The organism is Pseudomonas sp. GW101-3H06 (genome assembly GCF_059424605.1).
The window spans coordinates 4,011,775-4,473,147 of sequence record NZ_JBWKZO010000001.1 but is presented as its reverse complement, the minus strand read 5'-3'; the positions used below and the strand labels follow the sequence as shown (position 1 = coordinate 4,473,147).

Here is a 461,373-nt window from a genome sequence, read left to right as displayed (position 1 = left end):
TTTACGCGGCGGCGGGCGACCCGTCACTGGTGAACTGGGTGCGCGAGCATGGGTTGCAGTGTCGACGGGTTGCATCGGTGTGCACCGGGGCGTTTTTGCTGGCGGCCAGCGGCTGGCTCGATGGTCGGCGCGTGGTCACCCACTGGACCCGTTGCGAACAGCTGGCGCAGCAACACCCGAAGTTGCAGGTCGAGCCCAATCCGATTTTCATCAACGACGGTCCGGTCTGGACCTCGGCCGGGGTGACCGCCGGGATCGACCTGGCGCTGGCAATGGTCGAAGCCGACCTTGGCCGCAACATGGCTCTGGAAGTCGCCCGGCAATTGGTGGTGTTTCTCAAACGGCCCGGTGGCCAGTCGCAATTCAGCGTGACCCTGTCCCTGCAGAAAGAAGGCAACCGGTTCGACGAACTTCACGCCTGGATCAGCGAAAACCTTACCAAGGATCTCGGCATCCCCACCCTGGCTCTGCAGGCCGGCATGAGCGAGCGCAGCTTCGTGCGCCACTACCGCGCCGACACTGGCCAGACCCCGGCCCGGGCCATCGAACTGATCCGCGTCGAAACGGCGCGGCGCCTGCTCAGCGATACCGGCGTGCCGATCAAACGCGTCGCCGTGCAATGCGGATTCGGCAGCGAAGAAACCCTGCGCCGCAGTTTCCTGCGGGCCATGGGCGTGACGCCGCAAGCTTATCGAGAGCGGTTTTCGGTCAGCGTTGCAGCAGATCCAGTAACGCCGTGAGCATGGCCGTATCAGGTGGTTTCAGAATAAATCCGAAGCAACAGCTCAAGCTTCCGCCACCTGATTGAAGTACTTCGTCCGATCCGGGGTAAACGTCACCATCATGCCCGTGCGGGAGCAAGTCAGCGCCCGCTCTTCACCCAAATCCACATCCAGATCCTCCCCTCGCAAACCCTGCCATTGGGCGAGGTATTTGAGCGAACCGTACTTTTCGAGTTTTTTCAGGCTGCGGCTGACGCCGCCTTTCCAGCCCAGCACCGGCAGTTCACCGGCGAGGCATTGTTGGGCGAGATCGGGAAAACGGGCGGCGCGTTGGCGGCCGATTTCCCAGCATTTGATCAGGCCCTTGTCGTGGGCGTCCCACAGTTCGTCGCGGTTCAGGCCGGTTCGCAGGGGGAGGTCGATGCTGCGGTGGATGCGCTGGGTCATTCTTGTTCCTTGAATTCGGGTTTTGTTGGACAGCTCCGCTGTGCCCGTTGGAGCGGGATGTTAGGTGGGGACGTAACGGCTGGCAACAGGGTATTTCCGGATGTTTTGTTTAAAAAATGTAGGACTTGGGACTTGCAAGGCACCTGTCGCGGCGGAGCTTTTGTGGTGAGGGGATGGGCAGCGTCAGATATTCAAGGCTGCCAAAAACTCTTCTCCCCACTCAACTTCCGTTCGCACCGCCATGGCCTTCAAGGTCCGTGAGTTCGATTTCCGGCAATTGCTGGCGGCCGTCGATGCCGTAGAGAATGTTGAGTTTCATTGGCTTGCCATGACAGTCGCTGACCCGTCGGCGCAACCAGCGCATATAGGCATTGGCCTCTTCGACGAAGCCCAGGCGCATGAAGGCGTAGACGGTGAACGAGGCATCGCGGATCCAGGTGTAGCGGTAATCCCAGTTGCGTTCGCCACCGACGGTCTCCGGCAAGCCGAAGGTCGCGGCGGCGAGGATCGCACCGTGTTTGCGCGAGGTCAGTAGCTTCATCGCCAATGCCGAACGGTTGACCATTTCCCGCCAGCGACCGCGGTAGTTGGATTGGCCGATCCAGTCGCGCCAGAACTTCAGCGTGCGTTGCAGGCATAACTCGGCGGCACCTGCCTTGAAGCGCGGGTCGTCGATGGCGCCGAGCAGAAACTCGGCGGCCTGGTCCTGTTCGAGGGTGAATCCGCCGACGGCGGCGCTGCCATGGAGACTCAAGGTTTGATCTGATGACAAGCGCAGGGACGGCTGATTGATAGCTTCGAAGACCACGTCTTTTTTATCGATGCGGGCGCGGGTATGGGCGCGGGCATAGTCATGTCGTACGGCGCAGCGCAGGTTGAACGTTGCCTGGCCACTGACTACCCGTACCCGGCGCATCAGCACCGGCAAGTCATCTTCGCTGTCGCCGATGGGCAGCAGATCGGTGATTTCGACCACGGCGCGGTCGCTGAGCCAGCGGGTTTGCAGCACGTTGGTATCCGGCAGGTAGATCTGTTCGCGCCGAGCGTCTGGCAAGTCCGGGGACAACTGGAAAATACCGGCCTCGGGGGTGTCGAGCAGCGAACTGAAAATAGATGGGCTGTCGAATTCCGGCCAGCAGAAAAAATCCACGCTGCCCTTGTCATTGACCAGCGCGGCCACTGCGCATGTCGCCGATGATGCCGTGGGCGTCGATGGGGCTTTGGCGTTCGGGGTGCTGATCAGGCATTGTCGCGAAACTCCGGAAGCTGAGAGCCTGATCAGAGGACTGGTCGGGATGGCCTGGAGTTCATTTGTCTGAGAGATAGCGGTGTCAGCCCCTTGGAAACACCATGCGTTACAGCGGATCAACGTGGTATCGCGCGCTGTGTTTGTGCCATTCCAGATTCCCGGCGATCCATGCCTTCAGCCCCGTCAGGTAGCGGCGCAGCAGAGGTGAGGCTTCGATCAACAGAGTGTGCTCGGCGGCTTCGTAATCGCGCATCACGTCGTCATGAATATCGGCAATGCGATCAATTGCCTGCTGCAGGGTGCAATGGTGCTTGCTGGCAAGCAGGTAGGGCAGTTTGAATGCGCCGACCTCGTTCACGTGTTCCTTGTAAGCAGAATAGAGATCGTTGACCAGCGTGGTCGCTAGGGACGCCAGTGCGGTGATGCGATGGACGTCAGGTCGCGAATAGAGGTCGGCCGGTACCTCGTACCCGCCAACGGGATCGATCAACACCAGGCACGGCCAGAAGCTGTTGACCTGACGGCTGGCCAGGTATTCGGCGATGGTCGGACGGGTGCCATAAATGCGCCAGGCACCCTCGGCGGCCATGGTCACGAACATGGCGATGCTGATCTGGCGAACCCGGGCGACTTGCGAGGGCGTGCAGAACTGTTCGACCCGCTTCATGTAGGCGCGCAGGCCGATCAACACCGGGTCACTGTCGAGCTGGCGCTCCAGTTCAGTGTCGAAGGGCCGCGGCAGATAGACCGGATCCATGGCGGCGATGGCAAACGAAAGGCGAGGGGCGACGGTGGCGGGACTGCAGCCGAGCGAACGGTCGTCGCAAAAATGATCATCGACTGCGAACAACGCCGCCAGGCACTGACCCTGGAGCAGGAGACGATCAGGATCGTCCGTATCCGTATGGCACAGCATGGCGTAGCGACCGAAATTCGAATCGCGGATTTTTTTCAGCTTGCCGGCAAAGATACCGATGCCTTCCACCCAGGACATCAGCCGATGATTGACCTCCTCTCCGAGTGCATCGTCGATTCGCGAAGGCGCTGGACAGCGCAGCGGGCGTACGACAAAGGGGGCAATTTTCAGCGGTGAGGTGCTTGCTTCCAGTGTTGGCTGATGACTCATGGCGTTCTCCATTTTTACGGTTTTTTACATCCGTAACCCGATTGAAGTGGCGTGCGTAAGTTGCAGTGAACATCGCGCGGGAACTTCGCCGCGGGTAGCTTTTGTTGTTGTGTTGGCGATCTAAAAACGTTTTTGCGCCAACTTTATCCACGCTTTGAAGTCGGCCGGGCGGGTGGTTTCGAATATCCGGCGAAACCAGATGCTGAACGTGTCGGGGGCAGCGGCAATGCTCGCTGGAATCTGCGTGAGCGATATCCACTGCCAGCTGTGGGCTTCTTCGGGATTGGCGATGGGATCGGTACCGCTGATACCGACGAAGACATGGTCGTACTCATGTTCGATGAGCTGGTTCGACACCTGTTCGCAGTAGAGCAGCGAAGCAACTTTGCGCAGGGAGCAGGTGATGCCCATCTCTTCCTGCAAACGGCGTTTCGCTGCCGCCAGGGTTCGTTCGCCTGGTCGCGGATGACCGCAACAGGTATTGGTCCACAAGCCTTGAGAGTGGTATTTGCCGAAAGCGCGCTGTTGCAGCAGGACGCGGCCATCCTGGTCGAATATGAAAATCGAAAACGCGCGATGCAACAGGCCTTGTTGATGAGCCTGCAACTTTGGGGCGCAACCCTGTTTTCGATCGTGCTTGTCGACCAGTATCAGTAACTCTTCCATAGCTGGACTCCATGATGTCTTCGCTACTGGGCGTTACTACTGACCGACTGCGTAGAGAAATACTTATCTGTCGAGCAAAAAATTAGTTGCTGAAGTGCGGTCTTTCAAGGGATTACTTAGATTGTTTAGGTCTTGAACGAGTTGGATTTGCAGATCTACGGATTTATGGTTTTTGTATAACTTCGGTTGCTTTTTAAATCGCGCGAGATCGCTCAGGGGGAACTGTTGTTCAACTGGCAGACTTGCATTGCATCCTGAACGCTCTGGCGCTTCACATTCCACCAACAAATTGCTGCTATCCCCACGATATGCCGTTGTGGCAAGTTGCAGGCCCTTTGTTGAGGCCGGACCCATGGCAAACCCTTATCGCGAGCTGTTCAAGGCTCCAGGCAGCAGAGCATTCGTGCTGGCCGGGATGATCGCGCGCATGCCGATTTCCATGACCGGTATCGGCCTGATCACCATGCTTTCGCAGTTGCAGGGCGGCTATGGTCTGGCGGGGGCTGTGGCGGCGACTTTTGCCTTGGCCACGGCATTTTGTGCGCCGCAGGTGTCGCGGCTGGTGGACCGTTTCGGTCAGCGGCGGATTCTGCCGGTGTCGGCGCTGGTCGGAGGCGGGGCGTTGTTGCTGGTGTTGCTCTGCACCCGTTTGCAGGCGCCGCAATGGACGCTGTTCGTGTTCGCTGCGTTGGCCGGTTGCATGCCGAGCATGTCGGCGATGGTGCGCGCGCGCTGGACCGAGGTGTATCGCGGCCAGCCGCAACTGCAAACGGCCTATGCCCTGGAGTCGGTGCTGGACGAAGTCTGCTTTATTGTCGGGCCGCCGTTGTCGGTGGGCCTGTGTGTGGTGGCGTTCCCCGAGGCAGGGCCGTTGGCGGCGCTGCTGATGCTGGCCATCGGCGTCACGGCGTTTGTCTTGCAGCGCAGCACCGAACCTGCGGTACATCCCCACGAGGCCCATCATTTCGGCTCGATCATCCGCTCCGTGGACATCCAGTGGCTGATGCTGTTGATGGTCGCCATGGGCACCATCGTCGGCGTGATCGATGTGGTCAGCGTGGCGTTCGCCCAGCATCAGGGCCAGCCGGCGGCGGCAAGTATTGTGCTGTCGGTGTATGCCATCGGTTCCTGCCTGGCCGGGTTGGCCTTCGGCGCGCTGCGCTCGAAGGTGCCGCTGCCGCGGCTGTTTCTCTACGGCGGGGTGGCAACGGCGGTGACGACCTTGCCGCTGCTGCTGGCGGTGAACATTCTCGGGTTGTCGCTGGCGGTGTTCGTCGCCGGACTGTTTTTTGCCCCGACCCTGATTGTTGCGATGGCCCTGGTGGAGCAGATCGTACCGCCGGCCAAACTCACCGAAGGCCTGACCTGGCTGGTCACCGGATTGAGCATCGGCGTGGCGATCGGCGCCGCCAGTTCCGGCTGGCTGGTGGATGCGTTCGGGGCGCGCAGCGGGTTTTGGGTGGCGATTGCCGCCGGGGCAGTCGTCCTGGGTTCGGCGGTGCAAAGCTATCGCCATCTGAAATGATGATTTAACTGTGTGCGAGCCTGCTCGCTCCCGCAGGGTTATCTGTACGACTAATTCTCTTCGGCACTCATCCGTTCTCTTAGCAGACAACTTTTCGAGGTAAGCCCGGTGACCCAGCTGACATTGCTGTGCCTGCCCTATTCGGGCGCGAGCGCCATGGTCTACAGCCGCTGGCGGAGCAAACTGCCGCAGTGGCTGAACGTGCAACCGGTGGAGCTGCCGGGGCGGGGCACGCGGTATGGCGAGCCGTTGCACACCGATATGCGGCGGCTGGCGCTGCAATTGGCGCAGGAACAAAAGAACACGCTCAAGGCGCCTTACGCGCTGTTCGGCCACAGCCTCGGCGCGTTGCTGGCTTGTGAAATGGCCCATGCGTTTCGCTCGCTTGGCTGTCCCGAGCCGGTGGCGCTGTTCGCCTCCGGCACCGCGGCGCCGACCCTGCGCGCGGACTATGACCGCGGTTTTGCCGAGCCCAAGACCGATGCCGAACTGATCGAACAACTGCGCACGCTCAACGGCACCAGCGAAGAAGTGCTGGCCAACGAAGAGCTGATGAGCCTGACACTGCCGATCCTGCGCGCCGATTTCCAGTTGTGCGGACGGTTCGAGCCGCTGCAGCGGCCACTGCTCAAGTGCCCGTTACACGTGCTTGGCGGCAAGACCGACCGGGCCACCGCTGAACAACTGATCGGCTGGAGCAGGGAAACCCGTGGCAGTTTTTCCCTGGACATGTTCGCTGGCGGACACTTCTTCATCCATGAGCATGAGGCCAAGGTGCTCAAGGTGATCAAGGACCAGCTGGAGGTTCATCATCGGCGGCATGGGCTGATGGCGCTCAGCTGACTTCCAAATCACTCAATCCCTGTGGGAGCGAGCAGGCTCGCTCCCACAGTGGTTTGTGGCGTCTCACACACCGCGCTCTATCTCATCCTGATACTTATTCTCATTCGCTAATTTTTCCGGCCTGCATTCGTTTTATAGGGACGACGTGCCTTTGTGCTTCCCGCCACTGATCCGGATACCCAGAAATGAATGCTGAAGACTCCTTGAAACTTGCTCGCCGGTTTATCGGGTTGCCCCTGGAAAAGCGCCAGATGTTCCTTGCGGCCTTGCACAAGGAGGGCGTGGAGTTCGCCCGGTTCCCCATTCCTGCCGGCGTCGAGGCGGAGGATCGCCAGGCGCTGTCGTACGCCCAGCAACGCATGTGGTTTCTCTGGCAACTGGACCCGCAAAGCGGCGCCTACAACCTGCCGGGCGCGGTGCGCCTGAGCGGACGCCTGAACCTGCCAGCACTGGAACGGGCGTTCGCCAGTCTGGTGGCGCGTCACGAAACCCTGCGCACGGTGTTCGCCCGTCAGTCCGACGACAGCTTGCTGCAAGTGCCGGCCACGGCACCGCTGGTGATCGATCATGCGGATTTCAGCGCACTACCGGCCTCGGAACGTGAATCGGCAGTCGCCCGAGCAGCCGAACAGCAATCGGTGCTGCCGTTCGATCTGGGCAGCGGTCCGCTGCTGCGCGTGACCTTGCTCAAACTCGCCGAGCAGGAACACGTCCTGCTGCTGACCCTGCACCACATCGTGTCAGACGGCTGGTCGATGAACGTGCTGATCGATGAATTCATCCGCTGCTACGACGCCTTCGATGCCGGCACACAACCGCAACTGGCGGCGTTGCCGATCCAGTACAGCGACTACGCGCTCTGGCAGCGCCGCTGGCTGGAGGCCGGCGAGCAGGCACGCCAGCTCGACTATTGGCAGGCGCAACTGGGCGATGAGCATCCGGTGCTGGAACTGCCCGCCGACCATCCGCGCCCGGCGATGCCGAGCTATCGCGGACCCCGCTACGAATTCGCCGTCGACGGGCAACTGGCCGAGCAACTGCGGACCACCGCGCAGAAACACAACATTACCCTGTTCATGTTGTTGCTCGGGGCCTTCAACGTGCTGCTGCACCGCTACACCGGACAGAACGACATCCGCGTCGGCGTGCCGATTGCCAACCGCAACCGCGGCGAGATCGAAGGCCTGATCGGTTTCTTCGTCAACACCCAGGTGCTGCGTACGCAACTGGACGGCCAGACCCGGGTCGACGAATTGCTGCGCCGCATCAAGGAAACCGCCCTCGGTGCCCAGGCTCATCAGGACCTGCCGTTCGAGCGACTGGTGGAAGCCTTGAAACTGGAACGCAGCCTCAGCCACACGCCGCTGTTCCAGGTGATGTACAACCACCAGCCAGAGGTCGCGGACATTTCCACGGTCACCACCCAATCCGGTTTGGCACTGGGCGTGATTGAATGGCAAGGGCGTACCACTCAGTTCGACCTGACCCTTGATACGTATGAGAAAGGCGGCAAGCTGCACGCCGCGCTGACCTATGCCAACGACCTGTTTGACGCCGCGACCATCGCGCGCATGGCGCACCATTGGATGCACCTTTTGCAGGGCATGGTCAGCGATTCGCAGCAACGCATCAGCGATCTGCCGCTGCTGGAACAGGCTGAATACCAGCGCATCGTCCATGACTGGAACCGCGCCGACGGCAGTTTCGCCCAGCATCTGTGCATTCACCAGCTGATCAGCCAGCAAGCCGCCGCCAACCCGAATGCACTGGCGGTAACCTTTGCCTCCAAACAGCTGACCTGCAGCGAACTCGACCAGCAGGCCAATCGTCTGGCGCACAAGCTGATCGAACTGGGTGTCGGTCCGGAAGTCCGGGTCGGCGTGGCCATGCAGCGTTCCGAGCAACTGCTGATTGCCTTGCTGGCGGTACTCAAGGCCGGTGGCGCCTATGTGCCGCTGGACCCGGATTATCCGGCCGAACGCGTCGCCTACATGCTCGAAGACAGCCGTGCCCTGGTGCTGCTGACCGAGCAATCCGTTGCCGCCACTGTGACCGTGTCAGGCGACACCAGCGTGTTGCTGATGGACAACCTCTCGCTGACCGATTACCCAGCCAGCGCCCCGGTCACCCGCGTCACGCCGGATAACCTGGCCTACGTGATCTACACCTCCGGTTCCACTGGCAAACCCAAAGGCGTGGCCATCGCCCATCGCAACGTGCTGGCGCTGATCGACTGGTCGCTATCGGTGTACAGCCGCGACGACATTCAGGGCGTGCTGGCCTCGACCTCGGTGTGCTTCGACCTGTCGGTGTGGGAGCTGTTCGTGACCCTGGCCAATGGTGGTTCGGTGATCATCGCCCGCAACGCTTTGGAGCTGCCGTTGCTGCCGGCCCGGGATCAGGTACGGCTGATAAACACCGTGCCTTCGGCGATCAATGCCCTGCAACGCGACGGACAGATTCCGCCGGGCGTGCGCATCATCAACCTGGCCGGTGAACCGCTGAAGCAGAGCCTGGTGGACGCGCTGTACCAGCAGCCGACCGTCGAGCACATCTACGACCTGTACGGCCCGTCGGAAGACACCACCTATTCGACCTGGACCCGTCGCGAGGCCGGTGGCCGGGCCAATATCGGCCGCCCGCTCAAGCACACCGCCAGCTATCTGCTGGACGCCGACCTGCAAGCGGTGCCGCAGGGCGTGTCCGCCGAGCTGTACCTGAGCGGCGCCGGCATCACCCGTGGTTATCTGGCACGGCCGGACCTGACCGCCGAGAAGTATGTGCCGAACCCGTTTTCCAGCACTGGCGAGCGCCTGTACCGCACCGGCGACCTGACTCGTTATCAGGCCGACGGTAACCTGCAATACGTCGGCCGTATCGACCATCAGGTCAAGGTGCGCGGTTTCCGTATCGAGTTGGGCGAAATCGAAGCGCGATTGTTGCAACAGGACGCAGTCCGTGAACTGGCGGTGCTGGCGCAGGACGGTGCCAATGGCCAGCAACTGGTGGCCTACATCGTGCCGAACGATCCGGCGTTGCTCGATGACATCGATGCGCAAACGACCCAGCGCGAATCCCTGAAAGCGGCTCTGCGTCAGCACTTGCCGGACTACATGGTTCCGACGTTCCTGCTGTTCCTCGAACATCTGCCATTGACCCCCAACGGCAAGCTCGACCGCAAGGCCCTGCCGTCGGTTGATGGCACCACACAACAGCGCGAACACGTCGCGCCACGCAGCGAACTGGAAAAGTCCCTCGCGGCGATCTGGCAAAACGTGCTGGCCATCGACAATGTCGGTCTGGAAGACAATTTCTTTGAGCTGGGCGGCGACTCCATCGTCTCGATGCAAGTGGTCAGCCGCGCTCGCCAGGCCGGGATTGTGTTGAGCCCCAAGGACCTGTTCCAGCACCAGACCATCCGCAGCCTGGCCCAGGCGGCCCGCAGCGGCGGGCAATCGTTGATCGAGCAAGGCCCGGCCAGTGGCGCGGTGGCGCTGGCGCCGGTGCAACAGTGGTTCTTCGAGCAAGCCATCCCCGAGCGTCAGCATTGGAACCAGTCGCTGCTGCTGGTGCCACGCGAGTCGTTAAAGGTCGAGGCGCTGGAGCGTGCCCTGGAGCAATTGCTGACTCATCACGACAGCCTGCGTCTGCGCTATCAGCAAACCGAGAACGGCTGGCAACAGGCGTATGCCGCGCCCACTACCGATTCGGTGCTGTGGCAGCGTCAGGCACAATCGATCGAAGCACTTAACGCTCTGTGCGACGAAGCCCAGCGCAGTCTCGATTTGCACAATGGCCCGTTGCTGCGTGCACTGCTTGTGGCCATGGCCGACGGCAGCGAACGTCTGCTGTTGGTGGTTCACCACTTGGCGGTGGACGGGGTGTCCTGGCGCGTGCTGCTGGAAGATCTTCAGCAGTTCTACAACGGTGGCGTGGCGCCTGGGAAAACCAGCAGCTACCAGCGCTGGGTCGCGCGTTTGCAGGATCATCTTCCTGCTTTCGAAAGCAGCCTCGATCACTGGCAGACCCAACTGCAAGACGTACCAGGCGACCTGCCGTGCGAGCGCCCGAATGGCGCGCTGGAAAACCGTTTCGAACACAAAGTCGAACTCAAGCTCGGCGCCGAACAGACCCGCCTACTGCTGCAACAGGCGCCCGTGGCCTACCGCACCCAGGTCAACGACCTGCTGCTGACCGCACTGGCGCGCGCCGTTTGCCGCTGGAGCGGGCAGGGCAGCACGCTGATTCAGCTCGAAGGCCATGGCCGCGAAGACCTGTTCGATGACGTCGACCTGACGCGCACCGTGGGTTGGTTCACCAGCCTGTTCCCGCTCAATCTAAAACCTGCTGCCGATCTTGGCGCCTCGATCAAATCCATCAAGGAACAGCTGCGCAACGTCCCCGACAAAGGCCTGGGCTACGGCGCGCTGCGCTATCTCGGCGCGGCGCACACCCGCGCCGAACTGGCAGCGTTGCCGCAACCGCGCATCACCTTCAACTACCTGGGGCAGTTCGACCGTCAGTTCGACGACGGCGCGTTGTTCACCCCCTCCACCGAAGGCAATGGCATCGCACAGGATCCGTCGGCACCGCTGGGCAACTGGCTGGTGGTTGAAGGCCAGGTCTATGGCGGTGAGTTGTCCCTGAGCTGGGGCTTCAGTCGCGAGATGTTCGACACTGCGACCGTCCAGCGTCTGGCTGACGATTACGCCCGGGAATTGATCGCGCTGATCGATCACTGCTGCGCTCTGCAAGCACCACAAGCCACGCCATCGGACTTCCCGTTGGCGCGTATCAATCAGGCCCAACTCGACGGACTGCCACTGGCCGTTGCTCATCTCGAAGACCTGTATCCGCTGTCGCCGATGCAACAGGGCATGCTCTTCCACACCCTGTACGCGCCGCAGGTCGGCGCGTACATCAGCCAGTTGCGCCTGGACATCGGCGGGTTGGACATCGAGCGTTTCGCGCGCTCGTGGCAGGCCGCGGTCGAGCGTCATGACATCCTGCGCAGCAGCTTCCACTGGCAAGGTCTCGACACCGCGCATCAGGCGATTGCCCGTCGGGTCGAACTGCCCCTTGAAGTGCTGGAAGCGACCGACACCGATGCACTGGCCGACGCTGAACGCGCGAAAGGTTTCGAGCTGGGGACGGCGCCGCTGTTCCACCTGAAGCTCGTTCGCACGGGCGCCAACGACTGGCACCTGATCTACACCAGTCACCACATTTTGATGGACGGCTGGAGCAACGCGCAGTTGCTGGCCGAAGTGATCCAGCACTACGCCGCTGGGCAATCGTTGCCGGCACCCACCGGGCAATATCGCGATTACCTGGGCTGGTTGCAGCAGCAATCGGTGAAGGCCGGCGAGCAGTTCTGGAAAGCCGCACTGGCACCGCTGCAAACCCCGACGCTGCTGGCCGAAGCCTTGCGTCCACCGGTGGGCGTCGAGGGCAATGGCGAACACCGCGTCACCCTCGACAACCGCGCAACCCAGCGTCTGGCCGAGTTCGCCCGTCAACAGAAAGTTACCCTCAACACCCTGCTGCAAGCGGCCTGGAGCCTGTTGCTGCAACGCTACACTGGGCAAGATTGCGTGGTGTTCGGTGCCACCGTGGCCGGACGTTCGGCACCGTTGCCGGGGATCGAGGAACAGCTTGGCCTGTTCATCAACACCCTGCCGCTGGTGTGCGCGATCAAGCCGGACCAGACCGTCAGTCAGTGGCTGGGCGAGTTGCAAGGGCTGAACCTGGCGATGCGTGAGTTCGAACACGTGCCGCTGTACGACATTCAGGGTTGGGCGAGGCAACAGGCATCGGGGCAACAGAGCTCGGCGCTGTTCGACAGCCTGCTCGTGTTCGAAAACTTCCCGGTGGCCGAAGCGCTGAAGCAGGGCGCGCCGGCCGGGTTGTCGTTCGGTAACCTGCACAATCACGAGCGCACTCACTATCCGCTGACCCTGGGCATCGAATTGGGCGAAGGCCTGGGTCTGGAGTTCAGTTATGACGCGGCACGGTTCAGTGCCGGGCAGATCGCTCAGCTATCGGCGAATTTGCAGCACCTGCTGACGCAATGGGTGGCGTCGCCGGAGGCGGCGTTGGGCTCGCTGGAACTGCTCGACATCGATGGAAATAACGCAGTGCTCGCGATCAGCCAACTGCCTGCGGTTGAGTTATCCACAACGCTTTTGGCCCACGAGCAAATCGCCGCGCAAGCCGTAGCCACGCCCGACGCCTTGGCGTTGCAGATCGACGGCCACTCCCTGAGCTACGGACAACTGAATGCCCAAGCCAACCGCCTGGCCCAGTGCCTGATCGACCACGGCGCCGGTCCCGGCACGCGTGTCGGCCTGGCCGTGCGTCGTGGTCCGCAACTGATCGTCAGCCTGCTGGCGGTACTGAAAAGCGGCGCGGCCTACGTGCCGCTGGACCCGGCATACCCGGCTGAACGTCTGGCGTACATGATCGACGACAGCCGTCTCGAGGTGCTGCTGCACGAATCCGGCCTGCTCGTCGATGTGCCAGACGTACGACGCCTGAACCTCGAAGACACCACACCTCCTGCAGGAGCAGAGCTTGCTCGCGAAGGGGCCCGACCAGCCGCCGAAGATCTCGCCTACATCATCTACACCTCCGGCTCCACCGGCCAACCCAAAGGCGTCGCCATCACCCACGCCGCCCTGCGCGAGTTCTGCCAGACCGCCGTCAACTACTCACAGCTGTCACCCACCGATCGCGTCTTGCAATTCGCCACCTTCAGCTTCGACGGCTTCGTCGAGCAGTGCTTCCCGGCATTGTGCGTCGGCGCCGCGTTGATCATGCGCGGCGATGACCTGTGGGACACCGGCCGACTGGCTGCGGAAATCGTCGATCAGGGCGTGACCGTGGCCGATTTGCCGGCTGCCTACTGGTTTCTGCTGGCCCGTGAATGTGCCGGCGGTGTAGTGCCGAGCCTTGGCGATTTGCGTCAGGTGCACGTCGGCGGCGAGGCGATGTCGGTGGAAGGCCTGCGCCTGTGGCATCAGGCCGGCCTGAGTCATGTGCGCCTGCTCAACACCTACGGCCCGACCGAAGCGACGGTGGTGTCCAGCGTGCATGAATGCCAATTGGCCGATGCCAGCGATGCCTTCGGCATTCCGATCGGTCGCGCCATCCCTGGCCGTGCGCTGTACGTGTTGGACGCTGCCGGTCAGCTACTGCCGGCCGACGGCGTCGGCGAGTTGTGCATCGGCGCGCCGGCCTGCCTGGCACAAAGCTACTTCGACCGTCCGGCACTGACCGCCGAACGTTTCCTGCCGGACCCGTTCGCCCGCGAACCGGGTGCGCGTTTGTACCGCAGCGGTGATCTGGCGCGCTACAACGCCGACGGCAATCTGGAATACGTCGGGCGTATCGACCACCAGGTGAAGATTCGCGGTTTCCGCATCGAAATGGGCGAGATCGAAGCCTGCCTGCAAGCCCGGGACGAAGTCCGCGAAGCCGCCGTCATCGCCCAGGACGGCACGCAACTGGTGGCGTACGTCGTGGCCAGCGACGCGGTGGTGTCCGAGGCGGAGTATCTGGAAGGGCTCAAAGCCGTCCTGCGCCAGTCGCTGCCAGACTACATGGTGCCCAGCCACATGGTCCTGCTGGACAAGTTGCCGCTCAACAACAACGGCAAACTCGACCGCAAGGCCCTGCCACGGGCTGAGGCGGTTGATGCGCAACGTGACTTCGTGGCGCCGACCGCAGGACTGGAAACGCAACTGGCGCAGATCTGGCAGGAGGTGTTGCAGGTCGAGAGCGTCGGCCGCGATGACAACTTCTTCGAGTTGGGCGGCCATTCGCTGCTGGTGCTGCAAGTGATTTCCCGTGTGCGCCAGCAATTGCAGCTTGAACTGTCGGTGAGCAGTCTGTTCTCTGCAGCGAACCTGGCGGAATTTGCCGAGCGGGCAGCGCTGACGACCGTCGCAGGGCAACCGCTGTTGCAACGCGCGGTGGACGATCAGCCGCGAATTCTGTCCTACGCCCAGCAACGCCAATGGATTCTCTGGCAACTGGACCCGCACAGCGCGGCCTACAACATTCCGGCAGCGCTACGCCTCAAAGGTTCGTTGAACCGCAACGCGCTGCGCCAAGCCTTCGAGCAATTGCAGGCGCGTCACGAAACCCTGCGCACCACCTTCGAACAAGACGGTCAGCAGGCCCGTCCACGGGTGCACCGCGAACTGCCATTGCAATTCAATGAGCAACCCATCGAAGAGACCTCGATCAACCACGCTGTGGCCGAAGAAATCGCCCGGCCGTTCGACCTGCGCAACGGCCCGCTGTGGCGCATGTTGCTGTTGCAAATCAGCGCCGAGGATCATGTGCTGGTGCTCACCGTGCACCACATCGCTGCCGATGGCTGGTCGATGCAGGTCATGGTCGATGAGTTCAACGCGTTGTATCGGGCTGCCGTTGAAGGTCGTGTCGAACGCCTGAAAGCGCTGCCGGTGGCCTACAGTGACTACGCCCGTTGGCAGCGCGACTGGCTGGAGGCCGGGGAGGGCGCACGGCAATTGGCCTGGTGGCGCGAGCAACTGGATGGCAGCCAGGCACCGCTGCAATTGCCGAGTGAACTGAGTCGCCCGGCTCGCCGCAGCGAGCGTGGTGCCAGCCTGCTGTTGCAGGTCGATCGCGACTTGCTCGCCGGGTTGCGCCAGCGTGCGCAAGAACAGCAAGTGACGCTGTTCATGCTGTTGCTGGCGAGTTTCCAGACCTTGCTGCATCGTCAGAGTGGACAGTCGGGCATCAGCGTCGGTGTGCCGAGTGCCGGGCGTTCGCGCCTCGAAACCGAAGGCCTGATCGGTTTCTTCATCAACACCCAGGTGCTGCGCGCCGAGATCGACGGGCAGCAACCGTTCAGCACGTTGCTGCAACAGGTCAAGCACACCGCATTGGCGGCGCAGGCCCATCAGGACTTGCCGTTCGAGCATCTGGTCGACGCCTTGCAGCCCGATCGCAGCCTCAATCACAGTCCGCTGTTCCAGGTGCTCTATAACCATCAGCAACAGCTGGGCGCCAGCGTCGAACGCGCCGTGGCCGATTTGCAGGTCGAGCGTCTGCACTGGCAGCAGCACACCGCGCAATTCGATCTGGTGCTCGATACCCAGGAGCAGGGTGATGAACTGGACGCCAGCCTGAGCTACACCACTGATCTGTACGACGAAGCGTCGATGCAGCGTTTCGCCAGTCAGTGGCTGAACCTGCTGCGCGCGGTGGTCGCCGATCCGCAGCAGCGCGTGGCGCAATTGCCGCTGCTGCAAACGCCGCAATACGATGAGCTGATCCAGCACTGGAACCCGGCGTTCCAGGTACAGCCGCCGTCTCCAACCCTTCATCAGTTGTTTGAAGTCCAAGCTGAACAGCGCCCGGACGCCGTCGCACTGACCTATGAAGGCGAACAGCTGACCTACGCCACGCTCAACGCCCAGGCCAACCGCCTGGCGCGCAAACTGCGCGAGCAGGGTGTCGGCCCGGAAGTTCGCGTGGGCCTCGCCACCGAGCGGGCGATGCCGCTGGTGGTGGGTTTGCTGGCGATCCTCAAGGCCGGTGGCGCCTACGTGCCGCTGGACCCGCAATACCCGGCCGAACGCCTGAGCTACATGATCGACGACAGCGGCATCGCGTTGCTGTTGACCCAGTCACACTTGATCGATGGCTTGCCGGCCCGCGACGGCGTGCAAGTGCTGGACCTTTCGTCGTTGCAACTGGACGCTTACAGCAGCGACAACCTGCCAACCCTGGCAACCCCGGACAACCTCGCCTACGTGATCTACACCTCCGGTTCCACCGGTCGGCCAAAAGGCGCACTGCTCAGCCATGGCAACGTCGGGCGTTTGCTGACCGCCACCGCCGCTGAGTTCAATTTCGGCGCGGACGATGTCTGGACCCTGTTCCATTCCTATGCCTTCGATTTCTCGGTGTGGGAGCTGTTCGGTTCGCTGTGCACCGGCGGGCGCCTGGTGATCGTGCCGTACTACATCAGCCGCGAACCGCAGGCGTTCCACCGCTTGCTCTGCGATGAAGGCGTGACGGTGCTGAACCAGACCCCGACCGCGTTCCGCCAGCTGTTGCCGATTGCCTGCGCCAGCCCGCGCAGCCTGGCGTTGCGACAGGTGATTTTCGGCGGTGAAGCATTGGAAGTGGCGAGCCTGCGGCCATGGTTCGAGCGCTTCGGCGACCAGCAGCCAACGCTGGTGAACATGTACGGCATCACCGAAACCACGGTTCATGTGACCTATCGCGCGATCCGCCTGGCCGACCTCGACGGCCAGTTGCAGAGTCCGATCGGCCTGCCGATCCGCGACCTGCGCTGGTACTTGCTCGACAGCCAGTTGCAACCGGTGCCGGTGGGCGTGGCGGGCGAGTTGTATATCGCCGGTGCCGGCCTGGCGCGGGGTTATCACGGACGTTTCGGCCTGACCGCCGAGCGTTTCGTACCGAGCCCGTTCGACGCTTCCCAGCGCCTGTATCGCAGCGGCGACCTGGCGCGCCAGCGTGTCGACGGCAGCATCGACTACCTCGGGCGGATCGACCAGCAAGTGAAGATCCGTGGCTTCCGTATTGAACTGGGCGAGATCGAAGCCGCACTGCTGGCGCAACCGGGCGTGCGTCAGGCGGTGATCAGCGTGCATGCCGGCGACGACGGTCCGCAGCTATGCGCTTACGTGGTCGCCGAACACACCCCGCATGACCCGATTGGCTGGCGCGACACCCTGCGCGCCGCGCTCAAGGTCGACCTGCCGGATTACATGGTGCCCAGCCACTGGCTGCTGCTCGATGCCTTGCCGCTGACCAGCAATGGCAAGCTCGACCGCAAGGCCTTGCCGCTGCCGGATGTCGAGCACTGGCAGCGTCCGTTCGAATCCCCCGAAGGCGATCTCGAACAGCAACTGGCCGCGATCTGGGCCGACGTACTGGGCGTGGCGCAAATCGGTCGTCGCGACAACTTCTTTGAATTGGGCGGGCATTCACTGCTCGCCGCCCAGGCCAGTGCCCGCGTGGAACTGGAACTGGGGATCGAGCTGCCGCTGCGCGCGCTGTTCGAAAGCAACGACCTTCAGGCTTATGCCGCCATGGCCGGGCAATACACCCCGATTGACAACGATGCACGTCTGGATGCGCTTGAGTCACTTCTGGACGAGATGGAGTTCAACTGATGGAACACAGCACTGCCCAGCGTATTGCCACCCGCTTTGCCGGCCTGCCTGCGGACAAGCGCCGCGAGTTTTTGCAACGCATGCAGGAGCAAGGCGTCAGTTTCGGCCAACTGCCGATTCCGCCCGCCGCCGAGCCACAAGCGACTTTCGAACTGTCCTACGCGCAGCAACGCCAATGGTTCCTCTGGCAGCTCGACCCGCAGAGCAGCGCCTACAACATTCCTGCCGCGTTGCGTCTGCACGGGTCGCTGAACCTCGCGGCGCTGCAACACAGTTTCGACGTGCTGCTGGAACGGCACCAGAGCCTGCGCAGCCGTTTCGTCGAGAATGACGGCCAGGTGAGGCAAGCCCTGGCGACCTTCACCACGCTGCCCATCGAACAGCACGATCTGCGCGCCGAACCCGAGGCCCAGCGCCTTGAATCGGCGATGACAAAAGTCGAAGCGGAAATCGCCCGGCCGTTCGATCTGCAACATGGCCCATTGTTGCGCGTCAGCTTGTTGCAGCTCGACGCCGAGGATCATGTGCTGGTGCTGACCCTGCACCACATCGTCACCGATGGCTGGTCGATGGGTGTGCTGGTCGAAGAGTTTTCCCGGCTCTACGCCGCTCACTGTCAAGGGCAGAGCGCTGGACTGCAAGCGTTGCCGATCCAGTATTGCGACTATGCCGCCTGGCAGCGGCGCTGGATGGAAGCGGGGGAGCTGGAGCGTCAACTGGATTGGTGGCGGGAAAAACTCGGCAGCGAACAGCCGTTGCTGGAATTGCCGACCGATCGTGCACGTCCGGCGCAACCGAGCCAGCAGGGCGCGCGTCTGGATTTCGCCCTCGACTCAACATTGGCCCGCGAGCTGATGAGCCTGGCCAAACAGCGCGGCGTCACCCCGTTCATGCTCTTGCTGGCAAGCTTCCAGGCCTTGCTCTATCGCTACAGCGGCCAGTCCGACCTGCGCATCGGCGTGCCGATCGCCAACCGCAACCGCGCGCAAACCCGTGGCCTGATCGGCTTCTTCGTCAACACCCAAGTGATGCGCGCCGAACTCGACGGGCGTCTGCCGTTCAGCCAGCTGCTGGAGCAGACCCGCGCTGCATCGCTGGATGCCCAGGATTATCAGGACCTGCCATTCGAACGTCTGGTGCAAGCGCTGCAAGGTGAACGCAGCCTCAGCCACAGCCCGCTGTTCCAGGTGATGTTCAACCACCAGCAGGCGAGACCGGCAGCGGTCAGCGGCTTGCTCGCGGGGCTGCGGGTCGAAGCGCTGAACGCCAAGGCACACACCACCCAGTTCGACTTGCAACTGGACACCCAGGAAGAGGGCGACCGGCTGTTCGCCAGCCTGACCTACGCCACCGATCTGTTTGACGCCAAGCGCATCGAGGATCTGGCTCGCCACTGGCGCAACCTGTTGGCCGGTGTCTTGGCCAACCCGCAGACCCCGTTGGCGGAACTGCCGCTGCTGGATGCCGATGAGCGCCTGCGCATCCTCGACGACCTCAACGCCACCGCAACGCGTTATCCGGGCGAAGTCTGCGTACAGCGACATTTCGAAGCGCGCGTGGTGGAAAACCCTGAAGCGACCGCGCTGGTGTTTCAGGGCCGGAGCCTGAGCTACGCCGAACTGAACCTGCGCGCCAATCGCCTGGCGCATCACCTGCGTGCCCAAGGTGTCGGCCCGGAAGTGATCGTCGGGATTGCCTGCGACCGTTCGTTCGAGATGGTGGTCGGCCTGTTGGCGATCCTCAAGGCCGGCGGCGCCTACGTGCCACTGGACCCGGAATACCCGCTGGACCGCTTGAACTACATGATCGAAGACAGCGGTATTTCGCTGTTGCTGACCCAGGAGCCTCTGCTGGCGCAATTGCCGACGCCGGACTCGGTGCGCACCCTTTGCTTGCACAGCGATGTCGATTGGTTGAGCGACTTGCCGGGCACTGACCCCTCTAATCTGGCGATTGCCGAAAACCTCGCCTACATGATTTACACCTCCGGCTCCACCGGCAAACCGAAAGGCGCGGGCAACCGCCATGTGGCCCTGCACAACCGCCTGGCGTGGATGCAACAAGCCTACAACTTGCAGCCCACGGACCGTGTGCTGCAAAAGACGCCGTTCAGTTTCGACGTATCGGTCTGGGAATTCTTCTGGCCGTTGATGAAAGGCGCCACCCTGGTCATCGCCGCGCCGGGCGAGCACCGCGATCCGCAACGCCTCGCCGCACTGATCGTCGAACAGGCGATCACCACGCTGCACTTCGTGCCGTCGATGCTTTGCGCCTTTATCGCTGCCGACGAAGCGCTGGCCTGCACCTCGCTGACCCGCATCATTTGCAGTGGCGAAGCATTGCCGATGGAGCTGCAGCGCCAGACCCTGCGCGCTCTGCCGCAAGCCAATCTGTACAACCTCTATGGCCCGACCGAAGCGGCCATCGACGTCACCCACTGGACCTGTGTGGAAGAGGGCCGCGACAGCGTGCCGATCGGTCGCCCGATCGCCAACCTGCGCACCTTGATCCTCGACAGCGAACTGCAACCCTTGCCGCTGGGCGCGGTGGGCGAGCTGTACCTGGGCGGGGTCGGCCTTGCTCGTGGTTACCATCGCCGTGGCGCGCTGACCGCCGAACGTTTCGTGGTCGATCCGTTCGGCAGCGGCGAACGTCTGTACCGTACCGGTGACCTGGCGCGCTATCGCGCCGACGGCGCCATCGATTACTGCGGACGCATCGACCACCAGGTGAAGATTCGCGGCTTACGCATCGAGCTGGGGGAAATCGAAGCCCGTCTGCAAGAACATGCCGAGGTGCAGGAAGCCGTGGTGCTGGCCCTCGACGGCCCGAGCGGCAAGCAACTGGTGGCCTACATCGTGCCGCAGGATCGCGCGTTGATCGCCACGGATGCAGATCAGCAGGGCGCCTGGCGCGAAACCCTGAAAAACCATCTGCTCGGCAGCCTGCCGGACTACATGGTGCCGGCGCAGACCGTGCTGATCGAACAGATGCCCCTGAGCCCCAACGGCAAACTGGACCGCAAACGGCTGCCGGCACCCACCGTGCAGGTCAGCCAACGCGCCTTCGAAGCCCCACGCAGCGCCCATGAACAGGTGCTGGCGCAGATCTGGCAGGAGGTGTTGGGCGTCGAACAGGTGGGTCGCCAGGACAACTTCTTCGAACTGGGCGGCGACTCGATCATCTCGATTCAGGTGGTCAGCCGCGCCCGCCGTGCCGGCCTGAGCCTGCAACCGCGTGACCTGTTCCAGCAGCAGACTTTGCAAGCACTGGCCGGCGTGGTGAAAGAACAAGCCGCCCCGCTGGCGCAGCAAGGGCCGGTGGACGGTGTGCAAAAACTCACGCCGATCCAGCGCTGGTTCTTCGAAGAGCCGATCCCGCAACGCGCGCACTGGAACCAGGCGGTGTTGCTGGTGCCACGGGAAACCCTTGACCTGCCGCGCCTGCAAGGCGCCTTGCAACGGCTGCTCAAGCAACACGACGCGCTGCGTTTGCGCTTCAGTCAGGTCGATGGCCAGTGGTCGGCCCGCTATGTCGGCGCCGACAGTGCCGATGTCATCGACATGCTCTGGACCGCCCGCGTCGCCAGTGATGCCTCGCTGGAATCGGTGTGCGATGAAGCCCAGCGCAGCCTCAGCTTGCAAGACGGGCCGCTGCTGCGGGTGGCGTTGATCGCCCAGGCCGATGGTTCGCAACGGTTACTGCTGGTGATTCATCACTTGGCGGTGGACGGTGTGTCGTGGCGAGTGTTGCTGGAGGATTTGCAGGCCGCCTACCAAGGCCAGGAACTGCCACCGAAAACCAGCGCCTTCCAGGCCTGGGCCGACAAGCTCGACGCTTATGCACGCTGCGAAACGGCCATTAATGAGTTGAGCTGGTGGCAAAGCCACTTGGAAGGCGCCAGTGATTCGTTGCCAGCGGCCAATGCCCAGGCCAGTCAGGCCGGGCATTTACGCCAAGGCGTCAGCATCGGTCTGGACCGCGAACAAACCCGCCAGCTGCTGCAACAGGCCCCGGCGATCTACCGCACCCAGGTCAACGACCTGCTGCTGACCGCACTGGCCCGTACCCTCAGCCGCTGGACCGGCAGCGAATCGGCACTGATTCAGCTCGAAGGCCACGGCCGCGAAGAGCTGTTCGACGACATCGACCTGACCCGCACCGTCGGCTGGTTCTCCAGCCTGTTCCCGGTGTGTTTGAAACCAACCGCCGACCTTGGCGGCTCGATCAAGGCGATCAAGCAGCAATTGCGTGACATCCCCGGCAAGGGCCTGGGCTACGGCCTGTTGCGCTACCTGGGCGATACCACGGCGCAAACGGCGCTGGCCGCATTGCCACAGGCGCGGGTCACCTTCAACTACCTCGGTCAGTTCGACCAGAGCTTTGCCGAAGATGCGCTGTTCACGCCGGCAAAAGAGTCCAGCGGCGCCGCGCAATCGGCGCACGCACCGTTGCCGAATTGGCTGTCGGTGGACGGTCAAGTCTATGGCGGCGAACTGAAACTGGACTGGACCTTCAGCAGCGAATGCTTCGACCGTCGCGAGATCGAAACCCTGGCCGCGGATTTGCGCAGTGAGTTGCTGGCGCTGATCGAACACTGTCTGAGCGACGGCGCGGGCGGCGTGACCCCGGCGGATTTCCCGCTGGCGCGTTTGAGCCAGGCGCAACTCGATAGCCTACCGGTGAAGCCTGCGCAGATCGAGGATCTGTACCCGCTGTCGCCGATGCAGGCCGGTCTGTTGTTCCACAGTTTGTACGAGGCGGATTGCGGCGCGTACGTGAACCAGCTCAGCGTCGAAGCCCGCGGCCTTGACGCCGAACGCCTGGGCCGCGCCTGGCAAGCGGTGCTCGACAGCCACGCGATCCTGCGCAGCAGTTTCCACTTCCCTGAAGGTTTCGAGGCGCCGGTGCAACTGGTGCATCGTCATCTGCAATTGCCGATGACCTGCCTCGACTGGCGTGGCCGCGCGGATCAGGCCCAAGCCCTGGCGCAGCTGATCGACAGCGAACGTCTGCAGCTTGATTCGACCCGCGCACCGCTGATGCGCCTGGCCCTGGTGCGCCTCGACGACGAACGCCAGCAACTGATCTACACCCACCATCACCTGTTGCTCGATGGCTGGAGTAATTCGTTGCTGCTCGGCGAAGTGCTGCAGCGTTATGCCGGGCAAACCGTACAGTCGCCAACCGGGCGTTTCGCCGACTACATCGGCTGGTTGCAACGCCAGGATACCGAGGCTGACGAGCTGTTCTGGCGCGGGCAACTGGCGAGTCTTGATAACCCGACGCTGCTGGCCGAGAGCCTGAGCCTTACTAACCCGTCGGACACGGCATTTGCCGATCATCGCCAGACCTTCGACGTGGCCACCAGCAAGCGCTTCAGCGACTTTGCCCGCCAGCAGAAAGTCACCCTCAATACCCTCGTTCAAGGTGCCTGGGCACTGCTGCTGCAACGCTACAGCGGTCAACGCAGCGTGGCGTTCGGCGCGACGGTGGCGGGGCGCCCGGCGGCCTTGCCGGGAGCCGAAAGCCAACTCGGCCTGTTCATCAACACACTGCCGGTGATCAGCAGCCCGGACGCCGTGGAAAGCGTCGAGCAATGGTTGAGTCGTTTGCAGGCGCAGAACCTGGAATTGCGCGAACACGAATTCACCGCGCTGGGCGACATTCAGCGCTGGGCCGGACGCGCCGGTGAGCCGCTGTTCGACAGCCTGCTGGTGTTCGAAAACTTCCCGGTGGCCGAAGCGTTGCAACAGGGTGCGCCGGCGGGACTGAGCTTCCAGGTCCCGCAGAACCACGAGCGGACCAACTTCCCGCTGACCCTGGCGGCCACCGCCGAAAGCCAGCTCAGCCTGAACTGGAGCTACCAGTGCAGCCACTTCAGCAGCGAAGCGATTGCACGGATGAGCGAACACCTGGCCGCGCTGCTGGCCGCCATGGTCGCTGCGCCACAGGCGGCCTTGAGTGAGCTGGACCTGCTGACTGCACCGGAGCGCGCGCAACAGTTGATCGAGTGGAACCCGGCGTTTACCGCAGAGCAGAATCCGCTGTGTGTGCATCAGTTGATCGAAGCCCAGGCCGACATTCGTCCGCACGCCACCGCACTGATCTTCAACGACCTGGAACTGAGCTTCGACCAACTCAACCGCCGCGCCAACCAGTTGGCCCATCGCTTGCGCGCACTGGGCGTCGGCCCGGAAGTGCGGGTCGGCCTGGCGATGCAGCGAACGCCTGCGATGATCGTCGGCCTGCTGGCGATCCTCAAGGCCGGCGGCGCCTACGTGCCGCTGGACCCGGCCTACCCGGCGGAACGCCTGCGTTACCTGATGGAAGACAGCGGCATTTCAATGCTGATCAGCCAATCCTGGCTGCGGGAAAAACTGCCGTTGCCACAGGGGCTGTTGGTGCTGGAGATTGACCGCGAGCCTTTGGCGTCCATGGCGGACACCAACCCGGTCAACCTGACCTGCGGCGAAAACCTCGCCTACCTGATCTACACCTCGGGGTCCACCGGTCGGCCCAAAGGCGTCAGCGTGGCCCACGGCCCGCTGGCCATGCACTGCGTGAAGATTGGCGAGTTGTACGGCATGACCCCGGATGACCGCGAACTGCAATTCGCCTCGATCAGCTTCGACGGCGCCCACGAACGCTGGCTGACACCACTGGTGTTCGGCTCGGCGGTCATGCCCCGTGACGACGAGTTGTGGAGCGTGGAGCGCACCTGCGCCGAGATTGAAAAACACGGCATCACCATCGCCTGCTTCACTCCGACTTATCTGGGGCAGATCGCCGACTTCATGGGCGAAGCCGGACGCGATCTGCCGATCCGTTCCTACACGCCGTGCGGTGAGGGGATGGCCAAGCATGCGTTTGACGAAGTGCAGCAGGTGCTGCAACCCAAGCGCCTGATCAATGGCTACGGCCCGACCGAGACGGTGATCACGCCGTTGATCTGGCTGGCGTATCCAGACACCGAATTCGATTCGGCCTTTATGCCGATTGGTCGACCGGTGGGTAACCGCAGCGCCTACATTCTCGACGGTGGCTTGCAGCCGTTGCCGGTGGGCGTGGCGGGCGAGTTGTACCTGGGTGGCGAAGGCGTCGCCCGTGGCTACCACCAGCGTCCTGATCTGACTGCCGAACGCTTCGTGCCCGATCCGTTTGTGCCGGGCGGTCGCCTGTATCGTAGCGGTGACCTCGCACGGTTCCGTGCCGATGGCGTGGTCGAGTACCTGGGGCGTATCGACCAGCAAGTGAAGATTCGCGGTTTTCGTATCGAACTCGGCGAAATCGAAGCCTGCCTGGTCGAACACGAAGGCGTGCGTGAAGCCTTTGTGATCGACCGTGAAGGCCCGGCGGGCCGTCAGTTGGTGGGCTACGTGGTGCCACGCGATCCGCTGGCTGATGAGCAGGAACTGCGTGACGCGTTGACGGTGCATCTGCGCGGCCGTCTGCCGGCGCACATGCTGCCCGCGCATCTGATCTGCCTGGCGGCGTTGCCGCTGACGCCGAACGGCAAGCTCGACCGTCAAGGCCTGCCGGCGCCTGAAGCGACTCGCCAGCGTCAGGATCAGGTGGCGGCCGCGTCGCCCGCCGAAGCGCTGTTGGTGGCGATCTGGCAGGAACTGCTGGGCCTGGAGTCGGTGGGGGTCACCGAGAACTTCTTTGAGCTGGGTGGCGACTCGATCATCTCCCTGCAAGCGGTAAGCCGTGCCGGGCAGCGCGGGCTGGTGTTCAGTCCCAAGCAACTGTTCGAGCAACAGACCATTCGTGCCCTTGCGGCAGTGGCCGGCAGCCGTGAAGCCGCGCTGGTCGAAGCACCAAAAGTCGAAGCGTTTGCGCTGGTGCAGCACGTCGACGTGGCCGCGCGCGCAGGCCTGCAAGACCTGTATCCGCTGTCGCCGATGCAGCAGGGCATGCTGTTCCACTGCCTCGATTCACCGCAGCTCAACCCCTACGTCAACCAGTTGAGCGTCGAGGTTGAAGGTTTGCAGGTGCCGCGTTTCCGCGCGGCCTGGCAGGCGTTGATCGAGCGTCATGAGGTGCTGCGCGCGGCGTTCCGCTGGCGCGATGGCCTGGCTGACCCGTTGCAGGCGGTGTTTGCCGAGGTTGAGTTGCCGATTGAAGAACTCGACTGGCGTAATCGCACGGACACCGAACAAGCGCTGAGCGCACTGGCCGCCGCCGAACAGGCCAAGGGCTTCGACCTCAGCTGTCCACCGCTGATGCGCTTCATTTTGGTACGCCTGGGTGAAGCGCGGTACCAGATGATCTGGGTCTACCATCACCTGCTGCTGGACGGCTGGAGTGCTTCGCGTCTGTTGGGCGAGATGCTGCGCCTGTACCACCACGACAGCCTGCCGGCGCTGACCGGTCGCTACGCCGACTACATCGCCTGGCTGCAACGCCAGGGCGACGCCCAGGCTGAAAACTTCTGGCGCGAGCGCCTGGCCTCGCTGGAAGCGCCGACCATTCTGGCCAAGGCCTCAGGGGCAGCGGGTTCCGGCCATGGCGTGATGTACAGCGACCTTGACGCCGAAGCGACGCGCAAGCTGCATAGCTTCGCCAAGCGTCAGCGTGTGACCCTTAATACGCTGGTTCAAGGTGCCTGGCTGTTACTGCTGCAACGCCACAGCGGCCAACGCAGCGTGGCGTTCGGCGCCACGGTGGCGGGGCGTCCGACGGGACTGGCCGGTGCCCAGGAAATGCTCGGTCTGTTCATCAACACCTTGCCGGTGATCCAGACCCTCGATCCGCAACAACCGCTGGGCGAGTGGTTGCGTGAGCTGCAGGATTACAACCTGAGCGTGCGCGACTACGAACACACACCGCTCTCGGATATCCAGCGCTGGGCCGGGCAGGGTGGCCAGGGTTTGTTCGACAGCATCATCGTCTTCGAGAACCATCCGGTGGACCGCGCCTTGAAAGGCGGCGAAGAAGGCGAGCTGCGCTTTACCGACGTCGGCAGCGGCGGCGTGACCAACTTCCCGATGGACTTGATGGTCAGCGCCAACGACGAAGGCCTGGAAGTTGAGTACCTGTATCTGCGTGACCGCTTCAGCGACGTGGAAGTGGAGCGGATTCGTGCGCAGCTTGAAGGTCTGCTGCGGGCGCTGCCTGAAGAGGCGGATCGCTTGCTGGGCAACATTGGTTTGCCTGAGGCGCGTTTGAGCCTGCCGCAAGTGTCCACTGACCAGGCGGATTTGCTGCACAGCTTCAACCGGCATGTGATTGCGCAGCCGGAAAAAGTCGCCTTGTTCTGTGAGGATCGCGAAGTCAGTTATGCACAGCTGGAGGCCCGGGCCAATGGTCTGGCGCAACAGCTGATCGCTCGCGGTATCGGCGCGGAAAATCTGGTGGCGGTGGCGTTGCCGCGCTCCGAACGCACCATCGTCGCGTTCCTCGCGGTGCTTAAAGCCGGTGCGGCGTACTTGCCGCTGGATCTGGCGTATCCGGCTGAACGACTGGCCTGCATGCTCGGCGATTCGGCTGCCAGCCTGTTGCTCTGCGACAGCGATCTGGGTGAGCGCCTGCCGCTGGCCGACTGTCCGCCGCGTTTGCTGCTCGATCAGCTGACTGTTGCCGATAATGCCGAGTGCCCGGATTCCGCACCGCTGCCCGGGCACCTGGCGTACCTGATCTACACCTCCGGTTCCACTGGTCAACCCAAAGGCGTGGCCGTGGCGCGGGGGCCGATTGCCCGGCATTGCCGCGGCATCATCGACCTCTACGAACTGGCCCCGCAAAGCCGCGAACTGCACTTCATGTCGTTCGCCTTCGACGGTGCCCAGGAGCGTTGGCTCAGTGTGCTGTTGGCCGGTGGCAGCCTGGTGATTCGCGAAGACAACCTGTGGACCCCGGAGCAAACCCTGGAGGTGTTGCATCGCCACAGCGTCACCGTCGCCTGCTTCCCGCCGGCGTACCTGCAACAGATGGCCGAAGTGGCCGAACGCCTGGGCAATCCGCCGGCGGTGCAGGTGTACTGCTTCGGCGGCGATGCGGTGCCGGATGCCAGTTTCGAACAGGTCAAGCGTGCACTGCGTCCACAGCGTCTGGTCAACGGTTACGGTCCGACCGAAACCGTGGTCACGCCGCTGCTGTGGCGTGCCGAGGTCAGCGAAACCTGCGACGCGGCTTACGCGCCGATTGGCCGAGGCGTGGCGGGCCGCGGCTTGTACATCCTGGACGCCGACCTTAATCCGTTGCCGGTGGGCGTCAGCGGTGAGTTGTACCTGGGCGGCGACTGCCTGGCCCGTGGTTATCACCTGCGTCCGGGCATGAGCGCCGAGCGTTTTATCCCCGATCCGTTCGAGGCCGGTGGCCGTATGTACCGCACCGGCGACCTGGTGCGCCATCGTGAGTGCGGCTTGATTGACTACCTCGGACGACTGGACCAGCAAGTGAAGATCCGTGGTTTCCGCATCGAACTGGGTGAGATCGAAGCGCGCCTGCGCGACGGTGCCGGGGTGCAGGATGCAGCCGTGGTGGTGCACGACACGCCGACCGGCAAGCAGCTGGTTGGCTACGTCGTTGCATTGGGCGCGGCGGGACTGGACCGCCGGCTCAAGGCCGAACTGCAAGCGCAGTTACCGGATTACATGGTGCCGGCGCGGATCCTGGTGCTGGAGCGCTTCCCGTTGTCGGCCAACGGCAAGATTGATCGCCGGGCACTGCCGGCACCGGAATGGGCCATCGGCGGTTATCGCGCTCCGCGTAACGCACTGGAACAGGCGCTGACCGCGATCTGGCAAGACGTACTTGGCGTGCCGCAAGTGGGCATCGACGACAACTTCTTCGAACTCGGTGGCGACTCGTTGCAAGTACTCAAAGTCATCTCGCGGGTGCGCAGTCAGCCACAATTGGGCTTCGAATTGAAGCTGCGGGATCTGATGCAGAAACCGTGCATCGCTGAACTGAGTGGCTATCAGGCTGCCGAGACTTCGAGTGCGCCGGACCCGTTGCTGGCCTTGAATGGCCGGGTGGCAAACGTGCCGGCGCTGTTCTGCCTGCACGCCGGGTTCGGCACGGTGTTTGACTACGAACCACTGGCCCGTCGCCTGGAAGGTCGGCGCACGGTGTACGGCCTGCAATGCCGGATGCTGCTCGATCCGCAATGGCAGGACGCATCGCTGCTGTCGATGGCACAGGCCTATGCGCAGCGGATTCGCGCGCAGCAGCCAGAAGGCCCGTATTACCTGTTGGGCTGGTCCTTGGGTGGTGCGTTGACGCAACTGGTGGCCCATGAACTGGAAACCCAGGGGCAGACGGTGGCGTTTGCCGGGCTGGTCGACAGTTATGTGGCGGGCACGGCAGAGGCGGGGGATTGGCGTGAAGATTTGGCGGATTTCCTGAAGTTTGTCCTGGGTCAACCGTCTGAAGAAGCACAGGCGTTGATTGCGCTCGCCATCGGACTGAACGAACGCGAAGGCGCCACCGCGGTGATCGAAGCGGCCATGCACGTTTCCAATGGCCACGCGGCGTTGGGCGCCAGTGAGCTGACGCAGATCTTTGCCACCGGCTCATCGCTCAAGCAACTGGCATTGGCCCAACGGCAACTGCCGAAAGTGCAGGTCGCAGCACATCGCTGGTGGGTGGCCGGGCGCGAGGATGAACGCCGGGTGTTTGAAGCTCAGGTCGGGCATCACGGAGTGGATCGTCAGTTGACCGGTGGGCATTACGAGTTGCTGCGGGGTGATGAGTTGCTGGATCAGCTGGAGGATTTGCTGGAGCGCCGCTTGGTGACTGCATAACCACACAACCCCTGTGGGAGCGAGCCTGCTCGCGAAGAGGACCTGTCAGTCGACATCAATGTTGGCTGGCAGTCCGCTTTCGCGAGCAGGCTCGCTCCCATAGGTTTCATGCCGGTTTGAAGATTGATTAATGACCTCTTTGTGTAAAAGGACTCCCCCATGGCCGTACTGCCAGAACTTGAAGCTTTCCTCGAACTCGCCGAGTTCGGCCGCCTGACCGGCAAAAGTCGCGCGATGCACGAACAAACCCCGCAACAGGCGCGGATCGACTTCGAAGCGTCGTCGGGGTTTCTCGATGTGCCGCTGCAGCACATTGCCTGCGAAGACTTCACCATCGCCGCCCGGGACGGCCACAGCCTGGCGGCGCGTCTGTACCGCGACGGCCAGGCAGTCGAAGGGCTGCAACCGGTCATGCTCTACTTCCATGGCGGCGGCTACGTGGTCGGCAGCCTCGATTCCCATGACGCGCTATGCCGTCGACTGGCAGCCCAGGGCGGCTTCGCCCTGCTGACCGTGGATTACCGCCTGGCGCCGGAATGGAAATTCCCGACGCCGGTGCAAGACGCCTGCGACGCCGGCAACTGGCTGGCGCGCGAAGGCGCGGCCCATGGCCTGGACGCCAAGCGGGTGGCAGTGGCCGGCGACAGCGTCGGCGCGACCCTGGCCACGGTGCTGTCGCTGATCGCCGTGCGCGAACCCGAGGAACTGGCGCTCAGACCCAAAGCCCAACTGTTGGTATACCCGGTCGCCGACACCACCACCCACCGTGCTTCGCACCGCGACTTTGCCGAAGGTTACCTGCTGGAAACCCCGACCCTGAACTGGTTCTACGCCCACTACGGACGCACGCCTGCGGATTTGGCCGACTGGCGCTGCTCGCCGCTGCTGGCTGACGACTTGTCAGGCATGGCGCCGGCGCTGGTGTACCTGGCCGGGCACGACCCGCTGCACGACGAAGGCCTGGCCTATGCCGAGCGTTTGCGGGCGGCGGGAAATGAGGTGACCTTGCTGGAACAGCCGGGCATGACCCATGACTTCTTGCGGATGGCGGGGTTGTTGGGGGAGGTGGAAGGGATTCACCGGGAAGTGGCGGGGTGGGCGCGTTTGCGGTTGTGAAGTAAACAGAAAATCAAAAGATCGCAGCCTGCGGCAGTTCCTACAAGGCGTTGCCGAAGGCTGCGATTTTTTGATCTATCGCTGATGTATCGTCCAAAGAAGATGCTATGGATCGCCCCTACGCACCAAACGCATCATGACAATACCTCCTTGGCCTGCTCGATCAGCCCGCCGCTGCGCCTCAGATAATCGAGCATGTTCTCCATACGTAGCGCGTCTTCGGCTTTGATGAGGGCCTGCTTCTGTTGCGCGACGACCTGGCCGATGGCCAGGGTGGGTTTCAGAATGTCCTCAGCGTTCGGCAGGAACGGTTCCACCTCGCCCGTGGCGGCGTTGATCACCTGATAGCCCACCGCTGCCGCGACCAGCGTCCCGGCAAAGGCCTTGCCCTCGTAACGACGCAGGCTGTACGCTCCACCCAGCACCAGGGCAATGCCCACCACGCGTCCCGCCACCACCGCCGGGGTCAGGCGCTTGTTGGATTCATCGCCGAAATACACCACGCGATAGCGGAAGTAATCACCCCACATCTCCCGCGAACTCATGAAGTCGTGCAGGAACCAGGCACGGGAGTCGTGGACCTGATCGTCGAACAAGGCAACCACGGCGGCCATTTCAGGTACTTGACTGACTTCGAACTGCTTGGCCCAGCGTTGAGTGAACAGCGCCTTGGCGCGCAACTCGCCCTCGGCCTTGAGCTTTACGTATTCCTGCTGCTCGTCATCGTCGTTGAGCAGGTACACCGTCTCTTTCAACACCCCATCAAAGACCAGCCCACCGAAGCTGGTGTGATCGCGGCGCCAGGCTTGATAGTCGTGCTCGAACTCGACAGCGGCCTCGCGGATTTGCTGCTGGTCCAGCACCGGCTCGTAGGGTGGCGGACCGGCAAGAGTGGTCAGGTTTTGCGTCTCGACGGGTTGGCCTCGAACACCCGAGCGGTCCTTTTTGGCCCTGTCTATTTCCGCCTGGCGCTGGGCTTTCTGCTCGGCTTGCAGTGTCGCGTTGGTTTGTACGGCCTGGCCGAAGAAGGGTTGATTGACGTAGCTGCCCCGGGCAAAGCGCTCGATGCGCCAGCCGGTGAGCCAGGCCAATTGTGCGGCCATGGTGTCTTCGAGGTTGCGGCCCAGGCGCAAGGGGTTGTCAGTGGTTGGGGCTGAAGCAGGGTTTTCGTCGAGGCCCAGGGTGGTGCGCCAGGCGTTGAAGCGGTTGATGAGCGAGTCTTCCAGTACAAACTCCTTTTCGGTTGCTGTCGACATGGCTCGTGCCGGTTGGATTTGTCGAAGTTCATCCGGAACTACGGCCTCGGGCACCGTCAAGGGCGCACCCGCCTTGAAGGCCGCCGCATACATGTCGTGCAGGACAATCTGCGACAACAGCTCGCCCGCGCCACCACGGGCCTTGCCCTGGTCCCCCGGTGGATAACCACCACCCACATCCGAGTGCATGCCGGGGTAAACCACTTCAGTGGCATAGGGCGGGTAACGGCCATCGGCATAACGGATCGAGTCCAGCGGGAAACACAGACGCTGCTCATGGGCGGCGACGAAATGCCGGCAGTCCTTGATCCATCCGGGGAAACGCCCAACATCGGGCAGCGCTTGCGTGCCATCGGCCCAGTCCATGTGCCCGTCGGCAAAGGGGGCGGCACGGGCGCTGCCCACCGAGGCCACGGTGTCCAGCAGGCCGAGGAATTCGATGCTTAGCGGAATCCCCAGCAGCGTTTGCTCTGGACGTTCGGCGCCTGGCGGAGTGTCGAACAGCTCGCTCAGCCAGGTGATGAAGGTACGCGCCTCGGCGGCGCCGCGAGAAAAACCGTAGACGAACAATTTGATTGACAGCACCATGGGTAACGCCGTCGCCACCTTGGCCCGCAACGGCTCCAGCAACGAGGCCATGGCCTGACGGCGGGTGCTTTTGCCCATGGCGGTCATGGGCCAGGTGGTGGCCATGGCTTTGAGCTTGGTTTGGGCGACCGGGAGCGCCAAACCCTTCTTGTTATCCAACGCAAACGACAAAGCATCGGCGATGCGCAGCAACCCCCAATTGATGCGGTCCTCGCCCCGGTTGGCGAACGCCATGCCCATGGTGCTGTAATCCAGCTCGCCAATTTCGGGAAAGGGCGTGCCCACACCGGGAATGTAATAGCGGAAATACCCACCTGTAGTCCGCTCAATGCTGGCGTGATAGAGCCGCGCGATATTGGTCGGGTGCGGTGGTTTGGCCTTGTGGGTGTCGTAGGGCTCGTTGTTGTTGGTGCCATCGAAAAACAGGCTGATGTGCAGGGCACGCGCACAGGTGGAGGCGCCGCGAAAGCCGCGCTGGGCATTCAGTTTTTGACGGTATAACTCCACTTCAGCAGTTTGCCGATCATAATTAGCCCTCACCGCTTGAGTATCACTGGGTAAACGGCGCTCTTTGGGAAATAACGCCGGAACATAGACGGAATCACGATTTTTTATTTCGGACATGTGGCGGGCTCCTGCATGTTCAGCGGTTCTTTGATCGGACTATTGGGTGAGGGGTAGCGCCAGCAGGACGTGGACAGCTTGACTCGATGGCAGGGTAGAAAGTGCACTTCCAACGCACATAATTCGTCTTCGTAGGGTGGAAGTTCCACAATCGCAGTGTGCCTCCCGTAGTTAGCCTCATGTTTAGCCAATGCAGCCTCATCAAAGTTAAACCCATCGGGTTTACGTTTAATTTTTTCGTAGGGAGCCGGATCAGTTTCCCACTCCACTTTCAACTTCAAACCCGGCGACCATTGGCTGGGCAGCGAAACACAGCAGAACCCGCCCCCATACCCATAAGGGGATATGTTCGGACCGCCATAACCATTCACCATGAAGTAATTAATAGCCGCCGAAGTATGATTAACTCCGTTCAAATCTCCCGCCAAATACTTCGGCGTCCCCGGAGAACAGCCGGCCAGTAATAACAACAAACCACCGACAGCCCATCGCTGTCTCAACGTCCCTTTCTCGTTACTCATCAAACGCCTCCCTGTTGATTAAGTTGCGCACGAAAGATGCCTGCGACAGGCAGCTTTCGTGCGTAACCTTTTCATCGAATGGAAAACACAAACGCTGCTCATGGGCGGCGACGAAGTGCCGGCAGTCCTTGATCCATCCGGGGAAGCGCCCGACATCGGGCAGCGCTTGGGTGCCATCGGCCCAGTCCATGTGCCCTTCGGCGAAGGGCGCGGCGCGGGCGCTGCCCACCGAGGCCACGGTGTCCAGCAGGCCGAGGAATTCGATGCTTAGCGGAATCCCCAGCAGCGTTTGCTCTGGACGTTCGGCGCCTGGCGGAGTGTCGAAGAGCTCGCTCAGCCAGGTGATGAAGGTCCGCGCCTCGGCGGCGCCGCGAGAAAAACCGTAGACGAACAACTTGATTGACAACACCGTGGGTAACGCCGTCGCCACCTTGGCCCGCAACGGCTCCAGCAACGAGGCCATGGCCTGACGGCGGGTGCTTTTGCCCATGGCGGTCATGGGCCAGGTGGTGGCCATGGCTTTGAGCTTGGTTTGGGCGACCGGGAGCGCCAAACCCTTCTTGTTATCCAACGCAAACGACAAAGCATCGGCGATGCGCAGCAACCCCCAATTGATGCGGTCCTCGCCCCGGTTGGCGAACGCCATGCCCATGGTGCTGTAATCCAGCTCGCCAATTTCGGGAAAGGGGGTGCCCACACCGGGAATGTAATAGCGGAAATACCCACCTGTAGTCCGCTCAATGCTGGCGTGATAGAGCCGCGCGATATTGGTCGGGTGCGGTGGTTTGGCCTTGTGGGTGTCGTAGGGCTCGTTGTTGTTGGTGCCATCGAAAAACAGGCTTATGTGCAGGGCACGCGCACAGGTGGAGGCGCCGCGAAAGCCGCGCTGGGCATTCAGTTTTTGACGGTACAACTCCACCTCGGTTGTTTGCCGCTGATAATTGGCCCTCAAAACCTGGGGATTGCTGGGTAACCGCCCTTCCTTGGGAAACAGGGCAGGGACATGGACGGAATCACGATTTTTTATTTCGGACATGTGGCGGGCTCCTGCATGTTCAGCGGTTCTTTGATCGGACTATTGGGTGAGGGGTAGCGCCAGCAGGACGTGGACAGCTTGACTCGATGGCAGGGTAGAAAGTGCACTTCCAACGCACATAATTCGTCTTCGTAGGGTGGAAGTTCCACAATCGCAGTGTGTTGTTGGTACTTGGCTTTATGCTTAACCATGAAGGCACGAAACTCATCGGTTCCTAATGGAGGGGATTTAGCATAAGGATCAGAATCAGTTTCCCACTCCACTTTCAACTTCAAACCCGGCGACCATTGGCTGGGCAACATTGCACAGCACCCCCCCCCCCCATAACCAAACGGAGAGATGTTTCTTCCACCATAACCATTTACGGAGAAACGATTGATAGCCGCCGAAGTATGATTAACCCCGTTCAAGTCTCCCGCCAAATACTTCGGCGTCCCCGGAGAACAACCAGCCAGTAAGAACAACAAACCACCGACAGCCCATCGCTGTCTCAACGTCCCTTTCTCGTTACTCATCAAACGCCTCCCTGTTGATTAAGTTGCGCACGAAAGATGCCTGCGACAGGCAGCTTTCGTGCGTAACCTTTTCATCCAGTGGAAGTGAAGGGGAGGCTAGGTGTTCTTCGCTTTTGAAGGCCCCGGATGTCGAAGGATATGTAAGGACCACGGACCGCAAGTTTGTGGTAGCTGTGGTCGAAGAGGGCTGGCAGTACATTGTGCAAGTTCAATCCTCCCTGTGGTATTCGGACAGGCATCAATTCCATCCCCGATCAAGCGCTCGACAGCTTTCTGCAAGCTGACAACGGTTGAAATAGGATGCTTCCGAGATGCGCGTAGGACGCATCCGGGATGCTGGTGTGTCAGGTCTTTAGGGGGGGAATCGAAGAGAGGTTTGTTCGACCGCTTTCTGGCGCTTTTGGACGTGCAGGTTCTAGTGTGTGTAAAAGCCCGACACGTTACTTGATGAAAGCTACAGCGCCTTGCGTCGTTGCCTACGGTTACGCCAGAATCCGCCGGCTTGTGTGCCTTGGGGCTGCTCGGTAACTTGATTCGCGTCACTAAATGTCAGTGATCGGGTTTAGTAGCCTGTGGTGTTATCAGTAAGGTGCATAGCGCTTTCAGTCGGGTGATCCCCATCCCCGACTTGATGGTGGCTGTACGCAGGGCGCTTCGGCGCGCCGGTAAATGCTGATCTCCCCCGGTCTACTAACCTGCGTACAGCCGCCACCCTTCTTTTAGTAGGGAAGTGTTGGCGGCTCCATTCAGGAGTAATCAGCACATGGTCAAACCAACACCGAATCTGCCGAAAACCGATCCGGCAATCCCCTCCGACCGCATCCCCTCAGCCGCCGACATCAACGCCACCCCCCGCAGACTCGAGACCACTTTCATCGTCAACCCCGACCTCGATACCGAAACCCTGCTGGCCCATGCCTGTGAGTCGCTGGCCTCGGCCAATGTCATGACCCTGGATTTGGCGGATCGCACGGAAGGGACTAGTCGCAATACGTTGTTGGGGATCGCTCAGGTGATCATGTTGGGGGAGTTGGCGGTGAATCGAGCGTTGGATCGGATTGAACTGCCGGAATAGAAGATCGAAAGATCGCAGCCTGCGGCAGCTCCAGAGGAACGCGTACATCTGCTGTGAACTTTTGGTGAGGCCACTGTAGCCTTCGCGAGCAGGCTCGCTCCCACAATTGATCTCCAGTGAACCCGGACTTTGCATCCACTGGAGAACCACTGTGGGGGCGAGCCTGCTCGCGATAGCAATACCAGAATCACTACAAATCCTACAGACAAAAAAATGCCCGCATCTCACGACACGGGCATTTTTCATTTCAGCTCAAGCGACTCAGAAGTCGTACTTCGCGGTGATCTGCATGTTGCGCGGTTCGCCGTAGAAGGTGGTGCCGAAGTTGCCAAGGCCGGTCAGGTAGCGCTTGTCGAAGACGTTGTAGGCGTTGGCGGTGAAGCTCAGGTGTTCGTCGTACTGATAACGGGTCATCAGGTCGACGAGGGTGTAGCCGCCTTGCTTGAGCATGGTGCTGCCGCCTTCGCCATTACCCACGTTCGGGCTGAAGCTCTGGCCGTAAAACGCGCTCTGCCAGCTCACGCCGCCACCGACGGTGAACTGGTCCAGCGCACCGGGCAGGCGGTAGGTGGTGAAGGTGCGTACCACGTGTTCCGGTTTGCTGGTGGCCAGCGGGAAGCCGAAGATGCGTTGATGGTCCTGATCGCGGGTACGGGCGTAGGTGTAGCCGGCGGACAGGTTCCAGCCTTGCGCCAGCTCACCGGCCAGTTCCAGTTCCACACCCTTGGTTTTGGCCCCGGAGATTGCCTTGTAGACGTCCTGGCCGGTATCGGTGTTGGTGGTGACGTATTGGGCGACGTTGTCCTGCTCGATCTGGAACAAGGCCAGGGTGGCATTCAGCTTGCCTTCGAAGTAGGCCGCCTTGATGCCGGTTTCGTAGCTGTCGCCTTCAACCGGCTCCAGGGTCTTGCCGCTGGCGTCTTTGTAGATTTGTGGCTGGTAGATGCTGGTGTAGCTGGCGTAGACCGAGTAGGTATCGTCCAGGTCATACACCACACCGGCGTAAGGCGTGACGACGCCGTGTTCCTTGTAGCCTGCTTCGGTGTCGGCGAAGCCGGAGCCCGGGTAGTAGGTGTAGTCCTCGTCGTACTTGTAGGTACTTACACGGCCGCCGAGGATGAAGGACAAGTCGTCAGTCGGACGCAGGCGCGTGGCCAGGTAAGCACCGTTCTGGCTCTGGGTGCGTTCGTACTTGCCGTTTTTCGGGAAGTCTTGCTTCGCCAGGTGGCCTTCCCAGTCAAAGATGTTACCCGTCACTTCGCCAAAGGCGGTGGAGTCGTAAGTCGCACCGGTCTGACGGGAATGGGAGGTCATGAAGCCTGCCACCAGTTCATGTTCGCGACCGCCCAGGGTGAAGGGGCCAGACACGTTCACGTCAGCCGTGTTCTGTACGCGATGACCTTCCCAGCGCCCCCAGTAAAAGAACATGCCTTCGCCCGTTTCGCGGTTCGGGTAACCGCCGCTGGCCGAGGCCAGTTGGGTATCGTGGTCGGTGGTCTTCTGGTCGAGGCTGACTTTGAGTTTCCAGTCGTTGGTCAGCGCTTGTTCCAGGGACGCGAAGTACGTGATGCTGTCGAAATCACGACGGCTCCAGTCGGCACCCGGGTTGAAACTGCGTGTGAAATCGGTGCGGCCACCGTCGGAGAAATACGGCGAGTTACCGGTCCAGGAACTGCCACGCGGCGTCGCGCTGGATTTGTCGACACCCAGGGTCAGCAGGGTATCGTCGGTCAGGTCGGCTTCGAGAATGCCGTAGTACAGGTCTTTCTTCTGGCTGTAGTGATCGATGTACGAATCTTTGTCCTGCAAGGCACCGACGAAGCGACCGCGCACGCTGCCGGTATCGTTGAGCGAACCGGAGATGTCGCCTTCGGTGCGGTAGTTGTCCCAGGAACCGACGGTGCCGCTGATCGAGGCCTTGAAATCCTTGGTCGGTTTCTTGCGGATCAGGTTGACGGTGGCGGCGGGGTCACCGGCGCCGGTCATCAGGCCGGTCGCGCCCTTGATGACTTCGATGTGGTCGAGGCTGGCTGCGTCATCGCTGTTGTTCGGGTTTTCACCGTAAACACCGTCGTAGGGAATGTTGACGCCATCGTACTGAAAGTTGGTGATGGCAAAGCCACGGGCGGAAAACTCGGTACGGTCACTGTCGTATTTCTGAGCCGTGACGCCGGGGGTGTTGCGCAACGCATCGGCGACGCTGGTGACACCGCGATCATCCATTTGCTGACGGGTCACCACGGTGACCGATTGCGGGGTTTCGCGGATGGTCAGCGGCAGCTTGGTGGCGGTGGTGGTGGCGCCGGTGGTGTAGGAACCGGTGTCTTCGGTGGTCAGGCCCAGGGCCTGGCCGGAAATGGTGGTCGCACCCAGTTGCAGGCCCGAGCCGCCGGAAATCAGCGTGACGCTGTTGCCGTTGATCTGGAACGAAATGCCGGTGCCCTTGAGCATCTCGGCCAGGGCCGCTGACGGCTCCAGTGAGCCGGACACGGCGCGGGACTTGATGCCGGCCACTTGATCCGGGCTGTAGAGGATTTGCAGGTGGGTCTGCATGCCCAGTTCGGTCAGCGCGCTGGACAGCGGCTGCACGGCAATACTCACTTTTACAGGCGCTGCATTGGCCATCGAGCTCCCCAGCAAGGTGGCGGTCAGCAGAACGCTGGTCAACAGGGTTCTATGCAGGGACGGGCGCTGTACAGCCAGCGCGAGAGGTGTGCGGCGTGGAAGAGATCGCATTACTTACCAGTGCTCCTGAAAAGTGTCGTGCAGAGTTTTTGTTAATAGGAATGATTATTAAGACGGGGCGCTGACAGGAAACCGGAAAAATAATTTCAACTAATTTGCGCAGGACAAATGTGGGAGCGGGCTTGCCCGCGCCCACATTTGAATCTCGTCAGACTTGATCAGGCGGTTGTCAGCTCCGTCACCACCCGACCGCTTTCCATGCGCACCAACTGGTCCGCGACATCGAAATAACGGTCGTCGTGGGAAATCACGATGATGGTCTTGCCCAGGCGTTTGAGGTCCGGCAGCAGCTCGGTGTAGAAGATCCGGCGGAAGGTCGGGTCCTGGTCGGCGGCCCATTCGTCGAACACCAGTACCGGGCGTTCCTCCAGCCAGGCATTGACCAGGGCCAGGCGCTTGCGCTGGCCGGTGGAGAGGTCGGTGGTGGTGAAGTTGCCGCCTTTGACGCTGACCTTGTGCGCGATCTCCAGGCGTTGCAGGTACTTGTTGGCGTCCTCCGGGATCTGCGTGTCGCTCTGGACCACGTCGTCGAACAGGTAGTAATCGGCGAAGATGGTGGTGAACAACTGGCGATAGTCATCGCGATTCTGCGCATCGATCGCTTCGCCGTTGACACGGATCTGCCCCTGCTGCGGCGTGTACAGGCCCAGCAGCAACTTGATCAGCGTGGTCTTGCCACAACCGTTCTCGCCGACGATGAAGGTGATGTCGCCCTGTTTGATCGTCAGGTTGACCGGCCCCAGCTGGAACGGTGCGGCACCGTCGACCGCCGGGAAGGCGTAGCGCACGTCCGCCAGTTGCAGCTCGTGCACGGCGGCTTTGACGTTGCCCTGATCGCTGAGCAGCAGATGAGGTTCAGGGGTGGAGAATTGCTCGGACAGTTCGGCAATGCGGCGGAAGGCAATTTGCGCGCGGCTGACAATCGGCAGGGTGCTGATCAAATGCTCCAGCGGGCCTTTCATGTACAGCAGCACCAACACGAAGCCGCTCATGACGGTTTTGTCGGCGCTCGGCCAGAAGGTTTGCAGAGCCAGGGCCAGGCCGATGACCACGAAGAACAGCATCGAGCCGAAGGTCTTGGCGATGACGAAGGTGTTGATCGAACGCACCTGAGTGTTGCAGATGAACTCGGCGGTGGCCTTGATGCCCGAAACGAACATGCGCTGGCGGCGAGGACGATGAATACGCAGTTCCTTGGCGCCCTCGGCAATCGCGTTGTAGTGCTTTTGCAATTCGTCTTCGGCGTCGCGAGCGGCCATGAAACCCTGCGCACCCTTGCTCTGGGCATAGGCCTGGATCGCGGTGCCGATCAGGATCGCGGCGACCATGATCAGGAACATCGGCCACGACAGAATCGCCAGGTAGCCCATGCAGCCCAGGGTCACGGTGACGGAAATCGCCAGCGGCGCGAAGGCGAAGGCAAAGTCACTGATGGTGTCGACGTCGTGGGTCAGTACCGGGATCAGGCGATGGCTGCGATAGCGCTCGATCTGTTCGATCGGCGCCGACAGCACTTTCTCGCCCAACTGTTTACGCAGCTTGGCGATGATGTGTTGGCCGACGTAGTTGGTGCCGATGTCCGAGCAGATCGAACTGGCCAACGCCAACAGGCACAGCCCGGCGAACAGCGCGACTACGCCCTGGGTCAGGCCGCTTTCGGAATGCAGGGCGTTGTTGATGGTCGCCAGCAGTACCGTGACGCTCAGGCCGCCGACCATGCCCAGGAAAATGGACGCGGCGACGATGACTCGAAACGGTTTCAACAGGGCGAACAATTCGCCGATGGCGCCTCGGTTAGGCTGGGTCATGGAAGACAGTTCCTTGGGTCGTCAGGCAGATACCCAGTAGAACGTCTGGTCGAGGGGTTAATTTAGGCGGTGGGGGATGGGGGGGGAGGGCGACTTCACATGGAACCCTGTGGGGGCGAGCCTGCTCGCGAAGAGGGAGTGTCAGTCGACATCAATGCTGGCCGACAGTCCGCTTTCGCGAGCAAGCTCGCTCCCACAGTGGGTGAGGTGTGGTTTTAGAGGTCGCGCACTACGCGAAAGCCTATCCAGTCCCCACGCTCTTGCGGGTACTGGCTGTTGCGATTGCCGGAGCGGGAGAACACCGGGGCTTCACCCCAGTCGTTGCCGCGGATGCGCACGGCTTCGCAGTTGGGCTCGAGCCAGGCGCTGCCGTCGGTGGGGGCGCCCACGTAGTTCGGGTGTTCGCAGTCTTCCACCCATTCATAGACGTTGCCGTGCATGTCGTACATGCCGAAGGCGTTGGGCGGGTAGCTGCCTACCGGCGAGCTGTAGCTGTAGCCGTCGGCCGGACCGTAGGTGTTGGCGTGCCTGGCGATGCTGTATTCCTTGCCTTCGTCGAACGGGAAGGGGAACGGGCCTTTGCTGCCGCCACGGGCGGCGTATTCCCGCTGGGCTTCGCTGACCATGTGGTACTTCTGCCCGGTTTTCTTCGACAGCCAGGCAACGTAGTTCTTCACGTCGTCGAAGTTCATGCACACCGCTGGCTGGCGCGGGCTCTGCGGGTAGCGCGGCTTGCTGGCGATGCACTCGCGACCCGGCCGGGTATCGCCGTTGGCGATGGTCACGCCGCTTTCGCGCACGTAGCTGTCCCATTCACCGGCGGTGACCTGGAAACGGCTCATGGCGAATGGCTTGGCGAAGGTCACTTCATGCATCGGCCCTTCATCAGGCTCGCGGCCGACTTCATCGTCCGGGGTGCCCATGGTGAAGGTGGCGGCGGGCAGCACGACCATTTCGGGACAGTCCTTGCAGTCCTTGAAGACTTTGCCCGGTGGCGGTGGAGTGGCGGCTTGAGCGGCGCCGGCCATAAGGGCGGTCAGGGCGAGGGCCTTGAGCGGCAGGGTTAGTGGATTGCTGTTCATGAATCCTCTCGATCATACAAAAAACGATCCTTGTGGGAGCGAGCCTGCTCACGATGAGGGCGTGTCAGTCGACATCAATGTTGGCTGGCAGTCCGCTTTCGCGAGCAGGCTCGCTCCCACAGGGGGGCAGTGTCGGGGCATCAGGCGGTCTTGTTGAGCAGGGCCATGAAACGGTCGATTTCGCTTTCGCTGTTGAGCAGGCCCGGGGCGATGCGCACCACCGGGCCGGCGTCACGTTCCACCGCATCGCAGACCACGCGGTTTTGCATCAGTTGGTTGGCGATTTTTTCGCAGTCCTGTTCCTTGACCCGGAAGAAGGTGAAACCGGCGGACAGCTCCGGACTTTGCGGCGTGACCAGTTCGACCCGTGGTTGTTCCAGCAGGCGGTTCTTGGCGTAGGTATTGAGTGCGTGAATACGCGCCTGGACCTCGGCCTTGCCCAAATCCAGATGCAGCTTGAAGGCTTCGTCCGCCGCCCAGCGATGTTCGAAGCTGTGATAGCCGCCGGGGGTCATGATGGTCGAGAAAGTGGTGGCTTCGGAGAAGGTCGGGATGATCGGAGTGACATCCTTGAGCTCGGCCGAGCGGGCGCAAATGATCCCGGTGCCACGGGGGCCGAACATCCATTTGTGGGTGCCGGCAATGAAGAAGTCGCAGTGCATGTCGGGAAACGCGAGGTCCTCGACGCCGAAACCGTGCACGCCGTCGACCACATAAAGAATGCGGTCTTTTTCGTCACGCTTCTGGTTCAGCTCTTCCACCAGCTTGCCGATTTCGCCAATCGGCAGTTTCACGCCGCTGCCCGATTGCACCCAGGTCATCCCCAGCACGCGGGTCTCGGGGCGGATGCCTTTGGCAATGCAGTCCAGCACTTCGTCCACGGACATGTCGCGGCTGTTCTCGAACAGTTTGAGCTTGCGCACCTGGGTGCCCTGGCGCTGCTGGCGGTATTCCAGGGTGTAATGGGTCGAGTAGTGCTCATGTTCGCTGACCAGGATTTCCTGATCCGGACGCACATGAATGCCGCCATAAATCATCGCCAGGCCTTCGGTGGTGCTGCCGGTGAGGGCGATCTGCTCAGGCTTGACGTTAAGGTAGCGACCGGCCCAGACCCGCACGTTATGTTCGCGTTTCTCGGTTTCCTGCAGGTCCCAGTCCATGGCCCGGCCAGGGTTGCGGTCGATGTTGGCGCGGTGCATATCGATGGCGTTGCGCACCGGCGTGGGGTGCGAGGTCACCAGGAAGTTGGCGAAGTGCAGGTAGTCCGGGTCCTGATTGAACAACTGGCGCAACTGTGCCCACTTGCCCTTGGGCAAGGGTTGCGGATTAGCGGTGGCTGCCTGCAGGTTCATGCCGGCAGTCAGCGGCAATCCGGCAGCGAGAATGCCGGCCTGCTTGAGGAATGAACGACGGTTGGTCATGGCTTGGGTTCGCTTGTGCAAAGGGGAATCAGTTTTTCGCCACAGGTTTGGAAGACTTCTGCACCTGGTCCCAGACCCGCAGGAAATTGCCGCCCCAGAGTTTGGCAATATCAGCCTCGCCGTAGCCACGGCTGATCAGCTCGGCGGTGACGTTGCGCGCCTCGCTGACGTCCTTCCAGCCATCGAGGCCGCCGCCATCGTTGAAGTCGGAACTGATGCCGACATGGTCGATGCCGATTTTTTTCACCGCATAATCAATCGCGTCGCCGTAGTCCTTGAGGGTGGCCTTGGGTTCTTCGTCGACGATGGCGTAGAGCTGGCTGGCGTATTCGCCGAAACGCTGCTCGGACCAGACCGTGATGATCGGGTCGCCCGGCATCAGCGCCATCTCCAGCCCTTGCAGCGGCTGCAGGTCGAAGCGCGCGCGCAGGGCATTGAGTTTGTCCTGGGTGGCCTGGCTCAACGGTTTGATGTAGGTCGGGAAACCGACAATCTGCACCACGCCGCCACTGTTCTTGATCAGTTGCATTTCCTGGTCGCTGAGGTTGCGCGGGATGTCCACCAGGCCACGGGGTGCCGAGTGAGACGCCACCATCGGCGTGCGGCTCAATTGTGCGACTTGCTCCAGGGCTTTGGTCGACATCTGCGACACATCGATGATCACACCGAGGTCGTTGAGGCGGTGCACGGCCTGCTTGCCGATCTGCGAAAGACCGCCAAGGGCGTCGCGGGTATCGTTGAAAAACGGCAGCGGCCGCGACGAGTCGGCCCAGGCGTTGTTGCCCACATAGCTGAAGCCGAACATGCGCATGCCCCGGGCCGCCCATTTGTCCAGGGCGTTGAGGTCGTTACCCAACGGGTAGGCATTGAGCATGCTCATGAAGATCGCGAACTTGCCTTCGCCGTGCAGGCGGCGCAAATCGTCAGGCGTGTAGGCGATGGCGACTTGATTGGGATAGTCGCGCACCATCGTGCTGATGATCTTGTAGCGGGTTTCCTGCTCGAAGCGTGCTTCGTCGATGAACCCGGCGGTAGGGCGGTGGGGCGCGTTGGGGCCGTTCCAGATCTCCGGCCAGCCGAAAATCGTCAGGGCGGCACCGGACAAGCGTCCGCGCCCGGTCTTGACCAGGTCGAACTGGCCGCTGCCGTCCTTGTCCGCTTCGTTGCCGGCGGTGCCGAAGTCCATGGGCACGGTGATGTGGCTGTCGAACGAGAGCAGGCGTTCGTGCAGTTCATCGGCCTGTTTCATCACCTTGACCGGGTAACCAGGGTTGTCCTTGAACCAGTAGTCCCAGGCCGCGAAGCCTGCACCGGCGCTGATCGCCAGGGCCAGCGGCAGGCCGATGAAAAGAGCCTTTTTCGAGCGTGGTTTTGTCATTGCCGTCTCAGTCAGTTCGCCGCAAGGGGCTTTGCTATCTGGGAAGAACGAGTGATCCAGTGCGAAATTTAGTGAGGCTAATGGCCTCATCGCTGGCAAGCCAGCTCCCACAGGGATCTCCAGCGTTCGCACGATCACTGTGGGAGCTGGCTTGCCAGCGATGCTTTTAAATTTGTCGAGGCAACAATCGTTCTAGCTTGGATAAAGCCTGCTTCATGGCTGACACAGGTAGGGCAATGACGATTTCTCGACGATGGTTCATGGCAGGCCTGGCACTGACCGGCGCTGCCGTGCCTGCGGCTTTTTATGGGCATCGCCAATGGACGAAACCGGATCCGACGATCACCCCCGGCGAAGCGTCGTTCGATGTCGCGGATGTCGCCGGCCAGCGTTTGGCCGATACCTTGCGCGGGGTCTGGCAGATCCGTTTCGAAGGCCGCGATGCAGGGCTTGAAGGCCTGCCGGTGGATGGGTTGGAAGTGTTCCTCGACATTGGCCATAAAGGTCGCGGTGTGATCGGTTTTCTCGACACTGCCGAACGACTGCGTTCGAGCGGGGCGCCGCGTTACCGGGTGCTCGGCGATCTGGCTGGCGCCAAACCGGCGCAGTTGAGCTGGCGATTGCTCAGTGCCGACGGTAACCCCGATTACGAATTCAGCATGACGCTGGACGAGGTCTGGGCCGGGTTCGGCAACGCCGGCAGTGGCTCGCTCAGTGGGCGGGTGTTGAATCTGGACCGGCCGTTGATGATGACCGCCCAGGACAATCGCTTCATCGCCGTCAAGCGCGTATTTCCCGAAGCCCGCGAGCGAACCGGTCTGAATGCACCGCTGCTGGCCTGGCTGACGTCCGCCGAGCATCGCTTGTTTCACCAGCTCTGGCATGCCTCGCGGGACAAATGGCACACCTTGCCTGAAGACAAGCGCAGCGCCTTGCGCGGCATCGGCTGGCAGCCGGGTCCACGGGACAAGGAGCGTGATGCCCGTGGCGCGCGCAAGGATCGTAATGGCTCGGGCGTAGACTTCTTCTTTATGCACCGGCACATGCTCGGTACGGCGCGCTCGCTGCAGGACTTGCCGTCGTGGACGCAATTCCCGCTGCCGCAGCCGGAGCTGGCCCGGGATCGCATCGGCTTCGCCAATTATTTCGATAACCATGACGGTACCGCGCTGCCGCCCACCTGGCTGGCCGAGGACGATGACGAGTACTCAAAGTGGGTCGCCGACATTAAGACCGCCGAGACGTACCACAGCAATTTCCAGGTCTGGGAGTCGCAATACTGCGACCCGCGTTACCTCTCCAAACTGACCCTGGGGCAGTTCGGTTCTGAGGTGGAGTTGGGGTTGCACGACTGGCTGCACATGCGCTGGGCCTCGGTGCCGCGGGATCCGTCCAACGGCCAGCCGGTGCCGTTCGCCCGTGATCCGGCGGACTTTTCCGCGCGTTGGTTTGCACCGGAAAACGACTTCCTCGGCGATCCGTTTTCGTCTCATGTGAGCCCGGTGTTCTGGCACTTTCACGGTTGGATCGACGATCGCCTGGAAGACTGGTTCCGCGCCCACGAGCGCTTTCATCCGGGTGAAGTCAGCCGGCTTGAGGTCAATGGCGTGCCGTGGTTCGCACCGGGGCGCTGGGTTGAAATCGGTGACCCGTGGCTGGGTCCGACCACCCATGGCTGCAGCACTACACCGGGGTTGCAGGCGGGCAAGTCGGTGGAAATGGACCCTGAGACCATGAAGCTGGCGCTGCGGATTACCTTTGGCGAGGATGAGAAGAAGCTCAAGGATCTGTTCAGGAAGGTGCCGCAGCGGCCTTGGTATGCGCGGAATCTGAAGGCCAAACAAAGTCAGGTCTGACGACCGCGTTATCGTTTAATCGCTGGCAAGCCAGCGATAGCAATCTCAACAACACCGCGTTTACAAAACCTGCCACCCGCCCCCAAGCGCCTTGTACAGCGCAATGCTCGCCTGCAACCGCGACAACCGCAGTTGCACATTCAGATCCTGCGCCGCATACAGCGTGCGCTGGGTTTCCAGCACGGTCAGCAGATCCTCGGCTCCCGCCTGATAGCGGCTTTGCGCAATGTCGAATGCAGTTTGCGCCTGGCGCAGTTCTTCACTTTGCCACTGTCGCTGTTCGTCCAGTCCGTGAATGCTGTTGAGGGCTTTTTCCACATCGGCAAAACCATTGATGATCGCGCCGCGATAGGTTTCCAGCAGTTCTTCCTGGCGGGCCGTGGCCTTGTCGCGTTCGGCGCCCAGGCGACCGTTGTTGAACACCGGTGCCAGCAGTCCGGCGGCGAGGTTGTAGAACGGGCTGCGCAGAATGTCGCCGGCGCGATCGGCACCGGAGCCGATTTCCGCGCTCAGGGTCACGGTCGGCAACATGGCGGCGCGGGCGACGGTGACGTCGGCCTGGGCGGCGGCCAGTTGCGCTTCGGCGCGGGCGATGTCCGGGCGGCGGCTGAGCAAGTGGCTGGGCACGCCGGCTTCGATGGCCGGCCATGACAGTTGATCGAAGCGCTCCTGACCCAAGGCCAGCGCCTGCACCGGGCGGCCGAGTAGCGTGGCGAGACTGATCTGCGCGTCCCTGGCCTGTTGCTGAACCAGCGGCAATTGCCGTTGCTGCGCCGCGACCAGGCTTTTCTGTTGGGCCAGTTCCAGAGCGGTCGCGGAGCCCGAGTCGAAGCGGGTTTGCACCAGCCTCAAAACGTTCTGCGCATTGGCCAGATTCAGCTCGGCAATGCGGCTCTGTTCCTGCAGCGACAAGGTTTGTGCATAACTGTTGGCCACGCCACTGAGCAACGTCAGCTCCACCGTCGCCTGATCGAACTCACTGGCCTGCAGGGCGAATTGCGCACTGTCGCGGGAGGCGCGCTGGCCGCCCCAGAAATCGATTTCGTAACTGGCCGTGAGGTTGGCGGTGAAGTAATCGACCGCGTCGTTATCGCTGTCGGCGTCGAGTTGGCTATAGCCGCTACCGCGCAGCAACTTCTGGCGGTTGGCGTTCAAACCGGCCTTGACCTCCGGCAACTGCGAGCCACCGGCGACCACGGTTTCGGCCTGCGCCTGGCGCACTCGGGCGATGGCGGCGGCCAGGTCGTAACTGCCGACCCGGGCCTGTTCGACCAGGCGCTCCAGTTGCGGGCTGCCGAAGCGGTCCCACCATTGCGCGTTGTTGCGGGCGGCGTTTCGGTCATGGGGCGATTGCCAGGAAGAGGGCGGCACGATGCCGCTGTCCGGGCGCTGGGCCGGGGTGCCACAGGCACTGAGCAACAGGCACAGGGTCAGCAAACTCAAGGACGGCTTCATGGAGAGATCATTCACTGGTAAGGGCCGTGACCGGGTCGAGTCGGGCAGCTTTGCGGGCCGGCATGAAGCCGAAGACAACACCGGTGACCAGGGCGCAGCCGAAGGCGCCCAGCACCGCTATCAAGGAGAACGCGACGGCGACTTCGCTGAGGATCAGCACGCCACCGACGATCAGCGCCAGGGCGATCCCGGCCAGTCCGCCGACCACCGAGAGCATCACGGCTTCCGTGAGGAACTGGCGCAGGATGTCCCGCTGGCGAGCACCGGTGGCCATGCGAATACCAATCTCGCGGGTCCGTTCACGCACGGTCATGAGCATGATGTTCATCACGCCGATGCCACCCACCAGCAGCGAAATCGCCGCAATCGAACCGAGCATCAGCGACAGGGTGTTTTGCGTGCGCGCTTCGGCCTGGATCATCGCCGCGTTGTTGGTCAGCTCGAAATCCTTTTTGCCGTTGTGCAGGCGCAGCATCAGCTGTTCGATGGCTTGTTCGGTCTCCTTGACCTTGCGAGCATCGGCGGCGGCAATCGCGATGTACTCGGGATTGTGTGTACCGAACAGCCGTACGCTGGCGGCGGAGTAGGGGATGGCGATGCGGTCGTCACTGTCGGAGTCGCCGGAGCTGGTGCCTTTTTCCGCCAGAACCCCCACCACCTGGAACGGCACGTTCTCAATGAGGATGTACTGGCCGATAGGGTTGGCCACGTTCTTGAGCAGCTTGGTGCGGACCTTGTGCCCGATCACCGCCACCGCCGCGGCGTTTCGTTCGTCGGCCTCGGTGAAATAGCTGCCTTCGACCACCGGCCAATTGAAGATCGCCGGGAAGTGGGTGTCGTTGCCGCCGACGTAGCTCAAGTGGTCGAGGTTGCCGAAACGCACCCCGGCTTCCTGGCCGTTGACCGGCATGATCTGCATCACTTGGGGCAGGCTGGCCACAGCCTTGACCTCGTCCAATGTGATGATGCCCAACGGTGTTCGCGGATTGGGCGCCGAGCCGCTGAGGTAAATGATGTTCGAGCCGAAGGCGCCCATCTGCGCCATGACCTGGCGCTTGCTGCCTTCACCGACGGCCAGCATCACCACCACCGAGGCCACGCCGATGATGATACCGAGCAAGGTCAGGGCGGTACGGAACTTGTTGATCCACATCACTCGCCAGGCCGCTTGCACCGCTTCGACCAGTTCGCCTTTCCAGGCACCTGTTGCTTCGGCGCCTTCGCTGAGGCGTTTGCGCAGATCAACCGCTTGCAGCGCGCCGGGGGTGGCCGAGTGTTGCGCGGCGGGATTGTCCCGGGCGCTGTCACTGATGATCAGGCCGTCGCGGATTTCGATGATGCGCTTGGCCCGGGCCGCCACTTCGCGGTCGTGGGTGATCAGGATGACCACGTGGCCCTGGCTCGCCAGTTCGTCGAGCAGCGCCATGACCTCCTTGCCGCTGTGACTGTCGAGGGCGCCGGTGGGTTCGTCGGCGAGGATGATGTGGCCGCCATTCATCAAGGCGCGGGCGATCGACACCCGCTGTTGCTGACCGCCGGACAGTTGATGCGGGCGGTTGCCGGTGCGCGTGGCGAGGCCGAGGCGCTCGAGCAGGGCGGCGGCGCGGGCGTGGCGTTCGGCTGCCGGGGTGCCCGCGTAGATCGCCGGCATCTCGACGTTTTCCTGGGCCGAGCCGGACGGGATCAGGTGGTAACCCTGAAACACGAAACCAAAGGCTTCGCGGCGCAGCCAGGCCAATTCGTCAGTGTCCAGGGCGGCGACGTTTTCCCCGGCGAAGCGGTACTCGCCCGAAGTCGGGCGGTCGAGGCAGCCGAGGATGTTCATCAGCGTCGACTTGCCGGAACCGGAAGCACCGACAATCGCCACGAACTCACCGGCATGGATCGACAGGTCGATTCCGCGCAACACGTGAACTTCAGGAGCGTCGCCACCGCCGTAGGCCTTGCGGATGTCCGACAGTTCGATCAGGGGCGTCTGCATTCAACCGCCACTCCCGTCGGCCGGGCCGATCAACAGGTGATCGCCTTCCTGCAAGCCGTCGAGGATCTGCACCCGCAGGCGATCACTGATCCCGGTGCGCACGGTGCGTTGTTCGATGCTGCCGTTACTGGCGACCACTTGCGCGGTCTGGCTGTCCACTTGCGTGCCGGCCTGCAGGGCGGCAATCGGCGCGGTCAGCACGTCTTTGGCCTGGTCGGCGACGAAGAACACCTGGGTGGTCATTTCCGCCATCAATGCGTTGTCGGCGTTGTCGACGTCGAGCAACACGGTGTACAGCACCACCCGGGCGCTACCGCTTTTGCTCGTACTGGCGGGGCTGCCGCCACCCTGGCTGGTCTGGTCCAGCGGTTTGGGCGGCACCGGCAGAATCTGCCGCACCGTGCTTTGCCACCGCCGGCTGCCGCCACTGAGGGTAGTGAACCAGGCGTTCATGCCGGGCTTGACGTGACCGATGTCGGCTTCGGATACCTCGGCCCAGACCGTCATCGGCGACAACTTGGCGATGCGCAGGATCAGCGGTGTCTGCTGCTGGGCGTTCAGGGTCTGGCCCTCGCGGGCGTCCAGCGCCACCACGGTGCCGGACATCGGCGCATAAATCCGTGTGTAGCCGAGTTCGGCCTGATCGCTGCGCAGGCTGGCCTGGGCCTGGCGAATTTGTGCCTGGAACATGTCGATGCGCGACTGGGTGGCGCGCAGTTCAGCCTGGGCGGTCTGCACGTCTTCTTCGCGGGTGGCGCCGCCGGCTTTGAGATTCTGCTGGCGCTGGAATTTCTGCTGGGCGAGGTCGTGTTGCGCCCGTTGTTCCTGGAGCTGGGCCTTGAGGTTTTCGATGGAGAAGCGCCCGGCATCGAGTTTGGCCTGTTGCGTGGACGGATCGATCTCCACCAGCAACTGGCCTTCCTTGACCACGTCACCGACTTCCACATGGATCTTTTGGATCTGCCCGGAAGCCTGGGCGCCGACGTCGACATAGCGACGGGGCTGCAGGGTGCCCAAGGCCGTGACGCTGCTTTCTATATCGCCGCGGCTGACCTGGACGGTGGCGAATTTGTCGCGACCGGGCGGGATGATCTGCCAGGCAGCGACGGCGATAACGGGGATCAGGCTGAGTGCTACAAGCAGGGCGCGTCGGGTCTGACGGGGACGTTTCATGCAGGGTTCCGGCCAAAGGGTATCGGCCCGTCGTTCAAAACAGTGAATAGGGACGGGGAGCTGTCCTGTAAACGAGGAAAGTAACGAAGAATTTAGGCCCCGTTTCGCTCCCACAAGATCATGACTATTTGTCGGGCAAGATGAAGCAATACTTTAAATCTATATGAGAATTACTATAAATTACACATCTCAAACTGCCACTATCGTGCCATTGCCTGTTTTTGTGGCCGATCAGTTGGCTCAAGGACAGAAACCGCACCCGTGCGGACGGGAGTCATGTTGGAAAACTACTATCGAGAGCTGGTGTGCTTCCTGAACGCCAAGCTCGGCAACCGCCAGGTGGCCGAAGATGTGGTGCATGACGCTTATCTGCGGATCCTGGAACGCTCCAGCGACACGCCGATCGAGCAGCCCCGGGCATTCCTTTATCGCACGGCACTGAACCTGGTGATCGACGATCACCGGCGCAATGCACTGCGTCAGGTCGAATCGCTGGATGTGCTCGACAATGAAGAGCGCTACTTCAGTCCTTCCCCCCTCAGCTCGCTCGACCATGGCCAGCGCCTGGACATGCTCCAGCGCGCCTTGGCGGAGCTGCCACGCCTGTGCCGCGAGAGTTTCAGGCTGCGCAAACTCGATGGCCTGTCGCACCCGGAAATTGCCCTGCGGCTGGGCATTTCCAAGGCGATGGTCGAGAAACACATCGTCAATGCGATGAAGCATTGCCGGGTGCGGATGCGGCAATGGGATGCCCATTGATCTGCCCATGGCTGCGGTTTGCTTCGGCAAAAATACGTTAAATTTTATTTCACTGTCCTCGTTCCTAATCAACAGACGACTTGCTGTCCTGCTCAAGGCCGGTCAGGTCACTTAGGTTTATTCCCCGCTGCTCGGGGGTTCATCCAGAGGACACTGGAAATGACACAGGCAATTGCATCGCCCATCGTTCACGACCTGATCGGCGTCGGTTTCGGCCCTTCCAATCTGGCGTTGGCTATCGCCCTGCAAGAGCGCGGGCCGACCCAGGGCGAACTGGATGTACTGTTTCTCGACAAGCAGGCCAACTACAGCTGGCACGGCAACACCCTGTCGACCCAGAGCGAGCTGCAGATTTCCTTCCTCAAGGATCTGGTGACCCTGCGCAACCCGACCAGCCCTTACTCGTTCGTCAATTACCTGAAGGCCCACGGTCGTCTTGTGGACTTCATCAACCTGGGCACTTTTTATCCGTGCCGGATGGAGTACAACGACTACCTGCGCTGGGTCGCCGGGCAGTTCGAAAAACAAAGTCGCTACGGCGAGGAAGTGCTGACCATCGAGCCGGTGCTGCACAACCATCAGGTCGAAGCGCTGCGGGTGATTTCCCGCGATGCCGGCGGCCATCAACATGTGCGTACCGCCCGTTCGGTGGTAGTCAGCGCCGGCGGCACGCCGCGAATTCCTGAAGCGTTCAAGGCGCTCAAGGATGATGGTCGCGTCTTCCATCATTCGCAGTACCTGGCGCAAATGGCCAAGCAGCCGTGCATGAACAACCAGCCGATGAGCATCGCGATCATCGGCGGGGGGCAGAGTGCGGCGGAAGCCTTCATCGACCTGAACGACAGCTTCCCGTCGGTGCAAGTCGACATGATCCTGCGCGGTTCGGCTCTGAAACCGGCGGACGACAGCCCCTTCGTCAACGAAGTGTTTTCGCCGGAGTTCACCGACCTGGTGTTCAACCAGGCAAGCAGCGAACGTGAGCGCCTGGTCAACGAGTACCACAACACCAACTATTCGGTGGTGGACATCGACTTGATCGAACGCATCTACGGCATCTTCTATCGCCAGAAGGTTTCGGGCGTTGCCCGTCACGTGTTCCGTACCCTGACCACAATCGAAAAAGCCACCGCCACTGAGCGCGGCATCGAACTGGCGGTGCGCAATAACGCCACGGGCGAAGTCACGGTGCGTCACTACGACGCTGTGGTACTGGCCACCGGTTACGAGCGCCAGATGCACCGCAAACTGCTGGCGCCACTGGAACAGTACCTGGGCGATTTCGAGGTCGACCGCAACTACAAGCTGATCACCGACGAGCGCTGCAAGGCGGGTATCTATATGCAGGGCTTCTGCCAGGCCAGCCACGGCTTGAGTGATACCTTGCTGTCGATCCTGCCGATTCGTGCGGACGAAATTGCCGGGTCGCTGTATGACCATAGCAAACCCCGTGGGCATCGTTCGATGGCGGATTTGTTGCTCGCGACAGCCAGCTGAGATATTTGGCGACTGATAGGCCGCCTTCGCGAGCAAGCCCGCTCCCACACTTGATCCGCGTACACCTCGGTCAAATGTGGGAGCGGGCTTGCTCGCGAAGGGGCCATTGAAAACACTGCAAATGTTGAATCCTGAACCCTTCCTGAAGAACCCCGCAATTGCCCCATCACACCCCGTTTCTGCGTTTACTCTGCACATACCGGGGCGTAAGCTTCGCGCGTTTTCAATCCATAGCGGAGACCCACAGTGGGTACTTGTTCGAGTGACAGTCGTCGGCCGGTTTCGATAACCGGCACATCCTCGGCCAGATAACGCGCAGTCTTTTCCGTGCCGTTGTCTCGCCGTAAAAGCGAGCAGCGGCATCCCGATCACGGCCATTGGCGGTCCGTGTCCCGACGTCCTCTCATCGACGCAGAATCGTGCGTGATGTTCGACTTATTGTCGTCATCGCGGCGCACCGACACGCCTGCTCGACGGTTTCCCGGCTGATCCTGGGGGAACTGCCATGAACCTGACCTTGCTCAAGGAATTCTTTACCGGATTCCAGCGTACCCGCCACTTTGCCCGGCACTTGCGTCGCCTGGCGTTGCTGGAAAACTTCACCGACACCACCGTCAGCCGCGAAGTGCCGCCGAGCCTGGCGCAAACACTGGTCAGGGCCGCCGGCAGCGACACCGGCCCGTTACTCGAGACGTTGGGCAGCCACACCGCCGGCTTGAGCGAACAGGAAGCCGAGGCACTACGCGGGCAGTTCGGTCTCAACCAAGTCGAGCACGAACAACCGCTGCGGTGGTGGACACATTTGTGGCACTGCTACAAGAACCCGTTCAACCTGCTGCTGACGTTGCTCGCAGTCATCTCCTGGCTGACCGAAGACATGAAAGCCGCCATCGTGATTTTTTCCATGGTGGTGCTTTCGACCTTGCTGCGCTTCTGGCAGGAAAGTAAATCGAACCAGGCTGCTGATACGCTCAAGGCCATGGTCAGCAATACGGCAACTGTGCTGCGACGGGATCCAGACAGCAACAGCGCACAACGTATTGAACGGCCGATCAAGCTGCTGGTGCCGGGGGATCTGATCGTGTTGTCTGCAGGCGACATGATTCCCGCCGATGGCCGGGTGCTCAGTGCAAAGGACCTGTTCGTCAGCCAGGCGGCCATGACCGGTGAATCGATGCCGGTGGAAAAAGTCCCGCGCCGGCAGGGCAGCGACTCCCTCAATCCACTGGACCTGGACAACATTGTGTTCATGGGCACCAACGTAGTGTCCGGCACGGCGATGGCGGTGATTCTGACCACCGGCAACAGCACCTATTTCGGTGCGCTGGCGCAGCGTGTCGGTGCCACCGACCGTGCGCCGAACTCGTTCCAGACCGGGGTCAATAAAGTCAGCTGGCTGTTGATCCGCTTCATGTTCGTCATGGCGCCGCTGGTGCTGTTCATCAACGGCTTCACCAAGGGCGACTGGACCGAAGCGCTGCTGTTCGCACTGTCGATCGCCGTGGGCCTGACCCCGGAGATGCTGCCGATGGTCGTCACCTCGACGTTGGCCAAGGGCGCTGTGTTCCTTTCGCGCAAGAAAGTCATCGTCAAACGCCTGGATGCGATCCAGAACTTCGGTGCCATGGACGTGCTGTGCACCGACAAGACCGGTACGCTGACCCAGGACAAGATCTTTCTGGCGCGCAATGTCGATGTCTGGGGCAACGACTCTGATGACGTGCTGGAAATGGCCTACCTCAACAGCTACTACCAGACCGGCCTGAAAAACCTGCTGGATGTGGCGGTCCTCGAACACGTGGAAATCGACCGCCAATTGAAAGTCGGTACGGCGTTTCGCAAGGTCGATGAAATTCCGTTCGACTTCACCCGCCGGCGCATGTCGGTGGTGGTCGCTGAACGTGAGCAGCCGCACCTGCTGATCTGCAAGGGCGCCGTGGAGGAAGTGCTGGCGGTGTGCACCCGGGTGCGGCATGGCGTGGTGGATGAAGTACTGAGCGAGGAGCTGCTGGCGCGGATTCGCCAGGTCACTGCCGCATTCAACGCCGAGGGACTGCGGGTCGTCGCGGTGGCCGCGCGGCTGATGATCGACGGACGCGACACCTACGGCCTGGCGGATGAACAGGAACTGACCCTGATCGGCTACGTCGCCTTCCTTGATCCGCCCAAGGAAAGCACGGCACCGGCGCTCAAGGCCCTGGCTGAACATGGTGTGGCGGTGAAAGTGCTCACCGGCGACAACGAACGGGTGACTGCGAAGATCTGCCGTGAAGTCGGGCTGGATCAACAAGGCCTGCTGCTGGGTAACGATGTCGAACGCATGTCCGACGCCGAACTCGCGGTCGCGGTGGAGCGCACCAACATCTTTGCCAAACTGACCCCGTCGCACAAGGAACGCATTGTGCGTCTGCTCAAGGGCAACGGCCATGTGGTCGGCTTCATGGGTGACGGCATCAACGATGCACCAGCCCTGCGCACCGCCGACATTGGCATTTCGGTGGACAGTGCCGTGGACATCGCCAAGGAGGCGGCGGACATCATCCTCCTGGAAAAAAGCCTGATGGTGCTGGAGGAGGGCGTGCTGGAAGGTCGGCGCACCTTCGCCAACATGCTCAAGTACATCAAGATGACCGCCAGTTCCAACTTCGGCAATGTGTTCTCGGTGCTGGTGGCCAGCGCGTTCATTCCGTTCCTGCCGATGCTGCCGATGCACCTGCTGGTGCAGAACCTGCTGTACGACATTTCACAGATCGCCATTCCGTTCGACAACGTCGATGCCGACATGCTGGACAAGCCGCAACGCTGGCAACCGGCGGATGTCGGTCGGTTCATGCTGTTTTTCGGGCCGGTCAGCTCGGTCTTCGACATCAGCACCTTTGCCCTGATGTGGTACGTCTTTGATGCCAATACCCCGGACCATCAAACGCTGTTCCAGTCCGGCTGGTTCGTGGTCGGGTTGCTGACCCAGACACTGATCGTGCACATGATCCGCACACCGAAGCTGCCATTCCTGCAAAGCCGCGCCGCGCTGCCGTTGATGGTGATGACCGGAATCATCATGGCCGTGGGGATTTTCCTGCCGATGGGACCGCTGGCGCACTACTTCAAGCTGCAGGCGCTGCCATCGCTGTATTTCGTGTTCCTGCCGGTGATTCTGCTGGCGTACATGGGCCTGACGCAGGCGGTGAAGGGGTTCTATATCCGGCGGTTTGGCTGGCAATAACGCCCTTTCTACAGGAGACGGGGGCGTGTACCCAATGTGGACCGGTATTTCGGAAAAGTCCTACAGAAAGCTCAAGGGCACTTCCGTAGCCTTGCGACCTCATTAATCTGGCTCGCTTGCGGGAGGCCACGTTGTCGAACAAGTCATTGCGCATCCTGATTGCTGACGAACAACACTTTCACCGGTTGCGGATCGAACGTTGGTTCAACCAGCTTGGTTATTACGGGGTGGCGCCGGTGCAACGCCTCGAGGAATTGTTGATTCTGGTGGAGTACGCCAGCAAACCCTTCGACCTGCTGGTCGTCAACGCGGCGCTGGCGGATGGCAAGCTGGATCTGCTGGATTTCTGCCTGGATAACCGGCAGCTGGAACGCGTGTTGATCTACGACGGTGAGCAGGCCCGGCTGCCACCGATTCCCGCCTGCGGGCAGCAGAAGATTCAAGTAAGCCATGCCTTGCTGCCCGACCTCGCGTCGATACAGCGCCTGATGGCATTCGTCGATCCGCAACGACCGTTCGTCGGCACTGTCATTTCTGTCAGGTAGTCCGAAACAGTCATCCATGCAAGAGTCTATGCGCAGCTACTGCGTTTGATTCGGACCTTGCCCGATCGCCGTGTTTTTGCCCAGGGAGTTGTCATGAAGTCAGTGCTGATTGCGGACGATCATCCGGTGATTCGCGGTGCCGTCAAAGTCGTACTCAAGCAGGAGGGATTCAGGCGCATTCATGAAGCGAGCAGTGGCAATGAAGTCTTGCCAATAATCCGCGAACACAAACCGAGCCTCTTGGTGTTGGATTTGAACTTGCCGTTCCTCGGCGGGCTGGAGGTACTTGAACGGATGCAGGCTGGCGAGATGGCGTGCCCGGTCGTGGTTTTCACCTCTCAGGAGCCGGAGTTTTTTCAGGAACGTTGCATGCGTGCCGGCGCCGCAGCCTATGTCGACAAGACCAAGAGTCTGGAGCATTTGCAAAAAGCCGTGCACGCCGTGATGTGCGGATACACCTACTTCATCCAGTTAGCCTCAAGTTCAGTGTCATTGAGTTCATTGCAATACAGCGAAAAACAGATGATCGATCTGCTATCTAACCGGGAAATGACGATCTTTCAACTTCTGGCCCGTGGAGTCAGTAACAAGGAAATCGCCAACCTCCTGCATTTGAGTCACAAGACCGTCAGTACCTACAAAACCCGTTTGATCGAGAAGCTCAACGTGGATTCGTTGGTGCATCTGGCTGAACTTGCCAAGCGCAATCATTTGGTCTGAATGAACGCCTTCCGCCGCCTGTGCACGCTGAAAAACCTATTGTTGCTGGGGATCTGCCTATGGACAACGAACGTCAGTGCCCAGCCGCAAACACTGATGTTGCTGGGCCGTTCCAGCGTGGAAGGTTATACCGCCAGGCTGTCTGAAGCCGATGCTCGCTGGTTGCAGCAAAAAGGCCGTCTGGTGCTGGCCGTTTCCGTGCCCTATCCACCCTTTGAAATCACCCCCACCGGACGTGCGCTTGAAGGCGTGACGGCGGACTATGCCGAGCTACTCAGCCAGCTGTTGCAGGTGGAGGTCGTGGTGCAGCGCCACGCATCACGAGATAAGGCAATCCTGGCGCTCAAGCAAGGGACGGCGGATCTGCTGGGAACGGCCAACAATTATGAGGCACAGGATTCGCAGCTACAGATGTCCAGCGCCTATGCCGTCGACCAACCGGTGCTGGTGACGCGCGTCGCGTCGCCTGATATGCCTGCCCCCACCCTGGCGGGCAAGCGTCTGGCGATGCTGGACCACTACCTGCCTGAACAAAGCGTGCGGCAATTCTATCCCGATGCCGATGTTCAGCTTTACCCCTCGACCCTGGCAGCGGTGGGGGCGGTGGCTTTCCGTCAGGCGGATGTCTTTCTGGCGGATGCGCTCACGGCCGATTACCTGATCAGCAAAAACTATCTCAATAACGTCCTGCTGACCGACTTTTCGCGCATGGAATCGGGTCACTTCGCCTTTGCCATGACCAATGACAACCGCCGATTGCTGCGGATCGTCAACCAGGCGTTGGCGGTGATCCCGGCCAACGAGCAGATGAACATTCTGCGGCGGTGGGGGGCGAGCGAAATGTCGATGCCGGGCTCGCAGTCGTTGCAATTGAGCGCCGCCGAGCAACACTGGCTTGAACAACATCCACGCGTGAACGTGTCGATCAACGAAAATATTCCGCCGATCACCTTCATCGACAGCGAAGGCAGGTATCGTGGCATGGGGATCGATGTGCTGGCGGAAATCAGTCTGCGCACCGGGTTGCAATTCGATATCCGGCCTATGCAGTCAGTGGCGCAAATGATCAAGGGCATCAAGAGCGGCGAAGTCGATGTGCTTGCCGGAATCGGCCTCAGTTCCCGGCGCGAAGAGGACTTGCTGCTCACCCGGCCATTCCTGACCAGTCCATCCGTGCTGGTGACCCGTGTGGCGCCGGACAGCCCCAGGACCCTCGAGGAGATGGCCGGAAAAACGCTGGCGATCACCTACGGCAATATTGCCGGCGAGTTCATTCGGCAGCACTACCCCCTGATTCGCTGCGTGGATGCGCCGCTGTCGGCGGACGCCATGGAAATGGTCGCCCGGGGCAAGGCCGATGGCAGCATCAATTCATTGATCGGTGCCCGTTACCTGATTTCCCGGCAATACCGTGATCGCCTTCAAGCGGTCAGCATGGTGGGTATCGATCCCGCCCGCAGTACCCTGGCGACCAGTCGCGAGGCGACCGTGTTGCATTCGATCCTGGACAAGGCGTTGTTGAGTATCCCCCCTGAAAGAATCGAAGAACTGGCACTCCCTTGGCGCAATGACTTGATGGTGGAACAGAGCTTTTGGCTGACTCATCAACAAGCTATTTTCCAGGCGTTCGCCGCTGCCGGCTTCCTGCTCTTGCTGGCCTTGAGCGGGATCGCCTGGCAGCGGCGGCAGATTAATCAGCGCCAGCAGTTACTGGGGCAATTACGGGAAGCCAAGGACGCTGCCGTCGAAGCCAACCGGGCCAAGACCACCTTCCTGGCGACCATGAGCCATGAGCTCCGTACGCCGATGAATGCCTTGCTCGGCAATCTTGAAGTGGCGCTGAAGCGGGCAGATGAGGGCTTTACTGACCATGCGGCCATTGAGGACGCTTCAAATGCCGGGCGCCATTTGCTGGACGTGATAGGCGACATTCTGGATATTTCCAGTATCGAGTCCGGACATTTGAAGCTGTCGCCAGAGCGGGCCAATCTACAGGCGTTGGTGGTATCTGTGTGCCGGGTTTTTGAAGGCCTGGCACGGCAGAAGAACCTGCGCTGGCGGATTGCACTGGACGAGGGCAGCGACTGCGATGTGCTGATAGACCCCACGCGCTTCAAACAGGTGCTGTCCAATGTGCTGAGTAATGCGATCAAGTTCACCGGCAAGGGCGAGGTCAGCCTGAGGTTGCGGGTGGTACCTGCGTCACCGGACCGTCTTGCTGTCACGGTGTGCATCCAGGACAGCGGCATCGGCATCAGCGCCAATGACCAGCAACGGTTGTTCAACCCGTTCGTGCAGGCCGGGAACAACCCGCAATCAGCCCGACAGGGTTCTGGCCTGGGCCTGGTGATCAGCCGTACCTTGTGCGAAATGATGGGAGGACGCTTGCAGCTCCACAGTTCTCTTGGGCGCGGCACCCGGGTGGACATTCGCCTTGAGCTGGTTGCATTACACAGCTTGCCTGATATTCAAATGTCGCAGGGCGAATCTCAGATAAGGGCTCGTCCCTTGAGGATTCTGGTGGTCGACGATTATCAGCCCAATCGCGCGTTGCTTTCCCGGCAACTGAGTTATCTGGGGCACAGCATTCTGGTCGCGGAGGATGGCCAGCAAGGTTTTGATCAATGGTGCGAACACGTCGTCGATCTGGTTATCACCGACTGCAACATGCCAAAGGTCAGCGGATATGAGCTAACGGGCAAGATTCGCGATGAGGAACGTTTCCAAACGGGGCGACCGACAGTGATTCTGGGCTTCACCGCCAACGCGCAGCCCGAGGAGAAAGTTCGTTGCATTGAAGCCGGCATGGACGATTGCCTGTTCAAACCGATTCGGCTGGTCGACCTGAGTGCATGGCTGGCCTCACGATTTCCCGGCGAACTGGCAGACGTGATTGAAGTGCTGGCCTGCCCCGAGATCGATTTGAGCGGGCTGCGCAAATTCACAGGGGCCGACGATGAACTCATCACCCAGCTGTTGAGCGATCTGGCCGTGACCAATCGCGATGATCGCGAACGTCTGCTGCAAGAGCACGCCAGCGGTAATTACCCCGGCTTGCAGGCGCTGGCGCACCGCATCAAGGGCGGGGCGCAGATGGTCAGGGCGCTAGGACTGGTCGATTGTTGCGAACAACTGGAGCGTGCATGCGCCGAGGCCGATGCGGCACTGATCGACGCGGCGGTCGATCAGTTGGATCAAGCCATGAAGCGCCTGGACATCAGTCTCGAGCAAGGCTGAGGCCGGTCCCCGTTCGTTAATCCCAGAGTGGTGCAATGCCTTTCGGGCTGGTCAGGCGATGTCCGCGATCCAAGCCGGCGATCAACGCCATGTCGGCGTCGCTCAACTTCATGGCGCAGGCCTTGAGGTTGCTGGCCAGGTTGGCGCGTTTGGTGGAGGAAGGAATCACCGCATGGCCCAATTGCATGGCCCACGCCAGGGTGACCTGCGCTGGCGTCGCTTGCAGACGGTCGGCAATCTGCATAATGACCGGGTCCTTGAGCACTTCGCCGTAGGCCAGGGTCATGTATGAAGTGATCTGGATGCCCTGGCTGTGTGCGAACTCGACAACCTTGCGATTTTGCAGGTACGGGTGCAGTTCGATCTGGTTGGTGGCGATGTTCTCGGCGCCGACGGCGGCGATGGCTTGTTTCATCAGGTCGACGGTGAAGTTGGATACGCCGATCTGCCGGGTCAGGCCCAGGCGCTTGGCTTCGAGCAAGGCGCCCATGAATTCTTTGACCGGCACTTGATCTTCCGGCGATGGCCAGTGGATCAGGGTCAGGTCCAGGTAGTCGGTCCGCAGTTTTTGCAGGCTTTCCTTGAGGCTTTCGATCAGACGTTCGCCGGCGAAGTTGGCGACCCAGATCTTGCTGGTGATGAACAGGTTTTCACGGGCGATGCCGCTGGCGGCAATGGCTTCGCCGACTTCGGCTTCGTTCTCGTAGATTTGTGCGGTGTCGATAGCCCGGTAGCCCAGTTCGAGGCCGGTGCTGACCGAGTCGATGACCACCTGGCCTTGCAAGCGAAAGGTGCCCAGGCCGAATGCGGGGATAGACATGAATGACTCCAGAGGTTGCAGTGGGAACGAACACGAGTATCCGCGCCTGCATCCGTGAGAAAAACCGCTGGGACGGCAAAGCAATGTTTACCGCAAGTCAAGAATCGTCGGCATGTTCCTGTTTTTGTGGTGTTGCAACAGGCGCCTTCGCGAGCAGGCTATGCGGTTTAAAAGGCTTACCCTCGGGCCTCAAGAATCATGCAGGTCGTCGTGCCGGTTGCATACAAACGCCCGTCCACATCATAAATCCGGCCTTCGGCCAGCGCCGTCGAGCGTCCCAGGTGCACAACCTTGCCCTCGGCCCGTACCGGTCCGCTGGCGCCGGTCAGCGCCCGGACGTAACTGATGCGCAGATCCAGCGTGGTGTAGCCCTGGCCTTTTTTCAGTTGCGTGTGTATCGCGCAACCCATGCACGAATCCAGCAAGGTCGCGGCATAGCCGCCATGGACGCTGCCCAGCGGATTGTAGTGCCGCGAATCCGGCGTGCCCTGGAAAATGAACGAACCGGCGGACCATTCGAGGGGAATGAAATCCATCAGCGTGCCGATGGGCGGCGAGGGCAGTTCACCATTGCCGATACCGTCGAAAAACTCGGCAGGGGACAGGGCGCTGACTTCGGCCAGGGACAAACTGCCAGGCGCCGCCAGGCGATCGCGCATGGCCTGTTCCTGAGCGATCCATTGAGCGAGCGTGGCGTCGCGGTTCGGGCTTTGCATTATCGAGTCCTCGGGGCAGATATTATGGTTGTAATCAGATTCGATATTACGTTCGAAATAAAATCCTCGCCACTCCACCGATCAGCTTGCCGCTGTCCCTAAGCAATATCGCTGTGACTGAACTCCTCCCCGAGAAAGTCGATCAAGGTCCGGACCGACGGCAGCAACCCACGGCGCGAGGGGAAGATGGCATGGATGATCCCGCACTTCGGTGCCCAGCCCGGCACCAGTTCCACCAGACGACCGGTGGCTAGGTCATCACGCACCACCACAGTGGGCAGGTGGGCGATACCGACCCCGGCGATGACCGCATGACGCAAAGCCAGCAGGTCATCGGTGACCATCCGCGGTGCATGGCGAATCACCGCGCTGGCACTGTCGGCGCCAAACAATTCCCACTGATATTCACGCTGCGCCGCGCCCCAATGCAGGCTGGGCAAACCGCTGAGGTCGGCCGGCGATGGCGGTGTCGATAGACGATCGGCGAACAGCGGATGGCCGACTACGCTCTGGGTGCTGTTGCCCAACACCTTCATGACCAGGTCGGTGTTTTCCAGCGGCGCAAAACGCACCCGCAGGGCAATGTCGAAGCCCTCGTGGATCAGATCAACCCGACGGTTGGTGCTTTCGATGAACAACTCCACCAACGGGTACTTGAGCATATAGCGGGTCAGCATCGGCCCGACCCAGGTGTTGAGCAGCGCTGTCGGGCAACTGATGCGCACCAGGCCCTGGGGCTCGGAGCGGTTGCGTTCAATCAGTTCGGCGGCGCTTTCCGCCTCCACCCGCATGGCCAGGCAGCGCTGGTAATAAGCCTGGCCGATTTCGGTCAACGAGCAGTGGCGGCTGGTGCGATTGAGCAGGCGCACGCCCAGTCGGTCTTCAAGCTCGGCGATACGTCGACTGAGCTTGGACTTGGGCATGTCCAGCGCCCGACCGGCCGCGGCGAAACCGCGATGTTCGACCACCTGGGTGAAGTAATAGAGGGTGTTGAGGTCTTCCACCATCGTTCTCCAAATAGAACGCTAAGGCTGATTTTCGCAGTCTAGTGCAGAAAAGGACACGGTTTTAAGCTTTGTCCATGGTTTCACTCACCTTATTCGGAGGCACCATGAAAAACATCATCGGTATCTACACCAGCCCACGGCCCCATTGGGTCGGCGACGGTTTCCCGGTGCGCACGCTGTTTTCCTACGACAACCTGGGCAAGCACATCAGCCCGTTTCTGCTGCTGGACCATGCCGGTCCCGCCGAATTCACACCCACTACCGAACGACGTGGTGTGGGTCAGCACCCGCACCGTGGCTTCGAAACCGTGACTATCGTTTACAAAGGCGAACTGGAGCACCGTGACTCCACCGGCAGTGGCGGCAAGATCGGCCCTGGCGATGTGCAATGGATGACCGCGGCTTCGGGCATTCTCCATGAAGAGTTCCACTCCGAAGGTTTCGCCAGAACCGGCGGCACCCTGGAAATGGTGCAACTGTGGGTCAACCTGCCGGCCAAGGACAAAATGGCCGACGCCGGCTACCAGACCCTTCTTGATGGCGACATCCCGAGCATTACGCTCAAGGACAACGCCGGCAGCCTGCGCTTGATCGCCGGTGAGTTCGACGGTCACAAGGGACCGGCACGCACCTTCACACCGGTCGATGTCTGGGACATCCGTCTTAAGACTGGCAAGTCGCTCACCCTTGATCTGCATGAGGGACGCAACACCGCACTGGTCGTCCTGCGCGGCGCGATTCAGGTCAATGGCCTGGAGTCGGTGAGCGAAGGACAGCTGGCCCTGTTCGATCGCAAAGGCGATCAGATCACCCTCCAAGCCAGCAAGGAAGCGGTGGTGCTGCTGCTCAGCGGCGAGCCGATTGACGAGCCGATCGTCGGCCACGGTCCGTTCGTGATGAACACCGAACAGGAAATCCATCAGGCCTTCGCCGACTTCCAGTCCGGCCGCTTCGGCCAGATGCGCGGCTGATCCGAACCGCTTCAATCATCCGCTCTACACAGGATGCGTAGGCCGGTTTTCAGGCCAGGGATGGCTGTTGCCCAAACAAAAGAGGAACACTCATGAACACCGTCAATGCGGCCAACTTCAATGGCCAGAAACCGACGATCGATCCCAACGACAGCGCGATGTTGCTGATCGATCACCAGAGCGGATTGTTCCAGATCGTCAAGGACATGGACGTGCCACAGCTGCGCGCCAACGCCATTGCCCTGGCCAAGGCCGCGACCTTGCTGAAGATGCCGGTGATTACTACCGCCTCCGTACCGCAAGGGCCGAACGGACCCCTGATTCCAGAGATTCACGAATCCGCGCCGCACGCTCAATACGTGGCGCGCAAAGGTGAAATCAAAGCCTGGGACAACCCGGAGTTTCACGCGGCAGTCAAAGCCACCGGCAAGAAAACCCTGGTGATCGCCGGCACCCTGACCAGCGTTTGCCTGGCGTTCCCATCCATCGCCGCCGTGCATGAAGGCTATAAGGTGTTCGCGGTGGTCGATGCCTCCGGCAACCACTCGAAGCTGGCCACTGATCTGACAATCGCCCGTTTGGCCCAGGCCGGGGTGGTGCCGATCGACATCATGGCTACGCTCTCTGAGCTGCAAGGCTCGTGGAACCGTCCGGACGCCGAGCAGTGGGCCGCCGTCTACGCCCAGGCCATGCCGCATTATCAATTGCTGATCGAGAGTTATCTCAAGGCTCAGCAAGTGGCGAATGAACACGAGGTGCTGGACTCCCAGCGCTGAGCGGGTACCCCCACGCCGATTTCCACTCGGCATCGATAACACGCGAGGACTACTGCAATGACCACTTCTTACAAACGTCTCGACAAGGATAACGCCGCCGTTCTGTTGGTGGATCATCAGGCGGGACTGCTGTCGCTGGTGCGCGACATCGATCCGGACCGTTTCAAGAACAACGTGCTGGCCCTGGCTGACTTGGCCAAGTACTTCAAGCTGCCGACGATTCTCACCACCAGCTTCGAAACCGGTCCCAACGGCCCACTGGTTCCCGAACTCAAGGCACTGTTCCCGGATGCGCCCTACATCGCTCGTCCTGGCCAGATCAACGCCTGGGACAACGAAGATTTCGTTAAGGCCATCAAGGCCACCGGCAAGAAACAGCTGATCATCGCCGGCGTGGTGACCGAAGTGTGCGTGGCGTTCCCGGCGCTCTCGGCGCTCGAAGAGGGTTTTGAGGTGTTCGTGGTGACCGATGCGTCCGGCACCTTCAACGAACTGACCCGGGAATCGGCGTGGAATCGCATGTCCGCCGCCGGTGCGCAATTGATGACCTGGTTCGGCCTGGCCTGTGAGCTGCATCGCGACTGGCGCAACGACGTGGAAGGCCTGGCGACGCTGTTCTCCAACCACATCCCGGATTACCGCAACCTGATGACCAGCTACAACACGCTGACCAACAGCAAATAACCGGGAAAACACCGGCCCCCTGTGGGAGCGAGCCTGCTCGCGAAGAGGCAGTGTCAGTCGACGTATACGTCGCCTGATACACCGCTTTCGCGAGCAGGCTCGCTTTCACATTTGCTTTTGTGAAGTTTGTGGAATCCAGCCAAATCAATTGCTCCTACACTGTGCCCAATGTGTGAGATCTTTTGCGCATCGTCCTGTGCTGGAGCCGCTTGATGCTGTCGTTGCTTGCCGAACACCCCTTGGTCTGCGCCCTGATCCTGATCCTGATCGATCTGGTGGTGTGGCGTCTGGTCGGTATCAATCATCACAACTGGAAACTGCTGGTACGGCTGGTGATTTTCTCGCTGTTCAGCCTTTTGCTGTTCAACGAAGGCTTGAGCCCGCTGGAGCCGGCACCCAGGGTCGACAATGTGCCCTTGCAGCTGGCGTCTACGGGGTTGCAGATCGCCTGGTGGATATTTGGCGCGCGCACCCTGACCGTGCTGATCGGCGCGGCGATGATGCAACGGGTCGGGCATACCGGGCGCCTGCTGCAGGACCTGCTCGGCGCGGTGATTTTCCTGGTCGCGGTGATCGCCGCCCTGGCCTACGTACTCAATCTGCCGGTCAAGGGGGTGCTGGCCACGTCCGGCGCCTTGGCGATCATCGTCGGCCTGGCGCTGCAAAGCACCCTCAGCGACGTGTTTTCCGGGATCGTCCTGAATACCACCAAACCCTATCAACTGGATGACTGGATCGCGATTGACGGCACGGAAGGCCGGGTCATTGATATCGATTGGCGCGCCACGCGGCTGCAAACCTCCCAAGGCAGCATGATCGTGATTCCCAACTCGCTGGCCGCCAAGGCCAAAATCACCAATTTCAGTCGGCCCAGCGATATGTTCGGTGTTTCGATCACCTTGCAGGTCAGCCCCCATGTGCGTCCGCAAACCGTGATCGATGCCTTGGAGCGGGCGATGCAGGGCTGCCGCATTCTGTTGACGACGCCTGGGCCCAAGGTGGCGCTCAAAAGCTCCAGCGCTGCCGGTGCGGATTATGAAATCAGCGGGTTTGTCGCCGCGATGAGCGAGAAGCGCACGGTACGCAACCAACTGTTTGACCTCGCGTATCGGCATTTGCGGGCGTCCGGTGTGAATTTGCTGTCGAGCGTGGAACCGAGCCCTACGAGCGACCTGCCGCGGCAACGCGCGTTGATCGACAGTTCGCCGATCTTCTCGACGTTGCGTCAGGAAGAGAAGGAAACCTTCAGCCAGAACATGATCCTGCAGAGCTTCCGCGCCGGGGAAACGATTCTGGCGGCGGGGGAGGTCAGCAATCACTTGTTCATCGTCGAGTCCGGCGTGGTAACGGTTTCGCTGAACATCAACGGTATGCCCATGGAGACCGGGCGCATGGGGCCGGGTGAGGTGATCGGCGAGGCGGGCATCTTGTCCGATAGCGCGTTGCCCGCGCAATTCGCCGCGAAAACCAACTGCACGCTGTATCGCATCGACAAGGGCTACCTCAGACCTTGCCTGGAAGCCCGTCACGACATCAACGACGCGATGAAGACCTTGCTGGATTTCCGTTTGCACAAAGTGAAGGAGTTGACTCAGGAAGTGCCGGTGGTGGTGCAGAAGAAAGGGTTTTTGCAGTGGTTGCTCAAGCGGGCAGGCTGAGTGTTGCAGCGTATGGTCGCTGCGCGATCCCCGGTACATCCCGGTCGGCTCCCAGATTGAACTGAAAACGTGGCACACCGACGGCATGGTTGCCGTCGTTGATGCCATGGGCACTGCCTTCAATTTCCGTCTTCATCACAGTGGCGCCGCTCAGGATTGATCCGTGCGCCAAAACGGTTATCGTCGCCGAAAACCTGGCCCAGATCGACATGCCTACCCACGTGGGCGTCGCTGATCAACTCGAAGCCGCTGTCCTCGAGCAAACGGGCAAATCCCGGTTGCATGCTAAAAGTGCCGTGCAATCCCTGGCTCTGCCGGTCGCCCAACAATGCCGGGTCGAATGCGCAAAAAAGTAGGTTTGAACATCAGAGACTGACGCGTCAGACCCTCGGTTCGACCGACAGCCAGTAGCGTGTCAGGCGGTTGATGTTCAGCGGCAGGGTATCGCTGAGCAGGCGCAGGCTGGCGTCGGTATCACGCAGGGAAAATGCTCCCGATACGCGCAGTGCCGCGACATCCGGATGGCAGCGCAATACACCTGGCCGGTAGCGGCTCAGTTCGCCAAGCAATTCGTCCAGGCGCATGTTGTTGGCCAACAGCATGCCCTTGTCCCAGGACATGGCAGCGACGTCGAACCGTTGCGGATCATCGAAACGGTTCAACTTGAAGCTCTGGCGCTGGCCGGCATCGAGGGTGGTGCTTTGCTGCAGCATTTGCGGTGTGACCATCACTTGCCCTTCCAGCACTGAAACATGGCTACTGGAACCCTCGGTCCGTACGCAAAACCGGGTGCCCGGCGCACGGGCCATGCCTTGGGGTGTTTCGACGATAAAGGGGCGGGCGCCGAGGTCTTTCGCGGTGCTGATCAACAGTTCGCCGCTGAGCAACATGACGCGTCGTTCCCGTGGGTTGAAGGCGATGTTCACCGCACTGTCGGTGTTGAGCAGCAACTGGCTGCCATCGGGCAATTGCAGGTTTTTCTGTTCGCCCACGGCGGTGCGCTGATCGGCGGTCCATTGCTCCCAGGGCAAATGCTGCGAAGCGAAGCCCAAGGGGCCGGCCAGCAACAGCAAGCCCAGGCGGGTGAGGGTCTGCCGGCGACTCAGGCCTTCCCGGCGTGATGCCCGTTTCAGGGTTTGCATGGCGAGGTTGGCCGGTATGCCACGGAAATCCCCGAGCAACACTTCGGCCCGTTGCCAGGCCTGGGCATGTTCCAGGCTGCGGTTGCGCCATTGGGCGATGGCCTGATGATCGGCCGGGGTGGCCGTGCCGGAATGCAGCTGCACCAGCCAGTCAGCCGCTTCACCCAGAATCTGCGGGTTGATGATCGACGAATACATCAGGCGACACTCTTCATCAGGCAACGCTCAGGCAGGCAATGAATGCCGCGCGCATGTGGCGCTTGACGGTGATCAGCGAGACATTCAGGCGGGTGGCGATCTGCGTGTAAGTCAGGCCTTCGATCTGCGACAGCAAAAATGTCTCGCGGGCAGCGCCGGGCAGTTCGCGCAACAGCGCTTCGATACGCCACAGGGTTTCGAGGATCAGCAGGCGGGTTTCCGGCGACGGCACCTCGGCCACCGGCAGATACGCGATGGTTTCCAGATACGCGCGCTCGATGTCCTGACGCCGCCAGCGGTCAATCACCAGGCCCTTGGCAATGTGCGTCAGCAGCGCCCGTGGCTCACTGCCCAGGGGTTTGACCACCTGGCGCGTCAGCAGGCGCAGGAACGTGTCGTGAGCCAGGTCGGCCGCATCACAGCGGTTACCCAGTTTGCGGTGCAGCCAACCCTGCAGCCAACCGTGGTGTTCGCTGTAGAGGGTATGGACTTGCTGGTTCAAAGGCTGATCGGCGGACGACATGGCGGGCAGATACTCGACTCGGGCATCCTGCGTGAGTGCAATTAAGAATTGATCGCATTCTAGTGGCCCTGACCAAGTGATGGCAATTGTCATTTCGCACTTTCTTTCAGGGTTCGCGACAGTGGCCTCCTCGACTTCCCAAAGATTGGCTATTTGTACAAATCGACGGCGGGACTACCGTATCTGCACATCCACTTGCCCCGGAGCATGCCATGCAACCCCGTATCGATTTTTACACCGCTTCGCCTGATGCCCTGAAGGCCATGATTGCCCTGGAAACCGCTGTCTCCAAACTGCCGCTGGAAAAGTCGCTGATCGAACTGGTCAAGCTGCGTGCTTCGCAAATCAACGGTTGTGCCTTCTGCATCGACTTACACACCAGCGATGCCCTCAAGGCCGGCGAAACCACGCGCCGCCTGTTTGCCGTGACCGCCTGGCGCGAAGCACCCTTCTTCACCGACCGCGAGCGCGCCGCGCTGCTCTGGACTGAATCCCTGACCCAGCTCAGCCTGACCCACGCCCCGGACGAAGACTATGACGTGGTCAGGGCACAGTTCTCGGAAAAGGAAATGGTCGACCTGACCGTGGCCATCAGCACCATCAACAGCTGGAACCGTCTGGCCGTGGGCTTCCGCAAAATGCCGCAGGCCTGACAGTCCCCAATCAATCGTGGGAGCGGGCTTGCTCGCGAATGCGGGGGGTCAGTCACATCACCGTTGCCTGACACACCGCTTTCGCGAGCAGGCTCGCTCCCACAGGGGGGCGCGGAGTTTCTGGACCTGGAATCAATGGGCATCGGCACTCGGCGCGGTCGATGGCTGCACCTTGCGCATCAAGGGCACCATCGCCGTGGCGACGATGAAGCCGACCATGATCATCAGAAACGCGTCGCCATAGGTCTGTGTCTGCGCTTCGCGGTAGGTCAACAGCCAGAGCTGATGCAGGCTGGCAGTCACCCCGACATCGCCGCTCTGGCCCAGGGCGGCGAAGTTGTTGCCGACCTGGGCCAGCCACTGGTTGAGGGCTTCGTTGGTGCTGTTGAGGTGTTCCGCCAACCGGGCGAAGTGCAGGTTGGTGCGATCATTGAGAATGGTCGCGCACGCGGCGATGCCGATGGCGCCCCCCAGGTTGCGCATCAAGTTGAACAACCCGGACGCATGTTTGAGCCGCGCCGGCGCCAGCCCGCCCAGGGTCAAGGTCACTGCCGGCGGTACCGCCAGTTGCTGGGCAATCCCGCGCAGGGCTTGCGGCAACATCAATTCCCTGGCCCCCCAGTCATGGGTGATCGGGCTGAAATCCCACATCGATAAAGCGAACAGCCCCAAACCGGTCATCATGATCCAGCGCAGATCGACGCGGTTGGCCAGAAAGGCGTACAGCGGAATCGCCATGATCTGGAACACCCCGGTGGAGAAAACCGCCAGACCAATGTCCAGCGCGCCATAGCCGCGTACCCGGCCGAGAAACAGCGGCGTCAGGTAGATGGTGGCGAACAGGCCGATCCCGGTGACGAACGAGAAGAAACAACCGAGGGCGAAGTTGCGATCCTTCAAGGCGCGCAAGTCGACGATCGGATTGGCGACGTGCAGGGTCCGGCCGATGAAGGCGAGGCCGGCCAGGCCGCTGATCCACGCGGTGGTGAGGATGGTGCTGTCACTGAACCAGTTCCAGCGCGGACCTTCTTCGAGGGTGTATTCAAGGCAACCGAGAAACAGCGCCAGAAATATCATGCTCAGATAGTCGGCGCCCTTGAGCAGCGAGAGTTCCGGCTGGTCGATCTTCACCAGCATCGGTACCGCCACGGCGACGAAGATCCCCGGCACCAGGTTGATGTAGAACAGCCAGTGCCAGGACGAAATGTCGGTGATCCAGCCGCCTATCACCGGCCCCAGGGTCGGTGCCAGCGAAGCCACCGCGCCGATGGTCGCGGCGGCGATTACCCGTTGTTTGCCGGTGAAAAAAACGAACGCCGTGGTGAACACCAAGGGAATCATCGAACCGCCAAGGAACCCTTGCAGGGCACGGAAGGCGATCATGCTCTGGATGTTCCAGGCGATGCCGCAGAGCAGGCTGGTCAGGGTAAAGCCCACGGCGGATGCGCAGAATAGCCAGCGCGTGGAGAACACCCGCGACAACCAGCCGGACAGCGGGATCACGATGATTTCGGCGATGAGGTAGCTGGTTTGCACCCAGGCGGTTTCGTCAGTGCCGGCCGACAGCCCGCCGCCAATGTCACGCAGCGATGCCGAGACAATCTGGATATCCAGCAACGCAATGAACATGCCGATGCACATGCTGGCGAAGGCGAAGACCTTGGTCGCCGTGGCCATGTTCGCGGCATTGAACGGTTGCGCCGGGGCGGCGAGGACGCGGCTCATGGCGCGCTGGCCACGGCCGGGGTTTCAGGTTGCTTACGGGTGTCTACTTTGGCGGTGACCGACAGGCCGGGACGCAGATGGCCGAGCACGCTGTCGGCTGGATCGAGGTGGATGCGCACCGGCACCCGCTGCACGATCTTGGTGAAGTTGCCGGTGGCATTTTCCGGTGGCAGCACGCTGAACTGCGAACCGCTGGCGGGTGCCAGACTGTCGAGATGACCGTGGAATTCCTGCCCCGACAGCACGTCGGCATGAATGACCACCCGCTGGCCGGGCGTCATGCGTGCCAGCTGGTCCTCCTTGAAATTGGCATCGACCCACAAACCACTGGATGGCACCACCGACAGCAGTTGCGAACCGGCCTGGGCATAGGCGCCGACCCGCGCCCGACGATTACCGATCACCCCGTCCACCGGTGCCCGCAGTTCGGTGTAGCCGACGTTCAATTGCGCCAGGTCTCGCTCGGCCCTGGCTTGAATCAAAGCCGCGCGGGCTTGTTGTTTCTGGGTGGCGATGACATTCAGCTGGCGTTGCGCCGCCAGCAGTTCAGCCTGGGCGCGGCTGCTTTGAGCCTGTGCGGTCTTGAACGTGGCGTTGGCCCGTTGAGCGCTTTCCACAGAAACGGCGTTGGTGCTGACCAGCTTTTTGTAGCGAGCATCGTCATCCCGCGAACGGGCGGTTTCGGCACCGGCGGCATCGATGCCGGCGCGGGCCTGGCCGATAACGGCTTGTTGCAGTTGTTCGGTGGCGTCGAGGTTGGCCAGCAGGGCTTCTTCAGCCGCCACCGCGCCTTCGGCCTTGGCCAGGTTGGCGCGGTAATCCCGGGCGTCGAGGCGGATCAGCACATCGCCGGCCTTGACCTTCTGGTTGTCGGTGACCAGCACTTCGTCGATGTAGCCGGCGACCTTCGAGCCAATGACCGTTACGTCGCCGCCGATGTAGGCGTCGTCGGTTTCCTCGATGAAACGGCCGGTGGTCCACCAGTGCGTGGCGTAGACACCGGCCAGCACCAGTGCAGCAATACCCAGTGTCGGCAGAAGCAGGCGTTTGAGCAGGGGAGGCTTGGGGGTGGTCACCGGCACGGCAAGGTCGGTTTCAACGTTAGGCATGCGGGTCATGAAGGATTACCTGTAGGAAACGGCATTTAATTACGAACGTAATATGACGTATGTCATATTTGGTCGCAATTTATTTTTATTGCCGGTCGTCAGGTGATGGCTGGGTGATCACATCTTGAATGTGTTGAAGAACTGCTGGGGGAGCGAGTCTGCTGGCGAAAGCGGTGTGCCAGTCAACACTGATGTCGGTGCTGGCCTATTCGCGAGCAGGCTCCCCCAAGGGATTGATCGTCCTCGTGTACAGCGGGGAACGATCAACGTCAGTGGTTACTCGCTGTGTTACGGCCGAGCCTCAGTTACGCAGCCGGGCGGGTCGAGATTATCCAGCGCCCGGTTGACCAACAATTCGCCCAGCACCGCCAGTTGCTGAATCGCGAGCATGACGTTTCGGCGCGAACCTTCCAGTTCGCACGCCAGATCGGTGGCCATGACATTCAACGAGGCGAGGGTTTCACAGGCATGGCACAGCAAGGACTCGGTGTCGATGTTTGGAATGATGGTAAAGACATGACTGACGGGGTCGGGGCGACTCGGGTTGCGAAGGCGCGCGCTGACGAGGGGTTCGGTGATGTCGGAAAGCCTGGAGACATCGATTTCTTCGCAGGCTGTAGGGTCAGCCGATTGTTGGGCGTTTGGGGTGGTCTTTTTCATGTCGGAGCTCCTTGCAAGGTTGAGATGTGCCAGTCCCTATCGCCAATCAGGGTTGGTGGCGGCGTGAGTAAGTTGTCTGACCGGTAATTTATTACCAGAAAATTCACATTGTTTAATCAAAAAACTGAACATCTATGTAATTAAATGATTCATGGGTTTATTGCTTTCATGTATCTGTACGCTAGTTCTCTGCGTGGCGTTCTGGTATCTGACAGAAATATCTTCACTGAGGGTGAGGTAAGTCTGTAGGAATAAAGTGCGGAGTGGTGATATCAATCATTGTTTGACGGTTTGTTGTAGTGGTTGCAATATTGTTGTTCGTAAGAAGGTCAGCGTGCAGGGCCTGGTCTGAAAATCGTCACCTGCGTAAGCATTCGATCAGAGTGATAAAGTGGTAATTAACTCATGCATAAGAAAGAAAGAACCGAAAAGTTGAAAAGTAATATTAAGTATCTGATAAAAAGTCGTGGCGAAACGCAGCTGTCATTGTGCAGTTCCAGTGGCCTAACCAGAACAACGATCTACAATATTTTGGAAGGGAGGGTTGTCAACGTACAGCAATCGACCATACGCAAGATTTCTGATTTTTTTGGTGTGTCGTACAAAGAAATAGAGACGGTGGATTTTGAAGCGAAGGAAATAGTTGAAAGCAGTATTTCTCTTCAGGGGAATACCAATCCTGCAGCAGTACCTATCATAAGAGAAAGTATGCTTTTGCAGTGTCTCGACAAGAGAATCGGCGAGCTGGCTGCAACTTATCCGCTCACCTATTATTTTGGTATGGCTTGCAACTTGGTCGGCGTACTGTTGGAGGCTGAGATCAGCGGGTTTAATGAAGTCGGTGATCTTTTGATAGTTAAGAAAGGAATGCCAGCCAGGGATAAAGAGACATTGGTGTACGGCTACGGTACAGGGAAGTTGTTTATAATCCGTGATCCTGTCTTGGATTTAGAAGCCTTTCGAGTTGTGGGAGAAGTGATCGAGGAGAGATTCAATGGGCATTGATCCAGATAATAGCAAGTTCAAGCTCCTAGGGTTTGAAAATGCCAAAAACCATGCTGTCATAATGGTTGTTTCCACTGGGAAAATTATCAAGATAAAGCTGAGCGATTTGCTCAAAAGCGAGCTCTTGGATAATTTAAGTAAAATAGAAATAAAGGATGTTTATAGGAAGTTTTACTCGGGTGGTGGTGCCTTGACTGCCTATGAAATAAGCGATCGTCATGAAAGGTCGTGGATGACCTATGTCGTTCTCAATCTGGCGTTGCTCTGTCTTTATGTTTTTACCAATATTGCAGCGGTCAAACTTATTTATATAGAGTATCTTGATGTTGTCGTGACGCCTGGCGTTTTTATTTATCCGCTGACGTTCTTGCTCGTCGATCTCTTGAATGAATCCTATGGGCTAAAGCTTGCAAGGCGAGCAATATATTTTTCCTTCGTAAGTAATGCGGTTATTTTGATCGCGCTTTCTGCGGCTAGCCATCTTCCGGGTTTGGCGGGGTGGAAGCTTGATGGGCCCTATAGCGAGGTCGTGGGTCATGTTTCATCCGTGTTAGTAGCCTCGTCGGTATCTTTTCTTTTTTCGGAATATGTTAACTCGTATTTACTATGCAAGATAAAAGAGCTGACTAATTCGCGTTTTTTGTTCTTGCGAGTGTTTTTTAGTACTTTTTTTGCGGTGATAATAGATAGCTTTATTTTTTGCTTTATTGCATTTTATGGGGTTTTGGGAAGTGGGGAAATTCTGGTCATGGTTTATGTTCAGATCATCATAAAAATGTGTTTCGCTGTTTTCAATGTGCTGCCCGCTTACGGAGCAAGATCGCTGTTCAGGACGTACGTAACAGCAAATTAGGCTTCATGAGAGGTGGGGCATGAATCAATTGATCTGGATTCATGCCCCGAAACTTACGAGTTACCTCAGATTTATTTTTTTATTCAGGCTTTCCATCGTACCCGTTTTGTTCTCCAGAAAGTAACTCAGTCCCTTGGCGCGTAGCTTACAAGCGTCGCATTTTTCGCATCCGCTACCCTTTATCCCGTTGTAGCAAGACAAGGTGTGATCGCGGACGAATTCCAACCGGTCGTAGTGATCAGCCAAGGCCCAGGTTTCTGCCTTGTTCAACCACATCAGCGGCGTTTCAATGTGCAGGGTGTAGTCCATTCCTGACTCTATGGCTGTGTTCAGGGCTTTGACGAATTGATCCCGGCAATCAGGGTAGCCGGAAAAGTCGGTTTCACAGACGCCGGTGATGATCGTCTGCGCTTGCACTTGATAAGCGTAAATGGACGCCAAGGTTAAGAACAGAATGTTTCTGCCGGGTACGAACGTACTCGGCAGTTTTTCTCCAGAGCTGTTGGTAGTGGGGACCGGGATGTTGTCGCGGGTCAGGCTGCTGATTGCCAGTTCATTGAGTAATGAAGTGTCCAGTACCTTGTGTACGGTGATGCCCAGCTTTTTGGAGAGTTGCTGCGCCACTTCAATTTCCGCGTGATGGCGTTGGCCGTAGTCGAACGTAATACAGTGAATTTCATCGTAGAGCGATAACGCATGGATCAAGCAGGTGGTCGAATCTTGTCCGCCGCTGAAAACGATAATTGCCTTTTTAGTCATGTTTTTTTCATCCTTGGGTAAATTTCCGGTTAAACATTTTTGTTTGTTCGTTGATGCAACACCGAGCAGAAAATAACGTTGAGTACGAGCGCACCTATTCCTACAGAGCGCCGAAACTGCATTCGAGACTTCTATTTTGAACGGAGTGGTATGGGCATCAACACCGTGCTCCAGAGCCTGGCGTCGGCATCGCCACCACTCAAAATGAATGCGGTCCGGCGCCGCTTATGATGGCCTGTGTCGCTGCCGCGATTGCCAACCAGGGCGATGCGGATCCTGGATGCCCGAGCTTCCGATCAAGATTGCACAGCCCCGAGGTGTTTATGTATGGCTGGTGCAAGTTGGTCAGTACGGTTGATATATCTGCGTCAGTCCTGCGCTTTTTCACTGAGCACACCCGTGACGTTGAACAGTAGGAAAGACTCAATTGTAGGTCCTCGTCGCAGAAAGCTTCCAGATGCAGCTGTTGATGTGGAGGGAGCAATCTGAATACTTAGAAGCCTTCCCAATTATTTAAAATTAATCTTATCTTACAATAATCAATATTTTCACCCGCCAGCTTCCTCATCATCCCGCAATGATTTTCTGAATACAAATTCCAAGACTCGGACTGAGGCTGCCTTGCTACTATCCTGGCCAGTAAAGAACTGCCAGTTTCACTGCCGAACTCCTTAGATATAAAGTCAACTACTCCATGCGCAACCCCAACCCCGATTTTTCGCTCAATAAGATATAGTTCTTGAGTGCGCTGATCGGCCAACGAACTCTCGCAACCCAAAGAGTCTAGTGAGTTTAGAGAGCCGCAAATGTCACGCCTGTATTCAATCCACGAAGTCTCCGCAGACTTTAAGCTTTCCTTGAAATGCCCAGAAAGGCTCGACATTGATTTTTTGTATTGGCTATTTAAAGCGGCTTCCGCCCGCTCATGATTTGATGCAGTGCATGCCTCTAAGTTATTCAGCTCACAAGTGTTGGAAGCCAAACAAATTTGGATTTCAAAAAGAAGTGCGGTCGCACACAAGGTCATATATTTTATTTCCAGCAATTGCATATTAGACCCCTTCTAAAATACTCAGCTTCTTCCAGTCGACGAATTCCCACGCCTCTATTAGAATCGCTAGTCCAATATTTTTGCATTGCTTCAAGTCGAGAGGGAATCAAGTGTATATTTTGATTATCAAAGTCATCTCTAATTTGTCGCATTTCTAAACGAGACACTTGGCCTTCTAGATCCACTAAGCTTCGCCCCCTGTTGATAACAAGAGAAAGCAATGCGCCTTGACAGTGAGGGTGAAGCTCCAAAGCTTTTGGGTATGCAATTACTACATCATTCGCATAGCGCTTCTTCATGATCACTGCAAGTTTCGTTGCGCTTTCTTTATCTATAGATATATTGACGACAGAGCCAAGAGCTTGCCGAGCTTCATTTCCTTTTTTACCCACTACAGATACAAGCCTTTGAATATCGGTTTGACTATAAAAGTTTGATAAGTCAGCTCGCACTTGAGTAACTGTTTGTTGCCCTAAATCGTATCCATAGCCGACGGTCACTCCACTGGATCCTGCAGGAACGTAGGGGTACTTTTCATATCCCTCCTTGTTCAAAATGAACTGAAATGATTCTTTGGAAACAACAAAAACCCCAAGTGAAGTATTCATTTCATAGGAGTCAACAATGCATTCCTTCGGACATCCTGAATTAAAGCATCCCACCAATCCAATCGGATGAAAGTGAAAAACCTTCCCCTCTTTCGGCAATCCGATTTTCCCCGCTACTTCCCCCCACCAACTCAACTGCTTGATCCGCTGCTTCTCCGCCACCCAGTTCAAAATCGGCGCCGAATTGGTATGCCCCAACACCTCGTCCAGTGCATCCCACTTGCGCTGTCGGTAATTCCATTCGCTTTCGCTGAGAATCACCAAGTGCGCCAGTGACTGCGCCAGTGCGGGCACCCGCAACGCCGCTTGCAATTCCTCAGCAGTCATTTTCCCGTCGCGGTTTCGGTCGATGATTTCGTACAGGCGATTCTGCAGTTTCCCGTTGTCCCACTTTTCTGCCCGGTCTCGCAGGCGGGCCTTCGACTCTTCACCGAGCACGCCCGTGACACTGAACAGATAGGACAGGCTCAACTGGGGCAGGGCGTAGTTGTAGAGGACGTCGTGACCCTCCCAAGACCAGGGACTGACCCATGGCGTGACACCCACCTCCTCACGTACCCAACCGTCCAGCGGATTGCCGTCCGCGCCATGAAGCAGGCCATCGAGACGGTACCAGTTGTAGGTTCTGCCGCTGGTCCCGGTAGGCAGTTGGATTTTTCGCTCGGTCGGCAGTCTGTCGAGCAGGCTCTTGGGCAGCAGCAGGTCGGCATCGCAGCAGGGATTGTCGCTGCGCCAGATGGGCAAAAGGTTGGCGCTGATCTGATCTTGATGCGCTGCCACGGGCGTGCCCTTGGCCAGCTTCAGCCAGGTCTTGTCCTTGTCCGGCAGGCGCTGGGCCCAGGCGCGACTGGCGGTGAAGAAGGCTTCCACATCGTCATCGCTAAAGACCTCCAGATGCAGTTTTCGCTGCGGCACAGTTTCGTCGGACTCCTGATACGGGCCGAGATGTCCGATCAGTTCGCCGGCCTTGATGGGGATGGGTTCGTCGAGCACCACCACATTCCCGCCCGTATCGGCCGCTCGTTCACCTTGCAATGAAGCGGTCAGAACGTATTGGCTGATGCGTTCCAGTTTGCGGTACTCACCCTCACCACTGATGGTGATTTCCGTTCCATGCCTCAATTGGAGCAACTCGTCACCGCTGAGATTGGGACTGGCGCGAACACGCAGCCGGTCCCCGGAGAAACTCACGCGATACGTTGCGCCGCCGACAGGCTCCAGATAGCGGAAGGCGACATAGCCCTGTAAAGAACCATCCTTATTGAGCAGTGAAGCCGGGCCTCGCATATGTTCCAGCTTGCGGTACTTGCCTTCACCACTGACCACCACCGGTGTGTCGGGCGGCAGCAGGTCTAGAAAATAACCATCCTTATCCGGTCGTGTGAGCGTCTTTAACCCTCTGGGCACCGAGGTGCCTGGACGAGAGTTGGAGACATCCTTCCTGACCCGCAGATTGCGTTCGGGCCAGAACGCGGGACGTTGTAGCGCTGTGTCTGCTTCGTAGCGAGCCCAATCTTCCAGATGCATGTACAGGCTGAAGAAGGTCAGGCTTGGCGGTTCATCGTTGTTGCCGTTAATTTTCGGGGCTTGCAGGTGATGCCGCGCTAGCACGAATCCGGCAGCAAACGGAGCTTCGAGGGTGCCTCCCGCTTCCGGGTAGAAGGTGCTGAGCGGTGTGCGCTCGGGGACGCGGTAGGCCACGACCTCGCCATCGGCCAGACAACGGACCTGAGAATGCGCTTCGGTTTCTGCGATACCGGAGTCGAAATGCACGCCGCCATGCCACATGCCGTTACGACCCAACGGGTAGTAACCGGCTTGGGCGTTGGCCAGTTGGGTCAGCTGCTGCAACGGGTTGGCGCGGTCGCCGAAGGGGTGACTCCAGTTCTTTAGCGGTGGCGTTGAGGGTGCAGGTCGCGGAGGTGGCGAGAGTATGCGCATGCCGAGTGTCGGTGTAGCAGGACTCGACTGTATTTCGGGTGTCGGGGGTGGTAGCGCGGCGCGCAGTATACGCTCGCGTCGGAAGCCAATTTCGTCCTTGATCACCTCAAAAATGTAGCCAAGCATGGTTATCCACTCCTTGTGATGACGCCAAAGTTGTACTACTCGCTGTGCCTTGTTTAGCCGGAGATTTTGGTCGGGGACCAACGCTTGGTCGCGTAGTCGTTCAGTGGCGGCAGCTCAATTAATTTCACCGGCTGGATGGCTTTCATCTCTGTGTACAGATAGTCCACCGCCTTGACCTTGTAATCCCCTGCCGTGCCCGCCTCGATACCGCACTGCTCCAGGCTGAAGTAGCTGCCACCGCCATTGAGGGTGATTTTTTTCTTGGCGGTGATGCGGATTTCGTCCTCGGTGCTGGTGATGTCCAGGCCATGCCGGGCAAACAGTTCCAGCTTGTCGTTCTGCGCCTGAATCTGCACCGGCCCCTGATTGGCGATCAGCTTGATTCCCAGCTTGCGCACGAACAGGCTCAGGCCTTGCCCCACGCCGATGAACAGGCGCTTGACCACGCTGATATCGGCCTCGGCCCCGGCGTTGAGCATCAGGTTGTTCTGCGCTGCCAGTTGCAGGTGATTACCGCTGGTGAGGGCGATGCCCTGCGGCGCGCTGAGCAGCAACACCGAGGCCTTGAGCTGTTCCAGTTCCTGACGCAGCAGTCGCAGTTGCGCGGGCACGTCCGCCGGGTCGGCGTTGGCCGCCTGGGCGTCGACCGAGAGTTTTTGCAGTTGTTCGCCGGCTTGCTGCAGGCGCTCGACGGCGGCGTTCATGTCCAATGCTTGACCTTGGGCCTTGGCCTGGCCGTCGGCGCTGATGAACAGACCCTTGCCCCCGCGAATGCTCCCCCAAGCATCCGTCCTCAGCTCAAAGCCTTCCCCGCGTTTCTGCTTTTCGGCATCGACCAGATGCCCCAGATTCAACTGACTCTTGCCGCCGTACTCGGTACTGAGCTTGACGTGCTCCTGCCCGCGCCGGTCTTCCATGCGCAACTTGTTGTTGGCCGGGGTGCGCAGCACGTTGCGGGTGTAGTCGCGTTTGGCCAGGGTCACGTGGTCCGGGTGTTCGCTGTCGTGCAGGGCGTGGGCGATGTAGGGGCGGTCGGGGTCGCCCTGTTCGAAGGCGATGGCCACTTCGGTGCCGGCGATCAGCGGCAGGTGCAGGCCATGGGTGTCGCCGGCGTAAGGACGCGCGAGGCGTAGCCACAGGCTTTCGCGGCCCAGCGGCCAGGTATCGCGGTCGAACAGGAAGTTGACCCGGTAGCGACCTTCCTTGTTGATGTCGGCGTAGAGGTCGTGGGCCTGTGAGCTGCTGACCCGGGCCGGGATGGTGCCAGCCATGTGGGGCTTGGGCAGCAATGGCGGGCGAAAGCAGATGGTCTCGGCGTAGGGGATGGCTTCAAAGCGGCATTCGAAGCTGGCATCGCGGGCGGCGCGGGTGGTGAGGTGGGTGATCACCGCGCGGGGGGCGAAGGCCTGGGGTGCGCCACCGCTGATGCGCAGGACCTGACCCGGCGCCAGGGTGGCGCTGCTGCTGGTGCCGCTCAGCAGGGTCTGGTGGTTGAGGTAACGCTCGTGGCGCAGGCGGGCGTAGAAGTAGCCGCTTTCGCTTTGCAGGTCCTCGTCCTGCAGATAGCGATCGCCGAGCTCGGTGTAGGGTTCGGCGTAGTGGTAGGCCTCGCCGTAGGTGGTTTTCGCGCCCCGGGTCTGGTCGACGTCGCTCTGCAGCCAGGCCTTGGCGTGACGCGGGTCGTAGGCGCGCAGGTGGAGGTTTTTTTCCACGACCCGATGGCTCGATTGCAGCTGCCAGACGCCGTCTTCATCGCTGCTGAGCCCGGCGGGCGGGCGCAACGGCAGTTCGACGTCGAACTGGTAACCGCGCTGGTCATCGCAGAATTCCACGACGTCGATATTCAGGCGCTGGTCGCTGGTGAACCGATACCAGATGCCCACTTCGGCCAACAATCGGGCGATGAAGGCCAGGTCGCTTTCGCCGAATTGCATCACCTGTTCGCGCTTGGGGTAGTCGCGCACCAGCCGGAACAGAAAGTCGTGGCCCTCGAATTCGTGGCGGCTGCGCAGGACGTGTTCGACGATCTGCGGCACCGACTGATGCTGGTAGAGGCGGTATTGCCGACCGCGCTCGAGCAGGGCCAGGCGTGGTTGCAGGGTCAGTTCGTAGCGCGCTTCGTCGACGGAGGCGGACAGCCGTTTGAAAGCGGTGATCACGCCGTTCAGGGTGCGTAGCGGTTTGATTTCAGGGAGGGGCAGGCCTTTGATGACCGGGGGCTGTTTGGCCGCGTACAGGCTGAAACGGGCGGCCTGGCCGAGCAGGTGTTCGGCGGCGATGTCCTGTTCGGGGCTGGTGAATTCCACCGTGTAGGTGAAGGGTTGGCTGAGGCGTTCCTGGCCGTGGAAGGCGAGGACGTCGAGGGGAGCCTCGAGGTTGCGGACCCAGAGTTTGTGGCGGCTGTGGTCGAAGAAGACGGGCAGTGTGGTGTTCAAATTTGGAGCTCCCTGGGGTGTACGGGGAGGCTTCATTTCCATCCCTCGTTCAAGCACTCGACAGCTTTCAAGAAGCGGACGCATGTTGAAAACAGGAAGTTTCTGAGTTGCGTGTAGGATGCATCCGGGTATTGCTGGACCTCTGTTGCCCTTGTCAGCGAGCAATGTCTGACCGCGATGAACGTTCCAAGACGAAGGTCGTTTTGATCTTTTGATAGTGGGTCTTTATGACTTCAAGGTTGTCATAAAGACAATTATTGTTGTTGTCTTAATGACTTTATATTTTCATAAGTCTTTGAATATATGTAGGTTAAGTTTTGGCACGTTTCGTGGAGTGATAGGAGGAAACGCAACCAAAGCAGGAAATCTCCATGTCCCGCTCCATCCCCTTCAGCTTCACGCTCTGCCTGTTGTTTTCCCCCCTGTGCATGGCCGATCAAGTCGTCCGCGAAGTGCCGGATACCACCGCCGGCAAAGGCTACGGTGCCCTGACCGGCATGATGGTCGGTGCCGTCGGCGGGCCAATCGGCGCACTGGTCGGCGCTGGCGCCGGGTTCTTTGCCGGCAGCTCGGTCCAGGAAGCCGCCGGCCTCACGGAAACCGCTTACGAGGTGAAGGACGCCCAGGGCGAAATCAGTACCGTGCGCTCGCCCAATGCCCACTTCGAGCCCGGTCAACAAGTGACTCGCAAAGGTCCGCGCCTGGTGCCTCAGGACAGCTGAAGCTGTCGCTGCTTTTGAAGCAAACCACGAACTCCTTTTTAGGATCCGCTCATGGGTCGGGTCCTCTTTTTTCTCAGCACCGCCATCAGTTAATCGACTGATTTATAACGATTAAAAAATAAATGCCCGAGCCGTGCGTTGGCCAGATTTGAATTCGCTGGAAAAACTTTCAATCAATCGAGGGGCAACACAATGCAAGCCATCAACGCCAAAGTCTTGAGCGCACTGGAAAACGTCATGGTGATTTCCACCACGGACCTGCAAGGCAACATCACCTACGTCAACGACCTGTTCTGCAAGCTCACCGGTTACAACAAAGAGGAATTGCTGGGCCAACCCCACAGTGTGGTTCGTCATCCTTCCGTGCCCAAGAGCACGTACAAGCAGATGTGGGACACCATCAAAAAAGGCGAAATCTGGACTGGCGTGATCCCTAACGTCGGCAAGGGCGGTGGCCTGTACGTGGTCGACACCACCGTACAACCGCTGTTCGATGAGCAGGGCAATATCGTCGAATACATCAGCATCCGCCGGGTGATCAACGACCTGATGAGTGACTTCGAAGCACTGGAGTTTTCCAAGGAGCAATTCGACGAACACTACGACAGGTAAACAGCCATGCCAGAGTTAATCGAACGCATCGTGATCGGTTATGGCTCTGAGTCCGGCAATGCTCATGGGCTGACGCAGCGCTTGTTGCGTCTGCCCTGTGTGCAGCCGTATGAATTGGCCGTGCAGGATCTCAATTCCCTGAAGCTCGACACACTGACCGCGCGGGATCTGTTGATTATTGTTTGCAGCTCCTTCGGTGACGGCGAACCGCCGGGCAATGCCGATCGCTTCCTGGATCAACTGATTGCACATGAAAAACTGATCGACCAGCCCTATGCGATCTTCGGCCTGGGCGATACGGCTTACCCGACGTTCTGCGGCTTTACCAAAAGCCTGGACGCCACACTGCTGCAAAAACAGGCCAAACCCTGGATCAATCGGGTGGACGCGGACACCGACTTCGACGGTTTTTTTGATGTCTGGTGCGCCACCCTGGAAGCGGTACTCAAGGGCGATCGGCGCGCCGGCAGCACGTTGAACCTGCAAGTCACCGCCTACGGTGAAAACGCGGCGTGGCCCGCGCGGGTGATCTCGCGCACCCGGCTTAACGCCACGGCGCCTCATGCCTGGCAGATTCGCCTCGACATCGAAGGCAGCGGTATCAAGTACCGTGCTGGCGACAACCTCTATGTCTTGGCGCAAAACGATCCGCGACTGCTGGCGCAGATAGGTCAATGGTTCGATCGCGAGGATGCTCGCACGCTGTTGGCGAGCAAGGAGCTGCGACAACTGGGCAAATCGCTGTTGCGCGACATCGCCCGGGTCAGCGGGCACGACACCTTGAAAACCCTGTTGAAGGTCAGCAACCGCAAGGAGCTGGAGGCTTATCTGTACGGCAGGGACGTACTCGACGTGCTGAGTGATTTTTGCGAGCCCGCGCACTTGAGCCTGGAAGACTTGGCCGAATGGTTGCCCGACTGTCTGCCGCGAGCGTATTCCATTGCCTCCCACGACAACCCCGGCTACGTCGACCTGTGCATTCGCGAAATTGCCTATGAAATGGCCGGCCGCTCGCGCAGCGGTGTCGCGACCGGCCATCTTGCCGGGCTGCACCCCGAGGTCCGGGTATTTGCCCGCAGCAACCCGCGCTTTCACCTGCCGCGGCAGGTCGAACACCCGGTCGTCCTGATTGGCACCGGGACCGGCATCGCCCCGTTGATCGCCCTGCTGGAGCAGATCGAGCAACAAAACAGCCCCGTGCAAACCTGCCTGATCTTCGGCGACCGCCGCCGGGCATCGGATTTCCTCTACCAGTCACGCCTGGAAAACTGGCAAATCAAGGGCGTGCTGGATGAGGTGATCACGGCGTTCTCCCGGGACGCCGACACGCGCTACTACGTGCAGGACGCCATGTTCGAACACGGCGCCTACCTGTGGGCATTGCTCGGCCAGGGCGCGCATCTGTACCTGTGTGGCAACAAAAGCAATCTGGAACGAGCCATCGAACAGGCGTTGCTGAACATTGCCATGAGCTTTGGCCAACTCGGTGAGGACGACGCGCAGGCCTTTGTCGCCGATCTGTCTGCCAGCAATCGCGTGCATAAAGAACTCTATTGAAGCTTTCCCGTTTTGGCGGGCGGACGAGCCGCAACTCGTCTGCCCGTCTTTTTTTCAGGGTGCCCGCAACAACGTCGATGGCAGCAGGCAGCTGCGGATGTCCATGACGATTTCCGGCGGCCTTGCGCCATGGGCCGGGGTCAGGACATGCAGGAGCAGCACGATGACGGCCATCCGGTGCGTGAGAAATTTTGACGCGTAAAAGGGCAAGTTATCAAACACGAGGGGCATTCACAGGCCGATCAGGTCGCGGTGCACTTCCAGGGAATTGCGTTCAACCCAGTTGTGCTGTAGCAGCCCGTCGGGACGCACTTCCCAGACAGCCGTACCGAGCATTTCAAAAGGCGTCAGGCAGGCGCGTCCACCAACAAACCCTTTGTTCTTGCCGCAAAGTTTCCAGCGTGACGCGACACGTGTGCCTTCGGCGTTCTGAAAGGTTTCGATGGCGTCGAACCGGAAGTCTTCGATCTTCGACAGGAAGGCGCCGATCCATTCGATGAACTGTTCGCGGCCTGTGATTTCGACGCCGCCTGAGGTGATGACGAAGTCTTCGGCGACGAACCTGGCAGCGGCTTGCGGATCGCGGGCTTGCCAGACTTCGCGCCAGAAGCGCTCGACGATTTCAACGGCATGGTTGGCTGACATGGTGTTGCTCCTCTGACTGAAAAACGCTGGTGTAGAGGATGTTCGAGTTTTGCCATCTAGAAGTCGAACGCATAATGTTTATGGCATTCAGTTGAGAGGCAAATACATCATGCAATCCGGCGATCTTGAAATCGATTTGCTCCGCGCGTTTATCGCGGTGGCGGAGACCGGCAGTTTCACCGCCGCGGCCGAGGTGATAGCCCGTTCACAATCGGCGGTGAGCCAGAAGATCATCCGCCTGGAGGAAATGCTTGGCATGCGGGTGTTCGAGCGCACCAGTCGCACCCTGACATTGACGGCGGATGGCGAGCGGGTGCTGGTCGGCGCACGAAAAATGCTGCTGCACTTTGATGAATTCATGCGCGGGATCAAGACACCGGTGACGGTCAACACCCTGCGCCTGGGTATCTCCGAAAACCTGGTGCCGACGCAATTGCCCATGCTCCTGTCGCGCTTCAACAAGCTGTATCCCGACCTGGAACTGGAGCTGACCACCGGTCTGAGCAATGACCTGCTGGCCGATCATGAAGCCGGGCTTCTGGATGTGGTCATCGCCAAGCGCAAGATGAGCGGGAGCGCGCAACGGGGGCGGGTGATCTGGCGTGAGCCGTTGGTGTGGATGGCGGCCAAGGATTACCAGATCGAAGCGGCGCGCCCCTTGCGCCTGGTGCTGATGCGACCACCCTGCGGTTACCGCGCGATCATGGTCGAGGCACTGGCTTCGGTGCACAGGGAGTGGTCGTCGACGTGCCTGGCCAGCAACCTTGGCGGGGTTCAGGCGGCGGTGGCTGCCGGGCTTGGGGTGACGGCCCTTGGCACGTCGTTTTTGCAGGAAGGCATGCGGATTATCGAACCGTCGCAGAAGCTGCCGACCTTGCCATCCACGGAGGTTGCGGTGATCGGTGACGAGCCGCGGACGCAGCATTTGGTGCAGCCGTTGGTGGCGTTGTTGACTGAGGGATTGATGGCGGGGGCGGGGCTGACCTGAGCCGCTATTACCTATTCAGGGCAAATACCTGTGGCGAGCGAGCAAGCTCTCTCGCCACAGGTTAGCCGTTTGGTAGATGAGCCGTGCTATCAAGCCCGCTCAAAAATCGCCGCAATCCCCTGGCCACCACCAATGCACATGGTCACCAGCGCATAACGCCCGTTGGTGCGATGCAGTTCGTGGATAGCCTTGGTGGCAATGATCGCGCCGGTCGCGCCCACCGGGTGACCCAGGGCGATGCCCGAGCCGTTCGGGTTGACCTTGGCCGGATCGAGGTCGAGTTCCTGGCTGACTGCACAAGCCTGCGCGGCGAAGGCGATGTTGGCTTCGATCACGTCCATGTCGGCGACGGTCAGGCCGGCACGCTTGAGCGCGATGCGCGTGGCCGGGACCGGACCCAGGCCCATCAGTTCCGGTTCAAGACCGGCATGGGCGTAGCTGACCAGGCGGGCCAGCGGGCGCAGGTTGTTGACCTGAACCGCGGCACCGGTCGCCATGACCAGGGCCGCCGCGCCGTCGTTGAGACCGGAGGCGTTGCCGGCAGTGACCGAGCCGTCCTTCTTGAACGCCGGTTTCATTTGCGCCAGCTGTTCCAGGGAGGTGGCGCGAGGGTGTTCATCGACGTTGAACAGCTTGGTGCCTTTGCGATCCTGGATTTCAACCGTGGCGATCTGCTCGGCGAAGTAGCCATTGGCGATGGCATGGGCCGCGCGTTTCTGGTCTTCGAAGGCCAGGGCGTCCTGCATCTCGCGGGTGATGCCATTGCGCGCGGCAACGTTCTCGGCGGTGATGCCCATGTGAAAGTTCTGGAACGGGTCATGCAGGATGCCAAGCATGTAGTCGACGGCCTGGACATTGCCCATGCGCGAGCCCCAGCGGGCCGATGGCAGCAGGTACGGGCCGCGGCTCATGGATTCGGCACCGGCACCGATGGCGATTTCGGCATCGCCCAGCAACAGTGTCTGCGCCGCACTGATGATGGCTTGCAGGCCGGAACCGCACAGGCGGTTGACGTTGTAGGCCGGGGTTTCCTTCGGGATGCCGGCATTCATGGCGGCAACGCGGGCGATGTAGGCGTCGCGGCATTCAGTGGGGATCACGTTGCCCATCACCAGATGGCCGACGAGGGTCGGGTCCACGGCGGCGCGTTCCAGGGCAGCCTTGACGGCCGTGGTTGCCAGGTCGGCCAGGGGCACATCCTTGAGCGAACCGCCAAACGTGCCGATGGCGGTACGGGCGGCGCTGACGACGTAGATTTCGGGAGTGTTCATGGCTGGTTTCCTTTCGGTGGATTCTTATCTGTACTGCGATTGAGCAGGGCGTTCAAGGCTGTTTTGGCCTCATCGGTGTTCAGGCGCTGGATGAACAGCAGGTTTTCTTCACGCAGGGTGGCTTGCAGTTCGGCCATGCCGGCCTGCTTCATCAGTTGCCGGGATTGACGTAGGGCTTGCTGGGGCAATACCAACAAGCGCTGGGCGATCTGTTGGGCGGCCGCCAGGCATTGCGCGCCATCGTCGAAGGCTTCATTGGCCAGTCCCCAGGCCACCGCCTCGGCGCCATTGAGGCTTTCGCCCAAAAGCAGCAGGCGTGCGGCGCGGACTTGGCCGAGCAGGCGCGGCAACAGCAGGCTGGCGCCGAACTCGGGGCACAGGCCCAGATTGACGAACGGCATGCGCAGCTTGGCGTTGCGGGTCACCAGCACCTGATCGCAATGCAGCAGCAAAGTCGTGCCGATGCCGATGGCCGCACCACACACCGCTGCGATCAGCGGTTTTTGCAAATGGGTCACGGCGCGCATCAGGCGGAAGGCCGGGCTGTCCAGGTGAGTCGGCGGCTCTTGCAGAAAGTCCACCAGGTCGTTGCCGCTGGTAAAGCCATTCGGGCCACCGGTCAGGATCACCACGCGGACCGTCTCTTCCTCGTCGGCCGCGAACAGCAGGTCGGCCAGCCGCGTGTACATGGCGTTGGTCAGCGCATTGAGCTTGTCGGGACGATCAATGGTCAGCGTCAGCACGCCATCGTGGTGTTCTTGTTTGATCAGGTCGGTCATGGCTGGCGCCTGCAAAGTCGATTCGGCGGCCACTTTAAGCGGCAGGCAAACCCCGCAGCTATGACAAAACGGGTCAACCGGACTGATGTTTTTTGCCATGTATCCCGTCAACCCGGTCGACACACCCATTCGGGGTATGGTGCCGCCGGGCGAATCGCCCAATAGTAGGGTCATCCGCTCATCCAGAGCCGAACTCGCTTGATAAGGTGCATTTGCTATGGGCAAGACACTGCTTAAGGTGATTTCCAGTCTGTTTGTTGTTCCGCTGACCCTGCACGCTCACGCCGCCGAGGTGAACGACGGCAAAACGCTCAGGCTGTACAACTGGGCGGATTACATCGGTGAAAAAACCCTTGCGAATTTCGAGAGGGACACCGGGATCAAAGTCATCTACGACACCTTCGATGCCTACGAAACGGTGCAGGCCAAGCTGTTGACCGGCCACTCCGGCTACGACCTGATCGTCTTGAATGCCTCCCTCGCACCGCCGTTGATCCAGGCCAAGGTGTTCCAGCCGCTGGATAAAAAGCTGCTGCCGGGCTGGAGCAATCTGGACCCGAAAGTCTTGCAGGACTTGCAGGGCTTTGATCCTGGAGTTGCGTACTCGGCGCCCTACACCTGGGGCAGCAACGGGGTCACCTACAACGTCGACAAGATCAAGGAACGCATGCCGGACGCGCCGATCGGTTCGCTGGCGATGATTTTTGATCCGAAGATCGTCTCCAGGTTTGCCGACTGCGGCGTCACCCTGCTCGATGCGCCTACCGAAGTCATTCCCATGGCCCTCAAGTACCTCGGCCGCGACCCGCGCAGTGCCGCGCCGGCGGACCTGAAAGCCGCGCAGGCGCTGCTGCTGTCGGTGCGGCCGTACATCCGCAAGTTCGACTCGGTCAATTACCTGACCAGCCTGCCCAATGGTGACGTATGCATGGCCATGACCTGGTCCGGCGACTACGCCACCGCCATGGCCCGTGCCGAAGAGGCGAAGAAACAGATCAACCTGGCCTATTTCATTCCCAAGGAAGGCTCGCTGATCTGGTTCGACAACCTGTACATCCCGGCCGACGCGCCCCACGTGGCCAATGCCCACAAGTTTCTCGAGTACCTGATGCAGCCACAGGTGATGGCCGATGTGAGCGATTACATCAACTACGCCAACAGCAACGCGGCCGCAACGCCCCTGCTTGATGCCAGTGTGCGGGATAACCCGGCGATCTATCCCGATGACGCCGTGCGTCAACGGCTCTTCCCGCAGAAAACCCAGGACGCGAAAGACATGCGCGCCATGACGCGGGTCTGGAGCACGGTGAAGAGCGGGATTTGATCGTCTAAATGTTCAGTTCGAGGTTTCTGTATGGCGACTCCAATCAAGAAAGTGTTCTCGCAGGCTGAAGAAGCTGCACTGGTCAAGGCCGACAAGGCCCATCACATGCACGGCTATCATGTGTTCGATGAGCACAGTGAGCAGGGTTCGCTGAACATTGTGGCCGGCGACGGCGCGTACATTTACGACACTGAGGGCAATCGTTTCCTTGATGCTGTTGGCGGCATGTGGTGCACCAACATTGGCCTGGGCCGTGAGGAAATGGCCCTGGCCATCGCCGATCAGGTACGGCAACTGGCCTATTCGAACCCGTTTTCCGACATGTCGAACAACGTCGCCATCCAGCTGTGCGAAAAACTCGCCAGCCTGGCCCCCGGCGACCTTGACCATGTGTTCCTGACCACCGGCGGATCGACCGCCGTGGACACCGCGTACAGGCTGATCCAGTACTACCAGAACTGCCGTGGCAAGCCGGAAAAGAAGCACGTCATCGCCCGTTTCAACGCCTATCACGGCTCGACCACCCTGACCATGTCGATTGGCAACAAGGCCGCCGACCGCGTGCCGGAGTTTGATTATGCCAACCCGCTGATCCACCACGTGTCCAATCCCAATCCGTATCGCGCGCCGGATGGCATGGATGAGGCGCAGTTCCTCGAATTCCTGGTCAGGGAGTTCGAAGACAAAATCCTGTCGATTGGCGCGGACAATGTGGCCGGGTTCTTCGCCGAGCCAGTGATGGGCTCGGGCGGGGTGATCATTGCGCCCAAGGGCTACCTCAAGCGCATGTGGGAAGTCTGCCAGCGCTACGACATCCTGTTCGTCGCCGACGAGGTGGTCACTTCGTTCGGCCGGCTGGGCAAGTTCTTCGCGTCAAAAGATGTGTTCGACGTGCAGCCCGACATCATCACCACCGCCAAGGGCCTGACCTCTGCGTACCTGCCGCTGGGTGCGTGCATCTTTTCCGACCGTATCTGGAAGGTCATCGCCGAGCCGGGCCAGGGCCGCTGCTTCACCCACGGCTTCACCTACAGCGGCCATCCGGTGTGCTGCACGGCGGCGCTGAAAAACATCGAGATCATCGAACGGGAACACCTGCTGCCCCATGTCGACGACGTCGGCGGCTACCTGGAACAGCGTCTGGCCACGCTGCGGGAACTGCCACTGGTGGGCGATGTTCGCTGCTTGAAACTGATGGCGTGCGTGGAGTTCGTCGCCGACAAACGCACCAAGGCGTTGTTCGCCGACGAGATCAACATCGGCGAGAAAATCCATGTGCGTGCCCAGGCCAGAGGCTTGCTGGTGCGGCCGATCATGCACCTCAATGTGATGTCGCCGCCGCTGATCCTGACTTATGCACAGGTCGACGAAATCGTCGACACCCTGCGCGAGTGCATCCTGGAAGTGGCGGCCGAGCTTGAGGCGAGCGGCCAGTATTTCGGCCAATGACTTCATCCGTCAGGCTTTTACCAAGTTCGTGTTCACCCGCTATGCTGCGGGGCATGAGCAAACCAACTGACGATACGCTGATCGCTATGCCCTTCGGGGCATTGCATAAATGGCATGGGGGCATGCACGAGGCATTCGCCCATATCGATGAGCCCGACGCCCTGCAATACCTGGCGTCGGCGCTGGCGCAGCTGGTGTCCATCGAGTCGATGATGATCAGCCTGGAGCGCAAGGACCGTGCGCCCCAGCTGCTGTATCAGCGCGGCATCGCCCAGGAGTATCAGGTCTCGATACTCGAACGCTATTTTGCCGGGGGCTACTTGCTTGACCCGTTCTGCCTGGCGGTGGAGCAGGGGTTGGCGCAAGGCTTCTATCACCTGGAAGAAATCGCCCCGGACAACTTTTTCGACAGCGACTATTACAAGGCTTATTACCTGAACGCGGGCTGTTCGGAAGACAGCTACTACATCGTCGATACCGGCAATGAGACCAAGATTTCCGTCAGCCTCTATCAAGGTTTCGGCGGTGAATGCCTGCGAGTCGACCAACTGAACCTGCTGCGCGCCGTCGAACCGCTGGTGCGCGAATTCGTCAGCGAATTCAGCCGCCGTGGTCTGCTGCGCAATAGCGATATTCAGTGCAATCACGAGCAAGGCCTGCGTGACGACCTCAAGCACCGGGTGCAATTGGCGTTCGAGCATTTCGGCAGTGATCTGCTCACCGAACGGGAGCGGGAAGTGGCGCACATGGTGTTGCGGGGGCACTCGGTGAAATCCACGGCGAGCGAGATGAACATCTCCCCGGAAACCGTGCGCATGCACCGCAAGAATCTGTACCTCAAGCTGCAAGTGGGTTCGCAGTCGGAGTTGTTTGCGCTGTTTATCGAGTGGTTGCGCGGGCATTGATCGCCCGACACAACCGATAACCCTGTGGGAGCGAGCCCGCTCCCACAAGGGGGGTCCCGCAGGGCTGGTCAGCGCGCCCGCAACCGTCGCCCGACCACATCCAGCACATCACAGCCATCGCGCAACGGGATGGCGCAAAGCAATGAAAAGTCGCTGAGAATAAAGGATTCGCACTCGATCGAGCCGCGCATGGACAGGTTTTCCAGGACCTGGGTGACGGCGCGGATTCGGTAATTGGCGGCGTCCATCAGGATGTCGAGCGGTGCGTGGGTGTCGACGAAGAGGGTGGGCATGTCGGTGCAGTTGCCGGTCAACGCCATGAAGCGGTTGTCGGGGTGTGGGGTTGGTTTTTCGTAGGGGGGATCAGGATGAATGGTTTTCATGCTTTTGGACTCTAGAGAAGGGAAAAACGGAGCTACCAAAAGCCTTCCTACGGGCCAGGGTGGCAGCCATGTACGGGGTAGGAATATCGAGTCCCTAGCACCTCGACCACGCCTAAGCGTGCCCGTACATAGCCGCCGCAGCTGATAGTACGGACGCATTTGAGCGGCCGCAAACCAGGTAACTGGCGCCAACGTGGTACTAGGGAATCTCGAGGTTCCTACACCCCATCACTGAATTTCAGTGACCCCCAAAGACTATCGATTGAGCGCCTTCCAAACCAGTTCACGCAAATCGCCACAATTCGAAGGAAATCTCCGAAGACCTTGCCCGGAAATGTCCTAGGACCTGTGGAACTTACATCCGCAAAAAGAGGGGATTGAGTTGTGGGTCAGGCACAACGGGCATGACCGAAGCCTAGGAAAAACAGAAATGTCCTACACCAATAGTCGCCTGAATCACCTCAATCCCTGTGGGAGCGAGCCTGCTCGCGATGGGGCCATTACATCCGACAGCGATGCCGGATGAGGATCAGTCTTCGCGCTTCACTACCAGAGTCAGAATGTCATAACTGGCCACCAACTCTCCGAGTTGGTTGGTCACTTCCACATCCCACGCCACCACCCCTTGCGGGATGCCTTGCGGGCTCTTTTTGCCCTGGTCGATCTTGCGTTTGCAGGTCAGGCGGGCCTGGATGGTGTCGCCGATGCCCACCGGGTTGATGAAGCGCAGGGTGTCGAGGCCGTAGTTGGCGAGCACCGGCCCGACGCCAGGGGACACGAACAGGCCTGCCGCGGCCGACAGTACAAAGTAGCCGTGGGCGATGCGCTTGCCGAACTGTGATTCCTTGGCCGCGATGTCGTCGAAGTGCATGTAGAAGTGGTCGCCCGACAGGCAGCCGAAGTTCACCAGGTCCGCCTCGGTGACGGTGCGACGGTGGGTCAGCAGCGACTCGCCGATCTGCAGGTCCTGGAAGTAGCGACGGAACGGGTGCACCTCCGTTTCGATGACCTTGGCGCCGCGTACGTATTCGCCGGTAACCGCCGCGAGCATGGTCGGCGAACCTTGTACCGCCGCGCGTTGCAGGTAGTGCTTCACTGCGCGCAGGCCGCCAAGCTCTTCACCGCCGCCGGCACGACCCGGACCACCATGCTTGAGTTGTGGCAGCGGCGAGCCGTGACCGGTGGATTCGCCGGCGCAGTTGCGGTCCAGCACCAGCAGACGGCCGTGCAGTGCAGCGGCGACCGGTACGGCTTTGGCCGCGATTTGTGGGTCTTTGGTGACCAGGCTGGCCACCAGGCTGCCCTTGCCGCGTGCGGCCAGGGCCAGGGCTTCGTCCAGATCGTCGTACGCCATCAAGGTGCTGACCGGACCGAATGCTTCGATGTCGTGAGCACCGCCTTCAGCGTGCGGATCGCGGGCCTGCAACAGGGTCGGGGCGAAGAACGCGCCCTTGTCGACGTTCTCGCCACGGGGTTCGAAACCATCGCGGGCACCGAACAGCAGGTCGCTGCTCTGCAATAGCATTTCCAGGCGCTCGGCCACGTCTTTCTGCTGATCGTGGGACGCCAGCGAACCCATGCGCACGCCTTCCACCGACGGGTCGCCGACCACGACCTTGGCCAGACGATCGCGCAGGCGTGTGGCCACTGCATCGATGTGCTTGGCCGGGACGATGGCGCGGCGGATGGCGGTGCATTTCTGCCCGGCCTTGGTGGTCATCTCCCCGGCGACTTCCTTGATGAACAGCTCGAATTCTTCGTCATCCGGGGTGACATCCGGGGCAAGGATCGCGCAGTTCAGCGAGTCGGCTTCGGCGGTGAACGGCACCGAGTTGCGAATCAGGTTCGGGTTGACCCGCAGCTTGGCGGCGGTGTCGGCAGAGCCGGTGAAGGTCACCACGTCCTGGCCTTGCAGGCGATCAAGCAGGTCGCCGGTGCCGCCGATGATCAGCTGCAGACTGCCGGTCGGCAGCAGGCCGGATTCGTCCATCAGGCGCACCACGGCTTCGGTCAGGTAGCTGGTGGCGCTGGCGGGCTTGACGATGCATGGCATACCGGCGAGGAAGCTCGGGGCGAATTTTTCCAGCATGCCCCAGATCGGGAAGTTGAAGGCGTTGATGTGCACCGCCACGCCACCGCGTGGCACCAGGATGTGGGTGCCGGCGAAGGTGCCCATTTTGCTCAGTTGCAGCGCCGGGCCTTCGTGTACGACGTTGCCCGACGGCAGCTCGCGGGAACCGAGGCTGGCGTAGGTGAACAGCGTGCTGTTGCCGCCTTCGATGTCGATCCAGCTGTCGGCACGGGTCGCGCCGCTGTGGTGGGAAATCGCGTAGAGCTGTTCCTTGCGCTCGGCCAGGTACAGCGCCAGGGCTTTGAGGCGCTGGGCGCGTTGCTGGAAGTCCAGGGCCATCAGGCCGCTGACGCCTTGGCGGCGGCCGTGTTCGATGGCTTCGGCGAAGTCCGGGCGCTCTTCATGGGTGCGGAAGATTTCATGGCCGTCGATGGCGCTGCGCAGGATCTGCGCGCCTTGTTGGCCGATCCAGCGGCCGGCGATGAAACTTTGCAGGGTGGGGGCATGCAGTGCAGGTGAAGAGGACATCACGATTGCTCCTGGTTATGAGGGGTTGTGGCGCGACCGTGACCGCGCCCTTTCGGAATTACCAAAGCGCCAAGGTGTAACCGACGATCAGCCGGTTCTCATCGAGGGCGGTAGTCAAGCCATTGCCAGAACGGAAGGTCACGTTGCGCCAGCGCAGGCTGACGTTCTTGAACACACCGCTCTGGATGACGTAGCTGATATCGGTGTCGCGCTCCCATTCGCGACCGTTGTCGACGCTGCCCGCCTTGACGTGGCGGCCGTCGGTGTAGCGGGACATGAAGGTCAGGCCGGGAATGCCTTGCGCCGCGAAGTCATAGTCGTAACGCAGCTGCCAGGAATCCTCGTCGGCGCGGGTAAAGGTGTTGAAAGTCACCAGGTTGACCACGTACGGATCGCCGCCGTTGAGGAACGGAAACGCGCTGTCGCCGGACAATTGCTGGTAGGCGGCACTGACCTTGTGGGCACCGTGGGACACCGTGAACATGCCGTTGAAGTTACGGTTGTCGATGCGCCCGGCCTGCTCGGCGCCGTCGCCGCGGCTGTCGAAATAACGCAGGTCGCTGCGCAGGTTGAAGCCATTACCCAACGGTTGCGTATGCACCAGTCCGGCGAATTGCTGGCGATAGATCTGGTCGAGCTTGCTGTAGTAGTAGCTCACATTCAGTTGCGGGCTGAACGCGTAGCTGCCACCGCCGAAGTCGAAGTGATCGCTGGTGGCGGCACCGAAGCCGATGTCATCGTTGCTGGAGGAGTCCCGCAGGTTGGCCTTGGTCAGGCGTCCGGCATTCACTGTCAGGCCGTCGATTTCCTGGCTGGTCAGCAAGCCACCTTCAAAGGTCGAACCCAACAGGCGTGTGTCGTTGTAAGTCACCACTGGCAATAAGGGCTGCAGGGTGCCGAGTTTCAACACGCTTTTGGATACCCGCAATTTTCCGGTCAGGCCCAGCTCGCTGTACTCGTCGTCCGGCTCATGGCTCTGTGGGCCAAACGGCAGCAGCCCGGTGCCACGACGGTCGGGACTGGAGTCGAGCTTGATCCCCAGTTCGCCCAGTGCGTCGAGACCGAAACCGAAGGTGCCGTCGGTGAACCCGGACTCGATGCGCGCAGTGAATCCCTGAGCCCATTCTTCGGCCCGGGATTGCGGCGCGTTGTCCTGACGGAAGTCGCGGTTGATGTAGTGATTGCGCATATCAATGCGGGCCTTGCTGTCGCCGATGAAGTCGGCCATGGCGCTGGGGGTGATCATGGGCAGACTCAATGCGGCGGCCAGCGAAAACAGTGATTCACAAGACGTGGTACGTGCGGGTTTCATTATTTTTGTTCCCAGCCAACTGATCGGTCGTCGTTTAGTGTTTGCTGGCGCCGGTGGCACCGATGCCGGTCATTGAGCGGATGAACTGCGCCAGATAACGGCCACGCTCAAGGGCTGCTCGGGGCGAGGTGTCGGTGACGGAAAACAGCCATGCACTAAAGAACGCCAGGCTCATGGAAAACAGCGCCGGGTTGGAGTACGGGAACAGTGCCTTGTCGTGATGCATCACGTTGACCCACACCGCGGGGCTCAGCACCAGCAACACAATCGCCGAGACCAGTCCGGACAAACTGCCGAGGACAGCGCCACGGGTGGTCAGGCCTTTCCAGTACATCGAAAGGAACAGCACCGGGAAATTCACCGAGGCGGCGATGGCCAGCACCAGACCCGAGAGGAAGGCAATGTTCTGCGATTCGAACAGCAGGCCGAGGATGATCGCCAATACACCAATGCACAGCGTGGCGATTCGCGAGACGCGCATCTCTTGCTGTTCACTGGCCTGGCCCTTGCGCATCACGCAGGCATACAGGTCGTGGGATACCGCCGAGGCGCCGGACAGCGCGAGTCCGGCGACCACCGCCAGAATGGTGGCGAAGGCCACCGCCGAAATGAAGCCGAGAAACAGGTTGCCGCCGACCGCCTGAGCCAGGTGCACGGCGACCATGTTGCCGCCGCCGATGATCGCGCCAGTCGCGTCGCGGTATGACGGATCGGTGCCGACCATGACGATCGCGCCAAAGCCGACAATGATCAGCAGCAGGTAGAAGTAGCCGATGAAACCGGTGGCGTAGAACACGCTTTTACGCGCTTCCTTGGCATCGCTGACGGTGAAGAAACGCATCAGGATATGCGGCAGGCCGGCGGTGCCGAACATCATGCCCAGCCCCAGGGAAATCGCGTCGATCGGGTTCGACAGCAAGCCGCCGGGCGCCATGATCGCGGTGCCTTTGGCGTGTACCGCGGTGGCGCCGGCAAACATTGCTTCGGTGCTGAACCCGAAATGTTTGAGCACCATGAACGCCATGAAACTGGTGCCGAACAGCAACATCACTGCTTTGATGATCTGCACCCAAGTGGTGGCGAGCATGCCGCCGAAGGTCACGTAGAACACCATCAACACGCCGACCAGCATCACGGCGTAGAGGTAGTCGATGCCGAACAGCAATTCGATCAGCTTGCCGGCGCCGACCATCTGCGCCACCAGGTACATCAACGCCACAGTCAGGGTGCCGAAGGCCGAGGTCAGGCGCACCGGCGTCTGCTCCAGGCGATAAGAGACTACGTCGGCAAAGGTGTATTTGCCCAGATTGCGCAGGCGTTCGGCGATCAGGAACAGGATGATCGGCCAGCCGGCCAAAACGCCCAGGGCATAGAGCAAGCCGTCGTAGCCGTTGAGGAACATCATCGCGGAAATGCCCAGGAAGGACGCGGCCGAGATCATGTCGCCGGCAATCGCCAGGCCGTTCTGGAAGCCCGTCATGCCGCCGCCAGCGGTGTAGAAATCACTGGCCGACCGGGTACGCAATGCCGCCCAGCGCGTCACGCCGAGGGTGAACAGCACGAACACCAGGAACATGCCGATGGCGTTCCAGTTCAAGGGGCGGGCGGCGCCTTCGGCAGCCACCGCCAGGTCCGTCACCGCTGCCAGCGGCAGCAGGAACAACGCGAGAAGGCGGCTCATCGTGCGCACTCCTGCTTGAGTTTTTCATTCAGCGGGTCGATCACGTTGTTGGCGCGATAGACATAGAAACCGGTCAGCGCAAAGGCCAGCCCGACGATGACGACACCCACCAGCATGCCCACGGTGGTCACACCGCCGCTCAGGGACTGGCCGAGGGTGGAGGGGGAAAACGCCACCAGCAGTACGAAGCCGTAATAGATCACCAACATGGTCAGGCTCAGCGACCAGTACAGCTTCTGTTTGCGACGAACCAGCTGGATGAAATCCGGGTGTTGGCGGATGAGTTCTATGTCTTGAGGGCTCATGGTTGTTCTCTTGTTTTTGTTGTGGGATGAACAGTGAGTTGGTGGCAGCTATGGGTTAACTGTGGGAGCGAGCCTGCTCGCGAAGAGGCCATCAAATTCAACATTGATGTTGCTTGATGCTCAGTCTTCGCGAGCAGGCTCGCTCCCACAGGATTTGGCGGTGTGGGTTTCAGAGCTGGTCGAAATCCAGCACTACCTTGTCGCTGATCGGGAAGGCCTGGCACGACAACACGTATCCGGCAGCGACCTCGTAGTCTTCCAGAGCGTGGTTGCTGTCCATTTCCACTTCGCCTTCGATGACCTTGCATTTGCAGGTCGAGCACACGCCGGCCTTGCACGAGTAAGGCAGTTCGGCGCCCTGGGCATTACCGGCGTCGAGGATGCTCTGGCTGTTGCGCGAAAGGTCAAAGGCCAGGGCGCGGCCGTCGCTGATCACGGTGATCTGGCTGACCGCCGAATCCACCTGCCGCGCGGCCTCGCGGGCTTCGCGTTTTTGCTGGCTGCCGGCGGCGGCGAACAGTTCGAAGTGAATGCGTTCCGGTGCCATGCCCTTGGCCTTGAGACTGTCGAGCACGGTTTCGGTCATTTCCTGCGGCCCGCAGATGAAGGCAGCGTCGAGGGCTTTTACATCGAGCCAACGGCTGAACAATTGCTCGCATTTCTCGGCGTTGATCCGGCCGTTGTACAGGTCCACATCCTGCTGCTCGCGGCTGAACACGAAGATCAGGTTCAGGCGTTGCAGGTAGCGGTTCTTCAAGTCCTCAAGCTGCTCGCGAAACAGTGCGCCGGAGCTGGAGCGGTTGCCGTACAGCAGAGTGACGCGGCTGTGAGGCTCGGTTTGCAGGGTGGTCTTGATGATCGACAGGATCGGCGTGATGCCGCTGCCCGCCGCGACGGCCAGGTATTGGCCATGGCGAGCCGGATCAAGTTCGACGCTGAAATGCCCGGCGGGCGGCATCACTTCCAGACTGTGTCCGGCCTTCAGTTGCTCGTTGGCAAACGCGGAAAAACGGCCGCCGGCCACGCGCTTGACCGCGACCCGCAGTTCGCCGTCATTGACGCCGGTGCAGATCGAGTAGGAGCGGCGCACTTCTTCGCCGTCCAGCTGGGTGCGCATCACCAGGTGCTGACCCTGGGTGAAATGGAAACTGTCTTGCAGGTCCTGCGGAATCTCGAAGGCGATGGACACCGCGTCACGGGTCTCGGTGCGTACGTCCTTGATGGTCAGGCTGTGAAATTTGCTCATTGTTGTTCTCCAGCTGGACGGCCGACGCCGCTCAGATGCACTTGAAATAGTCGAACGGTTCCCGGCAATCGACGCAGCGGTACAGCGCCTTGCACGCGGTGGAGCCGAACTCGCTGAGCACCTCGGTGTGGGCGCTGCCGCATTGCGGACAGACGATCACCGGGCTTTCACCGAGCAGGCTGCGCTTGCTGGTGCTGCCTTCGGGCGGCGCGATGCCATAGGCACGCAGGCGTTCACGGCCGCTGTCGCTGATCCAGTCGGTGGTCCAGGCCGGGGTCAAGCGGCGCTCCAGATTCGGCGCGCGAAAACCGGCCTGCTCCAGCGCCTCACGGATATCGCCCTCGATCACTTCGGTGGCGGGGCAGCCGGAGTAGGTCGGGGTGACCACCACGTGCAAGTGCCCGGCCTGCCAGTCCAGATCGCGGACGATGCCCAGGTCCACCACGCTGACCACCGGCACTTCCGGGTCCATGACCTCGGCCAGGATCGCCCAGGCGGCAGCCAGGTCGGTCGGTTGTGCCGGCCGGGCGCCGAGGTCGCTGGCAATCAGCTCACCAGGTTGCATCGGGGTACGCTCGTGGCAGGAACTGCATCTCGGCCAGCAGAATGCCCAAATGCTCGGTGTGCAGGCCCTTGCGCGCATTCAGGTAGAAATAGCTGGGCGCAGCCGGAACGGGCAGGGTGGCGCTGGCGAAGATGTCGTTGACCTTGGCTTGCCATTGCGCCGCCACACTGGCGATGCCCGGCGTGACACCGGCTTCGCAAAGACGCTGTTCGCTGTCATCGGCGGCGATCAGTTCAACGGTGAAACGCCAGACCTCGGGGATCGCCGCGAGCATGCGTTTGTGGCTTTGCTCGGTGCCGTCGCCCAGACGCTCGACCCACTCGCCGGAGCGGCGCAGGTGATAGGTGACTTCCTTGACCGCTTTGGCGGCGATGCCGGCGATGCGCTCATCGCTGGACTGGCTCAGGCCCTGGAGGACTGGCAGGTGCCAGGCGTCATAGAGGAACTGCTTGAGGATGGTCACCGCGTAGTCGCCGTTGGGTTGTTCCACCAGCAGCAGGTTGCGATAGGCACGTTCGTCGCGGCGGAACGCCAGGTCATCGGCGTCGCGGCCGTCGTCCAGCAATTCGGCGGCGTAGTCCAGCCAGTTGCGGGCCTGGCCGACGAGGTCGAGTCCGACGTTCATCAGCGCCAGCTCTTCTTCCAGTGCCGGGGCCTTGCCGCACCACTGGCACAGGCGCTGGCCCTGGATCAGGGCGCTGTCGCCCAGGCGCAGCAAGTATTCGATCAGATCGGTCTTGTTATTCATGGTCGACCTCACATGTGCCCGACTTCGGCCGGCAGCTCGTAGAAGCTGGCATGGCGGTAAACCTTGTCGTCCGACGGGTCGAACAGCGGGTCTTTTTCATCCGGCGACGAGGCGGTGATCAGCGCCGATGGCACGACCCACAGGCTCACGCCTTCGCTGCGACGGGTGTACAGCTCACGCGCGTTCTCGATGGCCATGGTGGTGTCGGCGGCGTGCACGCTGCCGACGTGCTTGTGGTTGAGGCCGTGCTTGCTGCGCACGAAGACTTCGAAAAGGGTCCACTCGGACATTTCAGTTACTCCACATCAGGTGGCCGAATCAGGCGGCGTTCTTGTTTTGTTTTTTGCGGGCGTGGGCGACGGCGGCTTCGCGAACCCAGGCGCCGTCTTCAATCGCCTTGCGGCGGGTGGCGACGCGTTCCTGGTTGCACGGGCCATTGCCTTTGAGCACTTCGTAGAATTCGTCCCACTGGATTTCGCCGAAGTCGTAGTGGCCGCGTTCGGCGTTCCACTTCAGGTCCGGATCGGGGCAGGTGCAGCCCAGCAGCTCCAGCTGCGGGATGGTCTGGTCGATGAAGCGCTGGCGCAGTTCATCGTTGCTCTGGCGCTTGATCTTCCAGGCCATGGACTGAGCGCTGTTGGGCGAGTGTTCGTCGCTCGGGCCGAACATCATCAGCGACGGCCACCACAGGCGGTTGATTGCGTCCTGGACCATGTCTTTTTGCGCCTGAGTGCCGTGGCGCATCATGGTCAGGAGGATTTCGTAGCCCTGGCGCTGGTGAAAGCTCTCTTCCTTGCAGATGCGGATCATCGCCCGCGAGTAAGGGCCGTAGGAGGTGCGTTGCAATACGACCTGGTTAACGATTGCCGCACCGTCCACCAGCCAGCCCACCGCGCCCATGTCCGCCCAGTTCAGCGTCGGGTAATTGAAGATGCTCGAGTACTTGGCCTTGCCGCTGTGCAGCTTGTCGATTTCTTCATCGCGGTCGGCACCCAGGGTTTCCATGGCGCTGTACAGGTACAGACCGTGACCGGCCTCGTCCTGGATCTTGGCCATCAACTGCAGTTTGCGTTTGAGCGATGGTGCGCGGGTGACCCAGTTGCCTTCAGGCAGCATGCCGACGATTTCGGAGTGAGCGTGCTGGGAAATCTGCCGGATCAGGGTTTGCCGGTAGGCATCTGGCATCCAGTTCTTGGCTTCGATCTTGATTTCTGAATCGATTTTTTCCTGGAAAGCGCGCTCCTGTTCGGACATCTCCGACAGGTCTTTTATGCGTTTTACGCCTGTTTCTACTAGCTGTGCGTACATGGGGGTCTCCCGCCGTGAATCTGTTCGAGGGCATGGAGAACTTTATAAGCGATACAGAAATTAATATCAAACATAAAAAATCGTGTCGCATGTATTTTTGTATCGCTTCTGACGTATGGAAGGGCGGGTTGGGGTTCCGAGCTGGAACCGACACCGTTCAACTGGCGGATGGTGATGATCGTGACGGGATTGATCATCGCCGGGTTTGTCACCTTCGGGCTGGGGATGATTGCGGCGTTTGCCTATCTATGCTTCGCGTGCTTTCGGGGTTCCCGGCGCAAGAAACGGCTGATCAGCGAATTGAACGCCTTTCTTGGCAAGCTCAGCTCCTCGGCGGCCAATCCCGCGCAACCGCAGGCCAACCCGTTTGAAGCCATGCTGCAGGCAACGGGTATTGACCTGTCCTAACGCCAGGTTCAGATGATCTCGATGCAGTTTGAACTTCCCGTTCAGGTTGAAACCCCGACCCAGGTGCAGGCTCCCGCCGAGGCGGCAAGCGAGGGGCTGGACACCGAGGGTGTGCGCAGGGCGTTGTCGCGCAAAGGGTGATTTTGGTTGATCCCCTGCAGGAGCGAGCCTGCTTGCGATGAGCCACAGATCGCTGCGCGGGGTATCAGGCAGTCAGTGTCATCGTTGACGCCCATCGCGAGGAAGGTGCACTCAGGGCAGGGAAGGGGCATAAAAACAGGGCGGGCATTTCGAATGGTTCTAAAGGGCTGTCATGTTTGACAGTTATCGATTCTGTGGAGAAAGCAAATAATCCGTACCAAGTCCGGTAGGCTGACTCGGGGTGGTTCAACGGACTCAGGATGAAAGAAAAAGGCTCCCGGAACGTTTCAGGCGAGGTCCAATGAACGCGGCGCCACACGGACGCTCAATGCGAAAGGCGTGAACGGTCACCCAATAGTCAGATCAGGGTGAGTGGCGGTTGCCATGCAAACTTAAGAGGATGAGGAGCAGACATCATGTCTACAGTCAGAATTTCGAATCTGCCAGCGCGCATACTCTTTAGCGCAATTACCGAGTTGGCGCGACAAGCCGGGTTGGAATACTCCAACGCAGTGAACGTCAACCGACGGGAGCCGGCGATTGAGTTTCTCGATGCAAAGTGGAAGGGACTGGACCCTGGGGAGACAAAGACATTCCGGGACGAGTTTATCCGCGCGTTCTCGGACGCGTATGCGGCCAGCGGCTTTAGCGACGGGCAATCCGGCGCAGGGGGGGCAGCGACGAGGACGGTGCCAGCTGCCGTGCCGGTAGTCGTCTTCTTGAGTGGGGGACAGTCGGAAGAAGAAGCCAGTATCAATGAGTTCAGATGGAAATCCGCGTCAGCATGATCCTGGATTCGCCCCGGCCCCGGTAGCAGCAGGGTGAACCTGGACCACTTTATTGAAGGATTTCCGACTCTTGCCCACGCAATCTATCCGGTAAGCGCCACGTGAGAGCAAGACCCATCCGAACGCTGCGTCACGGCGTCAAAGTGTGAGCGAATTCTTTTTCATGAAGATCAAGAGCGTCTTTCCCGGTAATGCGTGAAGACAAAAAAGCCCCGCGTCAGCGGGGCTCAAAGGGGTGCAGCAGTCATGCTTTAGGGCGTTTGTCCATCACGTGGCAAGCCTTGCCCTCGGAGCGCTTGATCGAGTGGAAAGGCTGCAGGACGATCCGCGAACTGATGCCGATGTAGGTCTTGATGTGCTTGCTCAACTCGCCACAGACGGCCTTCTGCTGTTCGTCGCTCAGGTGCTGATGTTCAGCCTTGAGTTCGACGTGCACGTCAACGCTGTCCAGGTTGCCATTGCGATACAGATGGATCTCATAACACTCGGCAAGTTGTTTGATTTTCAGCACCTGCTCCTCGATCTGCGTCGGGAACACGTTGACCCCGCGGATGATCAGCATGTCGTCGCTGCGTCCGGTGATTTTGTCGATGCGGCGCATCGGCCGTGCGGTGCCCGGCAGCAGGCGCGTCAGGTCGCGGGTGCGGTAGCGGATCATCGGCAGGGCTTCTTTGCTCAGGGAGGTGAACACCAGTTCGCCCATCTGACCGTCCGGCAGCACTTCACCGGTGACCGGGTCGATGATTTCCGGGTAGAAGTGGTCTTCCCAGATGGTCGGGCCGTCCTTGGTTTCGGCGCATTCCATGGCGACGCCCGGCCCCATGATTTCCGAGAGGCCGTAGATGTCCAGGGCGGTGATGCCCAGGCGTTGCTCGATGGCACTGCGCAGTTCGGCGGTCCATGGTTCGGCGCCGAAAATGCCCAGGCGCAGGGCCAGTTTGTGCGGGTCGATGCCCTGGCGCTCGATTTCATCGGCAATGTTGAGCATATAGGACGGCGTGACCATGATGATGTCCGGCTGGAAATCCTTGATCAGCTGCACTTGTTTTTCGGTCTGGCCGCCGGACATCGGGATCACCGTGCAACCCAGGCGCTCGGCACCGTAATGCGCGCCGAGGCCGCCGGTGAACAGGCCGTAGCCATAGGAAATGTGCACTTTATCGCCACGACGCCCGCCCGCCGCGCGGATCGAACGGGCCACGACGTTGGCCCAGGTGTCGATGTCGTTCTGGGTGTAGCCGACGACGGTCGGTTTGCCGGTGGTGCCGCTGGACGCGTGCAGGCGCACGATGTCGTGCATCGGCACGGCAAACATGCCGTAGGGGTAGTTGTCGCGCAGGTCGGATTTGGTGGTGAACGGGAATTTCGCCAGGTCGTCGAGGGACTTGATGTCATCCGGGTGCACGCCCAGCGCGTCGAAGCGCTGACGGTACAGCGGCACGTTGTTGTAGGCGTGGTTCAGGCTCCAGCGCAGGCGTTCGAGCTGGTGCTGACGAAGTTCGTCGACGCTGGCGGTTTCCAGCGGGTCCAGCACAGGATCAAGCACGGATTGGGCAATTGGCATGTTCATGACTTCACTCGAATTGTTTTTGTGTTCCAGCCCTTTCGCACAAGGGCTTTGAGTGCATGACCCAAGGATACCTCTCGGTTCCTCGGGAATCGCGGTTCTTTAGTGGGATAGACGCTCGATGATCAGCGCGATCCCCTGGCCGACGCCGATGCACATGGTGCACAGGGCGTAGCGACCGTTGCGTTCTTCCAGTTCATGCAGGGCCGTGGTCACCAGTCGCGCGCCGCTCATGCCCAGCGGATGGCCGAGGGCGATGGCGCCGCCGTTGGGGTTGACCCGTGGATCGGTGTCGTTCAAACCCAGTTCGCGCAACACGGCCAGGCCTTGTGCGGCGAAGGCTTCGTTGAGTTCGATCACGTCCATGTCGGCCAGGCTCAGGTTGGCCAGCTCCAGCACCTTGCGGGTCGCCGGTACCGGGCCGATGCCCATGATGCGCGGCTCGACACCGGCAGTGGCCATCGCCACCACGCGGCCACGGGCGGTCAGGCCGTGACGTTTGGCGGCTTCGGGGCTGGCCAGCAGCAGGGCGCAGGCACCGTCGTTGACGCCCGAGGCGTTGCCGGCGGTGACGCTACCGCCTTCGCGGAACGGCGTACCGAGTCTGGCAAGCTGCTCAAGGGTGGTGTCGCCGCGTGGGTGTTCATCGTGTTCGACGACTTTGGCCGGGCCTTTGCGCTGGGGGATTTCCACCGCAACGATTTCCTTGGCCAGGCGTCCGTTGGCCTGGGCGGCCGCGGCGCGTTGCTGGCTGCGCAGGGCGAAGGCATCCTGATCGGCCCGGGAGATGTTGAACTGTTCGGCGACGTTTTCTGCGGTTTCCGGCATGGAGTCGATACCGAAGGCCTTTTTCATCAGCGGATTGACGAAGCGCCAGCCGATGGTGGTATCGAAGATTTCAGCCTGACGGGAAAACGCCTGCTCGGCCTTGCCCATCACCAGCGGTGCGCGGGACATCGATTCGACCCCGCCCACCAGCATCAACCCTGCCTCGCCACTGCGAATCGCCCGGGCCGCAGTGCCCACCGCGTCCAGCCCGGAACCGCACAGACGATTGAGGGTGGTGCCCGGCACGCTGACCGGCAACCCGGCCAGCAGCGCCGACATGCGCGCGACGTTGCGGTTGTCTTCGCCGGCCTGGTTGGCGCAGCCGTAGATCACATCGTCGACCTGGCTCCAGTCCACGTTCGGGTGGCGGCGCAGCAATTCGCGCAGCGGCACCGCGCCGAGGTCGTCGGCGCGCACGCTGCTCAACACTCCGGCGTAGCGGCCGATGGGGGTGCGTACCGCGTCGATGATCAGGGCATCATTCATTCGGGTTCTCCTGCGTCAGCACCGGGCCGCGCACTTTGTAGGATTTGCCATGGAACAGGGCGATCAACTGGCCCTGCTGGTTTTCAATGCGTACGTCGTAGTTGCCGGTGCGGCCGGAACGGCTTTGCTCGATGCAGTCGGCATTGAGCGTGTCACCCAGGCGCGCCGGGGCGATGTAGTCGATGCTGCAGCCGATGGCCACGGTGGCTTCGTTGTAGCTGTTGCAGGCAAAGGCAAACGCCGAGTCGGCGAGGGCGAACAGGTAACCGCCGTGGCAGGTGCCGTGGCCTTGCAGCATGTCGGCCCGCACGGTCATGCCCACGCGGGCAACGCCCGGGCCGGCGGACAGCAGGCGCATGCCCATGGCCTGGCTGGCGGTGTCGCGCTGGAACAACGCTTGCGCGCAGTCGCTGGCCAGGTTCATCGCTTGGTGATTAGTCATGGAAGTTTCTCCCTTCGGCCACACGGCGGCGCAACAACAGCGATGGTCGGTAGCGTTCTTCGCCGTATGCGGCTTGCAGGTTGTCCAGCGTGGTGAGGATCTGTGGCAGGCCAACGGCATCGGCCCAGGCCAGCGGACCTTGGGGATAGTTGACCCCGGCGCGCATCGCCAGATCGATGTCGGCGGCCGAGGCCACGCCTTGCAACAGGGCGTCCGCCGCTTCGTTGGCGAGCATTGCCACGGTGCGTAATACCGCGAGCGCCGGGCTGTCGCTGAGCGGGCTGACCTTGAGCCCGGCCCGTTGCAGCAGGGCGATACCTTGTTCGAGAGCCAACGGATCAATGCCGGCTGCATAGCTGATCGCGATGCGCCGGGCCTTGGCGTAGTCGTGGGCCAGATCCAGCAGGATCAGGTTGTGCAGCCCGTCTTCCCGAGCGCGCTGACAGGCCATGCGTCCGTCGCTCAGGGCCAGCACAGCGTCACCGACCCGCAGCAAGCCGCGGCCATCGCGCTGGATGACGTTCACGCCTTGCTCACGCAGACGCCCCAGCAAACCGTTGGCAATGCCCAAATTTCCTTCGGCAACGCAAACTTCAACGCTGGCGCCGCTGCTGGTTTCAGCAGCCTGCGGGCGTTCGGCACTGGGTGCGTAGCTGTAGAAACCTTGACCGCTTTTGCGCCCCAGACGCCCGCCGTCCACCAGTTCCTTCTGGATCAGCGAAGGCTGGAAACGGGTGTCCTGGTAGTAGGCGTCGAACACCGAGCAGGTCACCGCATAGTTGACGTCATGGCCGATCAGGTCGGTCAGCTCGAAAGCGCCCATGGCAAAACCGCCGGCATCGCGCATCAGCGCATCCAGGGTCGGGCAATCGGTGGCGCGTTCTTGCAATAGACGCAGGCTTTCGGCGTAGAACGGTCGGGCCACGCGGTTAACGATAAAGCCCGGGGTGGAGCGGGTGTGTACCGGTTTTTTACCCCAGGCCCTGGCGGTGTCGTACAGACACTCGGCCAATACCGGATCGCTGGCCAGGCCGGAGACGATTTCCACCAGCGCCATGACTGGCGCCGGGTTGAAAAAGTGCAGACCCAGCAGGCGCTGCGGATGTTTAAGCTGTGCGGCAATGCCGGTGATCGACAGCGACGAGGTGTTGCTGGCCAGGATGCACTGCGCGCCGCAAATGCCTTCCAGCTGACGGAAGAGCGCGCGTTTGACTTCGAGGTTCTCGACGATGGCTTCGATGATCAAATCGCAATCGGCCAGGGCTTCGATGGCTTCCACCGCTTGCAGGCGGGCAATGGTTGCGCTGCGCGACTCGGCGGACAGCTTGCCGTTCTCGACCCGCTTGCCCAGTTGCCGGTCAATGCCTTCGATGGCCTGGGCCGCCGCGCCGGGACGATTGTCCAGCAGCAGTACTGGATGCCCGGCCTGCGCTGCGACCTGGGCAATGCCCGCGCCCATGGCACCGGCGCCGATCACGGCAATGCGTGCGTTGGTATTGAGTGCCGTCATGACTCAGCGTCCCTTGAAACTGGGGGTGCGTTTTTCCATGAAGGCGCTGACGCCTTCGCGGTAATCCTCGCTGCGCCCGGCCAGGCGTTGCAGGTCGCGTTCGAGTTCGAGTTGTTCGTCGAAGCTGTTGCTCATGCTGGCGTTGAGGCTGCGCTTGATCAGGGCCAGGCCATAGGTCGGCTGGGTGGCCAGGTGTTGCGCGAGTTTGAGCGCTTCGTCGCGCAGTTCGGCGTCTTCCACGCAGCGGTAAATCAGGCCCCATTGCTCGGCTTGTTCGGCGCTCAGGCGATTGCCGAGCAAGGCCAGGGCTTTGGCGCGGGCCATGCCGACCAGGCGGGGCAGGGTCCAGGTGCCGCCAGAGTCGGGGATCAGGCCGATCTTGCAGAACGCCTGGATGAAACTGGCCGAACGCGCCGCCAGTACCAGATCGCACGCCAATGGAATGTTTGCGCCAGCACCCGCCGCCACGCCGTTGACCGCGCAGATGACGGGCATCGGCAGGTCACGCAATTGGCGGATCAGCGGGTTGTAGAACTTCTCGATGGATTCGCCCAGGTCCGGTACGGCGCTGCCCGGCGCCACATTGCGGTCGCTGAGGTCTTGCCCGGCGCAGAAACCACGGCCTTCACCGGTCAGCAGCAACACGCGCACGTCCGGGTTCTGCCGCACTTGCTTGAGCGCTTCCTTCACTTCGCCATGCATCTGGGTGTTGAAGCTGTTGAGTTGGTCCGGGCGATTGAGGCTGAGCAGGGCGACGCCAGCCTCGATGGAAAACAGGATGTGTTCGAAGTTCATGGTCTTGGCACTCTCTTGGAATTCGTTAGGCGGGTTAACCGGATTACTGGCCGGTGAAAGTCGGCATGCGTTTTTCCTGGAAGGCGGCAATGCCTTCGTCGCGGTCGCGGGTGCCGGCCAGCACGGTGAAGGCGTGGCGCTCGAAACGCAGGCCGCTGGCCAGGTCGGTGTCCATGGCCTTGAGCAACGCTTCCTTGGCCAGGCGCACTGCCAGTGGTGCCTTGGCGGCGATGGTGCGGGCGACCTGCAGGGCGCGTTCGACGGTGAATTCCGGTTGCGTGACTTCGCTGACCAGGCCGGCGCGTTGCGCCTGACGGGCGTCGATCGGCTCGCCGGTCAGCACCATTTGCATGGCCATGGATTTGCCGACGGCACGCAACAGGCGTTGGGTGCCACCGGCGCCGGGCATGATCCCGAGGTTGATTTCCGGCTGGCCGAAGCGGGCGTCTTCGCCGGCAATGATGATGTCGGCGTGCATCGCCAGTTCGCAGCCGCCGCCCAGGGCGAAGCCGTTGACGGCGGCGATCAGCGGTTTGCTGAAGCGGGTGATGGCTTGCCACGAAGCCTGGCGCGGGTCGTCGAGGATGCCGACCAGATCGCGCTCGGCCATTTCCTTGATGTCGGCACCGGCGGCAAACGCCTTGCGACTGCCGGTGATGACCACGGCGCGGGTGTCGGGGTCGGTTTGAGCAGCGCTGAGTTCGTCGGCCAGTTCGCCCAGCAACTGGGTGTTCAGGGCATTCAACGCCTGCGGGCGCTGCAGGGTAATCAGGCGCACGCCAGACTCGATCATCTCGACGGCAAGGGTTAGAGGCATGGCGGATGCCCTCACGGTGCACGCTCGGCGGTGATGCCGGCTTGTTATTGGATCGGCGGCGGGGGCCGGTTTTGCCGGAGTATACCTATAACGTGATACGTAAAATCAACATAAAAAACGTTTTAATGTGTCCTATTGTCGGATTCTGGATTTTTATAGGTAGGCTGTTTGAAGTGGGTGTTCATGCTGTGAGCATTGATTTTACTGGTGTTTATGAGGGGCTCGGTGCTTGAAAAACACCCCATCTGAATCGGCCTATCAAGTGATACGCTTTTTAATCTTTGTGCTGATAAAAGCGATGTGATACAAAATGAGTTCATATCGGCATCGCTTTGTGAAGGAACCTGCCAATGACCTGCTACAGCCTCGATGGCCTGACCCCGGTGGTCGACCCCAGTGCTTATGTGCACCCGTCAGCGGTATTGATTGGTGACGTGATCATCGGCCCGCATTGCTACGTCGGGCCGCTGGCGAGCCTGCGCGGTGACTTCGGGCGGATCGTGCTGCAAGAGGGCGCCAACTTGCAGGACACCTGCGTGATGCACGGCTTCCCGGACAGTGACACCGTGGTCGAACGCAACGGCCACATCGGTCATGGCGCGGTGCTGCACGGTTGCCGGATCGGCGCCGATGCGCTGGTGGGCATGAATGCGGTGGTGATGGACAACGCACGCATCGGCCCGCGGTCCATTGTGTCGGCAGCGGCGTTCGTCAAGGCCGGCTTCGAATGCCCGGAGCAGTCGCTGGTCATGGGCGCACCGGCCAGCGTCAAGCGCACCCTCAGTGATCAGGAAGTGGCGTGGAAGCAGGCGGGTACTCGTGAGTATCAGGAACTGACCCAGCGATGCCTCACGCAGATGCAGGTTTGTGAACCGTTGGCCGAGCCGGAAGCGGATCGGCCGCGTATGAGTGACCGTGGGTTGCGGCCTAAAGGCAGCACCTTATGAACACTAATACCCCTGTGGGAGCGAGCCTGCTCGCGAATACGGTCTGACATTCAACATTGATGGTGACTGACACACCGCTTCGCGAGCAGGCTCGCTCCCACAAGGGGACTGCACTTAATCAGTTGGCTTTCGGTATATTCCTTTTCTTTTTTCAGCCCGGTACGCCCATGTCGTCCCTGACACCCCTGAACCATCTGATCACCCGTTTCCAGGAGCAGACGCCGATTCGCGCCAGCTCCCTGATCATCACGCTGTACGGTGATGCCATCGAGCCCCATGGCGGGACGGTCTGGCTCGGCAGTCTGATTCAACTGCTCGAACCGATCGGCATCAACGAGCGGCTGATCCGCACTTCGATTTTTCGCCTGACCAAGGAAGGCTGGCTGACCGCCGAGAAAGTCGGCCGACGCAGTTACTACAGCCTGACCGGCACCGGTCGCCGGCGTTTCGACAAGGCGTTCAAACGGGTCTACAGCACCAGCATGCCGGCCTGGGATGGTTCGTGGTGCCTGGTGATGCTCTCGCAGTTGACCCAGGACAAGCGCAAGCAAGTGCGCGAAGAGCTGGAATGGCAAGGTTTTGGTGCGATTTCGCCGGCGGTGCTGGCTTGCCCGCGCAGCGACCGCACCGATGTCAACGCGACCCTGCTCGACCTCGGCGCCCTTGAAGAAACCATCGTTTTCGAAACCACCGCCCAGGACGTGCTGGCCTCCAAGGCCCTGCGCCTGCAAGTGCGCGAGAGCTGGAACATCGAGGAACTGGCGGCCCATTACAGCGAGTTCATCCAACTGTTCCGACCACTCTGGCAAGCGCTTCGCGAGCAGGAAAATCTGCAGCCGTCCGATTGCTTCCTGGCACGGATCCTGCTGATTCACGAATACCGCAAACTGTTGTTGCGCGACCCGCAACTGCCGGATGAATTGTTACCCGGCGATTGGGAAGGTCGAGCCGCCCGCCAGTTGTGCCGCAATATTTACCGGTTGATCTACGCCAAGGCCGAGGAATGGCTGAACAGTGCACTGGAAACCGCCGACGGCCCGTTGCCGGACGTGGGCGAAAGTTTTTATCGACGTTTTGGCGGGTTGAAGTAACCCGTCGTCGTTAAGGGAGAGTCACTGTTCAGGAGAGCATTTGGATTGACGTAGACAATAAAAATAAGCCTGCGTGAGGCCTGCCATGATTTCTACAAACGCACAGCGCCAGGATGGGTTCGATCAGTGGATCCATCAGATCAACCAGATCTGTGGCGCCTTCAACGCCAAACCCTTGGGTGCCGGATTTTCCGGAAAAATCCGCGAATACCGCAGCGATGCGCTCAAGCTCAGCTTCGTCGATGCCTGCCAGGCGCGGTTGTACCGCACGCCTCAGCAAGTCGCGGCGAACGAGGGCGGCAAATACTTCGCGGTGTTCCAGCTCGAGGGCACGGCGGGCATGGCCCAGGGCGACGACAAGGTGCTGTTGTCGGCCGGTGACATCACCCTGATCGATGCCGCGCGGCCCAGTGATTTCACCTACAGCGAAAACTCCCGGCAATTGTCGCTGATCTTGCCCTATCAACTGGTGGAGCAGACCCTGCGCTTCAACCAGGTCAAGTGCGGGCACCGGATCGCCGGGACATCGCCCATCGCCATGCTCTCGCACCGTCTGATCCTCGACGCCACGCGCCAGCCGGACCTGAGCCGCCAGGAAAGCGAAGCGACCCTGGAAGCGATTGTCAGCCTGCTGCGTCCGGCGATCAGCCAGACCGACGATTGCACGGACCTGCACGAGCGCACCTTCCGCAAGACCCTGAGCTTCATCGACCAGCACATCCGCTCCGAAGAGCTGTGCCCGGAATGGCTGGCGCGGGAAGTCGGCATGTCGACCCGTGGCCTGTACCGGATGTTTGCCAAGAAAGGCCTGGTGGTGGCGCGCTACATCAAGAACCGTCGCCTGGACCTGTGCGCCGAGTCCCTGCGCCAATCGGGCAAGGAGCAGAAGCTGTCGGTGCTGGGTTACTCGTGGGGGTTTTCCGATTCGAGCTACTTCTCGACCGCGTTCAAGTCGCGCTTCGGCATTGCGCCGGGGGAGTACCGTAAACAACACGCTTGAGATTTCACTGAAGAACACATAACCCCTTGTGGGAGCGGGCTGTGGCGAGGGGATAAATCCTCTCGCCACAGCCCGCTCCCACAAGGGGTTATGTGTGTTGCCCCGTTATTTCGGGGCGTTCAGGTTCAACGTCGGCGTTTCATCAAAGAAATTCCACGGTTTCAACAGCACATGCACCCACTCGGTCGGCATGATCGGCCACTCTTCGGCCCGGGCGACGTGGGTGGTGCCGGTGGTGAGCCAGACCACATCGTCGGTGTTTTCGATGGAGTGGTTATCCTGGGTGAACTGCCCCAGGCCCGAGTCCTTGTCCGAGCGGTTCGGGTATTTGCCTTCCGGGTACATCTCTTGCGGGTTGTATTGCGTCACCCACAGCTGCTTGTCCATGAAATTCAGGCGGTGGTAGAGCCATTCGTCCTTGCCGAAGTTGGCGCCCTTGGCCACCGGGTGCGTGCCGCCGGCGTAGGGAATCAACTGATAGGAAACCGGGTTGCCGACCTTGTTTTCCTTGCTGAAGTTGGTCAGCAGGCGCACGGTCGACGGGTCGAATTTCTGCGCGGCCTGTTGTTCGGTGCTGACCACTTTGGTTTCGGTCTGCATGGTGCTGGTTCGCGGGCCGCCACGGTCGTTGGGCAGTACCACCGGGTTCACTTCCACCAGCGAATTGCTTTCGCCGTCCACGTCCATGTCGAGGCGGAAGTTATAGATGTGCTGGTGGGTGGTGCCGACGATGTTGTGGTCGAGCAGGGTGCCGTAGCGCGTGTCTTCCTTGGCGGTGTCTTCGTGCATGGTCCTGGATTTCACGCCCTTGACCGCTTCGATCCCGGTGGCGCCGGCGTCGATGCCGATGGTGCCGTTCTGCTGGAAGACCCAGTCGAAAATGTAGTCATAGTTGCCGACGGTGCTGATCCAGCGCACCACCAGTTCACGGCGCTCGGTGCTGAGGTTGGGCTGGCCCATCTCCTGATGTTTGTATTCCGGGCCGGCATAGCGCTCGAACACCGCCATGGCGCGGGGGATCGAGGTCGGCGCGCCGGTGTAGTCGGCGATGGTAGCGTCCAGCAGCACGGCGTTTTCCGGGGCGTCTTTGCCACGGGCGATCGGCGAAGTCAGGGTGCCCATGCCGTAGTCGCCGGAATCCAGGTAGGCCTTGAAGTACCAGCCCACGTCCGGATCGCCATAAGGCACGATCATGCCGCCCAGCGAGCCTTCGTACATGATTTTGCGTTTCTTGCCCTTGTCGTCGTAGGTGACGGTGGACAGGATCGGACCGACCCGCGAATCGAGGCGAACGTGGAAGTCCCAGTTCTGCCAGTGAATGCTGTTGCCGGTGATGGTGTAGTTCTTGCCCTCGGGCTCGATGATTTCCAGCGGTTTGACCGCCACGCCCTTGCGGCCGCGACCGTCATAGGGTGTCGGTTTCATCGGCACCGGAATCAGCGCTTCGTCTTCGATCTTGATCAGCTTTTTCTGTTCCAGATCGACAATCGCCACCAGGCCTTCGATCGGGTGCGCCCAATAGTTGCCGTCATCGACATTGAGGTAGCTGACGATTTTCAGCAGGCGCGTGTCCTGCGCCAGGCCGTCCTTGCCGTCGAAGTAGCCGACGGTCAAGGGCGTGGCTACCACCTTCTTCACATCGTTGATACCGCGCTTGGCCAGGGCTTGCGCGTATTCCGGGCTGGTCTCGACGGCGGTTTGCACGGTGGCGAAGTCGTCCAGCAGGACCATGCCGTGGGCACCTTCAATCGGTTTCCAGGACTTGAGCTCCTGGCTGTCGAGATCCACCAGCGCTTCGATCACATGCTTGCCGTCCAGCACCACGATACCGGCCTGGCGTGGCTGGCTGACGTTTTGCCCGGTGTAGACGAAGTTCCACACCTGGTCTTTCGGCGGCGCCTTGATCGAGACTTCGGTGAAGCGGAAACCGGGCTTGTAATGCTCGGACTTCTTGACGATACCCACCGCCGCGGTGATTTCGGCCGCGCTCAACGGGTTGAGCGGGTTGGGGCGGGTTTCCACGACAAAGGTCGTGTCCAGGCCGGACTGGAACACCTGGTTGATGAAGTCCTTGGACATGAATGCCGTCTTGTCCTTGAACACCACCGGCACCGTCAGCTCGATGCGTTTGCCATTGAGCATCGCCACTTTGCTGTTCGGCTTGACCTTGAGGTAGACCCCGTCCTTGGCGATGGTGAAGAGGTTGGCGTAGTCGTCCCATTTGACCGAGGCGCCAAACTCCTCGAGACCCGCTTGCAGCGGCACCATGTCGGCTTGACCGCCGTGGGCCAGGGCATCGCCCGCCCAATAAGGCAGGCCGAGGGTACCCAGGGTGATGGCCAGCGCGAGTCGGGCCAGCGGTTTTCTGTTGCGCAATGCAAGGGAGGTGAACATATCTGGGTTCCTTCGGAAACATCCGGTGTCAGGCATGCCAGCACTTTGCTACAGGTGGTGAATGGCTGCATTGGAATTGCTGCCAGAATCCTTTGGATTTGTGCCGCAATCAGCTTTCCCGACTGGCGGAGCGTTGGCAAGCGGACAAAGCGCCTTGCTGCCCGGGTCGACCGGTGGCGTCAGCCGTCATTGCTTCTAGTTAATAGGAAGCATTATTATTCATGCTCCGTTTACACAGCATGCCGCAATGACCCCCAAGCTGCCCCGCAGACACGGCTTTTTCGAGCATTACGAAGAGTTGGTTGGCACCTGGACCCGTCGCCTGAGAAATCGTCAGCAGGCCGAGGACCTGGCCCACGATACTTTTGTGCGCGTGCTTGAGTCCGATTCGGCGGCGGTGCAGCAACCCAGGGCGTATCTGCATCAGACCGCGCGCAATATCGCGGTGGATGGTTATCGGCGTGAGGATCGGCGGGGCGCCATGGAGTCAGAGGCGATCGATGAAAGTGTGTCGTCATCCGGCGACCCGGAGCATTACATGCATGCGATCCAATTGGCCGATTCCATCGAACGGGCGCTCACCGAGCTTCCGGTCAACTGCCGCAAGGTGTTTGTCTGGCAGAAAATCGAAGGCCTGACCCAGGCCGAAATCGCCGAACGCCTGGGGTTGTCCAAGAACATGGTGGAAAAGTATATGATCCGCACGCTGCGGCATTTGCGTGACCGCCTTGAAGGACTCTACCCATGAGTGGCCGCGCTTTCTCATCCCCAGCCAAACAGGAACTTCCATGATGGATACTCGTGATTGTGCGTGTGGGCAAACAATGGTTCGCGATGAAGCGGCGCAGTGGTTTGTGCGTTTGCAGGAACCTGCCGTGGATGTCGATGTGTATCGTCGCTTCGAAACATGGCTGGACGAACACCCCCAACACCGAAACGAATTCGAATTGCTCCAGGGCCTGTGGAAGGCCGCCGACCGGGTGCCGGCGGCGCGTCTGCGGGCGCTGTGCGAAGAAGCGCCGACCCGCGGCAAACGTCGGCCGATGGTGCGCTATGCGGTGGCCGCCAGTGTGCTGGCGGTGGCGCTCGGGTTGGGGCTGTTCAGCGGCTTGAATCAACCGTCGCCCTATACGGCGGAGTTTTCCACGGCCCTGGGTGAACGCCGCCAGGTGGCGTTGCCGGATGGTTCGGTGGTCGACCTCGACAGCCGCAGCCGGATTCAGGTGCGTTATGAAAAAAACCGGCGCGCCATCGAGCTGACCGAAGGCGAAGCGATGTTCAGCGTCCAGCATGACACCCGTCGGCCGTTTGTCGTCGAAGCCGGAAACGGCAAGGTCACGGTCACCGGCACCCGCTTCGATGTGCGCCGGGGCACAACCGATACCCGGGTGGTGGTGGAGCAGGGCACGGTCAAGGTGCAAGGTCGTTCGGCGGGCGATAACGATTTCATCAGCCTCACTGCGGGCCTGGGCACCCATGTCGATGGCCAGGGCAAGGTCGCGGCTGCCTATGCGGTCAACCCCTCCGAACTGACGGCCTGGCGCAACGGCAAACTGGTGTTCAACAACGCCAGCCTGGCCGATGTCGCCGAACAGGTCTCGCGTTATCGGGAAAAGCCACTCAAGGTCGGCAACGCGACGGTGGGCAATCTGCGCCTGACCAGCGTGTTCAAGTCCGATAACACCGATGCGCTGCTCAAGGCCTTGCCGAGCATCCTTCCGGTGGCCGTGCGCACCCTCGATGACGGCAGTCAGGAAATAATTTCAAAATAACATTCAGGTTTTTTTCGAATTCATCGTCTTCCTGTTCAACTGCAACTGGTTTGCATTAACAAGCGCACACTTTTGCGATCCACAGGAATACGTTCGACGTGAATAAATCCACCGCTAAAAACAAAACCTTCCCCTGGTTGCCGCTGGCGCTCGCGCTGGCGGTCAACGGTGCGATGCCCCAGGCATTCGCCGCCGACGCCATCCATATCCAGGCGCAACCCTTGGGACAGGCCTTGACTGAGCTGGGTCAGCAAACCTCGTTGCAGGTTTTCTTCAGCCCTGACCTGGTGGCCGGCAAGCAAGCACCTGCGGTGGACGGCAATCTCTCGCCGGAAGAGGCGCTGCGCCAGTTGCTGCAAGGCAGCGGCCTGCAATATTCGATCGATGAAGGCTCAGTGACCCTGATGCCGGCGCCGAGCCAGGCGTCCAATGGCCCGCTGGAACTGGGCGCGACCGACATCAGGGTGGTCGGCGACTGGCTCGGCGATGCCGATGCCGCTGTGGTGCAGAACCACCCTGGTGCGCGTACCGTGATCCGCCGTGAAGCCATGATCGAGCAGGGCGCGATGAACGTCGGCGACGTGTTGAAGCGCGTACCGGGTGTGCAAGTGCAGGAGGCCAACGGCACCGGTGGCAGTGACATTTCCCTCAACGTCGGCGTGCGTGGCCTGACCTCGCGCCTGTCGCCACGCTCCACCGTGCTGATCGACGGCGTGCCCGCAGCGTTCGCGCCTTACGGCCAGCCTCAACTGTCCATGGCGCCGATTTCCTCCGGCAACCTCGACAGCATCGACGTGGTACGCGGTGCAGGTTCCGTGCGCTACGGGCCACAGAACGTGGGCGGCGTGATCAACTTCGTGACCCGTGCGATTCCGGAAAAAGCCTCCGCTGAAATCGGCACCACCCTGGAAACCTCCCAGCACGGTGGCTGGAAACACATCGATACCGCATTCATGGGCGGCACCGCCGACAACGGCATGGGTGTGGCGCTGTTGTACTCTGGCGTGAATGGCGACGGTTACCGTGAGCGCAACAACGGCAACGACATCGACGACGTGATCCTCAAGACCCACTGGGCGCCCACTGACGTCGACGATTTCAGCCTCAATTTTCACTACTACGACGCCAGCGCCGACATGCCCGGCGGCCTGACCCAGGCGCAATACGACGCCGATCCGTTCCAGTCCGACCGTAACAACGACAACTTCAGCGGCCGCCGCAAAGATGTGTCGTTCAAGTGGATCCGGCAGATCAACGACCGTACCCAGGCCGAAGTGCTGACCTACTACTCCGACAGCTTCCGTGGCAGCAACATCGCCGCCCGCGACCAGAAGACCCTCGGCTCGTTCCCGCGCACCTACTACACCTACGGCATCGAACCGCGGGTGTCCCATGTGTTCGACGTCGGCCCGACCACTCAGGAAGTCAGTGTCGGTTATCGCTACCTGAAGGAAGGCATGCACGAGGAAGCCAGCCGTCTGGGGCTCAACAGCGCCAACGAACCGGTGGTACGTCCCGGTTCCGATGGGCACGTCTATCAGGACCGTACCGGTGGCACTGAAGCCCACGCGGTGTATGTCGACAACAAAATCGATGTCGGCAACTGGACCATCACCCCGGGTGTGCGTTTCGAACATATCCAGACCGAATGGCATGACCGCCCGGTGCTCGATACCGCTGGCAAGCCCGTGCAGGAAAAGCGCCGCAGCATCGAGAGCAACGAGCCGCTACCGGCGCTGAGCGTGATGTATCACATGTCCGATGCCTGGAAGCTGTTCGCCAACTACGAAACCTCGTTCGGCTCCCTGCAATATTTCCAGCTCGGCCAAGGCGGTTCGGGTGACGAAACGGCCAACGGCCTGGAGCCGGAGAAGGCCAAAACCTACGAGATCGGAACGCGCTACAACGATGGTGTATGGGGCGGTGAAGTAACGCTGTTCTACATCGACTTCGACAAAGAACTGCAGTACATCAGCAACGATGCGGGCTGGACCAACCTCGGCGCGACCACGCACCGTGGCATCGAGGCGTCGGTGCACTACGACATGGCGGCACTGGACCCACGCCTCGAAGGCCTGACCGCCAACGCCGGCTACACCTACACCCGTGCGGTGTATGAAGGTGAGATTCCGGACTTCAAGGGCCGCGACCTGCCGTTCTACTCGCGTCAGGTGGCCACCGCCGGCCTGCGTTACAACATCGACCGCTGGACCTACAACCTCGATGCCTTTGCCCAGTCCAAACAGCGCTCACCGGGTGTTGCGGTGAACGCCGATGGCAGCTTCACCAACAACTACATCACCGAAGGCACCGCGGATGGTCAGTACGGCGACATTCCGGGTTATGTCACCTGGAACGTGCGGGGTGGCTATGACTTCGGTCCGTCGGTGTCGAACCTGAAAGTCGGCGCCGGGGTGAAAAACATCTTCGACAAGCAGTACTTCACCCGCTCCAGCGACAACAACGCGGGCATGTACGTCGGCACACCGCGCACGTTCTTTGTGCAGGCAAGCGTAGGGTTCTGATCGACCGAGGTGCCTTCATTCGCGAGCAGGCTCGCTCCAACAAGTGATCGTCGGTGCACACAATATCTGTGTCCGGCTCCGATCAAACGGTGGGAGCGAGCCTGCTCGCGAAGCTCTTAGACCTTCAAAACCCTTCCGCCAATCGCCACCGCCAGCAGCAACACCGCCATCAAGCCAAAGGCAAAACTCAAGCTGCTGCCATGGGCGATGAAGCCGATCACCGCAGGTCCGGCAAGGATCCCCGCGTAACCCAGGGTGGTAATGGCCGGCACGGCGATGCTTTCCGGCATGACCGTCTGCTTGCCCACAGCGGTGTACAGCACCGGCACGATGTTCGAGCAGCCGGCGCCCAGCAAGGCGTAGCCCACCAGCGCCGCTTCCCAGCTCGGAGCGAATGTCGCCAGAAACAGACCGAGCGCAGCCGTCACCCCACCGAAGACAATCACCCGCGTCGCGCCCAGACGCCGCACGATCGAATCACCGGTCAAGCGACCCACCGTCATGGTCAGCGCGAATGCTGCGTAACCCAATCCGGCATAGGCCGTGTCGATCCCGCGTTCCTGCGCCAGGAACACCGCGCTCCAGTCGAGGGCCGCGCCTTCGGCGAGGAATACGATGAAGCACATCCCGCCTATGAACAGCACGATGCCGTGGGGGACGGCAAACGCCGGCCCTGAACTTTCGCTGCCATAGGGCAACAGGTGCGGCGCGGCCTTGAGCAGTGCGACCAGCAGCAGGACGATCACCACCAGCGTTGCGCCCAGCGGCGAAAGCCCGAAACCGAGCAGCGCGCTGACGCCCGCCGCGCCGACGATCCCGCCCAGGCTGAACAAGCCATGGAACCCGGACATCATGGTCTTGCCGCTGGCCCGCTCAACGATGACCGCTTGCAGGTTAACCGTCGAATCCACCGTGCCCAGGCCCGCACCGAACAGGAACAAGGCCGCGATCAGTGCAGGTACCGACGATACCGTCGCCAGCAACGGCAGCGCTGCACAAATCATCAAGGTGCCGCCGCTCAGTACCCGGCGGCAACCGAAACGTGTAGCCAGAAGGCCGGCCATGGGCATCGCCAGTATCGATCCGACCCCCAGGCACAACAGCAACAGACCCAGGGTGCCTTCATCCAGCCCGGCCCGAGCCTTGGCGTACGGCACCAGCGGCGCCCATGCGGCGATGCCGAAACCGGCAATGAAAAAGGCGATGCGCGTGGACATCTGTTCCAGGCGTCCCGGAACGAATGAGGTCTGGGTATTGAGGTTGGTCATATCAATCCTTGGCAAAAAACGTCGCGTCCCTTAAGGACAGTGATCGAGCGGGGTGGGTTCGATCAGCGTCCGCATGGTTTAGCGCTCCGGCAGGGTGACATCCTTGCACAGCCGGACCGTATTTCGCGATATGTTGGGCCCGACCGATCATTCCAGCAGGGAGGGCGCCATGGCGCAGATGTACGATGCACGAGGCAATATCTATTTGGTTGTGGCGCCGCAAGACTTGCGCCGCGACGGTATCGCCTTGCCCGATCAGGCCAGCGATGCTGCGCAAGTCCGCGAAACATGGGCGCTCGCAGCCATCGAAGCCTGCTGTGCCTGGGCGCCCGGCACGCAACCGCCCGGTAGCAAGGAGCATCGTAGCGATGGTTTGCTGGTCGGGCCGTTCCAATCGTCGCCGCCCTTTGATCTGTTGATCGTGAACACAGACGGTACGCTGGCCGAGCGCAGCGGCAACGGCTTGACGATTTTTTCCCAGGCGCTCAGCGACCAGGGGCTTTTGCCCAGCGACCAGGCGTGTGTGCTCAGGGTTCATCACGACAAGGCCGATGTGCGTTCACCGGGGGAAACGTCGGTGAAAGCGGCGCAGGCCGAAGGCGTGAACGGGTTCTGGTTGGACCTGGGCCAGCCTTCGTTCGGGCCGCAAGCGGTCAGTGCGCATGATGTTCCGAGCGTGGCGCTCAACGCACGCGAACTCAGTCATGTGCAGCCGTTGGCGTCACTCAACGCGGCATGGTCACGCAGTCAGTTCGCGCGGGTTGGCAATCCGCATTGCGTGACGCTGGTGGATAGCGCGGATGCCTTGCCGAGCAATGAGCAGATGCGTGAGTCGCCATTGTCCGAAGGGCTGACGCGTATCGCTTATGCCATGCCGGTGGGCGCGGGGGAGCCGTGTCCGGCGGGAATCAACCTGCAATGGGCAATGCATGAGTCCGGGCAACGCGTGATCGCACGGGTGTTCGAGCGAGGCGAGGGGCCAACCGCGTCGTCGGGCACCAGCGCCACGGCAGTGGCGTGTGCGGCGTGGCGCGTGGGCTGGGTGAGTGCCGGGGAAGTGAAGGTGGTGATGCCCGGAGGCACGGCGCCGATTTTGCTGGAGCAAGAGCAGGGGGAGCTGAGGCGGGTCAGTCTGTTTGGTACGGCGCGGTTAGTGGGGTGACCGGCCCGGCGCCTTCGCGAGCAAGCCCGCTCCCACAGGGGATTTGTGAACGACACAGATCCAATGTGGGAGCGGGCTTGCTCGCGAAAAGGCCAGTCAGGTCAACACAAATCTCAGACCAGACCGCTGAACTCCACCACCGGCATCGTCCGCTTCATCAACACCTTGCCCCCGCGAACCGAATACAGCGGCAAGCCTTGGCTGCGGATCACCTCATAGTCGCTTTCCGCCGACAGGATCAGCAAGTTCGCCGGCCGCCCCGGTTCCAGGCCGTAGCGATTACCCAGGGACAGGGCCTTGGCGCTGTTGTCGGTGACCAGGTCCAGCGCGCTTTGCAGGTTGCGATAACCCAGCATGTGACAGATATGCAGGCCCGCTTCGAGTACCCGCAAAATGTTGCCATTGCCCAGCGGATACCACGGGTCGACGATCGAGTCCTGGCCGAAACACACGTTCATCCCGGCTTCGAGCAACTCGTTGACCCGGGTCACGCCCCGGCGTTTCGGAAAATTGTCGAAGCGCCCTTGCAGGTGAATGCTCTCGGTGGGGCAGGAGACAAAACTGATTCCCGAATGCCCGAGCAGGCGGAACAGCTTGGCGCAGTAGGCGTTGTCGTAGGACCCCATGGCCGTGGTGTGGCTGGCGGTGACCCGCGAGCCCATGTCGCGGCTGCGCGCTTCTTCGGCCAGTACTTCGAGAAAGCGTGAGTGCGGGTCGTCGGTTTCATCGCAATGCACATCGACAAGGCAACCGGTGCGCTCGGCCAGGTCCATCAGGAACTTCACCGAGCTGACGCCTTGATCTCGGGTGTACTCGAAATGCGGAATGCCACCGACCACGTCGGCGCCCATGTGGATCGCTTCCTCCATCAAATCCCGACCGTTGCGGTATGACTCGATGCCTTCCTGGGGAAAGGCGACGATTTGCATATCGATCAGGTGACGGCTTTCCTCGCGCACTTCGAGCATTGCCTTGAGGGCAGTCAACTGCGGATCGGTGACGTCGACGTGGGTACGCACGTGTTGAATGCCATGGGCGGCGAGGGTCTGGATGGTTTTCTTCGCCCGGGTCTTGGTGTCTTCCAGGGTGATGGTCACCTTGCGCTCGCCCCAGCATTCGATGCCTTCGAACAGCGTGCCACTCATGTTCCAGCGCGGCTCGCCGGCGGTCAGCGTCGCGTCGAGGTGGATGTGCGGTTCGACAAAGGGCGGCACCACCAGATTGCCACCGGCGTCCAGGTCCTCGGGTCCCAGGGTAGGGGCTTCGGTCTGCCGGGCAATACTGCTGATCAGACCGTTTTCCAGGTGCAACTCATGCAGGCCTTCCTGGTTGCGCAACCGGGCATTGATGATGTGCATCGGGAGGGTCCTTTTAACGATTTGTCGACGATACCTCTACGTTAGCTCGGTAGCAGTAATTCCCGCCAGTGGCATAGCTGTGCACAGATCAATTGTGGGAGCGAGCCGGCTCCCACAGGAGAGGGTGTTTGTCAGGGGGATTTTGTCTGGGGCAAAAACCGTAGCAACGCAGCGACGATGGCCTCGGGTGCATCTTCCTGAACCAGATGCCCGGCGTTGGCAATGGCGTGGAACTGTGCCCCGGGGATCATGCCCTGCAAGGCGCGCCCGCGTTCGATGGGGATCCACTGGTCGTCTTCGCCCCAGAGAATCTGCACCGGGCAGCGAATTGTCGGGTACGAGGCCTCAGCCTCGCGAGTGTAGCGCTCGTCCATCTGCGCAATCTGCCGGTAGAACGCCGCTTGCCCCGGATCGCCCAGCCAGGGTTGAACGTAGGGTGCGAGTTCATCGTCCGGGATCTTGCGCTTGATCGCCCCGCGAATATAGGCGGGCACGATCGCTCGCTGGATGTAATCGGGCAGCCCGCTGAACGCCGCTTCGTGCTGGCGCACATGCTGAACGAAAGGCGAGCCCCAAGGCGTCAGCGCTACCGGGTCGATCAGCGTCAGGCTGCGGTAATTCTTGCCATTGAGCAGGTGAGCACGCAGCACAGTGGCTGCGCCGAAATCGTGGGCCACTACGTCCGGGCAATCCAGCCCCCAGTGCTCCAGTAGCTGCGTCAGCAGTTGATTCTGCACACCGAGCGAGACATCGCCGTCGATTTTCTCGGACTGCCCATAGCCCAGCAGATCGAAGTAATGCACCCGGTGGGTGGTGATGAAGTGCGGTGCGATGCGGTGCCAGACATAGGAAGAGAAAGGGGTGCCATGCACGAACACCAACGGCGGGCCGTCGCCCCGCACAGCGTAACGAACGGTGTGACCGTTGTAGCGATAGGTCTGAGCCAGCGGCCAGTCAGTCATGGGCGTGTCCTCTTGGCGGATGAAAGGCAAAAAGCATAGGCATAAAAAAACAGCCGATGAAGGCTGTTTATTTAATCAACTGACGAAACGCGGTCATTGTGGGAGCGAGCCTGCTCGCGAAGGCGGTGACAAATTCAACATTGAAGTGCCTGATCCAGCGCTTTCGCGAGCAGGCTCACTCCCACAGAGAAGCCGGGTTGCCCTGTTTATTCCCCGCGATAAATGCAGCCGCTGGTGCACGTCTCGTGAATGCGGATCGCGCTGAGTTCAGGCAGCAATGGCTTGAGTTCGGACCAGATGAATTGGGCCAATACTTCACTGGTCGGGTTTTCCAGGCCTGGGATGTCGTTGAGGTAGTTGTGATCCAGACGCTCATACAGCGGCTTGAAGATCTCTTTGATCTCCGAGAAGTCGCGGATCCAGCCGGTATGCGGATCGAGGTCGCCGCTCAGGTGAATCGCCACTTTGAACGAGTGACCGTGCAGGCGGCCGCATTTGTGGCCGTCCGGGACGTGGGGCAAGCGGTGGGCGGATTCGAAGGTGAACTCTTTGAAAATTTCCACAGTGGTTTCAGCTCTGTTGAGGTGGCGATCGCGGCGGCGACGCTGGGGCAATTTGAACAGGCGCCGAGTTTAACAGCTTGTCCTGACTAAAGGGTCAGCAGGCGCTCGCCAAGGCGACCGTTGGCGACCAGTTCCAGAAATTCATCGCCCAACCGGCGGCTTTCATCCATGGTCGTGCGCCAGTATTTCTGTCGACCCGGCGCGTCGCCCATGAAGCGCTTGAAGTCATTGCGGTCCGGCAGTTTGCCGTAGGGCAGGCGCGCCAGGTATTGCTTTGACGGTGCCAGCAGCAGTACGTCCTGCAGGCGTGTCGGGCAGGCGCGGCGCCATGGCAGGGTCTTGTCGAACCAGCCGGGAATTACCCGGTCGGTGAAGTGCGGGTAGAGCACGATGTCATTGCCGCTGTAGGGCAGGTCGAGGTGATAGTCCAGCAGGCCACCATCGCGGAATGTGCCGGCCCCGGCCCCCGGCAGGTCGCGCACGCCTTCCATCACCATCGGGATCGACCCCGAGGCGAGCAGGGCCTGGCGCAGATTGCCGGCGTTCAGGGCGACGAAACGCGAGGGGAAATCGTTCAGCGCGCCGACCGGTGGCGCCAGGCGCGGGTCGTGGATGATCAGCCGCTCGAAGTGCCGCGACAACCGCGCGCGACCACGCAGGTTGTCGGCGATCACCGACGACAGGCCCAGGCTAAGGCGGCCGCGATGATCGTCGGCAAGCAGGCCGTGACTTTTGACCACCATGATGTTCAGGCGGTAATGGGCGTTGTCGAGGAGCGTGGCGTCGCGGCCGTCGAGCAAGTCATCGAGCATGCGCCGGGAGCTCTGGCTGATCTGCGCCATGGTCACGCCCTTGGCGAAGTTCTGCTCGGTGTAAAGGTGGCCAAGACGGCGGATGCCTTCGGCGGCGTCCGGCAGGCAGGCGCTGGCGAAGCGCCAGGAGCCGACCGAGGCCCCGATCAGCGAGCGCTCCCGTGGCGCCGACGGCAGCCAATGGCCGAACAACGCCAGGTCCAGTCCCTGAATTCCCAGCGCCTTGGGCCCCCCCGCGGCGCCCGGCAGCGTGCCGACATCGGCGGCGCTGAGACCGTGTTCACGAATGCGCGCGAAGGCGCGCGGACCGGCCTTGATTGTCAGGGAGGGGAATTTGATGTGGATGGCGGTCATACCGGTCTCGAATATTGGCACGCGGGGCATTATGTGGGAGCGGGCTTGCTCGCGAAAGCGGTGCATCAGTCAAGGAAGATGCTGTCTGACCCACCGCTTTCGCGAGCAAGTCGAATCGTCGCACCGCCGCTCCCACAGGATTGGCGGTGCGACCAATGATGGCAATTCAGTTTCAATTAAGTTCATATCGCTAAGGTGCCCCCCTGTAGGCAATACATAAAGAATACGGAGACACCCATGAAAACCCTGACTGCCCTGTTCACCGCGTCCATCATCGGCCTGACCGCCAGCATCGGCCATGCCCGCGATCTGGGGCCGGATGAAGCCTTGAGGCTGCGCGACGCTGGTACCATTGTGTCTTTTGAAAAGCTCAATGCCACCGCACTGGCCAAGCACCCGGGTTCCACCATCACTGAAACCGAGCTGGAAGAAGAGTACGGCAAGTACATCTACCAGATTGAACTGCGCGACCCGCAGGGCGTCGAGTGGGATCTGGAATTAGACGCTGTCAGTGGGCAGGTTCTCAAGGATCATCAGGATTCGTAATGACGCTGCTTTCTTTGACACATTGGCGCACCGGCAGCCGACTGGCGCTGGTGCTCCTGGCATTTTGCTCGGTGGCGATGGCCCGCGACCTGGATCAGGACGAAGCCCTGGGCCTGCGCCAGGGAGGGGTGATCCTGCCGCTCGAACAGTTGCTGCAGCAAGCGCTGGACCGCTATCCGGGCGCCAAACTGCTGGAAGCCGAGCTTGAAGAGAAGCACGACATCTACATTTATGAAGTCGAGTTGCTGACCGTTGAAGGCGTGGTCCGCGAGCTCGACCTCGATGCCGCCACCGGCCGTTTATTGAAAGACAAGGAAGATTGACCGATGCGTTTGCTCCTGGTGGAAGACCATGTGCTCCTGGCCGACGAACTGATGGCCGGCCTCAATCGCCAAGGGTACGCCGTGGACTGGCTGGCCGACGGTCGCGACGCGGTATACCAGGGCAGCAGCGAGCCTTATGACCTGATCATCCTCGACCTCGGCCTGCCGGGGTTGCCGGGGCTTGAAGTGTTGGCGCAATGGCGCGCGGGCGGGTTGGCGACGCCGGTGCTGATCCTTACCGCCCGCGGTTCCTGGGCCGAGCGCATCGAAGGGCTCAAGGCCGGTGCCGACGATTACCTGACCAAACCTTTTCATCCGGAAGAATTGCACCTGCGGGTCCAGGCTCTGCTGCGCCGGTCCCACGGTCAGGTCAATCAACCGACGCTCAAGGCCGCCGGGTTTCAACTGGATGAAAGTCGTCAGTGTGTGATCCGCGATGGCGCGGATGTTCAGCTCACCGCCGCCGAATTCCGTTTGCTGCGTTACTTCATGCTGCACCCGGAGCAGATCCTTTCCAAAAGCCACCTTGCCGAACACCTCTACGACGGTGAAACCGAGCGTGACTCCAATGTGCTGGAAGTCCATGTCAATCACCTGCGACGCAAACTGGGGCGCAGCGTGATCGAAACCCGTCGCGGTCAGGGTTACCTGTTCGGCGGACAAGCGCAGTGAGGTCGATCCAGCGTCGCTTGAGCCTGGGCCTGATCAGCGTGATGGTGGTGGTCGGCCTGGTATTGGCGCAAACCAGCCTGTGGCTGTTTGAAATGGGGTTGCAACGCTACCTCGAGGCCGGACTGCGCAACGACAGCGAGAACCTGCTGGTGGCGCTGGTGCGCGGCCCGCAAGGCCTGCAACTGGATGAGCGAAACCTGTCACCGGCCTATCAGCGGCCGTTTTCCGGGCATTACTTCCGCATCGACTTTGCCGACAGCCATTGGCGCTCCCGTTCGTTGTGGGACCAGGAACTGCCGCGCCTCGACCATCCCGGTTTGCACAGCAACCTGCAATTGGGGCCGGAGGGCCAACAGTTGCTGGTGTTACGCTCGGACTATCGCCGCCTGGGCCAGTCGATCTCCATCAGCGTGGCGCAGGATTACACCCCGGTGCGCGAGAGTTTCCGGCGCATGCAGCAGCTCGGTCTCGGACTGGGTCTGGCGGGTTTGCTGCTGATTCTGCTGTTGCAACGGATCACCGTGCGTCGCGCCCTGCGCCCTCTGGAAAAGGCGCGGGAACAAATCGCGCAATTGCAACAGGGCCAGCGTTCGCAACTCGATGACCAGGTACCGGTGGAACTGGAGCCACTGGTGGCGCAGATCAATCATTTGCTGGCCCACACCGAAGACAGCCTCAAGCGCTCGCGCAATGCCCTGGGCAATCTCGGCCACGCCTTGAAAACCCCGCTGGCGGTGCTGTTGAGCCTGGCGTCAAGTGAGCAACTCGACGCCCACCCGCAACTGCGCAAGATCCTCAAGACTCAACTGGAGCAGGTTCAGCAGCGACTCAACCGCGAGCTCAACCGCGCCCGGTTATCCGGCGACGCGCTGCCCGGTGCGCTGTTTGACTGCGACGCCGAATTGCCGGGGTTGCTGGCGACATTGAACATGATCCACGGCGAACACCTGAACCTGAGTTATCGGTCCCCGGCCGGCCTGCAATTACCGTGGGATCGCGAAGACCTGTTGGAGTTGCTCGGCAACCTGCTGGACAACGCCTGCAAATGGGCGGATGCCGAGGTGCGATTGAGTGTGGTGGAGACCGCGGATGGGTTTGAACTGTGTGTGGAGGACGACGGACCGGGTATTCCTCAAGACCGCCGTACTCAGGTGTTCAGCCGTGGCACCCGGCTGGATGAGCAGACTGACGGCCATGGCCTGGGCCTGGGCATTGTGCGTGACATCGTCGACAGCTGGGGCGCGGTGTTGCGGTTGAAGGAGAGCGAGTGGGGCGGGTTGAAGGTGCTGATCGAGTTGCCGAAACGCAGTTGAATCCACCGGGGAAAAAACTGTGGGAGCGATCCTGCTCGCTCCCACAGGGGTTTTGTTTGTCCCTGAACCCTACGTGTGATGAATCTCCCGATCCTTGGTTTCCGGCATGAAGAAGATTCCCAGGACTGCCGTCATCACCGCGATGACAATCGGGTACCACAGCCCGTAGTAGATATCCCCCGTGGCTGCGACCATGGCGAACGCCACCGTCGGCAGGAACCCGCCGAACCAGCCGTTACCGATGTGGTAGGGCAGTGACATCGAGGTGTAGCGGATGCGTGCCGGGAACAGTTCCACCAGCCAGGCGGCGATCGGGCCGTATACCATGGTTACGTAGATCACCAGGATCGTCAGGAGCAGCAGCACCATCGGATAGTTGGTCTTGGCCGGGTCGGCCTTCTCGGGGTAACCGGCCTCCTTGAGAGCGGTGGCGAGGGTGGCGGTGAACGCGTCGCTCTGCGCCTTGAAGTCGGCGGCCGGCATGCCGGTGCCTTCGAAACTCGTGATCACTTTCTCGCCGACACGGACCTGGGCCACGGTGCCCGGTTCGGCGTTCACGTTCTCATAGGGGATGGCCCGCTTCGCCAGGATGGTCTTGGCCAGGTCGCAGGAACTGGTGAATCTGGCTTTGCCCACCGGGTCGAACTGGAACGAACATTGGCCGGGATCGGCAATCACCGTGACCGGGTTCTTCTCCTGGGCGGCGAACACGTCAGGGTTACCGTATTGGGTCAGTGCAGTGAAGATCGGGAAGTAGGTCAACGCCGCCAGAATACAACCGGCCATGATGATGCCCTTGCGGCCGATGCGGTCGGACAGGCTGCCGAAGATGACGAAGAACGGCGTGCCGATCAGCAGCGAACCGGCAATCAGCAAGTTGGCGGTCTGCGCGTCGATCTTCAGCGTCTGCAACAGGAAGAACAGCGCATAGAACTGCCCGGTGTACCAGACCACCGCTTGGCCGGCGGTGCCGCCGAGCAGGGCCATGATCACGATCTTCAGGTTCTCCCAGCGGGCGAAGGACTCGGTCAGCGGCGCTTTGGAATGCTTGCCTTCGGCCTTCATTTTCATGAACACCGGTGACTCACTCAGTTGCAGGCGGATGTACACCGAAATGACCAGCAGCAAAATCGACAACAGGAACGGAATCCGCCAGCCCCAGGCTTCGAAGGCTTCATTACCCAGCGCGGTGCGACAGGCGAGGATCACCAGCAGTGAGAGAAAGAGGCCGAGGGTTGCAGTGGTTTGAATCCATGAGGTGAAGTAACCGCGCTTGCCCTTTGGTGCATGCTCGGCCACGTAGGTTGCCGCACCGCCGTATTCACCCCCCAGCGCCAGTCCTTGCAACAGTCGCAGGGTGATCAGGATGATTGGCGCTGCCACGCCGATGGTCGCATAGCCGGGCAGGAAGCCCACCACCGCCGTGGAGATACCCATGATCACGATGGTGATGAGGAAGGTGTGTTTGCGTCCGATCATGTCGCCCAACCGGCCGAACACAATGGCCCCGAAGGGGCGGACGGCGAAGCCCGCGGCAAACGCGAGCAGGGCGAAGATGAAGGAAGTGGTCTCGTTGACGCCGGCGAAGAAGTGCTTGGCGATGATCGCGGCGAGGGAGCCGTACAGGTAGAAGTCGTACCATTCGAACACGGTGCCCAGGGACGAGGCGAATATGACCTTGCGCTCCTCCCTGGTGATCCCGCGGTTGGGCGCGCTGCCCGTGGTTGCATTGTCGATTGCCGCCATGATTTTTTCTCCGTTGTTCTTGTGTAAGGCCGGAGTACCTTCAATGTTGTTGCCGCACCCTGGCCCTGGGGCTGATGTCATCGGACTACGGATTGCGCGAAGCGTGGACACGAACAGACGGCCTCGCATCGCTGCAAGGTTTCATCAAGCATAATCGGCTTTGCACAGATATCCACTCGCCATCATGTGGATGAACAGACACAAGGCCTTGTGGGAGCGAGCCTGCTCGCGAAAGCGGCGATACATTCAACATAAATGTGTCTGATCCACCGCCTTCGCGAGCAGGCTCGCTCCCACAGGTTTTTTGCAGGCAGGGTTACACGCGGAACTGATCCATCAGGCGCTGTTGTTGATTGGCCAGGCTATTGAGCGATTGACTCACCCGCGCCGACTCATTGGCCTGCCCCGACAGCGACTCGGTCACGTCGCGAATGGTCGCCACGTTATTGTTAATCTCCTCGGCCACCGCGCTTTGCTCTTCGGCGGCGCTGGCGATCTGCAGGTTCATGTCGCTGATGACAGTCACCGCATCGCCGATCTGCCGCAGCGCCGTTACGGCCTGGCCGACCTGCTCGACGCTGCCCTGGGCCTGGCGATGGCTGTTGCCCATTGAACCCACCACATCCTGGGTGCCGCTTTGCAGTTGTTCGATCACCAGGCGGGTTTCTTCCACCGATTCCTGAGTGCGCCGTGCCAGATTGCGCACCTCATCGGCCACCACGGCAAAACCGCGCCCGGCCTCACCGGCACGGGCCGCTTCGATCGCCGCGTTGAGCGCCAGCAGGTTGGTCTGTTCGGCGATGGCGCGGATCACTTCCAGAACCGAACCGATCTTTTCGCTGTTGGCGGCCAGGCCTTCGACCTGGACCATCGCCGCACTCATGTCGGCGGCGAGGTTGTCGATGCTGGCGGTGGTGCGATCGATCACGGTCAGCCCCTGGCGGGTCGCCTGATCCGCGTCCCGCGCGGCCTGGGCCGCCTGGGCGGCGCTACGGGCGACGTCCTGGGCGGTGGCGCTCATTTCGTGGGAGGCGGTCGCGACCTGATCCACCTGACGATATTGCTGCTCCATGCCGGCACTGGTCTGGGTGGCGATGGCGGAGGACTGGTCCGCGGTGCTGCGGGCGTCCTGCACCGAGCGTTTGACCTCGGCGATGATCGGTTGCAGCTTGTCGAGGAAACGGTTGAACCAGCCAGCCAACTGACCCAGTTCATCCTGTTTGTCGTAGGCCAGGCGGCGGGTCAGGTCGCCTTCGCCGCTGGCGATGTCTTCGAGCATGTGCGCCACACCGAGGATCGGCCGGGTCACACTGCGCGCCATCAGCCACACCAGCAGCAGGCCGATCAACGCGGCCAGCACACCCAGGCCGAGCTCGGTCAGGGTGCCGGCGGTGTTGCTTTCATCCAGTTGTTTTTTCAGCGCATCGGCCGGGCCGACCAGCACCTTCTCCGGCACATCGAGTAACACGCCCCAGGCCTTGCCGTCCGGTATCGGCTGGAACGGCGCCAGCACCTTGAGCTGCTGATCGCTGTGCAGGCTGGAAATCTTTCCGCTGGTGGCCAGCATGCGCATCAGCTCGGCACCGGTGCGCGGGTCCACGGCTTCCAGGCGCTGGCTGAGTTTGCTGGCGTCCGGGCTGTAGCCGGCGAGCAAGCCGGCGGGGCTGACAATGCTGACGCTGGTCTGGCCGTCATAGAGCTTCTTGCTCGCGCTCTGGCTGATCGCTTGCAGGCTGTTGAGGTTGATGTCCACCGACAGCGAAGCGATGACCTTGCCGTTGACCATCAGCGGGAAGACGATGCTGGTCATCAGCACGTTCTGGCCATTGATCACATAGAAGTAGGGTTCGATCACGCAAGGCTTGAGGCGGGTGCGCGGGCAGGTGAACCAGGCATTGGCCGGTTCGCCGCTGGGGCCGGTGCTGGTGTCGGCCATGTCTTTTTCCGGCAACGGCATGGCGGTCAGCTGGCCCGGCGTCGGTTGCGACCAATACAAGGCAAAGCGTCCCTTTTCATTGCTGCCGATGTCGCTTTGGCCGGCGAACAACTCGTCTTTGCCGTCCAGCCCGTTGGGTTCGAACACCAGGGACAGGCCGAGCAGTTCCGGGTTGGCTTGCAGTGCCGACTTGACCTGGCGGGTCAGGTCTTCGCGCAGGTCAAAGGCATCGAGGAAGCGCTTCTCGGCCTGGTCGCGCAGGAACAGTACCTGCCGTGAAAAGCCATGGCCATATTGATAGGCGTCCATGAACTGCTGGCGAATCCCCAGCGCCTGGTTTTCACCCTGGGATTCGATCCGCGCCTGGGCGGCTTCGGTCAGCATCTCCATGCTCGAGGCTTTCACCAGCTCGGAGCTGTGCTCCATGCGATACAGCGAAAGACCCACCAGCAGGGTAACGATGCCTGCCAGGCACAGCCCGGCCAGCAGGGTGATTTTCCATTGAATGGAAAGTTGTCCGAGCGACATGGAGACGTCCTTTATTCGATAAATATCTGACACTTTGCACTGTAGCGGCCAAAAAGCAGCGTTCTTGAGCCGCAAGCGGCAAGCCTCCAATGAAATGCGTAAAAGCTTGTCGCTTGAGGCTTGCAGCTCGAAGCGGCTTCAGTCACAGTGCGCGCCCTCTAATAAAACCAATCCCTGATCCGCTGGCAGCTCTCGCAGACTGCCGGACGGAGTCTTTCCGTTTGTCTCGAGGTAGTGAAATGAATGCAGTGATTGCCGCGGTCGGCATCATGCTGATACTCAGTCTGTCCCGCGTGCATGTGGTCATCGCGCTGATCGTCGGTGCACTGGTGGGTGGCCTGACCGGTGGCCTGGGCATCGACGCGACGCTCAAGGCTTTCAACAGCGGCCTCGGGGGAGGGGCGACGGTCGCCTTGTCCTACGCGATGCTCGGTGCTTTCGCCGTGGCCATTGCCAAGTCCGGCCTGGCCCATGCCCTGGCCGACAGGGCTCTGGCGATGGTCGATCGCCAGCACGCCACCGGTGGCCGCCAGGTCAAATGGCTACTGATCGGCCTGCTCTGGGTGGTGGCCATTGCCTCGCAAAACATCTTGCCGATCCATATCGCTTTCATTCCGTTGCTGGTGCCGCCGCTTTTATACGTGCTGACCAAGCTGCAGCTGGACCGCCGGTTGATCGCCTGTGTCATCACCTTCGGCCTGATCACCCCGTATATGTTCCTGCCAGTAGGTTTCGGCAATATCTTCCTCAATGAAATCCTGCTGGCCAACGTCGCCCGCGGCGGCGTGGACATCAGCGGCATCAACGTCACCCACGCCATGGGCATCCCGGCGCTGGGCATGTTGTTCGGGCTCGGGGTGGCGTTTATCAGCTACCGTAAAAAGCGTGTCTACGACCTGGAAAAGATCGAGCAAGTGGAACAGGTGGCGGTGCAGTACAACCCGTTGAGCCTGATGGTGGCGGGCCTGGCCATTGCGGCGGCGTTCATCATTCAGTTGCTGCTGGACTCGATGATTATCGGCGCGCTGGCCGGGTTCCTGATTTTCTCGGTGTCGGGCATCGTCAAGTGGCGTGACACCGATGACCTGTTCACCGAAGGCATGAAGATGATGGCGATGATCGGCTTCATCATGATTGCCGCTTCCGGATTCGGCGAAGTGATCAAGGCCACCGGGCAAGTGCAGACACTGGTCGAAACCTCCGCTGCGTGGATCGGCCACAGCAAAGCCGTGGGTGCCTTGCTGATGCTGCTGGTCGGTCTGCTGGTGACCATGGGCATCGGCTCGTCATTTTCCACGGTGCCGATCCTGGCGGTGATTTTTGTGCCGTTGTGTGTGCAACTGGGCTTCAGTCCGATCGCCATCGTGTGCATCGTCGGCACCGCCGGCGCCTTGGGTGACGCCGGTTCGCCGGCCTCGGATTCGACCCTGGGTCCGACCTCCGGCCTGAACATCGACGGCCAGCATCACCACATCTGGGATACCGTGGTCCCGACCTTCCTGCACTACAACCTGCCGTTGCTGGCGTTTGGCTGGTTGGCCGCGATGGTCCTCTAAAACACCGCTTACCCTGTGGGAGCGGGCTTGCTCGCTCCCACATTGAGTGGGTGGTGACCATCATTCAACTTTTGTGCTGACGTGCCGTTAAAGCCTTTACCCACGCCAATAAAATCAAGAGTGAACGTCATGCGCATGAGCCTGAAGGCCAAAGTCCTGTCCCTTGCCGTCCTGCCGGTGCTGCTCTTTGCGCTGGTCATCAGCCTGACCACATTGTTCATCCTGCAGGGCCAGGCCCGGCAGGAAGTCGAGGAAACCCGCGAGCGCCTGCTCAGCGATGCCAAGGCCACCCTGCAAAGTTATGTTGCCGTGGCCATGACCACGATCAAGCCACTGTACGACGCTGCCGCCCAAGGCGATGACGCGGCGCGGACCCAGGCGATCAAGTTGTTGTCGAGCATCAGCTACGGCAAGGACGGCTATTTCTTCGGCTACGACTCCAACACCGTGCGCCTGTTCAAGGCTAACAGCCCCGAGGGCGTGGGCCAGAGCTTCAAGGACAACCGTGATCCCAACGGCGTCTACGTCAACCGCGATTTGGTGAAAGTCGCCAAGGACGGTACGCATTACCTGCAATACAGCTCGCCGCTACCGGGCAACAATCAGGTGCTGGTGCCCAAGCTCGGCTACACCGAATACCTGCCGAAGTGGGACATGGCGGTCGGTACCTCGGTCAACCTCGACGGTATCGAGGCGCAAGTGGCTGTGGTCCAAGCCAAGGTCCAGGAGCGCATGCAAGGCGTGGTGCTGAGCATTGTCGGCGTGGCGGTGGTGGTGCTGTTGCTGATTGCCGCAGCGGGGATGCTGTTGGCCAACACCATCCTGCGTCCGCTGAACCTGATGAAAAACAACCTCGACGACATTGCGGCGGGCGAAGGCGACCTGACCCGTCGACTGGCCATCACCAGTCAGGATGAGTTGGGCGAGCTGGCCGGTTCGTTCAACCGTTTTGTCGACAAGATCCATGGCCTGGTGCGCCAGATCACTGAAATGACCTCGCAACTGACCGGGCTGGTGAATCAGGTCTCCGACCAGGCCCAGCGTTCGGACCAGGCCATGGAGCGCCAGCGTCACGAAACCGATCAGGTTGCCACGGCGATCAATGAAATGTCGGCTGCCGCCCAGGAAGTGGCCAAGAGCGCACAAAACGCCGCGGTGGCCGCGCAGCAGACCGATGAAGAAGGCCAGGCCGCCAAGCGCGTGGTGGCTGGCAGCATCGTGAAGATTCATGCGCTGGTGGATGACATACGCAGCAGCGGTGTGTCTCTGGACAGCCTGCAAAAAGACGTGTCGTCGATTGTCAGTGTACTGGGGGTGATCCGCTCGATTGCCGAACAGACCAACCTGCTGGCGCTCAACGCGGCCATCGAAGCGGCCCGGGCCGGTGAGGCCGGACGTGGTTTTGCGGTGGTGGCCGATGAGGTGCGGGCGCTGGCCAGTCGCACGCAAATCAGCACCCAGGAAATCCAGGGCATGATCGACCGCTTGCAGGCCGGTACCCAGTCGGCGGTGGAAGCCATGCGCCGCTCCAGTGAGGCCGGTGACGGCACTTCGGTCCAGGCCAACGAAGCGGGCGCATCCCTGGACACCATGGCGCAGTTGATCGCCACCATCAATTCGATGAACGCGCAGATCGCCAGTGCCGCCGAAGAACAGACTGCCGTGGCCGAAGAGATCAACCGCAGCGTGCATCAGATCGCGGTGGCGGTGGATAACGTGGCGGGTGAGACCCAATTGGGGGCGCAGACATCGCGCAGCCTGGCGGATCTCGGACAACGGCTGGGCAACCTGGTCGGGCAGTTCCGTATCTGACGGACACCGTAGAGCCTGTGGGAGTGAGCCTGCTCGCGAAGACGTCGGCACATTCAGCATCAATGTGACAGAGAGACCGCTTTCGCGAGCAGGCTCGCTCCCACAGGTGACCAGGCAGTGATTACTGCCTGTCCCAGTACGGCACCTCGCCAAAACACTCGACAAAAAAATCAATCACCGTCCGCACCTTCACTGACAGGCGTCGGCTCCCGGGCCAGAGTACGGCGATCTGTTGCGGCTCAAGGCTGTTCGACACCTGATAGTTCCCCAGCACCGGCACCAGCGTGCCGTTGCGCACCGCTTCCCCTATCAGCCATGACGGAAACATTACCAGCCCAAGGCCCTGTTCAGCGGCCTGGGTCAGGGTGTCGGCGTGGTTGCCGGTGATCGGTCCCTTCACCGAACAAGGCGTCCAAGGCTGCTGGTCTTTGCGGAAGAACCAGCGCTGTTGGCCGGTGACGCCCTTGTAGGCCAGGCACTGGTGGGACGCCAGGTCAGCGGGATGTTGCGGCGTGCCGTGTCGCTCAAGGTAAGCCGGGCTCGCCGCTACCTGAAAGCGATGGGGGGCCAGGATCCGCGCCTGCATGCTGGAATCGTGCAGCGGCCCGATGCGAAACAGCAGGTCGGCGCCTTCCTGCAAGGGGTCGATGTAACTGTCGGTCTGCTGGATATCCAATTGCAGTTTCGGGTAACGCGCGCATAACTGCCCCAGCCACGGCGTCAGGTGCCGTTGACCGAACACCACCGGCGCATTGATCCGCACCAGGCCGCTGGGTTCGCTTTGCTGTTCCTGCAGGGCCTGTTCGGCTTCCTCCAGTTGCACCAGCACCAGCCGCGCATGGTGACCGAGCATGCGGCCCGCCTCGGTGGGCGTGACGGCGCGGGTGTGACGGTAGAGCAATTGCTGGCTCAGAGCCTGTTCCATCAGCTGGATTTGTCGAGAAATGGAAGAGGGCGCCAGGCCTTCGCGGCGGGCGACTTCGGAAAAGCTGCCGTGGTCGAGCACTGCGACAAACAGCCGAAGCGCCTTGAATCCCAGTTCGTTGAAGCCCTGCATGTTCCATCCTGCTGTGCGAATTGCGCAAAAGTGTTGTCAGGATGCTCCCATTTATCGCAAAGCACCGCCACCCGATAATTGCGGGAGCCCCGTGGCGAGGGGATCAATCCCCTCGCCACATGGCCCACTCCCACAGAGTTCGTGTTTTATCTGATGAACGGCAGGTGTTTCCTTATGCAATCTTCTTCAATCGACAACGTTAGCGTGACTGCAACGCCCACGACCAAACCCGGGTTACGGCTAGTGCTGTTGCCCCTGGTCATCCTGGCCGGCATGGGCCTTTCCGTGGAAGCCGGGCTGCTGGGGCCTCTTGGCGTTCAGGTCGGGCATTTGTGGGCGACCTTGAGCATCTTCGGCGTCGGCTCGGCGATTCTGTTTCTGCTGTTGCTGTTCAGCGGCCCGCAGCGGGGGCCGGCCCTGAGTGAACTGCCGCGCTGGCAATTGATCGGCGGCTTTCTCGGGCCGATCTACGTGGTGGTGCTGACGCTGGCCACGCCGCACATCGGCATTGCCATGACCATGATCGCGATCCTGTCCGGGCAGGTCGGCAAAAGCGTGCTGATCGACCACTTCGGCTGGTTCGGCGCTCCCCGCAAACAGGTCAATGCGCAGCGCTGGCTGGCCTTGCTGCTGATTGTCGCGGCACTTGTTCTGATTGCTCGGGGTTGATGATGAGTCTGATTATTTTGTTGGTGGTGGTCGTGGCGGCCGGTGCCGTGCTGAGTGTGCAAGCCGCCATCAACGGGCGTCTGGGTGAAACGGTTGGCGTGCTGCGCAGCAGTTTGCTGACGTTCGTGGTCGGGGCGGTGAGCACCGGGTTGCTGATTGTATTTTTTGAACCGGCCCATGCCATGAGCCTGCTGGATGTGCCGAAGTGGCAACTCAGCGGCGCGCTGTTTGGTGTCGTCTACATGATGGTGATGGTGGGCGCGGTGCCACGGATAGGGACGGCGGTGGCGACGGTGGCGGTGATCGTCGGGCAGTTGGGGATGGGGATGTTGATTGATAATTTTGGCTGGCTGGGCAATCCGGCAATCGAATTGTCCGGTAGTCGGGTACTGGCAATGATGCTGCTGGGATTGGCACTGGTGTTCATGTATCGCAGCAGCAGTCGGGCCTGACTCCTACACTGGTTAGACGGGTTGTTTGTCCAACCCGCGACGACCACCACAAAAGGAGTCCGCTCCATGACCGACGACCGTAAGTGTGACTGTCCGAAATGTAACTGCAAGCTTGGCGAGCATCCGATCGTGCGTCACGGCAAACACTATTGCTGTGAAGCCTGCGCCAAACACCATGAGCACGGTGAGGAGTGTGCCCATCAAGGCTGCAAGTGCGCCCATGGTTGATAGCGATCGCGCATTGAAAAAGTGGAGCCTGATCGGGCTCCGCTTTGAGTTTCAAAAGGCCTCAATTCGCTGGCCGCCACCTGACGTTTTCCACGCCGAATTTCTCTGCCATCGGCTTGCTGGTCTTCTGCACCTTTTCCCGGCCAAAGCGCGGAATCCGGCCGACCCCCGCATCGCAACTGGCCCAATGCCAGGCTTCGGCGTTGTCCATTTTATCCAGTCGGATAATGAACGACTTGGGCACGCCGTGAAGGGTGTATTCGATGACGAAAAGTTTTGCGCTGTTCATATGGCCCGTATTCCTCCCTGTTGTACATAAACGGATCGCAGGCCACACGGAAAATTCATTCGGATTGTCAGAAGGTTGCGCGCTCTGGCGGGGTGCCTGGTGTCTGGTTAACATAGAGCCTTGCGCCAACCCCAATGATCATAGCCCATGGCCCTTGCCGCTCCACCGGATCTGAGTGACACCGATGTGCCCGTGCAACCGCTGGCGCGAACTTATCCGCGCGGGCTGTTCATCGAGCCGCATGAGCATGTCTGGGGGCAATTGCTGTATGCGATGAGCGGGGTGATGTGGGTCGAGACGCCCCATGAGGCGCTGGTGGTGCCGCCGCAGCGAGCGGTGTGGTTGCCGCCGGGCGTGTCCCATGCCATCCGGGTGGTGTCAGACCTGCAGATGCGCAACATCTATCTTCGACCCTCCCTGGCGGCAACGCTCGATGACAGCGTGCAAGTGATCGAAGTCGGCGGGTTGTTGCGCGAGTTGATCGTCAGCCTGGTGGAGCAGGGCGACGACGGTGCCCCGCAGTATTACGAAGCCTTGGTGGGGCTGGCATTGCTGGAGCTCAAGCGTTCCCGGCGCTCGCTGATGAAAATCCCGCTGCCGGACGATTCCGACCGGCGCCTGATGAACTTGTGCCAGGCGGTCATGACCCAGCCATCCCTGGACATTCCTTTCGAACAACACGCGGAAAACGCCGGCGCCAGCGTGCGTACCCTGGCGCGGCTGTTCAAGGATGGTCTGGGCATGGGCTTTGCCGAATGGCGGCGGCAGGTGCAACTGGCGACGGCGACGGCCGAATTGATCCAGGGTGTGCCGGTCAGTGCGATTGCCCGGGAGTTGGGCTATTCCCCCAGCAGTTTCAGCGACATGTTCCGCCGGGAACTGGGTGTCGCGCCTTCGCAGTTTTCCTCGCACCAAAACCTGTAATTCGCGTTTGGCCGAAATTCAGAAGCACTTGGCCGATGCTCGCCGTCACGGATCCCTAGACTTTGGGCATACCTCAATTGCCCCCGGAGTCTGCCATGAGCTACTTCATTTCACTGGTTATCGGCCTGGGCGTCGGCCTGCTCTACGGTGCCCTGGATTTCCGTTCTCCCGCACCACCGGCCATCGCGCTGATAGGGCTGCTCGGCATGCTGGCCGGCGAAAAAATCTGGCCGATGGGCCGGCAGCTGGTGGCTGGCTGGATCTCCTGAATCCCTTTATTTACTGGATGAAAACATCATGAAAGCGTTGCAGTTCGACAAAACCGGCGATCTCTCGGCCCTGCGCTATGTCGAGGTACCCACCCCCGTTCCCGGCGCCGATGAAGTGCTGGTCGAGATCAAGGCCGCCGGGCTCAACCCCAGCGATGTGAAGAACGTGCTGGGCCGCTTTCCCTACACCACCCTGCCGCGGATTCCCGGTCGCGATTTTGCCGGCATCGTCGTTGAAGGCCCGCAAGCGCTGCTCGGTCAACAGGTGTGGGGCACTGGCCGTGAACTGGGTTTTTTCGCCGATGGCTCCCATGCGCAGTTCGTCAAACTGCCGGCCGCGGGTGTCGCAATCAAGCCCACTCACCTGAGTTTTGCCCAGGCCGCCAGTCTCGGTGTGCCTTACACCACGGCGTGGGACGCGCTGGAACGTAGTCAGGTGACGGCACAAACCCGCTTGCTGGTGATCGGCGGCGGGGCGGTGGGCAGTGCCGCGCTGGCATTGGCGAAAGTGCGCGGTGCCCAGGTGCTGGCGGCGGCGCGGCGACCGGAGCAAGTCAAGGACTTGCAGGCCCAGGGTTATCAGACACTGCAACTGGACAAGCCCGAAGACTTGGGCGCACAGGTCAATGCCGTGTTCACGGGCGGCGCTGACGTGATTTTCGACACCACCGGCTTTTGGTTGCCGGCCTCCGTCGCGGCGTTGGCCACGTTCGGGCGCATTGCCATTATCGCCGCGCCGGTGGACGGCATGGTGCAGTTGTCGGCACTGGCGTTGTATCGCAAGGGCGGATCGGTAGTGGGGATCAACTCGTTGCTGTACGGCGTGCAAGCCTGCGCGGCCATGCTGGATCAGTTCGGCCAATTCTTCGATCAGGATTTGTTACCGTTGCCGCAAGGACTGTTCGAGTCGCCGTTGGCCGAAGGCCTGGAGCGTTATGTGGAAGTGAATCAGGGCAGCGGCGACAAAGTGATTCTATTGCCGTAACCCTGATCTATAGAGGAGCGAGCCTGCTCGCGAAAGCGCAGTGTCATTCAACGTTGATGTGCCTGACTCACCGCTTTCGCGAGCAAGCCCGCTCCCACAGGGTTAGAATTGGTGGCACCAATGTTGCGAGGTACCCCGATGAGTGAGCCGATCCGTCTGACCCAGTACAGCCATGGCGCTGGATGCGGTTGCAAGATTTCCCCCCAGGTACTGGAAGTGATTCTGGCCGGCAGCGGCGCGCAGAACCTTGATCCGCAACTGTGGGTCGGCAATGCCTCACGCGACGACGCGGCGGTGTACGCCATCGATGAAGAGCGCGGCGTGGTGTCGACCACCGACTTTTTCATGCCGATCGTCGACGACCCCTTCGATTTCGGTCGCATCGCCGCGACCAATGCCATCAGTGACATTTACGCCATGGGTGGCGACCCGCTAATGGCGATTGCGATCCTTGGCTGGCCGGTCAACGTACTGGCGCCGGAGATTGCCCGGGAAGTGATTCGCGGCGGCCGTTCGGTGTGCGACGAGGCGGGGATTCCCTTGGCGGGCGGGCACTCCATCGATGCACCGGAACCGATCTTCGGCCTGGCCGTTACCGGCCTGGTGGAAAAGCGCCACATGAAGCGCAATGACACGGCCACCGCCGGCTGCCTGCTTTACCTGACCAAACCCCTGGGCATCGGCATCCTCACCACCGCCGAGAAAAAGGGAAAGTTGCGCACCGCCGACATCGGCCTGGCCCGGGACTGGATGTGCACCCTGAACAAACCCGGTAGCCGCTTTGGCAAACTCGACGGTGTGACGGCGATGACCGACGTCACGGGTTTCGGCCTGCTGGGACATCTGGTGGAGATGGCGGATGGCAGCGGCCTGACCGCGCGAATCCGATACGATCGGGTGCCGCGTTTGCCGGGTGTCGAGTATTACCTCGAACAAGACTGCATCCCGGGTGGCACGTTGCGTAACTTCGACAGTTACGCCAGCAAACTGGGCCGTCTCCAGGAACTGCATAAACGTGTGCTGTGCGATCCGCAAACCAGTGGTGGCCTGCTGATCGCGGTCACCCCGGCAGGCAATCGACAGTTTCTCGAAACCGCCGCCGACATGGGGCTCAACCTTGAGCCCATCGGTGAACTGGTCGAGCGACAGACAAACGCCGTCGAGGTGTCGTGATGTCTGTCGACTGTACCGATTACCGCAACATCTTCCTCAACGGCCGGCCAATGATGGATACCCGTGCGCCGGTCGAGTTTGCCAAGGGCGCGTTCCCTGATGCGGTCAACCTGCCGCTGATGAACGATCAGGAGCGGCAACGGATCGGAACCTGTTACAAGCAACAGGGGCAGCAATCGGCGATCGAACTGGGGCATCGACTGGTGTCCGGCGCAATCAAGGCCGAACGTATCCAGGCCTGGGCGGACTTCGCCCGGGCTCATCCCGACGGGTACTTGTATTGTTTTCGCGGCGGGCTGCGCTCACAGATCGTCCAGCAATGGCTCAAGGACGAGGCGGGCATCGACTATCCGCGCGTCGCGGGCGGTTACAAGGCCATGCGTAACTTTCTGCTGACTACGGTCGATCAGGCCGTTGCCCAGTGCGATTTCGTGTTGCTGGGCGGCATGACCGGCACCGGCAAAACCGAAGTGCTGACGCAATTGCGTAACGGGCTGGACCTTGAAGGTCACGCCAATCACCGCGGTTCCAGTTTCGGCAAGCGCGCCACGGGCCAACCGACCAATATCGACTTTGAAAACCGCCTGGCGGTAGACCTGCTGAAAAAGCGCGCCCAGGGCCTTGAGCAATTCGTGCTGGAGGACGAAAGCCGTGCCATCGGCAGCTGCGCGCTGCCATTACCGCTGTATCAGGGCATGCAGCAGTACCCGATGGTCTGGCTTGAAGACAGCCTGCAAGGGCGGGTCGAACGGATCCTGCGCGATTACGTGGTGGACCTGTGTGCCGAGTTCATCCGTGTGCATGGCGATGAAGGCTTTGTGCTTTTTTCCGAACGCTTGCTGGAGAGCTTGAACAATGTTCAGAAGCGCCTGGGGGGCGAACGGCATCGGCGGATGCTGGTGTTGATGGAAGAGGCCTTGGCTGAGCAGGGGCGCAGCGGCGCGGTGGATTTGCATCGGGGCTGGATCGAGGGGTTGCTGGTGGAGTATTACGACCCGATGTATGCGTTTCAGCGCGAGAAGAAGGGCGCGCGGATCGAGTTTGCCGGGGAGCGGGGGGCGGTGTTGGAGTATTTGCGGGAGCGAAGTGGTCAGCGAGGTTGAGGGTTGTTTTGCCGGCCCCTTCGCGAGCCGGCTCGCTCCCACATTGAATTTGTGTGTACCTCAATCCCCTGTGGGAGCGAGCCTGCTCGCGAAGAGGCCCGAACAGACACTGCAAAAAATCAGGTCGGGCAAGTCTCCTGCCCGTTATCCAGCCCTTGCTTGTAGCTTTGGCTTTGCAGGCTGGCCTTGCCGTTGTGCCAGGTCAGGGTCAGCACATACAGCGAATCGTAGTCGCCGGATTCCCAATCGTCGGTGATGTTCTGCTTTTTGCCCACGGCTTTACCGGCAACCTTGTTGATCAGCTCCGGCAGGTAACCATGGGACCAGGCGGTGTAGATGGTTGCGTTGTGGTACTTGTCGTCGATCAATTCACGGGCGAGGTCATTGGTGTCGTTGGCCGAAAAATTGATGTTCACCGGCAAACCGAGCTTGATCGCGCTGGGGCTGATGGTCATCAATGGACGGATGTAGCTGTAGGAGTTGTCCAGTTCGCCTTCCTCGACATTGCGTGTCGGGTTGGCGGCAAACACATAGTCGGCCTTGCCGAATTTTTCCGGTAGCAGGGTCGCCAGATCGATCGCTCGGTTCAGGCCCTGGCAATTGAGCTGGCCCAGGCCTCCGGCGGGTTTTTCCGCGTGGCGCAGGAACACCAGCGTCTGGGTGCCGTCCGCCGGCTGTGCGCGGGACTCCAGGGCAAAAAACACCGCGCTGGCCGCCAGCAGGATGGGCAGGGCCAGATAAGCACGATGTTTGAAGCGTTTGGCGAATGTCATAAGGTTCGTCATGGAATAGGGTTCTTCAGCGCATTGGGTTAAGGCTGACAAACCTTTACACCGCGAATTTCCTGCGTCGGGTGTTTTCCATGTCGTGAAGCCGGTCCGTTTCAAAAGGGCAGTGCTCAGAGTCCCCTGAAGCCCATTTGGTTCGATTCCGGCCCAAGCGCAGCAAAGTACCGGTAACCTTGAACGGGTTGCAGCGAAGGTTATCGACAGGATGTTGCGGATTTATGGACACCGTACACCAGCCACTACGCAGGGGTGTTGTCATCTCCTTTGATCTTCACCATCAGTGGTATTGATGGCTCCGGGCGTCGCACGGCGGGTTATCTCCATTATCATCGGCATTCTCAATTTTCCCGTGGATCCTGCCCATGACCGATTTGTCTGCGTTTCCCATCACCGAAAAATGGCCGGCCCAGTATCCGGAGTGGATTCAGCTGTACTCCTTGCCGACCCCCAACGGCGTCAAGGTTTCGATCATGCTTGAAGAGATCGGCCTGCCCTACGAGCCTCACCGCGTAGGTTTCGACACCAACGATCAGATGTCCCCGGAGTTCTTGTCGCTCAACCCGAACAACAAGATCCCGGCCATCCTCGATCCCCACGGTCCGGGTGGCCAGCCGTTGCCGTTGTTCGAGTCCGGGGCGATTCTGATTTACCTGGCTGACAAGAGCGGGCAACTGCTGGCCCAGGAGTCGGCGGCGCGCTACGAAACCATCCAGTGGCTGATGTTCCAGATGGGCGGGATTGGCCCGATGTTCGGCCAGCTCGGCTTCTTTAACAAATTCGCCGGCAAGGACTATGAAGACAAACGTCCCCGTGACCGCTACGTCGAGGAAAGCAGGCGCCTGCTCGCTGTTCTCGACAAGCGCCTGGAAGGGCGGGACTGGATCATGGGCGAGCGCTACACCATTGCCGACATCGCCATTTTTCCGTGGGTGCGCAACCTGATCGGCTTCTACGAGGCCGGTGACCTGGTGGGTATCCAGAATTTCCAGAACGTCACGCGGGTGCTGGATCGCTTCCTGTCGCGGCCGGCGGTGAAGCGCGGGCTGGAAATCCCGAAACCCGTCTCCAGTTAATCATCATCCCTGTGGGGGCGAGCAGGCTCGCTCCCACAAGTGGTACTCGGTGGTTTCAGGATCTGCCAAAAAACGGCCGGATCCCGTGATCCCGGAAATACCGCGCAATCACCTTCGGGTCCGAGCAGGTTTCGGCTATCGCCACATAGGTATCCGGCCGCAACAGATAAAATCCGTTACGCCCAAGGCCCGCCGTTTCGAACGCCGGCCGCCAGTCGAAGACATGCAGCGGCAAGTGATGTTCGTGGCACCAGGCGATCATCTCGTCGCTGGTGTCGCCATACACATGCACCTGCCAGGTCGGGCATTTCAGCGGTTCGAAATTATCCCCCTCGCCATCGTGCGCCCAGGGCAGGCGATCGCCGCCATGCACGTGCCCGGCAACGCCCGTGCTCAAGGGCATCCCACGGTAATTCAGGGTGATCTGCGACACCGTGCGAAAGAGGAATTCCCGGGCCGTTTCAAACGAAGCCATTTTCGGCAGCAGGAACGGCGCCAGGCGCGTGCGCAGCAGGTCGGCCATGCGTCCTTCGGCGGTGACGAACGTGAAGACCCGGTCCGTGGTGGCGACCAGTTTGCGGGCAAACGCGATGCGTTCGGTTTCGTAGGTGGCGAGCAATTTGGCCTCGGCGCCGCCGCTCAACACCGCGGCGAGTTTCCAGGCCAGGTTGATCGCATCGCCAATCCCGGTGTTCATGCCCTGACCGCCGGCGGGGCTGTGCACATGGGCGGCGTCGCCCAGTAAAAAAGCGCGGCCGGTGCGAAAGTGATCTGCCACCCGATGGTGCACACGGTAGGTCGAGAACCAGTTCAGCTGCTCGATCTTGACCTGCATGTGCTCGATGGCCCGGCTGCTGACGTCTTCGAATCGCAGACCTTCGGCACGTTCGGCGCGCACCGTGCCGATCAGCCGCGCACGACCTTCACCTGCCAACGGGAACACCGCAAGGAAATCCGCTTCATCGAGATCCAGGTGCAGTTCACCGTTGAACGTCGGCCCGCTGGCCTGTACATCGGCGACATAGAAAACCTGCTGATAAGTACCGCCGGGGAATCCGGTGTCCAGGGTCTTGCGCACAATCGACCGGGCACCGTCGCAACCAGCCAGGTAACGGGCCTGGCAGATTTCCTGCTGGCCGTCGGGCAGGCGCAGCGTGGCGATGATGTCGTCGCCGGTTTCCTCGAACCCCAGTAACTCAGTGTTGCGCTCCACAGTGATACCGAAGGTTTCCAGGCGGTCGATCAGCAGCCGTTCGTGTTCGTCCTGGGGGAATATTTCGAGGAACGCATAAGGCGTGAGGCCTTCGCCAACGCGACTCAACGGCAAGCGTGTCACGGGGGCGCCCTTGACCCAGAAATTGGCCGCCGCCACGCGATGCCCCTTCTTGACAACGGCGTCCGCGAGGTCGAGCTGGCGATACAACTCCAGTGTTCGCGCCTGAACGGCCAGCGCCCGGGACGTGGTGCCGGGCGCTGAAGTTTTATCGATGATTCGTACTCGAATGCCCAGTTTGCTCAGCCACAGTGCCAGTACCAGTCCGGTCGGGCCGGCGCCGGTGATCAACACGTCGCTACGTTGCATGACTTGTCCTCCTTAACGAGTGAAGCAAGTATGGTCCAACCAGGCAGGACAGCCAGGCCATGCGCCCAACGGGACCAGCCCCGTCGGCGATACAATCCAGGTCCGGTGTCAATTCGGGGAACAGGGCGTCCGTGCCGCAGTCATAGCCAGCACCCTGCCATCGGCCTTATGGTTGACCCGGCGTATCGAATCACCAGGAGCAACATGCAAGCCCATCGATTGATCATGAGCATCGCCGCATTACTGGTACTGGCCGGTTGTGGCAGCCAACGGACCCAGGAACCCCCGGCGCGCACGCCTGCCGAGGTCAAGGCGGAAATCCTGCGTCTGCTGCCGGCCAAAACCGCCGACCGCCAGGGCTGGGCCACGGATATCTATGCCGCGTTTGCGGCGCAGCACATCGCGCCGACCACGCAAAACCTCTGTGCGGTACTGGCCGTCACCGAGCAGGAATCAACCTTCCAGTCAGACCCGTCCGTGCCCGGCCTGGGCAAGATCGCCCGTGACGAAATCGACCGCAGGGCGGATAAGGCGCACATTCCCGGCCTGTTGGTCAGCGGTGCGTTGCAGGTGCGTTCTCCCAATGGCAAAAGCTACAGCGACCGGTTGAACGCGGCCCGTAGTGAAAAGGAATTGAGCGCGATCTTCGATGATTTCATCGGTATGGTGCCCATGGGGCAGACATTGTTTGCAGGCTTCAACCCGGTGCACACCGGTGGACCGATGCAGGTCAGCATTGATTTTGCCGAGCAGCAGGCGAAAGACTATCCCTATCCGGTGGAGGGCTCGATCCGCCGTGAAGTCTTCACCCGGCGCGGCGGCATGTATTTCGGTATCGCGCATTTGCTGGGATATCCGGTCAGCTACAAGCAACCGCTGTATCGCTTCGCCGATTTCAACGCCGGTTGGTACGCCAGTCGCAATGCCGCGTTCCAGAACGCCGTGAGTAGGGCGTCGGGTATTCCTTTGGCCTTGGATGGCGATCTGGTGCGCTACGACTCGATCATGCCCGGTACCACGGAAAAGGCCGTGCGCACCCTTGGCAAACAACTGGATATGCGAAATCCGACGATCAGGGACCAGTTGGAGGAGGGCAATACGTTGGCGTTCGAAAACAGCAAGCTTTATCAGCGAGTGTTCGAGTTGGCCGACAAGGCAGAAGGCCGGCGATTGCCGCGCGCGGTGTTGCCGGGGATCGTGCTGCAAAGCCCGAAAATCACCCGAAAACTCACCACGGCGTGGTTTGCCAAGCGGGTCGACGAACGTTATCAGCGTTGCATGGCGCGTTGAGCGGAACTGAAAAACACGAAAAAGCCCGGCTGATCAGGCCGGGCTTTTGGGGTGGTGCGGTTTAGCGATTTGTTTAGGCGACGGTGTTGCCTTTCAGGCGATCGGAGCCATCGGCGGCAACGGTGTTGCCTTGCAGGCGATCCGAACCATCGGCGGCAACGGTGTTGCCTTGCAGGCGATCGGAGCCATCGGCGGCAACGGTGTTGCCTTGCAGGCGATCAGAGCCATCAGCGGCAACGGTGTTGCCTTGCAGGCGATCCGAACCATCGGCGGCGACGGTGTTGCCTTGCAGGCGATCAGAGCCATCAGCGGCAACGGTGTTGCCTTTCAAACGATCCGAACCATCGGCAGCCACAGCGCGTTTTTCGAGCAGGCGATCAGCGCCACCTTCAGCCACACGATTCTGGATCAGACGATCCGAACCACCTTCAGCCACACGGCTTTCGATCAGACGATCCGAGCCGCCTTCAGCGACGACAGGTTGAGCAGAGGTCGCGGCGAAAGCGTTCACTGCGAAGATCGAGAAAGCGATGCTGAGGAGGGTTTGGCGTTTCATGATCGTGTGCTCCGGGGGTGTTTGGTTGGTATGGAGCAGATGTTACGCCGCAGGATTTTTAAGAGAACTTCATTGAGTTAATGGTGACTATTGACGCAGTCAATGGTTGGTTGTGTCGACTGGAGATCCACGGGAGCCGGCTCGCTCCCAAAGGTGGCGGCTTCTACACTGGATAATTGGCGCTGATCCCGCCAACCAGGAGGTGTGTATGTATCAACTCTACGGCCATCAGAACTCGGGCGCGGCGGCGATAGAGGCGGCACTGGAACTGTGTGAAATCCCCTACCGCTTCATCGATGTCGAGTCATCTGCGCAGGCTGCCCAGGCGCTGGAGAAACTCAACCCGCTCAAACAGATTCCAACGCTGCAATTGCCCGACGGCAGCGTCCTCACCGAGAGCGCGGCGATCCTGATCCATCTCGGGCTGACGTTTCCGCAATCGAAGCTGTTGCCGGACGACCCCGCCGACCGCGACCAGGTCATCCGCGGGCTGGCGTACATCGTCAGCAATTGTTACGCGGCCATCGGCATCATCGATTACCCCGAACGTTGGCTGGCCGAGGCAGACGAGGCGTCGCGGCACAACCTCATGAGCGGTGCCCGTCAGCGCCTGCACTGGAGTTGGGAGGTGTTTGCCGACCAGTTTTCCGGTGAGCTGTATCTGGGGGACGAGACGCCAGGAGCGCTGGACGTGCTGGCGGCGGTGATCACGCGGTGGGCGGGAAGCCGGGAATATCTGCGCCGCGCCCGACCGGGGTTTTTCGCCTGGCTGGAGCGAATCGACCGGCACCCCACGCTGGCCCCGGTCTTCGCCCGGCACTGGCCCACTTGATCACCACAAAACAAATGTGGGAGCGAGCCTGATCGCTCCCACGGGGGGATTTTCGCGTAGCTGAGCTATTCGCCGCGAATGTACTGTTCCAACTGGCGAATCAGTTCAGCCTGTTCGGCGATCGCTTCCTTGACCAGGTCGCCAATCGACAGCAAGCCGATCAACTTGCCGTTTTCCACCACCGGCAGGTGGCGCAGGCGCTTGTCGGACATGATGCCAAGGCAGGTATCGACAGTCTGGTGAGTGTCCACGGTAATCACCGGCGACACCATGATGTCGCGCACCGGCGTACCCACCGAAGAACGGCCATGCAGCACCAGTTTGCGCGCATAGTCCCGTTCACTGATGATGCCCAGCACCTCATCATTGTCCACCACCAGCAAGGCGCCGACATTCTTTTCAGCCATCTTCATCAGCGCTTCCAGCACCATGTGATCAGGTTTGATCTGGTGCACTTCCTGGTTTTTCTGATCTTTGAGCTTCAGCAGTTGCGCGACGGTTTTCATGACGGTGTCCCAGGGTGTTGTCGTTGTCCTTGAAGAATCGTAGACCCGGGCCTTCAGGGCAAGGGCGAAAGCGGCAGATAACACGCAAAAAACGTCATTCAACGGTTTTTCTTCAGTAAAGGCTGAAAATCTGTGGGAGTCGGCTCGCTCCCACAGAGATCGCATCCACTGCTCATAGAGCGCGTAGAATCAACACCCTGAATCAAATCCGAGGTTGCAGTGGTGGATTTACCCCAGGGCTTCGTCCTGACCCGGCATTGGCGCGATACCCCAGCGGGTACGGAAGTCGAGTTCTGGCTGGCGACCGATAGCGGTCCCCGGCGCATCCGTCTGCCTCATCAGCCGTCGGTGGCGTTTATTCCGGCCAGCCAGCGCGAGCAGGCCGAGGCGTTGTTGCGCGACGAAAAGAACGTCGAGCTGCGACCCCTGGCCCTGCAGGATTTCGAACATCGCCCGGTGCTGGGGTTGTATTGCCGGCAGCACGGCCAGTTGATGCGCCTGGAAACTGCGTTGCGCCGGGCCGGCGTCGAAGTGTATGAAGCCGACGTGCGCCCGCCGGAACGTTACCTGATGGAGCGCTTCATCACCGCCCCCGTCCGTTTTAGCGGTACGCCGGGGGCCGATGACTTGCTGCTCGACGCGCAGATGAAACCCGACCCCGATTACCGGCCGAGCCTCAAACTGGTGTCCCTGGACATCGAAACCACCGCCCAGGGCGATTTGTATTCCATCGCCCTGGAGGGCTGTGGCGAGCGTCAGGTGTACATGCTCGGCCCGGCCAATGGCGACGACAGCGCGGTGGATTTCCAGCTCGAATACTGCGAGTCGCGCACCCTGTTGCTGAAAAGACTCAACGACTGGTTCGCCCGGCATGACCCCGACGCCATCATCGGCTGGAACGTCGTGCAGTTCGACCTGCGGGTGCTGCACACGCACGCCCGGCAACTGGGTGTGCCGCTGAAACTGGGGCGCGGCGGCGAGGAAATGCAGTGGCGCGAACATGGCAACGGCAACCACTACTTCGCCTCTGCCGCCGGCCGGCTGATCATCGACGGCATCGAAGCCCTGCGTTCGGCAACCTGGAGCTTCCCGTCATTCAGCCTGGAAAACGTCGCGCAAACCCTGCTCGGCGAAGGCAAGTCGATTGATAATCCGTACCAGCGCATGGACGAAATCAACCGCATGTTCGCCGAGGACAAGCCAGCGCTGGCCAAGTACAACCTCAAGGACTGCGAACTGGTCACGCGGATCTTCGCCAAGACCGAGCTGCTGACCTTCCTGCTGGAACGGGCCAGTGTCACCGGGTTGCCGGCCGATCGCATGGGCGGTTCGGTGGCGGCCTTCACTCACCTGTACATGCCGTTGATGCACCGCCAGGGCTTCGTTGCGCCGAACCTCGGCGGCAAACCTGCGCAAGCCAGCCCCGGCGGGTTTGTCATGGACTCGCAACCGGGGCTGTATGAATCGGTGCTGGTGTTCGACTACAAAAGCCTTTATCCCTCGATTATCCGTACCTTCCTCATCGACCCGGTGGGGCTGATCGAAGGGCTCAGGCATCCCGATGACGCCGACTCGGTACCGGGTTTTCGCGGGGCGCGGTTTTCCCGTACCCGGCATTGCCTGCCCGCCATCGTCGCCCGGGTCGCCGAGGGCCGGGAAACCGCCAAGCGCGAGCACAACGCGCCGTTGTCCCAGGCACTGAAGATCATCATGAACGCGTTCTACGGTGTGCTCGGCTCCAGTGGTTGCCGCTTCTTCGATACGCGACTGGCATCATCCATAACCTTGCGTGGCCATGAGATCATGTTGCGCACCCGCCAATTGATCGAAGCCCAGGGCCATACGGTCATCTATGGCGACACCGACTCGACTTTCGTCTGGCTGCGTCGCGCCCACGGCCAACAGGAAGCGGCGCAGATCGGGCGCGCACTGGTGGATCACGTCAACCAGTGGTGGCGCGAGCACGTGCGTCAAGCCTTTGGCCTGGAGAGCGCCTTGGAGTTGCAGTATGAGACCCACTACAAACGGTTCCTGATGCCCACCATTCGTGGTGCGGAGGAGGGCAGCAAGAAGCGTTATGCGGGCTTGGTCACGCGCGCCGACGGCACTGACGAGATGGTCTACAAAGGCCTGGAAACCGTGCGTACCGACTGGTCGCCGCTGGCCCGGCAATTCCAGCAGGAGTTGTACCTGCGGATCTTCCAGCGCAAGCCTTATCAAGACTATGTGCGCGATTATGTCGCCAAGACCCTGGCCGGCGAGTACGACGACCGCCTGATCTACCGCAAGCGCTTGCGGCGCACGCTCGATGACTATCAGCGCAACGTCCCGCCCCATGTCCGGGCGGCGCGTATCGCCGATGAGTACAACGACCACCAGGGCCGCCCGCGGCAATACCAGAACGGTGGCTGGATCAGCTACGTGATCACTGTCGCCGGTCCCGAGCCGCTGGAGATCCGCAGCGCGCCCATCGATTACGACCACTACATCACCAAACAGCTGCAACCGGTCGCGGATGCGATCCTGCCGTTCGTCGACGACGATTTCTCAACCCTGATTGGGGGGCAGCTGGGCCTGTTTTGAGTCCAGCAGCGACAACGTCCAGTCATCCAGGATGCCGTGGAAGTACTGGTTCAGAGCTTGATGAAATGGACTGTCTTTGGGCGCGACCTGAGCGAACAGGGTCATCGATGAGTGAAACTTCAGGTCGTCCGGATGGCCGAATATCGCCGCTACGGAACGTTGCTGGATGTTCAGTACGTCATGGGTGCAACTGCGCAGCCGGGTTCCCAGCAAGGGATGGTCCAGATAGGCCTGCGCCTCCTCTCGGGAGCGTATCGCGAAGCGTCGGGACATTTCGCTGTCACCCAGCCCGGCAAGCTGCGGAAAGATGAACCACATCCAGTGGCTGCGTTTGTGACCGGCGTTCAGTTCGGCCTGGACCCGGTCGAACACCGGGTCTTGCGCCTGGATAAAGCGTTGCAGGTTGAAGGTGTCCTTCTGATCGGTGCTTCTCATGGCGAAGCCCTCTGACACTCATGCTGTCAAGGTGATGGCTATCGGGTGATGGCTCAGACCATGGCCAGCCGTTGCTTGCGTGTAGGCACGTGGAACGCTTGGTCCAGCGCCTCCAGATCCCCAGCTTCAAGTTGCAGCCCGACAGCCTGGGCGTTGAGTCGCACATGCTCGGGATGGACTGCCTTGGGGATGGCGATTACCCCCTTCTGGCGCAGCAGCCAGGCCAGCGACACTTGCGCAGGCGTGACGCCATGACGAGCAGCCACCTGCCTGAGCGTGGCATTGGCCAGCATCTGCCCACCCTGACCGATCGGACAGTAGGCCATGACGGGCATCGTGCGCTGCCGGCACCAGGGCAGTAAATCAAATTCTATCCCGCGCTCCTCCAGGTTGTAGAGCACCTGATTGGTGGCGCAGGCCGGGGCGTTCAGCTCCAGCAGATCGTCGACGTCGAAATTCGACACGCCCCAGCGGCCGATCTTGCCGGTGTCACGCAGGCGTTCGAAGGCTTCGACGGTTTCTTCCAGCGGATACTGGCCGCGCCAGTGCAGCAGGTAAAGGTCGATGTGATCGGTGTTCAGCCGGCGCAGACTTCGCTCGCAGGCCTGTGGAATGCCTTGGCGGCTGGCGTTGTGGGGGTAGACCTTGCTGACCAGAAAAACCTTGTCGCGCTGGCCGGTGATGGCTTCACCCACCACTTTTTCGGCACCGCCTTCGGCGTACATTTCGGCGGTGTCGATCAGGGTCATGCCCAGTTCGATGCCTTGGCGCAGGGCGGCGACTTCCTCTTTGTATCGGGATTTGTCTTCACCCATTTGCCAGGTGCCTTGGCCGATGGCCGGCACTTCGGTGCCGGCCAGTTGTTCTGTGCGCATTTTGATTCCTTGTAATTTTTACTCCGGTTGGCATCAGGATAGTCCCTCGGGTTCCATCTTGGCGGCCACTGGGCCGACCAGGCTGGTGGTGGGTTCTGTACATATCCGTTTCTTCGGTAACGGCGGCTGGCGGCTCTTTCCCTGCCGATGATCGATTGATCCCTCCCAGCACTGCACTTTTTCGAACTGACCGGCTCTATCCATAGCCGTTGCAGCGAATCCCGCCGCACAGGAATGTGTCAGTCCCAATCCCTTATGGTTCGAGTGTTGCCCTTCAACCTTCGCCGATTTCGCCTGTTGGCCGGTCTGTTGCTGCTCTGTGCCGGTGGTTGCAGCCATCAACCCGGCAACGATGTGTTCACCCAGTTGCGCGAGGGCAAACCCCAGGAGTTTCTGCAGACCAGCGTCGACCGCATGGCCACTCTGACCATGCGTGACAACCTCGACAGCCTCTATCTGTTGATGAGCAAGCTCTACCTGCGCAACCCCGATGAGTTGAAAAAGTCTGGATTCCTCGACGCCCGCACCGCCGGCAAGCAAGTGCGCATGGCCATCGAACAGCGACAGCCGCTACCCACTCTGGGCGGTAAAAAAGATCTGGCGGCGTTGCGCTTTGCCATGAGCCCGGAGTTTCTCGGCGACCGGGTCGGTGCGTTCATTTATGCCATCGGCAGCATGCTGGTCACCGCTCACGGCAATCGCCTGGAGTTCTACATGACGGACGCGATCAACCCGACGTTCGTCAGCAACGCCGCGCGCAACATCGAAATCGCCACCTGGATCTTGAGTCAGCGGCAGAACAAGGATGGCCAGCCCATGTTGTTCTCCAACGAGATCTCGGAGGAGGGCAGCAACCTGAGTTTTGCCGTGGAGTTCGGCAAGATCGTCGCGCGGCTGGACCTGTTGACCCAGATGCTGGATGAGCGCTATCGGCGGATCGGGCTCAATTACGCTCAAAGTTTGCTGTTTCTTAATTTCCTTCCAGTCCAGTGAATCCCCCATAAAACCCTGTGGGAGCAACATGGAGGAAATGCATAAAGATAGATCGCATCGATATAACTGGTTATAAGAAAAATCGCTATGCTGCGGGCCTGTAATTCCCTGCGGTCTATGTGGACGTCTCAATGGATTTAGTGAACATCGGGTTGATTGTCGCCGGGCTGGTCGTCGGCTTCATCGTCGGTATGACAGGCGTGGGTGGCGGCTCATTGATGACGCCCATTCTGCTGGCGTTCGGTATCAATCCGGCAACGGCGGTCGGCACCGATCTGCTGTACGCGGCCATCACCAAGTCCAGTGGTGTGCTGGTTCACAAAAAGAACAACAACATCGACTGGGCTATAACCGGATGGTTGACCCTTGGCAGTGTGCCGGCGGTGGCGTTGACGTTGTGGTTCCTGAGCAGTTTGCACGCCGCGCCCGATGCCATGAACGCGATCATCAAGCAGGCGCTGGGCTTCGTCCTGTTTGCCACGGCGCTGGCGATCCTGTTCAAGAAGCGCCTGCTCGATTTCGCCCACAAACGTGCCGGCGGCAATTACAAGCCGAGCGGGAAGCGCCTCAATGTGTTGACCGTAATCACCGGTCTGGTCCTGGGCACCATGGTCGCGTTGACGTCCATCGGCGCTGGCGCATTGGGCACCGTGGCGTTGTTCATTCTTTATCCGCTGCTGCCGACCCGTCGCCTGGTGGGCACGGAAATCGCCCACGCCGTGCCCCTGACCCTGGTCGCCGGTCTTGGCCATGCGAGCATGGGCAACATGGATTGGCAGGTGCTGGGTTACTTGCTGGTCGGTTCGCTGCCGGGGATTTACCTGGGCAGCCACCTGACCGGACGCATCTCCGATGAGTTGTTGCGTCCTTGCCTGGCCACGATGTTGGTATTGATCGGTTACAAACTGGCGTTCTGATTGCCAGCATCATTCGCGGGTGAAAATTTCCAGCAGATGCCCATCCGGGTCATCGAAATACACCCGCCGCCCACCCGCATAATCATTGACCTCCTTCGGCCGCTGCTTGCCCGGATCGGCCCACCACGACTGCCCGCGTGCCTGCAGGCGCGCGAAGGTCCGGTCGAAGTCGTCGTCGCCGAGCAAAAACGCGTAATGCTGCGAGGCAATCGGCGGATCGTTGTCGTAGAAGTCCAGTGACACATGGTTATCGAGCCTGACGATCAGCATCGGCCCGAAGGGTTCCGGAGCGGGCAGGCCGAGGAGTTCGACCAGAAAATGTGCCGACCGGTGTTTGTCGCGGCACCAGACGATGGTGTGGTTCAACTGCGCGCTCATATGAGGGTCCTCACGGCGGTTCAGCCAGCGCTTTTTGATGTTTTCAGATTAGCCCAGCCTGTTGCGCAATGACCGCCCTGACCTAAGCTTGGGGCAAGGTCGAACACATTTGCGAAGCGTCACCGGAACGAACGCCGCGATGCGCAATCATTAGAGCGTGGATATCAAAAGGAGATGCGCATGCTCATCAGGTCACTGACCCTGGCTACCCTGCTGGCTGTCGCCGGCCCCTTGTTCGCCGCCGATGGCGATTCACCTCTGGATATAGACAAGGGCAGGGCCCGGCCGTTGATCGTGATCACGCGCAGCACCGTTGATCCTGTCTGGGTGAACCTGAAGAAATCCCTGGAAGATCCGGCCAACAAGCAGGGTGTCGCCCAGCGCAACATCAGGGTGTACAGCGTGTTGAACATGTCCGGTCAACTCGATGGCAAGGATCTTGGCCAACAGGACACCATGGCGCTGATCCGCGCGTTGAAACTCGGTGCCGGGGCGTTGCCGAAAGTGATTCTGGTGGGCAAGGACGGCGAGAAGAAACTCGAAAGCTCGGGGGAGGAATCGAAGTCGGTCGACCTGAAAAAAATCTTCGAGACCGTCGACGCCCTGCCGGTGACCGAGCAGGAAGCGGCTCCACCCGCCCCGCCACCGGTGGCCGCCGAGGCAGCCCCGGCCAAGGGCGCAAAGAATGCAAAACCCGCAAAACCGGCGAAGCCCGCCAAGCCGCCTGAGCAGCCGGATGATTGAATCGACGCATCATCTTTTTGGCGAATGATTTACCTGTGAGAACGAGTCGCCTCTAGGCGGCGTTCCGACGAAAGCGTTGTGTCAGGCAACATCAACGTTGAATGTGCCGGCCTCTTCGCGAGCAAGCTCGCTCCCACAGGTGAGGGGTTTCAGATTACTTGCCCAGCGCAGTCAATATCGAATGAGCGATTTTGATCCGTTCCGGGTTTGGATAGTTCTTGTTAGCCAATATCACGATGCCGATGTCTTTCGACGGCACATAAGCCACATAAGCGCCGAAGCCGCCGGTCGAGCCGGTTTTGTTGAACAGTACATCTTCTGCTTGAGGCCGGGGCGGGTTAAGCCACTGGACCGTGTGTGCTTCCATGGCCATTGGCGTAGAGTTGCCGGCGAGCAGCTTTTGGAGGGTGACCGGATAGCGGTAGGCCTCCCAGCCCAGGCTCTGGGTCATGTCGCCGACGGTGTAGTAACCGGTGTGGGTGATAGCGATTGCTTGCTGCAATGGTTTTTCCAGCGTCGCCGGTTTCATGTTCGCTTCGACATAGCGAAGCATGTCCGCCGCGCTGGTCTTCACCCCGTATGCTTCGGAGTCCAGTGCTCCCGGCCCGACCCGTACAGGTTGGTCATCCTTGTTGTAGCCCTGAGCGTAAAGCCCCATTTGATATTGCGGCACCTTGAGGAAGGTGTGTTTCAGCCCGAGTTTCGGCAGCAGGGTTTTTTCCATCACGTCGTCAAATGGCGCACCCATGCTTTTCGCCGCCAGATAGCCGAACAGCCCCAGGCTCGGGTTTGAATATTGTCGATGGGTGCCGGCGGCATACACCGGTTTCCACTGTTTGAAATAGTCGAGCATCTTGTCTGGCGCATCGGCCGAATCCGGAAATTGCAGGGGCAGGCCACCGGGTGTGTAGGTACCCAGTTGCAGCACGCTGATGTCATCGAACGCGCTGCCCCGCAGTTGCGGCAGCACGTGGCTGGCCTTGTCAGATAACGACAGTTTGCCGCTGGCCACGGCGTAGGCGGCGAGGGTGGCGGTGAAGGTTTTGCTCACCGAGCCGATTTCAAACAGGGTGTTTTCGGAGACAGCCTCGTCGTTTTCCTTCGACGCTACACCGTAGTTAAAGTAATGCGCCTGGCCGTTGACGGTGATGGCAATCGCCACGCCGGGGATCTGCTGTTGTTGCATCACCGGTTCGACGGCAGCGTCGACGATGGCCTTGATGCGGTCGTCAGCCATGCACTGGCTGGCACCGAGTAACAGGGCCAGGGCGCCGTAGCGTGTGAATTTGTTCAGGTTTATTTCAGGCATGACTGAGTCACTTCCATGAGTATTCAGGGTGTTGGTCGAACGGCTTTGCGATTCGGGTCGCGGATGAGGGAAGCAAATCTATGCAGTCTGCCAAGATTGGACAACCGATGATATTTTGCATGAGCCATTAGAAAAATTTTGGAGTGGGCATGATCCGGCCGCAATTACCGCTTAATGCACTGCGCGCCTTCGAGGCTTCGGCGCGGCACTTGAGTTTTACCCGGGCGGCGGTGGAGTTGTGCGTCACGCAGGCGGCGGTGAGTCATCAGGTCAAAGGTCTTGAGTCTCAACTGGGCGTGACCCTTTTCAAACGCTTGCCCCGCGGGCTGATGCTGACCCGCGAAGGAGAAACCCTGTTGCCGGTGTTGCGCGAGTGCTTCGACCGCATTGCCGAAACGCTGGAATGTTTTGAAGGCGGGCACTTTCGCGAGGTGTTGACGGTCGGGGCGGTGGGGACCTTTGCGGTGGGTTGGTTGTTGCCGCGACTGGCGGACTTCCAGGCGAAACATCCGTTCATGGATTTGCGCCTGTCGACCCATAACAATCGTGTGGATGTCGCCGCCGAGGGGCTGGATTACGCCATTCGTTTTGGGGCGGGAGCGTGGCATGGCATTGAAGCGGTACGGCTGATCGAGGCGCCGCTGTCGGTGTTGTGCGTGCCCGAGATTGCCCGGCAATTGAAATCGCCGAACGATCTTTTGCGGCAGACACTTTTGCGCTCGTACCGCACGGACGAGTGGCCCGAGTGGTTTCAGGCTGCGGGGCTTTCGACGCTGGCCCCCTCGCCGAGAAGCATTGTCTTCGACTCGTCACTGGCGATGATGGAGGCTGCACTGCAAGGTGCGGGCGTGGCGTTGGTGCCACCGTTGATGTTTTCGCGGCAATTGGCGGCAAATGTGATCGAGCAGCCTTTCCCGATTCATATCACCACCGGCAGCTATTGGTTGACCCGTTTGCAGTCGCGACCGGAAACGTCGGCGATGACGGCATTTCGCCAATGGCTGCTGCAAACGGTACAGATGAATTAGCTGACTTCACACTTGTGGGAGCGAGCAGGCTCGCTCCCACAGGGATGTTCAGTGATCCCGTTCTTAGCGCACCAGACACGGCCGCTTGTTATCGAACGTCCACCCCGGAATCAGAAACTGCATGGCCACGCTGTCATCCCGCGCACCCAGGCCCATGCCTTTGTACAGCTCATGGGCCTTGGCCAGTTGGTCCATATCCAGCTCGACTCCCAATCCCGGCTTTTGTGGCACTTGCACGCAGCCGTCGACGATTTGCAGCGGAGCCTTGGTCAGGCGCTGGCCGTCCTGCCAGATCCAGTGGGTGTCGATGGCGGTGATTTCACCCGGTGCGGCGGCCGCGACGTGGGTGAACATCGCCAGGGAAATGTCGAAGTGGTTGTTGGAATGCGAGCCCCAGGTCAGGCCCCATTCGTGGCACATCTGCGCGACCCGCACCGAACCCTGCATCGTCCAGAAGTGCGGGTCGGCCAATGGGATGTCGACCGATTGCAACTGGATCGCGTGGCCCATTTCCCGCCAATCAGTGGCGATCATGTTGGTGGCGGTTTTCAGGCCGGTGGCACGGCGGAACTCTGCCATGACTTCGCGGCCCGAATAACCGTGCTCCGCGCCGCAGGGGTCTTCGGCGTAGGCCAGTACGTGATGCTGGTCCCGACACAACCGGATCGCTTCTTTCAGCGACCATGCACCATTCGGATCCAGGGTGATGCGCGCATCGGGGAAGCGTTCGGCCAGGGCGGTGACCGCTTCGATTTCGGCATCGCCGCTGAGCACGCCACCCTTGAGCTTGAAGTCCTTGAAGCCGTACCGCGCATGGGCGGCTTCGGCGAGGCGCACCACGGCGTCGGCGGTCATGGCTTTTTCGTGACGCACGCGGAACCAGTCGTTGTCGGCATCCGGCTCGCTGCGGTAGGCCAGATCCGTTTCGTTGCGATCACCGACATAAAACAGATAACCGAGCATCTTCACTTCATTACGTTGCTGACCTTCACCGAGCAGGGCGGCCACCGGCACGTCCAGATGCTGGCCGAGCAAATCGAGCAGCGCGGCTTCCAGGCCGGTGACGGCGTGAATGGTGATGCGCAGGTCGAAGGTCTGCAAACCGCGTCCGCCGGCATCGCGGTCGGCGAAGGTCTGGCGCACCTGGTTGAGCATCTTCTGGTAAGTGCCGATCGGGCTGCCGACCACCAGGCTGCGGGCATCTTCAAGGGTCTGGCGAATGCGTTCGCCGCCCGGTACTTCGCCGACGCCGGTGTGGCCGGCGTTGTCCTTGAGGATCACGATGTTGCGGGTGAAAAACGGGCCGTGGGCGCCGCTCAGGTTGAGCAGCATGCCATCGTGGCCGGCCACTGGAACAACCTGCATGCTGGTGATGATCGGGGCGTTGGCGGTTTCGTGCGTGGTCATTTTCTTATCCTTCTCAAAAGCAAATGTCAGGCGTGAGGCTGTACTGGTTTGCCCGGTGTAATGGCGGGGGCAGCCTTGGGTTTGTTGCGGGCGGCGAAGACGATGATCGCGGCGATGATCGAGGTGGCGGCCAAGCCATACAGCCCGCCCTGAATGGAACCGGTGCGTTCTTCGAGCAGGCCGAAGGTGGTCGGCGCGACGAAGCCGCCAAGGTTGCCCACCGAGTTGATCAGCGCGATGACGCCCGCGGCGATGCGTGCATCCAGATAGGCCTGGGGAATCGGCCAGAAACACGATGACGCCGATTTGAAACCCAGCGCGGCAAAGCAGATCGCTACGAAGGCGAAAGTCGGCCCGCCGGTGGTGGACATGAACATCCCGGCAGCGGCAATCAGCAGGGCCACAGCGACCCAGGCTTGCTGGTGCTTCCATCTGGCCGACAGCGAAGCGAAGGTATACATGCCGACAATCGACAGCAGCCATGGAATGGAGTTGAACATCCCGACCTGGAAGTCGCTCAGGTCGCCCATCTTCTTGATGATGCTCGGCAGCCAGAAGGTCGCGGCGTAGATGGTCAGCTGGATGAAGAAGTAGATCACGCAGAACAGGATGATCTGTCGGTCCTTGAGCAATTTGCCCAGTGACGGCTTGACCGGTGTCGCGGCCTCACGAGCAAGCTGTTCGTCGTCGATGGCCTTGACCAATGCGTCCTGCTCGTCGCGGGTCAGCCATTTGGCGTCGTGGGGTTTGGAGTCCAGCCAGAACCAGACGAAGGCGCACAAGACCACCGAGAACATGCCCTCGATGAAGTACATCCATTGCCAGCCGTGCATGCCCAGGCCGCTGATTTGTAGAAGCAGGCCGGACAAGGGGCCGGAGATCAGTGAGGCAATCGCCGAGCCGCTGAGGAAAATCGCAATCGCTTTGCCGCGCTCCACCCCGGGCAGCCAGCGGGTGAAATAGTAGATCACTCCGGGAAAGAAGCCGGCTTCGGCCACACCCAGCAGAAAGCGCAGGATGTAGAAGTGGGTTTCGTTCTGGATGAACGCCATGCCCGCCGCCACCAGACCCCAGGTCAGCATGATGCGGGTCAGCCAGATGCGTGCGCCGACTTTTTGCAGAAGGATGTTGGAGGGCACTTCGAACAGCGCGTAGCCGATGAAGAACAGGCCGGCACCGAGGCCGTAGGCAGCGGCGCCGATGCCCAGGTCGTGTTCCATGTGGGCGCGGACGAAGCCGATGTTCACGCGGTCAATGTAGTTGACGATGAACATGATGACGAACAGCGGCAAGACGTGGCGTTTGACTTTCGAGATAGCGGACTTCAGCGCCGAATCGGCGCCATTGTCCATCCCTGAGATGGATGTATTCACTGCGTTTTCTCCCACTCGTTATTTTTATGCGGGGTGTGACAAGGTGTTGCGTTGTTGATAGACATCATACAACTAGATTTTTTCGATCTGCAACCGTCCTTTTCCAACAGAATCACCTTGAATCGCGGTATTTTTATTCTGTTTGTGGTTTTTTATCACCTAAGATTTAGGTGTTTTTACGGAGTTTGTTGAGTGTTGTCATACAAGTTTGTGCGGTTTTCTTGAGATTCCGGACGGGCGCAGTGCTACGATTCCGGTAGCTCTGCCTTTGGATGATCGCCATGCAAGAAGACCTTGACGCACCTGCCCGCAAGCGCAGCCATAATCTGGCCCACGACCTGGTGGACAAGTTGACCCAGAGCATCCTGCTCGGGCAGATGTCGCCCGGCGACAAGCTGCCGTCGGAGAACTCGATCGTTCAGGAACACGGCGTGAGCCGTACGGTGGTGCGCGAGGCGATTTCCAAATTGCAGGCTTGCGGGCTGGTGGAAACCCGTCACGGCATCGGCACCTTTGTCCTGGAGCGGGCACCGGAGCAGGGGCTGCGGTTGAATGTCGATACGGCGCTGGGGGTACGCAGCATCCTGGAGCTTCGCATGGGCCTGGAAACCCAGGCGGCAGCGCTGGCCGCAGTCCGTCGGACCGATCAACACGTGGCGCAGATGCGCCAAGCGCTGGACGACTATCAAAGCCTGCTGGCCAACAACGACAGTTGCGTCGAAGCTGACCGGCGCTTTCATCTGCTGATTGCCGAAGCCACCGGCAATCTGTGCTTTACCGAGATCATGCAGCACCTGGGCAGTGCCATGATTCCGCGTACCCGGGTCAATGCGGCGGAACGCGGCGCGGTGGATTTGAGCAAACTGGGGCAACTGGCCAACCTCGAACACGAGGCGATTCTCAACGCCATCAAGCGCCAGGACCCGGACGCGGCGCGAGCGGCGATGTGGCTGCATCTGACCAACAGCCGGGACCGTTTTTCGCCAAGCTGATCGGGTCCCTGCAATTTCCCACAAGGGGGGGCATATATCAGACACGAACCACCTGCACCACCGGCCGCCGCTCCAGATTCAACGCCAGCACACTGATCACCACCACCACCGCACCCACCGCCACCATCAAGGTCGGTCGTTCGCCCAGCCCCACGGACGCTATCGCCATCGCCGTCGGCGGCACCAGATACAGCGTCATGGTCGCCCGGCTCAGGTCCACATGCGCCAGCACATAAGCCCAGGCCAGGTACGCCAGGGCACTCGGAAAAATCCCCAGGGCAAATACCGCAAACTGCACGCGTATTGGAGCGTTGGCGATTTGATCCGCCAATCCGGGCAAGAAAATCAGCAGCAGCGCGGTGCCGGACCAGACCGTGTAGCACACCAGCGTCATCCCGTCGTAACGCCCGGTGTGATGCTTTTGCAGGGCGAAGTAAAGACTCCAGGACAACGCCGCCAACAGGATCAACAAGCCGTGGGCGTCGATACTGCCCAGGCCGCGATCGCCTGCCACCACAATCACCACACCGATCAATCCCAGGATCACACAGGCCCAGCGCCACAGGCTTACCCGATCCTTGAACACGAAGCGCGCCAGCAGCGTGCTGAACAGGGGCGTTGACTGTGCCAGCACACTTGACGCACCGGCACTGACGCCCTGCTGGCCGAAATTGATCGCCACGTGATGCAGGCTTACCGCAAAGAAGCCCAGCGCCATCAGCAGGGGCACATCGCGCAGTTTCGGCAGGCGAATGCCCCTGAACACCGCGACCACGGCCATGAACAGCGATGCCAGCAGAAAGCGCAGCAACGCCAGGTGCACCGGGTCATAGGTTTGCAAGCCGATGTGGATGCCGGTCGGAGAGTAACCCCAGCAGGCCACCACGAAGGCCATGGCCAGGCTGATTTTCAAGGGAGAACTGGAGGAGGGCGTGAGTACGTTCATGGTCGTGCACCGAGAGGCAGGTGCGTTGAGTATCAGAACTCGAATCGTTCTCCACAAGTGACTTATACTGCACAAACCATTCACTTTGAGTGATGTATATGGAGCTGTCCCAGATTCGAATGTTCAAGACCGTGGCCGAGGTGGGCAGCATCGCCCGTGCCGCCGAGTTGCTGCATTGCGTGCCGTCGAACATCACGGCGCGCATCAAGGCGCTGGAAGCGGAGTTGGGCGTCGCGCTGTTTCTGCGTGAGGGGCGCGGGCTGCGCATCAGCCCGTCGGGGCAGACGTTTCTGACCTATGCCTCGAAAATTCTGGCCCTGACTGCGCAAGCCAAACGCGCGGTGGACCCGTCAGCCGAACCGTCCGGGCCGTTGCGCATTGGCGCCATCGAGTCTTCGGCCACCGGTCGCTTGCCGCGCTTGCTGGCGAAATTCCACAAGCGTTTCCCGGCGGTGGCACTGGAGTTGACCACCGGCACCTGGGGCCAGTTGCTGGACGACACGCTGAGCCATCGGCTCGACGGCGCGATTGTTGCGGTGGATGTCGAGCGCTCTCACCTCAAGCGCACCCCGATGTACCGCGAGGAGCTGTTGCTGATTGCCTCGACATCCCTCGGGCCGGTGCGCGACATGGCTGATCTGCACGACAAGACCGTGTTCATGTGGCCCCAGGGTTGTCCGTATCGGGCGGCGCTGGAGCATTGGCTGTTGCGTCAGGGGCAGGCACTGCCGATTGTCAGCCTGGCCAGTTACGGCGCGATTGTCGGGTGCGTCAGCGCCGGGGCGGGCGTGGCGCTGGTGCCCAAGGGCGTGTTCGATCAGTACGCCAGGGGCGCGGGATGCGTGGGGTACGAATTCCCTGAGCTGACCGCTATCGACAACCTGTTCTACTGGCATGAAAACGCCGGGGTACACCCGGCGCGGGAAGCGTTTGTGGCGATGTTGCGTGAGGAGTTCGCGTAGCTTTTTTCTGTGGGGGCGAGCCTGCTCGCGAAAGCGATTTAACATTCAACAATGATGTTGGCTGGAAGTCAGTCTTCGCGAGCAGGCACGCTCCCACAGGGATTGTTAGGTTGCGTTCACATCCCGCATCAACAACCCAAACCGCAAATCCACCGCGTCCGGTATCGGCAGGTACACCGTATGCCCATCCCCCGGCGCCACGTCGATGGGTTCGCCCTTGGCGTTTTGCAGTTGATGCAGATCGAAGTGGAAGTTGCCTTTAGGCGTCATCAGTTCCATGTGATCACCGAGGGCGAATCGGTTTTTCACCTTTACCTCGGCTAATCGATCTCGCCGCTCACCGGTCAGTTCGCCGACAAACTGTTGCCGTTCCGACACTGAGCTGCCGTTCTGGTAGTTCTGGTACTCGTCATGCACATGCCGCCGCAGGAAGCCTTCGGTGTAGCCGCGCTGGGCGAGGGATTCCAGGTCGGTCATGAGGCTGCGGTCAAACGCGCGGCCGGCCACTGCGTCATCGATCGCACGGCGATAGACCTGCGTGGTTCGTGCGCAATAAAAGTGTGATTTGGTCCGCCCCTCGATTTTCAAGGAGTGCACGCCCATCCGGGTCAGGCGCTCGACATGCTGCACGGCGCGCAGGTCCTTGGCGTTCATGATGTAGGTGCCGTGTTCATCTTCGAAGGCCGGCATCAGTTCGCCCGGGCGATTGGCTTCCTGCAACAGGAATACCTGCTCGGTGGGCGCGCCGAGACCCAGGGTCGGTTCCGGCTGACACTGCTGGACAATCTCTCCGAGCTGATTTTCCGTGGCCTCCTGCGCCGAGTACTTCCAGCGGCAGGCATTGGTGCAACTGCCCTGATTGGCATCGCGCCTGTTCATGTAGCCCGATAACAGGCAGCGGCCGGAGTAGGCCATGCACAGCGCGCCATGGACGAACACCTCCAGCTCCATGGCCGGGACCTGTTGGCGGATTTCACCGATTTCTTCCAGGGACAGTTCCCGCGAGAGGATGATCCGGCTCAAACCCTGTTGTTGCCAGAACTCGACGCTCGCCCAGTTCACCGTGTTGGCTTGCACCGAGAGGTGAATGGGCATCTGCGGATAGTGCCGGCGTACCAGCATGATCAGGCCAGGGTCGGACATGATCAGGGCATCGGGCGACATGGCGATGACCGGCGCCAGGTCCTTGAGAAAGGTCTTGAGCTTGGCGTTGTGCGGCGCGATGTTCACCACCACATAAAAACGCTTGCCCTGAGCCTGTGCCTCGTCAATGCCCAGAGCCAGGGTGGCATGGTCGAATTCGTTGTTGCGCACTCGCAAGCTGTAGCGCGGCTGGCCGGCGTACACGGCATCGGCGCCGTAGGCGAAGGCATAGCGCATATTTTTCAGGGTGCCGGCAGGGGCGAGCAGTTCGGGAGCAATGAGCTTCATGGTGGGTCGATCGCAAAAGTCGTCGAGGGTAAACACCTTGTCCCGAGGGTTTATTGATCTGGATCTATGCTTGATGAACAAACGGATGGCACTCGCGCGAGCCGTGGCGGCCTAAGCATCAGGACGCAATTCTGCGTCCCGGCGCAATGGCATGGATCGGACATGAACGAAGAGAAGCTGCAAGACAAATCCCTGACGGTTCTGCTGGGTGTGGTGAGCATCGCTTTTATCTGGATTCTGCTGCCGTTTTACGGCGCGGTGTTCTGGGCGGTGATCCTCGGCATCCTCTTTGCGCCCCTGCAGCGTCGGCTGCAATTGAAGTTCGGCTGGGAGCGCAACATCACATCATTGCTCACTTTGAGCATTTGTCTGGTAATCGCGATTCTGCCGGTGATTGTTCTCAGTTTCTTCCTGGTTCAGGAGGGCGCCGCGGTTTACAAAAGCATCGAAAGCGGCGAGTTGGACATCGCCGGTTATGTGGCGCAGTTCAAGCACAGCCTGCCGCCTTACTTCCAGCATTTGATGGATCGCTTCGGCCTGGGGGGGCTGGAGGGGATGCGGGAGAAAATCATCAAGAGCGCGGTGGCAGGGGGGCAGGTGTTGGCGACCCAGGCTTTCAGTTTCGGCCAGGGAACGTTCGAATTCATCATCAGTTTTTTCATTATGCTTTACCTGTTGTTCTTCTTTCTGCGCGACGGCGCGGAGCTCGCACGCCAGGTGCGCGCGGCGGTACCGCTGGAAGAGCAGCAGAAGCGTCGTTTGCAACTCAAGTTCAATCGCGTGGTCAGGGCCACGGTGAAAGGCAACCTGCTGGTGGCGATCACACAGGGCGCATTAGGCGGTTTGATTTTCTGGTTTCTGGACATCCCCAGCGTGTTGCTCTGGGCGGTGTTGATGGCATTTTTGTCACTGTTGCCGGCGGTGGGCGCGGGGATTGTCTGGGCGCCAGTGGCCGCATTTTTCCTGTTCACGGGCGCGATCTGGCAGGGGGTGGTGCTGGGGTTGTTCGGTGTGTTCGTGATCGGGCTGGTGGATAACGTGCTGCGCCCGATACTGGTGGGCAAGGATACGAAGATGCCGGACTACCTGATCCTGATCTCGACACTGGGTGGGCTGGCAGTTTTCGGGCTCAACGGGTTTGTCATCGGACCGTTGATTGCAGCGCTATTCATGTCGAGCTGGGACATTTTCCTTGAAACCAGACCGCGGGTTCAGCTGCCTTAGGCGTCGAGTTTGCCTGTCTGGCCGGTGCTGACACGCTGCGACATCGCCTGGGCGGCCGGCAGCGAGGTGAGCGGGCCGCTGATCGGCTCGCCGTCCAGCACCAGATACCAGCAGGCAAGCAGGCCCGATTCTCTGAGGGATGCGGGGACGGCGCTGCCGATAACGGACATGATCTGAACCTGAGACATCATAAGTACCTCCATCAATCTATGGAGCTACCTTACGGGGCGGCCGATTTTTCCGATAATCACCGTTTTCGATAGTGGTCATTGACGGCGTTGAGGCCAACTGGCCGTCTGTCGCTCAGTCAACCACCTGATCGAGCATATGGACCACTTCCTGCTCGTTGAGCAGACCTTTGCGCACCAGGTTTTGGGTCAGCAGCGAGAGAAACTTGGCGCTGCGATGACCTTCCAGGTGCTTGAGTTCGGTCAGGGCGTTGTACACCTTGCTGGAGGTGCATAAACCGACAATGCGGTGTGGATTCTGCGTAGGCATGAGGGCGTCCTTGTTGTTATCAACCTGTTGTTGGCGGACAGGTTCAAGCTTGCGGTGCTGACATGACATAAATATGACTGTTTCCCCAATGGCAGGGGCGAGTCAATCTTGCCCACTTGCACACCCGATGCTGTCCCGATAACGACACTGACGAGATTTATCCAGACGCGGACCGACGAACGGCCACAAAAAAGCCCCGCTTGTAAGGCGGGGCCATGATGAGCTGTCACCAGCGGCCATAACCGCGGGGAGGGCCGTAGTAGCCTCGTGGCGGACCGTAATAACCGCGGGGTGGTCCATAGTAGACCGGTGCCGGACGGTAGTAGATCGGTTGTTGCACGTACACCGGCGCCGGCTGGTAATAAACCGGAGGAGGCGGTGCGTAGTAAACCGGAGGGGGTGGTGCATAGACCGGTTGTGGCGCGACGTACACCGGTCGGTTGGCATTGATCAGGGCGGAGCCGACCATGGCCGTACCCACAATCGCCCCGAATACCGCCGCGTCATTGCCACCACCATGGGCTTGCGCTTGCCCTGTGATAGCCAGAGCACCAATCAGCAAGGCAACTGTGGGGATTTTACGGATCATGATAGTTCCTCGGTTCATCGCCCCGGCGCTTGTGCCTGCAATAGACCCAAGGATTGTCGCGGGGATACTTCTAAGACAGCTTTTTTTTGAAAATCAGCACAGCCGTTGGGTAAATTTTGTGTAAGGTCTGTACCGGCTTGCTGACGGTCGAACGAGGCCGTGTGCAGGTATGGAATCATGATCGAACAGAACAGGTTGGCCGGCCGATTCCGTCCATCCGACAGTGCATCGCAAGGAGATCCGCATGCAGATGAACCCGAACAAAGACACCCAGCTTTGCATGTCCCTCTCCGGGCGCCCCGGGAACTTTGGTCTGCGATTTCACAATCATCTGTATGAACAATTGGGGCTGAATTTTTATTACAAGGCGTTCAGCAGTCGGGACTTGCCGGGGGCGGTGGGTGGCATTCGCGCCTTGGGTATTCGCGGCTGCGGCGTGTCCATGCCATTCAAGGAAGCCTGCATTGCCCTGGTCGATGAGCTGGACGCCTCGGCGGCCGCCATCCAGTCGATCAACACGATCGTCAACACCAACGGCCACCTCAAGGCCTACAACACCGATTACATCGCCATTGCCCAGTTGCTGGACACCCACGCGGTGCCCAAGGACACCACGTTTGCCCTGCGCGGCAGCGGCGGCATGGCCAAGGCCGTGGCCAGTGCCTTGCGCGACGGTGGCTACAGGAACGGCTTGATCGTGGCCCGGAACGAGCGCGCCGGCCGTGCCCTGGCCGAATCCCTGGACTACCCATGGCAAGCCGAACTGGGCTCGCGGCGTCCGCAAATGCTGGTCAATGTCACTCCGGTCGGCATGGATGGCGGACCGGAGGCGGGTCAACTGGCGTTCGAGGCGGATGCCATCAAAGCTGCGGACATTGTCTTCGATGTGGTGGCGATTCCTTCGGAAACTCCACTTATCGTGCGGGGGCGTGCCGAAGGTAAACAGGTGATTACCGGGCTGGAAGTGATTGCGATCCAGGCGCTGGAGCAGTTTGTGCTGTACACCGGCGTGCGGCCGACTGAGGAGCAGTTTCGGGCGGCGGTAGCGTTTGCCAGGGGTTGATCCTCAGACTACTTGCTGGCAGTACCGACCTCTTCGCGAGCAAGCCCGCTCCCACAGGGATTGGCGGCGCTCACATAACCTGTGGGAGCGAGCCTGCTCGCGAAAGTGGCGACTCGGTCTCGCAGGTGTACCTCGGCCTATACTGCTGGCCAGCAGGCAAAGACTTGTACACCAATAACAATCACCGTGACCGAGGTTTCCATGCATCCCGCGATTCTCAATCTGGATCAGGCCGAGTTAGAACCACTGCCCGAAGAATTTGCCCCGACCGGAGAAACCGCCGGTCGCTATCAGCAACGCATAGCGCGTATCGGTCAGCAACTGGGTGCGCAGAAGCTCGGTTATCGCTTGTACGCGTTGGAGCCCGGTATGCGCGGCAGCCCGTTTCACAGTCACCGGGTCAATGAAGAAATGTTCTACGTCGTGGCCGGGGAAGGGGAAGTGCGTCTTGGCACCGAGCGCTTTGCGATCCGCGCCGGTGACGTGATTGCCTGCCCGGCGGGTGGTCAGGAAAGGGCGCACCAGATCATCAATACCAGCAACGGCGAACTGCGTTACCTGGCGGTCAGTACCCAGCAATCACCGGATATCTGCGAATACCCGGACTCCGGAAAGTATGTGGTGATGGATGACTTCAAGGTCGACGCCGAGGGCAATGCCTCGGGATTCGTCGCCGTGGCCCGGCAGGAGGATGGGGTGGATTATTGGGAGGGTGAGTAAGGCACACCACAAAGGCCATTGTGGGAGCGAGCCGGCTCCGGGCGGCGTTCCAACGAAGACGGCGGCACATCCAGTATTGATGTGACCGTCAGACTGCATTCGCGAGCAGGCTCGCTCCCACATTGAGTACTTTGTTTTCAGGTTACTCCAGCCGCGCCAACCGCTCTTCCAACGCCGCAATCCGCGCTTCCAGCTCTTCGATCCGCTCGACCGAAACACCGCCGCCACTGCGCTCAACCGGGTTCTGCCGCGCGGCCAGAATCGCCTCGATATCCGCCGGATCACCCATGGCATGCATGTAGCGGTCTTCCCGCTGCCCGGCCTGGCGTGGAATCAGCAGCGCCAGCCCCCGGGCAATCAACCGTTCAAGCTGATGCACGACCTGCTCGCTGTCTTCGAAATCATGCATGCGCCCGCTGCGGGTCAGCAGTTCATTGACGGTTTGCGGGCCGCGCAGGTACAGCAGCCCCATCAGAATCACCTGCGCCGGCACCAGCTCCAGGGCCTTGTCGACCTTGTGCTCCCAACGATCGGCGCGGCTGCCCATCACCAGTTTGGTGAAGCCGCGTCCTTCAAGCGCGCGCAGGCTCTGGCCGACCTGACCCTGGGTCAGGTTCATCACCGGTTCGCGACTGGTTTTCTGATTGCAGGCAATTACCAGCGCATTGAGGGTCAGCGGATAGGTTTCCGGGCTGGTGGCCTGTTTCTCGATCAACGAACCCAGAATGCGGATTTCCGTGCTGTTGAGGCGCGGTTCGTCGAAGGTCTGTTGTTGTTCAGTGCTCATCGCGCTTTTCCCTATGCAGTCGAAGCATGCCATCGAAGCCGCCTAGCCTAATCCTTGCAGGATAAAAGACAAGCCGCAGGAGGGGCGGGCATGGCTATAATCGGCCGACGTTTCCCTCCTGTCATCACATGAGACTGCCATGACCATTTCCCTGTACGACGCTTCCGTTCCTGTTTTCCAGCAAATGCTCAACGCCCTGAGCGACGTTCTGAAAAAGGCCGAGGCCCATGCCGCCGCCAAGAACATCGACCCGAACGCCTTCCTGCAAGCTCGCCTGTACCCGGACATGTTCCCGTTGGTACGCCAGGTGCAGATCGCGGTTGATTTCAGCAAAGGTGTATCCGCGCGTCTGGCCGAGATCGAATTGCCGAAATACGACGACACCGAAACCACCTTCGCCGAACTGCAAGCGCTGATTGCCAAGGTGCTGGCGTTCATCGGCGAGATCAAACCGGAGCAGATCAACGGCAAGGAAGGCATCGAAATCGTGACCCGTCCGGGCACGCCTAAAGAGAAGCGTTTCTCCGGCCAGGCTTACCTGCTGACCTACGGCCTGCCGCAGTTCTTCTTCCACGTCACCACGGCTTACGCACTGTTGCGTCATAACGGCGTGGAAGTGGGCAAGCGCGATTACATGGGCGCGTTCTAAACCGCCCGGGTACAAAAAAGCCCGCCAAGGTGTAAGCCTTGGCGGGCTTTTTATTGCGCTTTTCGTAGGCGCCAGGATCGGGGGTTATGCCAGGCGTTCGGCTTTCGCGTCTTCACCCAGGCAAGCCGCCGCCGTGAACAGCACATCGGTCGAAGAGTTCAACGCTGTCTCCGCCGAATCCTGCAGCACACCGATGATGAAACCGACCGCGACCACTTGCATGGCGATTTCGCTCGGGATGCCGAACAGGCTGCACGCCAGCGGGATCAGCAGCAGCGAACCACCGGCCACGCCTGAGGCGCCACAGGCGCAAATGGCTGCAACGACGCTCAGCAGAATGGCCGTCGGAATGTCTACGGCAATGCCCAGCGTGTGCACCGCCGCCAACGTCAGCACGGTGATGGTGATAGCCGCACCGGCCATGTTGATGGTGGCACCGAGCGGGATCGACACCGAGTAAGTGTCTTCGTGCAGGCCCAGACGTTTGCTCAACTCAAGATTGACCGGAATGTTCGCCGCCGAACTGCGGGTGAAAAACGCGGTGATACCGCTTTCTCGCAAGCACATGAACACCAGTGGATACGGGTTGCGGCGCAGTTTCCAGAACACGATGACCGGGTTCATCACCAGAGCCACGAACAGCATGCAGCCCAGCAACACGGCGAGCAGTTGCGCGTAACCGATCAAGGCGCCGAAGCCGGACGTGGCGAGGGTCGAGGCCACGAGGCCGAAAATCCCCAGCGGCGCAAAGCTAATCACCAGACGCACAATCACCGTCACGCCGTTGGATAAGTCGCCCAGCACCTCGCGCGTGGTGTTACCGGCATGGCGAATGGCGACGCCCATGCCGATGGCCCAGGCCAGAATGCCGATAAAGTTGGCGTTCATCAGCGCGCTGACCGGGTTGTCGACCACGCTGAGCAACAGGCTTTGCAGCACTTCGCTGATGCCGCCTGGTGCAGTGACGGCTACGTCTTGGGTCGAGAGGACCAGGCTCGATGGGAACATCATGCTGGCAACCACCGCGACCACGGCGGCAGCGAACGTGCCCAGCAGATACAGAAACAGAATCGGCCGGATATGGGTTTCCTGGCCGTGCTTGTGGTTGGCGATCGACGCCATGACCAGCACGAACACCAGAATCGGCGCGACCGCCTTCAGGGCGGACACGAAGACTTTGCCGATGAAGGCGGTGGACTTCGCCGCTTCAGGCGCAATCAGGGCCAGGCCAATCCCGGCGATCAAGCCAATGATGATTTGTGTGACCAGACTGGTGCGTTTCAGGCGTTGCAATAGCGAAGGGGATGAAGCGGTCATGAACGGCATCTCTGATTTTATTAGGTGCGGGATCGTGCGACATCAAGGCCAAAAATGGCCGATGAACAGGGTGTACGTTTCGCGGGGCGCGGACTTTATCACAGCGCGGTCCCGATCCTTCAGCCCTGTGACGATCTGCCACCCAAATGTACGGCGCAACTTGCAGGTTCGTGCAACCGTGTCCGGAAACACTCTGTTAAGCTTCGCCATCCTCATTTTCATGTTTGCCAGTGGGCCTTCGGGCTATCGCTGGTGTCGTCGTTTTCTGAAGTTCTGCATGTTGTTGCCCATTTTTCTGTTGTCAGCCGCCGGTTTTACGGTGCTGACCACGGAATTCATCATTGTCGGCCTGTTACCAGCCATTGCCCGCGACCTTGACGTCAGCATCCCGCAAGCGGGTTTGCTGGTGACCCTGTTCGCCTTTACCGTCGCCGCGTTCGGGCCGTTCCTCACGGCCTATTTCGCCCGCTTCGAGCGGCGCAAGCTGTTTATCTCGGTGCTGATCATGATTGGCCTTGCCAACATCCTCGCGGCACTGGCGCCGAACATCTGGGTGATGGCGCTTGCCCGGTTGATTCCGGCATTGGGCTTGCCGGTGTTCTGGTCACTGGCCAGTGAGACGGCGGTGGATATCGTCGGGCCGGATCAGGCCGGGCGCGCCGTGGCCAAGATCGGCTTCGGCATTGTTTGCGCCACGGTGTTCGGCATTCCGGTGGGAACGCTGATTTCCGATGCATTCGGCTGGCGCAGTGCTTTCACCCTTCTGGCGTTGATCGCTTTTGCCAAGGCGTTGCTGCTGTTTATCTACCTGCCGAAGACCAACCTGCATCAGCATCAAGTCAGCTTCCTCTCACAGTTCAAGATCCTGCGCAGCCCCTTGATGGCGGGGCACGTGCTGCTGTCGATCGTGGTGTTCAGCGGCATGTTCACCGCCTACACCTACCTGGCGGACATCCTTGAGCGCCTGGCCGGATTCAACGGCACGGTGGTTGGCTGGTGCCTGATGGGCTTCGGCGCGGTCGGGCTGATCGGCAACTCGTTGGGTGGCCGTGCGGTGGATCGCCATCCGCTGGTAGCCTCGATGATGTTCTGCGCCTTCATGATTGCCGGCCTGGTGGCATTGGTGCCGAACATTCATTCGCCCCTCGGACTGGCGGCGGCAATGGGCATCTGGGGTGTGACGCAGGCTGCGTTGTTCCTGGTCAGTCACGTGCGTCTGATGAAGGCTGCGCCTGAAGCACCGGCATTTGCGGCGTCGCTGAACATCGCCGGGGCCAACCTGGGGATCGGCCTGGGCGCGATGATCGGCGGGCGCGTGATCGACAGTGTCGGTCTGCAAGGTCTTGGTTTCGCTGCGGCCGGCTTTATCCTGGCCTCGATCCTGTTGGCCATCGCGCTAATGACCTTCAAGCCCCGCGAAGTCTGCGTCTGAGGCGTCACAATTCGGTAAACAGCTCGCGTCTGGCACCTTCGGTAATGGCGACAATGCCGGGGTGCTTGACCTTGCGTTCCACCGAAATGGCGTAGAACGACTCGCTCACCGCGTCGGTCTGGCCAATCACCTCTACGCCAAGTTGGCGTTTCACTTCATCGGCAATCACGCTCGGGCCAATGAAAATCCCGCTGCCGGATTGACCGAAAGCCTGCATCAATGCGCTGTCATCAAACTCGCCGACAATCTGCGGCTGGATCTGCTGTTCGGCGAACCAGCGTTGCAAGCGGCTGCGCACCACGGTTTCCGGCCCGGGAATCAACAGGGGAGCGCCATGCAGGCTGCGGGGAAAGTCCCGACCGTAACGCGTCGCCAATTCGGCGGTGGCGAAGAAACTGATCCCGCATTCACCGAGTTTCTGGCTATAGCCCTTGATGTCCAGGTGCGAGGGCATCGGGCTGTCGGATATCACCAGGTCCAGGCGCTGGATCGCCAGATCGGCCAACAAACGTTCAAGCTTGTCTTCGCGGCAAGTGATGCGCAGCGGCTCGCTCAGTTCCATGGTCGGCGCGATCAGCCGATATACGATGGATTTGGGCACCACGTCGGCCACGCCGACCCGAAACAGAATCTGCTGTTCATTGGGTTGTGCCCGCAGCATCAATTCCAGTTCGCCGCCCAGCTGGAACATCTGCTCGGCGTAGGGCAGCGTCTGGCGGCCGGCTTCGGTGAGCTCAAGTTGCCGACCGACGCGGCGAAACAGCTCGATGCCGTAGGTTTGTTCGAGCAGCGATATCTGCCCACTGATGGTCTGGGGTGTGAGGTTCAACTGCTCACAGGCGCGGACAATGCTGCCGGTTTTGGCCACTACCCAGAAGTAATGCAGTTGTCGATAGTTGAGCATGGTTATCTACAGTTCGTAAAAATCGAAGTATAACCGCTGAAAATACGAATTTTCCTGAAGTGTTCATCTCCCTAGAATGCGTCGCTATCAACGGGCCATCGTAGCGGTCCCGTTTGTTCTATCGAGGAAAACATCATGAAGCTTAAAACCACGGCTCTGCTGATTGCATCTGTGCTGGTACTGGCCGGTTGTGATCAGGCCGAAAAAAGCGCTCAGCAACTGATGGGCAAGGCTGCCGAAAGTGCCAAGCAAGCCATCGACGACACCCACAAAGCTGCTGAGCAGGCACTCAGCGAAGCCGCGGGCGGGTTGATCAGCAAGAAAGAATCATCGGAAAAAGATGCGGATAAATCCGAATCTTCCTCCCAGGAAATCTAAACCGTCTTACAGCGAGCCAGGACTGACCCATGGAATACCTTTTACAACTAGCCGCCAGCCCCACAGCCTGGGTAGCCCTGGCCACCCTGGTGGTGATGGAGATCGTGCTTGGCATCGATAACCTGATCTTCATCTCGATCCTGACCAACAAACTGCCCGAGCAGCACCGGCAGAAGGCGCGGCGCATCGGTATCGGCATGGCACTGATCCTGCGACTGGGCCTGCTGAGCACCATCGCGTTCATCGTCCAGTTGACCGAGCCTGTGATCGACCTCTTCGGCCACGCGTTCTCCTGGAAGGACATGATCCTGATCGCCGGCGGCTTGTTCCTGTTGTGGAAAGCCACTACCGAGATCCATCACAGCATGGACCCGGCGCCGGAAGATCCAAAGTCGGCAACCTCAACCGTAACGTTGGGCTTTGCCGCGGCGATCGGCCAGATCCTGATGCTGGACATGGTGTTTTCCATCGACAGCATCATTACCGCTGTCGGCATGACCGAGCATCTGCCGATCATGATCATTGCGGTGGTGGTGTCGGTACTGGTGATGTTGCTGGCGGCTGACCCGCTGGCCAAGTTCATCAACGACAACCCGACGGTGGTGATGCTGGCCCTGGGCTTCCTGATCATGATCGGCATGACACTGATCGCTGAAGGCTTCGGCGCCCACGTACCGAAAGGTTACGTCTACGCTGCCATGGCGTTCTCGGCTGCGATCGAGGTGTTGAACATGATGTCCCGTCGGGCGAAGCACAAGCGTGTAACCGCTGACGCATAACCGGCGCTGAACGAAACGGCCGCCTGAACTCGCAAGAGTCCAGGCGGCCGTTTTTTTATGTGCGCTGGAAAATGTCGATCAGTGGGCGGACGCGGGACGCGTGGCAGCTTTGTCGGATTTCACCAAGGGTGCCGGCCTGGCAGGGTGGTGATGGTGGCGACGGGTAATGCGCAGGACCCCCCATAACATGGCGGCGGCGACGGCCAGCCAGCCGGAGATCAACATCACGATTGTCATTGTCAGGCTCATCGATGCCTCCTCTTTGCCCTGCAGCGGGCGCACACGCCTTGCAAGTGACAGTCTAGCCGCTGGTGTGTTGCAGGCTATTGACCGAAGGTCGACTGGGACCAACCAGTTCGCTCTATCGAACCTGATCAACTACCGGTTAAGGCTATACCGCCGCCGCGTGGCGTCCTATGATCGACGACCAAGCCGGGAAGCGGATTGCCTGGCGTCTGATCAAGAGAGTGATGATGGTGCGGGTAATTTCTCGATTTCTATCGGCGGCGGTAATCGTGGGTTGTGTCGCGGGGTTGGCCGGTTGCGCCGGCAGCGTTGCGCCGCAGATCAAGCGTCTGCCGGAGCGTGTCGAACTCAGTGGCCGGTTCTATCGCGGGGTGGCCAATCAGAGCGGCCCGCAAGTGCTGGCGAGCTTGTTGTCCCAGCAAGGCATCGTGATTACCCCGGGCTTGCTTGATAAACCGTTGCACTTGCCGGGCGCCGAGGCCCAGTTGCAGCAGAACATGCAGAGCCTGGCCCGTGAGTACGGAATGATGGTCTATCCGCTGGACAGCAATCTGCCGGCCTTGTTGACCCAGGTGGCGGCCGGTTACCCGGTGATGGTGTGTTTTACCGAGGGTTCTGCACTCTGGTCCGAGCCGCGTTATGCCATCCTGTCCGGGTATAACCGCCAGAAACAGACCGTGCTGTTGCGTGCGGGGATGGATCAGCGGTTGCTCATGAGTTTCGGCTCGTTCGAATCGGCTTTCAAAGACGCCGGTGGATGGGCAGTGTTGATTCAGGCACCGACGCAGATTCCGGCCGAAGTCGATCAGCAGCGCTGGCTCAAGGCGGCGAACGATCTTGCTCAGGCCGGCCAGGAGCAGGCGGCAGCGAGGGCCAGAAAGGCCTTGAGCGCGCAATAAGCCCGTTCGTCATCTGCCAGGCACTGCGGCACGCTGGATGTATCTGATACTTAAGGCCCGGATGTTTCGGGTCGCGTTCAGGAGGCGTCCATGGCACATTCCAATACCCCTTCCGGCCCGCACTCGTCCGAACATTCGTCCGGCGATGAGTTGGGTTTCGACCCGGACTCCCCGGATCTTGCCGACCCTCAGGTCGATCCTGTCGGACCGGCCAAGGCGCCGAGGGATGTGAAGCCGGGTGATAATCCCAAGACTCCGGCAAAGCCCTATGATCCGCTCGGTGATCTGAAGCCCTAGACCCCATGGAGGTGCGTATGTCTACCGATTCGAGCTTCAATGACAAGCGTCCGGAAAACGTTCCGACCACTCCCGAAGAAAGTGTCGATCCGGTGTTGGATCCGGACAGCCCATTGCGAGATCCACTGGCCCGTCCGACCGTGGTACCGACGGAGCATCCGCAGGGCTGGCGAGACCCGAGCAAGGGGGATGGCATTCCGGATGACGATCAGATGCCGTTGCCCAACGATTAACGGCACCGAAAAAAAAGCCCCGAATATTCGGGGCTTTTTTTTCATGCGGTTACAGTGAGGTTACTTCGAAGCTTCAACCACGCCACTCTGGCGATGCTTGAGGTTCTTGTCCGATTTGTACTGCAAGGCTGCAGACGCTACGTTGGCGCTTTTGCCGGTTTCGACCCAATTGCGGATACGTGCGGCATCGGCAAAGTGTGTGTACTTGCCATAAGCATCAAGGAGTACCAGGGCAACCGGGCGGTTACTCATCCGGGTCACCAGCACCAGGCAGTGGCCTGCTTCGTTGGTGAAACCGGTTTTCGTCAGTTGGATGTCCCAGTCTGGCTTGCGGACCAAATGGTCGGTGTTGCGAAAGCCCAGGCTGTATTTGGGCTTGCGGAATGTGACGGTTTTTTCCTTGGTCGTGCTCAGTTCTGTCAGTAACGGATACTTGTGTGCGGCAATCAACAGTTTGCTCAGGTCGCGAGCGGTGGAGACGTTGCGCGGCGAGAGGCCTGTGGGTTCGACAAAATGGGTGTTGGTCATGCCCAGGGCCTTGGCCTTGGCATTCATCGCGGCGATAAATGCGGCGTAGCCACCGGGGTAGTGGTGGGCCAGGCTCGCGGCGGCGCGGTTTTCAGACGACATCAGCGCGATCAGCAGCATTTCCCGGCGTGGCAGTTCGCTCTTGAGTTTTACCCGGGAGTACACGCCTTTCATTTCTGGTGTGTCACTGATGTTGATGTTGATGTATTCGTCCATGTTCTGCCTGGCTTCAACCACGACCAGGCCCGTCATCAGTTTGCTGACGGATGCGATGGGGACAACCACGTCGGGATTGTTGGCATAGATGACTTTGTTGGTCTGCATGTCCAGCAACAAAGTGCTGCCGGAAGCGAGTTTGAGTTGTGAGGTGTCTCGAGGCGCTGCGGTGGTTTCGCCGGCGCTGGCAATTGGCGTGATGAAAGTCCCTGTCACTGCAAAAAATAGGCTCAGGATGGATAGACGGATTTTCACGCTGGCAGACTCATAAAGTGTTGATACACCGTTATGTAACGGGCTAATTCTTAAAAAGCGCGACATTCTGGAGTATGGCTGAATAACTGTCGATGGTTGTTCGGAGGAGGGCGGAAAGTGCCTGTAAGCATGAAAAAAAAGTCACTTTCCGGCGGATGGTCGATCCTGTTCTCCGGGCAAAAAAGAACCCCGCCATGGGCGGGGTTCCTTGAGTCGCTGGCTACCGCTGCAACGGGGCTCAGCCGTGCAGGGTTTCGGCTGCGTACAGCGTGTTTTCCAGCAGGCAGGCGCGGGTCATCGGACCGACGCCGCCCGGCACCGGAGTGATCCAGCCGGCGCGGGGCAGGGCGGTTTCGTAGATCACGTCACCGACCAGTTTGCCGTCGTCCTGACGGTTGATACCGACGTCGATCACGATCGCGCCTTCCTTGATCCATTCACCCTTGACCAGGCCAGGCTTGCCGGCGGCCACCACGACCAGGTCGGCACGGCCGACGTGGCCGGCCAGATCCTTGGTGAAGCGGTGAGTGACGGTTACGGTGCAGCCGGCCAGCAACAGTTCCATCGCCATCGGGCGGCCAACGATGTTGGACGCGCCGACCACCACGGCGTTCATCCCGTACAGGTCGGCACCGGTGCTTTCCAGCAGGGTCATGATGCCTTTGGGGGTGCACGGGCGCAGCAACGGAATTCGCTGGGCCAGACGGCCGACGTTGTAAGGATGGAAGCCGTCGACGTCTTTGTCCGGGCGAATGCGCTCCAGCAGTTTGGACGCGTCCAGATGCTCGGGAAGAGGAAGCTGCAGCAGGACGCCGTCAATCGCCGGGTCGTCATTGAGGCGATCGATCAGATCGGTCAGCGCTTCTTGAGTGGTTTCGGAAGGCAGGTCATAAGCTTGGGAAAGAAAGCCGACCTCTTCACAGTCTTTACGCTTGTGCGAGACATAAACCTGAGAGGCAGGATCGCTGCCGACCAGGATCACCGCGAGGCCCGGCGTGCGCAGGCCTTGCTGACGACGCTCGGTGACGCGTTGGGCGATCTGCTGGCGCAGGCTGGCGGCGATCGATTTGCCGTCGATTAGTTGTGCAGTCATTGCGCGTGATTAACCATCGAGAGGGGAAAAAAAGAGAGCGCATTCTCGCATGTCATGCGGTGAGGGCAAAGGCGCTTGGTCTGCAAATTCCCCTAACTCCTTTAATTAAATGAATTTTTTTTAAAAAGGATTTGACGACCTTCGGGGGGCTCTATACTATTCGTCGCACTTGTCGGGCACAGCCTAGCACTGGTTAAGAAGGTCAAGTGGAATTACGGTTCTGCGAGGCTGGAAAGCATTTAGTTTGTAGTCCTCCAAGAGTACAGATTAATAAGGCGCCCGTAGCTCAGCTGGATAGAGCATCCGCCTTCTAAGCGGATGGTCGCAGGTTCGAGTCCTGCCGGGTGCGCCATTAGGCAGCTTTGGCACAAGTAGCGCGATATGGTGGGCGTAGCTCAGTTGGTAGAGCACGGGATTGTGACTCCCGTTGTCGTGGGTTCGATCCCCATCGTCCACCCCATATTTCGAAAGGCGCCAGATTAACAGTCTGGCGCCTTTGCTTTAAAGGCTTCATCTGCGGATGTGGTGGAATTGGTAGACACACTGGATTTAGGTTCCAGCGCCGCGAGGCGTAAGAGTTCGAGTCTCTTCATCCGCACCAAATAAAGCTTCACTCATGCCGGTTGGCATGGCTGGGGCTCCACAAAGAAGTTGCTTGGCTTCTTTGGCACGCAATATGGTGGGCGTAGCTCAGTTGGTAGAGCACGGGATTGTGACTCCCGTTGTCGTGGGTTCGATCCCCATCGTCCACCCCATATTCCGAAAGGCGCCAGATTTAATAGTCTGGCGCCTTTTTTGTTTCAGGGATTTGAGTATCCAGCGGCTGCAGTAACGAGTCGCAGGGGCAGGGCGTTTCGTCGTATTTATGTATCTCGATGATACCGCGCTGCCCGCCGGCCTTGCTTGCAAGGTCGTCTGTCAGGGAGATGATCGGCAACCTCTTCTATATATAGAAGGGTTGGCGCAGAGCCTTGGCGTTATTGGCTGTATTTGCCACCGGGGCGAGGTGCATCCGTGCATTCGCACCTATAAATTGCCTGCTGCGTTTTTACCCGTTTTCAGTAGGGTGACTTCTTGAGTTTGACCCACTAGAATGCATGCCCTTGATTCTGGGGTCGGAAACGGCCGGCTAACGTCTGTGCAACGAGGAATATCCATGCAAGTTTCTGTTGAAAATACTTCTGCTCTTGAGCGCCGCATGAGCATCACCGTGCCGGCTGAGCGCATCGAGACTCAGGTCAACAAGCGTCTGCAGCAGACTGCCCAAAAGGCCAAGATCGCAGGCTTCCGTCCAGGCAAAGTGCCAATGAGCGTGATCCGTCAGCGTTTTGGAGCTGATGCGCGTCAGGAAGCTGTGGGCGACGTCATCCAGTCTTCTTTCTATGAAGCAGTCGTTGAGCAGAAGTTGAACCCGGCTGGTTCGCCTTCGATCGAGCCTAAATCGCTGGAAGCGGGCAAGGACCTGGAATACGTTGCTGTATTCGAAGTGTTCCCTGAGTTCACCGTTGCCGGTTTCGAAGGTATCACCGTAGAGCGCCTGAGCGCTGACGTGTCTGATGCTGATCTGGACAAGATGCTGGACATCCTGCGCAAGCAGAACACCCGTTTCGAAGTGGCTGATCGTGCCGCTCAGAACGAAGACCAACTGAACATCGATTTCGTCGGCAAGGTCGACGGTGAAGTGTTCGCTGGCGGTTCCGCCAAAGGTACCCAGCTGGTTCTGGGTTCCGGCCGCATGATCCCGGGTTTCGAAGACGGTCTGGTTGGCGCTAAGGCCGGCGAAGAGCGCGTTCTGAACCTGACCTTCCCAGAGGACTATCAGAACCTCGACCTGGCTGGCAAAACCGCTGAGTTCACCGTGACTGTGAACACTGTTTCCGAGCCAAAACTGCCAGAACTGAACGAAGAGTTCTTCGCTCAATTCGGCATCAAGGAAACCGGTCTGGAAGGCTTCCGCGCTGAAGTTCGCAAGAACATGGAGCGTGAACTGCGTCAGGCGATCAAATCCAAGGTCAAGAATCAGGTAATGGACGGTCTGCTGGCCACCAACCCGATCGAAGTGCCAAAGGCTCTGCTGTCCAACGAAGTCGATCGTCTGCGCGTGCAGGCTGTTCAGCAGTTCGGTGGCAACATCAAGCCTGATCAACTGCCGGCCGAACTGTTCGAAGAGCAGGCCAAGCGCCGCGTTGTCCTGGGTCTGATCGTCGCTGAAGTGGTCAAGCAATTCGACCTCAAGCCTGACGAAGCCCGCGTTCGTGAAATGATTCAGGAAATGGCTTCGGCCTACCAAGAGCCTGAGCAGGTTGTGTCCTGGTACTACAAGAACGACCAGCAACTGAACGAAGTTCGTTCGGTTGTGCTGGAAGAACAAGTTGTGGATACTGTTCTGCAGAAAGCTAGCGTGACCGACAAATCGGTCTCTTACGAAGAAGCGGTCAAGCCGGTAGAAGCTCCACAAGCCGACTGATTGTTGCTGCGTTAAGAAGTACACACCATAAGCCAGCTTTCGAGCTGGCTTATGCGTATTCAAGACATAACTATTTGGGAGTGACTGCAGAGCATGTTCCGTAATTCGTATATTCAGCAGAACTCTGATATCCAGGCCGCAGGCGGCCTGGTCCCGATGGTTGTCGAGCAGTCCGCTCGTGGCGAACGCGCCTACGACATTTACTCGCGCCTTCTCAAGGAGCGAGTGATTTTTCTGGTTGGCCCGGTAGAGGACTACATGGCCAACCTGATTTGTGCGCAACTGCTGTTCCTTGAAGCGGAAAACCCGGACAAGGACATCCATCTCTATATCAACTCCCCGGGCGGTTCGGTGACAGCCGGCATGTCGATCTACGACACCATGCAGTTCATCAAACCCAACGTGTCGACCACCTGTATCGGCCAGGCGTGCAGCATGGGCGCGTTCCTGCTGACAGCAGGTGCCGCTGGCAAGCGTTACTGCCTGCCGAACTCGCGCGTGATGATTCACCAGCCTCTGGGCGGTTTCCAGGGCCAGGCATCGGACATCGAAATCCATGCCAAGGAAATCCTCTTCATCCGCGAGCGTCTCAACACGCTGATGGCCAAGCATAGCGGGCGCACTCTTGAAGAAATCGAGCGCGATACCAACCGCGATAACTTCATGAGCGCAACGGCTGCCAAAGAATACGGTTTGATCGATGAAGTGATCACCCAGCGCCCCGCTTAAAATAAGCAGCTCAAAATAGGCTTGGTCGGCTGGTCTGATCACCAGCGGGCTTGAAAAAGCCCGCAATAGCCTTCATCTTGTGTTGCAAGCCTATCGGATTTGGATCGAACGAATGACTGACACCCGCAACGGCGAGGACAACGGCAAGCTGCTCTATTGCTCCTTCTGTGGCAAAAGCCAGCATGAAGTACGCAAATTGATTGCCGGCCCCTCGGTCTTTATCTGCGACGAGTGCGTCGACCTGTGCAATGACATCATCCGTGAGGAGGTGCAGGAAGCCCAGGCCGAGAGCAGCGCGCATAAATTGCCTTCGCCTAAAGAAATCAGCGGCATCCTTGATCAGTATGTGATTGGTCAGGAGCGTGCGAAAAAGGTTCTGGCCGTAGCGGTGTACAACCACTACAAGCGTCTGAACCAGCGTGACAAAAAGAATGACGACGTCGAACTCGGCAAGAGCAACATCTTGCTGATCGGCCCGACAGGCTCGGGTAAAACCCTGCTTGCCGAAACACTGGCTCGTTTGCTGAACGTTCCGTTCACCATCGCCGACGCAACCACCCTCACCGAGGCGGGTTACGTGGGTGAAGATGTCGAGAACATCATTCAGAAGCTGCTGCAGAAGTGCGATTACGACGTGGAAAAGGCCCAGATGGGCATTGTCTACATCGATGAGATCGACAAGATCTCGCGCAAGTCTGACAACCCGTCCATCACCCGGGACGTTTCCGGTGAAGGCGTGCAGCAGGCCCTGCTCAAGTTGATCGAAGGTACGGTCGCTTCCGTTCCGCCTCAAGGCGGTCGCAAGCACCCGCAGCAGGAATTCCTTCAGGTCGACACCCGTAACATTCTGTTCATCTGCGGTGGTGCGTTCTCCGGTCTGGAAAAGGTTATTCAAAACCGTTCCACCAAGGGCGGTATCGGTTTCAACGCAGAAGTTCGCAGCAAGGAAGAAGGCAAGAAAGTCGGTGAATCCCTGCGTGAAGTCGAGCCTGACGATCTGGTCAAGTTCGGTCTGATCCCGGAGTTCGTCGGTCGCCTGCCGGTTCTTGCAACGCTGGACGAGCTTGATGAAGCTGCTTTGATGCAGATTCTCACCGAGCCGAAAAATGCTCTGACCAAGCAGTATGCCAAGTTGTTCGAGATGGAGGGCGTGGACCTGGAATTCCGGGCCGACGCGCTGAAATCGGTCGCCAAGCGCGCGCTGGAACGCAAAACCGGTGCTCGTGGCCTGCGCTCGATTCTCGAAGGTGTGTTGCTCGACACTATGTATGAAATCCCCTCGCAGTCCGAGGTGAGTAAAGTAGTGATCGACGAAAGCGTTATAGAAGGCAAGTCCAAGCCACTGTATATCTACGAAAACAGTGAGCCTGCTGCCAAGGCCGCACCAGACGCCTAAGCGTCACGCAGCCGGTACAAAGAAGGGGCCTTCGGGCCCCTTTGCTTTTTGCAGGTTTTTACACTGTCTTTGTGCTTGTTTTTTTTCAAGGCTGCCCCCATCTTGGTTTCAAGCTTACTTCCATCTGTTTCCGGCCGTATGGCCGCCGTAGAGGCGAAATCATGAAGACAACCATCGAATTGCCTCTCCTGCCATTGCGTGATGTCGTGGTTTATCCGCACATGGTTATCCCGCTGTTCGTGGGGCGCGAGAAATCCATCGAAGCCCTAGAGGCAGCGATGACGGGCGACAAGCAGATCCTTCTGCTGGCCCAGAGAAACCCTGCTGACGACGATCCTGGTGAAGACGCACTTTATCGCGTGGGTACGATTGCGACCGTTCTGCAGCTGCTGAAGCTGCCTGATGGCACGGTCAAGGTTCTGGTCGAAGGCGAGCAGCGGGGCGCCGTGGAGCGCTTCAGCGAAGTGGACGGCCACTGCCGTGCCGAAGTCTCGTTGATCGACGAAGTCGATGCGCCCGAGCGCGAGTCGGAAGTGTTTGTTCGTAGCCTGCTGTCTCAGTTCGAACAATATGTGCAGCTGGGCAAGAAAGTCCCTGCCGAGGTCCTGTCGTCGCTCAACAGCATCGACGAGCCTGGCCGCCTGGTCGACACCATGGCCGCGCACATGGCCCTCAAAATCGAGCAGAAGCAGGAAATCCTCGAGATTATCGATTTGTCGGCACGGGTCGAGCATGTCCTGGCGTTGCTTGATGCCGAGATCGATCTGCTGCAAGTCGAAAAACGCATTCGCGGTCGCGTCAAAAAGCAAATGGAGCGCAGTCAGCGCGAGTACTACCTGAACGAGCAGATGAAGGCCATTCAGAAAGAGCTCGGCGACAGCGACGAAGGTCACAACGAAGTCGAAGAGCTGAAAAAGCGTATCGATGCCGCCGGCCTGCCAAAAGACGCGCTTGCCAAGGCCCAGGCCGAACTGAACAAACTCAAGCAAATGTCGCCAATGTCCGCGGAAGCGACCGTGGTACGTTCGTACATCGACTGGCTGGTCCAGGTGCCGTGGAAGGCTCAGAGCAAGGTACGCCTGGATCTGGCGCGCGCGGAAGACATTCTCGATGCCGACCATTATGGTCTGGAAGAAGTCAAAGAGCGGATTCTCGAATACCTCGCCGTGCAAAAACGCGTGAAGAAGATTCGTGGTCCGGTGTTGTGCCTGGTAGGTCCTCCGGGGGTGGGTAAAACCTCTCTGGCAGAGTCGATCGCTCACGCCACCAACCGCAAATTCGTGCGCATGGCCCTCGGTGGTGTGCGTGATGAAGCGGAAATCCGGGGTCATCGCCGTACTTACATCGGTTCGATGCCAGGAAGATTGATTCAAAAGATGACCAAGGTGGGCGTCCGCAACCCGCTGTTCCTGCTCGACGAAATCGACAAAATGGGCAGCGACATGCGCGGCGATCCCGCGTCGGCGTTGCTGGAAGTGCTCGATCCCGAGCAGAACCACAACTTCAACGACCACTATCTGGAAGTCGATTACGACCTGTCAGATGTGATGTTCCTGTGCACCTCGAACTCCATGAACATCCCACCGGCGCTGCTGGACCGGATGGAAGTGATTCGTCTGCCGGGCTACACCGAAGACGAGAAGATCAACATCGCCGTCAAATACCTTTCGCCCAAGCAGATCCAGGCCAACGGCTTGAAAAAAGGCGAACTGGAGTTCGACGAGGAAGCGATCCGCGACATCATTCGCTACTACACCCGCGAAGCCGGTGTGCGTGGCCTGGAGCGCCAGATTGCCAAGGTTTGCCGCAAGGCGGTCAAGGAGCATGCGCTGGAAAAACGCTTCTCGGTGAAGGTCACCGCTGACGCGCTGGAGCATTTTCTGGGCGTGCGTAAATTCCGCTACGGCCTGGCTGAGCAGCAGGACCAGATCGGTCAGGTTACCGGGTTGGCGTGGACTCAGGTGGGGGGCGAATTGCTGACCATCGAAGCCGCTGTCGTGCCGGGCAAGGGCCAGTTGATCAAGACCGGTTCCCTGGGTGACGTCATGGTCGAATCGATTACCGCCGCCTTGACCGTGGTGCGCAGTCGCGCGAAGAGCCTGGGGATTCCCCTGGACTTCCATGAGAAGCGTGACACTCATATCCATATGCCGGAAGGGGCGACGCCGAAAGACGGCCCTAGCGCCGGTGTGGGCATGTGCACGGCACTGGTGTCGGCATTGACCGGTATTCCTGTGCGTGCGGACGTGGCCATGACGGGTGAAATTACCTTGCGTGGTCAAGTGTTGGCGATTGGTGGTTTGAAAGAAAAACTGCTCGCTGCTCACCGTGGTGGAATCAAGACTGTGATCATTCCGGAAGAGAATGTTCGCGATCTGAAGGAAATTCCTGACAATATCAAGCAAGATCTCCAGATTAAACCGGTTAAATGGATTGACGAGGTCCTGCAAATTGCGCTGCAATACGCGCCGGAGCCCTTGCCTGATGTGGCTCCGGAGATTGTCGCGAAGGATGAAAAGCGCGAGTCCGATTCTAAGGAAAGAATTAGCACGCATTAGTACGTATTTGCCTGGGGGGCTTCCTTGACAGCTTTTTAGAGCCCTTGTTATAAAGCGGCTCTTAAGTGTCTGTAGGCCATTCAGCACTCGTTTTTGCTTTCACCAAAAAAACTTAGAATCATACTCAAATAGATATAAGGGGACTTAGAGTGAACAAGTCGGAACTGATTGATGCTATCGCTGCATCCGCTGATATCCCGAAAGCTGCTGCTGGCCGTGCGCTGGACGCTGTAATCGAATCCGTCACTGGCGCTCTCAAGGCTGGCGACTCTGTTGTTCTGGTTGGTTTCGGTACCTTCTCCGTAACTGATCGTCCAGCTCGCATTGGTCGTAACCCACAGACCGGTAAGACGCTGGAAATCGCAGCAGCCAAAAAACCAGGTTTCAAAGCCGGTAAAGCACTGAAAGAAGCTGTCAACTAAGTTCGATTCAGGTTTTTGCCTATCCGGGTCGGGGTCATGCCTGACCTGGCAGCGGAGCGGTAGTCCAGTCGGCAGGTCGCCGGTCCGAGACACCGAGGCTCGCAAGTTCGAGTCATCGGTCCGCTCCGCCAGTTACGAGAAGGCGCATCCTCGGATGCGCCTTTCTTCTATCCGGATTCTACCCACGCTCCACGGTTGCCTAATTTTGAAGTTCAACCGTTTATGGGGGACGCATGCTGCAGAATATCAGGGACAATTCACAAGGCTGGATTGCCAAGACCATTATCGGGGTCATCGTCGTACTGATGGCCTTGACCGGTTTCGACGCCATTTTTCAGGCCACGACGAACAAAAATGAGGCGGCGCAGGTCAATGGCGAAGAAATCAGCCAGAACGAGCTGAGCCAGGCGGTCGATATGCAACGCCGTCAACTCATGCAACAGCTGGGCAAGGATTTCGATGCTTCCTTGCTCGACGAGAAGATGCTGCGCGAGTCGGCCCTCAAAGGCCTGATTGATCGCAAGCTACTGCTGCAAGGCGCAGAAAACTCGAAATTCGCTTTCTCCGAAGCGGCGCTAGACCAGGTCATCCTGCAAACGCCTGAATTCCAGGTGGACGGCAAGTTCAGTCCTGAGCGTTTCGACCAGGTCATTCGTCAACTCGGTTACAGCCGTATGCAGTTCCGCCAGATGCTGGCCCAGGAAATGCTGATCGGCCAGCTGCGTGCCGGTCTGGCAGGTAGCGGTTTCGTCACTGATACTCAGGTTCTGGCATTCGCCCGTCTGGAAAAACAGACCCGCGATTTCGCCACCTTGAACATCAAGGCTGACCCGGCGGCTGTGAAGCTGACCGACGATGAGGTCAAAGCCTATTACGACGAACACGCCAAGGAATTCATGACGCCGGATCAGGTGGTCATCGATTATCTGGAATTGAAGAAGGCTTCTTTCTTCGATCAGGTCAGCGTCAAGGACGAAGACCTGCAAGCGGCGTATCAGAAGGAAATCGCAAACCTGTCCGAACAGCGTCGGGCTGCGCACATTCTGATCGAAGTGAACGACAAGACCACCGAGGCGCAAGCCAAGGCCAAGATCGACGAGATCCAGGCCCGTCTGGCCAAAGGCGAGCAGTTCGAAGCCCTGGCCAAGGAGTTCTCCCAGGATCCGGGTTCGGCCAACAATGGTGGTGACCTCGGCTACGCAGGTCCTGGCGTCTATGATCCAGCATTCGAAAAAACCCTGTATTCGTTGGCCAAGGATCAGGTTTCCGAGCCGGTACGCACCGACTTCGGTTTCCACCTGATCAAACTGTTGGGTGTAGAAGCACCTGAAGTGCCGACACTTGCCAGCCTGAAAGACAAGCTGACTCGTGAATTGAAGGCTCAACAGGTCGAGCAGCGTTTCGTCGAAGCGACCAAGCAATTGGAAGACGCCTCGTTCGAAGCTTCCGATCTGGCCCAGCCGGCACAGGACCTGAAACTGACGGTTCACACCTCCAAGCCGTTCGGCCGTGAAGGTGGCGAGGGTATTGCGGCCAACCGTGCGGTGATCACCGCGGCGTTCAGTCAGGAAGTGCTGGAAGAGGGTGCCAACAGCACCGCCATCGAGCTCGATCCGGAAACCGTGATCGTGTTGCGCGCCAAGGAACACCTCAAGCCTGCGCAATTGCCGCTGGAAAGCGTGGCGGGCCCGATCCGTGCGCAGTTGGCCAAGGAGCACGCCAGTGCTGCCGCCAAGACCAAGGCTGATGAGTTGATTGCCAGCCTGCGCGATGGCAAGACCGCTTTGGACAAGCCAGTTGACGGTCAGAGCTGGAAGGTTACCGAAGCCGCGACCCGCGCTCAGGAAGGGATCGACCCAAGCGTGCTGCAGGCGCTGTTCCGCATGCCCAAGCCTGCCGCCAAGGACAAACCGACGTTCACGAGCGTGACCCTGCCTGATGGCAGTCTGATGATCGTGCGGCTGAGCGGCGTCAATGAAGCCGCGGCGCCGACTGAAGAGGAGAAGGCTCAATACCGTCGCTTCCTCGCTTCGCGCGTTGGCCAGCAAGACTTTGCGGCTTATCGCAAGCAGCTGGAAAGCCAGGCCGACATCAAGCGCTTCTGATGTCGGATTGAGTCATGCGTTACACAGGAACCCCGGCCGAAAGGCCGGGGTTTTTTGTTACAGCTGCACTGACAAACGTGGGGGACTTTTGCTTAATATCGCAGTCAACACCCCTGTAACTGTTTTAAGACACAATCGATGCGACGCTAACCATCGATCTGTTGCACAATACGCCCCGGACCGTTTTCCTCAGGATGTTCAATGTTTAAATCACTTCCCATGCGTGTTGCCGGGCTGGCGCTGGTGCTGGCCGCCGCGGCCGGGTGCTCGTCGAAGAAAGCCGCCATCTATGAGCATGAGAACTTCGACGACTCCGGAACATTCTCCCGTAACTACCCCGTGACTGATGTGCAGAGTTGCGAAGCTGCTCGTCGGGCCTTGCTGAGCCAGGGCTACATCATCACCAGCAGTGATCCGAAGCTGGTCAGCGGGCACAAGAGCTTCCAGCAGACCGGCGAGACCCACATGGAAATCAGTTTCAGTGTGGTCTGTGCCGATGACGGCAGTGCCGGGCATCACGCCACGGTGTTCGCCAACGCCCTGCAGGACCGATATGCGCTGAAGAAGACCAATAACTCCGCCAGTCTCGGTGTAGGCGTGCTGGGTTCGGTCTCGATGCCGATCGGTTCGTCGGACGATTCGATGGTCAAGGTCGCGAGCGAAACCGTATCGTCGGCCAAGTTTTACGAGCGTTTCTTCGCCCTGGTCGAGTTGTTCCTGCCCAAGGAAGTGAAAGCGGCAGCCCATATTCCGGAGAAGCCGAAAGCCGATCTGGGCGTGCCTGAACCCAAGGCCACACCGGCCCCACTGGCTCCGGAAGCAGCGGCAGAGCCTGCCCCGGCTACGCAAGCGACAACGACGCCGGCCGAAGCGACTCCAGCCGTGTCCGAGCCGGTAGCACCGCCACCTGAAGCCGCGCCGATTACCGCGACCCCGAGCGCCCAGCCGGCGCCGGCCACGGAAACGATCACACCACCCGCCAACCCCGGCGACATCCCGCCCCCTTCGGAGCCGATCCAGGCCATGCCGATTACCGGGCAATGATTGGTGTTTCGGGGGCAGGTGAATCCGCACCGGTCCCGTAGCTTCGGTAAGTCTTGATCCGCGTCAAGCACAGTGCAGTTCTGCGCGCTGTTTCGAAAAAATCCTGTGATAAATTCCTGACTGCCTGCTACGTTTTATCCAGTAGCGACGAAGTGTCGTGTCCGCGTCATTTTTCTTTCATGCGGGCACTTTATGCTCGGGGCACTGGTCATTTATCAAGACTTTTTCAATGAGTTGCGGGGGATTCGAAATGGACGATTATCAGGAAGAACTGCTCGAGTATCAGGCATTTGAACTGGATCCGCCGGAGCCAGCGGAAGATGCCACCGAGCTGTAATCAACGCTTTCAGGCTTCAAACTTGTAGCTGGTAGCCGCTTCAGGCTGTTTTTCTATGACTGCGACGAAACTCGCCGGGTGTCTGGCCGGTCCAGCGTTTGAAGGCGCGTTGAAAGGCTTCGGCTGAGGCAAAGCCCAGCAGGTAGGCGATTTCTCCGAACGCCAGTTCTGTATCGCGAATGTAGGTCATGGCCAGGTCGCGACGTGTGTCGTTGAGAATCGCGCGAAACTGCGTACCTTCTTCCGCCAGTTTGCGGCGTAGTGTCCAGACGGGCAGCTTCAGGCGTGCCGCCACTTCTTCCAGGTCGGGTTCCCGGCCACCATTGAGCAACGGCCCCAGCAACCGGGTGATACGTTCACGCAGGCTACGGGTGCGTGTCAGTTGCTCCAGTTCCCGTTCACACAACATCAACAAGTGCCGCCACGTACTCGGACAGTGTTGCTGATTACGCTGGGCGAGGCTGGCCAGGCTCAGGCGCAATTGGTTGTGCTCGGCGCCAAACTGAATCGGGCAATCGCCCAGCATGTCGTAGGCCGCGTGGTAGTCAGGTGCTTCGAATTCGATATCGATACGTTCGGCGCGCAGCGGGGCAGGGCTCACGCTGGACAATTGCTGCAACCACCCGGCAATGATCGAATCCACCACGAAGCGGTTGTAGCTGTTGTAGGGACTGATGGAATAGAAGCGCAGCCAGGCCCCCTGAGGGTCTTCGTGAAAGCTCGATTGACCGCGATAGTTGGAGCCATATAAGGCTTCAAAGCGAATCAGGCAGCGTGCCGCCTCGCGCACTGTCGGAGCCTGGGCAGCGGTGACGCCAGCCAGGCCGGCCTGGCTCAGGCGACTGAGCTGCCCCATGCGCAAGCCGAGCGCCGGGTTGTCGGTCAACTGAATGGCACTGTGGCCCAGGTGCATGTAACGAGGAATTGAGAGTCGGGCTCCCGCTTCGCTGAGGCGCGCGGCATCGAGGCCATATTGCTCCAGCAGGGGTTGCGGGTCGACGCCATGGCTGCGTACCGCGTCGGCCAGGCTGTGGACGAATCCCACCGAGAGATCGCCCAAACGCATCGGCTGCGGTTTCATGGCTTACAACCACAGGTTCAGCAGGCGAGCGCCACGGGCGTTGCCGTCGGCGAAATGCTGACCGTTGCTGCTGAGAAAACTTTGACCGGCGCTGGCCTGATCCCAGAACTGTCCACGCAAGAACACGCTCATGCCGGCGATCGCCTGGCTGGACGGTGGCTGAGCGGTCAGGGTCAGGCGATGCCAGGCCTGACCTTCGCTGATCTCCCCGGCCTTGAGATTGACGGAATCGGGTGTCGACGAGCCCTTGTAGCCGCGCCACGGCTTGTCCCAGGTGCCACGACCGGCAATAAACGCCGGGACCGCGACAATCCGTGCCTGCTGATCGTCGAGCTTGCGATAGTTGTCCGGGTACCAGCTGTCGCCGCCGATCAGCACGCCCAGGCGGCCGGCCGGTGTATCGACGACGTTGAGGGGGGGCTCGCCATTGGCCTTGATCGCATCCTGCTGTTCAAAAACCGGGTGCATCTGCCGCTGTGGCTGGCCGATCGGCACGCCGTCACGGCCGAACACAACGCTGCTGTTGAACAGTGCGCCGCGCCCGACTTTCAGGGTGCCGTCGATGATGCTGGGTTCGGGCAGCACGATGGAGCCCGCCACCAGCGTGACCTGAAACTCTTTCGCCAGGCCGCCGAACAGAGCCTGATACTCCTTGGCCATGCCTTTGGCTTTCATGCGTAAGTGGGCGTCATCCAGGCGACTGCCGCCCTCGGCACTGATCAACGCCCGGACAAACTTCAAAGGATTGCTCACGGCCAGCCAGTTCATGGCTTCCTTCAGCGTGGTGGCCTGGTACAACTCATCCTTTTCACCACTGACCATCAGCCAGGTGCCGACGTGTTCGGGCAGTACCACGATGGTTTTCTCGTTGAGCAGGCCTTGTTCCCGGGCTTTGTGCAGGTAGGCCGCGAGTTTGCGGTGCAGGCGCTCGGGGCTTTGATAATCGGTGGGGAACAGCTCGGGCTGGATGCCCAACAAGTTGCCGCGGTCGGCGGGAGTGCCTTGATCGACCGCCAGATCGATCCGAAGGTCCGAGAGGTAATGGCCTGCCGGGCGATCCGCGGCCCACATGGCGTAGGTCGTGAGGGCGGCGATCAACGCCATGGAGAAAATCAGGTACAGAAGTTTGCGCATGGGGAAACAGTCAACGGCCGTGTGCAGGCATGGGTTTTCAGTTTGGATGGATTTGGAGGGTACGGCAAATCAATAGGTTGGCGGAAATTTTCCACCAGGTAAAAAAGTCTCCCGTCTCAAATGATAGGGGGTGCGATCTCAGGCAGCCCTGCCGGCAATTTCCGGGTAGGGCTGCCGTAACTGTTGTGCTTGGCGTCACCTTGTTACCGGTGCCGAGACTGCGACAGTCACCGTTGCCGGTGTCGACACCGCGTTCCTGGTATCGCTGGCTTGATAAGTGAAGCTGGCGGTGAACGATGCGGCGATTGTGGGCGGTGGTGTGTAGATCACGCGTGCACCGTCGGTGCTGACGCTACCCTTGCCGGAGCCCGGCTGCGTCAGCCCCACCACTTTAAGTGGCACATTACCGTCAGGGTCGGTGTCGTTGGCCAGGACGTTGATCGTCAACGGTTTGCCGTCTCTGCTGACAGCGCTGTCGGGTTTGGCGACCGGTTTTTTGTTTTCGCCTTCGCCTGTGCGGAAGGTTGGCAGCGCCGCAGAGTTCACGTAGGTGACGCCATCCCAGCCGGGCAGGGGGGCTGGCATCAGCTGGAATTGGCCGGGTTTCTCGATGTCCCAGCGCAGCAGCATCGAAGTGTCCTCATGTTGGGTGTTATGGCAGTGCTCCATGTACGTCCCGGCGAACTCGCGGAAGCGGATGGCGATTTCCACGTCCACTGAACTGTCGATGCCTTCGCCAATGCGATAGACGTCCTTGCGCGCACCTTTTTCCCATTCCGGTGGCGCCTTGCCGTCGCGGTTGAGGACGATGCCTTCTTCGAAATGCACGTGCACCGGGTGGGTCCAGCCATTGCCTCCATTCTTGATTTTCCACACTTCCAGAGTGCCGTCGCCGCTGTAGCCGCCATCGGTTGGGCCGTTGGCCAGTTGCGGCGCGGCACTGATTTGACGTGAGTCCATCTGGTAGCCAAAACCCCCATCAGTCTTGATGGTCCAGGGTTCCTGGTCGGTGCCGTCGGAGCGGCCGAAAATGAACTCGCGATGCCGCGCAAGTTTGAGTTTGGCCTGCACCAGCGGATCGTCACGGTTGAGGGTCAGTGGAATCATGGTTTTACCCTCGGCCTTGCCCGGTTTGGCGGGTTCGTAGTCGGCCGGATTCATGCTCACGTCCGTGCCACTGTACGGCTGCACCACCAATTGCAGGAATTTGCCCACCACCGGATCGCCGTTGTCCCATTCCAACCCTTTGCTGCCCAGCTTAAGCACTGCCTTGTACTTCCCGGACAGCACATCGGCCAGGCTGAGGGGGTCCATCTCCGGACCTTTGCCGGTCTGATGCGCCATCAGGTTGACGAAGTACAGCTTGTCGCCGGTCTTGATCCCGTTTTTCGCGAAGTTGACGATGATGTCGTAACGCTCGGCGATGCCTTGGGCGGGGAGGATGGCATTGTGATCCTGCAGGTCGCCGTCGGCATCCAGGTCCATGCTGCCGTCAAACGGCACAGCGTGTTCCATGATGTTGCCGTCGTTGCCGATCAAGTGGAACGGCACCCGGGCAAAAGACACGCCGGAACCTGCCGGCCCAGGGAACTCACCGCCATTGCCGGCGATTTCACGTACCAGGGCAATCCTGAAGTAGCGCGACACCGAGCCGTTGAGGATGCGGAAGCGGTAGCTGCGCGCGCGCACTTTCAGGCGCGGCTGGTACTGCCAGTTGACCAGGATCTGGTCGCCAAGAAAGCCGTCGGTGTTGAACGGGTTGAACCACAGTTGACCGTTCTTATCCCAGGCCTTGTCGGCGACCATCAGGTTGACGTCATAGTCGCGGTTGCCCCAGGGCATTGCCGAACCGCTGGGCAGGCGCAGGTTGACGCCGTCCTCGATCGCTTCGTTGCCGCGATCCAGCGCGCTGTAATAGTTCATCATCACCGCGTTGCCCTTGTAGACGTTCTGCGCGGTGAAATCGAGCATGTGGTCGTGGAACCAATGGGTGCTCATGGTTTCGCGCCAGTCGCCGCGGATTTTGATCGTGCCGTTGTTGCAGGTCTTCAGGCCCGGGGTGGCATCGTTGACGAACAGGGTTTCTCCCGGGGTGCAGGGGAACGCCGCGCGTGGGTCTTCGGCCTTGGTATTGATGGTGTCGTAGCCGGCCAGTTGTAGCGGCCAGCGATAGTCGTAGTACTGCCCCGGAAAGAAAAAAGCGTTGGTGTAGCCGTCGCTTTCGGCGGGGGAGTGGCCGTTGTGTTCGTGGGTGCTGAGCGTGTGCAGGCCGAAACCCATGTTCGCCCCCGGATCGATGGGCAGGGCGTTGTAGTGACGCATCAACACCGGCTGGCCGTGACGCGCCATCAGCAGTTTTACCGGGAACGTACCGTCAAAGGTCCATAGCGCTTTGTGGTTCTGGATCGGCATGTTGGGGTGAAAGCGGGTGTCGATGCCTTTGGTCGTGCCGTTGATGGTCGGGTTGTCCGAGGTCTGGTAGTAGAGCCCGCCAGGCCCGAACTCACCAACGGCGTAGTTGTGCAATTGTCGGCGGTCGCGCATGCCGCCGTTGATTCTGGCGCCCGCTTGCACGGTTTTGAATGCGACCTGCGGGTAAAACTCGTTCCAGCGCTGATGAGACCAGCCTTTTCCTGGTGGACGACCTTCGGCCGGCGAACCTACCGGATGGCGGTTGAGGAAGGCTTCAACCTGCGATTTCCAGGGGTTGCGATCCAGCACGTTGGAGTATTGGGATGGGTATGGGTGGAGCCCGGGCTGGCGCATGAAGGCTTCCAGGGCCGACGTCGACGGTCCGCTGCGAGCGATATTGTCCGGATCCTGCTGTGGCGCTGGACCGGCAAGAGGCACGGGGAAGGTCAGTGGCGGCGTGGGCAGGGTCGGATCGAGCTTTTCCGTGCCGAACTCTTCCAACAGCAGCAGTTGCTGGGTGAAGGGTTGCGCCCCGAACAATGGGCTGGGTTTGCCATTGGTGGGGATTTTGAACGAGGTTTGCAGGCTCGGCGGTAGCACGTTGTCAGCGCGCGGGGTGTTTCGGTCCCCGTATGCGCCGTTGGGTAGGGCCAGCGCTCCCTGGTTAGTCTCGGGCATGGTTTTCAAGGCTTCCAGCGCCGCCGCCGGGTCGGCGGGCGGGTTGGAGTACGCCGAGGGGTCCGTCGGTGGTGGCTGGCTGACATCGTCGAGCGGCACGGCATTGGCGGCGTTCAGGGTAAGGAGCATCGCGCAGGGCAGGCTTGACCTGCGCAGCAAGTCGATGGAATTGCAGGATGGTGTCGGGCGTTTCATTTTTCACCCCTCGCGTGATGCCCCGCCGTCTCCATGTTCGGGACGACCGCCGGTGCGGGTACGATGGGTGGAGCAACAAATGAGCCACTACAGCAGGGAAAAGAGAAAGTTCAATTCTATTGATCGTCACTGTGAATGCTGCAAGTGACAGAATTTAAAGGTGGGTGATATTCCTCATGTTTGGTGAAAACCCCCAATTTAATGGGTGAAATTCCCCAGTTTTGTAAATGGTAATTATCACGTTTTTGACAGCTTTTGGATCCAAGATGGTCAGCATCCACGACGGCTGATCACTCATTGGCAAGGCGTTGTATGCGATTCAGGGGGACCAAGAGGGTTGGGCAAATACCAGAATTGCCAGTAGGGACGGCCGGTCGCCATCAATGGCCGGGACCGGCTGACAGATGAGCGTTAGTTGGTGACCAGCAGTTCCGGGCCAAGGTAGTTGTTGATGTGGTCGATATCGTCGTCGCCCAGACTGCCCACCGAAGAGGCCAGGCGCAGACGCGACATCAAGTAGCGCAACTTGGCTTCGAACAGATCGTGACGCGCTACGTACAGCAGCTCTTCGGCGTTAAGGACGTCCGAGTTGGTACTGGTGCCGCCTTCCTTGAAGCCCTTGCGTGTTGAAATCAGTGAGCGCTCGTTGGATTCCACGGCCCGCTCCAGCGCATGAATGCGTTTGGCGCCGCTGTGTATACCGGCAAACTCGCGAGTGGTTCCGGAGATGACTTCCTGGCGCGTGGCGTCGAGTTCATCCAGGGCCTTGAAACTATTCGCGCTGGCCTGGCGTGTCAGCGCGGTGGTGCCGCCACCGTTGTACAGCGGGAAATTGACTTCCAGCCCGATTGAGCTATAGCGGTTGCGTTGATTGAGTTCGGAGATTGATTGGCTATCGCCTGCGGTGTAGCCAGCCACGAAATCCAATGTCGGCCAGTGGCCAGCCCTGGCGCGCTTCACCTCTTCTTCAGCAAGGTTACTGCTATGACGGCGCGCATGGATCAGCGGGCTATCGGTCTGGGCCTTGATCAGCCAGTCTTGCAGGTTGCTCGGTAGCAGCGGGGGTGTATCGAAGCCCGGACGCAAGGTGGTCAGCGATTCAGGGGTTTCTCCGATGAACTCCTCCAGCTTGCGACGCGCATTGATCAGGTTGTCCTGCGCTTCGATCAGCTCGGCTTCAGCCAGGTCGCGGCGAGCGATCGACTCGTCGATGTCAGTGATGGTGCCGGCCCCCAGCTCCATACGCCGTTTCGCAGAGGCGAGTTGTTCATCGAAGGCGCTCAACTTGGCCTTGGCGAGTGCGATGGTTTCGCTGGCCAGGAGCACGTCGAAATAGCTTTCGGCCAGGCGCACGGCGGCGTCCTGGCTCTTGGCATCGAACACCGCGACGCTGTAGTCGGCACGTTGCTGACCCTGACGGTACTCGGCCATTTTCTGTTTGTTGAACAACGGTTGGCGCAGTCGCACGTTAGCGCCCTTGGAGTCGTAGTCCAGATCCCGTTCGATACCGCTCTGGCGCTGGGTGCCATTGACCTTGTTGTCGTAGGCCGAGGCGCTGATCTGCGGTAACAGGCCGGCTTGGCCGATGGCGCGGTTTTGCAGACCGGCCTCTTTTTCATGCACGGCGGCCCGGTAGACAGGGCCTTGGTACTGAAGCAGATCCCAGGCTTGTTTGAGGTCCATGGCGCTGACCGGGAGGGACAGCCCGAGAAGGCAGAAAACCAGGCAATGACGGTCCATTTCATTGTTCCTTGAAGGCGCTGTCGACACGTTCGAGCATCGGTTTGAGAAGATAGCTCATCAAGTTTCGCTCGCCAGTCTTGATGGTCACGCTGGCGGGCATGCCCGGACGAATGTGGTTGCTGCCAAGCAGGCTCATGCCATCGGGCGTGACCTCTACCTGAGCCAGATAGAACGGTTGCTTGCTTTCCTCGTCGAGCAGGCGGTCGGCGGAGACGGTCTTTACGCGGCCGGGAATGTTGGGCGTCTGGGCATGGTTGAAGGCCGGGAAGGCGATGTCCACGTCCAGTCCCGGGACCATCTTGTCGATGGCCTGTACGGGAATCATCGCGTCGACTTGCAGCGGTTCGTTGTCCGGAACGATTTCCATGATCTTGAAGCCCGGCTGAATGATCCCGCCGATGGTGGCGATGCTCAGGGACTGGACGATGCCATCGATGGGCGAGCGAATCACCGTGTGGGTCACTTCATAGTCCAGTGCACGCAAGCGGTCGGCCAGGGTGGTGTTTTCCTTGGCGGTGTCGGTGAGCTGCGATTCGACTTCTTTCTGGTAATCGTGTTGGCGCTGCAAGATGCGCAGCTTGATTTCAGTGGTCTGGCTACGTATGCGAGCGATGTTATTGAGGTTTTCCGCCTGGCCTGCGGAGAGGTCGGCGTTGCTGCGTTCCAGCTCAAGCAGACGGTTGCGCGGCACATAGCCTTCGGCCGCCAGTACGCGGGTGCCTTGTAGTTCCTGGTTGAGGAAGTTGATCTGCGAGGCGCGGGCGCCGTAGACCTGCTGCAAGCCCTTGAGCTGCACCGCCGAGGCCGCGAGGTTCTCCTGCAGGATGCTGATTTCGCCAGCGAGGCCAGCGCGCCGGGTATCGAGCAAACGTTGTTGCAGATTCATCGCGGCCACCAGGCGGTGGTCATTGCCGAAACGCTTGAGCAGTTCGGGGTCGTAGGTCACCACATCCCGACCGTCACGTTCGGCTTCCAGGCGGTTTTCCACGGTCTTGGTGACGATGTACTGGGCGCTGACGGCACCCTGTTCGGCAATGGCCCGCAACGAGTCGAGTCGGACCAGTTCCTGGCCTTTTCTTACTGCATCGCCTTCGCGAACAAGAATGGCCTCCACGGTGCCGCCGCTCAGATGTTGCACGGCTTTGCGATTGGTGGTGACTTTTACCGTGCCGGTCGCTACCACGCCGGCATCCAGGGGTGCCAGCCAGGACCACAGGAGGAAGCCGCCGAAACCGGCGAGCACCAGCCATATCCCCCGGCGCAGGGGTTTACCGACGTCCAGATCCACTTCGTTTCTGGGGTCGGCGTGAATCATGTCCGTGTGTTGGCTCATTTGCATGATCGGGTCACTCCCGTGCTTTAACGGCGGCCAGCGGAGTCGACGCGCCTGCAGGCATCACACTGGCCTTACGCAGCGCTGCGAATACTTCGTCCCGTGTGCCAAGCATCTGCACGCCGCCGTCGCGTAGCATCAGCACTTTATCGACGGCGCAAAGCACGTTTGGACGGTGGGAAATCAGAATGACAGTGGCGCCGCGCCCCTTGAGTTGAGCCAGTGCATCGACCAGGGCCTTTTCGCCGACGTCGTCGAGGTTAGCGTTCGGCTCATCCAGCACAATTAAATTGGGCTCTCCATACAGCGCGCGGGCCAGGGCGATGCGTTGTTTCTGGCCGCCCGAAAGCGGGCTGCCATCGGTGCCCAGTCGGGTCTCATAGCCCTGCGCAAATCGCAGGATCATCTCGTGCACGCCGGTGGTTCTGGCGGCCTGGATGACCGCGTCGCTGTCCACTTCGCCAAAGCGCGCAATGTTCTCGGCGATGGTGCCTTCGAACAGCTCCACGTCCTGTGGCAGGTAACCGAGCCAAGGGCCAAGTTCGCCCTTGTTCCAGGTGAATATATCCGCGCCGTCCAGGCGTACCTTGCCGGCCTGTGCCGGCCAGACGCCGACCAGCAGGCGGGCGAGGGTGGATTTGCCCGACGCGGATGGACCGATGATGCCAAGGCTTTCGCCGGGGGAAAGGTTGAAGCTCACCCCGCGCAGAATCGTGTTGCTGGCGCCGGGGGAGCCGGCATATACATTCTCCACCGTCAGCATGCCCAGCGGACGCTGCAGCGACATGCTCGGTGGCCGGCGTGGATAGTCTTCCAGCATCTCGTTGAGCCGGGCCCAGGCCGAACGGCATCCGAGCAGTTGCTTCCATGACGCGATGACCTGTTCCACCGGGGCCAGCGCGCGGCCGGTGAGGATCGAGCAAGCAATCATCATCCCGGGGGTGATTTTGCCTTCGATGGCCAACAGTGCGCCGGCGCCGAGGATCAGCGACTGCAAAGTGATACGCACGAAGCGCCCGATGCTGCTGATCAGGGCCGCCCGGTCGGAAGCCAGGGTCTGCATTTCGAGGATGCGCAGGTGGCTTTGGTACCAGCGTTTGCCAATCGACGGCAGCATGCCCATGGCCTCGATGACTTCGGCGTTGCGCAGGTTGTTGTTGGCGTAGCAGGCGGACGAGAGGGCAGCCTGATTGGCTTCGGCCAGCGGCTTCTGCGTCGCCTTTTCGGTGAGATAAGCCAGACCTACCAGAATCAGTGATCCGATCAGGGTGACCAGTCCGAGCAACGGGTGGATCAGATAGGCAACCAGCAGGTAGATCGGGGTCCATGGTGCGTCGAAGAAAGCGAACAGGGCATTGCCGGTGATGAACTGTCGAACTTGCGCGAGATCTTGCAGGGCCTGGGCCGGATTGCCACCGGCGCGGTTCAGGTTGCGCTCGAATGCTGCGGTGAAAACGCGTCGGTTGAGGTCCATGTCGAGGCAGTTGCCGACCCGGATCAGTACGCGGGTGCGGACCAGTTCCAGCGTGGACATCAGCAGGAACAGGCCGATCACCAGCAACGTCAGCATCGTCAAAGTCGTGACGTTGCGGCTGACCAGCGCCCGATCATAGACCTGGAGCATGTACACCGCTGGCGTCAACATCATGACGTTTATGACGCCGCTGAAGCCAGCCAACGAGTAAAAACTACGGCGCAGGCGAAAAATCGCGGTGGCCAGTTCGGAGCGGATGTTCGACTGCTTTTGCATGTTGATAGTCCCTCTCCGAAATGCGGTTTCCCTTGAGGCACAACTGGCGAAGCAAGTGTCGTGCCGAACCCTAGATGTGGTTGCGCAGGAAGCTCGTCGACACAAGCTATAGCGCTCTGAAAAAAGTTCAAAAAAAAATGCTTTCAATGCAGCAGCGTAGGTGGCGTTTGTTTCTCTAGCGATACAGTTTGAAATAACATTTCGCTCTACCAATGATTTGAAATGTCTATATATCGTTTAAGAACAGATAGTTGGCAGATCAAACAATCTTCGATTTTTTTTGCGGCGTAATATTGACAGCCTGTTGCTATGGAACTTTAGTCATGTTTGGGGGACGCCCGCCCGAAGCCTGTCATCGTTTTGGCAATGCAGGGCACGGCCTCCCCTGAAGGAGCACAGCATGTCGAGCATTTCGTTCTTTTTCACAGTGACGGAGCTATTCCGGAAGTTCGCTTCGACTTCCAGATTCCATGACCCACCAAGGGCTTGGAATCGCTCTGCCTGATCGCTCAGCGAGCATTTCATCCAGCGAATTCCAGGCGCGCATTCACCGGCGCAAGGGACGGCTTTGCCTGCCCAACGCCTGCTCTCGCCAGACGCTGAACCAACGAACTGCGCAAGCCAGCACGTGATTTGGCGCGGGAGGATTTTTTCGTCCCGAGCCTTTCCCATACAGATCGAGGGCAATCGAAATGGCCAATTTCAACAAGTCGGACCTGGAATTCATCCTCAAGCAAATCTTCATCGCAGAAGCGCATGCGGCCGGTACCAGCCTCAGTGATTTGCTACCCAATACCCAGGTGCCATTCGGCCTGCGAACTGTCGATGGCAGCTATAACAACCTGGTCGCCGGGCAAACTGAATTTGGCGCCGCGGACAATTCCTTCTTGCGTCTGCTGGACGCTTCCTACAGAGCGGCCTATGCCGGGACCGGGACTGTCGTTGACCCGCAGCCACGGATTATCAGTAACCTGATCAACGACCAGACCGCCAACAACCCGGCCGCGGTTGCGGCGAACGGCGGCGCCGACCCGGTGATCAGCCCCGGCCTGGACGGCGTGTTCGGCACGAACGACGACAAGGAAGTGTTCTTCATCCCCAACGAGTCGCCGGACGTCGGCCTGACCGCCGGCTTCAACTCGTGGATGACCTTTTTCGGTCAGTTCTTCGACCACGGCCTGGACCTGGTGAGCAAGAGCAGTACGGACATCGTTTTCATACCGCTACAGCCCGACGATCCGTTGTACGTGCCGAACGCTCCGACCAATTTCATGGTGCTGTCACGTGCCGTGCGTACCGCCGGCGCGGACGGCATCGTCGGCACGTCAGATGATGGCCAGCCTAATACCACCTCGCCATTCGTGGACCAAAGCCAGACCTACAGTTCGCACCCGTCGCATCAGGTGTTTCTGCGTGAATACATGCTCAACGCGGCAGGCGACCCGATTGCCACGGGGCGTTTGATTACTAACCGCGATCTCGGCGCTGATGGCAAGTTCGGCACAGCCGACGATGGCAGCGCAGAGAGCGGCGGCATGGCGACCTGGGCCGTGGTGAAAGCCCAGGCCCGTGACATTCTCGGCATCAATCTCACCGACGCCGATGTGCACAGCGTGCCGCTGCTGGCAACTGATGCGTATGGCAATTTCATTCGGGGCCCAAGCGGCATGCCGCAGGTGGTGATGCGCGTCAGTAACGGTGCCGACGGTATTGCCGGTACGGCTGATGACGTCACCCAGCTGGTCGAAGGCAATCGGGATGCGCCGATCAGTCTGGCCAGCGCTGTGAGCACCGGGCATGCCTTCCTCGACGACATCGCCCACAATGCCGCGCCGGTCGTGGTCGGTGGGGTTCTGCAGGCGGATATCGACACCGATGTCGGCAATGCGCAGCCCGTTGGCGCCGGCGGCAAAAACCTGTCTTATGACAACGAGCTGCTCGATGCCCACTACATTGCCGGCGATGGCCGGGTGAACGAGAACATCGGCCTGACCGCCGTGCACCATGTGTTCCATTCCGAGCACAACCGACTGGTCCAGCAATCCAAGCAGACCATATTGGCCGCAGGCGATCTGGCGTTCCTTAATGAGTGGTTGGTGGACGACGTCGCCGCGATGCCGGCTACCCTCGCCGAAATCGCAGCGTTGGTGTGGGACGGCGAGCGATTGTTCCAGGCCGCCAAGTTCGGCACCGAGATGCAGTACCAGCACCTGGTGTTCGAGGAATTCGCACGGACCATCCAGCCGCAGGTCGATGAATTCCTCGCACCCAATGGGTATGACACGTCGATCAACCCCGCCATCCTCGCCGAGTTCGCCCACGTGGTGTACCGCTTCGGCCACTCGATGTTGACCGAGACTGTCGATCGCTTTGACCCCGAGTTCAATCCGCTGCTCACCGACCCAAACAACCCGGACTCGCAAATGGGGCTGATTGCGGCCTTCCTCAACCCGCTTGCGTTTGCCGGCAGCGGAGCGACTGCGGACGAAGCGGCAGGGGCGATCATTCGCGGTGTGACCCGTCAGCTGGGTAACGAGATCGACGAGTTCGTCACCGAAGCGTTGCGCAACAATCTGCTGGGGCTGCCGCTCGATTTGCCGGCCCTGAACCTGGCGCGCGGTCGCGACACGGGCATCCCCACGTTGAATGAGGCGCGACGTGAATTCTATGAGGCGACGGGCGACAGTCAGCTCAAGCCGTACATCAGCTGGGCCGACCTGGCCAACAACCTCAAGCACCCTGAATCGCTGGTCAACTTCATCGCAGCCTTCGGCACCCACGGGGCGTTGACGGCGGCCGATGTGGATACGCTGGTGGAAATGCGTGCGATCGCCGCGGCCCTGGTCTTTGGCGGCAGCGCGGTAATCAACGCCGACACAATCAATGAACGTACCTTTACTGCCACTGAAGCGGATCGCCTGGACTTCCTGAACAGTTCGGGCATCTACGCCATGGTCAACGGTGTGACCACCACCGGTGTGGACGACATCGACTTCTGGGTCGGCGGCCTCGCCGAGCAGAAGATGCCGTTTGGCGGGATGCTTGGCTCTACCTTCAACTTTGTGTTTGAAACCCAAATGGAGGCGTTGCAGAACGGCGACCGCTTCTACTATCTGTCGCGCGTCGCGGGCCTGAACTTCGGCACCGAGTTGGAGAACAACTCCTTTGCCAAGTTGATCATGCTCAACAGCGATGTCACCCACCTGTCGAACACTGTTTTCCTGACGCCGACGTTCACCCTCGAAGTGAATCAGGCCAATCAGTTCACTGGCCTGGGCTCGGACGGCAAAGCCGACCCGACGGGCGGCATCATGATCGACGGCGTGGAAATCGTGAAGCTGGTGATCCGCGACAACCCCGAGACCGCGGGTGCAGACAACAATTATCTGCAGTACAACGGTGAAGACCATGTCGTGCTGGGCGGCACCGCCGGCAATGACATCATCATTTCCAGTGAAGGCGACGACACCCTTTACGGCGACGGCGGCAACGACCGCCTTGAAGGCGGTGCCGGCAACGATGCGGTGCTGGGCGGCGCGGGTGATGACATCATCTCCGACTCGTTCGGCGACAACCGTCTGGAAGGCAACGCCGGTAACGACGTGATCGTGGCCGGTAGCATGCTTGCTGGGGGCAATCTGATTCTGGGAGGCGATGGCCAGGACTTCATCGTCACCACCGAAGATATCAGCACCACCTTTGGCGGACAGGGTGACGATTTTATCCTCGGAGCCAAGACCAACCTGCCACCAACCGGCAACGAAGGTGATGATTGGATCGAGGGTGGCACCCAGGACGGTGCGCCTGGCGATAACGCCGCGCCCCTGGCCACTGATGATGTGATCGGCAACGACATCTTTGTAGGGGGGGCTGGCTTCGACGAAATGATCGGCGAGGGTGGCGATGACATCTTTGTCGGCAGCGATGCTCAGGACAATATGGACGGTATGTCCGGTTTCGACTGGGTGACCCATAAAAATGACAAAATCGGCGTGACCGTTGACCTGACCATGGCCGCGGTGGCGCAGCCACACGGTAACGCGCCAAACCAAAACAATGGGCCATTCAATCCGGTCGGCGCGTCACCGGCCTCTATCCTCGACCGGTTTGCCGAGGTCGAAGGCTTGTCCGGTTCGAAATTCGGCGATGTGCTCAAGGGCGACAATGTTGATGCGGTCACTATCGTTGATCACGGTGGCACTACGGGCAGTGCGCTGACCAATGTGGCTTTGATCCGCGGGCTGGAGCAGTTTCTGACCGACGCCGGCTTGCCGACCACAGGCTTTGCCACGGGTAACATCATCCTGGGTGGCGATGGCAGTGATTTGATCGAGGGCCGCGGTGGTGATGACCTGATCGACGGCGACAAATGGCTCAACGTCAGGATCGCGGTTTATGACGTCGACGACGTCAATCATACCGGTCCGGAGATCGCCAGTTTCGATAGCATGGTCGATATGATCCCGTTCATGGTCGATGGTACCTATAACCCGGGTCAGCTCAAGGCCGTGCGGGAAATCCTGCCCGGTACCTCGACGGGCGGGGCCGCCTTCGACACCGCGATTTTCTCCGGGAACCAGACCGAGTATGTGGTGACCCGTGACACCCGTGGCACGGCCAATGTGGCGGACGATGTCTGGACGGTGGCGGACACCGTAGCAGGTCGCGACGGCACCGATACCCTGCTGCATATCGAACGCCTGCAGTTCGCCGATGGACAGTTGTCGCTGGCGCCAGGGAATGCCCAACCGGTCGGCAGACCGACCATCGCCGATGGCAACGGCGGCGCGATTACGGTGGGCGACATGCTGACCGTCAGCGTGGCCGGGGTGACCGATGCCGACAATATCGGGGGCAATCTCAACAACAGCTCGGTGTCCTACTACTGGCAATTCGAAGCGGATCCGGGCAGCGGTGTGTTCGAAGACATCATCGAGCTGCCTGCCGGCGACCTGGCGTTCCAGAGTGCCAACGGCACCACGTTCAAGGTCTTTCCCGACCTCGCCGGATTGTCGTTGCGGGTCAAGGCGATCTACCAGGATGGTCATGGCACGACGGAAGTGGTGTTCTCGCAGCCGACTGCCATGGTGGATGCCGGCACGCCGGTTGTGCCGGTGGCGCAGGCACCTGTCGTCGATGCAGCCGCGGGTGGCGAGGGCCTGCACATGGTCCGCTCCGACCTCAATTTCATCCTTAATCAGATCAAGATTGCCGAGGCGGACGCGGCCGGTCAGGACATCCTCTCGTTGATCCCGAATATCCGCGCGCCGTTGGGCCTGCGTACGGTCGACGGATCGAACAACAACCTGCTGAACCTCAACGGCAACAACCACACCGAGTACGGTGCCGCCGACAACACCTTCCCGCGCGTTTCCGATCCGGTGTTCAATCCGGCGGAAGGTGTGGCTGCCGATTTCTTCGGCATCGGCTCGCCGGCCATCCCGGGATCATCGTATGCACAAAACAGCGGCGCTGTGTTTGACTCGCAGCCGCGCACCATCAGTAACCTGATCGTCGACCAGACCTCGAACAACCCGGCGGCCTATGCCACGGCTTATGACCCGGGGTTGAACGGTCATCTCGACTTTGGCGTAGTGGGCAGCAATAACGACGACGTGCTCAAGGATGGCGTACGCATAGTCGCCAGCCCCGGCATGGATGGTCAGTTCGGTACGGGCGACGACCACGATGTGTACTTGTTCGAGAACACCACGGCGGATGCGGGGTTGTCCGCGCCGTTCAACGCCTGGATGACCTTCTTCGGGCAGTTCTTCGATCATGGCCTGGACCTGGTGACCAAGGGCGGTTCGGGCACCATCTATATCCCGCTGCAAACTGACGATCCGCTGTATGTGCCGGGCGGCAACACCAACTTCATGGTGGTGACCCGCGCGACCAACCAGCCAGGGGCGGATGGCGTTCTCGGTACGGCCGATGACATCCACGAACACACCAACACCACCACGCCGTTCGTGGACCAGAACCAGACCTACAGCTCGCACCCTTCGCACCAGGTGTTCCTGCGCGGATACGTGATGACGGATGACGGCCCTAAAGCGACCGGCAACCTGATCACTAACCGTGACCTGGGGCTGGACGGCAAGTACGGAACCTTGGACGACACCGAAATCGGTGGCATGGCGACCTGGAAGGTGGTCAAGGCGCAGGCACGTGACGTTCTGGGCATTGATCTCACCGACGCCGATATCGACAGCGGTCCGCTGCTGGCGACGGACGCCTATGGCAACTTCATCAAGGGGGATCACGGCTTCCCGCAGGTTGTCATTCGGCTCAACAACGGGCTGGACGGCCTTGCCGGCACCGCCGACGACGTCACGACCCTGGTCGAAGGCGATCCAACCAACCCGGTAAGCCTCGTGAACGCGGTACGCACCGGCCATGCCTTCCTCAACGACATCGCCCACAACGCTGTGCCGGTGATCGCCGGCGGGGTCCTGCAGGCGGACGATGGCGACGAGGTCGGCAATGCGCAGGAGGTTGGCGTACGCGGCAACAACCTGACCTACGACAACGAACTGCTTGACGCTCACTACATCGCCGGCGATGGCCGGGTCAACGAGAACATCGGCCTGACTGCTGTGCATGCGATCTTCCACGCCGAGCACAACCGATTGGTCGCGCAGACCAAGGACACCGTGCTCGATTCCAATGACGTGGCCTTCCTCAACGAGTGGCTGCTCACCCCGGTGGCTGCCTTGCCCGCCAACCAGGCCGAGATCGATGCGCTGGTGTGGAACGGCGAGCGCTTGTTCCAGGCGGCCAAGTTCGGCACCGAGATGCAGTATCAGCACCTGGTGTTCGAGGAATTTGCGCGCACCATCCAGCCCCGTGTTGACCTGTTCTTCGCACCGACCCAGGTCTATGACGTCGACCTCGATGCCTCGATCGTCGCCGAGTTTGCCCACACCGTGTACCGGTTTGGCCACTCGATGCTGACCGAGACCGTCGATCGCTACGACGTCAATTTTGACGTGATTGGCGATCCGAACAGCGCTGATCCCGATCAGCAACTGGGCTTGATCGCGGCGTTCCTCAACCCGTTGGCCTATGCCGCCAGTGGCGTGACACCAGAGGATGCAACCAGTGCGATCGTGCGTGGGGTGACTCGGCAAGCCGGTAACGAAATCGACGAGTTCGTCACCGAGGCGCTGCGCAACAACCTGCTGGGCCTGCCGCTCGACCTGCCGGCGATCAACATCGCCCGTGGCCGCGACGTGGGGATTCCCTCGCTCAACGCGATTCGCCGCGACATCTACAGCCAGACCGGTGATACCCAACTCAAGCCGTACACCAGCTGGGTCGACCTGCTGCAGCACCTCAAGCATCCGGAGTCGTTGATCAACTTCATCGCGGCCTACGGCACCCATGGCACGATCACGGGGGCGACCACGATGGAAGCCAAGCGCGCCGCGGCGATGTTGCTGGTCTTTGGCGATGGGGGGGTTAATGAGCCATCCGATCGCCTGGCGTTCCTCAATGGCACCGGTGACTGGGCCAACGAAACGCGGGCCGGCAAGGATGGGGTGCTGGGGACTGCCGACGATCTGAAGGGGGTGACGATCACGGGTGTCGACGCCATCGATCTATGGATCGGCGGCCTGGCCGAAGAGAAAACACCGTTTGGTGGCATGCTCGGCTCGACCTTCAACTTCGTGTTCGAGAACCAGATGGAGAAACTGCAGGACGGCGACCGTTTCTACTACCTGGAGCGTACCTCTGGCCTGTCGATGAATGCCGAGCTGGAAAGCAACTCGTTCGCCAAGCTGATCATGGCCAACACCTCTGCCACGCACTTGCCGGGCCTGGTGTTCTCGGACCCGGGCTTCTATCTGGAGAGAGACCAGTCCAAGCAGTACAACGATGGCCTGGGCAATGCCGATCCGCTCGACGATGACGGCCATCAGGTCGTGTTCCGCGACAACCCGCTGACTGCCGGGCCGGACACCAACTACATCAAGTACACCGGTGAAGAACATATCGTGCTGGGCGGTACCAACAGTGCAGACATTCTCATCGCGAGTGAAGGCGATGACACAGTCTGGGGTGACGGTGGCAACGACCGCATCGAAGGTGGCGACGGCAACGACCAACTGCGCGGTGGCGCCGGTGACGACATCATCAGCGATATGGGCGGAGACGATAACATCCAGGGTGGCGACGGCAACGATGTGTTGCACGGAGGCAACGGCGTCAACCTGATCATTGGCGGCTTCGGCAATGACTTCATCGTCACCGGTGAGGACGCCTCCGAGGCCATTGGCGGTCAGGGCAACGATTTCATCCTGGGCAGTAAGGCCAACGAACAGGACATGGGTAACGAAGGCGACGACTGGATCGAGAAGGGCACGTCCGATGGCGCACCTGGCGATAACTTCGATCCGCTCGGCAACGACCCGGTGATCGGTCACGATGTGTTCGTCGGCGGTAACGAGAACGATAAGTTCAACGGCGAAGGCGGCGACGACATCATGGTCGGCAGTCTCGGCTTTGGTGACCGTTATATCGGTGGCTCCGGCTTTGACTGGGCGACCTTCAAGGGGCTCGCCCAGGGCGTGAGCATCGATTTCAGCGATCGCTTTTTCGATGTGCCGCCGGTACCGGGTTCGGGGGCCTCGGCGCTGGTGCGTTTCGACATCATGGAAGGTCTGTCGGGTTCATCGCACGGTGACTTCCTGCGCGGTGACAGCGCAGATGCCGCATCGCTACCTGGCGCGGGTGCAACCGGCAGTGTGCTGACCAACATCAGCCTGATCGACGGCCTGGCGGATGTGCTGCCGGCCGGAGCAACGTTCTTCGATGGCGGCAACATCATCCTCGGTGGCAGCGGCAGCGACCTCATCGAAGGTCGCGGTGGCGACGACATCATCGATGGTGACAAGTGGCTGAACGTACGCATCAGCGTACGGGCGAATGCTGACGGCACTGGCCCGGAAATCGCCACGTTCGACAGCATGGAGCCGCTGGTGCCGTTCATGCTGAACGGTACGTACAATCCGGGTCAGCTGATCATCAAACGGGAGATTCTGACCGGCAATGACAGCTTCGACACCGCGGTGTTCTCCGGTAATTCGACGGAATACATCGTCTCTGTCGAGGGCAATACTGTCATCGTGACCGACCTGGTGGCGGGGCGTGATGGTGTTGATCGCCTGACAGGCATCGAGCGTCTGCAGTTCTCTGACCTGGCGCAGTCGTCCGGTGTTGGCACCGCCGTGAACGAGGGGCCATCGGGTCATCTGGCGATCCTCGATGATGCGACCGGTCTGCGTGACGATACGCCTGTGGCCGGCCAGTTGCTGCGCGTCAGCGGTCGGTCGGTACACGATGCGGACAACATCACTGGGGGCAATCCGACCGGCGCGGTGACCGGTGCGGTGGCTTACTACTGGCAGGTGGAAAATATTCCTGGCACGGGCATCTATGAAGACATCACCGTCGTCGCCGCAGGCGAAGCTTCGCGGGCGACCGGCACCACCTACCGGGTCACGGACGATGTGGCGGGGCTGAACATCCGCGTTCGGGCGGTGTATCAGGATGCCAAGGGTACGTTGGAGATCGTCGACTCGTCGGCGAACAGCGCACCGACCGCAGGGCCGACCGTCACCGGGCTTTTGGTGCAAAACCAACTGTTGACCGCTGACCCATCGAGCATCATCGACCTGGATGGCCTCAGCAACCCGCAGTTCACTTACCAGTGGCAGGCGACCAACGGGGTCAGCTTCGTCAACATCGTCGGAGCCACCGCAAGCACGTTCACGCTTGGCCAGGACCAGGTCGGCGACCAGGTGCGAGTGGTGGTGAGCTACGTGGATGACTTCGGTGTGGCAGAGAGCGTTGCGTCCGATCCCTCGGACCCCGTGGCCAACGTCAACGATGCACCGACAGGTGCTTTGCTGATCAGCGATACGACACCGGCCCAAGGGCAGGTGCTGACCGCGCTGACTGCCGGGATTGCCGATGCGGATGGGCTGGGCACCTTCAGCTACCAATGGCAGCAAGGTGTCGGAGCTTCCTTCACCAACATCAACGGCGCGACCGCTGCGACCTTCACCCCTGGTGCGGCGCAGGGCAATCTGCAACTGCGGGTGATCGTGCGCTACACCGATGGCTTCGGCACGCTGGAGACGTTGACCTCGGCGGCGACGGCAGCGGTTGGCGTGCTGCTGCAGGGTAACAATTTCGCGAACATCCTCACCGGCGGCGCGGGTGACGATGTGCTGCTTGGCCTGGGCGGGAACGATACGCTCAATGGTCTGGCCGGTATTGACCAGTTGTTTGGCGGCACTGGCAACGACATTCTCAACGGCGGAAACGACAACGACGTCCTCAATGGCGAGGACGGCAACGACACCCTCAACGGTGGGCTCGGCGCGGATGTCATGAACGGCGGTATCGGCAACGACACCTTTGTGGTCGACAACGTGGGTGACGTCGTCACCGAGGCGGCCGGTGGTGGTATCGATCTGGTGCAAACCAGTCTGACTAACTACCTGCTCGGTGCCAACGTCGAGAACCTGACCTATACCGGTGTTGGTAATTTCACCGGCACCGGCAATGCGCTGGCCAACACCATCACTGGCGGGGTCGGTAACGACGTCCTTAATGGCGGTGCGGGTGCTGACCGGTTGGTGGGGGGAGCCGGCAACGACACCTACGTCGTCGATGTAGCCACGGACGTGGTGGTCGAAGTGACGGGTGGCGGTACGGATACCGTGCAGACGTCGCTGGCCAACTATACGCTGGTCACTAATGTCGAGAACCTGACCTACACCGGAGTCGGCAACTTCGTCGGCAACGGCAACGGGTCGAACAACGTCATCACTGCCGGGGCAGGTAATGACACCCTCAATGGTGGCGGCGGCAACGACACCCTTACCGGCAACGCCGGTAACGACACGCTCAATGGCGACGCCGGTAACGACCAACTGCTGGGTGGCATTGGCACGGATACCCTGAACGGCGGCACTGGCGATGACGGCCTCGATGGCGGTGATGGCGCGGATGTCTTGAATGGTGGAGCAGGCAATGACGTTATCGATGGCGGTACTGGCAACAATACGGTCACGGGAGGTGCCGGTAACGACATGATGGTTGCCAGTAGCGGCAACGATATCTTCATGTTCTCAGCGGGCTTCGGGACTGATCAGATCATCGGTTTTGATGCCGACGCGGTGGGAGGCCAGGACCGGCTCGATATCTCGTCGTTCGGCGTCACGGCTGCAACCTTTGCCGGCATCGTCATCATCACCGATGTCGGTGCGGATACCTTGATCAGCTCCCCAGGAATAGTTGATTCCATCCGCCTGGTCGGTGTGGCCGACGCAACAACCATCACTGCCGCAGACTTCATTCTCGCCACTTGAGGTCCTGATCAGTCTTGTCGCAGGGAGCGTGGAAACAGGAGGGAGGGCAATGGATGCTCTCCCTTTTTTTATTAAAGTTGTCCCGTCCTGAGTAAGGTTTACACCTCCAGGTACATGCTCAGGGAGGGGATCACGACCTGCCAGGGCGCTTCTGGCAACACGCGTCGAATGGGGAGATGCTGTGACCCCTTACGGAGACAGCAAAGAGAGTGGCCGCCTGAGTTGCCATTATCGCGCTGATGGAAAATATCCCGCGTATCTACGGCACTGGGGTTCGATGCCTGGGGTATGAGCCATGCCGACGCTTGCCAAGGGCTGCTGCGCATTTGGATCATTAAGTTGTCAGTTACGGTCATTGAGTGGCCACTGGACTGCTCATAGTCTGTAACCATGACAGAGGGGCGCCGAAGAGCGCCCACATTATTCCCGTGATCGTTCGATGTGGAGTTACCGATGACCGCCGCTCATTACCCGCACCTGTTGGCCCCGCTGGACCTGGGTTTTACGACGTTGCGCAATCGCACCCTGATGGGTTCGATGCACACCGGTCTTGAAGAAAAGCCCGGTGGCTTCGAGCGCATGGCGGCCTATTTCGCCGAGCGTGCCCGTGGTGGTGTCGGCCTGATGGTCACCGGCGGTATCGGTCCGAACGACGAGGGTGGCGTGTACTCGGGTGCGGCCAAACTGACGACCGAAGAAGAAGCGCTCAAGCATCAGATCGTGACTCGTGCGGTGCACGAAGCGGGCGGCAAGATATGCATGCAGATCCTCCATGCCGGCCGTTATGCCTATAGCCCGAAGCAGGTCGCGCCAAGTGCGATTCAGGCGCCGATCAACCCGTTCAAGCCAAAGGAGCTGGACGAGGAAGGCATCGAGAAACAGATTCGCGATTTCGTCACCTGCTCGACCCTGGCGCAACAGGCCGAGTACGACGGCGTCGAAATCATGGGTTCGGAAGGTTACTTCATCAACCAGTTCCTTGCCGCCCACACCAACCACCGCACTGACCGCTGGGGCGGCAGCTACGAAAACCGTATGCGCCTGCCGGTGGAAATCGTGCGCCGGGTCCGTGAAGCGGTCGGCCCGAACTTCATCATTATTTTCCGCCTGTCGATGCTCGACCTGGTGGAAGGCGGCAGCACCTGGGAAGAAATCGTGCAGTTGGCCAAGGCGATCGAGCAGGCCGGCGCGACGATCATCAACACCGGTATCGGCTGGCACGAAGCTCGGATTCCGACCATTGCCACCAAGGTTCCGCGTGCAGCGTTCAGCAAGGTCACGGCCAAGCTGCGTGGTTCAGTGAACATTCCGCTGATCACCACCAACCGTATCAACACCCCGGAAGTCGCCGAGCAGATCCTCGCCGAAGGCGATGCCGACATGGTTTCCATGGCGCGGCCGTTCCTCGCCGACCCGGATTTCGTCAACAAGGCGGCAGAAGGTCGCGCTGATGAAATCAATACCTGCATCGGTTGCAACCAGGCCTGCCTGGACCACACCTTTGGCGGCAAATTGACCAGCTGCCTGGTCAATCCGCGTGCCTGCCACGAAACCGAACTCAACTACCTGCCGGTACAACAGCTCAAGAAAATCGCCGTGGTCGGTGCGGGCCCTGCCGGTTTGTCCGCCGCGACCGTGGCTGCCGAGCGTGGTCATCAGGTGACGCTGTTTGATTCGGCCAGCGAAATCGGCGGTCAGTTCAACGTCGCCAAACGGGTGCCGGGCAAGGAAGAGTTCTATGAAACCCTGCGATATTTCGGCCGTAAACTGCAAACCACCCACGTCGAGGTGTGCCTGAACACCCGCGTGGATGTGGCGAAGCTGGTCGAGGGCGGTTACGACGAGATCATCCTCGCCACCGGCATTGCACCGCGGCTACCGGCGATTCCCGGCGTGGAGAATGCCAAGGTGCTGAGCTACCTGGACGTGCTGCTTGAGCGCAAACCGGTGGGCAAGCGTGTTGCGGTGATCGGCGCCGGTGGTATCGGTTTCGACGTTTCGGAATTCCTGGTTCACCAGGGTCAGGCCACCAGCCTGAACCGCGAAGCGTTCTGGAAAGAGTGGGGCATCGATACGCATCTGGAAGCGCGCGGTGGTGTCGCCGGGATCAAGGCAGCGCCCCATGCGCCGGCCCGCGAGGTGTTCCTGCTGCAACGCAAGAAATCCAAGGTCGGTGATGGCCTGGGCAAGACCACCGGCTGGATTCACCGCACCGGTCTGAAGAACAAGCAGGTGCAGATGCTCAACAGTGTCGAATACCTGAAGATCGACGATGACGGCCTGCACATCCGCATTGGTGAAACCGGTGAACCGCAAGTGCTGCCGGTGGACAACATCGTGATCTGCGCCGGGCAGGACCCGCTGCGTGAGTTGCAGGACGGCCTGGTGGCAGCGGGGCAGAATGTGCATCTGATCGGCGGCGCGGACGTCGCGGCGGAGCTGGATGCCAAGCGGGCGATCAATCAGGGGTCGCGACTGGCGGCTGAGTTGTAATTCGCAGACCAAGCGTGCCGATGGCTTTCGCGAGCAGGCTCGCTCCCACATTTGATCTTCGGTGCTACCAAGATCCAGTGTGGGAGCGAGCCTGCTCGCGAAGGCGCCCTATGGGCGACTAGAATGCAGGCTCTTTATGAGCTAAATCAGACGCTGATGTTTTTTTCTCCTTCCGACTGGCTACCCAAAGCCCCTCTCGAACACCTTCATCTGGACTGGCTTGAAACCGCCGGCATCGAAGTCGCCATCCTGCGCCTGGACCTGATCGACCCACTGATCAGCGGCAACAAGTGGTTCAAGCTCATCGAACATCTCAAGGCCGCCGACCAGTGTGGCGCCGAAGGCATCATCAGCCTGGGAGGGGCTCACTCCAATCACCTTCATGCACTGGCGGCTGCCGGCAAGCGGTTTGGTTTTTCCACGGTCGGTCTGTTGCGCGGGCATCCTCAGGAAACGCCCACTGTCAAAGATTTGCAGGCGTTCGGCATGCGGCTGCATTGGTTGGGTTATGGCGGCTATCGCGCACGGCACGAAGCGGGATTCTGGGCGCCGTGGCAGGCGCAGTATCCCGATCTGTTTGCGGTTCCGGAAGGTGGCGGCGGTTGGCAGGGGGCAAAGGGCTGCATGCAGCTCAAGACGATGGTCAGCGAACAACTGAACAGCCTGGAGTGGAATGACTATGACGGCTGGTGGCTGGCCTGCGGGACTGGCACGACGCTCGCCGGCCTTGTCCTGGCCGAAGCGGGCAAGCACAGGGTTCACGGTGCACTGGCGGTACCCGATGATCATGGCGTTGCTGAGCGGGTCGAAAAAATCGTGGAAGAGGCGGGCGTGACGGCGCCGGATTATCAATTGCTCGACGCCAGTCGTGGCGGCTTTGCCAAAGTCGATCGGCTGTTACTCGAATTCATCGAGCAGACCGAACAGGCCAGCAGTATTCCCTTCGAACCGCTATACACCGGCAAGGCGTTGCTGGCGCTCAAACAGCAAGTCGAGACGGGGAAGTTTGCTCATGGGACGCGACTGATCTTCATCCATACCGGCGGCTTGCAGGGGCGACGGGGATTCAGCCCGGAAACCTGAAGGACAGCACAATCCCTTATGAGAGCGAGCAGGCTCGTTCCACAGGAACTCCATTTTTCAGGTATTTCGGTTGACCCCTTTGGGCATCATCCGCAACAAGGTGTTATCGCCCACCACATAATGATGATAAAGCCCGGCCGCGGCATGCAGCCCGATCAGCCAGTAACCGATCGTGCCGCCGAGCTCATGCCAGTCTTGGAGCTCTTTGGCCAGTTCCTTGTTCTCGGCGATCAGCAGTGGCAGATCAAGGCCATAGAACATGACTTGATTGCCTTTGGCGCTGGTGGTCAGCCAGCCAAGTATCGGCATGGCGATCATGAAAAGGTACAGCGCCCAGTGCATCAGCTTGGCGAGCGCTATCTGCCAGGGCGGCGAAGCCGGGAAGATTTGCGGTGCCGGACCAAGGCTGCGAGCAATCAACCGTATCCAGACCAACACGAACACGGTCAGGCCGAGCATGAAGTGCGACTCGACGATCAGCGTTCGTCCGCCACTGCCCTTGGGAAAGAGGCCGCGAAATTCGATACAGGCATAAACCAGCGCCAGCAGAATGAGCATCAACCAATGCAGTGCGATCGATACGGTGCTGTAGCGCGAAGCGGAGTTCTTCCACGGCATACGGCGTTCCTCACAGGTCAAGTCAAGCCACCGTTCTTGGTCGACGATGTGCCTCAACTGTAATCCTGTTTCAACGCATTTGCCTGTGACTATTGGTCGCTGGGTGCTCTGGTTCAGGGAACTGACAGAAAAAACGACTTTGTGGAAGCGAGCCTGCTCGCTCCCACAGGTAGGGTGGTGAATCAGTTGGTCTGAGGCATTTCGCCGTTGGCCAGGCGCTTGTTGATGTCAGCGATCACTTGCGGCAGGTCAGTGATGGTGTCGATCATGTAGTGCGGCCGCGAACCTTCGAACATCCGGTGGATGCGTTTGCGCTCGCTGTCCAGCTTGTCGCTGCCCAGCGCACGATAGCCCTGGTAGTCCAGGCCCAGCGCGTTGCCCGAGCAGATCAGCGCCACGGTCCACATGCCCGCGCGGCGACCTTCGAGAATGCCCGGCACGGTGTCGTCGATTTTCACGCAAGCGGCAACATCGTCGATGCCCAGGGCGATCACGTTGGCCAGGGCCTGGGCCGGCCATGGGCGGCCGTTCGGGACTTCGTCGGTGGCAACCACGTGGTCGGCGATGTAACCGTTAGTGGCGGCCAGTTCGACGACTTTGTCCATGACCTGCTTGGGGTAGCCGGAGCAGGAACCGATTTTGATCCCTTGCCGGCGCAGGTTGGCGATGGTGTCCAGGGCACCTGGAATCAGTGCCGAATGCTCGGCGATTTTCTCGATCTGCAGCGGCATGAAGCGCTGGTAGATCGCGGTGACGTCATCGTCGGTGGGCGTGCGGCCGAACACTTTGCGATATCGCTCGGCGACCTCCGGTTGATCGCACAGGGTGCGGATGTGGTCCCACTTGCCCATGCCCATCGGGCCACGGGCTTCGTCGATGGAAACCTGGACGTCGAATTCGGCGAAGGCTTCGACAAAAATCTGCGTCGGCGCGAATGAACCGAAATCGACCACGGTGCCGGCCCAGTCGAGGATGGCGGCCTGGAGTTTGGTTGGGTTGGTGTAGTTCATGGTGATCAAATTCCTGTTAGAACAAGCTATTCGAGAGTTCGGTTGACCTGTGGGAGCGAGGTCGATCAGATTTCGAGTACTTCCATCTCGCGCAACACTTCGCCGATGGCTGCCACGGCTTCACGCATTTCGGCCGGTTGGACATGGCCGATGCAACCGACGCGGAAGGTTTCGACCTGGGTCAGTTTGCCGGGGTAGAGGATGTAACCCTTGGCCTTGACCCGCTCGTAAAACGCCTTGAACTGGTAGCGCGGGTCTTTCGGAGCGTGGAAGGTGGCGATGATCGGTGCCTGGATCGCGGCCGGCAGGAAGCTGCGCAGTCCCAGCCTGGCCATCTCTTCCATCAGCGCCTGGCAGTTGGCGGCATAACGCGCATGCCGCGCCGGCAAACCGCCTTCTTCGTTGTATTGCAGCAGGGCTTCATGCAGCGCCGCCACCACGTGGGTCGGCGGGGTGAAGCGCCACTGGCCGGTTTTCATCATGTAGGTGTGCTGGTCGTACAGATCCATCGCCAGCGAATGCGAGTTGCCGGCGGCATTCTCCAAAGCTTGCTTGCGAGCGAAGACAAAACCCATTCCTGGCACGCCTTCCAGGCATTTGCCAGACGCGGCGATCAGCGCGTCGAACGGTACCTGTTGCGCGTCCACCGGCAGGGCGCCGAAGGAGCTCATGGCGTCGATGATCAGGCGTTTGCCGTGTTGCTCGACGACCTGGGCGATGTCCGGCAGCGGGTTGAGGATGCCGGTGCTGGTTTCGCAGTGGATCAGGGCAACGTGGGTGATACCGGTATCGGCACGCAGCAGGCGGTCGACGTCGGCGGCGGTGGTCGGTTCGTCTTCGGCGGTCTCGAAGGTACTGAACGAGCGGCCGAGCACTTCGCAGATTTTCGCCAGGCGTTTGCCGTAGGCGCCGTTGATCAGCACCAGGACTTTGCCATCGCGAGGCACGAGGGTGCCGATGGCCGCTTCCACCGCGAAGGTGCCGCTGCCTTGCAGGGGTACGCAATGGTGGCTGGCGGCACCGTTGATGATCGCCAGCAGTTGTTCGCAAAGGCTGGCGGTCAGTTGATTGAAGCGGTCATCCCATGAACCCCAGTCAACCATCATCGCCTGACGGGTGCGCAGCGACGTGGTCAACGGGCCGGGGGTGAGCAGGATGGGGGCGGCAGTACTCATTCTCGTGTCCTCGCAATCGATGGGCTGAAGCTACGGGGCTTAAATTGCAATTTGCCGGGTTATCAATCAAATTGTTTGTTGTTATGCCAGCCATCAGTGAGGGTTATTCATGAACCTGTTTCAGCTCCGCGCCTTCGATGCCGTGGCCCGCGAGGGCAGCTTCACCAGGGCGGCCGCCCGGCTGTTCATCAGTCAACCGGCGGTCACCGGGCATATCAAGTCGCTGGAGGAGCATTACCAGATCACCTTGCTGCGTCGTACTGCGCGACGGGTGGAGTTGACAGAGGAGGGCACCAAACTGGCGGCGATCACCCGGGCGATGTTCGGTCTGGCCGAAGAAGCGCAGGTGATGCTGGAAGCCAACCGGCAGTTGCTCACCGGGCGCCTGGAAGTGGCGGCGGACGGTCCGCACATGGTCATGCCGATGCTGGCGAGCCTGCGCGCGCGTTATCCGGGGATCACCGTGAACCTGCGCCTGGGCAATGCTCAGGAAACCCTGGCGGCGCTGTTGTCCGAGCATGCCGATGTGGCGGTGCTGACTGAAGTCGAACCGCGCAAGGGCCTGCACCTGCAAGCCCTGAGCGAATCACGCATTTGCGCGCTGGTGCCTGACGGGCATCCGTGGGCGCGCAGGACCAAGGGAGTACCGCTCAAGGAACTGGACCAGGTGATCATGGTGTTGCGTGAGCCGACCTCGATCACCCGGCGCACTTTCGATGAGGCCTGTGCCCGGGCCAACGTGAATCCACGGGTATTGCTGGAGCTGGACAGTCGCGAAGCGGTGACCGAGGCGGTGGCGGCGGAACTGGGGGTGGGCGTGGTGTCGTCGGTGGAAGTCAGCCACGACCCGCGAGTGGCGGCGGTGCCGCTCATTGGCGAGGGGCTGGTGAACCGGCACATGATGGGGTGCATGGAGCGGCGGCGGGATTTGCGCTTGATACAGGCGTTTTTCGGGTTGGCGCCAGTCAGGTAGACCGAGGCGCGGCCTTCGCGAACAGGGTTATGTGTGCGCCGCAGACCCAGTGTGGGAGCGAGCCTGCTCGCGAAGGGGCCGGACCTGCCTACACAAGACTCTCACGCACCATCTCCAGAAACGTCGCCACGATTCGCCGCGAACTCTGCTCGCGCAAGCACACCAGCGTTTCGGTCAGCCGCCGTTTGCAATCGGTGATCGGCAACGCGCAGACCCTGGAATCGGCGCCGAATTCTGCAGCCGAGACCACCCCCACGCCAATCCCCACCACCACCGCCTCACGCGCGGCTTCGCGACCTTCAACCTCAATGGCCGGGCGAATACGAAATCCGGCGCCGGCCATTTCTTCTTCCAGGGTCTGGCGGGTTACCGAGCCGATTTCCCGCAATACCAGCGGCGTATCATCGAGGTCCGCCAGGCAGATGGATTCGCGGTCGGCCCAGGGGTGGTTACGTGAGACGAACGCCACCATCGGATCGTTGCGCAGTGGCAGGGAGATCAGGCGTTCGTCGCTGACATCCCGGCCCAGCAGCGCGAGGTCAGCCTGGTAGTTGAACAGCCGGAACAACGACTCATCGGTGTTGCCGGTTTCGATCTTCACGCTGATGCCGGGGTAGCGTTCACAGAACCGGGCGATCTGCGGTAGCACATGCACCGGCGCATCCACCGCCAGAATCAGGCTGCCGGTCTGCAAGGCCTGGGAGTCCTGCAACAGCTCTTGGGCTTCGGCCTCGATCACGAACAGTTTCTGAGTGACGCCCAGCAAGCGCTCACCCAGGTCGGTCAGGCGTACCGAGCGTTTGTTGCGGTGGAACAACAACACGCCGTAGCGCTCTTCGAGTTTGCGCACTTGATCGGAAATCGCCGGTTGCGTGAGAAACAACCGTTCAGCGGCTTTGGTGAAGCTTCCATGCACGGCCACGGCATGGAAGGCTTTGAGCTGGGCGTGGGAAACCGACATAGAAAAACTCCAGTAACAATCTGGGCTTATATTTGAAATACGATAAATCGATTTCACTTATTAATCAGTAATTGTTTTTATCCACTTCAACCCCGCTGACTGGTCAGTCGAACAGCAACGGCGGCCATGAGCCTGGGCGTGCAACAACAGGACTCATCTGACCGGAATCGTCCACAGGGACAAGGCGATTTCGCAGTGCTCAACAATAAAAACACAGGCGTTTTCTTCCAATTCTGCCGGCACACTCACACCCTGAGGTCAGAACCACAATGAACAAGCACATCGGCTCCATCAAGCGTTGGCGCGTGCAGATTTTCGCGATCACCTGGCTCGCCTACGCCGCTTTCTATTTCACCCGCAAAGCGTTTTCCGTGGCCAAGCTCGGGATCGGCGAAGACCCGACATTCACCCTCGACAAAATGGCCATGGCCAACCTCGATGCCATTTACCTCACTGCTTACGCCATAGGCCAGTTCACCTGGGGCATTCTGGCTGACCGTTTCGGCCCGCGGGTGGTGGTGCTCGGCGGGTTGCTGATTTCTGCGGCCGCCGCACTGGTGATGGGCAGTTTCGCCACCTTGCCGATCTTCGCCACCTGCATGCTGATCCAGGGGCTGGCGCAATCCACGGGATGGTCGGGGTTGTGCAAGAACCTTGGCAGTTTCTTTCCAGCCCAGCAGCGCGGTCAGGTACTGGGTTTGTGGAGTTCCTGCTACGCCTTTGGCGGTCTGGTGGCGTCGCCGTTTGCCGGATGGTGGGCGTACACGCTGATCGGTTCGTGGCACGCGGCGTTCATTTCCAGTGCGGCGGTGGTCGGGTTTGTCGCGGTGCTGTTTTTCATTTTCCAACGTAACAAACCCGAAGACGTGGGCTTGCCGGCTGTGGAACCGGAACCCGAGTTGACCGCTGAAGAAGTGCACACCCAAAGCAAAATCAGCGTCCTGGAGCCGTTCAAGGAAATCCTGCGCAACCGCACCGTGCTGGTACTGGGTCTGGCGTATTTCATGCTGAAACCGGCGCGCTACGCGATTTTACTCTGGGGCCCGGTGATCGTTTTCGAACAGATGCCGCAAGTGGGAAAGGTAGGCGCAGCGATCATTCCCACCGCGTTCGAATTGGCCGGGTTGCTGGGGCCGATCCTGATCGGCCTGGCCTCGGACAAACTGTTCGGTGCCCGCCGCATGCCGGCCTGCGTGATCAGCCTGTTGGCGCTGACAGTGTCACTGGCGTTGTTCATGGGGGCGCTGAATACCGGCAGCGTGTTGCTGGTGGTGGCGCTGCTCTTTGTCATGGGCCTGACGCTCTACGGACCGGATTCGATGATCAGCGGCGCGGCCGCCATCGATTTCGGCACCGCCAAGGCCGGCGCCACGGCAGCGGGTTTCGTCAACGGCTGCGGTTCGATCGGGGCGATTCTCGGCGGGCTGTTGCCGGGCTACTTCGACACCGTGACCGTCTTCATTGTCTTCGCCGGCTGCGCGATGTTCTCCGCGCTGGTGCTGATACCGCACTGGAACAGCCGCCCCGGTGGCCTGAAAACCAACTATCCGTTCGTGCCTAACCGGCCGATGAACGTAAAACCCCTGCGCACCTGAACCCCGCCCCTGAACCCAGCCCCTCGCGGCCTGCTGCGTGCGGGGCTGTTGTGTGGGCATCTGAACCGGAGATCGATCCCATGAGACCCTTTTGGCTGGACCAGGCCCTGAAGGCTGAAACGTGCGAAACCTGTCCGCCACTGCAAGGCGATGTTCGTGCCGACGTGTGCATTGTCGGCGGCGGCTTCACCGGGTTGTGGACCGCGATCATGCTCAAGGAGCAGAACCCGGAACTGGATGTGCGGCTGATCGAAGCGGACATCTGCGGCGCCGGTGCCAGCGGGCGCAACGGTGGTTGTGCGTTGTCGTGGTCGGCCAAATACTTCACCCTTGAGCGGCTATTCGGCGTCGAAGAAGCCGTGCGACTGGTCAAGGAGTCAGAGCGCAGCATCCACGCTATCGGTGTCTTCTGCGAGCAGTACGCGGTGGATGCCGATTATCGTCTCGACGGCACCCTCTATACCGCAACCAACCGCGCCCAGGTGGGCTCGACCGACGCCGTGATTGCGGCGCTGGAACGCAATGGCATCAATTCGTTCAGCCAACGGCCGTTGGCCGATGTGCAGCGCATGGCCGGTTCCAGCAAGCACCTGGAAGGCTGGTTTTCCCCGGCGGCCGCCAGCGTACAACCGGGTAAATTGGTGCGCGGTTTGCGTCGAGTGGCCCTGCAACTGGGGGTGAAAATTCATGAGAACACCGCCATGACCGGGCTCGAAGAAGGTAAGCCGGTGGGGATACAAACCGCGAACGGCATCATTCGCGCGGACCGGGTGGTGCTGGCGATGAATGCCTGGATGGCCCGGGCATTTCCCCAGTTCGAGCGCAGCGTGGCGATCGTTTCCAGCGACATGCTGATCACCGAGCCCCGGCCTGACCTGCTCAATGAAATCGGTTTGACCAGTGGTGTAACGGTGCTCGATTCGCGGATCTTCGTGCACTACTACCACAACACGCCTGACGGCCGGATCATGCTCGGCAAGGGCGGTAACACCTTCGCCTATGGCGGGCGCATATTGCCCGTGTTCGATCAGCCGTCGCCCTATGCCGGCCTGTTGCAAAGCAGCCTGGCGGATTTCTTTCCGGCCTTCGCCGACGTCCAGGTCGAGGCGACCTGGAACGGCCCGTCGGATCGTTCGGTCACGGGGCTGCCGTTCTTCGGACAAATGAGTGCCAGTGGCAATGTGTTCTACGGCTTTGGCTACTCCGGCAGTGGGGTAGGGCCGTGCCATATGGGCGGACAGATTCTCGCTTCGATGGTCCAGGGCCTCGACAATCCGTGGACCCGTTCGCCACTGGTGAACGGGCCGCTGGGTTTTTTCCCGCCGGAGCCGATTCGTTACCTCGGTTCGTTGATGGTCCGCAACGCCATCCGCCGCAAGGAGCGCGCCGAGGATCACGGGCGCCGGCCACGCCACCTGGACGTGCGCCTGGCGAAGTTCGCCGCGGCGGCCGGCAAGGCTGACAAGGGCTGACTGTCAAGGCTCGGAGTTTGTCGGGTCGATCAGCCAGTCGAGCAGCAAGCGCGATTCGCCCTGCAGCACCCGGGAGCGGACAGGCCGAGGTGCAGGGCGTTGTTCCAGGCTTGCGCAAAACACCGGCCGGTCGGCGTCGCCGTCGAGGAAACTGACCAGCCCGTCACTGCCGGCCAATGGCAGGTTGGACGGATCAAAACTGTTATCTGCCGTGGCCAGCGCTATCGGTACCCAAAGATCGCCGGGTTCCTCGGGATCAACGTCAGACGCGGGCCACAGACTGACCTGTACTCGGCCTCGTTCATCCAGCGTTGCCGGTTGCCCGGCAGGGCCGCATACCCGGGCGGGCTGATAACCGGGGATCCCAGGTCTGGTCTGTTCGAGTGCCGGGCGGAATACCGTCGCCCAGGGGATGGCGGTGAACTGATTGCGGTAGCGCGGCGGCGTGTCGGGCGTATCCGGCGCCAGAATCGAGCGCTGTTGCCCCTGATGCCGGGCTTGGGTCACCAACCATTGATCGTTGAAGCCTGAAAGCGGATGTTCCGCCACTTGGACGATGCAGGCGCTGCGTAGTTCGGGGTGGTTGCTTTGGCCATGAATCTGCGCCTGCCGGCAACGCAGGCGTTCCAGATGCCGGCGGGCAAGCTGATCGCGATGGCGCTGTTCGATGGCGGGGCGGGGCAACGGTGGCATTGCCGGGGCAAAGGGGTGATTGGCCGCGCTGTCGTCGCATCCCGTTGCGCCACGGGTTTTGGCGTCCAGTCGTGGGGACGGGGACTGCGCGTCATGACGCTGGAACAGTTCGCTAAGGGTCGGTGGGCTGCTTGCCGCGGGCGTATCGCTGCTGAATGTCATTAGCAACGGCTCCTGCGGGAAACTCAGGCTGTCTTCGGCGAAAACCAGCACATGACCGTCGTGATGATGTTCAAAGTGATAGTGAATGCCTTCTTCCTCGCACAGCCGTTGCAGCAGCGTCAGGTCGGTTTCCTCGTACTGTATGCAAAACGGCCGCAACGGATAGTGCCCGGTCGCCAGTTCAAAGCGATAGCTGCTGTCGGGCAGGTCATGTTCCTCCAGTAGCTGGCGCAGGATCATGGGCACGCTGAGGTGTTTAAAGACTCGCCGGGACCGGTACTTGTCCAACGCTTGCAACGCTGGCACCAGCACCAGTTTGTAGCGGATCCGGTGCGGCCCTTGATGTTCACGGCTGACGCTGTGCAACACGCCATGAAAACCCGGACCCTGGCCCGGATTCAGGAGCGCCGGTTGTTGCAGCAAGCGTTCGAGGGGCAGGGCCGGTGCCGGGCCGAGTACTTCGATGTCGAATCGATAGGGCTGGTTAAGGGCCTCAAGACCGCTGAACTGCACCACCTGCAAACTCAGGTTGTCGTCGAGAAGGGTCAGGGTGAAGGGACTTTCCTTGTCGTTGTGCATCGAATGCTTCTGCCATGGAGTTCGGGTGCAGAGGGTACGAAACCACAGCGTTGTATAGTCATCGCAAACCGAAGTTTCAGAATCGCCCTACAACGGTCGGTGAAGATGTCGATCCCGGGAACCGGTGGGCTCGTCATGATTTTTTGGTCGATTGCCAACTTTAGGCCGTATAAACTTGGCGCCATGCGTCGGCCAATAGATGTCTCGGCGCCATAGACAAGAGAGTGAGTAATGGGCGCACAGTGGAAGGTTAAACACAAAGAAGCGGCAGCCAACGCCAAGGGCAAGATCTTCGGCAAACTGGTGAAGGAAATCACCATTGCTGCGCGCAATGGCGCTGATGTCGCCACCAACGCACACCTGCGCCTGGTGGTTGAACAGGCCAAGAAAGCTTCGATGCCCCGCGAAACCCTGGAGCGCGCGATCAAGAAGGGCTCCGGCCAGCTTGGCGAAACCGTGCAATACCATCGCGTGACCTATGAAGGCTTTGCGCCACATCAGGTGCCGCTGATCGTCGAATGCGTAACCGACAACATCAACCGCACCGTTGCTGAAATCCGCGTCGCGTTCCGCAAGGGCCAGTTGGGCGCTTCCGGTTCGGTGGCCTGGGATTTCAATCATGTCGGCATGATCGAAGCTTCCCCGGACACCCCCGATGCCGACCCGGAAATGGCGGCCATCGAAGCCGGGGCCCAGGATTTCGAAGCCGGTGAAGAGGGTGCGACCCTGTTCCTGACCGATCCTGCTGACCTTGATGCGGTACAGAAAGCCCTGCCAGAGCAAGGTTTCACCGTATTGTCGGCCAAGCTGGGCTACCAGCCCAAGAACCCGGTCAGCGGCCTGAGCGACGAGCAGATGGCTGAAGTCGAAGCCTTCCTCGAAGGCCTCGATAACCATGATGACGTGCAGGACATGTTTGTCGGGTTGGCGGGTTAATCTGTTGCTTCAGTGACACCGTCTTCGCGAGCAGGTTCGCTCCCACAATGGTTCCGTGTTGGACACAAAATGTGTGACCGGCATGGATCTACTGTGGGAGCGAGCCGGCTCGCGAAGCAGTCACTGACTATCAAGTCGTTGCAAAATTTCGCTGAACCCCGGCCGCGCCAGCACATTCGGCTGACAGCAACGCTGCCGCAGATCCTCAAGCGCCAGTCGCTGTTCATCGCTCAGCCCCGCATCGATCCGCTCCAGCAATTCCCCCAGCAGAACCCCGAACGCCCTCACTTCGATCCGTTGCAGTGCGCGGCTTTCAAGGTTGTCCGCCGTGTCATGGAAAGACGCTGCACCAAAGTCGCCCAGCAGACATTCGCCATCCTCGTTCCACAGAATATTGTGACCATAGAGGTCGCCGTGGGTAATGCCCTGGTGGTGCAAGTGGCCGGCTACCGAAGCGATGCCACGGGCGATACGCAGGGCGACATCGGCAGTGAAGCGGGTATCGTCGGCGTAAACGTCGCGACTGCAGGATGCGAGGCTAGGCAGGCCGGCGAGGTTGCGGTAGCTCGGCTCGATCAACTGCATGACCAGCCCGGCTGTTTGCTGCGGGTGGTCGACGATCCGGCCTTCAACGCGGATCAGGTTGGGATGTGTGCCAGCGGTGATGCAGGCGTTCATTTCATGCAAAGGCGAGCCATCGCTGGTCATTTCGCCTTTGTAGAGTTTGACGGCAACCTGCGTGTCCGATTGTCCTGGTCGCGTCCATGTCGCCCGATGAATCACTCCGGAAGCGCCTTCGCCCAGTGTTTGCTCCAAGTGCAGCGCCGACCAGGGAATGCTCGCGGTAGCTTCAAGAGCGGCTTCGGTTTCCAACGGGTTACCGGCGTAGGCCAGCCAGGTCAGACTCGGCAGGCATAGCAACCATTCGGGCAACGCGGTCAGGCGGTTGGCAGCGATACGGATCAGCTCGAGCCGATGGCAGTTACGCAAACTGTCGGGCAAGCGCTCCAGACGGTTGCCCGCCAGCATGAGTTTTTGCAGGTAGGGGCGTTCACCCAGTTCGATCGGCAGCTCACTGACACGGTTGTCGGTCAGGATCAGCCAGCGCAGCAACGGCGGCAGCGCATCCCCTGGTACGCGTTCGATGCGGTTGGCCTTGAAGCCGACCATGGTCAGCGCCGCGCATTGACCCACACAGGCAGGCAGTTCGGTGAACTGGTTGTCGGAGCAAAACAGCACGCGCAGTCGAGTCAGGCGGTGCAAGTCATCCGGCAGGCTGCTCAGGGCGTTGCCGCTGAGGTTGAGCACTTCCAGGGAGTCCGCCAGGTCGAAGATTTCCCTGGGGAACGCTGTCAGGCCGCAACTCAGGTCCAGGCGAGTGATGCCTGCCAGCGTGCCGGCGCGCAGTTGTGCAAGGGTGTGCATGAACGGGGTTCGCTATCGGTCGAATGAATGGGCGGCATGATAGCGGGAAAACTTCGGTGTCTGTCAGGCCTCCTTCGCGAGCAGGCTCGCGACCACAGGTGAGTGAGCCTGTTGGCGAAGGTGTCCTCGTCTACACCCTCAAAACCTAAGTTTCCCTGACCTCAACCAACTGCCCCAACCGACTGCGTGTACGCGCCAGGTCGATGGCATCGCCGTCCAGGCTTTCACGCAACGAGCGCTGGCCGAGCAATATCAGATGCTTGTCCTGATCGTACAAAACGTCCACCAGATTGATGAAGCGCTGCTGGGCGGCAATCGAACAGTCGGCCAGGTTGGGCAGTTGCTCGATGATCCAGTGGTCGAAGCGCCGGCACAGCTCCAGATAATCCATGACCGCGGTGGGATGGTCGCACAGATCGCCGAACGTGAAGCCAATGGTGCGTCCTTCGCAGTATCGGGCAGGCAGATGGCGGGAGCCGACCGGCAGGGCAATGGCCGGTGCATCGGCGGGTGGCAGGTTCGAAGCCTGACGTTGTGCCAGCGTGGCGGGCCAGACATACCGCCCCTGGGTAAACTGTTGTTGCGCGTGGGTTCGGGCCTGGCTGCGATAGTCGTGCGGCCCACCGACTTCCATCACCTGCATGCGGGCGTTGATCAGCTCGATCACCGGCTTGAAGCGCGCATGGTACAGCGGGTTGGGTAGCAGGCCTTCCGGTGGGTAGTTGGAGGTGACCAGCAGCAGCGTGCCGCGACGAAACAAGGCCTTGAACAACCGCGTGATCAGCATCGCATCGCCGATGTCGTGGACGTGGAATTCGTCGAAGCACAGCACCCGGCAATCGCGCAGTAACTCATCAAGCGTGGTTGCCAGTGCATCCGGCTGATCGCGATGACGAAACATCCCTTGATGCAATCGGGCAAAAAATTCGTGGAAGTGCAGGCGCTGTTTTTCCGCAAGGGGGACAGCCTGGAAAAAACCGTCGAGCAGCCAGCTCTTGCCGCGGCCTACTGCGCCGTGCAGATAAAGCCCCGGCAGGGTTTTCGTCCCGGCACCCAGCAGTGCCGTGGTGTGCTGCGCCATGCACTCGATCACGCGTTGCTGGCTATGGCTGAGGGTGTAGCCCTGGGAGTGGGCCTTGTGGTGAAAGTAGTCGTGGATGACACGACCGCTCGCGACACCCTTGGCAGGTGCAGTCGAGGTCTTGCCTAAGAGGCGGCGCAGCGAGGACCAGTGTGGTGTAAGTCGCGAACGGATGGGCGGTCGAACGGCCACTGTGATGTCACCCCGTTTTGTTCAGGCAGGCTGCTTGAGCCGCGGCGGCATAGTGTAACCAGAGGGGGTAATTTGCTTCCAGTTGTGTCGATGGATTGAAGGCTTTATTAGACACAATACTGAGGTCTGTACAGCTTATTTCGCGCTGCTATAGGTGTATTTACAGGTAACGGCCATACCAAGTCCGGGCAGTGCGAGCCGAGCCAGCGCAGGAGCGCTATAGATCTTCGCGTCGTCATTCAAAACCTGACAGTGCCTGGCGAAAATCAAGAGTGGGAGCGAGCCTGTTCGCGAAGGCGGTCTGACCTCCGGCATCGAAGTCGACTGACACGGTCCATTCGCGAGCAGGCTCGCTCCCACAGGGGGTATCAGTGGTCTACCGCTCGATACTGCGATTCCATCGCGCATTCCACGCCGGGCGCTGTTCGTTGACCTGGTCCCAATCCACCGCAATCGCCGTTTGCAGATACTGCTTCATCGCCTCGACCTGCCCGCGAGTGCGATCGGTGGTCGGCGTATTCGGGTTGGACGGGATCTGGTCGCCATCTTCAAGCGCAGCCGCTTGCGCTTCAGGCGTCAGCAGGAACGCCGCGAGTTTTTGCGCCAGTTCCGGCTGCGTGTTGTTGGCGATGGCGCATTCGGCGACGTTGAGCACCACGGCGCCTTCTTTCGGTTGGGCGTATTCCACCGGCATACCCTTGAGCTTCAGCGCGGTGACCTGGGTCGGGGTCAGCGGAAACAGTGCCGCTTCGTCGGTCTGAAGCATTTCGGAGATCTTCGCCGAGCTTGGAATGTATTCAAGCACGTTACGCCCGACGGTGTTCGGCCAGGCCTTGAACCCCGGTTCCACATCGGTTTCGTTGCCGCCCTGAATCCGGTTGAACATCAGGAACCCATGCAGGCCGAAGGTGGAAGACGCCATCGACTGGAACACCAGTTTGTCCTTGAAACGCGGGTCGGCCATGTCCATCCATGAGGTTGGCGCGCTCCAGCCCTTCTCCTTGAACAGGCGGGTATTGTAGGCCAGGCCGGTGACGCCGAGGCTGACGGCCACCGCCTCATCCTTGATCCGTCCCTTGGCCGGGATCTGCGCCAGGGGCGGGCTGTCCTGGAGTTTGTCGCACAGGCCCATGGCAATGGCGCGGTACATGATGCCGTCGTCAAGGAACATCACGTGCATCTGTGGGTTGCCCTTGCTGGCCTGGACCTTGGCCAAAATGTCGGCGGAGGTGCCGGGCACGATCACCACTTTGACGTTGTTGGCCTTTTCGAATGCCGGCAGCACCTTGTCGGCGTACAGCCGTTCCATGGTCCCGCCGTTCATGCCCAGGTAAAGCGTCGGCTCGGCGTGGGCCTGGGTGATGGTGAGCAGGGCGCTCATGCAGGACAAACCGAGCAGTGCGTTGCGTTTGAGGTTTTTCATTGGCGCGACCTTCCTCTATCAAGCTACGGAGATGGAGTGAAACCGGGTGATGGAAAACGCATCCAGCGACGTCTTTGACGCGCCGCTACAGATGATCTCGGTGAGCGCCTGGCCCACCGCCGGGCCGATCTGAAAACCGGCGCCGGCAAAGCCGAACGCATGCAACAGACCAGGCTGGGTACGGCTGTGGCCGATCACCGGTTGGCGATCGGGCAGATAACCTTCGGTGCCGCTCCAGGTGCGTATCGCCTGGGCGCCTTCCAGAAACGGGTAGAGCTCGACCGCCTGACGCAGGATTTCCAGCACGGCGCCTTGACCGGGCCGGGCACGGGCGTCGTCGAGGGCAAAACCCTGGCCGCCGCCCAGCACGCAATTGCCGCGTGCGACCTGGCGTGCATAGATGCCGCCGCCTTCGACGCCGGTGCTGGCATCCATCACCAGCGGCAACGGCTCGGTGACCAGCATCGCCGGGTGTCCGGAGTGCATCGGCACCGGCTCACCGAATTGCGCGGCCAGGCTGCCGGCCCAGGCTCCGGCGCAGTTCAACAGCCAGGGCGCGTGCAACTCCAGGCCTGTCTGGGTGCGCACGCGAAAACGCTGACCGTCGTGTTCCACGGCCGTGACCGCGCATTGCTCATGCACCTGCACACCATGGCGCCGCGCCGCCCGGGCGAAGGCCGGGGACACCAGACGCGGGTTGGCATGACCATCATCCGGGCAATACGAAGCGCCCACGGCCACCTCACCGACCCATGGGAAACGCCGACGCAGTTCGGCACGATCGAGCACCTGCAAATCGAGACCGAAGCCCAGGCTGCTGGTGGCGTAGTCTTGCAAGGCTCGCAAATCGTCGGGACTGCGGGCGAGTTTCAGGTGGCCGCTGCGTTGGTACTCACCGTCGATACCGATCAACTGCGGCAGTTGCGCCCAGATGGCGTGGGAGCGCTGCGACAGTGGCAGTTGCGACAGCGGACGCCCCTGGCGACGCACGCCACCGTAGTTCACGCCACTGGAATGCGAACCGCAAAAATCCCTTTCCAGCAGCACCACGCGGCGGCCAGCCTTGCCGAGGAACAGCGCCGCCGAAGCACCGACGATGCCACCGCCGATGATCACTGCATCGACTTCGATCATGCTTCAATCTCCAGGCCAAAGGGCAGCGGTTTGATGGGGGCCTGGGCCCGCAGCCGGCCGATCTCGGACACGGCGCGCTGGCTTTGGCAGGCAATGATTTCCGCGGCGGCCGCGCCACACATCCGCCCCTGACAGCGGCCCATGCCGACCCGGCAATGGGCCTTGACCCGATTGATTTCCCAATGGCCCTCGCGCACGACCTCACGAATGTCGCCGGCGCGGATTTCTTCGCAACGGCAGACCATGACGTCATCGGCGATGCCGGCCGCCCAGTCTTCGGGGAAGACAAAAGCGCGTTCCAGACCCCGACGAAAATCGCCGATGCGTTCCAGGGCTTGTTCCAGGTGAGCGGCGCGTTGCGGCGCGATCAGGTAACCGATGTCTTCGAGCACCGCCAACGCGACGCGCTCGCCGGCCATTTCCGCGGCGTCGGCGCCCATGATTCCGGCGCCGTCACCGGCCAGGTACACCTCGGCAACACTGCTGCGCCCGGCGGCGTTGCGTTGTGGCAGCCAGGCACGATTGAGGGGGTTCCAGGCGAATTCACAACCGAGCAGGTCGGCGAGTTGGGTTTCACTGCGCAGACCATGGGCAAAGGCGACGGCATCGCAGTCCAGTTCATGTTCGCCTTTTGAATCGGACCAGATCAGCGCTTGCGCACGTTGTTGGCCCTCGACCCGTTTCAAGGTCGCGCCCTGATGCACCGGTATGCCGTGGGCGGTCAGCCAGCCTCGGTAATAGATGCCTTTGGCCAACGTGGCCGGTTGCGCCAACAGGTCGGGCAGGGCGCGGGCCTGGGCGCTGAAGGGCGAGCTGTCGAGTACCGCGACCACCCTTGCCCCAGCCTTGGCGTATTGATAAGCGACCAGGTACAGCAACGGCCCGCTGCCGGCGAACACCACGCGCTCACCGATGGCGCAGCCCTGGAACTTCAAGGCGATCTGCGCCGCGCCGAGGCTGTAGACCCCGGGCAATGTCCAGCCCGGAACCGGCAGAATCCGGTCGGTGGCGCCGGTGGCGACAATCACCCGGGAAAATTCCAGCCGCCCGGCACAGCCCTCTTGCAAGGTATCGAGGGCGCCGTCCTCGGCGTTCCACACCAGGGTTTCGGGGCGGTAATCGAGCTGGTCGCGCAGCGTGTCGAGGGTTTGGTGCAGGGCGTTGGCCTTGCGCGCTTCGAAGCCATACAGCTTGACCGGCGACCGCTTGAAGTTGGCCGGCTGGCGCCGATAAATCTGCCCGCCACCGCGCGCGGCTTCGTCCAGCAGCACCGGGCGAATACCGTGGGTGACCAGGGTTTGTGCGGCACGAATACCCGCGGGGCCCGCGCCGATGATGACCACAGGCTTCATACCCGATCTCCTGTGGGAGCGAGCCTGCTCGCGAAGACGTTGGAACAATCAGCATCCATGGCGACTGAAAGAATGCATTCGCGAGCAGGCTCGCTCCCACAGGGGATTGGGCTTCTACAGATGGAATGGGTGTTCATATCACTCGCCCCGGTTCGCGGTTGATGTGCTGTCCGGCTTCAAGCAAGGTCGAGCAGGCACGCACCCGGCGACCATCACCCAACCGCACCCAACAGTCCTGGCAGGCGCCCATCAGGCAGAAACCGGCGCGGGGTTCGGCGCTGAAATCGCTGCCGCGCAGATGTTCGCTTAAGGTCAGTACCGCCGTCAGCACGGTGTCGCCGAGCAGGCCGCTGGCCGGTTGACCGTCGAGTGTGAAGTCCAGGGCCGGGCGGTCGCCTTCGGCCAGTCGTTTCAGCAGAGCCATGGCGCCCTCATTGTTTACCCACCAGAACCCGATCCAGGCCATAGACCCGATCGAGCAGAATCATGGTCAGCGCCGTCAGCGCAATGACCAGTGCCGACACCGCCGCCATCATCGGATCGATGGATTCGGTCGCGTAGACGTACATGCGCACCGGCAGGGTTTGGGTGGCCGGCGAGGTGACGAAGATCGACAGGGTGACTTCATCGAAACTGTTGATGAACGCCAGCAACCACCCACCCGCGACTCCCGGCAGAATCATCGGCAAGGTGATCTGGCGGAACAGCGTGAAGCGCCCGGCACCCAGGGATTGCGCGGCGTGTTCGGCGCTGCGGTCCAGACCGATGGCCGAGGCCAGCACCAACCGCAGTACATAGGGAGTGATCACCAGCACATGGGCGAAGATCAGCCAGGCGAAGCTGCCGTTGACCCCCATCAGCGCAAACAAACGCAGCAACGCCACCCCCAGCACCAGGTGCGGAATGATGATCGGTGACAGAAACAGCCCGTTGAGAAAGTCCCGGCCGGGAAACTCGAAGCGGGTGATCGCCAGCGCCGCCGGCACCGCAATCAGCGTCGCCAGCGAGGCCGCACTGAACGCCAGGATCAGGCTGTTGTAGAACGCATCGACAAAGTCGGCGCGTTCGAACACAGCCCGGAACCAGCGCAGGGAAAACTCCGTGGTCGGCAGGCTCAGGGTGTTCTCCGGGGTGAAGGCCACCAGGCATACCACCACCAGCGGTGCGAGCATGAACAACACCACCAGGGTATGAAACAGCAGGGCGAAAGGACCGTTCCTGGACATGACGAATTATCCCAATGACTTCTTGTAGCGGCCTTCGATCATGCGATTCCACGACAGCATGATCAGCAGGTTGATGAGCAGCAGGGCCACGGCGATCGCCGCACCCATGGGCCAGTTGAGTTCCGACAGGTACTGGTCGTAGATCAGCGTGGCGACCATCTTCAGGCGGCGTCCGCCGAGCAGGCCGGGAATGGCGAAGGAGCTGGCGGCAAGGCCGAACACGATCAAGGTACCGGACAAGATGCCGGGCATGACTTGGGGCAACACCACCTTGCGAATCACCGTGAAGTGGCTGGCGCCCAGTGACAGCGCGGCTTGTTCGGCGGCCGGGTCGAGTTTTTGCAGCGAGGTCCAGACCGGGATGATCATGAACGGCAGCATCACGTGTACCAGCGCAATCACCACGGCGAACGGCGTGTAGAGCAGCTTCATCGGCGAGCCGCCGAAGGCCTGCAGAGTCTGGTTGACCAGGCCGTCGGCACCGAGCAACAGGCTCCAGCCGAAGGCGCGCACCACCACGGAAATCAGCAGCGGGGTGAGGATCAGGATCAGGAATATCGAGCGCCACGGGGTGCCCATACGGCTGAGGATGTAGGCCTCCGGCACGCCGATCAGCACGCAGAGCAGAGTGGTCAGTGCGCTGATCCACAAGGTCCGCAGAAAGATCTCGTAGAAATACGGATCGCCCAACAGACTGCCGTAGTGCTCAACGGTGTACGCGTCACCGTTGATCCCCGAGCTGTAATCGAAAACGTTGAACGACAGCACCAGAGTCAGGACCAGCGGGATCACCAGCAGCCCGAGGTACAAGGCCAGGGCGGGGGCCGACAACCAGTAACCCTGGCGCCCCTGGCGGATGGCGGCGAGCGTACTCATGCCGTCACCTCATCGGCAGCCAGCACCCGTAACAGCGCCGCGTCCCAATCCAGACCCACCGCCGTGCCTTCATTCAGCGGTGCCGAGCCATCGTTGCGCCGCACCACACACAGCTCGCCCAGGGTCGTCGACACGCCGTACAGCCATTGACTGCCGAGAAAGAAACGGCTGCTGACCTTGCCTTGCAGGCGCCCGTGGCCTGCGTCGCGCAGATCGATTTTTTCCGGACGCAGGCTCAGAGTCAGCTCGCCATCGCCACGGCTGCACACCTGAACCACGCCTGCGGTATCGCGCTCGCCGGGCAGCAGATTGGCCTTGCCGACAAACCCGGAAATGAACTCGGTGCGCGGGTGCTCGTAGAGGGTGTAAGGCGCGTCGATCTGGGTGATGCGCCCGGCCTGCATCACCACCACGCGGTCGCTGATGGACAGTGCTTCGGACTGGTCGTGGGTGACCATCAGCGTGGTGATGCCGACTTCACGCTGGATGCGGCGGATTTCGAACTGCATCTCTTCGCGCAGGTTGGCGTCGAGGTTGGACAGCGGCTCATCGAGCAACAATACCGGCGGCTGGATCACCAGCGCCCGGGCCAGGGCAACACGCTGACGCTGGCCGCCGGAAAGCTCCCGTGGGTAACGCTCGGCGTGCTGGTGCAGGCGTACCAGTTTCAGCACTCGCTCGACTCGCTGCTGGAGCTCGGCATTCGGCACCTTGCGCATGCGCAGGCCGAAGGCGACGTTGTCCTTGACGGTCATGTGCGGGAACAGCGCATAGCTCTGGAACACCACGCCCAGGCCACGGCTGGCGGGTTTGGCGTGGGTGATGTCGCGGCCGTCGAGCACGATGCGCCCGCTGGTGACTTCGACGAAGCCGGCGATCATTTGCAGGGTGGTGGTTTTACCGCATCCGGAGGGGCCGAGCAGGGAAACGAATTCGCCTTTCTCCACCGAGAGGTCGGTGGCGACCACGGCGTCTATCTCACCGTAGCGTTTGCCGAGTTTTTCAAGTTGCACAAAAGCCATGACTGCGCCTCCACCTGGGATTGTTATGCGTCGCCCGAAGGCGCGCTTTTTTGTATGGGCAGATACGAAAGCGTGTTGCCGGGGTGCGTTGGCGCTCGACTTGGGTCGGCTGCCGTTGTTGTTCGAATCGCCCCTGTATGGACGCAGATTAGGACGAAGACTAGGATGGGCTCAATGGCCTATTTCACTGAATCGACCACTATTTTCAGTTTCATTCGGTGAGTAAATAAATTATCGAGAAAACACATGTCAGATTCCATTGATCGGAATGAAAACAAAAATGAAGTCGGCGTGGGCGCCGTCTCAAGGCTGTTTGCAGTGTTACGGGCGTTGGGCGATACCGTCGAGGGCGGCGAGCGCGTGACGCAACTGGCGCAGCACATCGGCTTGTCGCAACCAACCACCCACCGCTTGCTGCGCAGCCTGATGGACGAGGGCATGGTCGAACAGGATGCGCGCAGCAAACGCTATCGGCTGAGCCTGGATTTTTTCGCCCTGGCGGCCCGCGCAGGCAACAGCGGCAACCTGCGCGAACTGGTGCGCCCGGCGTTGCTGCGGCTTTCGGCGTCACTGGGTGATTCGCTGTTCCTCTTGGCGCGTAGCGGCTTCGATGCGATTTGCCTGGACCGCAGTGAAGGGCCGTTCCCGATCCGCACTTTCACCGGCGACATCGGTGGACGGGTGGCTTTGGGCGTGGGGCAAGGCAGCCTGGCGATTCTGGCGTTTCTGCCAGAGGAGGAGCGCGACACGGTGATTCACTACAACTTGCCGCGACTGAAGGATTTCCATCTGTACGACGAGGTATTCCTGCGTTCGGAGGTCGAGAACGTGCGCAAACTCGGCTACGCCGGACGCAACACCGGTGTGCTGCAGGGCATGGCCGGGGTGGCGGTGCCGATTCTCGATCGTGAGGGACGGGCGGTGGCGGCGTTGAGCGTGGCGACGGTAAGCGATCGCCTGGGGCCGGATCGCCTGCCGACGGTGGTGGACATGCTCAAGCGCGAAGCCGCGTTGATCGGGCCGAGGATCAATCCGTTTGATCCATTGTTGCGGCGGCCTTCGCAAGTGTTCGGACAGACCTGAAGTTTGCGCAGACCCCTGTGGGAGCGAGCCTGCTCGCGAAGACGGCGGCACATGCAGCAGAGATGGAGGCTGACAGACCGCCTTCGCGAGCAGGCTCGCTCCCACAGAAAAGCGCTTCCCACAGGGATGGGGTTGGTCAGAACCGAGTGGTCTGCCTGAGCATCCGCGCCGCCGGCGCATCCGCCGGGCTGACCATCGCATAGTTGTAGCCACCCCCGGACCAATACTCGGCCTGCAACCCGCCATCACTGCGACTGCCCCTGGGCAACAGGAAATTCTTCGGTCCCGGCGGTCGCACGTAGAAGCTTATTTTGTACCCGTGCTGATCCTCGTACACCACCATCGCCGCCGGCCCTTGCTCGGTGCTGAGCAAGCGCCCGCTCACCGGTTTGAACCCGGCACGGGTGAGGTCGGGCAAGCGATTGGCGTGGGTGAAATAACGATCGAGCCAACCCTGCATGTCGCCGTCATTCCCAGCCTTGTAGTCCGCCGGCAACAGCCCCTGCTCGGCTATCAGACGGTAAGCCTGCATGGCGTCGGCCATCGGTTGCGCTGTGCTGAGAAGGGTCATTTCCCGAGCCTTCCAGCCGCTGAACCCGCCGACGCTGACGGCGATCAGCAACACCGCGGCGCTGGCCAGGTGGCGTCGGGACTGGCGCTTCATGCGCTGGCGGATCTGCGCCGGATCGAGGTCCGGGTTGGCCGGTTGCTGCAAGGCGCCGCTCAAGGCCGCGCGCAGTTGCTGGGCGTCCTGCTGCCAGGCGCGTACTTGTGCACAAGTCTGCGGGTTGCTGGCGAGAAACGTCTCCACCCGATGTCGGTCGTCGTCGCTGAGCTGGTGGTCGACGTAAGCGTGCAGGTCGCGTTCGCTGGGGGGCATGCTGATCATTTGAGTCTCCGCAGGGCAGGGCGGGTGATTTCGCCATCGCTGAGTTGGCGCAGGGCCTGACGGGCCCGGGACAGGCGGGACATCACGGTGCCGGTGGGTACGTCGAGAATCTCGGCGACCTCTTTGTAACTCAGGCCTTCCACCGACACCCACAGCAACAGCGCGCGCTGTTCGGTGGGCAGTTGATCGAAGGCGTTGAGGGTCGATTGGGCGATCACGCTGCGCTCTACCGAAGGTTGCGCATCGTCGCGCCCGGTAAAGAATTCGAGCATTCGCGCATAGCGTCGGGAGCGTCGGTGGGCATCGAGAAACTGGCGATACAGGATCGCGAACAGCCAGGCGCGCAAGTCACCGTCGGCTCGTCTGTCGCCCCAGCTTGATAGCGCTCGCTCAAGGCTCGACTGCACCAGATCGTCGGCGCTGCTTGAGTTGCGCGTGAGCGAAACGGCAAAGCGACGCAATCCGGGAATGATTTCTCGCAGTTGTTCGTCGATATCGTTCATGAATTTCTGGCTAGTCACTACGCTTGTGGACTAGGAAGACGCCCGGCATTCGAGGTTATTCCACGCCCGAAAAAATAAATACCGGGCGATGGAATAAACCACCGTGGGGTTCGTCTGCTTGATTCTTCTCACTTGTGGCCGATGGCCCTGGAGTCTTTCATGGTAGATCGATCATCACCGCCACCCTTGAGTGCTGCGAGCCTGACGTTGCGTCTGGCCGGCATTGCCGTGGTCATCGCCGTCGTGGCCGGAGCGTTCGCCTACGTCAACGGCACCCTTGACCCACAGCGCCTGACCCCAAAAAAACTGGTCAACGTGCTGGAAACCAACAACGGTGTGCACCCAGGATTCCGGCGTAATCACGCCAAAGGCGTCTGTGTGGTCGGCCATTTCGAGAGCAGCGGCGAGGCGCGCAGTTATTCCACCGCACAGGTCTTCAACGAGGCGCGCACGCCAGTGGTCGGCCGATTGGCTTTGCCGCCAGGCAATCCCTATGCACCGGATAGCGCCATTCCGATCCGCAGCATGGCGCTGCGCTTCACCCAGGCCAACGGCCAACAGTGGCGGACCGGGATGAACAGCATGCCGGTGTTTCCCGTTGGCACACCCGAGGCGTTCTATCAGTTGCAGCAGGCTCAGTCGCCGCTGCCCTCGACCGGCAAACCGGACCCGGCAGCGGTGCCGGCATTTTTCGGTTCACACCCGGAAGCCGGGCCATTCCTGGCCTGGGTTAAAACCGCGAAACCCTCGGCCAGTTACGTGACGGAAACCTATAACAGCGTCAACGCGTTTTACCTGGTCAACGCCGCCGGGCAAAAGCAGGCCGTGCGCTGGAACATGGTGCCGCAGGCGGTGGATGCGCCGGGGGCGACCGCGCCAGAGGGTAGTGATTTTCTCGAGAAAGACCTGGTGCAACGCATCGCCGCCGGCCCGTTGCGTTGGCAGCTGATGATCACCCTGGCCAATCCCGGCGATCCGGTCAACGACGCCAGCAAGGCCTGGCCTGAAGGGCGCAAGGTACTGAACGCCGGCACTCTGGTGCTGGAAAGCGTGCAGCCGCAACTCAGCGGAGAGTGCCGCGACATCAACTATGACCCGCTGGTGTTGCCGGCCGGTATCGAGGGTTCCGACGATCCGTTGCTCGCCGCGCGCTCAGCCGCCTACGCCGCTTCCTACCTGCGTCGCACCAGCGAAGTCAGCCAATTGCCCGCCGCCAAACAGGAGGCCCAGCAATGAGCACTCAACCCAATCATTTCGCTCCCTTGGCGCGCCTGCTGCACTGGCTGATGGCGCTGATGATCATCGCCATGCTGTTTATCGGCGCGGGGATGGTCGCCTCGGTCTCCGAACGCCATGAGTGGCTGATCGACCTGCACAAGCCCTTGGGGGTGGCGATTCTGTTGCTGGTGATCGTGCGGCTGGTCGTGCGTTTCTCTACCCGACAACCGCCGTTGCCCGCCGACCTGCCAGGGTGGCAAGCGCTCGCGGCCAAGGCCTCCCATGTGTTGCTGTACGCCTTGATGCTGATTCTGCCGTTGCTGGGTTGGGCGATGATTTCGGCGTCGGGCGAGCCGGTGATGCTCAGCAGTTCGTTGCAATTGCCCTCGATCGTGCCGGCCAATGCCCAGGTGTTCGCGTTCCTGCGCAAAGCCCATGGGTACCTGGCGTATTTGCTGTTTTTGACGGTGCTGCTGCATTTGGCGGCGGCGTTGTTTCATGGCTGGATACGCCGCGATGGTGTGCTCGACAGCATGTTGCGGGGTAAGGATCACAGCTGATCTGCCCCACCGAGTTCTATTGTGGCGAGGGGATAAATCCCCTCGCCACAGGGTTCGTGTGTTTTCCTGGGCAGAGTTCGCCACCAATAGATCAAAGCCACGGCGTTGATTCCTGCTCCCAGCAGACAAACGCCGACCCACCCCAGGCGTACATCGCGGCCGAACCGATGGAACCCAGGGCGCTGCCAATCGAATAAAAGACCCTGTAACCGGCGGTGAGGCGGCTTTGCGCTTCGGGGCGCACGGCGTAGATCATGCGCTGGCTGGTGACGTGCACGGCCTGTAACCCCAGATCCAGGGTAATCACGCCGAGCAATAGCGCCCACAGTGACGATTGGGTCAGGCCGATGGGTAGCCGACCGCCGAGCCTCAGGCGATGGAAAACAGAAGCACACTGCCGGGGTTCAAGGGGGAGGGGGACTTCTTGCCGCGCTCCTGATCTGGTTTCAAATTTAAACCAGATATACGCAAGGATTCTGCCTGTGATCTTTTGATCTTTAAGGGCCGACTGCTCACTGTGGCTCTGTGCACCTGTCAACTTTGACAGTATCGCTCCCCAAAAAAAGCACGTTCAATGCTCACAGACTGCAGTGGCCCCTGACGAGGCCAGTCGATGAGCACTGATCGTGTCATTCAGGGAGACGAACCATGTTCAACACTGCAGGTGTGCGTTTCATGTGGCGTGTTTTTTTTGCGCTGTCGGTTGTGCCGTTGGTTGGAGTGCTTGGTGCTTGTACGCATGCACCGACGGATGAGCCTGGCAAGCCGGAAAATTGGGTTGTCGAGAATGTCGTCAGCAAGTCCACGGCCGAGTTATATGCGGAGTGGGTCAAGCCGGCCGTTTTTGAGCGTTCAAGTTCAAAGGTTATAAATGGGTATACCGTCGAAAGTGGAAAGTTGCGGATGCCGGATAAATCCGAAGGCGCATTAGTGACGGTGCGTTCGCCCGATGGTGGATTGACCGCCTTTATCAATAAACCGGAAACGTCCGGTTCATTACACATTGACAGCAAGGGAGCAGGCCGCTTCATTCCTGTATCTGATGATAATAGCGACATTGAAGATACTGTTCCCAATCCGAATGAAAAGGTCGCCACGGCACCTGCGAAATCGACCAATGCTGAACCCTTGGTTGTTGAGATATTGATGGGGTATTCCAAGGCGGGGGTTGTTCGGGCAGGCGGAGATGCGATGGCCGATGCGTTGGCTAAAATTGAATACGTTAACCTGGCCCTTCGCAACTCATTGGTGACTAATGTGTTATTCAAATTGGTTGGCATCCAGATTGTGGAGCAGGATCAACAGATCACTAATGATACTCTCAACAAACTGTCAACGATTTTCGCTTTGGGAATAGCCAGGTTTAATCCTGATGTGTTCTACGGTAGTTTTGCATCTTTTGCGCCGAGTGGACCGGCAGGAATAGCTTGGAGGCCCGGCCGTATTGGCATAGCGATCTCTCATTCTTTTCCGACATTCGCACATGAACTGGCTCATAACGCCGGTAGTGATCATTGCAATGTCAATGGAGTTAATGATTACCGATTCGGATATTATAACGGGAAGACAGGGACGATGTTGTGCGTCCAAAATCGTCAGGCTTACTTCTCTAACCCTGATGTTAAAGACGAATACGGACTGCCGCGTGGTAATGCTGTCACTGCCAACACAGCACGCGTTTGGCGCGAGAATGCTCAACGGCTTTCGTCCTATACCCCACCTTCACCTTACGCAAATTTATCTGCAAATATTATTGGGCCATCGCCTGACTCCAATTATTCCATTGGTTGTTTGAAAGGTACTGTCATGTCAGGAAGAGGTCACGAAGGAAGAATGAATTCTGGTTCGACCAATTATTTGTGCGTGCTGCCAAAAGTCGGTTCAGCTACCGTCAGCTTGACACAGCAGGTTTGGAGTGGATGGGGACATACGGATGTCTATTGCCCGGCAAATTCAGTATTGAACGGCATCGAGCAAAAAGGAACTCAATTGCGAGCCGGTTGCACGAAGTTGGTTGCTTCAGGCTCTGCCGTTACTGTCAGATATGCAGGTTCTCATGGGAATTTTGACGAAGGGAACCATCAGTTTGCCTGCCCGACGGGTCAATACATCACATCGATTAGATCGACCGGGCCATCGGGGGAATTCAAGGCATATGATTGTGCGACTCTTCACTGAGTTGGATGCAGGACGAGACTTCAATTGCTGACTTGATGCCCCTCTGTAAGACATGACTTCTCTTGAGGTCATGTCTTACACAGCTCTGCGATCTCGATCAGCGCAACGCGTCCACCATCTCGGCAACAGTGGTCAACACATCCTTCCCCAACTGCTTCGAACGCTTGCCCGACCAGCCGGTCTCCGCGTTCGGGTGGTCGTCATGATCCTTGAACGGCATTTCCAGGGTCAGCGACAGGCAGTCGTACTTCTGGCCAACGGCGTTGCAGGCCAGGGTCATGTTGGCCTGGCCCGGTTCGTCTCGGGTATAGCCGTGCTTGGTCTGGAAGTCCTTGGTGGTTTTCTTCAGGTGGCTGCGGAAGTGTTCTTCGAGTTTCTCGATCCGTGGCGTGTAGCCCGGATTGCCTTCGCAAGCGGCGGTGAAGACGTGGGGGATTTCCTCGTCGCCGTGGACGTCGATGAACATATCGACGCCGTACTTTTCCATCTGCTGCTGGACGAAAAATACTTCCGGGCTGATCTCCGGGCTGGCGCTCTGCCAGGCGCGGTTCAGGTCCTGGCCCATGGCGTTGGTGCGCAGGTGGCCGTGGAAAGCACCGTCCGGGTTCATGTTCGGCACCAGATACAGGTCGGCGCTGGCCAGCAGTTTGTTCAGCACGGGGTCGTCGTGTTTTTCCAGGCGTTCTATGACGCCTTCCATGAACCACTCGGCCATGTGTTCGCCAGGGTGTTGCTGGGCAATGATCCATACCTTGCGTCGGCCTTCGGCACCGGTGCCTTTGCGCAGCAACTGAATGTCGCGACCTTCAACGCTCTTGCCGGTGGCCAGCAGTTCGGTGCCGGCCTTGGTCAGTGCTTGCTCGATCAGCCAGTCGTGGCGGCCACGGCTGTAGGGTTCGAAGTAGGCGAACCAGGCGTGGGTTTGTGTGGCTTCGAGGCAAAAGCGCAGACAGTCGCCTTCGAAGATGGTCGGTACCTGGAACCAGTTGACGTGATCGTAGGAGGCTCTGGCCTGATAACCCTCCCAGGCCTTGTTGTACGAGGACTGGCTGGCATTGTTCAGGCGAAACCAGTGTTCCTGGCCGACATGCAGGCCGCTGGCCTTGAAGTGGAACCATTGAAAGTGGTTGCTTTTGGTATCGGGACGAATGGCCAGCAGGGGCTTGAGCGGGTCGCTGACATCGATCACCTGGATATTGCCGCTGTCGAAGTTGGCAGTGATGTCGAGAGTTTTAGCCACGGTCAGGGTTCCTGATTAAGATTTTTATGGCGGCTACTTTACACGCAAGAGAAGGGGGCTGGCAGCGGAGAAAAAACGTTTCACCGAGCATGCCGAAGTTTGGCTTCGCGGCTCCAAATTCACCTTCACTGCGGGTGAAGTGCTGCAAGTGATGAAGGAACTGGCCGAAGAAGGCATGACCATGGTCGTGGTCACCCACGAAATGGGTTTTGCCCGCGAGGTGGCCGACCGTGTGGTGGTGCTCGATCAGGGCGAACTGATCGAGCAAGGCCCGCCCGAGCAGATCTTCAGTCAGCCCAGTCATGCCCGTACACGGGCGTTTCTCAGTCGCGTGTTGTGAACCCGTCAAAAACCTTTGTGTGAGTTTGCCATGTTCAAATTTTCCGTCCATGAATACCCCTACACCTCACAACGTCAAAGTGTCTTCGCCAAACGCGGCATGGTTGCCGCCTCTCAGCCATTGGCCGCCGAAGCAGGCATCGAAATCATGCGTCGCGGCGGTAACGCTATCGATGCGGCCATCGCCACGGCCGCGGCGATGCCTTTGCGCTGGTCTGGACGCAAAACAAGTTGCACGGCTTGAACGCCAACGGCGCTGCCCCCCAGGCCTTGAGCATCGAAGCGGTCAAAGCCGCCGGTCATGACAAGATGCCACAGCCGGGCGATCCCCACGCCAGCGGCACCGTATACCTGGCCACCGCGGACGCCGAAGGCAACAGGGTGTCCTTCATCCAGAGCAACTATCACGGCTTCGGTTCCGGCGTGGTGTTGCCCGACAGCGGTATCGCCCTGCAAAACCGGGGTGCTTTGTGGCGGAACCGAGCCGCGAACGGATTCGCATATTGCTGTGTATTGAGGGGAGAGAGGGGCGGCAAGGGCATTTGGTTTTTGCCTGCCTTGCAGTGATGGATCATCGCCGCGGACGAGTTGCGGATGAAGGAAAACGGGGGGGCGTCCTCCTTGACGCCGACGCAGCTTAGAGATTGTGCGATTGATTCTCAAGTGCTATTTGCCATTAGTTTGCCCTAATGATTAAAGGCTTCTCTTGCCAACAAATATTCTTTTGATATCATCCGCGCCATCGAATTTGCGGCACCTAAAGACTTCATTAGCCTGAAGCCATAAGCCAGAAAACTGGCAAAAAAAGACCCGGCAAAAAGCCGGGTCAAAAACCGTGATTAGCCTGATGAGGAGATAGTCCAGGAGACCGACCTAAGGTCCCTGTTCCATCAACTGATCTCGCGATCAGCTGATGCAATAATAATCATTCTCGTTTGCAAGTCAAATAATTTTATCTGCGTGATTGGAAAATTCTTTCCCGTCCTCTCTTTTTTGCGCCTTCGCTTTAACCGTTCTGATATCTCTCCAGCGACCGATCCACCATGGCTTTGGCCATGTCGATCATATGCACCGTCGAAAATGCCAGGGCCCGGTTCGTCCCCTGCAGATGACTGGCTGACTCGCAGGCTGTTGCGGCGGCGCATTGCAGCAGGTCCGTGGCATGGACCAGTGCCTCCTCGCAGCTGATGTTGCGGTTCACATCAAAGAAACGTGCCTCGACCACTTCCTCTGAAACAGCCGGTTTCAGGTAGTAGTCCAATGCGCGCTGGGCAGCGGCCGAACCTTGGGGCGAGGTGAGGGAGGTGTCGATTTGCATATCAGGCAAGTCGTTGGCGGGTTGAGTCATGGTGATGGCAAGCTCCGTGATAGATTCAGATCCGTGAAGTCATACTAGTACAATTTGTATTTGTGACCATAATTTAAATACTACAATTTGTGTTTTGATGGCCGGAGTCCACCACGTATCGTGCCGCCCATGGATAAATGGATTGAATTGGTCAAGGCCAAGATGAGTGAGCTCAAAGTCACTCAAGAAATACTCGCCGACCGCCTCGGGATGTCCCAGGGCGGCGTTGGCCACTGGCTGAACAAACGTCGCGAGCCTGGCGTGGAAAACATGAACCGGGTGTTGAAGGCGCTCGGCATGGACTTTCTCGAAGTGGCTCTGGTCATTCGCGAGCCTTCGGACTCACAGGAAGACGGGATTTCCCTGACGCAGAAGTACAATCCGTACTTCCGCTACCCGGTCAGTGACTGGCGGGAGACTGGAGAAGTCCGCGATGGGGAGCTGGCACAGTATCGTTTCGAACTGTCCGACTATCACGCTCAGGGCGCGGCCTTCTGGTTGACGGTCACGGGCGATGCGATGACCGCACCCAGTGGCCTGAGCATCGCCGAGGGCATGTTGATCCTGGTGGACCCGGACGTGGAAGCCGTACCTGGCAAGCTGGTGATCGCGCAATGGCCAAGCAGCAGCGAGGCGATTTTTCGCAAGTTGATCGAAGAGGGCGGGCAGCGTTACCTGGTCCCGCTCAATCCGACGTATCCGAAAGCCCTTTACACCGACGAGTGCCGGATCATCGGCGTGGTGGTTCAGGCGACAGCCAAATTCTGATCAGAACGCCCCCTGGGGGCGTTCTTCATTTCACGCCTCTTCCAACTCGACCAGCGCACTGCCTTCGCTGACCATCTCGCCTTCCTGGCAATACAGTGCCTTGATCACACCGGCATGGGGCGCGCGAATGCTGTGCTCCATCTTCATCGCTTCGAGTACCACCAGTTGTGCCCCGGCTTCGACCGTTTGCCCGGCTTCCACCAGCACGCGCACGATGCTGCCGTTCATGGGGGCGGTCAGCCCGCCGTGATGGCTGTGACTGGCCTCGACGGCGCTGATCGGGTCGTAGGACTCGATGCGGCGCAGTTCACCTTCCCATTGCAGATAAACGAAGTCACCACGGCGGATAGCCCGATGCTGGCGGCGCACGCCGTCGTGCTCCGTCAGCAGCTGCTCGCCCTTGAGCTGTGCGCTGCGGGCATTGGCGGCGCCCAACGTCAATGCGCGGTCCTGGTCTTCACAACTCAGGTGCAGGGTGATTTCCGTCGGCAGGCCTGCCCGAAAACCATTGCTGCTGGCCCAAGGCGAACTTGGGTCATCGGCGCGCGGTGAACGCGGCTGGCTTTGGGCAAACGCCTGGGCGGCGGCTTGCCAGAACTCGTCGCTGAGCTCGGCCGGTGCAGGCAGCAGTTGTTCCTGATAGCGCGGGATGAACCCGGTATCCAGCTCCGCCGAAGCAAACGCCGGATGCGCAATGATCCGGCGCAGGAAGTTGATGTTGGTCTTGAGCCCGCCGATGGCGAACTCGTCCAGCATGCTCAGCAGTCGCAAGCGTGCCTGTTCACGGTCTTCGCCCCAGGCAATAAGCTTACCGAGCATCGGGTCGTAGAACGGCGAAATCTCGTCGCCTTCCTCGACACCGCTGTCCACGCGGCGACCCGCACCCGGCGCGGATTCGCGGTACAACGCCAGACGCCCGGTCGCCGGCAGGAAGTCGTTGCCCGGGTCCTCGGCATAGAGCCGCACTTCAATCGCATGGCCGTTCAGCGGCACCTGATCCTGGGTCATCGGCAATGCTTCGCCACGGGCCACGCGAATCTGCCAGGCCACCAGGTCGAGACCGGTGATGGCTTCAGTGACCGGGTGTTCGACCTGCAGGCGGGTGTTCATCTCCATGAAGAAGAATTCGCCACGGGCATCGAGCAAAAATTCCACGGTGCCGGCACCGACGTAACCGATGGCTTGCGCCGAACGCACGGCGGCTTCGCCCATGGCGCGGCGCAGTTCCGGGCTCAGGCCGGGGGCTGGCGCCTCTTCGACGACTTTCTGGTGTCGGCGCTGAATCGAGCAGTCACGTTCGTTGAGGTACAGGCAATTGCCGTGTTGATCGGCGAACACCTGGATTTCCACATGACGGGGTTTGAGCAGGTACTTTTCCACCAGCATCCGCGAATCGCCGAACGACGACAGGGCTTCACGCTGGGCCGAAGCGAGGGCTTCGGCCAACTGGCTGACATCCTCGACGACTTTCATGCCTTTACCGCCGCCACCGGCCGTGGCCTTGAGCAGCACCGGGTAGCCGATGCGTTCGCAGGCGTCGCGGAAGGTGTCGAGGTCTTGAGCCTCGCCGTGATAACCCGGCACCAGCGGCACGCCGGCGGTTTCCATCAGCGCTTTGGCCGCCGACTTGCTGCCCATGGCGTCGATGGCCGAGGCGGGCGGGCCGAGGAAAATCAGGCCGGCCGCTTCGATCGCGCGGGCGAACCCGGCGTTCTCCGACAGAAAGCCATAACCGGGGTGGATCGCCTGGGCGCCGCTGGCCTTGGCGGCAGCGATCAATTTGTCGATTTGCAGGTAGCTGTCAGCGGCCTTGCTGCCACCGAGATCGACGCGAATGTCGGCCTCGCGGCTGTGCCGGGCGTCACGGTCGGTGGCGCTGTGCACGGCCACGGTGGTCAGGCCCAGGGCCTTGGCGGTGCGCATCACCCGGCAAGCGATTTCGCCACGGTTGGCCACCAGCAGGGTAGTGAGGACAGGTGCGCTCATCAATGCGGCTCCTTGGGGGTGATTTCGGCTTGCCAGCTCGGCGGACGTTTTTGCAGAAAGGCGCGCAGGCCTTCCTGACCTTCAGGGCTGACGCGGATGCGGGCGATGGCGTTTTCGGTGTAGCGACGTAACGCCGGATTCAGCGAGCCGTCGCCGACTTCACGCAGCAAGTCTTTGCTGGCGCGCATGGCCGCGGGGCTGTTGAGCAGCAGATTGTCGATCCACTGCTCGATTTTCTGTTCCAGCTCCTGGGCCGGATAGCTCTCCGACAATAAACCCAGTTCCCGTGCCCGTTGCCCGCCGAAACGCTCGGCGGTCAAAGCATAGCGCCGGGTAGCGCGCTCGCCGATGGCTTGCACCACGAACGGGCTGATCACCGCCGGTGCCAGGCCGATGCGCACTTCCGACAGACAGAACTGCGCATCATCGGTGCCGATGGCCATGTCGCAGCAGCTGATCAGGCCCAGCGCCCCGCCAAAGGCCGCACCTTGCACCACCGCCAGGGTCGGGACTTTCAGTTTGGCCAGGTTGTACATCAACTCCGCCAGTTCCCGGGCGTCGTCGAGGTTGGTGTGGTAATCGAGTTCGGCCGATTGCTGCATCCACGCCAGGTCGGCGCCGGCGCTGAAATGCTTGCCGCGGCCACGCACCAGCAGAAAGCGCAGGCTGGCATCGCTCGACACCTGGTCCAGGGCGAGGATCAGTTCGCGGATCATTTCGGCGTTGAACGCGTTGTTCTTTTCTTCGCGGCTGAGCCACAGGGTTGCAAAACCCCGTGGGTCGGTCAGCAGTTCGAGGGTATTGAAGTCGCTCATTTCTTCCGCTCTCCACGGTCCTTGCGGGAGCGAGCCTGCTCGCGAAGAACGATCACGCGGTACTGTAGATGAACCGCGGTGAAGCCTTCGCGAGCAGGCTCGCTCCCACAAAAAATCACATCCGGAACACGCCGAAGCGGCTCGGTTCGATTGGCGCATTCAGCGATGCCGACAAGGCCAGACCCAGGACATCACGGGTTTGTGCCGGGTCAATGACACCGTCGTCCCACAAGCGAGCGCTGGAATAGTAGGGGTGGCCCTGTTCTTCGTACTGGTCGAGGATCGGTTGCTTGATCTCGGCTTCCTGCTCGGCGCTGAAACCATGACCACCGCGCTCGGCCTGTTCGCGCTTGACCTGCACCAGCACGCCAGCGGCCTGTTCGGCACCCATCACGCCGATGCGCGCATTCGGCCACATCCACAGGAAGCGCGGATCGTAGGCCCGACCACACATGCCGTAGTTGCCGGCACCGAAACTGCCGCCGATGATCACGGTGAATTTCGGCACCTTGGCACACGCCACGGCGGTCACCAGTTTCGCACCGTGCTTGGCAATGCCGCCGGCCTCGTATTTCTGGCCGACCATGAAACCGGTGATGTTTTGCAGGAACAGCAACGGGATGCCGCGCTGGCAGGCCAACTCGATGAAGTGCGCGCCTTTCTGCGCCGCTTCGGCGAAAAGAATGCCGTTGTTGGCCAGGATCGCGATCGGGTAACCGTGCAGGTAGGCAAAGCCGCACACCAGCGTCGTCCCGAACAAGGCTTTGAACTCATCGAACACCGAGCCATCGACCAGCCGCGCAATCACTTCGCGTACGTCGAACGGCTGCTTGGCATCGGCCGACACCACGCCATACAGCTCGTCGCTGGCGTAGAGCGGAGCGATAGGCATGCGTTGCTGCACTTCGCCGAGTTTGCGCCAGTTGAGGTTGGCGACGCTGCGGCGGGCGATGGCCAGTGCATGTTCATCGCTTTCGGCGTAATGGTCGGCCACCCCGGAAATCTTGCAATGCACATCGGCCCCGCCAAGGTCTTCGGCGCTGACCACTTCACCGGTCGCGGCTTTCACCAACGGCGGGCCGGCGAGAAAAATCGTCGCTTGCTCGCGAACCATGATCGCTTCGTCGGCCATTGCCGGCACATAAGCGCCGCCAGCGGTACAGGAGCCCATGACCACGGCAATCTGCGGAATGCCCATGGCGCTCATGTTGGCCTGGTTGAAGAAGATCCGGCCGAAGTGCTCGCGGTCCGGGAACACTTCATCCTGGCGCGGCAGGTTGGCGCCGCCGGAATCCACCAGATAAATGCAGGGCAGGCGGTTCTGCTGGGCGATGGTCTGGGCGCGCAGGTGTTTTTTCACGGTCAGCGGGTAGTACGAGCCACCTTTAACCGTGGCGTCGTTGGCGACGATCATGCATTCGACGCCTTCCACGCGGCCAATCCCGGCAATCACGCCAGCGGCTGGAACGTCTTCGCCATACACTTCGTAAGCCGCCAGTTGGCTGATTTCCAGAAACGGCGAGCCCGGATCCAGCAGGCGATTGATGCGTTCACGGGGCAGCAGTTTGCCCCGCGAGGTGTGGCGTTCCTGAGCCTTCGGGCCGCCACCTTGCGCCACTTGGGCAAGCAGGGTGTGCAGCGCGTCGACCTGTTTGAGCATCGCCGCGCTGTTGGCGGCGAACTCCGCTGAACGGGGGTTGAGCTGGGTATGCAGGATAGCCATGGGCAGCTCCGTTTAGCGGGTTTCGTTGAACAGTTCGCGACCGATCAGCATGCGACGGATCTCACTGGTGCCGGCACCGATTTCGTACAGCTTGGCGTCACGCAGCAGGCGACCGGCCGGGAATTCGTTGATGTAGCCGTTGCCACCGAGAATCTGGATCGCGTCGAGGGCCATTTGCGTGGCGCGTTCGGCGCTGTAGAGGATCACGCCGGCGGCGTCCTTGCGTGCGGTTTCGTTGCGCTCGCAGGCCTGGGCCACCGCGTACAGGTAGGCGCGGCTGGCGTTGAGCTGGGTGTACATGTCGGCAACCTTGCCCTGGATCAGCTGGAACTCGCCGATGCTTTGGCCGAACTGCTTGCGGTCGTGGATGTAGGGCACGATCAGGTCCATGCAGGCTTGCATGATCCCGGTCGGGCCGCCCGAGAGTACGACGCGCTCGTAGTCGAGGCCGCTCATCAGCACCTTCACGCCACCGTTGAGCGCGCCGAGGATGTTTTCTTCCGGCACTTCGACGTCATCGAAGAACAGTTCGCAAGTGTTCGAACCGCGCATGCCGAGCTTGTCGAACTTGTTGCTGCGGCTGAAGCCTTTCCAGTCGCGCTCGACAATGAAGGCGGTGATGCCGTGAGGCCCCTTTTCCAGGTCGGTCTTGGCGTAGATCACATAGGTGTTGGCGTCCGGACCGTTGGTGATCCAGGTCTTGCTGCCGTTGAGAACATATTTGTCGCCGCGCTTGTCCGCGCGAAGTTTCATCGACACCACGTCGGACCCGGCGTTCGGTTCGCTCATGGCCAAGGCACCGATGTGCTCGCCGCTGATCAGCTTCGGCAGGTATTTGGATTTCTGTTCGTGGGTGCCGTTGCGGTTGATTTGGTTGACGCAGAGGTTGGAGTGCGCGCCATAGGACAGGGCAACCGACGCCGAGCCACGGCTGATTTCTTCCATCACCACTACGTGGGCCAGATAACCCAGGCCCGCGCCGCCGTATTCTTCCGCAACGGTAATGCCCAGCAGGCCCATGTCGCCGAATTTACGCCACAGATCGGCGGGGAACAGGTTGTCGGTGTCGATCTGAGCGGCGCGAGGGGCGATCTCTTTGGCGACGAAGGACTGAACCTGATCGCGCAGCATGTCGATGGTTTCACCGAGGGCAAAATTCAGGGATGGGTAGCTCATGGGGCACCTTTTGGCTTTTTTGTAGGGTGGGGAGAGCAGTGATTCGGCTCTCACCTTTACGTTAACGTAAGCCTGTGACGAAAGGCTGTCAATCACCCTTTACGTTAACGTCAACTTAAGCGAGAGTAGAGGCAGTTCAAGATAGAACGCGAACCTACTTTGTGGGAGCGAGCAAGCCCGCTCCCACAGGGGGGACCGCGAATAGCCCGTTAATAAAGACAATAGGGGTCGTCATGGATCAACCGAGTGCAAATCCGCAGCGTAGTTACACCCGTGGTTCCCAGGACAAAGCCTTGCTGGCGATGACCATCGGCCAGGCGTTCGATAACACGGTGGCAAAGTACCCGAACGGGGAAGCGCTGGTCGTGCGCCATCAGCAGCTGCGATACACCTGGCGGCAATTGGCGGAGGCTGCCGACCTGCACGCCAAAGCACTGCTGGCGCTAGGCTTGCATACCGGTGATCGTCTGGGCATTTGGGCGCCGAACTGCGCTCAATGGTGCATCACCCAGATCGCCACCGCGAAGATCGGCGTGATCCTGGTCAACATCAACCCGGCCTACCGCAGCTCCGAACTCGAATACGTGTTAAAGCAATCCGGTTGCCAATGGCTGGTGTGTGCCGGGGCCTTCAAGACCTCCAACTATCACGCCATGTTGCAAGGCTTGGTGCCGGAACTGGCGCAGCAGTCCATCGGCAAGCTGCAGAGCGAACGTTTGCCCGAGTTGCGGGGCGTCATCAGTCTGGATGCGCAGCCGCCAAGCGGTTTTCTGCCATGGTCGCAACTGGCCGATCTGGCCGGCGGTGTGTCGGACGAACAATTGCGCGAGCGTCAGGACAGCCTGCATTTCGACCAGGCGGTGAACATCCAGTACACCTCCGGTACCACCGGCTTCCCCAAGGGCGCGACCCTCAGTCACTACAACATTCTCAACAACGGTTACATGGTTGGCGAAAGCCTGGGTCTGACGGCCGCTGATCGCCTGGTGATTCCAGTGCCGTTGTATCACTGCTTCGGCATGGTCATGGGCAATCTGGGTTGCATCACCCACGGCAGCACGATGATTTACCCCAACGATGCGTTCGATCCACTGTTGACCCTGAACACCGTCGCCGAAGAAAAAGCCACCGCGCTTTACGGTGTACCGACCATGTTCATCGCCATGCTCGATCAACCGCAACGCGCCGAGTTCGACCTGTCGAGCCTGCGCACCGGGATCATGGCCGGGGCGACGTGCCCGATCGAAGTGATGCGCCGGGTCATCAATGAAATGCACATGAGCGAAGTGCAGATTGCCTACGGCATGACGGAAACCAGTCCGGTGTCGTTACAGACGGGTCCGTCGGACGATCTGGAACTGCGGGTCACCACAGTGGGTCGCACGCAGCCACAGCTCGAAAGCAAGATCATTGACGAGGCGGGCAATCCGGTACCACGCGGCACCATCGGCGAACTGTGCACCCGGGGCTATAGCGTGATGCTCGGCTACTGGAACAACCCGCAAGGCACTGCCGAAGCGATCGACCAGGCCGGGTGGATGCACACCGGCGACCTGGCGAGCATGAACGACGAGGGCTACGTGTGCATTGCCGGTCGCAACAAGGACATGATCATTCGCGGTGGTGAGAACATTTATCCACGGGAGCTGGAAGAATTCTTCTTTACCCACCCGGCCGTGGCTGACGTGCAGGTGATCGGCATTCCTTGCTCGCGCTACGGCGAAGAGATCGTTGCCTGGATCAAGTTCCACCCCGGCCACAGCGCCACCGAGCAAGAGCTGCAAGCCTGGTGCAAGGAGCGTATCGCGCACTTCAAGACGCCACGTTACTTCAAGTTCGTGGAAGAGTTCCCGATGACCGTGACCGGCAAGATCCAGAAATTCCGTATGCGCGAGATCAGTATCGAGGAGTTGCGCATCAACAAAGCCTGACTCATTCCTCTTGTGGGAACGAGCCTGCTCGCGAAGGCGATAGCACATTCAATAGGGATGTCGACTGAACCACCGCTTTCGCGAGCAGGCTCGCTCCCACAGCAGGGGTGGTAAAAAACTAAATCGCAGACAGCACAAAGGGGAGCCGAAGCTCCCCTTTAATTTTCGTTGCGTGTGCTCTTTTTTTATTATTGAGGGGCGGTCTGTTTTTGTTTTTGGCAACCGTTGCCCTTTACCGCTGTTTTGGCGATCCCCATCCGGGATCAAGAGCAAACGTATTTTTTTGAGCGCTGATCTACTTTTTCGCTAAGCGATCCAACCAGTTCGGGAGCTACCTGAAGGTAGTTTTATTGTTCTCTGCCCGGTTGCGGGTTACTCCGAAAAGCACCCTGAAAAGCACACCTTCTCCAAAAAAATCTGTTAGCTGCGTCTCTGCCGTGTTGTTTTTGTTATGTCAGAGTCGTTACGTCTTATTTTTATTAGCTTTGCTGCTTTTTTTGTTCTTGTTATGCCATAGAGATAGCAGAAGCCGTGCCAACTTTTAAAAATCCTTTTAAATCAATGACTTAATATTTTGTAGGATTTTTCTCTCAGGGAATCCCTGGCAATTTGTTTCCGTGTTACTCGTTCCCGCCCACGTTTTCAGTGTGGGCGGTAACACCCGGACACACCCGCACACTCACTGCGCACTACGAGCCTTGGCCACGCGTGAACCGGTCGGGCGCCCCAGCACGGCGCAAATTTGCTGGCCAGCCAGGATCAGCGCGTCCAGGTCGATTCCGGTTTCGATGCCGAGGCCGTTGAGCAGGTAAACCACGTCTTCGGTGGCAACATTACCGCTGGCGCCCTTGGCGTAAGGGCAGCCACCGAGCCCGGCGATGGAGCTGTCGAACACCGAAATCCCTTCCAGCAGACTGGCGTAGATGTTGGCCATGGCCTGGCCATAAGTGTCGTGGAAATGCCCTGCCAGCTTTTCCCGCGGAACATCGGCCGATACCACCTCGAACATCTTGCGCGTCGCGCCAGCGGTGCCGGTGCCGATGGTGTCGCCCAGCGAGACTTCGTAGCAACCCATGGCATAGAGCTCGCGGGCGACCCGGGCGACTTGCTCGGGGGCGACGTTACCTTCATAGGGGCAGCCCAGCACACAGGACACGTAACCGCGCACCGTCACGCCATGCTGTTTGGCGGCGTCCATGATCGGCACGAAACGCTCCAGGCTTTGGCTGATCGAGCAATTGATGTTGCGCTGGGAAAAGGCTTCAGACGCGGCAGCGAACACCGCCACTTCCTTGACCCCGCAGGCGAGGGCATCCTCAAAACCGCGCAAGTTGGGCGCGAGGGCGCCATAGGTGACGCCCGGCTTGCGTTGGATCTGCGCGAAGACATCGGCGGAGCCCGCCATCTGCGGCACCCATTTGGGCGAGACGAAACTGCCGACCTCTATATAGCCCAGGCCTGCAGCCGTGAGCGCGTCGACCAGTTGTACCTTGTCGGCAACGCTGATGGGTTGGGCTTCGTTTTGCAGGCCGTCGCGGGGGCCGACTTCGACAAGGCGTACATGGGTGGGAAGAGACATGGGGTTCGACCTGTGCTGATTGTCTGAATGCTGCGAATGCCATTGTGGGAGCGAGCCTGCTCGCGAAAGCGCTAGGTCAGTCGACATCTTTATTGGATGAACTACCTTCGCGAGCAGGCTCGCTCCCACAGAGGATTTGTGTATGCCTACCGAATCGCTTCCTGGCTCTTGAGTGTCTGTTCCAGCGCCTGTACACAGCGCTCTTCAGCGGTATCAAGTTCCAGTTTCATCTGTTCGATGTCCAGCAGTTGCTGTTCCAGTTGTTCGCGGCGCTCGCTGATCTTGGCCAGCATGCTGTGCAATTGCTTGGTGTTACCGCTGGATGGGTCATAGAGTTCGATCAATTCGCGGCATTCGGCCAGGGAAAAACCGATGCGCTTGCCCCTCAGGATCAGCTTCAGGCTGACTTTGTCACGGGGCGAGTAGATGCGTTCCTGACCACGGCGTTCGGGGCTGAGCAGGCCTTGCTCTTCATAGAAGCGAATGGCCCGGGTGGTGATGTCGAGCTCGCGGGCGAGGTCGGAAATGCTGTAGGTCTGGCTGCTCATGGAAGCGCTCGCAAAAGGTCATGGCGCTAAGCTAATGGCAGGTTGACGTTTACGTCAAGTGGCAGGTTTTTTCCGTGTTCTCACCGGCCTCTTCGCGAGCAAGCCCGCTCCCACACTGATCGCGTTCTTTCTGGAGGAACTCGGTTGAATGTGGGAGCGGGCTTGCCCGCGAAGAACGATAACGCAGTACCCAGCCCTATGCCTTCTCGAGCTTCTTCTCATGCGCCGTCACCTGCTGGCACAGCTCGATCATCTGTTCGCGCATCCAGCGGTTGGCCGGGTCCTGGTCGGTGCTTTCGTGCCAGTAGAGGTGGGTTTCCACCGGCGGCACATCGTTGACCGGCAGGCTGAAGGCGTGCAGGTCGTTACGGCGGGCGAAGCGTTCCGGCACGGTCATGACCATGTCGGTCTGCTGCAACACTTGCGAGGCCATCAGGTAATGCTGGGAGCGCAGGGCGATCTTGCGCTGGATGCCCATCTTGCCCAGGGCCAGGTCGACATGACCCAGACCGCTGCGACGGCTGGAAATATGGATGTGAGTCAGGCCCAGGTAATCGTCCAGGGTGAATTTCTCTTTGGCCGCCAGCGGGTGCCCTTTGCGCATCGCACAGACGTAGCGGTCTTCCATCAACTTGACGTGGCGTACCTGCGGGTCGGTGTTGAGCGGTGCGTCCACGGCGAAATCGAGGCGACCGGCCGCCAGCTCCTTGGTGGTCTCACGGCGCTTGGACAGGAAACTCTCGATGATCACCGTCGGTGCGAGGCGGCGCAGGCGCTGGAACAGCGGCGGCAGGATCACCGCTTCGGTCAGGTCGGTCATGCTGATTCGATATGTCTTCACTGCCTGTAGCGGGTTGAAAATACGGCTTTCCTGCACCGAGACCCGCAGCAGCGAAAGAGCGTTACGCACGGGGCCGATAATGTTCTGTGCCATCGGCGTGGGCACCATGCCCTGGGCGGTGCGGACGAACAGCGGATCGTTGAAGGTCTCGCGCAGGCGGGCCAGTGCGTTCGACACCGCGGGTTGGGTAATGCCGACGATCTGCCCGGCGCGGGTCAGGTTGGCTTCGGTGTAGATCGCGTCGAAGACGATGAAAAGGTTGAGGTCGACCTTGCTCAGATTCATTTACGCGGCTCTCTTATTGTGTGGACGGGTAGCCTTGGCTATCCGTCGATCATATATCGGTGATGAATGTTAATACACGCCGAGAATAGGCTAGGTAAATTTTCGTAGCTGTTCTAGCATCGATTGCATGACCTGAACAACTCCTCTGAAACCCTCGAAAAGGTAGAGCTGCCCATGGATTTCGCTTATTCGCCCAAGGTGCAAGAACTGCGTGAGCGCGTGACCGCGTTCATGGACACCTACGTCTATCCCGCCGAAGCCGTGTTCGAGCGCCAGGTTGCCGAAGGCGATCGCTGGCAGCCGACCGCGATCATGGAAGAACTCAAACTCAAGGCCAAGGCCGAAGGCCTGTGGAATTTGTTTCTGCCTGAGTCCGAGCTCGGCGCCGGCCTGACCAACCTCGAATACGCGCCGCTGGCGGAAATCATGGGTCGCTCGCTGCTGGGCCCCGAGCCGTTCAACTGCTCGGCGCCGGACACCGGCAACATGGAAGTGCTGGTGCGTTATGCCAACGAAGAACAGAAGCAGCGCTGGCTGGAGCCGCTGCTGCGCGGTGAAATCCGCTCGGCGTTCGCCATGACCGAACCGGACGTTGCGTCCTCCGATGCCACCAACATGGCGGCCCGCGCGGTGCGTGATGGCGATGAGTGGGTCATCAACGGCAAGAAATGGTGGACTTCCGGCGCCTGTGACCCACGTTGCAAGATCCTGATCTTCATGGGGCTGAGCAATCCCGACGCGCCACGCCACGCGCAACACTCGATGATTCTGGTGCCGGTCGATACCCCCGGCGTGAAGATCGTGCGTCCGCTGCCGGTGTTCGGTTATGACGATGCACCCCACGGTCACGCCGAGGTGCTGTTTGAAAATGTACGGGTGCCGTACGAAAACGTCCTGCTGGGCGAAGGACGCGGCTTCGAGATTGCTCAAGGTCGCCTTGGCCCTGGCCGGATTCACCACTGCATGCGCTCGATCGGCATGGCTGAGCGCGCGCTGGAACTGATGTGCAAACGCTCGGTAAACCGCACCGCGTTCGGCAAACCGCTGGCGCGCCTGGGCGGCAACATCGACAAGATCGCCGACTCGCGGATGGAAATCGACATGGCTCGCCTGTTGACCTTGAAAGCGGCATACATGATGGACACCGTCGGCAACAAAGTGGCAAAGAGCGAAATCGCGCAGATCAAGGTGGTGGCGCCGAACGTGGCCTTGCGGGTGATCGACCGGGCGATCCAGATCCATGGCGGGGCAGGGGTGTCGAACGATTTCCCGCTGGCCTACATGTATGCGATGCAGCGCACCCTTCGCCTGGCCGACGGCCCGGATGAAGTGCACCGCGCGGCGATCGGCAAGTTCGAAATCGGCAAGTACGTGCCGAAAGAGATGCTGCGTAGCGGGCAGTAAGTCCGCAGCGGCTTCCATCGTCAGCAGGCTGGCTCCCACAGGTTCAGTGTGATCCCTGTGGGAGCCAGTCTGCTGGCGATGGCGTCGATAAACTCAATACATCAACATCAGCTTCAATACACCCAAACCTCAACCCGCCGGTTCTTGATCCGACCTTCATCCGCGTTGTTGGCCGCCACCGGCATTTCGGCACCGAAGCCGCGAATTTCGCGCAGCACCACGCCGCTTTTCACCAGTTCCCGCCGCACCGCCATGGCCCGCAGTTTCGACAACAGGTCGGCACGCGCCGGGTCGCTCTTGGCATCGCCAAAACCCACCAGCGTGACTTGCCGATCGGTTTTGTCATGCTGCTTTATATAGTCGAGTACCCGCGACAGGTCCTGCCGGGCCTTATTGTCGAGGCTGGCGCTGCCTTCTTCGAAGCGAAAGTTGACGCTCAGTCGTTGGGCGTGGCGGCTGAGCCCCTGATAGCCCTCGGGCATCAGTGCGTTGGGGGTGACGGCCATGGCCTGCACGGTCTGGGCGATGAAACCGTTGGCGGCAACGATCGCCTGGCCCTGGCTGCTTTGGGCGAAGGCCACCAGTGCCTCGGCCCAGGGATTTTTCCCGTTTGGCGGCAGGTAAAAGAACAAGCGGCGGGATAGCGGATAGTCTTCGGTGGCAATCAGGCTGCCCTGCGGCAGCATGGCCTGGGATTGACCATCGACAATCGCTACGGCTTTGGCCTGGCGCACGTAAGGCAGACCAATAAAGCCTATGCCTTGCGGGTCGAGGCTGACGGCGTCGGACAACTGTTCGCTGGACTCGAAGCGTTTCGCGACACTGCTGAGGGATTTTCCGTGGCCACTGAGGACCAGTTCCTTGAAGGTGTCGTAGGTGCCGGATTGATCATCCCGCGCATACAGATGAATCGTCCCGCCGCTGCCGCCGAGTTCTTCCCAGGTTTTGACTTCGCCACTGAAAATACGCGCCAGTTGCACGGTGTCGAGTTGGTTCAGCGGGTTCTGCGGGTGAAGGATGATCGCCAGGCCGTCGATGGCGATGACCTGTTCGGCGCCAGGGCTTTTCAGATCACCCAGCGATTGGAGGTCGCCCACTTCGCGATCCTTGATCGGACGTGATGAGGCTGCCAGGTCGGCGCCGCCGGTTTTCAGCGCGCTGAAGCCGGTGCTGGAACCGTGGGCCGTGAGCTCTACCTCGACCCGGTGTCCCTGTGCGGTTTCACCGACGATCCGCACTTCATTGGCCTTGTCCGGGGCCTCGGCGTGTATTTTGATAAGGCCCTGTTGGCGCATCAAGCCTTCGACCAACGCCGGGCCTAAGGCCGCGCCGATGGTGTTGGAACCCTGGATGCGCAGCACCGGGCCTTTTTCGGGCACCGGTAAATCGCTGGCCGAGGCCGTCAACGGCAGCCAGTTGCACAGTAGCAACAGGAACAACACACGCAGCGTCATGCCGGCACCTTACATTGCGAAAGAGGTGCCGGGAGATTAAGTCAGTAAGGTTTCCGAAATATGACGCTTTCCAGTCTGTGGGAGCGAGCCTGCAACATAGAATCTCCCACAGGAGGGAATTGCATGGTGCTTGTGATCAGCTCAATTCAAGCCAGATCGGCGCATGATCCGAGGGTTTTTCCATGCCGCGCAGCTCGTAGTCCACGCCCGCATCCTTGACCCGCGGCAGCAAGCCGTGGGACGCCAGGATCAAGTCGATGCGCAGACCGCGCTTGGGCTCGTCTTCAAAGCCGCGGCTGCGGTAGTCGAACCAGCTGAAACGATCGGCCACATCCGGGTTGAGGTGACGGAAGCTGTCCACCAGGCCCCAGTTTTTCAAGCGGGCCATCCACTCGCGCTCTTCCGGCAGGAAGCTGCATTTGCCGGTTTTCAGCCAGCGCTTCATGTTGTCCGGACCGATCCCGATGTCGCAGTCTTCCGGGGAAATGTTCACATCGCCCATGACTACCAGCGGCTGCTCGTTCTTGAACTGGCTTTCCAGCAGTTGCTGCAGATCGCTGTAGAAACGTTGCTTGGCCGGGAATTTGGTCGGGTGGTCGCGGCTTTCACCTTGTGGGAAGTAGCCGTTCATGATGGTCACCGGCACACCATTGGCGTCGGCGAATGTGCCCCAGATGAAGCGCCGCTGTGCGTCTTCTTCATCGGTGGCGAAACCTTTGTGCAGGGCCAGTGGCTCCTGACGCGAGAGCAGGGCCACGCCGTAATGCCCCTTTTGCCCATGGAAATACACGTGATAGCCCAGGGCCTTGATTTCGTCGAGCGGAAACTGGTCATCGTGGACCTTGGTTTCCTGCAAGCCGATCACATCGGGCTGGTGCTTTTCAATCAGCGCCGCCAGCTGATGGGGACGGGCGCGCAGCCCGTTGATGTTGAAGGAGACAATCTTCATGGTCGGCAGTCCTGGCAAAAGGGCGATGCTATCTGACATGGTGCAATCGGGCCAGTATTGGGGGAGGGGATTTACAGTCTTCAACCAGAACTTCATCGACAGTGCTGCCGTCTTCGCGGGCAGGCTCGCTCCCACAGGTCAGGAGTCTGGTCTATACCTTTGTGGGAGCGAGCCTGCTCGCGAAGACGGCAGCACATCCAACGCTGATTTTGGATCAGTAGGGAACTGTGCAGGCGCCGCCAGGCTCGTACCCATAAGAAAGAGCGCAGCCACCCGAGCCGCGCCGGGGAGATCAACCGCCATGCCCGAAACCTCCACCGCCATCGCTGATATCCACATGCTCGACAGCGGCTATTCCCGCGAAGCGCGTTCGTTGTTGTACCAGGCTTATCGGCACGAGCCGACGTTCAGTTACCTGTTCGAGTCGGAACGTCCCGGCTATGAACAACGGGTGCGCGCCACCGTACGGGAGCTGGTCAAGCAGCACTTCCTGCAGGATTTGCCGGCCATCGGCCTGTTGGTCAACGATCGTTTGATCGGCATTGCCCTGATCGCGCCACCGCAACGTCGGTTGGGCATCACCGAAAGCTGGGCCTGGCGCCTGCGGATGGTGCTCAGTACTGGCTTTCGCTGCACCCGGCGCTACCTGGAGTATCACGATGCCGTCGCGGCGTGCAGTCCGTCCGACGCGGTGCATGTCCTTCCGTTGCTGGGGGTTCACCCGCAATTCCAGGGCAAACACTTCGGCGAGCAGTTGCTGCAAGCGGTGCATAACTGGTGCGCGGTGGATGAAAGCTCTCAGGGGGTGATGCTCGATACCGGCAATCCGCGCTATCTGGAGTTTTACAAGCGTCAGGGTTATGAGGAAATCGGCGAGGTGGCCGTAGGACCGATTCGCGAGCATGTGTTTTTCCACGCCAACCCTCAGGTGGTACAAACCGCCACGGCTTGAACGGCGAACTTTACAGACGCGCCAGGCTCTATCACGCTCCCATGTTCGTGATCCATGCCCGTGATAGCATCCGCGCCTATGAAGTTTCCAGGAAGAATTACCAGTGGCGTGCTCATGCTGATCAGCAGCTGCGCGGCACTGGCCCAAAGTGAATTGGATGTGCGGATCAAACCGTCCAACGATGCACTGAAAGCCAATATAGAGGGCTATATCGGCAGTCTCGGCGATCGTGATGAAGAAGCCTTGTTGCGCTTCAGTCGTGGCGCCGAGGAGCAGGCGCGCAAGGCTGCCCAGGCCCTGGGTTATTACCAGCCGCAGATCGACAGTGATGTGAAGGGCGGCAAGACGCCGCGCCTGATACTTAACATCGAGCCCGGTGAACCGGTGCATTTGCGCAACGTCACCATCCGCGTCGACGGCCCGGCGGCATCCCTCAAAGCCTTTCGTGTGCCCAAGAGCCATGCGCTGCAAACCGGTGCCGTGCTTAACCATGGCCAGTACGACGACGCCAAGCGCCTGATCCAGAACCAGGCCTCACGCTACGGGTTTTTCAGCGGCCGTTTTACCCGTTCGAAGCTGTCGGTCGACCCGAGGGCCGGTGTGGCCGATATCGAACTGATCTACGACAGCGGCCCGCGTTACTCCCTGGGTAAGGTCAGCTTCGAGGGCGACACGCCGTTCGACGAGGATCTGCTGCAACGCATGGTGCCGTTCAAGGCCGGCACGCCCTATGACGCCGAATTGATCGCCGAACTCAACCAGGCGCTGCAATCGAGTGGCTACTTCGAAGGCGTGCGGGTCGATGCGGCTCCGACGGCATCCAGGGACGATGTGATCCCGGTGGACGTCAAACTGGAAACCCGCAAGCCGCGCACCATGGGTCTTGGTCTTGGCTATTCCACCGACGTCGGCCCCCGGGTCAAGGCCAACTGGACCCGGCATTGGGTCAACCCGCAAGGTCACAGCTACGGTTGGGAGACCGAAATTTCGGCGCCCCGGCAAAACGTCGGGGTGTTCTACGACATCCCCCTGGACCCACCGCTGACCGACAAACTGCGTTTCGCCGGTGGTTATCAGAACGAAGAAATCGCCGACAAGGACAGCCTCAGCAAGTTGCTGACGCTGGGTCCGGAATGGCACAGCAAGTTACCCAGCGGCTGGCAGCGGGTGGTGTCGCTCAAGTGGCAACGCGAAGAATACCGGCTCGGCGACGATTCCGGGCTCAGCACCTTGCTGATGCCCGGCGTGAGTTATTCGTACCTCAAAAGCGACAATCGCATCGATCCACACAACGGCTATCGCCTGGAGTTCGAAACCAAAGTGGCCAAGGAAGGCTTGGGCTCGGACAACAACTTGCTGTACGGCACGGCGCTGGTCAAAGGCCTGACCACGGTGTTCGACAAGCACCGTTTGCTCGGTCGGGTACAGGTCGGCGGCAGTGCCACCAACGGCTATAAATCGATACCGCCTTCGCTGCGGTTCTTTGCCGGTGGCGACCAGAGCGTGCGCGGTTACGACTACCAGAGCCTGTCCCCGGAAAACAACCAGGGCGATCGTATCGGCGGTCGCTACATGGTCACCGCCAGTGCCGAGTATCAATACTCTGTCGCTGAAAAATGGCGGGTTGCAACCTTTATCGACCAAGGCAACGCCTTCAATACCCTCGAATTGCCGAACCTCAAGACCGGGGTCGGTATCGGCGTGCGCTGGGTCTCGCCGGTGGGGCCGATCCGCCTCGACCTGGCCCATGCGATGGACGACGATGGTGGCATTCGACTGCACTTTTCCATGGGGCCTGAGTTGTGAAGCCTGTTTTTGTGAAGCGTGGCTTGAAAGTAACGCTGCTGGCGATCACGGCGCTGCTGCTGTTGGTGGTTTTGGCGCTGACCACGGTGCTGGGTACGGCAACGGGCAGTCGCTGGGCGCTGGGGTTTGTACCGGGGCTGAGCCTGGATAATTTCCAGGGTCGCTTGGGCGGACAGTGGAGCGCCGACCGTGTTCTGTGGCAGCAAGACACCCTCCAGGTCGAACTCAATAAAGTCATTTTTGCCTGGTCGCCGTTGTGCCTGACGCGCATGACCTTATGTATCGAGCAGTTGAAGGCCGATCAGGTCAGCCTGCAATTGCCGCCCGGTGCGCAGGAAGAGAGCAGCGGACCGATCAGTCTTCCGGATTTGCAGCTGCCCGTGGCGCTCGAATTGGGGGACATTCAGGTCGGCAGCCTGCTGTTCAATGGCAGCGAACAGCTCAAAGGCCTGCAATTGGCGGCGCACTGGACGGTCAACGGCTTGCAGATCGATTCGGTGCAATTGCAGCGCGATGAACTGAGCCTGAATCTGTCCGGTTTGCTGCAGCCGACCGGCAACTGGCCGCTCAAGGCTGAAGGCAAATTAACCCTGCCGACGCCGGGTGCTGAACCGTGGGCGCTGGCGCTGGCGCTGAAGGTCGATGGCGACCTGCTCAAAACCCTGAATCTGAAAGCCGACAGCAGCGGCTATCTGAACGGACAGCTGAGCGGCGAACTGCAACCGCTGGTGGAGAACCTGCCAGCCAAAGTGCGTATCACCGCCGACGGCTTCAAGGCCAGCGCCGACCTGCCGGACACGCTGTTACTCAATCAGCTTGAGGTCAGCGGAGTTGGCGATCTGAAAAGCGGTTATCAGTTGCTCGGTAAAGCCACGTTGCCTGCCGAGCAAGGCCCGGTGGCGCTGCTGCTGCAAGGCAAGGTCGACGCCAACGGCGCGCAGATCGCCGCGCTGGATTTGACGGCCAGCGACAAGCAAAGCCTCAAGGTCACCGGGCAACTGGACTGGAGCAAAGGCTTGAGTGCCGAAGCGAAAGTCGATTGGCTGGACTTCCCGTGGCACCGTCTTTATCCGCTCATTGACGAACCGGAAGTGGCCTTGCGCACCTTCAAGAGCGAAGTCTCCTACACCGACGGCAAGTACCTCGGCCACTTCGATGCCGCTCTGGATGGCCCGGCCGGTGCATTCAGCCTGACCAGCCCGTTCGCCGGCGACCTGACGAAAGTCTATCTGCAACAGATTCAATTGACCGCCGGGCAGGGTAAGGCCGACGGGCACCTGAACCTGCAATTCGCCGATGGCATTGCCTGGGATACCGCGCTGGATCTTTCGGCGATCAACCCGGCGTACTGGGTCGCTGAGCTGCCGGGCACCCTCGCCGGACCGTTGCGCAGCAAAGGCGAAATGAAGAATGAAACGCTCAGCCTCAACGCCGATCTCGATCTGAAGGGCAAACTGCGTGGCCAACCGGCCGTATTGCAAGCCAAGGCCGAGGGCAGCGGTGAGCAATGGAATCTGAACGCGCTGCAGATTCGCCTCGGTGATAACAGCATCAACGGCAAGGGCAGCCTGCAACAGAAACTTGCCGGGCAGATCGACATCAAGTTGCCACGCCTGGCTCAACTCTGGCCGCAATTGCGTGGCCAGATCAATGGCCGGGTCGATGTCGCCGGCACGCTCAAGGCCCCACAAGGCAAGCTCGGGCTGCAAGGTTCGCAACTGGCATTCGCCGATCATCGCCTGCAAAGCCTGAACCTGGACGCCACCCTCGACAGTGCACAACGGGCGAAAATCGACCTCAAGGGCAGCGGCATCCAGACTGGCGATACTTCGCTCGGCACCTTGACCGCCAGCGGCCAGGGCGACATCAAGAACCAGAAGCTGAACCTCGACCTGCAAGGGCCGAAGCTGAAACTCGCCCTCGGGCTGGACGGCGCGCTGGACAAGGGCAATTGGCGCGGACGCCTGGCCAGCGGGGATATTCAGGCCGGAGGCCAGGACTGGAAACTGCAAGGCCCGGCGAAGCTGGAACGCCTGGCCGACGGCAAGATCAACTTCGGCGCCCATTGCTGGATGTCCGGGCCGGCCAGTCTGTGCGGTGAGGATCAGCGCTTGATGCCTGAACCGAAGCTGCGTTATCACCTCAAGCAATTTCCCATCGATAGCCTCGCCCAGTGGTTGCCGAAGGATTTTGCCTGGCAGGGCCGACTCAACGCTGACGTGCAATTGGATGTTCCGGCCAGCGGCCCGAATGGCCAGATCAGCATCGACGCCAGTGGCGGCACGTTGCGGGTCAAGGAAAAGGACCAGTGGCTGGACTTCCCGTACCAGACCCTGAAACTCACCAGCACACTCACGCCCAAGCGCATCGATACCGATCTGAACTTCGTCGGCGGCAGACTCGGCGAACTGATGGTGCAGGCGCAGATCAACCCGCTGGCGAACAACAAACCCATCAGCGGTTCCTTCCGCTTGAGCGGCCTGGACCTGTCGGTGGCGCGTCCGTTCGTGCCCATGGTCGAGAAACTGACCGGGCGCTTGAACGGCAGCGGCACCCTTGCAGGCACGCTGCTGGCACCGCAGGTCAACGGCAATCTGCTGCTCAGCGATGGCGAGATGTCCGGGCCGGAGTTGCCGATGGAGATCGAGGCTTTGCAGCTGCGGGCGGTGATCGCCGGTGAAACCGTGCAGCTTGACGGCGGCTGGAAAAGTGGCAAGACCGGGCAGGGCAGCCTTAACGGCAACATCGCCTGGGGCCAGGCACTGGTGGTGGACCTGGCGCTCAAGGGCTCGCAATTGCCGGTCACTGTCGAACCCTACGCCAAGCTTGAAGTGGCGCCGGACCTGAACATCTCGATCAAGGACGACAAGCTCGCGGTCGCCGGTAAAGTGCGGGTGCCCAAAGGTGATATCACCATTCGCGAGTTGCCGCCGACGACGGTCAAGGTCTCCGATGACACGGTGATCGTCGGCCAGCAAACCGAAGAGGGCAAACCACCGATGGCCACGGTCATGGACATCGATGTGGTGGTCGGAGAGGAAAAACTGAGCTTTGCCGGTTTCGGCCTTACGGCGAACCTGCAAGGTCATGTGCACATCGGTGACAACCTGGATACCCGTGGCGAGCTTTGGCTCAACGATGGACGTTATCGTGCCTACGGCCAGCGCCTGACGGTGCGTCGGGCGCGTTTGCTGTTTGCAGGTCCCATCGACCAGCCGTATCTCGATATCGAGGCGATCCGCCAGACCGATGATGTCATCGCCGGTATTCGCTTGAGCGGCAGTGCCGAGCAGCCGACCACGCAAATCTTCTCCGAGCCGGCCATGAGCCAGGAGCAGGCGTTGTCTTACCTGGTGCTGGGGCGTCCACTGAGCACCAGTGGCGAGGACAACAACATGCTTGCCCAGGCCGCGCTCGGGTTGGGGCTGATGGGCAGTTCCGGGGTGACCGGCGGCCTGGCGAAGAACCTGGGCATCGAGGATTTTCAACTCGATACCCAGGGCAGCGGCAACACCACCAGCGTGGTCGCCAGCGGCAACCTCTCGGAAAAGCTCAGCCTGCGCTATGGCGTCGGCGTGTTCGAACCGGCCAATACCATCGCCTTGCGCTACAAGCTGAGCAAAAAGGTCTACCTCGAAGCGGCGGGCGGCGTGGCCAGTTCGCTGGACATCTTCTACAAGCGGGATTTCTAGACCCCGTTTTCTTACATAAACCGAGTCGCTCCCTTCGCGAGCCAGCCCGCTCCCACAAGGATCACACCGTACCTGTGGGTGCGGGCTTGCTCGCGAAGGCGTCATATAGGCCAACTGAAATTCCGACACCATTGGTCAACTAATTGCTAAGCAACCTAACTATTACGTTGACATTGGCTGCCTAGGCAGTAACATCTTGACATACATTCACTGCCTAGGCAGCTAATTGGTGGTCAGATGAAGCATTTCACCCCGGACAACTTCCACAATTGCCATCTCGGTCTCTTGCTCGGACGCGCTGCGCTGCTCAAGGACCGGATCATCGACACGCACATGGAGCCCCACGGCATCACCGCCGCGCAGTTCAAGGTGTTGATCATCATGGCCCAGTTCGGCGTCGATTCACCGGGCGAGCTGTGCCGGCACTTGTCGCTGGACAGCGGTTCGATGACCCGCATGCTCGATCGCCTGGAACAGAAAGGTTTCCTCGCCCGCCAACGCTCCGAAGCGGACCGCCGCCAGGTGCGGCTGGTGTTGACCGAAGAAGGGCAGCATCTGGCCGACCGCCTGCCGCATATCGGTGCCGATGCCATGAACGAACTGGCCGGCGCTGTCACCCCGGAAGAACTGCAAACCCTGGAACAGATCCTGAAGAAAATCTTGCTGGCCGCCGGTGACTCGATCACGGTGCTGCGCTTAGGTGGCAATCATGAACAGTAAAGCCCTGCGCACCGGCCTGAGCCTGGTGCTGTTGGCCATGAGCCTGGGCGGTTGCGCCAATTACAGCGGCCTGACCACCGAAGGCGTCAGCCTCGATGCGAAAAGCCTCAAGGCCGGGCAAACCCTGAGCGGCGTCACTTTGTCGCCGGCGGCCTGGCCGAAAAGTGACTGGTGGAAAAGCCTCGGCGATCCGCAACTTGACGGCCTGATCCGCGAAGCCCTGCACGATAGCCCGGACATGCAGATCGCCGACGCCCGCGCCCATCAGGCCAGCGCCGCTGCCTCCGCCGCCGATGCCGAACGGATGCCGACCCTCGATGCCAGCGCCGGCGTCAGCCGATCACGGCTGGCCCGCGATCAGGATCCACGAGGCGAGGGCGATGCTTACTCGTCCGTGCGTAACATCGGCGCCAGCTTCAATTACAACTTCGACCTCTGGGGTGGCCAGCGTGATGCCTGGGAAGCCGCGCTGGGCCAGGCCCGCGCTGCCGAAGTCGACCAGCAGGCCGCACAGCTGACCCTCTCCGCCGACGTGGCCCGCGCCTACAGCGATCTGGGGCAGGCGCATATTGTCTATGACCTGTCCGCCGAAGACCTCAAACGCACCCAACAAATGCTTGACCTGAGTAAGCGTCGCCTGAGTGCCGGGATCGACAGCCAGTACCAGTTCCAGCAGAGCGAAAGCCTGGAAGCCACTTCAGAAGCCAATCTGATTGACGCCGATAAACGCCTGCAAAGCGCGAAGATTGCCCTGGCCGTGCTGCTCGGCAAAGGCCCGGATCGCGGCAATGAAATCGCTCGGCCGCAAATCCTCAAGGCCAGCGCCGTTTCCTTGCCGTCCGTGCTGCCGGCCGAGTTGCTCGGTCGACGTCCGGACCTGGTGGCGGCGCGCTGGCGGGTCGAGGCAGCGAGCAAGAACATCGACGCCGGCAAAACCCGCTTCTATCCCAACCTCAATCTGAGTGCCGCCGTCGGTGCCGAGTCGTTGCTGGGTGATGCGATGTTCGGATCGGCCAGCCGTTTCTTCAACATTGCGCCGACGATTTCCGTGCCGATTTTCGACGGTGGCCGCCTGCGTGCCGACCTCGATGCCCGCGATGCCGATTACGACCTCGCGGTGGCGCAGTACAACAAAAGTCTGGTCAAAGCGCTGGGGGATGTCAGTGACAACATCAACCAGTTGCGCGATATCGGTCGGCAAATCGCTGCCCAGCAGCACGCCACCGACATCGCCCAGGACTCTTACAACACCGTGGTCCAGCGGTACGGTTCCGGCATCGGTAATTACCTGGACGTGCTCAGCATCGAACAGCAATTGCTCCAGGCCCAGCGTCAGCTGGCCAACCTGAATGCCGAGCAGATCGACCTGTCGATCCAACTGATGCAGGCGCTGGGCGGCGGATTTCAGCCTGAGGCCATTGCCTCGGCCGGCACCGCTCCAGTCACGCTGACTCACTGATTCAAGGTACTTGTCATGGCCATTGCCGATACAACTCAAACGTCTGAAAACTCTCCCGGCAACCCTAATGCGGGCAAGCGTAAATTCATGTTGCTGGCCCTTGCCGTGCTGGTCGCACTGAGCGGCGCCGGTGTCTGGGCATACCACGAATTCTACGGGCGCTGGAGCGAAAGCACCGACGACGCCTACGTCAACGGCAACGTGGTGGAAATCACCCCGCTGGTCACCGGCACTGTGGTGAGTATCGGTGCCGACGATGGCGATCTGGTTCAGGAAGGCCAGGTGCTGGTGAATTTCGACCCGAACGACGCCCAAATCGGTCTGCAAAATGCCCAGGCCCAACTGGCGCGTACCGTGCGCCAGGTGCGCGGCTTGTACAGCAACGTCGACGGCATGAAAGCCCAGGTCAATGCGCAGCAAGCCGAAGTGCAGAAGGCTCAGGACAACTTCAATCGACGGAAAAACCTTGCAGCCGGCGGGGCGATTTCCCAGGAAGAACTGTCCCACGCCCGCGACGACCTGACCTCGGCGCAAAACGCCCTGGCCAACGCCAAACAACAACTCAAGACCACCAGCGCATTGGTGGATGACACCGTGGTCTCGTCCCATCCGGACGTGATGGCCGCCGCCGCGCAATTGCGTCAGGCCTACCTGAACAATGCCCGCAGCACCTTGATCGCCCCAGTGACCGGCTATGTGGCCAAGCGCACCGTTCAACTCGGTCAGCGCGTGCAACCGGGCACTGCGCTGATGGCGGTGATCCCGCTGGATCAACTGTGGATCGACGCCAACTTCAAGGAAACCCAACTGCGTGACATGCGCATCGGCCAGCCCGTGGAGATCGAAACCGACCTCTATGGCAGCGACGTGAGATACAGCGGCACCATCGACAGCCTAGGCGCCGGCACCGGTAGCGCGTTTGCCTTGCTGCCGGCACAGAACGCCACCGGTAACTGGATCAAGATCGTGCAGCGGGTGCCGGTGCGGATTCACGTCAATGCCCAGGAGCTTGCCAAGCACCCCTTGCGGGTCGGCCTGTCGACCGTGGTCGATGTGGACCTGCGCGACCAGAGCGGCCCGGTGCTGGCGCAACAGCCACCGCAGAAGGCTTCGTTCACCACCAACATCTATGACCGTCAGTTGGCCGAGGCCGACGCGATGATCACTCAGCTGATTCACGATAACAGCGCCGCAGTCAGCAAGACCGCGCAACGCTGATTCGCCAATCTGCCATCCCACAGGGTGAGCTGCGACCGACCGTCTGGTTTCAAAGGATTCGCGATGAGCAATAACGCTTCTTTCACGCCCCCCAGCCTGCTGCTCAGCACCATCGGTCTGTCGCTGGCGACCTTCATGCAAGTGCTCGATACCACCATCGCCAACGTGGCGTTGCCGACGATCTCCGGCAACCTCGGCGTGAGCTCCGAGCAGGGCACCTGGGTGATCACCTCGTTTGCCGTGAGTAACGCCATCGCCTTGCCGTTGACCGGTTGGCTCAGCCGGCGTTTCGGCGAGGTGAAGTTGTTTGTCTGGGCGACCCTGCTGTTTGTGCTCGCGTCGTTCCTGTGCGGGGTCTCCACCTCGATGCCGGAGCTGGTGGGCTTTCGGGTCCTGCAAGGGGTGGTGGCGGGGCCGTTGTATCCGATGACCCAGACGCTGCTGATTGCGGTCTATCCCCCGGCAAAAAGGGGGATGGCCCTGGCACTGTTGGCGATGGTGACGGTGGTGGCGCCGATTGCCGGACCGATCCTCGGTGGCTGGATCACCGACAGTTACAGCTGGCCGTGGATCTTCTTCATCAACGTGCCCATCGGTTTGTTTGCTGCGTGGGTGGTCACGCAACAGATGAAGAAACGTCCGGTGATCACCCGTCGGCAACCCATGGACTATGTGGGCCTGATCGCCTTGATCATCGGTGTCGGTGCTTTGCAGATCGTCCTCGACAAAGGCAACGATGCCGACTGGTTCGAATCGAGCTTCATCATTATCGGCTCGGTGATTTCCGTGGTCGCCCTGGCGTTCTTCGTGATCTGGGAAATGACCGATGAGCATCCGGTGGTGAACCTGCGGCTGTTTGCTCACCGCAACTTCCGCTACGGCACCATCGTGCTGATCCTGGGTTATGCCGGGTTCTTCGGCATCAATCTGATCCTGCCGCAATGGCTGCAGACCCGCCTGGGCTACACCGCGACCTGGGCCGGTTTCGCCGTGGCGCCGCTGGGCATCCTGCCGGTGCTGCTGTCACCCTTCGTCGGCAAATATGCGCCGCGCTTCGACATGCGCTTGCTGGCGGGGCTGGCCTTCCTGGCCATCGGCCTGAGCTGTTTCATGCGCGCCGGTTTTACCAACGAGGTGGATTTCCAGCACATCGCCATGGTGCAGCTGTTCATGGGCATCGGCGTGGCGCTGTTTTTCATGCCGACCCTGACCATCCTGCTGTCGGACCTGCCGCCGAACCAGATCGCCGACGGCTCTGGTCTCGCCACCTTCCTGCGAACCCTGGGCGGCAGCTTCGCGGCTTCGTTGACCACCTGGATCTGGATCCGCCGCGCCGACCAGCACCACGCGTACCTGACTGAAAGCATCACCCCGTTCGATCCGGCGACCCGCGAGGCCATGACCCATCTGGGCGGGGCGGGGGCCAAGGCGTATACACAGCTGGATCAGATGGTGATCAGCCAGGCGTACATCATGTCCACGGTGGATTACTTCACCTTGCTGGGCTGGATGTTCATGGGCTTGATCTTGATTGTGTGGCTGGCCAAACCACCGTTTACCGCCAAGGCCGGGCCTGCGGCCTCCGCCGGCCACTAAGGCAAAACGCGGTCAAAATGTGGGAGCGGGCTTGCTCGCGAAGGCGGTGCGTCAGATGACATTGATGCAGCTGACACACCGCCTTCGCGAGCAAGCCCGCTCCCACAGGGGATCTGTGTGTGGCGGTCAGTTGGTGGGGGCTGCAAGTTGCGGCGGCGGGATGAAGTCAAACGGCGCCAACGCAAACCCCTGCTCATCGACCTGCAATGCCCAACCCTGTCGATCCCAATCTCCCAGCACAATGCGCCGGGCGGCCTGATCGCCGAGCTGCAACTTGTGGATGGCCGGGCGGTGAGTGTGGCCATGAATCAGGGTTTTTACCCCGTACTGCTGCATGATCCGCGGAATTTCTTCGGGCGTGACATCGACGATGTCATTGGCCTTCATCCGCGTTTGTGCCCGGCTTTCGCTGCGCAGCTTGCGCGCCAGTTTATGCCGGGTGCCCAAAGGCAGATGCCTCAGGATGAACAGGGTGATGGGGTTACGCAGGTAGCGACGCAGCTTCATATAGGCTTCGTCGCGGGTGCACAGGCTGTCGCCGTGCATCAGCAGCACCGGCTCGCCGTTGAATTGCACGACACTCGGGTCTTTCAGCAAGGTGCAGCCGGCCTGTTTGCAGAAGGTCTGGCCGAGCATGAAATCACGATTGCCGTGCATCAGAAAAATGGCCGTGCCGCTGTCGCTCAAATCGCGCAGGGCCTGGCAGATAGAGCGCTGAAAGGGGGTCATGGCGTCGTCGCCAATCCACGCCTCGAAAAAGTCGCCCAGAATGTACAACGCACTCGCCGAGCGGGCGCGTCCGGCGAGCAAATCCAGAAACGCCCGGGTAATGTCCGGGCGCTCCTCTTCCAGATGCAAGTCTGAAATCAGCAATATCACTCAATGATCTCGGCTTTCTCGATGATCACGTCGTCTGCTGGTACATCCTGGTGGCCGGACTTGGAAGTGGTGGCCACGCCTTTGATCTTGTCGACAACGTCGGTGCCGGCAGTCACTTTGCCGAATACCGCGTAACCCCAGCCCTGAACGTTCTTGCCGCTGTGGTTCAGGAAGCTGTTGTCAGCCACGTTGATGAAGAACTGCGCGGAAGCCGAATGCGGCTCCATGGTGCGGGCCATGGCGACGGTGTATTTGTCGTTGGAAAGACCGTTGTCGGCTTCGTTCTGGATGCTTGGACGCTTGTCTTTCTTTTCTTTCATGCCAGGCTCGAAACCGCCGCCCTGGATCATGAAATTACCGATGACACGGTGGAAAACGGTGTTTTCGTAGTGACCGGCTTTGACATATTCGACGAAGTTGGCAACGGTGATCGGTGCCTTTTCAGCGTTCAGTTCAAGGACGATGTCGCCGAAGTTGGTGGTCAATTTGACTTGGGTCATGTTGGCTACTCTTTAAGGAATTCGTGGGTTTCGGGGCAGCAAGGCCCGCAACCGTGTTGGCCGGCTTCGACCAAGGAGCGCAGTTTAGCGCGACGCACGCGAATTTCGAGGCTGTTTTTCGTTTACATCCGATTAAATGCAGCGGTTTTCCGGCCTGCTCTGTCAGCTGCTTGACGGCATCGGCTATGATAGCGGCTTTGTTTTGTCAGGCCCTTACTCCCGGCCACGCACTTGTACGTCCAAGGATCCTATGAGCAAGCCCACTGTCGACCCTACCTCGAACTCCAAGACCGGCCCTGCCGTGCCGGTCAACTTCCTGCGGCCGATCATCCAGGCAGACCTGGACTCGGGCAAGCACACGCAGATCGTCACCCGTTTCCCGCCTGAGCCCAACGGCTACCTGCACATCGGTCACGCCAAGTCGATCTGCGTGAACTTCGGCCTGGCCCAGGAGTTCGGCGGCGTCACGCACCTGCGTTTCGACGACACCAACCCGGCCAAGGAAGACCAGGAATACATCGACGCGATCGAAAGTGATGTCAAATGGCTGGGCTTCGAGTGGGCCGGCGAAGTGCGCTATGCCTCGCAGTATTTCGATCAGTTGCACGACTGGGCCGTCGAGCTGATCAAGGCCGGCAAGGCCTATGTCGACGACCTGACCCCCGAGCAGGCCAAGGAATACCGTGGCAGCCTGACCGAACCGGGCAAGAACAGCCCGTTCCGTGATCGTTCCGTGGAAGAAAACCTCGACTGGTTCGCCCGCATGCGCGCCGGTGAGTTCCCGGACGGCGCACGCGTATTGCGGGCCAAGATCGACATGGCGTCGCCGAACATGAACCTGCGCGATCCGATCATGTATCGCATCCGCCACGCTCACCACCACCAGACCGGTGACAAGTGGTGCATCTACCCCAACTACGACTTCACCCACGGTCAGTCGGACGCCATCGAAGGCATCACCCACTCGATCTGCACCCTGGAGTTCGAAAGTCACCGTCCGCTGTACGACTGGTTCCTCGACAGCCTGCCCGTGCCGGCGCATCCGCGTCAGTACGAGTTCAGCCGCCTGAACCTGAACTACACCATCACCAGCAAGCGCAAGCTCAAGCAGCTGGTGGACGAGGGCCACGTCAACGGTTGGGATGACCCGCGCATGTCCACGCTGTCGGGCTTCCGCCGCCGTGGCTACACGCCGAAATCGATCCGCAACTTCTGCGAAATGATCGGTACCAACCGTTCCGACGGCGTGGTTGACTTCGGCATGCTCGAATTCAGCATCCGCGACGACCTCGACCACAGCGCCCCGCGCGCCATGTGCGTGTTGCGCCCGCTGAAAGTCGTGATCACCAACTACCCGGAAGGCCAGGTCGAGAACCTCGAACTGCCATGCCACCCGAAAGAAGACATGGGCGTGCGTGCGCTGCCATTCGCCCGTGAGATCTACATCGACCGTGAAGATTTCATGGAAGAGCCGCCGAAGGGCTACAAGCGCCTGGAACCGGCCGGCGAAGTGCGCCTGCGCGGCAGCTACGTGATCCGCGCCGACGAAGCGATCAAGGACGCCGACGGCAACATCGTCGAGCTGCGTTGCTCTTACGACCCGGACACCCTGGGCAAGAACCCAGAAGGCCGCAAGGTCAAGGGCGTGATCCACTGGGTGCCGGCCGCCGCCAGCGTCGAGTGCGAAGTGCGTCTGTACGACCGTCTGTTCCGTTCTCCGAACCCGGAGAAGGCCGAAGACAGCGCCAGCTTCCTGGACAACATCAACCCTGATTCACTGCAGGTACTCACCGGTTGTCGTGCCGAACCGTCGCTGGGCAACGCACAGCCGGAAGATCGTTTCCAGTTCGAGCGCGAAGGCTACTTCGTCGCGGATATCAAGGACTCGAAACCCGGTCAGCCGGTATTCAACCGTACGGTGACCCTGCGTGATTCGTGGGGCCAGTGATTTAGTGTCAAGGAATTAAAGTGCTTACGATCTACAACACGCTCACCAAGAGCAAAGAAGTCTTCAAGCCGCTCGATGGCAACAAGGTGCGCATGTACGTGTGCGGCATGACCGTGTACGACTACTGCCACCTGGGCCACGGCCGCAGCATGGTCGCGTTCGACCTGGTGACCCGCTGGCTGCGGTTCAGCGGTTACGACCTGACCTACGTGCGCAATATCACCGACATCGACGACAAGATCATCAATCGGGCCAACGAGAATGGCGAGTCGTTCGAAGCCTTGACCGAGCGCATGATCGCGGCGATGCACGAAGACGAAGCGCGCCTGAACATCAAGAAGCCGGACATGGAACCGCGCGCCACGGATCACATCCCCGGCATGCACGCGATGATCCAGACCCTGATCGACAAGGGGTACGCCTACGCCCCGGGCAACGGCGACGTGTACTACCGCGTCGGCAAGTTCATGGGCTACGGCAAGCTGTCGCGCAAGAAAATCGAAGACCTGCGCATCGGCGCGCGCATCGAAGTCGACGAGTCAAAGCAGGACCCGCTGGACTTCGTGCTGTGGAAAGCTGCCAAGCCGGGCGAGCCGAGCTGGGAATCGCCGTGGGGCGCCGGGCGTCCGGGCTGGCACATCGAGTGCTCGGTGATGTCGACTTGCTGCCTTGGCGAGACGTTCGATATTCATGGCGGCGGCAGCGACCTCGAATTCCCGCACCACGAAAACGAAATCGCCCAGAGCGAAGCGGCCACCGGCAAGACCTACGCCAACGCGTGGATGCATTGCGGCATGATCCGGATCAATGGCGAGAAGATGTCCAAGTCCTTGAACAACTTCTTCACCATCCGCGACGTGCTCGACAAGTACCACCCGGAAGTCGTGCGTTACCTGCTGGTGTCGAGCCACTACCGCAGCGCCATCAACTACTCGGAAGACAACCTCAAGGACGCCAAAGGCGCCCTGGAGCGTTTCTACCACGCGTTGAAAGGCCTGCCGAGCGTGGCGCCGGCGGGCGGCGAAGCGTTCGTCGAGCGTTTCACCCAGGTGATGAACGACGACTTCGGCACGCCGGAAGCCTGTGCGGTGCTGTTCGAGATGGTGCGCGAGATCAACCGCCTGCGTGAGAGCGATCTCGATGCGGCAGCCGGTCTGGCAGCGCGCTTGAAGGAATTGGCCAGCGTACTGGGCGTGTTGCAGCTCGAAGCCGATGATTTCCTGCAAGCCGGTGCCGAAGGGCGCGTGGATGCAGCCGAAGTCGAAGCGCTGATCGCTGCGCGCCTGGCGGCCCGTGCCGCTAAAGACTGGGCCGAATCTGACCGCATCCGCGACCAGCTCACCGCCATGGGCGTGGTGCTGGAAGACGGCAAGGGCGGCACGACCTGGCGTCTGGCTGACTGATTGCTGCACCGGCTGTAAAACAAAACCCGCCTTGTGCGGGTTTTTGTTTATCGGTAGGGCGCTCGGACTGTAGTGCCAAGGCTGACGTCTTCGCGAGCAGGCTCGCTCCCACATTGGATCTTTGTGATATTTGAGTTTTGTGCGCGAGGCAGATCCCCTTTGGGAGCGAGCCTGCTCGCGAAGGTTTAAAGCCAAACACTGCCAGTGCGGCTCGCTCGCTACTCCGCCTGGCGCAACCGCTTGTAAAGGGTATTGCGGCTAACCCCCAGCCGCCGCGCCAGATGGGATATGTTCCCCCCAACCGCCTGCAACTGCCGATTCAACTCCTCGGCATCATCAAGATCCACCACCAGCGACTCCGGCGTCTCCACCGGTTCCATCTCCAGATCGACAAAGAAATCGTCCGGCAAATGCTCCAGCCGCACCGGTTGTTCCTCGGCCATGGCCAGTGCCACCTGCATCACGCTGCTGACCTGGCGCAAATTCCCCGGCCAAGGATGACGATCGAACAACTCCAATACCTCACGGCTCAAACCGGCCCACTGGCTTGGTTCGCGGTGTTGCTCCCACAAACGCTTGAACAGTGCCTGTTTGTCGCTGCGCTCGCGTAGCGGCGGTAATTCCAGGGTCAGGCCGCCAATGCGGTAATACAGATCCTCGCGGAAGCGCCCTAACTGTACCTGTTCGCGCAACGAACGGTTGGTCGCCGAAATGATGCGAATGTCCACCGGGAACAATTCACTGCTGCCCACCGGTTGCACGCAACGTTCCTGCAATACCCGCAACAACCGGGCCTGGGTCGGCAGTGGCATGTCGCCGATTTCGTCGAGGAACAGCGTGCCTTTGTCCGCCTTGCGGATCAGGCCGATGCTGCCTTTCTGGTTGGCGCCGGTGAACGCGCCTTTTTCGTAGCCGAACAACTCGGATTCCACCAGTTCGGCGGGGATCGCCGCACAGTTCACGGCAATGAATGGCTGTTTGCTGCGGGAACTGGCCTGATGCAACGCCTTGACGAAGACTTCCTTGCCGACGCCGGTTTCACCGTGGATCAACAGCGGAATGTCTTTTTCCAGCAGGCGCTCGGCCTGGCGTACGGCTTTTTCCACGCGGCTGTCGCCGAAGTGCAGGGTGTTGAGGCTGATGGCGGCCGGTGCGGTGACGGTGGGCTCACTGAATACCCGAGCCTGGATCGGTGCCTGCTTCGGCCGTTTCAGCAGGCACTGGAAGCGATTGCGCCCGGAGGCCTGGAGCGAGAAGGGCAGGCCTTCGGGTTGATTCAGCAGTTCCAGCAACGAAACCTTGAACAGGCTCTCGACACTGACCCGCGACAAACGCACACCCAGCAGATTGTCGGCACGACGGTTGGCGGACAGCACCTGGCCACTCTCGTCGAAGATCAGCAACCCGGCCCACTGACTGTCGAGGTTGTTCAGGCCGGTGTTGAAGGTCAATTGAAAATGCTGGCCGTGGAACAGGTTGAGGATCAACCGGTTTTCCACGGTCTGACTCATCATCTTGACCATGCCCAGGGTGTGGGACGGCGGCAGGTAGCTGTCGCTGGATACGTCCAGCACCGCGATGACCTTGCGCTCGGCGTCGAAAATCGGCGCGGCCGAGCCGGTCATGAAACGGTTGGCTTTGAGAAAGTGTTCATCGTGTTCGATGTGCACCGCCTGCTCGCAGGCCAGTGCGGTGCCGATGGCGTTGGTCCCGCTGCAACGCTCCATCCAGCTGGCGCCGGCGCTGAAGCCACGGGTCAGACTCGGCTCGATAAAGCGCTGGGTGCCCCAGGACGTCAGCACCTGGCCCTGATTGTCGGCGAGCATGATCAGGCAGTTGGAGTTGCTCAGGATGTTTTCGTAATACGGCAGCACTTCCTGATGGGTGGTCTGCACCAATGAATACTGGCTTTCCAGCAACTGCGCGATGCCTTCGGCGGGCAACTGATCGAATGCCGGGGTGCTTTGATGGTTGAGGCCGAACGCGCGGCAACGTTTCCAGGAGTCCTGGATGATGGCGTCGTGGGATAACGCGGGGGCAGGTGCGGCCATGGCAGTTGCTCTCTGAACCAGCTCTTATTGTTTTTATGGGTGGTACTGCATCACAAACCTGTGGAGGGCGGCAAATTCCCTTGTGGGAGCAAGCCCGCTCTCACATTTTTGCGGCATTGGCCGGACTCCGGGAATGGCAAAAAGCACCCATAGAGTGTTGTTCACTAATGTTCATTGTCAATCGTTGAAGTGTTCAGTTGTTCAGCCGCGGTTGTTCATTTGTGTTCAGCATCGAACGGCATTTCTATCTGAATTTCTTATTTTTCTAATCAAATCAATCGTTTGTGATTTCTGGCACAAATGTCGCTATGTAGCTGCGGTCGCTTGACTCCAAAAACAAAAAAGGCCGAGCCATGTCATTAACCCTGGAGCATGTCAGCCGCACCGTCGAGGGCCAGACCTGGATTGACGATGCGTGCCTGCGTTTCGAACCCGGATCCTTCAACGTTTTGCTCGGGCGCACGCTGTCCGGCAAAACCAGTCTCATGCGCCTGATGGCCGGGCTGGACAAGCCTGACAGCGGTCGCATCCTGATGAATGGCGTCGATGTCACCCAGCGTCCGGTGCGCCTGCGCAACGTGTCGATGGTCTATCAGCAGTTCATCAATTACCCGACCATGACCGTCTTCGAGAACATCGCGTCGCCCTTGCGCCAGGCCGGTGTGTCCAATGAGCAGATCCAGAGCAAAGTGCTGGAAACCGCGAAGATGCTGCGCATCGAGAAATTCCTTAAACGCTATCCTCTCGAACTTTCCGGTGGTCAGCAGCAGCGCACGGCCATGGCCCGGGCGCTGGTCAAGGATGCCGAACTGATCCTGTTCGACGAGCCGCTGGTCAACCTCGACTACAAGTTGCGAGAAGAGCTGCGCCAGGAAATGCGCGAGCTGTTCAAGGCGCACCACACCATCGCCATCTATGCCACCACCGAGCCCAACGAAGCCCTGGCGCTGGGTGGCACCACGACCATCCTTCACGAAGGCCGGGTGGTTCAGAGCGGCAAGTCTTCCGAGGTCTATCACCAGCCGCAGACCGTGCTGGCGGCCGAGCTGTTTTCCGAGCCGCCGATCAACCTGATGCCGGGTCGCATTGCCGGTAACGAAGTGAGCTTCGCCAATTTCGTGCACTTTCCGTTGAACGTCGATTTGCGCCCGGTGGGCGAGGGCGAATTCCGCTTCGGTGTGCGCCCCAGTCATATCTCGCTGGTGCCGAGCAATGACGATGACCTCGAACTGGCGGTGACTGTCGAAGTCGCGGAAATCAGCGGTTCGGAAACCTTCCTGCACGTGCGCAACGAGCATTTCCTGCTGGTGCTGCACCTGCCTGGCGTTCACGAATACGACGTCGATGCGCCGATCCGCATCTACATCCCGACCCATAAACTGTTTGTGTTCGATACGCAGGGGCGGCTGGTTCAGGCGCCGGGCCGGCGTGTCGCGAGGGTTGCCTGATGGCCGAAATCCGTTTGCAGAACCTCGCCCACAGCTACACCAGCACGCCGAGCGGTCCCGAGGATTACGCCATCCGCGAGATGGACCATATCTGGGAGCAGGGTGGCGCCTATGCCTTGCTCGGCCCATCGGGCTGCGGCAAGTCGACCTTGCTCAATATCATTTCCGGATTGCTCAGCCCGTCCCAAGGCCATGTGCTGTTCGATGGCAAAGCGGTCAACAACCTGACCCCGGAAAAACGCAACATCGCCCAGGTTTTCCAGTTTCCGGTGGTCTACGACACCATGACGGTGTTCGACAACCTGGCCTTCCCCCTGCGTAACCAGGGCATGGCCGAGGCGAAAATTCACACCAAGGTGCAGGAAATCGCCGAAGTCCTCGACCTTCAGAACTTGCTGAGCAAAAAGGCCCGCAACCTCACCGCCGACGAAAAACAGAAAGTCTCCATGGGCCGTGGGCTGGTGCGCGATGACGTGTCGGCGATCCTGTTCGATGAACCGCTGACGGTGATCGACCCGCACCTGAAGTGGAAGCTGCGGCGCAAGCTCAAGCAGATCCACGAGCAGTTCAACATCACCATGGTCTACGTCACCCATGATCAGCTGGAGGCTTCGACCTTCGCCGACAAGATCGCCGTGATGTACGGCGGCCAGATCGTGCAGTTCGGCACGCCACGGGAACTGTTCGAGCGGCCGAGTCATACCTTTGTCGGTTATTTCATCGGCAGCCCCGGCATGAACCTGATCGAGGTGCAGCCGCAAACGGGTGGTGTCGGTTTCGCCTCGACCCATTTACCGCTGTCCGAAGCCATGCAAAAGCGCATCGCCGAGTCCTCCTGGCAAACCCTGAAGGTCGGCATTCGGCCAGAGTTTGTCCACGTGTGGGATGAGCCGTTTGATGACGCGCTGCGGGCACAAGTCGTACACGTCGAAGACCTCGGCACCTACAAGATCATGACCCTGAACCTCGACGGCGTGCCGTTGAAAGTGCGTCTGGCCGAAGACAAGCCGGTGCCCGAAGGCACGGCCTACATCAGTTTTCCGGCGCAATGGCTGATGGTCTACGCCGACGAATTCCTCCTCGAAGCACAATCCACCAGTGAGGCGCAGCCATGAACAAGGTGCAGAACAACAAGGCCTGGTGGCTGGTGCTGCCGGTGTTTTTGCTGGTGGCGTTCAGTGCCGTGATCCCGATGATGACCGTGGTCAACTACTCGGTGCAGGACATCTTCGACCAATCCAGCCGCTATTTCGTGGGGGCCGACTGGTACAAGCAGGTGCTGCTCGATCCGCGTCTGCACGACTCGTTGCTGCGCCAGTTCATCTATTCGGCTTGCGTGCTGCTGATCGAAATCCCACTGGGGATCGCGATAGCCCTGACCATGCCGACCAAGGGCCGCTGGTCATCGGTGGTGCTGATCATCCTGGCGATTCCGCTGCTGATCCCGTGGAACGTGGTCGGCACCATCTGGCAGATCTTTGGCCGGGCCGACATTGGCCTGCTCGGTTCCAGTCTCAACGCCATGGGCATCAGCTACAACTACGCGGCGAACACCATGGATGCCTGGGTCACTGTGCTGGTGATGGACGTCTGGCACTGGACGTCGTTGGTGGCGCTGTTGTGCTTCTCCGGCCTGCGGGCGATCCCGGACGTGTACTACCAGGCCGCACGGATTGACCGGGCCTCGGCCTGGGCGGTGTTCCGGCACATCCAGTTGCCCAAGCTCAAGAGCGTGTTGCTGATCGCGGTGATGCTGCGGTTCATGGACAGCTTCATGATCTACACCGAGCCGTTCGTGCTGACTGGCGGCGGACCGGGCAATGCCACGACCTTCCTCAGCCAGACCCTGACGCAAATGGCGATCGGCCAGTTCGACCTCGGCCCGGCCGCGGCGTTTTCGCTGGTGTACTTCCTGATCATCCTGTTGGTGTCCTGGCTGTTCTACACCGCCATGACTCACTCTGACGCCAACCGTTGAGGCCCGCGCCATGAGCAAAAGAAAACTGATTCCGCTGCTGATCTACATCCTGTTCCTGCTGGTGCCGATCTACTGGCTGCTGAACATGTCCTTCAAGAGCAACACCGAAATCCTCGGCGGTCTGACGCTGTTTCCCCAGGATTTCACCTTCCACAACTACAAGGTGATTTTCACCGATCCGGCCTGGTACACCGGTTACCTCAACTCGTTGTACTACGTGAGTCTGAACACGGTGATCTCGCTGAGCGTGGCGCTGCCGGCGGCTTATGCGTTCTCGCGTTACCGCTTCCTCGGCGACAAACACCTGTTCTTCTGGCTGCTGACCAACCGCATGGCGCCACCGGCGGTGTTTTTGCTGCCGTTCTTTCAGCTGTATTCGTCGATCGGGTTGTTCGATACCCACATCGCCGTGGCGCTGGCCCACTGTTTGTTCAACGTGCCGCTGGCGGTATGGATTCTCGAAGGCTTCATGTCCAGTGTGCCCAAGGAAATCGACGAAACCGCCTACATCGACGGCTACAGTTTCCCCAAGTTCTTCGTGAAGATCTTCATCCCGCTGATCGGCTCCGGCATCGGTGTGACGGCGTTTTTCTGCTTCATGTTTTCCTGGGTCGAACTGCTGCTGGCGCGCACCCTCACCTCGGTGAACGCCAAACCCATCGCGGCGGTCATGACCCGTACTGTCTCGGCGTCCGGTATCGACTGGGGCGTGCTGGCGGCGGCGGGGGTGCTGACCATCCTGCCGGGCATGCTGGTGATCTGGTTTGTTCGTAACCACGTGGCCAAGGGCTTTGCCCTGGGCCGGGTATGAGGAATCGATGATGGAATGGATGAGCTGGACCGTCCCGACGGCGGCATTTTTCAGCGTTATTGGCTTGATCCTGGTGGGCATGACGACCTGGGAGTTGCGTTCGCCGAGCATTCTTCGGCGAGGCTTTTTACCGATTGCCACCACCCGTGGCGATCGCTTGTTTATCGGTCTTCTCGGCAGCGCCTACCTGCATCTGCTGGTAATCGGCGTGACCGACTGGAGCATCTGGATAGCGTTCGCGTTGTCCCTGGTGTGGCTGTTGGCTGTGATGCGTTGGGGCTAGTCGAATCGCTCGGCAATGTTGCTCCCAAATTCAATAAGGAGGTCTCTATGTTCGACAAAAACAATAAGCTGCGACATAGCATTTCATTGGCAGCCATGCTGGCACTCAGCGGTTTGAGCGCTTCGGCCTGGGCCGATGCCTACGAAGACGCTGCGAAGAAATGGATCGGCAGTGAATTCAAACCGTCCACCCTGACGGCCGAACAACAGCTCGAAGAGCTGAAGTGGTTCATCAAGGCAGCGGAGCCGTTTCGCGGGATGAGCATCAAGGTGGTGTCGGAAACCATTGCCACCCACGAGTACGAGTCCAAGGTGCTGGCCAAGGCGTTCAGCGAAATCACCGGGATCAAGCTGACCCACGACCTGCTGCAGGAAGGCGACGTGGTCGAGAAGTTGCAGACCCAGATGCAGTCGGACAAAAACATCTATGACGGCTGGGTCAACGACTCGGACCTGATCGGCACGCACTTTCGCTACGGCAAGACCGAATCGATCACCGACCTGATGGCCAACGAAGGCAAGAACTTCACCTCGCCGACCCTGGACATCAAGGACTTCATCGGCATCTCGTTCACTACCGCGCCGGACGGCAAGATCTATCAACTGCCCGACCAACAGTTCGCCAACCTGTACTGGTTCCGTGCCGACTGGTTCGAGCGCGCGGACCTGAAAGCCAAGTTCAAGGAAAAATACGGCTACGAGTTGGGCGTACCGGTGAACTGGTCGGCCTATGAAGACATCGCCAAGTTCTTCAGCGAAGACGTCAAGGAAATCGACGGCAAGCGCGTCTACGGGCACATGGACTACGGCAAGAAAGACCCGTCCCTGGGCTGGCGCTTCACCGATGCCTGGTTCTCCATGGCCGGTGCCGGTGACAAAGGCATCCCCAACGGTCTGCCGGTGGACGAGTGGGGCATTCGCGTCGAGGATTGCCACCCGGTCGGTTCCAGCGTAACCCGTGGCGGTGATACCAACGGCCCGGCAGCGGTGTTCGCCACCACCAAGTACGTCGACTGGATGAAGAAGTACGCGCCACCGGAAGCGGCGGGCATGACCTTCTCCGAATCCGGCCCCGTGCCGTCCCAAGGCAACATCGCCCAGCAGATCTTCTGGTACACCGCGTTTACCGCCGACATGACCAAGCCTGGCCTGCCGGTGATGAATGCCGACGGTACGCCGAAATGGCGCATGGCGCCGTCGCCGAAAGGACCGTACTGGGAGGAGGGCATGAAGCTCGGTTATCAGGACGCCGGTTCCTGGACGTTCATGAAGTCCACGCCTGAGAAACAGAAACTGGCAGCCTGGCTGTACGCGCAGTTCGTGACCTCGAAAACCGTCTCGCTGAAGAAAACCATCGTCGGCCTGACCCCGATCCGCGAATCGGACATCAACTCGCAGGCCATGACCGACCTGGCACCTAAGCTCGGTGGCCTGGTGGAGTTCTACCGCAGCCCGGCCCGCGTGCAATGGACCCCGACCGGGACCAACGTGCCTGATTATCCTCGCCTCGCGCAGCTGTGGTGGAGCCACATCGCCGAAGCCGCCAGCGGCGAGAAAACCCCACAGCAGGCACTCGACGGTCTGGCCAAGGATCAGGACGCGATCATGACCCGCCTGGAACGTTCGAAAGCCCAAGCCACCTGCGCCCCGAAAATGAACCCCGAGCGCGACGCGCAATACTGGTTCGACCAACCGGGCGCCCCGAAACCGAAACTGGCGAACGAGAAGCCTAAGGGTGAAACCGTGAGCTACGCCGAACTGCTGAAATCGTGGGAGGCGGCGCGCAAGTAAAAGTCTGGTAGGTAAAAGGCGAACGGCACCGGAAGGTGCCGTTTTTGTTGGGTGCCAGTTCCGCCGCTATCGCGAGCAGGCTCACTCCCACAGGTTATGTGCCGTACACAAAATTTGTGGTCACCCACGACCCCTGGAGCGAGCCTGCTCGCGATGAGGCCATTCCAGTCACCAAAATTTATAAGCCGAACAAACATCCGGATGTAAATCATTACTCTCAATTTTGGGTGCCTTCAAAATCATCAAGCATGTCATCAGGCAACGGCGCGTCGAAGTCTTCGGGAAGGAATTGCGCCTGGGTCCATCCAGATGGTCCGCCAAATCCATGGTCATGACATTGGCCGAAGCCAGTGATTCGCAAGCATGGGCCAGCAGAGTTTCGGTATCGAGCTCTGGGTTGACGATGAACATGGTGCCCGGTGTGCGCGGGATGTCCATGATGGGGGGGCTCGGGTTTCAAGTGATCGTCGAGGTCGCGCTCGGCGGCTTCGTGCGGGGATGTCGGATCGGTGTCTGGCGGGTTGGGTGTCACTTTGAACATGGCGAATTCTCGTTTACTGGTGAGGCTGCCACATTCGTTTCCAGGCGAAGGGGTGGCAGCTGTACGCAGGTTGGAAAACCAGGGTAAACGAGCCCGGCAGACCCCGAAGGTCTCCCACGCACAGTCGCCATAACGAAACCACATAGTGCTAACGAGTACGTTATGAAGAGTGCCTTAGTGTCGTTTACCCATCGGGTTTCCAATCCCGACCGCTGATTTTCAGCGGCACGGAAACAATAGAACCAGGACCAACGGCGCTCAAACCCGCGGATTCTGTCGTACCCGTAGGTAATGACGCAAGGTGTTGTAGCTTTCGAGAAGTAATTTTCGAAGCGCTTAAACAGGTGTGTTTAAACTTCTTTGAGCAGACATCCTAGGCGCGAAAAATCAACTTTTTGCGACTACCACTGTAGGAAAAGGCGTGTTTGCTTTTACGAAATTTCCTGTTCGTACTTTTTGGCTGTGCTAATGGGATTGCTGCCACCCATTGCCCCACCGTCTTATTTGTCATCGCCCAATTTTCTCTCTATTCAGAACTTCTGATGAGAGGGAAGGACGTCAATTCAAATTGATGACAATAAGGTAGTTGCAAATGAATGCACCAACGCACCCCTGTATACCAACGAAGTCTCCCCTGAGTATCTACGCCGCTTGGACAACTCGCCCTTTACTGAGGAGCAACTTGCGAAATTTGACGACGAAGTCATGGCGATCATTGATCGGCAGCGGGCTTACGCTAACGCTCATCCCCCTCACACTATTTACCGAGTCGCCACCGAAGGCAGTCAAACCCGCGACGGCGGGGTGATTCATCAGGCAACAGCGCCGATTGCGTTCACATTAGATAGCGGTCGGAAAGTCTATGCAGCACAGAAAGGCGATTACGTCGTGTATGACGATGGCCGTAAGGCTCAGATCGTTACGGGCGCTGGGCAAGGTAATAGCCATCTGGCATTGGTTGGCAGCCGTCTGTGCAATGGCGACGAGATCATCAACACGTTGCAAGGAGGTTTTTTATTATTTGCGCGTGAGGGCGTGCCAATGGCCCAGGATTTTCTGCCTTCCATCAAGGAGGAAGAACACCAATGAACGAAGGGCATTTCATTGGCCTGCATGACAAGACCAGCTGTGGCGGCACGGTCCTGGATGGTCATAGCGGCATCAACCTGTTCGGCATCCTCCATGCTCGGGAAGGTGATCGGGTCACCTGTGGCAAGGATGGCAAGACTTACAGGATTGTCGGTGGCATCTCCTACATGATCAGTCATGGTGCGGCCTTGGCGGGTACGCTGGATAGTCACAGTGATTGCCCCTGCAAAGCTCGATTGATCCCCTCAGTGTTTGGAGCCACCTATCAAAGCGCTAACTCCGCACCGCGAGCGGGCAGGAGCGTTGTGCAGCCAGCTTCCAGTTCTGCAACCAGTCAACCGATAGCGTCACGTCCTTCCGGCTTCGCCTCTTCGAACGCTCCCACGCCTGCGTATTTCGCCCGCCCGGAACCCCAAGAACCGGGTTTTTATGTGGTGCCCAAAAGCATCACCCGCGAAGCGTTGGAAACGGCGCTTTTTGGCTCACACGATTCGGCGGTCATGCGTAAGTTTCAAGCGCTGAATCCAGGCCTTCACGACGTCAAGGCCGGCTCGTTGATTGTGTTGGGCGATCCGAAAAACAGCTCCTGCACCTATCAGGAAGCGCAACTGATGCAGGCCGCACAGCAGGTCAAAGCTGCCCTCGATCCACTGACACCGGACGAGGCCGAGTTCATGCACCGTCACGCGGCGGAGATCGCTGGTTTTATCGGCGACACCTCGACTTGGCTTGGCGTCAGCGCAGCGGTGATGGAAAAGCATCTGAGCGGCCTGCGCGACACGCTGCAAGCAATGGAGCGTTTGCATCAGGACAGCTACCGTCAACACGGCCATCTCAGATCACCGCAGTTCTTCGCCGATAGACAACGCTTGCTCGTACAACTGGATGCGCACCTGCTGAACTCCACTCGACTGCGTGGCCAGACCACTTTGGGCGATCACCCGAAACTGAAGACGGCGCTCGGCATTTCCAGTCGCAGTTTGGTGCATCGCTGGGATAAGGCGGGTGCGCCGGGGCAGATACCGGGTTATGCCACTCATGTGAATGCGATCAGTCGTGCAGCCAAGTACATGAGTGCAGGTGGGTACATCGGTATCGGGATTGGCGGGGTTTCTTCGTTGCTGGCTGTTCAGGAGGTTTGTGCTGGTGACTCTGGAGCGGCCTGCGAGAAGGTTAAATTTACCGAAGGAGGGAAATTTGGCGGATCAACACTGGGTGGCATGTGGGGCGGGGTGGGCGTGCCTTGGGTTGGCCAGCCTGTTTGCCTGGCGCTAGCGGCCAGCACTGCGGTAGGTGGCGTGATTTGCACTGCGGCCTTGGTAGGCATTGGTGCGTGGGCGGGGTCAGAAGTGGGTGGCATTGGAGGTGAGTTCATGGGTGAGAAGTTGTATGAAGCTATACAGCCATGATTGATGTCGACTCCTGGCCCCCTTGGGTTGCAATCATTGTTATTGGCGGCCCAATTCTATTGGGAGCTGTGAACCTCGTATTCAGCTCATATCTAAGCTGGCGTCACCTGGACGCAATAATGGGAGCCTTGAAAAGTTGTCGCTTCATATACATCTGGGGTCCCGCATGGCGGAATCGGGGCTGGATCGGAGGCTTTGTACTGATCGCTGTAATCGCCGGTATAGTGGTATGGCCGAAAGCGGACATCCGCTACGGCAGGCTGGATTCTGCTGATATCGAAAACTTTCCTCCTCGCCTGAAACGTCTCTTGGTCATTTATGTAACGATGGTGATCATTACTTTGGTCTGGATGGGGGTCGCATACCTGTTACTGAAACTGAGATAACTCGATAGCCCAGTTTGTCATTGAAGTACCAAACGCAAAAACGGCACCCAAAGGTGCCGTTTCTGTTTTCTACCGAGTGTCGCTAAGCGATCAACCCGCCAGACCCGATTGTTGAACCAGGTTCAGCAGCGGTTGTGGGTACAGGCCGAGGAAGAACGCCAGTACCGCGATGGCCAGCAGCATCACGCCGCCTGCACGTTGTTCCCAGTGCAGTTGCGCATCGTGGCGACGCAGGTTCGGTTCGATCAGGTACAGGGTGACCATGACGCGCAAGTAGTAGAACACGCCGATGGCGCTGCCCAGTACCAGGGAACCGACCAGCCACCACTGGTGCGACTCGACACCGGTGGCAATGATGTAGAACTTGCCGATGAAGCCCGCGGTCAGCGGGATACCCGCCAGGGACAGCATCATCACGGTCAGTACGGCGGTCAGGTACGGACGGCGCCAGAACAGGCCGCGGTATTCGTACAGGGCATCCGCGTCACGGCCGTTGTACGGCGAGGACATCAAGGTGATCACACCGAAGGCGCCGAGGCTGGTGATCACGTAGGTGACCAGGTACACGCCGATGGCTTCCACGGCCAGACCCTTGCTCGCCACCAGGGCGATCAGCAGGTAACCGAAGTGGGCGATGGACGAGTAACCTAGCAGACGCTTGAGGTTGCTCTGGGTCAGGGCCAGCAGGTTACCGAACAGGATCGACGCGATGGCGATGATGGTCAGCACGTCGCTCAGGACACCGCTGCTCGCCGCCGGCGAGATCTGGAACAGACGCACCATCACCGCGAACACGGCGACTTTGGAAGCGGTGGCCAGGAACGCCGCGACCGGCGCCGGAGCACCTTCGTAAACGTCCGGGGTCCAGAGGTGGAACGGTACCAGCGACAGCTTGAACGCCAGGCCGATCAGCATCATGCCCAGGCCCAGTTGCGCCAGCGAGCTTGGCAGGCCGGTGGCCGCCAAAGCCTGGCCGATGCCGACGAAGCTCAGGGAGCCGGAGTCGGCATACAGCAGCGCCATACCGAACAACAGGAACGCGGAACCGGCAGCCGACAGCACCATGTACTTGATACCGGCTTCCAGCGAGCGCTTGTTGAAGAAGGCGTAGGCCACCAGACCGTAGACCGGTACCGACAGCAGTTCCAGACCGATGAACAACCCGGCCAGGTGCTGCGCGCTGACCAGCACCAGGCCGCCAGCGGCAGCCATCAGGATCAGCAGGTACAGTTCTTCACGGTTGCCCGGGTAACCCGAACCGCCATCGCCGAGGTAAGCGTGGGCAAGGGTTACACAGGCCAGGGTGGCGACCAGGATCAGCGCCATGTACAGGCAGGCGAAAGTGTCGATCTGCAGCAACGGGGTCACGGCCAGAGGCGCGACTTTCAGGGCCGGCAGGATCGACAGCAAGGCCAGGTTCAGACCCGCCACCGACAGCAGGAAGGTCTGGGAGTGGTTGCGGCGCCAGGCGATCGCCAGCATCACCACGATGATCGTGGCGCTGGTGATCAACAACGGCGCAAGCGCGATAAAGTGTTGAGTCGTGAATTCCATAGCGCTCTTACCGGGCCGAAGCGAGTTGAGTGAAGGCGGTGCCGAGCCACTGCTGCACGCCATGCATCGTAGCGGCAGAGGTATCGAGGAACGGTTGCGGGTAGACGCCGATGTAGATCAGCAGCGCTGCCAGACCGACCACCATGATCATTTCGCGACCGTCCATGCCATGCAGCACCGCGTCCGACTTGGCCGGGCCGAAGTAGGCACGGTGGATCATGATCAGCGAGTAGACCGAACCGAACACCAGGCCGGACGTCGCGATGATGGTGACCCATGGGGCGATCGGGAAGGTGCCGATCAGAATCAGGAACTCGCCGACGAAGTTACCGGTACCCGGCAGGCCCAGGGACGCGGCCGCGAAGAACAGGCTGAGGGCCGGCAGGTAAGCGATCTTCGACCACAGGCCACCCATTTCACGCATGTCGCGGGTGTGGGTGCGTTCGTACAGCTGGCCGCTCAGGATAAAGAGTGCCGCGGCCGACAGACCGTGCGCCAGCATCTGCATCACCGCGCCCTGCAGCGCCAGTTGGCTGCCGGAATAGATGCCGATCAGGACGAAGCCCATGTGGGAAACGGACGAGAAGGCAATCAGACGCTTGATGTCGGTTTGCGCGAACGCCAGGAACGCACCGTAGAAAATCCCGATCAGACCCAGGGTCATGGCGAACGGCGCGAACTCGGCCGATGCGTTCGGGAACAGCGGCAGGGCGAAACGCAGCAGGCCGTAGGCAGCCGTCTTCAGCAAGATACCGGCGAGGTCGACGGAACCTGCGGTCGGCGCCTGGGCGTGAGCGTCAGGCAACCAGGAGTGGAACGGCACGACCGGCAGTTTCACCGCGAAAGCGATGAAGAAGCCGAGCATCAGGATGTACTCGGTGGTCGTCGACATCTTGGTTTTCAACAGGTCGGCGTAGTTGAAAGTAATCACGCCGGTGTCGTTGAAGTTGACCAGTACCAGACCCAGGATCGCCACCAGCATGATCAGGCCGGAAGCCTGAGTGAAGATGAAGAACTTGGTCGCCGCATAGATCCGGGTTTTCTTGCCGTCCGAAGAACTGTGACCCCAGAGCGCGATGAGGAAGTACATCGGCACCAGCATCATTTCCCAGAAGAAGAAGAACATGAACAGGTCGAGGGCCAGGAACACGCCGACGACACCGCCCAGGATCCACATCAGGTTCAGGTGGAAGAAGCCAACATGACGCTGGATTTCTTTCCACGAGCAGAGGACCGAGAGAACACCCAGCAGACCGGTCAGCAGGATCATCAACAGCGACAGGCCGTCGAGGGCCAGGTGCACGCTGATGCCGAAACGCTGGATCCAGATGTGCTTGAACTCAAGCACCCAGGTCGGATCGGCGCCTGGCGCCGGGGCAAGTGAATAGTCGCCGTTGGCCCACAGCCAGAGGCCGAGGGCGAGCAACAGGGACATGGTGATCAGCGCAATCCAGCGGGGGAGGGTGGCGCCGAAGCGCTCACCCATCCAGCACAGCAGGCCGCCGATGAAGGGGATCAGGATTAGCCAAGGCAGAATCATGACGGGCTCAATTCCTTTCGCAAGTTCGCAAGGTTCATATCAGACCGCTACCAGCACGACGGCGCCGATTACCAGCACGGCACCAGCAGCCATCGAGGCGGCATACCAACGCAGTTGACCGGTCTCGGTACGGCTCAGGGCGGTGTGACCGCCTTTGGCCATGCGCGGGATCAGACCGATGGTCTGGTCGAGCGGGTCTTTGCGCAGGATGTGGCTGATCGCCAGGTATGGCTTGACGAACAGTTTGTCGTAGATCCAGTCGAAGCCCCAGGCAGCGAACCACCAGGCCGACAGGAAACGGCCGATGCCGCTGTTGGCGATGGCGGTCACGAAGCGACGCTTGCCGAGGAACAGCAGCGCGGACAGCAGGATACCGGCCAGGGCGATGGCGCCCGAGGCGATTTCCAGGCTGTGCTTGGCTTCGCCACCGGCATGGCCGACGCTTTGCGGCAGTACGCCGTGCAGCGGCGGAACGATCATCGCGCCGACGAAGGTCGACAGCACGATCAGCACCGACAGTGGCAGCCAGTGAGCGATGCCGTGACCGGCGTGGGCTTCGGTCTTCGCTTCACCGTGGAACGCGATGAAGATCAGGCGGAAGGTGTACAGCGAGGTCATGAACGCACCGACCAGACCTGCGTAGAGCAGACCCTGGTTGCCGCTGGCGAACGCTTCCCAGAGGATTTCGTCCTTGGAGTAGAAGCCCGCGGTGACCAGTGGCAGGGCCGCCAAGGCCGCGCCGCCAACGATGAAGCTGGCGTAGGCCAGAGGCAGTTTCTTCCACAGGCCGCCCATCTTGAAGATGTCCTGCTCGTGGTGGCAGGCAACGATCACCGCACCGGAAGCAAGGAACAGCAGGGCCTTGAAGAACGCGTGGGTCATCAGGTGGAAGATCGCGCCGTCCCAGGCACCCACGCCCAGGGCCAGGAACATGTAGCCGATCTGGCTCATGGTCGAGTAGGCGAGGATTCGCTTGATGTCGGTCTGCACCAGCGCGGCAAAACCGGCCAGTACCAGGGTCACGCCACCGACGATGCCCACAAGGTGCAGGATTTCCGGCGCCAGGGTGAACAGGCCGTGGGTACGGGCGATCAGGTAGACACCTGCAGTTACCATCGTTGCCGCGTGGATCAGTGCCGAAACCGGAGTCGGGCCGGCCATCGCATCCGCCAGCCAGGTTTGCAGCGGCAGTTGCGCGGATTTACCGACAGCACCGCCCAGCAGCATCAGGGTGGCCATGACCATCCAGAAGTCGCCGGCCTGGAATTTCTGCGGTGCCAGCACCAGCAGTTCCTGGACGTTCAGCGTGCCCAGTTGAGCGAACAGGATGAACAGGCCGATGGCCATGAACACGTCGCCGATACGGGTCACGATGAAGGCTTTGAGTGCGGCGTTACCGTTGTTGCGGTTGCTGTAGTAGAAACCGATCAACAGGTACGAGCAAAGGCCCACGCCTTCCCAGCCGAAGTACAGGAACAACAGGTTATCGCCCAGCACCAGGAACAGCATGCTGGCGATAAACAGGTTGGTGTAGGCGAAGAAGCGCGAGTAACCGGCTTCACCACGCATGTACCAGGACGCGAACAGGTGGATCAGGAAGCCTACGCCGACCACGACACCGAGCATGGTCAGGGACAGACCATCCAGGTACAGCGCGAAGTTCGGCGTGAAGCCTTCCACCGCCATCCACTGCCACAACACCTGGGTGTAGTGGCCGCCTTCCGGTGGTGCGACGTTGAATTGCCAGATCACGTAAGCCGTGACGATGGCCGACAAGCCGACGGAACCGACGCCGATCAGCGCCGAGAGGTTTTCCGAGAGGCGTCCACGGGAGAACGACAGCAGCAGGAAACCAATGAGAGGGAATACGAAAGTCAGATAGAGAAGATTCATCCGCGCATCTCGCTGGCAGCGTCGATATCGAGAGTGTGGAAGCGGCGGTACAGCTGCAACAGAATCGCCAGGCCGATACTGGCCTCGGCGGCTGCCAGGCTGATCACCAGGATGAACATGATCTGTCCATCCGGCTGCGCCCAGCGGCTACCGGCAACGATGAACGCCAACGCGGAGGCATTCATCATGACCTCCAGGCTCATCAGCACGAAAAGAATGTTGCGGCGGACCATCAGGCCGACCAGACCGAGGCAGAACAGGATGCCGGCGACCGCCAGACCATGCTCCATAGGGATAGCAGGCATCGTCATTGCTCCTTGGCTTCGTTGCGGCCCAAGTGGAACGCCGTCACGGCTGCGGCGAGCAGCAGCATCGAGGCGAGTTCGACCACCAGCAGGTAAGGACCGAACAGGCTGATGCCCACGGCCTTGGCGTCTACGGTGGTGTGGCCGATGGCCTGGCCGGTCTGGTCGGAGAACAGCACATACAGCAGTTCAACCAGCAGCAGCGCGGCGAGGGCGACCGGGCCGCCCCAGATACCGGGCTTGAGCCAGACGCGCTCTTGCTGAACCGAGGCCGGGCCCAGGTTCAGCATCATCACCACGAACACGAACAGCACCATGATGGCGCCAGCGTAGGCGATCACTTCCAGCACACCGGCGAACGGCGCGCCCAAGGCGAAAAACGTCATCGCCACGGCGATCAGCGAAATGATCAGGTAGAGCAGGGCGTGCACAGGGTTGGTGTTGGTGATCACGCGAAGCGTGGACACCACCGCGATACCCGATGCGAAATAGAAAGCGAATTCCATCTTTCTTCCTTAAGGCAGCAAGCTCTTCACGTTGATCGGTTCGGCTTCATTCTGCGCGGCGCCCTTCGGCTTACCGGCAATCGCCATACCTGCAACACGATAGAAGTTGTAATCAGGGTTTTTGCCGGGGCCGGAGATCAACAGATCTTCTTTCTCGTAAACCAGGTCCTGACGTTTGAACTCGGCCATCTCGAAATCCGGTGTCAGCTGGATCGCGGTGGTCGGGCAGGCTTCCTCGCAGAGGCCGCAGAAAATGCAGCGCGAGAAGTTGATGCGGAAGAAGTCCGGGTACCAGCGACCGTCTTCGGTTTCAGCTTTCTGCAGCGAGATGCAACCGACCGGGCAAGCCACGGCGCACAGGTTGCAGGCTACGCAACGCTCTTCGCCGTCGGGGTCGCGGGTCAGGACGATACGGCCACGGTAGCGCGGCGGCAGGTAGACCGGTTCTTCCGGGTACTGCAGCGTGTCGCGCTTGCGGAAGGCGTGGCCGAAAATCATCACCAGGCTGCGAAGCTGGGTGTAGAAGCCATGCACGATGTCAAATATGTACTTCATGATTCTCTATCCTCACTGAGCCGCGACGGCGGGCGTGTTGAGCAACACGATCGCAGCGGTCACCAGCATGTTGACGAGGGTCAGCGGCAGGCAGAACTTCCAGCTGAAATCCATCACCTGGTCATACCGTGGGCGCGGAATCGAAGCGCGCAACAGGATGAACATCATGATGAAGAACCCGGTTTTCAGTGCGAACCAGATGAACGGGATCTGCGGCAGAATGCCGAACGGACCGTGCCAGCCACCGAAGAACAAGGTCACCAGCAGCGCCGAAATCAGCACGATACCGATGTACTCGCCGACGAAGAACATGCCCCATTTCATGCCGGCGTATTCAATGTGGTAACCGTCGGCCAGTTCCTGTTCCGCTTCCGGCTGGTCGAACGGGTGACGGTGAGTCACGGCCACGCCAGCGATGAAGAAGGTCAGGAAACCGAAGATCTGCGGAATGATGAACCACAGGTTCTGGGCCTGGTATTCAACGATGTCGCGCATGTTGAACGAGCCGACCTGGATCACAATGCCCATCAGCGACAGGCCCATGAACACTTCGTACGACACGGTTTGTGCCGAGGCCCGCAAGCTGCCCAGCAGGGCGAACTTGTTGTTGCTCGACCAGCCGGCGAACAGCACCGCGTAGACCGACAGACCGGCCATGGCAAAGAAGAACAGGATGCCGATGTTGATATCCGCCACGCCCCAGGTCGGGGTGATCGGGATGATCACGAAGGCAATCAGCAGGGCGCTCATGGCCACTACCGGTGCCAGGGTGAAGATCATCTTGTCGGCGAACGGCGGGGTCCAGTCTTCCTTGAAGAACATCTTGATCATGTCGGCGGCGATCTGGAACGCACCGAACGGACCGACGCGGTTCGGACCGTAACGGTCCTGCCAGAGGGCGAGCAGGCGACGCTCGACCCAGCTGAGCAGGGCGCCGCAGACCACCACGGCGAGCAGAATCACCACAGCCTTGAGGACCGCGATGATGATGTCGATCACTTCAGGAGTGAACAAGGTCATTGCGCTGCCTCCTGCAGACCGTCAACGGATTGGCCAAAGATCGCTGGTGGGATACCGGCGATGCCCGCAGGCAATGCCACCAGGCCGGCGCCCAGCTCTTCATTGATACGCAGTGGCAGACGCAGGGTCTGGCCAGCCACGTTCAAGCTCAGCATGGCGCCGTCGTTGACACCCAGGCGGTCGGCTTCGGACTTGGCCAGGGCCACGTAGGCGGCCGGAATGCGTTCCTGGACCGGAGCGGCTTTGGAAGAGTTTTCCTCGCTGCCGAACAGGTGGAAGAACGGCACGACCTGCCAGGTACCCGGAGCCGGGTTGAACGCACGCGGAACACTGACGAACCAGTTCAGCGAGTCACCGGTGCTTTCGATCAGGCGGGTGCCCGGGTCGCCGGCACGGATGTGACCACCGACTTCGTCCTGGAACTTGTTCCAGGCTTGCGGCGAGTTCCAGCCCGGAGACCAGGCGAAAGGCACTTGCTGACGCGGCTCGGCCGAACCCGAGTAACCTTCCATCGAGAAGGCGAACGCGGTGTCCTTGTCCTGCGGGGTACGCGGTTCATGCACGTTGATGTCGGCGCGCATGGCGGTACGACCGGAGTAACGCAGCGGTTCACGGGCCAGTTTCATGCCCTTGATGCGGAACGCGGCGGACGGGGCGGCATCGACGATGCGGTTCAGTTGCGGCGTGCTTGCCGCCACGGCAGCGGTGGCGTGGTCCAGCTGGGTCCAGTCGATCGGTTGGTTCAGCAGGGTCGCGCGCAGGGCATGCAGCCAGCGCCAGCCTTCGTGAACCAGGATGCTGGCATCCATGTACTTCGGATCGAACACCTGGAAGAAGCGCTGGGCGCGGCCTTCCTGGCTGACCAGGGTACCGTCGCCTTCGGCGAAGCTGGCGGCTGGCAGGACCAGGTGCGCGCGATCGCTGGTGGCGGTCTTCTGGTGGTCAGCCACGATCACCACTTTCGCGGCGGTCAGGGCGGCATCCACACGGGCTTTGTCGGTACGGGTGTACAGATCGTTTTCCAGCACGACGATGGCGTCGGCCTTGCCGTCGATCACCGCTTGCAGCGCAGCGTCGACCGATTCGCCACCGAGCATGGCCAGGCCGAGGCTGTTGGCTTCCGGCACGACCAGGCTGATGGAGCCGTTCTTCTCGCGCAGCTTCAGGGCCTTGGCGATGTTCGCGGCGGCCTCGATCAAGGCTTTGGAGCCCAGCGAAGTACCGGCGATGATCAGTGGGCGCTTGGCCGCGAGCAGGGCATCGGCAATGCGTTTGGCCAGCTCAAGGGCTTCGGCATCCAGGCCTTCAACGGCTGGAGCGCTGGCGTCGAGGGCGTGAGCCACGGCGAAACCGATACGGGCCAGGTCGTCTGGAGCGGCGTGAACGCATTCTTCGGCGATGTCGTCGAGCTTGGTTTCAGCCAGGCTGGCGATAAACAGCGGGTTCAGCGCGTGCTGGCCGATGTTCTTCACTGCGGCGTCGAGCCAGGGCTGGACGCGCATGGCGTCGGCCATGTCTTCAGCTTTGCCTTTGACCGACTGACGCAGGGCCAGGGCCATACGGGCTGCGGTCTGGGTCAGGTCTTCGCCGAGAACAAACACGGCGTCGTGGTCTTCGATGTCGCGCATGTTCGGCACTGGCAGCGGGCTGTCCTTGAGCACTTGCAGCACCAGACGGATGCGCTCGAGCTCGGACGCTTCGATACCAGAGTAGAAGTGCTCGGCGCCGACCAGTTCGCGCAACGCGTAGTTGCTTTCGAGGCTGGCGCGTGGCGAACCGATACCGACGATGTTGCGGCCGCGCAACAGGTCGGCGGCTTTATCCAGCGCTTCGTCGAGGGTCAGCTTGGTGCCGTTGGCCAGCAAAGGCTGACGTGGACGGTCCTTGCGGTTGACGTAGCCATAGCCGAAACGGCCACGGTCGCACAGGAAGTACTGGTTTACCGAACCGTTGTAACGGTTTTCGATACGACGCAGCTCACCGTAACGCTCGCCCGGGGAAATGTTGCAACCGCTGGAGCAGCCATGGCAGATGCTCGGCGAGAATTGCATGTCCCATTTACGGTTGTAGCGCTCGGAGTGGGTCTTGTCGGTGAACACACCGGTCGGGCAGACCTCGGTGAGGTTGCCGGAGAACTCGCTTTCCAGCACGCCGTCTTCAACGCGACCGAAGTACACGTTGTCGTGGGCGCCGAACACACCCAGGTCGGTGCCGCCGGCGTAGTCCTTATAGAAGCGTACGCAGCGGTAGCAAGCGATGCAGCGGTTCATCTCGTGGGAAATGAACGGCCCCAGTTGCTGGTTCTGGTGGGTGCGCTTGGTGAAGCGGTAACGGCGCTCGTTGTGGCCGGTCATTACCGTCATGTCTTGCAGGTGGCAGTGACCGCCTTCTTCACAGACCGGGCAGTCGTGAGGGTGGTTGGTCATCAGCCATTCGACGACGCTGGCGCGAAATACTTTCGCTTCTTCGTCGTCGATGGAGATCCAGCTGCCGTCGGTGGCGGGGGTCATGCAGGACATGACGATCCGACCACGCTTGTCGTTCTCGTCGGTGTACTGCTTGACCGCGCACTGGCGACAAGCGCCAACGCTGCCAAGGGCGGGGTGCCAGCAGAAATAAGGGATATCGAGGCCTAGCGACAGACATGCCTGTAACAGGTTGTCTGCCCCATCGACTTCGAGCTCTTTGCCGTCTACGTGGATAGTGGCCATGGTTCAAAGTTCTTCGTTGGCCCGGTGTCAGCGGGCGTGGCTAATGGAATCTTGTTATCCGCGCGAATCAACACAGCCGTTAAGGCGTCATCGCACGAAAAGCGAAGGGCACGGACCCTTCGCCTTTTTTAAGCGTTTACGCGCCGACTACGATCGGCCTTGCCAGAGGCGGGACGACGGCGCTGGTGGGCGCGATGCCGGCTTCGAACTCATGGCGGAAGTATTTGATGGCGCTGCCCAATGGCTCCACGGCACCCGGTGCGTGAGCACAGAAGGTCTTGCCTGGGCCGAGGAAACCGACCAGACCCAGCAGGGTCTCGATATCGCCGGCTTGCCCTTCACCGTTCTCGATCGCACGCAAGAGCTTCACGCTCCACGGCAGACCATCACGGCACGGGGTGCAGAAACCGCACGACTCACGGGCGAAGAACTCTTCCATGTTGCGCAGCAGGGACACCATGTTGACGCTGTCGTCCACCGCCATGGCCAGGCCGGTACCCATACGGGTGCCCACCTTGGCGATGCCGCCGGCGTACATTTGTGCATCCAGGTGTTCCGGCAACAGGAAACCGGTACCGGCGCCGCCGGGTTGCCAGGCCTTGAGCTGGTAACCGTCGCGCATGCCGCCGGCGTAGTCTTCGAACAGCTCGCGACCGGTGACGCCAAATGGCAGTTCCCACAGGCCCGGGTTCTTGACCTTGCCGGAGAAGCCCATGAGCTTGGTGCCCATGTCTTCGCTGCCTTCGCGAGCCAACGATTTGTACCAGTCCACGCCGTCGGCGATGATCGCCGGGACGTTGCACAGGGTTTCGACGTTGTTCACGCAGGTCGGCTTGCCCCATACGCCAACGGCGGCAGGGAAGGGCGGCTTGGAGCGCGGGTTGGCGCGGCGGCCTTCAAGGGAGTTGATCAGTGCGGTTTCTTCACCGCAGATGTAACGCCCGGCGCCGGTGTGGACGAACAGCTCGAAATCAAAACCGCTGCCCAGGATGTTCTTGCCCAGCAGGCCCGCTGCCTTGGCTTCTTCCACGGCACGGTTCAAGTGCTTGGCGGCGGTGGTGTACTCGCCACGCAGGAAGATGTAGCCACGGTAGGTTTTCAGTGCGCGGGCACTGATCAGCATGCCTTCGATCAGCAGATGGGGCAGTTGCTCCATCAGCATGCGGTCTTTCCAGGTGTTGGGCTCCATTTCATCCGCGTTGCACAGCAGGTAGCGGATGTTGATGGATTCGTCCTTGGGCATCAGGCCCCACTTCACGCCAGTGGGGAAGCCTGCACCGCCGCGGCCCTTGAGGCCGGAGTCTTTCACGGTCTGGACGATGTCGTCCTGAGCCATGTCGGCGAAGGCCTTGCGCGCAGCGGCGTAACCGTTCTTGGCCTGGTATTCGTCGAGCCATACGGCTTCGCCGTCGTCACGCAGACGCCAGGTGAGCGGGTGAGTCTCGGCCGAACGCTTGATGCGGTTGGCAGGACCGAAGGAAGTCAGGGTCATACATAGCCCTCGAGCAATTTGGCAACGCCAGCGGGCTGCACATCACCGAACGTGTCGTCGTCGATCATCAACGCCGGCGCCTTGTCGCAGTTGCCGAGGCAGCAGACCGGCAGCAGGGTGAAACGACCGTCGGCGGTGGTCTGACCCAGGCCGATGCCCAGCTTGCTCTGGATTTCGCTGACCACCGACTCGTGGCCGCCGATGTAGCAGACCATGCTGTCGCAGACGCGAATGATGTGGCGGCCGACCGGCTGACGGAAGATCTGACTATAGAACGTCGCCACGCCTTCAACGTCGCTGGCCGGAATGCCGAGGATTTCGCCGATGGCGTACAGGGCGCCATCCGGCACCCAGCCACGTTCCTTCTGGACGATCTTCAGGGCTTCGATCGACGCCGCGCGCGGGTCTTCGTAGTGATGCAACTCGTGCTCGATGGCCGAGCGCTCGGTTTCACTGAGGGTGAAACGGTCTGTCTGGATAAGCGTGCTGTTCATGCTTAGCGGTCCACGTCGGCCATAACGAAATCGATACTACCCAGGTACGCGATCAAGTCCGCGACCATGCTGCCTTTGATCACCGAAGGGATCTGCTGCAGGTGCGGGAAGCTTGGGGTACGAATCCGGGTGCGGTAGCTCATGGTGCCGCCATCGCTCGTCAGGTAATAACTGTTGATGCCCTTGGTCGCTTCGATCATCTGGAAGGATTCGTTGGCCGGCATGACCGGGCCCCACGAAACTTGCAGGAAGTGCGTGATCAAGGTTTCGATGTGCTGCAGCGTGCGCTCTTTCGGCGGCGGCGTGGTCAGCGGGTGATCCGCCTTGTACGGGCCTTCCGGCATGTTGCGCAGGCACTGGTCGATGATCTTGATGCTCTGGCGCATCTCCTCGACACGCACGATGCAACGGTCGTAGGCATCGCCATTGGCCGCCAGCGGTACTTCGAACTCGAAGTTCTCGTAGCCCGAGTACGGACGCGCTTTACGCAGGTCGAAGTCGCAACCGGTGGAACGCAGGCCGGCACCGGTGACACCCCATTCCAGGGCTTGCTTGGTGTTGTAGTCGGCGACGCCGATGGTCCGGCCACGCAGGATGCTGTTGTCCAGGGCGGCTTTCTGGTATTCGTCCAGACGCTTGGGCATCCACTCGACGAAGTCCTTGACCAGTTTTTCCCAGCCGCGCGGCAGGTCGTGGGCGACGCCACCGATGCGGTACCAGGCCGGGTGCAGACGGAAGCCTGTGATGGCTTCGATCACCGTGTATGCACGCTGACGGTCGGTAAAGGTGAAGAACACCGGGGTCATGGCGCCGACGTCCTGGATGTAGGTGCCCAGGAACAGCAGGTGACTGGTGATCCGGAAGAACTCGGCCATCATGATACGGATGACGTCGACCTTCTCCGGCACCTTGATGCCGGCCAGCTTCTCGACCGAGAGCACGTACGGCAGGTTGTTCATCACGCCGCCGAGGTAGTCGATACGGTCGGTGTACGGAATGAAGCTGTGCCAGGACTGGCGCTCGGCCATCTTCTCGGCACCACGGTGGTGGTAGCCGATGTCCGGTACGCAGTCGACGATCTCTTCACCGTCCAGCTGCAGGATGATGCGGAACGCACCGTGCGCCGAAGGGTGGTTGGGACCCAGGTTGAGGAACATGTAGTCCTCGTTCGGGCCGGAACGTTTCATGCCCCAGTCTTCAGGCTTGAAGCGCGCGGCTTCTTCCTCGAGCTGTTGCTTGGCCAGGGTCAGGCTGAACGGATCGAACTCGGTGGCACGGGCCGGGAAGTCCTTGCGCAGCGGGTGACCTTCCCAGGTCGGCGGCATCATGATGCGCGACAGGTGCGGGTGGCCTTTGAAGTCGATGCCGTACATGTCCCAGACTTCACGCTCGTACCAGTTGGCGTTCGGCCAGATGCTGGTGACGCTCGGCAAGCTGAGGTCGCTTTCGGACAAGGCGACCTTGATCATTACGTCACTATTACGTTCGATCGACATCAGGTGATAGAACACGGAGAAGTCGACGCCGTTCGGCAGCCCTTGACGCTTGGTGCGCAGGCGCTCGTCCACGCCGTGCAGGTCATAGAGCATGACGTACGGCTTGGGCAGGTTGCGCAGGAAAGTCAGGACTTCGACGAGTTTGGCGCGGGCAACCCAAAGCACCGGCATGCCGGTGCGGGTAGGCTGGGCGGTGAACGCCTCCGGGCCAAAACGGTTGTTCAGTTCGACGACCACATCCTGGTCGTCTGCCTTATAAGGCGGGATGTACAGAGCACTGCCTGTAGTCATGGTTATTTATCGCTTTCGGTCAACGTAAAGAATGAAGCCAGTTTTTCGTTTCTGTGAAACAGCAGAACTGGATCAGACTTCGTCGGGGCTGCGCAGGTTGGTTACCTGAATACGCTGTTCGCGGCGCTTTTCCTTTTCGGAAGGCATCTCGGCGCGATAAACGCCTTGATCACCAACGACCCAGGAAAGTGGGCGACGCTCCTGGCCAATCGACTCCTGCAACAGCATCAGGCCTTGCAGGAAAGCTTCAGGGCGGGGCGGGCAGCCAGGCACGTAGACGTCCACGGGCAGGAACTTGTCCACCCCTTGAACGACGGAGTAGATGTCGTACATGCCACCGGAGTTGGCGCACGAACCCATGGAGATAACCCATTTCGGTTCGAGCATTTGCTCGTAGAGACGCTGAATGATCGGCGCCATCTTGATGAAGCAGGTGCCGGCGATAACCATGAAATCCGCCTGACGCGGCGATGCCCGGATAACCTCGGCGCCAAAGCGCGCGATGTCGTGGGGCGCCGTGAAGGCGGTGGTCATTTCCACATAGCAGCACGAAAGACCGAAGTTATACGGCCACAGGGAGTTCTTGCGCCCCCAGTTGATCGTGCCGTTAAGCACGTCTTCGAGCTTGCCCATGAAAATGTTTTTGTGGACTTGATCTTCTAACGGATCGGAAACGGTTTCCCGTTCGCCAATCGGATACTGCTCGTTAGGAGCATCGGGGTCGATCCTGGTGAGATTGTATTGCATTGCCAAAGCCTCATTGTTTCAGCTTCGCTTGCCGCTTGCGCCGAGCTTCCGGAGCCCAGTCAAGGGCGCCCACTCGGAATAGGTAGACAAGGCCTGCCAACAGAATTGCTATGAAAACGAGAGCTTCGACGAATCCGGTCCAGCCGCTTTCGCGGACGGACACAGACCATGCAAAGAGAAAGAGGGCTTCGATATCGAAGATCACGAACAGCATCGCGACCAGATAGAATTTGGCTGAGAGCCGCAAGCGGGCGCCACCTGTAGGTAGCATGCCGGACTCGAACGGTTCGTTTTTGCTGCGGCCCCAGGCTTTTGACCCAAGGAGGCTTGAGACACCGAGCATAAAGGCGCAGAGGCCGACAACGCCCAGAAGGAAAATGGCAAAGCCCCAGTTGTGGGCCATGAGTCCTGTCGCTTCGGGCATGCTGGTAATCCTTAACAGAGAGCAAGGGTCTCTGAGCTTGAAAAGAAACAAAGCAGTGACGATATGTCGCAGCAATCAATCCCGCTGATTTTATGGCACAACACCCTGCAAGTAAAATTCCTATAGCGAAATTATTTATAGGAATAAGGACATAGCGAGCCCTCAAAGCCCTGTAACCCTTGCGTTGCGGGCATTAGCCGGCATTTCGTCAAATATGTTTTGTAGGGAATGTAACGAACATAGTTATGGATAAATGATAATCAATATTGTTTGGGATGGTTTTTAAACTCTTTACCCTGCAGGGAGTTGGGAAGTTGTCTTATATGAGCGTTACTGCAAGTAGCGTGCGGGGCTGTTTTACCTGATTTTCCTGATCTCGATAGCGCTCTGGATCAATGTGTGGGTTCAACACCGCAACCCCTTGTGGGAGCGAGCCTGCTCGCGAAAGCGGTGGGTCAGCCAGCCCAAATGTTGAATGTTGAACCGCCTTCGCGAGCAAGCCCGCTCCCACAGGATTTTGGAGTGCTTGTTAAATCGCGCGCAAAAAAAAACGCCCCGAACCGGTCGGGGCGTCAGATGTGCAGCGCTGCGGTTAGCTTTCTATATGGTCCGCGGCCGTTGACTCAGGTGAAGCAGATCAGTGGAACTGTTCTTCTTCAGTCGAACCGGTCAGCGCGGTCACCGAAGACGAGCCACCCTGGATCACGGTGGTCATGTCGTCGAAGTAGCCGGTGCCCACTTCCTGCTGGTGAGCCACGAAGGTGTAACCCTTGGCGGCGTCAGCGAATTCCTGCTCTTGCAGCTTCACGTAGGCAGTCATGTCGTTGCGGGCGTAGTCGTGCGCCAGGTTGAACATGCTGTGCCACATGTTGTGAATGCCGGCCAGGGTGATGAATTGGTGCTTGTAGCCCATGGCGGACAGTTCACGCTGGAACTTGGCGATGGTCGCGTCGTCCAGGTTTTTCTTCCAGTTGAAGGAAGGCGAGCAGTTGTACGACAGCAGTTGATCCGGGTATTCCTTTTTGATCGCTTCGGCGAAGCGACGGGCTTCTTCCAGATCCGGCTTGGCGGTTTCACACCAGATCAGGTCGGCGTACGGTGCGTAAGCCAGGCCGCGAGCGATGGCCTGGTCCAGGCCGGCGCGCACTTTGTAGAAGCCTTCCTGGGTACGTTCGCCAGTCACGAATGGCTGGTCGTACGGGTCGCAGTCCGAAGTCAGCAGGTCAGCGGCGTTGGCGTCGGTACGAGCCAGGATGATGGTCGGTGTACCGGCAACGTCAGCCGCCAGACGGGCAGCGGTGAGCTTCTGTACAGCTTCCTGGGTAGGAACCAGTACCTTTCCGCCCATGTGGCCGCATTTTTTCACGGAAGCCAGTTGGTCTTCGAAGTGAACGCCGGCGGCGCCTGCTTCGATCATGCTCTTCATCAATTCGTAGGCGTTCAGTACGCCACCGAAACCGGCTTCAGCGTCGGCCACGATAGGCGCGAAGTAGTCGATGTAGCCTTCGTCGCCCGGGTTCTTGCCGGCTTTCCACTGGATCTGGTCGGCACGACGGAACGAGTTGTTGATGCGCTTGACCACGGTTGGAACCGAGTCAACCGGGTACAGCGATTGGTCCGGGTACATCGATTCGGCGGAGTTGTTGTCCGCAGCCACTTGCCAGCCCGACAGGTAGATCGCCTGGATGCCGGCCTTGACTTGTTGCACAGCCTGGCCGCCGGTCAGGGCGCCCATGCAGTTGACGAAATCTTTCTCAGGACGGAAGGCTGGCTTGGCACCCTGGGTAACCAGGTTCCACAGCTTCTCGGCGCCCATCTTTGCAAAGGTGTGCTCAGGTTGAACCGAGCCACGCAGACGGACGACGTCAGCAGCGGAGTAAGTGCGTGTCACGCCTTTCCAGCGCGGGTTTTCAGCCCAGTCTTTTTCGAGGGCTGCAATTTGCTGTTCGCGTGTCAGTGCCATGGAGATAAACCTCGTCGCGTCTTGTATGAAAAGTTGTTCTGCGGTGGAAAATTCCTGTTCGCCAGATACGCATCCTGAAAATGGCGTAGATGGCTGCTCGCTGACCAGAAGCTTAGGCGGTCAAGTCGGATTCGGCGGGGGAGGCGACGTGATGAACGATGGGCTCGAGGGGGAAGTGAGCAGGTAAAGGCGAACTGCGGGCGCATTCGGGCGTCGTGGGCCTTGGTGCGAACATCAGTGTGGTGCCGGGTTACCTAATAACGCTTCCGTCCCTCGGGACAACTTCGTTCCAGTCGACAACCTCGTCAAACACACCTTGTGGGCGGTACAGACACGAAGCGGTTCGCGGGGTAGGTGCGAACATCGCCTCGAAGGCCCTTGCCAGGGCCTCTGATTAGCGGGAGCGAGGCCATCATGCCTTCGCTTTTTTGGCTCGTCAAACGTTTTGTAGTGCTTTTTTTCAGGCACTACATCTTTGGTCTAATACGACTCGTCAGTCAGTTTTTGATGCTTTAGTCCAAGGTGTCGACTTTCACCCGCAGGGTCATGTCATTGCGGCTTTGGGTCGAGTAGCGGCGGGCCAGGCCCTGTTTGTCGGCCTGTGTCTGGCCATTTACCCCGGCCAGCAGGATCCATTCGCCCAGGCGGCCGGTGACGGTTGTGTCGGTACTTTGTACGTTCACTACATCGGGACGTTCCTGGCTCATGCGGTCACGGTTGGTACTGATCGACAGGTGCACGATCTCGCCGGTGACATTGGCAGTGACGTAAAAACCCTGGGTGACGTTGCGGTATTCGGTCTGGCTGCGCAGGTCGCCGTAGGAGTCGGTCTGGGTGCTGGTCAGGGGGACGCTTTGGCCGACCTGGATCAGTGCCGGCATGCCATCGGTGGCCTGGATTTGCTGGATGCCGCCGTCACGGCTGTCGGTACTGCGGTTGATGATGCGGGTCTGGTTCGGCTTGGCGCCGTTCACTGAATGACCCTGATCGCCCTGGACGTTGTTTTCGTTGGTGTCGACGGTAATCAGCAGGCGTTTGGGTGCGGTATCGAGCTGGCCTAAAAGCGCCTTAAGTTCGTCGATCTTGCGCTGATCGGCGTTGACGATGAGCTGATTGCCGTAGGCGCTGACCTGGCCGTCCTTGCCGATGAAATCCTGCGCCACCGGCAGCAGGTCGGCGCTGGTGTGGTAGTTCAGTGGCACGATCTCGGTGGCTGCCATGACCGAAAAACTGCAGGTTACCAACAGTGTGGTGAGCAGGGTGCGTAGGGACATATCCGTTATCTCCGCCAACTTCAAAGTGTTGATATTGCCAGTTTGTCGGCCTGGGGTGGGGCAAGTTGAATCCTGGACAGCAAAACGCCCCGGCATTCGAAAATGACGGGGCGTTTTTGGGGGTCTTCAGGGCCTTTGTGGCGAGGGAGCAAGGTCCCTCGCCACAAGGTCTCAAACCGACTCGCGCACCATGTCCACATGCGGAATGCCTGCTTCCAGGAATTCCTCGCTGACCATGTGAAAGCCCAGGCGCTCATAGAATGCCGTGGCCTGTACCTGAGCGCTGAGCATCTGCTGCTTCAGTCCGCGCTTCTCGGCTTCACCGATCACCGCCTGCATCAGCGCGTCGCCGACTTTCAGCCCGCGCCAGTCCTTGAGTACCGATACCCGACCGACATGACCGTCGGGCAGCAGGCGCGCGGTACCGATCGGAAAGTCGCCTTCCAGGGCCAGGAAGTGCACGGCCGTAACGTCGTCGGCATCCCATTCCAGTTCGGGCGGAACGGATTGTTCGGCGACAAACACTGCTTCACGAATGCGCCGGATCTCGGCGTTGTCCTTCTGCCAGTCTGCGACACGTACGTGAATTTTATTCATCGGCAAACCCCAGGCTTCCTTGCTTGACCAATTCGCACAGCAGGCCGCGACCGTCTTCATCGCTCAGCCATGGGCCGAGGTTGTCGCTGTGCAGGGCATCGGCGGCGCAGATCATTTTCAGCAGTTCGCGCAATTTGCCGGGCAGGTAGCGGCTCTGGCCGCTGGCGAACAGCAGCAGGTCGTCATCGACTTCCGACCAGGCCAGGCGGGCGCTCGGGTTGCGGATCAGCACCGCGCCTTGCTCCAGTGCGCCGAGTACGTCGTCTTCGGCGAGGTCTTCAGGGCCCACCACCAGTTCCGGATAGCGCGGTTCGGTCATGAACTGGCCGAACCAGGTCAGCAGCAGGCGTTCGTCGCTCATGTGCTCGGCCAGCAGGCTTTTCAGACGGTCGAGGGCGTCGTGCTGGATCTGGTGCGGGTCGGCCGCCGGCAGTGCGTCGGCGTCGGTGTAGCGCTCTTCGTCAGGCAGGAACTGGCTGAGGAAGTCGGTGAAGTGGGTCAGCACTTCAGCGGCGCTCGGTGCGCGGAAACCCACGGAGTAAGTCAGGCAGTCGTCGACGGCCACGCCGCAGTGGGCCAGGCGCGGCGGCAGATACAGCATGTCGCCCGGTTCCAGGACCCATTCGTCGGTGGCTTCGAAGTCGGCAAGGATGCGCAGGTCCGCATGTTGCAGCAGCGGGCTTTCGGAGTCGCACATCTGGCCGATTTTCCAGTTGCGCTTGCCGTGGCCTTGCAGCAGGAACACGTCGTAGTTGTCGAAGTGCGGACCGACACTGCCACCGGGGGCGGCGAAGCTGATCATCACGTCGTCGATGCGCCAGCTCGGCAGGAAGCGGAAGTGCTCCAGCAGCTCGCTGACTTCCGGTACGAACTGGTCAACGGCTTGAACCAGAAGGGTCCATTCGCGTTCCGGCAGCTTGCTGAACTCATCTTCGGCAAACGGGCCGCGACGCAATTCCCACGGACGCTCGCCGTTCTCGATGATCAGGCGCGATTCGACTTCTTCTTCCAGCGCCAGGCCGGCCAGTTCGTCGGCGTCAATCGGGCTTTCGAAGTCAGGAATCGCCTGACGGATCAGCAGCGGTTTTTTCTGCCAGTAGTCGCGCAGGAATTCCCGTGCCGTGATGCCGCCCAGAAGTTGAAGAGGAATGTCAGGATTCATGTGTAACCTATTGAAAAAAAGCACTTTTCAGACGGGAATAAAAACGCCCGGCGCTGCCGGGCGTCTCAAAAGGGTCCAGCGGTCAATCAGATGCGTTTGGCTTGTGCCACGGCGTTGCCGATGTAGTTCGCCGGAGTGAGCAGTTTCAGCTCGGCCTTGGCGGCGGCTGGCATGTCCAGGCCGTCGATGAAAGTCTGCAGCGCTTCAGGGCTGATGCCCTTGCCGCGAGTCAATTCTTTCAGCTTCTCGTACGGGTTTTCGATGTTGTAGCGACGCATGACGGTCTGGATTGGCTCGGCCAGGACTTCCCAGCAGGCATCCAGATCAGCGGCGATTTTGTCTGCGTTGAGCTCGAGTTTGCTGATGCCCTTGAGGCTGGCTTCGTACGCGATCACGCTGTGGGCAAAGCCGACACCGAGGTTGCGCAGTACGGTGGAGTCAGTCAGGTCGCGCTGCCAGCGGGAGATTGGCAGTTTGCTCGCCAGGTGCTGGAACAATGCATTGGCGATGCCCAGGTTGCCTTCGGAGTTTTCGAAGTCGATCGGGTTGACCTTGTGCGGCATGGTCGACGAACCGATTTCACCCGCGATGGTGCGCTGTTTGAAATAACCCAGGGAGATGTAGCCCCAGATGTCGCGGTCGAAGTCGATCAGGATGGTGTTGAAGCGTGCGATTGCGTCGAACAGCTCGGCAATGTAGTCGTGCGGTTCGATCTGCGTGGTGTACGGGTTGAAGCCCAGGCCCAGCTCGTCTTCGATGAAGGCGCGGGCATTGGCTTCCCAGTCGATCTCAGGGTAGGCCGACAGGTGTGCGTTGTAGTTGCCGACAGCGCCGTTGATCTTGCCCAGCAACGGAACGGCAGCGACTTGGGCGATCTGGCGCTCCAGGCGGTAAACCACGTTCGCCAGCTCTTTACCCAGGGTGGTCGGCGAAGCCGGTTGGCCGTGGGTGCGCGACAGCATCGGCACGTCGGCGAAGCGGATGGCCAGTTCGCGAATGGCTTCGGCGGTCTGGCGCATCAGCGGCAGCATCACGTCATCACGGCCTTCGCGCAGCATCAGGGCGTGGGACAGGTTGTTGATGTCCTCGCTGGTGCAGGCAAAGTGGATGAATTCGCTGACCTTGGCCAGCTCCGGCAGCTTGGCCGCTTGCTCTTTGAGCAGGTACTCGATGGCTTTGACGTCGTGGTTGGTGGTGCGCTCGATCTCTTTGACGCGCTCGGCGTGCTCCAGGGAGAAGTTTTCCGCCAGGGCATTCAACACCGCGTTGGCTTCGGCGGAGAACGCCGGCACTTCGCTGATGGCAGGGTGAGCGGCCAGGCGCTGGAGCCAGCGCACTTCAACCAGAACGCGGGCACGGATCAGGCCGTACTCGCTGAAAATTGGGCGCAGGGCCTGGGTTTTGCCGGCGTAGCGGCCGTCAACAGGGGAAACCGCAGTGAGCGAAGAGAGCTGCATGGGGTGTTCTCGGACAGTCGGGCAACGAAATGGGGCGCGTATCATACATGAAAAAATCCGCGGGTCCGTTGCCAACTGACCAGCGTATTACGCGTTACTGACTACAAAACGGTGTTGTTGATACGCTTCAGCTGCTGCGCATCAGTGGGTAAAGCTCTTTGAGCAATTTGCGGCGACTGACCACCAGTTGCCAGCGATGACCGCCCAATTGCCGCCACAGGCGTGCCGAACGAATACCGGCCAGCAACAGGGCGCGGATTTTCGAGGCGTTGCTCGGTTGCTGCAGGTTGCGCATGTCGCCATGGACCTGGATGCGCTGGCGCAGGGTGCTCAGGGTGTCCTGGTACAGCGCGCCGCACGCGGCGATCACGTTTTCGTGAGCCGGGCCGAAGTGTTCGACCTGGGACTGGATCTGCGGCAGGCGTTTGCCGATCACGTCCAGCATGTCGTTGCGCTTGGCCAGCTGACGCTCCAGGCCGAGCATGGCCAGCGCATAGCGCAACGGTTCGCGCTGCAGGGCGCTCGGGTCGCGTTCCAGGGCGCCGATCAAGGCGCGATAGCCTTCGCGCAGATTGATGTCGTCGCCGCCGTAGACTTCCAGGGTGTCCTTGGGGTCGCGGATCAACAGGCTGCCGAGCATGCAGGTCAGGCCGGCTTCGCTGGTCTGGCCGGTCTTGGCGATTTTGTCCACCAGCACCGCGGCGAGAAACACGCCGCCCAGCGCCGTCAGTTGCTCCTGAGTCGGGCTCATTGTTGCTGGCCTTTGCTTGTCCAGGGTTCGGCGACTTCGATCACGCCGCCGCCGAGGCAGATTTCACCGTCGTAGAACACCACGGACTGACCCGGAGTGACCGCGCGTTGTGGGTCATCGAAGGTCGCGCGGTAGCCGCTGGCGGTCCTTTCCAGGGTGCAGGGCTGGTCGCTCTGGCGATAGCGGACCTTGGCGGTCAGCTTGCGCGGCTGGCTCAGGTCGATCGGGTTGACCCAATAGATGTCGGAAGCGAGCAGGGCGCGGGAGAACAGCCACGGATGGTCATTGCCCTGGCCAACGATCAGCTCGTTGTGTTCCAGGTCCTTGATCAGCACGTACCACGGCTCTTCGCCGGCGTCCTTCAGACCACCGATACCGAGGCCCTGGCGCTGGCCGATGGTGTGGTACATCAAGCCGTGGTGACGGCCGATGACTTCGCCTTCGGTGGTTTTGATTTCGCCCGGTTGCGCCGGCAGGTATTGCTTGAGAAAGTCGCTGAAGCGGCGCTCGCCGATGAAGCAGATCCCGGTGGAATCCTTTTTCTTCGCGGTCGCCAGTTCGTATTTTTCGGCAATCGCACGGACCTGGGGTTTTTCCAGCTCGCCGACCGGGAACAGGGTCTTGGCGATCTGTTCGCCGCCGACCGCGTGCAGGAAGTAGCTCTGATCTTTGTTCGGATCCAGGCCTTTGAGCAATTCGGTGCGGCCGTCGATGTCGCGGCGACGCACGTAGTGACCGGTGGCGATCAGGTCGGCGCCGAGCATCATGGCGTAGTCGAGGAACGCCTTGAACTTGATTTCGCGGTTGCACAGGATGTCCGGGTTCGGCGTGCGACCGGCCTTGTATTCGGCCAGGAAGTGCTCGAACACGTTGTCCCAGTACTCGGCGGCGAAGTTGGCGGTGTGCAGCTTGATGCCAATCTTGTCGCACACGGCCTGGGCGTCCGCCAGGTCATCCATGGCGGTGCAGTATTCCGTTCCATCGTCTTCTTCCCAGTTCTTCATGAACAGGCCTTCCACCTCATAGCCCTGCTCGATCAGCAGGAGAGCGGAAACGGAAGAGTCCACGCCGCCGGACATACCGACAATGACGCGCTTCTTTTGTGTGTCAGAAGGGGCTGGATCACGCATAGGGATTCAATGAGTGTCTTGAAAAAGGACGCGATTCTAACAGGCTCGGGCCTGCAAGGCTAAAGAGAAGGACGGATCAGTTCGAGACCGAAGTGTTTGCCGTCCAGATAGTCGTCAATGCAGCGGATGATCAGCTCGCTGCGCCAGTGCTCGCGCTGCTCGATCAATTCCTGGCGGGTCAGCCACTTGGCGCCGACAATGCCGTCGTCCAGTTGATAGTCGGGGTGGTGTTTCAGCGGTTTGGCGATGAAGCACACCCGTTGGTAGGTTACGCCGTTGCTCGGCGCGGTATAGAGATAAATGCCCAGTACTCCGGTCGGTTCGACGTCCCAGCCGGTTTCCTCGAGGGTTTCGCGTACGGCGGCTTCGGTGAGGGTTTCGTCCGGATCCAGGTGGCCGGCGGGCTGGTTGAGCACCGTTCGTCCGTGCTTGAGCTCTTCGACCATCAGGAAGCGGCCGTTGTCTTCGACGATGGTGGCGACGGTGATGTGGGGTTGCCAGTCCATGGGATTACCTCAAGTTCAGGGGTGCAAAGATTTCAATATGGAAACCGGCCCCTGTGGGAGCGAGCCGGTTTCGGCAGATACGCTTAAACAGAAACCCCGGCACGGGGCCGGGGTTTCTTTGTATCACTACAACCTTACACCAGCGCAGCAATCGCCGCGTTGAGCGTGGCGCTCGGGCGCATGGCCTTGCTGATCAGCTCGGCATCGGCATGGTAGTAACCACCGATGTCCACTGGTTTGCCCTGAACGGCGTTGAGTTCGGCAACGATGGTTGCTTCGTTCTCGGTCAGGGTCTTGGCCAGGGTCGCGAACTGCGCTTGCAGTGCAGTGTCTTCGGACTGGGCGGCCAGGGCCTGGGCCCAGTACAGCGCCAGGTAGAAGTGGCTGCCGCGGTTGTCGATGTTGCCGACTTTGCGCGATGGCGACTTGTTGTTATCCAGGAACTGGCCGGTGGCCTGGTCCAGGGTCTTGGCCAGAACCAGCGCCTTAGGGTTGTCGTAAGTCACACCCAGGTGCTCAAGGGAAGCGGCCAGGGCCAGGAACTCGCCCAGGGAATCCCAGCGCAGGAAGTTCTCTTCCAGCAGTTGCTGCACGTGCTTGGGTGCCGAACCGCCGGCGCCGGTTTCGAACAGGCCACCGCCGTTCATCAGCGGCACGATCGACAGCATCTTGGCGCTGGTGCCCAGTTCCATGATCGGGAACAGGTCGGTCAGGTAATCGCGCAATACGTTACCGGTCACCGAGATGGTGTCCTTGCCTTCGCGGGTGCGCTGCAGGGTGAACTTCATCGCGTCGACTGGCGACATGATGCGGATGTCCAGGCCGGAGGTGTCGTGATCCTTCAGGTAGGCCTGAACTTTCTCGATCACCACGCCATCGTGGGCGCGCATCGGGTCCAGCCAGAAAATGGCTGGCGTGGCGCTTGCGCGGGCACGGTTGACGGCCAGTTTGACCCAGTCCTGGATCGGCGCGTCTTTGGTCTGGCACATGCGGAAGATGTCGCCGGCTTCAACCGACTGTTCCAGCAGCAGGGTGCCGTTGGTGTCGGTTACGCGAACCACACCGTTGGCCTTGATCTGGAAGGTCTTGTCGTGGGAACCGTACTCTTCGGCCTTCTTCGCCATCAGGCCAACGTTCGGCACGCTGCCCATGGTGGTTGGGTTGAAGGCGCCATTTGCCTTGCAGTCTTCGATCACTGCCTGGTAGATGGTGGCGTAGCAGCGATCCGGGATCACCGCCTTGGTGTCGTGCAGCTGGCCGTCGGTGCCCCACATCTTGCCGGAGTCACGGATCATTGCCGGCATCGAGGCGTCGACGATGACGTCGCTCGGCACGTGCAGGTTGGTGATGCCCTTGTCGGAGTTGACCATCGCCAGCGACGGACGAACGGCGTAGACCGCCTGAATGTCGGCTTCGATCTGCGCTTGCTGCTCGGCCGGGAGGGCCTTGATGCGAGCGTACAGGTCGCCGATGCCGTTGTTCAGGTTGAAGCCGATCTGCGCCAGCACGTCAGCGTGCTTGGCCAGTGCATCTTTATAGAACTCGGCAACGATCTGGCCGAACATGATCGGGTCGGAGACCTTCATCATGGTGGCTTTGAGGTGAACCGACAGCAGTACGCCTTGTTGCTTGGCGCTTTCGATTTCAGCGGCGATGAAGCTGCGCAGGGCATTTTTGCTCATCACGGCGCAGTCGAGGATCTCGCCGGCCTGAACGCTGGTCTTTTCTTTCAGGACGGTGGTGGTGCCGTCTTGAGCGATCAGTTCGATTTTGACCGCGCCGGCGGCGTCGATCAGGGCGGCTTTTTCGCTGCCGTAGAAATCACCGCTGCTCATGTGCGCGACGTGGGACTTGGAGTCCGCGGCCCAGGCGCCCATTTTGTGCGGGTGCTTGCGTGCGTAGTTCTTGACTGACAGCGGAGCGCGACGGTCGGAGTTGCCTTCGCGCAGAACCGGGTTCACGGCGCTGCCCTTGACCTTGTCGTAACGGGCCTTGGCTTCTTTGTCGGTGTCGCTGGTCACGGTTTCCGGGTAGTCCGGCAGTGCGTAGCCCTGGGCTTGCAGTTCTTTGATCGCGGCTTGCAGTTGCGGAACCGAGGCGCTGATGTTCGGCAGCTTGATGATGTTGGCTTCAGGCGTAACGGCCAGGTCGCCCAGTTCGGCGAGGTGGTCGGCTACGGCTTTGTCGCCCAGTTGCTCGGGGAAGCTGGCCAGAATGCGCCCTGCAAGAGAGATATCGCGGGTTTCCACGGCGATATCAGCCGAGGCGGTGAAGGCCTCTACGATAGGCAACAGTGAATAGGTGGCGAGGGCGGGAGCTTCGTCGGTGAAGGTATAGATGATCTTCGAGCGGGTGGGCATATTCGGATTAACTCTCTCTTCTTTGCTAAAGCGTGCGCAGAAACTCGAGGGGCGCCGGGTAAGCGCGTTCGTTCAAAGTCATCCATGAGCCGAATGTCGAGATTTCTTCGCGGTGATGTTGGGTGCATCAGTAGAGCGTCAAGCAGTCGGGTTGCGGTAACAGCCCGGCTTTGGGCGGAAAGTCTCGGCTACGTTTTGGGTAGCAAGGAGAGGTCGGCCGTTGTGACCCTATGGTCAGCGGGCGGCATTATACATAGGTAGCTGGCAATCTGCCGATGGTTCATGTGAATCGATTCTCGTCCATTGGTCTAAAGGTCGCAGGGGCAATGGAAAGGCGTCGGCGGCGCTGGGTCATTCGTCGTGCTGGAGTTTGGCGTTTTTCCCTTTGTTTTCAGGCTTTTAGGTCAGCTGTTGTGCGGCTTTGCGGCAGATGAATGGAACATAGGGTTTGCGCGTTGATTTAACTGGGTTACGCTCGAACCAAGCCAGATGTTCAATCCAATCAATGGAGTTCAGCATGGGTTACAAGAAGATTCAGGTTCCAGCCGTCGGCGAAAAAATCACCGTCAACGCCGACCATTCTCTTAATGTTCCTGATAATCCGATCATCCCGTTCATTGAAGGCGACGGCATTGGCGTCGACGTCAGTCCCGTGATGATCAAAGTGGTTGATGCTGCCGTGCAAAAGGCCTACGGGGGCAAGCGCAAGATTTCCTGGATGGAAGTCTACGCCGGTGAAAAGGCTACCCAGGTCTACGATCAGGACACCTGGCTGCCCCAGGAAACCCTGGACGCCGTGAAAGATTACGTCGTTTCCATCAAGGGGCCGCTGACCACGCCGGTCGGTGGTGGCATCCGTTCGCTCAACGTTGCCCTGCGCCAGCAGCTTGACCTGTATGTCTGCCTGCGGCCCGTGGTGTGGTTCGAGGGCGTGCCAAGCCCGGTGAAAAAGCCTGGCGACGTCGACATGGTGATCTTCCGCGAGAACTCCGAAGACATCTATGCCGGTATCGAGTGGAAGGCCGGCTCGCCGGAAGCCACTAAAGTCATCAAGTTCCTGAAAGAAGAAATGGGCGTCACCAAGATCCGTTTCGACCAGGACTGCGGCATCGGCATCAAGCCGGTATCCAAGGAAGGCACCAAGCGTCTGGTGCGCAAGGCCCTGCAATATGTAGTGGACAACGACCGCAAGTCGCTGACCATCGTGCACAAGGGCAATATCATGAAATTCACCGAAGGTGCCTTCAAGGACTGGGGCTATGAGGTGGCGAAGGAAGAATTCGGCGCCGAGCTGCTCGATGGCGGCCCGTGGATGAAATTCAAGAACCCGAAAACCGGCCGCGAAGTCATCGTCAAGGACGCCATTGCCGACGCCATGCTCCAGCAGATCCTGCTGCGTCCGGCCGAATACGACGTGATCGCCACGCTCAATCTCAATGGTGACTACCTCTCCGACGCCCTGGCGGCGGAAGTGGGCGGTATCGGTATCGCGCCGGGCGCCAACCTGTCCGACACCGTGGCCATGTTCGAGGCCACCCACGGTACTGCACCGAAGTATGCCGGCAAGGACCAGGTCAACCCGGGCTCGGTAATTCTTTCGGCAGAAATGATGCTGCGCCATCTGGGCTGGACCGAGGCAGCGGACCTGATCATCAAGGGCACCAATGGCGCGATCAAGGCCAAGACCGTGACCTATGACTTCGAGCGCTTGATGGAAGGCGCCACGCTGGTTTCGTCTTCCGGGTTCGGTGAGGCGTTGATCAAGCACATGTAAGCCAGCGACAGACGTACAAAAACCGCCCGATTCAAATGAATGAGTCGGGCGGTTTTTTTATGACTGGATGACGGTGCGGTGTCAGACCGTCACGGACTGCTGCGTGGCAGGTGTCGTGGTTTTCGAAGCCTCTACAGGGGCGCTGATATTGACGGCATGCAAGCCCTTTGGCCCCTGGATGATTTCGAAGACGACAGCCTGGCCGGCCTTCAAGGTTTTATAGCCGTCCATCTGGATGGCTGAGTAATGGGCAAACAGATCTTCGCTTTTGCCTTCCTCGTTGATGAAACCGTAACCCTTGGCGTTGTTGAACCATTTCACCTTGCCACTGACCTTGACGCCTGACATACCCAACTCCCTCTGCAACAGACTCCATCACTGGAGTATCATCCAGTTCATCCGCAGTCATTTCTTCGAAAAAATTTGACTCCGCGGACCTTTTTTACCCACTGTGGGCTCTATTGGTTGTAACACCGTTTTGCCGATAGTCAAGGTGACCCGGCGGTCGGAGTTGAAAACGTTAATGGGTGCCCCCACCACTGTATTTGCACAACTGACGAACCTTTCTTTCCATGCATGCAATCAGCCAGATTCGACTAACATTCAATCAGGATCGCCCTGATTTACACGACGACGATTCCGCAGGCATTGCTGTTCAGGAGGCTAAGCCTGCTTTACAGGCGCCGCCGATGTACAAGGTGGTTTTGTTTAATGATGACTACACACCGATGGATTTCGTCGTCGAAGTGCTCGAGGTGTTTTTTAACCTGAATCGCGAGCTGGCGACCAAGGTCATGCTGGCCGTCCACACAGAAGGACGGGCAGTATGTGGAGTGTTTACCCGCGACATCGCCGAGACCAAGGCCATGCAGGTCAACCAGTACGCCAGGGAAAGCCAGCATCCGCTACTCTGTGAAATCGAGAAGGACGGTTAATCGCCGGACACTTGGGTATGAGGTGAAGCTATGTTAAACCGCGAGCTCGAAGTCACCCTCAATCTTGCCTTCAAGGAGGCCCGTTCGAAGCGTCATGAATTCATGACCGTCGAGCATCTCCTGTTGGCCCTATTGGATAATGAGGCTGCCGCCACCGTTTTGCGTGCGTGCGGCGCAAACCTCGACAAACTCAAGCATGACCTGCAGGAGTTCATCGACTCCACCACGCCATTGATCCCCGTGCATGACGAGGATCGTGAAACCCAGCCAACCCTGGGCTTCCAGCGTGTCCTGCAACGTGCTGTGTTTCACGTACAGAGCTCGGGCAAACGCGAAGTGACTGGCGCCAATGTGCTGGTCGCGATCTTCAGTGAGCAAGAGAGTCAGGCAGTGTTCCTGCTGAAACAGCAGAGCGTTGCCCGCATCGATGTCGTCAACTACATCGCCCACGGCATTTCCAAAGTGCCAGGGCACGGCGATCACTCTGAGGGCGAGCAAGATATGCAGGACGACGAGGGCGGTGAGTCTTCTTCTTCAGGCAATCCTCTGGATGCTTATGCCAGCAACCTTAACGAACTCGCGCGCCAGGGTCGCATCGATCCGCTGGTAGGCCGTGAGTTGGAAGTCGAACGCGTTGCGCAGATCCTGGCGCGTCGTCGCAAAAACAATCCGTTGCTGGTGGGCGAGGCGGGCGTGGGTAAAACCGCGATTGCCGAAGGCCTGGCCAAACGCATCGTCGACAACCAGGTGCCGGACCTGCTGGCCAACAGTGTGGTGTATTCCCTCGACCTGGGCGCCCTGCTGGCCGGGACCAAATATCGCGGCGATTTCGAGAAGCGCTTCAAGGCGTTGCTCAATGAGCTGAAAAAGCGTCCGCAGGCGATCCTGTTCATCGACGAAATCCATACCATCATCGGTGCGGGTGCCGCGTCCGGTGGCGTCATGGATGCTTCCAATCTGCTCAAGCCGCTGCTGTCGTCTGGTGATATCCGGTGCATCGGTTCGACTACGTTCCAGGAATTTCGCGGCATCTTCGAGAAAGACCGTGCCCTGGCACGACGCTTCCAGAAGGTCGATGTGTCGGAACCGTCGGTGGAAGACACCATCGGTATCCTGCGTGGCTTGAAGGGGCGTTTCGAGACTCATCACAACATCGAGTACAGCGATGAAGCGCTGCGTGCCGCTGCCGAACTGGCGTCGCGCTACATCAATGACCGGCACATGCCGGACAAGGCCATCGATGTCATCGACGAGGCGGGTGCCTATCAGCGCCTGCAACCGATCGAGAAGCGGGTAAAACGCATCGAAGTGCCTCAGGTTGAGGATATCGTCGCGAAAATCGCGCGGATTCCGCCAAAACACGTCACCAGCTCGGACAAAGAGTTGCTGCGTAACCTTGAGCGTGATCTGAAGTTGACCGTGTTCGGTCAGGATGCCGCGATCGATTCCCTGGCGACGGCGATCAAATTGTCTCGCGCCGGTCTCAAGTCGCCTGACAAGCCTGTCGGCTCGTTCCTGTTCGCCGGTCCTACCGGTGTCGGTAAAACCGAGGCGGCGCGTCAGTTGGCCAAGGCATTGGGTGTCGAGCTGGTTCGATTCGACATGTCCGAGTACATGGAGCGCCACACCGTATCGCGTCTGATCGGTGCGCCTCCTGGCTATGTCGGGTTCGATCAGGGCGGTTTGCTGACTGAAGCCATTACCAAACAGCCACATTGCGTGCTGCTGCTCGATGAAATCGAGAAAGCGCATCCGGAAGTCTTCAACCTGCTGCTGCAGGTCATGGACCACGGTACGCTCACCGATAACAACGGGCGCAAAGCGGATTTCCGTAACGTGATCGTCATCATGACGACCAACGCCGGTGCTGAAACCGCGGCGCGTGCCTCGATCGGCTTCACCCTTCAGGATCACTCCTCCGATGCAATGGAAGTGATCAAGAAGAGCTTCACGCCTGAATTCCGTAACCGTCTGGACACCATCATCCAGTTTGGTCGCCTCAGTCATGAGGTCATCAAGAGCGTGGTGGACAAGTTCCTTATCGAACTTCAGGCGCAGCTGGAAGACAAGCGTGTACTGCTGGAAGTCACCGATGCTGCCCGCAGCTGGCTGGCGGCCGGTGGTTACGACGCGATGATGGGCGCTCGACCCATGGCTCGCCTGATTCAGGACAAGATCAAGCGTCCGCTGGCGGAGGAGATACTCTTTGGCGAACTGGCCGAGCATGGCGGTGTAGTACACATCGACATCAAGGACGGCGAGCTGACCTTCGAGTTCGAGACCACGGCGGAAATGGCCTGACGTTGATCGCAACAAAGCAAAAAGGCGCCGTTTGGCGCCTTTTTGCTGTCTGTCTGTTATTGAGTTGGCACCTGTGGGAGCGAGCCTGCTCGCGAAAGCGCCAGGTCATTCGACATCAATGCTGAATCGCAAACCGCCTTCGCGAGCAGGCTCGCTCACAGGGGGCCTGCGCCGACTTGAGGTTGTTTCAGGCAAACAAAAACGCCCGGCAATGCCGGGCGTTTTGTATTGACTTGATTAGCGAGCGCGGTAAGTGATGCGCCCTTTGCTCAAGTCATAGGGCGTCAGCTCGACGCGCACTTTGTCACCGGTAAGAATACGAATGTAGTTCTTGCGCATCTTGCCGGAAATATGCGCGGTTACGACGTGCCCATTTTCCAACTCCACGCGAAACATGGTGTTGGGCAGGGTGTCGACGACAGTGCCTTCCATTTCGAAGCTGTCTTCTTTCGACATGCAGTAAAGCCCTCGGTGTCCAGTGAATGGCCCGGTGCAACTGCGCCAGGCAAAAGCGGCGTGCATTGTGCCCGAAAAGTGGGGGGCAAGCCAAGGGGTTTAAGGGTGTGCTCTAGTTCAGAACGACCCAGCGCTGGTTAACCAGCAATTCAATGGGACGATACTGGGTCTTGTAGCTCATTTTTTTGCAGTTCTTGATCCAGTAACCCAGATAGACCGCATCCAGCCCCAGGCGCCGGGCCTCGGCGATTTGCCAGAGGATGGCATAACGCCCCAGGCTGCGACGCTCTTCGTCGGGTTCGTAGAAGGTGTAGACCGCCGACAGACCGTTCGGCAGAAGGTCAGTGACGGCAATCGCCAGCAACCGGCCTTCGAGGCGGAATTCGTAGAACCGGGAAAACGGCAGGTCGCGCACCAGGAACGTCGAAAACTGATCGCGACTGGGTGGGTACATGTCGCCGTCGGCATGCCGCTCTTCTATATATCGCTGATAAAGGTCGAAATACTCTTCGCTGAATCCTGGCTTGGCCGGGCGTACCTGCAAGTCGGCGTTGCGCTTGAAAATGCGCTTCTGCTGACGGTTGGGTGTGAATTGCGCAACAGGGATGCGCGCCGGTACGCACGCATTGCAGTTCTGGCAATGGGGGCGATACAAGTGGTCGCCGCTGCGACGAAAACCCATTTCCGACAGGTCTGCATAGACATGCACATCCATGGGCTGACTGGGGTCGAGAAACAGGGTCGTGGCCTGCTCCTCGGGCAGATAGCTGCAAGAATGGGGCTGAGTGGCATAAAACTTCAATCGCGCCAACTCGGTCATGATCAACCCTCGGGATAAGCTTTTAATTAGGGGCGTCTCTAAGTGTAAGCCACGCGCGCAAAAGTCGCTCAGCAAACCCAGATGGCGCGGCTGGGTTGATCCAGATACTGCGACAGGTAGCCGGCAAATGCGCTGCGGGGAATCGCTCGTGCGCCCAGGCTGTGCAGATGGTCGGTAGGCATCTGACAGTCGATGAGCACAAAGCCCGAGTCTTTCAGATGTCTGACCAGTGTGGCAAAGCCATATTTGGAGGCGTTGTCGGCGCGGCTGAACATGGATTCGCCGAAAAACAGCCGGCCCATCGCCAGGCCGTACAGCCCGCCGACGAGCGTGCCCTGATCCCAGACCTCCACCGAATGCGCGAAACCTCGATGATGCAGTTCCAGGTAAGCGTCCTGCATGGCTTCGGTGATCCAGGTGCCGTCGGCGTACTCCCGTGGGGCGGCGCAGGCGCGAATGACCGCAGCAAAATCCTGATCGAAGGTCACTTGATAGCGTTGTTGGCGCAGCAACTTGTTCAAGCTTCGAGAGACGTGCAGTTCGTCGGGAAACAGGACGGTGCGCGGATCCGGCGACCACCAGAGAATCGGTTGGCCTTCCGAGAACCACGGAAAACAGCCGTGGCGGTAGGCCTGAATCAGCCGATCGGCCGACAGGTCGCCGCCGGCGGCCAACAGACCGTTGGGGTCGCGCATGGCTTTTTCCAGCGGCGGGAAAGTCAGGGAGTTGCGTTGTAACCAAGTCAGCATGGCGTCCGGGCTTGCAGAAGGGGAGGGTGGTGACGGGCGCAATTTGGCCCGTCACCCAGTGTGCCGTCAAACGGCAGGAATGTCGTCGAGGTATTTTTCCGCATCAAGGGCCGCCATGCAGCCGGCCCCGGCGGAGGTGACTGCCTGGCGATAAACGTGATCGGCCACGTCACCGGCGGCAAACACGCCTGCGATCGCGGTCGCGGTGGCATTGCCTTCGCTGCCGCCCAAGACCTGCAGATAACCATCGCGCATTTCCAGTTGGCCGACGAACAGGTCGGTATTGGGTTTGTGGCCGATGGCGATGAACACACCGGCCACCGCCAGTTCCCTGATTTCGCCAGTATGACTGTCGCGCAGGCGGGCGCCGGTCACGCCGCTGGCATCGCCCAGCACTTCGTCCAGATTCTGGTTCCAGTGCAGGCGGATATTGCCGTTGGCGGCCTTCTCGAAGAGTTTGTCCTGGAGGATTTTCTCTGACCGCAGCTTGTCGCGACGGTGAATCAGATGGACCTCTTTGGCGATGTTCGACAGGTACAGCGCTTCTTCAACCGCCGTGTTGCCGCCGCCGACCACCGCAACCACTTGATTGCGGTAAAAGAAGCCGTCACAGGTCGCGCAGGCCGAAACGCCCTTGCCGGCAAATGTTTCTTCCGACGGCAGCCCCAGGTATTGCGCCGAGGCGCCGGTGGCAATGATCAGTGCGTCGCACGTATAAGTACCGCTGTCGCCGGTCAATTCGAACGGGTGCTGTTGCAACTTGGCTGTATGGATGTGGTCGTAAACGATCTGTGTATCGAAGCGCTCGGCATGTTTTTGCATGCGCTCCATCAGGACCGGGCCGGTGAGTCCTTCGACATCACCTGGCCAGTTATCGACTTCGACGGTGGTGGTGAGCTGGCCACCTGCCTGTATGCCGGTAATGACAACGGGTTTGAGGTTGGCGCGGGCGGCATACACGGCTGCGCTGTAACCGGCGGGGCCGGAACCCAGGATGATCAGACGGTGATGTTGCGCTTCGCTCATAAAAACACCTCATAAGCCTTTGTCACAAAAGAGAATGCATGCTCAAATTGAGTCGCATGTAATGTGTTTTTGACTATGCTGCATACAAGTGTTTCAAGCATGGCATCGGACGAACAAACCCGTACAATGCCTGGTTGTAACAGCGTTTGTAACTGTGGTTGTAACAGAATAAGCGTGCACCTCGTGTTTATAAAAACCGGGGCACAGTGTTAAAAGTAGACCCGGTTGCGCCTGTTAACTTTTTTACCTGCCTGGATTGGGCAGTTTTTTGGGCTGTTTTTTAGACATTCACCAGATGGACGCGCCGATGGCGCAGGAAAAGAAGCGTTTTGAAGAAATCCACCGAAGCACCCAAAACAGTCGTTCCGCTCTGGCGCCAGCAATTGCACTACCGGCTCAAGGAAGGTGCATTGATCGCCATCGGTGCGTTGTGCCTGTTCCTGATGATGGCCTTGCTGACCTATGGCAAGGACGATCCGGGCTGGAGCCATAACAGCAAGATCGATGACGTGCAGAACTTCGGCGGACCCGCCGGCTCCTACAGCGCCGATATCCTGTTCATGGTGCTCGGTTACTTTGCCTATATCTTCCCGTTGCTGCTGGCGATCAAGGCTTATCAGATCTTCCGTCAGCGCCACGAGCCGTGGCAGTGGAGCGGCTGGCTGTTTTCCTGGCGCCTGATCGGCCTGGTGTTCCTGGTGCTGTCCGGCGCGGCGCTGGCGCATATCCATTTCCATGCCGCGACCGGTCTGCCGGCCGGCGCTGGCGGCGCGCTGGGCGAAAGCCTGGGCGACCTGGCGAAGAATGCGCTGAACATTCAGGGCAGTACGCTGTTGTTCATCGCCCTGTTCCTGTTCGGCCTGACCGTGTTCACCGACCTGTCGTGGTTCAAGGTGATGGACGTCACCGGCAAGATCACTCTTGACCTGTTCGAGCTGTTCCAGGGCGCGGCCAATCGCTGGTGGGCGGCCCGGACCGAACGCAAGCAGCTGGTCGCACAATTGCGTGAAGTCGATGATCGCGTGCACGACGTGGTCGCGCCGACCGTGACGGACAAGCGCGAGCAGGCCAAGGTCAAGGAACGCCTGATCGAGCGCGAGCAGGCCCTGAGCAAACACATGTCCGAGCGCGAGAAGCAGGTGCCGCCGGTGATTGCCCCGGCCCCGGTCAAGCCCGTAGCGCCGAGCAAACGCGTGGAAAAGGAGAAACAGGCGCCACTGTTCGTCGACAGCGCCGTGGAAGGCACCTTGCCGCCGATCTCGATTCTCGATCCCGCAGAAAAGAAGCAACTCAATTACTCACCGGAATCCCTGGCGGCGGTCGGCCACCTGCTGGAAATCAAGCTCAAGGAATTCGGCGTCGAAGTCACCGTCGATTCGATTCATCCGGGGCCGGTGATTACCCGTTACGAAATCCAGCCGGCGGCCGGGGTCAAGGTCAGTCGCATCGCCAACCTCGCCAAGGACCTGGCGCGTTCCCTGGCCGTGACCAGCGTGCGGGTTGTGGAAGTGATTCCGGGCAAGACCACCGTCGGTATCGAGATTCCCAACGAAGACCGGCAGATCGTGCGCTTCTCCGAAGTCCTGTCGACCCCTGAGTACGACAACTTCAAGTCGCCGGTCACCCTGGCCCTGGGCCATGACATCGGAGGCAAGCCGGTCATCACCGACCTGGCGAAAATGCCTCACTTGCTGGTGGCCGGTACTACCGGTTCCGGTAAGTCGGTGGGTGTGAACGCGATGATCCTGTCGATCCTGTTCAAGTCCGGCCCGGAAGACGCCAAGCTGATCATGATCGACCCGAAAATGCTGGAACTGTCGATCTACGAAGGCATTCCGCACCTGCTGTGTCCGGTGGTCACCGACATGAAGGACGCGGCCAACGCCCTGCGCTGGAGCGTCGCCGAGATGGAACGGCGCTACAAGCTGATGGCGAAGATGGGCGTGCGAAACCTGTCGGGCTTCAATGCCAAGGTCAAGGAAGCCCAGGACGCCGGCGAGCCGTTGAGCGATCCGCTGTACAAGCGCGAAAGCATCCACGACGAAGCGCCGCTGCTGCAGAAGTTGCCGACCATCGTCGTGGTCGTGGACGAATTCGCCGACATGATGATGATCGTCGGCAAGAAGGTTGAAGAGTTGATCGCCCGTATTGCCCAGAAGGCGCGGGCGGCCGGTATCCACTTGATCCTCGCAACCCAGCGGCCGTCGGTGGATGTGATCACCGGTCTGATCAAGGCCAACATTCCGACCCGCATGGCATTCCAGGTATCGAGCAAGATCGACTCCCGGACCATCATCGACCAGGGTGGCGCTGAACAATTGCTGGGGCACGGTGACATGTTGTACATGCCGCCAGGCACCAGTCTGCCGATCCGTGTCCACGGTGCCTTCGTCTCCGATGACGAGGTTCATCGGGTGGTGGAAGCCTGGAAACTGCGCGGCGCGCCGGAGTATAACGACGACATCCTCAACGGTGTCGAAGAGGCCGGCAGTGGCTTTGAAGGCAGCAGCGGGGGTGGCGATGGCGATGACCCTGAAGCCGACGCGCTGTACGACGAAGCGGTACAGTTCGTTCTGGAAAGCCGACGCGCTTCCATTTCCGCGGTTCAGCGCAAGCTGAAAATTGGCTACAACCGTGCTGCGCGCATGATCGAAGCCATGGAAATGGCCGGTGTCGTGACGTCGATGAACACCAACGGTTCGCGTGAAGTCCTGGCCCCTGGCCCGGTACGCGACTGACCTGATATTGAAAGGGCGGCGCTCTCGGGCGCCACCCGCACTCCCACGAATGTTATGAGGACTCCCATGCGTCTTATCCGCATGTTGTTGCTGCCGGTACTGGCTTTGACCACGCTCTCGGCCCACGCCGACGACAAGGACGTGGCGCGTCTGACTCAGTTGCTGGAAAAATCCCAGACCTTGACCGCGCGTTTCTCCCAGTTGACCCTCGACGGCACCGGCACCCAATTGCAGGAAACCGCTGGTCAAATGTCCCTGCAGCGTCCGGGCCTGTTTTACTGGCACACCGACGCACCGCAAGAGCAGTTGATGGTGTCCGATGGCAAGAAGGTTTCCCTGTGGGACCCGGACCTGGAGCAGGTCACCATCAAGAACCTCGATCAACGCCTGACCCAGACGCCAGCGCTGCTGCTGTCCGGTGACGTGTCCAAGATCAGCCAGAGCTTCGACATCAGCGCCAAGGAAGCCGGTGGCGTGATCGACTTCATCCTGAAGCCGAAAACCAAGGACACCCTGTTCGACAGCCTGCGCCTGTCTTTCCGCAACGGCCTGGTCAATGATATGCAACTGATCGACAGCGTCGGCCAGCGCACCAATATCCTGTTCACTGGCGTGAAGGCCAACGAGCCGATCCCGGCGTCCAAATTCAAGTTCGACATCCCCAAGGGTGCCGATGTGATCCAGGAATAACGAACACTCACACAAACCCGTGGGAGCGAGCCTGCTCGCGAAGACGTCGGCACATTCAGCATTGATGTGACGGGTACACCGCTTTCGCGAGCAGGCTCGCTCCCACAGGGATCTGCCCGGCATCAGGACTCAGTGAGGTTTTAACAGCTTGTGATGGACCTGTTTCGCAGCACCCCGATTGCTCAACCCTTGGCCGCCCGTCTGCGTGCGACCAATCTGGATGAGTACGTCGGTCAGGAACACGTGCTCGCTCGCGGCAAGCCCTTGCGCGAAGCCCTGGAGCAGGGTGCCCTGCATTCGATGATTTTCTGGGGCCCCCCGGGGGTGGGCAAAACCACGCTGGCGCGATTGCTGGCGGAAGTCTCGGAAGCGCACTTCGAAACGGTGTCGGCGGTACTGGCGGGGGTCAAGGAAATCCGTCAGGCGGTGGAAATCGCCAAGCAGCAGGCGGCGCAGTACGGCCGGCGCACGATTCTGTTCGTCGACGAAGTGCACCGTTTCAACAAGTCCCAACAGGACGCATTCCTGCCCTACGTCGAGGACGGCACGCTGATTTTCATCGGCGCGACCACGGAAAATCCGTCTTTCGAACTCAACAACGCCTTGTTGTCCCGTGCCCGGGTTTATGTACTCAAAAGCCTCGATGAAACGGCGCTGCGCAAACTGGTGCATCGTGCGCTCACCGAAGAACGCGGCCTGGGCAAACGCAACCTGACCCTCAGTGATGAAGGCTTTCAGATGTTGTTGTCGGCTGCCGATGGCGATGGCCGGCGCCTGCTCAATCTGCTGGAAAACGCTTCCGATCTGGCCGATGACAACAGCGAGATCGGCGTCGAACTGCTGCAAAGTCTGTTGGGCGATACCCGTCGGCGTTTCGACAAGGGCGGCGAAGCCTTTTACGACCAGATTTCCGCACTGCATAAGTCGGTGCGCGGCTCCAACCCCGACGGCGCGCTGTACTGGTTTGCGCGGATGATCGACGGTGGCTGTGATCCGTTGTACCTGGCCCGGCGCGTGGTGCGCATGGCCAGCGAAGACATCGGCAACGCCGATCCACGCGCCCTGAGCCTGTGCCTGGCGGCGTGGGAAGTGCAGGAGCGCCTGGGCAGCCCCGAGGGCGAACTGGCGGTGGCGCAGGCCATCACCTATCTGGCCTGCGCGCCGAAAAGCAACGCCGTGTACATGGGCTTCAAGACGGCCCTGCGCGCCGCCGCCGAACATGGCTCGCTGGAAGTGCCGCTGCACCTGCGCAATGCGCCGACCAAACTGATGAAACAGCTGGGCTACGGCGATGAATACCGTTACGCCCACGACGAGCCGGACGCCTATGCCGCCGGCGAAGACTACTTCCCCGAAGAACTTGACCCGATTCCGTTCTATCAACCGGTGCCCCGTGGCCTGGAGCTGAAGATCGGCGAAAAGCTCAATCATCTGGCGCAACTCGATCGTTTAAGCCCCCGGCAGCGGAGAAAATAGTGATTCAAACGATTCTTGCGGTGTCCGTGGCCGGCATCGCTGGTACATTACTGCGTTTCGCCACCGGCAACTGGGTCAGCGCCAACTGGCCCCGGCATTTTTATACGGCAACCCTGGCGGTCAATCTGGTCGGCTGTCTGATCATCGGCGTACTGTACGGGCTGTTTCTGACGCGCCCGGAAGTACCGATCGAAATTCGCGCCGGCCTGATTGTGGGTTTTGTAGGGGGGCTGACGACCTTTTCATCCTTTTCACTGGATACGCTGCGCTTGCTGGAAAGCGGGCAGGCGCCGATAGCCTTCGGTTATCTGGCCATCAGCGTATTCGGCGGGTTGCTTGCCACCTGGGCTGGCCTATCCTTGACCAAACTTTGATAAACGAGAGACCGACATGCTCGATTCCAAACTGTTACGTAGCAACCTTCAGGACGTAGCGGACCGCCTGGCATCCCGTGGCTTTGCCCTGGATGTCGCGCGCATCGAAGCGCTGGAAGAACAGCGCAAGACCGTCCAGACCCGCACCGAAGCACTGCAGGCTGAACGAAATGCGCGTTCCAAATCCATTGGTCAGGCCAAGCAGCGTGGTGAAGACATCGCGCCGTTGATGGCGGACGTCGAGCGCATGGCGGGCGAGTTGGCTGCCGGTAAAACCGAACTGGACGCGATCCAGACCGAACTGGACTCGATCCTGCTCGGCATCCCAAATCTGCCGCACGAATCGGTGCCGATCGGCGACGACGAAGACGGCAACGTTGAAGTACGCCGCTGGGGTACCCCGACCGCGTTCGATTTCCCGGTGCAGGACCACGTCGCCCTGGGCGAGAAGTTCGGCTGGCTGGACTTCGAAACCGCGGCCAAGCTGTCCGGCGCGCGTTTTGCACTGCTGCGCGGCCCGATTGCCCGTCTGCACCGCGCCCTGGCGCAGTTCATGATCAACCTGCACGTCACCGAGCACGGCTACGAGGAGGCCTACACGCCTTATCTGGTCCAGGCCCCGGCACTGCAAGGCACCGGCCAGCTGCCGAAGTTCGAAGAAGACCTGTTCAAGATCGGTCGTGACGGCGAAGCCGATCTGTACTTGATCCCGACCGCTGAAGTGTCGCTGACCAACATCGTTGCCGGCGAGATCGTCGATTCCAAACTGCTGCCGATCAAATTCGTCGCCCATACGCCGTGCTTCCGCAGCGAGGCCGGTGCGTCGGGTCGTGATACCCGCGGCATGATTCGTCAGCACCAGTTCGACAAGGTCGAGATGGTGCAGATCGTTGAGCCGTCGACTTCGATGCAAGCGCTGGAAGGCCTGACCGCCAACGCTGAAAAAGTCCTGCAACTGCTGGAACTGCCATACCGCACCATTGCGCTGTGCACCGGTGACATGGGCTTCAGCGCGGTCAAGACCTACGACCTGGAAGTGTGGATTCCGAGCCAGGACAAGTACCGTGAAATTTCGTCGTGCTCCAACTGCGGCGACTTCCAGGCCCGCCGCATGCAGGCACGTTTCCGCAACCCGGAAACCGGCAAGCCGGAACTGGTGCACACCCTGAACGGTTCCGGCCTGGCAGTCGGCCGTACCCTGGTGGCGGTACTGGAAAACTACCAGCAGGCCGACGGTTCGATCCGTGTACCAGAGGTACTGAAACCGTACATGGGTGGCCTTGAGGTCATTGGCTAAATGAAATATCTGCCGCTGTTCCATAACCTGCGCGGCAGTCGTGTGTTGGTTGTCGGTGGGGGGGAAATTGCCTTGCGCAAATCCCGCCTGCTGGCTGATGCCGGTGCGCTGCTGCGGGTGGTAGCACCTGAAATCGAACAGCAACTGCGCGATCTGGTCGCCGCCAGTGGTGGCGAGTGCCTGTTGCGTGGTTATGTCGAAACCGATCTGGACGCTTGCGGGCTGATCATTGCCGCCACCGATGACGAATCGTTGAACGCACAAGTCTCCGCCGATGCCCATCGGCGTTGCGTGCCGGTCAACGTGGTGGACGCGCCGGCCCTGTGCAGCGTGATCTTCCCGGCGATCGTCGATCGTTCGCCGCTGATCATTGCCGTGTCCAGCGGCGGCGATGCGCCGGTGCTGGCGCGCTTGATCCGCGCCAAGATCGAGACCTGGATTCCCTCCACCTACGGTCAACTGGCCGGACTGGCGGCGCGTTTTCGCAACCAGGTAAAAAACCTGTTTCCGGATGTGCAGCAGCGTCGGACGTTCTGGGAAGACGTGTTCCAGGGCCCGATTGCCGACCGGCAACTGGCCGGGCAGGGCGCCGAAGCCGAACGTTTGCTGCAGGCAAAGGTGGATGGCGAGGCACCGGTGGCCACTGGCGAGGTGTATCTGGTCGGCGCCGGGCCGGGTGATCCGGACCTGCTGACGTTCCGCGCCTTGCGCCTGATGCAGCAAGCCGACGTGGTGCTGTATGACCGCTTGGTGGCACCGGCCATTCTCGAGCTGTGCCGTCGTGATGCCGAGCGGGTTTACGTCGGCAAGCGTCGCGCCGATCACGCGGTTCCGCAGGATCAGATCAACCAGCAATTGGTGGACCTGGCGAAGCAGGGCAAGCGTGTGGTGCGGTTGAAGGGCGGTGATCCGTTCATCTTCGGGCGTGGCGGTGAAGAGATCGAAGAACTGGCAGCCCATGGCATCCCGTTCCAGGTAGTGCCGGGCATCACGGCGGCCAGTGGTTGCGCGGCTTATGCCGGGATTCCGCTGACCCATCGCGATTACGCGCAGTCGGTGCGATTTGTCACGGGGCATCTCAAGGACGGTTCCACCGATCTGCCGTGGGCCGATCTGGTCGCGCCGGCGCAAACCCTGGTGTTCTACATGGGGCTGGTGGGCTTGCCGATCATTTGCGAACAGTTGATCAAGCACGGTCGCAGCAAAGATACCCCGGCGGCGTTGATCCAGCAGGGCACCACGGTCAATCAGCGAGTGTTTACCGGCACCTTGGCTGACCTGCCGCAACTGGTGGCGGAGCATGAAGTGCATGCGCCGACGCTGGTAATCGTGGGGGAAGTGGTGCAACTGCGCGAGAAACTGGCGTGGTTTGAAGGGGCTCAGGGGCAGGTCTAGAGACCGAGTTGCCGCTATCGCCAGCAGGCTGGCTCCCACAGGGGATTTGTGAGTGACACAGATTCCCTGTGGAAGCCAGGCTGCTGGCGATTGGGGCCCTCAACACCCGCACAATCTTCAGGCCTTGCGCCATACCCCTTTGCCGCTCAACCGCTCGCGATCATGGGCCACGGTGAAATCCTGCGCAGGACCTTTAGGCACAACACCCGTCGGATTGATGGTCTTGTGACTGCCGTAGTAGTGGTGCTTGATGTGGGTGAAGTCCACCGTCTCGGCAATCCCCGGCCACTGATAGATCTCCCGCAACCAGTTCGACAGGTTTGGATAATCGGCAATCCGCTTCAGGTTGCACTTGAAGTGGCCGTGATACACCGCATCGAAGCGGATCAGCGTGGTGAACAGGCGGATGTCCGCTTCGGTCAGGTATTCACCCGTCAAATAACGGTTGGCGCCTAGCAGTTGTTCAAGTCGATCCAGTTCGACAAACAGCTGGTCGAACGCCTCTTCGTAGGCTTGCTGCGAGGTGGCAAAACCGGCGCGGTACACGCCATTGTTCACCGCCGGATAGATGCGCTCGTTCAGCGCGTCGATCTCGCTACGCAGCGGCGCCGGATAGAAGTCCAGATCGTTGCCGGTCAACTCATCGAAGGCGCTGTTGAACATGCGGATGATTTCCGCCGATTCATTATTGACGATATGTTTTTGCTGCGTGTCCCAGAGCACCGGCACGGTGACACGGCCGGTATAGTCGGCGGTATCGGCGGTGTAGCGCTGGTGCATGAATTCGAGGTGGTCGAGTTTGTCGCCGGTGGAGCCGTGGGACTTGTCGAAAGTCCAACCGTTTTCCAGCATCAGATAGCTGACCACCGACACGTCGATCAGGCTTTCCAGCCCCTTGAGTTTGCGCAAGATCAGTGTGCGATGGGCCCACGGACAGGCAAGGGACACGTAGAGGTGATAGCGACCCGCCTCGGCAGCAAAGCCACCCATACCGCTCGGGCCGGGTTGGCCGTCAGCGGTAACCCAGTGGCGACGCTGCGCCTGCTCGCGCTGGAACGCGCCGTTTTTGCTTTCGTACCACTTGTCCTGCCAGCGACCTTCAACGAGCAAACCCATGTCCAAGACTCCTCAATCAGTAAGCGTTGGAGAGGAGTCTATTCCGATAGGTTCGATATAAAAGCGCAAAGATTAAAGGGTCACTATCGATTAAATCGATTTGTCTCGCGCGTCCCAATATTTTTGGGCGGTTTCGAAAGCCTGCTCACGGGTCTGGCCGAGGCCGCGCAAGGCCAGGGCCATGGTCGAAACCAGCGCCATTTGCGGGTAACTGTCGACCACATCGCCACGCCATACGGCTTTGAGGTGCTCGGGGTCGAGGCTGGCCGGTTTGACGTGGCGCTGGCTCGACAGCTGCGGCCATTGCTCGTCCCAACTTTCACCGCTCGTGGTGCCGTACAGGTGGCTGTCGGTATCCGGGTTGATTTCGATTTCGCCGCCATCGCCCTTGATCACGATTGCCGTGTCGCCGAGCAGCCCGCTGGCATCGCGATGCACCGCCTGATAGCCAGGGTGGAAAATGCTTTGCAAGCCGCAACGGGCACCCAGCGGATTGAGAATCCGCGCCAGGGAGTGGATTGGCGAGCGCAGGCCCAGGGTGTTGCGCAGGTCGATCATGCGTTGCAACTGGGGAGCCCAGTCCACCAGCGGCATGAAGGCCAGGCCGCCGTTGTCCAGTGCCGCCCCGACTTGCTGCCAGTTACGGCACAGCGGGATTTTCAACGCGTCCAGCAATTGTTCGCTGTACAGCCGCCCCGCGGTATGTGCGCCGCCGCCGTGCATGAAAATCCGCACGCCGTTCTGTGCCAGGCACTTGGCCGCCAGCAGATACCACGGCAGATGACGCTTTTTGCCGGCGTAGGTCGGCCAGTCCAGATCGACATTCAATGCCGGTGGCTGCAAGCGTTCACGCAAAGCTTCGGTGAAACCGGCCATCTCCTCGGCGCTTTCTTCCTTGTGCCGCAACAGCATCAGGAATGCGCCGAGCTGGGTCTCTTCGACCTGCTCATCGAGCACCATGCCCATGGCCTGGCGGGCTTCTTCGCGGGACAGGTCGCGGGCACCGCGCTTGCCTTTGCCAAGGATGCGTACGTATTGGGCGAACGGATGTTCGGCGGGCGTTTCGAGGGTCAGCGCTGGGTAATCGGTCATAAGCAATTCGTCGGTTTGGGCAGGCCCGCCAGTTTCGCGGCGAGTTTGGCGGGTGTGCCTTTGAACAATCGGTTCAGGTGCAGGCTGTTGCCCTTGTCCGGGCCGAGTTTCAATGCGGTGTACTTGATCAGCGGGCGGGTGGCCGGTGACAGCTGGAACTCGGCGTAGAAGCTGCGCAGCAGTTCGAGGATTTCCCAGTGTTCCGGGCTCAACTCGATGTCTTCGGCGGCCGCCAGGGCGCTGGCGACGTCGGTGGACCAGTCATTGAGCTCGACCAGAAAACCGTCCTTGTCCAACTCGATGGCGCGGGCGCCGACCGTCAGGGAATTCATAACCAACTGTTGACCTTGTCGTGGTGGATCGACAACTCGACGAAGGCCGGATAATCGATGGACTCGGCCCAATCCGGCACCGTAATCGCCCGGGCCTGGGCGTCTTCGGCCAAAACAAAGAGTGTCAAGCCGCCAGCCTCGAGAGCCGTGAAGGGTGCGGTGCCCGGCTGCAAGGCGTAGGCCGCGTCACCGGATAGCAGCAGCGCATCGTCAGCGCCGATCAGTCGCAGGCAACTGTTCAGGCGGTCGTCGCCGAACGGGGAATGAGACAACACATGCAAAGTCGACATCAGAGGGTGATCACCTGGTCGTAACGGTCAATGAGTGCAGTGATTTCATGGGAGGCCAGCACCCGGGCATCTTCCAGCGACAGAGCGTTGGAGTCCAGGCCACGCCGGGCCACGCTTTGAGCGCAGACAAACAGTTCTTCGACGCCAAACATCGGCAAGGCCTGCAAATTGGCGCTCAAGTCTTTCTGTTGCAGGGCCTTGGCGTCCTGTTTCGTCGCAAGCTGGAACACGCCGTCATCGAGAAACAGCAAACCGATCGGCAGATCGAACGCGCCCCCGGCCAGCACGATGTCCAGCGCTTCCCGCGCACCCGGCCCGGACCACGGCGCCTGACGGCTGATAATCAACATGGATTTGGCCATTTCAGTCGCCTCCGAAACAGATCAGGCGGTCGGCGTCCTGCACCGCGTCATGCAACTGACCGAGACCGGACAACGCCCATGGCGTGCCAACGGCGACAGCCTCACGTTGATAGCGTCGGGCTTCTTCCTCGTTCAGCACGCCACGGCGCAGCGCAGCGGCGATGCAGACTACGCCGTCCAGTTGATGTTCGCTGACGAAGGCACGCCATTGTTTGGGCAAATCCAGTTCGTCCTGGGGCGTGACCACGCTGCTGGACGCGTTATAGACGCCATCCTGGTAGAAAAACAGCCGGACAATCTCATGCCCGCCGGCCAGCGCGGCCTGGGCAAACAACAAGGCACGGCGCGAGGAGGGCGCATGGGCGGCGCAAAATACGGCGATAGCGAACTTCATGACGGACTCGATCAGCGAAACTGCGGCCATGATAAAGCTTTATCGGCGGGGCGGCGATGAAGACCGAGTCGCGAAAGCGCACTCACAGGCCAAGCAGTTATTAAGGTTGATCACCCAACCCATACAGCTCGCAATACTCCAGCCAATCCATCCCGGCCATCTCGGCCACTTCCCTGTGCACTTCCAGGCGCTGGGCCTCGTAGTCCTCAGGTGTGGCGGCAGTCAGTTGCAGCGTCAATTCCCAGGCAAACAGGCCAAGGCGCTCGGCTTCGGCCTCGAAGGCTTCGTGCAAACGCTCGTCGCGAAATTGCGCGAGGGTTTCGCCCTTGGCCTGGGCGAGCAGCGGATTGAGGTTGTCCAGCTCGGCGCGAAGTTCGGGACGCTCATCGAGAAAGCGCTTCAGTGCTTGTTCATGGTGTTGTTCGGGTGCCGCCATGGTCGCTCCTTCGCTAGATGTTTATGCAGTAAAGCAGAACGATGCGCGCTGCCACAGTGATAAAGTCCGCTTTTTCCTGATGAGCGACTGCAATGCGAATTCTGATGGTGGCGCTGGCCGTGACAATGCTGGCCGGGTGCGCGGGCTCGGTGATGAGCGACGCCCGCAGCAAACCTCCGTACAAGACCCTGAACTCGGACAAACCGGAAAAAGTCGTGGCCCAGTGCGTGCAGTTTTCCTGGCAGGACGAAGCGGTCTTCGGTGTCGATGCCAGCGGCTATCTGCAGCCAGGCGAGAAGGGCGGCACGACCGTGTACACGCGCTCGGCGGAGTCCTTCGTGGACGTGACCACCGATGCGTCAGGCACGGTGTTGAGTTACTACGCGCAGCAGGACGACTTCGTCGCCAAGCGCCGGTTGGCGGCGTTGGCGACGTGCCTGTGATCTAAACGCTAGAGTAATACCTCCCTGTGGGAGCGAGCCTGCTCGCGAAGGCGGTGGTTCAGTCAACATCGTTGTTGAATGTGAAACCGCTTTCGCGAGCAGGCTCGCTCCCACCGTTTTATTTGTTGTGGTCAGACAGGCGCTTCTGGAAGAAGAAGTGCTTTTGCCCCGGCGGGTAGTCGGCGATGTGCCCGACCTCGCTATAGCCGCATTTCCTGTAGAACTCCGGCGCTTGGAATTCGAAGGTGTCGAGCCACAGTCCGACGCATTTTCTCTCCCGCGCCAGATCTTCGGCCATCTGCATCAGCTTGGTGCCCATGCCTTGTCCCCGAGCCTGTTCCGGCACCGACAGCAGGTCAATGAATAGCCACTGATAAAACAACTTCCCGTAGAGACCGCCAAGGATCTCATCGTTTTCATCGCGAACCAGTAGCGCAATGCTTTCGGGTATGGCGCCGTCGGCCTTCGAAGCGTTGTAGGCGCGCAGTGGCAGCAGGATGGCCTGCCGTTCCTCTTCCGTGGGGTTTGGCGAAAACTCTATTCGCAAGGTCATGGCTACATCCTTATGGCAGTGAAGTCGCAGCCTATCTTGGTCATGGCGATTGATCCATCCCCCCGGTAGACGTGGAACCCTCGCCTGCGCGCAGATGTCTAGCCTCAAGAAGCGTCATTCCAGAACGCGGCCGATGAGGACACGCTGTGAATATTTTCGAAGCCTTGCGCGAAAGCCACGAGCGCCAACGCACCTATGCCAAAACGCTGATCCACACCAGCGGCGACACCCCGGAGCGGGTCGAGGCCTACAAACAGCTCAAATCCGAGTTGCAGGCTCACGAAACCGCTGAGGAACGGCATTTCTACATCCCGCTGATGGAGTTCGACAACGGTGTCGACCTCAGCCGCCATGCGATCGCCGAGCATCATGAAATGGATGAAATGATGGAGGCGCTGGACGAGACCGAGATGTCCAGCCCGGCCTGGCTGGCGACGGCGAAGAAACTATCCGAAAAGGTCCACCATCACCTCGAGGAGGAAGAGCAGAAGTTCTTCCAGATGGCCGGCAAGTTGCTCGACGACCAGCAGAAAGAGACGCTGGCGAACCAGTATGTGAAGGAATACAAGGCGCAGCTTACTTGAGGAGGCAAGCGTCGGGCGTTTTCACCTAAGATGTCGATTCACTGAAAAAACAGGATGCGTTTTCATGTCCAACACAGCCGAGCGGGTCAACATCCTCGAGTCCCAAGTGTTGTCCCACGACTGGTACCTGCTGAAAAAAATCACCTTCGATTACCAACGCAACAATGGTGAATGGCAACGCCAGACCCGGGAGGTCTACGACCGAGGCAACGGCGCGGCGATTCTCTTGTACAACCGCGCAAGAAAATCCGTGGTACTGACCCGGCAATTCCGTCTGCCGGTGTTCGTCAACGGGCATGACGGCTTGCTGATCGAAGTGGCGGCTGGATTGCTCGAAGGTGCTGCGCCCGAAGAACGCATCCGCGCCGAAGCCGAAGAGGAAACCGGCTATCGAGTACACCATGTGCAGAAAGTGTTCGAGTCTTATATGAGCCCAGGCTCGGTGACGGAGAAACTGCACTTCTTCATCGCTGAATATGATGCGACTTCAAAGGTCAGTGATGGTGGCGGACTGGAGGAGGAAACCGAAGAACTGGAAGTGCTGGAGTGGCCGTTCGATAAAGCGCTGGAAGCTTTTTATCGCGGGGAGATCTGCGACGCGAAGACCATCATGCTGCTGCAGTATGCCGCGATGAAAAACATCTTTACTGCCTGACCCGTGTGGGAGCGAGCCGGCTCGCTCCCACACAGACGCGTCAATTCGAAAATAAATCGCCTGTCCTGCCGGCGTCCGTCCACTCGCATCCTTCAAGTGTCAGCAACGTCTCCTTCGCCGCCAGCCCTCCGGCAAACCCCGTCAGTTTCCCCGATGCACCAATCACCCGATGACAAGGCGCAATGATCGAGATGGGATTTTTACCATTCGCCGCACCCACCGCCCGCACCGCGCTCGGGTTGCCGATCTGTTCGGCGATTTGGCTGTAGCTGCGGGTCTCGCCAAATGGAATGGTCAGCAACGCTGCCCAGACCTTCTTCTGAAATTCCGTGCCGGAAAAATCCAGCTCCAGTTCGAAACGCTGGCGCGTGCCGGCGAAGTATTCGTGCAGTTGCCGGGCGGTGCGCATCAGGATCGGGTTGTCCGGGGCTTCGCTCATCGGGCCGAGGCGCACCCGGCCGGGTTTGTCGTTTTCCCAGAGGATGGCCGCCAGTCGTGAACCGTTCGCCACGAGCTTCAATTCGCCGACCGGTGACGCGAGGGTGAGGTACGTATAGGTCATGCCGCAGACTTCGCCGATGTGCTGAACAGGCGTTAAGCATACTGCCTCGCCGGGGAGGCGCAATACGCAATCCCGACCATACTGCGTACTGCTCTTGATGCGTTTTCCTACTTAAAAACAAAAAGAGACTGACTCATGAAGTACGAACCTTTTGCCAAATCGCTGATCGCGACCTCATTGGCGCTCAGCTGCCTGATGGCCCACGCAGCCTCCGTGGCACCGGTGGCGGCCGAGAACGGCATGGTGGTCACCGCGCAGCATCTGGCCAGTCATGTGGGTGTTGATGTACTGAAGAACGGCGGCAACGCCGTCGATGCCGCCGTCGCGGTGGGGTATGCATTGGCGGTGGTGTACCCCGCGGCGGGCAACCTGGGCGGCGGCGGTTTCATGACCATCCAGTTGGCTGACGGCCGCAAGACCTTTCTCGATTTCCGGGAAAAAGCCCCGCTGGCTGCCACTGCCGACATGTACCTCGACAAGGCGGGCAATGTCATTCCGGACTTGAGCACCCGGGGTCACCTGGCCGTCGGCGTGCCGGGCACCGTGTCCGGCATGGAACTGGCCCTGAGCAAATACGGCACCAAACCCCGCAAGGAGGTCATCGCCCCGGCCATCAAACTTGCCGAAGATGGCTTCGTGCTGGAGCAGGGCGATGTCGAGTTGCTAGAGTACGCCACCGATGTGTTCAAGAAGGACATGAAAGATTCCGGCTCGATCTTCCTGAGCAACGGCGAGCCGATGCAGGTCGGGCAGAAACTGGTGCAGAAGGACCTCGGCAAAACCCTGCGGGAAATTTCCGAGAAGGGCAGCGACGGTTTCTACAAAGGCTGGGTGGCTGACGCCATCGTCACGTCCAGCCAGGCTAACAAGGGCATCATCAGCCAGGCCGACCTCGACAAGTACAAGACCCGTGAACTGGCGCCGATCGAATGTGACTACCGCGGCTACCACGTGGTTTCGGCACCGCCACCGAGTTCCGGCGGCGTGGTGATCTGCCAGATCCTGAACATCCTCGAAGGCTATCCGATGAAGGATCTGGGCTATCACTCGGCCCAGGGCATGCACTACCAGATCGAAGCCATGCGTCACGCCTATGTCGATCGCAACAGCTATCTGGGCGATCCGGACTTCGTGAAAAACCCGATTGCCCACCTGCTCGACAAAAACTACGCCACCCAACTGCGCGAAGCCATCCAGCCGCAAAAGGCCGGCGTCTCCAAGGATCTCAAGCCTGGCGTGGCGCCCCATGAAGGCAGCAACACCACCCATTACTCCATCGTCGACAAATGGGGCAATGCGGTGTCGGTGACCTACACCCTTAACGACTGGTTCGGTGCCGGGGTCATGGCCAGCAAGACCGGGGTCATCCTCAACGATGAGATGGACGACTTCACCTCGAAAATCGGCGTGCCGAACATGTACGGCCTGGTGCAGGGCGAAGCCAACGCCATCGCCCCCGGCAAGGCGCCGCTGTCGTCCATGAGCCCGACCATCGTCACCAAGGACGGCAAAGTGGTGATGGTCGTCGGCACGCCCGGCGGCAGCCGCATCATCACCGCGACCTTGCTGACCATGCTCAACGTGATCGACTACGGCATGAACATTCAGGAAGCGGTCGATGCGCCGCGTTTTCACCAGCAATGGCTGCCGGAGGAAACCAACCTGGAGAACTTTACTACCAGCCCGGACACGGTGAAGATCCTCGAAAGCTGGGGCCACAAGTTTGCCGGTCCCCAGGACCCTAACCACCTGGCGGCGATCCTCGTCGGGGCGCCGTCGCTGGAGGGCAAACCGGTGGGCAAGAACCGTTTCTATGGAGCCAATGACCCACGGCGCAACACCGGGTTGTCGCTGGGTTACTGACGGTTGTGTTTGAAAGGGGGGCAGACTTATGTTTGTCCCCTGGTTTTTCAACTCATCAAGGAAGGCATCATGACCACCGCACTGTTAATCATCGACGTTCAGCAGGCCCTGTGTTCCGGCGAATACGAGTGCTTCGAGATCGGGCGCGTCATCGACACCATCAACGGCCTCAGTGCCCGGGCGAGAAAAGCCGGGGTTCCGGTGGTGCTGATCCAGCACGAAGAAGAGGGCGATCTGTTGAAACACGGTGCTCCCGGCTGGCAACTGGCCGAAGGGCTGCAAACCTCACCGGACGATCATCGCGTGCGTAAAACCACCGGCGATTCGTTCTATCAGACCAACCTGCAGAACCTGGTACCCGTGCAAGACTTCGAACGCCTGGTCATCTGTGGTCTGCAAACCGATTACTGCGTGAACGCCACCGTGCGTCAGGCGCATCAACTGGGTTACGACGTGGTGCTGGCCGCCGACGCGCATTCCACCGTCGACAATGGCAATGTGACGGCCGAAGACATCATTGCCGAGCACAACAAGGATTGGGCTGACCTGAGCGGTTCGGTGGCCAGAATCGACGTGATCCCGGCCAAGGACATCCAATTCTGAAACCACCGCAATCCCTGTGGGAGCGAGCCTGCTCGCGAAGACGGCGTGTCAGTCAACATCAATGTGATTGAAAGACCGCTTTCGCGAGCAGGCTCGCTCCCACATGAGTTGTGTGTTCACGGCGAGCCGAAGATATCGATCAACTCATTCAAAAAAGCACTGACCAGATCCCGCTGCCGCGCCGAGTGCCGCACCGCTGCGTGAAAGCCCACCTCATAGCGCAGCAACTCGGGATTGAGCGGATGCAACTGCCCCAGCTGTTCATGCCGGGCGGCATAGTGCTGCGGCAGAAAACCCAGGTGTTGACCCGACAGGATGAGCAGGGCAGCGCCGTCCATGCTGTCGGTGAGTACGGTCAGGCGTTCGATTGAGGTCGGCGCCGGCATTTCCGGCAACGGGTGGCTCGGCCAGACCCAGTCGTAGTGGCTGACATCCTCGCGGGTCAGCGCGCCCACTTGCTCGAACAACGGGTGTGACGGCGCGCAATAGGCGATCTGGGTTTCCTGAAACAACGGGAAGTAATCGATATTCGGCAAGCGGTGCCAGAAATACCCGATCGCCAGATCGATATGGCTGTTGATGATTTTCTCTTCCAGCAGCGACGACGACAGTTCGGTGAAATGGAAGTACAGGCCTTCATGCCGAGCCCGCAAACGTGCGATGGCCAAGCCGATTTTCTTGTTCGCCACCGGATCGATCTGCCCCAGCAGGCCGATGTTGATGTTGCCCGAGACCTTGCGGTTGATGTGCTGGACTTCGACCCGGAAGCCCTCGGCTGCCGCCAGCAGGCGCCGCGCGGCCTCGACGAACTGGCCACCCTTGGGCGTCACCGAAAAACCGCCGCGACCGCGTTCGCACAAGCGAAACCCTACCCGTGCCTCCAGCGTCGCCAGTTGCGCGCTGATGGTCGGTTGCGTGGTGTTGAGGGCGGTTTGTGCCGCCGAAATCCCGCCGGCTTCGACGACCGTGAGAAATACCCGGATCAAGCGCAGATCCAGCTCCGTTACAGTTCCCAGCATGGGGGCTCCCGACAGTCGATTACATAGATACAGATCTATGTGAACAGTGTGTTTGCAATATTTTACCGAACAGACCTTCGCCATACATTGCAGGGAAACCAGGGGCATCGTCAGCTTTTTCTGGCGCTTCACCGGATCTGGATGTTGAACCGGCCTCTGCACCCACAACAAAAACAATCAACTGCATAGGAACCATCGTATGTCAGGGTCCCCACTTTCCGCGCACGCCGCCGAGGCTGGCAGCGGGTTGGCCATCGAAGGCCACTCGATCGACTATATTCCGCACAATGAACGTCACGCCAAACTCAGTAGCCAGGGGCCGTTCTGGTTTCTCGGCAATTTCCACTTCTTCACCATCTCCATCGGTTTCGTCGGGCCAAGCCTTGGCTTGTCGGCGCTGTGGACCCTGCTGGCCGGTGCGCTGGGCATCATGTTCGGCACTATCTTCATGGCGTTCCACGGCTCACAAGGTCCGGAAATGGGCCTGCCGCAAATGATCCAGTCCCGCGCCCAGTTCGGCTATCGCGGGGTGATCCTGGCGTTGATGGCGACGATGTTTGTGTTCGTCGGGTTCAACGTGGTGAACATCTCGTTGATCATGAACGGGCTTGAGCAGGTGTTTGGCGTTGACCCGACCATCGTCGCCGTGATCGTGGTGCTGATCGGTGCGTTGCTGTCGATCTACGGGCACGACCTGATGCACAAGGCTTTCAAGTGGGCGTTGCTGGCCACCTTGCCGCTCTATGCAGGGGTCACCATCGCCCTGATGTTCGGTGCAGGTTCCGAAGGCGTCACCCCCGCGACTGATCTGGGCTTCAGCTGGATTGCCTTCGCCACGTTGTTCGCCATCGGCGCCAGCTACAACATTTCCTACGCGCCTTACGTTTCCGACTATTCCCGGTACCTGCCGAAAAACACCAGCCGGCCGAAACTGATCGCGGCGGTGTTCATCGGCGCCTCGTTGTCCGGTAGCTGGATGATCGGCCTCGGTGCCTGGCTGGCCCAGGAACTGAAAGCGACGGATGCACTGGTGGCGTTGAATCAGGTCGGCTCTTCGATGATTCCGGGGCTGGGCAATTTGCTGGTGGTGGTATCGGTGGCCGGCTTCCTGCCGATTATCGCGCTCAACACCTACAGTGCCATGCTGACCTTGCTCACCGGTGTCGACTCAATCAAGAAAATCACCCCGACGCCCCGTGCCCGGGTGCTGTCGATCAGCGTGATCAGCCTCATCCTGTTGGCTTGCGTGCTGTCGATCAAGGGTGACGGCATTGCGCTGTTGAACACCTTCCTGGTGTTGCTGCTGTACTTCCTTGTGCCGTGGACCGCGGTCAACCTGGTGGACTATTTCTTCGTGCGCAAAGGTCGTTACGCGATTCCGCATTTCTTCACGCCGAAGGGCATTTATGGTGCCTGGCAATTTCGCGGCATCGTCGCCTACCTGATCGGCTTTGCCGCCATGGTGCCGTTCTTCTACATCTACGATGCCGCGGCCGGCAAGGAAGTGTTCGTCGGTCCGCTGGCGCGCATGCTCGAAGGCGTGGACATCGCCTGGCTGGTGGGTCTGGTGGTGTCGGGCTTGAGTTATTACCTGCTCAGCCGTTCGCTGGACTTGAAAGCCGAACGCCGGGTCATCGACGCGATCACCGAGCATGACATCGTCGCCATGACCCATCAATCCGCGGAGGCCGTGCGTTGAGTATTGCCAAGAGTACCCTGGTCGCCTGCTGCCAACTGGCACCGAAAATCGGCGACCTCGCTTACAACCGTACCCTCACCGAGCGGGCGATCCGCTCGGCGGCGCTGCAGGGCGCCCAGGTCGTGGTACTGCCGGAGCTGGTACAGAGCGGCTACCTGTTTGTCGACCGCGAAGAAGCCCTGGCCCTGAGTGAAACCCGTGACGGCCCGACCCTGCGCCTGTGGCAGGCCCTGGCCCGGGAATTGAACGTCGTCGTGGTGGGCGGTTTCTGTGAGCGGCTGGCCGACAATGAGCTGGCCAACAGCGCGGCGCTGATCGATGCCCGGGGCTTGCGTGCGGTGTACCGCAAGGCGCATCTGTGGGATGGCGAAAAGGATATCTTCAGCGCCGGGGATGCTGCGCCGCCGGTGATCGAAACGGTCCACGGGCGGATCGGCGTGCTGATCTGCTACGACCTGGAGTTCCCCGAGTGGGTGCGTCTCCCGGCCCTTGCCGGCGCCGACCTGATCTGTGCGCCGGTCAACTGGCCCGATGGCCCGCGACCGCAAACCGAGCGTCCGGCGGAGGTCTTGCGGGTGCAGGCCAACGCTTCGGTCAACCGCTTGTTCATCGCTGCCTGTGACCGTTATGGACATGAGCGCGGCGTGGGCTGGGTGCAGGGCTCGGTGATCGTCGATGCCGATGGTTATCCGTTGGCGGGGCCGGCGGAGCAGGGCGGCGAGCAGATTCTGCTGGCCATGCTCAACCTTGCCGAGGCGCGTAACAAGCGCATCAGCGAGGGCAATGACCTGCACCGGGATCGGCGGCCGCAGTTGTATGGCTTGAGCAGCGCGGTGCAGTGACGCTCGGCACCCGACGCGGGAAAATCGGGTGCGCGTTACCCGTCTTTCAGTTTGATCAACGCCGCCGGGCATTCCTCAAAGGAAATCGGCTGAATCCTTCCCCTCAGCCCGGCGACGTCCACGGTTTCCTGCACAATTGCCATTTGCAGCTAGGTGTTCAGAGCACGGTGGAGTTGGGCTCGGTGCTGCGTTTGTCTAACGTGCAGGGGGAGTCAGCGCGCCGGGATTGAATGTGGCGCTTCCATATTATCCAGCACCCGACTCACCGCCAGTTCACCCAGCATGATGACCTGTTGAAGGGCCAGCATCGTGTTGCGGTGCGTACCTTCCAGCGTGCCGGAAAATTCATTGGCCAATACGCTCGCCGAGGCGAGCGACTCACAGGCGTAGGCCAGCAGCGTTTCGTTGTTGATGTCAGGCGCCACGACAAAAAGGGCGTTGGGCGGGCGTTTGGTGGTCATGTCAGGAGCAGGTGGATTCAGGTAATGGTCCAGTGCGCTGTTGACAGCATGGTGCAGTTTTTTTGAAGGGGTAGAGACGTAAGGAGCAGTGCTTTCTACTTCTGACCTGGTGGGGAGGTCGGGGACCTTGCGCATGGTGAATCTCCGTGAGCTGTTATTGGGGCTATCACGCTAACGGTCACGCTTCCGACGGCCAACCCTAAAAACATGTCGGATGCTTCCCGGTTTTTCTGACGGTTTTAATCATGGACAGGCGCAAATCCCAACCCGTTAAACACCCTTTGATAGAGGGTGTTTAATCAGCGTCGGATTCACTTCCTGAAGGTTACAAGGCCTTGTGGTGCTGCCTACAGCTGCAACACGCCCACTATTTAGGGGGGAGATAAAAATGTGAACAAGAAACATCCGCAATAATGGTTATACTCGGCGATACGACAATCATCGGAAGACGGACGCACAGGTCATCTGGCTGGTGTACCCACCCGCAGTGGAAGGGGTGTTGGCTGGAAAGGGACGGTTCATTAACATCCGTGTCGTTTTTTTTAACCTGACAATAACGCCCTACCTTCCGGACCCGCCGTTCATGGATGTTTCAGCACTTCTTTATCAATACCTGTTCCGGTGGGTGATTACCCCTGTCAGCGACCAGTTCCTTGGCCTTTTCGACCTCAATGGCCGCCTCTGTCTGGCTTTTCTGTTCAGCTCCTACGCCGTTGCCTATGGCTTGTTTCGCTTTCGCAAAACCCGTGGATTGACCGACGCACCCACGTTCTGGCAGTTCATCGGTGGTAACCGCGTGCATTTTCATCCCTCGGCGCTGCTCGATTACCGCTACTACTTTGTGCGCGCCATCCTGAAAGTCATGCTGGTGGTGCCCATCGTCGGCCTGGTGGACCCGTATGTGTTGCGCTCAGGGGATTACGTGCGCTTCTTCACCCACCTGTGGGGCGCACGGGTGCAGGTGGAGCAGCACCTTGGGTTGTCCTTGCTCTACGGACTGGGGGTCTTCCTGTTGCAGGACTTCCTGCATTACTGGGCCCACCGCGCCTACCATTCGCGCTACCTGTGGGCGTTCCACAAGGTCCATCACTCGGCGACGGTGCTGGTGCCGGTCACGGCCAGCCGGGTGCACTTCATCGAGAAAATAATCGAGCGGTTGATCGATATCGTGTTTCTCAGCGTCTTTGCCGGCCTCTTCTGGTACGCCTGCGGCGGTGAGATCGACCGCTACACGCTGTTCGGCGTGACCTACATGGTGTTCATTCTCAACGCCCTGGCATCCAACCTGCGGCACAGTCATGTCTGGCTGTCGTTCGGGCCGGTGGTCGAGCACGTGCTCAACAGCCCGGCCCAGCATCAGGTCCATCACAGTGACGCACCTCGGCACATCAACAAGAATTTCGGGGGCAACCTGTCACTCTGGGACTGGATGTTCGGCACGCTTTACGTCACGCGGTCCGAGCCTGAGGCCATTCGCTTCGGCACCGGCGGGGCGGATCAGCAGCGTTACTTGACGCTCTACAGCCTGATCGTGACGCCGTTTGTCGAAACCGCGCGCAAGCTGCGTAAAACCAGGCGCTCGCTCCCACAGGTTTGCACCGCTCAGCACAGGGGCAGGATCAACGCTCGGGCAGCTGCCAGCGCTCACGCAAATGTTCGTACTCGGCCTCGGGCAACTGCACCAGCAGCGGAGACTGCTGTGGGTCCAGCCAGTTGAACAGACGCTCGATATCTGTCGGCGCCATGGCGGTACAGCCCCGGGTCGGCGTCGTCGGGCTGCGCCATATGTGGAAGAAGATGCACGAGCCGGCGGCAGGGAATGCCGGGGTGTTGTGTTCGATGAAAATACCCTGGCGATACAAGTCATCGCTGCGCCGCATGCGTTCGGAACTGCCCCAGTCCTTGGCGACCGTCGTGCCGTCGACCAGTTGGTTGTAGCGTTTGGACTGGCTGTCATCCACGCATTCGATGGCCGGCGTCAGCGCGAGATAGGGCAGTTTCGTTTCAGCTTTTGGGGCGTAGCCGAACGCCGTACCCAGTTTGAAAATCCCGGCCGGCGCTTTACCGTCGCCTTCCTGTTTGATCGGTCCCTGACGTTTTTCGAGGCTGGCGGGTTCCTGGGCCCAACCCATTCCGTTTTTGCCCAAAACCACAGGAAAAGCAGCCTCGAGCTTTTCAAACCTGTTGTCGCGCCGTTCATAGCGCTGGGCAGTGCCTTGAATGTCATCCCAGTGTTTGCTGGTGACAACGATCAACTGCCGACTGTCGCCGAGCCCTTGGGCCATCGGTTCAAGCGGGGTAATGGGGAAATCCATGACGGTCTTCAAGCCAGGATCGCGCGAGTATGTGAAATGCCACCACTCGGCGGAATAGCCAGTGAAGCCCTCTGCCTCCATGGCACGGGTGAGCCGCTGGCGATTGTCCATGGCCGTGGGGTTGATCAATGTCGTGTCGGTGTGGGCGCGCTCATCGAAGCAGTCAAAACCGGTGCCCATGTCGACGGCGCCATCGTGCCAGCGCTGGCCATAAGGTGCCGTGCAATCGACGGGTGTGGCTGAAGGCGTCCAGGTGTCGGCGGGCAGGGCACCCGGACCGGTGAGGGTCAGGTCGACCGTGCCGCCCCTGGAGTGATTGGACACTCGTGCCACGTAGCCCAGGCGCCAGAAATCCTGCTTGTCCACCCGTGGATAGAATTCGGCCTTGCGCGGGTCACCCGGTTCCGTCGCAAAACGCCCCATGTCCGCCACCGCCCGACGGGGGCGATAGCAGTCGAATACTTTCAAACCATAGCCTTGCGCCCGCAATGCCGATTGCACCCGGGCGAGGGCCTTGGCGGCGTCGAGCGACAGCAGGCACTCCGCCGCTTCGTAGCCGTCGAGCGGGTGCCCGGTGAAGTTCTGGGCACCGGCATAACGGATGTCCTGCTCGATGCCTGGATCGATCGTACGCAAATACACCATGTGCCCGGGCCTGTCTTCAGCATTGGCGAGGCAGGGCAAGGTGAGGCTCAGGAACAGGAGCAAAGATCGAGCTGCAGATGGCATCGTGCCGGACCTCCAGGAGGGTGTTGGTGCAAAGAACCGTGGGAGCGAACCCGCTCGCCAAAGCGGCCTGCCAGCCGACATCAATGTAGCCGACATACCGCATTCGCGAGCAGGCTCGCCCCCACAGAGGAACGGTTTGTCAGGGCTTCTCGGGTGAAGCCACTGTGCGCGAACAGGCCGCCAGATCCTCAAGAAATGCCTGGAGAATCGGCGGCGGTGCCGTGCCGCGCCGGGTGATCACGTCGAACGGTGACATCAGTTGCAGACTCTGCGGGGCGAGCTGGTGCATCTCCCCGGTCTTGATCCACTGGGCGGCGAAATGGGCCGGCAGAAAGCCCAGGTAAGCCCCGGAGATGATCAGAATCGCCAGGGCCTCGATGTTGTCCACGGTCGCCGCCGCCTTGCTCACCCCCAGGTGTTCCAGGTCGTATTGCTGCATGTAGCCGCGCACGACAATGCGGCTGGTGCTGATTTCTTCAAGCAGCTCATCCCCTTCGGCCTGGCAGCCGAACAGCGGATGCCGCCGCCCGCAATACAGCCCCAGCGCTTCCTGATACAGCGGCGAATGCTGCAACCCCGGCACATGGATCGGGAAGTGCCCGATGGCCAGGTGCAGGCGGCCGTCGAGCACCCGTTCCTCCAATTCCGCGGGTTCGCCGACGTACACGCTCAAGTGCACATCGTGCCCGCGCGATACGAAGCGTTGGGTGGTGCGCGGGATCGGCGAATCCGGGTCGGTGATGGTGGTGTCGATGATCCCCAGGTTGAGCTTGCCGCTGATGTGTTGCTTGAGCACATCGGCGTCCATGCAGAAATTTTCCACCGCCGAGAGCAGGCGCTGGGTGGCTTCATGAATTGCCACGCCTTGCTCGGTCAGGCGAAAGCCACTGCGTCCACGCTGGCAGAGCTTGACCCCAAGCCGGGTCTCCAGATGGGTCATCTGTTCGCTGATGGTCGACTGGCCGGCGTTCAACGCCGCCTGCGCCGCGGAAAAGCCACCACAGCGGACAATCGTGGCAAACACCCTGAGCAATTTCAGGTCGACATCGTGCAGTTGAATCACCTTGGACCTCCCGCCTGCGAATACATCGGCAATGCCGATATGAGTATCTGATGTTTAGCATTTTTTCCACGAAAAGCTGCGCCCATAGTCTTTCCAACGGCGGTCGCCTTGCAGTCCGCCCAGCCGATAACAAGAAGTGGAGAGGCTTGAAATGTCGAACAACGGTTATGAATCCGGTCGTCTGAACCTGCCATTCGTGGGGCATTGCACCTTCGGCAAATCCCCGGTGTGCACCGATTGGGATGCCCTGGACGCAGACGTGGCGGTGCTCGGCGTGCCAAACGACATGGGCACCCAGTGGCGCTCCGGCGCACGGTTCGGACCCCGCGGCATTCGCGAGGCATCGACGCTGTTTTCCTTCGGCCATGCCGGCGCTTACGACCACGAAGATGACGTCATGTACCTGACCTCCGCTGACGTGCGCATGGTCGACGTCGGGGATGCCGACATCGTCCACACCGACATGGTCACCAGTAACCACAACACCGAATACGCGGTGCGCAAGATCCTCGATGCCGGCGTGATGCCGGTGGTACTGGGCGGTGATCACTCGGTGCATGCCCCCGTGATCAAGGCGTTCGAAGGGCGCGGTCCGATCCACATCATCCATTTTGATGCGCACCTGGATTTCGTCGACGAGCGCCATGGCGTGCGCTACGGCCACGGCAACCCGCTGCGCCGCGCCTCGGAAATGAACCACATCGTCGGCATGACCCAGATGGGCATTCGTAACGTGTCGTCGTCCAACCGCGATGACTACGAAGCGGCCCACGCGGCGGGCTCGAAGATTCTTTCGGTACGCGACGTGCGCCGGCTCGGTGTCGATGGGGTGCTGGCGCTGATTCCGCGGAACATCAATTACTACATCACCATCGACATCGACGGTTTCGACCCGTCCATCGCCCCCGGCACCGGCACCCCCAGCCATGGCGGTTTCCTCTACTACGAAGTGCTGGAGATCATCCAGGCGCTGGCCAAACGCAGCCAGGGCAACATCGTCGGCATGGACCTGGTGGAAGTCGCGCCGGTCTACGACCCGACCGGCATGACCTCGATTCTCGCCGCGCAACTGCTGCTCAACAGCATCGGTTTCATCTTCCACGAGCGCGCCCAGGCGCGGCAGTCCATCAACGAAGTCACCCCGGCCTGAGAGCATAAAAATGGACACGATCGTCAAAAACTACCTGCAAAAATTCGGCGTCAGCGAAGCCACCCAAACCTTCCTCAGCAAGGTGCAGAAAATGTTCATCGGCGGTGCCTGGGTCGAAGCCAGCGATGGCCAGGCTTGCGACGTCATCGAGCCGTCGACTGAAGGCCTGATCACCCGCATCCCCATAGGCACTGTCGAGGATCTGGACCGCGCCGTACAAGCCGCCCGTGCCCAGTTCGACGGCGGCGCCTGGCGCCAGGCCAAACCGGCGGAACGCGAACGGCTGATACAGCGCCTGGCGGACCTGATCGAGCAAAACGCCTTTGAGCTGGCGGAGATCGAATCGATCGACATGGGCAAGTCCGTCGCGTTCGCCAAGGATGTCGATATCCAGGGCACGGTCGACACCCTGCGTTACTTCGCCGGTTGGGCCACCAAGCTTCACGGGCGCACCGTCGAGCCGTCGCTGCCGGGCAATTACCTGGCCTATACCCGCAAGGAAGCCGTGGGCGTGGTCGGCGCTATCGTGCCGTGGAATTTCCCGCTGCAAACCATGGCCTGGAAGCTTGGCGCGGCACTGGCCACCGGTTGCACCGTGGTGGTCAAACCCGCCGAACTGACCTCGCTCTCGGCCCTGCGATTTGCTGAGCTGGTACAGGAAGCGGGCATCCCGGACGGCGTGATCAACATCGTCACCGGGCGCGGCAGCGTGGTCGGCGCGGCCATGGCCACCCACCCCGGCATCGACAAACTGACCTTCACCGGATCGACCCCGGTAGGCCGCACCGTGGGCCGCGCCGCACTCGACGAAATGAAGCGACTAACCCTGGAACTGGGAGGAAAATCACCGGTAATCGTCTTGGCCGACGCAGACATTCCGGCCGCTGCGCAAGCGGTCGCCAATGGCGTGTTTTTCAACTCGGGGCAGGTGTGCGACGCCGGTACGCGGGCCTATGTTCATCGCAGCGTCTACGACGAATTCCTGCGTGAACTGATCGCCTACACACGGACCTTGAAGATGGCGCCGGGGCTGGACCCGGACTGTTTCATCGGACCGCTGGTCTCGGCGTTGCAGAAGCAGCGCGTGACCGATTACATCGAGACCGGCAAGCGCGAAGGTGCCGAACTGGTCTACGGCGGCCAGCCGGTCGAGGGTCCGGGTTTCTTCGTCGAGCCGACCATTTTTGCCCATTGCCGCAACGACATGCGCATCGTCCAGGAGGAGATCTTCGGCCCGGTGCTGGTGACCGCCGCGTTCGACGATGAAGAAGAGGCCCTGGCCCTGGCCAATGACTCGCCCTACGGCCTGGCGGCGGCCCTGTATTCCAACGACCTTGGAAAAGTGCACAGCCTGATACCGCGGTTGAAAGCGGGTTCGGTCTACGTCAACGCCCACGGCACCCTCGACCCGTCGATGCCGTTCGGTGGCTACAAGCAGTCGGGTTTCGGCAAGGACCTGGGCGCGGAGCAGCTCGACTACCTGCTCGAAACCAAGGCGGTGTGGATCACGCTGCCCGGTTGACGCAATCCCTGAGGGAGCGAGCCGCTCGCGAAGAGGCCGGCACATTCAGCATTAATGTCGCCTGATCAATCGCCTTCGCGAGCAGGCTCGCTCCCACAGGGATCTTCACGGGGCATTCAACAGGGACGTCGTTCACCCGAAACAATGCGGTTATCTCGTCATGATCTTCCAACAATAAGAGACCATCATGAACATTGACGCCAAGCCTGCTCCGAGTCTGCCCATCCTCGACGACAAATCCGTGGTCGAGGGGCATTCCATCGATTTCATCCCTGAGAACGAGCGCACCGACAAACTGTCGAGCCAAGGCCCGTTCTGGTTCCTCGGCAATTTCACCTTCTTCACCATGACCATCGGCTTCGTCGGCCCAAGCGTGGGCCTGACGGCGCTCTGGACCACCCTGGCCGGTACGCTGGGCATCATGTTCGGCACGCTGTTCATGGCCTTTCATGGCTCGCAAGGCCCGCACCTGGGCCTGCCGCAGATGATCCAGTCTCGGGCGCAGTTCGGTTATCGCGGGGTGATTCTGGTGCTGTTGGCGACGTTGTTCGTGTTCGCCGGTTTCAACATCGTCAACCTGGTGCTGATGATGCAAGGGCTGCACACGCTGTTCGGGTTCAGCCCCACGGTGATTGCGGTGGCGGTGACCATCCCGGCGGCGGTGCTGGCGATTCTGGGGCATGACTGGATGCACCGCAGTTTCAAATGGGCCCTGTACCTGTCGCTGCCGCTGTACGGCCTGGTGACGCTGGCAGTGGTGATGGGCTGGGTGCCGGACGCGGTGTTGCCGCCACTGGCCGAAGGTGAAGCAGCCCCGGCGCCATTGGGCTTCAACTGGACCGGCTTCATCGCCCAGTTCGCGGCGGCGGCGAGCTACAACATTGCGTATGCGCCGTATGTGTCCGATTACTCGCGTTACCTGCCGAAAAACACCTCCAGCGGCAAGTTGATCGCGGTGGTGTTCCTCGGTGCGTCGTTGTCCGGTGCATGGATGATTTCCGTGGGTGGCTGGCTGGCTGATCACCTGCACTCCACCGACGTACTGGTGGCCTTGGGGCAAGTCGGCAACACCGTGTCGCCACTGATGGGCACAGCGGTAGTGGTCATCACCATCCTGGCGTTCCTGCCGGTGATTGCGATGAATATCTACAGCGCCAAGCTGACCACGCTGACCTGCGTCGACTCCATCAAGCGCATCGAACCGACCCGCAAGGCGCGAATCCTGGCCATCGGTTTCGTGATCCTGCTGCAACTGGGCGTGGCCCTGAGCATCCAGAGTTCGGGCAAGGGCCTGTCGGTGCTCGGCATCTACCTGGTGGTGATGCTGTACTTCCTGGTGCCCTGGACCTCGGTCAACCTCACCGACTACTTCTTCGTGCGCAAGGGCCGCTACGCCATCCCGCACTTCTTCATGCCCCACGGCAATATCTATGGCAGTTGGGGCCTGCGGGGCATTGTCGCGTATGCCATCGGCTTCATCTCGATGATCCCGTTCTTCTACATCTATGACGGTGTAGAGCAGCGCGAGGTGTATGTCGGCCCGCTGGCCAAGGCGTTGGGCAGCATCGACATCGCCTGGCTGATCGGGCTGATCGTATCGGGGCTGGCGTACTACTGGCTGAGCCGCTCGATCGATCTCAAGCGCGAAGAAACCATCATCCAGCACATCGAAAAAACCTGCCCGCACTACACCACCGGCGACTCGCTGACCAAACCCTCGTTGCCGGTGTTCAACGAATCGGCGGCTCGGAGATAAATCATGGCTACGCAAAAATACGACTACATCATCATCGGTGCCGGTTCGGCCGGTTGTGTGTTGGCCAACCGTCTCAGCGAAGACCCGGCCACGTCTGTGCTGGTGCTGGAGTTCGGCGGCAGCGACCGCAGCGTGGTGATCCAGATGCCCAGTGCGTTTTCGATCCCGATGAACACCAAAAAGTACAACTGGCGCTACGAAACCGAGCCTGAGACGTACCTCAATGGCCGGCGCATTCACTGCCCGCGCGGCAAGGTGTTGGGGGGATCGTCGTCGATCAATGGCCTGGTCTACATCCGTGGCCATGCCTATGACTTCGATGAGTGGGAAACCCTCGGCGCCCAGGGCTGGGGTTATAAAAATTGCCTGCCGTACTTCAAGCGTGCCGAGAGCTACGAGTCCGGTGGGGACAGCTATCGCGGGCAAACCGGGCCGCTGCACACCACCAACGGCAACCACATGAAAAACCCGCTGTACGGGGCCTGGGTCGAAGCCGGCGCCGAAGCGGGCTATATCAAGACTGACGATTGCAACGGCTTCATGCAGGAAGGCTTCGGAGCCATGCACATGACCGTCAAGAACGGCGTGCGTTGTTCCACCGCCAATGCCTATCTGCGCCCAGCCATGGGCCGCCCGAACCTGACCGTGATCACCCACGCGATGACCCGGCAGATCATCCTCGAAGGCAAGCGCGCGGTAGGCATTCGCTATGATCACGACGGCCAGACCCATGAGGTGTATTGCAATCGCGAAGTGCTGATTTCGTCCGGCCCCATCGGTTCGCCGCACTTGCTGCAACGCTCCGGCATCGGCCCGGCCGGCGTCCTGCGCAAGGCCGGGATCGAGGTGCGCCATGATCTGCCCGGGGTAGGGGAGAACCTGCAGGATCACGCCGAGGTGTACATCCAGTTCGGCTGCAAGGAACCGGTGACACTCAACAGCAAAATGGACCCGCTGAGCAAGTTGTTGATCGGCCTGCGCTGGCTGCTGTTCAAGGATGGCCTGGGCGCGACCAATCACTTCGAGGCCGGCGGTTTCATCCGCTCCGACAAGGGCCTGCGCTGGCCGGACATCCAGTTCCACTTTCTGCCGGCCGCCATGCGTTACGACGGCAACAAGCCGATCAAGGGCCACGGTTTCATGGTGCTCACCGGGCCGAACAAACCCAAAAGCCGCGGTTATGTTCGGGTGCGTTCCGCCGACCCTTACGAACACCCGGAAATCCGCTTCAACTACCTGCAACGCGAGGAGGATCGCGAAGGCTTCCGCCGCTGTATCCGCCTGACCCGCGAGATCATCGGCCAGAAGGCCATGGACCGTTTCCGCGACGGCGAAATCGCCCCTGGTCCGCTGGTGCAAACCGATGAACAGATCGATGCCTTCGTCCGGGAAAACCTCGAAAGCACCTATCACCCTTGTGGCTCATGCCGCATGGGCGAGGACGATATGGCGGTGGTGGATTCCGAGCTGCGGGTGCATGGCATTGCCGGGCTGCGGGTGATCGACTCCTCGGTGTTCCCGACCGAGCCGAACGGTAACCTCAATGCCCCGACCATCATGCTGGCCGAGCGGGCGTCGGATCTGGTGCGCGGGGTGGCAATGCTGCCGGCATCGCAGGTGCCGGTGGGGCTGGTGCAGAACTGGGAAAACAGCCAGCGCTCGGCGTTGCCAGGGCGTAACGTGCGGGTCTGACCCGAAACATTGTGGGAGCGAGCCCGCTCGCTCCCACAGGAAAAAGTCCATTCCCATTGCTAGGCTGTAATTCCCCGAACCCGCAATGGAACATCCCCATGGCTATCCAGGCCCTGCGCGCCGACGCTGCCAGCATCGAAAGAATCGCCCCCTTGTTCGACGCCTATCGCGGCTTCTACGGTCAGCCTTCGAACCTGGCGCAGTCGCGTGACTTTATTGCCGAGCGCATCGCCCGGGACGAGTCGGTGATTTTCCATGCCGTGGACGCCAGTGGCGAAACCCTGGGTTTCGTGCAGATGTTCCCGACGTTTTCCTCCATCGACGCGCACCGTACCTGGTTGCTCGGCGACCTGTTCACCGCGCCTGCCGCCCGGGGCAAAGGCGTCGGCAGGCTTTTGATGAACACCGCCCGCGATTTCGCGCGGTTGATGGGCGCCAGGGGCATGACCCTGGAAACAGCGACGGATAACATCAGCGCACAACGTTTGTACGAGTCATTGGGCTATGTGCGTGATCCGGGTTACTACACCTATTGTCTCGATTTGACCAAGGGCTGATCCGCTGATGACCGGAGCTCGCGCAGAAACTCGCCCTGGGATCTGGCGCAGGTAAGAATGCGATAGCGCGTACTGCGAGAAACGCCGCTGTCGCGAAACCGCGTATACACCGGCTGGAAAATCTCCCGGTTTACGGTCGGGTGCGCCATGGCCAGGTAGTGTTCGCAGCAAGCGTCGTAGTCCGCCAGCGAAATGAACCTCTGGAACCAGTAGCGATAGAAATAGCCCAGCAGAAAGCCCAGGCTGAAGTCGTGATCCAGCACCGAATGTGCGCAGCATTCGAAATCGATCAGCCTCAGCGCGCCATCGGGACCGATCAGGATGTTCCTGGGGTGCGGGTCCATGTGCACAAAACCTTCGACCAGGGTCTGGCCAAACAGGCGGAAAACCTCCAGCAGCAGGGTGGCGGCCTGTTCCGGTTTCGTGATGAGTCGTTCATCGACGCTGCAATGGTTATCAAAAAAAACTGACCAGCAAATACTCTTCCTTGAGAAACGGAAAACGCCCGCTGTGGCCGAAAGCCGCGACCCGGGGCGAGGTCTGCGATTTGGCGGACACCGCTGACAAATCGGGTTTAGGGATACGTTCGTGATCAAAAAAAATGGCAGCCTCGACGAGGCTGCCACCACAGGGCTAGTTAGGCATTGGAATGATGACGCCTTCTTTCTCCAGGTCTTCGCGAACGGACTGGAATTTTTGGTATTTGGACAACTCGACAGGGCCGTCGTAACTCATGCTTTGCAGTTTGCGTGGTGGATATTGGACGTAGGTTTTCATCAGTTTCGTGATCGCCATGCTGATCGGCACCATGGTCCAGGTGTGCTCGGTGTAGTTGTTCATGAACACGTCGTAGCGTTCCTGCGGATCCTGCAGCAGGTCGAAGACCTGTGGCACCGTCGCCACATACTTGCTCGGGCCTTTCCAGCCCTGGTTGCTGTCGACCGCCAGTCCACCGGTGACGGCTCCATTGTCGCCCCTAAGGTTGAACACGGCCTTGTAGTTGCCGACACGGGCGGCACCGGGAGAGAGCTCGTTCTCGGTGAAGTAGAACCACTCTTTACGAGGGGCCGGGCCGGTTCCGAGCAGCACCGGGGTCATGTCGTAGCTGTCGAAGATGATCGGCTTGCCTTCACGATCCTTGTCCGGCAGCTTCACGCCGGCAATGGAAGCAAAGGTCGCCATCAGGTCCAGACCGCCCATGATGTCGTGGTTCTTGGTGTTGGGCTTGATCTTGCCGGGCCAGGCCATGATTGCCGGCACGCGGTTGCCGCCTTCGCGCACGGTGCCTTTGGTGCCACGGAAGGGCGTGTAGCCGGCGTCGGGGTAAACGTCCTGCCAGGCGCCGTTGTCGGTGGTGTAGACCACCAGGGTGTTTTTATCCATTCCCAGGGCTTTCAACTTGTCCAGAATGCGACCGATGCGGGTATCGAGTTCTACCACCGAGTCGGCGTATTTGGTCTTGGAGATCGACTTGTGGGCGAACTCCGGTGCCGGCATGTTCGGCTGGTGCACCTTCATGAAGTTGACGTTGATGAAGAACGGTTTGTCGGATTTCGATGCGGTGTCGAGAAACTCCAGCGCGGCTTTTTCGACATAGCCGTCGAAGAACGGGATGCCGACGACACCGGGTTTGCCATCGATCAGAGGCGTGTCGACGTACTGGCCGTTGATCTTGAATTCTTCGACCGCTTTTTCCCCCGTTTTTGCCGACAGCGCGCCGCGCGTCACTTTGGTAAACATGGCGCGGGTTTCGTCGTCCATGTCCGGGAACCATGCAGGGTCCGCGTAGGTGTAGGCGTTCAGGTGATACAGGCCAACGTACTTCATCACGTCATAGCCTTGAGCATTGGGCAGGGCGTAGTCGTCTTCGCCCAAGTGCCACTTGCCGGTGAAGTAGGTGTCGTAACCTCCGGTTTTCAGCACGGAGGCCAGCGTCCATTCCGCCGCCGGCAAGCCACCGCCCTGACCCTGAAAGGCTACCGTGGTCATGCCGCTGCGGTTGGGGATGCGCCCGGTCTGCATCGCGGCCCGGCCCGGGGTGCAACTGGGTTGGGCATAGAAGGAGTAGAAGGTGGTGCCTTCAGCCGCCAACTGGTCGATGCTGGGCGTCGGCATGCCTCGTCCGACACCGCCGCCGTAAGGGCCGAGATCACCGTAGCCGGTGTCGTCGGAGACGATGAACAGGATATTGGTTTTTTCTGTCTGTGCTGCCTGCGCTATACCGTTGAGTGCGATGATTAATGAACACGCAACGTAAAATCTGATGTGGTGCGAGTGCCTATTCATACCCGGTGTCCTCTCAAGAATTGCTGCCAGACCACTCAACGGGAGGCAAAACAAAAAGGATCCTGGTGCGTGATCACCCAACCATGCGCCAGGACAGTTCGAGGAAGCTTTCCAAGGGCAGAATGCAATCCCGATCTATACAAGGCGGTCGTGGAAGATTAGTTCTACAACCTGTGCTGTGCGCTGCCGTACGCCGCGTAATTGACATCGTTCGTCGATTTTCTGGCGAAACCGTGCAGCCGTCATCTTTCGCGAGCAGGTTTGCTTCCACAAAAGGATCGTTGCAAGGCGCAGAACCGGAGCGAGGTCATGCCGAGCACTGGCGAGCGACCTCACACCGATTGCGTTTGATTAGCCGAAGACCGGCCGGAAAAAGCTGCGCTCGTAACTGAGGATGCAGCGGGTTTCTTCGGCGTATTTGAACGCGGCGATGCACTGCGGGTCGTTCATCGACTGTTGCCGGTACGTTTCGTAGGCGGCAAGGCTGGGGAAGGTGAACAGGGCCAGGGCGATGTTGCTGGCACCTTCGGACGGCAGGAAGTAACCGTGATGCTGGCCGCCGAATTTTTCCACCAGGGGAATCCACAGTTTGCCGTAGTGTTCGAACGCGTCGAGCTTGTAGGGGTCGAGCACATATTTCAGGTAGCAGGTAATCATCTGTTTTCCCTCTGACTGGGTTATTGAAGGGTTGAATCGTCCGGCAGGTCGCGCTGTACGCGGGCCGTCACTTGCGGCACGTCTTCACCGCTTGCATCGCGCTTGAGCCATTCGGCCGGCGGCAGGCCCACCACGTTGAGGAAGGTTCTGGAGAACGAGGCTTGCGAGCTGTAGCCCACCGAGTCGGCGATCACCTTGATTTGCACCCCGTCGCGCAGCAGGTCCTGGGCCAGTTTCATTCTCCAGGCGGTGACGTAGCCCATCGGTGAGATCTGCATGATCCGGGTGAAGTACGCCGAGAATTTCGACCGCGACATGTTCGCAAGCTGAGCCAGTTTCTCCACGGTCCAGAGTGCCTCCGGTTCCTGGTGAATCCGGCTGAATACGGTCGCAAGGCGCCCATCCTGCAGGGCATAGAGCAGGCCGCTGGAAATCTTGCCTTCCATCACCGAACGCCGAACCAGGCGTACGAAGAGGTATTCGAGCAGCAGGTTCAATGCCTTGCTCCGGCCCGGGGCCTGGTCCTGGAATTCGTTGATCAGGATGCCGAGCAGGGGGACGAGGTTGTCCAGTTGCCGGAACGCAAACACCAGGGTTTCCTTGAGCCCGAGGGGGAAGGGCTGCAGGGCATTGCGCCCGAACTGGAACGAAGCGCAGATCAGCTCGGCGCCTTGCGCGGAATTGGAGCGCAGCTGATAACGGCAGCTGCTGGGGCAGAACAGCACGCTGGGTTCGTTGATGGAAATTTTCGGCAGCCCCGGTTGCACCATGTCGATGCCGCCGCGGCTGATTACATGGATAAACGCCATGCCCGGTGGCTTGTCGAGCACCAGCGTACCGTCCACGGGACCGGCGAAGAACAGTCGGCCCTGCAGGTGCGTGCGTTCGAAGAATTCGGAAAGGATATCCATGCTGGAGACGCCCGGGTAAAGACTCTGCACGTCCTGGCAAAAGTGGAGCAGGGCGCGACCGTAGGATGCAGCTCTCGCCGATGGTAATCAACGCCCCTGACGGGTGCCATGGCGCAGAGCGATATTTCTCGTCCACGACCGGAGTCCACCGCTATGAGCAACGATTCGATCCGCAGCGCCCCCCAGTACGTCGACCCGGCAGAACCCGCGTTGCCGGACCCGGGCATGAAACTCGACCTGTCCCGCACCGCGCTGGTGGTCATCGACCCGCAGATCGACTTCCTCAGCCCCGAGGGCGTGAGCTGGAGCGTGTTCGGCAAGAGCGTCGTCGAACACGATGTGGTCAATCACCTGGGCCAGTTGTTTGCCGCGGCCAAAGACGCGGGCATTACCGTCGCCGTTTCCCCGCATTACTACTATCCGTGCGACCACGAATGGCAGTTCGGCGGGCCACTGGAGAAGGTCATGCACAGTATCTGCATGTTCGATCGCAAGGGGCCGCTGACCCTCGACGGTTTCGAAAACTCCGGTGCTGATTTCATGCCCGAATTCAAGCCCTACATCCTCGATGGCAAAACCATCATTGCCTCGCCGCACAAGGTGTACGGTCCGGAAACCAATGACCTGGCGTTGCAACTGCGCAAGCACGGCGTGTCGCAGGTCATTCTGGCGGGCATGGCGGCCAACCTTTGTGTCGAGTCGCACTTGCGTGAGCTGCTGGAGCAGGGGTTTGAAGTGGCCGTGGTCCGTGACGCCACCGCCGGCCCGACCACTCCGGAAGGCGATGGTTACCTGGCGGCGCTGATCAACTACCGCTACATCGCCAATGCCCTGTGGACCACGGCGCAAACCCTGGACTACCTCAAGGCCTGATCCGCACCCTGGCGGTGCCCCGTGGCACGGGGCACCGCCATACCCTCAGGAGGCTCGCAGCATGCGCAGACTTTCCCCGCGCTACCGTCAGCACGCCACTGGCGTGATCCAGTCGGCCATCACCTGCGCCATTGCCGCCGCGATTGCCAGTCCCTCCGGCCTTTCCCCCGATGCGCTGCTGGTTTACTGGTTCAAAGCCTGGTTGCTGGCCTGGGCCACCCTTATTCCTTTCGTGCTGCTGGCAACGCCGTTGATCAAACGCCTGGCGACGTTGCTGGTGGAAGATGAGCCGAGCCGGGGGTGAGCGAAACGCAACCGCTCGTTGCACGGCATCATTGTTGAGTTTGGGCTCATCCGACGCGGTTTTATCACGGCCGGCTTCGGCAATATCACGTTCAAGGACGATCAGGACACCTGTCGGGTGTTGCGGGCAAATTCGATGAAGGCCTTGAGTGTCGCGGGCACATGGCGCCGGCTCGGGTAATAGAGGTGCAGTCCCGGGTAGAAGGGGCACCAGTCGCCCAGCACCTGGATCAGGCTGCCGTCGGCCACCTGTGCCTTGACCATGTCTTCGAAGAGGTAGGCGATGCCGACGCCTTGCAGGGCCGGGCCGACCATCAGGCTCACATCGCCCAGGGTCAGGGGGCCGTCGACTTCGATTTCCTGGGCGATACCGCCGCGCTCGAATTCCCAGCGATACAGCGAACCGCTCGGAAAACGATGGCGGATGCACGGCAGGCCGTGAATGTCTTCGGGTTTCTGCGGAACCGGGTGCCGGGCAAAGAACGCCGGCGAGCCCACCACCACCGAGCGCATGTAGGCGCCGATCGGCAAGGACACCATGTCGGCCTCCAGGCGCGCGCCGAAACGTACGCCGGCATCGAAACCGGCGGAGACCACATCGACCAGGCCATCATCGGCCACGATCTCCAGCTTCACGTCCGGATAGACCTCCAGGAACCGGCCGGCCAGCGGCAGCAGCACCCATTCCGCGGCCTGGCGACCGGCCGTGATGCGCAGGCTGCCGGAGGGTTTGTCGCGGAAATTGTTGAGGTCTTCCAGGGCATCGTCGATATCCCGGAAGGCTGGTTTCAATCGTGCATTGAGTCGTTCACCTGCCTCGGTCAACCCGACGCTACGGGTGGTACGGTTGAACAGCCTGACGCCGAGCCGGTTCTCCAGGGTTCGCACCGAATGGCTAAGCGCTGAAGGCGTCACGCCCAGCTCGACCGCCGCCCGGCTGAAATTCAGGTGACTGGCCACGCACAGGAAAATCGAGAGATCCGCCGCTGAAGGTGCTTTCATATGTGAATGCCTTTCACAAAGTCATGCAAAATTATTGGGATTATCACATCAGTAGTGGAGTTTTAAAGTTGCGTCAACTCATCAAGAAGGCCCGGCAATCACGCTCGGGTCGCTGACAGGAGGAGTTGATATGCGTACTTGGCTCATTACTGGTGCTTCCCGTGGTTTTGGCACTCTGATCGCAGAACATGCTCTGCGTGCTGGCGACGCGGTGATTGCCACGGCCCGTAAACCCGAAGAAATCACGGCCAAACTGGGTGATCATCCAAACCTGCTGGCCGTGCGTTTGGACGTGACCCGCGAAGAAGAAGCGCATCAGGCCGTGGCAGAAGGCATCAAGCGTTTCGGTCGGATCGATGTGCTGATCAACAATGCCGGCTTCGGTGTGTTGGGTGCAGTAGAGGAAACCAGCGCCAGCGAGACCGAGCGTCTGTTCGCCACCAACGTCTTCGGCGTACTCAACGTGACCCGCGCGGTACTGCCGCACATGCGTCGCCAGCGCTCCGGACATGTGATCAACATTTCCTCCATCGGCGGCTACCAGGCCTACATGGGCTGGGGGGTCTACGGTTCGACCAAGTTTGCGGTCGAAGGCATCACCGAGGCGCTGCATCAGGAACTGGCGCCGCTGGGCATCCACGCCACGGTGGTGGAACCGGGCTTCTTCCGCACTGACTTCCTTGACGAGCAGTCACTGGTGAAGACCGCGCTGGAGTTGCCGGATTACGACGAAACAGTCGGTGCCATGCGCAAGCATGCCGAAGCCGCCAACCATGCCCAACCCGGTGATCCGGTGAAATTTGCCGAGGCCATGCTGGCGCTGGTCAATGCGTCGAACCCACCGCAACGTCTGGCACTGGGCAGTGACACCATTGCGCGGATCGAAGCGAAAAACCGCTTTGTCGCCCAGGAACTGGCCGAGTGGAATGAGCTGGCGCTGTCGACCGATTTCAAGGACTGATGCCTTAAAACTTAAACGCTGAACCTGTGGGGGCGAGCCTGCTCGCTCCCACAAGGATTGGAGTGTTTATCTGCTTTCTGTACAGCGCTGATTTGATTCCTGATCAGCGGCATTCCAGGCAGAAGTAGGGCATGACGTCGGAGCTGGCATCGTAGCCGTTGCTGCCGTCGGCGTAATGGTTCTGCAGCAGTCGATCGGAACCGCCTTGCGCCACCCGTGTCCCGCGCATCGAGTTGTATCCGCCCGCTGCAACGCTGTTTTGTTTCAGGCGCTCGGAACCGTCCGCCGCCAGTTGACGTTCCCTCAGGCGGTCGGCACCGCCCTCGGCAAGTTGGCGTTCCTTCAGGCGATCGGCGCCACCCTCGGCGAGCTGGCGTTCCCTCAGGCGATCGGCGCCGCCCTCGGCAAGTTGGCGTTCCTTCAGGCGATCGGCACCGCCTTCGGCGACCTGATTCTGTTTGAGTTGCCGTTCTCTCAGACGGTCAGCCCCCCCTTCTGCAACCTGATTGCCCTTGAGACGATCCGCACCGTCCGCGGCCAGTTGCCTTTCCTTGATGCGGTCGGCGCCGCCTTCGGCAGCGTTGTGCGCGGTGGTGCCAACACCGGCTGTTCCGGTACCGGTCTCGGCGGCGTGAAGGTTTTTCGCGATCAATCCAAGGGTCGAAAACAGGGCAATCCCTAATGCATAACGAGGGGTGTTCATCATGTTCACCTTTTGGGTCAGGGGGGTTATTCAAGCAATAACCTGGCAGGCATGAATGCAGGCCGTTTCAGCCCGGACATTCGATGCATGCATCTTAATTGGCCCAGAAATCACGTCACTTATGCATAGGTTGTGCAGCGGGATATCTTGGTATGAACGCGTCATACGCAGGTATGGGTGGAGTGGAGGCAGGAGGCTGCCGACCCGTTTTTTTGCGCAGGGCAATGAGTCGGCAGCAGTAGCAAAGCGACCCGTTCAAGGGACCGGGATGACCGGTGGCTTGCCTTGGTCTTTCAACAGAAACACGACGAATTTGGCGGGTTTGTCCTTACTCGCGTTGCGGCCTACGGTGTGGATGTCGTTGGGGCCTTCGTGGAAGCTTTGTCCGGGCATCAGCGTGACTTCTTTGCCACCCTTGACCCCCATGACAATGGAGCCTTCGAGTACATAGATGAAACCATGGGCGTCGTGCCGGTGAACCGGATCGGCCCCTCCCGGCGGGTATTCGACGGTGAGCATCAACACTTCCTTGCCGGGGTAATCGGGAAGTGCCGTGACCGACACCTCCTTGACGTCCGGGTGTGGCGCGTCGGCAGCCAGGGCCGGCGTGGTGGCGGTGAACGACAGGGCAAACAGGGCGAGGATAACGGGGGTTCGCATGGGACGCTCCTGATGAGGTTGAAGGGGGGGCAATTGCACGCCCCGATGAGTCAGCGCTAGGCGCTGGTGTTCTTGAGCCATTGATCGAAGTGAATCTTGCCAAGGATGGGGTTGGCGCCTGGGGTCAGCGACTGGTCGTTGATGATCGCGCCGTAGTACCCGGCCTTATCGTCTGTAATCACGTCACGCTGATCCTGGGTGTGCTGCAGGTAGGTTTTGGCGAACGAGACCAGGGGCTGCTTGTCGGGCCCGGCCACCTCCTCGATCCCCCCAGTGGGGGAGGCCACGGCAATCGCGGCCAGTGTCGCCGCAACATCGGCCGAGGCGATCGGCTGAAGGGCGGCCGAGGTCAGGCGAATGGTGCCGTCTGCTTGAGCGCCGGATTGCGCAATGGCGCCGAGGAACTCGAAAAACTGCGTGGCGCGCAGGATCGTAAAGGGCACCCCGGATTTTTTGATCAGTGCCTCCTGGGCCATTTTGGCGCGGAAGTAACCGCTTTCGAGCATCCGCTCCGTGCCGACCACCGAGAGCGCAACGTGGTGCTTGACCCCCGCGGTCTTCTCGGCAGCGGCGAGGTTGCGTCCGGATTTTTCAAAGAATTCGAGTACGGCGGCATCTTCGAACGAGGGTGAGTTGGCGACATCGACCACCACCTCGGCGCCTTGCAACGCTGCCTGCAATCCTTCCCCGGTCACCGCGTTGACACCGGTACTGGGCGTGGCGGGCACGACATCATGTCCACTTTCGCGCAGGATTTTGCAGAGTTGTGTTCCGATCAGGCCTGTACCGCCGATGACGACAATTTTCATGTTTGTGCCTCCCTTGATTGGAATGCGGTGGCAGGGTGCGCATGCCACTCACCGGGTGAGTCGATGCGCCTTGCAGTTGAGACGCATTGATAGGCTAGTCTAGGCGGGCAACGGCTGCGCGCTGCGTTGGAGGGATGGACGGCAGGCTTTGTTGGCATGCGCCTGAAGTGCTTCGGGAAAGCGGCCAAGTCATGATCAAATGGCGGCCATTTTTTGCGATGGGCAATGCCTGATCTGGAGCGGTAAATGAACAAAGCGGCCGTGATGACCTTCATCCTGAGTCTTGGTACAGGCCTGTTCGCCGGGCAAGCGATCGCGCAGGGTGATGCCGAGGCGGGCGGGAAACTGTTCAAGCGGGTGTGTGGCGGCTGCCATCAGGTCGGGGAGGGCGCGCGCGCATTCTTCGGCCCACAACTCAACGATGTGTTCGGACGCGTGGCGGGCAGCACCACGGACTATCAGTACTCCGATGCCATGAAGTCATCGGGCATTGTCTGGACGCGGGACAAACTCGCGGCGTACATCGAGGATCCGAAGGCCGTGGTGTCGGGTACGCGGATGATTTTCTGGGGGATCAGCGATCAGGAAAAGATCGATGATGTGCTGGCTTATCTGGAAACATTTCAGGCTCAGTGATCAGGGTGAGTCAGGGCCAGGATCGTTCACAGTGATGCCGCCTTCGCGAGCAGGCTCGCTCCCACAAGGGATATGCGATCTTCTGTGGGAGCGAGCCTGCTCGCGAAAGCGATTGTTGCCCTGCCAAAAATCCATGGATTGATCGTTACTCAGGTGGATCAATCCGATCCAGCGCCCGATTCACCGCCAGCTCCCCCAGCATGATGACCTGAGCAATGCCCAGCAGGGTATTGCGATGCGTCCCCTCCAGAAACCCCGCCAGATCACTGGCCATGACATTGGCCGAGGCCAGTGACTCGCAGGCATGCGCCAGCAAGGTTTCGGTGTCGAGTTCCGGGTTGATGGTGAACATGGTGCTGGGTGAGCGCGGCGTGGCCATGATATTGGCGGCCGGGTTGAGGTAGTGATTGAGCGCGCGTTCGGCGGCTTCGTAAAATTGCTTGGAATCGGGGCTTTGGTAGGGGGAGGCTGGATCGGTTTCAGGGGGATTAGGTGTTGGTTTGAACATAGATGAAGCTCCTTATGTCATTGAGGAGCCATCACCCTCGCTACCAAACGAAGGGTGGTGGCCATACGCAGGTTGGTAGACCGGGACACAAGGAGAAACCGGCGCACCCGAAGGCGCCCTGTGCATGACCACCATAAAGCAGGGAAGAAAAATCGCTGCAAATGACGATGCTGCACCTTATGTCCCGGGCTACCAAACCCGATCGCTGTTTTTTTCAGCGACCGGCAAACGATAAAACCCAGCCCCAAGGCGCACAAGCCGGCGGATTCTGGCGTAACCGTAGGCAACGACGCAAGGTGCTGTGGCTTTCCTGAAGTAACTTTGCCGACTTTTAAACAGGCAGAAATCTGATCGTAAAAAGTTCTGAATCGCGGCCAATCCAGGTTCGCTTCGAGGTTTTTACTGCGTTCAGAAATCCTCGAACCGTCAAGATCGTAAGAAATCCTACAGTCGTGCGGATCAATATCGGGATGCGTCCTACACGCTTTCGAGAACCGTCCTATAGCTACTGTCGTCACCTTCCAGAAAGCTGTCGAGCGCTTGCACGAGGGTGGAAATGACGCCTCCTCGAATACTCCAGGAGGTTTGAATGTGAACACCACACTGCCCGTCTTCTTCGACCACAGCCGCCACAAACTCTGGGTCCGCAACCTCGAGGCTCCCCTCGACGTCCTCGCCTTCCACGGCCAGGAACGCCTCAGCCAACCCTTCACCTACACGGTGGAATTCACCAGCCCCGAACAGGACATCGCCGCCGAACACCTGCTCGGCCAGGCCGCCCGTTTCAGCCTGTACGCGGCCAAACAGCCCCCGGTCATCAAAGGCCTGCCCGTCCCTGAAATCAAACCCCTGCGCAGTCTGAACGGCGTGATCACCGCTTTCAAACGGCTGTCCGCCTCCGTCGACGAAGCGCGCTACGAACTGACCCTGCAACCGCGCCTGGCCCTGCTCGAGCGCGGTCGGCAATACCGCCTCTACCAGCATCAGTCGGTGCCGCAGATCGTCGAACACGTCCTGCGCAGCCGCCACGAATTCGAGGGCCACGACTTTCTGTTCCGGCTGGTGCGCGACTACCCCAAGCGCGAACAGGTGATGCAGTTCGGCGAAAGCGACCTGGCCTTCATCGCCCGATTGTTGGCCGAAGTGGGCATCTGGTATCGGTTCACCAGCGACCAGCGCCTGAATATCGACGTCGTGGAATTCTGCGATGACCAGCGCGGTTACCAGTTCGACGTCGAACTGCCGTTGCGCCCGCCCGCCGGGCTCAGCAGCGATGAAGACGGCGTCTGGCAGCTGCAATCGAGCCATCGGGTCGTGGAAAAAAACCTCCACCTGCGCGCCTACGACCCGCGTCACGCCAAGGCCTGGCTGCAGAGCGACGTCGACCAGACCCGGGGCGCGAAAACCACCTACGGCGAGGCCTACCACTACGCCGAACCCTACACCGAGCTCGGCGATCGCTATCTGCAGGACGAGGACCTGCAAAGCGAAAGCGGCTACTTCTACGCCCGCCTGCGCCACGAGCGTTACCTCAACCACCAGACCCTGCTGAGCGGCACCAGCAGCAGCGCCACCCTGGCGCCGGGTCAGGTCCTGCGCATCAGCGGTGGCGCACCCCAGGCCTTCGCCCCCCGCGCGGTGATCACCCACCTCACCACCCGCGCCGCCCGCGATGCCAGCTTCGAATGCCGCTTTGAAGCCATCCCCTACGCCGAGACCATCTGCTTTCGCCCGCCATTGCTGCCCAAGCCCCACATGGCTGGCACCATCCCGGCCCGGGTCAGCAGCTCACAGGCCCACGACCTCTACGCCGACATCAACAAGGAAGGTCGCTACCGGGTCAACTTCCTGTTCGACCGCGATACCTGGCCGCTGGGCCGCGAAAGCCTGTGGCTGCGCCTCGCGCGCCCTTACGCCGGCGACACCCATGGCCTGCACCTGCCGCTGATCGCCGGCACCGAAGTGGCCATCGCCTTCGAACAGGGCGACCCCGACCGCCCCTACATCGCCCACGCCCTGCACGACAGCGAACACCCGGACCACGTCACCCTGGCCAAACGCGACTACACCCGCAACGTGCTGCGCACCCCGGCCAACAACAAGTTGCGCATGGAAGACCGGCGCGGGCAGGAGCACGTCAAGCTCAGTACCGAGTACGGCGGCAAGAGTCAGTTGAATCTGGGGCATCTGGTGGATGCCGAAAAGCAGAAACGCGGGGAAGGCTTTGAGCTGAGGACGGATGCTTGGGGGAGCATTCGCGGGGGTAAGGGTCTGTTCATCAGCGCCGACGGCCAGGCCAAGGCCCAAGGTCAAGCACTGGACATGAACGCCGCCGTTGGCCGCCTGCAGCAAGCCGGCGAACAACTGCAAAAACTCTCGGTCGACGCCCAGGCGGCCAACGCCGACCCGGCGGACGTGGCCGCGCAACTGCGACTGCTGCGTCAGGAACTGGAACAGCTCAAGGCCTCGGTGTTGCTGCTCAGCGCGCCGCAGGGCATCGCCCTCACCAGCGGTAACCACCTGCAACTGGCGGCACAGCACAACCTGATGCTCAACGCCGGAGCCCAGGCCGATATCAGCGTGGTCAAGCGCCTGTTCATCGGCGTGGGGCAAGGCCTGAGCCTGTTCGTGCGCAAGCTGGGGCTCAAGCTGATCGCCAATCAGGGACCGGTGCAGATTCAGGCGCAGAACGACAAGCTGGAACTGTTTGCCCGGCATGGCCTGGACATCACCAGCACCGAGGACGAAATCCGCATCACCGCCAAGAAGAAAATCACCCTCAATGGCGGTGGCAGCTACTTCAGCCTGGAGCAGTGCGGTATCGAGGCAGGCACGGCGGGGGGTTACGAGGTCAAGGCGGTGGACTACCAGTACACCCCGGCCAAAGCCACCCAGTCGGGGCAAGTAGTCGGGTTACCGAAAGTTATCGATCCGCCGCTCGAGTTCCACGAGCAATTCCGGATCTTCAGGAGCGATGGCGAACAGCCCTGGGCCAGCGTGCCCTACAAAATCACCACCGCCTCCGGCAAGGCCTGGAAAGGCACCACCGACAGCCAGGGCTTTACCGAACGCGTCTACACCGCCGAGCCTGAAGAGCTGTCGCTGGTTTACGACATCGAAGAGGAGGAAGAGGAAGAAGAACTCGAAGGGATTACCTTACGGCTGGGGCTGTTTTTTGATGGGACCGGTAATAACCAGGCCAACGTTGCGGAGACCGAGGAATGTCGGCGTGAGGATCTGGCACGGTTTGACCAGAGCGAACTGGCGAGCATCATCGAGCATTGCAAAGGGTATGGGTACGGTGAGTTCGATGGTGATGCCTTCAACAGCGCGCCGGATAACAGTTATGGGAATGCGCCGAGTAATGTGGTGCATCTGCATGAGCTGTATCCAGACAACACCGCAACACCGATTACGACAAACGCGGCAATTGGTTATCTGAAGGTGTATCTGGAGGGCATTGGTACTAGCGGTGGCAAAGAAGATTCAGTCTTTTTCGGTCAAGGGTTGGGGGTGGGGGGAACTGGAGTTGTGTCTCGGGTTGAACAGACAGTGGCTGCAATAGAGAAACAATGGGACCGCTTCCAGCAAACCAACTCCAACACCTATATCCGCCATGTTGAATTCGACATATTCGGCTTCAGTCGCGGGGCCGCTGCCGCACGGCACTGTGCCAACGAACTGCTCAAGCCGGGTCGCGGCCTGTTCAAGGAACTGCTGCAGGCCGGTCGTTTCACCCTGTTGACCACGTTCGACCCGGCGGTGGACGTCAGTCTCAACTTCATTGGCCTGTTCGACACCGTCGCCGCCATCGGCGGCCTTAACCTGAACGTCGCGGATGACCATAACCCGGGCGTGAATCTGTACCTGCCACCGGGCTGCGCGCGTCAGGTCATTCAGTTGCAAGCCCGCGACGAGTGTCGGAACAACTTTTCCCTCAACAGCGTGCAGAAGGGCCATCGGCAGATCTGCCTGCCCGGGGTGCATTCGGACATTGGCGGCGGCTACTTGCCTCGGGGCCGAGAGCGCCTCTGGTTGACCCAGCCGGAACGATTCACCGTGGAACGATCCTGGACAGTGGAATCAACTGGGGCATGGATACGAGCCCAGGCCAAGGTGCAAACCCTGCTCGCCAGTGGCCTGGCCGGCGATGGCAAGATCGGGATCAAGACCTGGCCAATACAGCTGGCGCCGCGCGGCAAGCTGGAACCCGCCTATCAGGATCACATGCTGACCCTCGAACTCGAGCGCACGGTGCGGGGGGAGTTGTCGCTGATCGCCCTGCGAGTCATGCGCGAGTTGGGTGTGCGCCATGGTGTGCCTTTCAAAAGTCTGGAGGCCCGATCTGATTTGGCGCTGCCGATGGAGTTGCAGTCCATCGCCGCACGCATTCTTGATCAAGTGCAGGGGGGCAACGAAATCAGCCTCGATCCTGATGAGGAGCGCTTGCTGCGCAGCCGCTATATCCACCAGTCCGCGCACTGGGTGCCCAGCAAGGGTTTTCTCATCAGCAAACCGGCGGAGAAAAACAAACGTAGCGTCTACGACAACCTGCCACAAAAAGGCTACCCACAATGAAGCGCTTTATCTTGCTTGTCGGGTTGTTGATTAGCCTGTGCGCTTGTGCCAGCGGACCCAAACCATCGACCTCTCCCAAGCTGCCCTATGACAGTTGGTATGTCGGTTTGGCTGCACCGCGTCACATGGAGGTGTGGGTCGAGACCGTGGACGTGCTCGACCAACGTGGGTTGCCGTTCTTCCATGTTTTTGGAGGGGTAGCCAGTTACACCGGAAAGGTAGAGGGCTGGCACAAAGGTGGGGGGGCAATGAAGCCAGTAAACAACGTCGACCTGCCGGAGCGGATCTTTTTACGCTGGCAATCGCTGGTAGAGCCGCAGGCCTACAAGATCCGAATCCCGATTCCGCAGTGGGTACGCGAGGAGATGGTCAAGCCAGAGCGGGTGTTTTGCCCAGGTTCCCAAAAATGGAAGGTCGATTATCGAGACTCCATCACTCTAGGCATGGCCCCCGGCGGCATCGTCAAGGTCTGGGTGGGCGGGGCCTGTCTGGACTACAAGGAAGTTGGCCGCTTTCAGGCTGAGATCGAACCGCTAGGGCCTTACATAGGCAAGAGCAAAGGTCAGTACATACCGATCGAGCCCGAGAATAAAGCTTATGTCGAGCAGCACGGAATTCCCTATGGCTCTTGGTAAGGGACAAGCCCCTATGAAGCGTCTGATGCTGCTCGTCAGCTTGCTGTTTAGTCTGTCTGCTTGCGCTACTGGCCCAAAACCGCCTGCTTCACCTCAGTTGCCCTATGACAGTTGGTATGTCGGTTTGGCTGCACCGCGTCACATGGAGGTGTGGGTCGAGACCGTGGACGTGCTCGACCAACGTGGGTTGCGGTTCTTCCATGTTTTTGGAGGGGTAGCCAGCTACACAGGCCAAGCCGAAGGCTGGCACAAAGGGGGGGGGAAAATGAAACCGGTAAACAACGTCGATTTGCCTGAACGGATTTTCCTGCGTTGGCAATCGCTGGTAGAGCCGCAGGCCTACAAGATCCGAATCCCGATTCCGCAGTGGGTACGCGAGGAGATGATCAAACCGGAGCGTGGGTTTTGTCAGTGGTCCAAGACGTGGGAGACCGACTATCGAGACTCCATCACTCTAGGCATGGCCCCCGGCGGCATCGTCAAGGTCTGGGTGGGCGGGGCCTGTTTGGACTACAAGGAAGTTGGCCGCTTTCAGGCTGAGATCGAACCGCTAGGGCCTTACATAGGCAAGAGCAAAGGTCAGTACATACCGATCGAGCCCGAGAACAAAGCCTATGTCGAGCAGCACGGGATTCCCTATGGCACTTGGTAAGGGACAAGCCCCTATGAAGCGTCTGACGCTGCTCGTCAGCTTGCTGTTTAGTCTGTCTGCTTGCGCTACTGGCCCAAAACCGCATGCCTCACCCAAGCTCCCTTACAACAGTTGGTACGTCGGACTGGCGACCCCGCGCCATATGGAGGTGTGGGTCGAAACGGTGGATGTGTTCGATCAGCGGGGCGGGCTGTTTTTTAAGTGTTTGGGGATAGTGGCTGGTTACTCTCGCAAGCCAAGCTAGGTAACGATCAAAAAAACGCAGCAGGCTGCGATCTTTTGCTTTTCAGCGGCGCAATTTCGCGCAGTGATCCTGCTCCGGCTGCGCCGCGGTATACCACACATAATCCGCGCTTTCGGCGCTCACCGTCTTGCCCACCTCGGCCAACACAAGCACCGCATTACCCTGGTCTGCACCCAGGTCTTTCAGGTGCAACGGCACGCCCAGATCCTTGCGCACATGGAACGCCCCGGCCAACAACACCGCAGGGGGCGGTGCCGCCAATAGGCGCTCGGCCATGCGTCGGTCACGCTGCTGCTGCACGGCCAGCATCGCCGGCATTTGAGCCTCGGGCAGCAAGCCGCAGTGGGATTCGCGAATGTCTTCGAGCAGGGTCGACTGGACTTGCCGGGTGGTGGAGGCTTCGCCACTGAGGGTCGGGCGCTGTTTGTAGATCTGCTTGATCTGCGCCCGGTCCAGGTTGGCCGACAGCAGCGGGTAGGGTTGGCGCAGCGCATAGGTGACCAGTGCGCCGTACACGCTCCAATCCCAATTGGCTTGCCAGGACAGTGCCTCATAAGGATCAGCGGGCGGATGGCCGGCGCGGGTAGACGTCTGCGCCGCATCGACTTTGGCCTGTTGATCCGGGTTGAGCATTTCCATTAGCAGACTGCCTTGCGGACGCTGTTTCGCCAGTTCGCGCAACAGCCACAGTTGCAAGGCATGGTGATCGGGGTTGTCGTGTTGTTCACCGACCAGTACCCGTGGCGCGAGGGCCAGGCGCTCGACCAGTGCTTGCGGCGTCAGGGTGCGTCCGGTGGCGAGTTCGCGGATCACGCCGAGGTCGACGTGATCGCGACCTTGCGGGGCGATGGCTGCCGGTGGCGACGTTACGTCTTGGGTTTGGCAGGCAGCCAGCAGGCTGAACAGGCATAGCAGCAAAATGCGCATCGGCACTCCTTTTCAAACTCACCCCAAGGCGCGGGAGGGGATGAGTTTAGCGCGCAATTATCAATGGATGACCGCGTTCCGGGTGTTGGTGAATCAGCACCTGCAACCCGTACACCGCTTCCAGTGCTTCGGCGGTCAAGACCTCGTCCGGCGTGCCGTAGGCGTGGGGGCGACCGTCCTGCAACAGCAGCAGGTGATCGCAATAACGCGCGGCAAGGTTGAGGTCGTGCAGGATCACCAGCACTGCCGCACCGCGCCCGGCGAAATCGCGGACCGCTTGCAAAATGGTGTGCTGGTGCAATGGATCGAGCATCGAGGTCGGTTCGTCGAGCAGCAGGGTCTGGCCCTCGGCGCCCGGCCACAGCTGAGCGAGTACCCGCGCCAGGTGTACGCGTTGGCGTTCGCCACCGGACAAGGCCAGATAACTGCGCCCGGCCAGGTGCAAGGCATCGGCGGCACCCAGCGCCTGGGCAACGATTTCGGCATCGCGCACACGACCGCTGGCATGGGGCAAGCGGCCCATACCCACCACGTCATTGACCGAGAAGGCGAAGTTCAGGCTTGAACTCTGGGGCAATACCGCCAGGCGTTTGGCCCGCTCCTGACCGGGCCAATCGGCGAGCTTGCGCTCGTCGAGGCTGACCGTACCTTCGCTGGCCGGCAGCTCATCGCACAGGGCGGCAAGCAGGGTGCTTTTACCGGCGCCGTTGGGGCCCAGCACGCCGAGGACTTCCCCCGGTCGCAACTCGATATCGATGTCCGCCAGCACGGTGCGACTGCCGCGCCGGACCAGCAAGTTGTCAGCGCGCAGCATCAGGAGCGCCCCCGTACCAGCAGATAAAGGAAGAAGGGCGCCCCGATGAGCGCGGTGACGATACCGATCGGCAACTCGGCCGGCGCCAACAGCAGGCGGGCGACCAGGTCAGCCAGCAACAACAGGCTGGCACCGGCGAGCAAGGACGCCGGCAGCAACACCCGATGATCCGGGCCGACCAGCAGCCGCATCAGGTGCGGCACCACCAGGCCGATAAACCCGATCAGGCCCGCTGCCGCCACGGCGGCACCCACACCCAGCGCCGTGCATAACACCAGTTCCAGCTTGATCCGCTCGACATTGAAGCCCAGGTGCCGCGCTTCGGATTCACCCAGCAGCAGCGCATTGAGCGCCGCCGCGCGACGCGGCAACCACAGCGCCACGCCAATTGCCACGATCAGCAACGGCCACAGGCGCGGGTAGCTGGCGCCGTTGAGGCTGCCCAGGTTCCAGAAGGTCAGGGTGCGCAAGGTGGCGTCATCGGCCAGGTAGGTGAACAGGCCGACGCCGGCACCGGCCATGGCCGTCATCGCCACGCCTGCCAAGAGCATGGTGGCGACGTTGGTCTGGCCATTGCTGCGGCCGAAGCGATACACCACCGCCGTGACGATCAGGCCACCGGCAAAAGCGCAAACCGACAACAGATAGGGTTCGATGGCCGGCGGCAAACCGCCGAGCAGGCTGCCACCGACAATGGCGATGGCAGCACCCAGCGCCGCGCCACCGGACACCCCGACCAGCCCCGGATCCGCCAGCGGGTTGCGAAACAATCCCTGCATGGCTACGCCGGACAACGCCAATACCGAACCGACCGCAATGCCGAGCAGACTGCGCGGCATGCGGATCTGCCCGAGGATCAACTCCGCCTGTTGCGTGTCGCCGCCGTCAATCGGCAGCCCGAGCAGACGCAACCCGGCGAGCAGGGTATCGCCCAGCGGCAGGCTGACCGGCCCGAGGGCCAGGGACAGCCAGAACACCAGCACCAACAACAGACCCAACGTGATCAGCATCGGCCGTGGCCGAACGATAGCCGTCATAAGCCGATCTCACGGCGCAGCGTTGAGTTCATCAGCATCAGCAGAGTTCCTTGGTCGATCAGAACGTTGATGATGCCATGGATGCAACCGTTGTTGCCGGGCAGGACCTCGATTGAGTATGGGGCGAGGGTGCCGATGAACCTTGTGGGAGCGGCAGGGGATGTGCTTCACCCGTTGATGGCGGCCAACGCCTTGGAAACCCCCGCACCATAGAAGGGATCGGCCATCGTGCAATGCGCGATGTGTCGTTGCTGCACTTCCTGGGTCACACCACTGAGCGAGCGTGCCGTGTTTTCGAACAGCGCCTGCTTCTGTGATTCCGTCATCAGGCGGAAGAGGTTGCCCGGCTGTTCAAAGTGGTCTTCATCCACGCGATGATCCCAATGCCCGGCAGCGCCCGAGATTTTCAGGGGAGGTTCACGAAAATCCGGTTGGTCGGCCCAGACGCCGTCGCTGTTGGGCACATACGCCAACTGACCGCCATGGTTACCGTCCACACGCATGGCCCCGTCGCGGTGGAAACTGTGCACCGGGCATCGCGCGGCGTTGACCGGAATCTGGTGATGATTGACCCCCAGGCGATAACGCGCGGCATCGCCGTAGGCAAACAGGCGCGCCTGCAACATGCGGTCCGGTGAAAAACCGATACCAGGTACCACGTTCGATGGGGAAAACGCCGCTTGCTCGACTTCGGCGAATACGTTTTGCGGGTTGCGGTTGAGTTCGAAGTAACCCACTTCGATCAGCGGGTAATCTTTATGCGGCCAGACCTTGGTCAGGTCGAACGGGTTGACGTCATGGTCGTGGGCCTGCTCTTCGGTCATGACCTGGATGTAGAAGGTCCAGCGTGGGAAGTTGCCCGCTTCAATGCTGTCGAACAGATCCCGCTGATGGCTTTCCCGGTCGCGGCCAATCAGGTCCTGCGACTGCTCGTCGCTCAGGTTCTCGATGCCCTGTTGCGACTTGAAGGTGAACTTGACCCAGTGCCGCTCGTTGTTGGCATTGATCAGGCTGAAGGTATGGCTGCCAAAGCCATGCATGTGCCGGTAGCTGCGTGGAATCCCGCGCTGGCTCATGACGATGGTCACCTGATGCAGGGCTTCGGGCAGCGACGTCCAGAAATCCCAGTTGCTTTGCGCGCTGCGCATGCCGGTGCGCGGATCGCGCTTGACCGCGTGGTTGAGGTCCGGGAAACGCAGCGGATCACGGAAAAAAAACACCGGCGTGTTGTTACCCACCAGGTCCCAGTTGCCTTGTTCGGTATAGAACTTCAGGGCAAAACCACGGATGTCGCGCTCGGCATCGGCCGCGCCGCGTTCGCCGGCGACGGTCGAAAAACGGGTGAAGATCGGCGTTTGCTTGCCCACTTCCGAGAACAGGCGGGCCTTGGTGTAGCGCGTCACATCGTGGGTCACGGTGAAGGTGCCGTAGGCGCCGGAACCTTTGGCGTGCATGCGCCGCTCGGGAATGACTTCACGGTCGAAATGGGCGAGTTTTTCCAGGAGCCAGACATCCTGCAGCAAGGCGGGACCGCGCGGGCCTGCCGTCTGGATGTTGAAGTTGTCGACGACTGGTGCACCATTGATTGAAGTCAGTTTGTTTTTTGGCATGGCACGGTTTCTCTAGTTGAGGTTTTTAGTTGCGCAGAAAAAGTGAAAGTCCTGAACTAATCAGTGCTTGATAAACAATATTATTTATACAAAGGCCGTGGCGCATCTCTGCGAAAGGTCAATGTGTGCATGCCTGAGTCTGAAGCGGCTAAACCAAAGTATTAAAGAATAATTGATTGAATGGTCAGCATTAAGTCCGGCGTTTCAATATCGCTTCAATACAGGCCAGCAGTGCATGGGTGTTGAAGGGCTTGGCGAAATAGCCTTCAGGTTTTCGCACCTTGTCGCTGAATTTTGGCGGCAGCCCGGACTTTCCAGTGATGAACAGCGTGGGGATATGGGTGTTTCTTGCCGCCAGCGCTTCATACATTGTGGCCCCGCACATGCCGGGCATCTGGATATCCGAAATCAGGCAATCGGTCTGCTCGGGACCGCTGGATTGAAGAAACGCATAGGCACTGTTGTAGGTTTTTACTGTGTAACCGTAAGAACGCAATAAGCTGTCCAGTGAGATAAGAATGAATTCGTCATCATCAACAACTGAAATAATAGGTGCGTTAAGCATGTAAAAACCTTGCGTCATTGCGAGTGGCGCTAAGTGGCGCCCGCCATACTTGCAAGATACGCGCTCCAAAAAAGCGGAATAGTATACTTGGGTATGTTTAGTCGTTTTTCGCGGTAATTACCACGGCTGCTCATCGGCCAGATTGTCCTCGAGCAGCGTGAGGAAATGCGCGTTGTGTCGCATGCATTCTTCAAAGAAACGTTTGCTGGCGTTGTCCTTGTTGGCGAGGGCGCTTTCGCGGTAATCACGCAACAAGACGTCGGCGGCCCGCAGTCGACGTATCCCGTGATGAATGCCCGACAGGCAATCGGCAAAACACTGTGGCTGGCGAGTGTCTTTGAGCTGATAGAGCACCGCAGCTTCAGCGTAACCACCCAGGTCGGTGATGCTCATGACGAGGAAATCGGCGTAGTCGGCATTGGCACGCACCAGGCGTTGAAACAGCTGTTGCACGGGCAGGAAACTGACGTTGCGCAGCTTTTGTTGACCGCGCTTGAGCTGCGAATGCAGAGACAAGGCGGTGCCCAGTGTATCGGTCAATGCATCGATGATCTCCACGCGCTCGGCGGTGGACAAGGACGTGTGCGCGCCATAACGACTGATGCGCAGTGGATGACTGACGATGTACAGCGTTTGTAATGCGTTCATGACAAGCGTCTCCCAGGCCAGCGCATCGGCGCGATGCATTGATTGATTCAATGTGACCAGCGTAAAGGGAGGCGTGCCCGATAACACTCCTACCTCAAGACGCCGGCCTAGCACATGGGGACAGGCCCGTCATACCCGGGTATGAGCGGTTAGCACTGAGGTAGGAGTGCCCGGCGCCAATGGGCGACTTACAGTGTGTGGGCGATTCGATACGCAGGATCGCCAGCCGTTGCATCGGTCCGGGCGCGGCTCTTCTCCCATCAACGCTACTCTGTTTACTGACGGCGATCGCACGCGGATTTCTGTTTGTACAAAGGGCATCAGCATCAAAGGTTGTGGAGAAATCATTCATGTTCACGTTCCTGCAGGCTCATCCGTTGATCTGCGGTGTCATTCTGATCCTCATCGACCTGGCGTCCTGGCAGTTGATCGGTGCCTCGCGGCACAACCTGCGCCTGAGCGTGCGCATTGGCATTTTCGTGGCATTCAGCTGGGTCATGACCACCGCCGGCATCAGCCCGCTGCAACCGCCCCTGTGGCCGGATGACCCGATCCTCAACCTGATGGGCACGGTGCTGGGCATCGGCTGGTGGATGTTCGCAGCCAGAACCGTGGCCATCATCCTTGGCTATGGCCTGACGTCCCGTGCCGGACACAGTGCGCGCCTGCTCTACGACCTGATGGGAGCGGTGATTTTCCTGATCGCCATTGTCGGCGCCGCGGCGTATGTCCTGCAGTTGCCGGTCAAGGGCTTGCTGGCGACGTCCGGAGCGATGGCGATTGTGGTCGGCCTGGCCCTGCAAAGCACCTTGAGCGATGTGTTTTCCGGGATCGTGCTCAACACCACCAAGCCTTATCAACTCGATGACCGGATATCCATTGATGGCACCTCGGGCAAGGTGGTGGAGATCGATTGGCGCACGACCCACCTGCTGACCGACATGGGCGGCATCGCGGTGGTACCCAATTCGGTGGCGGCGAAAGCGCGGATCATCAATTTCAGTCGTCCCGGCGATGTCAACGGCATCAGTGTGACCATTGCCGTGCCCAGCAGCGTGCGTCCGCGCCGGGCCATCGATGCGCTGGAGAAAACCTTGCGCGGGACCCGGGCGCTGTTGCCGTCACGCTCGGCCAAAGTCTCGGTCAAAAGTTCGCACCTGGAATACACCGAATACGAACTCAAGGGCTTTATCGCGTCGGCCAGGAACAAGAACGAAGTGTGCAACCTGATGTTCGACCTCGCCCATCGTCACCTCGAAGCCGCAGGTGTCATTTGGGGCTATGGTCAGGAGGAACAGCGCTGGAGCCGTCAACGGCAGCTGCTGGAAGACGTTCGGATCTTCCGCTCGCTGAGCAACGATGAGCGCGACAGCCTGGCTGACGAAATGACCCCGGTGGACTATCAGGCCGACCAGGTGATCCTGGCATTCGGCGAGGTTGCCGATTGCCTGATGATCATCAGCACCGGGGTGGTATCCGTGTCGATTCACGACGGCGAAAAACTCATCGAAGCCGGGCGCATGGGGCCGGGTGAAGTCTTGGGCGAGGAAGGGATACTGGCCGATAAACCGTCCCGGGGCGAGTTCCGCAGCATCACCAGCGGTCGGCTGTTCCGCATCGAAAAAGCCATGTTCGGCAACCAGCTGGAACACCTCGGCGAACTGAAAACCGCCTTGAGCAACCTGCAGGACCAGCGTCAGGAAATTCGCGAGACTGTGGTCATGCAAAAGCCTGTCGAGATCAAGAAAAGCGGTTTGTTGCAGTGGTTGATGCAGCGTAGGTAATACCTTTGACCGGCCCCTGTGGGAAGTGTGCCTGTCTGTGGGAGCGAGCCTGCTCGCGAAGAAGTCACCTCGGTTTTGTGTGGTGTGGCGGATGACGCTTTCGCGAGCAGGCTCGCTCCCACAGGTAAGCTCCATCGCCACAGGTCATGATAGTTTTCGGTCAGGCACCCGCCGGGTACTGTGATTGCAACAGCGGGCTCCATTGATCCTGATTGTCCGGGCGCCGGTAGTAGACCACCATTCGCCGGGCGACCTGCATCGCCATGTCACGACCGCAATCGGCCTCGACCAGTGCCAGCGCCAGATCGATCCCGGCACTGATACCCGCCGAGGTCCACACCGACTGCTGCTGCACGAAAATCGCCTCGCGGTCGAGTTCGATCTGCGGGAACAATTGCTCGAACAAATCGGCCATCACCCAGTGTGTGGTCACGCGCAAGCCATCGAGCAAACCCGCCTGGGCCAGCAAGAAGGTGCCGCTGCACACCGACGCCATGCGTCTGGCCGTGGCGGGGGCAGCGCGCAGCCAGTCCACCAGTGCCAGGTTGTCGGCCATGGTCTGAAGAATCTGTGGAGAGCCGGGGACAATCACAGAATCGATCGGACCATCGGCAAGTTCGCTCAGACACCGGGTCTGCACCACCAGGCCCTCGGCAGTCGGGACCGGCCCGCCTTCGATGCTGGCCGTGTGCAGGGCATAACCTGGCAAACCGTGTTCGACCAGGCCCCGGTTTGCGGCATAGAGCACAGTCTGCGCCCCGGTCAGGTCCAGCAGGCCCATTTGCGGGTAGGCCACGAACACGACGGTGCGCGGGGCCACTTGCTCAATGCTGGTGGGTTCAAGGCTGTTGCTCATGTCATTGATGGACACTGCTGGATCTCCAAGTCGCCGCATGGCGTCGTCAGGGGGGAATGAGGGTTATTCATCGTGTGCCAGGGTGGTCAGCGGAATTGCGAACAGAAACTGCGTGCCGACCCCCAGCGTGCTGCTGACCCAGATGCGACCGCCATGGAATTCAATGATCGAACGGCAGATCGAGAGTCCCATGCCCAGGCCGTTGTGCTTGGTGGTGAAGAACGGATCGAACAGCGACGCCAGGATGTTTTCGGCAATACCGGTGCCGGCATCGGCGACTTCGAGCACGGCCTCGTTGTCCTGCACCGAGGTGAGAATCCGCAGCGTGCGTGGCCGGTCATGCACATTGGCCATGGCCTGACAGGCATTGATGATCAGGTTGATGATCACTTGTTGCAGCTGAACCCGGTCGCCTTTGACCAGAGCCCCCGCAGCGCCCAAGTGCAAGTGCGGGCGCACCTGGTGGTTGGAGGTGTCATGCTGCATGAGGGTCAATGAGTCACTGACGATGTCATCGAACACTTCGGTCTTGCGCTGCACATCGCTCTGGCGCGATAGCGCCCTGATGCAGGCGATGACTTCCGAGGCCCGGCAAGAGTTCTGGATGATCCGGTCCAGTGAGCGACGTGCTTCTTCGAGGTTCGGTTCCGCGCGATTGATCCAGCGCTTGCAGGATTCACCGCTGGTGATCACCGCCGCCAGCGGTTGATTGATCTCATGGGCAATGGACGCGGCCAGTTCGCCCATGGAGGTCACCCGCGTCACATGCGCCAGTTTTGCCTGCGAGTGAAACAATGCTTCTTCCGCCTGCCTGGAGGCGGTCACGTCCATCAAGGCGCCGACATACTCAATGCGCCCGTGAGGGTTGCACAACGGATTGGCGATCATTTGCACGTGCTTGATTCGTCCGTCCGGCATCACCAGCCGATGTTCCACTTCGATGAGGTTTTCCCGAAGGGCGGCCTTTTCGAACACACGTTCGACAATCGGCCAGTCATCGGGATGGGTGCGTGCCCTGATCAGGGCCAGGGTCGGTGTGACGTCCAGCGGATATTCGAAGATGCGCGCGGACTCTTCCGACCACGACACGCTGTGATCATCGACGATGAGACCGATGCTGCCGGTATGGCTGAGTTTTTGTGCCCCCAGAAAAAACGCCTCTTTGCGCCGCAAGCTGTCGCTCGCCCGTTTGCTCCTCAGCGCCAGCAGGGTGATGGTGGTCAGCGCGATCAGGCAGCGCACGAATCCGGCGATCAGCTTCTGGTCACGATAGCCTTCGTCGACAATGAAACTGACGGTCAGCAAGCCTATGCAACTGACCGCGACGGTGATGAACATGGGAACGGAAAAGATGTTCGCCGACATGAACACCAGGGTGATGTAGAGCAGCGTCGGTGCGACGTCCATGTTGAGCAACGAGTTAGTGATAAAGATCATGCTGCCGACAGCAATGGCGGCCAGCCAGGCCATTGCGTCTGACATAAAAAGTTTCTTGCAACGTTTGATGATAGACATGTGTTCTTCCGGATTCGCTATCGAACGGCAACTCGCTCGGCACGGGTGATGCCGGGCAAACTCTTTGTGAGGGCGTTTGTTTTTGTTGGGCTACAGAACGACTGAAATTGGCTGTTCATTCCTTTTGCAGAGCCAATGGATGACCGGGGTTTGTGGTTGATCGGGCGTGAGAAAAAACGCCCGCCAAAAAAACGAGTGGCGGGCGTTTGGGAAATGTCCCGGCCCAGCAAGGAGTGGGCTGGTCGGGATACGGGTGTTGACGTTACATCAACTGGCTAGGCCAGGCAGGGCAATGGCCGGGTGGCGCCGCAGACGATTGAGCGTCAGCAAGCGCATCACATAACCGAGTTTGATGGCGGTCGGGCCGAGAATCGTCATGGCGTGCGCCACCACCACGCTGGGCAACGACAGGTACTGATCCAGGCCATAGGCCAGGACGGCGCCGACAACCAAGGCGACCAGCCCGCCGATCAGCAGGGCGTGGGACAACTTCAATACCCGAGATGGATGCTCGAAAAAATCATACATATCGATTACCTGCGTTAGCGTCTTGAAGCGTCCTGACGGGTCGCTGCGATAGGGGGTTGGCGGACCAATGGCCCGACAACCCCTGCCGATCAATGACCGTCAGGCCACCGGAATCAGCGGGTCGGCCGCGGCCAGCGCTGCAGCACGATCAGCCGCCGGTGGATAGATCCACACGCTGTTGATCTGGGTCTTGAGTTCCTTGGCTTCGTGCTTGACCAGTTTGACCTGGCGATCCCAACCCTCGGTGAACACCGCGCCCCAGGCGCCCAGGTCCAGGCAAGTGACGTACTTGGGCTGGCTGTAGGCGATCGGTTCCACGCCCAACAGTTCGGCGGCAACGTTGTTGCCGGCATGGCGGCCCAGCGCAATGGCGTGCTGGCAGGACATCGCTGCAAAGTTACCCAGCTCATCGGTCGCGGCGTAAGCCACGTCGCCGGTGGCGAACACATCGGCGTGACCGCGTACTTTCAGGTTCTGGTCGACATGCAAGCGGCCTTGGCGATCACGGGTGCCTTGCACTTGCTCAGTCAAGGGGCTTGCGCGGAAACCGACGGTCCAGATCACGGTGCCGGACTCGATGCGCTGGCCATTGGCGAGGGTGACACCGCCGGCATCGATCGAGGCGACGCTGGTGCCGACAATCCACTCGATGCCCAGATGCTCCGACGCTTCGATAATCGATGGACGAATGCCATCGCCCAGTGTCGCGGCGATTTGCGGGGCGAGGTCGACCACAATCACGCGGATGTCGGCGTTGTCACCCAGCACGGCACGCAGGCGGGCCGGCATTTCGGTGGCGGTTTCGATACCGGTGAAACCACCGCCGGCCACCACCACGGTGTTGCGTGCCGCACTGGTCGGTGCGTCCTTGAGCGCATGAATGTGAGCTTCCAGGCGCGTGGCGGATTCGATGGTATCGACATCGAAGGCGTGGTCGAGCCCCTCGACCGGTGGGCGCATCAGGTGACTGCCAGCGGCCAGCACCAGGCGGTCGTAGCTCAGCTGGCCTTGTTCACCAGTCACCTTGGTGTAGCCGACCTGCTTGTTTTTCTCGTCGATCACTTGAGCCGAACCCTGGACGAATTTCACGCCCACGGCGTCGAACAAGTCGTTCAGCGGCGCCTTCATGTTGTGCACATTGGGCTCGTAGAAGCGCGGACGGATGCGCAGCTCGGCTTGAGGAGCCAAAACGGTGATCTCGACGTCATTGCGATCATGCTTGTCCAGCAGACGGGCGGCGCTCAATGCGCTCCAGACCCCACCGAACCCTGCACCGATAATCAAAATCTGCTGTTTCATTGTTTAGCTCCTGAAGAACAATCGAGGGCGTGAAAAAAGTATTGCCAAGTCAGCGCGAACACCATGGCCAGTGGTGGCGATGTGTCTAAACAATGCCACTGGGCAGGGTTCGGCTTGATCTGAAACAAATGTTATTCGAGGGCCTTGTTTCTGACACTGCTACATAGGGTCAGACGAAGTATGACTAAGTATTATCGGGGTATACCAAGGTATGAGTGGCATCGAATTGGCCGGTGTTAGTTGTGTCGCTCAAGAGCGGTTTCGATACTGGAAAGTAACTTGTCGGTCGCAAAGGGTTTGGGGAGGAACGCGATCGGTTCTCGGGTGCCGATGCCCGGCGGACGCTGTGCATCGGGGTTTCCGGTGATGAAAATCACCGGGATGTGAATGCCCATCGCCGCCAGTTTTTCATACATCCTGATGCCGTCCATTTCCGGCATTTGAATATCGGAGATCAAACAGGCTGTAACACCAGGTCCATCGGAACACAGGAACTCGTGGGCTCCCGCATAGGTGTGTACTGTATATCCGCTGGATCGCAATAAACTGTCCAACGCCATTCGAACGGATTCGTCGTTATCGACGACGGCAATCATTGCCTTACTGCGCATAGTTGTGTCCTGCCTGGTAACGGAGAGCACTTAGAGGCTGTCCGCCATCATTGCAAGATACGCCGTCCTGAAAGGACGCACAGTATACGTGGGTATAGTCACCGGATTGCCGGTTGCGCCGAGATCACCTCGGCCATGCGCACCAGATCGGCAAATGAACGCGCACCCATTTTGCGCATGGCCTGGCCCCGATGGATCTTCACGGTGATCTCGCTCAGGCCGATTTCCCCGGCAATCTGTTTGTTCATCAAGCCCGAGGCCGCCAACGCCATCACCGTTTGCTCCCGTGCGGTCAGGGTCTGGTGTCGCGCACGCAACTCATCGGCATGCCGCTCGGATTCGCGGCGCTGTTTGTCCCGGGCATGGGCGGCGCACACTGCGTCGATCAGGTCCTGTTCGCGAAAGGGCTTGGTCAGGAAATCCACCGCGCCGGCTTTCATCGCCCGCACCGTCATGGCGATGTCGCCGTGCCCGGTGATGAACACGATGGGCACGTTGATGCCGGCGGCAGCCAGTTCGTTTTGAAAGTCCAGGCCGCTGCTGCCTTGCAGCCGCACATCCAATACCAGGCAACTGGCCGTGTCCGGGCGTTTGTACTTCATGAACTCGGCGACCGAGCCGAACAACTCGACCCGCAGGCCGATGGAGCGCAACAGGCTGCCGAGGGATTCTCGCAGCGGCGCATCGTCGTCAACGACGAAAACCATGGATTCGCTCAGGTTATTTTTATTCATGGGATGTTGTTCGTTCATTGCTTGTTCCCAAGGGGTTGGACGTGCAACCGCCCTGCGCTGTGTTCCTTGCGAAGGGCGCTACATTAAGTGTGTGCGCGGCTTACGGCATTCATACCTGCGGGTAGCGGTTCAAAACCTTGGCTTGCCGGCGCCATACCTTTGTATTAAATGGCCGCTGCGTAACCCGGGTCATTGACGACCCGTATCGGCAGGGCAAACAAAAATGCGCTGCCACGGCCGTTGGCATGGGTGGCCCAGATCCGTCCTTCATGGAATTCGATGATCGAGCGGCAAATGGAAAGCCCCATGCCCAGGCCGTTTTCCTTGGTGGTGAAAAACGGCATGAACAATTGCGGCAAGACGTCGGGGGGGATGCCCGGTCCGTGATCGACCACTTCCAGTACCGCCTCGTTGTCCTTCACCCAGGTGCGCACGCTCAGGGATCGTTCGCCAGGGTCGACCGCGTCCATGGCCTGGCACGCATTGATGATCAGATTGATGATCACCTGTTGCAGTTGCACACGGTCGGCATTGACCTGGCCACCGAAAGCGGTCAATTCGATGACCGGATTGATCTTGTGATGAGCCAGTTCATGGCGGACCAGGCTCAGGGTCTCGCCGACAATGTCGTTGAGCGATTCGTTCTGGCGTAGCGGGTCGCACTTGCGCGACAACGCCCTGACGCGGCGTGTGATCTCGATGGCCCGATTGGAACTGGCGATGATCCGGTCCAGTGACTGGCGTGCTTCGACCAGATCGGGTTCCGGGCGGCTCAGCCAGTTGCGACAGGCTTCGCCGCTGCTGGTGATCGCTGCCAGCGGTTGATTGACTTCATGGACGATGGACGCCGCCAGTTCGCCCAGGGAGGTCACGCGGGAAACATGGGCCAATTGGGTCTGCGCCCGGCACAACGCTTCTTCGGCCTGCTTGCTGGCGGTCACGTCTCGCAAGGCACCAAGGTAGTCAATGTAGCCGAGGTGGGTGTGGAGCGGGGTGGCGGTCATGTGCACGTGCTTGATGCGTCCGTCAGGCATCAACAAACGGTGTTTGATCTCGATCAGGCCTTCACGACGCGCAGCCTTTTCAAAGCCCGCCTGCACCAGGTTCACATCGGCAGGATGGGTGCGCGCCAGAATCATCGACACCGTTGGCATGACGCCCACCGGATACTCGTAGATCCGTGCCGACTGGTCTGACCAGGAGAGTTGCTCGCGTCCACTGCGAAAGCCCAGGCAGCCAGTCTGGCTCAGCTGTTGTGAGCCGGCGAAGTAGACGACCTTATGATTCAGGCCGTCGCAGACTTTTTTGCAGCACAGCGCCAGCAACGTGACCGCCGCCAGAGCGGTCAGGTCGCGGAAAAAATCCGCCGTCGAATCCCAGCGCTCAAATCCGCCGTGGTAGAGGAAGACCGTCGTCAGCACCAGCATGCCGGACAGGGCGACCACGATCACCGCGCTGATCGAAAGCAGATTGATCGCCATCAACAGCACCGCGATGCACAGCGCCGCGGTGGGGAGATCGGTGCGGGTTTCGGTGTTGATGACGAGCCCGCAGACCACGATCAGACCCATCAGCCAGACCAGAATGTTTTCAAAGGGTTTGAGGCTGATAGGGATCAAGGAGTGAGTCGTCCTTTGGCCGGGGTTTGGCAGCATCTTGCTGAAAGCTCCCTTCAATGCGCACGGCAATATTGAGTGCGCACGGCGTGCGTCACCAGGCCTGTCTGATTTCGAATCGATCATGCACGCCTCGTCTTTTCATTCGGGCTTGGCGGAGAATCGCATCGCTATCCTAGAAGTAGCGGTTCTCATTTGGTTAGGACAAAAAACCCGGAATTCCTGCCAGCACCGTGAAGCGGGCAAAGGCCTTTCGGTTCATATAAGTGATTTATTGCATTGAGTTTTTTCGTCTGTCGTCATACCCAGGTATCAATGTGCACACCTAACGCATGATCTGTATGTCCCCATGTACAACAGACGTTTCCCAGCGTCGGCGATAACCTGTTCACACACTGTCGAACTCAATGGCTTCGTGCCGGGTGGCGAACCTCATGAACAGAAATGACCTGCGTCGTGCCGACATCAACCTGCTGGTGGTTTTCGAGACGATGATGCATGAGCGAAATGTCAGCCGTGTCGGCGAAAAGCTGTTCCTGGGGCAACCCACCATCAGCGGGGCCCTGGGTCGTTTACGCGTGCTGTTCGATGACCCGCTGTTCATTCGTTCCGGACGGGTGATGGAGCCCACCGCGCGGGCCGAGGAAATTTTCGCCAACCTGGCGCCGGCACTGGACGGTATCGCCGCCGCATTGAGCCGTTGTCAATCGTTCGACCCGTGCACCAGCGAGGCGACGTTTCATGTCGGGCTGTCCGACGATGTCGAATATGCGCTGCTGCCACGGTTGTTGCGGCAGCTACGGGTCGAGGCGCCGAACATCACCTTGATCGTGCGTCGGGTCGATCAGCAGCAGATGTCGCAGCGCTTGATGAATGGCGACATTTCCGTGGGCATCAGTCACACCCTCGACCTGCCGGCCAATGCGCGCCGTAAAGGCTTGCGGCCGATCCGGCCGATGCTGTTGCGGGCCGATGCCCGACCCGGCCCGCTGGGGTTGGAGGAATTTTGCCGACGCCCCCATGCCGTGGTGTCGTCCATGGGCAATGCCACGGATGACACGGACCACGCCCTGAGCGTGTTGGGCCGCCAGCGCAAAGTCGTGCTGACCGTACCGCAGTTCAGTGCGTTGCCGGTGTTGCTGACGCAAAGCGATATGCTGGCCATCGTTCCGGATTACGTGGCCAAGGCGATGACGTCGGTGGCGGGGATGAGGGCCGAGCCGGCGCCTCTGCAACTGCCGATACAGGAGCTTTCCATGGTCTGGCGTGCAGCGGCGCACAACGACCCCGGCCAGCGCTGGTTGCGCTCACGTTGCTGCGCGTTTCTCTGTGAGCCGGTCGAGTTGCAGGTGGTGCCCAAGTCCCGACCGGCCGTGCACCATGATCAGGCCTTGCTGGCGGCCAGGTAGGGGCCGAGGCGCTTGCCCATTTCCTCGCCCAGGGCCTGTAAGCCACTCATGGGCCGGATCATGACTTCGAAATCGACGATTTTCCCCTGCTCATTGAAGCGGATCATGTCGATGCCTTTGAGCTGTTTCTCGCCGACCCTGGCGCTGAACTCGAGGATGACATTCAAGCCGTCGGCGGTCGCCAGTTCACGGTGGTAGGCAAAGTCCTCGAACACCTTGGACACCGTGTTGAGGATCATCGACACCACCGGCGCTCCCGGATACGGTGTATGCGCCATCGGCGAGCGGAACACCGCTTGCGGGTCGAGCAAATCAGGCAAGGCCTTCAGGTCACCTTTTTGGATCATCACATGCCACAGGCTCAAGGACTCTGCGGCTTTGGGGTGCAGTTGCAGTTCCGACATATTCAACTCCTGTTTTTTGTTGTTGTTCAAAGCGTGTCTGATGGGCTTTTAGCCCTGTGACGGGCAATGGCCTGCGCGGCGTCTTCTGCCCAGAGACTGTAGATCGGCGGCCCCGGATGGAAACCGTCCCGCGCCATGGAACCGGCCACGGGAGCCAGTCGGGTCGTCAGTAGCGTACAGCGATCCGTGTGCTGCGCCAGTTCGGCAAGGCGCTGGTTGAATCGCGCCGCCCGTTTACCCAGATACCAGCGTAGCGGTTGCGGCAATGCGGGAAACAAGTGCATCGGCGCAAGAGGGGAGATGACGATCAACTTGACTGAGAACTTGTCGGCCAGCACCTTCATCAACTGCTGTTGCCGGGCGATCCACTGATCCGCCGTCAGCCTGCCGGTGACATCATTGACACCGATGGACAGCAGCGCCACATCGAAGGGTTCTGGCGCGTGCTGTTCGAGGCGATCCAGCAGCGTTTGCGAGTCCAGGCCGGACTGGGCCCAGAGCTTCCAGCAAACCTGATAAGCCTTGGCCAATCGGCTGACCAACTGGCCACTCAGCGCATCGGCCTGGCTCGACGCCCCGACACCTGCCGCGGCGCTGTCGCCGAGGATCAACAGACGCAGGGCTTCACCCTGGCCGGCCAGACCTTCTCGCTCGCCCTCGGCCTCCGGCAGTTTCGGCGTGATGCGGCGCGTGTAGACGCCCTGCATCAGCAGCAGGGGGCCGAGCATTATTTTGGCCAGGGTTTCGGTCTTGCTCATGTCAGGGGGCCTGATCGGGGAGGGTCGCGACTCATACGGCAAGGCTGCCAGATTCACTTCTCCCGCGTCACGGGTCATATCAGCCGAAAATGGCGCAAAAAAAGCCCGGCTGATCAGACCGGGCTTTTTGGGTGGAGCGGTGTAGCGATTTGTTTAGGCGACGGTGTTGCCTTTCAGGCGGTCAGAACCATCAGCGGCGATGGTGTTGCCGTGCAGGCGATCAGAACCGTCGGCGGCAACGGTGTTGCCTTGCAGGCGATCAGAGCCATCAGCGGCAACGGTGTTGCCTTTCAAACGATCCGAACCATCGGCAGCCACAGCGCGTTTTTCGAGCAGGCGATCAGCGCCACCTTCAGCCACACGATTCTGGATCAGACGATCCGAACCACCTTCAGCCACACGGCTTTCGATCAGACGATCCGAGCCGCCTTCAGCGACGACAGGTTGAGCAGAGGTCGCGGCGAAAGCGTTCACTGCGAAGATCGAGAAAGCGATGCTGAGGAGGGTTTGGCGTTTCATGATCGTGTGCTCCGGGGGTGTTTGGTTGGTATGGAGCAGATGTTACGCCGCAGGATTTTTAAGAGAACTTCATTGAGTTAATGGTGACTATTGACGCAGTCAATGGTTGGTTGTGTCGACTGGAGATCCCTGTGGGAGCGAGCCTGCTCCGGTCGGCGTTCCGACGAATGCGGTAGATCAGCAACATCAATGTTGAATGACACACCGCATTCGCGAGCAGGCTTTGCACCTACGGGTAGGCGTCGGTGCCAAATCGTGGGCAAAAAACGCCTCGAACCAGTTGGGGGGGCAGATGCGCAGCGCTGCGGTTAGCTTTCTCTTCGTTCTGCAACGGCCGTCGACTGAAGCGAATCAGATCAGTGGAATTTTTCTACTTCAGTTGAACCGGTCAGCGCGGTCACCGACGACGAGCCACCCTGGATCACGCTGGTCATGTCGTCGAAGTAGCCGGTGCCCACTTCCTGTTGGTGAGCCATGAAGGTGTAGCCCTTGGACGCATCGGCGAAATCCTGCTCTTGCAGCTTCACGTAGGCAGTCATGTCGTTGCGGGCGTAGTCGTGCGCCAAAGGCCTGGCTCGTTCAGCGAAACCTTGAAGTCTCTAGGTCATTTCCGTCCCGCCTATCAGGCATTGAACCGTTCGTAAATGAAACTGCTGGCGAAGGTCTCGGGCGGGTGCCGCCAAGGACAGCTGACTTGCATGTGGTCGGGGATGCCTTCAACCGTCATCAGCTATAAGGGATTTTTGCCGGGGTGATTGAGTGAGGGTGTGGTGAGGCGTGAGAAATTTCCTTCATTCCATTATTTCCCAAGTGTGAGATGTGTCTTTGTGGTGGGTTGGATAGAAGTTCCGTGGTGGACGATGAATGTGTATGGGGTAATTTTGATGGCTTGAAAGAGGGTCTTCTAAGAAGCTTCTGCCGGTCTAGGGTTGCTGGATCATCTGTGTGAGGTTGATGCACCTGAGGCGTTTGCCGAAAAGCTGAATGCTGTGCAGCGACAGCTGGGTACGTATGTCGATGTCTATGGAAAAACCTGCGAAGCGCTCTTCAAAACACTAAGCCCATCAAGGAAAAGCGACTGATGCAAAGAGCGGCAACCCCTCTTGTCTCCATTATCCAGGATCGCGCGAAGGGCGCAGCCTTGCTGGTGATTATGCTTGCGGTCCTGTTGGTGACCATCGATAACACGATTCTCAATTTCGCTATGCCTCGAATCGCAGCTGCGCTGAATCCGTCTGCTGCCGAGCAACTGTGGATGATCGATGCCTATTCTCTGGTGCTCGCTGGATTGCTGGTGACCATGGGCAGTTCTGGAGACCGCTTCGGTCATCGACGCATGCTTTGTCTGGGGTGTATGGGTTTCGCAATGGTGTCGGTGGGTGTGGTGTTTTCACAGCAAGCGTGGCATCTGATTGCGGGGCGTGCGCTGTTGGGCTGTTTCGGGGCAATGATCTTGCCTGCGACCCTGGCGCTGATCCGTACCGCATTTGAGGATCGAGAAGAGCGGCGCCTGGCCGTGGCGGTCTGGGCAACTTGCCTGACTATCGGGTCGGCATTGGGGCCATTGCTGGGCGGCGTGCTGTTGCAGTACTTCGATTGGCAGTCGGTTTTCCTGGTTGCTTTGCCGTTCCTGCTGCCCGTGTTGTTCCTTGCGCCGATGATCACCGAGTCGCCAAGACAGCCGGGTAGATCAACCGATTACCTGAGTATCTTGCTGAGCCTGGGCGCCATGACGGGGGTGATGCTGGGTCTCAAGCATCTGGCCACAGTCGGTTTCGATGGCCAGGTGTTAATTTGGGTGCTGTTCGGAATATTGCTGGGTGTGGTTTTTGTCCGTCGCCAGCTAGGTTTGGAGCAGCCGTTGTTGGACCTCAGGTTGTTCGCCTCTAATGCCTTTAGCGTGGCCATTGCGACAAATCTGGTGAGCCTGGGCTTGTTGATCGGTTTCATCTTCTTCGCCACCCAGTTGTTGCAGCTTGTCTTTGGGCTGTCCCCGTTGCTGGCCAGCTTGATATTGGTCCCGGGGCAGGTATTGGCGATTGTCGCCGGCCTTGCAGTCGTGCCAGTGGCACAAAAGCATGCACCTAACAGGGTCATTGCCGGATGTCTGCTGCTGGCCGCTGCGGCTTTCGCGATGATGATGCTACTTGCACCCACTGCGCTGATCGTAGGTGTAGCTTTCGTGTTGCTCAACGCGAGTATCGCCGCCATTACCACTGTGTCCAACGACCTTGTGTTGAGCTCGGTGCCGGCCGAAAGTGCAGGCAGTGCCTCGTCCGTCAGTGAAACGGCTTACGAGATTGGCGTGGTATTGGGGACTACGTTGATCGGAGGGGCGGTGGCGGCGCTGTATCGATTGTATTTGGTAATGCCTGAGGGCACCCCTGAAAACGTAGTGACCGCAGTTGCGACTTTGGGAGGGGCACACGCCATCAGTCAAGCCCAGTCAGAGGAAGTGGCGACGTGGATTCTGGAAGAGGCTAACGCTGCATTTACAGGAGGCGTGATGATGACAAGCACTATTGTGACTGGCTTCATTGTGCTGTTTGCGTTAGTTGCAAACCGTTATTTGCGAGTACGAGACCCCGTGAGTCCTATCGAAAATCGCTGAGATGCCATCAGGCCGCTGTTGGAGCAAAGCCTGCTCGCGAATGCGGTGGATCAGTCACATCAATGTTGAATGGCACACCGCATTTCGCGAGCAAGCTTTCTCCTACCGGGACCGGCGATCCCATCACTGATCCGTGACACACAACTCCCCCGTGGCCCGGATCAGGGCCTGGCCATGCAGGGCATCCTTGATCAGGCTGGAGCGCTGTTCGGCCAGCCAGTTCGGGCATTCCGGGTCGACGCGATAGGGGACGAAGTCTGCGTATTGCTGCAACAGACGTGTCTGCAGTTCATCCAGTTTTGGCCGCAGTTGATTGAGGTCCGGACGTGGCAGATCAGGTGCCTTGTGCGCCGCTTGCCATTGCGCGATCAAGCCGTACTGCACCAGTTTGTTGGCTTCGATCTGCGCGGCGATCAGTTCGGCGGCATCGTCGGGGTCCAGCCTGCGTTCGACGGCCTGCTTCCTGGCATTGGCGATCACCGCCGCTTCCCGGACGCTATCCTGGATCGGCTTGCCACTGTCCCACTTGGTCAGTGCCACCTGATCGGCAATGTTCAGACGCTCGTTGATGGTTGCCAGCAACGGTTGCAAGGCCTCGGGTGTGGTGGAAGGCGTGGCGGCGTGGGCGCCGCTGGCGAACATTCCGAGAAACGCGCAGGTCAGCAGTTGCGGCAAGCGTGGGCAGTGGAACATAGACAAACCTCTTGGGCTCGGGATGCATAACAGGCCCTATGTAACACAGGTGAGCCAGATGAACGATAGTTCAACGGGCTCTTTCGCTCAGGACCGACTCTGGTGCAGGCTACAGCCTCCGCCTGCTCGGGCCATGGTTTCAAGCATTCGGCGGCATTGGGTGAGGCGCTGGCGCAGTGGTGCATGCGGGGGCGCAGCGAGCTGGATCTTTCAGCGTTTTCACTGAAACGCTTTGACGGGTTGCAGGGTTGAACAGCCGGTTCAGCCAGCGGCGAGCAAACGCTCGATCTGCGCCAGTTCCCAGGTGCTGAGCAAACTCACCGGGTCTGTGCCGTAGCGCTGCCCGCCATCGAACACCCGGCCGTCCGGACTCTGGCAATGCAGGCAGTGGTGCAGGTGCACACCGTCGACATCGAGGGTCAGACGCCAGCCTTCGATGTCGATTTGCACCGGGCCGGTTTCGGGCCGTTCATCGATGCGTTTGAGTGGACGAAGGCCGAGGGCGGCGTCGCGTAATGGCTGGTAAACCTCACGAGCAGTCAGGGGCGGCACACGTGTCTCCGGTCACTTTGCGGGGACACAGGATAGTCGATGAGCGTATTGAAAGAGAGCACGAAAAAGCCCGGCTGATCAGGCCGGGCTTTTCGGATGGTGCGGTCTGGCGATTTGTTCAGGCGACGCGGTTGCCATTCAGGCGGTCAGAGCCATCAGCGGCGATGGTGTTGCCTTTCAGACGGTCAGAACCGTCAGCCGCCACGGTGTTGCCTTTCAGGCGATCGGAGCCATCAGCGGCGATGGTGTTGCCTTTCAGACGGTCAGAACCGTCAGCCGCCACGGTGTTGCCTTGCAAACGATCCGAACCATCGGCAGCCACAGCGCGTTTTTCGAGCAGGCGATCAGCGCCACCTTCAGCCAAACGGCTTTCGATCAGGCGATCCGAGCCGCCTTCAGCGACGACAGGCTGAGCAGAGGTCGCGGCGAAAGCGTTCACTGCGAAGATCGAAAAAGCGATGCTGAGAATGGTTTGGCGTTTCATGATCGTGTGCTCCAGGGGTGTTATCGGTTGGTATGGAGCAGATGTTACGCCGCAGGATTTTTAAGAGAACTTCATTGACGTGATGGTGAACATCGATGGTATTGATAGGGCCAGCGGCAACCCTATGGTGACCGTGATGATGCAGCGCAGCCTGTCGTCGGTTGTGCCGCCCCCTCCAGGCCGGGGGGGTATGCTGAATCTGCGCAGTTCCACGCTCTGATCGAGAGGGTAAACCGATGCACGACTATTACGATTTGGGCACCTACAGCCGTCCGGTGACGACGAACTCGTCGCAGGCCCAGCTCTGGTTCGACCGTGGCCTGGTGTGGTGCTACGGCTACAACCATGATGAATCCATCCGTTGCTTCCACAAGGCCCTCGAACACGACCGCGATTGCGCCATGGCCTGGTGGGGCATCGCCTACGCCTCGGGTCCCAACTACAACAAACGCTGGGACGCCTTCATCGAGCAGGAGTTGAAAGAGGCCGTGGCCGAGGCTCGCCGGGCGACGCAAACCGCATTGACGCACCTCGACCGTGCATCACCGGTGGAGCAAGGGCTGATCCGCGCGTTGGAGCAACGCTACCAGGCCGATCAGGCGGAGAGCGTCGAGCAACTCTTCAGTTGGAACGATGCCTACGCGGCGTCCATGCGCGATGTCTACAGATCCTTTCCCGACGACCCCGACGTGGTAGCGCTGTTTGCCGAAGCGCTGATCGACCGCACGCCCTGGCAGTTGTGGGACTTGAAAACCGCTCAACCGGCAGCGGGCGCCGACACCCTGGAAGCCGTCGCCGTGCTGGAAAAAGTCCTGCAACGCATGGAGCAACACGGCGATACGCCGCATCCCGGCGTGTTGCACATGTACGTCCACACCATGGAAATGTCACCGTATCCCGAACGGGCGCTGCGTGCCGGCGATGTGCTGCGCGACCTGGTACCGGACGCCGGGCACCTGCGCCATATGCCGTCGCACATCGACGTGCTTTGCGGCGATTATCGCGGGGCCATGATCACCAATCACCGGGCGATCCAGGCCGACCGCAAATACCTGGAACAGGAGGGGCCGATCAACTTCTACACCCTGTATCGCAGCCACAATTACCACTTCAAACTTTACTCGGCGATGTTCCTCGGCCAGTACCATCCGGCCCTGGAAGCCGCCGATCAAATGGCTTCGACCATCAAGGAGGAACTGCTGCGGGTGGAACAACCCCCCATGGCCGACTGGCTGGAAAGCTTCGTGTCGATGAAGGTCCACGTGCAGATCCGCTTCGGCAAATGGCAAGACATCCTCGCCACAGAACTGCCTGTCGATCAGGCGCTGTACTGCGTGACCACCGCGATGCTGCACTACGCCAAAGGCGTGGCCTACGCCGCTACCGGCCAGGTCGCCGCCGCCGAAACCGAACAGCACCTGTTCCTCGAAGCCTGGGCCCGCGTGCCGGAAACCCGCTACCTGTTCAACAACCAGTGCGTCGACATCCTGGCCGTGGCCGGCGCCATGCTCAACGGGGAAATCGAATACCGCAAAGGCAACTTCGATTGTGCTTTCGATCACTTGCGTCAGGCACAAGAACTGGACGACAACCTGCCGTACGACGAGCCCTGGGGCTGGATGCAACCGGTGCGGCACGCCCTGGGCGCGCTGCTGCTGGAACAGGGGCGGGTGGAAGAAGCCCTGCAGGCCTACCGCGCCGATCTCGGCCTGGACAACACCCTCAGCCGCGCATCCTGGCACCTGGACAACGTGTGGAGTTTGCACGGCTACGTCGAATGCCTGAAGCGACTGGGCCGGGATACTGAAGCAGCTGCTGCGAAAATCCGTCTGGACCTGGCCAGGGCGCGGGCGGATGTGGAGATCACCGCGTCATGCTTTTGCCGGGTTGGGAAGGGGTGTTGTCAGTAACGTCATCTGGCATTGAAACGGATGCTCGCGGCCGATTTTTGCCTGTGGCCGGAAGCTGCGTCACCCCATGTTGAGTAAAGAGGGAGGTTTGCAATTTGTAGTCTAAACTCCGGTCGATTGGCTCCCGAGCGACGCTGAAGTACGGCGATTCAGCCTGTGGGGGTCAACGTCTAATCGGAGATGGGTCATGGCAGACGCAAGCGACCGAATATTCGTTTCCATTGCGGTTTCCAAGCCGGAAGGAGGGCTCGACCCGCTGCCAGGCGCCATCAGGGCAGCAAAGCGGATGGCCGCATGGGCGGACGCCCAAAACTACAAGACACTGCTTCTCCACGATGGCGAACATCCAGAAATCACCATCGAGTTGCTGCGCGATGAGATTACCGCCGCCATCAATGAAGTCACCGATCGGACCGAGCTCAAGCGGTTGGTGATCTTCTTTGCCGGTCATGGCGCGGCGCAGGCCATCGGTGACCAGTACTGGATACTGACCCATTGGAAAAAGGACTCGAGCCAGGCTATCAAGGTTTCGGCGTTGCAGCGGATGCTCGAGTATTACGGACCCAGGCAGGTCTCGGTCATCGGTGACGCCTGCCAGGAGTTCTCCGCCCAGTTCCTTGACCTTGTTGGCAATGCGGTGCTCTTCAGGCCTGAAGAGGAGCCGCGTCCCTATGAGTTGGACCAGTTCTTTGCCGTCGATGTCGGCATGCAGGCGTTCATGATCAAGGCCCAGGGTGAGCAGGGTGATTTTTGCCTGTTCACCGAAGTCTTGCTGGATGCCCTGGAGGGCGATGCGCAAGGTGCATATTTCGAGGCCAGTGGAGCAGACAAGTTGGTAACCAGTCAGTCACTTGCCCGCTACCTCGATAGTACTGTTGCGAAGGAGGCCGGCAAGTACGGGGTGCGAATGATCCCGCGACCCAAGCCAGGTTTCTATACCGATCGAAACTACGTGACGATACCGGGACCGCCTGAGGTAACGGTTTTTAAATCTATCGCCTTAGATAGTGAGGTCGATTTTTCTGAACCTTCCGAACCTCTGGCCGAAGCGGGTGAGGATGCCGATTCATGGCATGGCGACTCGTCTGACGCGGGTGCCGACTCATGGTTACATGTGGAGCTGACACCAACGGTCGAGCCGTACTCGCGTTCGGTCGATAAGGCCAGGCTGATAAAGCCCAAATCACCCAAAGCGAAGTTTGACGCGCAGACTCAGGCACTTGAAATGGCCCGTACGGCCAGCCGCGAAGCGTTCGTCAATTCAGTCAGCAACGCCACGGTACGCGATCATTTCGAAACCGGCTGCGGTATCTGCGTCAGCGGCGCTGACGTCGCCAAGGTACAAGCCTCGTTCGGCGCGGTGTCTGCCCTCGATGACCAGCCGAACTGGTTCCGTATCCAGCTGCAATCAGTCAGCGCCGGCAGCCTTGACTGGAGCGACGCGCTGGTCACCCTGGCTGACGGCCGTATCGTTCCGGTCTGCGTGGTCGATGGCTTTGTCGCGGCGTTGCATATCATCGACGCGACGTCGCTGAGCCTGTTCCTGCGCCCGCTCGGCGCCTCCGAATACGAAGGTCAGGAGACGATCAGACTGTTGGCCCAGGCGCATGCCGGTCTGCTGAGTCGACAGGCAATCATCGATACCGCGACCACGATGCGCTACGGGAAGCATCGGATCATCACGCTCGGTTGCATTGCCGCGCAGTTCTACGACGCGATTCGCGACATTGACAGCCTGCGTTCGATGGCAGCTTTCTATGCGCAGCGCCGGCAGCCGGTACCCCTGGATATCATTCTTTATGGTGGCGGTAGCCTGCGTGAATCCGGGGGGCGCTTGTACGCCGATATTCCGGCCGTGGCTGCCCGCGAGCCGCGTACTGAGAAAGAGTGGGAGCAGAGCTTCACTCGTAGCCCGACACCTGCTTACAAGGATCATCCAATTGCCGGCCGGATACCCTGGATGCGCCAGGCCTGGGGCGCTGTCGCAACCGCCCGCTGCGATGCCAGTGCCGAGCCGTGGCGCAAGCAGGCACTGGCCGCCATGAAGAACCTCGGCCCCGGACTATTTACCATCGCCAAGCCCAGCGGTCGCAAGGCGTTGCTCAAGCTTGCCGGTATCAGGGACATCTAAGACAAGCACAATTCCGTACTGACCCCAGTAATCAACTGACGCGGAGAAAAGACCATGCGCATGATTCTTGTCCACGGCATTAACCAGCAAGGCAAAAGCTCGCAGAAAATTCTCGAATCGTGGCTTGAGAGACTTCGGGCTACCTATGCCTTGCACGGTCCCGACCCGCTGGGCAGGTTATCGCGCATCGAAGCAGCGTACTACGGCGACAAGCTCGACGAGCTCAGTTCAGTCAAGGTCAAAGACCAGGCGATTGCGCTGGGTGCGGAGGAGGCGACCAGTGACTTTGATGAGTTTGCTGTCGATGCACTCGAGGAAATGGCATTACGTATGGGGGTGACCCCGGCAAAAATTCAAGCCGAAGAGTTGGTAACGGTGGTACCTCAGGGCGCCGGCATTCACAAGAAGTGGGTCAAGGCGGTTGCCCGGGCAATCGAAACCGTTTCCCCGTTGCGAGGCACATTGGCCTTGCGTGTGCTGGGGCAAGCGCACGCCTATATCCGCAATCAGCATGTACACGATGAGGTCAACAAACTGGTGCGTCCGCTGTTCGAGGATGATGAGCCGGCAATCGTCGTTTCACATTCGTTGGGCACCATCGTTGCTTACTCACTGTTGCGCGAGTTCGCCAGTAACGGCCGGCCGCGCCAGTCTCCGCTGCTCGTAACCCTGGGTTCTCCGCTGGGCATCGACAGTGTCCGCAAGGGCTTTTCCAAACCACGCGTCAGACCCGACAACGTGCAACGCTGGGTCAACGGCGCTGATCCGGAAGATTTCGTCGCGCTGCGCTCCGAGCTCACCAATGGCAATTTCGGTTCAGGCATCGAGAACTATCCTGATATCGAAAATGGGCATGAGGACCCTCATTCCATCATCGGTTACCTCAGCGATCCGCGTATTGCGAAGGCTATCGCCCAAGCGATTCCCTGATCAGTGAGCGAGCGAAGCTGGATGAGTGCCGAGACGTCAAGAGACAAGCCTAGTCATTCAAGCATGCTGCCGAAAGGCGCTCTGTCAGAAACGCGATGAACACCCGAGTCCTGGCCGGAACATAATCGCCCGCCGCCCTCAGCGCATAAATGGCCGAGGTGGCGGGCGATGAAAACGCCTGCAACAGCGGTATCAATCGACCGGCCTGGATATCCCCGTTCACCATGTATTTGGGCAAGCGCGCGATGCCCATGCCCGCCAGGCACAGCGTGCGGATCGCGTCGAGACTGTTGCAGGTGAAATCTCCCGCGATCGGAATCGCCCGACTGTTGGGGGCACGAAACTCCCAGTCGTTGAAGCGGCTTTCAAAATTGAGTTTCAAGCACGAATGGCCGGCGAGTTCGCCCGGTTCGCCTGGCACCCCATGGGCGTCGAGATAAGCCGGGGACGCGCACACGAGTCGTTCATTGGCACTCAATTTATGCGCGACAAGACTTGGGTCGGACAGCTCGCCGCTGCGGATCGCCACGTCGATGCCTGCGTGCCTGATATCGATGATGGCATCGGTCAGGGTCAAGTCGATCTTTATCTCGGGGTAGCGCCGCATGAAGTCGATCAAAGCGGGCACCACATGGTGCTGGCCAAGGGCATTGGGCGCAGACACCTTCAAGATGCCCCTTGGCGCATCCGCGTCATGCATTACGGCAGCTTCCAGCGCCTGAATATCCGCGAGAATCGGTCGGGCGGATTGCACGTAACGTTCGCCGGCTTGCGTCAGTGTCATCGTCCGCGTGGTGCGCAACAGCAGCTGCGTGCCGAGCCGATCCTCCAGGCGCTGAACTCTTTTGCTCATGGCGGAGTGAGTCATCTTGAGTTTGCGGGCGGCGGGCGAAAAGCCGCCTGCATCAATCACGGCGATGAAGATCGCCATATCGCTGTACCGATCCATCAACGCATCCTCTTTTGTTCCGTTATGGAACAGGTGTTGGTCAAAAGCAACGAATTCCCTTTTGTTTTTCCATGCTGGAGACTGGGCCTCAACCCTGACACGAATCCCCCAGAGGCCGTTGATGAAAGACACAAACAGTCAGCACCTGTCCATTACCGGCCTCATCGCAGCGGTTGTGGCGTCCCTGACCTGGTCGATGAACTTTGTTGCCCCGCTGGTCATTGGCGAGTATTCGATATTTGACTTGGCCGCCTGCCGATTCCTCATCTCCGGGCTCATCGGCATCCTGATCCTGCTGGCCAATATCAACGCCTGGCGTCACTTGACCCTCAGCGATTGGCTCGTCACGGCGGGGCTTGGATTCATTGGGTACGTGGGCTATTTCATCGCCGTCGTCATCGCCGCGAAGTACGCAGGCCCCGTTGTCGCGCCGGCTTTTTTGGGGTTGGTGCCGGTGGTGCTGGCCATCAGCGCCAATGTCCACGGTGGGATTTCCTGGCGGCGGCTTCAAGTGCCAATTGGTTTGGCGGTGCTTGGTTTGCTGCTGGTCAATGGCCAGAACATCACGCAGTTCGAGGGGCAATCACACACCGCGCTGGCCATTGGAGTCGGTGCGTCAATTGCGGCGGTTGCACTTTGGGTCTGGTTTGGCCTGGCAAATCAAAAAGCGCTGATGAAAAGGCCTGGCATGAATGCCTGGGTCTGGACCGCGTTGATGATGATTGGCGGTAGCCTGCAAACGCTCATGTTCATTCCGGTGGGGGCTGCCATGGATCTCTTCCAGGCGCCCACGCTCGGTTTCGGGCACGGCGCGATCAGCCACCTGTACCTTCCAGCCTTGGTACTGGCAGCCGTCGCTTCGATTGGCGGGGCTTGGGCCTGGACCATCGCTTCCCAGCGCCTGCCCATGACACTGGCCAGTCAGTTGCTGTCATTGGAGATGGTTTTCGCCACCTGCCTTGGGCTGCTGTTTTACTACCGGTGGCCGTCCGCGCCGGAAGCGATCGGCATCGCCCTGATCGTCATGGGAGTCGTCAAAGCCGTTGCTGTGTTTCATGGCCATCGCGTCAAGGCTGTCGTGGCTGTTTGATGAGGCTGCAAACGCTATTTCACCGAGTCTCCTTGCTTGATATCCCCACAAAAAATATCGGCGTTGCCATCGGTCGCTGCCGATCGCACGACGATGGAGTACCCACCCGATAGCAAAATCGGGAGTGCGACCGGTGCGCTTCTTGAGAAGGTCCAGCCGCGCACGGGTTGGCGTTCGGTGTTGACCTTGTCATTCATGGCGTAGGCCACAGGGCCGGGTTGTTGGCAACTGCCTTTATTGATAAAGGAATAAAGACGCAGGGGCAGAACAGCGCCGCTTGGAACACCGCTGATGAAGAAACTGAGTCCGGTTTGCTTGTCCCAGTCGGTCAAGGTCACATTGCCGATCTGCCCCGGGTTTTGCCGGGTGGCGGCCAGTGGCACATTCACGCCATGGGTTGACGAAGTGGCGCAGCCCAAGAGGCCTGCGGTGATGATCAGAGCTGCTAATGATTGTCCGGGGTTCATTGCCAAACTCCTGTGCTGAAGACGCGCCATAGGAGATTAGCGGGTATCGCGCATTCATCACGTCCCGGGCGGTGCCGATGTGAGTTTATCGTGAGGACGCAGGCTCACGTCTTGGCCCGGTGACGCAGGCGCGAGTAGGAAATCAACATGCTGGTCAGTTCTTGTGTGACTGGGGTGAAGGGTGAGACGCGACGGCTGATCAAGCACACCGCCCGCGACTCCAATGGCTCGCGTATCGCAATGCTGATCAACGACGAGGAAAACAGCTTCATGCCAGGCAGCAGGCTGGGCTCGATGGTCAGGTAATCCGTCTCGGAGACGATATGCAGGATCTCCAGCAATGATTCGGTCGTGATCGCGATCTTTGGGGCTGGCAAGCCTTCGGTTCTGAACAGCTCGACCAGATGGTTTTCGGCACTCCCGACAACCCCGGCGGGCCGCATGCTGATCCATTGGCAATCGGCCAGGTCGCGCACAGAGCGAGCATCCGCCAAGGGGTGGCCCTTGCGCGCAATGACGCTGGCTTTCGAGCTGTAAAGCCGTTCAATGTGCAGGTCGGTATCGTTGACGTCGGCACTCAGCGGACACATCACAAAGTCGAGCCGGCCAGCGCGAATCATCTCGATCAGCATCTTCGTCTTGCCACTGGCGACGTGTAACCGCACGTTGGGGAATCGATGGGTGAAACTGCTGAAGACCGGTATCAAGCACGCCGCCAGAGGTTCCGCCGTGACACCCAATGCGATCTGACCTTCGGGCAGGCCATTGCACTGTCGGACGTCTTGTACCGCGCGATCGCAATCCAGAATGATCGAGCGCGCCCGGGTCAGGAACACCTTGCCGGCCAGGGTCAGGCTGATGCCTTGATTGGAGCGCACCAACAAGGTGACCCCCAGTTCTCTTTCCAGGCTTCGAATCGACTCGGTCAACGTACTCTGGGCAGCGTCCAGTTCTCGTGCCGCCGAACGAAAGCTGCCCATGTCGACAACCGAGCAGAGGGCGCGAAGCTGGATCAACTTCATGAAGCAGTGATCCAGTTATTGCCATTGTGGCCACGGGAAGCATGCACGATAGAAGTGAGTAGTGTTTGGCTGCTTCCGGTGTTCATGGCGGAGTCTCCAAGGGTAGGGGAAAGGTGTGTGGCGCTATCGATTAAATCGTATGCGATGTATTAATACTCAGCCAAAGACCGGGTGATGTCAAAACTAATCTTGCGTCCTGGCGACGGGCGGTGGAGCAGGGGGATGGGCGGAAAAGCCGAAGATGATCGGTTTTTCCGTTCTGTTCGGTACCTCGGACGTGTCTATAAAATCAATGCTGTCAGATAGTTACGTGTCTTCTTGGCTATTTGATTCTCATAAAAAACTTAAAGGAATCACCGATGAGCAACATCGAAAAAGTCCTGGTCACCGGCAAAACCCACACCACCCTGAGCAGCGCCGGCAACACCTCGCGCGGACACAATGGCAACCTCGACATCCAACTCTCGATCCCCGGGAGTGCCGAACCGGCCCACGTATTCGCTGCGACCCAACCGCACCCGACGGCCGAGCAGTTGTTTGCCGGCGCATGGTCGGCCTGCTACATCGCAGCGGTCGGCCTTGCGGCCAAAGCCTTGAAGGTGACTGTTCCAGCCGACGTATCCGTCGATATCGAGATCGACCTGGGTCAAACCGGCAACGCTTACTTCCTTCAAGCCCGGTTGAATCTACGACTGCCAGGTCTGACGCATGAGGTCGCGTCCGCTGTCGCACATGCCGCCGATCAAATGTGCCCCTACTCGAAAGCAACGCGCGGCAACATCGACGTGGCCTTGAATGTCCAGACGTCGTGATTGATATAAAAAAATCACTATCCAGGCGTGTTGAAATGCCAGCCTGAATACCTGCATATCGATACTTCCCAGTAAAAATATAACGAACAGCAAGTTGGTCGAGAGCATTTTCAATTGAAAACGGGCTCGGCGTGACGTTGCGTCTTGGGAATCTGCATGCCAAAAAACATCAAACAAACCTCCCTGAGCAGACGCAAGTTTTGCGGCGTCGCCGCGGTGACATGCGCGGCTGCACCCTTGGGTTTACTCGGTTTCTCAATCAGGACTGACGCTATGACGAATACTTCAAACAAGACAGAGAATGTTTCCACCGCAATACGTCCCTTTCATTTCAGCGCTAAAGAGTCGGAACTTTCAGAGTTGCGCAGACGTATAACAGCGACGAGATGGCCAGATAAGGAATTGGTCAAAGACTCCTCTCAAGGTGTACAACTGGCGACGATCCAGAAATTAGCCAAACATTGGGCAACTCAGTACGACTGGCGAGTTATTGAATCGAAAATAAACGCCGTTCCAAACTTCATCACCCACATTGATGGCCTGGATATCCATTTCATCCACGTCCGCTCTAAACACGAGAATGCGCTGCCACTATTGATGGCGCACGGATGGCCCGGGTCGGTGATCGAGTTGATGAAAGTCATTGGGCCACTCACCGATCCAACGGCGTACGGCGGCAATGCTTGCGATGCGTTCAGCCTGGTGATTCCATCGATGCCGGGTTACGGCTTTTCGGAGAAACCGAAAGTGACCGGCTGGAATCCTGTGCGTATCGCCGATGCCTACATCGAGTTGATGAAGCGTCTTGGGTACACCCGGTATGGGGCGCAAGGAGGTGACTGGGGCTCTATCGTCGTCGACCTGATGGCTGTAAAGGCGCCGCCTGGTTTGATCGGCATTCATTCGAACATGCCCGGCGTCATCCCGCCTGACATTGATGCAGCCCTGTTTCGTGGCGAACCGGTTCCCGCTGGTCTGTCCGAGGAAGAGCAGCTCGCGGCGAATCAACTCGCCAACACCTACAAACACATCGGCTACGCCATCATGATGGGTGACAGGCCGCAATCGCTGACAGGCCTGGCAGATTCACCGGTCGGCCTGGCGGCGTTCATGCTCGATCACGATCCCAAAAGCTACGAAATGATTGCGCGCTCCATCGACGGCCAACCGGAAGGCGTCACACCCGATGACGTCCTCGACAACATCACGCTGTTCTGGCTCACCCACACCGCCGTTTCCTCGGGGCGGCTCTATTGGGAAAACAAATCGACATTCTTCGCCGTCAAGGGCGTCAACATCCCGGTGGCGGTCAGCGTGTTTCCCGATGAACTGTATGCGGCGCCGAAAAGCTGGTCGCACAAGGCTTATCCCAAGCTGGTGCACTACAACAAACTTGCCAAAGGCGGGCACTTTGCCGCGTGGGAGCAACCGGCGCTTTTCTCACAGGAAGTCCGCGCCGGGTTCAAGTCGCTGAGGTGAGCGACACCCCCATAGGCATCTAAGCTCTGATTTGGCGTGTATTGATCAGGAGGCTCGGTTCGGATTGTTGAGCGTCAAGCGTGAAAGCGATCCGAACCACAGTTGCCTCCATTCAGGAGCGAGTTACCAACTCTAACCATCAGGTTTTTTTCTCTTCTACCTGGAGAACCATGCCAGCGTGATACAGAACCCCATCCCGAAATTCACCGTCGGCGGTGAAACCTGTGTCGTCCTCATACTCGATGTGGTTTCCTTCGAGCCAGTAACGCCCTTGGTAGACACTTTTCTTATCGCCACGGGCCTCGTCGTAGCGGCCCCCGGCAAGTAGTTCATGACGTATGTGGCCGCCCGCAGTAACCCACATACCGACATACTTGTTTTGATCGCTTGAGGAAGTAGTCATATCGTTGCTCCCTGAGCAGGTTAATACGCCGATCGCCTCGCATTCCGTCAGAATGGGCTCGCCGTGGGGCGAACAATCAGCTCGCTTACATCCACATCCGCAGGTTGGTCCACCGCATAGGCAATCGCTCGCGCTATGGCGTCAGCCGAAATCGCGATCTTGCGAAACTCCTTCATCTCTGCACGACCGCCGTCATCAGAGATGCTCTCGGCCAGCTCGGACTCCGTGACACCAGGAGCAATGACGGTCACCCGAATATCGCCTCCAACCTCTTGACGGAGGCCCTCAGAAATAGCCCGGACAGCGTACTTGGTAGCGCAATAAACGGCCGCAGTCGGACTCACTGCATAGGCGCCAATAGAGGCAATATTGATGATCTGCCCAGCCCGCTGTTGCTGCATCAGTGGCAACGCGGCAGCGATACCGTGTAGTACTCCGCGAATGTTCACGTCAATCATACGGTCCCACTCATCCACCTTGAGTGCCCTGAGTTTGGAAAGAGGCATCACACCCGCGTTATTCACCAGTACATCGACCCGATCGAGCCGGGTAACGGCGAAGTCGATGAAGTCCTGGACATCCATTCTGTCTGTGACGTCCAGAGCGCGGAATTCCGCCCTGCCACCGACGGCGTTGATATCGCTGGCAATCCTTTCAAGTCGGTCGGTACGACGAGCGCCGAGCACTACTTTCGCGCCTTGGCTTGCCAGCAGTCGCGCGGTAGCCTCACCGATACCGCTGCTAGCACCGGTGATTGCGATGACTTTGTCTTTGATGTTCAACATGTTCGGCATCCTCTTGAGTTCGCTCCGGACGCGGGCCTGGAAACAAGGTTAGGGACGGACAACAAGTTTCCGTTAGTCAAATACTGCGTAACCTTTGCCCATTTCTGCAGCGACGCCTTTGCACTAAGGCTTAGCTCACCCATTCATAGGGCATTTGTTGCCGCGCAGCTTTCAGGGCTCTGGCCCACCAGTTCAGCTGTACCAGCATTCGAGCCATTGGAAGCCTCGCCTGATCAGGCTGACGTGTTACCACGGCCCCATCGATGAGCGCCCAAGGATTAGGGAAAGAGACGAAATTGCAGATGGGTACCGCATGCTGGCCGGCCAGTATCTGGCGAAGCTCACTCATCGCGCACAGTCCGCCCGACGCTCCGCCGTAGCCGATGAATGCCACCGGACGTGCGTGCCAGCGAACCGAAAACTGGTCAATGAATGCTTTCAGGGCGGAGTGATAAACATTGCTCTGTTGCGATGTAATGATCAGAAATGCATCCGCTTCGGCCAAATGGCGAAGGCTTTCCTGCCGCTGAGTAACTGCCGCATTGTCAGGCCTGACGATGAGGTTGGCGGGTTCTACTAACCAAGGCTCGAACTCAGCACGTTGCGCTAAAACATCAGTAACCCATTTCGTCAGTGCAGGCTGTAACCCTTCTTCATCCTTGCCACTGTGAATCAGCACCAGTTTTATTTTGCTGTTCATCTCGTCCTCCAGCTTTGGTATCCAAGTGGTGGCATATCATTTGCTGAAACTCACTTCCGCTTTCAGCCTCTGGATTAGAGTATGAGTGGCAACGCGGCAGATATAGCCGGGTCTGGGGCATACAACTTGTGACTTGAATTCATATGAGACGGTTGGATATAAACTGCTTCGCCGAAATGAACGTGTTTGTCAGGGTCGTTGAAGACGGCGGCTACACGGCTGCTGCCAAGAACTGTGGGATGACCCCATCAGCGGTCAGTAAGCTAGTCTCAAGGCTGGAAAACCGCCTGGGAACACGTTTGCTAAATCGCTCGACAAGGCGACAGTTGCTCACGCCTGAAGGGGCCGCGTTTTATGAGCGCAGCCTGGCAATCCTGACGGCGCTCGATGAGGCTGAGCTGGAAGCAGCAGCCGGCTCCGCGCCTCAGGGAATAGTGCGAGTCAACTGTAATGTCGATATCGGGCGGCTGTATCTGCTGCCTTTATTGAAAACGTTCTTGCGAGACCACCCTGGAATATCGGTGGAGGTTTTCCTCAGTGACGAAGTTGTCGACCTGATCAGTGCACGAGCTGACGTGGCCATCCGCAGCGGCCCACTCAAAAGCTCCAGTCTCATTGCCAGGCGCTTAGGCGAGACGAGAGGCCTTATCGTGGCATCACCGGCCTATCTTGCAGCATGCGGTATACCTAAGATTCCAGCCGACCTTGCAAACCACAACTGTCTGGGGTTCACCTTCGGCCAACCGTTGATGGAGTGGAGCTTCGTGAGCGCTGACGGGCTGACTCCGGTATCCGTTACCGGCAACGCGCGGGTCAGTGACGGCAATGGAGTACGAGAACTTGCGATTCTCGGACTCGGACTCGCGCGCGTAGGGTTTTGCCAGGTTGAGCAAGATTTGGCGGACGGCCGTCTCCTTCCGGTTTTAGAGGACTTCATGCCCCTCGCGAAGACTGAAGTGCATGCGGTTTACGTAGGGCAAGGTGGAAAATTGCCCACACGTGTCAAAGCCTTCATGGATTTTCTGGCGGTAAACCTCAAGATCCACTGAGACACGGGGCGGATAACACGAGGCCGCAGCGCAGAACTTGTAGGATAGGTCACGCTTGACGGTAGGCGCTGGGTGTCACGCCCACCTCGCGATGAAACACCTGGGAGAAATGGCTGGGGCTGGAATAACCAACGTCCAACCCGACATCGATAATGCTGCGATCGGTTTCAAGCAGTAGATGTCGGGCGCGACTCATGCGCAGGCGAATGAAATACTGCGATGGCGCCAGCCCCGTGGCACGCTTGAACATCCGGCTGAAGTGATACTCGCTCAAACCGGCGATATGAGCCAAATGCGCAAGGCGGAACTCATCGGCCAGGTGCTCGTTCATCGCATCAATGACGCGTCGCAGCTTGTACGCTTGCAGTGCGTTGCTGCGTCGGGTAGCGCGTTTCGGATCAAGATAACGGCGTATCAGGTGGACGGTCAGCGCCTGAGCCAGGCTGTGTATAAACAACAGGCTCGGCTTACGCTCCTCGATCAACTCGAAGCGCAACTGATTCAGCATGAAGTTTACCCGTTCATCCTGGGCACCGGAGACATCGAGGAAGGTCACCGGTACGGTGTGCTCGCCCAGAACATCACGGGCAGCCTGGTCGATCAGTGGAAGGCCGAGATACAGATGCATCACTTCGAAGGTATCGCACCCCATTGTCTGCCAGCGCATCTCGTAGGGCTCACTTGTGTTAGTGAGAAAGAAGTCGCCAGCTTGCACCTTCACGGTTTTCCATACACCACCGAGGCAGCGTTCCTCGACCCTGGCCGTTCCTGCCAGGACCAATACCAGCAGGGGCTCCACCACGGCAGGTACCAGTATTGGCTCGGCGGTGCTGTGATGGCTGAACAGCTGCACCATCACATCCTGCACCTGCGGGAGCAGCGGTAATGCCTGCGGTGTTCCGGGCAAGTGATGCGGCATCGATTCAGCTGTGATGCGCTGAGCATCGATCGCTGATAAGTCTACAAATTCAGAATGGCGCACGGGAGGCTCCATCGAAAGCCCCCGGATGGGGGGCTGGCATCGATAGAATAACGTAGCGTCGGCATGCTTGAGCAAGGCCGTTTTGAGGGCTAACCCAGTGTGACAACAATCCAGCATTTTTGCGGGACACCCTCAGACGCTTCAACGTTAGCGCAAAACCCCAACAGCCTCGGCAAGCCTGCGAAAGCCCAACCCTCCCGAGTTACGAGATAGTGAAGCCGTCGATAACGACAGCGCTCACGGGCGCTGAGCCGCCGAATATCTCGTCGGCCGCAAGGTAGGAGAGCACCATGTCAGAGTTCAAACACACCATTCCCAACGAAGTCGAAGGCAAAGTCGCGCTGGTCACTGGCGCCGCCAGTGGCATCGGCAAGGCTATTGCCCTGTTACTGCACGCGCGTGGCGCCAAGGTCATTGCTGAAGACCGCAACCCCGCCGTCGAAGAACTCGCGCGCCCCGGTTTAGTGCCACTGGTGGCCGACATCACCGAAGACGGCGCTGCCGAGCGCGCAGTCGGTTTGGCCGTCGAGAAGTTCGGTCGGCTGGACATCCTGGTCAACAACGCAGGGATCATCATCAACAAGTTGGTCATCGACATGACCCGAGAAGACTGGGAGCGTATCCAGGCGGTCAACGCCACCGCAGCTTTCCTGCATTGCCGGGAAGCGGTCAAGGCGATGATGCCCAACAAATCGGGAGCTATAGTCAACATCGCCTCTTACGCATCTTATTTCGCATTTCCAACCATTGCCGCTTACACCGCTTCCAAAGGCGCATTGGCCCAGTTGACCCGCACGCTGGCGCTCGAGGCGATTGAGCATGGCATTCGAGTCAATGCAATAGGCGTTGGCGACGTGGTGACCAACATCCTCAACGACGTGGTTGACGACGGTCCTGGCTTCCTGGCCCGGCACGGCGAAGCCGCCCCCATTGGCCGTGCCGCGCAGCCCGAGGAAATCGCCGAAGTCGTGGCATTTCTTGCCTCGGACCGCGCGAGCTTCGTCGTCGGCTCCGTGGTTATGGCCGACGGCGGCATGACCGTCACCGCGGGTTGATCAACTGAGCCGGCATTTAGCGTTTTGAGGGGCTTGCCAAAAGCATTTCTTGGATCGTTGATCGCGATTTCTTCAGAGAATCAGGGCGTCTTTACGGCGCCCTTCTTTTTATACCCAAGAGCAGGGTTAGCTGAAATTTGACTGAAGTGCCGCCAGTCTGACCACTGCAGTATTGCCATAGACAAGTGGCTGAAAAAATCCTGGTTTAGTAGAGAATTCCAGACCATGGTGCGACACGCATAATGGAAAGTGTGAACCAGAGTTTCTGACAAATTTGACAGGCAGCTATTGTCCGACTACTGCCTGTCGAAATCGAGTGGTTATAGTAGCGGTATGCTATAGCTCACGATCAAGCGATTCTGCTCCTGATTGCGGGACGCCTCGCTGTTTGATTTGCCGTTACGCCAGCCAAATCCAAGCCCCTTGAGGGGACCGGACTGCAGCGCGTAGTCGAGACTGATGTCCCGTTCCCACTCCTTCTGATTCGAGCCGGTCGTTGTCTTGATGTTGTCGCCGCTGAGGTACATAACCGAGGCTTTCAGGCCGGGCACGCCGAGGGCGACGAAGTCATAGGCATACTGACCGAACGCGGTGCGTTCGCCGGCACGAGTGAAGGATTGAATCAGGCGGTCGGTGTACAGGTACAGACTGGAGCCGCCAGCACCCTTGTTTGGCAGCGCGCCTTGATTGAGCTGACTGAAGTTACTGCCGCTTGACACGCTTTGGTAACCTGCGGTGACGGCATGACCACTCAGGGTGTAAATCAGCGTGGCACTCCAGGTCTTGTTGTCGATCTCGCCATCATTGCCCTGGGTGTAACCGCTGATCCGGTAGCCCGACGTGCCGTCGCTGTTTTCACCCGACGAATCCGTCTTGAAGTAGCGCAGGTCGGTTTTCAGCGATTGACCTTCCGCGATCGGTAATACGTGGATCAGTCCGAAAAACTGTTGCAAGTAATAGTCGTCCAGGTGGGCGTAATAGTACTGCGCGGTCAGGTCCTTGGTGACTTTCCAGTCGCCGCCGGCGAAGTCGAACTGGTTGCTTTCGCGCGCACCACCCAAGGCCGCCAGGCCGGTCTGATCGCTGGAGCCCCGACCGGTGGCATGTTCGATCCGCCCACCGATCAAGGTCAGGTCCTTGAACTCGCCAGAGCTCAACTGGCCGCCTTCGAAGGTTTGCGGCAACAGGCGGCCGTCATTCGCCACCAGGATCGGCAGCTTCGGCAGCAGCGCGCCCAGGCGCAGTTCGGTTTTTGAGATTCTGGCTTTTCCAGTCAGGCCCAGGCGGCTCCATTCATCGACGGCACTGTTATCGCTGTCGGACGGAATCATGCTGCTGCCGACGTGACGCCCCTTGCCACTGTCCAGCGTCACGCCGAGTAGCCCCAGCGCGTCGACGCCAAAACCGAGCTGGCCGTCGGTGTAGCCCGACTTGTAGTCGAGCATGAAACCCTGCGCCCACTCCTCGGTTTTCGAAGGGGCGGCGCTGCCGTCGCGGTTGTCATTATTGAAGTAGAAGTTCTTCAGGCCCAGGTTGGCCTTGCTGTCACTCAGGAAGTCCGCATGTGCCTGGGTGGTTAGTGCAATAGCGCCCAGCGCGAAAGTGACAGCTGTTTTATTTCCTTTCATTTGTATCGACCCTTTTTTTGTAGTTTGAAGTTGGGAGCAGATGAACGGGGGCCCCCGCAGTCGCGGATGCCGGTAATGAGCGTTGTGTGTTGGGCGGTTGGAGTAGCGACAGGCAAGCCCGTTCCCAAGACCAAAGGGTGCGTTCGGGACGGGCTTTTTTATGAAATGACCGAAGCAGTTCAGATTTTGTCGATTGGCAGGCCGTGATTGTTCTTCCACATCAACACCACGGCACTGGCGATGATGGCCACCACGATCAGATAAATGTTGAACATCCAGCCAATGTTTTCCGAGTACAGCCAGGTTGTCAGGTACGAGGCTGTGCCACCGAACACCGCGACTCCAAGAGAAATGCACACGCCGAACATACGGGTGCGATAGCGGGTCGGGATCTGTTCGGAGATCGAAGCCGGTTTGCAGCCGGTGATAAAGCCCACCAACAACAAGCCTGCGGTTTGCGTCACCATCAAGGTCCACGGCTCACTGGAAATCAGGCTCCACAGCGGGAACAGCGTGGCGGCAATCCCGAGCAAGGAGATCAGTGCGGAAATCTTGCGTCCCCACAGATCGGAGAGCCAGCCCGAGATCGGCAGGAACATCAGGTAGATGAGCTGCGCAATGCAACTCATGGTGAACGCACTGCGCGGGTCCATGCCTTTGATGCTGATGGCGTAGATCGACGCCGACGTGACCCAGGTGTAGTAGGTCAACGTGGCGCCGGCTTCATAGAGAAACAACCGGATGCCATGTTGAATGATTTTGCCGCGACTCCAGGCCGACTCGGGTGAGACACCCGCGGCGCTTGGACTGTGCTCGCTTTCCATCATGTTGCGGCGCAACCACAACGCGAAGACGGCCAACAGACCACCGGAGGCGAACGGAATGCGCCAGCCCCATTCCTGCATTTCACTGACAGACAGCAGTGACGTCAGCAGCGCCATGTAGAACGTTGCCAGTAACGATCCGCAACCAACTGCGATAAACACTGTGCTTGACCAAAGTCCACGGCGTTTCGGCGGGGCGATTTCGGCGATGTAGGCATAGGAGGTGGTGGTCTCGCCGCCATGGGCAAAACCTTGCGCCAGTCGGGCCAGCAACAATAGCGCCGAAGCCCAGCTGCCGATGGCGTCATAGGAAGGAATAAAGGCAATCAGGAGGCTGGCACTGGCCATTAGCAGCATAGTACTCATTAGCACCGTGCGGCGCCCCAGCTTATCGGCGAGGATGCCGAAGCAGATGCCGCCGAGAGGTCTCAACAGAAAACCGGCTGCAAACACGGCCAAGGTATTGAGCAAGGCAGAGGTGGCGTTGCTTTTATCGAAAAGTGCCGCGGCGATGTAGACCGAAGCAACGGTGTAGATCGTCCAGTCGAACCATTCAAGCAAGTTTCCCACGCCGGTGGCCATCAATGACTTTCTGCGCAGTGATGTACGGGTTGTTTTGGCCTGCCCGATCGAGACGTCGGGTATGGTCTCGGTAATATTATTCATTGTTGGCTCCGAGATGTTTCATGAACCACGGTATGTGGTGGGTAACGATGGGTTGCGTAAGGTTTGCTAAAAAACGAGGTCTCCAATCCAGCAAAAATCCCCTGTAGGAACGAGCGTTGTGGCGATCCGGCTTGTCTTCAACATTGATGTTGACGGACATATCACTCTCGCGAGCAGGCTTGTTCCTGCAGGGGCACGGTGGATATCAGGCGTTGATGTGCGCCAGCGCGACTTCTTCGATGCCGGCGGCATCGAGCTTGTAGTGTTCGTACAAGTGCGTCGGCGGGGCGATCAAGCTGTATTCGTCGTAGATGCCGTGGCGCCTGAGCTTGACGCCGATGCCTTCGTCTGACAGCACTTCTGCAACCGCAGCGCCGAGACCTCCGAGAACGTTGTGCTCCTCTACGGTCATCATGCGTTTGCTGCGAGCAGCAGCGCGCAGGATGGCATCACGGTCGATCGGCTTGATCGACGCCATGTCGATCACGCCCACGGAACGTCCCTCGGCGTTCATTTTGCGAGCCGCCGCCAACGCCGCATGCACAGTGATGCCACAGGCGATGATGGTCAGTTCTTCACCCTCGATGTGCTCATGGGCCTTGCCGAATTCGAAGACAACACCGTCCTCGTAAACGATCGGGTCGCGACCGCGACCAATGCGGAAATACACCGGTTTGTCATAGGTAGCGGAGGCCTTGATCGCCGCGACCAGTTGCGCACCATCCGCCGGCGAAACGACGGCCAGATCGGCAATCGAACGCATGGTGGCGATGTCTTCTGTGGCGTGGTGCGAGGTACCGTAGAAGCCCAGGGAAATACCGGTGTGGTGTCCAATCAGACGCACCGGTTGCGCCGAATACGCGACGTCCATACGGATCTGTTCGCAGCACAACAGGCCGAGGAACGAAGCAAATGTCGCCACGAACGGCATCACGCCACAGGTGGCCAGGCCGGCTGCGGCGGTGACCATGTTCTGTTCCGAGATGCCGAATTGCAGGTAACGCTCGGGGTACTGGCTGGCGAACTTGTTCAGGCCGTTGGAGTACTGCAAGTCAGCCGAACCGGCCATCACCGGATAGCCGGCTTGGGTCAGTTCAATCAGTGCATCAGACAGGTACGACAGGCCCGGATTGAGTGCATTGAGGCCACGGTACTGCCAGGAATTGGGGGAAAGAGGGGCGTTCATGTTCAGATCTCCATGGCTTCAATTTCAGCGATAGCGCGTTTAGCGTCTTCCGGGTCAAGGTAACCAAGGTGCCAGCCCGGCTCGGTCTCCATATAGGAGACGCCTTTGCCCTTGACGGTCTTGGCGATGATGCAGACCGGTTTCTCACGACGTTCGTCGGCCTTCACCCGGCGCAAGGTTTCGGTCACTTCGGCGATGTTGTGCCCGTCGATCACATGCACTTCCCAGCCGAATGCCCGCCATTTTTCGTCCAGCGGTTCGATGCCGATCACGTCGTCCACCTGTCCGTCGAGTTGGAAACCGTTGCGGTCGACAATCGCGATCAAATGTTTGGCGTTGTGGTGTGCGGCGCTCATGGCCGCTTCCCAGACCTGGCCTTCCTGCATTTCGCCGTCTCCGAGCATGACGAAAACGTCATAGACTTCGCCGGTGAAACGCTGGGCCAGGCACATGCCCAGGCCACCGGAGAGGGCGTGGCCGATGGAGCCGGAGGAGAAGTCGATGCCGGGCACTTTGCGCATGTCAGGGTGATCGCCCAGAGGGCTGCCCAGGCGGGTGTATTCATCGAGCCATTCCTTGGGGAACACCCCCAGGTCAGCCAGGATCGGGAACTGACCTACGGCGGCGTGGCCCTTGCCCATCAGGAAGCGGTCGCGGCCTGGCCATTTCGGCTCTTCGGGACGGATCGTCATCACGTCGTAGTACAGCGCCGAGAACAGTTCGGCGGCGGAAAAAACCGAGGTGTAGTGGCCGGTCTTGGCGATTTCGATCAGGCGGATGGTTTCCAGGCGAACGAATTTCGCCCGGTCCTTGAGCTTCTTGACGGTCTCGGCGGACGGCACAAAATTGCTGGCTTTCCACTGTTCGAGGGTTTCGCGGGGTGTAGACATCTCTACCTCCAATCACAGGCATGAAATTGCTGAAGTTGAATCTCAGTGGTGGGGGGTGAACTTCAACCGGACGGTTGTGTGTTCAAGGTGTTATCAGGGAGCACTCAATGGGCCAGGCCCTCCAGTGCGCGCATCGCGGCGATCAGTTCGGCGCAGGTCAGCGGGCCGCCGGATACCGAGGCGAAGTTGCGGGCGTGTGGGGCTTTGAGCGTGGGTTCGGCCACCTGCATCAGCAGCTCATCGTCGAAGCTCGACACACCCAGCTCGGCAAGGTTGCGTGGCAGTCCGATGCGTTGATAGAAACTCAACAGATCGCCCATGAGTACGGCGTCGCGGTCCTCCAGTACAAGCTGCACCAGCAGGCCGTACGCCACTTGCCAACCGTGGACCTGTTGCTGTGCACCGGGGATTTTCGACAGGCCGCGTGTCATCGCGTGGGCGATCGACAGACCGCCGCTTTCAAACCCCAGGCCGCTCATCAACAACACCGCTTCGATCAAGTGATCGAAAGCCTGCGTCACCTCGCCGGTGCCGGCCTGGGCCAGTGCCGGTTCAGCGTATTGCCGTATGACCTGATAGCACTCGCGGGCCAGGGCCAACCCCGACAACGCCGGACGAGCGCCGAACATATTGACGCCGCCTGACTTGAAGCACTGTTCGGCTTCGAATTTTTTGGTCAAGGCATCGGCAATACCGGCCAACAAGAATTGGCGCGGTGCCTGGGCAATCAAACCGGTATCCACCAGCACGTAGCGCGGACTGACGAGCAGGTGACCGACTTCGCTCAACTGATGCCGGGCGTCGTAGACCACGTAGTTTTTTGAGGTGGGAGCGTCATTGGAGGCCACGGTGGGCATGGTGATCAGTGCATGCCCCGAGCTGTGGGCGAGGGCTTTACCGGCATCGATGCATTTGCCGCCACCGACGGCCAGGATCATGTCGAACGCGATGGTTGCGGCGGTGTTTCTCAGGTCGGCGATGCCGTCGGCGGTGATTTCGCCATCAAAGGTGATGTAGTGCAACTGGATGTCTGCTTGCGCACAGGTGTCATCGAGCCGCGACCGAATCAAGCCCAATACATAACTGTCGATGACCACCAGGGCCTGGCGACCACAGTGCGCCAGAAAAGTACCCGCTTGAGCGAGTACTTCAGTGCCCTGGACGTATCTTCCGGGTGAACCGAAAACCAGATTCATTCTTTACCTCACGTCTACTGCTTATTGTTATTTGGGGCCTGCCGACAGGGTGCCAGGCGCTCGGTTTTATTGTGATGCATGATATATCATGTTTTTAGGCGGTCAAGTCCCCAATCGACGAGCTAACCTCAGGCGATCGAATATCCGCCGTCTACAGGCAATGTAGTGCCCGTCACATACCGCGCGTTATCTGAGACCAGGAAGGCGATTACGTTGGCCACATCCTCCGGCTCGCCCCAGGTTTTCAGAGGAATGCGCGCCATGATGCTTTCCGAGCGTACCGGGTCTTCGAATGCCCGGCGCGAGAGATTGGTCAGGATCCAGCCCGGTGCCACGGCATTGGCGCGTACGCCATCGGTGGCCCAGGCCACGGCCATGCAACGCGTCAATTCGCTGATGGCAGCTTTGCTCGACGCATAGGCCGGGGTTTTCGCCGAGCCGAAAATGCCCCACATCGAGGCGAAGTTCACCACCGCGCCGCGTGCCGCTTTCAAACCGGGCAGGGCGGCGTTGGTGATGCGCAACACGGCGGTCAGGTTCACGTCCATCACGCGACTGAAGCCATCAAGCGCCCACTCGCGGTTGTGATCGATTATGCCGGCGGCGTTGACGATCGCATCGACGCGTTCGAACTGCGCGAAGAAGCCGTTCACCGCTTCATCGTCGGTGACGTCCAGTTCCTGGTAATGAATGCCTGGCACCCGTTGCTCGGGCTCACCGAGGCCGACAGTGAATACCTCATAGTCATCAGCGAGCAGGCGTTGTGCGGTGGCCAGGCCGATGCCCGAACCACCGCCGGTAACGATTGCGGTTTTTTTCATGGTGTTTCCTCCAGATGGATCAAAGGCGAGTCAAGCGCCGCATTGCGCAAACAGGAACTCGGCCAGCAAATCGATCTGTCCGGTGATCATGTGGGCACCTTTGTGAATGACGCAGCCGCGCTCGGCGGCAGCGCTGAGCAAAGGCGTGATATCCGGGTTCATCACCACTTCGCCGACCACCGTGCCGGGGGCCAGGGTGTCGATCGGTAGTGGCAGGGGATCATCAGCCTTGAGGCCCAGCGCGGTGCCGTTGATCACCACATTAAAGCCAGTGGCGTCGGTGGGACCGGCATTGATCCGGCGGGCAGGGAACATGTGCCGCAGTTCAAGCACCAAGTCTTCAGCCTTGGCCGGTGTGCGATTGCTGATCACCAGTTCCTGGATGTCTTCGGCCAGCAACGCGTGGGCGATACCTGTGGCGGCACCGCCCGCACCGAGCAGCAACACGCGCTTATCTCGCAAGTCATGGCCCTGCTTTTTCAGACCGGCAACGAAGCCGTCGCCATCGAACATGCGCCCGCTGAAACGCCCGTCGGGCAGACGCCTGGCGACGTTGCACACGTTCAGCAGACGTGCCGTACCTTTGAGTTCATCACACAACTTCGCCACTTCAAGCTTGTGAGGCACGGTGACGATCACCCCCGCCAGATTCTCTATACCGCGCAAGCCTTCCCACGCACTGGCCAGGTTAGCCGGCGAAACTTCCCAGGGCACCAGCACGCCGTCATATCCCACGCGCTCCAGTAGCGGGTTGAAAAACTCAGGGGTGCGCAGGTGCTTGGCGGGATAGGTGAGATGGACCACGACCCGTGTTTTACCGCTGATAGGCATTGGAGGTTCCTTGGTGAATTTGTTGTGATGTATGATATATCCTTGATCTGTCCATGCGTCAACACCAAGACTGCGTCTCGAATACAGCGCGATGAAAAGGTCATGATGTATGATGCGTTATATTCGCCGCCGGCCGCTGTCGTCTCTATCTATCCGGTGGGCGCACCCTTTTTGACATGGAGAACGAACCACCGTGACAGTGCATAAGCCCATCGATAAAGGCAATTTGAGCGAACGGGTCTACGCCATCATCCGCACCGCGCTGATGGACGGTCAGTATCAACCCGGGGACCGTTTGCGGATCAGCGCACTGGCCGAAGAGTTCGGGGTGTCGATTACCCCGGTGCGTGAAGCGATTTTCCGCCTGGTCAGCGACCATGCCCTGGACATGAAAGCCGCGACCTCGATATATGTCCCGGAGCTGACGGTCAGCCAGTTACGGGAAATCCAGTTGATACGGCATCTGCTGGAAGGCGAGGCCGCGGGCATGGCCGCCCTTCGGGTAACGCTGCCGGAACTGGAGAAGCTCGAAGCCATTCAGGATGCCTTCCAGAAAGCGGTAGCCGTCGACCACAAGCAGGCCGCGTTGCTCAATCGGGAATTCCACTTCGGGTTGATTTCCGCTGCGCGCATGCCTGTCGTGGCCAAGACCCTGGAGAACATGTGGGTCATCATGGGACCGCTGTTGAGCCGTTTCCACGCAGAAGTGCCCAAGCGCGAACTTGCCAGCTCCAAACACAAGCATTTCGAAGTACTGGAGGCCTTGCGCAACCGGGATTCGGACAAGGCCAAAGGGGCCATGCAAGCCGACATTGCCTGGGGCGAGCTGATGATCGAATGGCTGGAGCAGAAGGAAAACCTCGCCGAGGCGTGAAGCCCTGTCGCCCGAGTTCCCCATGGGAGTGTCGGGCGATATCGTTTTAGCCATGCACAGCAGGCGCGTTATTTCAGCCGATCAAGCAACACCTCGCCGACTTCGGTGGCCGAGGCTGGATTCTGGCCTGTGATCAACTCGCGATCGACGATGACATGGGACGTCCAGTTTGCCGTGTTACTGCTGTACGACCCGCCGGCTTTCTCCAGCGCGGTTTGCGGGTAGAACTTCATCTCGCCACCCTTGAGCAGACTTTTGGCCGCTTCCTCTTCCTTGTTGCTGATAACGGTCATCTTGTAGCCCGCATAGATCCAGTCGGTACTGGCCCTCATCGGCTTCGCAGCCTGGAGTCGTCGGGTGAAGTCCTGCGCATCGGGCAAGGTCGACAACAGGGCGATTGGGCCATGGCAGACGAGGGCGGTGGTCTTGCCTTGAGCATGGAAGTCCACCAGCAAGCGACCCAGGGCCCGGCTGTGCAGCAGATCCTGCATTGGCGCATGACCACCGGGAATGTAGACCGCATCGAAATGCGCGTAACCGATCTGCTCCACCTTGGCGAGACTGATGACCGGTGATTGCTGCGCTACGGTCAGTTTCAACTGGTCGAGTAGAAGCTTGTAGGTCTCCAGCAGGGCTTCATCGTTGTTGAAGTACATTTTGTCGATAGACGTCTTGTCCACGGTAGGAACCTTACCGTTCGGCGTCGCGAAGGTAACGTGATGGCCGGCGTCGAGCAGCATTTTCACCGGTTGCAATAGCTCGTTCAGGTAAAAGCCGGTCGAGAAAACCTTGCCTCCTTTCAAATCGAGGGTGGCCGAATCGGAAAGCACCACAAGCACGTTGCCGGCGCTCGCCGTCAGGCTGGTGCCGATCAGGGCTGTGGTCAGGGCAATACGGGTCAATGTCTTCATGTCGGGAGTCCGGGAACAGTCAGGCGAACAGTCGTCGCCCCTTGGCAGGACACTCTATTGGCGTGTTATATGGCGATAAACCACCTCCAGAGGAATTCATTTGGACTCGAGAAGCAATAATGCCGCGTAAATTTGACCATCTTGGAGATGTGGAAGCCTTCATCTGTGTGGTGGAGCAGGGCACTGTCAGCGCAGCTGCCGTGGCGCTGGCGACCACACCGTCGGTGCTCAGCCGGGCGTTGACCAGGCTGGAGTCGCGCCTTGGCGTGCAGCTGTTGCGACGTACCACCCGTCGGCTCAGCCTGACAGACGCCGGCAGGTTGTACCTGGAACAGACCCGACTGGCGTTTACACAGATCGAGGAGGCCGAACGAACCATTCGTGGCCAGGAGGGTGAGTTGAGTGGCCGGGTGCGGATGAGCGTACCGACCACCTATGGGCATCACCGTCTGCCGCCGCTGCTCAGCGCATTTGCCCGGCAATACCCTGCAGTCCAAGTAGAACTGAGTATTACCAATCGCAACGTTGACCTGGTTGCCGAGGGCTATGACCTGGCGATTCGTTTGGGGCCGTTGCCCGACAGTGGACTGGTCGGACGCAAGCTTGAAGATGCGCGTTTGTCGCTGGTCGCGTCTCCTGATTACCTGGCCCGCGCCGGTGTTCCAGAGACACTGGAGATGTTGAGGGAACACATTTGCTTGCCGTTCATCATGCCCAGCAGCGGCAAGATAGGGCCCTGGTTGTTCTGTCTCGACGGGAAAAACCTGGAGTGGGTGCCGCAAGCCAATGTCGTGGTGTCGGATGATGTCCTCGGAATCGTTTCACTGGCACTCAGCGGTTTGGGGATCTGCCAGACCTATGACTTCATCATCCGCGAAAGGGTGCTGCGCGGAGAGTTGGTAGAGATCCTTGCGCAGTTGAGTGGACGCAGCAGGCCATTCTCGATTATCTATCCGCCTCACCGGCAGTTATCAGCCGCATCCAGAGCACTGATCGACTTCATTTTAGTTAAGACTCAATCCTGAGCTTCATCGACTGGACACCCAAGCGGGTGAGCGATCGAACTTCCTGGTCCGGTTGTGTTGGTGCTGAAACACTCCGGATTGGCTTTCTTGCGTCAAACTGATTTGAATGCTGAGCGTTTTATATGAAGCCACTTTTGCCGGTTTCAGATTCCCTTGAGCGATGGTGAAGGACAACAACCTGGTCCGGACGTTTTCCGCCATCACGAAAGGCTACTTCTGGCCGTTCTCTGCCGGTCGTGGGAGGCAGAAAACGACCCAGAGGTTGAGGACAACCAGAGCGTACGTGCCGGGGATGTGCTGTTTCGCATCGACGATCGCGACTACCGCGCAAAACTGGCGCAAGCCGAGGCCAATGTCAGCGCCGCCAGGGCGCGCCTGGCTGACGTCGATGCGCAAACCCAGTTGCAGCGCGCCCTGATTCGCGAAGCCGCAGCCCAGCGACGTTCAGCCGTGGCCAGGATGAATCTGGCAACCAAGACCCACGATCGCAGCCGCAAACTGATTGTCAGCAACGCGGTCAGCCAGGCGTTGGTCGATGAAAGCGACGAGGCTCGCTCGAGAGCTGAGTCGTCGGTGTCTGCTGCCTCGGCCACGGTTGACGCGCAACAACAACGCATCGCCGTGCTGGTGGCCCAGCGCGAAGCGGCCGTTGCAACCGTTGCCCAGGCCCAGGCCGCGCGGGATCTGGCGCAGATCGACCTCGACAGCACCGTGGTCCGCGCGCCGGTGGATGGCGTGATCGGCAACCGTCAGGTGCGCATCGGCCGCTATGTGACACCGGGCGTGGCCTTGCTCGATATCGTGCCGGTCCATGACGTGTGGGTCGTGGCCAACTTCAAGGAAACCCAGCTCGAACACATCCGCCCCGGCCAGCGCGTGCGCATTACCGTCGACGGCTACCCCGACACCGCCCTTGAAGGGAGGGTCGACAGCTTCGCACCGGGCAGCGGCTCGGCGTTCAGCCTGCTCCCGGCCGACAACGCCACCGGCAACTTTGTGCGGGTCGTGCAGCGCGTGCCGGTCAAGATCCGCCTGGTGCAAAACCCGTTGCCGGGGCGCATCGTGCCCGGTCTGTCGGCACGGGTTGATGTGGCGCAAGGCGACGTTGAGCAAAGGGTCGTAGCGCAAGGGGAAGGGTCATGAACACGCTGGCCGCGACCGTGCGCAGCCACGCCAGTACCACGACTGGCCTGCTGCTCATGGTGGGCATCGTGCTGGCGGCGCTGACGGAAGCGATTGCCAGCACTGTGCTGGCCCTGGGGCGCAGCGACATCCTCGGCGACACTTATGCCACGCCCGATGAGTTCGCCTGGCTGGATGTCGGCTACACCGCCTTCAAGCTGATCGGCTTCATCACCGCCGCCTGGCTGCTGAGCCGCTTCGATCCGCGTCGCGTGATCATCGGCGCCGTCCTGCTCATGGGCCTGGCCTGCGCCTTGGCCGCCATCACCGCGCGGCTGGACGTGCTGATCGCGCTGCGCATCCTTCAGGGCTTCGCCGGCGGCACCTTGCTGGTCGGCGGCCAGGCAGTGATCTTTTTCGCCTTTGCGCCATCCCGTCAGCCGATCCTTCAGGCTCTATTCGCCATGGGCTCGGTGGTTGCGCCCGCGACACTCGCCCCGGCGCTGCAAGGCTGGTTGATCGACAGCCAGGACTGGACCTGGATCTTCCTCAGCGTCGTGCCGGTGGCGCTGGCGTCTGGCGGACTTCTGCTGATGGTCGACAGCTCGATGCCCGCGCAAGTCCGGCGTCCATTCGACTGGATCGGCGTCTCACTGATCTCCACCAGCCTGTTCAGCCTCACCTGCGTCTTCAGCCAGGGCGAACGCTGGGACTGGTTCGAGGAGCCGCGCATCCTCTGGCTGAGCGTGATCGGGGTCGCCACGCTGCTGGCATTTTTTGGTCAACAAGTGTTGGCCAAGGGGCAGGGCCTGCTCGACTTCACCCTGTTCCAGTCCAGCGATTTTTCCTTCGCGTTGATCGTCAGTTTTGTCGCCGGTGCCGCGTTGTTCGGCAGTGCGTTCCTGATCCCGGCCTTCGCGTTGTCGGTCCTTGGCTTCACGCCCACCGAGGCCGGCCTGCTGTTGTTGCCCAGTGGCGCGCTGTTCATCGGCGCATTGCTGGTTGCCGCCTTTCTGTTTCAAGTCCGTCGGGTGGCGCCGTTCGCTACCGTGCCCTTCGGCATCCTGATGATCATGATTGCGATGTGGATGCTTTCCGGCTCCACCAGTGAAAGCGGCGCGGACGACATGATGGCCGCCATCCTGTTGCGCGGCCTGGGCCTGGGCTTCCTGTTTCTGTCGATCACCCTGATCGCGTTCAGCGATCTCAACAGCCGCAACCTCGCCGGCGGCATAGGCCTGTTCAATACCGGTCGCCAGTTGGGTGGCCTGATGGGCGTCGCCGGGCTGCAGACACTGATCGAGCACAACGTCGCCGCCAACGTCTCGATCCTCGGCACCCATGTCACCCCGGGGGCGGCCACGGTGATCGAACGCCTGACCACCACCACCACCGCGATGTTGATGGGCAAAGGCATGGACGCATTGGCTGCAGGTCGCGGGGCGGCGAGTCTTCTCGGACGGGCTGTTTCAGGGCAGGCCACGGTGATTGCCTTCGACTCGGCATTCTTCGCCGTGACCCTGCTGTTCGCCGTCGCCGCGCCCATGCTGGTGGCCATCAAGATCGCATTTGCGCGACGGGCGAAAGCGCGTGCCATGGGCGCGGTGCTGTAAAACCGGTACCGACTTCCCTTGTGGGAGCTCAACCGAGAATTACGCGGGCTTTTTGGGTGTTGCGATTCGGATGTGACGGAACATTGATTACATTGCGTATCAACTGTAATACGCGGTAGCGGCATTATCAGTAATGCCCATCACAAATACAGTAAGGCGGACGATTCTTGCGTAACTAAGGTGTCTTTGATGATTCAGAGCATGATGAAAACGGCTTGCCTGACAGCGCTTCTTGTCGCAGGCGCAGCCATGCCGTTCGCCCAGGCTGAGCCACTACCACTGGGCAAAACCGGTGCCATGCATAATGAAGATGTGGAATGGCGCAGCTTTGCGGCTTTCCCCAAGGAAGTGAAACTGGCTGTGCTGGTCGGCGACCCCAGCAAATCAGCACCCTACGTCGTGCGGGTCAAAGTGCCCAATGGCACCAAACTGATGCCCCATACGCATCCTGAAGATCGTATCTACACCGTCATGTCCGGGGTTTTCTACATTGGCTTCGGTACGGTTTTCGATCCGGACAAACTGGTTGCCTATGGCCCCGGCAGCGTAGTGATACTCCCGGCCAATACCCCACACTTCCACTGGGCCAGATCAGGCGAGTACATCTCGCAAGTCTACGGGACAGGCCCGCTGGGTCTTAAGTATGTAGATAGCCACGATGATCCGCGCAATGCAGTGAAGTAAGGCCATCACCGCCTGAAAACCGACCAGTCTCCCGCAGATGCATCTGGACCCACTGTGGGAGCGAGCCTGCTCGCGAAGACGGCGGATCAGTCACCGATGATGTTGAATGTAACGCCGCTTTCGCGCGCTGGCTCACTCCCACACATCACTGATGAAACGTACGCCCCAACGCATCCAGCCGCGACGCAATCGGCGGTAACTGCTGACTGCTCAACGCCAGGGTCTCCACATCATCCGCCGTACTCTGCGCAATCGACTGCACCGACTGTAACCGCCCGACAATTTCCAGGCTCGCCGAGGACTGTTCCCGAGTGGTCGTCACAATCCGCCCATTGAGCTCATCAATCTGCGAAATATCACTGCCCACCGCCTGCAACATCGCCGCTGCCAACTGACTGTCCTCGACACAGCGCTCCACACCCTCACGACTGTCATGCATTGCCTCGACCGCCTTGCGGCTGCCTTGCTGCAACGCCTCGATAATCGTCCGGATTTCCTTGGTGGAAACCGCCGTACGCTGCGCCAGACTGCGCACTTCATCCGCCACTACCGCAAACCCTCGACCCTGCTCACCTGCCCGCGCCGCCTCGATGGCGGCATTGAGCGCCAGCAAATTGGTTTGCTCGGCAATGCTGCTGATCACCTCCAGAACGGTCCCGATCTGCTGCGCCTGACCCGCCAGCACCTGCACGGTTTCGTGGGTGCCGTTCAGGCGCGACGCCAACTGCGTGATCTCCTGTCGAGCCCGATTCACACTCTCCTGACCTCGAGTGACCTGCGCACTGGCCTGTCCGGCGTGTTCAACCGCATGCTCGACATGCACGGCGATATGCCCCATCGCATCCCCCATGCGCTGCATCGAACCGGTCATCTGGGCAATTTCCGTCAACTGATGCTGCGCGCCTTTCTCCAGCGTCGTACTCGCCTTGGCAATCTTGTGGCCCAACTCACCCAACCCTTGAGAATCACGCACCACGCCGTCAACCAGCGCCGTAATCTGCGTCAGAAACTGATCGAAACGCTCCGCCAGCGACACATGCACTGCGTCCTTGTCACCCTTGCCGGCATCCACCGTCAACTGCGACGTGACCGCGAGCATCTTGTCCAGCATGTCCTGACTCTCCACCGCATCCGCCTGACTGTGCAGCGCCAGGTAGAGCAGGGCGACCGTCTCCATCACCACATAAAACGCGTGCACGAACACCATCGTCCAGCCACCGTGATGCGCCATCACAAACACCGGAAATCCCTGATGCTGCAGCACATGAAACACCACGTGATGAACCGCGATAGCCGCAGCAGCCACCAGGATCGGCAGCCAGTCGCGATAAAACGTCAGCACCGCCAACAACGCGAAAATCCCGAAGTGCGACTCAATGACCCCCCGGGCCTGATTGATGTGCAACGCCGCCATCACCATCAGACCCACACCCAGGCAACAGCGCATGAACCGCGTGCCGCCGATGGCGCGATACAACACCGTCAACACCCCACTCGTCCCGCCGCCCACCAACAACGCCTGCACGAACGTGTCGTGCCAGAACGCCAGGCCCAACGCGAAGACGAACATCAGCCAGATCAAACCCAGCATGATGCGGTCGGCTTTGCGGTAGTGCTCAAGGAAACGAGGGGGGAAGGGCATGCACGCTTACTCCATGTCATTGAGCGAGGGTGAAGCAGGGAAGTAGGGCAGATGCTGGCTGGACAAGCCTGCCAATGACCCTGTGGAGAGGGAGCTTGCTCCTGTTGCCCCGAGCACGGAACGGTGCAACGGGAGCAAACGCCCTCACCACAGGGTCATGGGTTGGTTTTGTTGGGGGGATGCATGAGGCGTCGGGGAGAGCGTAGCCGTTTGCCATCATCTCGCAGTAAGCAACGTCGTTCGGGGACAAGATTGTCAGAAATAGAGGCAAGTTATGCTGAAATGGCGGGGAAAAGGTCGGTAGCTTTTGGGAAGGCAAACACATCAAATTCGCTGCACACAACGCACACTCAATGGACGTCTTTGGATCAGGTTTCGGGAGTTGCGTTGACCAGTATTTCAACTGGATGTCTATTCCTCATCTACGCTTATTTTGGCTAGTAGCCTCCTGAAAAGGGGACGGATTTATTTAGCAAGTCGAAAAGTGTCGAAAAGGGGACGGATTCTGAGGGATCCCCGTTTTTTCCTACGAGAAATCAAGAAGTTGGGAATTGAAGAGACCTGCACGGGTCGGCAACTTGTATTGCACCACAAAAAAACAAGATACCGATCCCATGCAGGCCATCCGATTCTTACACAGCGCGTTCGCTCAAGCACTTCCCACTGTCCATTCTCGTCGTCTAAAAACACTGATGTGTTGTGTCAGTTCGTTACTGCGCGGCCGTCGTCTAACGCTGACAGGAATTGGTCGATTCATGCCGGGCAAGGCTTATCCCAAACACGCCATCAAACGAGTGGACCGACTGCTCGGTAATCGTCATCTGCAAACAGAGCGCTCGTTGTTTTATTGGGTCATGTTGCGAGCCTTGCTGGGATCGCTGAAACATCCTTTGATCCTGGTCGACTGGTCACCAATTGACGCGGCGGGTGAGTTCTTTTTATTGCGCGCTGCGATCCCGTTGGCTGGGCGCTCGTTTCCTATTTACGAAAGCGTTCACGAGCGTGAAGGATGTCCGAAATATCAAAAGCGATTGCTGCAAACGTTGGCCGAAATACTCCCCAAAGACTGCGTTCCGATCCTTGTAGCCGATGCGGGTTTTCGACGACCCTGGATCAAGGCTGTCGAGGCGCAAGGCTGGTATTACGTGGCTCGGGTGCGCAATCGCGACCTCTACCGCTGCGACTCGAACACTTGGTTGCCAGTGAAAAATCTCTATGCTTTGGCGTCTTCTTCACCAAAGTCGTTGGGCCATATCGAGATGACCCAAAGTGCTCCGCATTTTATTCATTTGTACTGCGTCAGGCATCGCGCCAAGGGGCGAAAACATCAACGCGTCACCGGCTCAATCGCCAAAAACAAACTCAGCAGGCAATCGGCTAATCGTGAACGAGAGCCGTGGTTACTGGCCAGTAACCTGCCAGAGGAGCAATGGAATCCGTCGAAAATCGTGGCAATTTACAAACAACGGATGCAGATAGAAGAAGGCTTCCGGGATGTAAAAAGCGAGCACTACGGTGTTGGCGTAACTCGCCATCGAAGCCACTGTCCGCGCCGAATTGAAGTGCTGTTGCTGATCTCGGCATTGGCTAACTACATCATCTGTTTAACCGGATTGCAGGCCCGCGAAGCAGGTCATGAACATCGTTTTCAAAGCAATAGCCTTAAACGTCGGCGAGTGTTGTCGCTATGGCGATTGGGGTTGGAATACTGGCGCAGCGGACGCGGCTCAAAGTCTCGAAAAACCTTGGAGAGACTTGAGCACGCGTTGCGAGACGAAGTACATCAACAAGCACAGGCGCTGGGATAGGTTTGTGGGGATCCCTCAGGGACGGATTTATTTTTATTTGATGGGTTTACCTTCGAAAGCGCATCATTGCCAAAAAAATCCGGTTTTTATGCGGGTGTTTATACCGATCTCTATGCATAAACACCAAAAAGCCCGGCTGATCAGGCCGGGCTTTTTGAGTGGTGCGGTGTAGCGGATTAGTTAGACAACGGTGTTGCCTTTCAGGCGGTCAGAGCCATCAGCGGCGATGGTGTTGCCGTGCAGGCGATCCGAACCATCGGCGGCAACGGTGTTGCCGTGCAGGCGATCAGAGCCATCAGCGGCAACGGTGTTGCCTTTCAAACGATCCGAACCATCGGCAGCCACAGCGCGTTTTTCGAGCAGGCGATCAGCGCCACCTTCAGCCACACGATTCTGGATCAGACGATCCGAACCACCTTCAGCCACACGGCTTTCGATCAGACGATCCGAGCCGCCTTCAGCGACGACAGGTTGAGCAGAGGTCGCGGCGAAAGCGTTCACTGCGAAGATCGAGAAAGCGATGCTGAGGAGGGTTTGGCGTTTCATGATCGTGTGCTCCGGGGGTGTTTGGTTGGTATGGAGCAGATGTTACGCCGCAGGATTTTTAAGAGAACTTCATTGAGTTAATGGTGACTATTGACGCAGTCAATGGTTGTTCGGTGATCCCCTGTGGGAGCGAGCCTGCTCGCGAAGAGGGCGGTACATTCAACTTCAATGTCGACACGCCGCCTTCGCGAGCAGGCTCGCTCCCACAGGTTAAATGCTCAGCGGGAGCGCGCCGCGGGGCCGCTACTCTTCCATGCTGGCGCCCGATCCGCCTAACTCGCTGGGCACATCCTTCAGCTTCGGCAATCCATCCTTGATACGCAGCACCGCCTCCTGATAGTGGACGTGGACCCCCGGTTCGTACGCGAGATCCGGGATAACGGCGGCATACACGTCAATGAGCCCCATCCCCGGGTGCTCGGTGAAAAGGTGCCCGCCGCAAGTCTTGCACCACTTGCGGTAACTCTGCGGGGTCTTGTTGTAGGTGCCGATGTTCTCGGCACCCCGGGTCACTTGCACCGCCTCGGGTTTCCACAGCGTGAAGGCATTGACCGGACCTGCTGACCAATGCCGACACGATTCGCAGTGGCAATAGCCCATCGCGGCCGGCTCGCCGCTGACGGTGAACTCGACTGCACCGCAAAAACAACTGCCCTTGTAAGACCGTTCAGTGTTCATGGAATGACTCCTCGATCAAGGGTGACTTTATGCGTCGATGTAGCGCACTGAGGTCGCCGCTGTGCGCCGTACCTGCAATTCGAAAATGTCAGGGCGTGCGTAGTGGCCGGTCACGTCGAGCGCGCGCCGCGCGGGTGCCACCAGGGCGACGTCGATGTCTGCATACAAAATGCCGGCCTCCCGGTGCAATGGACCGGCGACGATCCGGCCTTGGGGATTGACCACCACCGAGTCGCCGTCGTTGATCCATTCGTCCGGATCGGCAAACAGTTGGGCACGCGCCGGGAAGTCGTCGGGGATGTCGCCACCGCGCAGCGCGGTTCCGCTGCCGAGCACCCAGCAGCGGCCTTCGAGTGCGATGTGCCGCATCGTGCTGATCCAGCCTTCGCCCGTGTCGTACGTGGGGGCGACGTAGATTTCTACCCCCTGGGCATACAGTGCATAGCGGGCCAACGGCATGTAGTTTTCCCAGCAGATCAGCGCACCCAGGCGACCTGCGGGTGTATCGACCGCACGTAACCCGGAGGCATCGCCGAAGCCATGCACCATGCGCTCGGGATTGGTGGGCATGAGCTTGCGGTGCCGGTTGAGCATTGCGCCGTTCGCGCCGATCACGACTACGCTGTTATAGAGCGTGCCGCCGCCATTGTGCCGGTCGCATTCATTGATGCCGCACACGATCGTCACGGCGTGAACGCGGGCCACCTCGCACAGTGGGCTCAGGTCACCGTTGGTAATATCAACAGCGTTGGCCAGCAACCGCGTGTGCAACTGGCCCATGACAGCTCCATCCTTTCCTGCCGCCAGCCGCCAGATCCACGACGGATAACCGGGAATGTAAGATTCGGGCAAAACGATCAGCGAGGCTCCCGCCGCCGCGGCCTCAGCGACCGATTGCACGGCCCGGGCGATTGTCGCGCTACGATCGAGCAGCACGGGCGGGCGCTGAATGATGGCTACCTTGGTCATGGCGTTCTCCTTTGGCACTTGGCTTCGAAGTCTTGAGCCTGCGCGCAAGGAAGGGGCGGGACTAGTTCAGAATCTGAAGTGTTGCAATCGCGGAGTCCAGGCAATGGAAGAGAGCTACGGTCAGTTCTGCACGGTCGCACGGGGTGCCGAAGCACTGTGCGAGCGCTGGACACCCTTGGTTGTGCGCGAACTGCTATGTGGCAGCAAGCGCTTCAACGAACTGCACCGCGGCGTGCCCCGGATGTCCACCGGCCTGCTGGCGCAACGGCTGCGCCATCTGGAAGAGATTGGCGTCGTTCGTCGCACGGCCGTCGGCAAAGTCCGGGAATACAGCCTGACCGAGGCGGGCGAGGAACTGCGCCCCATCATCATGGCGCTGGGTCATTGGGGCGCACGCTGGATCGGCAGCCGCCTGCGCGATGACGAACTCGACGCCGGCCTGCTCATGTGGGACGTACGTCGTTTCGTCCACATCGAGACATTCCCGCCGCGACCGGTGGTCATCCAATTCAAATTCCGCGACGCCCGGCCCGGCGAGCAAGCCTGGTGGCTGGTGGTTGAAGAGGGCGTGGCAGACCTGTGCCGCGACGACCCCGGCCGCGAACTGACCCTGATCGTCGACTCCAGCGTGCGCGCATTGACCGAGGTTTGGACGGGCGACCGCACACCGCGGGAGGTGCTTGAGTCGCGGGAGCTGCGTGTGGATGGCGCGGTGAAGGATGCGCAGAGCTTGTGGCGTTGGTTGGGAACGAGTGCGTTTGCTGGGACGCGGAGGGCGGTGGCAAGTCGGTAATCACGCTGGCCCGTTCTTCCCTTTGCTGTCATGTTTCGGTTTTCAGGAGCCAGTCATTACCGCCAGAAACACTTAATGGTTTATCGACTACAGTCGATAGCTTGACGTACAACTTTCTTGTTACGACGCCTTGCGGGAATCTATGCCCAACACCACTACCCCCAGCCCGCCGTCCAGTCGCTCCAGTGTGGCATTGACTCGTGCTTCTCTTTTCAAGTTTCTGTGGCTACTGGTTGGCGTCTTTTTGCTCGCCAGCTATTTGCTGGTTTACCTGGCGAATGATCTGGACCGGACGGAGGAGGCCGAGAGTGCTTTCTATACGAGAAAAGCGGTGCAATCGCTGGAGAAATCACTGCTATTGACTGTCAAGGATTACGCCTTCTGGGGGGATACCTATCGGCAGTTGCACACGCAAGTGGATATCGACTGGGCCTACGTGCGTCAGAATGTCGGCCCGACGCTTTTCACGGATTTTGGGTTCGAGGGAATGTTTGTCGTTAATGACAGTAATCGCACCGTGTACGCGGTGGTCAAAGGCGAGCTGAAACCGGTTGACGCCTCGCAATGGCTCAAACAGTCGATGGGGGCCATTCTCGAAAGGGCACGCGCGGGGGAGGAAGCGGAAATCCCGACATCGGCCTTCATCAATATTGGCGGCGTACCCGCGCTGGTGGTAGCGGCGGCGATAACGCCGGGAACCGATCCTACGGTCTTGCGCGATGGCAGGACGCCTTCGGTGTTGATATTCGTCGACGTCCTGGAGCCAGCCAAGCTCGCAGCACTGGGCCAGGATTTCGGGGTTGATGACTTGCGGGTGGCCGCGCCTGACGAACTAAACGACCCGTCAGTCTTTTCATTGGGCGAAAACGGTAGTGCGGGCACCTTGCATTGGAGTCCGCCCGAGCCAGGCCAGCGCTTGCTTGGGCTGGGCTTGCCATTGGTGGGCTTTGCAGCACTGTTGGTTTGCCTGATGACCTGGGTCATCTTGCGTCGCACGACGGCGAGTGCTCAGGCACTTGATGCCAGTTACGCATCGTTGCAACGCAGCCAAATGGCCTTGGCGATCAGCGAGGCTCGTTTTCGTGATGTCGTTGAAGCCAGTTCAGACTGGGTATGGGAAATAGACGCCGATTGGCGCTTCATCTACCTGTCCGAACGATTCGAGAATGTGACGGGACTGTCCAGGGACCTCTGGATCGGTGCACCCATGGACGATCTGCTGCGTACCGAGTTAGGTGCGGTCTCTCAGTGGCTCTGCATCCCGAACCGGCGCCCGAACATCAGTGTCCAGTGCCGCTATGTCGATACCAAGGGGCAAGAGCGCATCACGCGTGTTTCGGCGCGAAAGATGGCCGGTGGAGGATTTCGCGGCACGGCAACCGACATCACCGAAGAAGTCGAAGCCCGCCGTCGAATCGAATTCCTTTCACAACACGATGCCCTGACCGGGCTGCCCAACCGGACGCGGCTGCAAGAGTTTCTTGACGGTAAGCTCAAGGCTTTGCCTACCGTGGAGCATCCGTTGGTCATGCTCAGCCTGGACCTCGATCGATTCAAACCGGTGAACGACCTGCTGGGGCATGCCGCAGGTGACCTCGTACTCAACGAAGTGTCGAATCGGCTGGCAGAGTGTATCCGTCATGGAGACCTCGTCGCACGAATAGGCGGGGACGAGTTTGTACTGATTCTTACCGATCTGCGTTCACAAGAGGAGGTCGAAACGCTCTGTCGGAGGTTGATCGAGTCCGTCGAGCGACCGATACAGATCGACGAACAGCAGGTGTTCGTCAGCACCAGTATCGGAATCGCCATGGCGCCCAACGATGCAAGTGAAGCCAGTGAACTGCTGCGCTATGCCGATATCGCCTTGTACGCGTCCAAGGCCTCGGGCCGTAATACCTGGCGCTTTTACGCAGGTGATATGAACGCGAAAATCATTGAGCGCCGCCGCCTGGAGCGCGACTTGCGCTTCGCGATCAAACACGATGAGTTGCGGCTGCATTTCCAGCCGCGGTTTCGCATTGCCGACGGACAGATGGTGGGTGCCGAAGCGCTGGTTCGCTGGCAGCATCCGGAGCGTGGCTTGATTGCGCCAGACACGTTTATCTCCATTGCCGAAGAAACGGGGCTGATTATTTCCCTGAGCAACTGGGTGATCGAGACCGCCTGCCACCATGCTGTCCTCTGGCCGGAACATCTGTTCGTCTCCGTCAATCTTTCGCCCTCCGAATTCAAGCGAGGCAATCTGATTCAACGGGTGCAGACAGCCCTTCACGATTCGGGAATCGATCCGGCCCGCGTAGAGTTGGAAATCACCGAAAGCGTCATGCTCGAAGACGCCACAGGCGCTCTGGAGGTGATGCATAGGCTCAAGCGCCTTGGCGTGCGAATCGCCATGGATGATTTCGGTACTGGCTATTCGTCGCTGAGCTACCTGCGCACCTTCCCGTTCGACGGGCTGAAAATCGACCGCAGCTTTCTGAACCGACTGGCCGAAAGCGATGACGACAAGTCGATCATCCAGGCGATCGTCGGTCTGGGGCAGGCCTTGTCACTCACAGTGACCGCAGAGGGCATTGAAACCGCTGAACATCTGAACTTGCTCAAGGCAGTGGCATGTGACGAAGGGCAGGGCTATTTCCTGAGCCGACCGCTTGATAATGAAGCGTTCAGCACTCTGGTCGGCGCAATAACAGTGGCCGGCACTGACAGCAAGGTTTAGAGGTTCACGCCGGTTCAGCGGACAAGTTTATCGGGTCGTTGAACAAAAAAACGGGCGCCATCGAGGCGCCCGTTTTCGTTCATTCCGCCACCTGCGCCCCCATCAACTCACAACCATCCCTTAATTCTGCGCACCAGAGGTGGGCCGGTTGCTGCTGGGGCAAATCCGGGTAACAGCCATCAATCCATACTAAATGCACCCAAATATTCGTCTGAAATCGGAATCTTTTAAGTAAGAGATTTTACTATGGGTAATAGTCTGTATTTAAGTTTGGTCATCTCTAATCACAGCATATGCGGTAAATATTTTACTGTTGATAGAGTACCGTTGTTGCGGCATAAATTGGGCGCGTCAAATCGCATGGAATTCAATTTATAGCAAGGAATGCTGCATGCAAAAATCTAACGCTTCTCCTCCGCCTTTGAAATCGTCAAATGCTCTGCTCAATTCATACAAGGAATATCCAGGGCTTCCTTCAAACTTTGACAGTGCTCTAAATTGGGATGGAACTCTCCCGACGGTTGCTGTGGCTCACCGCATTGAAACTATCGATGAAGAGCGAGACGCCTATTCAAAGTTGGTCGCTATAGGGCGTTCGGTGCAAGATCAGGTAGGAAATGTTTTTTCGAATAGCACGACGGGTGTGCGAAATGAAATAGAGAGGCGCATAAATTCGGCTGATGATACCCATTCCGTCAATAAGCTGGAGCTCGCCTTAAAAAAGAAAGCGATTATTGTCGAGCTTCTGCAACAAATTAGAATGAATAGAAGTTGGTATGAAGCAAATATTTTTTTTGGCATAGATCCATTGTCGATGGACAGTATGGAAAATGCCCATGCATTCGCGGCTAGTGTGGATACGGCAGAACATGAGGAAGAACGCCTAGGCCATTACGAAAACTTTTTGAGATCTCTGACAGCCGCTTACGTTAAACGAATCCTTGTCGAGGCTGTTTCCATCTTAGAGGAGGCTTCTCCAGCGATAGATGCTGCGATCCATTACGCCTTGGCGAGAGGTGAAACTGCCTACAGCTTCAATTTGACCTTTAGTCAATCCGCACAGGTGGTAACTGTGGCGGGTGCCGCCGATCTCCTGAGCGCGGACGGTTGGACCTTCGAGGCGGTGATCCGTAAGGGCATTTTGTTGTTGAAGGGGATGGGAGAAACTCTTCTTAGTCGAGCGACGGCTATTGGGATCGGTACTTTACTCTACTCACCCGAACTGGGTAATGGCGAGCGTTACCCTCAAACGGTACTCAAACTATCCGGCAATACACTTTTGCCAAATTCACCGTCTAACTTGCATGAAATAGCGGCTGCCGCAGGAACCATCGATCTTCCCTATCGGATTTATGGTGACCTTGGCCAATACACACTCGTTGCAACACCGACGGGAGGGCGCATTTCGCCAGCGGTGCCAGTTAGGGCGCTGGAGTTCGATCAGAAGACTAACAGCTACAGTTTCACCTCCGCCGACACACCGCCCATTACCCTCGGTTTTCCCATTATCCACTGGGATAGCAATTCGACAACTTCACCTGTTAGACCAGTGGAAGTGCCGCGTTACACTGGCGTTGAACTGTTGCCACTACTTGTGCAGCCCGAAACATTGCCTGCGTCCGAGTTGCCGGACTTCAGGGATTGTATTTACTGCTTTCCAATCAACAGCGGCTTGCCGCCAATCTATGTTGTTTTCAACACTCCTTATGAAGGGGCCACCACGAGAGGAAAGTACAGCGGTCGATTGTACAATCCCGCCAAAGCGGGAGGCCCAATTCTTGATCTCGATTGGACGAGTGCTACCGTGACTCAAGCGGGTATTGACTTGGTCAAATTGCATACGGGTCGATTCGAGCCTTCGGATGCCAATGTCATCATGGTTGATCGCTTGGAAAAAATTCTCCAGGGTAAATTAGTCGTCACGGATGTCGACAAACGTTTCTATACTCACGAAATAAGAGAGCTTGAGCGTTTCAGAGCATTAGGTGTGGCAGACGGCGTAAGGCCGAATGATGAGGGTGCTACTTGGAATCACACCCATGCGGCAACCCTGGAAGACTACAAACTCAAGGATGCTCATGAGTTGCTTTACACACCTGAGGCTTTAGAAGCGGATGATAAACAACAGAAAAAAATGTACAAGCAACTGGGGGAGATAAAATAATGAGCGTCATAATGGAAATTGTGCTCAACGAGAAACCTGAAGAAGTGATTTTATTTTTCACGAAAAATGAGCTAGGTATCTCCCTCCCTCAACTGGACAGATTTTACAACAGGGCTGGTTGGGCACATGTGGGAGATAACATGGGTTTGTTGAATCTCCTTTTGAAGATGCGTGAGGCCGGCTTTGTAGAGCTTACTGGAACCGGGGTTAGGAGAGGGCCTAACTGGAGAGAGCCGACATTCATGGTAGAGAGGAAATATGCCTTTGATTGAAATTACTAAGTATTTGCCTCTTTAAGGGACGATGATTAACAAGAAGCGGGCGCCTTGGCGCCCGTTTTCATTCATTGCAATTTTTTAGTTGTTTGCGATCTTTGACCGGGGCCGCTTGCGCTTTTTGCATTTCGGCGGGCTCGGTGTATTGCCCTTCGATCAGGTTCGAGTAGTACGTATTGGTGATTTGCAGGCGACGACCGAGGCGTGCAGCAGTTTCAGGTGGCAGGCGTCCGGCCAGAAACTGCGTCTTCTTGGGCAGCGCGTCAGCAAGCTCGATGATTGAAGGAGGCAATGTGTCAGGGAGAACCGGATCGAGCCAGGATTTTGATGTGATCAGGGACCTACCGGTCTGTGCCATAAGAAAAGTCTGCACATTTTTTTCACATTTTTTGTGAGCCGTTAGCAGTGTTTACGCACAGATTGTAATTACATAAAACGGGCGCCTGAGGCGCCCGTTTTTACTTACTCCTTCGCCTGCGCTCGCAAGCGTCGGCCGATCACGTCCATCAAGTCACAGCCGTCGCGTAACGGAATGGCTAGCAATTGAGAGAAGTCCTTCAAAACTACCGTGTCGCAACCGAGTTCGGCGCGGAAGGCGATGTTCTCCAGCACCTGCGTAACTGTGCGAATACGGTAATCCGCCATGGCTTGAAGGACGTCGAGTGGGGCTTGGGTGTCGATGAGCAGGGAGGCCGGGATCAGGTCGATTCCGGTGAGGGGCATGTATCTTTCCATAGGTGAGATCTCGTTCAGTTAGATGAGACCGCCAACAGATCGTCGCCAAACGAATAGGGTGGCAGTTGCGCGCAGGTTGGCGAACCGGGAACGAAAACCGGCAGACCCGAAGGTCTCCCGCGCGCAACCGCCATAGTACAGCGGTTTTACAGTTGCGACGACGCCTGCAAATGAGCAGGCGGCCCTCGCATTCGTATCTCGGGTCGCCAAACCCGAATCGCCATTTTGGGCGACGGGCCGACTATAAGCTTCATCAGAACGACGGGGAAGGTGAGGAATTCCGAGGTTTGTGTAGGAATTTTTATGCCGTCCTAGGACCAATATTCAGCGTTGTTGAATGGATCGAAAGCAGCGCTAAATCATTCATTCAACTTTGTTCTTCCCACCTAACGCTATCCTCTAAAAACCCAACCCCGAAGTCGAGACGGACCTCCACCCCATGCAAACTCCACCCAACCCCCAACCCCACCTCTGGAAAACCTACCTCCTGTTCCTCGCCCCCATGGTCCTCTCCAACTTCCTCCAATCCATGTCCGGCACCGTCAACAGCATCTACATCGGCCAGATGCTCGGCACACAGGCGCTGGCGGCGGTTTCGGGGATGTTCCCTATCGTGTTTTTCTTCATCGCCCTGGTCATCGGTCTCGGCGCGGGTGCGGGCGTTTTGATCGGCCAGGCCTGGGGCGCTCGCGAGCCGCATCTGGTGAAGGCCATCGCCGGGGCGACGTTGATGCTGGGGCTGTTGATCGGGTTGGTGGCGGCGGTGTTGGGGAGTGTGTTTGCGCGGTCTTCGCTGGTGGGGTTGGGGACGCCGGCGGATGTGCTGGACGATGCGGTTTCGTATGCCCATGTGATGTTGTGGTTCATGCCGTCGCTGTTGGTGTTTGTGTTGTTCACGCAGTTGCTGCGCGGGGTGAGTGACACGATGTCGCCGTTGTTGGCGTTGGTGGTGTCGACCGTCGTCGGGCTGGCGCTGACGCCAGCGTTTATTCGCGGCTGGTTCGGCTTGCCGATGCTGGGGATTCAGAGTGCGGCGTTTGCCGGGTTGGCGGGGAACCTGGCGGCGATGGGGTGGCTGGCGTGGCGCTTGATTCGCAAGGGGCATCCGTTGGCGCCGGACCGGGAGTTTTTTGCGGCGATGAAGCTGGACATGGCGATCCTCGGCAAGGTGCTGCGCATCGGCTTGCCCACCGGGTTGCAGATGGTGGTGTTGTCGCTGTCGGAGCTGGTGATCCTGGCGCTGGTGAACCAGCACGGTTCCCAGGCGACGGCGGCGTATGGGGCGGTGACGCAGATCGTCAATTACGTGCAGTTTCCGGCGTTGTCGATTGCCATTACCGCGTCGATTCTTGGGGCGCAGGCGATCGGGGCAGGGCGTATCGAGCGCATCGGGCCGATCTTGCGCACGGGGTTGATGATCAATGTTTGCCTGACCGGTGGCCTGGTGGTGTTGGGGTATTTGCTGTCGCACTGGTTGCTGGGTTTGTTCCTCACCGAGGACACGACGCGGAGCATGGCCGAGCATCTGTTGCACATCATGCTCTGGAGCCTGTTGGTGTTTGGTTTCCAGGCCATCATCGGCGGGATCATGCGTGCCAGCGGTACGGTGATGGTGCCCGTGGCGATTTCGATTGTGTGTGTGGTGGGTGTGCAATTGCCGGTGGCGTATCTGCTGGATGCGCGGTTCGGGCTGCAAGGGGTGTGGATGGCGTTTCCGGTGGCGTATCTGGGGATGTTGGCGTTGCAGGTGCTGTACTACAAGAGGGTTTGGCAGCATCAGAAGATTGAGCGGTTGGTGTAGGGGGGAAGGATCGAGATTGCGGTTTGTCAGGCAAGCTTTCTGCTGAACTCACTACCGCCTTCGCGAGCAGGCTCGCTCCCACAGGGATTGGTGGTGAAGTTGAACGTCAGGCATGACCGGGCTTGCTGCCGGCCACCGTCGCGCCGAGAATTCATGGGTGGGGAATTGATATCCGACAGGCGTGATCGCCTGAGGAGGTTTTCAAATGGGCCCCTCATCACAAACCATCTTCCAGAACCGCGCCGCCGCCGGGCGACGCCTGGTGGCGCCGCTGCTTGCGTACGCCCATCGCGCCGATGTCATTGTCCTGGCCTTGCCTCGTGGCGGGGTGCCGGTGGCTTATGAAGTGGCCAAAGCGCTGGAGGTGCGCCTGGATCTGATGCTGGTGCGCAAGCTCGGGGTGCCGTCGCATCAGGAGTTCGCCATGGGCGCGATTGCCAGTGGCGGCATTCAGATTCTCAATGAACAGGCGCTGCGGGTGCACCCGATCGATAAGGCCGCGTTCGATGCCGTGGTTGACCGGGAGACGAAAGAGCTCAAGCGTCGTGAGCAGGTGTATCGCGGGTCGCGTGCGCCGCTGCACCTCAAGGATCAGGTGGTGATCCTGATCGACGACGGCCTGGCCACCGGCGCCTCGATGCTGGCGGCGATTCACGCGGTACGGGTGCATGCGCCGTCACGCATTGTGGTCGCCGTGCCGGTGGCGCCGATTGAAACGGCCGAGGCGTTGCGCAGTGAGGTGGATGAGTTGATCTGCCCGCTGATTCCCGAATGGCTGATGTCGATTGGTTACTTCTACATGGATTTTTCCCAGACGACGGATAAGGAAGTCATGGATCTGCTGCAGCGAGCGTGGCAGCGTGAGCTTGAGCTGTAGCGGATAAAGATCGACGCCCTGGCTGGCTATCCCGTGGCCCGGTCGGCTTACCGTCAGACAGTCGCAGTCCGCTCAGGGGTGGAACAAACGACGGTTCTTTGCTTTAGTCCATCGTGCGTTCGACACCTCAATCCATGTGTGGCCTCGCTCCGGGGAATCCCATGAGCCCTCGATTTTTGCGCATCATTGCGTTGACTTTTACCTTTGCGCCGGGTGTTTTCCCCGGCGCCCAAGCCGTCGAATACACCGACGTGAACGCTACAGCCAGCACCATCCGTTTCACCTACAAGCAGATGGGGTCGAAGATGTACGGCACCTTCGGCAAGTTCGAGGGCGATCTGGATTTCGATACCAACCACCCCGAGGCTGCGCGGGCCAAACTGATCATCGCCCTCGACAGCATCGACGCCGGCAGCGAAGACGCCAACACGGAACTGCAAAAACCTGCCTGGTTCGACACCGCTCGTTATCCGGTGGCGACATTCGAGTCGACCCGGTTCACGGACCTGGGCAATAACCGCTACCAGATCACTGGCAATCTCACGCTCAGGGGACTCACCCGGGAAGTGACGGTACCGGTATTGCTGAAGGCGGAAAATGCCATCGGCATTTTCGACGGCGAACTGGTGCTCAAACGCAGTGACTTCAAGATCGGCGACGGTGAGTGGGCCGACACGATGGTCTCCGACGGTATCAACATCCGGTTCCGGATGGTGGCGCCCCAGCGCTGATGAGAGGATCAATCCATGAACCCAAGGTTCTTCCTGCTTTGTGTTTTGGTTCTTGCTGGTTGCGTGCGAAACCCTGCGGATATCAAGTTGCAAGTCACCGAGCACCACAACCTCCCGGAACCGAAAATTGCCTTTCTAGGCGTTGGTGGCTGGCTGGTGCATTGGAAAGGCGAAGGCCTGCTGCTGGCGCCATCGTTCAGCAACCCTGCCTTCCTTGGCATCAAAGGTATTCCTCCGTTGCGGGTGCGGGCGAACAATCGCAAGATCGATATCTACATGCCGCCGGCCAACGACGTGAAAATGCTTCTGGTCGGGCATGCCCACTATGATCACCTGATGGATGTCCGGCGGGTAATGGAAGTCCACACGCCCCATGCGAAAGTCATTGGCTCCGAGACGGTCGCGCATATCCTCGCTGTAAAACCGCGCATCCCGGTCATCGTGCCCGGCAGGGCGGAGATCACCAAATACGATGACCCGACCGTAACAGGAACCTGGTTCTACTCGTCGGGGGACCGGATGACCGATGGTCAGCGCCTGGCAAAAGATACAGGGTTGCCGCCGACAGGCTTCATCCGGGCCATGCCGCTGGAAAGCATGCACGCCGGCCATCTTTTTCGTGAAAATCTGCTGCCCGGTGCCTATGACAATGACCTGGAAAAAGAACCGATTTATATCCGTAACTGGAAGCTGGGCCATAAAACCCTGGCGTGGGTTATCGATCTACTGGGCGACGATGGCAAACCGGTGTATCGCCTCCATTATCTGGACAGTGCTGCGAACCCTCCCTATGGTTTTCCGCCGCTCATTGCTGACTCGAAACCTTTCGATGTGGAAATTCTTTCAGCCGGCGACTGGGAGCAGGTGTCGTCATATCCCGATTCGCTGCTGAGGGTGACCCGACCTCGACTGGTGTTGGTCGGGCACTGGGAAAATTTCTTTGGCAATAATCTTGAGGAGCCCGCGCAGACGATCCCGGGGCAAACCCCGCTCAAGATGATCGAAAGAATCAAGCGTACGCTGCCGGGGATCGAGGTCGTGGTGCCGGAGCCACTGTCCGAGGTGGCTCTGCCGGCTGCACAGTGAGATTGTCCAATGAAGTTTGGTGCTGCATTGGCGTCCGATCTCCCTTACAGAAACCGGGCGCCAGTCGGGCTTACCTCATTTCACCGCTATAGGTACTGTCACGGACTTGCCGAATGTCGAACGGATGGTGACGGTCGGGTTCGGTGCCGGGCCGGCGCCGGTGGTGGTGACCGATACCCGCCAGCGTGCGCCGGTGCCGGTTGGCGTGAGGATCGCGTTACCCAGGTTGAGTGGCCCGGCAGTGGTCGACGCGGTCACCGTCAGCGTGTTGCCGGTGCCGCGCGAGGTGGTACCGGCCAGGTCCCAGGTGTAGCGGCTGTTGCTGCGCACCGAAACCCAAGCGCTGGTGACCACCAGGTCTTCGTTGACCGCCGCGGGCGTTACCGCCACAGACACGGTTGCCGGTTCCGAGACGGCATCCTTGGCGTCGCTGGCCTGGTAGGTGAAGGCTGCGGTGAACGGTGCGGTGACGGTGGCGGGTGGGGTGTAGATCACCCGTACGCCGTCGGTGCTGACCGTGCCCATGCCCGAATCCGGCTGGGCCAGGCCCACCACTTTGAGCGGCAGGTTACCGTCCGGATCGGTGTCGTTGGCCAGAACGTTGATGGTCACCGGTTGCCCATTGCTGCTGGCAGCACTGTCAGGGTTGGCCACGGGTGTTTTGTTCGGGTCTTGGTTGTCATCATCGTCGTCATCACCATTGCCGCCGTCGCCATTGCGGAAGGTCGGCAGCGCGGCGGACGCAACGTAGGTGACACCGTCCCAGCCGGGCAGGGGCGTTGGCATCAACTGGAATTGACCCGGATGCTCGATATCCCAACGCAGCAGCATCGAGGTGTCCTCGTGCTGGGTGTTGTGGCAGTGCTCCATGTAGGTTCCGGCGAATTCGCGGAAGTGGATCGCCATTTCCACGTCCACTGAACTGTCGATGCCTTCGCCGATGCGATACACGTCCTTGCGCGCGCCTTTTTCCCATTCCGGTGGCGCCTTGCCGTCGCGGCTGAGGATGATGCCTTCTTCGAAATGCACGTGCACCGGGTGATTCCAGCCGTTGCCACCGTTCTTGATTTTCCACACTTCCAGGGTGCCGTCGCCGGCGTAGCCACCATCGCTTGGGCCGTTGGCCAGTTGCGGGGCGGCGCTGAGTCGCCGTGAGTCCATCTGGTAGCCAAAACCCCCATCGGTCTTGATGGTCCAGGGGGCTTCGTCGGTGCCGTCGGAGCGGCCGAAAATGAACTCGCGATGCCGCGCCACCTTGAGCTTGGCCTGGTCGGTGGGGCTGTTACGGTCCAGGGTCAGCGGGATCATGATCTTGCCTGCCGCTTTGCCCGGTTTCGCCGGTTCGTAATCCGCCGGGTTCATGCTGACGTCCTGGCCGCTGTAAGGCTGGACCACCAGTTGCATGAACTTGCCCACCACCGGGTCGCCGTTGTCCCACTCAGGTCCTTTGCTGCCCTGCTTGATCACCGCCTTGTACTTCTCGGACAGCACGTCGGCCAGGCTCAGAGGGTCATCTTTCGGACCCTTACCGGTCTGGTGTTCCATCAGGTTGACGAAGTACAGCTTGTCGCCAGTCCTGATCCCGTTTTTCGCGAAGTTGACGATGATGTCGAAGCGTTCGGCGATGCCTTGGGTCGGCAGGATGGCATTGTGGTTCTGCTTATCGCCATCGCCGTCCAGGTCCATGCTGCCGTCGAACGGCACGGCGTGTTCCATGAGGTTGCCGTCGTTGCCGATCATGTGGAACGGCACACGGGTGTAGGACACCCCGGAACCCGACGGCCCCGGAAACTCGCCACCGTTGCCGGCGACTTCACGCACCAGGGCAATCCTGAAGTAGCGCGACACCGAGCCGTTGAGGATGCGGAAGCGATAACTGCGCGCCCTTACTTTCAGGCGTGGCTGGTACTGCCAGTTGACCAGGATCTGGTCGCCGAGAAAACCGTCGGTGTTGAACGGGTTGAACCACAGCTGACCGTTCTGATCCCAGGCCTTGTCGGCGACCACCAGGTTGACGTCGTAGTCGCGGTTGCCCCAGGGCATTGCCGAACCGCTGGGCAGGCGCAGGTTGACGCCGTCCTCGATCGCTTCGTTGCCGCGATCCAGGGCGCTGTAGTAGTTCATCATTACCGCGTTGCCCTTGTAGACGTTCTGCGCGGTGAAATCGAGCATGTGGTCGTGGAACCAGTGGGTGCTCATGGTTTCGCGCCAGTCGCCACGGATCTTGATCGTGCCGCTATCGCAGGTTTTCAGGCCGGGGGTGGCGTCGTTGACGAACAGTTTCTCGCCCGGTGCGCAGGGAAACGCCGCGCGTGGGTCTTCAGCCTTGGTGTTGATGGTGTCGTAACCGGCCAGTTGCAGCGGCCAGCGATAGTCGTAGTACTGCCCTGGAAAGAAAAACGCATTGGTGTAGCCGTCGCTTTCGGCCGGGGAGTGGCCGTTGTGTTCGTGGGTACTGATGGTGTGCAGGCCAAAACCCATGTTGGCGGCCGGATCAATGGGCAGGGCGTTGTAGTGACGCATCAGCAGTGGTTGGCCGTAGCGGACCATGAGCAGTTTGGGCGGCACGGTGCCGTCGAAGGTCCACAGCGAGTTGTGATTCTGCACCGGCATTTTCGAGTGGAAGCGCACGTCGATGCCCTTGGTGGTGCCCGCCGTTTCGGGAATGTCGGAGGTCTGGTAGTAGAGCCCGCCGGGGGCGAACTCACCGACGGCGTAGTTGTGCAATTGCTTGCGGTCGCGCAGGCCGAGGTTGGTCCGTGCGCCGGCTTGCACGGTCTTGAAATCCACCTGCGGATAGAACTCGTTCCAGCGCTGGTGCGACCAGCCTTTTCCCGGGGGGCGCCCTTCGGCGGGCGAACCTACCGGATGGCGGTTGAGGAAGGTTTCGATCTGCGCTTTCCAGGGGTTGCGGTCCAGCACATTGGCATACTGCGACGGGAACGGGAACAACCCCGGTTGGCGCATGAACGCATCCAGCGCGGCGCTCGAAGGGCCGCTGCGGGCAACGCTGTTGGGGTCCTGCTGCGGTGCCGGGCCGATGGTGGGAACGGGGAAGGTCAGGGGGGGCGCCGGGATCGTCGGATCGAGTTTTTCCGTGCCGAACTCTTCGAACAGCAGCAGTTGCTGGGTAAACGGTTCGGCGCCGAACAACGGGCTCGGTTTGCCGTTGGTGGGGTAGTTGAACGAGGTCTGCAAGCTCGGTGGCAGCACGTTGTCGGCCCGTGGCGTGTTGCGGTCGCCGTACGCGCCGTTGGGTAGGGCCAGTGCACCCTGGTTGGTCTCGGGCATGGTTTTCAAGGCTTCCAGCGCCGCCGCCGGGTCGGCGGGCGGGTTGTAGTAGGCCGAGGGGTCGGTCGGTGACGGCTGGCTTTCGTCATCCATCGGCGCCGCGCTGACCGAAGTCAGGCTGGCGGTGATCAGCATGACCGAGGCCACGCTTGACCTGCACATGAAGCTGAGCGAACTGAACGCGGGTGCTACGGTTTTCATTTGGTTTCCCCTGCAGACGTGCCAAATTGGCGAAACCCGCCATCCCCGATGCAGAGGGGACGACTGCGTTGCGGTACCAGCGCCGGTGCAACTGTTGCGCCATCATCGGGCAGGGGTAGATAACGTTCTGATTAATCAGTAAGTTGTTTCAAGGTGTTTCAAAGGCGATGCAGCAAAGCAGTGGGGGATATTCCTCAGTTGCGGGGAAATGCCTTTATTTCATTGGGTTACTATCACCATACCTGGGTGGTTGTTTGCTGGATGGTGATCGCTTTAAAGCAACTGAGCGTTATTACACAATAAATTTGTATCAATTTTTTGCGGGTCATCAAGGCACACGAGCAAACCTCGCAGCGCGATATGATAGGCAGTCATCGCACCCCGGAGTCATCCCCCGCAATGCCCCAGATCACCCACTTCAAAACACCGTGCCCCGAGCACATCAACAGCCAGATCCTGCAAATGGTGGTCGACAACCTGACCGACATCAGCATGGTCGCGATACCGCCGAGCAACCTGCTGTACAACGTTTACCAATACGCGATCGGTTATGAGGTGCACCTGTATCTGGAAGCGTTGAGCGGGGCGAAAGGAATCGATGTGGAACTGCTCGTTGCCACCGACCTGGATGACCCGGAACAGGTGATCGGTTTCCTGTTGTACCTGCCGGTCAAGGACGATCCCGAGGCCTGCGGCGTGGCGTACATGGCGGTGCACGGCAGCCATCGGCGCCAGGGCGTTGCGCGACGGATGTTGCGGGAACTGGTCGGTCGTTTTCCCCATGCCGAGTTGACCTGCGCAGTGGCCAAGGTGCCGTATTTCGAGGCAATGGGTTTTCAAGTGGTGGGCGTGCGCGCCACCCAGGTGCTGATGAACACCCGCGACCACGGCAGCGATGGCTTGATGGCGCTGCTGGACGTGGCGTCGATCTACAGTTCACTGGAGGTCCGGCAAATTCATACGTACCTGCTGCAAAAACACGGCAAGCGGGCCATGCTCGATGCGGAGAAACAGCGGGATCGGCATCTGGACCAGCTGACGCGCAAAGCCAATGAGTTTGTGCGCGAGCGGTTGGGGGAAGGGGCGGTGCCGGTCAGTGGGCCGCGGTTGCGGTTGGTCTGATTCCCTTCTGCCAACGCGGTCAACTGTGGGAACGAGCCTGCTCGCTCCCACAGCGGTTTGTAATCAGGTCAGCTTCACATTCATCGTAATCCGCGCCGTAAACACCTTCTTGCCTTCAACATCGTGAATGTCCACCGGCACGATTTTGTCACCCTCCGTCGTCCAGTCCACCGCCTCGCCGTCCGCCACCGCCGTCACATCACTCTTGGCCTTGGCCAGGTATTGGACTGTCATGCCCTTGGGAATCCAGCGTGCGCCGGCGGGGATGGACACGTCGGTCATCATCCCGGCTGCCAGTTCGGCGGCGTTGCACATCGCAATCGCGTGAACGGTGCCCAAGTGGTTGGTGATCTCCCGGGCGAACGGCACCTGTACGCTGGCCGAGCCTTTGCGCAGGTCGGTGACCAGTGGGTTGATGGTGGAGAAGTACGGCGCCACCTTGCAGGCCATCTGGCTGAACGCTTGCGGGCCTGCACTGTTGAACAGGCTGAGGAACTGACTCATGTAGAAGCCTCTCTGGTTGATGGATTCACGGAATACAGTTCCGTAACAGAATAATATTCTGTGACGGAACTGTATTCTGTCGACGGGAAATCTGTCAACCTAGTGCCACTTGTCTGTTGGCAACTGCCAGCCATTACCCACGTTTTTTTGGTCTGTGTTGAGTATGCAAACTTCAGATTTACTCGAGCGCTGCTACCCCGGCCGCCGCGCCGAACTCAAGCGCGACATTTTTCGCAACGCCCTCAAGCTGTTCAATGAACAGGGGATCGAGGCGACCACCATCGAGATGATCCGCGCGCAGTGCGATACCAGCGTCGGCGCGATCTACCATCATTTCGGCAACAAAGAAGGCTTGGTGGCCGCGTTGTTTTTTACCGCGCTGGATGACCAGGCCAGGCTGCGCGACAGCTACATGGCCGCTGCCGCCAGCACCCAAGCGGGTGTATACGCCTTGGTGCACAGCTATGTGGATTGGGTCGACAGCCAGCCCGAATGGGCGCGTTTCCAGTACCACGCGCGATTTGCCGTGACCAAGGGGCCGCACAAGGACGAACTGGCCACCCGCAACAAAGCGCGCAACAAAATGCTGTTGGAATGGCTGTCGGACCCCACGCACCGGGGCCAATTGGGGGACTTTCCGGCCGAGTTGATGCCGTCGTTGATCATCGGTCAGGCCGACAGCTACTGCCGTGCCTGGTTGTCGGGCCGGGTCAAGGGTAGTCCGAAGGCCTACCGGGAACTGCTGGCCGAGGCGGCATGGCGCTCGGTCGTTGACCCTCAATCCCGCTGAATCGCTCCCACAAGGGATTTGTATTGCTGTCGGGAAAATGCGAAGCCCGGCAAAGTGCCGGGCTTTCAAGTGTCTGGATTTCGCGCAGGTTAAAAAAGAGCCTCAAAGCTCTTTGATGGGGAGGAAGTGGAGCCATTGAGGCTCAAGATGCGCATGAAGCAGGCGGTGAGCTTGATAGGGGTTCAATGCACTCACCACCTACGCAACGGCTTGAGCAAGCAAGCGGCTGCGCATAATCATCGTAGAAAGATGGGGGTTCGCCCTCAAGTACCGCTAGTCGAATCCCCCCAAAACGGTCAGCTTCTGCGAGGCTGTTCACCCGGCCAACCCGCCTGATTCAAGGCCTTGAGCAGTGTCTCGGCGTCCAGCCCCGGTACCCCATGCCCGTTACCTTCGGTCGTTTCGGCGGCGAGCAAGGCGTTGATGATTGCTTCCTCCACGGCTTCGGTGGCCGCCAGGAACAATTCGCTGATGTGATCGTTATTGACCATGCTCAGGTTGCCGGTGGTTGGCGCGCGTTTGCTCTCGTAGGCAGCGGGTGGCACGTGCGCATTGCCGGTGGCGAAGGCGATGAAAATGTCGCCGCTGTGGTCTTCATTACCGCCGCCGGTGCGGGCCAGGCCGAGGCTGGCGCGTTGTGCCAGGCGCGTGCATTGATGCGGCAGCAACGGTGCATCGGTGGCCAGGCAGACCACGATCGAACCCATGCCCGGATGTGGCAGCGACGCTTTGAGAAACGGCGAGTCGACCTGTTCCATGTAGCGTCCGACCGGATAGCCGTCGACGCGAAGTTCATTACGGATGCCATGGTTGGCCTGGACGATGGCGCCGACGGTCCAGCCGCCCTGGGCACTGTTCAAGCGCCGCGACGCAGTGCCGATGCCACCCTTGAATTCATGACAGATCATGCCGCTGCCACCCCCCACATTGCCTTCGACCACCGGGCCGCCTGCCGCCGTGCGCACTGCTTCAGCCACGTGTTCGGGCTTTACGTGGAAGCCGTTGATGTCGTTGAGCAAGCCGTCGAAGGTCTCCAGCACCACCGGCATGTTCCAGTAGAGCCGCCCGTCATCCGGTTGCTGCTCACGGTCCACAACGATCAGCGCATCACGCACCACACCGAGGCTGTGGGTGTTGGTGAAAGCGATCGGGCTGGTCAACAGGCCAGCCTCGCGAATCCACTCAAGCCCCGTGGCATCGCCGTTGCCGTTGAGTACATGGACACCGGCAAAACACGGCTGCTGGCTGGTGGAACCGGCACGGGGCTCGATCACGGTGACACCCGTCAGGATGTCACGACCCTGGACGGTACGACCTCGCACATTGCTGTGGCCGACCCGCACGCCGGGTACATCGGTGATGGCGTTGAGAGGGCCGGGTTGCAGTTGGCCAAACTGAATATTCAGGTCGCGGGCACGTGGTTTCATGGGGATTCTCATCTTCGATTCATGGTCGGAAAAAGGGGCATGGGCTAGAGCACAATCCCACAGGGGTTTGCGGTGTTTGATCTATTGACCGTTCTTGACCTTGCTCCAGATCCGCGTGCGCACGCGCTCGGTCGCCGGCGGCAAAGGTTGCAAGGTGAACAACGTGGCCAGCGCCTCGGCCGATGGATAAACGGCAGGATTGGTGCGTGTCGCTTCGGCCACCAACGCTGTCGCATTACGATTGCCGTTGGGGTAGTTGAGGTGATTGCTGACCGGGGCGATGACTTCGGCACGCATCAGGTAATCGATGAAGGCCAGGCCCTGTTGCGGGTGCGGAGCGTCCTTGAGCAGCACCAGCGTGTCGAACCACACCGGCGCGCCTTCCTTGGGCAGGCTGTAGGCGATCTTCACGCCGTTGCCCGCCTGTTCGGCGGCGGCCTTGGCCTCCAGCATCGCTCCGGACCAACCCACCGCCACACAGATGTTGCCGTTGGACAGGTCGCTGATGAACTTCGACGAGTTGAAGTAGGCAATATGCGGGCGCAACTTGAGCAGCAGCGCTTCGGCCTTCTTGTAATCCTCGGGGTGGGTGCTGTTGGGCGGCAGGCCGAGGTAATGCAGGGCGACCGGCAGCATTTCCGCAGGGGAGTCGAGCATCGCCACGCCGCATTCGCCGAGCTTGGCCAGGTTCTCTTCCTTGAACACCAGGTCCCAGGAATCCACCGGCGCCTTGTCGCCGAGTACGGCGCGCACCTTGTCGATGTTGTAGCCGATGCCGTTGGTGCCCCACAGGTACGGTACGGCGTACTGGTTACCCGGATCGTTGTTGGCCAGTTTCGCCAGCAGGTCGGTGTCCATGTTCTTGAAGTCGGGCATTTGGGCCCGGGGTAATGGCGCCAGCGCGCCGGCCTTGATCAAGGTCGGAAGACTGAAGTTACTGGCCACCACCACGTCGTAGCCGCTACGGCTGGTCAGCAGTTTGCCTTCCAGCACTTCGGCGCTGTCGAAGGTGTCGTAGACCGGCTGGATCCCGGTGTCACGCTTGAAGTCCTGCAGGGTATCGGGACCGATGTAGTCGTACCAGTTGTACACATGGACGGTCGGGACTTCGGCAGCAACCGCCGACAGCGAGGCCGCCAGACAGGCGCCCAGGCCCAGATTGAAATACGAGCGGTGACCACTCATGATGCGGCACTCCTGGCCTGCTGCGGCCGGTGATATTCAGGAGCTTGCAGCGTATCGACCGGGGTGGCCGTTACCCATTCCCATCATGGGTTACTCGAAAGGGGTAGTACGTGGACGCGTTGTTGAAAGAGTTGCCGCTGCACCAGGGCCTGGCGCGGGTGTTCGGTGCGTTGGGCGAGGGTGGGTTCTGGCGGGCGCTGGTCGACACCCTGCGCCTGCTGGTGCCGCTGGACAATGCGCTGGTCGCGGTGATGCAGCCCGGTCGGGTGCCGCGTCTGCTGATCGATTTCGACGCAAAAGGCAGTGGCGACGAGCACGAGGAACTGGCCGATTACAGCGCCGGCATGTACCTGCTCGATCCGTTCTACCTGGCCGTGTGCGCCGGCATCGCCGACGGCTTGCACAGCCTCGACTCGGTGGCGCCCGACCAGTTCCAGCAAAGCGAGTACTACCTCAGTTACTTTCGCTCGGTGGTCGGCGGTGACGAGTTGCAGTTCATGGTCAACCTCGATGGCGCCGTGCTCGGCCTGTCCCTGGGACGCTCGACCCGCTTCAGCCTTCAAGAGCAGGGCCGCCTGCTGTGCGTGCGTGACTGGGTGCTGGCCGCCATGCGCCGACACCTGCAACTGCTGCCGCCGGAAGGTCCGGTTGCCGAACCGGTGGCCGGCGACCTGGCAACCCTGCTTGACCGCTTCGACGCGCGCCTGTCAGCCCGCGAAATCGAAACCGCACGGCTGATTCTCCAGGGCTTCTCCAGCAAGGCCATCGCCCAGCAAATGGGTATCTCTCCGGAGACGGTGAAGGTCCATCGGCGCAACCTCTATCACAAGCTCAATGTGAACGGGCATGGGGAGTTGTTTGCGTTGGTGTTGCAGCCGCGCTGAGCAGGTGTGCCTGAGGTTGATTGATTGGCTGTGCGGGCCCCTTCGCGGGCTTGCTCGCGAAAGGTGCGACTCGGTCTTACTGGCGAAACACCAGAGCCTTCAACCCGCACTCGATATCCGCATCCGGAAACTCCGGCGGATTGTCCAGCCGGTGCTCGAAGCGCAGGCTCGGCGCTTCACGGGTCACACCTTCGATGAGGAAGTCCGCACCGAATGCCGGGTCGTTCATGCACGCCAGTACCGTGCCTTGCGGGCTGAGCAGTTCCGGAAGGCGGCGCAGCACGCGCTGGTAATCCTTGGTCAGCAGGAAACTGCCTTTCTGAAACGAGGGCGGGTCGATGATCACCAGATCGTACGGGCCCTTGCCGATCACCTTGCCCCAGGACTTGAACAGGTCGTGACCGAGAAATGTGACCTTGCCCAGGTCATGTCCGTTGAGTCGGTGGTTGTCGCGGCCACGGCTCAGGGCCGGGCTGGACATGTCCAGATTGACCACGTGGGTCGCGCCACCTTCGATGGCCGCCACCGAAAAGCCGCAGGTGTAGGCGAACAGATTCAGGACCCGTTTGCCCTCGGCATTGGCCCGCACCCAGTCGCGGCCGTAGCGCATGTCGAGGAACAGACCGGTGTTCTGCTTGCGGCCCAGGTCCACCCGGTATTTCAGCCCGCCCTCGGTAATGGTCAATTCGTCGATTTCTTCCCCGAGCAGCCATTCGGTGGTGCTTTGCAGCAGGTAGCGATGTTGCAGCAACAGGGTATGCGCGCCCGATTGTGCCCACTGCGCTGACTGGGTGATCGCCATCAGCAACTGCTTCAAATCGTCCAGTTGCGAAGGCTCCGGCTCCTTGAACAGCGCCACCAATACCACGCCCTGCAACCAGTCGACCGTCACTTGCTCCAGCCCTGGCCAGCAGCGACCACGGCCATGGAACAGGCGGCGGGTTTCGACAGGGGCGGTTGCCAGGGCGGTCAGTAAATGCGCGTGGAGCGTGGCGAGGGCGTCAGGGATCATCGGTCTGGGTCGGCAATTTCAGGGGGGCGGCATTTAACCATACTCGCGCCATTGGTGGACTACACAAAACCCTGTGGGAGCGGGTTTGTGAACGGCGATTTATCACGATTAATTTAACTTTTCGTCAGGATTTGGCGATCTTTTGCTCCCTATACTCGGCCCCAACGAACAATTACCAGGAGCCGGATATGTCGCAGTCAACTGCTTCACCCAAGGCCAGCCACCCTCGCTGGCTGAGGCTCACCCATTGGCTCAACGCCCTGGCGGTGCTGGTGATGGTCACCAGCGGCTGGCGCATCTACAACGCCTCGCCGCTTTACGATTTCAGCTTCCCGAAATCGATCACCCTCGGCGGCTGGCTCGGCGGTGCCTTGCAATGGCACTTCGCGGCGATGTGGTTGCTGGCGATCAACGGCCTCGTCTATCTGCTCATCAACCTGCTCAGTGGGCGTCTGAAACGACGGTTTTTCCCGGTCTCGCCCAAAGGCGTGCTGCATGACCTGTGGGCTGCAATGCGCGGAAAGCTCGGTCATGCCGACCTGAGCCATTACAACCAGGTGCAACGAGTGGCGTACCTGTTCGTGATGGTCGACATCACCTTGCTGGTGATCTCCGGCCTGGTGTTGTGGAAGTCGGTGCAGTTCCCGTTGTTGCGTGAACTGATGGGCGGTTATGAAGCCGCGCGGCATGTGCACTTCATCACGATGGCGCTGTTGGTGGCGTTCGTGGCGGTGCATCTGGTGATGGTCGCGCTGGTACCCAAAACACTGCTGGCCATGATCGTCGGTCGTAAGGAGCACGTATGAAAAAGCCCATTCGAGACTCCGGACTGGACGAGTCGTCCATCCTGACCGACGCCCGGAAAATCCTCGCGCCGCAGATCGAGGACCGCTCCCGTCGCTCGTTCCTGCTGCGTGGCTTGACCCTGGGTGGCGTGGCCATGTTGTCCGGTTGCAACCTGACCGACAGCGACAGCGTCGAGACCGCGTTGTCATCCATGTCGCGCTTCAACGATCGGGTGCAGGGCTGGCTGTTCAACCCCAATGCCATGGCGCCGACCTATCCGGCGTCGATGATCACCCGGCCGTTTCCCTTCAATGCCTTCTACGGCATCGAGGATGCGCCGACGGTGGAGGAGGAGGGGTATCGCCTGGAAGTCACAGGGCTGGTCGCGGACAAGCGCAGCTGGCGCCTCGAGGAGTTGCGGGCCATGGCACAGACCGAACAGATCACCCGGCACATTTGCGTCGAAGGCTGGAGCGCAATCGGACGCTGGGGCGGCGTGCGCTTCAGTGACTTCCTCAAGCGGATCGGCGCCGACACCGATGCCAAATACGTCGGCTTCAAGTGCGCCGACGATTACTACACCAGCATCGACATGGCCACCGCGTTGCATGCGCAAACCCTGTTGGCGCTGACCTGGGACGGCGCGGTACTGCCGCGCGAGTATGGCTTCCCGATGAAGCTGCGCATGCCCACCAAACTCGGCTACAAGAACCCCAAACACATCCAGGCGATTTTCGTCAGCAACACCTACAGCGGTGGCTACTGGGAAGACCAGGGCTACAACTGGTTCGGGGGCAGCTGACGGGGCCTGATTCGTTCATACACCCGCAAACTGAGCTTCAAGGAGTTACATCATGAAAAAAATAGCCACCGCCGTTCTGTCGATGTGCCTGGCAATGGGCACCGCCAGTGTCTTCGCTGCCGATGCCATGAGCAACGACAGCATGAGCAAAGACGCAATGTCCAAGGACGCCATGCACAAAGACGCGATGAAAAAAGATGCCATGGCCAATGACGCGATGAAGAAAGACAGCATGTCCAAGGATTCGATGAGCAAGGACGGCATGAAAAAAGACGCCATGTCCAAGGATGCGATGAAAAAGGACGCGATGTCTCAGTAACCCCCAACCACCTCAATTCCTGCGGGAGCGAGCTTGATCCCGCAGTTGTTTGCCGTGCAACGGCATGACCTTGACTCATGCACCTGATTTCGTCACTTCACTGTATCAAAAATGAATTTCCGTCGACGCCGCTGCTCATACCTGTAGGTAGCGGATTAGAGCCCGCGAAATCGTTGAGGCATACAGGGAGCGGCAAGGTCATGAGTCGAGTATCGACGGCAGGTGGAGACCTTCATGGCGGGTTGATTCTGGTGGTTGAGGACGACCCGCTGATTCTGGAATTTCTCTGTGAAATTCTTCAGGAAGAAGGCTATGCGGTAGAACCGCAGACCAGTGCGGACGCCGCGTCGGTGTACTTGCAGCGTCATGCGCAGGGCGTCGGATTGTTGCTGACGGACATCACCATGCCCGGCACCCTCAACGGCGCAGACCTGGCCAACCTGTTCGGCGATCGCTGGCCGGACAAACCGATCATGATCATGTCCGGCTACGAAACCCCGCAAAGCTCCGGTGTGCGGCACGAGGTCTCGTTCATCAAGAAACCCTGGGCCCTGGGGCAGTTGCTCGATTGCGTGGATGTTGCGTTCAACTCACGCCGTACATGAGTGATCGTGTACATTCCTCAAGACATCTGCCATCTCCTTGAGACAGGAAGGACCCTTTTGTCTACTCCAGACGCCGTCTACAACGTCCCGTACCGTGCCTTCCTGTTCGACATGGACGGCACCATCCTTACCTCGATTGCCGCCGCCGAGCGCGTCTGGAGCCACTGGGCCGTGCGCCACGGTGTTGATGTCGGGACCTTTCTGCCCACCATCCACGGCGCCCGCGCCATCGATACCATCCAGCGCCTGGCCTTGCCCGGTGTCGATGCCGAGGCCGAAGCCGCGTGGATCACCGCAGCGGAAATCGAGGATGTCGAAGGGGTTGCAGAGGTGATCGGCGCGGCGCGGTTTCTCCGGTCACTGCCGGCCCATCAATGGGCCATCGTCACCTCGGCACCCAGGACACTGGCATTACGCCGCATGGCCGCCGCCGGAATTCCCGAGCCGGACGTGATGGTCACCGCCGAGGACGTCAGCGTCGGCAAGCCTGACCCGGCCGGTTATCGGCTGGCTGCCCGGCGGCTGGATGTCGAGATAACGGATTGCCTGGTGTTCGAAGACGCCACGGTGGGGATACTCGCGGCGCAAGCGGCGGGGGCGGATTTGGTGATTGTCACGGCGACCCATGATCAGCCGATGGAAACGGGGCATGCCGTGCTGGGCACTTATGACTCGGTTGTTGCCCGTGTAGACGCCGACGGTTTCATCAGCCTGCACACAATCTAATACTGGGCGAGCGTATGTTTCAGTCAATCCCTGGGATCGAGCGGGCATTACGCCGAATCACCTGCGGCGGTTGCCCGAACGCCCGCAGGAACGCTTCGCGCATGCGGCGGCGGTCGCTGAAGCCGGTTTCCAGGGCAATCTGGTCGAGGGTCAGGCGCCCGCGTTCGAGCATCTGTCGCGCCGCCTCCAGGCGCAGGTTTTCGATGGCCTTGGCCGGCGATTGCCCGGTTTCGGCGCGAAAGGCTCGGCTGAACTGGCGAGGGCTGAGGCGCGCCACGTCCGCCAGTTGCTCCACCGACAGCGTCTGGGCCAGGTGTTCCCGGGCATAGCCGAGCACGGTCTGGATGCGGTCGGATTTCGGCGCCAGTTCCAGCAACGCCGAGTGTTGCGACTGGCCACCGGCGCGACGGTGGTACATCACCAGTTTCTGCGCCACCGAGCGGGCCAGTTCGGCGCCGTGGTCTTTTTCCACCATGGCCAGTGCCAGGTCGATGCCGGCGGTCATCCCGGCGGACGTCCAGATCGAACCGTCGATCACGTAAATACGGTCAGCTTCCACCTTGATTGACGGAAAACGCTCCTGCAGCTGCCGCGCATAGGCCCAGTGCGTGGTGGCACGCCGACCATCAAGCAAACCGGCCTGGGCCATGACAAAGGCGCCGGAACAGATCGACGCCGTGCGTCGGGCGGTCTGGGTGCTGGCGCGCAGGTAATCGAGCACCGCTTCGGGGGCCTGTTCGAGGATCGCATCGCCGCCTACCACGATCACCGTATCGATCAGCCGTTCATCGAATGCTTCGGTGCCGACCGTCAACCCGCCGGAGGCGCGCAGGGTGTGACCCTCCTCAGACAGTACGCGCACGTCATACAGGGCTTCGCCAGCGCTGAAATTGGCGTATTCGAACACCGGCATGGCCGCCAGCGCCATGGACTGGAAACCCTCGAAAACCACAAACGCCACGCTGATCATTGCGATGCCCTCAAACGGTCGTGTCCGAAAAACGTACTTTAAACGTCATTTGCGACACGCACGAGCTTATTTATAACAGCTCACACCCGGCGAACGTTTCGCCTCACCGTGAAGGACATTGAACATGACGCTCTCAACCCAAGGTACTGCACTGATTACTGGAGCCTCGTCAGGCATCGGCGCGGTGTATGCAGATCGACTTGCCCGCCAGGGCTACGACCTGATTCTGGTGGCGCGCAGCCAGGCGAAACTCAATGCCCTGGCCAACCGTTTGAGCGACGAAACCGGTCGCAACGTGGAAGTGGTTGTCGCCGATTTGAAAGACAAGGCTGATTTGCTGCGGGTCGAACAGATCCTGCGCAGCGATGCCAGCATCACCCTGCTGGTCAATAACGCCGGAGTCGGCGCGGTCATGCCGCTGCTGGGCAGCCCCGTTGATGACATGGAAGACATGATCACCCTCAACATTACAGCGCTGACGCGTCTGGCCTACGCCGTGGCACCGGGTTTCGTCGCCCGTGGCAGCGGGACTGTGATCAACATTGCCTCGATCGTCGCTATCGCCCCGCAAATCCTCAACGGTGTGTACGGCGGGACCAAGGCATTCGTTCTGGCCTTGAGCCAGTCGATGCACCACGAACTGGCCGATAAAGGCGTGCGCATCCAGGCCGTGCTGCCGGGCGCCACCGCCACCGATTTCTGGAGCGAGGCCGGGAATCCGGTGGAAAACCTGCCGCAGGAAATCGTGATGTCTGCCGACGATATGGTCGACGCCGCACTGGTGGGGTTGGCGAGCGGGGAAGTGGTGACCATTCCAGGATTGCACGACGGTGCTCAATGGGACCGATACGAAGCCCAGCGTCAGGTGCTTTCCGGGTTGTTCGGCAGCTCCACGTCGGCGCCGCGTTACCGTTAGATTGATGGTGTTCTTGCGGACGCCTTCGCGAGCAGGCTCGCTCCCACAAGGATCAGCGCCCATCCTGTGGGAGCGAGCCTGCTCGCGAAAGGGCCATTGAAGTGTCAGTGCCGGGACTGGGTGAACTAAGCTTGAACAAGGACCGTTCACCACTGACCCGTGGAAAATTCGACGGGGCTGTGGCGTGCAACAGGAGCCCAAAATGCTTCACATCAGAACGCCCTTGATCCTGCATCCAGACCTGTCGACGCCGTCCCGCCGAATCTGGCTCAAACTGGAAAACCTGCAACCCAGCGGCTCCTTCAAGCTGCGTGGCATAGGGCTTTTGTGCAGCCAGGCGGCGGCGAAGGGCAAACGCAAGGTGGTCTGTCCTTCTGGTGGTAATGCCGGGTTTGCCACCGCCGTGGCGGCTGCCCGCCTGGGCATGAAAGCCTGCATCGTGGTGCCGCACACGACCCCTGAATCCACCCGCGCCAGGATCAAGAAAACCGGCGCCGACGTGCTTGTCCATGGCAAGGTCTGGGACGAGGCCAATCTGCGGGCCAAGGAGCTGGCGAAAGGCGCGGACACCGAATTTGTGCCGGCCTTCGATCACCCGGTGCTGTGGGAAGGGCACAGCACGATGATCGATGAAATTCTCGAGGATTGTCCGCAGGTCGATGCGTTGGTGACCTCGGTGGGGGGCGGTGGTTTGCTGGCCGGCCTTCTCACCGGGCTGATTCGCCACAAACGCATGGATTGCAGGATCATCGCCTGTGAAACGGAGGGCGCCGCGTCTTTTGCTGCCGCTGTCCGTGCCGGGCACCCTGTCAAGTTTCCCCGGATCGATACGGTCGCGCGGTCGCTCGGTGCGACGTTGGTGGCCGCCTGGCCCGTGGAGCACGTTGTCGATTTTGACCACGAGTGCGTAGTGCTCAGCGATGAAGAGGCGATTATGGGGGTGGTGCGTTACGCCAGCGATTTGCGCCAGCTGGTCGAGCCCGCCTGCGGCGTTTCGCTGGCCATCGCCTACCTGGATCACCCGGCGATCGCCGAAGCTCACGACGTGGTGATTGTGGTGTGTGGCGGCGTCAGCATCAGCGCGCAACTGGTCGCCGGCTGGGCTCGTTGATCTGGAACATCATGAATGTCAAACAAGGCAGGGCCAGGCACGCTATCGAGTGTCACAAGCCCCACCGTTGGGATTGACGGGTTTTATTGACCTGCGCGAACACCGTCCTGGACGAGGATGGCGCGGGCCAGGTCTTCGTCGCTTGCGTTATTGAGGTCTGGATGATTCTGCCGGAGCTGATTGAGTACCGATTCCAGATACACGCCGCGAATCGTACCGCCACTGGCCACGAAGCTGGAGGCGTCATCCCGGGCGGGAATCATCAGTTTGTCATCCTTGAAGGTCGAGTACAGCGAAGCGGATACGCCGGCCGAGGTGGCGACGTCGCCCGCATCCACATCGGCCATCGCAGAACCGATGGGTAAACACAACAGCAGGGAAGAAACGATAATCAGACGGCGCATGATGGTGTCCTCTGAAAGCGTGCTGCAAAAAGGAAATGCCTCATATTTTAGGATGCGCGGCGGCCCTGGAGAGTTCCGTCCGGATTCGTCGTGCCTTGTGGGAGCGAGCCTGCTCGCGAAAGCGGACTGACCTTCGCTATCGATGTCGACTGACACGACCCCTTCGCGAGCAGCCTGGCTTCCACAATAGAATCGGGTTGATCCTGAGCCCATTCACCGCGAAAACCGGTTGCGATATTCCCGTGGCGAAACCCCCAGATTTCGCTGGAACGTCAGGCGCATGCGCTCTTCATCACCAAAGCCGCACTGCCGGGAGATTTGATCAATGTTGCGCTCCGAATCTTCCAGCAAGCGCCGGGCGGCTTCGACCCGCAGTACTTCCACAGCCTTGGCCGGGGTGCGGCCGGTCTTGAGCTTGTAGACCCGGGCGAAGTTGCGCGGGCTCATTTGAACCTGTTGGGCCAGGGCCTCGACCGTGAGGTTTTCCCCGGCCAGGTTTTGCGTGATCCACAGGTGCAGGTCGTCGAAGGTGGCACCTTCGCTGGTTTGCGATTGCAGCAGTTGACTGTACTGGGCCTGGCCGCCGGGGCGCTTGAGGAATACCACCATTTCCCGGGCTACTTGCAACGCCACTTCGCGCCCGCAATCTTCTTCGACCAGCGCCAGCGCCAGGTCGATACCGGCGCTGACGCCGGCGGATGTCCACACCGGCCCCTGCTTGACGAAGATCGCATCGTTGTCGACTTCGATCGACGGATAGCGCTCCTTGAGCATCTCGCACATCGCCCAGTGGGTGGCGGCGCGGCGCCCCTCGAGCAATCCGGCCTCGGCCAGCAGGAAGGTGCCGCTGCACACCGACGCGGTGCGTTTGGCTTTGCCCGATGCCCCGGCCAGCCATGCGACAAGGTCCAGCGATCTATTCATGGCATGGAGAATGTTCGGTGCGCCGGGAGCGATCAGCGTGTCGATGGAATCTTCGGCGAAGTCGGTCAGCGGCACAGTGTTCACCGCCAGACCTTCCGCGGTTGCCATCAAGCCGCCGGCAAGGCTGGCCGTGTGCAGCGTGTAGCCCGGCAAGCCGCGACTGTTCATGTACCGGGAAGCCGCCCAGAACACGGTCTGCGCCCCGGTCAGGTCCAGCAGGCCCATATCCGGGTAGGCGAGGAATACGATCAGGCGCGGCTGTCCAACGGGAATGACGGGTGATTCGAAGGGACTGGGGATTGCGTTCATAAGCTTCTGTTTGAGCGAGTTGGAATAATGATAATTCGCAAACGGTATAAACGTGATGGCTGTTGATCGGCTGTCAGGATTTCAGGGTTTTATGTCAGTTGGTCCGACGAAGTCTAGCCCTGTCAGCAGTGCCTGGTTGTAGGATATTTGTTCGCTGTCTGCCTCGATAACTTGCACGAAGGTAGAGATCATGGCCAAGAATATAGTGATTATCGGCGCCGGTTTTGCCGGCGTCTGGAGCGCCTTGGGCGCGGCGCGCGTACTCGACATCCATGGCAAGTCTGCCGATGTCGACGTGACCCTGGTGTCCCCACGACCGGAACTGGTCATTCGCCCGCGCCTGTATGAACCCTCACCCCATGAAATGACGGCGCCCTTGTCGCCCGTGCTGCAAGCAGTGGGCGTCAGGTTCGTCGGTGCCGAAGTTGAACGCATCGACACATCCGCTCGCCAGGTGGTTGCCCGGAGCGCTGACGGTCGTGACATCAAACTGGACTATGACCGCCTGTTGCTGACCAGCGGCAGCATACTCAATCGCCCGCCGGTGCCAGGGTTGGCCGAATACGCTTTCGCCACGGATCAACTGGCCGATGCAGTGGAACTGGAGGAACACCTGGTCGGGTTGCGCCAGCTGCCGGATTCGCCGGAGCGCAATACGGTCGTGGTGGTGGGTGGTGGTTTCACCGGGCTGGAAGTGGCCACCGAACTGCCGGAAAAACTGCGCAAGATCCTTGGGCCAAATGTCCCGTTCAGGGTTGTCGTGGTCGAACGCGCCGATGAAATCGGTCCGGACCTGGGGGCGAATCCGCGACCGTTGATCATCGAAGCGCTGCAGCAGATGGGC

General features: G+C 60.1%; 384 protein-coding genes, 5 tRNA genes and 11 pseudogenes (2 of these 400 cut by a window edge). 184 read left to right on the top strand and 216 right to left on the bottom strand.

The genetic code is table 11. The features are described from left to right. Window positions 1-740 carry the 3' portion of a GlxA family transcriptional regulator gene (locus AC07ZE_RS20325; protein ID WP_207266392.1) on the top strand. It extends 244 nt beyond the left edge of the window, so only the last 740 of its 984 coding nucleotides appear in the window; its start codon lies off the left edge, out of view; the stop codon is at window positions 738-740. A gap of 45 nt (window positions 741-785) precedes the next feature. Here AC07ZE_RS20325 and AC07ZE_RS20320 read toward each other — a convergent pair whose 3' ends face one another. The 4 genes and pseudogenes from AC07ZE_RS20320 to idi form a co-directional block, all read right to left on the bottom strand. Beyond that, window positions 786-1,169, bottom strand: a complete 384-nt coding sequence (locus AC07ZE_RS20320) for a hypothetical protein (protein ID WP_207266391.1) — start codon at window positions 1,167-1,169, stop codon at window positions 786-788. A gap of 232 nt (window positions 1,170-1,401) precedes the next feature. Further along, a pseudogene (locus tag AC07ZE_RS20315) lies at window positions 1,402-2,416 on the bottom strand (glycoside hydrolase family 15 protein); the annotation flags it as partial. 108 nt (window positions 2,417-2,524) lie between these two features. Beyond that, on the bottom strand, window positions 2,525-3,544 hold the full coding sequence (locus AC07ZE_RS20310; RefSeq protein ID WP_207266390.1) for a terpene synthase family protein: 1,020 nt from the start codon (window positions 3,542-3,544) through the stop codon (window positions 2,525-2,527). A 120-nt stretch (window positions 3,545-3,664) separates the two neighbouring features. Continuing rightward, entirely contained in the window at window positions 3,665-4,210 is a 546-nt protein-coding gene (idi, locus tag AC07ZE_RS20305; protein WP_207266389.1) for an isopentenyl-diphosphate Delta-isomerase, read from the bottom strand. A 352-nt stretch (window positions 4,211-4,562) separates the two neighbouring features. Here idi and AC07ZE_RS20300 point away from each other — a divergent pair, with 352 nt between their 5' ends. From AC07ZE_RS20300 to AC07ZE_RS20280, 5 genes are all read left to right on the top strand, one after another. After that, window positions 4,563-5,735, top strand: coding sequence for an MFS transporter (locus AC07ZE_RS20300; protein WP_207266388.1), 1,173 nt, complete (start codon window positions 4,563-4,565; stop codon window positions 5,733-5,735). Between the two features lie 108 nt (window positions 5,736-5,843). Next, the gene (locus AC07ZE_RS20295) at window positions 5,844-6,578 is read left to right on the top strand and encodes a thioesterase II family protein (RefSeq protein WP_207266387.1); all 735 of its coding nucleotides are present in this window, start codon (window positions 5,844-5,846) and stop codon (window positions 6,576-6,578) included. A 185-nt stretch (window positions 6,579-6,763) separates the two neighbouring features. Beyond that, window positions 6,764-17,758, top strand: coding sequence for a non-ribosomal peptide synthetase (locus tag AC07ZE_RS20290; protein WP_207266386.1), 10,995 nt, complete (start codon window positions 6,764-6,766; stop codon window positions 17,756-17,758). Next, window positions 17,758-29,508: a non-ribosomal peptide synthase/polyketide synthase gene (locus AC07ZE_RS20285; protein ID WP_207266385.1), complete on the top strand. Its 11,751-nt coding sequence runs from the start codon at window positions 17,758-17,760 to the stop codon at window positions 29,506-29,508. Before AC07ZE_RS20290 ends, AC07ZE_RS20285 begins: the two co-directional genes overlap by 1 nt. 159 nt (window positions 29,509-29,667) lie before the next feature. Continuing rightward, on the top strand, window positions 29,668-30,624 hold the full coding sequence (locus tag AC07ZE_RS20280; protein WP_207266384.1) for an alpha/beta hydrolase: 957 nt from the start codon (window positions 29,668-29,670) through the stop codon (window positions 30,622-30,624). 134 nt (window positions 30,625-30,758) lie between these two features. Here the strand turns inward: AC07ZE_RS20280 and AC07ZE_RS20275 are convergent, their stop codons facing one another. Genes AC07ZE_RS20275 through tli1a (AC07ZE_RS20260) form a run of 4 tightly spaced genes read right to left on the bottom strand, consistent with a single transcriptional unit; the run spans window position 30,759 to window position 35,164 of the window. After that, entirely contained in the window at window positions 30,759-33,092 is a 2,334-nt protein-coding gene (locus AC07ZE_RS20275) for a T6SS phospholipase effector Tle1-like catalytic domain-containing protein (protein ID WP_207266383.1), read from the bottom strand. Beyond that, entirely contained in the window at window positions 33,080-33,613 is a 534-nt protein-coding gene (gene tli1a / locus AC07ZE_RS20270; protein WP_207266382.1) for a Tli1a family immunity protein, read from the bottom strand. Before tli1a (AC07ZE_RS20270) ends, AC07ZE_RS20275 begins: the two co-directional genes overlap by 13 nt. After that, the gene (locus tag AC07ZE_RS20265; RefSeq protein WP_207266381.1) at window positions 33,606-34,649 is read right to left on the bottom strand and encodes a phospholipase effector Tle1 domain-containing protein; all 1,044 of its coding nucleotides are present in this window, start codon (window positions 34,647-34,649) and stop codon (window positions 33,606-33,608) included. The genes tli1a (AC07ZE_RS20270) and AC07ZE_RS20265 overlap by 8 nt, the downstream gene beginning before the upstream one ends. Beyond that, window positions 34,637-35,164, bottom strand: coding sequence for a Tli1a family immunity protein (gene tli1a, locus AC07ZE_RS20260; RefSeq protein ID WP_207266380.1), 528 nt, complete (start codon window positions 35,162-35,164; stop codon window positions 34,637-34,639). Before tli1a (AC07ZE_RS20260) ends, AC07ZE_RS20265 begins: the two co-directional genes overlap by 13 nt. A 763-nt stretch (window positions 35,165-35,927) precedes the next feature. Between tli1a (AC07ZE_RS20260) and AC07ZE_RS20255 the strand changes: the two genes are divergently transcribed. Then, window positions 35,928-36,239, top strand: a complete 312-nt coding sequence (locus AC07ZE_RS20255) for a DUF6124 family protein (protein ID WP_207266379.1) — start codon at window positions 35,928-35,930, stop codon at window positions 36,237-36,239. A gap of 261 nt (window positions 36,240-36,500) precedes the next feature. Here the strand turns inward: AC07ZE_RS20255 and AC07ZE_RS20250 are convergent, their stop codons facing one another. The 5 genes from AC07ZE_RS20250 to pvdM all read right to left on the bottom strand — a co-directional run bounded on the left by AC07ZE_RS20250 (window position 36,501) and on the right by pvdM (window position 44,673). Further along, window positions 36,501-38,975, bottom strand: a complete 2,475-nt coding sequence (locus AC07ZE_RS20250; RefSeq protein ID WP_207266378.1) for a TonB-dependent siderophore receptor — start codon at window positions 38,973-38,975, stop codon at window positions 36,501-36,503. 167 nt (window positions 38,976-39,142) lie between these two features. After that, the gene (locus AC07ZE_RS20245) at window positions 39,143-40,792 is read right to left on the bottom strand and encodes a cyclic peptide export ABC transporter (protein WP_207266377.1); all 1,650 of its coding nucleotides are present in this window, start codon (window positions 40,790-40,792) and stop codon (window positions 39,143-39,145) included. A gap of 215 nt (window positions 40,793-41,007) precedes the next feature. Beyond that, window positions 41,008-41,874, bottom strand: coding sequence for a dihydropyoverdine dehydrogenase (gene pvdO, locus AC07ZE_RS20240; RefSeq protein WP_207266376.1), 867 nt, complete (start codon window positions 41,872-41,874; stop codon window positions 41,008-41,010). 140 nt (window positions 41,875-42,014) lie between these two features. Continuing rightward, the gene (gene pvdN / locus AC07ZE_RS20235; RefSeq protein WP_207266375.1) at window positions 42,015-43,295 is read right to left on the bottom strand and encodes a pyoverdine-tailoring periplasmic protein PvdN; all 1,281 of its coding nucleotides are present in this window, start codon (window positions 43,293-43,295) and stop codon (window positions 42,015-42,017) included. A gap of 28 nt (window positions 43,296-43,323) precedes the next feature. Next, window positions 43,324-44,673 carry a dipeptidase gene (gene pvdM, locus AC07ZE_RS20230; RefSeq protein WP_207266374.1) on the bottom strand — a complete coding sequence of 450 codons (1,350 nt, stop codon included), beginning with the start codon at window positions 44,671-44,673 and terminating at the stop codon, window positions 43,324-43,326. 236 nt (window positions 44,674-44,909) lie between these two features. Here pvdM and pvdP point away from each other — a divergent pair, with 236 nt between their 5' ends. Continuing rightward, window positions 44,910-46,529 carry a pyoverdine maturation tyrosinase PvdP gene (gene pvdP, locus AC07ZE_RS20225; protein WP_207266373.1) on the top strand — a complete coding sequence of 540 codons (1,620 nt, stop codon included), beginning with the start codon at window positions 44,910-44,912 and terminating at the stop codon, window positions 46,527-46,529. A gap of 60 nt (window positions 46,530-46,589) precedes the next feature. On the opposite strand, the gene AC07ZE_RS20220 is transcribed toward pvdP, so the two are convergent. Genes AC07ZE_RS20220 through AC07ZE_RS20210 form a run of 3 tightly spaced genes read right to left on the bottom strand, consistent with a single transcriptional unit; the run spans window position 46,590 to window position 51,138 of the window. After that, a complete protein-coding gene (locus AC07ZE_RS20220) occupies window positions 46,590-47,984 on the bottom strand; it encodes an efflux transporter outer membrane subunit (RefSeq protein WP_207266372.1) in 1,395 nt (464 codons plus the stop codon). A 7-nt stretch (window positions 47,985-47,991) separates the two neighbouring features. Continuing rightward, the gene (locus AC07ZE_RS20215; protein ID WP_207266371.1) at window positions 47,992-49,965 is read right to left on the bottom strand and encodes a MacB family efflux pump subunit; all 1,974 of its coding nucleotides are present in this window, start codon (window positions 49,963-49,965) and stop codon (window positions 47,992-47,994) included. Beyond that, window positions 49,966-51,138, bottom strand: coding sequence for an efflux RND transporter periplasmic adaptor subunit (locus AC07ZE_RS20210; RefSeq protein WP_207266370.1), 1,173 nt, complete (start codon window positions 51,136-51,138; stop codon window positions 49,966-49,968). A 276-nt stretch (window positions 51,139-51,414) separates the two neighbouring features. Here AC07ZE_RS20210 and AC07ZE_RS20205 point away from each other — a divergent pair, with 276 nt between their 5' ends. The 6 genes from AC07ZE_RS20205 (at window position 51,415) to AC07ZE_RS20180 (ending at window position 61,116) form a co-directional block, all read left to right on the top strand. Further along, window positions 51,415-51,897: a sigma-70 family RNA polymerase sigma factor gene (locus AC07ZE_RS20205; protein WP_310650381.1), complete on the top strand. Its 483-nt coding sequence runs from the start codon at window positions 51,415-51,417 to the stop codon at window positions 51,895-51,897. Between the two features lie 159 nt (window positions 51,898-52,056). Then, the gene (locus AC07ZE_RS20200; RefSeq protein ID WP_207266369.1) at window positions 52,057-53,391 is read left to right on the top strand and encodes a lysine N(6)-hydroxylase/L-ornithine N(5)-oxygenase family protein; all 1,335 of its coding nucleotides are present in this window, start codon (window positions 52,057-52,059) and stop codon (window positions 53,389-53,391) included. 505 nt (window positions 53,392-53,896) lie between these two features. Beyond that, entirely contained in the window at window positions 53,897-56,614 is a 2,718-nt protein-coding gene (gene mgtA / locus AC07ZE_RS20195) for a magnesium-translocating P-type ATPase (RefSeq protein ID WP_207266368.1), read from the top strand. A 131-nt stretch (window positions 56,615-56,745) separates the two neighbouring features. After that, entirely contained in the window at window positions 56,746-57,159 is a 414-nt protein-coding gene (locus AC07ZE_RS20190) for a response regulator (protein WP_207266367.1), read from the top strand. 93 nt (window positions 57,160-57,252) lie between these two features. Further along, window positions 57,253-57,879, top strand: coding sequence for a response regulator transcription factor (locus AC07ZE_RS20185; protein WP_207266366.1), 627 nt, complete (start codon window positions 57,253-57,255; stop codon window positions 57,877-57,879). Further along, window positions 57,880-61,116 (top strand): transporter substrate-binding domain-containing protein, encoded by a 3,237-nt coding sequence (locus AC07ZE_RS20180; protein WP_207266365.1) that lies wholly within the window; start codon window positions 57,880-57,882, stop codon window positions 61,114-61,116. It abuts the gene before it with no gap. Window positions 61,117-61,132: 16 nt separating this feature from the next. Here the strand turns inward: AC07ZE_RS20180 and dkgB are convergent, their stop codons facing one another. The 3 genes from dkgB to AC07ZE_RS20165 form a co-directional block, all read right to left on the bottom strand. Next, entirely contained in the window at window positions 61,133-61,936 is an 804-nt protein-coding gene (gene dkgB / locus AC07ZE_RS20175; protein ID WP_207266364.1) for a 2,5-didehydrogluconate reductase DkgB, read from the bottom strand. Between the two features lie 176 nt (window positions 61,937-62,112). Next, window positions 62,113-62,652, bottom strand: coding sequence for a PaaI family thioesterase (locus AC07ZE_RS20170; RefSeq protein ID WP_207266363.1), 540 nt, complete (start codon window positions 62,650-62,652; stop codon window positions 62,113-62,115). Window positions 62,653-62,750: 98 nt separating this feature from the next. Further along, the gene (locus AC07ZE_RS20165; protein ID WP_207266362.1) at window positions 62,751-63,659 is read right to left on the bottom strand and encodes a LysR substrate-binding domain-containing protein; all 909 of its coding nucleotides are present in this window, start codon (window positions 63,657-63,659) and stop codon (window positions 62,751-62,753) included. Between the two features lie 104 nt (window positions 63,660-63,763). Between AC07ZE_RS20165 and AC07ZE_RS20160 the strand changes: the two genes are divergently transcribed. The 4 genes from AC07ZE_RS20160 to AC07ZE_RS20145 all read left to right on the top strand — a co-directional run bounded on the left by AC07ZE_RS20160 (window position 63,764) and on the right by AC07ZE_RS20145 (window position 67,748). Next, window positions 63,764-64,630: a pirin family protein gene (locus tag AC07ZE_RS20160; RefSeq protein WP_207266361.1), complete on the top strand. Its 867-nt coding sequence runs from the start codon at window positions 63,764-63,766 to the stop codon at window positions 64,628-64,630. Between the two features lie 92 nt (window positions 64,631-64,722). After that, window positions 64,723-65,406 carry an isochorismatase family protein gene (locus AC07ZE_RS20155; protein ID WP_207266360.1) on the top strand — a complete coding sequence of 228 codons (684 nt, stop codon included), beginning with the start codon at window positions 64,723-64,725 and terminating at the stop codon, window positions 65,404-65,406. A gap of 57 nt (window positions 65,407-65,463) precedes the next feature. Next, window positions 65,464-66,090 carry an isochorismate family cysteine hydrolase YcaC gene (gene ycaC / locus AC07ZE_RS20150; protein ID WP_095197388.1) on the top strand — a complete coding sequence of 209 codons (627 nt, stop codon included), beginning with the start codon at window positions 65,464-65,466 and terminating at the stop codon, window positions 66,088-66,090. 212 nt (window positions 66,091-66,302) lie between these two features. After that, complete coding sequence (locus AC07ZE_RS20145) at window positions 66,303-67,748, top strand: mechanosensitive ion channel domain-containing protein (protein WP_207266359.1); 1,446 nt, start codon at window positions 66,303-66,305, stop codon at window positions 67,746-67,748. Here the strand turns inward: AC07ZE_RS20145 and AC07ZE_RS20140 are convergent. From AC07ZE_RS20140 to AC07ZE_RS20130, 3 genes are all read right to left on the bottom strand, one after another. Further along, entirely contained in the window at window positions 67,732-67,959 is a 228-nt protein-coding gene (locus AC07ZE_RS20140) for a hypothetical protein (protein ID WP_207267912.1), read from the bottom strand. The two genes, AC07ZE_RS20145 and AC07ZE_RS20140, sit on opposite strands and share 17 nt — an antisense overlap. 169 nt (window positions 67,960-68,128) lie before the next feature. Next, window positions 68,129-69,088: a FecR domain-containing protein gene (locus tag AC07ZE_RS20135; RefSeq protein ID WP_207266358.1), complete on the bottom strand. Its 960-nt coding sequence runs from the start codon at window positions 69,086-69,088 to the stop codon at window positions 68,129-68,131. 16 nt (window positions 69,089-69,104) lie between these two features. Beyond that, window positions 69,105-69,611, bottom strand: coding sequence for a sigma-70 family RNA polymerase sigma factor (locus AC07ZE_RS20130; protein ID WP_207266357.1), 507 nt, complete (start codon window positions 69,609-69,611; stop codon window positions 69,105-69,107). 212 nt (window positions 69,612-69,823) lie between these two features. On the opposite strand from AC07ZE_RS20130, the gene AC07ZE_RS20125 reads away from it, so the two are divergent. Then, entirely contained in the window at window positions 69,824-70,264 is a 441-nt protein-coding gene (locus tag AC07ZE_RS20125; RefSeq protein ID WP_095197393.1) for a carboxymuconolactone decarboxylase family protein, read from the top strand. 132 nt (window positions 70,265-70,396) lie between these two features. Here the strand turns inward: AC07ZE_RS20125 and AC07ZE_RS20120 are convergent, their stop codons facing one another. From AC07ZE_RS20120 to AC07ZE_RS20110, 3 genes are all read right to left on the bottom strand, one after another. Next, complete coding sequence (locus AC07ZE_RS20120; RefSeq protein WP_207266356.1) at window positions 70,397-71,989, bottom strand: DHA2 family efflux MFS transporter permease subunit; 1,593 nt, start codon at window positions 71,987-71,989, stop codon at window positions 70,397-70,399. Continuing rightward, window positions 71,986-73,107 (bottom strand): HlyD family secretion protein, encoded by a 1,122-nt coding sequence (locus AC07ZE_RS20115; protein WP_207266355.1) that lies wholly within the window; start codon window positions 73,105-73,107, stop codon window positions 71,986-71,988. Before AC07ZE_RS20115 ends, AC07ZE_RS20120 begins: the two co-directional genes overlap by 4 nt. A 279-nt stretch (window positions 73,108-73,386) precedes the next feature. Next, on the bottom strand, window positions 73,387-73,758 hold the full coding sequence (locus AC07ZE_RS20110) for a DUF6124 family protein (RefSeq protein ID WP_207266354.1): 372 nt from the start codon (window positions 73,756-73,758) through the stop codon (window positions 73,387-73,389). Between the two features lie 405 nt (window positions 73,759-74,163). Between AC07ZE_RS20110 and AC07ZE_RS20105 the strand changes: the two genes are divergently transcribed. Further along, window positions 74,164-74,763 carry a helix-turn-helix transcriptional regulator gene (locus AC07ZE_RS20105; protein WP_207266353.1) on the top strand — a complete coding sequence of 200 codons (600 nt, stop codon included), beginning with the start codon at window positions 74,164-74,166 and terminating at the stop codon, window positions 74,761-74,763. Beyond that, a complete protein-coding gene (locus AC07ZE_RS20100; RefSeq protein WP_207266352.1) occupies window positions 74,753-75,616 on the top strand; it encodes a queuosine precursor transporter in 864 nt (287 codons plus the stop codon). Before AC07ZE_RS20105 ends, AC07ZE_RS20100 begins: the two co-directional genes overlap by 11 nt. Window positions 75,617-75,676: 60 nt before the next feature. Here the strand turns inward: AC07ZE_RS20100 and queC are convergent, their stop codons facing one another. The 4 genes from queC to AC07ZE_RS20080 form a co-directional block, all read right to left on the bottom strand. Next, window positions 75,677-76,375: a 7-cyano-7-deazaguanine synthase QueC gene (gene queC / locus AC07ZE_RS20095; protein WP_207266351.1), complete on the bottom strand. Its 699-nt coding sequence runs from the start codon at window positions 76,373-76,375 to the stop codon at window positions 75,677-75,679. A 493-nt stretch (window positions 76,376-76,868) separates the two neighbouring features. After that, window positions 76,869-77,426: a lysozyme inhibitor LprI family protein gene (locus AC07ZE_RS20090; protein WP_207266350.1), complete on the bottom strand. Its 558-nt coding sequence runs from the start codon at window positions 77,424-77,426 to the stop codon at window positions 76,869-76,871. Further along, complete coding sequence (locus AC07ZE_RS20085; protein ID WP_207266349.1) at window positions 77,408-80,101, bottom strand: pesticin C-terminus-like muramidase; 2,694 nt, start codon at window positions 80,099-80,101, stop codon at window positions 77,408-77,410. The genes AC07ZE_RS20090 and AC07ZE_RS20085 overlap by 19 nt, the downstream gene beginning before the upstream one ends. Window positions 80,102-80,154: 53 nt before the next feature. Then, window positions 80,155-82,536, bottom strand: a complete 2,382-nt coding sequence (locus tag AC07ZE_RS20080; protein ID WP_259331983.1) for a type VI secretion system Vgr family protein — start codon at window positions 82,534-82,536, stop codon at window positions 80,155-80,157. A gap of 371 nt (window positions 82,537-82,907) precedes the next feature. Here AC07ZE_RS20080 and AC07ZE_RS20075 point away from each other — a divergent pair, with 371 nt between their 5' ends. From AC07ZE_RS20075 to AC07ZE_RS20065, 3 genes are all read left to right on the top strand, one after another. Next, window positions 82,908-83,258 carry a hypothetical protein gene (locus AC07ZE_RS20075; protein ID WP_207266347.1) on the top strand — a complete coding sequence of 117 codons (351 nt, stop codon included), beginning with the start codon at window positions 82,908-82,910 and terminating at the stop codon, window positions 83,256-83,258. 192 nt (window positions 83,259-83,450) lie between these two features. Continuing rightward, window positions 83,451-83,870 carry a PAS domain-containing protein gene (locus tag AC07ZE_RS20070; RefSeq protein WP_095192876.1) on the top strand — a complete coding sequence of 140 codons (420 nt, stop codon included), beginning with the start codon at window positions 83,451-83,453 and terminating at the stop codon, window positions 83,868-83,870. A gap of 6 nt (window positions 83,871-83,876) precedes the next feature. Next, window positions 83,877-85,427 carry a diflavin oxidoreductase gene (locus AC07ZE_RS20065; protein WP_207266346.1) on the top strand — a complete coding sequence of 517 codons (1,551 nt, stop codon included), beginning with the start codon at window positions 83,877-83,879 and terminating at the stop codon, window positions 85,425-85,427. A gap of 231 nt (window positions 85,428-85,658) precedes the next feature. Here the strand turns inward: AC07ZE_RS20065 and AC07ZE_RS20060 are convergent, their stop codons facing one another. Then, complete coding sequence (locus AC07ZE_RS20060; RefSeq protein WP_207266345.1) at window positions 85,659-86,072, bottom strand: ester cyclase; 414 nt, start codon at window positions 86,070-86,072, stop codon at window positions 85,659-85,661. A 109-nt stretch (window positions 86,073-86,181) separates the two neighbouring features. Here AC07ZE_RS20060 and AC07ZE_RS20055 point away from each other — a divergent pair, with 109 nt between their 5' ends. Beyond that, window positions 86,182-87,060, top strand: coding sequence for a LysR substrate-binding domain-containing protein (locus AC07ZE_RS20055; RefSeq protein ID WP_207266344.1), 879 nt, complete (start codon window positions 86,182-86,184; stop codon window positions 87,058-87,060). 89 nt (window positions 87,061-87,149) lie between these two features. Here the strand turns inward: AC07ZE_RS20055 and AC07ZE_RS20050 are convergent, their stop codons facing one another. Both AC07ZE_RS20050 and AC07ZE_RS20045 read right to left on the bottom strand, forming a co-directional pair. Continuing rightward, window positions 87,150-88,331: an acetyl-CoA C-acyltransferase family protein gene (locus AC07ZE_RS20050; protein WP_207266343.1), complete on the bottom strand. Its 1,182-nt coding sequence runs from the start codon at window positions 88,329-88,331 to the stop codon at window positions 87,150-87,152. Continuing rightward, the gene (locus AC07ZE_RS20045) at window positions 88,328-89,110 is read right to left on the bottom strand and encodes an enoyl-CoA hydratase (protein WP_207267857.1); all 783 of its coding nucleotides are present in this window, start codon (window positions 89,108-89,110) and stop codon (window positions 88,328-88,330) included. The genes AC07ZE_RS20050 and AC07ZE_RS20045 overlap by 4 nt, the downstream gene beginning before the upstream one ends. A 217-nt stretch (window positions 89,111-89,327) precedes the next feature. Here AC07ZE_RS20045 and AC07ZE_RS20040 point away from each other — a divergent pair, with 217 nt between their 5' ends. Genes AC07ZE_RS20040 through AC07ZE_RS20030 form a run of 3 tightly spaced genes read left to right on the top strand, consistent with a single transcriptional unit; the run spans window position 89,328 to window position 92,788 of the window. Continuing rightward, complete coding sequence (locus AC07ZE_RS20040; protein WP_207266342.1) at window positions 89,328-90,434, top strand: polyamine ABC transporter substrate-binding protein; 1,107 nt, start codon at window positions 89,328-89,330, stop codon at window positions 90,432-90,434. A gap of 30 nt (window positions 90,435-90,464) precedes the next feature. After that, complete coding sequence (locus tag AC07ZE_RS20035; protein ID WP_207266341.1) at window positions 90,465-91,883, top strand: aminotransferase; 1,419 nt, start codon at window positions 90,465-90,467, stop codon at window positions 91,881-91,883. Beyond that, a complete protein-coding gene (locus tag AC07ZE_RS20030; RefSeq protein ID WP_207266340.1) occupies window positions 91,880-92,788 on the top strand; it encodes a helix-turn-helix transcriptional regulator in 909 nt (302 codons plus the stop codon). Before AC07ZE_RS20035 ends, AC07ZE_RS20030 begins: the two co-directional genes overlap by 4 nt. 68 nt (window positions 92,789-92,856) lie before the next feature. Here AC07ZE_RS20030 and AC07ZE_RS20025 read toward each other — a convergent pair whose 3' ends face one another. The 10 genes from AC07ZE_RS20025 to paaA all read right to left on the bottom strand — a co-directional run bounded on the left by AC07ZE_RS20025 (window position 92,857) and on the right by paaA (window position 102,935). Continuing rightward, window positions 92,857-93,171: a hypothetical protein gene (locus AC07ZE_RS20025; RefSeq protein WP_207266339.1), complete on the bottom strand. Its 315-nt coding sequence runs from the start codon at window positions 93,169-93,171 to the stop codon at window positions 92,857-92,859. 529 nt (window positions 93,172-93,700) lie between these two features. Next, window positions 93,701-95,770: a phenylacetic acid degradation bifunctional protein PaaZ gene (paaZ, locus tag AC07ZE_RS20020; RefSeq protein ID WP_207266338.1), complete on the bottom strand. Its 2,070-nt coding sequence runs from the start codon at window positions 95,768-95,770 to the stop codon at window positions 93,701-93,703. 58 nt (window positions 95,771-95,828) lie between these two features. Continuing rightward, the gene (locus AC07ZE_RS20015) at window positions 95,829-97,082 is read right to left on the bottom strand and encodes an OprD family porin (RefSeq protein WP_207266337.1); all 1,254 of its coding nucleotides are present in this window, start codon (window positions 97,080-97,082) and stop codon (window positions 95,829-95,831) included. Window positions 97,083-97,116: 34 nt separating this feature from the next. Continuing rightward, complete coding sequence (locus AC07ZE_RS20010) at window positions 97,117-98,763, bottom strand: cation acetate symporter (protein ID WP_207266336.1); 1,647 nt, start codon at window positions 98,761-98,763, stop codon at window positions 97,117-97,119. Further along, window positions 98,760-99,068, bottom strand: coding sequence for a DUF485 domain-containing protein (locus tag AC07ZE_RS20005; protein WP_207266335.1), 309 nt, complete (start codon window positions 99,066-99,068; stop codon window positions 98,760-98,762). The genes AC07ZE_RS20010 and AC07ZE_RS20005 overlap by 4 nt, the downstream gene beginning before the upstream one ends. A 169-nt stretch (window positions 99,069-99,237) precedes the next feature. Then, window positions 99,238-100,314, bottom strand: a complete 1,077-nt coding sequence (gene paaE, locus AC07ZE_RS20000) for a 1,2-phenylacetyl-CoA epoxidase subunit PaaE (protein WP_207266334.1) — start codon at window positions 100,312-100,314, stop codon at window positions 99,238-99,240. Between the two features lie 31 nt (window positions 100,315-100,345). Next, complete coding sequence (paaD, locus tag AC07ZE_RS19995) at window positions 100,346-100,879, bottom strand: 1,2-phenylacetyl-CoA epoxidase subunit PaaD (protein WP_137808246.1); 534 nt, start codon at window positions 100,877-100,879, stop codon at window positions 100,346-100,348. Next, window positions 100,866-101,627, bottom strand: a complete 762-nt coding sequence (paaC, locus tag AC07ZE_RS19990; protein WP_207266333.1) for a 1,2-phenylacetyl-CoA epoxidase subunit PaaC — start codon at window positions 101,625-101,627, stop codon at window positions 100,866-100,868. The genes paaD and paaC overlap by 14 nt, the downstream gene beginning before the upstream one ends. An 8-nt stretch (window positions 101,628-101,635) precedes the next feature. Further along, window positions 101,636-101,917 (bottom strand): 1,2-phenylacetyl-CoA epoxidase subunit PaaB, encoded by a 282-nt coding sequence (gene paaB / locus AC07ZE_RS19985; protein WP_007943393.1) that lies wholly within the window; start codon window positions 101,915-101,917, stop codon window positions 101,636-101,638. Window positions 101,918-101,945: 28 nt separating this feature from the next. Beyond that, window positions 101,946-102,935 (bottom strand): 1,2-phenylacetyl-CoA epoxidase subunit PaaA, encoded by a 990-nt coding sequence (paaA, locus tag AC07ZE_RS19980; protein WP_207266332.1) that lies wholly within the window; start codon window positions 102,933-102,935, stop codon window positions 101,946-101,948. A gap of 180 nt (window positions 102,936-103,115) precedes the next feature. Here paaA and AC07ZE_RS19975 point away from each other — a divergent pair, with 180 nt between their 5' ends. Continuing rightward, window positions 103,116-103,343, top strand: coding sequence for a hypothetical protein (locus AC07ZE_RS19975; RefSeq protein WP_207266331.1), 228 nt, complete (start codon window positions 103,116-103,118; stop codon window positions 103,341-103,343). 557 nt (window positions 103,344-103,900) lie between these two features. Continuing rightward, window positions 103,901-104,272 (top strand): class I fructose-bisphosphate aldolase, encoded by a 372-nt coding sequence (locus AC07ZE_RS19970; protein WP_207266330.1) that lies wholly within the window; start codon window positions 103,901-103,903, stop codon window positions 104,270-104,272. 244 nt (window positions 104,273-104,516) lie between these two features. Here the strand turns inward: AC07ZE_RS19970 and paaK are convergent, their stop codons facing one another. From paaK to paaF, 6 genes are all read right to left on the bottom strand, one after another. After that, the gene (gene paaK / locus AC07ZE_RS19965) at window positions 104,517-105,842 is read right to left on the bottom strand and encodes a phenylacetate--CoA ligase PaaK (RefSeq protein ID WP_137808249.1); all 1,326 of its coding nucleotides are present in this window, start codon (window positions 105,840-105,842) and stop codon (window positions 104,517-104,519) included. A 99-nt stretch (window positions 105,843-105,941) separates the two neighbouring features. Further along, the gene (gene pcaF / locus AC07ZE_RS19960; RefSeq protein WP_207266329.1) at window positions 105,942-107,153 is read right to left on the bottom strand and encodes a 3-oxoadipyl-CoA thiolase; all 1,212 of its coding nucleotides are present in this window, start codon (window positions 107,151-107,153) and stop codon (window positions 105,942-105,944) included. Continuing rightward, on the bottom strand, window positions 107,146-107,595 hold the full coding sequence (gene paaI, locus AC07ZE_RS19955; protein ID WP_207266328.1) for a hydroxyphenylacetyl-CoA thioesterase PaaI: 450 nt from the start codon (window positions 107,593-107,595) through the stop codon (window positions 107,146-107,148). The genes pcaF and paaI overlap by 8 nt, the downstream gene beginning before the upstream one ends. Beyond that, window positions 107,588-109,105 (bottom strand): 3-hydroxyacyl-CoA dehydrogenase PaaH, encoded by a 1,518-nt coding sequence (gene paaH, locus AC07ZE_RS19950; protein ID WP_207266327.1) that lies wholly within the window; start codon window positions 109,103-109,105, stop codon window positions 107,588-107,590. Before paaH ends, paaI begins: the two co-directional genes overlap by 8 nt. 3 nt (window positions 109,106-109,108) lie before the next feature. After that, the gene (paaG, locus tag AC07ZE_RS19945) at window positions 109,109-109,900 is read right to left on the bottom strand and encodes a 2-(1,2-epoxy-1,2-dihydrophenyl)acetyl-CoA isomerase PaaG (protein WP_207266326.1); all 792 of its coding nucleotides are present in this window, start codon (window positions 109,898-109,900) and stop codon (window positions 109,109-109,111) included. 43 nt (window positions 109,901-109,943) lie between these two features. Beyond that, window positions 109,944-110,717 (bottom strand): 2,3-dehydroadipyl-CoA hydratase PaaF, encoded by a 774-nt coding sequence (gene paaF, locus AC07ZE_RS19940; protein WP_207266325.1) that lies wholly within the window; start codon window positions 110,715-110,717, stop codon window positions 109,944-109,946. 350 nt (window positions 110,718-111,067) lie between these two features. Between paaF and paaY the strand changes: the two genes are divergently transcribed. The 3 genes from paaY (at window position 111,068) to feaR (ending at window position 113,755) form a co-directional block, all read left to right on the top strand. Further along, window positions 111,068-111,664 (top strand): phenylacetic acid degradation protein PaaY, encoded by a 597-nt coding sequence (gene paaY / locus AC07ZE_RS19935; protein WP_207266324.1) that lies wholly within the window; start codon window positions 111,068-111,070, stop codon window positions 111,662-111,664. A gap of 167 nt (window positions 111,665-111,831) precedes the next feature. Beyond that, entirely contained in the window at window positions 111,832-112,755 is a 924-nt protein-coding gene (gene paaX / locus AC07ZE_RS19930; RefSeq protein WP_207266323.1) for a phenylacetic acid degradation operon negative regulatory protein PaaX, read from the top strand. Window positions 112,756-112,840: 85 nt separating this feature from the next. Next, complete coding sequence (gene feaR / locus AC07ZE_RS19925; RefSeq protein WP_207266322.1) at window positions 112,841-113,755, top strand: transcriptional regulator FeaR; 915 nt, start codon at window positions 112,841-112,843, stop codon at window positions 113,753-113,755. Between the two features lie 105 nt (window positions 113,756-113,860). Here feaR and tynA read toward each other — a convergent pair whose 3' ends face one another. Then, a complete protein-coding gene (gene tynA, locus AC07ZE_RS19920) occupies window positions 113,861-116,149 on the bottom strand; it encodes a primary-amine oxidase (protein ID WP_207266321.1) in 2,289 nt (762 codons plus the stop codon). A 247-nt stretch (window positions 116,150-116,396) separates the two neighbouring features. On the opposite strand from tynA, the gene AC07ZE_RS19915 reads away from it, so the two are divergent. The 3 genes from AC07ZE_RS19915 to AC07ZE_RS19905 all read left to right on the top strand — a co-directional run bounded on the left by AC07ZE_RS19915 (window position 116,397) and on the right by AC07ZE_RS19905 (window position 120,446). Then, window positions 116,397-116,897, top strand: a complete 501-nt coding sequence (locus AC07ZE_RS19915; protein WP_095192851.1) for a sigma-70 family RNA polymerase sigma factor — start codon at window positions 116,397-116,399, stop codon at window positions 116,895-116,897. Between the two features lie 40 nt (window positions 116,898-116,937). Next, window positions 116,938-117,921: a FecR family protein gene (locus tag AC07ZE_RS19910; RefSeq protein WP_207266320.1), complete on the top strand. Its 984-nt coding sequence runs from the start codon at window positions 116,938-116,940 to the stop codon at window positions 117,919-117,921. Between the two features lie 98 nt (window positions 117,922-118,019). Next, complete coding sequence (locus tag AC07ZE_RS19905) at window positions 118,020-120,446, top strand: TonB-dependent siderophore receptor (RefSeq protein ID WP_207266319.1); 2,427 nt, start codon at window positions 118,020-118,022, stop codon at window positions 120,444-120,446. Between the two features lie 116 nt (window positions 120,447-120,562). Here the strand turns inward: AC07ZE_RS19905 and AC07ZE_RS19900 are convergent, their stop codons facing one another. Continuing rightward, a complete protein-coding gene (locus AC07ZE_RS19900; RefSeq protein ID WP_207266318.1) occupies window positions 120,563-121,714 on the bottom strand; it encodes an MFS transporter in 1,152 nt (383 codons plus the stop codon). A gap of 169 nt (window positions 121,715-121,883) precedes the next feature. Between AC07ZE_RS19900 and AC07ZE_RS19895 the strand changes: the two genes are divergently transcribed. Beyond that, the gene (locus tag AC07ZE_RS19895; RefSeq protein ID WP_207266317.1) at window positions 121,884-122,876 is read left to right on the top strand and encodes a diaminopimelate epimerase; all 993 of its coding nucleotides are present in this window, start codon (window positions 121,884-121,886) and stop codon (window positions 122,874-122,876) included. Between the two features lie 113 nt (window positions 122,877-122,989). On the opposite strand, the gene codA is transcribed toward AC07ZE_RS19895, so the two are convergent. From codA to AC07ZE_RS19875, 4 genes are all read right to left on the bottom strand, one after another. Beyond that, entirely contained in the window at window positions 122,990-124,234 is a 1,245-nt protein-coding gene (gene codA, locus AC07ZE_RS19890; RefSeq protein ID WP_207266316.1) for a cytosine deaminase, read from the bottom strand. A 131-nt stretch (window positions 124,235-124,365) separates the two neighbouring features. After that, the gene (locus AC07ZE_RS19885) at window positions 124,366-125,196 is read right to left on the bottom strand and encodes an alpha/beta fold hydrolase (protein ID WP_207266315.1); all 831 of its coding nucleotides are present in this window, start codon (window positions 125,194-125,196) and stop codon (window positions 124,366-124,368) included. Window positions 125,197-125,402: 206 nt separating this feature from the next. After that, complete coding sequence (gene queD / locus AC07ZE_RS19880; protein WP_207266314.1) at window positions 125,403-125,759, bottom strand: 6-carboxytetrahydropterin synthase QueD; 357 nt, start codon at window positions 125,757-125,759, stop codon at window positions 125,403-125,405. Between the two features lie 86 nt (window positions 125,760-125,845). Further along, window positions 125,846-126,925 (bottom strand): patatin-like phospholipase family protein, encoded by a 1,080-nt coding sequence (locus AC07ZE_RS19875; protein WP_207266313.1) that lies wholly within the window; start codon window positions 126,923-126,925, stop codon window positions 125,846-125,848. 237 nt (window positions 126,926-127,162) lie between these two features. Between AC07ZE_RS19875 and AC07ZE_RS19870 the strand changes: the two genes are divergently transcribed. The 4 genes from AC07ZE_RS19870 to AC07ZE_RS19855 are packed head-to-tail and all read left to right on the top strand — an operon-like array spanning window position 127,163 to window position 129,779. Further along, window positions 127,163-127,471 carry a PepSY domain-containing protein gene (locus tag AC07ZE_RS19870; protein ID WP_207266312.1) on the top strand — a complete coding sequence of 103 codons (309 nt, stop codon included), beginning with the start codon at window positions 127,163-127,165 and terminating at the stop codon, window positions 127,469-127,471. Further along, entirely contained in the window at window positions 127,471-127,794 is a 324-nt protein-coding gene (locus tag AC07ZE_RS19865; RefSeq protein WP_207266311.1) for a PepSY domain-containing protein, read from the top strand. Before AC07ZE_RS19870 ends, AC07ZE_RS19865 begins: the two co-directional genes overlap by 1 nt. Window positions 127,795-127,797: 3 nt before the next feature. After that, a complete protein-coding gene (locus tag AC07ZE_RS19860; protein WP_207266310.1) occupies window positions 127,798-128,466 on the top strand; it encodes a response regulator transcription factor in 669 nt (222 codons plus the stop codon). Beyond that, complete coding sequence (locus AC07ZE_RS19855; protein WP_207266309.1) at window positions 128,463-129,779, top strand: sensor histidine kinase; 1,317 nt, start codon at window positions 128,463-128,465, stop codon at window positions 129,777-129,779. Before AC07ZE_RS19860 ends, AC07ZE_RS19855 begins: the two co-directional genes overlap by 4 nt. 69 nt (window positions 129,780-129,848) lie before the next feature. Here AC07ZE_RS19855 and AC07ZE_RS19850 read toward each other — a convergent pair whose 3' ends face one another. The 3 genes and pseudogenes from AC07ZE_RS19850 to AC07ZE_RS19840 all read right to left on the bottom strand — a co-directional run. After that, window positions 129,849-131,525: an MFS transporter gene (locus AC07ZE_RS19850; RefSeq protein ID WP_207266308.1), complete on the bottom strand. Its 1,677-nt coding sequence runs from the start codon at window positions 131,523-131,525 to the stop codon at window positions 129,849-129,851. A gap of 316 nt (window positions 131,526-131,841) precedes the next feature. Next, complete coding sequence (locus AC07ZE_RS19845; RefSeq protein ID WP_404940897.1) at window positions 131,842-132,597, bottom strand: methyl-accepting chemotaxis protein; 756 nt, start codon at window positions 132,595-132,597, stop codon at window positions 131,842-131,844. Window positions 132,598-132,699: 102 nt separating this feature from the next. Next, window positions 132,700-133,770: pseudogene (locus AC07ZE_RS19840) on the bottom strand (PDC sensor domain-containing protein); the annotation flags it as partial. 458 nt (window positions 133,771-134,228) lie between these two features. On the opposite strand from AC07ZE_RS19840, the gene AC07ZE_RS19835 reads away from it, so the two are divergent. Together AC07ZE_RS19835 and ctpM are read left to right on the top strand one after the other, a co-directional pair. After that, window positions 134,229-135,545, top strand: a complete 1,317-nt coding sequence (locus AC07ZE_RS19835; protein WP_207266306.1) for a Na+/H+ antiporter family protein — start codon at window positions 134,229-134,231, stop codon at window positions 135,543-135,545. A 129-nt stretch (window positions 135,546-135,674) separates the two neighbouring features. Continuing rightward, a complete protein-coding gene (gene ctpM, locus AC07ZE_RS19830; RefSeq protein ID WP_207266305.1) occupies window positions 135,675-137,357 on the top strand; it encodes a methyl-accepting chemotaxis protein CtpM in 1,683 nt (560 codons plus the stop codon). A 121-nt stretch (window positions 137,358-137,478) separates the two neighbouring features. Here the strand turns inward: ctpM and AC07ZE_RS19825 are convergent, their stop codons facing one another. Further along, entirely contained in the window at window positions 137,479-138,414 is a 936-nt protein-coding gene (locus AC07ZE_RS19825; RefSeq protein ID WP_207266304.1) for a LysR family transcriptional regulator, read from the bottom strand. A 174-nt stretch (window positions 138,415-138,588) separates the two neighbouring features. On the opposite strand from AC07ZE_RS19825, the gene AC07ZE_RS19820 reads away from it, so the two are divergent. The 3 genes from AC07ZE_RS19820 (at window position 138,589) to AC07ZE_RS19810 (ending at window position 139,763) form a co-directional block, all read left to right on the top strand. Continuing rightward, window positions 138,589-139,083, top strand: coding sequence for a DMT family transporter (locus AC07ZE_RS19820; RefSeq protein WP_207266303.1), 495 nt, complete (start codon window positions 138,589-138,591; stop codon window positions 139,081-139,083). Beyond that, the gene (locus tag AC07ZE_RS19815; protein WP_207266302.1) at window positions 139,083-139,535 is read left to right on the top strand and encodes a DMT family transporter; all 453 of its coding nucleotides are present in this window, start codon (window positions 139,083-139,085) and stop codon (window positions 139,533-139,535) included. The genes AC07ZE_RS19820 and AC07ZE_RS19815 overlap by 1 nt, the downstream gene beginning before the upstream one ends. 66 nt (window positions 139,536-139,601) lie before the next feature. Next, window positions 139,602-139,763, top strand: coding sequence for a metallothionein (locus tag AC07ZE_RS19810; protein WP_207266301.1), 162 nt, complete (start codon window positions 139,602-139,604; stop codon window positions 139,761-139,763). Between the two features lie 61 nt (window positions 139,764-139,824). Here the strand turns inward: AC07ZE_RS19810 and AC07ZE_RS19805 are convergent, their stop codons facing one another. Further along, window positions 139,825-140,052 carry a DUF6555 family protein gene (locus AC07ZE_RS19805; RefSeq protein ID WP_207266300.1) on the bottom strand — a complete coding sequence of 76 codons (228 nt, stop codon included), beginning with the start codon at window positions 140,050-140,052 and terminating at the stop codon, window positions 139,825-139,827. Between the two features lie 147 nt (window positions 140,053-140,199). Here AC07ZE_RS19805 and AC07ZE_RS19800 point away from each other — a divergent pair, with 147 nt between their 5' ends. The 5 genes from AC07ZE_RS19800 (at window position 140,200) to mnmH (ending at window position 144,506) form a co-directional block, all read left to right on the top strand. After that, the gene (locus tag AC07ZE_RS19800) at window positions 140,200-140,976 is read left to right on the top strand and encodes an AraC family transcriptional regulator (protein WP_207266299.1); all 777 of its coding nucleotides are present in this window, start codon (window positions 140,200-140,202) and stop codon (window positions 140,974-140,976) included. A 95-nt stretch (window positions 140,977-141,071) separates the two neighbouring features. Next, window positions 141,072-141,245: a DUF1427 family protein gene (locus tag AC07ZE_RS19795; protein WP_137807539.1), complete on the top strand. Its 174-nt coding sequence runs from the start codon at window positions 141,072-141,074 to the stop codon at window positions 141,243-141,245. 28 nt (window positions 141,246-141,273) lie between these two features. Next, window positions 141,274-142,230 carry a quinone oxidoreductase family protein gene (locus tag AC07ZE_RS19790; RefSeq protein WP_207266298.1) on the top strand — a complete coding sequence of 319 codons (957 nt, stop codon included), beginning with the start codon at window positions 141,274-141,276 and terminating at the stop codon, window positions 142,228-142,230. A gap of 138 nt (window positions 142,231-142,368) precedes the next feature. After that, complete coding sequence (selD, locus tag AC07ZE_RS19785; protein ID WP_207266297.1) at window positions 142,369-143,403, top strand: selenide, water dikinase SelD; 1,035 nt, start codon at window positions 142,369-142,371, stop codon at window positions 143,401-143,403. Beyond that, window positions 143,403-144,506 (top strand): tRNA 2-selenouridine(34) synthase MnmH, encoded by a 1,104-nt coding sequence (gene mnmH / locus AC07ZE_RS19780; protein ID WP_207266296.1) that lies wholly within the window; start codon window positions 143,403-143,405, stop codon window positions 144,504-144,506. Before selD ends, mnmH begins: the two co-directional genes overlap by 1 nt. A 119-nt stretch (window positions 144,507-144,625) precedes the next feature. Here mnmH and AC07ZE_RS19775 read toward each other — a convergent pair whose 3' ends face one another. Then, window positions 144,626-145,291 carry a histidine phosphatase family protein gene (locus tag AC07ZE_RS19775; RefSeq protein ID WP_207266295.1) on the bottom strand — a complete coding sequence of 222 codons (666 nt, stop codon included), beginning with the start codon at window positions 145,289-145,291 and terminating at the stop codon, window positions 144,626-144,628. 365 nt (window positions 145,292-145,656) lie between these two features. Here AC07ZE_RS19775 and AC07ZE_RS19770 point away from each other — a divergent pair, with 365 nt between their 5' ends. After that, on the top strand, window positions 145,657-146,367 hold the full coding sequence (locus AC07ZE_RS19770; protein WP_207266294.1) for a glutathione binding-like protein: 711 nt from the start codon (window positions 145,657-145,659) through the stop codon (window positions 146,365-146,367). A gap of 55 nt (window positions 146,368-146,422) precedes the next feature. Here the strand turns inward: AC07ZE_RS19770 and AC07ZE_RS19765 are convergent, their stop codons facing one another. Next, window positions 146,423-147,949, bottom strand: a complete 1,527-nt coding sequence (locus AC07ZE_RS19765) for an FAD-dependent monooxygenase (protein WP_207266293.1) — start codon at window positions 147,947-147,949, stop codon at window positions 146,423-146,425. Between the two features lie 204 nt (window positions 147,950-148,153). On the opposite strand from AC07ZE_RS19765, the gene AC07ZE_RS19760 reads away from it, so the two are divergent. Then, entirely contained in the window at window positions 148,154-149,239 is a 1,086-nt protein-coding gene (locus tag AC07ZE_RS19760) for a DUF1615 domain-containing protein (RefSeq protein WP_207266292.1), read from the top strand. A 73-nt stretch (window positions 149,240-149,312) separates the two neighbouring features. On the opposite strand, the gene AC07ZE_RS19755 is transcribed toward AC07ZE_RS19760, so the two are convergent. Beyond that, the gene (locus AC07ZE_RS19755) at window positions 149,313-149,795 is read right to left on the bottom strand and encodes a hypothetical protein (RefSeq protein WP_207266291.1); all 483 of its coding nucleotides are present in this window, start codon (window positions 149,793-149,795) and stop codon (window positions 149,313-149,315) included. A 208-nt stretch (window positions 149,796-150,003) separates the two neighbouring features. Here AC07ZE_RS19755 and AC07ZE_RS19750 point away from each other — a divergent pair, with 208 nt between their 5' ends. Further along, window positions 150,004-150,627, top strand: a complete 624-nt coding sequence (locus AC07ZE_RS19750; protein WP_207266290.1) for a glutathione S-transferase family protein — start codon at window positions 150,004-150,006, stop codon at window positions 150,625-150,627. Window positions 150,628-150,692: 65 nt separating this feature from the next. Here the strand turns inward: AC07ZE_RS19750 and AC07ZE_RS19745 are convergent, their stop codons facing one another. Then, window positions 150,693-151,133 carry a CBS domain-containing protein gene (locus AC07ZE_RS19745; protein WP_008021710.1) on the bottom strand — a complete coding sequence of 147 codons (441 nt, stop codon included), beginning with the start codon at window positions 151,131-151,133 and terminating at the stop codon, window positions 150,693-150,695. Between the two features lie 222 nt (window positions 151,134-151,355). Here AC07ZE_RS19745 and AC07ZE_RS19740 point away from each other — a divergent pair, with 222 nt between their 5' ends. Then, on the top strand, window positions 151,356-153,716 hold the full coding sequence (locus tag AC07ZE_RS19740; protein WP_207266289.1) for a DNA polymerase II: 2,361 nt from the start codon (window positions 151,356-151,358) through the stop codon (window positions 153,714-153,716). On the opposite strand, the gene AC07ZE_RS19735 is transcribed toward AC07ZE_RS19740, so the two are convergent. Both AC07ZE_RS19735 and AC07ZE_RS19730 read right to left on the bottom strand, forming a co-directional pair. Then, on the bottom strand, window positions 153,681-154,151 hold the full coding sequence (locus AC07ZE_RS19735) for a DUF1810 domain-containing protein (RefSeq protein WP_095192818.1): 471 nt from the start codon (window positions 154,149-154,151) through the stop codon (window positions 153,681-153,683). The two genes, AC07ZE_RS19740 and AC07ZE_RS19735, sit on opposite strands and share 36 nt — an antisense overlap. A gap of 53 nt (window positions 154,152-154,204) precedes the next feature. Further along, on the bottom strand, window positions 154,205-155,026 hold the full coding sequence (locus AC07ZE_RS19730; RefSeq protein ID WP_207266288.1) for an aldo/keto reductase: 822 nt from the start codon (window positions 155,024-155,026) through the stop codon (window positions 154,205-154,207). A gap of 255 nt (window positions 155,027-155,281) precedes the next feature. Between AC07ZE_RS19730 and AC07ZE_RS19725 the strand changes: the two genes are divergently transcribed. Together AC07ZE_RS19725 and AC07ZE_RS19720 are read left to right on the top strand one after the other, a co-directional pair. Then, window positions 155,282-156,019: a hypothetical protein gene (locus AC07ZE_RS19725; RefSeq protein WP_207266287.1), complete on the top strand. Its 738-nt coding sequence runs from the start codon at window positions 155,282-155,284 to the stop codon at window positions 156,017-156,019. Between the two features lie 131 nt (window positions 156,020-156,150). Continuing rightward, on the top strand, window positions 156,151-156,936 hold the full coding sequence (locus AC07ZE_RS19720; protein WP_207266286.1) for a sulfite exporter TauE/SafE family protein: 786 nt from the start codon (window positions 156,151-156,153) through the stop codon (window positions 156,934-156,936). A 9-nt stretch (window positions 156,937-156,945) separates the two neighbouring features. Here AC07ZE_RS19720 and AC07ZE_RS19715 read toward each other — a convergent pair whose 3' ends face one another. Then, the gene (locus AC07ZE_RS19715; RefSeq protein WP_137807525.1) at window positions 156,946-157,314 is read right to left on the bottom strand and encodes a VOC family protein; all 369 of its coding nucleotides are present in this window, start codon (window positions 157,312-157,314) and stop codon (window positions 156,946-156,948) included. 180 nt (window positions 157,315-157,494) lie between these two features. Between AC07ZE_RS19715 and AC07ZE_RS19710 the strand changes: the two genes are divergently transcribed. After that, the gene (locus tag AC07ZE_RS19710; protein WP_137807524.1) at window positions 157,495-158,058 is read left to right on the top strand and encodes a DUF4174 domain-containing protein; all 564 of its coding nucleotides are present in this window, start codon (window positions 157,495-157,497) and stop codon (window positions 158,056-158,058) included. Between the two features lie 154 nt (window positions 158,059-158,212). Here AC07ZE_RS19710 and ampC read toward each other — a convergent pair whose 3' ends face one another. Continuing rightward, window positions 158,213-159,367 carry a class C beta-lactamase gene (gene ampC, locus AC07ZE_RS19705; protein WP_207266285.1) on the bottom strand — a complete coding sequence of 385 codons (1,155 nt, stop codon included), beginning with the start codon at window positions 159,365-159,367 and terminating at the stop codon, window positions 158,213-158,215. Between the two features lie 149 nt (window positions 159,368-159,516). Between ampC and AC07ZE_RS19700 the strand changes: the two genes are divergently transcribed. Then, window positions 159,517-160,395: a LysR family transcriptional regulator gene (locus AC07ZE_RS19700; RefSeq protein ID WP_207266284.1), complete on the top strand. Its 879-nt coding sequence runs from the start codon at window positions 159,517-159,519 to the stop codon at window positions 160,393-160,395. Between the two features lie 63 nt (window positions 160,396-160,458). Here AC07ZE_RS19700 and gudD read toward each other — a convergent pair whose 3' ends face one another. Continuing rightward, entirely contained in the window at window positions 160,459-161,802 is a 1,344-nt protein-coding gene (gudD, locus tag AC07ZE_RS19695) for a glucarate dehydratase (protein WP_207266283.1), read from the bottom strand. Window positions 161,803-161,828: 26 nt separating this feature from the next. After that, entirely contained in the window at window positions 161,829-163,175 is a 1,347-nt protein-coding gene (locus tag AC07ZE_RS19690) for an MFS transporter (protein WP_207266282.1), read from the bottom strand. A gap of 281 nt (window positions 163,176-163,456) precedes the next feature. On the opposite strand from AC07ZE_RS19690, the gene AC07ZE_RS19685 reads away from it, so the two are divergent. After that, window positions 163,457-164,167 carry a FadR/GntR family transcriptional regulator gene (locus AC07ZE_RS19685; protein ID WP_207266281.1) on the top strand — a complete coding sequence of 237 codons (711 nt, stop codon included), beginning with the start codon at window positions 163,457-163,459 and terminating at the stop codon, window positions 164,165-164,167. Between the two features lie 37 nt (window positions 164,168-164,204). On the opposite strand, the gene AC07ZE_RS19680 is transcribed toward AC07ZE_RS19685, so the two are convergent. Then, window positions 164,205-165,113, bottom strand: coding sequence for a DMT family transporter (locus AC07ZE_RS19680; protein WP_207266280.1), 909 nt, complete (start codon window positions 165,111-165,113; stop codon window positions 164,205-164,207). Between the two features lie 98 nt (window positions 165,114-165,211). Between AC07ZE_RS19680 and AC07ZE_RS19675 the strand changes: the two genes are divergently transcribed. Continuing rightward, window positions 165,212-166,075, top strand: a complete 864-nt coding sequence (locus AC07ZE_RS19675; protein WP_207266279.1) for a LysR family transcriptional regulator — start codon at window positions 165,212-165,214, stop codon at window positions 166,073-166,075. Window positions 166,076-166,180: 105 nt separating this feature from the next. Here the strand turns inward: AC07ZE_RS19675 and trhP are convergent, their stop codons facing one another. After that, window positions 166,181-167,506: a prephenate-dependent tRNA uridine(34) hydroxylase TrhP gene (trhP, locus tag AC07ZE_RS19670; RefSeq protein WP_207266278.1), complete on the bottom strand. Its 1,326-nt coding sequence runs from the start codon at window positions 167,504-167,506 to the stop codon at window positions 166,181-166,183. Window positions 167,507-167,668: 162 nt separating this feature from the next. Between trhP and AC07ZE_RS19665 the strand changes: the two genes are divergently transcribed. Further along, entirely contained in the window at window positions 167,669-168,730 is a 1,062-nt protein-coding gene (locus AC07ZE_RS19665; RefSeq protein WP_207266277.1) for an AI-2E family transporter, read from the top strand. Here the strand turns inward: AC07ZE_RS19665 and AC07ZE_RS19660 are convergent. The 3 genes from AC07ZE_RS19660 to AC07ZE_RS19650 form a co-directional block, all read right to left on the bottom strand. Beyond that, window positions 168,727-168,918 (bottom strand): hypothetical protein, encoded by a 192-nt coding sequence (locus AC07ZE_RS19660; protein ID WP_207267856.1) that lies wholly within the window; start codon window positions 168,916-168,918, stop codon window positions 168,727-168,729. The genes AC07ZE_RS19665 and AC07ZE_RS19660 overlap by 4 nt on opposite strands. 115 nt (window positions 168,919-169,033) lie before the next feature. Further along, window positions 169,034-169,228, bottom strand: a complete 195-nt coding sequence (locus AC07ZE_RS19655; RefSeq protein WP_034149937.1) for a hypothetical protein — start codon at window positions 169,226-169,228, stop codon at window positions 169,034-169,036. A gap of 226 nt (window positions 169,229-169,454) precedes the next feature. After that, window positions 169,455-169,817, bottom strand: coding sequence for a hypothetical protein (locus AC07ZE_RS19650; RefSeq protein ID WP_207266276.1), 363 nt, complete (start codon window positions 169,815-169,817; stop codon window positions 169,455-169,457). 244 nt (window positions 169,818-170,061) lie between these two features. On the opposite strand from AC07ZE_RS19650, the gene AC07ZE_RS19645 reads away from it, so the two are divergent. Further along, window positions 170,062-170,880: a shikimate 5-dehydrogenase gene (locus tag AC07ZE_RS19645; protein ID WP_207266275.1), complete on the top strand. Its 819-nt coding sequence runs from the start codon at window positions 170,062-170,064 to the stop codon at window positions 170,878-170,880. Window positions 170,881-171,081: 201 nt separating this feature from the next. Continuing rightward, window positions 171,082-171,600 (top strand): cupin domain-containing protein, encoded by a 519-nt coding sequence (locus AC07ZE_RS19640; RefSeq protein WP_207266274.1) that lies wholly within the window; start codon window positions 171,082-171,084, stop codon window positions 171,598-171,600. A 142-nt stretch (window positions 171,601-171,742) separates the two neighbouring features. Here the strand turns inward: AC07ZE_RS19640 and AC07ZE_RS19635 are convergent, their stop codons facing one another. Beyond that, a complete protein-coding gene (locus tag AC07ZE_RS19635; protein ID WP_095192801.1) occupies window positions 171,743-172,387 on the bottom strand; it encodes a YceH family protein in 645 nt (214 codons plus the stop codon). Between the two features lie 139 nt (window positions 172,388-172,526). On the opposite strand from AC07ZE_RS19635, the gene AC07ZE_RS19630 reads away from it, so the two are divergent. Continuing rightward, window positions 172,527-173,036 carry a DUF1993 domain-containing protein gene (locus AC07ZE_RS19630; protein WP_095192800.1) on the top strand — a complete coding sequence of 170 codons (510 nt, stop codon included), beginning with the start codon at window positions 172,527-172,529 and terminating at the stop codon, window positions 173,034-173,036. Between the two features lie 84 nt (window positions 173,037-173,120). Here the strand turns inward: AC07ZE_RS19630 and sstT are convergent, their stop codons facing one another. Beyond that, window positions 173,121-174,353 carry a serine/threonine transporter SstT gene (sstT, locus tag AC07ZE_RS19625; RefSeq protein ID WP_207266273.1) on the bottom strand — a complete coding sequence of 411 codons (1,233 nt, stop codon included), beginning with the start codon at window positions 174,351-174,353 and terminating at the stop codon, window positions 173,121-173,123. 277 nt (window positions 174,354-174,630) lie between these two features. Between sstT and AC07ZE_RS19620 the strand changes: the two genes are divergently transcribed. Then, window positions 174,631-175,785: an MFS transporter gene (locus AC07ZE_RS19620; RefSeq protein WP_207266272.1), complete on the top strand. Its 1,155-nt coding sequence runs from the start codon at window positions 174,631-174,633 to the stop codon at window positions 175,783-175,785. Between the two features lie 4 nt (window positions 175,786-175,789). On the opposite strand, the gene nhaR is transcribed toward AC07ZE_RS19620, so the two are convergent. Further along, window positions 175,790-176,689: a transcriptional activator NhaR gene (nhaR, locus tag AC07ZE_RS19615; protein WP_207266271.1), complete on the bottom strand. Its 900-nt coding sequence runs from the start codon at window positions 176,687-176,689 to the stop codon at window positions 175,790-175,792. Window positions 176,690-176,824: 135 nt separating this feature from the next. Here nhaR and AC07ZE_RS19610 point away from each other — a divergent pair, with 135 nt between their 5' ends. Both AC07ZE_RS19610 and AC07ZE_RS19605 read left to right on the top strand, forming a co-directional pair. After that, entirely contained in the window at window positions 176,825-177,067 is a 243-nt protein-coding gene (locus AC07ZE_RS19610) for a hypothetical protein (protein ID WP_207266270.1), read from the top strand. A gap of 29 nt (window positions 177,068-177,096) precedes the next feature. After that, window positions 177,097-177,846: a TerC family protein gene (locus AC07ZE_RS19605; RefSeq protein WP_095192797.1), complete on the top strand. Its 750-nt coding sequence runs from the start codon at window positions 177,097-177,099 to the stop codon at window positions 177,844-177,846. 78 nt (window positions 177,847-177,924) lie between these two features. Here AC07ZE_RS19605 and AC07ZE_RS19600 read toward each other — a convergent pair whose 3' ends face one another. Next, window positions 177,925-178,083, bottom strand: coding sequence for a hypothetical protein (locus tag AC07ZE_RS19600; RefSeq protein WP_207267911.1), 159 nt, complete (start codon window positions 178,081-178,083; stop codon window positions 177,925-177,927). 179 nt (window positions 178,084-178,262) lie between these two features. Between AC07ZE_RS19600 and AC07ZE_RS19595 the strand changes: the two genes are divergently transcribed. From AC07ZE_RS19595 to AC07ZE_RS19585, 3 genes are all read left to right on the top strand, one after another. After that, window positions 178,263-178,991 carry a C39 family peptidase gene (locus AC07ZE_RS19595; RefSeq protein WP_207266269.1) on the top strand — a complete coding sequence of 243 codons (729 nt, stop codon included), beginning with the start codon at window positions 178,263-178,265 and terminating at the stop codon, window positions 178,989-178,991. A gap of 90 nt (window positions 178,992-179,081) precedes the next feature. After that, complete coding sequence (locus tag AC07ZE_RS19590) at window positions 179,082-179,288, top strand: DUF6021 family protein (protein ID WP_095192794.1); 207 nt, start codon at window positions 179,082-179,084, stop codon at window positions 179,286-179,288. A 17-nt stretch (window positions 179,289-179,305) separates the two neighbouring features. Beyond that, window positions 179,306-179,521 (top strand): hypothetical protein, encoded by a 216-nt coding sequence (locus AC07ZE_RS19585; RefSeq protein WP_095192793.1) that lies wholly within the window; start codon window positions 179,306-179,308, stop codon window positions 179,519-179,521. A gap of 60 nt (window positions 179,522-179,581) precedes the next feature. Here the strand turns inward: AC07ZE_RS19585 and pbpG are convergent, their stop codons facing one another. Continuing rightward, on the bottom strand, window positions 179,582-180,520 hold the full coding sequence (pbpG, locus tag AC07ZE_RS19580) for a D-alanyl-D-alanine endopeptidase (protein ID WP_207266268.1): 939 nt from the start codon (window positions 180,518-180,520) through the stop codon (window positions 179,582-179,584). Between the two features lie 238 nt (window positions 180,521-180,758). Continuing rightward, a complete protein-coding gene (gene folD / locus AC07ZE_RS19575) occupies window positions 180,759-181,613 on the bottom strand; it encodes a bifunctional methylenetetrahydrofolate dehydrogenase/methenyltetrahydrofolate cyclohydrolase FolD (RefSeq protein ID WP_207266267.1) in 855 nt (284 codons plus the stop codon). A gap of 275 nt (window positions 181,614-181,888) precedes the next feature. Between folD and AC07ZE_RS19570 the strand changes: the two genes are divergently transcribed. The 12 genes from AC07ZE_RS19570 (at window position 181,889) to AC07ZE_RS19515 (ending at window position 192,334) form a co-directional block, all read left to right on the top strand. Further along, a tRNA-Arg gene (locus AC07ZE_RS19570) sits at window positions 181,889-181,965 on the top strand. Between the two features lie 32 nt (window positions 181,966-181,997). Further along, window positions 181,998-182,073: transfer RNA gene (locus AC07ZE_RS19565), tRNA-His, on the top strand. 56 nt (window positions 182,074-182,129) lie between these two features. Next, window positions 182,130-182,214, top strand: a tRNA-Leu gene (locus AC07ZE_RS19560). A gap of 78 nt (window positions 182,215-182,292) precedes the next feature. Then, window positions 182,293-182,368: transfer RNA gene (locus tag AC07ZE_RS19555), tRNA-His, on the top strand. A 401-nt stretch (window positions 182,369-182,769) separates the two neighbouring features. Continuing rightward, the gene (gene tig / locus AC07ZE_RS19550) at window positions 182,770-184,080 is read left to right on the top strand and encodes a trigger factor (RefSeq protein ID WP_207266266.1); all 1,311 of its coding nucleotides are present in this window, start codon (window positions 182,770-182,772) and stop codon (window positions 184,078-184,080) included. Between the two features lie 93 nt (window positions 184,081-184,173). Further along, complete coding sequence (clpP, locus tag AC07ZE_RS19545; protein WP_207266265.1) at window positions 184,174-184,809, top strand: ATP-dependent Clp endopeptidase proteolytic subunit ClpP; 636 nt, start codon at window positions 184,174-184,176, stop codon at window positions 184,807-184,809. A 112-nt stretch (window positions 184,810-184,921) separates the two neighbouring features. Beyond that, a complete protein-coding gene (clpX, locus tag AC07ZE_RS19540) occupies window positions 184,922-186,205 on the top strand; it encodes an ATP-dependent Clp protease ATP-binding subunit ClpX (protein ID WP_007946893.1) in 1,284 nt (427 codons plus the stop codon). Window positions 186,206-186,366: 161 nt separating this feature from the next. Beyond that, the gene (lon, locus tag AC07ZE_RS19535) at window positions 186,367-188,763 is read left to right on the top strand and encodes an endopeptidase La (RefSeq protein ID WP_207266264.1); all 2,397 of its coding nucleotides are present in this window, start codon (window positions 186,367-186,369) and stop codon (window positions 188,761-188,763) included. 149 nt (window positions 188,764-188,912) lie between these two features. After that, window positions 188,913-189,185 (top strand): HU family DNA-binding protein, encoded by a 273-nt coding sequence (locus AC07ZE_RS19530; protein WP_002552737.1) that lies wholly within the window; start codon window positions 188,913-188,915, stop codon window positions 189,183-189,185. A 53-nt stretch (window positions 189,186-189,238) separates the two neighbouring features. Further along, window positions 189,239-189,316: transfer RNA gene (locus AC07ZE_RS19525), tRNA-Leu, on the top strand. A 102-nt stretch (window positions 189,317-189,418) separates the two neighbouring features. Beyond that, on the top strand, window positions 189,419-191,290 hold the full coding sequence (locus AC07ZE_RS19520) for a SurA N-terminal domain-containing protein (RefSeq protein WP_207266263.1): 1,872 nt from the start codon (window positions 189,419-189,421) through the stop codon (window positions 191,288-191,290). 201 nt (window positions 191,291-191,491) lie between these two features. Next, window positions 191,492-192,334, top strand: a complete 843-nt coding sequence (locus AC07ZE_RS19515) for a DUF2242 domain-containing protein (RefSeq protein ID WP_207266262.1) — start codon at window positions 191,492-191,494, stop codon at window positions 192,332-192,334. A 377-nt stretch (window positions 192,335-192,711) separates the two neighbouring features. Here the strand turns inward: AC07ZE_RS19515 and AC07ZE_RS19510 are convergent, their stop codons facing one another. The 6 genes from AC07ZE_RS19510 to AC07ZE_RS19485 all read right to left on the bottom strand — a co-directional run bounded on the left by AC07ZE_RS19510 (window position 192,712) and on the right by AC07ZE_RS19485 (window position 202,997). Further along, on the bottom strand, window positions 192,712-193,752 hold the full coding sequence (locus AC07ZE_RS19510; RefSeq protein WP_207266260.1) for an AraC family transcriptional regulator: 1,041 nt from the start codon (window positions 193,750-193,752) through the stop codon (window positions 192,712-192,714). A 3-nt stretch (window positions 193,753-193,755) separates the two neighbouring features. Next, window positions 193,756-194,886, bottom strand: a complete 1,131-nt coding sequence (locus tag AC07ZE_RS19505; protein WP_207266259.1) for a carbon-nitrogen hydrolase family protein — start codon at window positions 194,884-194,886, stop codon at window positions 193,756-193,758. A 195-nt stretch (window positions 194,887-195,081) separates the two neighbouring features. Beyond that, entirely contained in the window at window positions 195,082-198,105 is a 3,024-nt protein-coding gene (locus tag AC07ZE_RS19500) for an Ig-like domain-containing protein (protein WP_259332043.1), read from the bottom strand. Window positions 198,106-198,582: 477 nt separating this feature from the next. Then, a complete protein-coding gene (locus tag AC07ZE_RS19495; RefSeq protein ID WP_207266258.1) occupies window positions 198,583-199,911 on the bottom strand; it encodes a TolC family outer membrane protein in 1,329 nt (442 codons plus the stop codon). A 1-nt stretch (window position 199,912) separates the two neighbouring features. Then, complete coding sequence (locus tag AC07ZE_RS19490) at window positions 199,913-201,253, bottom strand: HlyD family type I secretion periplasmic adaptor subunit (RefSeq protein ID WP_207266257.1); 1,341 nt, start codon at window positions 201,251-201,253, stop codon at window positions 199,913-199,915. A gap of 7 nt (window positions 201,254-201,260) precedes the next feature. Then, a complete protein-coding gene (locus AC07ZE_RS19485) occupies window positions 201,261-202,997 on the bottom strand; it encodes a type I secretion system permease/ATPase (RefSeq protein ID WP_207266256.1) in 1,737 nt (578 codons plus the stop codon). A gap of 692 nt (window positions 202,998-203,689) precedes the next feature. On the opposite strand from AC07ZE_RS19485, the gene AC07ZE_RS19480 reads away from it, so the two are divergent. The 3 genes from AC07ZE_RS19480 (at window position 203,690) to AC07ZE_RS19470 (ending at window position 217,957) form a co-directional block, all read left to right on the top strand. After that, complete coding sequence (locus AC07ZE_RS19480; protein WP_207266255.1) at window positions 203,690-214,381, top strand: peroxidase family protein; 10,692 nt, start codon at window positions 203,690-203,692, stop codon at window positions 214,379-214,381. A 453-nt stretch (window positions 214,382-214,834) separates the two neighbouring features. After that, window positions 214,835-216,874, top strand: a complete 2,040-nt coding sequence (locus tag AC07ZE_RS19475) for an oxidoreductase (protein ID WP_095192784.1) — start codon at window positions 214,835-214,837, stop codon at window positions 216,872-216,874. Window positions 216,875-217,030: 156 nt separating this feature from the next. Further along, window positions 217,031-217,957 (top strand): 1-aminocyclopropane-1-carboxylate deaminase/D-cysteine desulfhydrase, encoded by a 927-nt coding sequence (locus AC07ZE_RS19470; RefSeq protein WP_207266254.1) that lies wholly within the window; start codon window positions 217,031-217,033, stop codon window positions 217,955-217,957. A gap of 57 nt (window positions 217,958-218,014) precedes the next feature. On the opposite strand, the gene AC07ZE_RS19465 is transcribed toward AC07ZE_RS19470, so the two are convergent. The 3 genes from AC07ZE_RS19465 to AC07ZE_RS19455 all read right to left on the bottom strand — a co-directional run bounded on the left by AC07ZE_RS19465 (window position 218,015) and on the right by AC07ZE_RS19455 (window position 220,760). After that, complete coding sequence (locus tag AC07ZE_RS19465; protein WP_207266253.1) at window positions 218,015-218,575, bottom strand: cytochrome b; 561 nt, start codon at window positions 218,573-218,575, stop codon at window positions 218,015-218,017. Window positions 218,576-218,757: 182 nt separating this feature from the next. After that, window positions 218,758-219,585 (bottom strand): phosphonoacetaldehyde hydrolase, encoded by an 828-nt coding sequence (gene phnX, locus AC07ZE_RS19460; RefSeq protein ID WP_207266252.1) that lies wholly within the window; start codon window positions 219,583-219,585, stop codon window positions 218,758-218,760. Between the two features lie 65 nt (window positions 219,586-219,650). Continuing rightward, on the bottom strand, window positions 219,651-220,760 hold the full coding sequence (locus tag AC07ZE_RS19455; RefSeq protein ID WP_207266251.1) for a 2-aminoethylphosphonate--pyruvate transaminase: 1,110 nt from the start codon (window positions 220,758-220,760) through the stop codon (window positions 219,651-219,653). 109 nt (window positions 220,761-220,869) lie between these two features. On the opposite strand from AC07ZE_RS19455, the gene AC07ZE_RS19450 reads away from it, so the two are divergent. Further along, the gene (locus AC07ZE_RS19450; protein ID WP_207266250.1) at window positions 220,870-221,733 is read left to right on the top strand and encodes a LysR substrate-binding domain-containing protein; all 864 of its coding nucleotides are present in this window, start codon (window positions 220,870-220,872) and stop codon (window positions 221,731-221,733) included. Between the two features lie 88 nt (window positions 221,734-221,821). Here the strand turns inward: AC07ZE_RS19450 and AC07ZE_RS19445 are convergent, their stop codons facing one another. Further along, window positions 221,822-222,694, bottom strand: a complete 873-nt coding sequence (locus AC07ZE_RS19445) for a LysR family transcriptional regulator (protein WP_207266249.1) — start codon at window positions 222,692-222,694, stop codon at window positions 221,822-221,824. Window positions 222,695-222,963: 269 nt separating this feature from the next. Here AC07ZE_RS19445 and AC07ZE_RS19440 point away from each other — a divergent pair, with 269 nt between their 5' ends. Beyond that, window positions 222,964-224,289, top strand: coding sequence for an MFS transporter (locus AC07ZE_RS19440; protein WP_207266248.1), 1,326 nt, complete (start codon window positions 222,964-222,966; stop codon window positions 224,287-224,289). A gap of 80 nt (window positions 224,290-224,369) precedes the next feature. Next, window positions 224,370-225,761 carry an FAD-dependent oxidoreductase gene (locus AC07ZE_RS19435; RefSeq protein ID WP_207266247.1) on the top strand — a complete coding sequence of 464 codons (1,392 nt, stop codon included), beginning with the start codon at window positions 224,370-224,372 and terminating at the stop codon, window positions 225,759-225,761. Between the two features lie 3 nt (window positions 225,762-225,764). Here AC07ZE_RS19435 and AC07ZE_RS19430 read toward each other — a convergent pair whose 3' ends face one another. Next, entirely contained in the window at window positions 225,765-227,195 is a 1,431-nt protein-coding gene (locus tag AC07ZE_RS19430) for a type VI secretion system Vgr family protein (protein WP_207266246.1), read from the bottom strand. A gap of 231 nt (window positions 227,196-227,426) precedes the next feature. Here AC07ZE_RS19430 and AC07ZE_RS19425 point away from each other — a divergent pair, with 231 nt between their 5' ends. Then, window positions 227,427-228,131 (top strand): YebC/PmpR family DNA-binding transcriptional regulator, encoded by a 705-nt coding sequence (locus AC07ZE_RS19425; protein WP_137806677.1) that lies wholly within the window; start codon window positions 227,427-227,429, stop codon window positions 228,129-228,131. Between the two features lie 120 nt (window positions 228,132-228,251). On the opposite strand, the gene AC07ZE_RS19420 is transcribed toward AC07ZE_RS19425, so the two are convergent. The 9 genes from AC07ZE_RS19420 to AC07ZE_RS19380 all read right to left on the bottom strand — a co-directional run bounded on the left by AC07ZE_RS19420 (window position 228,252) and on the right by AC07ZE_RS19380 (window position 237,862). Beyond that, window positions 228,252-229,556, bottom strand: coding sequence for a protein kinase (locus tag AC07ZE_RS19420; RefSeq protein ID WP_207266245.1), 1,305 nt, complete (start codon window positions 229,554-229,556; stop codon window positions 228,252-228,254). A gap of 145 nt (window positions 229,557-229,701) precedes the next feature. Next, the gene (gene zapE / locus AC07ZE_RS19415) at window positions 229,702-230,829 is read right to left on the bottom strand and encodes a cell division protein ZapE (protein ID WP_207266244.1); all 1,128 of its coding nucleotides are present in this window, start codon (window positions 230,827-230,829) and stop codon (window positions 229,702-229,704) included. Window positions 230,830-231,205: 376 nt separating this feature from the next. Next, entirely contained in the window at window positions 231,206-232,252 is a 1,047-nt protein-coding gene (locus AC07ZE_RS19410) for an ABC transporter substrate-binding protein (RefSeq protein ID WP_207266243.1), read from the bottom strand. An 18-nt stretch (window positions 232,253-232,270) separates the two neighbouring features. Beyond that, the gene (locus tag AC07ZE_RS19405) at window positions 232,271-233,386 is read right to left on the bottom strand and encodes an NAD(P)/FAD-dependent oxidoreductase (protein WP_207266242.1); all 1,116 of its coding nucleotides are present in this window, start codon (window positions 233,384-233,386) and stop codon (window positions 232,271-232,273) included. Beyond that, window positions 233,383-234,738, bottom strand: coding sequence for an FAD/NAD(P)-dependent oxidoreductase (locus tag AC07ZE_RS19400; RefSeq protein ID WP_207266241.1), 1,356 nt, complete (start codon window positions 234,736-234,738; stop codon window positions 233,383-233,385). Before AC07ZE_RS19400 ends, AC07ZE_RS19405 begins: the two co-directional genes overlap by 4 nt. Before the next feature lie 133 nt (window positions 234,739-234,871). Then, window positions 234,872-235,162 (bottom strand): (2Fe-2S)-binding protein, encoded by a 291-nt coding sequence (locus AC07ZE_RS19395; RefSeq protein ID WP_095192769.1) that lies wholly within the window; start codon window positions 235,160-235,162, stop codon window positions 234,872-234,874. 7 nt (window positions 235,163-235,169) lie between these two features. Further along, complete coding sequence (locus AC07ZE_RS19390) at window positions 235,170-235,964, bottom strand: ABC transporter permease (RefSeq protein ID WP_207266240.1); 795 nt, start codon at window positions 235,962-235,964, stop codon at window positions 235,170-235,172. 6 nt (window positions 235,965-235,970) lie between these two features. Beyond that, entirely contained in the window at window positions 235,971-236,840 is an 870-nt protein-coding gene (locus AC07ZE_RS19385; RefSeq protein WP_207266239.1) for an ABC transporter permease, read from the bottom strand. Then, entirely contained in the window at window positions 236,837-237,862 is a 1,026-nt protein-coding gene (locus AC07ZE_RS19380; protein ID WP_207266238.1) for an ABC transporter ATP-binding protein, read from the bottom strand. Before AC07ZE_RS19380 ends, AC07ZE_RS19385 begins: the two co-directional genes overlap by 4 nt. Before the next feature lie 246 nt (window positions 237,863-238,108). On the opposite strand from AC07ZE_RS19380, the gene AC07ZE_RS19375 reads away from it, so the two are divergent. Next, window positions 238,109-238,945, top strand: a complete 837-nt coding sequence (locus tag AC07ZE_RS19375; RefSeq protein ID WP_207266237.1) for an IclR family transcriptional regulator — start codon at window positions 238,109-238,111, stop codon at window positions 238,943-238,945. 136 nt (window positions 238,946-239,081) lie between these two features. On the opposite strand, the gene AC07ZE_RS19370 is transcribed toward AC07ZE_RS19375, so the two are convergent. Further along, window positions 239,082-239,834 (bottom strand): anti-sigma factor family protein, encoded by a 753-nt coding sequence (locus AC07ZE_RS19370; RefSeq protein ID WP_207266236.1) that lies wholly within the window; start codon window positions 239,832-239,834, stop codon window positions 239,082-239,084. Beyond that, on the bottom strand, window positions 239,831-240,337 hold the full coding sequence (locus tag AC07ZE_RS19365; RefSeq protein ID WP_207266235.1) for a sigma-70 family RNA polymerase sigma factor: 507 nt from the start codon (window positions 240,335-240,337) through the stop codon (window positions 239,831-239,833). The genes AC07ZE_RS19370 and AC07ZE_RS19365 overlap by 4 nt, the downstream gene beginning before the upstream one ends. Before the next feature lie 159 nt (window positions 240,338-240,496). On the opposite strand from AC07ZE_RS19365, the gene AC07ZE_RS19360 reads away from it, so the two are divergent. Both AC07ZE_RS19360 and AC07ZE_RS19355 read left to right on the top strand, forming a co-directional pair. Next, window positions 240,497-241,573 (top strand): catalase family peroxidase, encoded by a 1,077-nt coding sequence (locus tag AC07ZE_RS19360; RefSeq protein WP_207266234.1) that lies wholly within the window; start codon window positions 240,497-240,499, stop codon window positions 241,571-241,573. Next, the gene (locus AC07ZE_RS19355) at window positions 241,570-242,115 is read left to right on the top strand and encodes a cytochrome b (protein ID WP_207266233.1); all 546 of its coding nucleotides are present in this window, start codon (window positions 241,570-241,572) and stop codon (window positions 242,113-242,115) included. The genes AC07ZE_RS19360 and AC07ZE_RS19355 overlap by 4 nt, the downstream gene beginning before the upstream one ends. On the opposite strand, the pseudogene AC07ZE_RS19350 reads toward AC07ZE_RS19355, so the two are convergent. Beyond that, window positions 242,106-242,488 (bottom strand): annotated as a pseudogene (locus tag AC07ZE_RS19350) (MFS transporter); the annotation flags it as partial. The gene AC07ZE_RS19355 and the pseudogene AC07ZE_RS19350 sit on opposite strands and share 10 nt — an antisense overlap. A gap of 275 nt (window positions 242,489-242,763) precedes the next feature. On the opposite strand from AC07ZE_RS19350, the gene AC07ZE_RS19345 reads away from it, so the two are divergent. Beyond that, the gene (locus AC07ZE_RS19345) at window positions 242,764-244,293 is read left to right on the top strand and encodes a hypothetical protein (RefSeq protein ID WP_207266232.1); all 1,530 of its coding nucleotides are present in this window, start codon (window positions 242,764-242,766) and stop codon (window positions 244,291-244,293) included. 97 nt (window positions 244,294-244,390) lie between these two features. On the opposite strand, the gene AC07ZE_RS19340 is transcribed toward AC07ZE_RS19345, so the two are convergent. Beyond that, a complete protein-coding gene (locus AC07ZE_RS19340; protein WP_207267855.1) occupies window positions 244,391-245,539 on the bottom strand; it encodes a M14 family metallopeptidase in 1,149 nt (382 codons plus the stop codon). Window positions 245,540-245,669: 130 nt separating this feature from the next. Between AC07ZE_RS19340 and AC07ZE_RS19335 the strand changes: the two are divergent. From AC07ZE_RS19335 to AC07ZE_RS19325, 3 pseudogenes are all read left to right on the top strand, one after another. Next, window positions 245,670-245,873, top strand: a pseudogene (locus tag AC07ZE_RS19335) (ectoine/hydroxyectoine ABC transporter ATP-binding protein EhuA); the annotation flags it as partial. Between the two features lie 30 nt (window positions 245,874-245,903). Further along, window positions 245,904-246,196: pseudogene (locus AC07ZE_RS19330) on the top strand (gamma-glutamyltransferase); the annotation flags it as partial. Continuing rightward, a pseudogene (locus AC07ZE_RS19325) lies at window positions 246,185-246,340 on the top strand (gamma-glutamyltransferase); the annotation flags it as partial. The pseudogenes AC07ZE_RS19330 and AC07ZE_RS19325, both read left to right, overlap by 12 nt. A gap of 538 nt (window positions 246,341-246,878) precedes the next feature. Here AC07ZE_RS19325 and AC07ZE_RS19320 read toward each other — a convergent pair. Beyond that, window positions 246,879-247,220: a DUF6124 family protein gene (locus AC07ZE_RS19320; RefSeq protein WP_207266231.1), complete on the bottom strand. Its 342-nt coding sequence runs from the start codon at window positions 247,218-247,220 to the stop codon at window positions 246,879-246,881. A 129-nt stretch (window positions 247,221-247,349) separates the two neighbouring features. Between AC07ZE_RS19320 and AC07ZE_RS19315 the strand changes: the two genes are divergently transcribed. Then, window positions 247,350-247,988: a LexA family protein gene (locus tag AC07ZE_RS19315; protein ID WP_207266230.1), complete on the top strand. Its 639-nt coding sequence runs from the start codon at window positions 247,350-247,352 to the stop codon at window positions 247,986-247,988. Window positions 247,989-248,018: 30 nt separating this feature from the next. Here the strand turns inward: AC07ZE_RS19315 and AC07ZE_RS19310 are convergent, their stop codons facing one another. The 4 genes from AC07ZE_RS19310 to AC07ZE_RS19295 form a co-directional block, all read right to left on the bottom strand. Continuing rightward, complete coding sequence (locus tag AC07ZE_RS19310; RefSeq protein WP_207266229.1) at window positions 248,019-249,974, bottom strand: acetyl/propionyl/methylcrotonyl-CoA carboxylase subunit alpha; 1,956 nt, start codon at window positions 249,972-249,974, stop codon at window positions 248,019-248,021. Continuing rightward, window positions 249,974-250,789 carry a gamma-carboxygeranoyl-CoA hydratase gene (locus AC07ZE_RS19305; RefSeq protein ID WP_207266228.1) on the bottom strand — a complete coding sequence of 272 codons (816 nt, stop codon included), beginning with the start codon at window positions 250,787-250,789 and terminating at the stop codon, window positions 249,974-249,976. Before AC07ZE_RS19305 ends, AC07ZE_RS19310 begins: the two co-directional genes overlap by 1 nt. Window positions 250,790-250,904: 115 nt before the next feature. Beyond that, a complete protein-coding gene (locus AC07ZE_RS19300; RefSeq protein ID WP_207266227.1) occupies window positions 250,905-252,512 on the bottom strand; it encodes a carboxyl transferase domain-containing protein in 1,608 nt (535 codons plus the stop codon). A gap of 12 nt (window positions 252,513-252,524) precedes the next feature. After that, window positions 252,525-253,688: an isovaleryl-CoA dehydrogenase gene (locus AC07ZE_RS19295; protein WP_207266226.1), complete on the bottom strand. Its 1,164-nt coding sequence runs from the start codon at window positions 253,686-253,688 to the stop codon at window positions 252,525-252,527. Window positions 253,689-253,921: 233 nt separating this feature from the next. On the opposite strand from AC07ZE_RS19295, the gene AC07ZE_RS19290 reads away from it, so the two are divergent. Next, window positions 253,922-255,619: an AMP-binding protein gene (locus AC07ZE_RS19290; protein WP_207266225.1), complete on the top strand. Its 1,698-nt coding sequence runs from the start codon at window positions 253,922-253,924 to the stop codon at window positions 255,617-255,619. 679 nt (window positions 255,620-256,298) lie between these two features. Here AC07ZE_RS19290 and AC07ZE_RS19285 read toward each other — a convergent pair. The 3 genes from AC07ZE_RS19285 to AC07ZE_RS19275 all read right to left on the bottom strand — a co-directional run bounded on the left by AC07ZE_RS19285 (window position 256,299) and on the right by AC07ZE_RS19275 (window position 258,872). Next, the gene (locus AC07ZE_RS19285) at window positions 256,299-257,198 is read right to left on the bottom strand and encodes a hydroxymethylglutaryl-CoA lyase (RefSeq protein ID WP_207266224.1); all 900 of its coding nucleotides are present in this window, start codon (window positions 257,196-257,198) and stop codon (window positions 256,299-256,301) included. 146 nt (window positions 257,199-257,344) lie between these two features. Next, complete coding sequence (locus AC07ZE_RS19280) at window positions 257,345-257,746, bottom strand: MerR family transcriptional regulator (protein ID WP_207266223.1); 402 nt, start codon at window positions 257,744-257,746, stop codon at window positions 257,345-257,347. A 196-nt stretch (window positions 257,747-257,942) separates the two neighbouring features. Then, a complete protein-coding gene (locus AC07ZE_RS19275; RefSeq protein WP_207266222.1) occupies window positions 257,943-258,872 on the bottom strand; it encodes a LysR family transcriptional regulator in 930 nt (309 codons plus the stop codon). 174 nt (window positions 258,873-259,046) lie between these two features. Between AC07ZE_RS19275 and AC07ZE_RS19270 the strand changes: the two genes are divergently transcribed. Next, window positions 259,047-260,276 carry an acyl-CoA dehydrogenase gene (locus AC07ZE_RS19270; protein WP_095192744.1) on the top strand — a complete coding sequence of 410 codons (1,230 nt, stop codon included), beginning with the start codon at window positions 259,047-259,049 and terminating at the stop codon, window positions 260,274-260,276. Window positions 260,277-260,389: 113 nt separating this feature from the next. Here AC07ZE_RS19270 and AC07ZE_RS19265 read toward each other — a convergent pair whose 3' ends face one another. After that, entirely contained in the window at window positions 260,390-261,730 is a 1,341-nt protein-coding gene (locus AC07ZE_RS19265) for a substrate-binding domain-containing protein (protein WP_207266221.1), read from the bottom strand. A gap of 136 nt (window positions 261,731-261,866) precedes the next feature. Then, the gene (gene xthA, locus AC07ZE_RS19260) at window positions 261,867-262,679 is read right to left on the bottom strand and encodes an exodeoxyribonuclease III (RefSeq protein WP_207266220.1); all 813 of its coding nucleotides are present in this window, start codon (window positions 262,677-262,679) and stop codon (window positions 261,867-261,869) included. Window positions 262,680-262,980: 301 nt separating this feature from the next. On the opposite strand from xthA, the gene AC07ZE_RS19255 reads away from it, so the two are divergent. The 7 genes from AC07ZE_RS19255 (at window position 262,981) to AC07ZE_RS19225 (ending at window position 274,122) form a co-directional block, all read left to right on the top strand. Then, window positions 262,981-263,631, top strand: a complete 651-nt coding sequence (locus tag AC07ZE_RS19255; protein ID WP_207266219.1) for a GNAT family N-acetyltransferase — start codon at window positions 262,981-262,983, stop codon at window positions 263,629-263,631. 78 nt (window positions 263,632-263,709) lie between these two features. After that, on the top strand, window positions 263,710-265,437 hold the full coding sequence (locus AC07ZE_RS19250) for an autotransporter assembly complex protein TamA (RefSeq protein ID WP_207266218.1): 1,728 nt from the start codon (window positions 263,710-263,712) through the stop codon (window positions 265,435-265,437). An 11-nt stretch (window positions 265,438-265,448) separates the two neighbouring features. After that, entirely contained in the window at window positions 265,449-269,129 is a 3,681-nt protein-coding gene (locus tag AC07ZE_RS19245) for a translocation/assembly module TamB domain-containing protein (RefSeq protein ID WP_207267854.1), read from the top strand. Between the two features lie 237 nt (window positions 269,130-269,366). Beyond that, window positions 269,367-269,849, top strand: a complete 483-nt coding sequence (locus AC07ZE_RS19240) for a MarR family winged helix-turn-helix transcriptional regulator (protein WP_207266217.1) — start codon at window positions 269,367-269,369, stop codon at window positions 269,847-269,849. After that, a complete protein-coding gene (locus AC07ZE_RS19235; protein WP_207266216.1) occupies window positions 269,839-271,308 on the top strand; it encodes an efflux transporter outer membrane subunit in 1,470 nt (489 codons plus the stop codon). The genes AC07ZE_RS19240 and AC07ZE_RS19235 overlap by 11 nt, the downstream gene beginning before the upstream one ends. Before the next feature lie 15 nt (window positions 271,309-271,323). After that, entirely contained in the window at window positions 271,324-272,526 is a 1,203-nt protein-coding gene (locus tag AC07ZE_RS19230) for an HlyD family secretion protein (RefSeq protein ID WP_207266215.1), read from the top strand. Window positions 272,527-272,589: 63 nt separating this feature from the next. Continuing rightward, entirely contained in the window at window positions 272,590-274,122 is a 1,533-nt protein-coding gene (locus tag AC07ZE_RS19225) for a DHA2 family efflux MFS transporter permease subunit (RefSeq protein WP_207266214.1), read from the top strand. Between the two features lie 126 nt (window positions 274,123-274,248). On the opposite strand, the gene lpxH is transcribed toward AC07ZE_RS19225, so the two are convergent. Beyond that, complete coding sequence (lpxH, locus tag AC07ZE_RS19220) at window positions 274,249-275,001, bottom strand: UDP-2,3-diacylglucosamine diphosphatase (protein ID WP_207266213.1); 753 nt, start codon at window positions 274,999-275,001, stop codon at window positions 274,249-274,251. Next, entirely contained in the window at window positions 274,998-275,501 is a 504-nt protein-coding gene (locus AC07ZE_RS19215) for a peptidylprolyl isomerase (protein ID WP_095192734.1), read from the bottom strand. The genes lpxH and AC07ZE_RS19215 overlap by 4 nt, the downstream gene beginning before the upstream one ends. A 250-nt stretch (window positions 275,502-275,751) precedes the next feature. On the opposite strand from AC07ZE_RS19215, the gene AC07ZE_RS19210 reads away from it, so the two are divergent. Further along, on the top strand, window positions 275,752-277,449 hold the full coding sequence (locus AC07ZE_RS19210) for a glutamine--tRNA ligase/YqeY domain fusion protein (RefSeq protein ID WP_095192733.1): 1,698 nt from the start codon (window positions 275,752-275,754) through the stop codon (window positions 277,447-277,449). Between the two features lie 20 nt (window positions 277,450-277,469). Next, window positions 277,470-278,852 (top strand): cysteine--tRNA ligase, encoded by a 1,383-nt coding sequence (gene cysS, locus AC07ZE_RS19205; protein ID WP_137805763.1) that lies wholly within the window; start codon window positions 277,470-277,472, stop codon window positions 278,850-278,852. 218 nt (window positions 278,853-279,070) lie between these two features. Here cysS and AC07ZE_RS19200 read toward each other — a convergent pair whose 3' ends face one another. Next, window positions 279,071-280,903, bottom strand: a complete 1,833-nt coding sequence (locus AC07ZE_RS19200; RefSeq protein WP_207266212.1) for a sigma-54-dependent Fis family transcriptional regulator — start codon at window positions 280,901-280,903, stop codon at window positions 279,071-279,073. A gap of 353 nt (window positions 280,904-281,256) precedes the next feature. Between AC07ZE_RS19200 and AC07ZE_RS19195 the strand changes: the two genes are divergently transcribed. From AC07ZE_RS19195 to AC07ZE_RS19170, 6 genes are read left to right on the top strand one after another with little or no spacing between them, the layout of a single operon-like run. Further along, window positions 281,257-282,351: an ABC transporter ATP-binding protein gene (locus AC07ZE_RS19195; protein WP_207266211.1), complete on the top strand. Its 1,095-nt coding sequence runs from the start codon at window positions 281,257-281,259 to the stop codon at window positions 282,349-282,351. Beyond that, a complete protein-coding gene (locus AC07ZE_RS19190) occupies window positions 282,351-283,466 on the top strand; it encodes an ABC transporter ATP-binding protein (protein ID WP_137805761.1) in 1,116 nt (371 codons plus the stop codon). The genes AC07ZE_RS19195 and AC07ZE_RS19190 overlap by 1 nt, the downstream gene beginning before the upstream one ends. Beyond that, window positions 283,463-284,329, top strand: coding sequence for a carbohydrate ABC transporter permease (locus tag AC07ZE_RS19185; protein ID WP_056854628.1), 867 nt, complete (start codon window positions 283,463-283,465; stop codon window positions 284,327-284,329). Before AC07ZE_RS19190 ends, AC07ZE_RS19185 begins: the two co-directional genes overlap by 4 nt. Window positions 284,330-284,339: 10 nt before the next feature. After that, window positions 284,340-285,140, top strand: a complete 801-nt coding sequence (locus AC07ZE_RS19180) for a carbohydrate ABC transporter permease (RefSeq protein WP_095192728.1) — start codon at window positions 284,340-284,342, stop codon at window positions 285,138-285,140. Between the two features lie 10 nt (window positions 285,141-285,150). Then, entirely contained in the window at window positions 285,151-285,423 is a 273-nt protein-coding gene (locus AC07ZE_RS19175; protein ID WP_095192727.1) for a DUF2160 domain-containing protein, read from the top strand. A gap of 47 nt (window positions 285,424-285,470) precedes the next feature. Beyond that, window positions 285,471-287,213 carry an ABC transporter substrate-binding protein gene (locus AC07ZE_RS19170; RefSeq protein WP_207266210.1) on the top strand — a complete coding sequence of 581 codons (1,743 nt, stop codon included), beginning with the start codon at window positions 285,471-285,473 and terminating at the stop codon, window positions 287,211-287,213. Window positions 287,214-287,381: 168 nt separating this feature from the next. On the opposite strand, the pseudogene AC07ZE_RS19165 reads toward AC07ZE_RS19170, so the two are convergent. Then, window positions 287,382-287,754 (bottom strand): annotated as a pseudogene (locus AC07ZE_RS19165) (DUF6124 family protein). Window positions 287,755-288,405: 651 nt separating this feature from the next. Here AC07ZE_RS19165 and AC07ZE_RS19160 point away from each other — a divergent pair. After that, complete coding sequence (locus tag AC07ZE_RS19160) at window positions 288,406-288,843, top strand: hypothetical protein (protein ID WP_259331981.1); 438 nt, start codon at window positions 288,406-288,408, stop codon at window positions 288,841-288,843. After that, the gene (locus AC07ZE_RS19155; RefSeq protein ID WP_207266209.1) at window positions 288,840-290,252 is read left to right on the top strand and encodes a PAAR domain-containing protein; all 1,413 of its coding nucleotides are present in this window, start codon (window positions 288,840-288,842) and stop codon (window positions 290,250-290,252) included. The genes AC07ZE_RS19160 and AC07ZE_RS19155 overlap by 4 nt, the downstream gene beginning before the upstream one ends. Window positions 290,253-290,728: 476 nt before the next feature. On the opposite strand, the gene nuoN is transcribed toward AC07ZE_RS19155, so the two are convergent. From nuoN to AC07ZE_RS19045, 22 genes are all read right to left on the bottom strand, one after another. Further along, complete coding sequence (gene nuoN / locus AC07ZE_RS19150) at window positions 290,729-292,192, bottom strand: NADH-quinone oxidoreductase subunit NuoN (protein ID WP_095192723.1); 1,464 nt, start codon at window positions 292,190-292,192, stop codon at window positions 290,729-290,731. A gap of 7 nt (window positions 292,193-292,199) precedes the next feature. Further along, window positions 292,200-293,732 carry an NADH-quinone oxidoreductase subunit M gene (gene nuoM, locus AC07ZE_RS19145; RefSeq protein ID WP_095192722.1) on the bottom strand — a complete coding sequence of 511 codons (1,533 nt, stop codon included), beginning with the start codon at window positions 293,730-293,732 and terminating at the stop codon, window positions 292,200-292,202. Window positions 293,733-293,771: 39 nt separating this feature from the next. Beyond that, entirely contained in the window at window positions 293,772-295,625 is a 1,854-nt protein-coding gene (nuoL, locus tag AC07ZE_RS19140) for an NADH-quinone oxidoreductase subunit L (RefSeq protein ID WP_095192721.1), read from the bottom strand. Continuing rightward, window positions 295,622-295,930 (bottom strand): NADH-quinone oxidoreductase subunit NuoK, encoded by a 309-nt coding sequence (nuoK, locus tag AC07ZE_RS19135; protein WP_007946416.1) that lies wholly within the window; start codon window positions 295,928-295,930, stop codon window positions 295,622-295,624. Before nuoK ends, nuoL begins: the two co-directional genes overlap by 4 nt. A gap of 2 nt (window positions 295,931-295,932) precedes the next feature. Beyond that, on the bottom strand, window positions 295,933-296,436 hold the full coding sequence (gene nuoJ, locus AC07ZE_RS19130; RefSeq protein WP_095192720.1) for an NADH-quinone oxidoreductase subunit J: 504 nt from the start codon (window positions 296,434-296,436) through the stop codon (window positions 295,933-295,935). 9 nt (window positions 296,437-296,445) lie between these two features. Further along, a complete protein-coding gene (gene nuoI / locus AC07ZE_RS19125) occupies window positions 296,446-296,991 on the bottom strand; it encodes an NADH-quinone oxidoreductase subunit NuoI (RefSeq protein WP_207266208.1) in 546 nt (181 codons plus the stop codon). Between the two features lie 12 nt (window positions 296,992-297,003). Then, complete coding sequence (gene nuoH / locus AC07ZE_RS19120; RefSeq protein ID WP_095192719.1) at window positions 297,004-298,011, bottom strand: NADH-quinone oxidoreductase subunit NuoH; 1,008 nt, start codon at window positions 298,009-298,011, stop codon at window positions 297,004-297,006. After that, window positions 298,008-300,722 (bottom strand): NADH-quinone oxidoreductase subunit NuoG, encoded by a 2,715-nt coding sequence (gene nuoG / locus AC07ZE_RS19115; RefSeq protein WP_207266207.1) that lies wholly within the window; start codon window positions 300,720-300,722, stop codon window positions 298,008-298,010. Before nuoG ends, nuoH begins: the two co-directional genes overlap by 4 nt. A gap of 136 nt (window positions 300,723-300,858) precedes the next feature. Beyond that, window positions 300,859-302,214 carry an NADH-quinone oxidoreductase subunit NuoF gene (gene nuoF, locus AC07ZE_RS19110; RefSeq protein ID WP_137805756.1) on the bottom strand — a complete coding sequence of 452 codons (1,356 nt, stop codon included), beginning with the start codon at window positions 302,212-302,214 and terminating at the stop codon, window positions 300,859-300,861. Beyond that, window positions 302,211-302,708, bottom strand: a complete 498-nt coding sequence (nuoE, locus tag AC07ZE_RS19105) for an NADH-quinone oxidoreductase subunit NuoE (protein ID WP_008020715.1) — start codon at window positions 302,706-302,708, stop codon at window positions 302,211-302,213. Before nuoE ends, nuoF begins: the two co-directional genes overlap by 4 nt. Before the next feature lie 2 nt (window positions 302,709-302,710). Then, window positions 302,711-304,495 carry an NADH-quinone oxidoreductase subunit C/D gene (gene nuoC / locus AC07ZE_RS19100; protein WP_095192716.1) on the bottom strand — a complete coding sequence of 595 codons (1,785 nt, stop codon included), beginning with the start codon at window positions 304,493-304,495 and terminating at the stop codon, window positions 302,711-302,713. A gap of 72 nt (window positions 304,496-304,567) precedes the next feature. Continuing rightward, on the bottom strand, window positions 304,568-305,242 hold the full coding sequence (locus tag AC07ZE_RS19095) for a NuoB/complex I 20 kDa subunit family protein (protein ID WP_047527662.1): 675 nt from the start codon (window positions 305,240-305,242) through the stop codon (window positions 304,568-304,570). A 10-nt stretch (window positions 305,243-305,252) separates the two neighbouring features. Next, window positions 305,253-305,666, bottom strand: a complete 414-nt coding sequence (locus AC07ZE_RS19090) for an NADH-quinone oxidoreductase subunit A (RefSeq protein ID WP_003223812.1) — start codon at window positions 305,664-305,666, stop codon at window positions 305,253-305,255. A 637-nt stretch (window positions 305,667-306,303) separates the two neighbouring features. Beyond that, window positions 306,304-307,629 (bottom strand): isocitrate lyase, encoded by a 1,326-nt coding sequence (gene aceA, locus AC07ZE_RS19085; RefSeq protein WP_020799541.1) that lies wholly within the window; start codon window positions 307,627-307,629, stop codon window positions 306,304-306,306. A gap of 512 nt (window positions 307,630-308,141) precedes the next feature. Then, window positions 308,142-308,903 carry a secretin N-terminal domain-containing protein gene (locus tag AC07ZE_RS19080; protein WP_207266206.1) on the bottom strand — a complete coding sequence of 254 codons (762 nt, stop codon included), beginning with the start codon at window positions 308,901-308,903 and terminating at the stop codon, window positions 308,142-308,144. 171 nt (window positions 308,904-309,074) lie between these two features. Next, entirely contained in the window at window positions 309,075-309,500 is a 426-nt protein-coding gene (locus AC07ZE_RS19075) for a GNAT family N-acetyltransferase (RefSeq protein ID WP_207266205.1), read from the bottom strand. Beyond that, window positions 309,493-310,662 carry a ribosomal protein uL16 3-hydroxylase gene (locus AC07ZE_RS19070; protein WP_207266204.1) on the bottom strand — a complete coding sequence of 390 codons (1,170 nt, stop codon included), beginning with the start codon at window positions 310,660-310,662 and terminating at the stop codon, window positions 309,493-309,495. Before AC07ZE_RS19070 ends, AC07ZE_RS19075 begins: the two co-directional genes overlap by 8 nt. Window positions 310,663-310,748: 86 nt before the next feature. Then, window positions 310,749-312,119 (bottom strand): adenylosuccinate lyase, encoded by a 1,371-nt coding sequence (gene purB / locus AC07ZE_RS19065; RefSeq protein WP_095192711.1) that lies wholly within the window; start codon window positions 312,117-312,119, stop codon window positions 310,749-310,751. A gap of 127 nt (window positions 312,120-312,246) precedes the next feature. Beyond that, entirely contained in the window at window positions 312,247-312,870 is a 624-nt protein-coding gene (hflD, locus tag AC07ZE_RS19060) for a high frequency lysogenization protein HflD (RefSeq protein WP_095192710.1), read from the bottom strand. After that, complete coding sequence (gene mnmA, locus AC07ZE_RS19055) at window positions 312,867-314,000, bottom strand: tRNA 2-thiouridine(34) synthase MnmA (protein ID WP_207266203.1); 1,134 nt, start codon at window positions 313,998-314,000, stop codon at window positions 312,867-312,869. The genes hflD and mnmA overlap by 4 nt, the downstream gene beginning before the upstream one ends. 59 nt (window positions 314,001-314,059) lie before the next feature. Continuing rightward, window positions 314,060-314,506, bottom strand: coding sequence for an NUDIX hydrolase (locus tag AC07ZE_RS19050; RefSeq protein ID WP_207266202.1), 447 nt, complete (start codon window positions 314,504-314,506; stop codon window positions 314,060-314,062). Window positions 314,507-314,640: 134 nt separating this feature from the next. Further along, window positions 314,641-316,866 carry an NADP-dependent isocitrate dehydrogenase gene (locus tag AC07ZE_RS19045; RefSeq protein WP_207266201.1) on the bottom strand — a complete coding sequence of 742 codons (2,226 nt, stop codon included), beginning with the start codon at window positions 316,864-316,866 and terminating at the stop codon, window positions 314,641-314,643. Between the two features lie 517 nt (window positions 316,867-317,383). Here AC07ZE_RS19045 and icd point away from each other — a divergent pair. Then, window positions 317,384-318,640 carry an NADP-dependent isocitrate dehydrogenase gene (icd, locus tag AC07ZE_RS19040; protein ID WP_207266200.1) on the top strand — a complete coding sequence of 419 codons (1,257 nt, stop codon included), beginning with the start codon at window positions 317,384-317,386 and terminating at the stop codon, window positions 318,638-318,640. Between the two features lie 81 nt (window positions 318,641-318,721). Here icd and cspD read toward each other — a convergent pair whose 3' ends face one another. Beyond that, window positions 318,722-318,988: a cold shock domain-containing protein CspD gene (cspD, locus tag AC07ZE_RS19035; protein WP_207266199.1), complete on the bottom strand. Its 267-nt coding sequence runs from the start codon at window positions 318,986-318,988 to the stop codon at window positions 318,722-318,724. A 224-nt stretch (window positions 318,989-319,212) separates the two neighbouring features. Between cspD and clpS the strand changes: the two genes are divergently transcribed. Further along, complete coding sequence (gene clpS, locus AC07ZE_RS19030; protein ID WP_015094394.1) at window positions 319,213-319,575, top strand: ATP-dependent Clp protease adapter ClpS; 363 nt, start codon at window positions 319,213-319,215, stop codon at window positions 319,573-319,575. Between the two features lie 30 nt (window positions 319,576-319,605). Then, the gene (gene clpA / locus AC07ZE_RS19025) at window positions 319,606-321,876 is read left to right on the top strand and encodes an ATP-dependent Clp protease ATP-binding subunit ClpA (protein WP_095192703.1); all 2,271 of its coding nucleotides are present in this window, start codon (window positions 319,606-319,608) and stop codon (window positions 321,874-321,876) included. A gap of 237 nt (window positions 321,877-322,113) precedes the next feature. Here the strand turns inward: clpA and infA are convergent, their stop codons facing one another. From infA to trxB, 4 genes are all read right to left on the bottom strand, one after another. Then, window positions 322,114-322,332: a translation initiation factor IF-1 gene (infA, locus tag AC07ZE_RS19020; RefSeq protein ID WP_002553999.1), complete on the bottom strand. Its 219-nt coding sequence runs from the start codon at window positions 322,330-322,332 to the stop codon at window positions 322,114-322,116. Window positions 322,333-322,444: 112 nt separating this feature from the next. Further along, window positions 322,445-323,152 carry an arginyltransferase gene (locus AC07ZE_RS19015; protein WP_207266198.1) on the bottom strand — a complete coding sequence of 236 codons (708 nt, stop codon included), beginning with the start codon at window positions 323,150-323,152 and terminating at the stop codon, window positions 322,445-322,447. A gap of 68 nt (window positions 323,153-323,220) precedes the next feature. Further along, entirely contained in the window at window positions 323,221-323,901 is a 681-nt protein-coding gene (gene aat, locus AC07ZE_RS19010) for a leucyl/phenylalanyl-tRNA--protein transferase (protein WP_207266197.1), read from the bottom strand. 66 nt (window positions 323,902-323,967) lie between these two features. After that, window positions 323,968-324,927, bottom strand: a complete 960-nt coding sequence (trxB, locus tag AC07ZE_RS19005; RefSeq protein WP_207266196.1) for a thioredoxin-disulfide reductase — start codon at window positions 324,925-324,927, stop codon at window positions 323,968-323,970. Between the two features lie 329 nt (window positions 324,928-325,256). Between trxB and AC07ZE_RS19000 the strand changes: the two genes are divergently transcribed. From AC07ZE_RS19000 to cysG, 6 genes are all read left to right on the top strand, one after another. Beyond that, a complete protein-coding gene (locus tag AC07ZE_RS19000; protein WP_207266195.1) occupies window positions 325,257-327,665 on the top strand; it encodes a DNA translocase FtsK in 2,409 nt (802 codons plus the stop codon). A 66-nt stretch (window positions 327,666-327,731) separates the two neighbouring features. Continuing rightward, complete coding sequence (gene lolA, locus AC07ZE_RS18995; protein WP_095192699.1) at window positions 327,732-328,355, top strand: outer membrane lipoprotein periplasmic chaperone LolA; 624 nt, start codon at window positions 327,732-327,734, stop codon at window positions 328,353-328,355. Between the two features lie 153 nt (window positions 328,356-328,508). Next, window positions 328,509-329,831: a replication-associated recombination protein A gene (locus tag AC07ZE_RS18990; protein ID WP_207266194.1), complete on the top strand. Its 1,323-nt coding sequence runs from the start codon at window positions 328,509-328,511 to the stop codon at window positions 329,829-329,831. Then, window positions 329,831-330,205: a fluoride efflux transporter CrcB gene (crcB, locus tag AC07ZE_RS18985; RefSeq protein ID WP_095192697.1), complete on the top strand. Its 375-nt coding sequence runs from the start codon at window positions 329,831-329,833 to the stop codon at window positions 330,203-330,205. The genes AC07ZE_RS18990 and crcB overlap by 1 nt, the downstream gene beginning before the upstream one ends. Window positions 330,206-330,221: 16 nt before the next feature. Beyond that, a complete protein-coding gene (gene serS / locus AC07ZE_RS18980) occupies window positions 330,222-331,502 on the top strand; it encodes a serine--tRNA ligase (protein ID WP_207266193.1) in 1,281 nt (426 codons plus the stop codon). Further along, the gene (gene cysG / locus AC07ZE_RS18975) at window positions 331,503-332,897 is read left to right on the top strand and encodes a siroheme synthase CysG (RefSeq protein WP_207266192.1); all 1,395 of its coding nucleotides are present in this window, start codon (window positions 331,503-331,505) and stop codon (window positions 332,895-332,897) included. It abuts the gene before it with no gap. 117 nt (window positions 332,898-333,014) lie between these two features. Here the strand turns inward: cysG and AC07ZE_RS18970 are convergent, their stop codons facing one another. The 7 genes from AC07ZE_RS18970 to AC07ZE_RS18940 all read right to left on the bottom strand — a co-directional run bounded on the left by AC07ZE_RS18970 (window position 333,015) and on the right by AC07ZE_RS18940 (window position 336,919). Further along, entirely contained in the window at window positions 333,015-334,013 is a 999-nt protein-coding gene (locus AC07ZE_RS18970) for a glutathione S-transferase family protein (protein ID WP_207266191.1), read from the bottom strand. 90 nt (window positions 334,014-334,103) lie between these two features. Beyond that, complete coding sequence (locus AC07ZE_RS18965) at window positions 334,104-335,105, bottom strand: glycosyl transferase family protein (protein ID WP_207266190.1); 1,002 nt, start codon at window positions 335,103-335,105, stop codon at window positions 334,104-334,106. Continuing rightward, window positions 335,102-335,437, bottom strand: a complete 336-nt coding sequence (locus tag AC07ZE_RS18960) for a TusE/DsrC/DsvC family sulfur relay protein (protein ID WP_137805738.1) — start codon at window positions 335,435-335,437, stop codon at window positions 335,102-335,104. The genes AC07ZE_RS18965 and AC07ZE_RS18960 overlap by 4 nt, the downstream gene beginning before the upstream one ends. Next, window positions 335,434-335,727 (bottom strand): sulfurtransferase complex subunit TusB, encoded by a 294-nt coding sequence (gene tusB, locus AC07ZE_RS18955; protein WP_207266189.1) that lies wholly within the window; start codon window positions 335,725-335,727, stop codon window positions 335,434-335,436. The genes AC07ZE_RS18960 and tusB overlap by 4 nt, the downstream gene beginning before the upstream one ends. After that, window positions 335,727-336,089 carry a sulfurtransferase complex subunit TusC gene (gene tusC, locus AC07ZE_RS18950; RefSeq protein WP_207266188.1) on the bottom strand — a complete coding sequence of 121 codons (363 nt, stop codon included), beginning with the start codon at window positions 336,087-336,089 and terminating at the stop codon, window positions 335,727-335,729. Before tusC ends, tusB begins: the two co-directional genes overlap by 1 nt. Window position 336,090: 1 nt before the next feature. After that, complete coding sequence (gene tusD, locus AC07ZE_RS18945) at window positions 336,091-336,483, bottom strand: sulfurtransferase complex subunit TusD (RefSeq protein WP_207266187.1); 393 nt, start codon at window positions 336,481-336,483, stop codon at window positions 336,091-336,093. A gap of 100 nt (window positions 336,484-336,583) precedes the next feature. Next, the gene (locus AC07ZE_RS18940; RefSeq protein ID WP_095192689.1) at window positions 336,584-336,919 is read right to left on the bottom strand and encodes a DUF6388 family protein; all 336 of its coding nucleotides are present in this window, start codon (window positions 336,917-336,919) and stop codon (window positions 336,584-336,586) included. A gap of 92 nt (window positions 336,920-337,011) precedes the next feature. Between AC07ZE_RS18940 and AC07ZE_RS18935 the strand changes: the two genes are divergently transcribed. Further along, entirely contained in the window at window positions 337,012-337,362 is a 351-nt protein-coding gene (locus AC07ZE_RS18935; protein WP_095192688.1) for a hypothetical protein, read from the top strand. Between the two features lie 118 nt (window positions 337,363-337,480). Here AC07ZE_RS18935 and AC07ZE_RS18930 read toward each other — a convergent pair whose 3' ends face one another. Further along, window positions 337,481-337,915 (bottom strand): GNAT family N-acetyltransferase, encoded by a 435-nt coding sequence (locus tag AC07ZE_RS18930; RefSeq protein ID WP_137805734.1) that lies wholly within the window; start codon window positions 337,913-337,915, stop codon window positions 337,481-337,483. 146 nt (window positions 337,916-338,061) lie between these two features. Here AC07ZE_RS18930 and AC07ZE_RS18925 point away from each other — a divergent pair, with 146 nt between their 5' ends. Further along, a complete protein-coding gene (locus AC07ZE_RS18925; protein WP_207266186.1) occupies window positions 338,062-338,499 on the top strand; it encodes a hemerythrin domain-containing protein in 438 nt (145 codons plus the stop codon). A gap of 64 nt (window positions 338,500-338,563) precedes the next feature. Continuing rightward, window positions 338,564-339,154 (top strand): NUDIX domain-containing protein, encoded by a 591-nt coding sequence (locus AC07ZE_RS18920; protein WP_207266185.1) that lies wholly within the window; start codon window positions 338,564-338,566, stop codon window positions 339,152-339,154. A 40-nt stretch (window positions 339,155-339,194) separates the two neighbouring features. On the opposite strand, the gene AC07ZE_RS18915 is transcribed toward AC07ZE_RS18920, so the two are convergent. After that, complete coding sequence (locus AC07ZE_RS18915) at window positions 339,195-339,716, bottom strand: methylated-DNA--[protein]-cysteine S-methyltransferase (protein ID WP_207267852.1); 522 nt, start codon at window positions 339,714-339,716, stop codon at window positions 339,195-339,197. A gap of 135 nt (window positions 339,717-339,851) precedes the next feature. Here AC07ZE_RS18915 and ggt point away from each other — a divergent pair, with 135 nt between their 5' ends. Both ggt and AC07ZE_RS18905 read left to right on the top strand, forming a co-directional pair. Then, window positions 339,852-341,579 carry a gamma-glutamyltransferase gene (gene ggt / locus AC07ZE_RS18910; RefSeq protein ID WP_207266184.1) on the top strand — a complete coding sequence of 576 codons (1,728 nt, stop codon included), beginning with the start codon at window positions 339,852-339,854 and terminating at the stop codon, window positions 341,577-341,579. 69 nt (window positions 341,580-341,648) lie between these two features. After that, a complete protein-coding gene (locus AC07ZE_RS18905; RefSeq protein WP_207266183.1) occupies window positions 341,649-342,182 on the top strand; it encodes a cysteine hydrolase family protein in 534 nt (177 codons plus the stop codon). Window positions 342,183-342,298: 116 nt separating this feature from the next. Here AC07ZE_RS18905 and AC07ZE_RS18900 read toward each other — a convergent pair whose 3' ends face one another. After that, window positions 342,299-343,201, bottom strand: coding sequence for a LysR family transcriptional regulator (locus AC07ZE_RS18900; RefSeq protein ID WP_095192681.1), 903 nt, complete (start codon window positions 343,199-343,201; stop codon window positions 342,299-342,301). A gap of 199 nt (window positions 343,202-343,400) precedes the next feature. Here AC07ZE_RS18900 and AC07ZE_RS18895 point away from each other — a divergent pair, with 199 nt between their 5' ends. After that, window positions 343,401-344,900, top strand: a complete 1,500-nt coding sequence (locus AC07ZE_RS18895; RefSeq protein ID WP_207266182.1) for a purine-cytosine permease family protein — start codon at window positions 343,401-343,403, stop codon at window positions 344,898-344,900. Next, entirely contained in the window at window positions 344,897-345,742 is an 846-nt protein-coding gene (locus AC07ZE_RS18890) for a nitrilase family protein (protein WP_207266181.1), read from the top strand. The genes AC07ZE_RS18895 and AC07ZE_RS18890 overlap by 4 nt, the downstream gene beginning before the upstream one ends. A 212-nt stretch (window positions 345,743-345,954) precedes the next feature. Here AC07ZE_RS18890 and AC07ZE_RS18885 read toward each other — a convergent pair whose 3' ends face one another. Then, the gene (locus AC07ZE_RS18885; protein WP_207266180.1) at window positions 345,955-346,338 is read right to left on the bottom strand and encodes a DUF6124 family protein; all 384 of its coding nucleotides are present in this window, start codon (window positions 346,336-346,338) and stop codon (window positions 345,955-345,957) included. A gap of 448 nt (window positions 346,339-346,786) precedes the next feature. Between AC07ZE_RS18885 and AC07ZE_RS18880 the strand changes: the two genes are divergently transcribed. After that, window positions 346,787-347,920: a sterol desaturase family protein gene (locus AC07ZE_RS18880; RefSeq protein ID WP_207266179.1), complete on the top strand. Its 1,134-nt coding sequence runs from the start codon at window positions 346,787-346,789 to the stop codon at window positions 347,918-347,920. Here the strand turns inward: AC07ZE_RS18880 and AC07ZE_RS18875 are convergent. Beyond that, on the bottom strand, window positions 347,823-349,247 hold the full coding sequence (locus AC07ZE_RS18875; protein ID WP_207266178.1) for a M15 family metallopeptidase: 1,425 nt from the start codon (window positions 349,245-349,247) through the stop codon (window positions 347,823-347,825). The genes AC07ZE_RS18880 and AC07ZE_RS18875 overlap by 98 nt on opposite strands. 139 nt (window positions 349,248-349,386) lie before the next feature. Then, entirely contained in the window at window positions 349,387-350,310 is a 924-nt protein-coding gene (locus tag AC07ZE_RS18870; protein ID WP_207266177.1) for a LysR family transcriptional regulator, read from the bottom strand. 151 nt (window positions 350,311-350,461) lie between these two features. Here AC07ZE_RS18870 and speB point away from each other — a divergent pair, with 151 nt between their 5' ends. The 5 genes from speB to AC07ZE_RS18845 all read left to right on the top strand — a co-directional run bounded on the left by speB (window position 350,462) and on the right by AC07ZE_RS18845 (window position 356,987). Beyond that, window positions 350,462-351,460: an agmatinase gene (speB, locus tag AC07ZE_RS18865; protein WP_207266176.1), complete on the top strand. Its 999-nt coding sequence runs from the start codon at window positions 350,462-350,464 to the stop codon at window positions 351,458-351,460. A gap of 10 nt (window positions 351,461-351,470) precedes the next feature. Beyond that, on the top strand, window positions 351,471-352,982 hold the full coding sequence (locus AC07ZE_RS18860) for an aldehyde dehydrogenase family protein (RefSeq protein WP_207266175.1): 1,512 nt from the start codon (window positions 351,471-351,473) through the stop codon (window positions 352,980-352,982). Window positions 352,983-353,169: 187 nt separating this feature from the next. Next, on the top strand, window positions 353,170-354,738 hold the full coding sequence (locus tag AC07ZE_RS18855; RefSeq protein WP_207266174.1) for a purine-cytosine permease family protein: 1,569 nt from the start codon (window positions 353,170-353,172) through the stop codon (window positions 354,736-354,738). A 3-nt stretch (window positions 354,739-354,741) separates the two neighbouring features. After that, window positions 354,742-356,430 (top strand): choline dehydrogenase, encoded by a 1,689-nt coding sequence (gene betA / locus AC07ZE_RS18850; protein ID WP_207266173.1) that lies wholly within the window; start codon window positions 354,742-354,744, stop codon window positions 356,428-356,430. A 98-nt stretch (window positions 356,431-356,528) separates the two neighbouring features. Further along, a complete protein-coding gene (locus AC07ZE_RS18845; protein ID WP_207266172.1) occupies window positions 356,529-356,987 on the top strand; it encodes a GNAT family N-acetyltransferase in 459 nt (152 codons plus the stop codon). On the opposite strand, the gene AC07ZE_RS18840 is transcribed toward AC07ZE_RS18845, so the two are convergent. The 4 genes from AC07ZE_RS18840 to AC07ZE_RS18825 all read right to left on the bottom strand — a co-directional run bounded on the left by AC07ZE_RS18840 (window position 356,960) and on the right by AC07ZE_RS18825 (window position 360,841). Further along, entirely contained in the window at window positions 356,960-357,583 is a 624-nt protein-coding gene (locus AC07ZE_RS18840) for a phosphotransferase (protein WP_259331980.1), read from the bottom strand. The two genes, AC07ZE_RS18845 and AC07ZE_RS18840, sit on opposite strands and share 28 nt — an antisense overlap. Before the next feature lie 37 nt (window positions 357,584-357,620). Further along, the gene (locus AC07ZE_RS18835) at window positions 357,621-359,273 is read right to left on the bottom strand and encodes an arylsulfatase (RefSeq protein WP_207266171.1); all 1,653 of its coding nucleotides are present in this window, start codon (window positions 359,271-359,273) and stop codon (window positions 357,621-357,623) included. A gap of 351 nt (window positions 359,274-359,624) precedes the next feature. After that, window positions 359,625-359,930, bottom strand: coding sequence for an NIPSNAP family protein (locus AC07ZE_RS18830; protein ID WP_207266170.1), 306 nt, complete (start codon window positions 359,928-359,930; stop codon window positions 359,625-359,627). A 20-nt stretch (window positions 359,931-359,950) separates the two neighbouring features. Next, on the bottom strand, window positions 359,951-360,841 hold the full coding sequence (locus AC07ZE_RS18825; protein WP_207266169.1) for an AraC family transcriptional regulator: 891 nt from the start codon (window positions 360,839-360,841) through the stop codon (window positions 359,951-359,953). 153 nt (window positions 360,842-360,994) lie between these two features. Here AC07ZE_RS18825 and AC07ZE_RS18820 point away from each other — a divergent pair, with 153 nt between their 5' ends. Next, a complete protein-coding gene (locus AC07ZE_RS18820) occupies window positions 360,995-361,714 on the top strand; it encodes a cysteine hydrolase family protein (RefSeq protein ID WP_207266168.1) in 720 nt (239 codons plus the stop codon). Between the two features lie 61 nt (window positions 361,715-361,775). Continuing rightward, the gene (locus AC07ZE_RS18815; RefSeq protein WP_207266167.1) at window positions 361,776-362,018 is read left to right on the top strand and encodes a DUF2798 domain-containing protein; all 243 of its coding nucleotides are present in this window, start codon (window positions 361,776-361,778) and stop codon (window positions 362,016-362,018) included. A gap of 101 nt (window positions 362,019-362,119) precedes the next feature. On the opposite strand, the gene AC07ZE_RS18810 is transcribed toward AC07ZE_RS18815, so the two are convergent. Continuing rightward, the gene (locus tag AC07ZE_RS18810; RefSeq protein ID WP_207266166.1) at window positions 362,120-363,019 is read right to left on the bottom strand and encodes a LysR family transcriptional regulator; all 900 of its coding nucleotides are present in this window, start codon (window positions 363,017-363,019) and stop codon (window positions 362,120-362,122) included. Between the two features lie 130 nt (window positions 363,020-363,149). Here AC07ZE_RS18810 and AC07ZE_RS18805 point away from each other — a divergent pair, with 130 nt between their 5' ends. Then, complete coding sequence (locus tag AC07ZE_RS18805; protein WP_095192651.1) at window positions 363,150-363,980, top strand: oxidoreductase; 831 nt, start codon at window positions 363,150-363,152, stop codon at window positions 363,978-363,980. A 103-nt stretch (window positions 363,981-364,083) separates the two neighbouring features. On the opposite strand, the gene AC07ZE_RS18800 is transcribed toward AC07ZE_RS18805, so the two are convergent. The 3 genes from AC07ZE_RS18800 to AC07ZE_RS18790 all read right to left on the bottom strand — a co-directional run bounded on the left by AC07ZE_RS18800 (window position 364,084) and on the right by AC07ZE_RS18790 (window position 366,152). Further along, a complete protein-coding gene (locus tag AC07ZE_RS18800) occupies window positions 364,084-364,683 on the bottom strand; it encodes a phage infection protein (protein ID WP_259331979.1) in 600 nt (199 codons plus the stop codon). Between the two features lie 255 nt (window positions 364,684-364,938). Further along, a complete protein-coding gene (locus tag AC07ZE_RS18795) occupies window positions 364,939-365,343 on the bottom strand; it encodes a cupin domain-containing protein (protein ID WP_207266165.1) in 405 nt (134 codons plus the stop codon). Window positions 365,344-365,399: 56 nt separating this feature from the next. After that, entirely contained in the window at window positions 365,400-366,152 is a 753-nt protein-coding gene (locus AC07ZE_RS18790; RefSeq protein WP_207266164.1) for an SDR family oxidoreductase, read from the bottom strand. Window positions 366,153-366,398: 246 nt separating this feature from the next. Here AC07ZE_RS18790 and AC07ZE_RS18785 point away from each other — a divergent pair, with 246 nt between their 5' ends. Beyond that, window positions 366,399-366,788, top strand: coding sequence for a c-type cytochrome (locus AC07ZE_RS18785; RefSeq protein ID WP_207266163.1), 390 nt, complete (start codon window positions 366,399-366,401; stop codon window positions 366,786-366,788). 145 nt (window positions 366,789-366,933) lie between these two features. Here AC07ZE_RS18785 and AC07ZE_RS18780 read toward each other — a convergent pair whose 3' ends face one another. Further along, window positions 366,934-367,296 (bottom strand): DUF6124 family protein, encoded by a 363-nt coding sequence (locus tag AC07ZE_RS18780; protein ID WP_207266162.1) that lies wholly within the window; start codon window positions 367,294-367,296, stop codon window positions 366,934-366,936. A 591-nt stretch (window positions 367,297-367,887) separates the two neighbouring features. Here AC07ZE_RS18780 and AC07ZE_RS18775 point away from each other — a divergent pair. From AC07ZE_RS18775 to AC07ZE_RS18760, 4 genes and pseudogenes are all read left to right on the top strand, one after another. Next, window positions 367,888-370,167, top strand: a pseudogene (locus tag AC07ZE_RS18775) (type VI secretion system Vgr family protein); the annotation flags it as partial. Then, window positions 370,156-371,874 (top strand): phospholipase effector Tle1 domain-containing protein, encoded by a 1,719-nt coding sequence (locus tag AC07ZE_RS18770; protein ID WP_494990434.1) that lies wholly within the window; start codon window positions 370,156-370,158, stop codon window positions 371,872-371,874. The pseudogene AC07ZE_RS18775 and the gene AC07ZE_RS18770, both read left to right, overlap by 12 nt. Beyond that, the gene (locus AC07ZE_RS18765) at window positions 371,871-372,509 is read left to right on the top strand and encodes a DUF2931 family protein (RefSeq protein ID WP_207266160.1); all 639 of its coding nucleotides are present in this window, start codon (window positions 371,871-371,873) and stop codon (window positions 372,507-372,509) included. The genes AC07ZE_RS18770 and AC07ZE_RS18765 overlap by 4 nt, the downstream gene beginning before the upstream one ends. Window positions 372,510-372,522: 13 nt before the next feature. Continuing rightward, on the top strand, window positions 372,523-373,161 hold the full coding sequence (locus AC07ZE_RS18760; RefSeq protein WP_207266159.1) for a DUF2931 family protein: 639 nt from the start codon (window positions 372,523-372,525) through the stop codon (window positions 373,159-373,161). Window positions 373,162-373,447: 286 nt separating this feature from the next. On the opposite strand, the gene AC07ZE_RS18755 is transcribed toward AC07ZE_RS18760, so the two are convergent. From AC07ZE_RS18755 to AC07ZE_RS18730, 6 genes are all read right to left on the bottom strand, one after another. Next, complete coding sequence (locus AC07ZE_RS18755) at window positions 373,448-374,332, bottom strand: ChaN family lipoprotein (protein WP_207266157.1); 885 nt, start codon at window positions 374,330-374,332, stop codon at window positions 373,448-373,450. A 46-nt stretch (window positions 374,333-374,378) separates the two neighbouring features. Next, window positions 374,379-375,146 carry a heme ABC transporter ATP-binding protein gene (locus tag AC07ZE_RS18750; protein ID WP_207266156.1) on the bottom strand — a complete coding sequence of 256 codons (768 nt, stop codon included), beginning with the start codon at window positions 375,144-375,146 and terminating at the stop codon, window positions 374,379-374,381. Then, a complete protein-coding gene (locus AC07ZE_RS18745) occupies window positions 375,146-376,129 on the bottom strand; it encodes a FecCD family ABC transporter permease (RefSeq protein WP_207267850.1) in 984 nt (327 codons plus the stop codon). The genes AC07ZE_RS18750 and AC07ZE_RS18745 overlap by 1 nt, the downstream gene beginning before the upstream one ends. A 221-nt stretch (window positions 376,130-376,350) precedes the next feature. Continuing rightward, window positions 376,351-377,793, bottom strand: coding sequence for a catalase (locus tag AC07ZE_RS18740; protein WP_207266155.1), 1,443 nt, complete (start codon window positions 377,791-377,793; stop codon window positions 376,351-376,353). A 190-nt stretch (window positions 377,794-377,983) separates the two neighbouring features. After that, on the bottom strand, window positions 377,984-378,358 hold the full coding sequence (locus AC07ZE_RS18735; protein ID WP_207266154.1) for a response regulator transcription factor: 375 nt from the start codon (window positions 378,356-378,358) through the stop codon (window positions 377,984-377,986). Between the two features lie 117 nt (window positions 378,359-378,475). Further along, window positions 378,476-379,006, bottom strand: coding sequence for a hypothetical protein (locus AC07ZE_RS18730; RefSeq protein ID WP_207266153.1), 531 nt, complete (start codon window positions 379,004-379,006; stop codon window positions 378,476-378,478). Between the two features lie 350 nt (window positions 379,007-379,356). Here AC07ZE_RS18730 and AC07ZE_RS18725 point away from each other — a divergent pair, with 350 nt between their 5' ends. Continuing rightward, a complete protein-coding gene (locus tag AC07ZE_RS18725; RefSeq protein ID WP_207266152.1) occupies window positions 379,357-380,790 on the top strand; it encodes a mechanosensitive ion channel family protein in 1,434 nt (477 codons plus the stop codon). A 160-nt stretch (window positions 380,791-380,950) separates the two neighbouring features. Here AC07ZE_RS18725 and AC07ZE_RS18720 read toward each other — a convergent pair whose 3' ends face one another. The 7 genes from AC07ZE_RS18720 to AC07ZE_RS18690 all read right to left on the bottom strand — a co-directional run bounded on the left by AC07ZE_RS18720 (window position 380,951) and on the right by AC07ZE_RS18690 (window position 387,952). Beyond that, the gene (locus AC07ZE_RS18720; RefSeq protein ID WP_310650380.1) at window positions 380,951-381,661 is read right to left on the bottom strand and encodes an AraC family transcriptional regulator; all 711 of its coding nucleotides are present in this window, start codon (window positions 381,659-381,661) and stop codon (window positions 380,951-380,953) included. 48 nt (window positions 381,662-381,709) lie between these two features. Then, complete coding sequence (locus tag AC07ZE_RS18715) at window positions 381,710-383,128, bottom strand: sensor histidine kinase (RefSeq protein WP_259331978.1); 1,419 nt, start codon at window positions 383,126-383,128, stop codon at window positions 381,710-381,712. 300 nt (window positions 383,129-383,428) lie between these two features. Next, complete coding sequence (locus AC07ZE_RS18710; protein WP_137805683.1) at window positions 383,429-383,689, bottom strand: transmembrane sensor/regulator PpyR; 261 nt, start codon at window positions 383,687-383,689, stop codon at window positions 383,429-383,431. A 99-nt stretch (window positions 383,690-383,788) separates the two neighbouring features. Continuing rightward, the gene (locus tag AC07ZE_RS18705; RefSeq protein ID WP_207266150.1) at window positions 383,789-384,988 is read right to left on the bottom strand and encodes an NAD(P)/FAD-dependent oxidoreductase; all 1,200 of its coding nucleotides are present in this window, start codon (window positions 384,986-384,988) and stop codon (window positions 383,789-383,791) included. A gap of 236 nt (window positions 384,989-385,224) precedes the next feature. Then, window positions 385,225-385,599, bottom strand: a complete 375-nt coding sequence (locus AC07ZE_RS18700; RefSeq protein WP_207266149.1) for a response regulator transcription factor — start codon at window positions 385,597-385,599, stop codon at window positions 385,225-385,227. A 98-nt stretch (window positions 385,600-385,697) separates the two neighbouring features. Next, window positions 385,698-386,333, bottom strand: coding sequence for a response regulator transcription factor (locus AC07ZE_RS18695; RefSeq protein WP_259331977.1), 636 nt, complete (start codon window positions 386,331-386,333; stop codon window positions 385,698-385,700). A 164-nt stretch (window positions 386,334-386,497) separates the two neighbouring features. After that, on the bottom strand, window positions 386,498-387,952 hold the full coding sequence (locus AC07ZE_RS18690) for a sensor histidine kinase (protein ID WP_259331976.1): 1,455 nt from the start codon (window positions 387,950-387,952) through the stop codon (window positions 386,498-386,500). Between the two features lie 431 nt (window positions 387,953-388,383). Here AC07ZE_RS18690 and AC07ZE_RS18685 point away from each other — a divergent pair, with 431 nt between their 5' ends. Beyond that, complete coding sequence (locus AC07ZE_RS18685) at window positions 388,384-389,358, top strand: LysR family transcriptional regulator (RefSeq protein ID WP_207266146.1); 975 nt, start codon at window positions 388,384-388,386, stop codon at window positions 389,356-389,358. Here AC07ZE_RS18685 and AC07ZE_RS18680 read toward each other — a convergent pair. The 4 genes and pseudogenes from AC07ZE_RS18680 to AC07ZE_RS18665 form a co-directional block, all read right to left on the bottom strand. Next, window positions 389,334-389,762 carry a nuclear transport factor 2 family protein gene (locus tag AC07ZE_RS18680; RefSeq protein WP_207266145.1) on the bottom strand — a complete coding sequence of 143 codons (429 nt, stop codon included), beginning with the start codon at window positions 389,760-389,762 and terminating at the stop codon, window positions 389,334-389,336. The two genes, AC07ZE_RS18685 and AC07ZE_RS18680, sit on opposite strands and share 25 nt — an antisense overlap. 26 nt (window positions 389,763-389,788) lie before the next feature. Then, window positions 389,789-390,520, bottom strand: coding sequence for an SGNH/GDSL hydrolase family protein (locus AC07ZE_RS18675; RefSeq protein ID WP_207266144.1), 732 nt, complete (start codon window positions 390,518-390,520; stop codon window positions 389,789-389,791). 153 nt (window positions 390,521-390,673) lie between these two features. Continuing rightward, window positions 390,674-391,039 carry a hypothetical protein gene (locus AC07ZE_RS18670; protein ID WP_207266143.1) on the bottom strand — a complete coding sequence of 122 codons (366 nt, stop codon included), beginning with the start codon at window positions 391,037-391,039 and terminating at the stop codon, window positions 390,674-390,676. A 356-nt stretch (window positions 391,040-391,395) separates the two neighbouring features. Next, window positions 391,396-391,605 (bottom strand): annotated as a pseudogene (locus tag AC07ZE_RS18665) (isocitrate lyase); the annotation flags it as partial. A gap of 515 nt (window positions 391,606-392,120) precedes the next feature. Here AC07ZE_RS18665 and AC07ZE_RS18660 point away from each other — a divergent pair. After that, window positions 392,121-393,650, top strand: coding sequence for an MFS transporter (locus AC07ZE_RS18660; RefSeq protein WP_207266142.1), 1,530 nt, complete (start codon window positions 392,121-392,123; stop codon window positions 393,648-393,650). Between the two features lie 123 nt (window positions 393,651-393,773). Here the strand turns inward: AC07ZE_RS18660 and AC07ZE_RS18655 are convergent, their stop codons facing one another. Next, on the bottom strand, window positions 393,774-394,343 hold the full coding sequence (locus tag AC07ZE_RS18655; RefSeq protein ID WP_207266141.1) for a chorismate mutase: 570 nt from the start codon (window positions 394,341-394,343) through the stop codon (window positions 393,774-393,776). A 117-nt stretch (window positions 394,344-394,460) separates the two neighbouring features. Between AC07ZE_RS18655 and AC07ZE_RS18650 the strand changes: the two are divergent. Then, window positions 394,461-394,595: pseudogene (locus AC07ZE_RS18650) on the top strand (N-methyl-L-tryptophan oxidase); the annotation flags it as partial. Window positions 394,596-394,604: 9 nt separating this feature from the next. Here AC07ZE_RS18650 and AC07ZE_RS18645 read toward each other — a convergent pair. Both AC07ZE_RS18645 and AC07ZE_RS18640 read right to left on the bottom strand, forming a co-directional pair. Then, the gene (locus tag AC07ZE_RS18645; RefSeq protein ID WP_207266140.1) at window positions 394,605-394,895 is read right to left on the bottom strand and encodes a DUF7693 family protein; all 291 of its coding nucleotides are present in this window, start codon (window positions 394,893-394,895) and stop codon (window positions 394,605-394,607) included. A 118-nt stretch (window positions 394,896-395,013) separates the two neighbouring features. After that, window positions 395,014-395,379: a hypothetical protein gene (locus tag AC07ZE_RS18640; RefSeq protein ID WP_207266139.1), complete on the bottom strand. Its 366-nt coding sequence runs from the start codon at window positions 395,377-395,379 to the stop codon at window positions 395,014-395,016. A 236-nt stretch (window positions 395,380-395,615) separates the two neighbouring features. Here AC07ZE_RS18640 and AC07ZE_RS18635 point away from each other — a divergent pair, with 236 nt between their 5' ends. From AC07ZE_RS18635 to AC07ZE_RS18625, 3 genes are all read left to right on the top strand, one after another. Then, complete coding sequence (locus tag AC07ZE_RS18635) at window positions 395,616-397,289, top strand: tetratricopeptide repeat protein (protein WP_207266138.1); 1,674 nt, start codon at window positions 395,616-395,618, stop codon at window positions 397,287-397,289. Window positions 397,290-397,476: 187 nt separating this feature from the next. Continuing rightward, window positions 397,477-399,420, top strand: coding sequence for a hypothetical protein (locus AC07ZE_RS18630; RefSeq protein ID WP_207266137.1), 1,944 nt, complete (start codon window positions 397,477-397,479; stop codon window positions 399,418-399,420). 54 nt (window positions 399,421-399,474) lie between these two features. Then, on the top strand, window positions 399,475-400,350 hold the full coding sequence (locus tag AC07ZE_RS18625; protein WP_207266136.1) for a hypothetical protein: 876 nt from the start codon (window positions 399,475-399,477) through the stop codon (window positions 400,348-400,350). A gap of 49 nt (window positions 400,351-400,399) precedes the next feature. On the opposite strand, the gene AC07ZE_RS18620 is transcribed toward AC07ZE_RS18625, so the two are convergent. After that, the gene (locus AC07ZE_RS18620) at window positions 400,400-401,431 is read right to left on the bottom strand and encodes a LysR family transcriptional regulator (protein ID WP_207266135.1); all 1,032 of its coding nucleotides are present in this window, start codon (window positions 401,429-401,431) and stop codon (window positions 400,400-400,402) included. Between AC07ZE_RS18620 and AC07ZE_RS18615 the strand changes: the two genes are divergently transcribed. Then, on the top strand, window positions 401,421-402,389 hold the full coding sequence (locus AC07ZE_RS18615) for a DMT family transporter (RefSeq protein WP_207266134.1): 969 nt from the start codon (window positions 401,421-401,423) through the stop codon (window positions 402,387-402,389). The genes AC07ZE_RS18620 and AC07ZE_RS18615 overlap by 11 nt on opposite strands. A 14-nt stretch (window positions 402,390-402,403) precedes the next feature. Here the strand turns inward: AC07ZE_RS18615 and AC07ZE_RS18610 are convergent, their stop codons facing one another. After that, window positions 402,404-402,856 (bottom strand): hypothetical protein, encoded by a 453-nt coding sequence (locus tag AC07ZE_RS18610; protein ID WP_207266133.1) that lies wholly within the window; start codon window positions 402,854-402,856, stop codon window positions 402,404-402,406. A 104-nt stretch (window positions 402,857-402,960) separates the two neighbouring features. Continuing rightward, window positions 402,961-403,878 carry a LysR substrate-binding domain-containing protein gene (locus tag AC07ZE_RS18605; RefSeq protein WP_207266132.1) on the bottom strand — a complete coding sequence of 306 codons (918 nt, stop codon included), beginning with the start codon at window positions 403,876-403,878 and terminating at the stop codon, window positions 402,961-402,963. 359 nt (window positions 403,879-404,237) lie between these two features. Here AC07ZE_RS18605 and AC07ZE_RS18600 point away from each other — a divergent pair, with 359 nt between their 5' ends. After that, window positions 404,238-404,690 (top strand): Ohr family peroxiredoxin, encoded by a 453-nt coding sequence (locus AC07ZE_RS18600; RefSeq protein ID WP_207266131.1) that lies wholly within the window; start codon window positions 404,238-404,240, stop codon window positions 404,688-404,690. Window positions 404,691-404,963: 273 nt separating this feature from the next. Further along, complete coding sequence (locus AC07ZE_RS18595) at window positions 404,964-406,169, top strand: epoxide hydrolase family protein (RefSeq protein ID WP_207266130.1); 1,206 nt, start codon at window positions 404,964-404,966, stop codon at window positions 406,167-406,169. Between the two features lie 139 nt (window positions 406,170-406,308). Here the strand turns inward: AC07ZE_RS18595 and AC07ZE_RS18590 are convergent, their stop codons facing one another. The 3 genes from AC07ZE_RS18590 to AC07ZE_RS18580 form a co-directional block, all read right to left on the bottom strand. Continuing rightward, window positions 406,309-406,572 (bottom strand): Atu4866 domain-containing protein, encoded by a 264-nt coding sequence (locus AC07ZE_RS18590; RefSeq protein WP_207266129.1) that lies wholly within the window; start codon window positions 406,570-406,572, stop codon window positions 406,309-406,311. A gap of 47 nt (window positions 406,573-406,619) precedes the next feature. Beyond that, window positions 406,620-407,357 (bottom strand): SDR family oxidoreductase, encoded by a 738-nt coding sequence (locus tag AC07ZE_RS18585; protein WP_207266128.1) that lies wholly within the window; start codon window positions 407,355-407,357, stop codon window positions 406,620-406,622. Between the two features lie 130 nt (window positions 407,358-407,487). After that, entirely contained in the window at window positions 407,488-408,057 is a 570-nt protein-coding gene (locus tag AC07ZE_RS18580; RefSeq protein WP_207266127.1) for an NAD(P)H-dependent oxidoreductase, read from the bottom strand. Between the two features lie 143 nt (window positions 408,058-408,200). Here AC07ZE_RS18580 and AC07ZE_RS18575 point away from each other — a divergent pair, with 143 nt between their 5' ends. Continuing rightward, the gene (locus AC07ZE_RS18575; RefSeq protein WP_207266126.1) at window positions 408,201-409,106 is read left to right on the top strand and encodes a LysR family transcriptional regulator; all 906 of its coding nucleotides are present in this window, start codon (window positions 408,201-408,203) and stop codon (window positions 409,104-409,106) included. A gap of 49 nt (window positions 409,107-409,155) precedes the next feature. On the opposite strand, the gene AC07ZE_RS18570 is transcribed toward AC07ZE_RS18575, so the two are convergent. Next, window positions 409,156-410,025: a helix-turn-helix domain-containing protein gene (locus AC07ZE_RS18570; protein WP_494990433.1), complete on the bottom strand. Its 870-nt coding sequence runs from the start codon at window positions 410,023-410,025 to the stop codon at window positions 409,156-409,158. Window positions 410,026-410,378: 353 nt separating this feature from the next. Here AC07ZE_RS18570 and AC07ZE_RS18565 point away from each other — a divergent pair, with 353 nt between their 5' ends. Further along, complete coding sequence (locus AC07ZE_RS18565) at window positions 410,379-411,143, top strand: SDR family NAD(P)-dependent oxidoreductase (protein WP_207266124.1); 765 nt, start codon at window positions 410,379-410,381, stop codon at window positions 411,141-411,143. 320 nt (window positions 411,144-411,463) lie between these two features. Here AC07ZE_RS18565 and AC07ZE_RS18560 read toward each other — a convergent pair whose 3' ends face one another. The 7 genes from AC07ZE_RS18560 to AC07ZE_RS18530 form a co-directional block, all read right to left on the bottom strand. Next, window positions 411,464-412,771, bottom strand: a complete 1,308-nt coding sequence (locus tag AC07ZE_RS18560; RefSeq protein ID WP_207266123.1) for an OprD family porin — start codon at window positions 412,769-412,771, stop codon at window positions 411,464-411,466. 179 nt (window positions 412,772-412,950) lie between these two features. Continuing rightward, complete coding sequence (locus tag AC07ZE_RS18555) at window positions 412,951-414,261, bottom strand: MFS transporter (RefSeq protein ID WP_207266122.1); 1,311 nt, start codon at window positions 414,259-414,261, stop codon at window positions 412,951-412,953. 205 nt (window positions 414,262-414,466) lie between these two features. Further along, window positions 414,467-415,447 carry a transketolase family protein gene (locus tag AC07ZE_RS18550; RefSeq protein ID WP_207266121.1) on the bottom strand — a complete coding sequence of 327 codons (981 nt, stop codon included), beginning with the start codon at window positions 415,445-415,447 and terminating at the stop codon, window positions 414,467-414,469. Window positions 415,448-415,449: 2 nt separating this feature from the next. Beyond that, window positions 415,450-416,337 (bottom strand): transketolase, encoded by an 888-nt coding sequence (locus AC07ZE_RS18545; RefSeq protein ID WP_207266120.1) that lies wholly within the window; start codon window positions 416,335-416,337, stop codon window positions 415,450-415,452. A gap of 104 nt (window positions 416,338-416,441) precedes the next feature. Next, window positions 416,442-417,533 carry a glycerol dehydrogenase gene (locus tag AC07ZE_RS18540; RefSeq protein ID WP_207266119.1) on the bottom strand — a complete coding sequence of 364 codons (1,092 nt, stop codon included), beginning with the start codon at window positions 417,531-417,533 and terminating at the stop codon, window positions 416,442-416,444. Window positions 417,534-417,661: 128 nt separating this feature from the next. Continuing rightward, window positions 417,662-418,354: an SDR family NAD(P)-dependent oxidoreductase gene (locus tag AC07ZE_RS18535; protein WP_207266118.1), complete on the bottom strand. Its 693-nt coding sequence runs from the start codon at window positions 418,352-418,354 to the stop codon at window positions 417,662-417,664. Window positions 418,355-418,384: 30 nt separating this feature from the next. Beyond that, on the bottom strand, window positions 418,385-419,185 hold the full coding sequence (locus AC07ZE_RS18530) for a shikimate dehydrogenase family protein (RefSeq protein ID WP_207266117.1): 801 nt from the start codon (window positions 419,183-419,185) through the stop codon (window positions 418,385-418,387). 193 nt (window positions 419,186-419,378) lie between these two features. On the opposite strand from AC07ZE_RS18530, the gene AC07ZE_RS18525 reads away from it, so the two are divergent. After that, window positions 419,379-420,059, top strand: coding sequence for a GntR family transcriptional regulator (locus AC07ZE_RS18525; RefSeq protein ID WP_207266116.1), 681 nt, complete (start codon window positions 419,379-419,381; stop codon window positions 420,057-420,059). Between the two features lie 68 nt (window positions 420,060-420,127). Here AC07ZE_RS18525 and AC07ZE_RS18520 read toward each other — a convergent pair whose 3' ends face one another. Then, entirely contained in the window at window positions 420,128-420,970 is an 843-nt protein-coding gene (locus AC07ZE_RS18520) for a type 1 glutamine amidotransferase domain-containing protein (RefSeq protein WP_207266115.1), read from the bottom strand. A 119-nt stretch (window positions 420,971-421,089) separates the two neighbouring features. On the opposite strand from AC07ZE_RS18520, the gene AC07ZE_RS18515 reads away from it, so the two are divergent. The 4 genes and pseudogenes from AC07ZE_RS18515 to AC07ZE_RS18500 all read left to right on the top strand — a co-directional run bounded on the left by AC07ZE_RS18515 (window position 421,090) and on the right by AC07ZE_RS18500 (window position 425,414). Continuing rightward, the gene (locus AC07ZE_RS18515; protein WP_207266114.1) at window positions 421,090-421,995 is read left to right on the top strand and encodes a LysR family transcriptional regulator; all 906 of its coding nucleotides are present in this window, start codon (window positions 421,090-421,092) and stop codon (window positions 421,993-421,995) included. Window positions 421,996-422,253: 258 nt separating this feature from the next. After that, a pseudogene (locus AC07ZE_RS18510) lies at window positions 422,254-423,138 on the top strand (HlyD family secretion protein); the annotation flags it as partial. After that, a complete protein-coding gene (locus AC07ZE_RS18505; protein WP_207266113.1) occupies window positions 423,135-424,730 on the top strand; it encodes a DHA2 family efflux MFS transporter permease subunit in 1,596 nt (531 codons plus the stop codon). The pseudogene AC07ZE_RS18510 and the gene AC07ZE_RS18505, both read left to right, overlap by 4 nt. A gap of 189 nt (window positions 424,731-424,919) precedes the next feature. Further along, window positions 424,920-425,414: a cupin domain-containing protein gene (locus tag AC07ZE_RS18500; RefSeq protein ID WP_207266112.1), complete on the top strand. Its 495-nt coding sequence runs from the start codon at window positions 424,920-424,922 to the stop codon at window positions 425,412-425,414. A 145-nt stretch (window positions 425,415-425,559) separates the two neighbouring features. On the opposite strand, the gene AC07ZE_RS18495 is transcribed toward AC07ZE_RS18500, so the two are convergent. Beyond that, a complete protein-coding gene (locus tag AC07ZE_RS18495) occupies window positions 425,560-427,056 on the bottom strand; it encodes a methyl-accepting chemotaxis protein (RefSeq protein ID WP_207266111.1) in 1,497 nt (498 codons plus the stop codon). 614 nt (window positions 427,057-427,670) lie between these two features. Between AC07ZE_RS18495 and AC07ZE_RS18490 the strand changes: the two genes are divergently transcribed. Beyond that, a complete protein-coding gene (locus AC07ZE_RS18490) occupies window positions 427,671-428,864 on the top strand; it encodes an IS4 family transposase (RefSeq protein ID WP_207267847.1) in 1,194 nt (397 codons plus the stop codon). Window positions 428,865-429,044: 180 nt separating this feature from the next. Here the strand turns inward: AC07ZE_RS18490 and AC07ZE_RS18485 are convergent, their stop codons facing one another. From AC07ZE_RS18485 to AC07ZE_RS18475, 3 genes are all read right to left on the bottom strand, one after another. Then, on the bottom strand, window positions 429,045-429,410 hold the full coding sequence (locus AC07ZE_RS18485; RefSeq protein ID WP_207266110.1) for a hypothetical protein: 366 nt from the start codon (window positions 429,408-429,410) through the stop codon (window positions 429,045-429,047). A 243-nt stretch (window positions 429,411-429,653) separates the two neighbouring features. Next, a complete protein-coding gene (locus AC07ZE_RS18480) occupies window positions 429,654-430,088 on the bottom strand; it encodes a GFA family protein (protein ID WP_207266109.1) in 435 nt (144 codons plus the stop codon). A gap of 27 nt (window positions 430,089-430,115) precedes the next feature. Next, the gene (locus AC07ZE_RS18475; protein ID WP_207266108.1) at window positions 430,116-431,057 is read right to left on the bottom strand and encodes a carbon-nitrogen hydrolase family protein; all 942 of its coding nucleotides are present in this window, start codon (window positions 431,055-431,057) and stop codon (window positions 430,116-430,118) included. A gap of 103 nt (window positions 431,058-431,160) precedes the next feature. Here AC07ZE_RS18475 and AC07ZE_RS18470 point away from each other — a divergent pair, with 103 nt between their 5' ends. The 4 genes from AC07ZE_RS18470 to AC07ZE_RS18455 all read left to right on the top strand — a co-directional run bounded on the left by AC07ZE_RS18470 (window position 431,161) and on the right by AC07ZE_RS18455 (window position 437,008). Further along, window positions 431,161-431,850, top strand: a complete 690-nt coding sequence (locus AC07ZE_RS18470) for a winged helix-turn-helix transcriptional regulator (RefSeq protein ID WP_207266107.1) — start codon at window positions 431,161-431,163, stop codon at window positions 431,848-431,850. 142 nt (window positions 431,851-431,992) lie between these two features. After that, window positions 431,993-434,572 carry a bifunctional diguanylate cyclase/phosphodiesterase gene (locus AC07ZE_RS18465; RefSeq protein ID WP_207266106.1) on the top strand — a complete coding sequence of 860 codons (2,580 nt, stop codon included), beginning with the start codon at window positions 431,993-431,995 and terminating at the stop codon, window positions 434,570-434,572. Window positions 434,573-434,963: 391 nt separating this feature from the next. Beyond that, window positions 434,964-436,736 (top strand): S-type pyocin domain-containing protein, encoded by a 1,773-nt coding sequence (locus tag AC07ZE_RS18460; protein ID WP_207266105.1) that lies wholly within the window; start codon window positions 434,964-434,966, stop codon window positions 436,734-436,736. Continuing rightward, window positions 436,736-437,008 carry a hypothetical protein gene (locus tag AC07ZE_RS18455; RefSeq protein WP_207266104.1) on the top strand — a complete coding sequence of 91 codons (273 nt, stop codon included), beginning with the start codon at window positions 436,736-436,738 and terminating at the stop codon, window positions 437,006-437,008. The genes AC07ZE_RS18460 and AC07ZE_RS18455 overlap by 1 nt, the downstream gene beginning before the upstream one ends. Window positions 437,009-437,075: 67 nt before the next feature. Here AC07ZE_RS18455 and AC07ZE_RS18450 read toward each other — a convergent pair whose 3' ends face one another. Both AC07ZE_RS18450 and AC07ZE_RS18445 read right to left on the bottom strand, forming a co-directional pair. After that, window positions 437,076-437,384, bottom strand: a complete 309-nt coding sequence (locus AC07ZE_RS18450) for a hypothetical protein (protein WP_494990432.1) — start codon at window positions 437,382-437,384, stop codon at window positions 437,076-437,078. An 89-nt stretch (window positions 437,385-437,473) separates the two neighbouring features. Further along, on the bottom strand, window positions 437,474-437,746 hold the full coding sequence (locus tag AC07ZE_RS18445; protein WP_207266103.1) for a hypothetical protein: 273 nt from the start codon (window positions 437,744-437,746) through the stop codon (window positions 437,474-437,476). A 439-nt stretch (window positions 437,747-438,185) separates the two neighbouring features. On the opposite strand from AC07ZE_RS18445, the gene AC07ZE_RS18440 reads away from it, so the two are divergent. The 4 genes from AC07ZE_RS18440 (at window position 438,186) to AC07ZE_RS18425 (ending at window position 442,241) form a co-directional block, all read left to right on the top strand. Further along, window positions 438,186-439,547 carry an MATE family efflux transporter gene (locus tag AC07ZE_RS18440; protein ID WP_207266102.1) on the top strand — a complete coding sequence of 454 codons (1,362 nt, stop codon included), beginning with the start codon at window positions 438,186-438,188 and terminating at the stop codon, window positions 439,545-439,547. Window positions 439,548-439,752: 205 nt separating this feature from the next. Next, the gene (locus AC07ZE_RS18435) at window positions 439,753-440,424 is read left to right on the top strand and encodes a phosphoribosyltransferase (protein ID WP_207266101.1); all 672 of its coding nucleotides are present in this window, start codon (window positions 439,753-439,755) and stop codon (window positions 440,422-440,424) included. Window positions 440,425-440,585: 161 nt separating this feature from the next. Beyond that, window positions 440,586-441,155, top strand: a complete 570-nt coding sequence (locus tag AC07ZE_RS18430; RefSeq protein ID WP_207266100.1) for a YceI family protein — start codon at window positions 440,586-440,588, stop codon at window positions 441,153-441,155. Between the two features lie 15 nt (window positions 441,156-441,170). Further along, the gene (locus tag AC07ZE_RS18425; protein ID WP_259331974.1) at window positions 441,171-442,241 is read left to right on the top strand and encodes an MBL fold metallo-hydrolase; all 1,071 of its coding nucleotides are present in this window, start codon (window positions 441,171-441,173) and stop codon (window positions 442,239-442,241) included. Between the two features lie 75 nt (window positions 442,242-442,316). On the opposite strand, the gene AC07ZE_RS18420 is transcribed toward AC07ZE_RS18425, so the two are convergent. Continuing rightward, window positions 442,317-445,733, bottom strand: coding sequence for an Ig-like domain-containing protein (locus AC07ZE_RS18420; protein WP_207266099.1), 3,417 nt, complete (start codon window positions 445,731-445,733; stop codon window positions 442,317-442,319). A 399-nt stretch (window positions 445,734-446,132) separates the two neighbouring features. Between AC07ZE_RS18420 and AC07ZE_RS18415 the strand changes: the two genes are divergently transcribed. After that, window positions 446,133-446,855, top strand: coding sequence for a GNAT family N-acetyltransferase (locus tag AC07ZE_RS18415; protein WP_207266098.1), 723 nt, complete (start codon window positions 446,133-446,135; stop codon window positions 446,853-446,855). A 63-nt stretch (window positions 446,856-446,918) separates the two neighbouring features. Here the strand turns inward: AC07ZE_RS18415 and AC07ZE_RS18410 are convergent, their stop codons facing one another. After that, complete coding sequence (locus AC07ZE_RS18410) at window positions 446,919-447,359, bottom strand: hotdog fold domain-containing protein (RefSeq protein ID WP_207266097.1); 441 nt, start codon at window positions 447,357-447,359, stop codon at window positions 446,919-446,921. A gap of 163 nt (window positions 447,360-447,522) precedes the next feature. Here AC07ZE_RS18410 and AC07ZE_RS18405 point away from each other — a divergent pair, with 163 nt between their 5' ends. After that, complete coding sequence (locus AC07ZE_RS18405) at window positions 447,523-448,149, top strand: TetR/AcrR family transcriptional regulator (RefSeq protein ID WP_207266096.1); 627 nt, start codon at window positions 447,523-447,525, stop codon at window positions 448,147-448,149. Between the two features lie 296 nt (window positions 448,150-448,445). Here the strand turns inward: AC07ZE_RS18405 and AC07ZE_RS18400 are convergent, their stop codons facing one another. After that, window positions 448,446-449,576, bottom strand: coding sequence for a DmpA family aminopeptidase (locus AC07ZE_RS18400; RefSeq protein WP_207266095.1), 1,131 nt, complete (start codon window positions 449,574-449,576; stop codon window positions 448,446-448,448). A gap of 81 nt (window positions 449,577-449,657) precedes the next feature. Then, window positions 449,658-450,761 carry a polyamine ABC transporter substrate-binding protein gene (locus AC07ZE_RS18395; protein ID WP_207266094.1) on the bottom strand — a complete coding sequence of 368 codons (1,104 nt, stop codon included), beginning with the start codon at window positions 450,759-450,761 and terminating at the stop codon, window positions 449,658-449,660. A gap of 110 nt (window positions 450,762-450,871) precedes the next feature. Between AC07ZE_RS18395 and AC07ZE_RS18390 the strand changes: the two genes are divergently transcribed. Continuing rightward, window positions 450,872-451,645: a helix-turn-helix transcriptional regulator gene (locus AC07ZE_RS18390; protein WP_207266093.1), complete on the top strand. Its 774-nt coding sequence runs from the start codon at window positions 450,872-450,874 to the stop codon at window positions 451,643-451,645. 76 nt (window positions 451,646-451,721) lie between these two features. Here AC07ZE_RS18390 and AC07ZE_RS18385 read toward each other — a convergent pair whose 3' ends face one another. Beyond that, window positions 451,722-452,657 (bottom strand): class I SAM-dependent methyltransferase, encoded by a 936-nt coding sequence (locus AC07ZE_RS18385; protein ID WP_207266092.1) that lies wholly within the window; start codon window positions 452,655-452,657, stop codon window positions 451,722-451,724. Between the two features lie 188 nt (window positions 452,658-452,845). Here AC07ZE_RS18385 and AC07ZE_RS18380 point away from each other — a divergent pair, with 188 nt between their 5' ends. The 5 genes from AC07ZE_RS18380 (at window position 452,846) to AC07ZE_RS18360 (ending at window position 455,895) form a co-directional block, all read left to right on the top strand. After that, window positions 452,846-453,463, top strand: a complete 618-nt coding sequence (locus AC07ZE_RS18380; RefSeq protein WP_207266091.1) for a cytochrome b/b6 domain-containing protein — start codon at window positions 452,846-452,848, stop codon at window positions 453,461-453,463. After that, window positions 453,460-454,245 carry a molybdopterin-dependent oxidoreductase gene (locus tag AC07ZE_RS18375; RefSeq protein WP_207266090.1) on the top strand — a complete coding sequence of 262 codons (786 nt, stop codon included), beginning with the start codon at window positions 453,460-453,462 and terminating at the stop codon, window positions 454,243-454,245. The genes AC07ZE_RS18380 and AC07ZE_RS18375 overlap by 4 nt, the downstream gene beginning before the upstream one ends. A 52-nt stretch (window positions 454,246-454,297) precedes the next feature. After that, window positions 454,298-454,564, top strand: coding sequence for a pentapeptide MXKDX repeat protein (locus AC07ZE_RS18370; RefSeq protein WP_207266089.1), 267 nt, complete (start codon window positions 454,298-454,300; stop codon window positions 454,562-454,564). 200 nt (window positions 454,565-454,764) lie between these two features. Then, window positions 454,765-455,169 carry a response regulator gene (locus AC07ZE_RS18365; protein WP_207266088.1) on the top strand — a complete coding sequence of 135 codons (405 nt, stop codon included), beginning with the start codon at window positions 454,765-454,767 and terminating at the stop codon, window positions 455,167-455,169. Window positions 455,170-455,226: 57 nt separating this feature from the next. Next, complete coding sequence (locus AC07ZE_RS18360) at window positions 455,227-455,895, top strand: HAD-IA family hydrolase (RefSeq protein WP_207266087.1); 669 nt, start codon at window positions 455,227-455,229, stop codon at window positions 455,893-455,895. Window positions 455,896-455,914: 19 nt separating this feature from the next. Here AC07ZE_RS18360 and AC07ZE_RS18355 read toward each other — a convergent pair whose 3' ends face one another. After that, entirely contained in the window at window positions 455,915-456,865 is a 951-nt protein-coding gene (locus AC07ZE_RS18355; protein ID WP_207266086.1) for a GlxA family transcriptional regulator, read from the bottom strand. Between the two features lie 124 nt (window positions 456,866-456,989). Here AC07ZE_RS18355 and AC07ZE_RS18350 point away from each other — a divergent pair, with 124 nt between their 5' ends. Both AC07ZE_RS18350 and AC07ZE_RS18345 read left to right on the top strand, forming a co-directional pair. Beyond that, window positions 456,990-457,781, top strand: coding sequence for an SDR family NAD(P)-dependent oxidoreductase (locus tag AC07ZE_RS18350; RefSeq protein ID WP_207266085.1), 792 nt, complete (start codon window positions 456,990-456,992; stop codon window positions 457,779-457,781). A gap of 202 nt (window positions 457,782-457,983) precedes the next feature. After that, a complete protein-coding gene (locus AC07ZE_RS18345) occupies window positions 457,984-458,892 on the top strand; it encodes a pyridoxal-phosphate dependent enzyme (protein ID WP_207266084.1) in 909 nt (302 codons plus the stop codon). Between the two features lie 83 nt (window positions 458,893-458,975). On the opposite strand, the gene AC07ZE_RS18340 is transcribed toward AC07ZE_RS18345, so the two are convergent. Together AC07ZE_RS18340 and AC07ZE_RS18335 are read right to left on the bottom strand one after the other, a co-directional pair. Beyond that, window positions 458,976-459,296, bottom strand: a complete 321-nt coding sequence (locus AC07ZE_RS18340) for a DUF2388 domain-containing protein (protein WP_207266083.1) — start codon at window positions 459,294-459,296, stop codon at window positions 458,976-458,978. Window positions 459,297-459,509: 213 nt separating this feature from the next. Continuing rightward, window positions 459,510-460,529, bottom strand: a complete 1,020-nt coding sequence (locus AC07ZE_RS18335; protein WP_207266082.1) for a GlxA family transcriptional regulator — start codon at window positions 460,527-460,529, stop codon at window positions 459,510-459,512. 190 nt (window positions 460,530-460,719) lie between these two features. Here AC07ZE_RS18335 and AC07ZE_RS18330 point away from each other — a divergent pair, with 190 nt between their 5' ends. After that, window positions 460,720-461,373, top strand: the 5' portion of a protein-coding gene (locus tag AC07ZE_RS18330) for an NAD(P)/FAD-dependent oxidoreductase (RefSeq protein ID WP_207266081.1). Its footprint extends 549 nt past the window's final position; only the first 654 of its 1,203 coding nucleotides appear in the window; it begins with the start codon at window positions 460,720-460,722; its stop codon lies off the right edge, out of view.

Coding starts and splice junctions, on each gene's coding strand:
- AC07ZE_RS20320 (WP_207266391.1), bottom strand. CDS start 1,169: ATGACCCAGCGCATCCACCGCAGCATCGACCTCCCCCTGCGAACCGGC.
- AC07ZE_RS20310 (WP_207266390.1), bottom strand. CDS start 3,544: ATGAGTCATCAGCCAACACTGGAAGCAAGCACCTCACCGCTGAAAATT.
- idi (WP_207266389.1), bottom strand. CDS start 4,210: ATGGAAGAGTTACTGATACTGGTCGACAAGCACGATCGAAAACAGGGT.
- AC07ZE_RS20300 (WP_207266388.1), top strand. CDS start 4,563: ATGGCAAACCCTTATCGCGAGCTGTTCAAGGCTCCAGGCAGCAGAGCA.
- AC07ZE_RS20290 (WP_207266386.1), top strand. CDS start 6,764: ATGAATGCTGAAGACTCCTTGAAACTTGCTCGCCGGTTTATCGGGTTG.
- AC07ZE_RS20285 (WP_207266385.1), top strand. CDS start 17,758: ATGGAACACAGCACTGCCCAGCGTATTGCCACCCGCTTTGCCGGCCTG.
- AC07ZE_RS20280 (WP_207266384.1), top strand. CDS start 29,668: ATGGCCGTACTGCCAGAACTTGAAGCTTTCCTCGAACTCGCCGAGTTC.
- AC07ZE_RS20275 (WP_207266383.1), bottom strand. CDS start 33,092: ATGTCCGAAATAAAAAATCGTGATTCCGTCTATGTTCCGGCGTTATTT.
- tli1a (WP_207266382.1), bottom strand. CDS start 33,613: ATGAGTAACGAGAAAGGGACGTTGAGACAGCGATGGGCTGTCGGTGGT.
- AC07ZE_RS20265 (WP_207266381.1), bottom strand. CDS start 34,649: ATGTCCGAAATAAAAAATCGTGATTCCGTCCATGTCCCTGCCCTGTTT.
- tli1a (WP_207266380.1), bottom strand. CDS start 35,164: ATGAGTAACGAGAAAGGGACGTTGAGACAGCGATGGGCTGTCGGTGGT.
- AC07ZE_RS20255 (WP_207266379.1), top strand. CDS start 35,928: ATGGTCAAACCAACACCGAATCTGCCGAAAACCGATCCGGCAATCCCC.
- AC07ZE_RS20250 (WP_207266378.1), bottom strand. CDS start 38,975: ATGCGATCTCTTCCACGCCGCACACCTCTCGCGCTGGCTGTACAGCGC.
- AC07ZE_RS20245 (WP_207266377.1), bottom strand. CDS start 40,792: ATGACCCAGCCTAACCGAGGCGCCATCGGCGAATTGTTCGCCCTGTTG.
- pvdO (WP_207266376.1), bottom strand. CDS start 41,874: ATGAACAGCAATCCACTAACCCTGCCGCTCAAGGCCCTCGCCCTGACC.
- pvdN (WP_207266375.1), bottom strand. CDS start 43,295: ATGACCAACCGTCGTTCATTCCTCAAGCAGGCCGGCATTCTCGCTGCC.
- pvdM (WP_207266374.1), bottom strand. CDS start 44,673: ATGACAAAACCACGCTCGAAAAAGGCTCTTTTCATCGGCCTGCCGCTG.
- pvdP (WP_207266373.1), top strand. CDS start 44,910: ATGACGATTTCTCGACGATGGTTCATGGCAGGCCTGGCACTGACCGGC.
- AC07ZE_RS20220 (WP_207266372.1), bottom strand. CDS start 47,984: ATGAAGCCGTCCTTGAGTTTGCTGACCCTGTGCCTGTTGCTCAGTGCC.
- AC07ZE_RS20215 (WP_207266371.1), bottom strand. CDS start 49,965: ATGCAGACGCCCCTGATCGAACTGTCGGACATCCGCAAGGCCTACGGC.
- AC07ZE_RS20210 (WP_207266370.1), bottom strand. CDS start 51,138: ATGAAACGTCCCCGTCAGACCCGACGCGCCCTGCTTGTAGCACTCAGC.
- AC07ZE_RS20205 (WP_310650381.1), top strand. CDS start 51,415: ATGTTGGAAAACTACTATCGAGAGCTGGTGTGCTTCCTGAACGCCAAG.
- AC07ZE_RS20200 (WP_207266369.1), top strand. CDS start 52,057: ATGACACAGGCAATTGCATCGCCCATCGTTCACGACCTGATCGGCGTC.
- mgtA (WP_207266368.1), top strand. CDS start 53,897: ATGAACCTGACCTTGCTCAAGGAATTCTTTACCGGATTCCAGCGTACC.
- AC07ZE_RS20185 (WP_207266366.1), top strand. CDS start 57,253: ATGAAGTCAGTGCTGATTGCGGACGATCATCCGGTGATTCGCGGTGCC.
- AC07ZE_RS20180 (WP_207266365.1), top strand. CDS start 57,880: ATGAACGCCTTCCGCCGCCTGTGCACGCTGAAAAACCTATTGTTGCTG.
- dkgB (WP_207266364.1), bottom strand. CDS start 61,936: ATGTCTATCCCCGCATTCGGCCTGGGCACCTTTCGCTTGCAAGGCCAG.
- AC07ZE_RS20170 (WP_207266363.1), bottom strand. CDS start 62,652: ATGCAAAGCCCGAACCGCGACGCCACGCTCGCTCAATGGATCGCTCAG.
- AC07ZE_RS20165 (WP_207266362.1), bottom strand. CDS start 63,659: ATGGTGGAAGACCTCAACACCCTCTATTACTTCACCCAGGTGGTCGAA.
- AC07ZE_RS20160 (WP_207266361.1), top strand. CDS start 63,764: ATGAAAAACATCATCGGTATCTACACCAGCCCACGGCCCCATTGGGTC.
- AC07ZE_RS20155 (WP_207266360.1), top strand. CDS start 64,723: ATGAACACCGTCAATGCGGCCAACTTCAATGGCCAGAAACCGACGATC.
- ycaC (WP_095197388.1), top strand. CDS start 65,464: ATGACCACTTCTTACAAACGTCTCGACAAGGATAACGCCGCCGTTCTG.
- AC07ZE_RS20145 (WP_207266359.1), top strand. CDS start 66,303: ATGCTGTCGTTGCTTGCCGAACACCCCTTGGTCTGCGCCCTGATCCTG.
- AC07ZE_RS20140 (WP_207267912.1), bottom strand. CDS start 67,959: ATGTCGATCTGGGCCAGGTTTTCGGCGACGATAACCGTTTTGGCGCAC.
- AC07ZE_RS20135 (WP_207266358.1), bottom strand. CDS start 69,088: ATGTATTCGTCGATCATCAACCCGCAGATTCTGGGTGAAGCGGCTGAC.
- AC07ZE_RS20130 (WP_207266357.1), bottom strand. CDS start 69,611: ATGTCGTCCGCCGATCAGCCTTTGAACCAGCAAGTCCATACCCTCTAC.
- AC07ZE_RS20125 (WP_095197393.1), top strand. CDS start 69,824: ATGCAACCCCGTATCGATTTTTACACCGCTTCGCCTGATGCCCTGAAG.
- AC07ZE_RS20120 (WP_207266356.1), bottom strand. CDS start 71,989: ATGAGCCGCGTCCTCGCCGCCCCGGCGCAACCGTTCAATGCCGCGAAC.
- AC07ZE_RS20115 (WP_207266355.1), bottom strand. CDS start 73,107: ATGACCCGCATGCCTAACGTTGAAACCGACCTTGCCGTGCCGGTGACC.
- AC07ZE_RS20110 (WP_207266354.1), bottom strand. CDS start 73,758: ATGAAAAAGACCACCCCAAACGCCCAACAATCGGCTGACCCTACAGCC.
- AC07ZE_RS20105 (WP_207266353.1), top strand. CDS start 74,164: ATGCATAAGAAAGAAAGAACCGAAAAGTTGAAAAGTAATATTAAGTAT.
- AC07ZE_RS20100 (WP_207266352.1), top strand. CDS start 74,753: ATGGGCATTGATCCAGATAATAGCAAGTTCAAGCTCCTAGGGTTTGAA.
- queC (WP_207266351.1), bottom strand. CDS start 76,375: ATGACTAAAAAGGCAATTATCGTTTTCAGCGGCGGACAAGATTCGACC.
- AC07ZE_RS20090 (WP_207266350.1), bottom strand. CDS start 77,426: ATGCAATTGCTGGAAATAAAATATATGACCTTGTGTGCGACCGCACTT.
- AC07ZE_RS20085 (WP_207266349.1), bottom strand. CDS start 80,101: ATGCTTGGCTACATTTTTGAGGTGATCAAGGACGAAATTGGCTTCCGA.
- AC07ZE_RS20075 (WP_207266347.1), top strand. CDS start 82,908: ATGTCCCGCTCCATCCCCTTCAGCTTCACGCTCTGCCTGTTGTTTTCC.
- AC07ZE_RS20070 (WP_095192876.1), top strand. CDS start 83,451: ATGCAAGCCATCAACGCCAAAGTCTTGAGCGCACTGGAAAACGTCATG.
- AC07ZE_RS20065 (WP_207266346.1), top strand. CDS start 83,877: ATGCCAGAGTTAATCGAACGCATCGTGATCGGTTATGGCTCTGAGTCC.
- AC07ZE_RS20060 (WP_207266345.1), bottom strand. CDS start 86,072: ATGTCAGCCAACCATGCCGTTGAAATCGTCGAGCGCTTCTGGCGCGAA.
- AC07ZE_RS20055 (WP_207266344.1), top strand. CDS start 86,182: ATGCAATCCGGCGATCTTGAAATCGATTTGCTCCGCGCGTTTATCGCG.
- AC07ZE_RS20050 (WP_207266343.1), bottom strand. CDS start 88,331: ATGAACACTCCCGAAATCTACGTCGTCAGCGCCGCCCGTACCGCCATC.
- AC07ZE_RS20045 (WP_207267857.1), bottom strand. CDS start 89,110: ATGACCGACCTGATCAAACAAGAACACCACGATGGCGTGCTGACGCTG.
- AC07ZE_RS20040 (WP_207266342.1), top strand. CDS start 89,328: ATGGGCAAGACACTGCTTAAGGTGATTTCCAGTCTGTTTGTTGTTCCG.
- AC07ZE_RS20035 (WP_207266341.1), top strand. CDS start 90,465: ATGGCGACTCCAATCAAGAAAGTGTTCTCGCAGGCTGAAGAAGCTGCA.
- AC07ZE_RS20030 (WP_207266340.1), top strand. CDS start 91,880: ATGACTTCATCCGTCAGGCTTTTACCAAGTTCGTGTTCACCCGCTATG.
- AC07ZE_RS20025 (WP_207266339.1), bottom strand. CDS start 93,171: ATGAAAACCATTCATCCTGATCCCCCCTACGAAAAACCAACCCCACAC.
- paaZ (WP_207266338.1), bottom strand. CDS start 95,770: ATGTCCTCTTCACCTGCACTGCATGCCCCCACCCTGCAAAGTTTCATC.
- AC07ZE_RS20015 (WP_207266337.1), bottom strand. CDS start 97,082: ATGAAACCCGCACGTACCACGTCTTGTGAATCACTGTTTTCGCTGGCC.
- AC07ZE_RS20010 (WP_207266336.1), bottom strand. CDS start 98,763: ATGAGCCGCCTTCTCGCGTTGTTCCTGCTGCCGCTGGCAGCGGTGACG.
- AC07ZE_RS20005 (WP_207266335.1), bottom strand. CDS start 99,068: ATGAGCCCTCAAGACATAGAACTCATCCGCCAACACCCGGATTTCATC.
- paaE (WP_207266334.1), bottom strand. CDS start 100,314: ATGAGCAAATTTCACAGCCTGACCATCAAGGACGTACGCACCGAGACC.
- paaD (WP_137808246.1), bottom strand. CDS start 100,879: ATGCAACCTGGTGAGCTGATTGCCAGCGACCTCGGCGCCCGGCCGGCA.
- paaC (WP_207266333.1), bottom strand. CDS start 101,627: ATGAATAACAAGACCGATCTGATCGAATACTTGCTGCGCCTGGGCGAC.
- paaB (WP_007943393.1), bottom strand. CDS start 101,917: ATGTCCGAGTGGACCCTTTTCGAAGTCTTCGTGCGCAGCAAGCACGGC.
- paaA (WP_207266332.1), bottom strand. CDS start 102,935: ATGTACGCACAGCTAGTAGAAACAGGCGTAAAACGCATAAAAGACCTG.
- AC07ZE_RS19970 (WP_207266330.1), top strand. CDS start 103,901: ATGTCTACAGTCAGAATTTCGAATCTGCCAGCGCGCATACTCTTTAGC.
- paaK (WP_137808249.1), bottom strand. CDS start 105,842: ATGAACATGCCAATTGCCCAATCCGTGCTTGATCCTGTGCTGGACCCG.
- pcaF (WP_207266329.1), bottom strand. CDS start 107,153: ATGAATGATGCCCTGATCATCGACGCGGTACGCACCCCCATCGGCCGC.
- paaI (WP_207266328.1), bottom strand. CDS start 107,595: ATGACTAATCACCAAGCGATGAACCTGGCCAGCGACTGCGCGCAAGCG.
- paaH (WP_207266327.1), bottom strand. CDS start 109,105: ATGACGGCACTCAATACCAACGCACGCATTGCCGTGATCGGCGCCGGT.
- paaG (WP_207266326.1), bottom strand. CDS start 109,900: ATGAACTTCGAACACATCCTGTTTTCCATCGAGGCTGGCGTCGCCCTG.
- paaF (WP_207266325.1), bottom strand. CDS start 110,717: ATGCCTCTAACCCTTGCCGTCGAGATGATCGAGTCTGGCGTGCGCCTG.
- paaY (WP_207266324.1), top strand. CDS start 111,068: ATGACCTGCTACAGCCTCGATGGCCTGACCCCGGTGGTCGACCCCAGT.
- paaX (WP_207266323.1), top strand. CDS start 111,832: ATGTCGTCCCTGACACCCCTGAACCATCTGATCACCCGTTTCCAGGAG.
- feaR (WP_207266322.1), top strand. CDS start 112,841: ATGATTTCTACAAACGCACAGCGCCAGGATGGGTTCGATCAGTGGATC.
- tynA (WP_207266321.1), bottom strand. CDS start 116,149: ATGTTCACCTCCCTTGCATTGCGCAACAGAAAACCGCTGGCCCGACTC.
- AC07ZE_RS19915 (WP_095192851.1), top strand. CDS start 116,397: ATGACCCCCAAGCTGCCCCGCAGACACGGCTTTTTCGAGCATTACGAA.
- AC07ZE_RS19910 (WP_207266320.1), top strand. CDS start 116,938: ATGATGGATACTCGTGATTGTGCGTGTGGGCAAACAATGGTTCGCGAT.
- AC07ZE_RS19900 (WP_207266318.1), bottom strand. CDS start 121,714: ATGACCAACCTCAATACCCAGACCTCATTCGTTCCGGGACGCCTGGAA.
- AC07ZE_RS19895 (WP_207266317.1), top strand. CDS start 121,884: ATGGCGCAGATGTACGATGCACGAGGCAATATCTATTTGGTTGTGGCG.
- codA (WP_207266316.1), bottom strand. CDS start 124,234: ATGCACATCATCAATGCCCGGTTGCGCAACCAGGAAGGCCTGCATGAG.
- AC07ZE_RS19885 (WP_207266315.1), bottom strand. CDS start 125,196: ATGACTGACTGGCCGCTGGCTCAGACCTATCGCTACAACGGTCACACC.
- AC07ZE_RS19875 (WP_207266313.1), bottom strand. CDS start 126,925: ATGACCGCCATCCACATCAAATTCCCCTCCCTGACAATCAAGGCCGGT.
- AC07ZE_RS19870 (WP_207266312.1), top strand. CDS start 127,163: ATGAAAACCCTGACTGCCCTGTTCACCGCGTCCATCATCGGCCTGACC.
- AC07ZE_RS19865 (WP_207266311.1), top strand. CDS start 127,471: ATGACGCTGCTTTCTTTGACACATTGGCGCACCGGCAGCCGACTGGCG.
- AC07ZE_RS19860 (WP_207266310.1), top strand. CDS start 127,798: ATGCGTTTGCTCCTGGTGGAAGACCATGTGCTCCTGGCCGACGAACTG.
- AC07ZE_RS19850 (WP_207266308.1), bottom strand. CDS start 131,525: ATGGCGGCAATCGACAATGCAACCACGGGCAGCGCGCCCAACCGCGGG.
- AC07ZE_RS19845 (WP_404940897.1), bottom strand. CDS start 132,597: ATGGAGCAGCAATATCGTCAGGTGGATCAGGTCGCGACCGCCTCCCAC.
- AC07ZE_RS19835 (WP_207266306.1), top strand. CDS start 134,229: ATGAATGCAGTGATTGCCGCGGTCGGCATCATGCTGATACTCAGTCTG.
- ctpM (WP_207266305.1), top strand. CDS start 135,675: ATGCGCATGAGCCTGAAGGCCAAAGTCCTGTCCCTTGCCGTCCTGCCG.
- AC07ZE_RS19825 (WP_207266304.1), bottom strand. CDS start 138,414: ATGCAGGGCTTCAACGAACTGGGATTCAAGGCGCTTCGGCTGTTTGTC.
- AC07ZE_RS19820 (WP_207266303.1), top strand. CDS start 138,589: ATGCAATCTTCTTCAATCGACAACGTTAGCGTGACTGCAACGCCCACG.
- AC07ZE_RS19815 (WP_207266302.1), top strand. CDS start 139,083: ATGATGAGTCTGATTATTTTGTTGGTGGTGGTCGTGGCGGCCGGTGCC.
- AC07ZE_RS19810 (WP_207266301.1), top strand. CDS start 139,602: ATGACCGACGACCGTAAGTGTGACTGTCCGAAATGTAACTGCAAGCTT.
- AC07ZE_RS19805 (WP_207266300.1), bottom strand. CDS start 140,052: ATGAACAGCGCAAAACTTTTCGTCATCGAATACACCCTTCACGGCGTG.
- AC07ZE_RS19800 (WP_207266299.1), top strand. CDS start 140,200: ATGGCCCTTGCCGCTCCACCGGATCTGAGTGACACCGATGTGCCCGTG.
- AC07ZE_RS19795 (WP_137807539.1), top strand. CDS start 141,072: ATGAGCTACTTCATTTCACTGGTTATCGGCCTGGGCGTCGGCCTGCTC.
- AC07ZE_RS19790 (WP_207266298.1), top strand. CDS start 141,274: ATGAAAGCGTTGCAGTTCGACAAAACCGGCGATCTCTCGGCCCTGCGC.
- selD (WP_207266297.1), top strand. CDS start 142,369: ATGAGTGAGCCGATCCGTCTGACCCAGTACAGCCATGGCGCTGGATGC.
- mnmH (WP_207266296.1), top strand. CDS start 143,403: ATGTCTGTCGACTGTACCGATTACCGCAACATCTTCCTCAACGGCCGG.
- AC07ZE_RS19775 (WP_207266295.1), bottom strand. CDS start 145,291: ATGACGAACCTTATGACATTCGCCAAACGCTTCAAACATCGTGCTTAT.
- AC07ZE_RS19770 (WP_207266294.1), top strand. CDS start 145,657: ATGACCGATTTGTCTGCGTTTCCCATCACCGAAAAATGGCCGGCCCAG.
- AC07ZE_RS19765 (WP_207266293.1), bottom strand. CDS start 147,949: ATGCAACGTAGCGACGTGTTGATCACCGGCGCCGGCCCGACCGGACTG.
- AC07ZE_RS19760 (WP_207266292.1), top strand. CDS start 148,154: ATGCAAGCCCATCGATTGATCATGAGCATCGCCGCATTACTGGTACTG.
- AC07ZE_RS19755 (WP_207266291.1), bottom strand. CDS start 149,795: ATGAAACGCCAAACCCTCCTCAGCATCGCTTTCTCGATCTTCGCAGTG.
- AC07ZE_RS19750 (WP_207266290.1), top strand. CDS start 150,004: ATGTATCAACTCTACGGCCATCAGAACTCGGGCGCGGCGGCGATAGAG.
- AC07ZE_RS19745 (WP_008021710.1), bottom strand. CDS start 151,133: ATGAAAACCGTCGCGCAACTGCTGAAGCTCAAAGATCAGAAAAACCAG.
- AC07ZE_RS19735 (WP_095192818.1), bottom strand. CDS start 154,151: ATGAGAAGCACCGATCAGAAGGACACCTTCAACCTGCAACGCTTTATC.
- AC07ZE_RS19730 (WP_207266288.1), bottom strand. CDS start 155,026: ATGCGCACAGAACAACTGGCCGGCACCGAAGTGCCGGCCATCGGCCAA.
- AC07ZE_RS19725 (WP_207266287.1), top strand. CDS start 155,282: ATGGTTCGAGTGTTGCCCTTCAACCTTCGCCGATTTCGCCTGTTGGCC.
- AC07ZE_RS19720 (WP_207266286.1), top strand. CDS start 156,151: ATGGATTTAGTGAACATCGGGTTGATTGTCGCCGGGCTGGTCGTCGGC.
- AC07ZE_RS19715 (WP_137807525.1), bottom strand. CDS start 157,314: ATGAGCGCGCAGTTGAACCACACCATCGTCTGGTGCCGCGACAAACAC.
- AC07ZE_RS19710 (WP_137807524.1), top strand. CDS start 157,495: ATGCTCATCAGGTCACTGACCCTGGCTACCCTGCTGGCTGTCGCCGGC.
- ampC (WP_207266285.1), bottom strand. CDS start 159,367: ATGCCTGAAATAAACCTGAACAAATTCACACGCTACGGCGCCCTGGCC.
- AC07ZE_RS19700 (WP_207266284.1), top strand. CDS start 159,517: ATGATCCGGCCGCAATTACCGCTTAATGCACTGCGCGCCTTCGAGGCT.
- gudD (WP_207266283.1), bottom strand. CDS start 161,802: ATGACCACGCACGAAACCGCCAACGCCCCGATCATCACCAGCATGCAG.
- AC07ZE_RS19685 (WP_207266281.1), top strand. CDS start 163,457: ATGCAAGAAGACCTTGACGCACCTGCCCGCAAGCGCAGCCATAATCTG.
- AC07ZE_RS19680 (WP_207266280.1), bottom strand. CDS start 165,113: ATGAACGTACTCACGCCCTCCTCCAGTTCTCCCTTGAAAATCAGCCTG.
- AC07ZE_RS19675 (WP_207266279.1), top strand. CDS start 165,212: ATGGAGCTGTCCCAGATTCGAATGTTCAAGACCGTGGCCGAGGTGGGC.
- trhP (WP_207266278.1), bottom strand. CDS start 167,506: ATGAAGCTCATTGCTCCCGAACTGCTCGCCCCTGCCGGCACCCTGAAA.
- AC07ZE_RS19665 (WP_207266277.1), top strand. CDS start 167,669: ATGAACGAAGAGAAGCTGCAAGACAAATCCCTGACGGTTCTGCTGGGT.
- AC07ZE_RS19660 (WP_207267856.1), bottom strand. CDS start 168,918: ATGTCTCAGGTTCAGATCATGTCCGTTATCGGCAGCGCCGTCCCCGCA.
- AC07ZE_RS19655 (WP_034149937.1), bottom strand. CDS start 169,228: ATGCCTACGCAGAATCCACACCGCATTGTCGGTTTATGCACCTCCAGC.
- AC07ZE_RS19650 (WP_207266276.1), bottom strand. CDS start 169,817: ATGATCCGTAAAATCCCCACAGTTGCCTTGCTGATTGGTGCTCTGGCT.
- AC07ZE_RS19645 (WP_207266275.1), top strand. CDS start 170,062: ATGCAGATGAACCCGAACAAAGACACCCAGCTTTGCATGTCCCTCTCC.
- AC07ZE_RS19640 (WP_207266274.1), top strand. CDS start 171,082: ATGCATCCCGCGATTCTCAATCTGGATCAGGCCGAGTTAGAACCACTG.
- AC07ZE_RS19635 (WP_095192801.1), bottom strand. CDS start 172,387: ATGAGCACTGAACAACAACAGACCTTCGACGAACCGCGCCTCAACAGC.
- AC07ZE_RS19630 (WP_095192800.1), top strand. CDS start 172,527: ATGACCATTTCCCTGTACGACGCTTCCGTTCCTGTTTTCCAGCAAATG.
- sstT (WP_207266273.1), bottom strand. CDS start 174,353: ATGACCGCTTCATCCCCTTCGCTATTGCAACGCCTGAAACGCACCAGT.
- AC07ZE_RS19620 (WP_207266272.1), top strand. CDS start 174,631: ATGTTGTTGCCCATTTTTCTGTTGTCAGCCGCCGGTTTTACGGTGCTG.
- nhaR (WP_207266271.1), bottom strand. CDS start 176,689: ATGCTCAACTATCGACAACTGCATTACTTCTGGGTAGTGGCCAAAACC.
- AC07ZE_RS19610 (WP_207266270.1), top strand. CDS start 176,825: ATGAAGCTTAAAACCACGGCTCTGCTGATTGCATCTGTGCTGGTACTG.
- AC07ZE_RS19605 (WP_095192797.1), top strand. CDS start 177,097: ATGGAATACCTTTTACAACTAGCCGCCAGCCCCACAGCCTGGGTAGCC.
- AC07ZE_RS19600 (WP_207267911.1), bottom strand. CDS start 178,083: ATGACAATCGTGATGTTGATCTCCGGCTGGCTGGCCGTCGCCGCCGCC.
- AC07ZE_RS19595 (WP_207266269.1), top strand. CDS start 178,263: ATGATCGACGACCAAGCCGGGAAGCGGATTGCCTGGCGTCTGATCAAG.
- AC07ZE_RS19590 (WP_095192794.1), top strand. CDS start 179,082: ATGGCACATTCCAATACCCCTTCCGGCCCGCACTCGTCCGAACATTCG.
- AC07ZE_RS19585 (WP_095192793.1), top strand. CDS start 179,306: ATGTCTACCGATTCGAGCTTCAATGACAAGCGTCCGGAAAACGTTCCG.
- folD (WP_207266267.1), bottom strand. CDS start 181,613: ATGACTGCACAACTAATCGACGGCAAATCGATCGCCGCCAGCCTGCGC.
- tig (WP_207266266.1), top strand. CDS start 182,770: ATGCAAGTTTCTGTTGAAAATACTTCTGCTCTTGAGCGCCGCATGAGC.
- clpP (WP_207266265.1), top strand. CDS start 184,174: ATGTTCCGTAATTCGTATATTCAGCAGAACTCTGATATCCAGGCCGCA.
- clpX (WP_007946893.1), top strand. CDS start 184,922: ATGACTGACACCCGCAACGGCGAGGACAACGGCAAGCTGCTCTATTGC.
- lon (WP_207266264.1), top strand. CDS start 186,367: ATGAAGACAACCATCGAATTGCCTCTCCTGCCATTGCGTGATGTCGTG.
- AC07ZE_RS19520 (WP_207266263.1), top strand. CDS start 189,419: ATGCTGCAGAATATCAGGGACAATTCACAAGGCTGGATTGCCAAGACC.
- AC07ZE_RS19515 (WP_207266262.1), top strand. CDS start 191,492: ATGTTTAAATCACTTCCCATGCGTGTTGCCGGGCTGGCGCTGGTGCTG.
- AC07ZE_RS19510 (WP_207266260.1), bottom strand. CDS start 193,752: ATGAAACCGCAGCCGATGCGTTTGGGCGATCTCTCGGTGGGATTCGTC.
- AC07ZE_RS19505 (WP_207266259.1), bottom strand. CDS start 194,886: ATGCGCAAACTTCTGTACCTGATTTTCTCCATGGCGTTGATCGCCGCC.
- AC07ZE_RS19500 (WP_259332043.1), bottom strand. CDS start 198,105: ATGCTCCTTACCCTGAACGCCGCCAATGCCGTGCCGCTCGACGATGTC.
- AC07ZE_RS19495 (WP_207266258.1), bottom strand. CDS start 199,911: ATGGACCGTCATTGCCTGGTTTTCTGCCTTCTCGGGCTGTCCCTCCCG.
- AC07ZE_RS19490 (WP_207266257.1), bottom strand. CDS start 201,253: ATGCAAATGAGCCAACACACGGACATGATTCACGCCGACCCCAGAAAC.
- AC07ZE_RS19485 (WP_207266256.1), bottom strand. CDS start 202,997: ATGCAAAAGCAGTCGAACATCCGCTCCGAACTGGCCACCGCGATTTTT.
- AC07ZE_RS19480 (WP_207266255.1), top strand. CDS start 203,690: ATGGCCAATTTCAACAAGTCGGACCTGGAATTCATCCTCAAGCAAATC.
- AC07ZE_RS19475 (WP_095192784.1), top strand. CDS start 214,835: ATGACCGCCGCTCATTACCCGCACCTGTTGGCCCCGCTGGACCTGGGT.
- AC07ZE_RS19470 (WP_207266254.1), top strand. CDS start 217,031: ATGTTTTTTTCTCCTTCCGACTGGCTACCCAAAGCCCCTCTCGAACAC.
- AC07ZE_RS19465 (WP_207266253.1), bottom strand. CDS start 218,575: ATGCCGTGGAAGAACTCCGCTTCGCGCTACAGCACCGTATCGATCGCA.
- phnX (WP_207266252.1), bottom strand. CDS start 219,585: ATGAACTACACCAACCCAACCAAACTCCAGGCCGCCATCCTCGACTGG.
- AC07ZE_RS19455 (WP_207266251.1), bottom strand. CDS start 220,760: ATGAGTACTGCCGCCCCCATCCTGCTCACCCCCGGCCCGTTGACCACG.
- AC07ZE_RS19450 (WP_207266250.1), top strand. CDS start 220,870: ATGAACCTGTTTCAGCTCCGCGCCTTCGATGCCGTGGCCCGCGAGGGC.
- AC07ZE_RS19445 (WP_207266249.1), bottom strand. CDS start 222,694: ATGTCGGTTTCCCACGCCCAGCTCAAAGCCTTCCATGCCGTGGCCGTG.
- AC07ZE_RS19440 (WP_207266248.1), top strand. CDS start 222,964: ATGAACAAGCACATCGGCTCCATCAAGCGTTGGCGCGTGCAGATTTTC.
- AC07ZE_RS19435 (WP_207266247.1), top strand. CDS start 224,370: ATGAGACCCTTTTGGCTGGACCAGGCCCTGAAGGCTGAAACGTGCGAA.
- AC07ZE_RS19430 (WP_207266246.1), bottom strand. CDS start 227,195: ATGCACAACGACAAGGAAAGTCCCTTCACCCTGACCCTTCTCGACGAC.
- AC07ZE_RS19425 (WP_137806677.1), top strand. CDS start 227,427: ATGGGCGCACAGTGGAAGGTTAAACACAAAGAAGCGGCAGCCAACGCC.
- AC07ZE_RS19420 (WP_207266245.1), bottom strand. CDS start 229,556: ATGCACACCCTTGCACAACTGCGCGCCGGCACGCTGGCAGGCATCACT.
- AC07ZE_RS19410 (WP_207266243.1), bottom strand. CDS start 232,252: ATGAAAAACCTCAAACGCAACGCACTGCTCGGTTTGTCCTGCATGAGC.
- AC07ZE_RS19405 (WP_207266242.1), bottom strand. CDS start 233,386: ATGATCGAAGTCGATGCAGTGATCATCGGCGGTGGCATCGTCGGTGCT.
- AC07ZE_RS19400 (WP_207266241.1), bottom strand. CDS start 234,738: ATGAAGCCTGTGGTCATCATCGGCGCGGGCCCCGCGGGTATTCGTGCC.
- AC07ZE_RS19395 (WP_095192769.1), bottom strand. CDS start 235,162: ATGGCTCTGCTGAAACGACTGGCCGAAGGCGACCGCCCGGCCCTGGAC.
- AC07ZE_RS19390 (WP_207266240.1), bottom strand. CDS start 235,964: ATGTCCAGGAACGGTCCTTTCGCCCTGCTGTTTCATACCCTGGTGGTG.
- AC07ZE_RS19385 (WP_207266239.1), bottom strand. CDS start 236,840: ATGAGTACGCTCGCCGCCATCCGCCAGGGGCGCCAGGGTTACTGGTTG.
- AC07ZE_RS19380 (WP_207266238.1), bottom strand. CDS start 237,862: ATGGCTTTTGTGCAACTTGAAAAACTCGGCAAACGCTACGGTGAGATA.
- AC07ZE_RS19375 (WP_207266237.1), top strand. CDS start 238,109: ATGTCAGATTCCATTGATCGGAATGAAAACAAAAATGAAGTCGGCGTG.
- AC07ZE_RS19370 (WP_207266236.1), bottom strand. CDS start 239,834: ATGATCAGCATGCCCCCCAGCGAACGCGACCTGCACGCTTACGTCGAC.
- AC07ZE_RS19365 (WP_207266235.1), bottom strand. CDS start 240,337: ATGAACGATATCGACGAACAACTGCGAGAAATCATTCCCGGATTGCGT.
- AC07ZE_RS19360 (WP_207266234.1), top strand. CDS start 240,497: ATGGTAGATCGATCATCACCGCCACCCTTGAGTGCTGCGAGCCTGACG.
- AC07ZE_RS19355 (WP_207266233.1), top strand. CDS start 241,570: ATGAGCACTCAACCCAATCATTTCGCTCCCTTGGCGCGCCTGCTGCAC.
- AC07ZE_RS19345 (WP_207266232.1), top strand. CDS start 242,764: ATGTTCAACACTGCAGGTGTGCGTTTCATGTGGCGTGTTTTTTTTGCG.
- AC07ZE_RS19320 (WP_207266231.1), bottom strand. CDS start 247,220: ATGACTCAACCCGCCAACGACTTGCCTGATATGCAAATCGACACCTCC.
- AC07ZE_RS19315 (WP_207266230.1), top strand. CDS start 247,350: ATGGATAAATGGATTGAATTGGTCAAGGCCAAGATGAGTGAGCTCAAA.
- AC07ZE_RS19310 (WP_207266229.1), bottom strand. CDS start 249,974: ATGAGCGCACCTGTCCTCACTACCCTGCTGGTGGCCAACCGTGGCGAA.
- AC07ZE_RS19305 (WP_207266228.1), bottom strand. CDS start 250,789: ATGAGCGACTTCAATACCCTCGAACTGCTGACCGACCCACGGGGTTTT.
- AC07ZE_RS19300 (WP_207266227.1), bottom strand. CDS start 252,512: ATGGCTATCCTGCATACCCAGCTCAACCCCCGTTCAGCGGAGTTCGCC.
- AC07ZE_RS19295 (WP_207266226.1), bottom strand. CDS start 253,688: ATGAGCTACCCATCCCTGAATTTTGCCCTCGGTGAAACCATCGACATG.
- AC07ZE_RS19290 (WP_207266225.1), top strand. CDS start 253,922: ATGGATCAACCGAGTGCAAATCCGCAGCGTAGTTACACCCGTGGTTCC.
- AC07ZE_RS19285 (WP_207266224.1), bottom strand. CDS start 257,198: ATGTCTCTTCCCACCCATGTACGCCTTGTCGAAGTCGGCCCCCGCGAC.
- AC07ZE_RS19280 (WP_207266223.1), bottom strand. CDS start 257,746: ATGAGCAGCCAGACCTACAGCATTTCCGACCTCGCCCGCGAGCTCGAC.
- AC07ZE_RS19275 (WP_207266222.1), bottom strand. CDS start 258,872: ATGAATCTGAGCAAGGTCGACCTCAACCTTTTCATCGTCTTCGACGCG.
- AC07ZE_RS19270 (WP_095192744.1), top strand. CDS start 259,047: ATGGATTTCGCTTATTCGCCCAAGGTGCAAGAACTGCGTGAGCGCGTG.
- AC07ZE_RS19265 (WP_207266221.1), bottom strand. CDS start 261,730: ATGACGCTGCGTGTGTTGTTCCTGTTGCTACTGTGCAACTGGCTGCCG.
- xthA (WP_207266220.1), bottom strand. CDS start 262,679: ATGAAGATTGTCTCCTTCAACATCAACGGGCTGCGCGCCCGTCCCCAT.
- AC07ZE_RS19255 (WP_207266219.1), top strand. CDS start 262,981: ATGCCCGAAACCTCCACCGCCATCGCTGATATCCACATGCTCGACAGC.
- AC07ZE_RS19250 (WP_207266218.1), top strand. CDS start 263,710: ATGAAGTTTCCAGGAAGAATTACCAGTGGCGTGCTCATGCTGATCAGC.
- AC07ZE_RS19240 (WP_207266217.1), top strand. CDS start 269,367: ATGAAGCATTTCACCCCGGACAACTTCCACAATTGCCATCTCGGTCTC.
- AC07ZE_RS19235 (WP_207266216.1), top strand. CDS start 269,839: ATGAACAGTAAAGCCCTGCGCACCGGCCTGAGCCTGGTGCTGTTGGCC.
- AC07ZE_RS19230 (WP_207266215.1), top strand. CDS start 271,324: ATGGCCATTGCCGATACAACTCAAACGTCTGAAAACTCTCCCGGCAAC.
- AC07ZE_RS19225 (WP_207266214.1), top strand. CDS start 272,590: ATGAGCAATAACGCTTCTTTCACGCCCCCCAGCCTGCTGCTCAGCACC.
- AC07ZE_RS19215 (WP_095192734.1), bottom strand. CDS start 275,501: ATGACCCAAGTCAAATTGACCACCAACTTCGGCGACATCGTCCTTGAA.
- AC07ZE_RS19210 (WP_095192733.1), top strand. CDS start 275,752: ATGAGCAAGCCCACTGTCGACCCTACCTCGAACTCCAAGACCGGCCCT.
- AC07ZE_RS19200 (WP_207266212.1), bottom strand. CDS start 280,903: ATGGCCGCACCTGCCCCCGCGTTATCCCACGACGCCATCATCCAGGAC.
- AC07ZE_RS19195 (WP_207266211.1), top strand. CDS start 281,257: ATGTCATTAACCCTGGAGCATGTCAGCCGCACCGTCGAGGGCCAGACC.
- AC07ZE_RS19190 (WP_137805761.1), top strand. CDS start 282,351: ATGGCCGAAATCCGTTTGCAGAACCTCGCCCACAGCTACACCAGCACG.
- AC07ZE_RS19185 (WP_056854628.1), top strand. CDS start 283,463: ATGAACAAGGTGCAGAACAACAAGGCCTGGTGGCTGGTGCTGCCGGTG.
- AC07ZE_RS19180 (WP_095192728.1), top strand. CDS start 284,340: ATGAGCAAAAGAAAACTGATTCCGCTGCTGATCTACATCCTGTTCCTG.
- AC07ZE_RS19175 (WP_095192727.1), top strand. CDS start 285,151: ATGGAATGGATGAGCTGGACCGTCCCGACGGCGGCATTTTTCAGCGTT.
- AC07ZE_RS19170 (WP_207266210.1), top strand. CDS start 285,471: ATGTTCGACAAAAACAATAAGCTGCGACATAGCATTTCATTGGCAGCC.
- AC07ZE_RS19155 (WP_207266209.1), top strand. CDS start 288,840: ATGAACGAAGGGCATTTCATTGGCCTGCATGACAAGACCAGCTGTGGC.
- nuoN (WP_095192723.1), bottom strand. CDS start 292,192: ATGGAATTCACGACTCAACACTTTATCGCGCTTGCGCCGTTGTTGATC.
- nuoM (WP_095192722.1), bottom strand. CDS start 293,732: ATGATTCTGCCTTGGCTAATCCTGATCCCCTTCATCGGCGGCCTGCTG.
- nuoL (WP_095192721.1), bottom strand. CDS start 295,625: ATGAATCTTCTCTATCTGACTTTCGTATTCCCTCTCATTGGTTTCCTG.
- nuoK (WP_007946416.1), bottom strand. CDS start 295,930: ATGCCTGCTATCCCTATGGAGCATGGTCTGGCGGTCGCCGGCATCCTG.
- nuoJ (WP_095192720.1), bottom strand. CDS start 296,436: ATGGAATTCGCTTTCTATTTCGCATCGGGTATCGCGGTGGTGTCCACG.
- nuoI (WP_207266208.1), bottom strand. CDS start 296,991: ATGAAGTACATATTTGACATCGTGCATGGCTTCTACACCCAGCTTCGC.
- nuoH (WP_095192719.1), bottom strand. CDS start 298,011: ATGACCTTGTTCACTCCTGAAGTGATCGACATCATCATCGCGGTCCTC.
- nuoG (WP_207266207.1), bottom strand. CDS start 300,722: ATGGCCACTATCCACGTAGACGGCAAAGAGCTCGAAGTCGATGGGGCA.
- nuoF (WP_137805756.1), bottom strand. CDS start 302,214: ATGACCCTGACTTCCTTCGGTCCTGCCAACCGCATCAAGCGTTCGGCC.
- nuoE (WP_008020715.1), bottom strand. CDS start 302,708: ATGAACAGCACGCTTATCCAGACAGACCGTTTCACCCTCAGTGAAACC.
- nuoC (WP_095192716.1), bottom strand. CDS start 304,495: ATGACTACAGGCAGTGCTCTGTACATCCCGCCTTATAAGGCAGACGAC.
- AC07ZE_RS19095 (WP_047527662.1), bottom strand. CDS start 305,242: ATGCAATACAATCTCACCAGGATCGACCCCGATGCTCCTAACGAGCAG.
- AC07ZE_RS19090 (WP_003223812.1), bottom strand. CDS start 305,666: ATGCCCGAAGCGACAGGACTCATGGCCCACAACTGGGGCTTTGCCATT.
- aceA (WP_020799541.1), bottom strand. CDS start 307,629: ATGGCACTGACACGCGAACAGCAAATTGCAGCCCTCGAAAAAGACTGG.
- AC07ZE_RS19080 (WP_207266206.1), bottom strand. CDS start 308,903: ATGTCCCTACGCACCCTGCTCACCACACTGTTGGTAACCTGCAGTTTT.
- AC07ZE_RS19075 (WP_207266205.1), bottom strand. CDS start 309,500: ATGAATAAAATTCACGTACGTGTCGCAGACTGGCAGAAGGACAACGCC.
- AC07ZE_RS19070 (WP_207266204.1), bottom strand. CDS start 310,662: ATGAATCCTGACATTCCTCTTCAACTTCTGGGCGGCATCACGGCACGG.
- purB (WP_095192711.1), bottom strand. CDS start 312,119: ATGCAGCTCTCTTCGCTCACTGCGGTTTCCCCTGTTGACGGCCGCTAC.
- hflD (WP_095192710.1), bottom strand. CDS start 312,870: ATGAGCCCGACTCAGGAGCAACTGACGGCGCTGGGCGGCGTGTTTCTC.
- mnmA (WP_207266203.1), bottom strand. CDS start 314,000: ATGCGTGATCCAGCCCCTTCTGACACACAAAAGAAGCGCGTCATTGTC.
- AC07ZE_RS19050 (WP_207266202.1), bottom strand. CDS start 314,506: ATGGACTGGCAACCCCACATCACCGTCGCCACCATCGTCGAAGACAAC.
- AC07ZE_RS19045 (WP_207266201.1), bottom strand. CDS start 316,866: ATGCCCACCCGCTCGAAGATCATCTATACCTTCACCGACGAAGCTCCC.
- icd (WP_207266200.1), top strand. CDS start 317,384: ATGGGTTACAAGAAGATTCAGGTTCCAGCCGTCGGCGAAAAAATCACC.
- cspD (WP_207266199.1), bottom strand. CDS start 318,988: ATGTCAGGCGTCAAGGTCAGTGGCAAGGTGAAATGGTTCAACAACGCC.
- clpS (WP_015094394.1), top strand. CDS start 319,213: ATGCATGCAATCAGCCAGATTCGACTAACATTCAATCAGGATCGCCCT.
- clpA (WP_095192703.1), top strand. CDS start 319,606: ATGTTAAACCGCGAGCTCGAAGTCACCCTCAATCTTGCCTTCAAGGAG.
- infA (WP_002553999.1), bottom strand. CDS start 322,332: ATGTCGAAAGAAGACAGCTTCGAAATGGAAGGCACTGTCGTCGACACC.
- AC07ZE_RS19015 (WP_207266198.1), bottom strand. CDS start 323,152: ATGACCGAGTTGGCGCGATTGAAGTTTTATGCCACTCAGCCCCATTCT.
- aat (WP_207266197.1), bottom strand. CDS start 323,901: ATGCTGACTTGGTTACAACGCAACTCCCTGACTTTCCCGCCGCTGGAA.
- trxB (WP_207266196.1), bottom strand. CDS start 324,927: ATGAGCGAAGCGCAACATCACCGTCTGATCATCCTGGGTTCCGGCCCC.
- lolA (WP_095192699.1), top strand. CDS start 327,732: ATGCGTCTTATCCGCATGTTGTTGCTGCCGGTACTGGCTTTGACCACG.
- AC07ZE_RS18990 (WP_207266194.1), top strand. CDS start 328,509: ATGGACCTGTTTCGCAGCACCCCGATTGCTCAACCCTTGGCCGCCCGT.
- serS (WP_207266193.1), top strand. CDS start 330,222: ATGCTCGATTCCAAACTGTTACGTAGCAACCTTCAGGACGTAGCGGAC.
- cysG (WP_207266192.1), top strand. CDS start 331,503: ATGAAATATCTGCCGCTGTTCCATAACCTGCGCGGCAGTCGTGTGTTG.
- AC07ZE_RS18970 (WP_207266191.1), bottom strand. CDS start 334,013: ATGGGTTTGCTCGTTGAAGGTCGCTGGCAGGACAAGTGGTACGAAAGC.
- AC07ZE_RS18965 (WP_207266190.1), bottom strand. CDS start 335,105: ATGACCGATTACCCAGCGCTGACCCTCGAAACGCCCGCCGAACATCCG.
- AC07ZE_RS18960 (WP_137805738.1), bottom strand. CDS start 335,437: ATGAATTCCCTGACGGTCGGCGCCCGCGCCATCGAGTTGGACAAGGAC.
- tusB (WP_207266189.1), bottom strand. CDS start 335,727: ATGTCGACTTTGCATGTGTTGTCTCATTCCCCGTTCGGCGACGACCGC.
- tusC (WP_207266188.1), bottom strand. CDS start 336,089: ATGGCCAAATCCATGTTGATTATCAGCCGTCAGGCGCCGTGGTCCGGG.
- tusD (WP_207266187.1), bottom strand. CDS start 336,483: ATGAAGTTCGCTATCGCCGTATTTTGCGCCGCCCATGCGCCCTCCTCG.
- AC07ZE_RS18940 (WP_095192689.1), bottom strand. CDS start 336,919: ATGGCGGCACCCGAACAACACCATGAACAAGCACTGAAGCGCTTTCTC.
- AC07ZE_RS18935 (WP_095192688.1), top strand. CDS start 337,012: ATGCGAATTCTGATGGTGGCGCTGGCCGTGACAATGCTGGCCGGGTGC.
- AC07ZE_RS18930 (WP_137805734.1), bottom strand. CDS start 337,915: ATGACCTTGCGAATAGAGTTTTCGCCAAACCCCACGGAAGAGGAACGG.
- AC07ZE_RS18920 (WP_207266185.1), top strand. CDS start 338,564: ATGTCCAACACAGCCGAGCGGGTCAACATCCTCGAGTCCCAAGTGTTG.
- AC07ZE_RS18915 (WP_207267852.1), bottom strand. CDS start 339,716: ATGACCTATACGTACCTCACCCTCGCGTCACCGGTCGGCGAATTGAAG.
- ggt (WP_207266184.1), top strand. CDS start 339,852: ATGAAGTACGAACCTTTTGCCAAATCGCTGATCGCGACCTCATTGGCG.
- AC07ZE_RS18905 (WP_207266183.1), top strand. CDS start 341,649: ATGACCACCGCACTGTTAATCATCGACGTTCAGCAGGCCCTGTGTTCC.
- AC07ZE_RS18900 (WP_095192681.1), bottom strand. CDS start 343,201: ATGCTGGGAACTGTAACGGAGCTGGATCTGCGCTTGATCCGGGTATTT.
- AC07ZE_RS18895 (WP_207266182.1), top strand. CDS start 343,401: ATGTCAGGGTCCCCACTTTCCGCGCACGCCGCCGAGGCTGGCAGCGGG.
- AC07ZE_RS18885 (WP_207266180.1), bottom strand. CDS start 346,338: ATGCGCAAGGTCCCCGACCTCCCCACCAGGTCAGAAGTAGAAAGCACT.
- AC07ZE_RS18880 (WP_207266179.1), top strand. CDS start 346,787: ATGGATGTTTCAGCACTTCTTTATCAATACCTGTTCCGGTGGGTGATT.
- AC07ZE_RS18875 (WP_207266178.1), bottom strand. CDS start 349,247: ATGCCATCTGCAGCTCGATCTTTGCTCCTGTTCCTGAGCCTCACCTTG.
- speB (WP_207266176.1), top strand. CDS start 350,462: ATGTCGAACAACGGTTATGAATCCGGTCGTCTGAACCTGCCATTCGTG.
- AC07ZE_RS18860 (WP_207266175.1), top strand. CDS start 351,471: ATGGACACGATCGTCAAAAACTACCTGCAAAAATTCGGCGTCAGCGAA.
- AC07ZE_RS18855 (WP_207266174.1), top strand. CDS start 353,170: ATGAACATTGACGCCAAGCCTGCTCCGAGTCTGCCCATCCTCGACGAC.
- betA (WP_207266173.1), top strand. CDS start 354,742: ATGGCTACGCAAAAATACGACTACATCATCATCGGTGCCGGTTCGGCC.
- AC07ZE_RS18845 (WP_207266172.1), top strand. CDS start 356,529: ATGGCTATCCAGGCCCTGCGCGCCGACGCTGCCAGCATCGAAAGAATC.
- AC07ZE_RS18835 (WP_207266171.1), bottom strand. CDS start 359,273: ATGAATAGGCACTCGCACCACATCAGATTTTACGTTGCGTGTTCATTA.
- AC07ZE_RS18830 (WP_207266170.1), bottom strand. CDS start 359,930: ATGATTACCTGCTACCTGAAATATGTGCTCGACCCCTACAAGCTCGAC.
- AC07ZE_RS18825 (WP_207266169.1), bottom strand. CDS start 360,841: ATGGATATCCTTTCCGAATTCTTCGAACGCACGCACCTGCAGGGCCGA.
- AC07ZE_RS18820 (WP_207266168.1), top strand. CDS start 360,995: ATGAGCAACGATTCGATCCGCAGCGCCCCCCAGTACGTCGACCCGGCA.
- AC07ZE_RS18815 (WP_207266167.1), top strand. CDS start 361,776: ATGCGCAGACTTTCCCCGCGCTACCGTCAGCACGCCACTGGCGTGATC.
- AC07ZE_RS18810 (WP_207266166.1), bottom strand. CDS start 363,019: ATGAAAGCACCTTCAGCGGCGGATCTCTCGATTTTCCTGTGCGTGGCC.
- AC07ZE_RS18805 (WP_095192651.1), top strand. CDS start 363,150: ATGCGTACTTGGCTCATTACTGGTGCTTCCCGTGGTTTTGGCACTCTG.
- AC07ZE_RS18800 (WP_259331979.1), bottom strand. CDS start 364,683: ATGAACACCCCTCGTTATGCATTAGGGATTGCCCTGTTTTCGACCCTT.
- AC07ZE_RS18795 (WP_207266165.1), bottom strand. CDS start 365,343: ATGCGAACCCCCGTTATCCTCGCCCTGTTTGCCCTGTCGTTCACCGCC.
- AC07ZE_RS18790 (WP_207266164.1), bottom strand. CDS start 366,152: ATGAAAATTGTCGTCATCGGCGGTACAGGCCTGATCGGAACACAACTC.
- AC07ZE_RS18785 (WP_207266163.1), top strand. CDS start 366,399: ATGAACAAAGCGGCCGTGATGACCTTCATCCTGAGTCTTGGTACAGGC.
- AC07ZE_RS18780 (WP_207266162.1), bottom strand. CDS start 367,296: ATGTTCAAACCAACACCTAATCCCCCTGAAACCGATCCAGCCTCCCCC.
- AC07ZE_RS18765 (WP_207266160.1), top strand. CDS start 371,871: ATGAAGCGCTTTATCTTGCTTGTCGGGTTGTTGATTAGCCTGTGCGCT.
- AC07ZE_RS18760 (WP_207266159.1), top strand. CDS start 372,523: ATGAAGCGTCTGATGCTGCTCGTCAGCTTGCTGTTTAGTCTGTCTGCT.
- AC07ZE_RS18755 (WP_207266157.1), bottom strand. CDS start 374,332: ATGCGCATTTTGCTGCTATGCCTGTTCAGCCTGCTGGCTGCCTGCCAA.
- AC07ZE_RS18750 (WP_207266156.1), bottom strand. CDS start 375,146: ATGCTGCGCGCTGACAACTTGCTGGTCCGGCGCGGCAGTCGCACCGTG.
- AC07ZE_RS18740 (WP_207266155.1), bottom strand. CDS start 377,793: ATGCCAAAAAACAAACTGACTTCAATCAATGGTGCACCAGTCGTCGAC.
- AC07ZE_RS18735 (WP_207266154.1), bottom strand. CDS start 378,358: ATGCTTAACGCACCTATTATTTCAGTTGTTGATGATGACGAATTCATT.
- AC07ZE_RS18730 (WP_207266153.1), bottom strand. CDS start 379,006: ATGAACGCATTACAAACGCTGTACATCGTCAGTCATCCACTGCGCATC.
- AC07ZE_RS18725 (WP_207266152.1), top strand. CDS start 379,357: ATGTTCACGTTCCTGCAGGCTCATCCGTTGATCTGCGGTGTCATTCTG.
- AC07ZE_RS18715 (WP_259331978.1), bottom strand. CDS start 383,128: ATGTCAGACGCAATGGCCTGGCTGGCCGCCATTGCTGTCGGCAGCATG.
- AC07ZE_RS18710 (WP_137805683.1), bottom strand. CDS start 383,689: ATGTATGATTTTTTCGAGCATCCATCTCGGGTATTGAAGTTGTCCCAC.
- AC07ZE_RS18705 (WP_207266150.1), bottom strand. CDS start 384,988: ATGAAACAGCAGATTTTGATTATCGGTGCAGGGTTCGGTGGGGTCTGG.
- AC07ZE_RS18700 (WP_207266149.1), bottom strand. CDS start 385,599: ATGCGCAGTAAGGCAATGATTGCCGTCGTCGATAACGACGAATCCGTT.
- AC07ZE_RS18695 (WP_259331977.1), bottom strand. CDS start 386,333: ATGAATAAAAATAACCTGAGCGAATCCATGGTTTTCGTCGTTGACGAC.
- AC07ZE_RS18685 (WP_207266146.1), top strand. CDS start 388,384: ATGAACAGAAATGACCTGCGTCGTGCCGACATCAACCTGCTGGTGGTT.
- AC07ZE_RS18680 (WP_207266145.1), bottom strand. CDS start 389,762: ATGTCGGAACTGCAACTGCACCCCAAAGCCGCAGAGTCCTTGAGCCTG.
- AC07ZE_RS18675 (WP_207266144.1), bottom strand. CDS start 390,520: ATGAGCAAGACCGAAACCCTGGCCAAAATAATGCTCGGCCCCCTGCTG.
- AC07ZE_RS18670 (WP_207266143.1), bottom strand. CDS start 391,039: ATGAAACGCCAAACCCTCCTCAGCATCGCTTTCTCGATCTTCGCAGTG.
- AC07ZE_RS18660 (WP_207266142.1), top strand. CDS start 392,121: ATGCAAAGAGCGGCAACCCCTCTTGTCTCCATTATCCAGGATCGCGCG.
- AC07ZE_RS18655 (WP_207266141.1), bottom strand. CDS start 394,343: ATGTTCCACTGCCCACGCTTGCCGCAACTGCTGACCTGCGCGTTTCTC.
- AC07ZE_RS18640 (WP_207266139.1), bottom strand. CDS start 395,379: ATGAAACGCCAAACCATTCTCAGCATCGCTTTTTCGATCTTCGCAGTG.
- AC07ZE_RS18635 (WP_207266138.1), top strand. CDS start 395,616: ATGCACGACTATTACGATTTGGGCACCTACAGCCGTCCGGTGACGACG.
- AC07ZE_RS18630 (WP_207266137.1), top strand. CDS start 397,477: ATGGCAGACGCAAGCGACCGAATATTCGTTTCCATTGCGGTTTCCAAG.
- AC07ZE_RS18625 (WP_207266136.1), top strand. CDS start 399,475: ATGCGCATGATTCTTGTCCACGGCATTAACCAGCAAGGCAAAAGCTCG.
- AC07ZE_RS18615 (WP_207266134.1), top strand. CDS start 401,421: ATGAAAGACACAAACAGTCAGCACCTGTCCATTACCGGCCTCATCGCA.
- AC07ZE_RS18610 (WP_207266133.1), bottom strand. CDS start 402,856: ATGAACCCCGGACAATCATTAGCAGCTCTGATCATCACCGCAGGCCTC.
- AC07ZE_RS18605 (WP_207266132.1), bottom strand. CDS start 403,878: ATGAAGTTGATCCAGCTTCGCGCCCTCTGCTCGGTTGTCGACATGGGC.
- AC07ZE_RS18600 (WP_207266131.1), top strand. CDS start 404,238: ATGAGCAACATCGAAAAAGTCCTGGTCACCGGCAAAACCCACACCACC.
- AC07ZE_RS18595 (WP_207266130.1), top strand. CDS start 404,964: ATGACGAATACTTCAAACAAGACAGAGAATGTTTCCACCGCAATACGT.
- AC07ZE_RS18590 (WP_207266129.1), bottom strand. CDS start 406,572: ATGACTACTTCCTCAAGCGATCAAAACAAGTATGTCGGTATGTGGGTT.
- AC07ZE_RS18585 (WP_207266128.1), bottom strand. CDS start 407,357: ATGTTGAACATCAAAGACAAAGTCATCGCAATCACCGGTGCTAGCAGC.
- AC07ZE_RS18580 (WP_207266127.1), bottom strand. CDS start 408,057: ATGAACAGCAAAATAAAACTGGTGCTGATTCACAGTGGCAAGGATGAA.
- AC07ZE_RS18575 (WP_207266126.1), top strand. CDS start 408,201: ATGAGACGGTTGGATATAAACTGCTTCGCCGAAATGAACGTGTTTGTC.
- AC07ZE_RS18570 (WP_494990433.1), bottom strand. CDS start 410,025: ATGCCGCATCACTTGCCCGGAACACCGCAGGCATTACCGCTGCTCCCG.
- AC07ZE_RS18565 (WP_207266124.1), top strand. CDS start 410,379: ATGTCAGAGTTCAAACACACCATTCCCAACGAAGTCGAAGGCAAAGTC.
- AC07ZE_RS18560 (WP_207266123.1), bottom strand. CDS start 412,771: ATGAAAGGAAATAAAACAGCTGTCACTTTCGCGCTGGGCGCTATTGCA.
- AC07ZE_RS18555 (WP_207266122.1), bottom strand. CDS start 414,261: ATGAATAATATTACCGAGACCATACCCGACGTCTCGATCGGGCAGGCC.
- AC07ZE_RS18550 (WP_207266121.1), bottom strand. CDS start 415,447: ATGAACGCCCCTCTTTCCCCCAATTCCTGGCAGTACCGTGGCCTCAAT.
- AC07ZE_RS18545 (WP_207266120.1), bottom strand. CDS start 416,337: ATGTCTACACCCCGCGAAACCCTCGAACAGTGGAAAGCCAGCAATTTT.
- AC07ZE_RS18540 (WP_207266119.1), bottom strand. CDS start 417,533: ATGAATCTGGTTTTCGGTTCACCCGGAAGATACGTCCAGGGCACTGAA.
- AC07ZE_RS18535 (WP_207266118.1), bottom strand. CDS start 418,354: ATGAAAAAAACCGCAATCGTTACCGGCGGTGGTTCGGGCATCGGCCTG.
- AC07ZE_RS18530 (WP_207266117.1), bottom strand. CDS start 419,185: ATGCCTATCAGCGGTAAAACACGGGTCGTGGTCCATCTCACCTATCCC.
- AC07ZE_RS18520 (WP_207266115.1), bottom strand. CDS start 420,970: ATGAAGACATTGACCCGTATTGCCCTGACCACAGCCCTGATCGGCACC.
- AC07ZE_RS18515 (WP_207266114.1), top strand. CDS start 421,090: ATGCCGCGTAAATTTGACCATCTTGGAGATGTGGAAGCCTTCATCTGT.
- AC07ZE_RS18505 (WP_207266113.1), top strand. CDS start 423,135: ATGAACACGCTGGCCGCGACCGTGCGCAGCCACGCCAGTACCACGACT.
- AC07ZE_RS18500 (WP_207266112.1), top strand. CDS start 424,920: ATGATTCAGAGCATGATGAAAACGGCTTGCCTGACAGCGCTTCTTGTC.
- AC07ZE_RS18495 (WP_207266111.1), bottom strand. CDS start 427,056: ATGCCCTTCCCCCCTCGTTTCCTTGAGCACTACCGCAAAGCCGACCGC.
- AC07ZE_RS18490 (WP_207267847.1), top strand. CDS start 427,671: ATGCAGGCCATCCGATTCTTACACAGCGCGTTCGCTCAAGCACTTCCC.
- AC07ZE_RS18485 (WP_207266110.1), bottom strand. CDS start 429,410: ATGAAACGCCAAACCCTCCTCAGCATCGCTTTCTCGATCTTCGCAGTG.
- AC07ZE_RS18480 (WP_207266109.1), bottom strand. CDS start 430,088: ATGAACACTGAACGGTCTTACAAGGGCAGTTGTTTTTGCGGTGCAGTC.
- AC07ZE_RS18475 (WP_207266108.1), bottom strand. CDS start 431,057: ATGACCAAGGTAGCCATCATTCAGCGCCCGCCCGTGCTGCTCGATCGT.
- AC07ZE_RS18470 (WP_207266107.1), top strand. CDS start 431,161: ATGGAAGAGAGCTACGGTCAGTTCTGCACGGTCGCACGGGGTGCCGAA.
- AC07ZE_RS18465 (WP_207266106.1), top strand. CDS start 431,993: ATGCCCAACACCACTACCCCCAGCCCGCCGTCCAGTCGCTCCAGTGTG.
- AC07ZE_RS18460 (WP_207266105.1), top strand. CDS start 434,964: ATGCAAAAATCTAACGCTTCTCCTCCGCCTTTGAAATCGTCAAATGCT.
- AC07ZE_RS18455 (WP_207266104.1), top strand. CDS start 436,736: ATGAGCGTCATAATGGAAATTGTGCTCAACGAGAAACCTGAAGAAGTG.
- AC07ZE_RS18445 (WP_207266103.1), bottom strand. CDS start 437,746: ATGGAAAGATACATGCCCCTCACCGGAATCGACCTGATCCCGGCCTCC.
- AC07ZE_RS18440 (WP_207266102.1), top strand. CDS start 438,186: ATGCAAACTCCACCCAACCCCCAACCCCACCTCTGGAAAACCTACCTC.
- AC07ZE_RS18435 (WP_207266101.1), top strand. CDS start 439,753: ATGGGCCCCTCATCACAAACCATCTTCCAGAACCGCGCCGCCGCCGGG.
- AC07ZE_RS18430 (WP_207266100.1), top strand. CDS start 440,586: ATGAGCCCTCGATTTTTGCGCATCATTGCGTTGACTTTTACCTTTGCG.
- AC07ZE_RS18425 (WP_259331974.1), top strand. CDS start 441,171: ATGAACCCAAGGTTCTTCCTGCTTTGTGTTTTGGTTCTTGCTGGTTGC.
- AC07ZE_RS18420 (WP_207266099.1), bottom strand. CDS start 445,733: ATGAAAACCGTAGCACCCGCGTTCAGTTCGCTCAGCTTCATGTGCAGG.
- AC07ZE_RS18415 (WP_207266098.1), top strand. CDS start 446,133: ATGCCCCAGATCACCCACTTCAAAACACCGTGCCCCGAGCACATCAAC.
- AC07ZE_RS18410 (WP_207266097.1), bottom strand. CDS start 447,359: ATGAGTCAGTTCCTCAGCCTGTTCAACAGTGCAGGCCCGCAAGCGTTC.
- AC07ZE_RS18405 (WP_207266096.1), top strand. CDS start 447,523: ATGCAAACTTCAGATTTACTCGAGCGCTGCTACCCCGGCCGCCGCGCC.
- AC07ZE_RS18400 (WP_207266095.1), bottom strand. CDS start 449,576: ATGAAACCACGTGCCCGCGACCTGAATATTCAGTTTGGCCAACTGCAA.
- AC07ZE_RS18395 (WP_207266094.1), bottom strand. CDS start 450,761: ATGAGTGGTCACCGCTCGTATTTCAATCTGGGCCTGGGCGCCTGTCTG.
- AC07ZE_RS18385 (WP_207266092.1), bottom strand. CDS start 452,657: ATGATCCCTGACGCCCTCGCCACGCTCCACGCGCATTTACTGACCGCC.
- AC07ZE_RS18380 (WP_207266091.1), top strand. CDS start 452,846: ATGTCGCAGTCAACTGCTTCACCCAAGGCCAGCCACCCTCGCTGGCTG.
- AC07ZE_RS18375 (WP_207266090.1), top strand. CDS start 453,460: ATGAAAAAGCCCATTCGAGACTCCGGACTGGACGAGTCGTCCATCCTG.
- AC07ZE_RS18370 (WP_207266089.1), top strand. CDS start 454,298: ATGAAAAAAATAGCCACCGCCGTTCTGTCGATGTGCCTGGCAATGGGC.
- AC07ZE_RS18365 (WP_207266088.1), top strand. CDS start 454,765: ATGAGTCGAGTATCGACGGCAGGTGGAGACCTTCATGGCGGGTTGATT.
- AC07ZE_RS18355 (WP_207266086.1), bottom strand. CDS start 456,865: ATGATCAGCGTGGCGTTTGTGGTTTTCGAGGGTTTCCAGTCCATGGCG.
- AC07ZE_RS18350 (WP_207266085.1), top strand. CDS start 456,990: ATGACGCTCTCAACCCAAGGTACTGCACTGATTACTGGAGCCTCGTCA.
- AC07ZE_RS18345 (WP_207266084.1), top strand. CDS start 457,984: ATGCTTCACATCAGAACGCCCTTGATCCTGCATCCAGACCTGTCGACG.
- AC07ZE_RS18340 (WP_207266083.1), bottom strand. CDS start 459,296: ATGCGCCGTCTGATTATCGTTTCTTCCCTGCTGTTGTGTTTACCCATC.
- AC07ZE_RS18335 (WP_207266082.1), bottom strand. CDS start 460,529: ATGAACGCAATCCCCAGTCCCTTCGAATCACCCGTCATTCCCGTTGGA.